The following is a 443,725-nucleotide window of genomic DNA, read 5'->3' on the forward strand; positions in this document are numbered from 1 at the left end:
GCCAAGATAGAACAGCCAGGGGCCAGGCAGCGCGCCCAGGAGGTATACCGGCCAGACGGGCAGGCACCGGACAAGCTGGTTTGCAAATCCCATCCGCGGCCTCCTTAGAAATACTCGCTGAGGTCCATGCCTTCATAAAGGGCGGCTACCTCGGCCTCGTATCCGTTGAACATCAGCGTCGGCTGACGGCGGGCAAACAGCCCCCCGCCGATGCGGCGCTCGCTGGCTTGGCTCCAGCGCGGGTGCGAGACTTCCGGATTCACATTACTATAGAAGCCGTACTCACGCGGGTTCGCCATGTTCCAGCTGGTTGGGGGCTCTTCATCGGTCAGGGTGATGCGCACCACCGACTTGATCGATTTAAAGCCGTATTTCCACGGCACCACCAGCCGCAGCGGCGCACCGTTCTGGTTGGGCAGCGGTTTGCCGAAGATGCCGGTCGCCATGATCGTCAGCGGGTGCATCGCCTCGTCCAGGCGCAGCCCCTCGCGATAGGGCCAGTCCAGCACCTTATAGATGGTGCCCGGCATCTCGGACGGGCGGTAGAGAGTCTCGAAGGCCACGTATTTCGCGCCCTCCTGCACCCCCGCAAGGGTCAGCAGGTCAGCCAGCTCGAACCCCTGCCAAGGCACCACCATCGACCAGGCCTCAACACAGCGGAACCTGTAGATGCGCTCTTCAAGCGTCATCTCACTCAGGATCTGTTCAAAGGAATAGTCGCCCGGATTGTCCACCAAACCGTCGATCGCGACACTCCAGGGCTCGGTGGTCATCCGCTCAGCATATTCGGACGGATCTCCCTTGCCGGTTCCGAACTCATAGAAGTTGCAGTAACCGGTCACCTCTTCCCAGGTGTTGGGCGCCAGCTCCTCTTCCGGCAGAGCCGCTTCCGCCCGGGCCTGCGTGCCCAGCGCCGCAGCCAGCCCGCTGCCTGCCAGCCCTGCCATGATCCGGCGGCGGTTCCAGAACACGGCCTCCGGGGTTGCGTCTGCAGGGGTTAAATCGTTGGTCCAGCGGCGGGCCATCTGCGTCTCCTGATTATCCAGTCACATCTGAGGTAACGGCGCCGTGCGCAAAACCCAAAACATATCCTGTCACGACTGCGCGAGAGACCTGTAACGTAACATCCAATCCTTCACCCGCTGTGAACGGGAACAAGGAAAAAGGCGCCGCGGCGATTTTCCCGGTGGCGGGACGGCCCATCCCATGCAAACATCCCTATATGTATAACGCAACCGCCGGGACCGTCCGCCCTGGCGGTCGCAAAGGGAGAGACACCATGAAAAAGCACATCGCCGCAGCAGCCCTTGCCCTCACCGCCCAGACCGCCGCAGCGCAGGAGGCCGTGCTCCACACCACTGCACTGCCTTATGACGATGTGATCTTTGGATTAGAAAGCGCCATCACCAACCGCGGGCTGGTGGTCGATCACGTCAGCCATGTGGGCGATATGCTGGAGCGCACCCGCGCCGATGTCGGATCCGACGTGGTGCTGTTTCAGAGCGCGCAAGTATTCTCCTTCTGCTCCGCCCAGCTGTCGCGCGAGGTGATGGAGGCAGATCCGATGAACATCTCCTTCTGCCCCTATAACATCTTCGTGGCCCAGCTGCCGGGCGCGCAAGAGGTCAGCATCGGCTTCCGGTCCTTCCCCGAGGGAGAGATGCAGGTGATCCAGGACTTGCTGGATGGAATCGTGCAGGAAGCGATCGAAGAATAGGCGTCTTGACGGGTAATTTCCCCGCTGCACAGGCTGCCGGATTTCATTATGCTGGCCGGAAACATAAATTCCGGCTCGGGCAGACAATACATGAAATCCTTCCTTGCTTCCCTGATGATGCTAGCTGCCGCCTCGCTGGCAGGCTGCGCCACCACCCCCGCTGCGACCAAGAACAATGTCGAGGAGCTTTCTCTTGCGCTGCAGTCGATGGGCCCCGAGGTCGACCCTGCTGAGGCCCGCCGCGCGGCAGAGATCGCCTACAGCTACTCTGCCCAGCTGGCCGAGCAGTACAATGTCACCACCTCGCCGATTCTCCACAACACTCTGGTGAACACCGGCGTCAAGGAGCGCGGCGTCTGCGTGCATTACGCCGAGGATATGCAGGCCCGCCTCAATCAGGAGAACTTCCGGACGCTGTCGATGCTGCGTGCCATTGCCGAGCCGAAAAGCGATTTCCGCATCGACCACAGCACCGCGGTGATCGCAGCCAAGGGCGATGACATCTACGAGGGTGTCGTACTCGATCCCTGGCGCTATGGCGGCAAGCTCTACTGGTCCGCCACCACCGAGGATCCCCGATACGACTGGGAACCGCGTATGGAAGTCCTTCGCCGCAAGTACGCGCGCCGGATGGCCAAGGAAGCGGCGGCGGGCAGTTAACCCCCCTTTGCAAGGCCCGGCCCCAGTGTCAGAGCCAGGGCCGCGCCAGCCGGTGCATGGCCAGCAGGGCAATCAGCAGCCCGGCTGAGACCGCCGCCAGCACCGGCCAGTCCAAATCCAGCATCTGCGCCCCGAACCACGTGGACAGCAGCGTCACCGGCAGGATGCCCAGCGCGGTAGTCCACACAAAGGTCCAAAGGCGGACCTGGGTCAGCCCGGCGGCATAGTTGATCAGGTTAAAAGCGATTACCGGGACCAGGCGCGCCGCCAGCAGCGCCAGCGCCCCCCGTTCCTCGGTCCAGGCATCCAGCTGCCGCACCTGCGCCCCGCTCAGCCAGTCCCGGACGGCCTCCTGGCCCAGACGGCGCGCCAGCCAAAAGGCCACCAGCGCCCCAAGCATCGCCCCAGTCCAGATCAGCACCGCCCCCAGGAGCGTGCCAAAGATTGCACCTGCACACAGCGCCAGGATTTCCGCTGGAAACGGCACAAAGGAATGCACCACCATCAAAACAATCACCGCCAGCGGCGCCCAGGCACCTGTACTGCGCAGCCAGACAACCATATCCTCCACCGGGCGCACCTGCCCATTCAGCACATAGGCCGCCAGCGCGCCGCACAGCAGCACGAGGAGAAACGCGGCAAAGGCCGTTCTGCGCCTGATGCGGATCATATTACCGGCACCTGTGCTAAGAATAGCTGCCAGTCTAGCGCTTTCCGCCACTGCCGCAAAATGCGCGGCCAGGCAGTCATGAAAAGGCCCGCCACTGCAGGCGGGCCCTTTCAGGTTCACGATCTGCTCTTAATGCACGGCCGATTAATGCACGACGGCATCATCCGGCCGCGGCTTGTCGCTGGTGCCCAGCCGCTCGCCGATAATCAGCCCCTCGCTGCCGGCCGTGACCGGGACGGTATCGCCATCCTTGATCTCGCCGCCCAGCAGAGCCTCGGCCAGCGGGTTCTGCAGCGCACGCTGGATCACCCGCTTCAGCGGCCGGGCGCCGAACACCGGATCATAGCCCTCGTCCGCCAGCCAGGTCTTGGCCGCCTCGTCCAGCTCCAGCGTGATCTTGCGCCCCGCCAGCCGCTTGAGCAGCCGGGCCAGCTGGATCTCGACGATGCCGTCCATGTCCGCACGGTTCAGGCGGTCGAAGATAATGGTCTCATCCAGACGGTTCAGGAACTCGGGCCGGAAGTGGGCCCGCACCGCATCCATCACGTCGCGCTTAGCCTCCGAGGCATCGGCCCCGTCCGGCAGCTGGCTCAGCGCCTGCGCACCGAGGTTCGAGGTCAGCACGATCAGCGTTTGTTTGAAGTCGACGGTGCGGCCCTGACCATCGGTCAGCATACCGTCATCCAGCACCTGCAGCAGCACGTTGAACACGTCCGGATGCGCCTTCTCGACCTCGTCGAACAGCACCACCTGATAGGGGCGGCGGCGCACGGCCTCGGTCAGCGCCCCGCCTTCGTCGTACCCGACATAGCCCGGAGGCGCGCCGATCAGCCGGGCGACCGAGTGCTTCTCCATGTACTCCGACATGTCGATACGCACCATCGCGTGCTCGTCGTCGAAAAGGAACCCGGCTACTGCCTTGGTGAGCTCGGTCTTGCCGACACCGGTCGGCCCGAGGAACAGGAATGACCCCAGAGGCCGGTTCTCGTCATTCAGACCTGCCCGCGCGCGGCGCACCGAGTTGGCAACCGCCGTGACGGCGGCGTTTTGGCCGATCACCCGGCGGTGCAGCTCATCCTCCATGCGCAGCAGCTTCTCGCGCTCGCCCTCCAGCATCTTGGAGGTCGGAATGCCGGTCCAGCGCTCCACAACGGCTGCGATCTGCTCAGGCCGCACGGCCTCCTCGACCATCAGCCCCTGCTCTTCTTTCTGCTCGGCATCCGCCAGCTGCTTCTCCAGCCCCGGAATGACGCCATAGGACAGCTCACCTGCCTTCGCGAGGTTGCCCTTCCGCTTGGCGATATCCAGCTCCGCCCGGGCGCGGTCCAGCTGCTCCTTCAGGTCGCGGGCCGAGGCCAGCTTGTCCCGCTCCGACTGCCACTGCGCGGTCATCTCGGCGGATTGCTCTTGCAACTCCGCCAGTTCCTTCTGCAGCTTCTCCAGGCGGTCCTTGGAGGCCGCATCATCCTCCAGCTTCAGCGCCTCTTCCTCGATCTGCATTTGCAGAATCTGCCGGTCCAGCGCATCCAGCTCTTCCGGTTTCGAATCCACCTGCATCCGCAGGCGGGAGGCGGCCTCATCCATCAGGTCAATCGCCTTGTCCGGCAGAAAGCGGTCAGTGATGTAGCGGTTCGAAAGCGTCGACGCCGCCACCAGCGCCGCATCGGCAATGCGCACCCCGTGGTGCAGCTCATACTTTTCCTTGATGCCGCGCAGGATCGACACAGTGTCCTCCACCGTGGGCTCAGTAATCATCACCGGCTGGAACCGCCGGGCCAGGGCGGCGTCCTTCTCCACATACTTGCGGTATTCATCCAGCGTGGTGGCGCCGATGCAATGCAGCTCGCCGCGCGCCAGCGCCGGCTTGATCAGATTGGCGGCATCCATGGCGCCATCCGATTTGCCCGCGCCGACCAGCGTGTGCATCTCGTCAATGAACAGGATGATCTCTCCCGCGGCTTCGGTGACTTCCGTCAGAACGGCTTTCAGACGCTCCTCGAATTCGCCGCGGTATTTTGCGCCGGCGATCAGCGCACCCATGTCGAGCGCAAGCAGCTTCTTGTCGCGCAGCGACTCAGGCACATCGCCGTTGATGATGCGCAGCGCCATGCCCTCAGCAATTGCGGTTTTACCGACGCCCGGCTCACCAATCAGAACCGGGTTGTTCTTGGTCCGGCGCGACAGCACCTGCATCGAGCGGCGGATTTCTTCGTCCCGGCCGATGATCGGGTCGATCTTGCCCTCACGCGCCGCTTCGGTCAGGTCGCGGGCGTATTTCTTCAACGCATCGTAGCCTTCCTCAGCGGTTGCCGAGTCGGCCGTGCGCCCCTTGCGGATGTCATTGATCGCTTCGTTGAGCTTCTGGGCGGACACTTCGCCCGCCTCCAGCGCCTCCTTGGCCTTGGATTTGACCATGCACAGCGCCATCAGCAGCCGTTCCACCGGCACAAAGCTGTCGCCCGCCTTCTCGGCAATCTTGGCGGCCTCATCCAGCACCTTGGCAGTCTGCCCGTCCAGATAGATCTGCGCGGCGTCGCCGCTCACCTCGGGCTGCTTTGCAACGGCCGCATCAACGGCCTCCGCCACGCGCGCAGGCGCGCCGCCCGCGCGCGAGATCAGATTGCTTGCCAGCCCCTGATCGTCGTCCATCAATGCTTTCAGAATATGCTCTGGCACCAGCCGCTGGTGCCCCTCGCGCATCGCAATGGTCTGCGCCGCCTGCACGAACCCACGTGCACGCTCCGTGAACTTGTTCAAGTCCATCTTGCTCTCCTTTTTCAAGCGCCCGCGTTATTGGCAGCGCCCGCTTTGCGGCACGCCCCGGTCCGGGCCTCGGCAATAGATGTGGGAAGCGATGCCGCCGCTTCAAGATCATCATGCCCGCAAAAGGTGAGGAAATCCCTGACCTGCGTCAACTTTGCGCCCAGCCCGCCGCCCCGGACGCAACCGCGCCGCGCACCAGCGCGGCGCCGGGCCCAAAATCTGCAATAGGCGCCGCCAGGGGCCTGTTCAGATGCGGGAGCACCCGCCCGCCGCAGCGGCACCTTGCCGAATGCCTGCCCCTTGCGTATGAAACGCCAGTTCACGCCACAGCTGCCACAAAGGACTGCCCCATGACCCAAGCCCCGCGCGCCGATGACCGCCTGATTGTTGCCATGGATGTCCCCAACGCGCTGGACGGGCTGAAACTGGCCGAACAGCTGGGCGATGCTGTCTCCTTTTACAAAATCGGTCTTGGCATGCTCACTGGCGGCGGACTGGCGCTGGCCAATGAGCTCAAGCAGGAGCACGGCAAGCGCATCTTTCTCGACATGAAACTCTTTGACATCGGCGCCACCGTGGAAAACGCGGTGCGGGGCCTGGCGCAGTTCGACCTCGACTTCCTCACCGTGCATGGCGACCCTTACGTGGTGCGCGCCGCCAAGGAAGGCGCGGCTGGCAAGGACCTCAAGATCCTCGCCGTCACTATCCTCACCTCGCTCGACCGGCAGGACCTGGATGGTGCGCTGATCAAGGCGGGCGCTGTGCAGGACCTGGTGCTGGAGCGCGCAGGCAACGCCTTTGCCGCCGGCGCCGACGGGGTGATCGCCAGCCCGCAGGAGGCCGCGCTGATCCGCGCCCTGCCCGAGGCGGAAGGCAAGCTGATCGTCACCCCAGGCGTCCGCCCTGCCGGAGCGGCCTTGGGCGACCAGAAACGCGTCGCCACCCCGGCGTCCGCCATCGCAGACGGCGCCGACCATATCGTAGTGGGCCGCCCGATCTGGACAGCAGACAGCCCCCGCGCCGCGGCTGAGGCCATCCTGGCAGAGCTGGCCGGCACGCAAACCTGACCGCCACCGCGCGGCCCAGAAGGTCCGCAGCACGAAAGCGCCTGCGCCGCAAACGGCGCAGGCCGGCCTCTGCTTAAAAAACAGGCAGCAATAAAAAATGTGCGGTGGACACATCTATTCTGCGCGGTCCACCGCCATGCCGCCAGCTTACCTAACGTCAACGCACTCTTTTCACTGATGAAACCTGCCGCTGAACCGGTTTCTGCGCCAAATCGTCCTGTAACCCAAAAGGCACACCCGGAAAAGCCGCCGCTTCGCCCGCGACCCGCAAACTTTGCGAAACGGCGCTGGCTGCGCGATTCTGCAGATGAGACACTCCCCAGACGGGCTTTTCTTCCTGAGACCCGTCACCTTCCCCCCGCATTCCAGCGGGGGATCTTTCTTTCTGCTTCCTGAAATTTCCGCTTTCACCTTCGCCGTTCAGCAAGGTACTCGCGCAGGCGCGCCGCGAAATGCGGCACGGCCAAGGGATGGGCGCAATAGACCTCCGGCGCCATCAGCGCCCAGCCCTGCCCCTCATCCCCGAACCGGATCAGCTCAACGGCTGACGCTGGCAAATGCGCGGCAAAGAACCAGACCCGCCCGTGCGGACGCTGATAGGGCCGCGCCCAGACCAGCGCTGCCGGCTCCAGCACCAGCCCGACCTCTTCAACGGTCTCGCGCAGTGCACAGGCCGCGGGGCTTTCGCCTGCTTCACGGCCGCCGCCCGGCAAATCCCAATGGCCGGGATAAGGAATATCAGGTCTGTCATCCCGCTGGATGACCAGCAGATTCTGCCCTAGAAACACCGCCAGCTTGGCGCCGGCAAAATCTTCGCCTGCTGATGTCATGATCTGTCACTTGGCAATCCGCCGCGCTAAAGACAAGCCCTCCGCCGCAAGCTAGACTGCCGCCTCCAGGACCACAGCCAGCCGCCTCCCATGCACGCCCTTTGCCGAGACTGCCTGAACCAGATCCCCCTAGCCCGGCGCTGCCCGCATTGCGGCAGCCCGCGGATCAAGGCGCATGAGGAGCTGTTCTCCCTCACCATTGCACACATGGACTGCGACGCCTTTTACGCCAGCGTCGAGAAACGCGACAATCCTGAGCTGGCCACCAAGCCCGTGATCATCGGCGGCGGCAAGCGCGGGGTGGTCTCCACCGCCTGCTATGTCGCCCGCATCCGCGGCGTCCGCTCCGCCATGCCGATGTTCCAGGCGCTGAAACTCTGCCCCGACGCAGTGGTGATCAAGCCGCGCATGAATGTCTATGTCGAGGTCAGCCGCGAAATCCGCAAGATAATGAATGAGCTGACCCCGGATGTGGAGCCGCTTTCACTGGATGAGGCTTTCATGGACCTCACTGGCACCGAAAAGCTGCATGGCGCGCCGCCCGCGGTGATGCTGGCGCGGCTGGTCAAGCGGATGAAGGACGAACTGGGCGTCACCGGCTCCATCGGGCTCAGCCACAACAAGTTCCTGGCCAAGGTTGCCTCCGACCTCGACAAGCCGCGCGGATTTTCGGTGATCGGCAAGGCCGAGACAGGCGATTTCCTGCGCGAAAAACCGGTGCGGCTGATCTGGGGCATCGGACCCGCAGCCCAGGCCAGCCTGGACAAGGCAGGCATTCGCACCTTTTCCGATCTCTTGCGCTGGGACCGCGAAGCGCTGCACAGCCGCTTCGGCTCGATGGGCGACCGGCTTTGGCACCTGGCCCGCGGCCAGGACCGGCGCCGGGTTTCCGCCCATGCGCCCATTAAGTCGATCTCCAATGAAACCACCTTCTTTGAAGACACTGCCAGCCTCGAAGTACTCGACGGCCATTTGTGGCGGCTGGCCGAAAAAGTCTCGGACAGGGCCAAGGCGCGGGAAGTGGCAGGCCGGGTTGTCACCCTCAAACTGAAGCGCGCCAACCACTCGGCGCTGACCCGGCGGGTCACCCTGCACAGCCCCACCCAGATCGCCGACCGGATCTACCGCACCGCCCGCGGCCTGCTGGATCAGGTGGGCAACGAGGGCCCCTACCGGCTGCTGGGCTGCGGTATCTCTGACTTGGTGCCCGAATCGCAGGCCGACGAGAGCGGCGATTTGCTGGACCCGCAGGCCGGAAAGCGGGCGGAGGCGGAACGCGCCACGGATGCGATCCGGAAACGGTTCGGCGACGGAGCGATTCTCAAAGGCCGCGCCCTGCGCTAAGCCGTGCGTTGCATTCCCTTATTCCGCCGCCAGCGGAATTTCCTCCTGCCCGATGGCCGCAATCTCCGCGGTCACCTGGCGCAGCAGTTTCTGCAGCGGCTCGAAATTTCCGTTGGGCCGGATATTGACCTCATCCATATAGAGCGCCCGGTCGATCTCGATCTGGACCGCATGCTGGCGCCGCGACGGCCGGCCGTAGGTCTGCGCGATGTAAGCCCCGGCAAACGGCGTATTGCGGGCCACTTTCAGCCCCGCCGCGGCAAAAGCCGCCTCGATCCGGTCCACCACACTGCTGTCCGCGGCAGCACCGAACCGGTCGCCCAGCACCACCTCCGGCTTGCCGCTGCCAATTGGCGCCATGGTGTCGATCGCCTCATGCGGCATTGAGTGGCAGTCGACCAGAATCGCCTGCCCGAAACGCCGGTGCGCCTGCTCCAGAAGCCCCTTCAGTGCCTGGTGATAAGGGTGCCAGTAACAGCTGATCCGCTCCTCGGCCTCGGCCAGGGTCAGCTTGCCGCGGTAGATCGCGCGCCCGTTGGCCACTACGCGGGGAATCACCCCCAGGCCTGACGCCACCCGCGGGTTCTGCCCGCGCCGCTGCACCCCGTCGATCACCGCCGGGTCCAGTTCATCGGGCGAGCGGTTCAGGTCCAGATAGGCACGCGGCTTGACCGCAGTCAGCAGCGGCGCCCCGAATTCCGGCGCCGCCTGGAACAGCTGGTCGACAAAAGCATCCTCTGAGCTGCGGATGGTTTTCCGCCCCAGAATCGACTGTGCCAGAAAGGAATCGCTGTAATCGGTACCGCTGTGGGGAGAGGCAAAAACCACCGCGGACGCCAGTTTCTGCGGGGAATTCACGGAAAACGCTGTATCAGGCATCCTTGCTCCGGTGCTTCTTGTGCAAGAAACAGCATATCGCGGAAATTTCTGCGGTCAAAAGCTCTTGCACCCTCGGGCGACTCTATTTATAGACCCCCTCACCGGCGCGGCACCCCGCGCCCCTTTCACTTCTAAGGGGCAGGAGGCTGGGCAGGCCAGAGTGGGCGATTAGCTCAGCGGTAGAGCACTTCGTTGACATCGAAGGGGTCACAAGTTCGATCCTTGTATCGCCCACCATTCCATTCACTGCCCTGGCTACGGCCACGGCACCCGCTAACCCAGGCGCTGGTTCGCGCCGCAGACAAGGAGAGAGACCATGAAGGTCAAGAACTCGCTCCGTTCGCTGAAGAACCGGCACCGCGATTGCCGGGTTGTGCGCCGCAAAGGCCGCGTTTACGTGATCAACAAGACCCAGCGCAAGTTCAAAGCGCGACAGGGCTAAGATCCGACACAGCGACACACAGAAAACCGCATCATCCGATGCGGTTTTTTTGCGTTTGGGGCCTGCGGTTTCCGGTCCTGGCCAAGGAGCCGCGCCCGCAGATACCCCGGCTGCCGCCGGGCAATGCTTGGCGGGCTTTGCCAAAAGCCCTGCGACGGACGGAAGAGGCCGAACCTATGCGGGCCCACCGGACAGCTCACCACACGCAGCAGCGGCGGCCCGGAACCGGCAGGGCTTCCGTCCCTCCGCCCCCCGTCTTGCACCGCCGCGGCAAAATATCTGATTTCTTTTGTCGGAAATTCGTTGCATCCGTTGGAAAATTCATTAATTGACTGTTTCAGTCGGAAAAAGAGCCACTAACGAACGGGACATCACATGCTGAAAGCCACCACAGTACTGGCCGGCGCGCTGACCGCGGCCATCGCCACCACCGCTGCTGCCGAAGGTGAACTGAACATCTATTCCTCGCGTCACTATGACACCGACGAACAGCTCTATTCGGAGTTTGAAGAGGCCACCGGCATCACCATCAACCGGATCGAAGGCAATGCGGATGAACTGATTGCCCGGTTGACGGCTGAAGGCGAAAACTCTCCCGCCGACATTCTGATCACCGTCGACACCTCCCGCCTGACCCGGGCCAAGGACGCAGGCGTGCTGCAAAGCATCGAAAGCGATGTGCTGGAGACCCGCGTGCCAGCCTATCTGCAGGACCAGGACAACCAGTGGTTCGGCTTCAGCCAGCGCTCGCGGATCATCTTCTATGACAAGGACGAGGTCGCCAATCCGCCGCTGACCTATCTGGACCTGGCCGACCCCGCGTATAAGGGCAAGGTGTGCATCCGCTCCTCCAAGAACACCTACAACCAGACCCTGCTGGCCTCGATCGTGACTCATCACGGCGCAGACGCAGCCCGCAGCTGGGCCGAAGGCGTGGTTGCCAACATGGCGCGCGACCCGCAGGGCGGCGACACCGACCAGATGCGCGGCATTATTTCGGGCGAATGCGATATCGCCGTGGCCAACAGCTATTACTTCGCCCGCGCGATCCGCAAGGACGTCAAGGGTGTGTCGGAAAACCGTGACCAGATCGGCTGGCTGTTCCCCTCGCAGAATACCGAAGGCGCGCATATGAACCTGTCCGGTGGCGGTGTTGCCGTGCATGCCCCGAACAAGGACAACGCCGTCAAGTTCCTGGAGTACCTCGCCAGCGATTCCGCCCAAGCCTATTTCTCGGCCGGCAATGACGAGTACCCGGCGGTTCCGGGCGTTGGCCTGGCCCCGTCGATCGCAGCGCTTGGCCATTTCAAGCCGGACGACGTGAAACTGTCGGAGGTCGCCAAGAACCTGCCCGAGGCACAGAAGATCTTCAACGACGTCGGCTGGAAGTAACCCCAGCCCGCAAAGACCCGGAAAAGCGCGGCCCCGGCCGCGCTTTTCGCCTTTGTGCCTGCCCCAGACAGCCAAGCACCAAAAGTTTGGCGCACCCTCAGCTTTTCCTAGACCCGATTGCGCGAGATGCCTATACGTTCGCGCATCTTAAAATTCGGGGGGAAACATGCCGTCAGGAGCACGCCGCGCTCTGGGGGACCAGAGTCTATGAACCGGTTGCCGGTAACGATTATCAGCGGGTATCTGGGGGCAGGCAAAACCACCCTCATCAACCAGTTGCTGGCCGAGGATCACGGGCTGAAACTGGCCGTGATCGTGAATGACTTCGGCGCAGTCAATATCGACGATGCGCTGATTCAGGACACCGATGGCGGCAAGATCGCGCTCACCAATGGCTGCGTGTGCTGCACGATGGGCGAGGACCTGGCCGGGGCGCTGCGGGAGGTGCTGAACCGCCCCGAACACCCGGACCATGTGGTGATCGAAGCCAGCGGCATTTCCGAACCGGTTGCAATCGCCAATTCCGTTCTCAATGAAACCGGCCTCAGCTATGGCGGCATCGTCACCCTGGTGGATGCGGACAATGCGGAAACGCTGCTGAACGACCCGCTGGTTGCCCCGCAGGCAGAGCAGCAGATCCGCGCTGCAGACCTGGTGATCGCCACCAAATGCGATGAGATTTCCGATTCGCTCGGCGCCACGCTGAAAAAGGCCGGCGCCCGCACCCCGACGGTGCTGACCGGCTCTCCCGTCGCGGAGCTGCTGTTTGACGTGGTGCCGCTGCCCAAAGGCCGCGCGGTTGCCGCCCACCCCGCTTATGCCACCTGGCAGCACCGCAGCAGCACCGTGCTGGACCGGCGCGCGCTAGGGGACAAGCTGGCAGACCGCCCTGCGGGTCTGTACCGGATGAAAGGCTTTGTGCTGACCACCGGCGGCGCCTATGAGCTGCATGTGGTGGGCCGCCACGTCGAAGCCAAACGCTGCGAGGCGGAGGAAACCGTTCTGGTGGGTCTGGGGCCGGCAGACCGGATTTCCCGCGACGAGATCGAGGCCTGGTGGGCGGCATAAGCCGCACCCGGGTCCAAGAAAATTCAAATTTCTTGGCAAGAATTTTACTTAAAATTCTTGCGCCTAGCGCCGGCGCCCCACCTGGCGGCAGATCAGTATCACAGGCAGCAGGCCAACCGCCATGATCACCAGCGAGGGCACCGCAGCGCCCTCCAGCCGCTCATCCGCCGCCAGCCGGTGCGCCTGCACCGCCAGCGTGTCAAAGTTGAAGGGCCGCATGATCAGCGTCGCGGGCAGCTCCTTCATCACATCGACAAAGACGATCAGCAGCGCCGTCAGCAGGCTCGGCGTCAGGATCGGCAGATGCACCCGGCGCAGCATGCCCATCGGCCCCTGCCCCAAGGACCGCGCCGCTGCGTCCATATTGGTGTGCATGGTGGCCTGCCCGCCCTCATATGCCCCCAGCGCCGCCGCCATGAAACGCACGCCGTAGGCGGCAACCAGCAGCCAGATCGAGCCGGTGACCAGCAGCCCGGTGCGGATTCCAAAGGTCTCCCGCATCCAGGCATCCAGCGCATTGTCGAACGCCGCGAAGGGCACGATCAGCCCCACCGCAATCACCCCGCCGGGCACCGCATATCCCAGCCGGGCGAAATAGGCCGCCGCGGAGGACAGCCGCCCGGGCCGCAAGCGCTGGTAGAACCCGAGGCAAACCGCAGCCGCAACCGTCAGCACCGCTGCTGCCGACGCCAGAATGATCGAATTGCTGGTGAAATCCATGTAGCGGCGGCTGAACAGGTTCTGCTCGGAATCAAAGCTCATCAGAAACAGCACTGCCACCGGCAGCAGGAAACCCAGCACCACCGGCACCGCGCAGAAGAACACGGCCGCCACCGTCTTGACGCCGCTCAGCTTTGCCGGCGGCATCTGGGTGTGATGCTTGCCGGCATGGTGGTACTTGGCCCGCCCGCGGGTGGAGCGCTCCACCACCGCCAGCGTCAGGGCAAAGCCCAGAAGGCACAGAGCCAGCTGCGCTGCCCCGCCCCGGTCGCCCAGCGAGAACCAGCTGGTGTAGATGCCGGTGGCAAAGGTCTGCACCCCGAAGTACGAAACCGTGCCAAAGTCCGCGATGGTTTCCATCACCGCCAGCAGCACGCCGGAGGCAATAGCCGGGCGTGCCATCGGCAGGCTGACCAACCAGAAAGCCTGCCAGGAATTCTTGCCAAGCGCCCGCGCGGCCAGGAAGGCGCCTGCGCTCTGCTGCATGAACGCCGCCCGTGCCAGCAGGTAAACATAAGGATAAAGCACCAGCACCAGCATCGCCGCCGCCCCGCCGGTGGAGCGGATTTCCGGGAACCAGTAGTCGCGCGGCCCCCAGCCCGTTACCTCCCGCAGGGTGGATTGTACGATTCCCGGATGGTCCAGGATATGGGTGTAGGCATAGGCCAGAACATAGGCCGGAAAGGCCAGCGGCAGCACCAGCGCCACCTCCAGGAACCGCGCGCCAGGGAACCGCGTCATCGTCACCAGCCATGCTGCTCCGGTGCCGATTGCGAAGGTGCCAAGCGCCACCATCGCCACCAGTGCCAGCGTCGTCAGCGAATACCCCGGCAGCACAGTTTCAGCGAGATGGCTGATCGTCTCCGTGCCGCCAAACGCCGCCGCCAGCGCCACCGCCACCATCGGCAGCAGGCAGGACAGCGCCACCAGCCAGGCCAGGACGGCAAACAAACCGCCGCTCCTGCCGCCGCGGCGGCGTCCGTGAAGGGCGTACTCTATGGGATCGTTTGCAGCGGTCATTAGCGTTAATCGGGGTCCGGCTGGAGGGTCACATCGCCCTATTTCGACCATTCCAGTCAGAAATTCCAGCCGGAAAGCACGTCACGGGCCAAGCGGGCGGCACAATAGCAAACGGGCGCCTGCATCCGGCGCCCGTTGATTTCAGCAGATCTGCGCGGCTCAGTCGTAGGTCCGCTGATCCTCGATCACCAGACCGTCCTTGGGCAGCGCGCCCGGCGCGACCACCTCAACCCTGCCCTTGAGCTTCAGCACCTCGACCACCGACCGCGCATAGGCCGCCTCGTCGCCGCCTTGCGCTTCGATCTGAACGGTCATCGCATCCATCTCGCCGTCACGGCTAGCGATGACGCGGGCCTTGACGATCTCGTCATGTTTTTCGACCAGCGCTGCCACCTGCTCGGGGCGCACGAACATGCCCTTGATCTTGGTGGTCTGGTCGGCCCGGCCCATCCAGCCCTTGATCCGCATGTTGGTGCGGCCGCAGGGCGAGACACCCGGCATCACCGCCGACAGATCGCCAGTGGCAAACCGGATCAGCGGGTAATCGGGGTTCAGCGTGGTCACCACGACCTCGCCCACCTCACCCGGCGCCACCGGATTGCCGGTACCGGGGGTAACGATTTCGACGATCACATGCTCGTCAACGATCATCCCCTCCATCGCCGGGCTTTCATAGGCGATGTTGCCCAAATCGGCGGTGGCATAGCACTGCAGGCAGGTAATCCCGCGGTCGGCGTATTCCTGGCGTAGGGAGGGGAACAGCGCGCCACCGCCCACCGCCGCCTTGGAGAACGCCAGCTCCACGCCCATCGCGTCCGCCTTGTCCAGGATCACCTTCAGGTAGTCCGGCGTGCCGGCATAGGCGGTGGCGCCCACGTCGCGCGCAGCTGTCACTTGCAGCTCGGTCTGGCCGGTGCCGGCCGGCAGCACCGCGGCGCCAACCGCCCGCGCGCCGTTTTCAAAGATCATGCCCGCAGGCGTCAGATGGTAGCCGAAGCAGTTCTGCACCACATCGCCCTGCCCAATCCCGACGGCGTTCAGGAACCGCCCCATCCGCCACCAGTCGCCGTCCACCCCGCCCGGCTCGTAAATCGGGCCGGGGCTCTGGAAGATATGGGCAAAGCCATGTGCAGGCTTCACGGTGAAGCCGCCAAAGGGCGGTTTCTCCGCCTGCGCCCGGCTCAGCTCCGATTTGCGCAGCACCGGCAGCTTGGCCAATGCCTCAGCCGAGGTCACCGCGGCCGGGTCCACCCCGTCCAGCAGCGTGGCATACCCGGCTGCACTCTTAGCGCGGGCGATCTGCTCCGGGAGCGCCTTTGCCAGGTCTGCGGCGCGTTCGTCTGCGCTGCGGGTTTCAAGCGTGTCAAAAAAGCTCATCACGTCATCTCCCCGCATCAGCTCAGCCACCTCTTGCGCCGGCGGTAGGACCGCACGTCGCGGAAGCTCTTGCGTCCCTCATCCGACATCCCGAGGTAGAATTCCTTCACGTCCGGGTTTTCCCGCAGCTCGGCAGCGGGACCGTCCATCACCACCCGGCCCGATTCCAAAATGTAGCCATAATGCGCATAGCGCAGGGCCACGTTGGTGTTCTGTTCCGCCAAGAGGAAGGTCACGCCCTCGTTTTCATTGATCGACTTCACGATCTCGAAAATTTGCTCCACCAGCTGCGGCGCCAGGCCCATTGAGGGTTCGTCCAGCAGGATCGTCTCCGGCCGCGACATCAGCGCGCGGCCCATCGCCACCATCTGCTGCTCGCCGCCCGAGGTATACCCCGCCTGCGACTTGCGGCGCTCCTTCAGGCGCGGGAAGTAGCTGTAGACCATTTCCAGGTCTCTCTGGATGTTCGCGCCGCCATCCGAGCGGGTATAAGCGCCGGTCAGCAGGTTCTCTTCCACCGTCAGATGCTCAAAGCAGTGGCGGCCTTCCATCACCTGGATGACGCCCTTCTTCACCAGCTCCGCCGGGTCCTGCTCATGCACGTGGTCGCCGCGGTATTTGATCGAGCCCTTGGTAACCTCACCGCGTTCCGAATGCAGCAGGTTCGACACTGCCTTCAGCGTTGTGGTCTTGCCGGCCCCGTTACCGCCCAGCAGCGCGGTGATGCCGCCTTTGGGCACATTCAGGCTCACGCCCTTCAGGACGAGGATCACGTGATTGTAGATCACCTCGATATTATTGACCTCCAGCAGGGTCTCGGCCTGCACGTCGGCGGTGTTCGCTGCATCCAGCATCAAAGCGTGTCCTCATGCCTGTCCCGGACCAGATCCGGGATCCCGTTGAGTGGCGCGGCAGCTTGCCGCCGCGCCGGTTTCTGTCCGGCCCCCCAAGAATGCGGGGGGCCGGCATGAAGCCGTTATTTGCAAGCAGGTTCGATGTTGTTCTCTGCTGCATAGGCAGCCGAGTCTTCCTCAACCAGCTTGCCGATCACTTCGGTGTCCGACGGTTTGAAGTCAGAGATCAGCGACCAGGTTTTGCTGTCCGCATCCCACTGGGTCACACCAACCAGGCCGGGGCCGCCGTGGTTTTCGCAGGAGACGTTGAAGGTCGGACCGAAGTTCGGCATTCCCAGCGCTTCCATCTTCGCCTCGTCGATCACTAGCGCTTCCATGCCGTCGCGCATCATCGCCGGGGTGATGTCCTTGGTGCCGTGGATTTCCTGCGCGGTCTTGGCAGCTTCGGCCGCCAGCATCGCCGCGTACATGCCGCGGTTATACAGGACGTTGCCGACCTGATCGCCGGCACCTGCTGCCTTGCCCGCATCCACGACGTATTTCTGGATGTCGTCAAACACAGGGAAGTCGCGGCCCACGTTGTGGAAGGTCACAGCCTTGTAGCCGTCAGCCTTGTCGCCCGCGGGCAGCACGTCATGCTCGGCACCGGACCACCACACGCCGATGAAGTTCTCCATCGGGAAGCGGATGTTGGCGGCTTCCTGGATTGCCACCTGGTTCATCACGCCCCAGCCCCACATCACGACATAGTCGGGACGGTCGCGGCGGATCTGCAGCCACTGCGATTTCTGCTCCTGGCCGGGATGATCGACCGGCAGCGCTACCAACTCAAAGCCGTGCTTCTTGGACAGCTCTTCCAGGGTGCGGATCGGCTCCTTACCATAGGCGGAGTTGTGGTAGACCAGCGCAATCTTCTTGCCGCTCAGATCGCCGCCGTTCTCTTCCAGCAGGTAGTTCACCACACCCGAGGCACCGTTCCAGTAGTTGGCCGGGTAGTTGAATACGTGGCTGAATACTTCGCCGTTCGCCGCCGATGTGCGGCCATAGCCCATAGTGTGCAGCGGGATGTTGTCCGCGGTCACTTTGGGGATCAGCTGATAGGTGATGCCGGTGGACAGCGGCTGATAGACCAGCGCGCCCTGGCCCTTAGTCGACTCGTAGCACTCAACACCCTTTTCGGTGTTATAGCCGGTCTCGCATTCAATCACCTTGGCCGGTACACCGCCGATGCCGCCATCGCGCTCGTTCAGCAGGGTGAAATAGTCGTTGTAGCCGTCCGAGAACGGGATGCCGCCCGCCGCATAAGGCCCGGTCCGGTAGCTGAGGTCCGGGAACACCAGATCGGCCATTGCCGGACCGGCTGCCATCGCGGCGCTCAGCGCCAGTGTGGTCAGTGTCTTTTTCATCGGCTTAAATCCTCCCTTTGGTCTTATCCGATGGTTTCGTTCGGCGGGGGTGGTCTTGGTTTTCTCCCCGCCAGCGTGTGTGCCGCCCCGCCTTAGTGCGGGAAGGGCCAGAGTCTCAGTTTTTCCTTGGCAACGCGCCACAGCTGCGCCATGCCGTGCGGCTCCGCGATCAGGAAGACGATGATCAGCGCGCCGACGATCACCAGCTGGAAATGCGCCACGATGTCGGTGGGCCAGTTCAGCAGGTCGACGCCGACCACCTTCAGCACCACCGGCAGCAGCACCAGGAAGGCAGCACCGGCAAAGGAGCCGAAGATCGAGCCCAAACCGCCCAGGATCACCATGAACAGCACCAGGAACGATTTGTTGATGCCAAAGGCCTCGCCGACCTCGACCGCGCCCAGATAGACCGCAAAGAACAGCGCACCGGAGATGCCGATAAAGAAGCCGGAGACAGCAAAGGCGGTCAGTTTGGCCTTCAGCGGGTTCACCCCGATGATCTCAGCCGCGATGTCCATGTCGCGGATTGCCATCCAGCTGCGGCCCACGGTGCCGCGGGTCAGGTTGCGGGCAATCAGCGCGCAGATGGTCAGGAAAATCAGGCAAAACAGATAGGTGGCCCAGGCCGGCGCATTGGGGCCGGTGATGATGATGCCAAAGGTATCGCGCTCCGGCGCGTTGATCTGGCCCGAGGCCGAATAGTTGTAGAACCACGGCACCCGGTTGAACAGCCACACCAGGAAGAACTGCGCTGCCAGCGTCGCCACCGCCAGATAGAAGCCCTTGATGCGCAAGGACGGCAGGCCGAACAGCACACAGACCCCTGCGGTGATACCGCCCGCAAGCAGCACGTGAATGAACATGCTGACTTCCGGGAAGGCAGTCATCAGCTTGTAGCAGGCATAGGCCCCCACCGCCATGAACCCGCCGGTCCCCAGGGAGACCTGTCCGCAATAGCCGACTAGGATGTTCAGCCCGATTGCCGCAATCGAGTAAATCAGGAACGGCAGCAGGATCGCATTGGCCCAATAATCGTTGATCAGGAAGGGGATGAGGCCAAAGGCCACCGCCAGCACCACATAGTACCGGTAGCGGTCGAACTTGATCGGGAAAGTCTGGCTGTCATCTGCATAGGAGACTTTGAAATCCCCGGCTTCACGGTAGAACATGTCTCAGATGCTCCCTTTCTCTTGCAAACGGGACCCGGTCCGGGTGTCTGTCTTGAATGTTTCAGCGGCGGCACTCATTCGACCTGCCCCCACTGCGCCTGCGCGGCGTCACGCTGTTCGCGGGTCATCCGCGCCGATGGTCTGGCATATCCGCTGTGTTCGCTGCCGCGCACCAGCCGAAGGTAGGCGATGATGCCTGTGATAAGCCCGGCCGAGGCCAGCAGCGCTGCGGTCACCACCTGGGTTTCGCTATAGCTTTCCGCCGTCAGCGCCAGATAGCCGAAGGACCAGAACCCGGCCCAGGCGACCACATTGACGATGGCAATCAGCTTGTTCATGCCGCCGCCCCGACGTTAACCACTTCTTCAGAAATCCCGGCTTCGCCACATTTCGCCCAAATCTCTTTGCCAGCATGTTGGCGGGTAAAGTGAGTGGGACTAATGACCGCGATTTTCGAGGAAATCCGGCGGCTGGAGGCCGCGCGGAAGAAGGGATGGATTTCAGCATCCGAATACGCAGTGGCCAAGGGCCGGCTGCTGGAAACCGTCGAGGACGCAACCGTGCTGCCGCCGTTTGAAGCGCAGCCGCCAAGGCGGGCAGTTGCCAGAGACGCACCCGGCCCTTGGGGGCCGATGCTGATCGGGCTATGCGGGGCGGGAGTGCTGACCTTCCTCGCCGGGCAGGTGATTGGCGATCTCACCATCGCTTTCACACTGGTTGCTAGCGTCTTTGCCGCCGTCGTCATCGCCGCCTTCCGCCGGCTCGAGGGCTGAGCACGCAGGGAGCAGATCATATGAGCCTCAGACCCGTTCAATGATCTTCTCCCCGAACAGGCCCTGAGGACGGAACACTAGGAACAGCAGCGCCAGCACATAGGCAAACCAGTTCTCGGTGGCGCCGCCGACCATCGGGCCGATGGCGAATTCGAACAGTTTCTCGCCCACACCGATGATCAGGCCGCCGACAATGGCGCCGGGGATCGAGGTGAAGCCGCCCAGCATCAGCACCGGCAGCGCCTTCAGCGCGATCAGCGACAGCGAGAACTGCACGCCGGACTTGGTGCCCCAGACGATGCCGGCAACCAGCGCCACAAAGCCTGCGACCGACCAGACCAGCACCCAGATGAAGTTCAGCGAGATGCCGACCGACAGGGCTGCCTGGTGGTCATCCGCCACAGCGCGCATCGCCCGGCCCTGTTTGGTGTACTGGGCAAAGCAGACCAGGCCCGCCACCAGCAGCGCCGCGATGACGGTCGCCACGATGTCCAGATTGTCGATAAAGAAGCCGTAGCCGAAGATGTTGAAGGTGGTCTCGTCAATCCACAGGTTGATGCCCTGCGGCAGGCCCACGTCCAGCGTCTTGATCTCGGAGCCCCACATCAGGTCAGCCACGCCTTCCAGGAAATAGGCAAGCCCGATGGTGGCCATGAACAGGATGATCGGCTCCTGCCCCACCAGATGCTTCATCACCAACACCTGCACCAGCCAGGCCAGCAGCACCATCACCGCCACGGTCAGGGCAATCGCCAGCACACCGGGCACGTTCCAGCCGAAATGGGTGACGTGGCCGCCGAAGACCGCGTTGATCACATGCGAGAAAGGCACCTGCCCCTGCATGATCCCGACCAGCGTCATCGCCGCAAACAGCGCCATCACGCCCTGGGCATAGTTGAAAATGCCGGACGCCTTGTAGATCAGGACAAACCCCAGCGCGACCAGCGCATAAAGCACGCCCGCCATCAGGCCGTTCAGCGTGACTTCCATCGCAAAGACAAGTTGTTCGGGCATTAGAGGCTCTCCTCGGAATTCTGCGCTGCGGCGGTGCACAGGGGGTGCACAAGGGGTGTACGGGTGTCACCCTGCCGGCGGCTGGTGTTGCTGCAGTGCAACTCAGTCATGGCTGACCCCCAGATAAGCGTCGATCACATCCTGGTTATTGCGCACCTCATCCGGCGTGCCGTCACCGATCTTCTTGCCGTAATCCATCACCACGACCCGGTCGCTGAGGTCCATCACCACGCCCATGTCATGCTCGATCAGGGCAATGGTGGTGCCGAACTCGTCGTTCACATCCAGGATGAAGCGGGACATGTCCTCTTTCTCCTCGACGTTCATGCCCGCCATCGGCTCATCCAGCAGCAGCAGCTTCGGTTCCGCCGCCAGCGCCCGCGCCAGTTCGACCCTTTTCTTCAGGCCATAGGGCAGCCGCGCCACCGGAGTCTTTCGGATATGCTGAATTTCCAGAAAGTCGATGACCCGCTCCACGATCTCGCGGTTTTCGGTCTCTTCCTTTTCCGCTTTGCCCTTCCACAGAGCCTGCGAAAACAGTCCTGTTTTCATATAGTTGAGCCGACCGGTCATGACGTTGTCCAGAACGCTCATGCCATCAAACAGCGCGATATTCTGGAAGGTCCGGGCAATGCCCTGGCGGGCCACCTCATAGGGTCTCATCTGCGGCCGCTTGGAGCCGCGGAACCAGACTTCTCCCTCCTGCGGCACATAAAAGCCTGAGATCACGTTCAGCATCGAGGATTTGCCGGCACCGTTGGGACCGATGATCGCACGGATCTCGCCCTCGCGGATGTCAAAGGAGATGTCCTTGATCGCCACCACGCCGCCGAACCGCAGGGTGATGTTCTTCATCTCCATCACCACACCGCCGATGGTGCGGCCGTCTTCGGTGACGTAGCTCTCGGAATTGTCAAGCATAACAACGGCCTCCATTTTTTTGCCACATAGAAATTTTAAGATTTCCATGCGATACTTGTGGGAAACGAGCAGCAAGGAGATCGACGTTATGTTCGGCGAACTTGAGCATTCCTGCCTTCTGAAGATGGCACTTGAATGCAAGCAGATGGGCCTCAGCCAATCCGAAAGCCTGGCCTCCATCATTGAGCAGACACACGGGTTCAGTTCCACCTTCAAGATTCAGCAGGTGGTCAACACCGCGTTCCACCCTGAACTCAACCCCGACCTGATCTGAGACCGTTCCGGCCTGCCCGGCACGGGGCGGGATTATTTCCGGAGATACGTGCGTCATTCCGCGGCCACCTTGTGAACCGCTGCCGGTTTCACTTCGGCATCGACAATGGTCAGCGTCGCTTTGATCGAGCCTTTGCGGCCGTCCTCATAGGTCACTTCCGTGACGGTCGAGACCTTTTCCGAACCGTCGTAAAGCGCGGTGATGATATCGTCGAACTTCTCTTCCACGATACGGCGGCGCACCTTGCGGGTGCGGGTCATCTCGCCGTCATCGGCATCCAGTTCCTTGTGCAGCACCACAAAGCGGTGAACCTGGCAGCCTGACAGCATAGGATCCTCGGCAACCGATTTGTTCACTGCGCTCACATGCTCGCGGATGGAGGCCAGCACCTGCGGATGGCCGGCCAGCTCCTGATAGGAGGCATAGGCGATATTATTGCGCTCAGCCCAGTTGCCTACCGCCGTCAGGTCGATGTTGATGAAGGCGACACAGCGGTCCTTGCCATTGCCGAACAGCACGGCTTCCAGAATGTCCGGATAGAATTTCAGCTTGTTTTCCACATACTTGGGCGCAAACATGCTGCCGTCGGCCATCTTGCCAACATCCTTGGCGCGGTCGATGATCCGCAGATGGCCAGAGCCTTCCTCGAAGAAGCCGGCGTCGCCGGTGGCCACCCAGCCTTCGGGATCCTTGGTGGAGGCGGTGGATTCCGGGTTGTTGAAATACTCCACGAAAGTCCCCGGCGAACGGTAGTAGATCTCTCCGTTGTCGCCGATCTTGATCTCCACCTCCGGCGCCGGCACGCCGACGGTGTCAGCACGCACTTCGCCATCCGGCTGCACGGTGATGAACACGGTCGCCTCAGTCTGACCGTACAGCTGCTTCAGGTTGATGCCCAAAGAGCGGTAGAAATCGAAAATCTCAGGCCCGATCGCCTCGCCCGCGGTGTAGCCCACGCGGATGCGGCCATACCCCAGCGTGTCCTTGAGCGGCCCGTAGACCAGAAGATTGCCCAGCGCATATTTCAGGCGGTCCATCATGCCGACGGGCTTGCCGTCCAGAATGTCGCCGCCGACTTTCTTGGCGTGGGCCAGGAAATGGTGGAACATCTTGCGCTTCATGGCGCTCGCGTCCTCCATCCGGATCATCACATTGGTCAGCTGGCCTTCGAACACCCGCGGCGGCGCAAAGAAATATGTCGGACCGATCTCGCGCAGGTCGGTCATCATGGTGTCGGCGCTTTCCGGGCAGTTCACGCAGAAGCCGCACCAATAAGACTGGCCAACCGAGAAGATGAAGTCGCCAACCCAGGCCATCGGCAGGTAGGAGAGGATATTCTCGCTCTGTGTCAGCTTGTCGAACTCGGCGGAGTTCTTGGCGCTTTCGATCACGTTGCGGTTCGACAGCACGACGCCCTTGGGCTTGCCGGTAGTGCCGGAGGTGTAGAGCATCACGCAGGTGCTGTCATAGTTCAGCTTGCTCTGGCGCGCGTTCAATTCGCCGATCAGCTCGTCATAGGCCGCCCGGCCCTGATCCTGGATATGGCTGAACTGGTGCAGCTGGGTGTGGTCGTATTTACGCATGCCGCGCGGGTCGAGATAGATCATGTGCTCAAACTGATGAAGCTGATCCTGAATCTCGATCACCTTGTCGGCCTGCTCCTGATCGCCCACGATCACGAAGCGCGCGCCGCAATGGCCCAGCACATAGGCCATCTCCTCGGCCACCGCGTCCTGATATAGCGGCACCGGCACGGCGCCGACTGCCTGCGCAGCAACCATCGACCAGTAGAGATACGGGCGGTTGCGGCCGATAATGGCAACGAAATCACCTTCGTTCACGCCAAGGTTGATTAAACCCAGCGCCAGCGCCTCGATTTCCTTTGCCGCCTCGGCCCAGGTCCAGCATTGCCAAATGCCGAATTCCTTTTCCCGGTAGGCCGGCGCGTTTGCGAATTGCGCCGCATTGCGTTGAAGCAGCGCCGGCAGGGATTGCTTCCCCTCGGCGCCCATCTGCATCTGAGCCAACTTTTTTTCCTCCCTTTCCGGCGTTGCTGCCGGACCGACCGCCGTCCGCGGTTCTGGCCCCGATTAGGGACAGCCATAGGTTAGCCCGTCAACTTTTTCCTGAAGTTTTCCTAAATCTTACGAATTGTAACAGACGTCTTCCCCTTGTTTTACAGGTTGTTACGCGAGGCGCCGCGGCGCCCATCGCCGGGAATCCTTCCTGCCGTGCGGCGGCCGCGTCTGAAACTGCGCGGGATGCGCACAGATCGGTAATAGGCCGAATCAAAGGACCAGTGACTCTTTCTGAAATGCGAATCTGAAAGGGGCGGCAGCCGCTCCCTTCATCCGGCAATCAGGAGGCGATTTTTGCGGTGCGCGGCGGCCGGGTTCTTGGCCGCGGCTGAATGGCAATTTGCCCCTGTTCGATAGCGGTGCTAGCCATGGGCCGGGGAGAGCCATGAACCGGACAAGCAAACAGCACGCCGCCATGACCACCGCCGGGCTGAACCTGATCGCCCAGGCGCTGTCGATCTATGACAATGATTTGCGGCTGGCCGTGTGCAACGGCCGCTTTCAGGAAATGTTCAATCTGCCGGACCACCTGACGCAGCCCGGGGCGTCCTTTGCCGATACCATCCGCTTTCTGGCGGAAAACGGCGAATACGCGCCGGAAACGGATATAGAAGACATCGTGCGGACCCGGGTTGAGCAGGCGCTGGACTTCGTGCCCCACTATCTTGAGCGCGAACGGCCAAACGGGCAGATGATTTCGATCGAAGGCTCACCGTTGCCGCAGGGCGGCTGGGTCACCGTCTATACTGACATCACCCGCGCCAAACGGGCAGAGCAGCTGCTGCGTGCCCGGTCGGAAGAGTTGTCCGAAAAACTGATCGCCCACACCGAGGAGCTGTCTGCTGCCAACCGCCAGCTGGAGGCCACCAATACCGCGCTGGAAGAGGCCAAGCGGCAGTTGACCGAGATCGAAGGCCGCACCCGGCTGACCACCGAAATGATGCCCGCCCATATCGCTCATGTGGATGCGGATGGCTATTACACCTATACTAACCGCCGCCTCAGCTCTGTATTTCCCAGCCGCCCCTCGGACATTTTGGGCATGCATATCTCGGACGCGCTGGGGCCTGACGCCTTTGAACGGATTGAGCCGCATCTGCTGGCTGCCTACAAGGGCGGCAGCCCGGTGTTCGAGTTCACCGAAAGCCACAGCAGCCGCCGCATCCGGGTGGCTTTCACACCGGATCAGCAGGGCGGGGTCTATATCCTTTCTATGGACGTGACCGAAGAAACCCAGGCCCGCGTTGCCCTGCAACAGGCCCGCCGCCGAGAGATGGCGGCGCAGATGACCAGCGGGCTGGCACATGACTTTTCCAACCTCCTGACCATCATTCTTGGCATGCAGGGCAAGCTGGAAAAGATGGGGCTGAGCAGCGAAGCAGCGGAGATGGTTCAAGGCACCCTGTCTGCGGCAAGGCGCGGCGGACGGCTGCTGAACCGGATTGCAGAAATGACCGGCCAGCGCACCCTGCGCCCTCAGGCCACAAACATGCATGAGCTTCTGGGGGAGCTGAAGATCCTGGCTTCCCCTTCGCTGCCGCAAGGTATGGGGCTCAGCATCCTCGACAACATGCCGGATCAGGTGCTGCTGCTGGACAGCGGCAAGCTGCAGGATGCGCTGCTCAACCTGATCCTGAATGCCCGCGACGCCTGCGGCACCTCCGGCCAGATCACCGTCAGCGCCCATGCAGTCGGCCAGACCTGGGTGGAGATCACCGTCACCGACACCGGCCCCGGTTTCTCTGCCGAGGCGCTGGAGAAAGCCCTGAACCCGTTTTTCACCACCAAGGGCAGCGAGGGCTCCGGCCTGGGGCTGCCGATGGTCTATGACATGGCCAAGCTTGCGGGCGGCGACATGCGGCTTGGCAACACCCTGACCGGCGCCTCAGTCACCCTGCGGCTGCCCTACCGGCAGGCCCCGGATGCCAAGGGCGGCATGGCGCTTTTGGTCGAGGACAGCGAAGAGCTGCGCGCCAGTTTCCGCGACATGCTGATCGACCTCGGTTATTCGGTTATCGAAGCGGCCAGCGTCGATGAGGCAAGCGCGCTCACCGCCGACCTGCCGGACATCGCGCTGGTGCTTTCAGACATCAAACTGGAAGGCAGCGCCACCGGCATCGACCTGGCTGCCCGCCTGGACGGCTCAGGCCTTCCCATCATTCTGATGACCTCGCTGCCGACTAGCGACCCTCTGTTCCGCAAGGCATTGAAATGGGGGCCGGTTTTGCGCAAACCTTTCACCACCCACCAGCTGTCCGAATTGATCGCACCGGAGCCCGCCGCATGACATCGCCCCTGGTCACCATCCTGGATGACGAGCCGGAAATCCGCCGGATCCTGACCGAAACGCTGGAGGACGCAGGCTTCCGCACCCAAAGCTTCGCCCGCGCGCGTGAATTCGAGGCGGCACTGAACCGGGTGACACCGGACGTCTGCCTTGTGGATCTGTCGCTGCCCGATACCGACGGGCTGGCGCTGGTCCACCGCCTGGCGCTGGAACAGGGGGCGGCAGTCATCATCATCTCCGGCCGTGCCCAGGTGCAGGACCGGGTAACCGGGCTGGAGCTTGGGGCAGATGACTATATCACCAAACCTTTTGATCCGGCCGAGGTGGTGGCCCGGGTCCGCGCCCGCCTGCGCAGCGGCCCCCGCACCGCCGCACCCGCCAGCGAGACCGCCCGGTTTTCCGGCTGGACCGCCCATTTCGACCGCTACGTTCTGGAGGATGACACCGGCGCCGAGACCCCCTTCTCCCATGCCGAAGGCGAGGTTTTGCGGCTATTCCTGGACAGCCCCAAGCGGCTGATCTCCCGCGCCCAGATGCAGGAGGCGCTTGGCGGTGCCGCTGGTGAAAGCTTCGATCGGGCGATGGATGTGCGCATCTCGCGCCTGCGCACCAAGCTGCGCGAAGACCCCAAGAACCCGCGGCTGATCAAGACGATCTATGGCGCGGGCTACATCTTTCTGGGCGACGTGGACTGGGTCTGACCCCGCCAAAAAAAATATAAAGCCGCCTGAAAACACTGTGCTTTCTCCCGTCAGATGGAGGACTGCGCAAAGACGCGCCACTGGCCTCTTGCCCGGGCGAATCGCTGCGCGTAGAATCATTGCATGGCCACCTGTCTGCTCTACCGCCAAGCCCACTCGCGCCCGTCGCGGTTCTACCGCATCGAGCTGGCGATGAACTTGTTTTCCGAGGTTTCCGTGCTGCGCGAATGGGGCGTGGCCGGCGGCAGCGGGCGAAGCGTTATCAACATCTACGGCAACCTGCGTGAGGCCTCGCTGGCCGCCGACAAGCACCGCAAGCGAATGCTGAAACGCGGCTACGGCCGGGCCTGACCCGCGCCGCGCCAGCGGCGCCCGGCCCAACTGTGACGGGCATTCTTTGAATGTCCAAGAACAGGCGGGAGCACCCTGTCTCTGTTGCATACCGCCAGATTCATCCCGCCAGTGCCCGGGCCGCGCTGTCCAGCACCTGCAATCCCAGCACCAGATCCGCCTCGTCCGTGTCCTCGTCAAAGGCATGGCTGATGCCTCCAATCGAGGGCACAAACAGCATCCCCGCAGGCATCACCGTGGCCAGATTGGCCGCATCATGCAGCGCGCCGGAGGGCATTTTCTGCCATTTCCCGGGTGCAAGCGCCTCCGCCGCGGCAGCCAGTTCCGCCTGAAACCGCGCATCCATCGCCGCCGGTTCGATCCCCATCACCGTACTAAGTTCCGCTGTTACGTTATGATCGGCCGCGATCTCCTGGGCGGTCTCCCCGATAAGAGTCTCCATCCGTGCCAGCCGGTCTGCATCCGCATCGCGCCATTGCATCGAGAACTCCACTCGCCCCGGCACCACAGAGGATGCATTCGGGTGCAGCGCCACATGGCCGATGGTCCAGACCGTGGCCGGGTTCACCACTTCGGCAATCCGGCTGTTCAGCGCTGTGTTGAATGCAGACAGCGCCTGGAACGCGTCCCGGCGCAGGTGCATCGGCGTGGTGCCCGCGTGGTTCTGGCGGCCTTCGAAACTGATCCGCATATCGCGGATGCCGACAATATCCGTCACCACCCCCAACCCAAGCCCGGTTTCCTCCAAATAGGGCCCCTGTTCGATATGCATTTCCAGGAAACCGCTGAACAGGTTATGCGGCAGGAAATTCCCGGCTAAACCCGCCATCTTCCCCCGCATCTCCGCAAGAGTATTGCCGGCAGTGTCGGTCAAACCGTCAGCCTTTTCCAATACCAGCTTGCCGGTCCAGACATCCGATCCGGTCAGAACCCCGAACCGCCCTTCCTCATCCTGAAAACTGACGCAGGAAATCGGCGGCCTGCCTGCTTCCCTGGCCGCACGGGCGACCTCCAACCCGGCCACCACGCCCAGCGCCCCGTCCAGCCAGCCGCCCTCGGGCTGGCTGTCGCTGTGCGAGCCCACCAGCATGCTCCTTTCCCCGGCCAGCCCGAAAAGATTGCCTAGCGGATCGAAATGCGGCTCTAAACCGGCCTTCTTCATCCTCCCCGCCAGCCATCTGCGCGCCGCAATATCGGCATCCGAATAGGCCTGGCGCATCACCCCTTTGCCCACGCCCGACGCGCCAAAGCTGCGCAGCTTATGCAGGTCATCTAGAAATCGCTGTGGATCAAGGGGCATGACAGGTCTCCGGAGTTGCAGCTATAGAGTGCGTCAGGATTTCCCCGCCCTCAATCAATTTGACCAGGGCAGGGCCAAGCCCGCTCTTTCCTCTGCCCGGAACCTCCCCTAAGACTTCCCCGGTAACAACGGAGCCGCCCGCCCATGTCTCACATCACGCTGATCCGTCACGGCCAGGCCAACACCAGCGCCCGGGATGAGGCGAGCTATGACCGGCTGAGCGATCTGGGCCACCAGCAGGCCGCCTGGCTGGGAGACCACCTGCGCAGCAGCGGCAATCATCATCCGCGTGTCTATTGCGGCACCCTGACCCGGCATATCGAGACCGCCGCCTCAATGGGATATACGGACGCCGTGCAAGACGCGCGTCTCAACGAGATGGAGTATTTCACCTTGGCTGAGGCGATGCGCGATCAGCACGGGCTGCCGATCCCGCAAGAGCGTGAAGGCTTTGTCGAGCATCTGCCCAAGGTCTTTACCGCTTGGGCCGCAGACGAAATTTCAGAGCCTTACGAAAGCTGGTTGCATTTCGAAACCCGCACGCGGCAGGCGCTGGAGGAGATCGCCGCAGGCGAAGGGCCGGCGCTGGTGGTCACCTCGGGCGGGCTGATTTCAATGGCGCTGCGCCAGGCAATGGGGCTGGACACCACGGGCATGGCGCGGCTTGCGCTGGCGATCATGAACACCTCCATGCACCGGCTGTTTCCCATCGGCGGCCACTGGAGCCCGGTTTTGTTCAACGCAGTGCCGCATCTGGAAGCGCCGGACCGGCATTTTGCCCAGACACATCTGTGACGTCGGAACGGGAGGAAGACCATGCAGCTGTATTACGCCCCAAACACCATTTCAGTGGCTGTGGCCATCGCGCTGGAAGAAGCCGGGATCGACTATGAGACGGTGGAAATCGACTTTGCCGCCAAGCAGCAGGCTGGCGCAGCTTATGCTCAGATCAACCCCAAGGGCCGGGTTCCCGCGCTGGCCGTCGAGGGCGGCATCCTGACCGAAACCGGCGCCCTTCTGGAATACATCGCCGACACGGCGCCCGAGGCCTCCTTGCGCCCGCAGGATCCGGTGCGGCTGGCCCGGATGCGCGAGGTGATGTTCTACCTTGCCTCCACCATGCATGTGAACCACGCCCACCGCCTGCGCGGCGCCCGCTGGGCCAAGGAGCGGTCCAGCTGGAAAGACATGCAGAAGATGGTGCCGCAGACCATGACGGCCTCCTGCGTGTACATCAGCCAGTTTGGCCTGCGCGGGCCGTTTGTGCTGGGTGACGGAATAAGCCTCGCCGATTGCTATCTATATGTGGTCTGCACCTGGCTTGAAGGCGACGGGGTAAACGTGGCGGACTTCCCGAAAATCCAGAACTTCATGACGGCAATGGAACAGCGCGAGTCCGTGCGCGCGGTCTATGCCAAGGGAATGCTTTGAAGGACATGACAATGACGCATCTGTGGGTACGGGCCGAACAGCGCCCCAATGAAGAGCGGGTGGGCCTCACCCCCGAAGGGGCCAAGGCGCTGCTAGCAGGCGGCATCAAGGTCACGGTGGAGGAAAGCTCGGTGCGGGCAATCCCGCTGCAGGGCTACATTGACGCGGGCTGCGAGATTGCGCCGGAAAACTCCTGGCCCCAGGCGCCTGCAGACGCAATCATCTTCGGCCTCAAGGAACTGCCCGAGGACGGCACCCCGCTGCCGCACCGCCACATCATGTTCGGCCATGCCTTTAAGGGCCAGCACTCCGGCAAGGCTCTCCTGGAGCGGTTCAAGGCCGGCGGTGGCACGCTTTATGATCTGGAGTATCTCGTCGATGAGGCCGACCGCCGGGTTGCTGCGTTTGGCTACTGGGCAGGCTATGCCGGGGCTGCGGTGACGCTGAAGGCCTGGGCGGCCCAGCAGCGCGGCGAGGTCTGCGGGCCGGTTGGCGTTTACGGCGGCAAGGATTCGCTGCTGGCCGAACTTGGCGCAGAGCTTGACGCACTGAACAAGGACCGCCCCACTGCCATTGTCATCGGCGCGCTTGGCCGGGTCGGCACAGGCGCTGCTGATCTTTGCGAGGCAATGGGCGTGCAGGTCACCAAATGGGACATGGCCGAAACCGCAAACGGCGGCCCCTTCCCGCAGATCCTGGACCATGACCTGTTCCTGAACTGCATCTTCGCACGTCCCGGCACCCCGGTTTTTGTTCCCCGTGAAGCATTGGCTGCGGAACGCAAGCTGACCGCCATCGGCGATGTCGCCTGCGACCCGGACAGCGATTACAACCCGGTGCCGGTCTATACCCAGGCTACTACCTGGGACGTCCCCGTGGTGCGCGTTGCCGAGAACCCGGTGCTTGACGTCATGGCCATCGACAACCTGCCGTCGATGCTGCCGGTGGAAAGCTCGGAGGATTACGCCGCCCAGCTGCTGCCCTCGCTGCAGGCTCTTACCGATCTGGACAGGGGTGTCTGGGGCCGGGCCAAGGCCACCTTCCTGGAGCATGTGCCCGAATGATCGCGCCTTACGTCGGCTATTTGGCGGCCATCCTGGGCACCGTCTGCTGGATCCCCCAAGCCTGGAAGGCCTGGGCCTCCCGCGACACCTCCGGCCTGTCGCTGCCCTCGAACCTGATGTTCCTGGCCACGGTTTCTCTATGGCTGGCCTATGGGGTGATGGTCGGCGACTGGCCTTTGATCCTGGCAAATATCTGCGCCGTGACCGCCATTCTGGTGATCGTCACAGCCAAACTGAAATTCGGATAAGGGAGAACTCTCATGACTATACACTGGTGCGGCACCGGCCTGTCGGCAATCCCCGGCCTGCGACGCCTGCTGGAAGCAGGCCACGACGTGGCGGTCTGGAACCGGACCACGGACAAGGCGCGCGAGGCAGTGGGCGACCTGACCACCAACATCCACGCCTTCAGCATCGCCAACCTGGGCCAGATGCTGAGCCCCAAGGACGTCATCGTCTCGATGCTGCCCGGCGACTGGCACGTTTCGCTGGCGGAGCTGGCGATTGAACACGGCGCGCACTTTGTCTCCTCCTCCTACATCGCGCCGGAAATGCGCGCGCTGGACCAGAAGGCCAAGGATGCAGGCGTCTGCCTGATCAACGAGGTGGGGCTGGATCCCGGCATCGACCACCTGATGGCGCATGCGCTGGTGGCGGACTACAAAGCGTCCGATGCCTTTGACCCGGAAAACGAGATCAGCTTCATCTCCTACTGCGGCGGCATTCCCAAAATGCCGAACCCGTTCCGCTACAAGTTCAGCTGGTCGCCGCTTGGCGTGCTGAAAGCGCTGCGCTCGCCCTCCAAGTCGATCCGCGATTTCAAGGAACTGGATGTCGCCCGCCCCTGGGATGCGATCTCCTCTTACGAGGCGCCGCTGCCCGCACCGGAGACCTTCGAAGTCTACCCGAACCGCGACTCGATCCCGTTCATGACGCAGTATGAATTCGGTGAGGACTGGAAGGTGAAGGAATTCGTCCGCGGCACCCTGCGCCTCAACGGCTGGGCCGACGCATGGGCGGACGTGTTCAAGGAGGTCGAGACCCTCTCCGGCCCCGAAGGCGACGCTCGCCTCAAGGAAATGTCGGACCAGTTCTGGGCCGAGAACGCCTATGACGAAGGTGAGCCGGACCGAGTCGTCCTCTGTGTGGGCCTGAAGGCTGAAAGAGACGGTGCCGAGGTCTGGCACAAGACCTACGTTATGGACGCCTGGGGCGACGAGCGCGGCACCGCGATGGCGCGCCTGGTGTCGTACCCGGTGTCGTTCGCGATTGAGGCCGCCATGAACGGTAAGATTGCCGCCGGGGTTCACGCCGCCCCCAGCGGTCCGGCTCTGGTGGAGAAATGGATGGGTGAAATCGGCAAGCTGGCGCAGCACCTCGAGGTTGTTGACAGTAAGGGCTGACAGCCCGGAGTGCCCGCAAGCGGAACCTGCGGGCACTCATCAAGATCCTCTGTTCATGTGGCCTCAAATATCCCGGGATCCGGGGCAGCGCCCCGGGTGTCGCGTCAACAGCAGAGGGCGCCATAACCGCGGCGCCCCTTTTCTGTGCGAATACAAGGAATTTCTGACGGTTTGGTTGCCCGGCCTTAGCGGCCGATCACGTCGTCCTCGACGTCGTTTACGTCGATGCCCAGCGCCTCCAGCCCGGCCTCCAGATTGTCCGCCAGATGCGGCGTGCCAAGCAGGTAATCAACGGTCGGCGTGGTTGCCTCCTGGCGGGCGGTATATATTGCCTCGCCCAGTTCCTCAGGCTCGAAGCTCCCGCGGCCGACCCACATGATGCCGACCAGTTCGGACTGCTGATCCTCGCTCATCCGGTCGATGAAGGCGCGCAACTCGCCCTCCGCCCGCCCCAGTTCACGGGCCATCATCGCCACCTGTGCCACCTTGCGGACTGAGATCTCCAGCATTGCTCCATTCCTTCTGTTCGCTGCCTCAGCATATCAAACCGCGTGCGAAACGCCTAAGTCTTTGATCTGGGGCAAATGGAGCCGCGGTCAGCCCTGTGCCTTGCCGAAGAGCACGAGCCCCGTGCTGCGCCCGCGCAAGACCCCTGCCGGCAGTGCAGTCCAGCCGTTGCGCGCGGGCTCTGCCCCGGCTTGCTTCAGCAGCACCTCAGAGGCAATCAGCGCCATGCCGTGCTCTTTGGTCAGCTGCTCAAGCCGTGCCGCGGTGTTCACGGTGTCGCCGAAAACGGAATATTCCAGCCGTTGCGGTGTGCCGGTAACGCCCGAGAAGACCTCGCCCCAATGAACCCCGATCCCTGCTGCCAGCGCCGCATCGCCCGCCTGCTCCCGCATGCGGCACCAGGCCTCCACTTCCGCCAGCAGGCCTTCGGCACAGTCCAGCGCCCGGGCCGCCGCCCGCTCCCCCTCAAACAGGATCATCGCCGCGTCACCGATATATTTGTCGATCAGCCCGCTGGTCCGTCCCGCCACATCTTCCACCCGGGTGCGGAATTCCGTAATCAGGCTGCTGACCTCCTGCGGTTCGCGGCCCTCGCACCAGCTGGTAAAGCCGCGGATGTCGATGAACAGAATTGCCATCTGCTGCTGGCGGCCCTCCTGCAGCGCTTCCAGCCCGCCGCCTGCCAGGCGCCCCGCCAGCTGGGCCGGCAGGTAGCGGGTCAAATTGGCCTTCTGCCGCGCTTCTTCGATTGAGCGGTGCAGCAAACCCCGCGTCCGCACTGCAGCAACAACCAGAACGGCACCTGCCAGGCACAGCATCACCAGACGCATGACGTTCGGCGGCGGCGCCAGGGACAGGGTGATCCGCCCAGCAAGATCCGGCGTGGTTTGCGGCGGCTGCCACAGGATCATCCAGCCAAGCCCCGCAGCAACCAGAACCACCATCACAGCCAGCCGCAAGGGGTTGAGCCGCAGCACGCCAAAAGCCAGCACAACCGGCGCCATCCAAACTGCAGGCATCACAAAAAGCGCACTTCCGGGCACTCCGGTATTCACCAGCGACAGGAAGGTGTTCAGCAGCAGAAACGCGCAGTCCGCAAAGACCGCCAGCCAGATCATCCAAGGCTTGAACAGCCCCGTTCCGATCGCCCAGTAGATCAGCACCCCGGCGGTGAGGTAGGAGAGCATGGTGGCCGCCGCCAGCCCGATCTGGCGGCGCAAATGCGGCTCGTCTATCGCCTGCACTGAGTCAACGGCCAGCACCATTGCCAGCATAAGGCCCAGCGCCACAGCGATCCGCAAAAGCGCAACGATGCGTTCGGCTTCCACCTCAGCCGCGCTCAGCAGCGCCGGCTGCTCCGGTCTTACCGTTGGGCATGCCTGCGGCAGCCGCATCTACTCCTCCGCCAAAAGCGCCACCTGCCGCGGCTCGACTTCCACCTGGCCCGGATCTTCCAGCTCAGCCCCGTTTGCCACAACCCCCATCGCCTCGAACCGGCGTGCCGAGGGCAGCACCCGCGCTTCCAGAGAGCCAACGGCCTTGTTGTAGTTATTCACTGAAGAGGACAACGAGCGACCAACCGAAGCCAAGCTCTTTGAGAAGGTCGCAAGCCGGTCATAAAGCTCCTTGGCGGTCTTCTGCACTTCGACAGCATTTGCCGCCATCTTCTCCTGCTGCCAGCCGTAAGCAATGGATTTGACCAACGCCATCAGCGTGGTCGGCGTCGCGATCAGAACCTTGTTTTCAAAAGCATACTCAATCAACCCCGGATCCGCCTCAGCCGCGGCGGACACAAAGGTCTCACCGGGGATAAACATCACCACAAAATCCGGCGTTTCGCCCAGGGCGCTTTGATAGGACTTCGAGGCCAGCTGGCGCACATGGGTCTTCACGTGGTTTGCGTGGCGGGTCAGGGCTGCCTGCTGCTGCTCCGGCGTTTCCGCCTCCAGCGCATCCAGATACCCCTCCAGCGGGGTTTTGGCATCCACCACGATGCTCTTGCCGCCGGGGATACGCACCACCGCATCGGGGCGGCGCAGGCCATCGTCGGTGCCGACGCTCTTTTCCAGTTCGAAATCCACATGCTCGGCCATGCCAGCCATCTCAAAGACCTGGCGCAGCTGCATCTCGCCCCAGCGGCCGCGGGTCTTGGGTGCGCGCAGCGCCTGCACTAGCTTGCGGGTCTCGCCGCCCAGCGTGGCCTGGCCCTCCGCCAAATGCTTCACCTGCGCCTGAATCGCACCATAGGCCTCGTTGCGGGCCTGCTCGATCTCCTTGATCCGCTCGCCGAACTGGCCAAGCTTCTGGTCCAGGGGTTTCACAAGGCTCTCAATCGCCGCGTGGCGCTTGGCCAAGTCGTCATCCGCTGTCTTGCTGTGCGCCTGAAAGCGCTCACTGACCAGGCTCAGAAAGCTCTCTGAGTTCTGCTTGAGCACGCCCGAAGCCAGCGAAGCAAACTTGTGCTCCATCTGCTGGTTCATGTGGCTGAGTTCTTCCAGTCGCGCCGCGTGCTCTGCCTTCAGCGCTTGGACTTGGGCTTCGGCCTGGTATCGCGCTGTGCGTTCATTCTCGCTGGTGCGGCGCAGGGTGGCCAGCTCATCCGTCAGCTCCGGCAGCCGCGCCACTTCCGCCTTCAGCCCGGCAATATGGCTGCGCTGATCTGCGTTCACCCGCTCTAAATGCCGGGCGTGCCCGCGCGAGCGCCAGCCCGCCAGCGCCAAAAGCGCGGCCAGCCCAGCCAGCGCGTAGATTGCCCAGTGGGCCTGTTCCAATGTCACTGCTCGTCCTCCCTTTACCGGGGGTTCTTGTTCAGGTGCGCCCGAACAGGCGCTCGATATCTGCCAGTTTCAGTTCCACGTAGGTGGGGCGGCCATGGTTGCACTGGCCGGAGTGGGGGGTTGCCTCCATCTCCCGCAGCAGCGCGTTCATCTCCTCTCCGCGCATCCGGCGGCCGGAACGGATCGAGCCATGACACGCCACCCGGCTCAGGATCGCTTCGATTTTCGCCTGCACCAGCTGGCTTTCACCTTGGTCCGACAGCTCATCCAGGATGTCTTTGATCATGGCCTCGGCGTTGACTTCTCCCAGGATCGCCGGGGTTTCCCGCACTGCAACGGCATTGCCGCCGAATGCCTCGATCCCGAGGCCAAATTTTGCCAGCTCATCGGCCACACCCAGCAAGCAGGCGCACTCGTTGTCGCTTAGCTCGACAATCTCCGGGATCAGCAGAGCCTGCGCAGCAACGCCGTTTTCGGCCATCTGGCGTTTCAGCTTCTCATAAACCAGCCGCTCATGTGCTGCGTGCTGGTCGACAATCACCATGCCGTCCGCGGTCTGGGCGATTATGTAGTTTTCGTGCACCTGGCCGCGGGCCGCACCCAGCGGCAGCCGCTCGGCCCCGGGCGCGGCGGCTTCGGGCGTATCCAAGGGCTGACCCGGGGCCACTGGAGCTTCGGCGACTTCAGTCACCCGGCCGCTGTAAGCTCCCGCCAGTTCGGCAAAACCTTGCGATGGCAGCGCATCATTGGACGGCGCCTGCGGCTGGCCGGGGCACTGCGCCGCATAGGACAGGCTGCGTGCGCCATAGGACGGCCGGTCCATCTGGTAGATCCGCGGGGCGCCACTGGCGGCGGTGGACTGTTCCGGCTTCATTGCCCCCAGCGTGGCACCTGCCACGGTGGTCGAGGCACGGTGACCGGCCTCCGCCAGCGCATGGCGCAGCGATGACACGATCAGACCGCGCGCCAAGCCGGGATCGCGGAAGCGCACTTCGGATTTGGCCGGATGCACGTTCACGTCGACCAGCTGCGGATCGCAGTCGATGAACAGGGCCGCCGCCGGATGCCGGTCGCGGCTGAGGAAATCGAAATAAGCCGCCCGCAGCGCACCGGTCAGCATCTTGTCCTTCACCGGTCGGGTATTCACGAACAAGAACTGTGCCACCGCCGCACCGCGGGAATAGGTCGGCAGCGCCGCGTAGCCATAGAGCCGGATGCCCTCGCGGGTGGCGTCAATCTTCAAAGCGTTTTCAGCAAACTCTCGCCCCAGGACCGAGGCCAGCCGACCGTGCAGCGCATCAAACAGATCGCCGGACAAAGGATCTGCCCGAAAGGTCACCCGCCCGTCGCCGCCGCCCGAGACATCGCGCAGGGTGAAGCCCACCGAGGGCTCCGCCATCGCCAGCCGTTTCACCGTGTCGGAGATCGCCTGCGACTCCGCCCGGTCGGTGCGCATGAACTTGAGCCGCGCCGGCGTGGCAAAGAACAGGTCGCGCAGCTCGACAATAGTGCCCGCCCGCAGCGCCGCCGGCTTCACCGGCTCCAGCTTGCCACCGGACACCCGGATCTGTGCCGCCTCATACCCGGCTGCGCGGCTGGTGATGGTCAGCCGCCCCACCGCGCCAAGCGAGGGCAGCGCCTCGCCGCGAAAGCCGAACGTGTGGATGTTCAAAAGGTCGGTGCCGTCGATCTTGGAGGTCGCATGGCGGCTGAGCGCCAGCGGCAGATCCTCTGGCGTCATGCCGCAGCCGTCATCCGTCACCCGGATCAGCGTCTTGCCGCCATCGGCGATCTCCACAGTGATCCGGGTTGCCCCGGCATCAATGGCGTTTTCCACCAGTTCCTTGACCGCAGAAGCCGGCCGTTCCACCACCTCCCCGGCAGCAATCCGGTTGATGGCACTGTCATCCAGCTGGCGGATCACAGGACGGGATTCAAGCCGCGAATTTTCGCTGATATGGGGTTCTGCACTGCTCATACCGCTAAATTTAGCATGTGGGGCCGATTCTGCCACCGGAATGCGCGCCGCGGCGGCAGCAGAATCGCAAAACACGATTTCCCCGCTTTACCGCCCGCCCCCAAGGGATCGCAGCTACCCGGCGCTGCCTTTTCGGGCCAAAAATTTGTCCATTCAGTCAAAAAACCTAACGGCAGCCCCGGGCGCTCGCTTGCCAATATGCCGCACCCGTGCGATTTTCGCACGGAACTCTTCTGAGGATCCCCAATGGAAAGCCATATCGCTGAACGAAGCGCGCAGCTGCCGCAGCTGGCTGAGCCGCGCAACCCCGGCATGGAGCTGGACCTGGACTGGGTCGCTGCCGTGCAGGCCAATACTTCGGCCATCGAACGCCGCTGCGCCACCCTGCCGGGCCGCCGCAGCGTCAAGAAAGACCACCAGGCCGCCTGGCTGCTGAAGGCCATCAGCCTCATTGACCTTACCACCCTGTCCGGTGACGACACCGAAGGCCGTGTCCGCCGCCTGTGCGCCAAGGCGCGCCAGCCAGTGAACGCCGGCATCCTGCGCAGCCTGGGGATGGAGGGCCTCACCACCGGGGCTGTTTGTGTCTACCACGACATGATCCCCACCGCCGTAAAAGCGCTGGAAGGCACCGGCATCCCGGTGGCCGCGGTTTCCACTGGTTTCCCGGCAGGCCTGTCGCCGTTTCACCTGCGGCTGGCGGAGATCGGCGAAAGCGTCAACGCTGGCGCCGAGGAGATCGACATCGTGATCTCCCGCCGCCATGTCCTGACTGGCAACTGGCAGGCGCTCTATGACGAGATGAAAGCCTTCCGCCTGGCCTGCGGCGAAGCCCACGTTAAGGCAATCCTGGCCACCGGCGAACTGGGGTCCCTGCGCAATGTGGCGCGGGCGTCGCTTGTATGCATGATGGCGGGCGCTGATTTCATCAAGACCTCCACCGGCAAGGAAAGCGTGAATGCCACCCTGCCCGTCAGCCTGGTGATGATCCGTGCGATCCGCGACTACTATGACCGCACCGGCTACCGCGTCGGCTACAAGCCGGCGGGCGGCATTTCCAAGGCCAAGGACGCGCTGGTTTACCTGGCGCTGATGAAGGACGAACTAGGCCACCGCTGGCTGCAGCCCGACCTGTTCCGCTTCGGCGCCTCGTCGCTGCTGGGCGATATCGAGCGCCAGCTGGAGCATCATGTCACCGGTGCATACTCCGCCGGCTACCGCCACTCCATGGGGTAAGGGCGCCGGAATCCGGCACGAATACCGGGCCGGATTCCTGTTCCGCGAAAAGGATCAGTATCATGACCATAAAAGAGATCTTCGACAGCATGGAATATGGCCCCGCTCCCGAAAGCGCCGCTGAGGCACTGGCCTGGCTGGTCGATCAGGGCAGCCGCTTCGGCCATTTCATCAATGGCGAGTACACCGCCCCCGGAAACGGTTTTGAAAGCAGGAACCCGGCCACGGGTGAGGTGCTGGCGACCCTGACCCAAGCCACTCAGGCCGACGTGGACGACGCAGTCAAAGCCGCCCGCAAGGCGCAAGGCAAATGGGAAGCCCTCGGCGGCCCGGGCCGGGCCAAGTACCTCTACGCGATTGCCCGGCTGCTGCAAAAGCACTCCCGCCTGTTTGCAGTGCTGGAAACACTGGATAACGGCAAGCCGATCCGCGAAAGCCGCGACATCGACATTCCCCTGGCCCAGCGCCATTTTTACTATCATGCCGGCATGGCCCAGTTGATGGAAAGCGAGCTGCCGGACGCCGAGGCTTTGGGCGTCTGCGGCCAGATCATCCCCTGGAACTTCCCGCTCTTGATGCTGGCGTGGAAGATCGCGCCTGCGATTGCCATGGGCAACACAGTGGTGCTGAAGCCTGCGGAATACACCTCGCTGACCGCGCTGCTGTTTGCCGATATCTGCCGCCAGGCAGGTCTGCCCAAGGGTGTCGTCAACATCGTCACCGGCGACGGCACCGTGGGAGAAATGATCACCTCGGCGGATGTGGACAAGATTGCCTTCACCGGCTCCACTTCGGTTGGCCGCAGGATCCGCGAGGCCACTGCAGGCAGCGGCAAGGCGCTGACCCTGGAGCTGGGCGGCAAGTCCCCCTACGTCGTCTTTGACGACGCCGATATCGATTCCGCCATCGAAGGGCTGGTGGACGCAATCTGGTTCAACCAGGGACAGGTCTGCTGCGCCGGTTCGCGCCTTTTGGTGCAGGAAGGCATCGCAGAACGCTTTCACAGCAAACTCAAGGCCCGTATGGACGGACTGCGCGTCGGCAACCCGCTTGACAAATGCATCGACGTCGGCGCCGTGGTGGACCCGGTGCAGCTCGATACCATCAGCAGCATGGTCGCGGCCAATCGCGCCGGCACCATGCACCAGGCACAGGTGGAGATGCCCGAAGGCGGCTGCTTCTACCCGCCGACGCTGATCGAGGGCCTGTCACCAGCCGATCCCCTGATGCAGGAGGAAATCTTTGGCCCGGTCCTGGTGTCCTGCACCTTCCGCACGCCCGCCGAGGCGGTGGAGCTGGCAAACAATACCCGCTACGGTCTCGCCGCGACGCTTTGGACCGAGAACGTGAACCTTGCGCTCGACATGGCGCCGAAACTGGTTGCGGGTGTGGTTTGGATAAACGGCACCAACATGTTTGACGCCGCCGCAGGCTTTGGCGGCGTGCGCGAAAGCGGCTTCGGGCGCGAAGGCGGCTGGGAGGGGCTGGCAGCTTATACCCGTGCCAAGGCCAAACCAAAACCGCTGGCCAAGGTGGAAGCCTTTGCGGGCACCGGCGCCCCGGCGGACCCGCTGGACCGCACCGCCAAGATGTATATCGGCGGCAAGCAAGCCCGCCCTGACAGCGGCTACAGCCGGGCAATCTACGGAAAATCTGGCGCCCTGCTGGGACACGTTGGCGTAGGCAGCCGTAAGGATGTCCGCAATGCGGTTGAGGCAGCAGCCGGCGTAAGCAAGTGGTCCAAGACAACCGGCCACCTGCGCGCGCAGATCCTCTATTATATCGGTGAAAACCTCTCTGCCCGCGCGGAGGAATTTTCCGCCCGGATCGACGCCATGACCGGCAGGAAGAGCGGCGCGGCAGAGGTCGAAACTTCAATACAGCGCCTGTTCTCAGCTGCGGCCTGGGCCGACAAGTTCGACGGCCGGGTGCACGGTGTTCCAATCCGCGGCGTAGCACTGGCAATGAAGGAACCGGTTGGCGTGATCGGAGCGCTCTGCGCCGATGAGGCACCGCTTCTAGGACTGGTTTCCGCCATGGCACCGGCGATTGCGATGGGCAACCGGGTGGTTTTGGCCGCTTCGGAACCCTTCCCGCTGGCGGCCACCGACTTCTACCAGGTGCTGGAGACCTCGGACGTGCCTGCGGGCGTTGTAAACATCCTGACTGGCAGCCATGCAGAACTGGCCAAACCGCTCGCTTCGCATCTGAATGTGGATGCGGTCTGGAGCTTCTCCTCCTCCGATTTGTCGGCAGCAATCGAAGCAGCCTCAGCGGGTAACCTGAAGCGCACCTGGGTCAACGACGGCACCGCAACCGACTGGACGCAGGACCTGACCAAGCGCTTCCTGCAGGAGTCCACCGAGATCAAGAACATTTGGGTGCCCTACGGCGAGTAAAATCCAGCCGGTTTCCGGCAAAGGCAGAACGCCGCTCCATCCGGGGCGGCGTTTTCTTTTCAGACCGGCCATCGTCCCATCAGGGCCTGCCGTGCCGCAAGCAGGAACCGCCCGTGCGCAGCACGGACCGCCGCCCAAGGCCAAGGGTTGCCCGGCGCAGCCGGGGAGCCTGCGGGCGCGGGAGCACTTCGCCGCTATATGGCTCCGTTGCAAAAGAAAGCGCCCGCTCCTTTCGGAACGGGCGCTGAAATCCGGATAAGCGCGGATTAGCGGCGGATACCCAGGCGCTTGATCAGGTCCTGGTAACGGGCCTCATCCTTGCCTTTGGTGTAGTCCAGCAGCTTGCGGCGCTGAGCAACCATTTTCAGGAGACCACGGCGGCCGTGGTTATCCTTCTTATGGGTTTTGAAGTGCTCAGTCAGAGTGTTGATGCGCGAGGTCAGGATTGCAACCTGGACTTCCGGCGAGCCGGTGTCGCCGTCCTTGGTTGCGAATTCTTTCATCAGGCGCGCTTTTTCTTCCGCAGTGATCGACATCGGGGTCTCCTTCATAGGTTAGAGTGGATGGCACAAGCCGGGATGTCGTCCAGCACAGGCCCATGGAGAAACCTGCCGCGGAATCACGGCAGATGCGGGCATATATGATGTTTCTGCTGTAAAGGCAAAGACTAACTGCTAGGCGCCGGATGCCAAAGCTATTGCGGCAGCAGCCCGGAGACCGACGCCGACTCCGGGTCAATCAGCACCAGATCATCGGCGGTCAGCCCCTCGGCACCCGAAACTCGTAATGCACTCTGGCCATTCACCAGAATCAGCATCTCGGCCGCAGCATCCGGGTTCTGCCGCACCTCCACCGTGGGCTCCTCCCCGTCTTCGAACTCCCAGACAACTACCAGCTGGTCCTCGCCCGCATCATAGTCCATCAGCTGCACCGCCTCGGCACTGCCTGTCCAGCTTCCAACTGTGAATTGATCCGCGCCGGCGCCACCTGTCAGCGCATCGCCTCCACCTGCAATCAGCGTGTCATCCCCGTCACCGCCGTTCACGAAGTCCTGATTGGTCCCGTCACCTGCACCGGACACCACATCGTTGCCGTAACCACCGAACAGCGCGTCCTCCCCGGCGCCGCCGGTCAGGCTGTCATTACCATCGTTCCCGTGCAGCGTATCCTCGTCCGTGCCGCCTTCCAGCCAATCCTGGCCCTGGCCGCCATGCAGAAGGTCCGCACCGCTGCCGGCCCGCAGGCTGTCGCTTCCGAAATGCCCGTACAGGCTGTCATCGGCGGCACCGCCTTCCAGCCAGTCGCTGCCTTCCGCGCCATGCAGCACATCCTGGCCGTCTCCGCCAAACAGGCTGTCATCACCGTCTTGCCCGTAAAGAGAGTCGCTGCCAGTACCGCCTCCAATCCAATCGTCCCCGGCGTATCCGCCGATCTGGTCGTCCCCGGCACCGCCTGACAAGCTGTCTGCCGCTTCGCTGCCAACCAGAACGTCGCCGCTGTCCGTGCCGGTCACGGGCCCGCCGCCCGGCTCGACAAAGCCGTCGTCGAGACCATCCACGTCCCCCTCCGGCTCATGCCGCGCTTCGGAGTCATCTTCCTCCGTACCGGTGTCGGCAAAAACCGCGCTGCCAACTGCTACAAGTCCCAGAACACTTGCTAACCACAACATTGCCCTATCAACCCCTGGACAAACATTTACCTGAAATACAATCTCACGTTGTAGGAACGCGTTCAAAACAAAACGAGAACACAGGTTAACGGACGCTGAAAGTGTCCTAGTCCGGGTGCCACAACTGAGGCTGCTGGCTGTAGGCGATGTAAAGCGGATGCCTGGGGTGGCCCGCCTTGCTGAGCCCCAAGTGATACAATGGCTTGCCGCTCGACCTCAGTGCCGCTGCGACCCGCGCACCCTGGGCGCGATGCGTGCCGTGGGTGCCCCACGCGCAGATCACCATATCGGCCCAATCCACCCCTTCCAGAATCACCGCCATATTGTCCGGGCCTTCCGGCGCCTCCAGCCGCCGCATCTCACGCGGGTCGGTAACCCGGCAGGCAAAGATGTTGGTCGCCCTGAACCCGCCAAACCCCAACGCGCGGGCGCGCCGCTCGCAGCGCTCGATGGTAGGATCATTCTGAACCTCGGTTGCCGTCGAGGGGTTCAGCATCACAAACATCACCCGCTGCCCCGCTGGATCCCAAACCCGTGTCAGGCTGTAGCGGTAGGTTTCGCAGTCCGAATAGACGGCGGTCGAGGGGGCATCGCCCTTGGTGTGGCGGCGGGTGATCATGCGCGCTTTATTAGTTTGACGCGGCGTGTTTTCCAAGCAGGTCGGCCACTGCGTCTAGGGGAATAACGCCGCTTCTGCGGTAAATGAATTTTCGGCATTTACGAGACTGACATGGAACTAGTTCGTTTCCTCGCCCTCTCCGGGTTAGTCGGCGCTATAAGCCACGATGGCTGGAATTCGGATACAGGCGACCAGGAGGGCCGAAGGTTGCGGAGCCGGACCAGGATGATCCCAACCTGCCGCCAAGCGGGGTCGAAGCAACGGAGAGACGCTTCTTGAAGGCAGCCTCCCGCATGGTCCCAGCTATGACCTTCGCTGCCGTGTCCGAGTGGTCGAGACAGAGAACGGCAGCTCAAGTGTTCAGGCCGGCGGACGCGAATTGCTGATCCTGGAAGGACAATCCGGCCTGGGGACCATCTCCCTTAGCACAGCGTCAGAGTTCGATGAAACTTGGTACAGTGTGGATGGGAATGAGGCTGACCCCGGCAGCCTGCATGTCCGGCTTGAGGTGTACCACTATTATTCCGGCAGATACTATCAAGCCTGTGCCGGAATTCAGCAGGATCACTCCGGCTGCACGAAAACCCGGCTCGGATGCAGCTCGCCCGATTTGTAGATGCCCACGGCGACCGCCTTGCCTTCAAGGGAGGCCCAGGCTTCGTCGCCATATTCCACGTCTGCGGCCATTACCATGCCCGGATTGCCATTGCGGAGCCGCACAGCCCCCTGCGGCGTGCACTTCAGTTCGGGCAGGTCGGCCAGGCCTTCCTCCAGCGGCCGCAGGTACTGATCGAGCTCAGGCGATTTCGCCAGTTCGTCAATGAGCTCCAGTGAGATGCCGTCTTCGGCATCAAACGGGCCTGACCAGATCCGCCGCAGTTCCTTGACGTGGCCATGGCAGCCCAGAGCCGCGCCCAGGTCGCGGGCAATTGAGCGCACATAGCCGCCCTTGCCGCAGGTCATTTCCAGCACCACATGGTCTTCGTCAGGGCGGTCCAGCATTATCAGCTCTTCCACCCACAGCGGACGGGCCGCAATCTCCACATCCTCGCCATCGCGGGCAAGCTTGTAGGCGCGCTGGCCGTCGATCTTAACGGCGGAGAACTTGGGTGGCACCTGCATGATCTCGCCCAGAAAAGGCAGCAGCGCCTCCTTGATCTGCTCGTCGGTGGGGCGGGCATCGCTTTCGGCGATCACTTCGCCCTCAGCGTCATCGGTGTTGGTCGCCAGGCCCAGCCGCACCGTGAAAGTATAGGCCTTCAACGCATCGGTGATATAGGGAACGGTCTTGGTCGCCTCGCCCAGCGCCACGGCAAGAACACCGGTTGCTTCGGGGTCCAGGGTGCCCGCATGGCCGGCCTTCTTGGCGTCCAGCGCCCAGCGCACCTTGTTCACAACCGCCGTCGAGGTCAGGCCCGCGGGCTTGTCCACCACCAGCCAGCCGGAAATATCGCGCCCTTTGCGTTTGCGTGCCATGCATCGCCCCCCATGTGTCAGTGAGGCGCGCCGGTTACCGGATCGCCGGGACAGTGTCAATTTAGCAAATGGCAGGCCTCAAAGGAAAGCACCGGGGCCAGCGGAACCCGGCCATGCTTGCCCCGGACCGCCTGTGGCGCTAGGCAGGCGCCCATGGCCGTATCAAGCGATTACACCCCGCCGCAGGACCCGCTGGAGATCCTCCACCACGACGCCGAGCTGCTGGCAGTGAACAAGCCCGCGGGCCTGCTATCGGTGCCAGGACGCGGTGAGCACCTGGCCGACTGCCTGATCAGCCGCGTTCAGGCGGTGTTCCCCGAGGCGCTGCTGGTGCACCGGCTGGACCGGGACACCTCCGGCGTGATGGTGTTCGGCCTCAGCCCCCACGCGCAGCGGCACCTGTCGATGCAGTTCGAAAAGCGTACCGCAAAAAAGGCCTATGTGGCGCGGGTCGATGGCAGGCTGGAGCCGCGGAGCGGCACAGTGGACCTGCCGCTGATCGTCGACTGGCCGAACCGGCCGAAACAGATGGTCTGCCATGAGACCGGCAAGCCGGCTGTCACCGGCTGGCGGGTGATGAAATACGAGGAAGGCGCCACACGGGTGCGGCTGACGCCCAAGACCGGGCGTTCGCATCAGCTGCGGGTGCACATGCTCTCTCTGGGCCACCCGATCCTGGGCGACCCGCTTTATGCCAGCGGCGCGGCGCTGGACCACCCGCGGCTGATGCTGCACTCCGAGGAGCTGCGGATCAAACACCCCGACAGCGGCGAGTCGCTGAAGTTCCGGGTGAAACCGGACTTCTGACTCCGCCGCAGGTCACGGCGCCTCCATCACCATGATAAACAGTGTATCCGCGTGCAGCGCCTCATAGCTGTGCAGCCGGTCGCCGGGGTAGGTGTAGTAATCGCCGGGCTGCAGGCTCTCCTCCTGTCCGTCCGGCCCTGCCCGCATCTGCCCGGAGCAGACCAGCATATGCTCCACCGTGCCGCGCGGATGCGGCTGGGCGCGGCGGACCTGTCCCGGCTGCATCACAACCCGGTAGACATCACGGCGCACATTCGGCGGGCAGCGCGACAGCAGGACAGCGGTGAAATCCGATTGCTCCGATTCCAGCGGTTCCCCCTCCCCTCCCCGGATCAGGGTGGTGGCGGGCGCTTGGGTTTCAAACAACAGGCTCAGCGGGACATCGAGCGCAGCAGCCAGCGCCCAAAGCGTCTCTACGCTGGGATTCCCGTTGCCTGCCTCCAGCTGCGACAGGGTCGATTTGGCAATTCCCGCCTGCGCGGCAAGCGCTGACAGCGACTTGCCTGCACGGTTGCGCTCGCGCTGGATGGCTGCTGCGATCATCTGATTGGGCGCTGACATGTTCTGTATTTCATCCTTTCGTTCGCCTTGACGAACAAACGCAGCGTTCGATATAGAAGTCTCGCGTTCGGTATAGCTGAACTACAGACCCGCTTCCAGAGGAGCCGTCTAATGACCCTGCAAGAAATAACCCGCAGCAGTCCCGCCCGGAGCCAGTTGACCGCCGGTCTTCGGGACATCCTGCCCCTGGCAGTTGGGGTAGGTGTCTACGGACTGGCGTTTGGCCTGCTTGCTGCGCAGGCGCAAATGGACGGACTTCAGACCGGGGTGATGGGCACTATCGTCTTCGCCGGCTCCTCGCAGATCATCGCTGTGGAACGGCTGGTTGCGGGGGCAGGCGCCGGGGCGGCGCTGCTGGCCGGGCTGGCGCTGAACCTGCGACTGCTGCTGATCACTGCCTCGCTGCGGGATGAATTCGCCGGACGCCCCTGGTGGCAGGTGGTGCTCGGGGTTCACCTGGCGACGGATGAGAACTGGGCGCTGATGCACGCGATGCGCGCCCGCGGCCGCCGCACCGGCTATTGGTATCTGGTGGGCGGCGGCCTGGGGCTGGTGGCGGTCTGGGTGCTGGCCACGGTGGCGGGAGCCAGTTTTGCCACGGCGGTGCCGGAGCCCAAAGCGTTGGGCATGGATTTTGCCTTCACTGCCGCCTTTATCGCCATCCTGCGCTCGTTGTGGAGCGGCAGCGCGATGCTGCTGCCTTGGATCGGATCCATCGCCGTTGTTCTGCTGGCGGGCCTGCTGACCCCGCTCGATCCCACTTGGACCCTGATACTGGGCGGCCTTAGCGGCGCCGCGATTGCCGGAGTGCTGGGCAGTGACTGAAACCTGGCTCCTGATATTCGCCCTCGCAGCCGCAACCTTCACTGTACGGCTCTCTGGCTACCTGCTGGGCCGGCGGGTGCCGGAACACGGCCCTTGGGCGCGTGGCCTGCAGGCCTTGCCGGGCTGCCTTATCCTTTCACTGGTCACCTATCTGTTGATGCAGGGCGGACCGCTGGAGTGGGCAGCGGGCGCTGCCTCGCTGACCATAGCATTAGCAACCCGCAGCCTTCCCCTGGCCATGGCCGGGGGAATCGCCGCAATCTGCCTGCTTAGAGCGTACTTCTGATCCCCTGCGCCGCCAGCGCTTTTCTGCCCCTTGCCCGGACGCAGCACGGGCCACGCCCAAGCCGGCGGGCGCCCGGCGCAGCCGGGGGCATGCGGGCGCGGGAGCACACCCGCACGGGACGGGGGCGATGCTGGAAAAAAGAAAGCCGCCCCGGAAGGCGGCTCTCCGTTCGTTCCAAAACAGGGGGCTTATTCAGCTGCCCAGCCGCCGACGGCTTTCACTTCCAGGAAATCTTCGATCCCCCATTTGCCGCCCTCCCGTCCCTGGCCGGACTGCTTCATGCCGCCAAAGGGCGATCCGGCGGAGCGCGACTTGCCGTTCATTTCCACCATGCCGGAGCGCAGCGCGCGGGCCATGCGGTTGGCGCGGGCGCCATCCTGGGTCTGCACATAGTTGGTAAGGCCATAGGGTGTGTCGTTGGCAATCTCTATCGCCTCTTCTTCGGTCTCGAACGGCAGGATCGACAGCACCGGTCCAAAGATCTCTTCACGCGCGATGGTCATCTGGTTGTTCACATCGGCAAAGACCGTGGGCTTCACATAATAACCCTTGTTCAGCCCGTCCGGACGCCCTGTGCCGCCCGCCACCAGTTTGGCGCCTTCATCGATGCCCTTCTGGATCAGGTCCTGGATCTTGTTCCACTGCAGCTCATTCACCACCGGGCCGATGTGGCGGCCTTCCTTATCGGCGGGACCGACTTCGACCTTTGCCGCCACTTCCGCAGCCTCGGACACCACGCGGTCATAGATGCCCTTCTGCACCAGCATCCGGCTGGGCGCGTTGCAACTCTGGCCGGTGTTCTGCATCATGTGCAGCACGCCGCGCTTCACTGCCTTCTCGTCGGCATCCTCAAAGATCACATTGGCGCCTTTGCCGCCCAGCTCCAGATGCACTTTCTTCAGGGTCTGAGCCGCGTTCTGCGAAATTGCGATACCTGCGCGGGTGGAGCCGGTGAAGGACACCATGTCCACGTCCGGGTGCCCGGTAAGCTGCGCACCAACACCGGTCCCGTCGCCGTTCACCAGGTTGAAGACGCCTGCGGGGAAGCCAGCCTCGTCCATCAGTTCAGCAAAGATCATCGCGTTCAGCGGGCTTTGCTCGGACGGCTTCAGCACCATTGTGCAGCCGGCAACCGCCGCTGCGCCCACTTTGAGGGTGATTTGGTTCATCGGCCAGTTCCACGGTGTGATCAGCGCACAGACGCCGACGGGCTCATGGATAATCCGGTCGTTCGGGGCGTTTTCGTTCAGCGGCGCGTCGAACTTGAACTCCTTGGCCGCGGCGATGAAGTTGCGCAGGTGCCAGCTGCCGGCACCAACCTGCGACGTGCGCGACAGGTTGATCGGCGCGCCCATTTCCATCGACATTGCCTGGGCCAGGTCCTCAGCCCGGGATTCATAGATTGCGACCAGCTTTTCGACCAGCGCGATGCGCTCTTCCACCGGGGTGTCCATCCAGCCCGGAAAGGCAGCCTTGGCCGCCGCAACCGCAGCGTTGGTGTCAGCCTCTGAGCCCAGCGAGATGACAGCGCAGGGTTCCTCGGTCGAGGGGTTGATCACCTCGAAGTCATTCGGCTCAGCAGGGGATACCCACTGGCCATTGATGTAAAAGTCGCGTTTCTCGATCATGCGGGATCTCCCAATTCAGACGTTTTCTCCCAACCGTCTGGCCGGTTTGGCGGCCACTGTGTCACTCGGCCAGCAGGGGGGCAAGGGGCTTCGGCTGCGTAATTTGATCAAATTTCAGCCAGTGCTGTCAACGCACCTGACGCAGCGCCCGCAAATCCTTGCCACGCAAGGCAATTGGAGAATTCTCGTGGCATCCCGGGCCAAGCGCTGTAACGTAGCGGCGGAGCCCCCAGGTTGCACTTGGGGCGACTCGGGCTGCCCGACGGCAGCCGGACGCAACAATCAGACACGACACCCTGACTAGGAGGACACTGCAATGGGTTTGCGCATTAACGACGTGGTCCCGGATTTTACCGCTGAAACCGACCAGGGCACCATCAACTTCCATGACTGGATCGGCGACAGCTGGGCGATTCTGTTTTCGCACCCCAAGGACTTCACCCCGGTCTGCACCACTGAATTTTCGGCTGTCGCGCAGCTGAATGACGAATGGGCCAAGCGGAACACCAAGGTCATCGGCGTTTCCGTCGACAGCGCCGAGGATCACCGCAAGTGGAAGAAGGACATTGAGGAATACGGCAAGGCCAATCCCGGCTTCCCGATCATCGCGGATGACGGTTTGGCGGTGTCCAAGGCGTTCGACATGCTGCCGGCCGAAGCCTATCTGCCCGACGGCCGCACCCCGGCCGACAGCGCCACCGTGCGGTCCGTCTTCATCATCGGCCCGGACAAGCAGCTGAAGCTGAACATGACCTACCCGATGACCGTAGGCCGTAACTTTGCCGAAATCCTGCGCGCGCTGGACGGGCTGCAGATGACCGCCAAGGGCGTCGCCACGCCCGCCAACTGGGTGCCGGGCGAGGACGTGATCATCCCGCCGAGTGTCTCGGACGAAGAGGCCACCGCGAAATTCGGCGAGTACGAAACCATCTTCCCTTACCTTCGCAAGGTAAAGGCGCCGGAGTAATATCAGACACACGCAATTTGGGGACGGCATGGCAATCAGGCAGTGCCGTTCTCAGCCCGGCAGGCCGCGTTGAGCGTTTGTCTTCGGAGTTCCATTCGCTTATAGCGCATGAAAAAACAGGAGGTCCGAATGCAGATCACTCCAGTCTTGATGTGCGGCGGCTCGGGAACACGGCTGTGGCCGTTGTCACGCGAATCTTACCCCAAGCAGTTCACGTCTCTGAAAGGTGGAAAAACCCTGTTTCAGGAAAGCGTCGGGCGGCTGTCAGGCGACGGGTTCGCGGCGCCCATTGTGGTGACCAATTCGGATTTCCGGTTTGTCGTGACCGAACAGCTTCTGGGCGCAGGCATTGACCCGGGCGCCATCCTGATTGAGCCGGACCGGCGCAATACCGCGCCTGCCGTTCTGGCAGCAGCCTTGCACGCTTTTGCCGAGGACCCCGATACACTGCTGATCGTTGCCCCTTCTGATCATGTGATACCGGATGCAGACGCCTTCCGTGCTGCAATTCTGGCAGGAACAGAGCGAGCGCAGGCTGGCGATCTAGTGACCTTCGGCATTGTGCCATCGCACCCGGAAACCGGCTATGGTTACCTTCAGCTGGACGGAGAAGCCGAGCCTGGAAAGCCAGCACCGCTGAGCCGTTTTGTCGAAAAACCCGACGCCGCCGCCGCGGCCAAGATGCTGGCAGCCGGAAACTACCTTTGGAACGCCGGCATCTTCCTGTTCACCGCACGCGCGCTCATTGCCGCTTTTGAACAGCACGCTGCGCATTTGGTCGATCCAGTCCGCAAGTCCGTCGAAAACGCCAAGGCGGATCTCGGCTTTCTGCGCCTGGACCCGGCCTCCTGGTCCGCGGCGGAGGACATCTCGATCGACTATGCGATCATGGAAAAGGCCAAGAATATCTGTTCCGTGCCTTTCGAGGGAAAATGGTCAGATCTTGGAGATTGGAACGCCGTCTGGGCAGAGAGCGGCCCGGATTCGGACGGTGTCGCGACCAATGGCAACGCAGCGGCAATTGACTGCAAGGATGTGCTGCTCCGGTCTGAATCCGACGGCCAGCAGATTGTCGGCCTGGGACTGGACGGCATTGTGGCCATTGCCATGCCCGACGCTGTTCTTGTGGCGGACAAGTCCCGGACGCAGGACGTCAAGAAGGCCGTCGAACTGCTGAAATCGGAACAGGCGCCGCAAGCGGTGAAATTCCCGCGCGACCACCGCCCGTGGGGCTATTTCGACAGCCTGGCTACAGGGCGGCGGTTCCAGGTGAAACGGATCGTTGTCAAACCGGGCGCAGCGCTGTCGCTGCAAAGCCATTTCCACCGCTCAGAGCACTGGATCGTGGTGCAAGGCACCGCGCGCGTCACCATCGATGATACCCAGCAGCTGGTCGGGGAAAACCAGTCTGTCTATATCCCGCTGGGTGCCGTTCACCGGATGGAAAACCCCGGCAAGTTGGACATGGTGCTGATCGAGGTTCAGACCGGTTCCTACCTCGGCGAGGATGACATCATCCGTTACGAGGATGTCTACGCCCGCAGCGAAACCGACTGAGCACGGGCCGGTTCGGAATTGGCGGCAACATTGGCCAGCAAATCCTGGCCAAAGTCGCGCCACGTGCGAAGCTGATCACGGTTCGCCGCGATCTTCGCCCGCCATTCGGCGGCAAAGACTTCGTCCTGCACAAGGCGCTGAATATGCCCGGCCAGGGTTTCAGGGTCATCGACGCCGAAATACAGCCCCAGTTCGCCGCAAACTTCGTGCATGACCGGAATGTCCGCGCAAACCGCTGGGACACCCGCCCACAGCGCCTCGCCGGCGGGCAGCCCCCAGCCTTCGATGCGGGAGGGCAGGATCACCCCCTGGGAGGATTCGTACAGCCGCACCAGGTCGCTCTGGTTCGGGGTGTCCAGCTGCAGTACATGCGGCTTGACCAGCGCCATTTCCTCCTTGTCGAGGTAGTCCATCGTGCGGTGGCGCCGTTTGCCGGCCATGACCAGCAGCGGCGGCGTCCCGCCCCGCTTGGCGATCAGGTTCATCGCATTCAGAACCACATCAAGGTTCTTGCGGCCCAGCATCGTGCCGACCATCAGGAAATAGGGGCGCTCAGGGATGTCCACCGACTGCTCTTCATCTCCGGCGCGCAGCTCATGAACCAACGGCGCTACCGAGGTGCGCTTGAGCTCGGGCAGAATGCCCTGGCTGGCAAAATCCTTTGCATCATCGATGGTGAACTGCGAGTTGCCGATCACGTGATCCGCGTGCTCCAGCAGCCACTGGTTGTCGCCCAGGAAAGAACTGGAGAAGTCGGGGGCACCGCCGCGTTTGAAATCATGCAGAGGGATCATATCGTGAATCAGCACGTGAATTTCCACGTCCAGATTTTTCAGATGCTTGATCGGGTGAATGATCAGCTTGGGTCGTCCGCAGCTCACCCAGGCGCCGCCATCCAACGACACGATCGGGTTGTCAGCGCCGCTCAGCGCCCAGCGGGACCGCTCGATCAGGTCCACAACACCGAACACAAAAGGCGCTGCGTAGTGCAGAGCCTTCTTTTTCTTGCGATTGTGGATCCGGCGCATGAAAAAAGGCTTGCCGGAATTCGGCACATTCAGGTCAATCCCGCCCTCGGCGGTATCGTCATACTTTGGGAAAATCTCAAAAAACGCGTCATGCCCCTGGGAATACGCAACAAACCGGGTGCCGTTGTTGGCCCGGAAGGCCTCTTTGGCGCCTTCCGCGACGACCTTGGCAATGCCGTAATACGTCTTGAACCCGTGGGACAGATACAGCAGCTCGGTCAAATCGTAAAAGAGCGGACGCATGGGATCTCCAGCTGAGTTTTTAAGCAGCCCGGCCATCGCTCCCGTCGGCTTCACGACAAGCGGAGCAGCGTAAGAACCGGAAAGCGCAGTGCGTTGTGCGCAGGGTCCGGGCACCTGCCGCCAGCGGCAGCGGGGCGGGTCAGAGCAGACGGGTTCCGGCCTTGCAGCCGGAACCCGTCCGGAAACTGTTGCAGGCCTTAGCCTTCGGCAGCTTCCTCTTTCTTGATCTCTTCGCCGGTTTCCTGGTCGACAACCTTCATCGACAGGCGGACCTTGCCGCGGTCATCAAAGCCCAGCAGCTTGACCTTCACTTCCTGGCCTTCCTTCAGAACGTCCGACGGATGGTTCAGGCGGCGGTTCTCGATCTGGGAAACGTGCACCAGGCCGTCGCGTTTGCCGAAGAAGTTCACGAAGGCGCCGAAGTCGACGATCTTCACGACCTTGCCGGTGTAGACTTGGCCTTCTTCCGGCTCTGCCACGATCGAATAGATCATGTCATAGGCCTTTTTGATGGCCTCACCATTCGGGCTGGCGATCTTGATCACGCCATCGTCGTTGATGTCGACCTTGGCGCCGGACACTTCGACGATCTCGCGGATCACCTTGCCGCCGGAGCCGATCACTTCGCGGATCTTGTCGGTCGGGATCTGCATGGTCTCGATGCGCGGAGCGTGGACCGAGAACTCGGACGCTTCGGTCAGAGCCTTCGCCATTTCACCCAGAATGTGGATACGGCCGTCCTTGGCTTGCGCCAGGGCTTTCTCCATGATCTCTGGGGTGATGCCGGCGACCTTGATGTCCATCTGCAGCGAGGTGATGCCGTTTTCGGTACCCGCCACTTTGAAATCCATGTCGCCCAGGTGATCTTCGTCGCCCAGGATGTCGGACAGAATCGCGTAGGAGCCGTCGTCTTCCAGGATCAGGCCCATCGCAACACCGGCAACCGGTGCTTTCAGCGGAACACCTGCGTCCATCATCGACAGCGAGCCGCCGCAGACCGATGCCATCGAGGACGAACCGTTCGATTCGGTGATCTCGGAGACAACGCGGATAGTGTAGGGGAAGTCGGTTGCCGCGGGCAGAACCGCCTGCAGCGCACGCCAAGCCAGCTTGCCGTGACCGATTTCGCGGCGGCCCGGAGGGCCCACGCGGCCAACTTCGCCAACCGAATAGGGCGGGAAGTTGTAATGCAGCAGGAAGTTGGATTTGAAGTTGCCGTGCAGCGCGTCGATGAACTGCTCGTCGTCGCCGGTGCCCAGCGTGGTCACAACCAGGCCCTGGGTTTCACCGCGGGTGAACAGAGCAGAACCGTGGGTCCGCGGCAGCAGGCCGGTTTCGGACACGATGTCCCGGATCTCGTCGGTTTTGCGGCCGTCGATACGCTTGCCGGTCTTGACCACGTCACCGCGCAGGATGCCGGCTTCCAGCTTCTTCAGCGCGGAACCCAAGTTGGCATCTTCCAGCTGTTCTTCGGTCAAAGCAGCCTTGATGGTCTCGCGGGCTGCGGCAACAGCTGCGGTACGCTCCTGCTTGTCGCTGATCGCAAATGCGGCGCGCATCTCGGTTTCGCCAGCGGCCTTCACGGCTTCATACAGCTCGGAGTAATCCGGCGGGGTGAAGTCGAACGGCTCGTTCGCGGCTTCTTCGGCCAGCGAGATGATCAGGTCGATCACCGGCTGGATCTGCTCGTGGGCAAACTTCACTGCGCCCAGCATTTCTGCTTCGGACAGTTCGTAAGCTTCCGATTCCACCATCATCACGGCGTCTTTGGTGCCGGCAACAACCAGGTCCAGACGCTGATCGGGGTTCAGGCGCAGGTCCTGCATGTCATCGACGGTCGGGTTCAGGACGTACTCGCCACCCTCGAAACCAACGCGGCAGCCTGCAATCGGGCCCATGAAGGGCGCGCCAGACAGGGTCAGTGCAGCCGAAGCCGCGATCATTGCAACCATGTCCGGATCGTTGACCAGATCGTGGCTCAGCACGGTGCACATCACCAGCACTTCGTTTTTGAAGCCGGGAACGAACAGCGGGCGGATCGGACGGTCGATCAGACGCGCGGTCAGGGTTTCTTTTTCGGTCGGGCGCGCTTCGCGCTTAAAGAAGCCGCCAGGCACCTTGCCCGCAGCATAGTATTTTTCCTGGTAGTGCACGGTCAGCGGGAAGAAGTCCTGGCCGGGCTTCTGCTGACGGGCAAAGGTCACGTTGGCCATGACCGAGGTTTCGCCCAGGGTGGCAATCACAGAGCCATCAGCCTGGCGGGCAACCTTGCCGGTTTCCAGTGTGAGCGTTTCTTCGCCCCACTGCATCGATTTCTTCGTAACGTTAAACATCTAGCGTATCCTAAAAGGGAGCACTCCCGGCCCTCCGGGTCTCCCGTTTGCGTGGCGGCCCCATTGCCGCCGGCCCCACCTATCTTTCTTTCGCGTGCCGGGGCCCGGGCACATCGTCTCAGATAGGCCCGCCCATACATGAGTTGGCGGCAAATTGAAAGGGAAAGCAGTGGAGGCCAGCCGCGATGGGCGGCAGTGCGCCTTGCGAACAAGCCACGGCGGCCCCGCAAAGCAGACGGGCGGGGGCACACCCCGCCCGGCAAAATATCAATTCGTGGTTTCCAGGCCTTCGGGGCGGCCGGCAATAACGAATTGCAGTCCCTCAGGGTCCAGGAACTCCGCTGCAAAGCGATTCACAGCTTCCAGGGTGACGGCGTTGATCCGGTCGTTGCGGGTTTCCGCATAGCTGATCGGCAGGTGATCCATCTGCATCCCCGCCAGGATCGAGGCGATGCGGCTGTTGCCGTCAAACCGCAGCGGATAAGCACCGGTCAGATAGGTCTGAGCGTCCTTCAGCTCTTTTTCTGTCACACCGTCTTCGGCCATGCGGCGCCATTCATTGCGGATCACCTCGACCGCTTCGGCCATCTTACCATTGGCGGACGCAACCGATCCCATATAGACCGCCGCCAGATCCCTCGGCACCAGGTAGGAATAGACCCCATAGGTCAGTCCGCGCTTTTCCCGCACTTCGGTCATCAGGCGGGTTTCAAAAGATCCGCCGCCCAGAATCTGGTTCATCACATAAGCCGTGAAAAAATCCGGATCTTCGCGCTTAATGCCCTTCTGCCCGAACAGAGCAACCGACTGCGGCGTCTCGAAATCCACGACGGTGACACCGCCCTCTATGGAAACCTCTGCCGGGCCGGGGATCGGCGCCCCTTCCGGAGGCAGCGCCCCAAGCAGATCATCCAGCAGCCTGCCCAATTCCTCGGCAGTTATGTCGCCCACCGCGCTGACATAGAGCCTGTCGCGGGCAAACACCGCCTCGTAAGCGTCGAAGATGTCCTGGCGGCTCAGCGCGGAAACGGTTTCCAGCGTGCCCTTGCCGTCGCTGCCATACGGGTGATCGCCAAAAGCCAGTTTGGAAAACACCTCACCAGCGATTTTGTTGGGGTTCTTGGCATCAGAGCGCAAGCCCGCCAGCACCTGCGCCCTCACCCGGTCCAGCGCATCCTGGTCAAATCGCGGCTCAAACAGGGTCTGGCGCAGCAGTGCCATCGCCTCGTCCCGGTTTTCAGTCAGGAAGCGGGCGGAAATGGAAACTGCATCCTTGTCCGCGTCATAGGAGAACTCCGCTGCTAGCGATTCCACTGCTCGGGCGTAATCCTGGGCGCGCAGATCGCCGGAGCCCTCCTCCAGCAGCCCGGTCATCAGGTAGACCGCACCGCGCTTGCCTGGCACATCCAATGAGGTGCCGCCGCGAAAGCGCAGCTCCAGAGCCGAGAAGGGAATGCTGTGGTCTTCCACCAGCCAGGCCTTGATCCCGCCGGGAGAGGTGACTTCCTCGATCTTGATGCCTGCCCAAGCGGGCAGGGCCAGGAAGCAGGCCACCAGTGCCGCAGCGAAATATTTCAGCGGGGTCATTGGGTTACCTCTTCGTCGCGCGTCATCCAACCGGTGACAGATGTTTCGGGCCGCAGAACCTCCTTGGCGGCGGCGATGATCTCATCCGCCGTGACCGATTGCAGGATCTTCGGCCAATCCTGCACATCCTGCACAGTCAGCCCGATGCTCAGCGCCTGGCCATAGCGGTTGGCAATGCCGTTCACGTTGTCGCGGTCATAGATTTCCGCCGCCCGCAGTTGCAGTTTGATCCGCTCCAGCTGAGCTTCATCAACACCGTCCTCCAGAAAGCGGGCGATTGTGGCATCCAATGCCGCCTCCGCGTCGTGCATGCTGACGCCCTCGGCCGGAACGATCAGAAAGGTAAAGGACGTGTCGTCCAATGTACTGCCCGAATAGAAGGCGCCGGTGTAAACGGCAACCTGCTGGTCGAATTGCAGCGCATTGGCCAAGTAGGAGGTGTTGCCGCCGCCCAGAAGCTCTGCCAGCAGATACAGGGCTGCAGCTTTCTGCTGGGCGCCGCTGTCGCGCTCTGGCGCCAGATAGGACCGCTGCACGTAGGGCTGCGCGACGCGGGGATCCTCGAATGTCAGCCGGCGGGCCGCGGTCTGCGGCGGCTCCTGGCTGCGGAAGCGCTCCGGCAGGTCCGGATTGGCCGGGATTACGCCGTAATACTTCTCGGCAAGCGCCTTCACTTCTTCGGGCTGCACATCACCGGAGACGACCAGGATGGCATTGTTGGGCGCGTAATAGGTTTGATAGAAGGACAGCGCGTCCTCCATATCCAGGCTTTCCATCTCGTGCCGCCAGCCGATCACCGGCTGGCCGTAACGGTGATTGAGGTATTGCACGGCCTGCAGCTGCTCGCGGAACAGGGCGACCGGGTCATTGTCGGTGCGCTGGTTGCGCTCTTCCAGGATCACCTCGCGCTCGGTGGCGATATCCTCCTCGCTGAGGCGGAGATTGGTCATCCGGTCGCTTTCCATCTGCATCATCAGCTCCAGCCGGTCGGCGGCGACGCGCTGGAAATAGGCCGTGTAGTCATAGCTGGTGAAAGCGTTATCCTGGCCGCCGTTTGCGCGCACAGTGGCCGACAGCTCTCCGGGGGCGAGCTTGTCGGTGCCCTTGAACAGCAGGTGCTCCAGAAAATGGGCGACTCCGGACTGGCCCGGCGGCTCATCTGCAGAACCGGCCCGGTACCAGACCATCTGCTGCACCACCGGTGCACGGTGGTCCTCGATCACGACAACGTCCATGCCGTTGTCCAGGGTGAACGCGGTCACCGCGTCGTCCCCGGCCCGCAGGGGGCCGGACAAAACGGTAATCAGCGCCGCGGCGGCCAATGTGATCCTGTGGATCATCTGGCGTCCTCCAATTCTTGCGCCCCTGCCCTTGCCCGGCAGGGAGCAGTTACTGCTCTGTTGTTTATTGCAGCCACAATTCACGGCCCGTTGCCAGCAGAAAGGCTGCTGTCAACCTACGCGGCGGCTGGCGTCTTGCAAGACCGGCTGGCAGAAAAGTGAGCGCTCAGGACTCTTCTTCAGGCGGCGAAGACGGTGTCGCCGCTCCCGCCCTGCGGAACTGGTCGCTGACGGCAAACGGGTCGATGCTTTGCTTGCGGTACAGCTGCTCGTAGCGGTCCACCGGCACGATCTTGATCCGCCCAAGGTGGCGGTTGCGGTGACGAAACTTCGCGTCTTCCTTGGCCAGGGTGTCACGCACTCCGGGCTCAACACCATAGCGGCTGGAGGCTGTGACCAGCGCGGCATCGCCAGACGGCACGCCGCTGACGGCAACGAGATCCCCCGGTTTGCCGCCCAGGGCAGCCACCGCTTCGGCCTGCGGATTAACATCGGTCAGATTAGCTCCCCCAGGGGTCGGCGCCGGCAGGCTGCTGAAATTGTCCGGCGTGCTCAGCGGCTTGGTGGGCAGGACCAGGAATTCATCCGGGCCGGTGCCCGGCTTCTGAAGAACGCGCAGCCCCTTCTGCGCGCAGCCGGACACTGCCAGCGCGCCAGCCAGAACCATAACTCCGAACGGGATCCGCATTGCCCCAAACTCCTGCCTGTTTCCTGGCGCTTTTAGCGTATTTGCCCGGCAAGGTCTACGCAGGCTTTTTGCGGCGCCCGTCAAAGAAGATCAGCCCGGCAGCACCGGCGAAGATAAAGATGTCGGCCACGTTGAAAACGAAAGGATTCTGGATGCCGCAGCAGGATGTGTTCAGGAAGTCCAGCACAAAGCCATAAAGCAGCCGGTCCGCGACATTGCCCAGCGCGCCGCCGATCACCAGCCCGGCGGAAAGCTGCATGCCACGGGACTTGTCCTGACCGCGGCAGACCCACACCGCCAGGATCACGCAGATCACGGCTGACAGGCTGATCAGAATCCAGCGCGCTGCTTCATCCCCGCCGCCGAAAAGGCCAAAGTTGATGCCGGTGTTCTCGCCGTAGCGGAAATTGAGGAACGGCGGCAGCACGTCGATCCGGTGGCGCTGGTCCAGCCCCATCCAGTGGATCACAAAGTACTTGCTGGCTTGGTCCGCCAGGAACGAAAGGGCTGCGCCCCAGATCATCCAACGTGCTGCCATGTCTTAACTGCCCGGCTTAGTGGCGGAAGTGGCGCATGCCGGTGAAGACCATGGCCAGGCCTTTCTCGTTGGCCGCCTTGATCACCTCGTCATCGCGCATCGATCCGCCCGGCTGAATGACGCAGGTGCCGCCCGCGGCGGCTGCTTCCAGCAGACCGTCCGGGAAGGGGAAGAACGCGTCCGATGCCACCGCGCAGCCCTTGGCGAGGCTTTCCTTAAGGCCCAGCTCAGCCGCCATACGGCCTGCCTTGGCGGCCGCCACATTGGCGCTGTCCAAACGGCTCATCTGACCCGCGCCGACACCGACGGTTGCGTTATCCTTCACATAGACGATGGCGTTGGACTTGACGTGCTTGGCAACCTTCCAGGCAAACAGCAGATCCTGCATCTGCGCATCGGACGGCGCCTTCTCGGTCACCACCTTCAGGTCTTCCATGCCGACGTAGCCGACGTCCTTGTCCTGGACCAGCATGCCGCCGGCCACCTGCTTGTAAGCCACGATAGGCTTGCGCGGGTCCGGCAGGCCATCGGTCAGCAGCAGGCGCAGGTTTTTCTTTGCGGCAAAGATTTCCTTGGCCTCGCCAGACGCACCCGGCGCGATGACCACTTCGGTGAAAATCTCGGTGATCTTGGCGGCGGTCTCCGCGTCCAGCGGCTGGTTCAGCGCGACGATGCCGCCGAAGGCCGAGGTGCGGTCGCAGTCGAACGCCTTCTGATAGGCTTCTGCCAGGGTCGCGCCCTTGGCCACACCGCAGGGGTTGGCGTGTTTGATGATCGCGACGGCAGGGCTGTCGGCCGGGTCGAACTCCGCCACCAGCTCGTATGCCGCATCAGTGTCGTTGATGTTGTTATAGCTCAGCTCTTTGCCCTGCAGCTGCACCGCGGTGGCAACACCCGGGCGATTCGAACCATCGGTGTAAAAGGCCGCCTCCTGGTGGCTGTTCTCGCCATAGCGCAGGGTCTGCTTCAGTTCACCCGCAAAGGCACGGCGGCGCGGAGTCTTTTCCTCCAGCGCCGACGCCAGCCAGTTCGAAACAGCCGCATCATACGCCGCAGTGCGGGCATAGGCGGTCTGGGCCAGGCGTTGTCGGAAGGCATAAGACGTCTGGCCGTTGTTGTTGTCGAGCTCTGCCAAGAGCGCCTCATAGTCCTGGACGTCGGTCACCACGTTCACGAACAGGTGGTTCTTGGAGGCCGCGCGGATCATCGCAGGACCGCCGATGTCGATGTTTTCGATCATCTCATCGTAGTCCGCACCACGCGCCAGCGCTGCCTCGAACGGATAGAGGTTCACAACCAGCAGGTCGATGGCGCCGATGCCATGTTCCTTCATAGCGGCGACGTGGGTGTCATTATCCCGCAGGGCCAGCAGGCCGCCATGCACCATCGGGTGCAGGGTCTTCACGCGGCCGTCCATCATTTCCGGGAAACCGGTCACTTCGGAGACGTCTTTCACAGCCAGCCCAGCATCGCGCAGTGCCTTGGCGGAGCCGCCGGTGGACAGCAGTTCGACACCGCGCGCATCCAGCGCTTTGCCCAGCTCGATCAGGCCGGTCTTGTCGGATACGGAAAGCAGCGCACGGCGTACGGGGTGAAGGTCGGTCATGGCAGGGCGGTCCTTTTCAAAGGCTCAGTCAAACGTCTCGGGTTCGTCCCGGTTCAGGTCTCGCACGGCAATGGCAGTCTCCTGCGCCTTGCTGAGCGTCCACCGGACGCGGGTGGCATATCCCATCGCCCGCCCGGATAAAACGATCTGCTTTGCCGCACGCGGCTTCAAGCGGGTCTTTTCCAGGAAAACGCTTGGCTCCAGCCGCAGCTGGCAGTTGCCGTCATGGCGGAACACCCAGATTTCCCCGCTCTTGAGCGCCATGGATACTGCCGCGCCGCCCAAGTCAAGGGCTGCATCCACCTCCGGGTGCAGGTGCAGACGGATGTCAAAGCCGATGCCGCCGTCCTGGCTGGCATCCCGCACCTTGGTGAACTGGCGTTTGGCGGCATCATCCAAGGCCACCAGCATGTCCTCGCCGCTGAGGCTTCGCCCGTCAAAGGACAATTCCAGCGTACGGGCATGGGTCAGGCCGAAATGCGCGGCATAGCCGTTATGCCCGCCCTGAAACCGCAAGCCTTCCGCCAGATCGCTCAGCTCCAGCGGCACATCGTCAGGCGCTTCGATCAGCTCCTCATGGCCGGTGGTTTTATGCGGGGGCGCCAGCCGGGCGCTGGAGTGCCCCTCGATACACAGTGTGGTGTGCGACGGTGTGGCCCGCCCGGCCCGGCGCCATTCCAGCCCGAAGGTTTCACCAGAGCCGCAATTCACGATCAGCGGCCGCCGCCCCGAGGTCAGCTCAAACGCCAGGGTCGAAGCGTGCCCGTTGTAAGACGCCTTGCCCTTGGGTGGCGCAGAGGCATCGACAATCACCGAGGTGCGCCGCGCCGACAGCCGGACAAAACCCATCGCCAGCCCGTCGGCATGGCGCTCCGCCACATGGCTGGCAGCCAGAGCATGATCCAGCCGGCCTTCCAGCCCGCGGCCGCCACCGTGGAACCGTGCCAGGCCGCCATCACTGTGGCGCAGGGTGCGCAAGGTGGGGGCGATCCGTTCGATGGCAGCGGAATGCGCAGGCGGCACCGCCCGTCCGGCCTCGTGCAAGGCTGCGGCAGCCCAGGTCAGAAGGGTGAAGACCTCCAGCAGTTCCTCCGGGTTGCGGGTCGGCAACCCGCCTTGTCCGTCGATCTGAGACTCGCATTCAGCCGCCAGCGCCCTGACAGCCGGGTCTGCCAGCTCCTCCCGCCCCTGCAAGGCAAGGCCTGCATAGATCAGGCCGCACAGGGCCTCGAACCGCGGCAGTCCAGGGGCCGCCCCCTGCCAGCGCTGGGACAGATACCAGGTCTGCCGCGCCAAGGAGGTGTAGAAAGCTTCAGTCTCATCCTTGTCCTTGCCGCTCAGCAGGAACAGCGCGTGGTTGATCCACCGGATCACCCGCCGTCCAGTAAGATCCGGAAGCCAGGCCAGTCCGCCGCCGTGCCCGTGATGCGCAATCCAGCCCCAGACCCATTTCTGCGCCTTGGCACGGGCCTTGAAATCACCGACCGCAGCCAGGTCGTCGAGCCAGGCAAAGCCGTGCCGCTCAGCATCAAAGGCAGCATCCGGTGCAGCGACCTCCCACAGGCCGGTATCCGGCGATTCGACCAGGTAGCCTGCAAACAGCAGGTTGCCCGCCACCAGCTGACGCCCGCGGGCAAAGCTGCCGATGGTCCGCGGTTCAGGCTGCGAGACAAAGCCGGTCGCTGCAGGCTGTCTGCGGGCCCGCCAAGCGTAATACCGGTTCAGCAGCCGGGTGCCGCGGCCTGCCATTCTGTCATAAGTGGACATGCTCTTTTGCCTCACGCCGGGTTTTTCCAGGGCGTTTTGGCAGGAGCATAGCGCGGGGTACGGCTCAAGTCACCGGGGAATGCCCGGCACGCCCCGGGCTCACGCGGTTTTGCGCAAAAGGGCCATATAGAAGCCGTCCATGCCGCCTTGTTCCGGCCAATAGTCCGGGCGCAGCCGCAGGCCGCCTTCTTCGGTGATCCAGTCAGCATCCACGCCGGTCACTTTCAGCGCTTCACGGTCGGCAACCATATCCGGGAACATCTCCAGCGCTTCTTCGACCTGGCATTCCCCCTCGTCCGGCAGCAGGGAGCAGGTGCAGTACATCAGCCGCCCGCCGGGTTTCACCAGGGTCCACGCGTGCGCCAGCATCTGCGCCTGCAGCTCAATCAGCGCGCCGAACTCGCTGCCGTCCTTGGCTTGCGGCAGGTCCGGATGGCGGCGAATGGTGCCAGTAGCGGAACAGGGCGCGTCCAGCAGCACCGCGTCGTACTGGCCGGTCTGCTCCAGTGCGTCGGCCACCACCAATTCGGCCTCCAGACCGGTGCGCTCCAGGTTCTCCATCAGCCGCGCCACGCGGCTCTCCGAGATATCGACAGCCGTCACTTTGGCACCGGCAGCGGCCATCTGCATGGTCTTGCCGCCCGGGGCTGCGCACAGTTCCAGGGCTTGTTCCCCCGGCAGCGCATTCAGGATCAGCGCGGGCAGCGCGGCGGCGGCATCCTGCACCCACCAATCGCCCTCCCGGTAGCCCGGCAGCGCCGACACCTGCCCCGCGCCTGCGATCCGCAGCGAACCGGTGGGCAGCAGCACACCCCCTAGCGCCTGCAAGTCCGCGCCCGGCTTGCCGGTGATATCCAACGGCGCGCCGGCATGATGCGCGGCCTCCATGCTCAGCATCGCATCAGCGCCCCAAGCCTGCACCAGTGGTTTGCGCAGCCAGTTGGGCAGGCGCGGCACACGCAGCTTTGCCCATTCCTCCGGACCCTCGTCAGCCACCTTGCGCAGAATCGCGTTCACCAGCCCCTTCAGCTGCCCGTGGCGGCGGTGCTTGGAAACGATGGCCACCATCGCATTTACAACCCCATGCGCCGCGCCGCCTGAGCACAGCTCCACTGTGCCCAGCCGCAGCGCGTTCATGACCATCAGCGGCGGCGTTTTCTTCAAGTGCTTTTTCAGGATCCGGTCGGCGCGCTCCAGACTGCGCAGGGTTTCCACGGCCAGCCGCTGCGCCCGTGCACGGTCTTCCGGCGCCAGCTTCTCCAGCGCGCCCGAGGCATAGCATTCCGCCAGGAGCCGCCCCTCCCCCAGCACCTGATCCAGCAGATAGACCGCTGTGCGGCGGGCGTGATTGGCATCGGACATCTGGCAGCTCCTTGGGGCACGGCTTGTTTGCGCGGGACAGGGGCGTATATCATGGGCGCAGCATAAAGGAACCCGCGATGAGCGAAGAGACCGCCCCCGGAAAGAAAGACCTGCCCCCCGCCGCCCTGCGCGCGCTGGCCGAAGCCGAAGAGCGCCGCAAGGCCGCCGAAGCGCAGGAACCGCGCCCCAAGGAGCTGGGGGGCCGGGACGGCCCCGACCCTGCACGCTATGGCGACTGGGAGAAAAAGGGCATCGCCATCGATTTTTAGGTCTCGCAGCGGGGGCCAGCCCCCGCACCGCCAGAGTATTTCTGGAAAGATGAATGAACCGCCGTTCTTTCATCTTTCTCCAAATACTCCTGCCCGCTGCCCGGCAGGCGGCTTTGCCGACGAGAGGAGAGGAATCGGCCCGTCAGGGCAGTCTCTCAGACGTCACAGACCCAGCACATCCACCATGTCGTACTGGCCCGGCCCCTTGTCCTGGCCCCAAAGTGCCGCCTTCAGCGCACCGCGGGCAAAGATGGCGCGGTCGGTGGCCAGGTGGCGCAGCACGATCCGCTCGCCTGCCGCGGCAAACAGAACGTCGTGCTCACCGACGATGTCGCCGCCACGAATGGCGGTGAAGCCGATGTCGCCGCGATTGCGGGCTCCGGTGATACCGTCGCGGCCGGAATCGCGCACATCCGCCAGCCTTACACCGCGGCCCTCGGCGGCGGCTTCGCCCAGCATCAGCGCGGTGCCGGAAGGCGCGTCCACCTTATGGTGGTGATGCGCCTCGATTACCTCAATGTCGAAATCCTCATCCAGCGCGGCGGCGACCTTCTTGGTCAATTGCACCAAGAGGTTCACGCCGAGGCTCATGTTGCCGGCGCGGATGATCACCGCGTGGCGGGAGGCCGGTTCCAGCTGTGCGATCTGATCATCCGTCATGCCTGTGGTGCCGATCACATGAACTGCGCGGGCCTGGGCTGCCAGCTTGGAAAAGGCCAGCGTCGCTTCCGGCGCGGTGAAGTCTATCACGGCCTGCGCCTTGGAAAACGCCTCCAGCGCATCGGCGGTCACGGTGACGCCAACGGCCTGGCCGCCCATCATCTCACCCACGTCGCGGCCGACCCACTCATGCCCCTCGCGCTCTACCGCCCCGACCAGCGTGGCCTTGCCGCTTTCCAGCACCGTCCTGATCAGCATCTGCCCCATGCGGCCCGATGCGCCGGTAATCACGATCCCAGGTTTGTGAGTCATTGGCCAATTCCCTTGTTCAAGCTTGTTTTGTCCTACAGCGCCGGGCAGCGCTTGGCAAAGCCCGCGATCCGGCATAGATCGGGAATATGGCAAAGAACAAATTCCACGATGGCCCCGGCCCGTCCCAGCGCCAGCTTCGCGTCGGCGAACTGATCCGCCGCACCCTGTCTGAGGTGCTGGCGCGCGGCGATGTGCATGATCCGGACCTGAACCGCATGTCGATCACTGTGGGAGAGGTGCGCACCTCACCCGATCTGAAAATCGCCACCGCCTTTGTGCTGCCCTTGGGCGGCAAGGGGCAGGAAGATGTGCTGAAGCTTCTGGCCCGCAACAAGAGCGAGCTGCGCCGGATGGTCGGCAAGAAGCTGGGGTTGAAGTTCACTCCGGATCTGCGGTTCCGGCTGGACGAGACCTTCGACCAGATGGACGAAACCCGCCGGATGCTGAACCAGGACGCGGTGCGCCGCGACGTGGAAGAGTGATCCGCAAGGCTGCCTTTCTGCTGGCAGCGCTTGGGACCGCCCCGGCGGCCGGGGCGGTCGAATGCAGCGATATAGCCTATGAGGGCAGCCGGTACACACTCTGCCAGATTAACGCCGCCAAGGAACAGCTGCGGCTGTTCCTGCGCGATGGCGAAGGCCAGGTCTATGGCCATTTCTCTACCCTGGAAGAAACGCTGGCGGAAGACGGCAAGACGCTGGCCTTTGCGACCAATGCGGGGATGTACCACAGCGACCGCTCGCCCGTGGGATTGTACGTCGATGAAGACGGCGAGGAGATGCGGCTGGTGACCAATGCCGGTCCCGGAAATTTCGGCCTGCTGCCAAACGGTGTGCTGTGTATCCGAGACGGCCGGGCGGATGTGTTCGAAACCCTGGCTTTTGAACAGGCACAACCCGGCTGCGCCTATGCCACCCAGTCCGGTCCCATGCTGGTGATTGACGGCGAGCTGCACCCGCGTTTCCTGCCCGATTCGGACAGCTACTATATCCGCAACGGAGTGGGCACGTCAGCGGATGGCACCCGCGCGGTTTTTGCAATCTCGCGCAATGCGGTGACATTTCACCAGTTCGGCAGCCTGTTCCGGGATCACCTGAAGCTGCCCAATGCGCTGTACTTCGATGGCAATATCTCGCGCCTGCACGCGCCTGAGCTGGGCCGCAGTGATGCCGGGTTCATGATGGGGCCGATCGTGGGCGTGGTCGAGGACACACCGGCCGGAGGATAAGCCCTCCTCAGCCGGGGCGCTTGCGAATCTGCTGCACCATCGGCACGGTATAGATCACCAGGGCGGCCCAGATCATCGGGAAAGCGATCATCCGGGCTTGGCCGAACTCCTCTCCGAACACCAGAACTGCCATAAGGAAGATCATCGTCGGCGCGATGTATTGCAGGATGCCGATGGTGGACAAGCGCACCAGCTTGGCCCCGTTGGCATAGACGATGAGCGGCACAGCCGTGACCACGCCGCAGCCCAAGAGCATGGACGTATCAAAAGCCGAGCCGCCGAAACTGCCGGCGCCCGTCACGGTCAGGTAAACAAAATAGCCCAAGGCCGGAGGCAGGAGAATCAGCGCCTCCAGCAGGAACCCTTGGTTGGGGCCAATCGGCAGCGACTTCTTAAAGAAGGCATAAAATCCCCAGGTCAGCGTGAGGCCCACCGCCACCCAAGGCACCCTTCCCGCGTCCAGAGTCAGCAAAACCACTGCTCCCGCAGCCAGCGCCACCGCCGCCAGTTGCGCCTTGCTGAGCGGCTCGCGCAGCAAGAGTGCGCCCAGGGCGATACTGAACAGCGGATTGATGTAATAGCCAAGCGCCGCGTCCAGCGCCCGTCCGGCCGCAATCGACCAGACATAGATCCCCCAGTTCACAGAAATCAGCGCTGCGGTGATGCAGGCCATACCCAGCATCCGGGGGTTCTTGAGTGCGGCCTGCAAATCCTTGGTCCGGCGCAGGACGATCAACAGCGCACCTGCCACCGGCACCGCCCAGATCACCCGGTGGGTGACAATCTCCGCCGCTGGGATATGAGAGAGAGCTTTCATGTAGAGCGGCAGGAACCCCCACATGAGATAAGCGGTGCTGGCAAAGGCCAGCCCGCGGGGCGTGTCCATGTTTTCAGAGGTTTGCCGTGTCATGCCGCGCTCCTGTGCAGGGCGCTGTTATGACCGGTTTTGCACGGCTTGAAACTTCGTTTTCTGTGATACCCGGCATTCACCGCCGTTATGGGTTACCGTGGCGGCCGCGGGCAAAAGAAAAAACGGCCCCGGAAACCGGGACCGCAGTGCAATTTGGGGTTTGCAGTTTCAGCTATGCGCGCACGTCAGGCTTCCAGCGAGCGGCGCAGCATTTCGACGTCCTCGGCGATCTGGCCGTCGGTCGTCTTCAGCTCCTCGATGCGCTTGACGCCATGCATGACGGTGGTGTGGTCGCGCCCGCCAAAGCGGCGGCCGATCTCGGGCAGAGAGCGGCTGGTCAGCTGTTTGCACAGGTACATCGCCACCTGACGCGGACGCGCATAGGAGCGCAGGCGCTTGGGGCCGATGATGTCGGACATCCGGATGTTGTAATACTCGGACACCTTGCGCTGGATTTCCTCGACCGTGATCTTACGCTCGGAGGCGCGCAGCACATCCGCCAGACAGTCCTGGGTCAGATCCATGTCGATCTCGCGGCCGACCAGCGACGCAAACGCGAACAGCCGGGTCAGCGCGCCTTCGAGAACCCGCACGTTGGTCGAGATTCGGTGTGCCAGGAACTCCAGCACGCCGTCGGCGATGCGCAGGTCCGGATAGGTCTCGCGTTGCTGCTGCACCTTGGTCTGCAGAATGCCCAGACGCAGTTCGTAGTCGGTCGGGTGCAGGTCCACCACCAGGCCGCACTGCAGGCGCGATTTCACCCGGTCTTCCAGATCCTTGATTTCGCCCGGGGCGCGGTCGGCGGAAATGATGATCTGCTTGTTCTGGTCCACCAGCGCGTTGAAGGTGTGGAAGAATTCTTCCTGGGTGGAATCCTTGCCTGCGATGAACTGAACGTCATCCACCATCAGCACATCGACCGAGCGGAACAGATGCTTAAAGTCCATCATCTTGCGCTCGCGCAGGGCCTGCACAAAGCGGTACATGAACTGTTCCGCCGACAGATACAGCACGTTCAGATGCGGGTTCTTTTCCTTCAGTTCCCAGGCGATGGCGTGCATCAGGTGGGTTTTACCCAGGCCCACGCCGCCATACAGAACCAGCGGGTTGAAGGTGACAGGGCCGCCCTCGCCGACACGGCGCGCTGCCGCATGCGCCAGTTCGTTCGGCTTGCCGACCACGAAGCTGTCGAAAGTGAACCGCGGGTCCAGCGGTGCCGCCTGCAGCGCCTCCAGCGTGTCCTTTCCTGCCGCCGCTGCCGGTGCCGCCGCCCGTGCGGTCATGACAGCCAGATCATCCTGCGCCCCGCCGAAGGACTCAGCCGCCACGGCCGGTTCCGCCGGGCGCGCCGGGCTGTTTGCCGCAACCCGGAACGCCAGGCGCTGCACCGGCTCGCCGGACATGGTCAGCTCATGCAGGATAAGGTCCGCAAAGTTCTGACTGACGTAATTTCCCATGAAATTCGTCGGCACTTTGAAGACGGCCACCCCACCGTCGACTGTGTCGAACTCCAGCGGCTCAATCCACGTGGTGAAGTTGTTCTGGCCAACCGTCTTCAACAGCCGGTTTCTGAGCTGTCCCCATTTTTCTTCTGTCATGCTGCGCCTCACGCGTCCCCAAAAAGCAGCGGCCCCTTAGCCGGGCCAATTCCATCGTAACCCCCAACCACCCGGGGGCCGTTCACGCACAGAGTTACCGTGTGCGGACCATTGCTGGCCGCATCGCCCGAAGGCTAAACGTTCGTCTGGAAACAGCAAAACCCGCCGCAAAAAGCGGTTAAGCTGCCGTCACGAACAGTATCGCACACAATTGAGACAAGGCTGCTGTCCTTAACGATACAGCAGTAGATCCCGGACAGAGCCAGACACATGTGTGCCGTCTGTTCCGGGAAACCTGGCAACCTTGATGCCCGTCAAGATTGCCGCAAGCAGCCTGTCCCCCCAGCGAGTGAATCGCTGACACAGTGGTAGCAATTTGAGGGGGTCAGCAGCAACGAAACTATGATGTTGACTCTGCCTTTGGCCGCAAAGAATCTCCTGCACCAGCGGCAACCAGCCAAGGCTTTGCCCAAAAAACAAGGCGCTGCAATTTGCAGCGCCCTGACGACTTTTCAACAGCTCGTGAGCCTGCTCAGCAGAGCGAATCTCAGGCCAGTGCCTTCACGCGTGCGGACAGGCGCGAGATTTTCCGGGAAGCGGTGTTTTTGTGATACACACCCTTAGTGACGCCGCGCATCAGTTCGGGCTGAGCAGCGCGCAGAGCTGCGGTTGCAGCTTCTTTGTCGCCGGAAGCGATGGCTTCTTCAACTTTACGCAGGAAGGTGCGGATGCGCGAACGACGGGCTTTGTTAACGGCAAAGCGCTTTTCGTTCTGACGTGCGCGCTTCTTGGCCTGGGGCGAATTTGCCATGATGTCTGACCTTATCTCGGGTTCTGTTTCAATCGGACGCAATGCCAGCCAAACCCGGGTCGGAACACCGGTGTGATTCTAGCCTGAGCGGGCTGCACGCGCATGTATGAGGGCGGCGTTTATCCAACTCTGTGCAGAATTGCAAGGGCACCGGCCCGGAATGCAAGACGGCGGGCCATCCAGCCCGCCGCTCTATGGGTTCGTCTGGCGCTTACTTGTCGCGGAACTGCGCTTCGCGCTTCTCCAGGAAGGCCGCCATGCCTTCTTTCTGGTCTTCGGTGGCAAACATCGAGTGGAACACCCGGCGCTCGAACAAGAGGCCTTCATTCAGGGGCAGCTCGTAGGAGCGGTTCACCGCTTCCTTGACGGCCATCGCTGTCAGCAGCGATTTCTCGGCGATCTTCTGCGCTGCGGCAGTCGCTTCCTCAATCAGCTTCTTGGGCGGCACCACGCGCGACACCAGGCCCGCGCGCTCAGCTTCCTCGGCGTTCATAAAGCGGCCGGTCAGGTTCATGTCCATCGACTTGGACTTGCCCACGTACCGGGTCAGACGCTGGGTACCGCCGATACCAGCCACGACACCCAGGTTGATCTCAGGCTGGCCGAACTTAGCGGTTTCCGCGGCGATGATGAAATCGCACAGCATCGCCAGCTCACAGCCGCCGCCCAGCGCATAACCGGCGACCGCCGCGATGATCGGCTTGCGGATAGCCGAGATCCGGTCGTTGGCATCGGCAAACAGGTTGGTGGAAAACACTTCGGTAAAGCTCATCTCCGACATCTCCTTGATGTCGGCACCGGCGGCAAAGGCCTTTTCCGAGCCGGTCAGCACGATGCAGCGCACCTTGTCGCTGGCATCAGCCTCTTCCAGAGCATCGCAGAGCTCGCCAATAAGCTCCTTGTTGAGCGCGTTCATCGCCTCCGGGCGGTTCAGTTTAATGAGGCAAACGTGGTCCTGCACATCGACGTTGATCGTCTCGTAGGCCATGATTTCTCTTTCGGTTGTTCCGTTCAGTCCTGAGTCCTTACCAAAAGGGTCCCTTTGATCAAGCTATCTTTGGCACTTTACACAGTAGAACGTGGAGCGCCCCGATTGGGTGATTCTGGCAATTGACCCTGCGCAACCTTCCCTCCGGCAGGGTTCGCCCTCGCGTCCGTAGGCATCAAAGCTGTGCTGGAAATATCCAAGTTCGCCAGAGGCTTGCCTGAAATCCCTGAGCGACGATCCGCCCGCGCGAATGGCATCCTGAAGCACCTGCCGGATGATCGGCACCAGTGCTGCCACCCGATGCGCGGCAATCTGCCCGGCCTTGCGGCGTGGCGAAATTCCCGCGCGGAACAGGGCTTCGCAGACATAGATGTTACCAAGGCCCGCGATGATTCCCTGATCCAGTAATGCGGATTTCACCGGCGTGTTGCGCCCCTTGAAGGCGGCAACCAGGTGATCCTCGTGGAAGTCATTTCCCAAGGGTTCCGGCCCCAGCACCGCCAGCAGCTTGTGGGATTCGGCGGCGGCAGTCTCCAGCAGATCCATCGCCCCGAACCGGCGCGGGTCGTTAAAGGTGATGCGGGCGCCATTGTCCATGTCCAGCACCACATGGTCATGCTTCTCCGCTTGCGGATGCTCATGCGTGAACTGTCCCAGCGGATCGCCTGACACCGTCATCCGTCCGGACATCCCCAGATGGATCAGCAGCGTCTCGCCGGTATCCAGGTCGGCCAGTATGTATTTAGACCGCCGCCTAAGAGCATTCACCCGCGCACCGGTCAGCCGCTCGGCCATCGCGGGAGGAAACGGCCAGCGCAGGTCCGGGCGGTTCACCTGAGCCCGCGCAATCACCGCCCCCTCCATCGCAGGCGCCAAACCGCGTTTCACCGTCTCGACCTCGGGCAATTCTGGCATTACACCCCTCCTGAACCAACGGGCCGCATTGTGCCTGCCCCACAGCGCCTTATAACAAGGGCGGAATTCAGCAAACGGCAAGCCCTATGAGCAACACCAGCGACAACACCACCCATTTCGGGTTCGAAACCGTCCGCGAGGAAGAAAAGGCCGGCCGCGTGCAGGGGGTCTTCAATTCGGTCGCCTCAAAATATGACATCATGAACGATGTGATGAGCGTCGGCATCCACCGGGTCTGGAAGGACGCGATGATGGACTGGCTGGCACCGCGGCCCGGCCAGCGGCTCTTGGATGTGGCAGGCGGCACCGGCGACATTTCCTTCCGCTTCCTGAAGCGCGCAGGCCATGGCCATTCCACCGTGCTCGACCTCACCCGCCCGATGCTGGAGGAAGGCCGCAAGCGCGCCGAAGCCGAGCAGATGGCCGACAGCCTCGACTGGGTCACCGGCGACGCGATGAAGCTGCCGTTCAAGGACAACACCTTCGACGTCTACACCATCTCCTTCGGCATCCGGAACGTGACCCGGCCGCAGGAGGCCCTGAACGAGGCCTACCGGGTGCTGCGCCCCGGCGGACGGCTGATGGTGCTGGAGTTCTCGCAACTGCCGAACGACGGGCTGCAAAAGCTATATGATCTCTATTCCTTCAACGTGATCCCGCGGATGGGGCAGATGATTGCGGGGGATTACGACAGCTACCAGTACCTGGTGGAATCGATCCGCAACTTCCCGGATCAGGAAACCTTTCTGGGCATGGTGAAACAGGCAGGGTTCGGGAATGCCAAATACCGCAACCTGTCGATGGGCATCGCTTGCCTGCATTCCGGCTGGAAGATCTGACCCATGCGCGGACCCCATAATATTCTGCGCCTGATCCGCACAGGCGCCACTTTCGAGCGCACCGGCGCCATGCACTCGGTGCTGGAGGCCTTCGAGGCGCCCAAGCCGCTGCGCATTCTGGCCCGCACCCTGGGCTGGCCGTTCAAATGGCTGGGCTACAAGGGCGATCCCGCGATGCCGCCGGAAACCCGAGCGCTGAACGCGCTGGGGCCTGCCTATATCAAATTCGGACAGGTGCTTTCGACGCGGCCCGATGTGGTGGGCAAAGATCTAGCCAACCAGCTGCGGGTGCTGCAGGACAAGCTGCCACCGTTTTCCCGCGCCCAGGCGCTGGCCGAGGTGGAAAAGGAACTGGGCCGTCCCGTCTCCGAGATTTTCTCCGACTTCAGCGACCCGATAGCCGCCGCCTCGATCGCCCAGGTTCACCGTGCAACGCTGGCGGAAACAGGCGAAGAGGTTGCCGTCAAGGTGTTGCGCCCCGGCATCGAGCGTGCCTTCAACCGCGACGTCGATGCCTTCTACTTTGCCGCACGCATCGTGGACTTGTTTGCCCCCGGCGCCCGGCGCCTGAAGCCAATGGATGTGATTGAGCATTTCGACGGCGTGGTGCAGGGCGAACTGGACCTGCGGCTGGAAAGCGCCGCAGCCTCGGAATACGCCGCCAACACCGCAAAGGACGAAGGCTTCCAGCTGCCGGAGATCCGCTGGGCCTATTCCGCCCGCCGGGTGATGACGATGGGCTGGGCCGACGGTATCCCGCTTGGCGACAACGACGCGCTGGATGCCGCAGGCCACGACCGCAGGCTGCTGGCCAACCGGGTGCTGTCGCTGTTCCTGCGCCATGCGCTGCGCGACGGCTTCTTCCACGCCGACATGCATCAGGGCAACCTTAAGGTCGCCGCCAACGGCGATATCATCGCCTATGACTTCGGCATTATGGGCCACATCGACGAATACACCCGCCGGGTTTATGCCGAGATCCTCTATGGCTTCATCAAACGCGACTACAAGCGCGTGGCGGAGGTGCATTTCGAGGCCGGCTATGTGCCTGCGAACCGCGACGTCGACGAATTCGCGCGGGCCCTTCGCGCCGTGGGAGAGCCGATCTTCGGCATGGATGCCTCGCAAATTTCGATGGGCCGGCTGCTGAACTACCTGTTCGAGGTGACCGAACGCTTCGGTATGGAAACCCGCACCGAGCTGATCCTCCTGCAGCGCACCATGGTGGTGGTCGAGGGCGTCGCACGTTCGCTGGATCCGCATATCAACATCTGGGAAGCGGCCCGGCCGGTGGTTGAGGATTACATCAAGAAATCCATCGGCCCGCGGGCAGTAGCTTCCGACCTGCTGGAAACGGCCAAGGTGATGGCGCGTTTTGGCCCGCGCCTGCCTGCACTGGTGGAACAAGCGCTCATTGCCCAGGCGGCGCAGAACGGCACCCAGAACCGCAGCGCCAGCAGCTGGGTCGCGCCAGCGGCCTTGGGCGCCGCTGGCGGTGCCGCCTTCTTTGCGGCCGTTGCCCTGCTGATCTGAGATCCGCCGCCAATAGCTGCACCGCGCTTCTTTCTGGTCAGAATTGCCCAGGACGTGGGTTGACCTCAGGCCAAGAGAGGGCGGCGCTCCGCCCCCTCTTGCCCGTTCGCGGACGGCTGGTTTTGGCGGGCTTCAATGGCACACCCGCCCAGGCCATGCGGCTCCCGTGTGCGGTTTTCGCAGGCTGACCAGAAGGAAGGCAGCAGGTTTGGACTGACCGCCTCTTCCGCTATCGCAGTTTTGCATGGTTGAGATTGAACCAGATCGTTGCATCACAAGATCCTGCGGCCAAATGCCTGTTTCTGGATCCAGCCGCACCAGCATGGGACCAGGCAATGAGACATCCGTGGCAAGTCCTGCTTTTAGGAAACGATGAGCCCACGCAATGCATGAAGCCCGAACAATTTCCGGCGCTTGGCGCGGAATACAAAAGTGCAAAAGGCAGGAAGCAGAGCGTCAGTAACCTCGCTACCGCGCCGGGCTCGCTACGCAAGGTGCCGATCACCGCGTCGCAGGCTGGCATGGCCCATCATGGCAGCGTCACCATCGCGCAGGGCCACGGCACTGCGAAATGTAGCGGCATGCCAGGTTTTGCGACTGAAACCGGCTGCATCAACTTGACGCTAACGCCGCCCCAGATCGTTGAATGGTCCTAGAACGTCCAGGCCTAGCCGCGCGACCTGGAGCGGCTGTGCCCGGCCGCGGATGACCCCAGCAAGTTAACCGGGCTCTTTGGCAACCTGCTGCCCCCCACCCTGATTGACAAGTAGGAGAGCGACACTCTGACCCCCCGCATCGGCCGGTGGATACCGGCACTGGGTATCGACGACTACGGGCAATACGTCGATTACTGGCGTTCCAGCGGTGACGCAATCGAAGCACTCCGCCGCGACTTGCTCATTTCTCTCACCCGCTTTTTCCGCCACCCGTAACAAATCCGCACGCTGTACGCGCGACTGGAGAGACCTCTGAGCCCCCTCGGCTTTCGAAAGCCTGCCACAGGGCAGCACCCGAACAAGCCGCCTATGCAAACCTGCCGCTGGCCCGTTCTGTTGTCCTGAATGATAACATCTGCACCCGCAATGGCGATAACATCGAGGTTCTGGACCACATCAGCGGCAAAGCGAAATCCGAGCCTGCATGCCGAGATCGCTGAACGTCAAGAGGCGCCGAGACCTGCCGCCGCCACTCTTGCAAACTCACCATTGATGCCGAAGCGGGCAAGGCCGCAGGAGTCAGCCAGCCGCCCTGGCGGCAACCCTTCCGGTCACATGATCTACCATGCTGAGGAGATCGGAAAGGTTGACCGGTTTTCGCAGCACCCAGCGGATATTGCGGCTGAGGGTGAACAATTCGCCGCCGGAGAACAGCCGGCTGCCGGTGATACAAACCACCGGGATGTCCGGACGCAGCAGGGCGGCGTAATCTGCCACCGGCAAGGTCAACTCCTCCCCGATCATCAGGTCCAGCACCAGCACGTCGAGCGGCAACTCGGTCAATGCAGAAATGGCCTCGCTGCAGGTGGTGACGGCCGTCACATCATATCCGGCTTCCTGGAACGCCATGCTGACAGTGAAGCGGACGTCGGCGTCGTCCTCCAGAAGCAAAACTTTGGCTGTCACTTTAGTACCCTGCACCGGCAAAAGCTGCTGCCGGGATCACGCTATTTTGGCGTATTCACGGCCGTTCTCTTAACCCCGTCAGGTGATTTCAAAAGAAAATTCTCGAATTCACAGTGAATCGCCAAGCGTTCCAACGGGATAAGTTTTTCTACTTAAAGTTGCTCTCCTTGCCTATGCAAACCGCGTTACTTCTTCGTAAAATCAGTGTGGCCCAGGCAGGGGGGCTTGTAAGGAAACCACCCCCTGCCGCGCTTGACCTCAGAGCCGCTCGATCGCCAGGGCAATGCCCTGACCGCCGCCGATGCACATCGTGATCAGCCCCTTCGAGCCACCGGTCCGCTCCAGTTCGTAGAGTGTTTTCAACGTGATAATCGCGCCGGTAGCCCCCACCGGATGGCCCAGTGCAATAGCGCCGCCATTGGGGTTCACCTTGGCCGGGTCCAGCCCCAGCTCCTTGTTCACGGCCAGTGCCTGCGCGGCAAAGGCTTCGTTGGATTCGATCAGGTCGAAATCGCCAGCCGACAAGCCGGTTTTCTCCAATAGGTTGCGCACCGCAGGCACCGGTCCGATCCCCATCACCTCGGGACGCACCCCGGCATGGGCATAGCCCAGAATCCGCGCCTTGGGTTTTAACCCTGCCCTCTCGGCCGCCGCAGCTGTGGCCAGCACCATGGCTGCCGCGCCGTCGTTGATTCCGCTGGCATTTCCGGCAGTTACCCGGCCGTCCTTCTGGAACACCGCCCTCAGCCCGGCCAGCGCCTCCGGCGTGGTGGCCTTGGGGTGCTCGTCCACCTCAAACGGCACCAGGTCGCGTTTCACCTTCACTTCGACTGGGGTGATCTGCGATTTGAAGTGCCCGGCCTCGATCGCCGCCGCCGCGCGGGTCTGGCTGGTGAGGGCAAATTCATCCATCTGCTCACGGGTGATATCATGCTCATCCGCCACATTCTCTGCCGTCACCCCCATATGGCCGGTGCCGAAGGGGCAGTTCAGCGCGCCCAGCATCATGTCGAGCGACTTCACATCGCCCATCTTCGCGCCCCAGCGGCTTTGCTGGATGATGTAGGGGCTGCGCGACATGTTTTCGGCGCCGCCGGCCAGGGCGAACTCTGCGTCGCCCATGGCAAGAGATTGGTAAGCTGAGATAATTGCTTGAACGCCGGACCCGCAGAGGCGGTTGACGTTCATCGCGGGCACCGCATCCGGCACCCCGGCCTGCATCGCGGCAACGCGGCTCAGGTACATATCGCGCGGCTCTGTGTTGATGATGTGGCCGAACACCACATGGCCGATCTGGCCGCCCTCGACGCCGGAGCGTTCCAGCGCGGCCTTGGAGACCGTCGTGGCCAGATCAATCGGCGCGGTGCCCGCCAGCGCGCAGCCAAAAGTGCCGATGGCAGTGCGGGCGCCGTCCAGGATCACGATGTCATTCATACTCTCTCTCCTAGTCAGATTTGCCCTATCATGCACCCGCAGCATTGATCTGTCTGCTGATACGTGCCGTCACCGCAGCACGTCGTCACCTCCCGTGCACCCCCAGTGCACCTCCTGTGCACCGCTGCGGCGCAGCACGGCTATTTGCGGGAGTATTTGACAAATCCGCCTCGCCAGCGCAGAGAATCCGTCATGACGGAAAACACAGACGATATCCTGACCCTGCTGCCCGCCCGCCTGAAGGAGGCCCGCCGCGCCCAAGGCCTGAGCCTGGAGGCCGTTGCGAACCTGTCGGGCGTCAGCCGGTCGATGGTCAGCCAGATCGAGCGCGGCGAAAGCTCCCCCACCATTGCGACGCTGTGGAACCTGACCCGCGCCCTGCAGGTGGATTTTGCCGGGCTGCTGGAAGCCGGCGACATGCAGGACCGGATTGAGGTGCTGCGCGCTGCGGACGTGCCCAAGATTGAGAACATGGGCCAGGGCTGCCGCATCCGAATCTTGTCGCCGCCGGAAGAAGCCGGCGGGCATGAGGTGTATGACATCCGGTTTGACCGGGACGGGGCGCTGATCAGCCAGCCCCACACCCGCGGCGCGGTGGAGCAGCTGACGGTGCTGGAGGGCGAGATCGCGGTGAGTTCCGGCAATGCCAAGGACCAGCTGCAGGCCGGCGACACCGCCCGGTATGCCGCTGATGTCGCCCATTCGATCACCGCCCCCGAGGGACCCGCGCGGGTGTTTTTGATTGTGAAGAATGCCTGACTGGGGCTTTTTCCGCGACTAAGTTCAGACGGGACCTGCAAAAACCTTGGCGCGATACCGCACCAGCTGATTGGAAACCTGCATCGGCGGGAAAGCCCCTTATCGGCTCTTTTACGAACAAAGCCCTTGAACGACTCGGGACTACGGCCCATATGTGGTCCGCTTACGTTATTCTTGTCGATCCACTGTCTCCCGCTCTGCGGCGTTTTCAGTCTCTCGATCCAGACCGACTACGCCAGGCTGCCGCACTTCCGCGGGCAGCAATTATTAGGAGACTACGGATATGGCCACTGGCACCGTAAAATGGTTCAACACCACCAAAGGCTTCGGCTTCATCGCACCCGACGGCGGCAGCAAGGATGTGTTCGTGCACATTTCCGCCGTTGAGCGTTCCGGCCTGACCGGCCTGGCGGACAACCAGAAAGTCACCTTCGACATCGAAGCAGGCCGTGACGGCCGCGAGTCGGCGGTGAACCTGCAGCTGGCATAAGCCACGCAGCATTGCAGATCGTAAGCGCGGCCCCTGAAAAGGGGCCGCGTTTTCATTTGGGCTGTCAGCCTTTGTTGTTTTCGTCCCAAAGCTTGGGCTCCCACAGCTCCACCTTGTTGCCCTCAGGGTCCATCATCCAGGCAAAGCGGCCGTTTTCATGGGTTTGCGGCCCTTGCAGGATGGGGATGCCTGCCGCGGTCAGCTGCGCGATCATCCCGTCCATGTCGTCGACGCGGTAATTTATCATGAAGGTGGCGGCGCTGGGGGCAAACCAGGTGCCGTCCGGATCGGCAGTGGCCCAGACGGTGAGGCCGCCGTCCTCTGCCGTGTCGTCCTGCCAGTTGAGAACGGCCCCGCCGAAATCCTCCAGCGCCAGCCCCAGGTGATCCCGGTACCACGCCGCCAGCGCCTTGGCGTCGCCGCGCGCTTTGATGAATACACCGCCAATTCCCGTCACCCTTGCCATGTCTGCAATCCTCCCTGGTTCCGGTGGCAGATAGTCCGGCTTGGCAGAATTTCACCGGCCGCGTCCAGTTTCACGGATATTTTTCCGCAATCCTGAAATCCTGTATTCCGGAAACGTATCCGCTATGATAGACACGCGACTCGAGACACCAAAGGAGTTTGCGCATGTCCACTGCTTTTCTGACCGACATCTCCAACACGCTGGCCCAGATCGAGGCTGAGGGGCTGTACAAGCGCGAGCGAATGATCACCTCCCCGCAGGGGGGCGAGATCACCGTTCAGAATGGTGCTGGCGGCAACCGTCAGGTTATCAACCTGTGCGCCAACAACTATCTGGGTCTGGCCGACCACCCTGCCCTGATCAAGGCCGCCAAGGACGCGATGGAGCCGAAAGGGTTCGGCATGGCCTCGGTCCGGTTCATCTGCGGTACCCAGGACATTCACCGGGAGCTGGAAAGCCGCCTGGCGAAGTTCCTCGGCAAGGATGACGCGATCCTGTTTGCCGCCTGTTTCGACGCCAACGGCGGGTTGTTTGAGCCGCTCTTGGGGCCGGAGGATGCGATCATCTCGGACAGCCTGAACCATGCCTCGATCATCGACGGCATCCGGCTGTGCAAGGCCAAACGCTACCGTTACCTGAACAGCGACATGAACGACCTGGAGGCCTGGCTGAAGCAGGCGCGCGAGGACGGCGCGCGGCATATCATGATCGCCACGGACGGCGTGTTCTCAATGGACGGCTATCTGGCGAAGCTGCCGGAGATCCGGGCGTTGGCGGACAAATATGATGCCATCGTCATGGTGGATGACTGCCACGCCACCGGCTTTATGGGCGCGACGGGTGCGGGCACGCCGGAGCATTTCGGGGTGGACGTGGATATCGTCACAGGGACATTGGGCAAAGCACTTGGGGGGGCCATCGGCGGTTATATCGCCGGGCCGCAGCCAGTGATCGACCTGCTGCGGCAGCGGGCGCGGCCCTATTTGTTCTCCAATTCGCTGCCGCCATCGATTGTTGCTGCCGGGCTGGAGGCGATCCGGCTAGTGGAGAAAGGGGACGATCTGCGGGCGCAGTTGTTCGAAAATGCGAAATATTGGCGTGCGGGGCTGGAAAAGCTGGGCTTTGACTTGCTGCCGGGTGAGCATCCGATCATCCCGGTGATGCTGGGCGAAGCGCAGCTGGCGCAGGATATGGCGGCAAAACTGTTTGACGAGGGCGTCTATGTCTCCGGCTTCTTCTTCCCGGTGGTGCCGCGCGGCCAGGCGCGGATCCGGACACAGATGAATGCGGCGCTGACGCGAGAGGAGCTGGACCGGGCGCTGGCGGCCTTTGGCAAGGTGGGCAGGGAACTGGGGGTGATCTGATGAACCGTCCGAACACGATGAAGGCGCTGGAGAAGAGCCGCCCCGAGGAAGGCCTGTGGATGGTGCAGGCGCCGGTGCCGGAGATCGGCCCGGACGAGGTGCTGATCAAGGTGAAGAAGACCGGCATCTGCGGTACTGACATCCATATCTGGAACTGGGACGAATGGGCCGCCCACACCGTGCCGGTGCCGATGATCACCGGGCACGAGTTTGCGGGCGAGATTGTCGAGATCGGGCGTAATGTCACCGATCTGGCGGTGGGCCAGCGCTGTTCCGGCGAGGGGCATCTGATCAAGACGGATTCGCGCCAGAGCCGTGCCGGCAAGTTCCACCTGGACCCCGGCACCCGCGGCATCGGGGTGAATGAGCAGGGCGCCTTTGCCCAGTATCTGAAGCTGCCGGCTTTCAACGTGGTGCCGCTGCCGGATGATATTCCGGACGAGATCGGCGCCATTCTCGACCCGCTGGGCAATGCGGTGCACACGGCGCTGAGCTTTGATCTTTTGGGGGAGGATGTGCTGATCACCGGGGCCGGCCCGATTGGCATTATGGCGGCGGCGGTGGCGAAACATGCCGGCGCGCGGCATGTGGTAATCACCGACATCAACCCGGACCGTTTGACGCTGGCCGCGCATGTGGTGCCGGCGGTGCGCACGGTGGATGTGTCCAAGGAAGAGCTGCAGGATGTGATTCAAGAGCTGGGCATGAAGCAGGGCTTTGACGTCGGGCTGGAGATGTCCGGCAGCCAGGCGGCGCTGGATCAGATGGTGGAGGCGCTGGTGATGGGCGGCAAGATTGCCCTCTTGGGCATTCCGCCGGGGAAATCTCCGGTCGATTGGTCACGCATTGTGTTCAAGGCGATCACCATCAAAGGCGTCTACGGGCGCGAGATGTTCGAGACCTGGTACAAGATGATCGCCATGCTGCAGAACGGCCTGGATGTGAGCCGGGTGATCACCCACCGGTTTGGAGTGGATGATTTTGCCGCAGGGTTTGCGGCGATGAAATCCGGGTCCAGCGGCAAGGTTGTGCTGAACTGGACATGAGGGCTGTTTGAGGGGGCTTTGCCCCCTCAGCCTTGCGGCCTCACCCCCAGGGTATTTTCAGCCAGATGAACAGGGGAAGAGTCAGGGTGTCAGTGGCTGGCGGCCCGCGTCTGTCAGCAGCCAGCAGTCGCTGCCCTCGAACACCGCAGCGGTGAGCGGGCGGCCATAGCCGGCGCCGCTGTCGAGATTGACGCGGTTGCCATAGTGGCTGGGCTTCTCCACTGGTGTGTGGCCATGCACGACCAGCTTCGGATGGGGGCCGGTGTGGTCGTGGAACGGCTGCCGGATCCAGACCAGGTCGTCCTCATGCTGCTGGGCAAGAGGCACTCCGGGACGTATCCCGGCGTGCACAAAGGCTAGCTCCGGCGTCTCGTGCAGAGCAGGAAGGCTGCGCAGGAATTCGGCGTGCCGCGCCGGAATCACTTCCTTGGTCCGGGCGTGCAGATCGTCGAGCCGGGTGCGGTCTTCGAATGTCAGCCCGTAGCTGGCCAACGTCTCAACTCCGCCGATCCGCTCATGCAGCCAATGGTAACCGATCAGCAGATGCGGGTCGTGGCGGGGTGTCTCCTCCAGGAACCATTCAAACATCCGGTCGTGGTTGCCCTTGAGACAGATCCAGTCCCTGCCCTGTTCCTGGCCGGCAATCAGCCGGTCGATCACCCCGCGGCTGTCGGGGCCGCGGTCCGTGTAATCGCCGAGAAAGACGATGCGGGCGCCCGGGCCGCCGTCGGCCTCGATCAAGGCCAGCGTTTGTTCCAGCATCTCCAGCTGGCCGTGGATGTCGCCGATGGCGTAAAGGGGGGCGGTCATGGCGGCTCCTTGCTGCGGGGTGTGGCGGATTGATGGCGTATTGCGGCGGCAGGCTCAACCCCGGGAAAACAGGCGGGCGGCTGGCAATCCGGCACTGGCGCTGCATGTTATCGGGCAAGACACTTGCAGACAGTCAGAGCCGGGAGGGTTGGTCATGGTCGGAGTTGCGCGGTGGTTCATGCTGGCGGCGGTGGTTTCGGCGCTTGGCGGCATGGTCTGGGGCATCCAGATGTCGGCGAGCCAGGACCACCTGCTGTCGCCGGCGCATGGGCATCTGAACCTGCTGGGCTGGGTCAGCTGTTCGATCTATGCGTTTTATTACCACCTGCTGCCGGCGGCAGCCGGTGGCGTGCTGCCGCGGCTGCATCTGGCAACGGCATCGCTGGCGCTGGTGCTGCTTGTGCCGGGCATTCCGCTGGCCATCCAGGAGCGCGGTGAGACGATGGCGCAGGCGGGATCGGTAGCGGCACTGCTGTCGATGCTGCTCTTTGCCGCGGTTGTGCTGCGGCACCGGCCCGAAAGGGCGTTGTTAGCGCGTCGGAAGGGGCATTGAAAAAGCCCCCGCCACTGCCGCGGGGGCTTCTGCGGTCTTAAGCCAGCATCGTCAGACGACGTCGAACTCCAGCGGCTTGATCTGGTTGAACAGGCCGGTTTCGGCAAGCTTGGCGCGGATCTCAGCCGGGACGGGCTCATCCACGTAGAGCAGCGCAATGGCCTCACCGCCGGCCTCGGAGCGGCCCAGGGTGAAGTTGGCGATGTTGACGCCATTGTCGCCCAGAGTGTGGCCCAGGGTGCCGATGATACCGGGCACGTCCTCGTTGGTGGTGTAGAGCATATGCGCTCCCACATCCGCCTCGATGTTGATGCCCTTGATCTGGATGAACCGCGGCTTGCCGTCGGAGAACACGGTGCCCGCCACAGAGCGCTCGCGCTTGGAGGTGACCGCGGTCACCTTGATGTAGCCGTCAAAGGCGCCGGACTTGTCCTGGTTGGTGGTGGAGATCTGGACACCGCGCTCCTTGGCGACCACCGGGGCGGAGACCAGGTTCACCTCGGGGTTGGAACGTTTCATGATGCCCGCGATGACCGCGCAGTTCAGCGCGTCCAGGTTCATGCCCGCCGCGACGCCGTCATAGAGGATGTTGATCGCCTTGATCGGTTCATCGGTCATCTGGCCGACGAAGCTGCCGAGGTGGTCGGCCAGCTTGATCCAGGGGCCCATGACCTTGGCTTCCTCGGCGGTGACGCTCGGCATGTTGAGCGCGTTTTCAACGGCGCCGGTCAGCAGGTAGTTGGACATCTGCTCGGCCACCTGAAGGGCGACGTTTTCCTGCGCCTCGGTGGTGGCGGCGCCCAGGTGCGGGGTGCAGACCACGTTGGGCAGGCCGAACAGCGCGTTTTCCTTGGCCGGCTCCTCCGAGAACACGTCAAAGGCGGCGCCTGCCGCATGGCCGGAGGTCAGCAGCTCCGCCAGCGCTGCCTCATCCACCAGGCCGCCGCGGGCGCAGTTGATGATGCGCACGCCCTTCTTGGTCTTCTCCAGGTTTTCCTTAGAGAGGATGTTGCGGGTCTGGTCGGTCAGCGGCACATGCAGGGTGATGAAGTCGGCGCGCGCCAGCAGCTCATCCAGCTCCACCTTTTCGACGCCCATCTTGTCGGCCTTTTCGGTGCTCAGGTAGGGGTCATAAGCAACCACCTTCATTTTGAGGCCGCGGGCGCGGTCGCAGACGATGCCACCGATGTTGCCGGCGCCGATCACACCCAGGGTCTTGGCGGTCAGCTCAACCCCCATGAACTTGGACTTTTCCCATTTGCCGGCATGAGTGGAGGCGGAGGCCTCCGGCAGCTGGCGGGCAACCGCGAACATCATGGCGATGGCGTGTTCGGCGGTGGTGATCATGTTGCCGAAGGGGGTGTTCATCACAATGACGCCGCGCTTGGAGGCAGCTTCTTTGTCGATGTTGTCGGTGCCGATGCCGGCGCGGCCGATCACCTTGAGGTTATCGGCGTTCTCCAGGATCTTTTCCGTCACCTTGGTGGCGGAGCGGATGGCGAGGCCGTCGTACTGGCCGATGATTTCAGCCAGTTTTTCCTTGTCCTTGCCCACGTCGGGCAGGAAGTCGACGTCAATGCCGCGGTCGCGGAAGATCTGGACGGCGGCCTCGGACAGTTTGTCGGAGATGAGTACTTTGGGAGCCATGTGTGTGGTCCTTTATGCGGGGGCCGGTATGGCCGGATGTTGATACAGTTCCCCCGAAGAGATGAGGATCGCGCCCGGTCCGGGGGTGGGGGCGCAATCGCCCCCGCCCTGGGGGGGCGGGTCGGGGGCGATCCGGGGCTAGCGCCCCGGCAAGTCCATTCTTCAGGCCGCTTCGGTTTGCGCGGCAATCTCGGCCTCAAAGGCCCATTTGATCCAAGGCATCAGGGCTGCCACGTCGGCGGCCTCAACCGTGCCGCCGCACCAGATGCGCAGGCCCGGAGGCGCGTCGCGGTAGGCACCGATGTCATAGGCCACGCCTTCGTTTTCCAGACGCTTGGCCACAGCCTTGGCAAAGGCGGCGCCGTCCTGGATGCGCTCGTCGGTGAACTTGAGGCAGACCGAAGTGTTGGAGCGGTATTCCGGCTGTTCCGCAAGGAAGGCGATCCAGGGGTTGTCCTGCACAAAGCTTTGCACCGCGGCCAGGTTGGCATAGGCGCGTTCGCGCAGACCTTCCATACCGCCGATGGACCGCGCCCAGTCGAGCGCCAGAAGGTAATCCTCCACCGCCAGCATCGAGGGCGTGTTGATGGTGGCGCCCTGGAAAATGCCGTCGATCAGCTTGCCGCCTTTGGTCAGGCGGAAGATCTTGGGCAGCGGCCAGGCGGGGGTGTAGCTTTCCAGCCGTTCCACCGCGCGGGGGCTGAGGATGATCATTCCGTGCGCCGCTTCGCCGCCCAGCACCTTCTGCCAGGAGAAGGTGGTCACATCCAGTTTGTCCCAGGGCAGGTGCTGCGCAAAGGCCGCAGAGGTCGCGTCGCAGATGGTGAGGCCTTCGCGGTCCGCCGGGATCCAGTCGCCGTTGGGAACGCGCACGCCGGAGGTGGTGCCGTTCCAGGTGAAGACAACGTCATTGGTGAAGTCGACAGAGCCGAGGTCGACGATCTGGCCGTAGTCGGCGGTTTTGACGGTGGCGTCCAGCTTGAGCTGTTTCACAACGTCGGTGACCCAGCCGGAACCGAAGCTTTCCCAGGCCAGCATCTCAGTGCCGCGGGCGCCAAGCAGGTTCCACATCGCCATTTCAACCGCGCCGGTGTCGGAGGCGGGCACGATGCCGATTTTATAGCCTGCGGGAATATTCAGGATCTCCCGGGTGCCTTCAATCGCCGCCTTCAGCTTCTCCTTGCCAACGGCAGCGCGGTGCGAGCGGCCCAGCGGCGCGCCGGACAGTTTTGACAGATCAAAGACGGGAGGTTTGGCGCAAGGGCCCGAAGAAAAACGCGGATTGGCCGGCCGCGATGCCGGTTGTGCAATAGCCATCAATGCTACCCTTCCAGATAAGCGCCCCTCGTTGGGGAGGGGTGTCCCGGGTACAGAGCTAGGCTGCTGCAGCGCGGCATGCAACAAATATTTCAACAGAATGCGGCTGTTGGTGCATTTTTTGCGACATGATTTTCCACCATCGGAAACAGCCGCCCTGAAACGGCGAAAAGGACCGCTCCTTATGACGGCCTCTGTTTTGAACGGCTTTTTGCCGTCTGGCCGATGCCCCGGCGGCCCGTTATGACAAGGGGTATCCAAAGGAAACGGAGCCCGCCGATGTTTGTTGCCAGCCTGCTTTGCAATCCCGCCAGCCCGGTGCTGGAGCCCGCCTTGCCCGAATCGCTGCGCAATGCCTGGGGCGGCGGCGAGGCCATCTGGCTGGCGCCGGGTGTGGCGGCCGAGTTTGCGCTGGAGCAGATGCCGGACAACCGCTGGCCGGTCTGGGAAGATCTGCAGCAGATGGGTGTGGACCTGGTGATCCAGCCGGTGAAAGGCCGGAAGAAGAAGATGCTTCTGGCCGACATGGACTCGACCATGATCCAGCAGGAGTGCATCGACGAACTGGCCGAGGAGGCCGGCGTCGGCGCGCGGGTCAAGGAGATCACCGCCCGGGCGATGAACGGCGAGTTGGATTTCGAGGGCGCGCTGATCGAGCGGGTCGGCCTGCTGCAGGGGCTGCCGGAGACGGTGATCACCAAGGTTCTGGAGGAGCGCATCACCCTGATGCCCGGCGGCAAGCAGCTGCTGTCGGTGATGAAGGCAAATGACGCCTATGCGGCTCTGGTCTCGGGCGGGTTCACGGCGTTTACCGCACGCGTCGCGGCGGAGCTGGGTTTTGACGAGAACCGGGCCAACACTCTGCTGGCGGAAGGCGGCAGGCTGACCGGTGAAGCGGCGCGGCCGATCCTGGGCCGCGAGGCCAAGGTGGAGGCGCTGGAGCAGATCACGGCCCGGCTGGGGATCACTGAGGCGGATGTGATTGCGGTGGGCGACGGCGCCAACGATCTGGGGATGCTGAAACGCGCAGGCGCCGGTGTTGCGCTGCACGCCAAGCCCTCGGTTGCGGCGGAATGCGATATCCGGATCAACCACGGCGACCTGACGGCGCTGCTGTATATCCAGGGTTATTCCCAGGACGATTTTCAAGGCTGAGACCGCTCCCCGGATCGGGATCCGGGGAACTCCCGCGCCCGCAGGTGCGGCTGCTGGCGCAGCCACCCCTTGGCGGCCTTGGGCCCGGCGCTGCGCAAACGCGCAGCGCCGGGCCCAACGGGAGGATGCCGGTTCGCAGAACAGGCTGACGACGGGCGGGAGCACACGCTTAGTAAAACACACCCGGCGCGCAATTTCAGCTGGTCTTACTCAGAGGAAGAATAATAGCTTCCATTATTTAACAATATAGTTAATAATGGTCTCATGACTCCTCTGCTAAAATCCTTCGCCGCCCTGTCGGACGAAACCCGCATGTCGATTGTCGATCAGTTGATCAAGCAAGGCGAGCTACCCGCAGGCGATCTGGCACCCGGCGCCGGAATTTCAGCGCCGGCCATATCGCGGCATCTGAAGGTGCTGCGCGAGGCCGGGCTGGTGAGCCAGCGCGCCGATGGCACTAGGCGGCTCTATTCCGCCCGGCCCGAGGGCCTCAGGATGATTGCCGAATGGACCCAGTCCCGCAAAGCGTTCTGGGACGGCAGCCTGGACCGTTTGGAAGCGGCCCTGATGGAGGACCGTGCATGAGTGATTTGCAGTTGCGGAGAATCTTCCCAGTCAGCCCGGAAACATTGTTCGCGTGGGTGACCACACCGGACAAGCTGCTGAAATGGTGGGGACCGGAGGGGGTTAGCATTCCGGAACACGATCTGGACCTCAGCCGCACCGGGCCCTGGCATTCCGTCATGCAGAACAGCGACGGGCAGCGGTTCCATGTCTCCGGCCAGGTGACCCATGTGGATGTGCCGAGATCTGTCGGCTTCACCTGGGCCTGGCACGATGAGGACGACAGCCGCGGCGCAGAGAGCCATGTGACCTTCACCGTCGCTGCGGCCGGGGACGGCGCCATGCTTCTGATTGATCACCGCGATCTAAGTGACGATGAGATCGCCGCACGCCATGAAGAGGGCTGGACCTCGACCCTGCGCAAGCTGGAGACCCGGCTGGCCGCAGACACATGAAGCACACGTTTCACCGCAACCAAGGGAGAAGACCGATGCCAGAGTTCATTTTTGTCTACCACGGCGGCAAAACCCCGGAGAGCGAGGAGGAAGGCGCCAAGGTGATGGAGTCCTGGAAGAGCTGGATGGGCTCGATGGGCGATGCACTGAAGGTGCCGGGCGCCCCGGTAGGCATGTCCAAGACCGTCAGCGCTGGCGGCGTGGCGGACAATGGGGGCGCCAATCCGGTTTCGGGTTATTCGGTAGTCCAGGCGGTGGACCAGGACGCGGCCTGCGAGATGGCCAAGGGCTGCCCGATGGTGGTGGACGGCAGCGGCTCGGTCGAAATTGCCGAGATCATCGAGATGGAGATGTAAGAAGAAATGCCCCGGTCCTGAACCGGGGCATTTCATTTCAGAACAGCAGTTCCGCCGCGGGGCGGATTGAACCGCATTCCAGCCCACGTCGGCTGTAGAGAATCTTGTTCATGTATTTGCGGGTCTCCGGGTGTTCTGCGTCCAGCACGCCGAGGCTGACCAGCAGCGCCGCAATCGCACATTCGCTGGCGCGGGTGGTGCCATCTGTGATCTTGAGCGCCACGCCCAGCTTTTGTTGCGGCAGGATGGCGATAAATACCGCCTCGGCGCCGGTCTTGATTGCGACCTTGCCGCCCATCGCGCGCATCAGGTTGGTGCAGCAGCGGGTTTCGCCGGCCACCAGCTCAGGGTGCGCGGTCATTGCTGCGACCAGCTGCTGCGCCGCCTCGGATGCGCGGTCGGAGCGGTCCGCGGCGCTGGCAAACCAGGCCATCGAACGGGCCAGCCCGGTGACGGTGGTGGCAAAGTTCGGGGCCGAGCAGCCGTCGATTCCGTAACCGGGGCTGTCCTGGCCGGTGGTTTCCTCAAACGCCGCCAGGCAGGCCTGCTGCACCGGGTGATCCATCTCGATATATTCCGTCCCGGCGCCGAGGTACTGGGTCAGGGTCAGGAAACCCGCGTGCTTGCCTGAGCAATTGTTGTGCACCTGGCAGGGGCTGCTGTCGGATTTGATCAGTTCATTGCGGGCGGGAATGTCATCCGGCAGCTGCGGACCGCAGCGGAAATCGTCGTCCGATAGCCCCAGCTGATCGAGCCAGCTGTTCACCCGGTCCGTGTGGATAAGGGCACCATTGTGAGAGGCGCAGGCCAGCGCCAGCTGCTCGGAGGTGAGGCCGTAGCGCGCGGCGGCACCGGAGGTGATCAGCGGCAGCGCCTGGATCATCTTGGCCGAGCTGCGCGGATAAATCACCGCATCGGGGTCGCCCCAGCTGCGCACCACCTGCCCGGAGGCATCGCAGATGACGGCATGACCCAGATGCAGGCTCTCCAGCAGCGGGCCGCGCCAGACTTCGGCCATGGGCACAGGTTTCGGCATGATCTCTCCCCTTATGTTTTGTTGGCGAAATCCTGCCAAAACGCACTTTCGCCCGTGGTGCTTGTTACGTTAGTGTGCTTGTGTAGCGCAAGCGAGGGGATCGGGACCAGACAGCGGATGAAACGCTGCGGGCCCTTTGCTTGGTTTTGAGGTAAAAGAACAGTCTTGGAGTCGGGACAAATGGCATTGAAACTCGCCCGCGTGGCTGCGGGCCTGTGTCTGGCAGCATTGGCAACCACCGCATCTGCGCAGGAAACTTCGAAGAACCGGGTCGCCGCAAAGGTCGACTGGAGTGTGTTCGAAGGTGAAAGCCCGAGCGAATGCTGGGGCGTGTCCGCACCTAAGGAAACAGTGAACACCCGCGACGGCCGCGTGGTGGCGGTGCGCCGCAGCGAGATCCAGCTGTTTGTCACCTTCCGCGAAGACGCCACCCCCAAGGGCGAGGTGAGCTTTACCGGCGGCTATCCGTTTGCGCCCGGTTCCACCGTCAACCTGGCGATCGGCGACTCCGAGTATGAACTGTTCACCGAAGGCGAATGGGCCTGGCCGGCGACACCCGCGGATGACGCCAAGATCATCACCGCGATGAAGCGCGGCACCGATGCGGTGCTGACCGCGCGCTCCGCCCGCGGCACCCAGACCAAGGATACTTTCTCTCTGCTGGGCTTTACCGCCGCTGTGGAAGACGCCGAGAAGCGCTGCAGCAAGTAAGCGCTGTCCGCATCGGTTTTCAGTAAACCCCGGCCCGCGCCGGGGTTTTCTTGTTTGAAGGCCGCGAGGCGCGTAGCATGGGAACGGGAGGATTACGCCATGCTGCGCAGCGTTTTCGGTTTACTGTTTTTGCTGGCACAACCCGTTTTCGCCGACCCCTTGCTTGAGTGCAGCGATGCCGGCTCTCAGGTGGAAGTGGGCGAGTGCGTTGCCAAAGACGAGGAGCGCGTGGAGGCTGCGCTCGCCGCGGCATTGGGCTTTGCCATGGATGCTGCAGAAGAACTCGACAAAGCCACCGGCCGAAGCGCCGCAGTTTCTGCACTCGAGGCAGGGCAAACCGCTTGGGAGGCCTACCGGGCGGAGCATTGCGCCTTTGTCGGAGCGACATATGGCGGCGGCTCCGGAACGGGCATTGCGATCCGTTCCTGCTGGACAAAGCTGGGCCGCGCCAGGATTGATGAGCTGATGCGCTATGCCGGGTAGCCGCTATGCAAGCAATTTGGCAGGATTCCTTTTGATCTTCGGTCAGAATCCTATATAGAGCCGCATCCGCCCATCAGCATCGAGTCCGAAAGCCATGACCGCCAGCGCGCCGATCACTCAAGACGTATTGACCCTGCCCCGCAAGGATCCCGAGGGCGGCAAGATCAATCTTGTCGGCCTGACCCGCGATCAGATGCGCGAGGTGCTGATCGAACACGGCACGCCGGAGAAGCAGGCCAAAATGCGGGTCGGCCAGATCTGGCAGTGGATTTATCAGTGGGGCAAACGCGACTTTGGCGAGATGACCAACCTTGCCAAGGCCTACCGCGCGCAGCTGGCGGAGACGTTTGAAATCCGTATCCCCGAAGTGGTGAGCAAGCAGGTGTCGACCGACGGCACCCGCAAGTACCTGGTGCGCATTGCCGGCGGCCATGAGGTTGAGGTGGTCTATATCCCCGAAGAAGACCGCGGCACCCTGTGCATTTCCTCTCAGGTGGGCTGCACGCTGACCTGCTCCTTCTGCCACACCGGCACTCAGAAGCTGGTGCGCAACCTGACCCCGGCTGAAATCGTCGGCCAGGTGATGATGGCGCGCGACGATCTGGAGGAATGGCCCACGCCCGGCACCCCCAAGGAGGAAACGCGTCTGCTGTCGAACATTGTGCTGATGGGCATGGGCGAGCCGCTGTACAACTTCGAGAATGTCCGTGACGCGATGAAAATTGCAATGGACCCGGAAGGCATCTCCCTGAGCCGCCGCCGGATCACGCTGTCGACCTCCGGCGTTGTGCCGGAAATTGCGCGCACGGCGCAGGAAATCGGCTGCCTTTTGGCAATTTCCTTCCACGCCACCACCAACGAAACCCGCGACGTGCTGGTGCCGATCAACAAGCGCTGGAACATCGACGCGCTGCTGCAGGCGCTCGCGGACTACCCCAAGGCGTCAAACTCTGAGAGGATCACCTTTGAATACGTGATGCTGGACGGCGTGAACGACTCGGACGAGGACGCGCACCGGCTGATCGACCATATCAAGCGCTACAACATCCCGGCCAAGATCAACCTGATCCCGTTCAACGAATGGCCCGGCAGCCCGTACAAGCGGTCTTCGAACAACCGCATTCGGGCGTTTGCCAATATCATCTATCAGGCCGGCTATGCCTCCCCGATCCGCAAGACCCGCGGCGATGACATCATGGCGGCCTGCGGCCAGCTGAAGTCAGCGACCGAACGCGCCCGCAAGAGCCGCAAGCAGATCGAGGCCGAAGCCGGGATGAAGTGACCCGGCTCCGGCCCCTGCGCGGCAGGGTCCCCGGCTGCCTTAGGTAAAGAGAAAGTCGTCCTGGGTGAGTGTGCCGGTGAAGCCGGTAAGCTCTATCTCGTAGTGTCCGTAGTAGCTGATGAACGTGCTGCCGCCGCTTTGGCTGATCAACAGGTCACCGAACTCGTCCACAGAGGTGCCGGAGAATTCGATCCTGTCGCCGCCGCGCCCGAAATCCGTGATCACTTCCTGTTCGTAGTAATCAGCCGACACAAAAACAAAGGTGTCCGCGTGGCGGCCGCCTGTCAGCTGGTCCGATCCGTCGCCGCCGACCAGGCGGTCGCGGCCGTTACCGCCCACCAGCGTGTCATCTCCGGCTCCGCCGGAGAGAGTATCCCAGCCGCCGCCGCCAACCAGCTTGTCCGCCTCATTTGTGCTGCCGGAATATTCATCATCGTCCAGGCCGCCGATCAGGACGTCCGCTCCCTTGCCGCCGATCAGGCAGTCCTCGCCGTAGCCCCCGACGAGGGTATCCAGACCAGCGCCGCCAATCAGCCGGTCGCCGGCTTCGCGGCCAACCAGTGTGTCGCTGCCGCCGCGGCCTAGAATCTTGGTAGCCTGGCCGACCGCCAAAACGGTTTCAGCTGCGGTGCCGGTGTCGATCACGACCATGCCGCTGGATTTGACCCGCACGCTCCACTCTGCGGTACCCGCGCTGCTGCCGTAGATATGCTGCAGGGCCTGCACGTCAAAGGCTCCCAGCTCAGTCACGTTGTACCCGGCATAAGTATAGGTCATCACAGTGTTTGCCTGGGTATCCAGGTGATCTGCCAAAGTGGTGTCGCCGTCATGCGGATGCTTCAGTCCCAGCGCGTGGCCGATTTCGTGCAGAACAGTCTCATAGCCGAAAGACCCGGGCATAATATTGCCGCCCTCAATCGCCAGGCGGCCTTCGTTTGTCGAGTAGCTGCTGGCCCAGGGATAATCCGCCCACCCGGCTGCCGAACCGCCATCATAGCCAAAGACATTGATCATGGCCGGACCGTCGGTTTCGACGAAGATCACGCCTGAAGCTTCTTCAAACTCTTCCAAGGCCCTGCGGAAATATTCACGCTGCTGGCTGTCGAAGGCCCAATAGCTGGACGCCCCATAGGGGTCGCTGCTTGCGTCGCCCAGATCACTGGCGCTCGTGAAACTGTAGGTCACAACTGAGCTGGTCCCCAGATCAGCCAGGCTGTTCCAGCGGAAACTGTCGTTTGACGTGTACGCCAATAGCGCCGTGTAGTCTGTTACCTCGGACATCAAGTCTCTCCACTGTTCGACCGCCGGTAAGTTTTTGTTTGCAAATGTGGCCAAGTTTAGCCCGATTCCGGGCGAATTCCGTTCGCGTCTGGGGTGCAAATCTCAGATGCCTGAACACAGCTGCAATTCAATGAACATTATTTTCTATGCTGCCGCACGGGACTGCCGGGGCGAAAGACTGCCACCTGCTGTTCTGGCACTGTGGCGGGCTCTCTGTTGCCGGAAAGCACCAGTCAGCCGCCGCCCTATTTTTTCCCAAGACCGGCGCGAATTCCGCCATTTGCCCGGGACAGTTTCCAATACATGGACAAATGTTTTGAAAGGTAATCGTCTAATGGCACCGGTAGACAAGCAGGCCCCGCCCGTTGACCCCAGCGTTCTGGAACTGATCCGCAGCGAGCGGCAGAAAGCGCTCAGCCCGCGGGAGTGGAGATTCCGCCTGCGCGGATATGGCTACGCAGTGAAGACCGTGGCAGGCACCCCGGTTCTGACCCGGCTGACCACCGGGGACGAAATCGGCACGCTGCCGCCGGAGCTGGCCTGAGCCCGGCCGCAGCTGAGTTCAGTTTGCGCGCTCAGCGTTCGCGCCCGGGAAGGGTTTCGCGCGGCGGCGCCGGTTCCCAGTTGTCAATGATCTGAACCGCTTCCTGGGCGGTGTCGACCGCGCGGAACAGGTCCAGATCCTGATCGGAAATGGTGCCGGCATCGGCCAGCGCCTCCCAGTTGATGATCTTGTCCCAGAACTGCTTGCCGAACAGCAGGAAGGGCACCCGCTCCATGCGGCCCGTCTGGATCAGTGTCAGGCTCTCGAACAGCTCGTCCAGGGTGCCAAACCCGCCCGGGAACACGCTGATCGCCCGCGCCCGCATCAGGAAATGCATCTTGCGGATCGCGAAATAGTGGAAATTGAAGCTGAGATCCGGCGTCACATAGCCGTTGGGCGCCTGCTCATGCGGAAGAACGATCGACAGGCCGATGGAATGGCCGCCCGCATCCGCTGCACCGCGATTGCCGGCCTCCATCACACCGGGTCCGCCGCCGGTCACCACGACATTCTGACGACCACCGCTGCGCTTTGACTTTTCCGTCATCAGCCGTGCGAATTCACGCGCTTCATCGTAGAAGTGCGACAGATCTGCCAGCGTCTGGGTGCGCGCCTTATCCTTGTGCTCCGGATCCGGAATACGGGCGCCGCCGAACATCACGATGGTGCTTTCGATGCCGCGCTCGTTCAGCATCAGCTCCGGTTTCAGAAGCTCCAGCTGCAAACGCACCGGGCGCAGCTCCTCCCGGTACATGAACTCCTGATCAGCGAAAGCCAGACGGTAGGCAGGCGACCGTGTCTGCGGCGTGGCGGGCACATGCTCTGCCCGGTTCCGGTCGGTATGGGCATCGCTGAAACGGCTGTGGCGGTCTTCGGTCATGGGCAATCCAGGTAAAAAATTAAAGGACTTCCTTTGTAACCGCCCTCGGCCGTTAGCGCCAATCAAGAATGCATCAGAACGCGCCGTTCCGCTTGCGTCCGGACCCCGCGCGGCTAAGGTTCCGGAGCAGCAGGCAGGAGGGCAGCGCATGGACTGGCAGAAAGAAATCACCGCAGCGGCAGAGCGCATCCGCCCCCATGTGCAGCGCACCCCGGTGATGCAAACACAGGGCTTCGGACTGCCGTTTCCGGTGGAGCTGAAACTGGAGCATATGCAGCACACCGGCAGCTTCAAGGCCCGCGGCGCCTTTAACACACTGCTGAGCCAACAGGTGCCGGCAGCCGGGCTGGTCGCCGCCTCGGGCGGCAATCACGGTGCCGCCGCGGCCTATGCAGCGCACCAGCTGGGCCACAAAGCGCGGATCTATGTGCCGGAGATGGCAGGCCCTGCCAAAATTTCCCTGATCGAACGCACCGGCGCCGATCTGCAGGTGGTGCCCGGCGCCTATGCCAACGCGCTGGAGCGGGCGGAGGCTTACGAGCAGGAAACCGGCGCCATGCAGGTTCACGCCTATGACGCGGTTGCCACCGTTGCCGGCCAGGGCACTTGCTTTGCCGAATGGCAGGCCCAAGGGCTGGAGGCCGACACACTGCTGATTGCCGTCGGCGGCGGCGGGCTGATCGGCGGCGCGCTGGCCTGGTTCCAGGGCTCCCGGAAGATCATAGCGGTGGAGCCGGAAACCTCCTGCGCGCTGAACGCGGCACTTGCGGCAAGACAGCCTGTCGATGTTCACGTCTCCGGCGTTGCGGCCAACGCCTTGGGCGCCAAGCGCATCGGCAGCATCTGCTTTGAGCTTGCGGCAACGCAGGGCATCACTTCTCTGACTGTGCCGGACAGCGCCATTACCGAAGCCCAGACGGCGCTCTGGCGCGATCGGCGGATCCTGGTCGAACCAGCAGGCGCAACGGCGCTGGCGGCGCTGATGTGCGGCGCCTACCGGCCGGCACCGGGCGAGCGGGTGGCGGTGCAAATCTGCGGCGGCAACATCGCCCCGGATCCGCTGGGATAATCCTTGCGGGTAGAGAGCCGCCCCGGTATCGCCATTACATGTCTGCAACCATTGCCGATACGATCTACCAGGCGTTGAGCGAGCGCATCATCACCGGCAGCCTGGCCGCCGGGGAAAAACTGCGCCAGGACCATATCGCCCGCGAGTTCGAGGCCAGCCATGTGCCGGTGCGCGAGGCGCTTTTGCGGCTGGAAGCGCATGGGCTGGCCAAATCCGAACCCCGCCGCGGCACCAGGGTCAGCGCGCTGGACCCGTCGGAGATCCGCGAAGTGATCGAGATGCGGGTGGCGCTGGAGGTGCTGGCCCTCACCCACGCGTTTGCCCGCCTGACACCCGGGGATATCGAGGCAGCTGAGGCCGCCCGGCTGGCCTGCGACGCAGCAGAGGACATGGCTAGCTGGGAGCGCCTGAACCGCACGTTTCACCGGGTGATCCTGGCGCCCTGTGCGATGCCGCGGCTGCTGGCCTCAATCGACGATCTGCATATCGCCGCTGCCCGGCACCTGTTTGCCAACTGGCAGCACCAGTGGACCCGCCGGGTGGACGCCGACCACGCCGCCATCGTCCAGGCGATGACCCGCCGCGATCCCGCCGCCGCCTGCGATACCCTGCGCCGCCACCTGCGCCGGGTGCGCTGACCGGCTGGAACCCCGCAAAACGCCGTCAGCAGCGGCAATTTGGACGCAATCCGGACATGACCTGCCGGCAGATTGCCGCTATGAAGCTGCGACTCAAACCGATGCCGGAGGAACCCCCATGTCCAACGCCCAGCTGGAAGCAGCGATCGAAGCCGCCTGGGAGGCGCGCGACACCATCACCCCCGCCACCACCGGCGAACAGCGTGACGCTATCGAAGACACCCTGAACGCGCTCGATTCCGGTCAGCTGCGGGTGGCCGAGAAGCTGGAAAGCGGCGACTGGCACGTGAACCAGTGGGCCAAGAAGGCCGTGCTGCTGGGCTTCCGCATCAAGGACATGGAAATCCAGGAAGGCGGCCCGCAAGCCGGCGGCTGGTGGGACAAGGTCGACAGCAAATTTGCCGGCTGGGGCGAAGCTGACTGGAAATCCGCCGGCTTCCGCGCGGTGCCGAACTGCGTGGTCCGCAAGTCCGCCTATATCGCGCCCGGCGCGGTGCTGATGCCCTCCTTCGTGAACCTCGGCGCCTATGTCGATGAAGGCACCATGGTCGACACCTGGGCCACCGTCGGCTCCTGCGCGCAGATCGGCAAGAACGTGCATCTCTCGGGCGGCGTCGGCATCGGCGGCGTGCTGGAACCGATGCAGGCAGGCCCCACCATCATCGAGGACAACTGCTTCATCGGCGCCCGTTCCGAGGTGGTCGAAGGCTGCATCGTGCGCGAAGGCTCGGTTCTGGGCATGGGCGTGTTCATCGGCAAATCGACCAAGATCGTCGACCGTGAGACCGGCGAAGTGATGTATGGCGAAGTGCCACCCTACTCCGTGGTTGTGGCGGGCTCGATGCCGTCGAAGAACAACATCAGCCTATACTGCGCGGTGATCGTGAAGCGTGTTGATGAGAAGACCCGCTCCAAGACCGGCATCAACGAGCTGCTGCGCGACTGATCCGCGCTGAAATTCTGAACGACAGGAACGCGCCCCTTGCCGGGCGCGTTTTTCTTTTGCCTCCGGCGGCAGGGGCTTTGCCCCAAACCCCAGGATATTTCCAGCCAGATGAAAACTAGATCCTCTATTCATCTGGCCCGGAGATATCCCGGGGTGAGGCCGTCAGGCCGAGGGGCAGCGCCCCTCCTATGCAAAACCCTTGCCGCGCAATAAGCCTGCCGCTAATAGTATTACATCTACACATAAGAGGGTCAGATGCAGACCATATTTGCCCAGCGCGCCCGCCTGCCTAAGGGATGGGCTGAGAACCTCCGGCTGACGGTTGAGAATAGCCGGATTTCGTCCCTGGAAACCGGTGCCGCGCCGCAGGCAGGGGATGCCAAGGTGGACGCGCTGCTGCCATCGCTGGGCAATCTGCATTCGCACAGCTTTCAGCGCGCCATGGCCGGGATGACCGAGTACCGCGCAGCTGGGAAGGACAGTTTCTGGACCTGGCGCGAGCTGATGTACCGCTTCATGGACCGCATCACCCCTGAACAGTATGAGGCTATCGCCGCGCTGGTCTTCATGGAAATGCTGGAAGCGGGCTACGCCTCCGTTGGCGAATTTCACTACGTTCACCACCGGCCCGGCGGCGCGCAGTTCGGGTCCATGACGGAACTTAGCGAGCGGGTGTTTGCCGCAGCCAGCCAGACCGGCATCGGCCTCACCCACCTGCCAGTGCTTTATAGCTATGGCGGGGCTGGAAAACAGGCTCTGAGCGGGGGGCAGCAGCGGTTTGGCAACTCAGTCGCAGAGTTCTCCGCGCTCGTCAGCCGCGCCCGCGAAATTGCCACACGGGACCTTCCGGAGGATGCGAGCGTTGGTATCGCACCTCATTCGCTGCGGGCCACTTGCCCCGAGGATCTGGCGGAGGTGCTGCAGATCCAGGACGGGCTGCCCGTGCATATCCACATCGCCGAACAGCCCAAGGAAGTGGCGGACATCAGCGGTTGGCTGGGCGCGCGGCCTGTAGAATGGCTGCTGGAAAACGTGCCCGTGGATGGCAAATGGTGCCTGATCCACGCCACCCATATGACCAGTGCTGAAACCATCGGCATGGCCCGCTCCGGCGCCGTTGCAGGCCTCTGCCCGATCACTGAGGCCAACCTGGGCGACGGCCCGTTCAACGGTGTGGAATACCTGGCGCATGATGGGGCCTTTGGGGTCGGGTCCGATTCTAACGTGCGGATTTCGCTGCCGGAGGAGCTGCGGACGCTGGAATATTCCCAGCGCCTGCGCGACCTGGCGCGCAACGTTCTGGTACCGGGCGAGGGCTCGGTTGGTGAGACTCTGTACCTGGGCGCGGCCAAGGGCGGGGCGCAGGCGCTGGGGCGCGATGGCGGGCGGATCGAGGAAGGCGCGCTGGCGGATCTGGCGGCAATTGACAGCGGCGTGCCCGCTCTTTGTGCGCTGGAGCCGGAGCAACTGCTGGACGGGCTCTGCTTTGCGGCAGGAGATGACACTGTGACCGACGTCTGGAGCGCAGGCCGCCATGTGGTGCAGCAAGGCCGTCATATCGCGCGGGACAGCGTGATTGCAGGCTACAAGACGGCAGTCAAAGAGCTGCTCTACAGCCTCTAAACTGGCAAAAACCGCACTTGGATGACAGCACCGCCGCCGGTGATCACCGCGCTGGCGGCGCTCTCCGTCACGACACCTTCTCCGGGGCCGAGACGGTCTGTACCTGCCATCTCCACGCTGCCGGAGACCACTAACAGCACTTGCCAGCTTTCCGGACCCGGAACTAGGCCGTCTGCCAGAATTCTGGGTTCTGCCGTCACCCGTCCCGGGTCGTAGATCACGTTGAACGCCCTGCAGGGCCCATCTCGCAAGCGGCAGTGCAAATCCACTCCGCCATCGAAGCACAGTGGCTCCAGAGGCCGGGCCTCCAGCTGCGTGCTGTCGTTGGACAGGGTGTGGCCAGCGCCTTCGACAACGCAATGGATACGGGCGAGTCCCGGAAAGGCGGAAAACGGGCCGCTTTGGGCGATTTCCGCCAGACTGAGGCGCCAGACCTTCCGGCCGCCTTCCTTGTGCACGGCCAGTTCGCGGGTCACACCGCCGCCGTTCTTCCAAGGCACTGCCTGAGCGGTTAAAGCGGAGATGCGCATCGGGCTATCCTTCTGACAATCGGATAAGCCCAGCCATAATGCGGAGAGGTGAAATACCGCAAGCCTTCCGTTTCCTGCTCAACCGGCCTGCGCTGCCCGCGCTATTTGATTGACCATCCCCCTGCCCCGGCGCTATGGCGGCGGCATGGAAAAGAAGAAACCCTCCCGCCAGCAAGTCTATACCCTGCTTGTCCAGATCGGCCGCAAGGACGGGGACGGGCTACCCGACGGTGCCACAGGTGCGGCGCTGATGATCTATGCCTCCGGCGTGGACGAAGCCGAGGCGGTGCGCGAGACCGTGGCGATCCTCAAACAGGCCGATACCGCGCCGCTGGATGTAACCGGTTATGGCACGCTGGAAGAGCGCGAGTCCGAGGGCCATGAGATCGGCGACGAGGAACGCGCGCTGATGCAGCGGGCATTGGAGGAGAACGCGGTGATCGTGGCGCAGATGACCCCGTTCTTCGACGGTGAGGAGCCGGTGTTCCACTGAGAGCCGGCCTCAGTTCTGGCTGCCGAACCATTTGCGGTAGAGGGTGTCGTAGCTGCCGTCCTCCTGCATCGCGAGGAGCGCCTGATTGACCTCCTCCACCAGCGGCGAGCCGGCCGGGAACACCAGGCCGTAATTTTCGCGCAGGAAGGGCTGGCCGATTGTGTGGCCGTATTGGTGGCCGCCCTGCTGGACGTAGTAATTCAGCACCGGCGCATCAAAGACTACAGCGGTCACGTCTCCACGTTCAAACCCTGCCAGCATGTCTTCCAGCCCGGCATAGGCGGAATAGTCGATCTCGCGCCGGTTCAGGAACCCGGCGGCGGTGGAGCCGTCGATGGTGCCTACGGATTTGCCATAGAGGTCGTTCACCGAGTTCACTGAGCCGCTGATCGCCTCCACCGTCATCACCGCAGTGATCTTGGCAACAAAGACCGAGACGATGAACAGCGAGGACACCACCAGCACCACCCCGAACACGCGCCCGACCGGCGTGCGCGGCACCCGTTCCTCAAACCCGCCGTTCACCACAAGGTTCAGCGCCCACCAGAAGGAGGGAAACCAGGCCTCTTTCAAGGGGCGGTCGAAATAGGGCTGGGCGCGGCGTTCAAAGGCCCACATCACCATGCCGCCGCCGAACAGCAGCAGAAAGGCGATGCCGATCGCAGCAGCCAGGTCCCAAGAAAGCAGCGCCCGCACCAGTGACGGCTGGCGGATCTCATCGGCCTGAATCATGATTTGCAGGCCGCTTTCGAAGATCGGCTGACTGAAGTCCATCAGCACCTCGCGCGAGGCGGTGATCGAGATATTTGCGGCGGCCAGATCGGCTTCGCCGCTGCGGACGCCGTCCAGCATGCCAGCAAAACTGTCCGTGCGGTTGATGCGGTACTCCCAGTCAAGCCGCTCTGCCAGGAGCTTGAGGAGTTCAAGCGAGAAACCGGTGTCGCGCCCCTCCGCCACCATCGAGAACGGCGGCCGGGTGACAGTGTTGACCGTCAGTACCTGCGCAGACAGCAATTGCCCCCACAGCAGGAGGAAGGCGGCGGTGATCAGGCGGAGGTACAGCACGGGAACGCTCGGATGGGCCTCTGGGACGGTTTTAACGTCCTTAGGCGGTTCGCCTTTTTCACGCAAGCGCCTTGGCGCGAAGGGGTAAACGCGTGGCCCGGGCACAGACGGGCGGCTGTGCGGCCTGCTTCCGCCGGAACCACGCGCGCGCGTCCGTCATGAAGACCTTGCACGGCTGCTGCAACCGCTCCGGCTGCGTTGGCATTTGCGTGAATTGCGCCGTGTGCCGATCCGCGCTAGGCCTGTGGCCAACGGAACATCAGGAGCCTGTCTATGCCGCAAACCGACCCCGCCCGCCTGACCGCCGATCTGATCCGCTGCCCTTCGGTCACGCCGGAAGAAGGCGGCGCTCTGGTGCTGCTGGAAAAGCTGCTGAGCGCGGCAGGCTTTGAGTGCACCCGCGCCGACCGTGGCGACGTCTCTAATCTGTTCGCCCGCTGGGGTGCCAAGGGGCACGCCAAAACCTTCGGCTTCAATGGCCATACCGATGTGGTGCCTCTGGGGGATGAAGCCGCTTGGACCATGCCGCCCTTTGGCGCGGAAGAGAGAGACGGGTTCATGTACGGCCGCGGCGCCACTGACATGAAATCTGGGGTCGCCGCCTTTGCTGCTGCTGCCATTGATTTCGTCAAGGAGACCCCGCCGGATGGCGCCATCATTCTGACCATCACCGGCGACGAGGAAGGCGACGCGGAAGACGGCACCACTGCGCTGCTGGACTACATGGAGCGCCAGGGTGAGAAGATGTCGGTCTGCCTGGTGGGTGAACCCACCTGCCCGAATGAGATGGGCGAGATGATCAAGATCGGCCGCCGCGGTTCCCTGACTGCCTGGTTCACGGTGACCGGCGTGCAGGGGCATTCCGCCTATCCGCACCGCGCCAACAACCCGCTGAATGCAATGGCGCGGCTGATGGACCGGCTGGCCAGCCATGAGCTGGACCAGGGCACCGAGCATTTCGATGCGTCCACCCTGGCCGTGGTCACCATCGACACCGGCAACACCGCCACAAACGTGATCCCGGCGCAAAGCCGCGCCACTGTGAACATCCGTTTCAACGACGCCCATTCCGGCGCCGGCCTGACGGAGTGGCTGCAGGAGGAGGCGGACAAGGTTGCCGCGGAGTTCGGGCTGGAGATCGGGATGAAGGTGAAAGTCTCCGGCGAGAGCTTCATCACCCCGCCAGGGCCACTGTCGGATCTGGTCGCACAGGCGGTTGAGACGGAGACGGGCCGCAAGCCGGAACTGTCGACCACCGGCGGCACTTCGGATGCGCGGTTTGTGAAAAATCATTGCCCGGTGGTGGAGTTCGGCCTGGTCGGCAAGACGATGCACCAGGTGGATGAACGGGTCGAGGTCGCGCAGATCCATCAGCTGAAATCCATCTATGCCCGCATTCTGCAGGACTACTTTGCGAGCGTCTGATTTCACGTGAAACGCACCCTGATCATCATGGTCAAGGAGCCGCGTCCCGGCCGGGTCAAGACCAGGCTGGGCCGGGACATCGGCAGGATCCCGGCCACCTGGTGGTTCCGCCACCAGTCCGCCCGGCTGATCCGCTCCCTGCGCGATCCACGCTGGCAGATTGTATTGGCAGTCGCGCCCGATACTGCAGTGTTTTCTAAAGCCTGGCCTGCAGACATGCCCCGCCTGCCGCAGGGAATTGGCGATCTGGGCGCACGCATGAAGCGGGCGCTGTCCGGCCTGCCGTCCAGGCAAAAAGGTCCCGTCTGCCTGATTGGCGCCGATATCCCGGGTATCACCCGCGCACATACCGCCCGCGCTTTCTCAGCCCTTGGCAGCCACGATGCGGTATTCGGACCCGCAACGGACGGCGGTTACTGGCTGGTGGGGGTCAAGCACCCCGGCCGCATGCCCCGCGGCCTGTTCGAAAACACCCGCTGGTCCACCGAACATGCGCTGGCAGATACTCTGCGCACCTTGCCCGGCTGGCGCATTGCGCTGACGGATACCCTGCAGGACGTCGACACCGCGGCTGACCTGCCACAGCGCTGAGTCGTGCTTTTCACCATGACGCCGCCCCGCCGCCGTGCTACGCGGGAAACATGAGCCGTATTCCATCCAAGGCCGAGATCCTCGACTGGATCTCCGCCAACCCGACCCATACCTCCAAACGCGACATCGCCAAGGCCTTTGGCATCAAGGGCGCCGACCGCATCGACCTCAAGCGCATCCTCAAGGAGCTTGAGGCCGAGGGCCACTTGCAGAAGCGCAAGAAGACCTACCGCGACCCGGACCAGCTGCCGCCGGTGACGGTGCTGCAGGTGAAGGCGCCGAACGAGGACGGTGATCTGTATGGCCGCCCGCTGGAATGGCATGGCGAGGGGGTGGAGCCGATCATCCTGATCCTGCCCAAAGCCTCGGATCCCGCCCTGGGCGAAGGCGACAAGATTCTGGCCAAGCTGCAAGCGGTGCCGGATCAGGACCACAACTATGAGGCCCGGCTGATCCACCGGATCGGCACCAGCGCGAAAAGGGTGCTGGGCATCTTTCGCGCGGGGTCCGAAGGCGGACGGATCGTGCCGATCGACAAGGCAGCCTCGACCGAATGGACGGTGGCGCCGGATGCCGCAAAGGACGCCCGGGACGGGGAACTGGTCGAGGCCGAACAGGCGGGACCCAAGGGCCGCATGGGCCTGCCCCGAGCCCGCATCGTGGAACGGCTGGGCGACCCTGCCGCGCCCAAGGCGGTGTCGCTGATCGCCATTCACCAGCATGGCATTCCCGACCACTTCCCCGACAAGGTGGTGGCTGAGGCCGACACGGCCAAGCCAATGGGACTGAAGGGCCGCGAGGATCTGCGAGATCTGCCGCTGGTCACCATCGACCCGGCAGATGCGCGCGACCATGACGACGCCTGCTTTGCCCATGCCGACGACGACCCCAAGAACCCGGGCGGCCATGTGATCTGGGTGGCGATTGCCGATGTGGCGACCTATGTGCGCCCGGGTTCGGCGCTGGACCGCGAGGCGCGCAAGCGCGGCAACTCCAGCTATTTCCCCGACAGGGTGGTGCCGATGCTGCCCGACCGGCTGTCGGGCGATTTATGCTCTTTGCACGAAGGCGTGCCGCGCGCCTGTATCGCAGTGCGGATGCAGGTCGATGCCGAGGGCAACAAACTCGGGCACAAGTTCGTGCGCGGGCTGATGCGCTCTGCCGCCTCGCTGAATTATGCCGAAGTGCAGGAGGCGCAGGACGGCAGCCCCAACGAGAAGACCGCACCGCTGCTGGAGGATGTGATCAAGCCGCTGTTTGCCGCGTATAAGGCTCTAACAAGGGCAAGAGCCGAACGCGAGCCGCTGGATCTGGACCTGCCCGAGCGCAAGATCGTTCTGGATGATGATGGCCATGTCACGTCGGTCGCCTTCCGCGACCGGCTGGATGCGCACAAGCTGATCGAGGAGTTTATGATCCTCGCCAACGTGGCCGCTGCGGAGACGCTGATTCAGAAGCGTTCGCCGCTTCTGTTCCGGGTGCATGAAGAGCCCGCACCCGAACGGCTGGAGGCGCTGCGGGAAACCGCGCGCGCGGCAGGCCTCAACCTGGCCAAGGGACAGGTGCTGCAGACCCGGCATCTGAACGCGCTGCTCAATCATGCGGCGGGGACGGATGATGCGGAGCTGATCAACATCTCCACCCTGCGGTCGATGCAGCAGGCCTATTACAATCCGGAAAACTTCGGCCACTTTGGCCTGGCGCTGCGCAACTACGCGCATTTCACCTCGCCGATCCGCCGCTATGCCGATCTGATCGTGCACCGCTCGCTGATCTCGGCGCACGGCTGGGGCAATGACGGGCTGACGGAGGAAGAGATTGAGCGGCTGGAAGAAACCGCCACCCATATCTCCGACACCGAGCGGCGCTCGATGATTGCGGAGCGGGACACCACTGACCGGTATCTGGCGTCTTACCTAAGTGAGCGGGTCGGCAATGAGTTTGAGGGCCGGATCAGCGGCATCGCCCGTTTCGGCGCTTTTGTGAAGCTGGATGAGACCGGAGCGGACGGGCTGGTGCCAGTGCGTTCGATCGGGCGGGAGTTCTTCCATTTCGACCCGCAGGCCGGCACGCTGACCGGGTCCGACACTGGACTAACCCTGGCCATCGGCCAGCGGGTGACGGTGCGGCTGACCCAGGCGGCGCCGGTGACCGGCGGGCTGGAGCTGGAGCTTCTGGCGCTGGAGAATGCGCCCATGCCGTCCGGAGGCGGCCAGCGCGGCCGCCGCAGCCCGGCGGGCCGGACTGTCAAGCGCAAGGCAGCGAAATCCAAGCACAAGACCGCCAAGGTGAAGCGCAAGGTGGAACGCAAGCGGCGGAAATGACCAGCTGTCCCCACAGGGACAGACCGCAATCTTGTCAGGCCGGAATCTCCAGAGGCGGGCTGATGCGGTAGGTCAGCGCCCGCTTGATCAGCCATCCATGGCGGATCGGCTCGACCTCTGCCGGGTGGTTGAAGAGTACTGCGCGGGTGCCCTCGAACCGGTCCCAGGCCGGGAAAGCCGCAGCGAATTCCGGGATCAGCCGGCTTTGGCAATGCACAAACAGGGCAAAGCGCGCGCCCTTGGGTATACCCAGCCGGATCGTGGAGCCGGCCTTGGTTTCCGGTGTGAGGTAAGAAGGCTGGCCCCAGCGCAAGGCTTCTTCGATCCTCCCGGCCTCCGGCGTTTGCGCGGCGGTGTCAAAGATCAGTTGCCGCAGCACCAGCAGGCCAACCCGGGCCTGACTGTCCGGCACATCAAACGCGGCTTCGATTTCGGGACTGGCAAAGGGCGGGATCATGGCAGCGGCACCGTTTCAAACACGCGTTTAACATAAGGCTTGAGCACCGTATCGTCGAGAATGCGGGCCACCAGATCTGTGCGGACCGGGGTTGTCCCCATCGCCTGCAGCATTGAGGCGACGCTGAAATCGGCGCTGGAGATCTGCGGCCCGAACAGGAAGTCCTGCCCCTTCAGCAAAGCGGTGATAGCCTGCAGGTCCTGTTCAACACGCTGGTTCCGCTCGTCCTCGCTGAACCGCGCGGTGCCCTGGAACACCAGACCGTTATGCACCGAGCGGCGGATGGCGCCGGTGACCGGGCGGCGGATCAGGGCGGGAATTTCATGGAAGTACTTGTCGCGAATCGTGGGCCAGACCGCGTCATTGTCCCAGCGGTCGCGCACCACGTGGAAATAGAGCGTGTCCTCCGCCATCCGGATCAGCATCTGGGCCTGCGCCCGGTCCCGCGCACCGAGGGCGGCGTCAAAGTCGGTGCCCTGCTGCTCCAGCCAGGCGCGGATGGCGCTGCTGTCCGGCACCAGCCCGCCGGGCGTGCGCAGCACCGGCAGCTTGCGGTGCGGCATCCCGCGGGGGTCATTCAGGTCTTCACGGGTCCAGTTTTTGCCGGAGAATGTCAGCAACAAAGCCGCTTTGACGCAAAACGGGCTGAGGCTGAAAACGGCGCCGTTGCGGGGATAGGTCAGTAGGGTCAGCATGGGAGGCTCCTGTCGTGTCGGGTTGCGGGCAGACTAGATCCGCATGGTGACAAAAACTGTCATCAGGCGTAGAGAGAATAGGCTATGTCCCGCACTCACCGCCTCTTTCAGCTGATGCAGGCCCTGCGCCTGGGCCCCGGTCCGCATACCGCCGCGGAACTGGGCCGCGACCTGGGCGTTTCGGCCCGCAGCATACACCGCGACATTGCCACGCTGCGCGAGATGGGGGCGGTGATTGATGGCGAGGCGGGCTATGGCTTTACCCTGATCGAGGACAATGCGCTGCCGCCGATGGGCTTTCGCGACACTGAGCTGGAGGCGCTGGTGCTGGGACTGCGCGAGGTGGAGCTGATCGGCGATCCGGAACTGGCGACCGCGGCCTCGGAAGCATTGCGCAAGCTGCAGGCGCGGCTGCCGCCCCGGCAGGCGCACCGGCTGCGCCATGCGGTGCTGGCACCCTACCGGTTCGAGCGCCCGGTGCCGCCGGCGATTTCGGCACAGGACCTGCGGCAGGCGGCCTGGGACGAGGTGGAGGTGCGCTTTGGCTATACCGATGGCTATGGTGCGGTGACCGAGCGGCAGGTGAAACCGCTGAGCGTGGTCTATTTCGACCGCTCCACCGTGCTGATTGCCTGGTGCGGCCTGCGCGACGCCGTGCGGGTGTTCCGGCTGGACCGGATGCGGGAGCTGGAAGTGACAGACCAGAGCTTCCGCCCGCACCGGGTGCCCATGCTGCGGGATGCACTGGAGCAAATGCGCGAGGAACGGCAGGCGGCAGCCCGCACATGCAAGGACTGACCTCTTTACCCGGGCCCCGCCGCCGCTAGACTGGAGGCGAGCAGTGTATAATGAGGTGCATCATGCGCAGATGGGTTGCAGCGTCCCTGGTGGCAGGCGGAGCAATGGCGGCAGAAGCCGCGCCGGACAATTCCCTTAGGCCCGCTCAGCGGCCGGAAGCGGTCAAACAGGAGGCGCAGGATGAGAGCTATCAGCTTGCATCGGCGGCCACGGCCATGAGGCCCGCGGCGCGACCAGCGGCCCCCAAAGCGGTGCAGCCGGAGCCGGCTGCGGCAGAGCTGAACTTCCAAGGCTGGATCAATGGGTTCCACGACCGCGCCCTGGCCCAGGGCATCAGCGCGCCGGTGCTGGAGAGCGCCTTTTCCGGGGTCCGCTATGATCCGGAAGTGATCCGGCGTGATCGCAACCAGTCGGAATTCACCAAAACGATCTGGGAATACCTGGACAGCGCAGCCTCTGAGCTGCGGGTGAAGAACGGCAAGGCGGCGCTGCGGCAGCACCAGGCGCGGCTTGAACAGATCGAGGCCAAGTACGGTGTCGAGAAAGAGATCGTAGTGGCGGTTTGGGGGCTGGAGAGCAGCTATGGCACCTTCCGCGGCAAGATGGATGTGATCCGCTCGCTGGCGACTTTGGCCTTTGACGGGCGGCGCGGCGCGTTTTTCGAGAGCCAGCTGGTGGCAGCGCTGAAGATCCTGCAGGCGGGCGACGTTGCCGCCCGCAAGATGACCGGCAGTTGGGCCGGGGCCATGGGGCACACCCAGTTTATCCCGACGTCCTACCTGGATTACGCGGTGGACTTCACCGGCGACGGCAAGCGCGACATCTGGTCGGACAACCCGGCGGATGCGCTGGCCTCAACCGCGGCATACCTCAAGCAGTTCGGCTGGGTGAAGGGCCAGCCCTGGGGCGTGGAGGTGGCGCTGCCCAAGGGGTTTGACTACACCCTTGCCGACAGGGACATCGAGAAACTGCCCTCCGAATGGGCGGCCCTTGGCATCAAGGGACTGGACGGGCGCGCGGTGCGCGATCACGGCAAAGCCTCCATCCTGCTGCCGGCGGGCAGCGCGGGGGCGGCCTTTATGATCTTCCAGAATTTCGCCGTGCTGGAGCGCTACAATACTGCGGATGCCTATGTGATCGGGGTCGGGCATCTGGCCGACCGGATCAAGGGCGGCGCGCCGATCCAGGGCAGCTGGCCGCGCAGCGACCGGGCCCTGACCCGGTCGGAGCGGGAGGAATTGCAGCAGCGACTGACCTCTGCCGGTTTTGATACCGAGGGGGTCGACGGGCGGATTGGGCCGAAGACGATCGGTGCGGTGCGAGCCTATCAAGTGGCCAATGAGTTGACACCGGATGGATATGCCTCACCCCGGCTGTTGCAGCTGTTGCGGTAAGGGGGGCGCGGAGGGGGCCAGCCCCCTCTTGGCCTAGCGGCCAATTCACCCCCGGGATATTTTCAGCCAGATGAACAAGGGAAAGGCCCCGCTTGGCGGGGCCTTTTAGGTTTTTCATCCTGTGGTTGGCGATTAACTGGGCGACATACCACGCAGGCGTTCAGAGCGGCGGCGCAGCATCTCGACCGTGGTCAGAAGCGCAATGGAAATCACCACCAGGATCGTTGCCACCGCAAGGATGGTGGGCGATATCTGCTCGCGCAGGCCGATGAACATCTGCCAGGGCAGCGTCTTTTGCCCGGCCGAGCCGACGAAGAGCACCACCACCACCTCGTCAAAGGAGGTGATGAAGGCAAAAAGGCCGCCGGAGATCACGCCCGGCAGGATCAGCGGCATCTGCACCCGGAAGAAGGTGGTGACAGGCCCTGCGCCCATGTTCGCCGCCGCGCGAGTCAGCGAGCGGTCGAAGCCCACCAGGGTGGCCGTGACGGTGATGATCACGAAGGGGATGCCCAGCGCGGCGTGTGCCAGTACCACGCCGAGATAGGTGCCTTGCAGGCCGATCCGGCTGTAGAAGAAATACATGCCCGCAGCGGAGATGATCAGCGGCACGATCATCGGCGAGATCAGGATCGCCATGATCGCGCGGCGGAACGGCACATGCGGCTGGCTGAGGCCGATGGCCGCCAGGGTGCCGAAGCCCACCGACAGGAGTGTCGCCATCGGCGCGATCCTCACCGAATTCCACAGCGCCTGCTGCCAGTCGTCGTTGGTGAAGAAGTCGCGGTAGTGCTTGAGCGAATAGCCTTCGGGGTCGAAGCGCAGCATCTCCGGGGTGAAGGTGAAGAAGTCCTGAGCGTTGAAGCTGAGCGGCATCACCACCAGGATCGGCGTGATCAGGAAGACAAAGATCACCCCACAGATCACCCTGAAGGTATAGTGCCACAGCACCTGCCCCGGGGTGAGATACGGCGCCAGATGGGCGCGGTAGCGGGAGGTTGCGATCCAGAACACGAACCAGCCGGCGAACCAGCCGAACAGCGCGCCGATCACCGCGGCAACAAAGCCGCCAAGAACGAAACCTGCTGCCGCGAAGACCGCAATCAGCAGCCAGCGCAGCGGGGTTTCCTTGTCCGTCATGCTGGCAAAAACGAAGCCGATCACGCCCAGCAGCGCTGCGCCGATCAGCACCCCCATAAGGCCGGAGCCCTGGGCGGTGCCGACGAAGAGGCCGAAGAAGGCCCCCGCGGCGGCGGCAGTGGCCGCAGTGAAGCCGGGGGTTTGGTTTTCAACAGGTGTCAAAGCCATTTCGGTTATCCCAGTTTCACGTTGTCGATGCCGACGATCTTGTCATAGGCCCAGTAGAGCGCCAGGACGATCACCAGCAGGATGGTGCCGAGCGCGGCCGCAAGACCCCAGTTCAGCGACTGCGAGATATGGTAGGCGATCCGGTTGGAGATGAAGACACCTTTGGTGCCGCCGACCAGTTCCGGCGTGATGTAGTAGCCGATCGCCAGGATGAAGACGAGGATCGAGCCCGCGCCGATGCCCGGCACCGACTGCGGGAAGTAAACCCGCCAGAAGGCCGTCCAGTTGGTCGCGCCCAGCGATTTCGCTGCCCGCAGGTAGGAGGGGTTGATGGTCTGCATTACCGAATACATCGGCAGGATCATGAACGGCAGCAGGATGTGGGTCATCGCTACAATGGTGCCGAACTGGTTGTTGATCATAACCAGCCGGTCGCTGTCGCCCACCAGGCCCAGCCAGACGAGGGTGTCGTTAATCACGCCCTGCTGCTGCAGCATCACTTTCCACGCCGAGGTCCGCACCAGAAGCGAGGTCCAGAATGGCAGCAGCACCAGGATCATCAGCAGGTTCGCAGTGCGCGACGGCAGGTTGGCCAAGATCCAGGCCACAGGGTAGCCAAGCACAATGCAGCTGCAGGTGATCGCCAGCGACATGATCAGCGTGCGCATGAACAGGGTGCCGTAAATGCGCTCGTCCTCGGGGCGCAATTCGGGGCCGTCCGGGCTTTTCTGCAGGTCGGCGGCGTTCAGGAAATAGCCATTGGTGTATTTGCCCGCATAGGTCTTGAGCGTGCGCCAGACCTCGGGATCGGCCCAGTCCTTGTCCATTTTGACGAAGGCGTCACGGGCGGATTCGGTTTCCATCTGGCCGGATTCGATCAGGGCCGCGGCTTCCTGCAGCAGACGCTGCGCGTCGCCGCTGAAGGCCTTTGCCGCCTGCGGGTTGGCCGCAAGATCGGAATGGAGCGCCATATAGACCGGAGCCCAGGGCTCTTCTTCGGTGGGGCTGTCGTTGTCTTCTTCCTGGATAGTGCGCGCAAAGCTCAGATAGGCATCGCTGGCCTTGGGCAGCGCTTCACGGGCGCTGTCAGACAGCTGGAACGGCGGTTCGGTTTCGCCGTCCGCGCGGCTGGCCAGCCACTCCGGGTCGGCAAAGACCGACATAAAGGTCTGCGGCTCCTCCCAGGCGGGGTCAAGTGCTTCGAATTGTTTCAAATAGCCCTCGCCGACGTCGTCGACTCGGCGGCCCGCCTTGCGGAACAGCGAGGAGATGCCGGGTGTTTCGTAATTAAGACGGGTGCCGACGCGGGTATGCCGCTTGCGTTCGGCCGCCACGACGAGGTCATAGGCCAGCGCCTCGAAAACCGCCTCAGGAGGCGTTTCGCCGCTGTCTGCGTCCCAGTCCTGCACCGCCACCACGGTCTGCGGAAGGGTGTCCTGCACGATGCGGTTCTCGACCGAACGGAACAGCATGTCCGCGATCGGGAGAATGAAGGTCAGCAGGACAAAGAGCAGAAGCGGCGCGATCAGCATCAGCGCGCGGATCTTCTGCATCCGGAGGGCCCGGGCGAGGCTGCGCTTCAGCGGCGTGCCGTCGGCGGCCAATACCGGACCGGATTGGGTGATGTCACTCATGGGGTTCCCCGTCGGGTCTTTTATTTTGTGGGGCGGGGGCCTGCGCATGGCGGCCCCCGCCGGGCCTCTCATCAGGAGGTCAGATTACTTGGCCAGCCATGCCTGGAACTTGGCGTTCAGGTCATCGCGGTTGTCTGCCCACCATTCGTAGTCATAGACGTGGACATTGGCGGAGTTCGCCGGGTCTGTCGGCATGTGCGGCGCCATGTCGATGCCCAGTTCGGCGTGCTTACCAACCAGCGCTGCCGAAGAGGCACGGGCCGGACCGTAGGAAATGTAGGCAGCCTGGTCAGCCAGACGCTGGGTGTCGGTGGCGAACTTCAGGAAGTCCATCACACGGGCCTTGCGGTCTGCGGGCAGGCCTGCCGGGATCACCCAGCCGTCGAGGTCAAAGGACTGCATGTCCCAGAGCATTCCGATCGGCTGGCCCTGCTCGGCGATTGCCGAGAACAGACGGCCGTTGAAGGTCGAGCCCATCACCACTTCGCCATCGGCCAGCAGCTGCGGGGTTTCGGCGCCTGCGGTCCACCAGACCACCTGGTCCTTGATGGTGTCGAGCTTGGCCAGCGCCTGGTCAACACCTTCGTCGGTGCCCAGCACGTCATAGATCTCGTCCTTGGCCACGCCGTCGCAGTACAGAGCCCATTCCATGTTGTCGATCGGGCGCTTCTGCAGCGAGCGCTTGCCCGGATATTTTTCGGTGTCGAAGATCGCGCAGACCGAATCTGGCTGGTCGATCAGGTCCGTGCGGTAGCCGAAGGTGGTCGAATAGACGATCTGCGGCACGAAGCAGTCGCTGACGATCAGGTCGCCGAAATCTTCGGAGGCCGGGGTGCCGTCGGGCGCTTCTGCCAGAACCTCGTCATGGTCGATTTCTTCCGCCAGGCCTTCGTCGCACAGGCGCATGGAGTCGGAGGCCACGGCATCCACCAGGTCCCAGGTCACATTGCCGGCTTCGTTCATCGCGCGAATTTTGGCCACGGCTTCGGCCGAGCTTTCATCCCAGATGATTTTCACGTCGGGGTTCTGCGCCAGGTAAGGCTCGACATAGGCCTTGTGCTGGCTGGCCTGATAGGCTCCGCCCCAGGATACCAAAGTCAGCTCATTGGCCATTTCTTCGGCAAAGGCCGAAGGGGCGCAAAGGGCGGTGGTCACCGCCAGTGCAGACAGTTTGCTGATTTTCATAGAGAGTCTCTCCTTGTTGAATTTCACAAATGTGAAGCCCCCGGTCGTTCTTCTGCCGGGGGTTCGGCGCGCGCGGATCAGGCGTCCAGCGCGCGGCAGTCTTCCGGCAGCCAGCCGATTTCGATCTGCTGACCGGGCTGCAGCCGGACTTGGTCCGGGGCATTCCGGGTCTTGATGATGAATTCATCATTGCCGGCCACCCGCAGACGGGTACGGAAGATGTCGCCCATATAAATGAACTCCAGCACTTCCGCCTTAAGTGTATGGACGCCTTCCTGCAGGCGGTCCTTGTTGTATTCCACCCGTTCGGGACGGATCGACACGCGGGTGCGCTCGCCAGGTTGCGAGACGTTGACCGGCTTGCAGTCGATCAGCTCGCCATCGTCCAGCTGCACCAGTGCAATGCCGTTGTTGATTTCCTTGACGGTGCCTTCCAGCGTGTTGTTTTCACCGATGAACTGAGCAACGAAGCTGTTTTCCGGGCTTTCGTACAGCTGGTCCGGCGGCGCAATCTGTTGAATGCGGCCATCATCGAACACGGCGACGCGGTCCGACATGGTCAGCGCTTCGGTCTGGTCGTGGGTCACGTAGACCACCGTAATGCCCAGGCGGTGCGCCAGATGGGTGATCTCAAACTGCATCTTCTCGCGCAACTGCTTGTCGAGCGCGCCCAGCGGTTCGTCCATCAGCACCAGCTCCGGTTCGAACACCAGGGCGCGGGCCAGGGCGATCCGCTGCTGCTGGCCGCCGGACAGCTGGGCCGGGCGGCGGCCGCCAAAGGCCCCCATTTCCACCATGTCCAACGCCCGCTTCACCTTTTCCTCGCGCTCGGACTTGCCCATGTTGCGGACTTCCAGCGGGAAGGAGAGGTTTTCCGCAATCGTCATATGCGGAAACAGGGCGTAGTTCTGGAACACCATACCGATGCCGCGCTTGTGCGGCGGGATGTTGTTGATCGAGGTCCCGTCCAGGCGGATGTCGCCATGGGTCGCGGTTTCAAAACCGGCCAGCATCATCAGGCAGGTGGTTTTCCCAGACCCGGACGGGCCAAGCATTGTCAGAAATTCGCCCTTGGGCATTGTGAGGTTGAGATCTTTGACAACGAGATTTTCGCCATCGTAGCTCTTTTGGACGCGTTCGAATTCAACGAACGCATCAACGTTTGACGCATCAGCCAAAGCAGGCTCCCCGTAGTTTTGTCATCCGGCAGATTTTCTCTGCGCTTGTTCGAAGTTAATCACACCAAAGCTACCAAGCGCTAGGTATGAAAAAAATATTCTTTCAGAGGCCGGGGTACGAATTTCATACTTCGGTCCCATCCCCGTGCGGAAAAGAATATCCTTACGGAACCCTAGTCCGGTTGCACAAGGTCAGATCGGACATTTTGCGACACCCTTCAGACATTTTGCGCCGCATCACTCAAATCAATAGCCGGAAAACGACGCTTCCCAAGCTTTCACCGAAAAAAACGGCCCGGCAGACAGGCTGCCGGGCCGCAATGAGTCGCAAGCTGAACCGGAGCGGTTGCGGCTGCGGACAGGGGAATCAGGCGCTGTGCAGCAGATCCTGCGCCTTCAGCTCGGCATAGCATTCATCCAGCGATTTGGCGGCACGCTCAATCAGCACGTCAATCTGCTCCGGGGTGATCACCAGCGGCGGCGAGATGATCATCCGGTCGCCCACATGGCGCATCACAAGATTGTTGGCAAAACAGCGCTCGCGACAGATGTACCCGACGGTGCCCGCATCAGACGCAAAGGCCGCACGGGTTTCCTTGTTCGGTGTCAGCGCTATCGAGCCCATCATGCCGACGATCTTGGCCTCGCCCACCAGCGGGTGGTCGATCAGCGCTTCCCATTTCTGTTTCAGATAGGGGGCCGCAACGTCGCGCACATGACCCAGGATGTTCTCCTCCTCCAGGATGCGCAGGTTTTCCAGAGCCACGGCCGCCGCCACAGGGTGGCCGGAGTAGGTATAGCCGTGGTTGAACTCATCACCCGCAATCACGGAGGCGATCTCATCGCTGACGATGGAGCCGCCGATGGGCGCATAGCCGGAGCTGAGGCCCTTGGCGATGGTCATTATGTCGGGGCGGATATTCAGGGTCTGGCTGCCGAACCAGTTGCCGGTGCGCCCGAAGCCGCAGATCACCTCATCCGCAATCAGCAGGATTTCATACTTGTCACAGATGCGCTGGATTTCCGGCCAGTAGCTGTCCGGCGGCACGATGACGCCGCCCGCCCCTTGCACCGGCTCCGCAATGAATGCGGCGACGCGGTCTTCGCCCAGTTCCAGAATTGCCTCTTCCAGCTCACGCGCACGCTGCAGGCCGAATTCCTCCGGCGGCATGTCGCCGCCCTCGGCCCACCAGTTGGGCTGGTTGATGTGGTGGATGTCCGGGATCGGCATGCCGCCTTGCGCGTGCATGCCGCTCATGCCGCCCAGGGATCCGCTGCCGACGGAGGAGCCGTGGTAGGCGTTCTTGCGGCTGATGATGACGGACTTTGACGGCTTGCCCTTCAGCGCCCAGTAATGGCGCACCATGCGGATGTTCGTGTCGTTGGCCTCGGAACCGGAGCCGGCAAAAAACACATTGTTCAGATCGCCCGGCGCCAGTTCGGCGATCTTGGCAGCCAGCGCGATGGCAGGCACGTGTGTGGTCTGGAAGAAGGTGTTGTAATAGGGCAGCTCGCGCATCTGACGGGCCGCAACTTCGGCCAGCTCGTCACGGCCATAGCCGATGTTGACGCACCACAGGCCCGCCATCGCATCGAGGATCTGATGACCCTCGCTGTCGGTCAGATGCACACCGTCAGCGCGGGTAATGATGCGCGCGCCCTTCTGCGACAGCTCGCCGTTGGCGGTGAACGGGTGCATGTGATGGGCCGCGTCCAGCGCCTGCAGCTCGGCCGTCGGCATGTGGTTGGTGATCACGGTCATGGGACTCGCTCCTGAGAAAGACTGATTGGACCCAGAATATGATCAAATTCTCAGGTGTCAATCGAATCAGTTGGCGCCCTGCAGCCCCTGAACCACATGCTCCATGCCCTCGTAGACGTCCCGCTCCATCGCCAATGCCGCCATTTCCGGGTCCTGCCGCCGCAGCGCGTCGAGGATGTCCTTGTGCCGGTCCGGAAAGCTTTGCGTGCCGAGACGCCCGCTGACCACCCGCAGCGAGGGCCCGAAGCGCAGCCACAGACGGTCGGCAATGTCGCTGAGAATAGGCGCATTGGCATGCGCATAGAGTGCCGAGTGAAAGCTGTAGTTCTGCACGAGGTAGCCCGCCACATCACCGGTCGCGATGGCCTTGTCGAGCGCATTGTCGATGGCCACGAGCTCCTCTATATCCGCCGGGCCGACCTGCTGTGTAGCCCGGCGCGCAAGCTCGCATTCTATTGTTTTTCTGGCAAAAATAAGCTCTTCCAGATCTTCTGGCCCCAGCAGCGGAACGGACACGCGGCGGTTGCCCTGGAACATCAGCGCCCCGTCTGAGATCAGCCGCCGGATCGCCTCGCGCACCGGGGTCATGCCGGCCTCCAGCGTCTCCACCAAACCTTGGATTGTCACCGCCTGGCCGGGCACCAGTTCGCCGAACAGTATCTGCGCCCTGAGCTTCTGGTAAACGATCTCATGTGCGGGCAGTTTCGCCTGGTTTTCCTGCGCCGTTTCGGCTGGCGAAGTCGTCTCTGTCACCTGGGGGTTTCCTCCTCGATTTTGGCCAGCTTGCACCATCCTGAGCCAAGTGAAAACATAAAGAGTATTGCCGAACGCGGCAAAACTTGATCAAATCCTTTTACAGCCGGACCCCGAAACCGGCACGCACAGGGAGAAATTCATGACACTGAAAACGATGACCATGACCGCCGTCGTTGCCCTCGGCACGGCTGCCGCGGCCGCGGCGGAAGAGGTTCGCGTCTACAATTGGTCCGACTACATTGACGAAAGCCTGCTGGAAAAGTTCGAGCAGGAAACCGGCATCGACCTGATCTACGACGTCTTCGACAGCAACGAGGTTCTTGAGACCAAGATGCTGGCGGGCGGCTCGGGCTATGATGTGGTGGTGCCGACCGGCTCCTTTTTGGCACGTCAGATCCAGGCCGGCGCTTTCCAGAAGCTGGATCCCGCCAAGCTGCCCAACAAGGAAAACATGTGGGACGCGATCGAAGAGCGCACCGCGCGCTATGATCCCGGCAACGAGTTTTCCATCAACTACATGTGGGGCACCACCGGCATCGGCGTGAATACCGCCAAGGTCAAGGAAGTGCTGGGCGAAGATGCCCCGATCGACTCGCTGGAGCTGGTGTTCAACCCGGAGAACATGGAAAAGCTGGCAAGCTGCGGCGTGCATTTCCTGGACGCCCCGGACGAGATGATCCCGGCGGCCCTGAAATATATCGGCGAAGACCCCAACAGCATGGATGCTGATGTTGTGGCCAAAGCCGAGCCGGTGCTGATGGCCGTGCGCCCCTATGTCACCAAGTTCCACAGCTCCGAATACATCAACGCCCTGGCCAATGGCGATATCTGCGTGGCCTTCGGCTGGTCCGGCGACATCCTGCAGGCGCGCGACCGCGCGGCCGAAGCGGATAACGGCGTCGATATTGAGTTCAACGCTCCCAAGGAAGGCGCACTCATGTGGTTTGACCAGATGGCGATTCCGGTCGATGCCCCGAACCCTGAAGGCGCCCACAAGTTCCTGAACTTCATCATGGACGCACAGAACATGGCAACGGCGTCCAACTACGTCTATTACGCCAATGGCAACAAGGCGTCCCAGGAACTTCTGGAAGAGGATGTGATCGGCGATCCAGCAATCTATCCCAACGAAGAAACCGTCAAAAACCTGTACATCAAAGAAGGCTACCCGCCGAAAGTACAGCGCAAGGCCACCCGCATGTGGACCAAGATCAAGTCCGGCACCTGATCTGCCGCACATGACCCGCGGGGCGCATATGCCGCCCCGCACCCCCTCACGCGCCTGGCTGTGCCTCGCGCGGCCAACCAATACATCCGCGCGACACTTCGCAGAAGAGGCCCGGCTTGACTGCTTCCGTATTCGAACCCTGGAACGATCCTGAGGCTAAGCCCTTGATCCACTTCCAGAACGTCACCAAACGCTTTGGTGAGTTCACCGCCATCGACAATCTGACCATCGACATCTACGAGCGGGAATTCTACGCCCTGCTGGGCCCCTCTGGCTGCGGCAAGACCACGCTGATGCGGATGCTCGCCGGGTTCGAAACCCCGACCGAGGGCAAGATCTTCCTGGCCGGGCAGGATATTGCCCCGGTGCCCCCCAACAAGCGCGCCGTGAACATGATGTTCCAGTCCTATGCGCTGTTCCCGCACCTGTCGATCTGGGAGAACATCGCCTTTGGCCTGAAGCGCGAGGGGATGCCCAAGCACGATATCAACGACCGGGTCGAGGAAATGCTGCGGCTGACCCGGCTGGAGAAGTTCGCCCGCCGCAAACCGCATCAGATCTCCGGCGGCCAGCGGCAGCGGGTGGCGCTGGCGCGGTCGCTGGCCAAGGCGCCAAAGCTGCTGCTGCTGGACGAGCCGCTGGGCGCGCTCGACAAAAAGCTGCGCCAGGACACCCAGTTTGAACTGATGGACATCCAGGAAAAGACCGGCACCACCTTTGTGATCGTGACCCACGATCAGGAAGAGGCCATGACGGTCGCTTCCCGTGTGGCGGTGATGGATCACGGCAAGATCGTTCAGGTGGCGACACCGGACCGGATCTATGAAACACCCAATTCAGTTTACGTTGCAGACTTCATTGGCGATGTGAACCTGATCGAAGGCACCGCCAAACCCAACGGCAGCGGCACCTATGCGATGTCCTGGCACGAAGGCCAGCCGCCACTCAGCATACAGTCCGCCAACGGCTTCTCCGACGGCCAGAAATGCCACTTGGCAATCCGCCCGGAGAAAGTCTCAATCAGCGCTGAAAAACCGGCGGCGGCGGACAATGCCGTGCAGGGCCGTATCCTCGACATCGCCTATCTCGGCAATATCTCCACCTACCACGTCGAACTGCCGACCGGCGCGTTGATCAAGGCGCAAGCCGCAAACACCCGCCGCATCGCCCGCCGCGATTTCACTTGGGAAGACACTGTCTGGCTGTCCTGGACCGCCACGGCAGGCGTTCTGCTGGCAGAATGATGCGCCGCTTTGTTCTAATTGCCGTCCCCTATGCCTGGCTTCTGGCGCTGTTCCTGGTGCCCTTTGCCATTGTCCTGAAAATCTCGCTGTCGGATTACGCGGTCTCAATCCCGCCGTACGTTCCGCAATTCGATTGGGCTGAGGGTATCTCTGCCTTCCTGGCGGAGCTGGATTTTGAAAATTTCGTCTGGCTGACGGAGGATGATCTCTACTGGAAGGCTTATCTCAGCTCCTTGAAGATCGCCGCCGCCTCCACCTTGCTGACCCTTCTTGCGGGCTACCCGATTGCCTATGGCATGGCCCGCGCGCCTGCCGAGTGGCGGCCGACGCTCATGATGCTGGTAATCCTGCCGTTCTGGACGTCCTTCCTGATCCGCGTCTATGCGTGGATGGGCATCCTGTCCAACGAAGGCTTCCTCAACCAGTTTCTGATGTGGACCGGCGTGATCTCCGAACCGCTGACCATCCTCAACACCAATTCCGCTGTCTACATCGGTATCGTCTACACCTACCTGCCCTTCATGATCCTGCCGGTTTATTCGGCTCTGGAACGTCTGGACGGCTCGCTGATCGAAGCGGCAGAGGACCTGGGCTGCTCGCGCCTCACGGCCTTTTGGCTGGTCACCATTCCCCTGTCTAAAAACGGCATCATTGCCGGCAGCTTCCTGGTCTTCATTCCGGTCTTGGGTGAATTCGTGATCCCGTCCCTGCTGGGCGGGTCGGACACCCTGATGATCGGCAAGGTTCTGTGGGAGGAGTTCTTCTCGAACCGCGACTGGCCGGTGGCATCCGCTGTGGCGGTGGTTCTGCTGCTGTTGCTCATCATCCCGATCGTGCTGTTCCAGCGCAATCAGCAGAAACAGCAGGAGGCCGAGCAATGAACCGCCTGAGCTGGTTTAACGCCGTATCGCTGACCCTCGGCTTTGCTTTCCTCTACATCCCGATGGTGATCCTGGTGATCTTCAGCTTCAACGAAAGCAAGCTGGTCACCGTCTGGGCGGGTTTCTCGACAAAATGGTACGGGGAACTGCTGCAAAACGACGCCTTTCTGAACGCCGCTTGGGTGACGCTGAAAGTGGCCGTGTTCTCCTCCACCATAGCGACTGTCCTGGGCACCATCGCGGCCTATGTGCTGGTGCGCGGCGGGCGGTTCATGGGGCGGACACTGTTTTCCGGCATGATCTATGCGCCGCTGGTGATGCCAGAGGTGATCACCGGCCTGTCGCTGCTTCTACTGTTCATCGGCATCGGCCTGGACCGCGGCGTGTTTACCATCGTGCTGGCCCACACCACATTCTCCATGTGTTATGTGTCGGTGGTGGTGTCCTCCCGCCTTGTGAGCTTTGACCGCTCGCTGGAGGAGGCGGCGCTGGATCTGGGCTGCTCCCCGGCGGAGGCCTTCCGCCTGGTAACCCTGCCGATCATTGCGCCCGCGGTAATTTCCGGCTGGCTCCTGGCCTTTACCCTGTCGCTCGATGACCTGGTGATCGCCTCCTTTACCGCCGGTCCGTCAGCCACCACCCTGCCGATCAAGATCTTCTCTGCCGTGCGCCTGGGCGTCAGCCCCGAGATAAACGCGCTGTCGACGATCATGATCAGCATTGTCACCGTCGGAGTTATCACCGCCTCGCTGGTGACCAAGCATCAGGTGGCGCGTCAGAAACGGGAGGAACAGGCCGCGGTGCGCGCCTGATGCGCCGGATTTTCTCTGCCTACGCCTATGGTCCCGGCCCGCGCAGCAACTGCTGGTGGGACGAGACCATCGCGGCACCGGACTGGCCGATGCTGCAGGGGGAGGTGTCCGCCGATGTGGCAATCATCGGGGGCGGCTTTACCGGGGTGTCGGCGGCGCTGCATCTGGCGGAAAGCGGGGTGTCCGTCGCGGTGCTGGAGGCCGAAACCCCGGGCTGGGGCGCTTCTGGCCGCAACGGCGGGTTTTGCTGCCTTGGCGGGTCCAAGCTTTCTGGCTCCGCCATGCGCCGCCTTTATGGAAAACAGGCTGCAGACACCTATGACGCCGGCGAGGAAGCCGCGGTGCATCTGGTGCGGGATCTGCTGAACGTCCATGGCATCGACGCCGACACCCACTCGGACGGGGAAACCCAGCTGGCGCATAGCGAAAAGGCCGCGCGCCGCCTGCGGGCGCAAGCCGACACCATACGCGCCGCAGGTGGGGATCCGGGCTTCCTGACCCGGGACCAGCTGGCGGAGAACGGTCTGAACGGCTCTTTCCATGCGGCGCTGACAACGCCGGTTGGCTTTGCCCTGAACCCGCGCAAATACCTGATCGGCCTGGCCAAGACCGCCCAAGGTGCCGGGGCCAACCTTTATCAGCGCAGTGCTGCCCAGTCGGTACGTCAAGACCGCGGCGGTTACAGAATTGCGACTAATCAGGGCGTTTTGCGGGCTTCTAAAGTCATCATCGCCACCAATGGCTACTCATCCGAGGACCTGCCGGGCTGGCTGGCCGGGCGTTACATGCCTGCGCAGTCCACCGTCATGGTGACCCGCCCGCTGACGGAGGCCGAGCTGCAGGCGCAAGGCTGGTATTCGCATCAGATGGCCTATGATACCCGCAACCTGCTGCACTATTTCCGGCTAATGCCGGACAAGCGGTTTTTGTTCGGAATGCGCGGCGGGCTGCAGGCCTCGCCGCGGGCCGAGGCCGCAATCCGGCGCAAGCTGCGGCAGGATTTTGAGATGATGTTCCCGGCCTGGCATACTGTCGAGACCACCCATTGCTGGTCCGGCATGGTGTGCCTGTCCCGGAATCTGGTCCCCTTCGTGGCGCCGGTCCCGGAGATGCCGGGCCTCTATGCCGGTCTCTGCTACCACGGCAACGGAGTCGCCATGGGCAGCTATGCCGGGCGGCTGCTGAGCGATCTGGTCCAGGGCCGGACGCCTGACCTGCCCTACTCTCCCGTAATGCAGAAAATGGCGCGGTTCCCGTTTGGCCGCGCCCGCCGGGTCCTGATGCCGCCAGCCTATGCGCTGCTTGGTCTGATGGACTGAAGCGCCGCGCGCTCCAGCTCAAACGCCTCCCGGTCCCTGGCGCTGCCGCGCTCAGCCCGCCACAGGCAATAGGCCGCCATGCGCCAGTGGAACCAGGGCTTGAGCGCCAGCACCCGGCCGGCAATCCGCGGGTCGGGATAGGCGGCGAGAAACGCGTCCTCCTCCGGCTTCGACAGCGGCGCCCCCCGGTACATCAGCTGCATTGCAGGCGACAGAAACAGCGCGAGATCCTCCGCCGGATCACCGATCTGCGGACATTGCCAGTCAATCAGCGTCAGGGTGCCATCATGCGCCAGCAGATTACCGGGCACAGGATCGCCGTGGATTAGAACCGGTTGCGGCAGCGGAGGAACCTGCCCAAGCGGGCGCAAGGCCGCCAGCTGATCCCGATCATGGCAGCTTTTCAGAATCTCAAAGGTTTGGACCTCAAGCGCGGCGCTGCCGTTCACGCCCTCCGGCAAGCCCGGCGGCGGTGCCAGATCGTGCAGCCGCCCCAGAAGCTGGGCGACATGGCCGGTGTCCTGCTGCCAGGGACTGCCGTTGACGTGGGCATAGGCCAGCCACCTGCGGCCCTCGAACACCCCGGTTTGGACCAGCGACGGCACCATCCCAGTGCCGGACAGAACGGTCAGCACCGCAATTTCCCGCGCCGGGTCATTGGCGAACAGCGGGTTGTTTCCATCCGCGGCATACAGTTTGATCACCAGCCCGCCTGCCCGCCAGACATGGTTTGAACGCCCCCCGGTCAGTCGCCGGGGCGCGGGAACATACAGGCCCGTCGCGGATAGATGCGCAAAGAAACGGGCTTCGAACTGGTCAGGCAGCGTTTGCAGGGTGGTCTCCGGTATTATGCCGCCCTGTTCTTAGACAGTTTTTCCGCCTGCGGATACTGCCGGATCAGCTTTGCGGATCGCGAAGCGCGCTGACGGCAGAGGCCAAGACTACCGAACCGCCTTCTGTGATCAGTCCCACATCGCCGCCCTGCATCCGGGTCTCGTTCACCTTGAAATAAATCTCGGCGTATTCCTGCAGCAAAAGCTCGTCACCCTTTCTGCTTTCGATGACGAACTTGTACTCCCCCGTTTCCAGCGGATTGCCGTCATCATCCAGACCCGTCCACTGGTAAGGTTCAGCCGAGACCGGCAGGGTTACGCGCTGCACTTCGGCGCCCTTGGTGTCCTGTACGACCAAAGTCACCGAATCCGCGGCAGCCGCCGGGTTAGGCGCAATGGTAATTTCGCCGCTGCCGTCAAAATAGCCCGGAGCCACGCCTCGCGCCTCCATCCCGACCCAGCCGGACAGTGCCGCCATATTTGCAAGGCCAAGCTGTGATTGCAGGCCTTCGAGCAAAGTGTTGCTCTTGGTCTGCTGCTCCACCATTGAGAATTGAGCCAGCTGTGCCGCGTATTCGGTCGAATCAAGCGGCTCCAGCGGATCTTGGTTCGTTGCTTGCGCTGTCAGCATTTTCACGAAGGTTTCGAAGTCGGATGTCAGCCCGGATGTTTTCTGGGAGGCCGCCGGCTGCAAAGTGGTTTGTGCCGCAGGGGTTCCCGCGGAAGTGACTGCTGTTGTCATTTGATCAGACCCTCATGTCCACGCCGGTTTCACCCAGCCGGAGGTTTTGCGTTACTGGTTCAGTGGTATCCGCCGCATCGGCGCTGCGCGATCCTGCGCCCCCGGAAGAGGATCCTGCGCCGCCATCCGCATCATTCGCGGATTGCCCGCCTGTCTGGCCGCCGCTGAATTCAAAGGAGATGTCCTCATACCCCATGCGGCGGAATTCTTCGGCCAATTCGTGAATATGGCGGCGCATAAGATCGCCGGTTTCCGGCCGTTCCGTTTGAATAATCATTGTGATGCCCGTTTCACCGGCCACTACGCGCATCCTCACGTGGCCCAGCTCCTGCGGATTCAGCGAAACCTCAACTTTCTGCTCGCCCTTGGCCGCAAATGCCTCGGCCAGTTGTGCCGCAACCATGCGCGGCGTCTCGGGTCTGTGCACCGTGCCTGTGCCAATGGAGGCCTCAGCCAGAAGCTGTGTCAGTCCAGGCACCTCGCCGGACAGGCCAAATGCGCCCGGCAGCAAGTCATCGGATCCAGACAGCAGTTCTGCACCCGGCGAACCCGCGGCAAGCCCGCCGGCCATCAACGGCTGAAGTATGGCAGTGGCGGGCTGAAGCGGTTGCGGTGCGGACGCTGCCGCGGCGGTACGGATTTCCCCGGCCTTGAGCACGCCGGAAATCAACCTGCCGGTTTCAACTGCCTCAGCGTCTGCCGGAGCATCGCTGCTAAGCACCGTTGTTGCAGCGTCGGCTCTATGTCCTGGCCCCTTTGGCGCGGCTTGGCCAGTGGTAAGCGCCTGAACCATGCCTGGTGCGGCTGGTACTCTGGATTGTACCGCGCCCTCGGGCGGCGTAACCGCCTGCTGGGCGTCCGCCTGCATAAGTGGAGAATTGGAGGTCACAGATGCGGGGGCCGCTGCGTGAATGGAGGCGGCAGGCGCTTGCCCGGAAACCGCAATACCCTTGTCTCCCTGCCCCGCAGCGGTGCTGGATTGCCGCCGTCCTGCCGGCGGTTGCGCATCGGCAATTGCGGCCGCCTTTACTGACATTTCCGGAGCCACGCGGGCGGTAGCGTTGGCCTCCTTTGCTTCGGACGCCTGCGGATTCGCGCTTATGTCCGACAGCTTCGCTGCGTCACGGCTGGGGGCAGCCTCTGCCTGATCTTGTCCAGCTGCCTGAGTTCGAGAGGATTCCTCGATTGTTACGGTCTGGCCGCTGACTGCGTCTGCCTGGTTCTGTTCCCTGGCCCGGCCGACTGCCTGTTCTGGGCCGTCTGAGGCGGCTGCAGCCGACTGCACTTCAAAACCGTTTCCGCGGGAGGGCATTCCGGCACCGGACGCACGACCGCTTTCACTCCGCTGTTCTCCGCCGTCTGGACGGTCTGTAGAGACCGGAGGCATTTGCTTGCGCTCAGTGTCAGGATCAGAAGCGGAGCGCTCCTGTCCTGCCGCAATTGCGGCTTCTGAAACGGTATGACCAGAAGTGCTGCCCAACGGCTCTTCATCCGTTTCGGCCTCAGCGAGTCCGACTTCGGCATCAGGATGCTTGGCTGCAGTCCCCGCAAGCCCTGCGTCTGCCTCATTAAGTTTGGCTACACCCTCAGGCGTTCCGGTTCCGGCCCCGGTCACTCCTGCTCCTGTCTCGGTCATTCCCGGTCCGGTCTCGGTCACTCCCGGTCCGGCCTCGGTCATTCCCGGTCCGGCCTGGGTCGTTCCTGCTCCGGCCGCAGCCATTGCGGCTCCGGGCTTATCTTTTTCAGTTCCGGCCCCCTCGGCCTCAAGTCCGTCTGATTCGGTTCCGGCTTCCGGCTCTGCCGGGTCTCTCTCACCTGAAACCGCATCAGAAGCTGCTCTTTCACGGCCAGATTGAGCCGCGACAAGATCAGCAAAATCACTGGAACTGTTAGATTTTTTGGATGACTCCCCGGTCACGGCCGGCACCTTGCCAACAGAACCGGCTTCAAAGCCAAGGATCGAATTCATCATCATGATCGTCTTCCAGACATTCTATCTCGACCCGGACAGACTTATCCAAAAGCGGTTACGGCAATTTTAACCGGTTCCGGCGCAGTTTCAGAAAATCGATGAAATTCGACATTCAACCGGAGAACCGGACATGCCAGATCTACTGCCCAACACGCTGCAGACTGTATCTGCAGTTCCCCCCGCACGGCCTGCAGGCAGCGACCCGCTGCGCGAGGCCGCTATTGAGCTGGAAGCCTCTTTTCTTGCGCAAATGCTGAAATCCGCAGGCCTTGGCGAATCCCGAGAAGGTTTTGGCGGCGGCGCAGGCGAAGACCAGTTTTCCAGCTTTCTTATCCGCGAACAGGCCAATCAGATTGCCCGCTCTGGCGGCATTGGCCTGGCCGAATCACTTTATCACGCATTGAAGGAGACCCAAGGTGAGTGACCTGAAACCGCAAAAGCTCATTGATGAGCTGGACCAAATCCTCGACCGCGAGCGTACTGCCCTGATGGCTGGCGACCTTGGCAAGCTGGAAGAGCTTCTTGCCAAAAAGGAGAGAGTGATCGGCAAGCTGAACTCTGTGTCAGAGCTGGAACGCGAGTCTCTGGCGCAGGTTCAGACCAAAGTGTCCCGTAATCAGCAGCTGCTGGACAGCGCCATGGACGGTATCCGCTCCGTCGCGGCGCGCATGGCCGAACTGCGCCGTATCCGGAAGGGGCTGGACGTGTATGACCAGGCCGGACGCAGGAACCGGTACGGCACCCGCAGCGGCGCCAAGCTGGAAAAACGCGCCTGATGCAATTTTGGGAAAATTCTAAAAATCCAAATCCCGGCATTAGCACTCCCTTAGCAACTCCTGCGCCAAAGTCGCCTTGCACCTCATGAGGGGTGGCGCGGAAGCCAGACGGCGGAACGCACAGTCAGAAAGACGTCAACCAACGCCCCGCCGGGGCACAGAATAAAGGGGCCAAAGCGCCCCGCAGCTAAAGGAAAAAGCTATGACCAGCATTCTGACAAATAACGGCGCAATGGTTGCTTTGCAGACTCTGAAGACTGTGAACAACAACCTGGAAGAAACCCAGAACCAGATCTCGACCGGTAAAGAGGTCGGCAAAGCCAAGGACAACTCCGCTGTCTGGGCAATCTCCAAGTCGATGGAATCGGACATTCAAGCGTTTGAAGCCGTCTCCGATGCTCTGGATTTCGGTGAGGCTACCGTCGCTGTTGCCTCCTCTGGCATGGAGCAGATCGTGGAAACGCTGAAGGAAATGCGCGAGCTGACCGTTGCAGGTGTTTCCCAGAACGTGGACCACAACAAGATCGCAAACGACTTGGCCAAGAAAAAGGAACAGATCGACTCGATCATCTCTTCGGCGTCCTTCAACGGTGCCAACCTGCTGGACGTTTCGGGTGCGACCCAACTGCAAGTTCAGGGCGGTCTCGAAGCAGGTACCGACGTGATCGCAGTTGCCCACATCGATGCGACAACCTCGATCAGCGACATTCTGGCCACCACCCTCGACTCGACCAACGCGGCAACCGTTCTGACTGAAATCGAAGCGGCCCTGTCCTTTGCAATCGACTCCGCAGCTCAGCTGGGTGCCGACGCCAACCGCCTGACCGACCAGAACGATTTCGTCTCGAAACTGACGGACTCGCTGAAATCGGGCGTTAGCACCATGAGCGACACCAACATGGAAGAGGCGTCTGCGCGACTGAAAGCCTTGCAGACCCAGCAGCAGCTGGCGGTGCAGTCACTGACCATCGCGAACCAGGCGCCATCGACCCTGCAGCAGCTGTTCCGTTAACAGCCTGACCCGGGGCGCTGATAGCGCCCCGGTCTTCCCTCTCAGAGAACCTGAAGAATAATACGTTAGGAAAACACGTGAATGCCCTTCTGAAGGCGAAGAGTGCCTACTCGGCGGCAAAGTCCCCGACCCGGACAGCTAAGAATTTCGAGTATGAGGTGGTCGCCCGCGTCACGCGCCAGCTGATCACGGCGGCGCAGAAAGGCCGCGGCGGGTTCAATGAACTTGCAGTTGCATTGAATGATAACCGAAAGCTTTGGTCCATTTTCACTGCGGATCTCGCGTCCAAAGGCAACGCTCTGCCGGATGATCTCAAGCTGAATCTGTTTGAACTGGCGGAATTCACGAGACAGCACACCAGCAAAGTGCTTCAGCGCAAGGCCAATGTTCGGCCCCTGGTGGAAATCAATACGGCCATCATGCGTGGCCTCCGCAGCGGAGCTTCCTGAATATGAGCGGACTTGTCCTGAAACTTGCCCCCAAGGAGCGTGTCCTTGTGAATGGCGCGGTGATTGAAAACGGCGACCGCCGCAGCCGCCTCTCCATTGTAACCCCGGATGCCAACATTCTGCGCCTGCGCGATGCCATTCATCCCGAAGAAGCCAATACACCGGTGCGCCGGGTCTGCTATGCCGCGCAGCTGATTCTGTCCGGCGATGCCGACCCCGAGGAAGAGCGCCTGCCGATGCTGCGCCGGATCGAGGAGCTGAGCCAAGTGTTCACCGACCCCGACAGCCGCGCCTCGCTGGCAGAAGCAACGGACGCCTTGATCGGCAACAACCACTACCGGTGCCTGAAAGCGCTGCGCACCTTGCTGGCGCGCGAAGACCGTCTGTTTGCCGTCCGGCCGTCATGAGCTTCCAGCCCCTCTCGCCGACAGGGGGAATTGCGGGCTGGAAACTACTGCACGCCGCCTGAGATAAACCTTGCGAAGTTCTCACCCGGAATTCAGCGCTGAAGTGTGCGCGGGTGTGACTTCTTGGAAACATCATCAGCGCTAGAGAAGGCCGGGGATCTGATCAGCGATCCCCGGTTTTTTTTGGGCGTGGCGCCCGGCGCTTTACGTATGGAGGAGGATAACTCCAAGAGGGCTTGTTAAAGCGGGCCCTCCAAGAAGGAGACCAAGCCGGTAACGCTCTGACCAACCGCCTTGGCGATGGCCGCACAGCGCAATTCAGTGAGGTTTTAAGGTTTGGCCCGCGACGGCCGCTCGAGGCTAGCGACGCCTGGGTAATGCGAGATTTGGCCGGCACCAAGCAGGTGCAATCCCTCAGAAACACCGGTGGCGAGCCGCCCCAATCCTTGAGGGCTTCATTGTTGCGTAGACGTGACAGGCCCATCTTTGCAGAGATCGGCACCTCAGCAGTCAGCAAGTGGGCCGACGGGCCTGAACAGCCCACTTTGAACGAGCTGTTCGCAACTGCAAAGGGTCTGCCGTCTCCTCCGTACCAGATCGGCCTGCCTGGCGAATGGACAAATTCAATCACGGCCTCATGCGATAACCGGCAGCCATAACATCGCTATTTTCCGCGGCTTGGTGGGGATGGGCGAACGGGTCAGCAGCAATCTGGTCCGGGGCAAGAGCCGCTGGATTCGAGCTCAGCAGCCCCTCAGTCATAATACCTTTTCTGCTGCCAAGCTGATCAGTACGATCCGCGAAACCGGCCGTCTGAAAACGGCGCTGTAAGCCTTGGCCAGCGCCGATTATCACATTCTTTGTATAATCAAGCCGCGCCTCAGCGCCCCGCCTTGGCGCGGCGCAACAGCAGAAGCAGGCGGTTGAAACTGCTGGTGATGCCTTCCGGGTCTTCGCGGCCGAAGAAGGCGTCCAGCTCGGGCCAAAGCTTTACAGCCTGGTCCAGCACAGCGTCATTGCCTTCAGCATACAGTCCGGCCCGGATCATCACCTCGGATTGCTCATAGGCGCCTAAGTATTTGCGCACGTCCTGGATCGCAGCGTTTTCATCGGCCGTGGCCGCGGCAGGCAGGCTGCGCGACACCGATCGCGACACGTCGATCGCCGGGAACCTGCCGCGTTCTGCAATTTCCCGGCTCAACACGATATGCCCGTCCAGCACGCCGCGCAGGATATCGGCAATCGGCTCATCCATATCGGAGCCGGCCACGAGCACGCTGAAAACAGCGGTGATGTCGCCCTGCCCATCGCCGCCAGGACCAGCCCGTTCGCACAGCCCGGTAATCAGCGGCGTCACCGAAGGCGGGTAGCCGCGCAGCGCAGGCGCCTCTCCCGAGGCCGCAGAGATTTCCCGGTGCGCCTCGGCAAAGCGGGTCACCGAGTCTGCCAAAAACAGCACATTCTTGCCTTGGTCGCGAAAATGTTCCGCCACGGTCATGGCGGCCCAAGCGCAGCGGCGCCGGACCAGCGCCGACTGATCAGATGTCGCCGCCACCACCACAGCGCGGCGCATGCCCTCGGGCCCAAGGACCTCTTCGACAAAGTGGTTCACCTCGCGGCCGCGTTCGCCGATCAGAGCCATCACCACCACATCCGCTTCCATGGCTTTCGCCAGTTTGGCCAGCAGTGAGGACTTCCCCACCCCGGAGCCTGCAAAAAGACCCACGCGCTGGCCGCGCACAATTGGGAGAATCGTATTCAGCAAGGCCTGTCCGGTGGGCAGCCGTTCCCCCATGCCGCGCCGTCCTGCGGCCTTGGGCGGGGCCGCCATCAGATCCCGTGGTACGGAACCCGGGAGCATCGGGCGGCCGTCAAGCGGTTCGCCGAACGGGTCGATCACCCGGCCGATCCAATGATCGCTGGGCGCAAACTCCGGCGACGGATGCAGCAGAACCGCATCGCCGATTGCGGCGCCATCCGGGGCCCGGTCAGGCAACATGCTGATATTATTACCGCTGATCTTAAGGACTTCGCCGTGCAGCTCATCGTTCGAACCGCGGCGCAACACCAGCCGGTCACCAATCCGGGCAGCCGAAGCAAGCCCGCCGATTTCGATCTCCCCGCCCGAGATTCCAGTCACCCGGCCCATCTGCGTCGCCAAGCGCTTGCTGGCAATTTGACGGGTCAGTGCTTGCAGCTCTGCTTTCATGGCGGCGCTCTCCATTGGTGTCCTGAAAACAATTTCTAAAGGAATCGGGGTTAAGCCTTGATTGAAATCGATCAAGGGAGAAGCCCTGGTGTTCACAGAATTGAACGTATTCAAGATTGCCTATTCCATGGCGACCCATGCCGGCAAGCGCCAGGCACTGGTATCCCAGAATATCGCCAACGCCGATACGCCCGGTTACCACGCCAAAGATATCAAGCCCTTCAAGGAAGTCTTTGCTGCAGGCGCCCGCCCAAACAGCATGATCGCAACCCGCGGCAGCCATTTGAACGGCAACGCAGGCAGCCAGATGGACTGGGCGGTCATTTCCGACGAAACCGGCAGCGATCCCAATGGCAACTCAGTTTCCGTCGAAGCGGAGCTGCTGAAAGGCGTTGATACGGAACGCCAGCACAAGCGTGCCATGGCCATTTACAAATCCTCCATGAATATCCTGCGCGCCAGCCTGGGCAAAACCTGAGGAGGCATGAGAGATGAGTGAATTTTCCAAAGCCCTTTCCGTCACTGCCAGCGGTCTCAAGGCGCAAGCCGCGCGCCTGCGCCATGTGTCGGAGAACATTTCAAACGCCGACACGCCGGGATACCGCCGCAAGGCAGTGCCTTTCGAATCGGTGCGCGAACTTCGGACAGATGTGGAGCATGTGCGCACCGGCCGGGTCACCCTGGACCGCAGCGAGCTGCAAAAAGTCTATGACCCGTCGCATCCGCTGGCTGACGAAAGCGGTCATTTCGAAGGCTCCAACGTGGATCTGATGATCGAGATCGCCGACGCCCGCGAAGCCCAGCGCAGCTATGAGGCTAACCTGAAAATGTTCGAGCAGACCCGGTCTATGTCTGCCTCGCTGATGGAACTTTTGAGACGCTAACTGAAATTTTTGGAGATCCAGAATGGATATTCGCAGCCTTTCCGCCGCCAGCGGCTATGCCGCCGCCCGCCCTGCCACCAAAGCTGACCCGAATCATGAAAGCACCGGTGCCGGCGCCCAACTGAAGCAGAGCTTTGAAAACTTTACTGCGGCCCTGCAGAACAGCGAGCAAGTCTCGGTGCAGGCGATGACGTCGCAAGCTGATCCGCATGCGCTTGTGCAGGCGCTGGCGCAGACCGAACTGGCGGTCGAAACCGCTGTCACCGTGCGCAACAAGGTCGTCGAGGCCTATCAGGAAATCCTGAGGATGCCGGTCTAAGCCATGATGAGTGAAAGCCTCTTCTATGACACGCTGCGCCAGGCGCTTTGGGCCGCTGTCACCATGGCGACGCCAATCCTGGTCGTCGCGCTGGTGGTCGGTCTGGCCATTGGCCTGTTTCAGGCGCTGACCTCGGTGCAGGAAATGACGCTGACTTTCGTGCCCAAGCTGACTGCGATCCTGGTCGTGTTCTGGATGACAATGGGCTTCATGACACAAACTCTGGTGGCCTTTTTCGACGGCCACGTTGTTCCAATGATTGCCGGAGGCTCGTAATGGGAAACGCAGGTTACGCCACCATTTCACGCCAGTCAGGCCTGATGCGGGAAATGCGCGTCATTGCCAACAACATCGCAAACTCCGCGACGACCGGATACCGCCAGGAAGGGCTGATCTTCTCGGAATTCGTGCAATCCTCGCCCGGCCAGCCGTCCTTGTCGATGTCGCGTGCCAATATCTTCAACACTTCGATGCAGCAGGGGCAGCTGACGAATACCGGCGGTACCTTCGATTTTGCTATCGAAGGGGATGGCTTCTTTATGGTCGAAACCCCCCAGGGGGAGCGGCTGACGCGCTCCGGCGCCTTCTCCCCGAATGCAGACGGTGATCTGGTGACAATGGACGGCTACCGGGTGCTGGATGCAGGCCGCGCGCCGGTCTTTGTACCGCCGGATGCCGGCAAGATCGAAGTGGGCGCGGACGGCTCGCTGAGCGCAAACGGCCGCCTTCTGGGGCAGCTCGGCCTGTTCAAACCGGTCGAGAAACACACGCTTGTGCGCGAGGACGGTGTGATGTTCCGCGTCGAGGGCGACATTGAGGAGAACTTCGACTCGAAGGTCCTGCAGGGCTTTCTTGAAGGCTCCAACGTCAATGCGATTTCCGAAGTCAGCCGGATGATCGAAGTGCAGCGCGCCTATGAGATGGGCCAGAGCTTTCTGCAAGCAGAAGACGAGCGCATCCGCAATGCCATCAAAAACCTGATCAAGTCCTAGGAGAATCCAGATGCGTGCCCTCAAGATCGCAGCAACCGGCATGAGCGCCCAGCAGTTGCGGGTGGAGACTATCTCCAACAACCTCGCCAACATGAACACCACCGCCTACAACGCCCGCCGCGCCGAGTTCGCAGATCTGCACTACCAGCAGATTTCGCGCGCAGGAACTGTGAATGCTTCGGACGGCACCGTGCTGCCGACCGGCGTGCAGGTTGGCCTTGGTGTGCGCCCGGCCGCTGTGTCCGTGCATCTGTCACAGGGGGCGCTGCAGCAGACCAACAACGACTTGGATATCGCCATCGACGGCAAGGGCTACTTGGAGGTGACCCTGCCCTCCGGCCAGACCGCTTATACCCGCGACGGCGCGCTGAAACGCTCGGCCGAAGGGCTGATCGTGACCTCGGACGGTTTCGCAGTGTCGCCGGAAGTCACCATTCCTGACGATGCCACCAGCATTTCGATCAATGCCGAGGGCGAAGTCTACGGGTACTTCGCGGATTCTCCCGAGGGCCAGCTGCTGGGTCAGTTCACCCTGGCCGGCTTCACCAACCCCAAGGGGCTTGAGGCAATCGGCAGCAACCTGTTCACCGAAACAGAAGCCTCGGGCGCAGCCACTGTATCCACCGCTGGCGAAGACGGGCTCGGCACCCTGCGCCAGGGCTATTTGGAAGGCAGCTCGGTCGATGCAGTGCGCGAGGTGACGGAGCTGATCGAAGCCCAGCGCGGTTATGAAATGAACGCCAAGGTCATCTCGGCTGTCGACCAGATGATGGGTGCAACTACACAGGTGCGCTGATGAAACTTGCTCTTGCCTGCCTCACTGCCGCTGCTTTGTGCGCTCCGCCTGCCTGGGCGGACTACCTGATCCCGCTGCGGACAATCCGCGCCAAGGAAATCGTGAACCCCGAAGACCTGGCGCTCAAAAAGGGCGAGATCCTCGGGGCGCTATCGGACCCGGCAGAAGTTACAGGCATGGAAGCACGTGTCTCTCTCTACGCCGGGCGGCCCTTGCGGCCCGGCGATATCGGCCCGCCGGCCATTGTTGAACGTAACGACCTGGTCACCCTGATCTTCCGTCAGGGCGTGCTGACCATTGCCGCGGAAGGGCGTGCCCTGGGCCGCGGTGCCGCTGGTGAAGCTGTCCGGGTCATGAATCTCTCTTCCCGCACCACCGTCACCGGACGGGTCAAGGAAGACGGCTCCGTCGAGGTAAACTGATGACTATGAAATTCTCCCCCGTCAAACCGCTGCTTTTCGGGCTGGCCTTTCTAGGCGCCTGCGGCCGGATGGACCACCTGGGCAAGCCGCCCTCCTTCACCCCTGCCAATGAAAGCCAGGAGCATGTGGCGATGCTGTACCAAGGGCTGCCCGCGCAGACCCAAAACCGGCGCACCGTTGACGGCTCCTCGCTGTGGAGCGGCTCGCAGCAATCGCTGCTCGGCGACCGCCGCGCGATCAAGCGGGGGGATATCCTGACGGTGGTGATCGAGATCGACGAAGAAGCAGAGATCTCCAACGACACCCAGCGTTCGCGGTCGGGGTCCGAAAGCCTGAACATGCCTCAGCTTCTGGGCTTGCCGCAGCGGCTGGACAGAAAATTGCCGGAAGGCGCCACTTCGGCAGACGCTGTGGAGCTTGGCAGCTCCAGTTCCGCCGGCGGCAAGGGTTCCGTGAAACGCAGCGAGAAATTGGAGTTGCGGGTGGCGGCCACCGTTGTCGACGTTCTGCCCAACGGCGTACTGGCGATCAGCGGCACCCAGGAGCTGCGGGTGAACTTCGAACTGCGCGAACTGCTTGTGACCGGGTATGTCCGGCCCCAGGACATCAGCCGCCAGAATGAAATCACCTATGACAAGATTGCTTCGGCGCGCGTTTCTTACGGCGGCCGCGGCCAGATCACCGATGTCCAGCAGCCGCGCTACGGCCAGCAGCTGCTTGACGCTGTCCTGCCGTTCTGAGGGTTGCTATGCTGTCGAAACTCCTGCCAGTCATCCTGCTGATCCTCGGAACCGGAGGCGGCATAGGTGCCGGTATTATGCTGATGCCCGCACCTGAAGAAAAGCATGCTGCCGAACCCGGCAGCGCTGCGAAGCCCGCCGAGGAAACCGCAGAGGAAATCGCTGAAGACGGCGAAGAGAACCAGCGCGAATACATCAAGATCAGCAATCAGTTTGTCGTGCCTGTTGTGGAGCGTGATCAACTGACCTCGCTGGTAGTGCTGTCGCTGAGCCTGGAGGCCAAGCAAGGCACCGGTGAGAAAGTCCGCACCTTAGAGCCAAAACTGCGCGATGTCTTCCTGCAAGTCCTCTTCGACCACGCCAACATGGGCGGCTTCCGCGGCGCTTTCACCCGGTCTGATGTGCTGGAGCCGCTGCGCACCGCCCTGCGCGAGGCTGCGCAGAAACACATCGGCAAGGGTGTGTATGATGTGCTGATCATGGAGATTTCCCGGCAGGACGTCTGACTGCAGCACACCGGTTCAAACTAAAAAAGCCGGCCTCTTGAGGCCGGCTTCTTGCTGCCAGGTACGGATGTCTGCACCTCAGCCTTCCAGCAGCCGGGCCATCTGGGCCTTGGCCAGCTCTGCCTTGTGCCGCTTGCGTTCAGCTGCGGCCATCGTTTCAACCGCATGTTTGCGGCCGAAGGCCTTGCGCAGCTGGTCCATGCTCCGCAGTTTTTGCGCAGTTGCCTTGGCCAGCTCCTGGTTCAGCTGCCGCCGGGTGCGCGTATGCCAGCCCTGCCATAGCAGATCCGCTCCCAGAGCCTTCATCGCATGATCGCCATCGGTCTGCTCGCGCGCAGCCTGCACCTGCACGTTCAGTTTGGTCAGCTGGCCGCGCAGCTCCGCTTCCCGGGCCAGCACGGGCTGAATTTTGGCGTGCTCCTGCATATATTTCGCCGCGGTCACCGCTGCCATCTGATCCAGCATCTTTTGCTTCATGTCACCTTCCCTTTGGCACGCAGGCGCATTTCCTCGGCAAAACGGATTGCCGCAGCCACCGGCGCGTAATGCTCTTCCAAAATTTCATCGCCGATTTCGATCGCCGCGTGCAACGCCCGAGCAGTCGGCGGATCGCTGTGGATCGGAATCCCGTGTTCATTGGCAACCCGCCGGATCGCCGCGGCAATTTCATCGACGCCCTTCGCAACACAGACCGGGGCAGCGCCGGGCTCGCGGCTCCACTGCAGGGCAACCGCATAGTGCGTCGGGTTGACGACCACCACATCCGCCTTGGGCACATCCGCCAGCATCTGTCCCATCGCGATCTGCTGGCCGCGCTGGCGCCGCTGGTTCTTCATATGCGGGTCGCCTTCTGCATCCTTCATTTCGTCCTGGATTTCCTTGCGCGACATCATGTTCTTCCGGCGGTGCTCGGCGTGCTGGAAGGCAGCGTCGACGATCCCGATTGCAAGCGCGATGATGAGCGCCAGAAACAGGAACTCCATCGAAAGCTGCGCCAGCATCAGGACCACCGATTGCGGGCCGGTTCCGGAAGAGGCGATCATCTCGGGCAACCTGTGGGACAGATAGACCCCCAGGCACACTGAATAGAGCGTCAGTTTCACGAAGCTCTTGAAAAACTCGAACAAGCCGGCGCGTCCGAACTTGTTTTTGGCATTCGAGATGATCGAGATGCGCGACAGTTTCGGCTCCAGTTTGGTTGGCGCAAAGACCATCGCCCGCTGCCCGACAATCGACAGCAGAACAATCGCAAAGGGGACAAGAAACCAAGGCAGTACCGGGCGGAACGCGCTTCCGATGAACTCGCCCACCGGCGCTGCGGCGGAGCCTTCAAAAAACAGCGGCGCCAGCCGGTCCGGCTGGTCCAGGTAGGTCATCAGCGCAGTGCCGATCCCCTCAACGCTGCCGCTGCCCGCGGTGTAGAACGCAATGATCAGGCCCAGATAAGCCGCTGCCACCGACAGGTCGGTGGATTTGGCAACTTCGCCTTTTTCCCGGGCCTTGCGGAGTTTCTGTTCCGTTGGCTCAAATGACTTGTCTGAGTCGTCGTCCTGGCCGCTCATGGCATGCCGCCCCCTGGATTTGCAAAGAAGGTCATCAAGGCACGGGACCAGACATCCAGGATCACCGGGCTGCCGACCATCAGGATGAACAGCCCCATGAGCGTGATCACCGGTGCGCCGACCATCGCCACCATAAGCTGAGGCATTGCACGGTTAATCACCCCAAGGGTCAAGTTATAGATCACCGCGGTAATCACAAACGGAGCTGCCAGCGTGAACGCCAGCGAAAAGCTTTGCGAAACCCGGAAAACACCCCACTCTGTCAGTCCGGCAGCAACCGGGAACTGGCCTGCCGGAAACATCCGGTAAGAGCTGATCAGCAGTTCCGCAACCCGCACATGCAGCCCCATCATAGTGGCGAGGGTCACGCCGGAGATCATTAGAACGGCGCCAAGAGCCGGCATCGGCTCTGCTCCGATGCCGCCCAGAACCTGCGACAGCGAAGTGGCTTGCGCCGCCATCGTGCCAGCGGTCTGCAACGCCAGCACAAAGATCCGGACGCCGATGCCCAAGGCCAGGCCGATTATGGCTTCGGTCACCGCAAAGCGGGCGTAGGCCAGCACGTTGTCCGGTTCAGGAAATGCAGGCAGAGCCGGTGCCACGACGAATGTAAAGGCTGCGGCCACTGCCAGCTTAACCCGCGCAGGCACATAAAGCTCCCCCATTGCAGGCAACACCGACACCATCGCTGCCACTCTCAGGAACACAATGGCGGCGTGCCAGAACCCTGCCCCCAGCATCAGAACCAGCTCTGGCGGCAGGAAGTCCAGGTTCATGCCTGCACCATGCCAACAAGCGCAGGCCGTGCTTCCAGGCCGATTTCTTCGAAGGACAGCACTGGATTGGTGATGCCGCGGGATTTTAGAATCGTCCTCAGATAGCGGCGGCGGCGGGTCGAGGTCACCACCGCGGCAAACACACCTTGATCGGTGATCGTCGAAAGCTTGTCGCTCAGCCCGTCAGCAAGACGGTTGAACAGATCCGGCGGCAGCGCGATGTCCAGCCCCGCACCTTGCGCATCGACTTGATAGGTTGAGAACTTGTCCTCCCATTCCGGCGCTAGCTGGATCAGCGGAATGGTCCCATCCTCACGTTTCATCTCAGCCACCAGCTGGAACCCAAGGCGCTGGCGCACGTGCTCGCAGATCAGCTCAGGCTGCGTGGTGTGCAGACGTGCCTCTGCAATCGATTCCAGGATCAAAGGCATGTTGCGGATAGACACCCGCTCCTCCAGCAGCAGCCGCAGGACAGCGTGCAGCGTGTCCATCGGCACCTTGTCGGGCACCAGCGCATCCAGCAGCTTGCGGTTTGCCTCGGCTCGGAAGCTGTCGGAGAGCTGCGTCATTTCATCCAGCAGGCGGCGCAACGACTTGAGCGTCAGCAAGCGGCTGAAGTTCTGCTTGATAATCTCCAGCAAATGGGTCGCCAGGATTTCCGGCGGCGTGACCACAGTAGCGCCAGCCAGCGCCGCCTGTTCCTGTGCCTTGGCCGAAATCCAGCGCGCCGGCGCGCCATAGACCGGCTCGGTCACATCAGTGCCAGGCGGCAGCGCATCATGGTTGTCGGGCATCAACGCCAGAACCATATCGGGGTGCAGAGTGCCGCGAACCTGTTCGACGCCCTGCACCTTGATCACATACGTTCCCCGCTCCAGATCGTGCTGATCGGTCAGCCGGATCTCCGGCAGGATCAGGCCGAATGTCGTTGCGATGTGGGACCGCATATTCGCGATCCGCGCGTCCAGGCCGGTGCCTTCATCCAGCACCATGCTGACCAGATCGGGCGCAAACTCCAGATGCAGATCGTCGAGATCCAGAATGTCGCCCAGCGGCCGCGAGGCAGACGGATCGGCGGCTTCCTCGATCTTTTCCTCGATCTCGGCTTCTGCATCGTCCTTCTTCTTCTTGGCCACCCGGAAAGCGGAATAGCCCAGAACCCCGCCGCCGATCACGAAGGGAATAAAAGGCAGGCCCGGCACCAGCGCAAACAGCACCATCAGCACCGCAACTGTGGTCAACGCTGCCGGGTGGCGGCCGAACTGGTCGAACAGAGCGATATCGGTGGCGCCAGTGGTGCCGCCGCGCGCCAGCAGCAGTGCTGCCGCAATGGAAATGATCACCGAGGGGATCTGCGAGACCAGGCCGTCGCCGACCGTCAGAATGGCATAGGTCTCAAACGCGCTGCCAACAGGCATCCCGTGGACCAGCACCCCCATGATCAGCCCCATGACGAGGTTCAGCAAAGTGATAAGGAGACCAGCGATTGCGTCCCCCTTGACGAACTTCGACGCACCGTCCAGCGAGCCGAAGAAGGTCGTTTCCTGCTGGTCACGCTCGCGCCGTTCCTTGGCAGTCTGGTGGTCGATGGCGCCCGCGGACATGTCCGCGTCGATCGCCAGCTGCTTGCCTGGCATCCCGTCCAGTGCAAAGCGCGCGCCCACTTCGGCCATCCGCGCCGCGCCTTTGGTGATCACCATGAAGTTGACGATCAAAAGCACCCCGAAAACAACCAGGCCGAGGAACACACTGCCCCCCATGACGAACTGGGCGAATCCTTCGATCACATTGCCGGCCGCATCGGTGCCCGAATGGCCTTGGCCGATAATCAGCTTGGTGGAGGAGACGTTCAGTGACAGGCGCAGCATCAGCGACGCCAGCAGAACCGTTGGAAAAGACGAAAAATCCAGCGGTCTTTCAATGAACAGGGTGATGGTGAAAATCAGGATGGCAAGCGCAAAGGAGGCTGCCAGCCCGACGTCCAGCACCCAGGCCGGCATTGGCAGGATCATCATCACGATGATCGCCATCAGCGCCAGCGCCAGCAGGACAGTAGGGCTGAAAACTTGTTCCGTCGTTAGCTTAGGCACAGTACAGGCCCCATTTCTTGAATGCATTCAATTGATTGATAGACGGGAAGTCCGCCAGGGACTGGCTGCCCAAGGCCCTCCGGTGCCGCAGCGGCAGCACCAAAAGCAGCCATCCGGCTGCCGGCCTGTCAGCAGGCCCGCCCGCAACGGCCAGCGTCGTGGCAGCATCTGGCGGCGCAGGCCGGTGGGTAGCGTCTTTGAAGAGAAATGTGAAAAGGGCACTGGCGATGGCCATAGCCCCGCGTACAGCGTGCGTTGCGCGCGAACGCAGCCCTTGCGGGCAAAGTATCGAGTTGTTTTCCGGCATTCTGCCCGTTCCAGATCAGGATTCACCCGCCTAACAGGTTACCAGCAGCCAGTTGACAAAGTGTTATCAGCGAATAGCAAAGGCCGCCCCGGGCGGGGCGGCCGGAACGCAGCAAAAAAGTTCCGGATCACCGTTCTTCTTCAGGAGCGTCCTGTGCCGTGCCGATCTGGTTGAGCAAATCGGCGATACCGCCCCGCGTCCCTTCGCTGCTCTCCACCAGCGCCCGCGCATAAGCCAGCGGCGGCAAACTGTCCGGATCCTTGACGGTTTCGCCGATTTTGGTTGTGACAGAGGCGACTGTGCCGAATTGCGCCCCTTCCTCCGGCTCGATTTCTTCTATCGCCCCCAGGTCTTCCGAGTGCCAGAAGCCGCGGGCGGCTGCGTCTTTCTCATCCTCTGCCAGCAGATACTCCCCGGCGCGGCCATATTCGCCGTTGCGCCACAAAGCCTCGGCGCGCAGGCGGTTGGCCCTGGAGCCGTCCAGCCCCATTAGTTCAACCAGCGCCCGGTGCGGCTTGTCCAGGGCGAGCGCGGCTTCGGCCATCATTAAGCGGCGGGTTTCATCCTGCGGGGCCAGGGACAGCTTGTTGAGCAGTTCCTGAGCGTAGTCGGCAAATCCGAGATCCAGCAGCCGGCGGGCCACTGGCACGGCGACAGGAGCCGCCTCAGCCGCCGTTGCCTGTCCGGCGAACACCAGTCCGTACTGCAGGAAAGTCACATCATCCGCGCGTTCTGCCAGCAGTACCATCAACGGCTCCAGCGCCGCAGCCCGCGCACTTGGGCCATCCCGCTCCGTCAGCCCCTTAAGTTCCTGAAACGCTTCGTGAAACTGTCCCATCAGCGCAAGCGACGAAACCTGAGCCCTGCGCAGTTCGACGCCAAGCTCCGTGTCACGGTTTTCAAGCTCGTAGGAGGCAATCAGGTCCGGCACATCAGGCGACAACGCCTTGCGCTCTTTCACACTGAGAGCAACCAAGTCAATCAGCGCAGCCGGTGCATTCCCCGTGCGCTCCGCAACTTCGCTGGTCAGCTCTTCAGCCACTTTCTCTGTGTCGCCCGCAAGTTCGGCAATCGCCGCCTCGGCAAGGTTGATCTCCGGCACTTCTTCAATTCCGGTCCGGTCCACAGCCCGCAGCACCGCTTCTGCGACATGATGCTCACCGGCTTCGGCAAACATTTTACTGACCCGCGGACCCAAATGCACTCTGAGGTGCGTGGGCAACTTGGAAAACGCCTGTTGTATAGCATCGGTGTTCGCGTTTTTCTTCACCGCACCGTCAGCCAGCGCGCCCCAGAACGCGCTGTTGCTTTCGCACGCTTGCTGTCCCGAAAACGGGTGTTGGGGCGGAAGATCCGTGCCATCCATCAGCACTGCCATCGCGTCCAGCAAGGCCGCATCCTGGCTGGCCTGCTCCGCGGGCGGCAGCATCGCCAGCATAGAACGGGCTTCCGCCCCAAAGCCGAAATAGAGATAGATCCGGGCTAGAGCGTAAACTCCAGCTGGGTTGACGTCGTCGAATTCCCTGACCAGCGCGCTGCGCAGCGGTCCGATCTGATCGGCAAACGGACTCTCATTGCCCCAATGGTGGATCGCCACGTCCCTGTCCGGAATACAGTGCAGGGCTTCATTGCTGCCGTCGCTCAGGGCCGCCATCAAACCGGTTTCACGGTCGATTGCAGAAGTAACGGAGATGTGGTCCAGCGGATTCAAGGGCCGGTCCGTACGGCCCAGAGGATCGAGGCCGGCAGCCGTGCCGGCGCCTGGCGGCCCATCCGCCGCCACGCTCACCAGTCCCTGGTTTGCTGCCCGACCGATTTGCTGCAGCAACCGCTGCTCGGATTCCTTGACCACCGCAGCGCGTTCAGTCTCCTCCATACTAAGAAGCAATCCGGCGTCCGTAAGCTCCGGCAGCATCCCTTGGGCAGCGCCTTCGTCTGCTGAAGGGACGCTGCTGCGATCCAACGGCAGAACAATATCCTCTGCCGCCTGTTCCTCCGCCCCAGAAGGCGCAGCTTCCGGGTTCGGCACCAGGGTGCTGTCCTGTGGCCTGACTGTGCGTCCCGGTTCTGACTGCCCGGCAACCGCGGCAGCCATTTCAAGCGCCATCCGTGCGTCCGCCGCGGCGGACTGGGAAAAACCGAAACGGTAGCCCCCGCCTGTATCCGGTGTGGTTATCGGAAGAATGCTGCTAGCCGTAGTGTATTGCGGCTGCGGTGCGGGTTTACCGCCATCCCGGATATCCACCACAAGGTAGCCATCCTCCTGCACATAGGAGGTGACCGTGCACTCGCAGCCCAGTTGCAGCCGCAGCGGCTGGCCGGGGCCGTTCTGCCCCAATGATTGCAACCGGGTGCGGGGAATCAGGTTGAAGACCCGGGATGTGTCAAAGACCACCTCAGGGGCGTCAATGTTGATAGTTGCCGTATATCCGCTTTGGGTCAGCGACCAGTCCGCGCCGTTTGGCAGGCGCATCACCAAACGCGTGAACCCCTTGTGCTCACCCGAGCGGGTCACGACTGTCTGCGCCTGGACAGTGCCGGCCGTCAAAAGAACGGCCGCCGTGGCAAGTGCTCGCCAGATCATGCTGCGTCCTGTTTCACCGATTTGAGGGCTTCTTCCAGCTCCGAGAAGCCGGGACGGAAATGCGACGGCGTATTCTGACGGCCCACCTCAATGCAAATCGCGGCTGCGTGGTTATGCAGGTTGGCCACCAGCACCTCGCGGATCAGCTGGTAGAAATGAGCGTCTTCTTCGACGACGGCTTTGACCTTGCCCGCGAAGGGCGCAACGAGGCCATAGGACAGAAACACGCCAAGGAATGTCCCGACCAGCGCGCCGCCGATCAGTTTGCCCAGAACCTCAGGCGGCTGATCGATCGAGCCCATGGTCTTGATCACACCCAGAACCGCCGCAACGATCCCAAGGGCGGGCAGGCCGTCGGCCATAGTCTGCAGCGCATGGCTGGAGTGCAGCGCGTGGTGCAGGTTGGCTTCCATCCGCTTTTCCAGCACTTCTTCAACCTGGTGCGGATCGTCATAATTCATCGACGCCGAGCGCATGGTATCGCAGATCAGGTTCACGGCTTCCTTGTCCCCCAGAATCTTGGGGTATTTATTGAAAACCGAGGAATTTTCCGGGTCTTCGATATGCTGTTCCACTTCAACCGGATTGGCCCGCGCGATTCGGATCAGTGCAAACAGTAGACAGAGGAGGTCGCGGTAGTCGTCAGGCTTCCACTTGGGGCCCTTGAACACCTTTCCGATGTCCTTGAGCGTGTGCTTGACGCCGCCCATGTCATTGGCAATCAGAAACGCCCCAACAGCGGCGCCGCCGATCATCATCATCTCAAACGGCAGAGACTTCAGAATGATCGCCATCTTGCCGCCGGCCAGAAGGTATCCGCCGAACACCATGGCAAAGATCACCACTATGCCTACAATCCCGATCATAGGTCCACTCCGAATTCCGTTGGTTTTTATTAGCTTAAGCGAGTCTTCCTAAGGAAAGACTAAGCTTGCGCGCCCAAGTCACTCCTTGGGCACTGCACCGTTGCGCCCGGCCAGGACGACGCTGATGGTATAGGCGGCTTCCGGGCTAAGGCCCGCCATGATTCCCGCCGCGGCCTCCGGCTGCATCCGGGCGAGAAAACCAGCCGCAAATGCCGGATCCATTTCCTCGAACAGGGCCGCAGCTTCCTTTGGCTTCATCTGTTCATAGACGGAGGTCAGGCGGGTCACGTCCTCCTCAGTTGCGCCATCGGCGAGGGCGAGAGTCGCGCGCAGCTTCTCCTCTGCCTGCTCCAGCGCCGCCAGCTTCCTGTCGATAGCCTGATCAGCAATTTCCAGCGCCTTCATCCGGTCTTGGATCTCCGCTTCGCGGGCGGCCAGTGCCTGCTCCCGCTCCTGGAAGGCCGCCAGCATTGTCTGCAGCTCAGCCGAGGTTGGCATTGATTCGCGCTGCGGCTCTCCCTTGTGGGCCGGCTCTTCGATGCCCGGCTCCTTCAGGCTGGCCACTTCGCGGGCGATCGCAGGCCCGGCTTCCAAGCCCAGCCGCACTGCGGCAGAGCCCATCAGCAGAACCGCCAGCATCATCAGCGTGCCGCCACGCCGCAAGCGCTTGGATTTAGTTGCCGTCTTCGCCATTACGCCACCCGGTTCTGGCTGCGGTTATGGCGGACAAACATCAGGCCCGAGGGCTTAGCCTCTTCCTGATCTGCCGCGGCCGGCTTCGAGTCGGCCTCATAGGCGGCGGCCATCGCTTCATCTTCCGCAGCGGGTTCCGCTTGCGGGGCCGCAGTTCCGGCCTCGGGGATGTCATGCATGGACGCCATCATCAGCTCCAGCCGCTGAGCCACCGACTCGGCGCGGCCCGTCAGCTGCTGCAGCGCCTTGCTGGAGCCGTCAGACACCTGCTGCGCCGATTGCAGCGACTTATTCAAGTCATCCACCTGGGCAGACAGTACGGCAACCGCGCCGCCCACGCCCTTTTCAAGGTCATTGAACCGCTTCAGCCTGCGTGACAGCACCAGACAATAGAATCCGGCGCCCAGCGCTCCGGCCGCAAGCAGGATATCAGCAATAATGTCCATCCTGTCCTCCTAGTTCAGTACGAAATCCATGATCAGCAGATCGCGCACCCGGCCCTGGCCGGTGGCAATATTGATCCGCCGCAGCATCTGCGCTCTCAGTTTCGGCAGAGCCATCGGATCAGTCAGATCCTCAAGCTCCAGTGCTCTCAGGTAGCTGTTCAGGACATCGATAACCCGCGGCAGGATTTTCTCGACCTCGGCCTGGTGCGCCAGGTCGACCTCAAGTTGCGCGCGGAACCGCAAGTGCTTGATACCGCTGGCTTTGCGCAGGGTAATCACAATCGGGTCCATTTCGATAAAGGCGAGATTGGCGATATCCTCCGCCGTCTCACCAGTGTCCACGCCTTCTGGCGCCTCTTCGGCCGCATGCGCCGGTTCTGGCGCTGCTTTCTGACCAAAGGGAAGAAGGCCTGACTGAACGGCAAAGAATCCGCCGCCCGCCCCCGCCAGAGCCAGCACCACCCCGATGATCAGGGGCAGTTTGCTTTTCTTGGCCGGGGCTTCTGCTTCTGTATCTACTGCAGCGTCTGTCATGGCTATCCCTAAAACGTCGTGCAGCTTCTTCATAACCTGCGAGGAACTAACCGAATGTTAAGGCCGATCCGTCAAAAGGGTTGCACGCCGGACAGAATGCCGGTGCGACGGAGGTTAATGTGCAGCAGATCAAGAATGTCTGGGCAGAAATGGACATGCGGAAGCGTCTGATTGCCGTGGGTGCCACGGTAATCATGATTCTCAGCGTCATTGCGATGTCCCATGTGGCTAGCAAGCCATCAATGACACTGCTTTATGCCGGGCTGGAAAGCGGCTCGGCCGGAGATGTGGTGCGGTCGCTGGAACAGCGCGGCACCCAATATGAAGTGCGTGGCGGCTCAATCTACGTGCCGTCGACGCAGCGTGACGAACTGCGGATGACTTTGGCCAGCGAGGGCCTGCCGGCCAACGGCGGTAAAGGGTATGAGCTGCTCGATTCGCTCAGCGGTTTCGGCACCACCTCGCAGATGTTCGACGCCGCCTACTGGCGCGCCAAAGAAGGCGAACTGGCCCGAACCATTGTCGCAAGCCCGCATGTAAGCCAGGCGCGGGTGCATATTGCGAACACCGGTTCAAATCCCTTCCAGCGCACGGTTGAACCCACCGCATCGGTATCCATCGTGCCGATGGGATCGCCGATCACGCCTGCGCAAGCCAATGCGATCCGCTTCCTGGTGTCCTCTGCTGTGACCGGTCTTGCGGTGGAAAACGTAGCCGTGATCGACGCCAATGGCGCTCTGATCGGGTCTGCGGATGCCACCGCTGCAGCCGGCGCCGGCACAGATGACCGTTCGCAGACACTTCGCGAGCGGGTGATGCGTCTTGTCGAGGCCCGCGTCGGCCAGGGCAATGCCGTGGTCGAGGTCAGTGTTGAAACCGTAACCGACACCGAATCGATCCGGGAAAAGCGCGTAGACCCGAAAAGCCGTGTCGCCGTCAGCACAGATGTCGAGGAGCGCGCCGATTCTTCGACCAACCAGGCGGGTGAAGTCACCGTTGCCTCCAATATTCCGGATGGTGATGCAGCCTCAGGCCAGGGATCCAAGGCCAACACCAGCGCAACCCGCGAGCGGATCAACTATGAAATCTCCGAAACCGAAAAAGAGATCCTCAGGGGGCCCGGTGCCATCAAGCGCCTGACGGTCGCGGTTCTGGTCAACGGCACCGCCGTGACCAACGATGCCGGGGAAAGCGTTTTCCAGCCACGGCCGGAGGACGAACTGGCCGCCATGCGGGAGCTGATTTCCGCCGCCGTCGGCTTTGACGCGGAGCGAGGCGACGTTATTACCCTCAAGTCCATGGAGCTGCCGGCGGTAGAGCCGAAGGGCACGGTGGCCACCGCCTCCTTCTTCGACAACCTCTACTTTGACGCAATGTCGCTGATCCAGATTGCCGCGCTGGCCCTTGTCAGCCTGATCCTGGGCCTTTTCGTAGTGCGCCCGATCCTCTCGAACCAGGCCGCTCCGGTCGCTGCCCTGCCAGGCCCGGATGGCGGTGACCTTCCCGGGTTGCCCGGGGTAGGCGGCGACGGCTTCATGACTGCGCCGGACCTTGGAGCGGGACTCGCGCTCGACGGTGAAATCGAAAACAACGAAACCGGGCAATTCGAACCGATGGGCGGCCTGCCGGCCATGGGCACGGGCGACATGATGGGCGCCGCCGGACTGCCGGCTTTGGGCGGCGGCATGGACGACCCCGTCGACCGCCTGCGCAGCATGATTGGGGAACGGCAGGAGGAAACCGTTCAGATTCTGCGCGGCTGGCTGGAAGAAAATAAGGAGCAAGCTTGATGACGATTGCGCATTTGCTTGAGGACTTCGGATTTGAAACGCCCGCTGAACCTGCGGTGGCAGCGGTCTCCGAAGAAGTCATAGAAGAACAGCGGCTGGCCTCCTTTGAAAAAGGTTACAGCGCCGGCTGGGATGATGCAGTGACAGCCAAGGATCAGGAAACCATCCGGATCTCGGCCGAATTGGCCAATTCGCTGGAAGACCTGAGCTTTACCTATCACGAAGCGCAGACACAGCTGCTCGATTCGCTGGATCCGATGTTTAAGGTTCTGACCAGCGCAATATTGCCGGATGCGATGGCAGCCTCCTTCGGCCATCACATTGTTGACCAGCTTGCCGGAATGGCAAAAGGACAGACAGACCAGCCGATGCAAATCGTGGTGTCTCCCGGCGAAGGGGCACCGGTGCGCAGCCTCCTGCCGCAGAATTTTTCCGTCCCGGTTACGGTACGGGAAGACAGCACGCTGTCCTCCGGCCAGGCCTATCTGAGCGTTGGCAGCACCGAATGCGAAATCAATTGCAACGCCCTTCTCGAATCGATCGAAGATTCGATTGAAGCCTTCACCTATCACGCGAAAGAGGACAGCCAATATGGATGACGCCGCCGATCTGAACATGAAAGCCGCTGACGCAAGCAACCCTTTTGTTTCGGTTCCCGTCGAAGTGGTTGTATCGGTCGGCAAGGCCCGGCCGCTGATCCGCGATTTGGTCAGCCTTGGGGAAAATGCGATCCTGACGCTCGACAAGCGGGTTGAAGATCCGGTCGACCTCTATGTCGGGGACCGGCTGGTCGCCCGTGGCCAGCTGGAAGAACTGGAAGGAGAGCAGGCCGGACAGCTGGCCGTGCGCCTGACGGAAATTGCCGATCTGCAAAGCGGTTTGGGATGACACACACGACCTTTGTGCGGGCGGCCTTGGTTTCAGCGCTTCTGCTGGCCTTGCCGCAGACCGCCCTGGCTCAAGAACTGAGCCTTTCGCTGGCAGACGGCGAGTCGATTTCAGCCCGCTCGATCCAGCTGATTCTGCTGATTACCGTGCTCAGCCTGGCCCCCGGCCTGCTGATCATGATCACCTGCTTTCCGTTCCTGGTGACTGTCCTGTCGATCCTGCGTCAGGGCATCGGACTGCAGCAGGCGCCGCCGAACATGCTTATCATCAGCCTGGCGCTGTTTCTGACATACTTCGTGATGGAGCCGGTCTTTACCGACGCCTGGAACAGCGGGATCAGCCCGCTGCTGCAGGAGCAGCTAGAGCCGGGCGAGGCCATCTCGCGCAGCCTGGAGCCGTTCCGGGCCTTCATGGCCAACCGGCTGGATCCGGACACGTTTTACGCAATTGCGGATCTCAGGCCGGAAACACAGGGCATGGACCCGGTGCCGGAGGCGCCGCTGTCCGCACTCGTGCCAAGCTTCCTGCTGTCGGAAATTGCGCGCGCCTTTCAGATCGGGTTTCTGGTCTTTCTGCCGTTCCTGGTGATCGATCTGGTGGTCGCCGCGATACTGATGTCGATGGGTATGATGATGGTGCCCCCGGCCATCGTGTCCCTGCCGTTCAAACTGGCGTTTTTTGTCGTTGCCGACGGCTGGAGCCTGATCGCCACTGCCCTTGTGCGCAGCTACTACCCCTGACTTTCCAATACGCGAACAAGCAAAGAGCCCGGGCACAATGTGTGACCCGGGCTTTTTGCTGTGCGAGCACTCCGGCCTCCGGCAGCAGTCGTATTCGTGGATATCCGCAGGAAGCAGGCTGGAGTTGCATGATGTCCGGCATGGCCCCGGCCGGCTTCTCTGACCTCTGGCTCAGACCGTGGCCAGCGGCGGGGCGTTACCGGCCCCGTATTGCGCAACCGCACAGGTGAGCCCAAGTGCGAGAAAGCTGTCTCTCGGACCAGTCAAAACCCTTAACGCTCCAAACACTTAAAGAGGCTATCCCTGTCCGTGCAGCGCTTCGCAGGGTTTGCAAGCAAAGACCAAGCACACTGCCTATTCTGCAGGGGCAGCCTAGTGAAAGCCGGGACCAATTGGTTAGCAGCCAGAAAAAAATTGCCCGGCTTCAGCAGTTGAAGCCGGGCTGTTTCCTGCCAGGATTGCCGAACCTGTCAGCGAACAACAAATTCCGCATGCAAGGCCCCAGCGGCCTTCAGGCTTTTCAGAATGTCGATCATGTCCCGTGGCGACACTCCGAGGGCATTCAAGCCTGCCACGACTTCCGAAAGCGAGGTCGTCTCCGGCACTTCTGCAAGTTGGATTCCCTCCTCTTCCTCAATGGCAGCACCGGTACGCGGCACGACAACCGTTTCGCCATCCGCAAACGGATTGGGCTGCACAACAAGCGGCGTCTCTTCGATCCGCAGGGTGAGGTTGCCTTGAGCGACCGCCACACGGGAAATGCGCACGTCGCTGCCCATCACGATAGTGCCGGAGCGCTGGTCGACCACTACCCGTGCCTTGCGCTGAGGCTCGACCAGGATATTCTCGATCCGGCCCACCGCGTGCGCAGTTGAGCGGGTATTGGTGCGGCGGATATCGACTTCGACGGTTCCGGAATCCCGCATCAGGGCAACATTACCGCCAAACTCGTTGTTGATCGCACGTTCGATCCGGCCAGCGGTGGTGAAATCCGGCTCCCGCAGCGCCAGCCGCATGGAACTCAGCGAGGCCAGGTCGAAATCGATCTCCCGCTCGACACGGGCGCCAGACGGAATAACACCTGCCGTCGGCACCCCTTGAGTAACCGTGGCAGCTTCGCCTTCGGCCACCGTGCCGCCAGCCAGGATCGTCCCCTGGGCGACGGCATAAATCTGGCCGTCCGCGGCGTTCAGGGGGGTCATGATTAATGTTCCGCCCATCAGGCTCTTGGAATCGCCGATGGCCGAAACGGTCACGTCAATTGTGCTGCCGACGCGGGCAAAGGGCGGAAGGGTGGCAGTCACAAAGACCGCCGCCACGTTCTTGGGCCGGAACTGCTCGCCGGTCACATTGACGCCAAGACGTTCCAGAATGTTGGACATGATCTCTTCGGTGAACGGAGAATTGCGCAATCCGTCACCGGTGCCGTCCAGGCCGACAACCAGGCCGTAGCCGACCAGGTCATTGCCGCGAACGCCGTCGAATTCCACCAGATCTTTGAGCCGGATGGTATTTGCCTGCGCCACCGCGGGCAGCAGAAACAGGCACGCAAAGAAGAGACGCAGAAAAAACATCATGAGATATACTTCAGCAGGGACAGCTGAGAGCTGCGGGCGGTGATGGTATAAAGTCCCTCGAGCTGCGTCTGTGCTTCCTGAAGCCTGGTGTAGGTTTCATACGGATCGGCAGAGACCAGGTTGTTTTTGACGATGCTCAGGCTGGTTTTCGAGGCTTCGTTGCGGGTATTGACCGCCTCAAGCTGCCCCTCGATGAAACCAACATCAGCCTGCAGATCCACCAGCCGGTCATCACTTTCAGACAGCTCGCTGCTGGCCTGGATTACCAGATCTATTTGCACGTCATCGGTCAGGCCGAGGCTGGGCTCATCCGCCAAAGCGGTAATGACATAACTTTGCAGGGTGTGCTTGAGGTTGTCATCATCGGCGCGGATACCCAAAGTCACCTGCTCCCCTTCTCCGACAGTAACCGGCTGCAGCGACGTCGTGGAGCCGCGGTACATGACCGCGTCGAAACCGGCCGGGTCGTCGAACCAGTCCTTGACGGCCTGAATGATGTCATTGCTGGTTGTCAGCCCCGACACTTCCGCAAGGATGGCCGTCATCAGCGTGCCGGAGTCGTTCAGCGGCTTGGTATCCGTCGCAGTGCCCGCAAAGATCGTCCGCCCCCCAACTGAGGTGTTCATCAGGTTAATAGCACTGGACATCCTCTTCTTGGCCTGGCTGCCAAACTGCTCCGCGTTTTCCACATCCACGGCCGGCGACAGTCTCAGGATGTCATTGCGCATCGCCTGCACTTGGCTGTTCACTTTTTCAAGGCTGCCCTGCGTGGCGGTGGCAAACAACTGCACCTCGCCATTGGCAACCATATAACTGTCGATCCGGTTCAGCGAGCTTTCCAGATCTGCCAGATAGGTGAAATCGCCGCCCAGCCGTTCGGTCAGATTAGCCGATTTTCCGGTCGCAAATTCTTCGGACAGAGTGGTGACGTTTTCCTTCAGCTCCGTGTTGCGGCTGCGAAGAAAGAGGTGCTGCGCCATATCGCCGTATGAATTCAAAATCATGGGTCAGATCCTCAAAAGTGTTTCCATAAGTTCATCGACAACGCTGAGCACACGGGCATTGGCGGCATAGTACTTCTCAACCAGCATCAGGTTCTGCAGCTCGGCGTCGGTATCGACGCCCAGGGCCAGTTCCGCCTGGCTCAGCTCATTGAAACTGGTGGCGGCGAAAGTCGAGGCACGCGCTGCGGTTTCATTGTCTTGGGCAAACCTGGACAACAGGTTCGCACTCAGCGTTGCAGCCGTCATGTCTGCGGTGCCAAGCCCGACCGAGGAGACCGTGCGGGTGGTGTTCAATGCGTCGGAGTAGGCCTGCAGCAGGCTTGAATCGCCCGGGTCCCCAGGGCCCGCGGCGTAAAGGCCATCGCGGAACCGCCAGGTCTCACCTGTGCCGTCCAAAGCCACCAGGTCATTCAGCTCGATCCGGTTGGATATGCCAACAGTGTTCACCGGATCGAAGAAAGAACCATCATCGGTGAAAATTCCCGCATCTGCGGCCCCGATCGTGGCATCCAGCGCCGGGTCCTGGAACCGTTCGATTAGATCGGCAGCCATGGCGTCCAGATCCTCCTGGGCCTCCACCGCTGTGACATCGCGGATTTCAAACTGCGCGGTCAGTGTGCCGCCGCGCAGCGGACCGCCCGGACTGGTGTCGATTGTTTTGCCATTCACCTGGAGACCGGAAATCATGCCGTTACCCAAGGTCATATGCGGCATGATATCCCGCGACGGCGTAAAGCTCAGCTCAGATGCCTTGTGATCCAGCAGCATCACCCCGCCAGTGGAATAAAGCGTGACCTGGCCATTGCCGCGGCGGACAGCATTGACCGGAATGATCCCGTTCACCTGATCGATCAGCTGGTCACGCTGGTCTTGCATTGCAACGGCGTCCATGCCGCCGGCCTCCACCACCATGATACGGGCGTTGAGCTTTTCAATTTCCTTCAGAGCCTGGTTCACTGTGTCAACCTGGCTGCTGATCGCGCTGTCCGCATTGATCCGCAGGTCCCGCAACCCTTCGGCCGTGCGCGAGATTGAGTCCGCCAGGGTGTTCGCCTTCACTGCCAGATCATTCAGACGGGGCTGCGAATCCGGTCGCGAAACCGCTTCGATCAGCGACGACTCGAAATCCGAAAGCTGTGACGCCAGCGACATCTCATCATCAACCGTGCCCACCAGATCGGACATCCGGCTGAAGAAATCGGCCTCCGCCTTGGCGGCCCCGTATTCTGCTTCGGCAACCCGGCGGTTGGAGATCAGCACGGGATCATTCATGCGCTGGACATTGCCGACCTGAACGCCGGGAACACCGGCGCCGGGGCTGTTCAGATCCAGAACCCGGCGCGTGTACCCCGGTGTCAGCGCATTGGCCAGATTTTCTGAGACCACTTGCGAGGATCGGCCGGCCGCGCTCAGACCGCTCATGGCGCTGTTAAGGGCGGAATAAATAGACATGTTCAGCCTGCTTTCGTGAAGCCAATGTCAGGGAGCATCAAGCGCGTCAGCGCTTGATGTTGGTGGTTTCCTGCAGCATCTCGTCAACGGTCTGGATGACCTTGGCGTTGGACGAATAGGCACGCTGGGTCTGGATCATGTCGGTCAGCTCGGTGGCGACATCAACCGCCGATTCCTCTTGGGCGTATCCCAGGATTTCGCCGGTCGGGCCATCGCCGGCATCCCACAGGTAGAAGTCACCGGATTCGTCGGTGGGCATGTAGGTCTGCGAATCAAGGGCGCGCATGCCGTTGATGTTGGAGACATCGGCCAGCGGCACCTTGTAGATCACCTTCTGGTCGCCGGAATCATACTCTGCGATGACTTCTCCCGCTTCGTTGATTTCGATTGCAACAAACGATCCGACCGCAGTGCCGTCCTTCTCAGTAGTGCCCGGCACGAATTCCTCGCCAAGCTGGCTCATCCCGCTCTGCTCGCCGATGACACCGATGTTGATCTCCACAGGCCCGCCGGCAACATTGATGGTGATCGAGCCGGCGGTGGCGTCATAGGCGCCGCCCGTGACAGTAGCGACACTTTGCAGCGTGCCGGCCGTGGAACTGGCGTCATCGAAAGTGAGGGTGTACTCGCCGATAACCGTCGCGCCGGTCGCGGAATCGACAATCTCCATTGTCCATTCGTTGCTGCCGGTGGTTGCCGGCGGCGTAGCTACGCTTGGCGTATAGGTGATCGTCAGCTCTTCGGAGCGGCCCATATTGTCGTAGTACTGAACAACCTGTTCAACCGGGTCGCCGGAGGCGCCGAGATCGGTTTCGGAGGCAGGCAGGTTCGCTGTCAGGCTGATTTCGGTCGTCGGTTCCGCAGAGAGCCGGTTCAGGTCAACGCGGATCGGCTCCAAGGCATCGGCGGTATCCCGCGCCACGTCCGGCACTGTGCCGTCAGCCTGCGCAGGCCAGCCCATCAGAACCAGGCCGGACTCCGTTGTCAGATACCCGCTGGAATCAGTCCGGAAAGACCCGGTGCTGGTCAGCATCATGGAGGGGCTGCTGCCTGCCTCCACCTCTGTGATCGAGGCAACGGGCAGCATGCCGCGGCCGCGCACCGCCAGGTCTGTGGCGTTATTGGTCGAAACCAGTGGGCCGCGCTCGTCGATCAGCCGGACATTGGTCGTGCGCACACCGCCTGCCGAATAAGTGCCTCCGGAACCGGACAAAACCATGGAATGGAAATCAGTTTGCACCCGTTTGTAGCCGCGGGTCGAGGAGTTGGCGATATTGTCGGAAATGGAGGCCAACCGGCTGGCGTTGGCGCTCAATCCTGAAACGCCCGCATTCAGCGACGAAGAAATGGTCATAGCACGCCTTTCTGCTGCATCTAATCATTCTGGATGCAACAGCTAGCGCAGGAGCGATTAACGGGCGGCTAACAGATAAAATATGACTCATCTGCCAGCCGCCAGCCCTAATGTTTTCAGCGGTTTACTCGCGCAGAAAGATGATTTCGATCCGGTCGTTGCGGGCGGCCATCGGGTTTCCGGCAGCCAGCTTGCGGTCGGCATGGCCGGTTACCCTGTGAACCCGGCCCGCGTTCAGTCCGCCCGATTCGAGCAGAGTGCGGGTTTTATCCGCACGAGCATGAGACAGTTCCCAAACCGGATTCTTCGCCAAAACAACCGGATGAGAGCGGATATGGCCGCCGATCGCGACATTGCTGGTCACACCTTCCGAGACCCGCGCAATCATCCTGACCAGATCCCGGAACAGCGGTTTCGGCTCCGCCTGGCCCTCTTCAAAGAGCGGCATATCCTCGGTGGCAAAAAGCTCGATGATCAGTCCCTCGTCGGTGACCCGCGTCAGGATATGCCGAGCCATGGCGACCGACACCATGCTCTCCCCGCCGCGCCCGGACAGCTGTTCCTCGATTGCGCGGAACTTGGAATCCTGCTCCTCGCGCTTCTCGTCTGACTCCACCCCGGTTTCACCCTGTGCCTTCCGGGCATCCATCGGATTGATATCCGTGGCCCCGGTCCCGGATTGAGGCTGAATGTCCTCGGTGAACATGCTGTCACCCTGGAAGGCGCCATTGCCGCCGCCGGACACCCGGCTCAGCGGAATTGACGGCGAGAAGTAATCCGCCAGCCCCTTGCGTTGTTTTTCTGTCGTCGCGTTCAGCAGCCACATCAGCATAAAGAAGGCCATCATCGCGGTCACGAAGTCAGCATAAGCCACTTTCCACGCGCCACCGTGGTGGCCATCGCCACCACTGACTTTTTTCTTCTTGATGATAATGGGCGCCACATTGCTCTGTGCGCTCATATCCACCACCACTATTTTCACCCACCCCCGGAATAGCAGGCTGCGCGTTAAACGGGCCTTAACAATTAAACTTGCCGGCAGTTCGCGCGCTTGGCCGCGCCCCCGGCACCATCGTTCCGGGAGAAATCATGCATCTTAAAAACCAGTTATCTCGACATCAAACAACCTTATCGAAGTTTGATCGGGAACAACCAATCGCGCCGCACCGGACGCTAGGGTCCCCCCAACACAGCACATGGGACACTGAAAGGAGATCATCATGCTGACCCGAAGAGCCGCACTGATGGGGGCAGCCGGAGCAGCAGCGCTGCCTGTACTGGCCAAAGCCGCCAAGGCTGAAAGCACCTCTGTTCACGAAGCCGCCGCGCCTGCCGACCTGTCGAGCCTCCAGCGCATCAAGCGCGAGCTGGTCGCCCCGCCCTTCGTGCATGACCACGAACAGGTTGCTCCGGGCGGACCTCGCATCGTCGAATTCGAGATGAAAATCATCGAGAAGGAAATCGAGGTCGATCAAGGCGCCTACCTGCAAGGCATGACCTTTGACGGCTCCATCCCGGGCCCGATGATGGTGGTGCATGAGGGCGACTATGTTGAACTCACCCTGATCAACCCGCCGGAAAACATGCTGCAGCACAACATCGACTTCCACGCAGCCACCGGCGCCTTGGGCGGCGGCGCGCTGACCCTGGTAAACCCGGGCGAGAAAACCGTGCTGCGCTTCAAGGCGACACGCCCCGGCACCTTTGTCTATCACTGCGCCCCGGGCGGCCCCATGATCCCCTGGCACGTGGCCTCGGGCATGGCCGGCACCATCATGGTTCTGCCGCGCGGGGGTCTGTCAGACCACAACGGCGATCCGGTGAAATACGACCGCGTCTACTACATCGGCGAAAACGAATTCTACATTCCGAAGGACGAGAACGGCGATTACCTCCGCTATGAGGACGTCGGGGAAAGCTATCCGGACACGCTGGAAGTCATGAACGGGCTGATCCCCAGTCACGTTGTGTTCAACGGCGCGGTTGGCGCTCTGACTGGCGAGAACGCCATGAAGGCGAAACAGGGCGAGAAAGTACTGTTCGTGCACAGCCAGGCCAACCGCGACACCCGCCCGCACCTGATCGGCGGCCACGGCGACCTGGTCTGGGAAGCCGGAAAGTTCAACAACGTGCCGGACCGCGACCTGGAAACCTGGTTCATCCGAGGCGGTTCTGCCGGGGCGGCGCTCTATGAGTTCCTGCAGCCAGGCGTCTATGCCTATGTGAACCACAACCTGATCGAGGCGGTGAACCTCGGCGCAACGGCCCACGTTGTGGTCGAAGGCGAGTGGAACAACGACCTGATGGAACAGGTGGTCGCCCCGACCGAATACTCCGGCGCCTGACCTTTCGCCGGATAAGGAACTGGACAGGGCGGCCGCAGCACGCGGCCGCCCGTTTTTGCCTTGAGGGGACGCTGACATGAAAGCTGAGCTAATTGCCGCCGGGCTTGCCGCCGCCATTGGCCTTCCCGGACTTTGGTTTTCCGCGGCCAAGGATCCGGCACCGCTGGCCGAGACCGTATTCATAAAGGCGGACACGATTGCCTACCGCCCCATCGGAAACTTTCACCGCAATGGCAAAAGCGTGGTGCCCCCGGAACAGCAGCGCCATGTGGGTGCCTTTGAGATTATGAAGCGTCAGGTCTCTGGCGCAGAATACGCAGCCTGTGTGGCGGCGGGCGCCTGCAAGGCGGCGGACAGTACCCCGGCAGAAGGCAATCAGCCGCAAACTCTTGTCAGCTGGCATGACTCGACGGCCTATGCTGAATGGTATTCCAAGGAGACCGGCCATAGCTGGCGCCTGCCGAACGAAGCCGAATGGCAGCTGGCCGCAGCGGAAATCTTTGGCGACGAGGCGGTTGAAACCGATGGCGGCGACCCCGCCCAGCGCTGGCTGCGCCAATACGCCCGCGGTGTCACCCTGCGCGGCCTGCCGGGGCCGGCACAGGACCCGAAAAGCGAGCCCGGCGCCAACAGCAACGGGTTAACCGGACTTGGCGGCAACATCTGGGAATGGACCAGCGGCTGCATGCAAAACGGTGAGGTCAATAAGGATGGCAGCCTCGAATTCGGCGATCCCTACTGCAGCGCCCGCATTACCGGCGGACGGCACCGTGCGGTGGTAATCGACTTCATCCGCGACGCCAGCGTCGGCGGCTGTGCCGTCGGCCTGCCGCCGGATTACCTGGGCTTCCGCTTGGTAAAGGACGGCTGACACAACCGCAGCCGTGGCACTCCCGCGCCCGCAGGTGCCCCGGCTGCGCCGGCGCCCCTTGGCCGCCTTGGGCCCGGCAGCTGCGCTGCCTGCCCCGTCAAAAGCCGTTCAAAGAAACACCTGCCTTGAACAGCCCTTCCCACTGTTGACTTCCCATCCGCGCCTCTAAGCTAAACCGCACCAAGCCGCCGCCGCACCCGCAGTCCTTGACCCGGTGCTGGCAAGCGGCGTTCGGTGGAGAGGATGACCGCGCTGTGCGCCAGCACGGTGCCACGCCCAACTGCGAAGGGCCTCCGGCAGGAGGCTCTGAACAGGCGGGAGCTGCCCGCTCCGGAGTCAGGACGCCCGGCTGTAACGCACCCCTTCCGGCACATGGGCATCAAAGCTGCTGGCAATGATCCGGGTCAGCGGGCGGCCCTCGGGGAGGATCTCCAGCGCTTCCGCGTCCAAGTTCACCAGATCCCCAAAGCGGGCTGCGATCTGAGCCAGGTCTGCATCCAGACTTGCTGCCAGATCTCCAAAGCGTTGCCGCAGCTCTGTCCGGTCCAGCCGGAACTCACACATCAGCATCTCGATTGCACGGCCGCGGAGCAAATCCTCCTGGCTCATCACATGGCCGCGCGCGCCGGTCAGCTGGCCGGCCTCAACCCGCTGCACATAAGCTGGCGTGGCCGCGGCGTTCTGGATGTAGCCGCCGGCAAAGCGGGAGATCGACGATGCACCAAAGCCGATCAGCGTCGGGCAGGTGTCATCGGTGTAGCCCTGGAAATTCCGGCGCAAATGGCCGGTGCGGGCAGCCACCTCCAGCCCGTCGCCGGGTTTGGCGAAATGGTCGATACCAATCGCGGCAAAACCCGCCGCCGCGAATTTCTCCGCCGCCAGCCCGGCCAGATGATAGCGCGCCAGATCATCCGGCAGCGTCTCTTCCTTGATCAGCTTCTGCCGCTTGGCCACCCAAGGCACATGCGCGTAACCGAACAGCGCCAGCCGGTCAGGATCCAGGCTCAGCACCTTCTCCACCGTGTCCGCCATCCGCGCCTGCGTCTGATGCGGCAGGCCGTAGACCAGATCGGCATTCAGGGAACTGATCCCCGCTGCCCGCAGATCCTCGACGCAGGCCTTAGTCACCTCAAACGGCTGCGCCCGGCCGATTGCCTGCTGCACCAGCGCATCGAAGTCCTGGATGCCGATGCTGGCACGGTTCATGCCTTCCTCCGCCAGCGCCGCGATTTTGTCCCGGTCGACCATGGTCGGGTCGATCTCCACTGAGAACTCCCAGTCTTCAGTCTGTGGAAAAACCGCTTTCACTGCCTGCGCCAGCCGGTGAATCAAGGCGGGCGGCAATATGGTCGGCGTGCCGCCGCCCCAATGCATCCGCCCCATCCGCAAGCCTTTGGGCAGAAGCGGCGCCACCAGCTTCAGCTCCTGCTCCAGCGTGCCGATATAGCTCTCGACCGGACTCAGCGTCTGGGTTCCTTGCGTCCGGCAGGCGCAGAACCAGCACAGCCGCTCGCAGAACGGGATATGCAGGTAGACCGAAACCGGCACATCCGGATCCAGCGCCTGCAGCTCGCGGGCCTGCTCCGCAGCACCAACTGCTGCAGAAAACACCGGCGCGGTCGGATAAGAGGTGTAGCGGGGCACCCGGCTGTCAAACAGCCCAAGGGCTTGGAGGCGGTCAATCTGTTTCATGACTTTCCTATGCCCCTTTTACGAATCCGCCACTTTGCGCAGGATCAAACCGGCACCCGGAATTCCTGAAGAGTGGATCTCTGGCCCTTCCCGGCAACACACTGGAATTAATCGGGAAAACTGTTCTCTGGCATAATTTCAGGAAAATCGCCAGGGACGCACATTTTCCATTTGACGCTGCCTGCGACTCCGCTTATACGCCCTCCTCACGACACCTGCCCAGGTGGCGGAATTGGTAGACGCGCTAGCTTCAGGTGCTAGTGTCCGTATGGACGTGGAGGTTCGAGTCCTCTCCTGGGCACCATTCCCCTCTAATCTAAAATCTGCACGCAGAATCGCGGTCTTCGCGCGATACTGAAAGTATGAGCGCCCGCCGTTTCCGGCAGGCGCAGGGGCAGACCTCAGGCCGCCCGATATTGCGGTGCCGTTGCCAGGAACCGGCCATAGGCACTGGCGTCCGGCGGCGCGAATTGCTCCACTAACGGATTCGGCCGCTTCCACTGCGTTGCCCCCATATCCATCAGCAGCTCATCGAAGTGCTTGAAATGGAACGGCGCAGAGCACAGCCCGCCATAGATTTGCGCCGCCGGACGCTCCTTGCGGCGCCAATCGAGCATCATCTGGATGTTGTCCTCCATTTGCTCCCGCGTGGGCTGCCGCGCCAGCTGGCCGTCTGCATAGCGGACCAGCCAGTTTGCCACCATCTCCGCCGACAGAATCGTGCAGAAGCTGGAATTGAAACCGACAAATCCCATCTCCGGCAGGTCAGGGTTCACCGCCAGACGGTAGGTCCGGTACTGGCCGTCCGCCTCGATCAGCTTGTCCAGGTGCTGCTGCGCCAGATAGGGAATACCCAGCTTCCAGCCGACCGCCGAGATCACCAAATCAGCGCCGATTCTCTCACCGTTTTCCAGCACGATTTCATCACCCTCATACCGCGAGAAGGTGGTGTGGTGCGGAATGATTGAACCGTCCTTGAAGCCCTCAAACAGGCCCGGTGTCACGATCGGGACCGAGCAGGAGACGTCTTTCTCGATCGGCACATCGGGAACCATGTCCCATTTCTTCAGCCCCAGCTGCATCTTCAACAGCGCCTCGAGACCGCGGAAATTGGCCCAGATCAGCGGCTTGGCGAGGCCATAGAAGGCCTTGTGCAGCCAGCTGCGGCCCCAGCCGTTGAACTGCACCTCCTGCGCCCGCATGTAGAGCAGCTTCTTGAAGTTGATGCCGCCGACAAAATACGGCACCCGCCAGACATTCTGCCGGTAAACGAGATGCACCTGTTTGGCGCCGTTCTGCGCCGCGTTCACCGCCACATCGGTGGCAGATTTGGAGCCGCCCAGCACCACCACCCGCTTACCGCGCGCGTGTTCCGGGTCCAGATATTCAGAGGAGTGCATCACCTCCCCGCCCTGCGCGGTGAAGACCTCCTGCCCCGGATGGGTCAGGATGTTCTTCTCGGAAAACTGCCCGGTGCAAACCACGGCAAAATCCACGTCCTGCACCCGGGTCTCGCCGCCTGTCTCTATCACCAGCCGCCAGCCCGGCTGCCCGTCCGGGCGCCGGTCCATCTCCAGCACATTGGTGTTCAGCTGGAACAGCCGGTGCAGATCATGCTTGTCCGCATAGGAATGCAGATAGGCATGCACTTGCGGCCCCTTGGGCCATTCCGGGTAATCTTCCGGCATCGGGTGATCTGTATAACAGTACAGTTCCTTGGGAGATTGCGTCTGCACCCCCGGATAAGAGCGCGAAAGCTCCCACACGCCGCCCAAGTCATGGCTGCGCTCATAGCCTAGAACCTGATGCCCCTTTTCGGCAAAGGCCTTGGCCGCGGCCAGCCCGCTTACGCCGCCGCCAATTACGGCGACCGTCTTGCGTTTTACCATGTCCGCCTCCCTTATTCCGACGGGGGCGGCAGGAATTCCACCTCATGCAGCGCCGACAGCCGAACCAATTCTTCCGGGTCGGTCACCCCATCCAGCGCGCCGAACAGATCGAACAGCTTGCGCGACGGCGCCACCCCGAACACGCAGGTGGCCTCAGCACCGGAGCGGTTGAAGATACCGTGCGCCACTCCCATCGGCATCCGCACCGTATCGCCCGGCCCGGCCTGATAAACGTCGCCGCCGAATTCCACCTCCAGCGTGCCCTCCAGCATGGTGATCCACTCATCCTGGGTGGGGTGCACGTGCGGCGGCACAAAGGTGCCGTCCGGAATGACCGCGTGCCATATGAAAGCGTTTTCGCTGTGCAGCTTGGGCGTATAGGTGTGCCCCACGACATTCCAGGACAAGCCCTCCAGCCCGTCCGTCACCTTGGTGATTCCCTGATCCAGAGCCATAGTTTCCTCCCTTATCGCTCAATCAAGAAGCCTAGGGGCAGCGGTGGAAAAGGATTATCCAGAATGCGCAAAATAGCGCAGACCCGCGCGATTGCCTGAGTAGGGAACCGTGCTAGGCTGCACGGATGACCAGGCAGCAGGCAGAATACAAGCGCGAGCCCTTGCGCGCGTGGCGGCAATTTCACAGCCGCGACATCGACGAGGCCCGCACCCTGGTCGCCCAGAAGTTCTGCGACCACCGCTTGCAGCCCGCCGGCAAAAGCTGCGGTTTCGGCACCCGCCACAACCATGTGCCCGGGCACAGCTTGTCCCTCAACTACCTGAGCTACGGCTCTGCCGTGCAGATAGACCCCGGCGAGCTGAATGATTTCTATCTCGTGCAGATGCCGCTGAACGGCACCGCCAAGGTCGCCAACGGTGCTGCAGCGGTGGACTCGGATACCCGCCACGCCACCGTGCTCAACCCGACACGGGCAACCCAGATGACCTGGCACGCCGACTGCCAGATGCTGCTTCTGCAAATCGACCGGGATGCACTGCACGGGTTTGCCGAGCGCGCCGCCGGGCTGCCGCTGTCCGAGCCGGTGGTCTTTGACACCGCGGCACCGGTCGGCACCGGGCCTCTGCAGGGCTGGGCAAGGCAATTTATCGCCTGTGCCCGCGCCACCGACGCCCGGGCCGGTTTCGGCCACTGGAGCGCAATGCAGCAGCAGCTGATTGAGGAGCAGCTGATACTTGGCCTGCTGACCCTCCAGCAAAGCAATATCCGCCATCTTCTGACCCCGCGCACGCCTCAAGGCAGCAGCCTGCAGATCCGCCGAGCACAGGACTATATCCATGCAAACGCCGCTGAGCCGCTGACCGTCTCAGCCATCGCCGCCGAGGCCGGCTGCAGCATCCGCACCCTGCAAGCAGGCTTTCGCCAGCATTTCGGCCTGACACCGGTGGAATACCTGCGCGATCTGCGGTTGGACTTGGCCCGGTACCTGCTGCTGTCCCGTCCCGCGGAAACACCGGTCAGCTCTATTGCTTATGACAGCGGCTTTTCCCACTTGGGCCGTTTTTCCCAGCTCTACCGCGCCCGCTTTGGCGAGCTGCCCAGCGCCACCCGCGCAGCCTCGGGCTATCCGGAACAATCTGACTGCCCCCTTCTTCCCCGGAACATCATGAATAATCAGGAAGCCGGATCCAGTTTCCGGTATGGGTCTTAGACGGAGTCAGAGCCATACAACTGCTACGAATTGCTGGCGGTTAAAGCCGGCGCAGGCATCGGCCCGAAAAACCGAGCATAACACTTGCTCCAGATATCAATGGCCTATCTGTACCAATCCATTGATAATGGGTGATATTTTGGCGACCCCGGCAGGATTCGAACCTGCAACCTGCCCCTTAGGAGGGGGCTGCTCTATCCAGTTGAGCCACGGGGCCGCGTATGTTTACGCGATAGCAAATCCGTCCTGCGATCACAATGGGATGGGCGGGGCCAGCAGCTGATTTGCCGCGCGCAGTTTCCATTGTGCAGCAGCAGATGTCTGCGCTAACCTGAATGCAGCAGTAATAAGAGGCTCAATAACGTGACAACGGACAGCAAGCGCCCGCTCACCCTTCGCGATGTATCAGAGGCGACCGGTGTTTCCGAAATGACTGTGAGCCGCGTGCTGCGCAACCGCGGGGATGTGTCGGAGAAGACGCGCACCAAAGTGCTGAGCGCCGCCAAGGAACTGGGCTATGTGCCCAACAAAATCGCGGGTGCGCTGGCCTCGAACCGGGTGAACCTGGTTGCGGTGATCATCCCGTCGCTGTCCAACATGGTGTTCCCCGAGGTGCTGACTGGCGTCAACAAGGTGCTGGAAAATACCGAGCTGCAGCCGGTTGTCGGCGTCACAGACTATCAGCCGGAAAAGGAGGAAAAGGTGCTGTACGAGATGCTCTCGTGGCGCCCCTCCGGCGTGATCATCGCGGGGCTTGAACATACCGAAGCCGCCCGTGCCATGCTGAACAGCGCCGGCATCCCAGTTGTTGAGATCATGGACACTGATGGCAAACCAGTGGACGCGATGGTCGGCATCTCCCACCGTCGTGCCGGCCGCGAAATGGCCAAGGCGATCCTCAAGGCAGGCTACCGCCATATCGGCTTCATGGGCACCAAGATGCCGCTCGACCACCGCGCGCGGAAGCGGTTTGAAGGCTTTACCGAAGCGTTGGCGAAAGAGGGCGTGGAGATCGAAGACCGCGAGTTTTATTCCGGCGGCTCGGCCTTGGCCAAGGGGCGCGAGATGACCCAGGCCATGCTGGAGCGCTCGCCGGAACTGGATTTTCTCTATTACTCCAACGACATGATCGGTGCAGGCGGCTTGCTGTACTTGCTGGATCAAGGCATCGACGTGCCGGGCCAGATCGGCCTCGCCGGTTTCAACGGCGTGGAGCTGTTGCAGGGCCTGCCGCGCAAGCTGGCCACCATGGATGCCTGCCGATTGGAAATCGGGCGCAAAGCGGCTGAGATTATCGCCGCACAGTTGGAAGACCCGGACGCAGAGATTGAATCCCACGTCACGCTGACCCCGACCATTTCTTATGGCGATACGCTGAAACGGCGCTGATGGCGCTTCAGCGGCTCAGCAACCACAGCGCGCGGCGGCTGTTCCTGGACCGCCACGCGCTGCTGGAGCAACCCGCTGGCCCGGCAAAAGGTTCGGATCTGCTGGAGCTGATTCAGCGGCTTGGTTTCGTGCAGCTCGACAGCATCAATACAGTGGCGCGCGCCCATGACGTGATCCTTTATTCACGTCGGCCGGGCTACAGGTCAATGAACCTCAAACGGCTATACGAACAGGACCGCGGGTTGTTTGAGCATTGGACCCATGACGCCGCGATGATCCCGATGGCGTTTTACCCGCACTGGCATCTGAGGTTTCAGCGCGACACTGAGCTCTTGCGCAAACGCTGGCGCAATTGGCGGCGCGACGGGTTTGAGGCGCAGTTTGAAACCGTGCTGAACCACGTCCGCGACTACGGGCCGGTCAGTTCTTCCGACCTCGGCAAGGACGAGAAAAAGGGCTCTGGCGGCTGGTGGGACTGGCACCCGTCCAAAACCGCGCTGGAATACCTCTGGCGCTCCGGCGCGCTGACAGTTGTGGGGCGCGACGGGTTTCAGAAACGCTATGACCTGACGGAGCGCGTGATCGAGGAGTCTCTGCGCCCCGGAGCCCGCTGCGATGAAGCGGCAACAGTCAACTGGCTCTGCTCCGCTGCATTGGACCGGCTGGGCTTTGCCACATCGGGAGAGCTCGCCGCCTTTTGGGACACTGCCTCCCCGGCGGAAGCCAAGGCCTGGTGCGCGGAGCAGCTGCGCCGTGGTGAGCTGGAGGAGATCGAAGTCGCGCAGGCGGATGGCAGGTTGCGCAAGGTGTTCACCCGACCTGGCACGGTGGAGGAATCTGCGGAGCTGGGGCCGGCGCCGGGCCGGATGCGCGTGCTCAGCCCCTTTGATCCGGCCCTGCGCGACCGCAAGCGGGCCGAGCGGCTGTTCGGGTTCCACTACCGGATCGAGGTCTTCACCCCCGCTCCCAAACGGCAATACGGCTACTATGTCTTCCCGCTGCTGGAGGGCGAACGCCTTGCGGGCCGCATCGACATGAAAGCGGACCGCGACGCAGACTGCCTGCGTGTGACCGCCGTCTGGCCGGAGAAGGGTGTGAAATGGGGTACGGCCCGCATCAGGCGGCTGGAGGCGGAGCTGGACCGCGTGGCGCGGTTTGCAGGTGTCAGCGCAGTGGCGTTCTCTGATGGCTGGCTGCGCTGACTGGCCTTACTCCGGCCGCAGCTGCGCTTCGATCACCTCCCGGTAGTCCTCGGGTGCGGCTTTGGCCGTGAATGTCTCAGGGGCGATGAAGACGCAGACGAATTTGCCTTCAAAGCACAGCACCCCGTCCTGCCGCGCATTGACCCGGAAGGTTACCGACTTGCTGCCCAAGGCAGCCGGCCAGACCTCGCACATCAGACGGTGCCGCGGCGTCACAGGGGACCGGAAGTCGATGCTCATATGCACAAATGGCGTTCCAGTGCCCCGGTCCAGTTCCATCTGATACCAGCCGTCACCGTCCAGGTGATGCTCCCACCAGGCGTCGATCGCTTCCAAGGCAAAGGCGGGCAGCCGCCCGGTATAGGCAATCCGCGCCGGGTCGCAATCGCCCCAGCCCACGCGGATTTCATGAGTGAATGTGTCTTGCCCTGCCATTTCCTGCCGCCCCGCGTAATTCCTCATTTGGATCCTACCGGCGCGAGTCCGCGGTATCAAACGGCACGGGCCGTCAGTACCGCTGCGTCACGAACCGGAGCGTTCGCGGCACAGGATCACATCCGGCAGCAAGCCCTCCCCCGCGCGAGGCGGGAGAGGGCGACGCATCACTGCATCAGCATCAGCGGCAGCAGCGTGATGATCGGGAAGGCCACCAGGATGACCACCCGGATCAGGTCAGAAGCCACAAAGAACATGACGGCCTTGTAGGTGTCGATCATCCGGGTCTTGCGGTCCATCGCATTGATGATGAACAGGTTCATGCCGACCGGAGGGGTGATCAGGCCAACCTCAACCACGATCAGCACCAGCACGCCGAACCAGATAGCGACATATTCCGCCTCGATCCGGTTCACACGGCCTTCGGTCACCCGGATGCCCAGTTCCTTCATCTGCTCACGGGTCAGTTCGGCACCTGTGGCAATGGCATCCTGTATCGAGGCAAGCATCTCTGCCCCCATCCCCTCAGGGATCCCGGCCTTCAGCACCTCCATTGCCGCATCCGCCTGCATCGCGGGCAGCGACAACAGGCCAAAGTCCATGGCAGAGATTACCGGGAAGAAGATCGGGATGGTCAGCAGGATCATCGACAGCGAATCCATCAGGCAGCCGAACACCAGATAGAAGGCGAGGATCAACGCCAGGACCATCCACGGGCTCAAACCCTGGCTCACGACGAAATCGGCCAGCTCCTGCGGCACCTTGGTCAACGCCAGAAAGCCGTTGTAAAAGCCCGCGCCCAGCACAATGAAGAAGATCATCGCAGTGGACCGCGCCGTTACCAAGAAGCTGTCCGCCAGTGTTTCACGGTTCAGCCCGCCATTGGTCCAGGCAATGAAGCCAGTGCCAAACGCCCCGACGGCCGCGCCCTCGGTCGGGGTAAACCAGCCCAGGTAAATGCCGCCGACAACCAGACCAAACACCAGCAGCACAGGCCAAACATTTAAAAGCGCTGCAAAACGGTCGCGCATCGGAACCGGCGGGCGGGTGCCCGCGCTTTCCGGGAACAGGCGCACATAGATGGAAATCGCAATCACATAGCCCAGTGCCGCCAGCAGGCCGGGAATGAAGGCCGACAGAAACAGCTTGGCGATATTCTGCTCGGTCAAAATGGCATAGATCACCAGCACCACCGAGGGCGGGATCAGGATGCCCAGCGTGCCGCCTGCCGCCAGTGTCGCGGTCGAGAACCCGCCGGCATAGCCGTATTGCTTCAACTCCGGCAGCGCGACCCGGCCCATGGTAGCCGCCGTCGCCAAGGAAGAGCCGCAGATCGCGCCAAAACCGGCGCAGGCGCCAATGGCCGCCATCGCAACTCCGCCCTTGCGGTGGCCCAGGAACCCTTCGGCCGCCTTGAACAGCGCGGTGGACATGCCGCCCAGCGTCGCAAAATGCCCCATCAGCAGGAACATCGGCACGATGGTCAGCGAATAGGAGGAGAAGGTGGTGTAGGTCTCGCTTTTCAGCCGCCCGAACGCGACCTGCGTGCCATCCGTCACCCAGATCAGCCCGCCAAGGCCGACCAGAAACATCGAAAGCCCAATCGGAACCCGCAGAAAGATCAGCAGCATCAGAACCGGGAAGGAGGCGATGCCAATTTCAAGAGCCGTCACTGTTCACCCTCCACGCCGTCCCAGATCAGGATCCGGCCGGTAAAAAATTCGATGGTGCGGATTGCACCCATGTAGATGCCCACGATGGCCGCCACGACCGCCGCCACCATGCTGATGGCGTAGGCCCACCAGATGGGAAACTCGAGCAGGAAGGAGGTCTCGCCATTGGAGTACTTACCTGCAAGCCCTGCCCCCAGCCGCCAGGCGATCAAAACCAGCACCGCGGCAAAAACAACTTCGGTAACCATTCGCAGAAACCGTTTCACGCTGCGCGGAAACGCATTGGCCACCACATCGACCGAGGCATGGCCCGCGGTGATCTGGCACAATGGCAGGAAGGCAAAGATGGCAAAGGCCACCCCTGCCTCGACCAGTTCAAAGTCGCCGTTGACCGGCCCGACCCAGCCCGTCATCCATTTTGAAAACCCCGGCGCAATCCGCTCCATCAAATCGCCATGGAAGAAACCGTTGAGCAGGCGCCCAGCGATCGAAACACATGTCAGAATGATCAGAAGAGTGAGGACCGCACCGCCCAGGTAGGCCATTGATTTGGCCAGCCGCATCATGAGCTTGTGCATGGTTCAGTTGCCTTGTTCCGGTATGCAAAGGGCCGCAGTGCCAATGCCGCGCGGCCCTTCACCTTTATCAATCAAACCGCTTTACTGGTACTGCGGCGTGTATTTCTCGATCAGCGCGCTGGCTTCTTCGATCAGGGCGGCGCCATCAATGCCCTTTTCCTTCATGTCAGCAATCCACTGGTCATAGATCGGCTGCGCGCGCTCGCGCCAGATTGCGGTCTGCTCTTCATCCAGGGTGATGACGTTGTTGCCCAGGTCCAGCGCCATCTCGCGCGAAGGACCGTCAGAGTCCGCCTGGGTGCCGCCGGCAAAGACTGAGAACTCCAGGCCGGAGTTGTCGTCGATGGCCTTTTTCAGGTCATCCGGCAGGCTCTCATACTTCTCTTTGTTCATCGCCAGAACAAAGGTGAGGGTATAAAGCGCCTTGCCGGTGAACTCGGTGTGGTTTTCCACCAGTTCCGGAACCTTCAGCGCCGCGGTCACCTCCCACGGAATGGTGGTGCCGTCGATCACACCCTTGGACAGGCCTTCCGGAATCGCCGGAACCGGCATCCCGACCGGAGTCGCGCCCAGCTCGGTCAGCAGCGCGTTGACCGAACGGCCGCCGCCGCGGATCTTCATGCCTTCCAGATCTTCCGGCGTTTCCACCGGATCGGCGGTGTGGATCATGCCCGGCCCATGCACCCAGGTGCCCAGGATCTTCACATCCTTGAACTCGGTGTCCTTCATGTGCTTGTCGAACATTTCCCAATAGGCATGCGACACGGCGCGTGCATTGGTCATCATGAACGGCAGCTCAAACACCTCGGTCGAGGGGTAGCGGCCCGGGGTATAACCCACCACGGTCCAGACGATATCCGCAACGCCGTCGATGGCCTGGTCCATCAGTTCCGGCGGCTTGCCGCCCAGCTGCATCGACGGGAAGCGATCGACTTTGATGCGCCCGCCCGAGGATTCCTCGACGTTGTCCGCCCAGACGTCCAAAATCAGTTTCGGCACGTTCGCTTGCGCCGGCAGGAATTGGTGAAGCTTCAGCGTCACCTCCTGCGCAAATGCCGGTGCCGCGCAGAATGCTGCGACAGCTGCCGCGCCGACGGCGCCCAGTAGCTTTCTCCGAGTGGTCATATCGTCCTCCCTTTGACCTCATCCCTTACCGGATGCCCGCCCTTGCAACTTTGCTGCGGAATCCAGCGATTATCTTTCCGTTTCTGCCGTCAGAGCCCCGTTAAAGGTTCGTTTAACGAACCGGCTGCACCCCTGCTATTAGGTGCGTTTGTAACCATCAACAGCAGATTATGCATTTTCCACTCATGAAATCCGTCTGATGACCGCTGCCCCAGGCGGATTTGCAGTCAGATATGTTACGAAGCCCCCGCATTCACATTCAAATTGATACATATTGAACCCGGCGTAAGGCAACAACAATCAACCGCTCCCCCGCCTTGCGTCATTCGGCTGCAGTCAAGGACAGCTCCACCGGCGCCAGCCCGTCAATCCCGCCGCGCATCCGGCCGCCGCTCTGCACCGGTCCGACTCCGGCAGGCGTTCCGGTCAGAATCAGGTCCCCGGGCCGCAAGTGGTAAAACCCTGACAGATGGCAGATGATCTCCTCCACAGACCAGATCATGTCATCCAAGGTAGCATCCTGCCGGGTCTCCCCGTTCACCTCCAGCCAGATCCGCTGCTTTTCCGGGCCGCCCCAGTCCGCCGCCCGCGCCAGCGGCGCCAGGACCGTGCCGTTCTCCAGATCCTTGCCCAAATCCCAGGGCCGCTGTTTCTGCCGTTCGCGGATCTGCAGATCACGCCGGGTCATGTCCAGCGCACAGCCGTAACCAAAGACAGCCTTCCGGGCTTCCTCCGGTGACGCCCGGAACACCGGCGCCCCGATGGCCACGGCCAGTTCCATCTCATAATGGAAGTTCTCCGTGCCTGGCGGATAGGGCACCTCCGCACCTGACAGCACCGCATTGGCCGCCGCCTTGGTGAAATAAAACGGGGCCTCCCGGTCCACTTCGTTGCCCATCTCAGCGGCATGGGCCGCATAGTTGCGCCCGACGCAAAACACCCGCCCAACAGGATAGCCCGCGGCCTCTCCGGCAACCGGAATCACCGGTGTTTCCGGCAGTGCAAACAGAACCTCACCCATCTGAAAATCCTTTTAGAATGGACGTCCACCTAGTCAGACCTCCAAACAACAGGCCTGTAAAGCCTGCATTCTTCTTCTAATGGATTGAAATACCTTATCCATGCGTTCCTCAGCAGCGCACGTACTGCGTCTCCGTAAGACGCCTTGGAACCTTACAGCAGGCCGTTCCCCAAAGAAGGAAGGACATGGCTGTTTTGAACGCAGGATTACCGAAACTGGCCCCGGAGCCAGAACACGCCCAACCGCTCACCACAACGGTCGCGAGAATCCCCGAAGGGGATCAACATCTTAATTGTTTTCAGCGGTATTTTTGGAGGAAGTGGTGAGCCGTGCAGGATTCGAACCTGCGACCCACTGATTAAAAGTCAGTTGCTCTACCAACTGAGCTAACGGCCCACTTCTTCGTCGCGGTCTAAGTGTTTTTCCCAGAAGGTTCAAGCACTTATTTCGCTTCGGAACTGCTTGGCAGCGTGTGTCTTGCTGTCCCGATAGGCGGCGTATCTAGGGGGAGTAGCGCGGACGGTCAACCCCTTTTTTCAACTTTTCTCACCGGAGGCTGGATTCATCTTTGCGCGGGGTCTATATGCCCGCCATGAGCACCTCCGCAGATACCGCACTCCCCTTCATGAAGATGCACGGGCTGGGCAACGACTTTGTCGTTGTCGACGCGCGCGCGCGTGACATTGCCATTACCCCGGCAATAGCCAAGGGAATCGCCCACCGCCAGTTCGGTGTCGGGTTCGACCAGCTGACCGTTATTTCGAACGGTCCGGGGGATGCGCATTTGACCTTCTACAATGCCGATGGCTCCACCTCCGGCGCCTGCGGCAATGCCACCCGCTGCATCGCCCGCCATTTGATCCTGGAAAGCGGCAAACCAGAGCTGCACCTGACCACGGACCGCGGCGACCTCTATGCCCGCGATGCCGGCAACGGGCTCACCTCCGTCAACATGGGCGCGCCGCAGCTGGACTGGCGGGACATTCCGCTTGCCGAGGAAGCCGACACGCTGGAACTGCCCATCGAGGGCGGCCCAACCGCCACCGGCATGGGCAACCCGCATTGCACCTTTTTCGTCGAAGACGCAGAGGTGATTCCGCTGGAGGAATTCGGCCCCCGCTATGAGCACCACCCGCTTTACCCGCAGCGCACCAATGTGCAGGTCGCCCAGGTGACCGGCCCCGACCGCATCCGCATGCGCGTGTGGGAGCGCGGTGTGGGCGTGACCCTGGCCTCTGGCTCTTCCTCCTGCGCCACCGCTGTTGCCGCCGCCCGCCGCGGGCTGACTGGCCGCAAGGTGCAGATCGACCTCGACGGCGGCACCCTGTGGATTGACTGGGCCGAGGACGGCGTTTGGATGACCGGCCCGACCATGCATGTGTTCGACGGCACCTTCACCCGCGAATTCCTGGAGTCGCTGGTATGAGCGTGCCCAAGTTCACCACCCTTGGCTGCCGTCTCAACGCCTATGAGACAGAGGCGATGAAGGAGCTGAGCCAGCAGGCAGGGCTGGAAAACGCCGTCGTGGTGAACACCTGCGCGGTGACCGCTGAGGCCGTGCGCAAGGCACGGCAGGAAATCCGCAAGCTGCGAAGGGAAAACCCGGAGGCGCCGATTATCGTGACCGGCTGCGCCGCCCAGACGGAGCCGGAGACCTTCGCCGCGATGGAAGAGGTCACCCGCGTCATCGGCAATACTGAGAAGATGCAACCGGAAACCTGGCAGCAGATCGCCAAGGGGCCGGATTTTATCGGCACCACGGAAAAGGTCCAGGTCGACGACATCATGTCGGTGACCGAGACGGCGGGCCATCTGATTGATGGCTTCGGCACCCGGTCGCGCGCTTATGTGCAGGTCCAGAACGGCTGCGATCACCGCTGCACCTTCTGCATCATCCCATACGGCCGCGGCAACTCCCGCTCGGTCCCTGCCGGTGTGGTGATCGACCAGATCAAGCGGCTGGTGGACAGGGGCTATAACGAGGTGGTTCTGACCGGTGTGGATCTCACCTCTTGGGGCGCCGACCTGCCCGCGCAGCCCCGTCTGGGCGACCTGGTGATGCGGATCCTCAAGCTGGTGCCGGACCTGCCGCGGCTGCGCATCTCCTCCATCGATTCGATCGAAGCGGACGAGAACCTGATGCTGGCGATCGCCACTGAGCCGCGGCTGATGCCGCATCTGCACCTGTCGCTGCAGCACGGGGACGACCTGATCCTCAAGCGCATGGCCCGGCGCCATTTGCGCGACGATGCCATCGCCTTTTGCGAGGAAGCTCGGCGCCTGCGTCCGGAGATGACCTTCGGCGCCGACATTATTGCTGGCTTTCCGACCGAGACTGACGCCCATTTCGAGAACTCGCTGAAACTGGTCACCGACTGCGGCCTGACCTGGCTGCACGTGTTCCCCTATTCCAAGCGTGAGGGCACCCCGGCTGCGAAAATCCCGAATCAGGTCAACGGCAACGTGATCAAGGAGCGCGCCGCCCGGCTGCGCGCGGCCGGCGATGCTCAAGTGGAACGCCACCTGGCAGCGCAGATCGGCAAGACCCACCGCGTCCTTATGGAAAACCCGCATATGGGCCGCACCGAGCAGTTCACAGAGGTGGCTTTTGCAACACCGCAGGAAGAAGGCCGGATCGTCACCACTGCAATCGCCGGAGTGTCAAACGGCCAGCTGGTGGCTTGAGCCTTAGGGGTTTGCTTTCCTCCGCCTTTCCCGCTAAATCTCACAGCAAGGTCCCGGATACCTGCCGCTCGCGGCCTCTGGCCATGGTGAAATCCGGACAAGGTTTACCCTGACGCCTGGGTGCACGCCCGGACAGCAACGCGAGCCCTGTCTGCTACGGCATTTGCACCCTTTTGCGAAAGGTCAATCCATGCAGACTTCCTCTGCCCTGCCAACTGTACCGCAGCTCAAGGCCGAAGCACGCCTGCTACGCAAGCATTCCGTGGCCCAGGGCCAGCCCATCAGCCACAGCACCGCCCTGGAACGGATCGCCCAGTATTACGGTTTCCGCGACTGGAACACCCTCTCTTCCCGCGCTTCCAACGCGCCGGAACTGCAAGTCGGCATGCGTGTCGAAGGCCGCTACCTGGGACAGCCGTTTACGGGGTATGTCCACGGCCTCGCCGCTTGCGGCAGCAGCGGCCACCGGCGGATCACGCTCCAGTTCGACGCCCCCGTGGATGTGGTCCAATTCGACAGCTTCTCGTCGTGGCGCCAGCGGGTGTCCGCGGTCATAGACGCCGGCGACCGCTCACCGCAAAAGACCTCCAATGGGCGCCCGCATCTGACCGTCAGCCCGCTGGCATAAATCGGCGGGCAACGTTCGCCTGCAACGAAAAACCCCCGCAAGCGCTGCTTGCGGGGGTTTCCAAAATTTATTCTGTCAGCCAGCCAGGGGTCACTCTTTGCCCTTGACCGGCGCCCACAGCTTTTTGTTGGTCAGATACAGCAGCACCGACAGCACGGTCAGGAACAGCACGCCGACAAAACCGGCCTGCTTGCGCGCCATCATCTTGGGCTCGGCGGTCCACATCAGGAAGGCCGCGACGTCCTGCGACATGGCTTCCACATCGTTGGCGTGGCCGTCAGCGAACTCCACCTGCTCATCGGACAGCGGCGGCGCCATCGAGATCCAGCCGCCCGGGAAGGCGGTGTTCTCATAGAAGATGGTGCCAGCCTCTTCTTTTTCCTCACCGGTGTAGCCGGCCAGCAGCGAAGCGATGTATTCGGCACCGCCCATTCCCTTGAACAGCTGGTTGATACCCAGGCCATAGGGGCCGTGGAAGCCCGCACGCGCCTTGGCCATCATGCTGAGGTCGGGGGCGCCGGCGTTGTTGTTTTCCGGGAAGTTGTCGACCGGCTTGGCCGGGCGGTCCTCATCCAGTTCCGGATCGTAGACGCTGAAGTTGTCAGCTGCGTAGGCCCGCACCTGGTCCTCCGGCATCTGCGGGCCGCCCTCGTCCGACAGGGTGCGGATCGGCACCAGCTTCAACCCGTGGCAGGCTGCGCAGACTTCGGTGTAGATCTGCAGGCCGCGCTGCAGCTGGTTGCGGTCATAGGTGCCGAACGGCCCCTCGAACGAGAAGTCGTAGTCGGTGATGTGCTGCTCGCCGCCGCCTGCTGCGAAAGACGCAGCAGGGATCAGGGCCAGAGCGAAGGCGGCACCGGTTGCCAGTTTCTTGAACATTGCTAGGTGTTCCTTCTTCTTACTCGGCAGGAGTGGCTTCAGCGGAAGACTTCTTGCCGTAGTGGGCCTCGAAATCTTCTTCGATGGTCGCCGGTTGCGGCAGCGGCTTCTCGATCACGCCCAGCAGCGGCAGGATCACGAAGAAGTAACCGAACCAATAGGCCGATGCGATCAGCGAGAACGATGCATAGGGCTCTTCCGCCGGCATCGCGCCCAGCCACATCAGGGCAAAGAAGTCGATCACCAGCAGCGCGAACCACCACTTGAACATCGGGCGGTAGCGGCCGGAACGGACGCGCGAGGTGTCCAGCCAGGGCGCCAGGGCCATGGCCAGGATCGCGCCGAACATGGCAATCACGCCAAAGAACTTCGCATCCACGATGCCGCCGGTGATGAAGGAGGCGAACTGCACGACCCAGACTTCCGAGGTGAAAGCACGCAGGATCGCGTAGAACGGCAGGAAGTACCATTCGGGAACGATGTGCGCGGGCGTCACCAGCGGGTTGGCCTCGATGTAGTTGTCCGGGTGGCCCAGGTAGTTCGGCATGAAGCCGACGATCGCCCAGAAGATCACCAGCACCACGGCCAGGCCCAGGAAGTCCTTGATCACGAAGTACGGCCAGAACGGCAGGGTGTCTTTCTCGGCTTCGGCCTTGGAGCCTTTGCGCACGTCAACACCGGTGGGGTTGTTGTTGCCGGTGGTGTGGAACGCCCAGATGTGCACGATCACCAGGGCTGCGATCACGAACGGCAGCAGGTAGTGCAGCGAGAAGAAGCGGTTCAGGGTGGCGTTGTCCACCGCCGGTCCGCCCAAGAGCCAGGTCTGGATCGGCTCGCCGATGAACGGGATCGCGCCGAACAGGCCGGTGATCACGGTGGCGCCCCAGAAGGACATCTGGCCCCACGGCAGCACGTAGCCCATGAAGGCGGTGCCCATCATCATCAGGTAGATCAGCATGCCGACAATCCAGGTGATCTCGCGGGGCGCCTTGTAGGAGCCATAGTACAGGCCGCGGAAGATGTGGATGTAGACGGCAACAAAGAACAGCGAAGCGCCGTTCATGTGAAGGTAGCGCAGCATATGGCCGCCGTTCACGTTGCGCATGATATGCTCAACGGATGCAAAGGCCAGGTCGACATGCGGGGTGTAGTGCATCACCAGGACGATGCCGGTGACGATCTGCAGCGCCAGGCAGAACGCCAGGACGATGCCCCAGATCCACCACCAGTTCAGGTTCTTGGGGGTGGGGATCATGATGGTGTCATAGATCAGGCCGACGATGGGCAGGCGGCTGTGCAGCCACTTCTCTGCGCCTGTCTTCGGCTCGTAATGGTCGTGGGGAATACCGGACATGAGCGCGTTTCCTTATCCCAGCTTGATGGTGTTGGCGTCGGTGAACTCGGCCAGCGGAATGTGCAGGTTCTCAGGCGCCGGGCCTTTGCGGATACGGCCGGCGGTGTCGTAGTGCGAACCGTGGCAGGGGCAGAACCAGCCGTTGAATTCGCCTGCGCCGTCACCCAGCGGCACACAGCCCAGGTGGGTGCAGACACCCATCATCACCAGCCATTCGCCGGTTTCGTCCAGGGTGCGGTTCACGTCAGCCGCGTCAGTGCCCGGCTTGTTGGCGTTCTCCGACCGCGGGTCGATCAGCTCGGTCAGCTCCACTTCGCGGGCCGCTTCGATCTCTTCCTGAGTACGACGGCGGATGAACACCGGCTTGCCCAAGAACATGACCGAGATCTGCGTGCCAACTTCCACGCCGCTGACATCGACCAGGATCGAGGACAGCGCTTTCACGTCGGCGGAGGGGTTCATCTGGTTGACCAGGGGCCATACTGCGGCACCCGCGGTCACTGCCCCGGCGCCGGCAGTGGCGTAGTAGAGGAAATCTCTCCGGGTTCCTTCGTGGTCTTCTGCGTGGGACACGAGGTTTTCTCCAATTCCAGCGCCCGTTTAGGGCAAACATGCGCATGCACCGCGATTGCTCGCAGTGACTCTGGCGCGTGTCTAGCGGGGAGAGAGCCGTTCGTCCAGCGGTCATGGGCGCGCAGAAAGCCGCAGACGGCAATTCTGTCACGCCTGGGCGACAGTGCCGCACCCATATCGTTGCGGCACCTGTCCGTTTCAAGGGGCCGGGGTCACGCCGCCGACGGTTTTGTCGCCTGCATCGACGGGCGCGATTCGAACTCCTCAAACCACTCCGCCAGCGCCTCGTTGCCCTGGCGCCAGTTTGTGTCCGGGTGGCGGAAGTTCACATAGGCCAAAGCACAAGCCACCGCGATCTGGCCGATATCCAGCGGCCCCCGCAGATGGCTCATCCAGCGCGCATTGAGTGCCGCACAGCCGCCCAGCACCTTGCCCTGCTGCGCATCCAGCCAGCCGTCCCACTGTTTTTCCTCCGGGCGGAGGCGTTTCTCGTAGGACATCAGCACGGCCGCATCCATGATTCCGTCTGCGGTCGCCTCCAGCACCTTGCTGTCCCAGCCGCGGTTGTACAGTTTGCCGCCGGCGCGCTCATCCAGATAGGCGCAGATCACCCGGCTATCATACAGCGCCGGCCCGTCATTGCGCTCCAGCGCCGGGATCTTGGCCAGCGGATTACTGGCCTTCACGTCCGGACTGGGGCTCAGGGGCGTCGTTGTGACATCCTGGATTTCGACATCCTGCAATTGCCCGGTTTCATGCAGAAGCACCAGAACCTTGCGGGCAAATGGGGATGCTTGGGAATAGGTGAGCCTCATGGGAAATCCTCCGCTGTTTGGCCGCAGCCTAATGCAAGCGCGCCTGAGGGGAAGGGCCAATCACCGCACTGTGTTAAACTGGGTCTGTGTAACAAGTGGCAGGAGACCCCCAATGATCATGAGAATATTCCAAGTCGTCACACGCCCCGGCAAGGAAGCCGAGTTCAGCAAGTTCTTCCATGAAACAGCGATCCCGCTGATGAAAGGCACCGACGGCATCGTCTCTGTCCTGCCCGGCGCGCCGCGCGCCGGGACCCCGCGGGAATTCAGCTTTGTCATGGTCTGGAAGGACCTGGCCTCACTCAAGGCGTTTGCAGGCGAGGATTACACCAGCCCGCACATCGACCCCGCCGAGGCTGAGCTGGTCGAGTCGCGCACCATCAAGCACTACGACTTGGTCGAGACCTGACCCCGCACCGCAATTCGCGCTTGCAGGAATCTCCGCCGCTTGCCACAGTCCCGGCGTTCTCAGGGCGGGGCGGAATTCCCCACCGGCGGTAAGCGGGCCAGTCCCGTAAGCCCGCGAGCGGCGTCTGTGTCCACAATCCGAAAAGTGGGAACCGGTTTTCGGGAAAATTGTGGAACAAGCATAGATGTGTCAGCAGATCTGGTGCGACTCCAGAGCCGACGGTCACAGTCCGGATGAAAGAGAACGTGCGTCAGGACCGCTTTGGGCTTTTCAGCCCTGCGTGCGCCTGCCGTTCGTGATCGCCTTGGGTGACGTGTCAGAGCCAAAGGAGATTACGAGATGACACACACCCGCTATGCCTTCATCAAGGCGCAATGGCATGCTGATATTGTTGACCGCGCGCTGGAGGGCTTTTTGCAGCTGATCCCGGCAGAGCAAGTCGACGTGTTCGATGTGCCCGGCGCTTTTGAGATGCCATTGCTGGCACAGGAGTTGGCCAAAACAGGGAAATACGCCGCCGTGGCCTGCGCCGCCTTTGTGGTGGATGGCGGCATCTACCGGCATGATTTTGTGGCTCAGGCCGTGGTCGACGGGCTGATGCGCGCCGGGATGGATACCGGGGTGCCGGTGCTGTCGGTCTCGCTGACCCCGCACCACTTCCAGGAAACCGATCACCACATCGCGATCTACCGCGAACATTTCGTGCAGAAGGGCCGCGAAGCCGCCAATGCCGCGCTGATGATCACCAAGACACGGGAGGCCGCTCTGGCCGCATAAACCACAGGCCAGCGCCTGCCGGGCCGCAACCGGCCCGGCCATGGCTCACCCCAAATACGCCTTCAAGGCCGGCGGCGGGTTGTCCAGCAGCTCCGCCGTGGCTTGCGGCGGATGCGCCTTGCCCTCCGCCACCAGCACCACCTGATCCGCAATCCGACGCGCATCATTCGGATCGTGGCTGACCATCAGCACCGTTGCGCCGCTTTCGCGGGCCAGCTCCGCCACCAGATCCAGCATCTCTGCCTTCAGCGCAGGTCCGAGCGCGGCAAAGGGCTCATCCAGCAGCAGGATATCACGCCCCTGCACCAGCACGCGCGCCAGCGCCACCCGGCTTTGCTGCCCGCCGGACAGCGCCGCAGGCTTACGCCCGCCCATGCCGCCCAGGCCAACCCGCTCCAGCGCGGCATCAACCCGGCTCCACTCCGCCGCGCTCAGCCTCAGGTTCGCATGCAGCCCCAAGCCCACGTTCTGTGCCACGGTCAGATGCGGAAACAGGTTGCCGTCCTGAAACAGCATCGCCACCGGCCGTTTACCCGGAGGCTGGCTGGTGAGGTCCGCACCATTCCACGCGATGCGCCCGCGGGTGACGGGCAGGAAACCGGCCACAGCCTCCACCAGCGTGGATTTCCCGGCGCCGGAGGGGCCAATCACCGCGACGCAGGCACCGGCTGCGATCTCCAGATCCGCCTCCACCGCGTAATCGCCGTTCATTATCCGGCAGTTCTCAAGCCTCAGCATGCCAGCGCCCTCCGCGGTCCAGAATCCAGAATACGCCCATCGACAGCAGCAGCAGCAGCAGTGCCGCGCCGGCCGCTGCCTCCATCCGGTAGGCCCCCATCAGCCGGTAGATCTGCAAGGGCAGCGTTGCGAAATCCGGATCGGCAAACAGCGCCACCACGCCGAGGTCGCCCATCGACAGGGCCGCCGCCAGACCGGCCGCAAACCCGGTCTGCGCCCGCATCCGCGGCAGGTAGACACGCCGGACAAAGGCCCATCCCTGCATGTCCAGCGACAGCGACAGGCGGCCGTACCGCCCCAGCACCTCCCGCGCACGGGGCACCAGGATGCGCATGGCAAAGGGCAGCGCCATCACCGCATTGACGAGCGCCGTCACCGGCAGCGCCAGCGCAAAAGGGTCCGCGATGGGATAGATCAGAATGAACAGCCCGGTGCCGATCACCAAGGGCGAGGCTGCAAGGCCCAAGATGCCCGACAGCTCGGTCATGCCGTTGCGGCCTGCCGCCACGGCAGCGGCCATCGGCAAGGCAAGTCCCAGCAGGATCACCGTGCTGAGAGCCGCAACCAGTATGGAGGTTCCGGCAGCCTGCCAGACACTGCTTTTCAGATCTGCCATCCCCGGCAGACCTGCCAGCGTAATTGCCGCCAGCGGCAGCAGCAGGAACGCCGCGGACAGGACAATCCAGAAAGCATCAGCGCTGCGCGCCAGCGCCCCTTGCCCGTCCCAGCGCCGCACCGCGCGGTCGAGACCGGAGCCAAAGCCCTCGCCCGCCGACACGCGCAACGCCACCAAAGCGGCGGCGGCGGTCAGCAGCAGTTGCAGGCCCGACAAAAGCGCCGCGCGGCCCAAGTCGAAATCGAATCGGAATGCCTGATAAATAGCGAGTTCAATGGTGGTGGCCCTTGGCCCACCGCCCAAGGTCAGCGCCACCGCAAAGCTGGACAGGCAGATGGCAAACACTACCGCCAGCGCGCCCGGCACCACCCGCCGCAGCATTGGGCCTTCCAGCAGCCGCCACATCGCCAGCGGCCCGGCATCCAGCTGCGCCGTCAGACGGAAGCGTTCGGCGGGGATCTCCTGCCAGCCCTGCAGGATCAGCCGGGTCGCCAGCGGCAGGTTGAAGAACACATGCGCCAGCACCACCCCGTGCAGCCCGTAGATCTGCACCGGCTCCAGCCCGAACAGACCCAGCAGGCTGCTCAGCCAGCCAGCCCGCCCAAAGACCGAAAGCAGGCCAAGAATCGCGACAATGACCGGAAGAATGAAGGGCGCCCCTAACAGCGCAATCAGCAGGCTCCGCCCCGGAAACCGCCGCCGCGCCAGCGCGCGGGCGACCGGGGCGGCAAGACCAACACTCAGAAGGGCCGACAGGCTTGCCTGGGTCAGAGTGAACCGCAGCGCGGCCCAGTCGCTGGCGCCAAACCCGGTGCCAGCCTCAGCCCTGAGCGCAACAGCCCCAAGGGTTCCAAGGATCAGCGCTGCCACCAGCAGGGCCGCGCTGATCCCGGGAAAGGCGCTTACTGGCTGAGCGCGTCCAGCCATTCGTCCAGCGCCGCATCGCGCACTTCCGCTGCCTCAGCTTCGCTCAGCAGCAGGGATTTTCCCGGTGCGATCAGGGTCTCAAAGCCTTCCGGCAGGCCTGCTGCCGGGGTGACCGCCGGATACATCCAGTTGGTGGTCGGGATGACCGACTGGAACGCATCGGACACCATGAAGGCCAGGAACTGGTCGGCCAGCTCCGGCTGGTCGGTGTTCGCCAGTTTACCGGCAACTTCCACCTGCATGTAGTGACCCTCATCAAAGGCTGCCGCCGCCTTGGAGCCGTCTTCCTCCGCAATCAGATGGTAGGCGGGCGAGGTGGTGTAGGAGAGAACCATGTCGGCCTCGCCTTCCAGGAACATGCCGTAGGCCTCGGACCAGCCCTTGGTCACGGTCACGACATTGTCGGACAGGCCCTTCCAGATCTCCGGCGCCTCGTCGCCATAGGCGGCCTTGACCCACAAGAGCAGACCCAGCCCGGGGGTCGAGGACCGCGGGTCCTGAATAACGATCCTCTTGTCGCTGGCCGCCAGCGCCTTGAAATCCGCAGGCGCTGCGGCATCGGCGTTATGAACAAAGGCGAAGTAGCCCCAGTCATACGGCACAAATGTCGCGTCGTTCCAGTCTACCGGCATTGCATAGTCGGCGCTGACCGAATGCTCGGCAAACAGGCCGGTTTCCTTGGCCGCAGCGGTCAGGTTGGTGTCGAGACCCAGCACCACGTCGGCGTCGGAACGCGCGCCCTCCAGCTTGATCCGCGCCAGGAGCGCGGCACCGTCGCCTGCGCTTACCAGTTTCAGGTCGCAGCCGCAGACCTCTTCAAAGGCCTTCTCCACTGCCGGGCCGGGGCCCCAGTCGGAAACAAAGCTGTCATAAGTATAAACAGTGAGTTCGGGCGTTTCGGCAAAGGCTGCCGAGGCGCCAAGCAGTCCCGCTGCAAATGCAAGATGTTTCATGCCATCCTCCTTTGCGGCTTTGGGCAAGGGTGGAGGCTGTCCAGTACCTTCCCTCCGCCGGTGTGATCCGGTTCAGGTTCAACGGGTGTCATCTCAGCGCTCGCGCGCACCCCGAGGTGGCGCGGACATTAGGCCCCAGCCGCAGCAATGACAAGCCAAAGCCCCGCCAGGACCTAAGGCTTGGTGAAACTGGACCGCTGCCAGCACCGGCCCCTTGTTCATCTGGCTGAAAATATCCCGGGGGAGCCGCCCCAGGCGGCGGGGGCAGCGCCCCCTCTCGCCTTTGCCGCAGAGGAATCCGCTTGAGGCACAGCCCCCTGCCCGCTAAGCACGTCCCGCAAAGGAGACCGCGCCTCATGTCGATGAACAGCTTTGGACACCTCTTCCGCGTCACCACCTGGGGCGAGAGCCACGGGCCCGCGCTTGGCGCCACCGTCGACGGCTGCCCGCCGAATGTGCCGCTGGAGCCGGAAATGCTGCAGCAGTGGCTCGACAAGCGCCGCCCAGGCCAGAACAAGAACACCACCCAGCGCAATGAGCCGGACGCGGTGAAGATCCTGTCCGGCGTGTTCGACGGCATGTCCACCGGCACGCCGATCCAGCTGATGATCGAAAACACCGATCAGCGCTCCAAGGATTACGGAGAGATTTCCCAGACCTTCCGTCCGGGCCATGCCGACATCACCTATTTCCAGAAATACGGCAACCGCGACTACCGCGGCGGCGGCCGCTCCTCTGCCCGCGAAACGGCAGCGCGGGTGGCAGCCGGCGGTGTTGCACGTGAAGCAATCAAGGCGCTGGTGCCGGGGCTGGAGATCAAGGGCTACATGACCCGAATGGGCGAGCTGGAGATCGACCGCAGCCGCTTTGACTGGGGCGCGATTGACCAGAACGATTTCTGGATCCCCGACGCAGGCGCGGTGCAGGAGTGGGAAGACTACCTGCAGCGCCTGCGTAAAGACCACGACTCGGTGGGCGCCGTAGTTGAGGTCGTCGCCCGCGGCGTTCCCGCCGGCATCGGCGCGCCGGTTTATGGCAAGCTGGACACCGATCTGGCCGCCGCGATGATGTCGATCAACGCCGTGAAGGGCGTGGAAATCGGCGAGGGCATGAATGCCGCACGCCTCAAAGGTTCGGAAAACGCTGATGAGATCTTCATGGGTGAAAACGGCCCCGAGTACTCTTCCAACCACGCCGGCGGCATCCTGGGCGGGATCTCCACCGGGCAGGACGTGGTGGTGCGCTTTGCGGTGAAGCCGACCTCCTCGATTCTTACCCCGCGCAAGTCGATCCGCAAGGACGGCTCCGCCACCGAGGTGATCACCAAGGGCCGCCACGACCCCTGCGTCGGCATCCGCGCGGTGCCGGTAGCCGAGGCGATGATGGCCTGCGTGGTTTTGGACCATCTGTTGCTGCACCGCGGCCAGATCGGTGAAAACCAGGGCCGGATTGGCTAGATTTTAGGCTCTAAAAGGGACGATTTTGCGTTTTCCAAGGGCGAAGTTTGCAGCTGCATGCTTCGCCTTTTTTGCCGCTCAACCGTGCTCGCCCGCGCATTGGCTGTGGTCGCCGAGCGCGGTCAGCACCTTGCAGCAGCCGCCGTTGCCGCCATCGCACAGGTGGCTGATCCGTTCCAGCTCGGTCGCCAGTTGCTCCAGCTTGCGGATCCGGTCGCGGACATTGGCCAGCTGGCTGCGGGCAATCCGGTCGGCTTCGGCGCAGTCATCGCCCAGATGCCCGTCCAGGCCCATCAACGCCTTGATGTCCTCCAGCGAAAAGCCGAGGTCGCGAGCGTGCTTGATAAAGCCCAGCGCGTCCATGCCATCCTGCCCGTAGCGGCGCTGGTTGCCGGCATTGCGGCCCGGCTGCGGCAGCAGGCCGACCTCCTCGTAATAGCGGATCGTGGGCACCTTCACCCCAGTGGCCTTGGACAGCTGACCGATGGAAAACATGGCAGAAACCTCTTGAAGCTCTAGTGACTAGAGGCCCTACATTGATCCCGAATCAGGAATGAGGACAAGAGCAATGGCAGGCTGCTGCAATCATGAGGCCCGGTTTGACGGGGTATCGGCGGACTATAAACGCAGGCTTTGGCTGGTGATCGCCATCAATGCCGGCATGTTCGCGGTGGAAATGGGGGCGGGCCAGCTGTCCGGCAGCCAGGCCTTGAAGGCGGACGCGTTGGACTTTCTGGGCGATGCGCTGACCTATGGCATTTCGCTGGCGGTGATCGGCGCCACCCTGCGCACCCGGGCACTGGCGGCCCTGGGCAAGGGCATCAGCCTGCTGCTGATGGGCGCATGGGTGTTTGGCTCCACGGTCTATCAGGTGTTCTATGTGGGCGTGCCGCAGGCGCAGATCATGGGGGTTATCGGCTTTATGGCGCTGGCGGCCAACCTGATTTCGGTCATGCTGCTGGCCCGCTACAAGGACGGCGACGCCAATGTGCGCTCTGTCTGGTTGTGCTCGCGCAATGACGCCATCGGCAATGTGGCGGTGATGATCGCGGCGCTTGGCGTCTGGGGCACCGCAACCGGCTGGCCGGACCTCATTGTGGCCGGCATCATGGGCGGTCTGTTCCTGAACTCCGCCTTCCAGATCCTGGTGCAGGCGGTGCGGGAATGGCGCGAAGAAGAGGCGCACGCAGAAGCGCATCAGCACTAGGGCAGAGACCGTCCGCGGGCGGAAGCGAAGCGCCCGCCCGTGGGGACGGACGGTCGCTGCCCGGGCCGTCGGCCCGGGTGGGTGAAAACTAGCAGAAAAGCCCTGCGTATTCCTTGCGCAGGGCTTTCTTCTGCACCTTGCCCATGGTGTTGCGCGGCAGCGCGTCCAGCAGGATGATCTCCTTGGGCTGTTTGAACTTGGCCAGCTGGCCAGAGAGCGCGGCCGTTATCGCCTCAACGCTGGTGCCCTCGCCCTCCGGCACAACCACGGCCACCACGCCCTCGCCGAAATCGGAATGCGGCACGCCGATGACGGCGCTTTCCAGAACACCGGGCAGGTCGTCGATCAGGCTCTCGACCTCCTTGGGGTAGACATTGAAGCCGCCGGTGATGATCAGATCCTTCTCGCGCCCGACAATGGTGACATAGCCGTCGGCGTCGATCCTTGCCATGTCGCCGGTGATAAACCAGCCGTCTGGACGCAGCTCCTCCGCCGTCTTTTCCGGCATCTGCCAATAGCCCTGAAACACATTCGGCCCGCGCACCTCCAGCACGCCGATCTCCCCAGCCGCCACCTCGGCGCCGTCCCTCATGACCCGCGCCTCCACCCCCGGCAGCGGGAAGCCTACGGTGCCCGCGCGGCGCTCGCCCTCATAAGGGTTCGAGGTGCTCATGTTGGTTTCGGTCATCCCGTAGCGTTCCAGGATGCGGTGGCCGGTGCGGGCCTCCCATTGCTCATGTGTGTCCACCAGCAAGGGCGCAGAGCCGGAGATGAACAGACGCATTTTTGCAGCGCGCTCGCGCGTCAGCCGCGCATCCGTCAGCAGGCGGGTATAGAATGTTGGCACCCCCATCAGCGCCGTGGCCGAAGGCATCGCCTCAAGGATGGCATCGGCGTCAAAGCCGGGCAAGAAAACCACCTGGGCGCCTGAGAGCAGCGCCACATTGGTCGCCACAAACAGCCCGTGGGTGTGGAAGATCGGCAGCGCGTGGATCAGCACGTCGTCCTTGGTGAACCGCCAGGTGTCGCGCAGGGTCAGCGAGTTGGAGGCCAGGTTCGCATGGCTCAGCATCGCCCCCTTTGAGCGGCCGGTTGTGCCGGAGGTATAAAGGATCGCCGCAAGATCATCCGCCTGCCGGGCCACCGGATCAAAGCCGCCCTGCCCGTCCGCCAGATCACGCAAGGTGCCCTGCCCGGCCGCATCCAGTGTCAGAACCTCCGCCGCGCCCGAGATTGCGCTGATCTCCTCCAGCCGCGCAGGATCGCAGACCACGACCCGGGGCGTCGCGTCGCCAACGAAATAAACGACCTCAGGCCCGGTGTAGGCGGTGTTCAAGGGCAGGAAAATGCCGCCGGCCATAACTGTGCCGAGGTAAAGCTCAATCGCCCGAATGGTTTTCTGGACCTGCACTGCCACCCGGTCGCCCGGCTGAACCCCCTGGGCCGCCAGCGCCGCCGCCATCCGTTCCGCGCCAGCAAACAGCGCGCCAAAGGTCACCGTGCTCCCGTCCGGCAGGCGGGCAAAAACATCGTATTCACGCCCCAGAGAGGACTCGCGCAGCTGGCGGATCAGGTGATTGGCGTCATACATAAGCGGGCTCCTGTCTAAACCGGCGCCATTTGCGCCCGGCGTTGGGGCGAAATCAAGCCATTGATCTTTGCGGCGCTTGAGCGCAGGGTCGCGCCATGGCGAAATCGTTAACATCGCATCGGCCTGTGCTGGCGGTCCTGCTGAAAGTCACCGCGATTGCGCTGTTCACTGCGCTGTCCGGGATCATCAAAGCCACATCGGAGACCGTGCCGGCGGGCGAGGCCGTCTTCTTCCGCTCCTTCTTTGCAATTCCGGTCATCGTTGCCTGGCTCATCGCGCGCGGAGAGCTGCGGCACGGTTTGATCACCAAAAAACCGATGTTTCACGTGTGGCGCGGGCTGGTTGGGACCTCGGCGATGGGGATGACCTTCATGGGGCTGGCGCTGCTGCCGCTGCCAGAGGTCACCGCCATCGGCTATGCCACCCCGATCTTCACCCTGATTCTGGCGGCGCTGTTCCTGGGCGAGACCATCCGAATGGTCCGGATCAGCGCCGTCGCCATCGGCCTGCTAGGCGTTCTGATCATGATCTGGCCACGGCTTGGCAGCGATCTGGAGGACGGCGCCATTCTGGGGGTGCTGCTGGTGGTAGGCGCAACCGTCGCCCGCGGCTTTGTGCAGATCCACATCCGCCGCATGGTGCAGTCGGAGCATACCGCGGCCATCGTGTTCTACTTTTCGCTGACGGCCTCAGGCCTCGCGCTGCTGACTGTCCCCTTCGGCTGGGTGATGCCGGATGGCCAAACCGCGGCGCTTCTGGTCGGCGCCGGCCTGGTCGGCGGGGTGGCGCAGATTCTGGTCACATCCTCCTACCGCTTTGCGCCGGCATCAATGCTGGCACCGTATGATTATGCCTCGATGATCTTTGCGATTGTGATCGGCTATGTTTGGTTCAACGAGTGGCCGACGCTAGTGATGCTTGCGGGCGCGGCGCTGGTGATTGCCGGCAATGTGCTGGTGATCTGGCGCGAGCACCGGCTGGGCCTGCAGCGCGGCAAGGCTAAGCCGCTGATGGATCCCAAGGGCGGATAGCAGGCCCTAAAAAGGGTTTTCGGCGGCTGGAGCCCGCAAGGGCGACGCACCCGCCTTCATCAGAAGGGTCGGGTGCCCGCTGTTTGCCCACCTGCGGGCACGGCTCAGACTGCGCGGGTCAGCCCCCCGTCGACACGGATGTTCTGCCCAGTGGTATAGGCCGCATTATCCGAGGCCAGATAAGCGATCAGGGCTGACACCTCACGCGCCGTGCCATAGCGCCCCATCGGGATCCGCGCCTTGCGGTCTTCGGTCTCCGGCAGGCTGTCGATGAAGCCCGGCAGCACGTTGTTCATCCGCACGCCCTGGCTTGCGAACTTGTCGGAAAACAGCTTGGTAAAACTCGCAAGCCCTGCCCGGAACACGCCTGAGGTCGGGAACAGCGGATCCGGTTCGAACACCGCGAAGGTGGAGATGTTGATGATTGACCCCTTGCCCTGGGCCGCCATGATGGGTGCCACCAAACGCGAAGGGCGGATCACGTTCATCAGGTAGTATTCCATCCCCAGATGCCAGTCGGCGTCGCTGATCTCCATGATATCGCCCTTGGGCCCGTGGCCCGCCGAGTTGACCAGCACGTCGATCCGGCCCCAGCGCTCCATCGCCTTGTCCACCAGCGCCTGCAGGTCGGATTGCTCCAGGTTGGAACCAGTGTGGCCCACCCCGCCCAGCTCCTGCGCCAGCATCTCGCCCTTGCCGGAGGAGGAGAGGATGGCAACCTCATACCCCTGCTCATGAAGGTGGCGGGCGGCATCCGCGCCCATGCCGCTGCCTGCGGCGGTGAAAAGTGCAACCTTGGTCATATCCATGCTCCTTTACTTGCCCCAAGGATGGCCGTTGCAGCCGTGCTTGACCAATCATGTCTCATCGCGCCAGACTGTAGGAAAACTACTGACTGAGACCTCATGCGCCTGCCCAACCTCAACGCCCTGCGAATGTTTGACGCCGCCGCCCGCCACCTGAACTTCGGCCGCGCGGCAGAGGAACTGCACCTGACCCAAGGCGCGGTGGCCCAGCAGGTGCGCCGGCTGGAGGCGGACCTGGGACACAAGCTGTTCCATCGCCACGCCCGCGGGCTGTCGCTGACCGACACCGGACGCAGCTACCACGCGCCGGTGCAGCAGGCCTTGGCAATGATCCGCGAAGCGACCGACAAGCTGGCCCCGGCTGTGCAGCGGGTAACCCTGTCGGTGCCGCCCTCCTTTGCCGCCAAATGGCTGGTGCCGCGGCTGCCGGAGTTCGAGGCGCGGCACCCCGGCATCGACCTTCGGGTGGTGGCGGAGGAGAACCTGACAGATTTCAAGCGGGACGGCATCGACATTGCCATCCGCCAGGGCAGCAAACCGCAGGAGAGCAGTTTGAACTCTGCCCTCCTGTCGCTGTTGGATCTGGTGGCGGTGGCCCGGCCGGATTCGGCTCTAATACAGGAAGAACCGCTGGAACTTGCCGATCTTGCCCATCATACGCTGATCCAGGACGGGCACCGGCACTGGGAACTGCTGCTGCGGCAGGATGGTCTCACGGCCAAGGGGCGGATCCTGCAATTCAACCAGACTGCGCTGGCGATGGATGCTGCGGTGAACGGCCAGGGCATCGCACTGGTGCCGCGGTTATTTCTGGGAGGACAGCCGCTGGAGATCCTGTGGCAGGCGCCGCGGCTGGGCGATCAAGGGTTCTACGTGCTGTGGCCCAGCGCACAGGGCCGGGCCAAGACAGTGGTGGACTGGCTCTTGCGCCAATAGCGATCAGGCAGAGGCTGCCGCGGTCCCTTCCGGTGCGCTGAGCGAGATCACCGCAACCACCGCAGCCCCGTTCAGCAGATAGAAGGCCGCATCCAGCCCGGCAAAGCCGAAGAGAAAAGGTGCCGCCAGAAAGGCGAGGCCGACAATCAGGTCAACGGTCAGATGCAGCCTGTAGGGCAGCACCCGGACCAGGCCGAGATGGTGGTCGGTCAGTACCGTCAGCACAAAGGCGGCAACGCCGGTCACCACGGACAGCCACAGCGCCAGCGGGTTGCTTTCGCCAAGGCCCAGCAGAAACGGCAGCCCCATCAGGGCGGCAGCAACCGGATAGTCAAGATAGGCATGAATGGTACGGGTCACAAAGCGAAGAGGCATGGGTCAGGTCCTTGCTACTGAGGTTTCTTGGCCGCGCAGTCCGCGGCTCTGACCCCAGATTGGACCGGCCATCCCGTACGGTGAATTTCAGCCCCTCCCGGGAATCTTGCAGATCGTTCAATCTTCGGACGCTTCAACCAGGCCAGGCTGCCGCATGGTGCTGCCGGTAGGCCGCGGGCGACATGCCCACCTGCTTGCGGAACACGCGGGAAAACGCTGCCTCGGAGGCATAACCCGCAATCTCCGCGGCATCGGCTACATTCAGCCCCTGCTCTGCCAGCCCCTGACAGGCGATCTGCATCCGCCAGCTGGTGAGGTATTGCATCGGCGTCACTTCCATCTTGGCAGCAAACTCCTGGGCAAATGCAGTGCGCGACATGCCCGCCTCCCGTGCCAGGCCTTCAACGCTCCACTCCTTGGCAGGCGCCTGATGGAACGCCGTCAGCGCCCGCGAGATACGCGGATCAGCAAACCCCGCCAGCGCCGGCCCGCTGGGGCTCTGATGTTCCAGATAGGCCCGGATCGCCTGAGCGAACAGCACCTCGGACAGTTTCAGCGCTATCAGGTCGCCGCCGATGCGGGCGCCCTGCACTTCGGAGCCGATCATCCGCAAGGTCGCTTCGATCCAGGCCCCGGCAGCCTCGCCGTAGTTTTCGATCACGATATGGGGCGGCAACCGGTCGATCAGCATATGCCCGGCGCCGCGCCGCCCCGGCATGGCGGCAAAGGAAAAGTGGCCGCAGATCAGCTGGGTATCCCGCACCTCCAGCGCACCGCCATAGACCAGTACCCCGCCGCCGTCATAGCCCGCGTCCTCCAGCACCTGCTCCAGCGGCAGCGCCTCCAGCGGCTGCACCTCGTTGCACAACAGCATATGCGCCGCGCCATGCGGGACCAGCACCAGATCGCCCTGCTTCAGCCGCAGCGTCTCACCGCTCGCAGGCACATGCACATTCAGCTCCCCTCGCTGAACGAAGTGAAACCGCGCGACGTTTTCATACTCCGGCACCTGAATCCCGAACGGCGGGGTAAAGGAGGTGCGAAAGTACAGCGTTCCCTTGAGGGACAGCCGGGTGAGGATATCGCTAAGCAGGTCCAACATGCCTTGCATGTTAGGCGTCTGGCACTCGCCGTCCATGCCGTCGGACGATCTGCAAGGAAATGTGAACGGTCAGCCAGCCGAACATTTCGTTCTGGACGCTTGCCTGCTGGTGGCCGTCAATCGCTTATATCCGGGCGGTCGTTGCGGCCCCGGCTGCTCATCACCCGGCTCATGGCCAGGATGCCAGCAGCTATCAGCGCCAGCAGCACTGCGTGCACATAATACCCCAGACCTGAGGCCATGCCGACGCCCCCGGCCACCCACAGGCTGGCGGCCGTCGCCATGCCTCCGACCCGCTCATCCCCCTGGATGATCGCCCCGGCGCCAAGAAAGCCGATCGCCCCGACAAGCCCCTGCATGATACGGGTCGGATCAGCCCCCAATTCAAGCGCCTGCGCCTCCATCGACATTTCCATGGTGATCAGCGTGAAACCTGCGGCCCCAAGCGAAACAATCATGTAGGTCCGCATGCCCACCTTGCGGTGCCGCAGCTCCCGGTCCAGCCCCAGAAGCGCCCCGGCAGCAGCGGCGCAGAGCAGGCGCAGGCCCAGTTCAAGATAACTCACATAGGCAATGCTCAGGTCCATCGCGTTCCTGTTCCTTCTTATCGGGCACAGCATGCCACTGCCCCGGAATGACTTTTCAGCAATATGGCTGACTATGGCACAGTCCCGGATAAAGTGCAGGAAATTGGAACGGGCCGCTATGTCCTGTGACATGCGGCCTGGCACTGCAGCCGCAAAGAAAAACCCCCGCCACACGGGCGGGGGTTTCCGATCAGACCTGCTCTGCGCTTAGGCGCGGACCAGCTTTTCGTAGTCCTCGGCGATCTCACGGGTCAGGGCGCCGACTTCAAACGTGTAAGGACCAATCTCGCCGACCGGGGTGACCTCGGCCGCGGTGCCAGTCAGCCAGCACTGCTCAAAGCCTTCCATCTCTTCCGGCATGATGTGGCGCTCATGCACGGTAACGCCCTTGTCCTTCAGCATCTGGATCACGGTCTGCCGGGTGAGACCATTCAGGAAGCAATCCGGCAGCGGCGTATGCACCTCGCCATCCTTCACGAAGAAGATGTTGGCGCCTGTCGCCTCTGCTACATAGCCGCGGTAGTCCATGAACAGCGCATCCGAGCAACCCTTGGCCTCCGCCTTGTGCTTGGAAATGGTGCAGATCATGTAGAGGCCCGCCGCCTTGGCATGCACCGGGATGGTTTCCGGGCTGGGCCGCTTCCACTCCGCGATGTCCAGCTTGGCGCCTTGCATCTTGGCATCGCCGTAGTAGGCGCCCCAGCCCCAGACCGCGATGGCCATCCGCACCGGGTTGCGGGCCGAGGCGACCCCCATATCCTCGCCCGCGCCGCGCCACACCAGCGCCCGCACATAGGCGTCCTGCAGACCGGAGGCCTTCAGCGTTTCTTCCTTGGCCGCCTCGATCTCGTCAACAGTGTAGGGCATCGGCATGTCCAGCGCCTTGGCCGAGGCGACCAGCCGCTCGGAATGCTCCCGGCTCTTGAAGATCTTGCCGTTGTAGGCGCGCTCGCCCTCGAACACAGAGGACGCATAATGCATCGCATGGGTCAGGATATGCACCTTGGCATCCCGCCAGTCGACCAGCTCCCCATCCATCCAGATCACACCGTCGCGGTCGTCATAACCTGCCATGCCGCACCCTCCTGAAACTCTGCGGTGATTTACAATAATTGCGCAACTTATGGCCGTCCCGGACACAATGTTGCGCCAAAGCTGAGATTCGATACATCTTCACTCTTGGAATGTCAACAACACTGACATAAACTGGCCGGCAAGACAAATGAGGGGGCACCGAATGCCTGAAGGCCGGACAGGGCAGGGATACAGCGGCGAAAGCCTGCTGTTTCTGACAGATGAGCAGCTTCGCCAAGGGATTGAGGCGATGTTCTTTGCCTACCGCGGCTTTACCGCCGATCCGGACCGGATCCTTGCGGAATTGTCCTATGGCCGGGCGCACCACCGGGCGATTCATTTCATAAACCGCTCGCCCGGCACCACTGTGAACAATCTTCTCAGCATTCTGGGGGTGACCAAACAGTCGCTGAACCGGGTGCTGCGGACCCTGATCGGCGACGGCCTGGTCGAAAGCAAGGTGGGCGAGCTGGATAAACGCGAACGCCACCTGTACCTGACCGAACAGGGCGCGGCGCTGGAAGCCACCCTGTCGGACGCCCAGCGCGCCCGGATGCGCGCCGCCTACAAGGACGCAGGCCCTGAGGCGGTGCAAGGCTTTAAGAAGGTGCTTGAGGCGATGATGGACGCCGACATGCGCCGCGCCTATGCCAAACTGCGGGAAACGGGCGCATGAGCATGAATGACGCCCATCTTCTGATCGTGGACGATGATGAGCGCATCCGCGAGCTGCTGAAGAAATTCCTGATGCGTTCGGGTTTCCTGGTCACTGCGGCGCGTGACGCGGCGCATGCCCGGCGCGTTCTGGCGGGGCTTGATTTCGACCTGATCATTATGGACGTGATGATGCCGGGGGAAGACGGCATCTCGCTGACCAAGTCGCTGCGCGAGAGCATGGCAACCCCGATCCTGCTGCTGACCGCCAAGGGCGAGACCGATGACCGGATCGCCGGGCTGGAGGCCGGGGCGGATGACTACCTGCCGAAACCATTCGAGCCCAAAGAGCTCCTGCTTCGGGTGAACGCCATCCTGCGGCGGATGCCGGACACCACCACGCAGGACAGCGCCCCCAAGGTGCTGCATCTGGGAGCAATCCGATATGACATCGAGCGCGGCGAGATGTGGCAGGGCGACGAACTGATCCGCCTCACCGGCACCGAAAGCCAGCTGATGAAGATCTTCTCCGCCCAGCCCGGCGAGCCGGTCTCCCGCACCAAGCTGGTCGAGGACCTGGGCCGCGACCGCGGCCAGGCGCAGGAGCGCGCAGTGGACGTGCAGATCACCCGGCTGCGCCGCAAGATCGAGCCGAACCCGAAACAGCCGCAATACCTGCAAACGGTGCGCGGCGCGGGCTATATGCTGGCACCGGATTAACGTATTTCCGGCTCCTTCTTCTGGCCCAAAGTATCCCGGGGTCCGGGGCAGCGCCCCGGGTTTCCCCTTGCAGCCACAGCCGCCTGCCCCCTAGGGTCGCGCCAAGCCCGGCCGCAGGAGGACACGCACCATGACCACCGCCCTGATCACCCACGCGGATTGCCTCAACCACGTCACACCGGAAGGCCACCCGGAACGGGTGGCGCGGCTGGAGCACATCCTGCACGCGCTGGAACCCTTGGACCTGAAACGGGTCACCGCACCGATGGCTGCCGAGGACGACATCCTGCGCGTCCACCCGGCCTCCTACCTCTCTGACCTGCGCAAGGCTTCGCCAGCGGAGGGCTGGGCGCAGATTGACGGCGACACCTTTATGTCCCCCGGCTCTTTGGACGCCGCGTTCCGGGCTGCCGGCGCGGTTGTGCGCGGTGTCGATATGGTTCTGGGCGGCGAGGTGCAGAACGCCTTTGCGGCGGTGCGCCCGCCGGGACACCACGCCGAAACGGACACCGCTATGGGCTTCTGCCTGTTCGGCAATGCGGCGCTGGCCGCCAAACACGCGCTGGACCATCACGGGCTCAGCCGTGTCGCTGTGGTGGATTTTGACGTGCACCACGGCAACGGCACCCAGGACCTGTTGTGGGACGAGCCGCGCGCGCTGCTGATCACCAGCCAGCAGATGCCGCTCTGGCCCGGCTCCGGCCGCCCGGACGAGGATGGCGCCCATGGCCAGATCCTCAACATGCCGCTGGCGCCGGACTCCGGCCGGGCCGAGATGCAGGCGGCCTATGAGGGTCAGGCCTTTCCCCGCCTGCGCGCCTTCAAGCCGGAGCTGATCATTATCTCGGCGGGCTTTGACGCCCATCAGGGCGATCCGCTCGCAAGCCTCAACTGGGCAACGGAAGATTTCGCCTGGATCACGGCGGAGCTGTGCAAACTTGCCAGTGAGCTGTGCCAGGGCCGTATCGTCTCGACTTTGGAAGGCGGATATGATCTGAACGCGCTCGCCGCGGCAACGCGCGCGCATGTGGAAGAATTGACAAAGGCACCGGCATGACTGAGACCCCCGTAGAGCAGATGAGCTTTGAACAGGCGATGCGTGAGCTGGAAGGCGTGGTGGACCAGCTGGAACGCGGCGACGTGGCGCTGGATGCCTCCATCGCGCTCTATGAACGCGGCGCCGCGCTGAAGAAACGCTGCGAGGATGAGCTGAAACGTGCCGAAGAGAAGGTCGCCGCCATCACACTGGACGCCAACGGCACCCCCAAGGGCACCCAGCCGCTGGACGCCGGCTGAACCATGAGCACCGCCGCAGACATCCAAACGCGCCCCTTTGCGGAGGCGCTGAAAGACGCACAGGCCCGCATCACCGCGCATATGGAGATGCGGCTGGCGGGCAGCGACGAGTTGCACGCCGCAATGCGCTACGCCATCACCGGCGGCAAGATGCTGCGCGGCTTCCTGGTGCTGGAAAGCGCCCGTCTGCACGGTGTACCGGCAGAGGCCGCCGTCGAGGCCGCGCTCGCCATCGAGTGCATCCACGCCTATTCGCTGGTGCATGACGACCTGCCCTGCATGGACGACGACGACCTGCGCCGCGGCCAGCCCACCCTGCACCGCAAATGGGATGAGGCGATGGCGGTGCTCGCGGGCGACAGCCTGCAGACGTTTGCCTTTGAATTGCTGGCAGACCCCAAGGTGGGACCCCACGCGCTGACCCTGATCCGCGGACTGGCGCAATCCTCTGGCAAAGACGGGATGGTGTCGGGCCAGATGCTCGATATTGCGGCGGAAACTGCCGGCGCACCGCTGACGCTGGAACAGATCACCAAGCTGCAAGGCCGCAAAACCGGCTGCCTGATCGAATGGTCCGCCACAGCCGGCGCAGTTATGGCCGGGGCTGATCCGGCACCGCTGCGGCAATACGCTTGCGCCCTTGGCCTTGCCTTCCAGATCGCAGACGACATCTTGGACGTCGAAGGGGATGCCGCAAAGGTGGGCAAAGCCGTACGCAAGGACGCAGAAGCCGGCAAAGCAACCTTTGTTTCGCTGCTGGGACTGGCAGAGGCAAAAGCCCGCGCACAGTCCCTGTGTGACGAGGCCTGCGCTGCGCTGTCACTATTTGGCGAGGATGCTGCAACCTTGAAGGAAGCCGCGCGTTTCGTTATTGCGCGCGACAGCTAACCCCGCGCGCCACGCCCCGCCCCTGCCCGGCGCAGCCCAAGGAGACACCATGCCCGACCGGCCCAAGACCCCGCTTCTGGACCAGATTACGCGCCCCGCGGATCTGAAGGGGCTGACGGATGCACAACTGGTGCAGGTCGCCCACGAGCTGCGGCAGGAAACCATCTCTGCGGTCTCGGTCACTGGCGGCCATCTGGGCGCGGGCCTGGGTGTGGTGGAACTGACCACCGCCCTGCACGCCGTGTTCGACACGCCGCGGGACAAGGTGATCTGGGACGTCTCCCACCAGTGTTACCCGCACAAGATCCTCACGGGGCGCCGCGACCGCATCCGCACCCTGCGGATGAAAGACGGCCTCAGCGGTTTCACCAAGCGCTCCGAGTCGCCCTTTGACCCGTTTGGCGCCGCTCACAGCTCGACCTCGATCAGCGCCGCACTGGGGTTTGCCGTCGCCCGCGATCTGGGCGGGGTAATCCCCGAGGGCAACGGCGACGCCATCGCGGTGATCGGCGACGGTTCGATGTCCGCCGGCATGGCGTTTGAGGCGATGAACAACGCAGGCCACCTGGGTAAGCGGCTGTTCGTGATCCTGAATGACAACGAGATGTCGATTGCACCGCCGGTCGGCGCGCTGTCCTCCTATCTTTCCCGCCTCTACGCGGGCGAGCCGTTTCAGGAGCTGAAGGCCGCCGCCAAAGGCGCAGTCTCGCTGCTGCCAGAACCGTTCCGTGAGGGCGCCAAGCGCGCCAAGGACATGCTCAAGGGCATGGCCGTCGGCGGCACCATGTTCGAAGCGCTTGGCTTCTCCTATCTCGGCCCGATTGACGGCCACGACATGGACCAGCTGCTGCCGGTGCTGCGGACAGTCAAGGCGCGCGCCACCGGCCCGATCCTGATCCATGTGCTCACCAAGAAGGGCAAGGGCTACGGCCCGGCTGAACGCGCCCGCGACAAGGGCCACGCCACCGCCAAATTCGATATGGTGACCGGCGAGCAGAAAAAGGCGCCCTCCAACGCGCCTTCCTACACTTCGGTTTTCGGCAATGAACTGGTGAAGCACGCCGCCAAGGATGACAAGATCTGCGCGGTCACTGCCGCGATGCCCGACGGAACCGGCTTGAACCTGATGGCCGAACGCTACCCGTCGCGCTGCTTCGACGTCGGTATTGCCGAACAGCACGGCGTGACTTTTGCCGCCGCGCTGGCCGCGGGCGGCATGAAGCCGTTCTGTGCGATGTACTCCACCTTCCTGCAGCGCGGCTATGACCAAGTGGTGCATGACGTCGCGATCCAGCGCCTGCCCGTGCGCTTTGCCATCGACCGTGCAGGCCTGGTCGGAGCCGACGGCGCCACCCACGCCGGCAGCTTCGACATCGGTTTCATGTCCAACCTGCCGGGCATGGTGGTGATGGCCGCCGCCGACGAGGCTGAGCTGGTTCACATGGTCGCCACCGCCGCCGCTCATAACGACGGCCCCATCGCCTTCCGCTACCCGCGCGGCGAGGGCGAAGGCGTCGAGATGCCGGAAACCCCGGAGGTGCTGAAAATCGGCAAAGGCCGGATGATCCAGGACGGCAAGCGCGTGGCGCTGCTGTCCTTCGGCACCCGCCTGGGCGAGGTCAAAAAGGCCGCAGAATCGCTCGCGGCCAAGGGCATCACCCCGACCATTGCCGACGCCCGCTTTGCCAAGCCGCTGGACCGGGACCTGATCCTGCAGCTTGCCGCCGATCACGAGGCGCTGATCACCATCGAGGAAGGCGCGGTCGGCGGTTTCGGCTCCCACGTCGCACAGCTCCTGGCCGAGGAAGGCGTGTTCGACAGCGGCCTCAAGTACCGCTCCATGGTGCTGCCAGACACTTTCATCGACCAGGCCAGCCCCGCGGATATGTACGATGTGGCCGCCATGAACGCACCGCAGATCGAGGCCAAGGTGCTGGACGTGCTGGGTGTCGCAACCATTGCGGAGAAGCGGGCTTAATTCGCTTTGGCGCGGCCGCAGGGCCGGTGATCTTACACCCCCGGCGGCTCCGCTGGCGGCACAAAGCTCTCCATGTCCTCCGCTTCCAGCACCGCGCGCAGCCCTTCGCGGTATGTGGGATAGAGCAGTTCCACCCCGAGTTCGTCCTTGATACGCCGGTTTCTGACCCGCTTGTTCTCTCCATAGAAACTGCGCGCCATCGGCGTCATGCCAGCCTCGTCAAAAGGCACCTCGGCCGGCATTGGCAGGCCCAGCAGCTCCGCGGCATGGCCCAGCACATCCTGCGGCGGCGCCGGGTCGTCATCGCAGACATTGTAGATGGCACCGGGGCGCGGCTGTGCGATGGAGGCTGCCAGCACCTGGGCGATGTCGTCCACATGGATGCGCGAAAACACCTGCCCCGGCTTGATGATCCGCCGCGCCTTGCCCGCCATCAGCTTGGCAAAGGGGCCGCGGCCGGGACCATAGATGCCGGCCAGACGGAAGATGTGCAGCGGCAGGCCGGGGATGGCCTGCCATTGCGCCTCCGCCAAGGCGCGCCAGTCGCCGCGCTGGCTGGAGGGCGTCACAGGCGTGTCCTCATCCACCCAGGCGCCGTCGTGGTGGCCATAGACGGCTGTGGTGGACAGGTAGCCGACCCACTCCAGAACCGGGGCGGCGGCAATCCGGTCCCCCATGGCTGCCAGCACCGGATCGCCCTCCGCATCGGGCCCGATCGAATTCAGGATATGCGTCACCCCGTCCAGCGGCACGTCCTGGCCGGGCCAGGTGATCATCTCCACGCCATCGGCCGCCACCGGCTCACGCGAGGTGCCGATGACCCGCCAGCCCGACGCCAGGAGACGCGGGGCAAGCGCCCGGGCGGTATAGCCAAATCCAAGACAAAGCAGCGTTTTTCTCATGTCTCCTAGATGCGTTGGCCGCGCCTGCTGCGCAAGGGTTGATTCGAATCCTCCGCGCGGCTTTGATGGCCCGATGAAAAAGCAGACACCCGGATTGTCCGATGCCTACGCGCTGAGCACGCCTGAAGACTCACGGCGGCTCTATGCGGATTGGGCCGGCACCTACGATCAGGAATTCGCCGCTGATCAGGACTACCTGCTGCCCGGACTGACGGCCAAGGCATTTGCCGCTGCCGGAGGGACCGGTCCGGTGCTTGATGCTGGCGCCGGCACGGGTCTCTGCGGCGAGGCGCTTCGGGAGCTTGGGGTTGAACCTGTCGACGCCACCGACATCAGCGCTGCCATGCTGGCCGAGGCGCTGCGCAAGGACGCCTACCGCGACGTGATCGAAGCCAACCTGCTGGAGGGCATTCCGGTGCCGCGCGGCTCTTACCGCGGGGTCGTGTCATCCGGCACCTTCACCCACGGCCACCTTGGCCCCGAGGTACTGCCCGCCCTGCTGCGAGTGGCCGCACCCGGTGCTTGGTTTGCCTTGTCGGTGAATGCAAAGTTCTATGAAAAGGGAGGGTTTGCGGACGCCTTCGACCGGCTGCTGCGCGGTCAGTGGATCAAAGGCCTGACCCTGCCCGAGCTGCGCATCTACGGCCCGCGCTCCACCGGTGCGCACAAGGACGACACCGCGCTGATTGCACTGTTCCAGAAGGTGTAGGCCCTCCTGTTCTTCCGGGGTCAAGGAAAGCCGAAGGCCGCCATACGGCAGCATGGGCATAGCTCCTTGAGGCGGAATGAACAGGAAACACAGTCGATCAGGCTGCTTGATGAGCACGACTGCTCCTCTAGAACTTCTCGGTGAAAAGAAAACGCCGCGCAAAGCGCGGCGCCCGGCCCAACTGTGCAGAGGCATCTTCAGATGTCCCGCGGCAGGCGGGAGTTTTGCGTTACCGTCCCTTCCAGACCGGATCGCGCTTCTCGGCAAAAGCGCGGGCGCCTTCCAGGTTGTCCTCGGAGCCATAGAGCACGTCCACGGTCTTGAGCTGGCGCTGCGTGATCCGGTTCATCGCATCCTGGAACTTGCTGTCCTCGGCATCGCGCACGATCTCCTTGATCGCCGCATAGACCAGCGGCGGGCCGGAGGCGAGCAGCCGGGCCAGTTCCCAGGCACGGTCCATAAGCTGATCCGCAGGAACGATCTCATTCACCAGACCCCAGCGATTGGCTTCTTCGGCATCAAACCAGCGCCCGGTCAGCAAGAGTTCCATTGCGATATGGTAGGGGATGCGCTTGGGCAGCTTCACGCTGGCCGCATCTGCCACAGTTCCCGAGCGGATTTCCGGCAGCGCGAAACTGGCGTGATCGGCTGCGATGATCATATCCGCCGACAGCGCCAGCTCAAGCCCGCCGCCGCAAGCGATGCCGTTCACGGCTGCAATCACCGGCTTGTTCATATCGCGCAGTTCCTGCAGCCCGCCAAAGCCGCCAACGCCGTAATCGCCATCCACCGCATCGCCGTCAGCCGCCGCCTTGAGGTCCCAGCCGGGGCAAAAGAACTTTTCACCGCCGCCGGTCAGAATTGACACCCGCAGGTCCGGATCATCGCGGAACTCGCGGAACACCTCGCCCATCACCCGGCTGGTTTGCAGATCAATGGCATTGGCCTTGGGCCGGTCCAGCGTCACTTCCAGAATGGCGCCGTCGCGGCGGGTTTTTACAGGGCCGCTCTCGGGGTTGTCGCTCATCTCATCTCCTCCTGGCATCTGTCATGCCGTTCTGTTTCAGGCCGCGGCCTTCAGTATTTCCGGCGCATCAGCGCGTCCGCTGCCACCGCATCCGTCGGCGTGCACAAGAGCGGGTTGATCTCGATCTCCTCCAGCCCCAGCGCGTTCTCCATCACATAGGTTTCAACTGCGCGGATCGCGCGCAGGATTGCCTCAAGGTCCGCCGCCGGGGCGCCGCGGTAGCCGTCCAGCAGCTTCGCGATGCGCAGCGACTGCAGTGCCGCTTCGATTTCCGCATCCGAGGCCGGCAGCAGGAAAGAGGCGCTGTCCTCCAGCAGCTCGGTCAAGGTCCCGCCCGCCGCCAGGGTCATGACAAAGCCATGCGCCGGATCCTTGACCACGCCGATCAACAATTCCGCCACCGCACCGGTCACCATTTCCTCAACAAGAAAACGCCCGGCCGGCATGTTGAAGGCGGCATCGCTCACCTCCTGACCCGAATTCAGGTTCAGGACCACTGCTCCCGCTTCGGTCTTATGCGCCACACCCTCGCCTTTCAGCACCACCGGGAAGCCGACATCCACCGCAACCGCTCGGGCATTGGTGGCAGAAGCGGCCCGTTTGGACCGCGGAGTGCGCAACCCATAGCTGGCAAGCTGCCATTTGGCTTCGGCTTCCGGAACCAGATCCGGCTCCACCACCGGCGTTGGCAGCAGCAGGGGCGCAGGCGCTTCCGGCAGCGGCAGGCTGGCTGCCTCGCAAGCGGCGATGGCTTCGCTGAGGCCGCAGAAAGGCACAACGCCCGCCTCCATTAGCCGGGCCGCCACGTCCTCTGGTAGCAGCTCTGGCAAGGTCGCAACCAAGCCGACGTTGGCGCCGGTCCGCTCACGCGAACCAATGGCGGCCTGAATGGTGCATTCCCAGTCCGAGGCATCACAGCGGTCGCCGCGCGGGAAGTCCACAATCAGCATGGTCATTGCCAGCTGCAGATCCATCATTGCCGAGAACGCCTGGGTCATCGCCTCCGTGTCGCGCCAGATATAGGTGTGGTAGTCGAGCGGATTGGCCAGCGCCACCATCGGACCAAGTGCGTCGCGCAGGTCCTCTTTCTGCCTCTCGTTCAGCGGCGGAAACTCCACCTTCCGCGCATGGCCAGTGTCTGCGGCCAGGCTGGCCTCCCCGCCGGAGCAGCTGATGGTTGCGATGCGGTTCGACGGCAAGCGCCCCGCCACATGCAACAGCTTCAGCGTCTCCAGGAAGGACGGCAGGTCATCCAGACGCGGAATGCCAAGGCGTGAGAGCAAAGCCCCGGCCCCCGCGTCTCCGCCCGCAAGCGAGGCGGTATGAGAAACAGTAGCGGCCTGGGCCTCGGCCGACTTACCGACCTTCAGCGCAATGACCGGCTTGCCCAGTTCGCGGGCCCGGGCGGCCAGCGCCTCGAACGCGCGCAGATCGCCAAAGCCTTCGATATGCAGGCCCAGCGCGGTCACGCGGTTGTCCTCCAGCAGCGCCTCGCCAATCGCGGCAATGCCGGACTGTGCCTGGTTTCCGGCAGTGACCACATAGGCCAGCGGCAGCCCGCGCTTCTGCATGGTAAGGTTGATGGCGATGTTGGAGCTTTGGGTGACCAGTGCCACGCCCTTGTCTGCCCGCGATCCGCCGTGCTGGTCCGGCCACAAGAGCGCGCCGTCCAGATAGTTGATGAAGCCATAGCAATTTGGACCAAGGAAGGGCATCTCCCCTGCCGCTTCCAACAGCTGCGCCTGAAGATCAGCCCCTTCGGCGTCCTCAGCCGCGGCTTCCAGGAACCCGGAGGCAAAGCACACCGCCCCGCCGGCACCGCGCGCCGACAGCACCTGCACCACTTCGATAGTGGCAAAGCGGTTCACCCCGATGAACGCCGCGTCCGGCGCCTCCGGCAGGCTGTCCGCATCCTTGAAGGTTGGCAGGCCCGCAACCTCTTCGACCTTAGGGTGGACGGGCCAGATGGTGCCCTCAAACCCCATCTTCTGGCATTGCTCGATCACCAGACGGCACCATGCACCGCCGCCAATCACAGCAATGGTTTTCGGGCGGAAAAGCCTGTTTAGAGACTGCATTTGATCTTATTCACCGGTCTTGCCGCGGTCCAGATGGCCGAGGTCTTGTTCAGGATTGATCCGGTGGCGCACGCGGGTCTTCAGCTCTTTCACATCAGGAAAGCCGCCGTCCCGTTTGCGTTCCCAGACTAGCTCCTTATCAACATGGATCTCAAAGATCCCGCCCAAATCTCCGGGAACCAGAGTCACCCCGCCCAATTGGTCCTGGAAGGTCTGCAGCAGCTCCTGCGCCATCCAGCCCGCCCGCAGCAGCCAGTTGCAGCCGATGCAATAGGTAATGGTCACAACAGGTTTCCCGGACCGGGTCATGGATCAGCCTCCGACGGCGCGCAGCATCTCGCGGCTGATGATGTGCCGCTGAATTTCACTGGTGCCTTCCCAGATACGCTCCACCCGCGCGTCGCGCCAGATGCGTTCCAGCGGCAGCTCATCCATCAGGCCCATGCCGCCGTGGATCTGGATTGCCTCGTCGGCAACAAAGGCCAGCATCTCGGTTGCCTTCAGCTTGGCCATCGACATGTCGCTTTCGGTGACGGTGCCCTGGTCGAACTTCCATCCGGCTTCCCAGGTCAAGAGGTTCGCCGCCTTCAGCTCCAGCGCCATATCGGCGAGCTTGAAGGAGACGCCCTGGAACTTGCCGATCTGCTGGCCGAACTGCTTGCGCTCGGCGGCGTATTCGATCGAGTGCTGCAGCGCCCGTTCCGCCCGGCCCAGGCAGGTGGCGGCCACTTGCAGCCGGGTGGCGCCCAGCCAGGTGTTGGCGACCTCAAACCCCTTGTCGACCTCACCTAGAATGGCAGAGGACGGCAGGCGGCAGTCGTCGAATTCCAGCACCGCGTTGGTGTAACCGCGGTGGCTGACGTTGCCGTAACCGTCACGCACTTCGAAACCGGGCGTGCCTTTGTCGACGAAGAAGGCAGTGATCTTCTTCTTCGGCCCGCGCGGCGTGTCCTCGACCCCGGTTGCCATAAAGCAGATCGCAAAATCAGCAATATCGGCGTGACTGATGAAATGTTTGGTGCCGTTCAGGATCCAGTCATCGCCGTCCTGGCGCGCGGTTGCCTTCATGCCGCGCAGGTCCGATCCCGCATCCGGCTCGGTCATCGCCAGACAGTCCCATTTTTCGCCCTTCATGCAGGGGAAAAGGTATTTTTCCTTCTGCTCCTCGGTGCCTGCCAGCAGGATGTTCGAGGGCCGCGCAACACCGGTCCAGTGCAGCGCATAGTTGGCGCGGCCCAGTTCCTTTTCGTACATCAGCCAGGTCAGCGTATCGAGGCCTGCGCCGCCCGCCTCCTCGGGCATGTTGGCAGCATAAAGCCCCGCTTCCATTGCCTTTTTCTGAATATCTCGGATCACATCCATGTCCAGATGGCCGGTGCGCTCGATCTCCGCCTCATGCGGATACAGCTCCTTCTCCACAAAGGCGCGGGTGGTTTCGACGATCATTGACTGTTCTTCGGTCATCCCGAACTGCATGGCGGTCTTCCTTAGCAAATGTGTTGCGGATCAGATTACGCCGCTTGCCCGCGCCCATCATGCAAGGTTAGAAATTATCATGCGAAGTTGGACAAAAGATGCCGCTGCAGTGCAGCAATTGGATGTGCTGCTGTTTGATGCTTTCTCGGCCCATTGCCTGGCCAACACGGTGGAGCCGCTGCGGGCCGCCAATACGTTCGCCGGGCGGCAGGTCTATGCCTGGCGGTTCCTGACGCTGGACGGCGGGCCGGCTGTGTCCTCCTCAGGCATGGAGGTGCGGGCGCATGGAAAACTGGGCGACTGCAGCGGCGATTTGCTGATTGCGATGCCGTCCTACGATTTCCTGCGCCATGCCACCGTGGCCACCGCGCGGGCGCTGAAGTCCGCCGCCCGCCGCTACACGGTGCTCGCGGGATTTGACACCGGCGCCTGGCTGCTGGCGCAGGCCGGCCTGCTGGACGGGCGGCGGGCAACGATCCACTGGGAAGAGCTCAGCCGCTTTACCGAGGCTTTTCCCGAAGTGCAGACGGAACGTGTCCGCCAGGTCTGGGATGGCGACCGCGTCACCTGCACCGGTGCGCTGGCGGCCTTTGACACCATGATGGAGCTGATCGGAGACCAGCACGGCGCCGCGCTGAGACTGGAGGTAGCGGCGCTGTTCATGGCGCCCGAGGCAACCGAAACCCAGGACCCGATCCTGGTGCGCGGCAAATCGGTTGCCCGTGCGGTGGCGGTGATGCAGGCCAATCTGGAATCGCCCCTGCCGATCGCTGCCGTGGCGCGGAAAGCGGGCCGCAGCCAGAAGGATCTGGAGACACGGATGAAGGCTGAACTTGGGGCAACGCCGCAGGCGGTTTACCGGCGGCTGCGGCTGATTCAGGCCAGAAAGCTGGTGTTAGAGACAGTTTTGAGTGTCTCTGAGATTGCCCTGCGCTGCGGCTACGACGACCCCAGTGCGCTGACCCGGGCCTTCAAGGCGGAGTTTGGAAATACCCCGCGCAGCTTGCGCAGCAGCGGCTAGGCCTGCTTGGCTGCCATCCACTGGTTCAGCCGCCACAGCCCCCAGGCCAGCGGGATCGCCGCCAGGCCGCCGATCACATAGGCCAGCGGTTCATCGGCGAAGGACTCGAACATCTGCGTGTAGGCATGGATCGCGGCAAAGGTCAGCGCCGCATTGAACAGCCCGCGCTGATGCCGCTGCGCCGCCCAGAAGATCACCGCGGCCAGCACCACCGCCCAAAGCACCGAATAGACTTGCTCAGAGATGAACAGTGCGCTGTTGCGGAAGGCATCGCGGGCGGCGGCATAGGCCTCCCAGTCCTCGTACCCATCGCTGTAACGGCCCGGCCCCCAAACAGTTTCGCCCACCACGTCCCCCCACAACGAGCCGACCAGCGCACAAAGGTTCGCGACCACAAACCCCAGGATCGCCAGGATGCGCAGGTGCCGGGCGTTGCGTTCTGCCAGCCGGGACGCCCCCCAGACGCACAGCACTATCAGCACCACCATCTGCAGGATCGTCAGCGTCGATTCCGGCGAATAGAACACATAGGCGGCGTGGAAATAGCTGGTGCCGGTTTCCAGCATCTGGGCAAAGGGCGCAATCGCCAGCGCGGTGACAAAGCGCACATCCACCTGCCAGCCTGCCAGGGCCAGCGCCGCCGCATAATAAAGCAGCGCCAGGTTCCGCAGCGGCGAGCCGATGCCGTATTGCTGCAGCAGCAGTTCGATGCCCGCCAGATGCATTGCCAGCCCCATCAGCAGGATCGCGCCCAGCACAAACCCCGTGGACCAGGCCCCGTGCCGCCAGCGCCAGGTGCAGATCAGCGCCACCAGCGCGCCGGCGGGCAGCATTACCCAGCCGGCGATGTCCTCGAATTTGTCGACCAGTTCAATCCCGGCACCGCCCATCAGCATGCCGGCGCCGATCAGGGTGGCGGAATTGCCGAACATCCGCAGCATCTCGCCGCCGCGCGCCAGCACCGCAAGCCCGCCGCCCAGCATCAGCACGCCGGTCACCGCCACTGCCAGCGGGTCCGCCAGCCAGAAGATGAAGCCGGCTGTGGCCGCGATGATCCCGAAACACAGGATCGCATTCACCGCCAGCGACACCATCACCTCTCGCGAGCGGGCCTCGATGCTGCGGGCCTGATCCGGGGTCAGCACCCCCTCCTCGACCAGGGCGGTTGTATCGGCAATGGCGTGCATCAGCGGTCCCTCGCAGCATCCAAATGGGTCCGCCCAGCATGGACCGGCCGGCGTCGCGGCGAAAGGGGAGGAATTCCCGCAGCTTACCCCTTGGGGCGGCTTGGGACCCAGGCGTATCCGTTATCACACAGGATATAGGCCTCCCGCAGGCCGTGCGGCTTGTCCGTTGGCGCCTGCAGAACGGCGAACCCTGCTGCCGCCGCCAAGGCCACGGCCTGATCCGGGTCGGTTTCGTAAAGACGGATCTCGATCCCGGCCCCGCGCGGCGGGTTTTCCGGCAGCAGCCCCAGCAGCGGGTTTTCCGCATAGGTGCCGTCGCTGTGCAGCTGAAACACCTGACCGCCATAGGTGACGATGGCAAAATCCTGCGTCACCTGATGGCCCTTCATAGCGAAAACAGTCTCTAAAAAGGACTTTTCAGCCGGAACATCCCGTACCAGGAGGTTGATCCCGATCCCGCGCAGGGAGCGGCCGAAACTGTCCGCATCTGTTGTCTCATAATCCATGGGGCCCAGTCTTTTCCGGAACCCGCCAAGCGGCAATGCCAAATGCGTCAGTCTTCGGCGCCTATTCACCGTCCGTATGAAGCTTTGATGGCAAAGCCGGCAATCCGCTTGCCTTCCCGCCCGCAATCGGAACAATTGGACTATGTCAGAAAACATTTTTCCGAACTGGCCCGACTACGCCCCGCAATTGATCGACGTAGCAGCCGGCCGTGCGCCAGCCGATACCGTGATCCGGCAGGGCATTTGGGTCAACGTCCACACCCGCGAGCAGCTGCCCGGCCATGACATTGCCATCAAGGCAGGCCGCATCGCCTATGTCGGGCCGGACGCCTCTTATTGCACCGGGCCGGAGACGCAGATCATCGAGGCCAATGGCCGCTATATGGTCCCGGGCCTGTGCGACGCGCATATGCATATCGAATCCGGCATGCTGACGCCCGCAGAATTTGCCCGCGCGGTGATCCCGCATGGCACCACCTCGATGTTCACCGACCCGCATGAGATCGCAAATGTGCTGGGGCTGGACGGTGTGCGCTATATGCATGACGAGGCGCTGATGCAGCCGGTCAACATTTTTACTCAGATGCCGTCCTGCGCGCCCTCCGCGCCGGGGCTGGAAACCACCGGCTATGAAATCTCCGCCGAGGACGTCGAAGAGGCGATGAACTGGCCCGGCATCATCGGCCTCGGTGAAATGATGAATTTCCCCGGCGTCGCCAATGCTGACCCCAAGATGCTGGCCGAAATCGCCGCTACCCAGCGTGCGGGCAAAACCGTGGGCGGCCACTATGCCTCCCCTGACCTTGGCCCCGATTTTGCCGCCTATGTGGCTGGCGGCCCGGCGGATGATCATGAGGGCACCTGCGAGGCTGACGCCATTGCCCGGGTGCGCCAGGGGATGCGGTCGATGATGCGGCTTGGCTCGGCTTGGTACGACGTCGAAAGCCAGATCACCGCGGTTACCGAAAAGGGGCTGGACCCGCGCAACTTCATTCTCTGCACCGATGACTGCCATTCGGGCACACTGGTCAATGACGGCCACATGAACCGGGTGGTGCGCCACGCGATTGCCTGCGGCTGCGATCCGGTGGTTGCCCTGCAGATGGCGACGATAAACACCGCCACCCATTTCGGACTGGAGCGCGAAATCGGCTCCATCACTCCCGGCCGCCGTGCCGATGTGATCCTGACCTCCAGCCTGACGGATCTGCCCATCGAAGTGGTAGTGGCCCGCGGCCAGATCGTCGCGGAATCAGGCTCTATCAGGGTCGAATGCCCGCATTACGACTGGCCCGCCAGCGCCCGCGGCACTGTGCATCTTGGACATGAGCTGACAGCCAAGGACTTTGAGCTGGCCGCCCCTGAGGGCGCCAATGCGGTGACTGCCAATGTGATCGGCGTGGTCGAGAACCAGGCCCCGACCAAGGCACTTCGCGCGGAGCTGCCGGTTGTGGACGGGCTCGTCGAGGGCAGCGGCGATGTCTGCCAGATCGCCCTGGTCGAGCGCCACCGCGCCACCGGCGGTGTCACCAACGCTTTTGTCTCGGGCTTCGGCTACCAGGGCAAAATGGCGATGGCCTCCACGGTGGCGCATGACAGCCACCACATGATTGTGGTCGGCACCGACCGCGAACAGATGGCGTTGGCCGCCAACCGGCTTGCCGAAGCAGGCGGCGGCATTACCCTCTTTAAAGATGGTGAGGAGCTTGCCCTGGTTGAACTGCCGATTGCAGGCCTGATGTCCGACAGCCCGGCCACCGAGGTCGCCGCCAAGGCGCAGGAGATGGTTGAGGCGATGCAGGCCTGCGGCTGCGACCTGAACAACGCCTATATGCAGCACTCACTGCTGGCGCTGGTGGTGATCCCGGAACTCAGGATTTCCGACCTGGGGCTTGTCGATGTCCGCACATTCCAGAAAATCCCGGTGATCGAGCCTGCACAATGATAACAACAAAACACCCCGGCCACCCGCCGGACGAAAGCTTCAACGACGCAACCGAGGCCGTGGACCGGCTGGAACTGCTCTACCGGCAGGCCACTGGCTTCATCTGCGAGGAATTCTCCCGGGCGATGGCTGACGGCGCGCCGGACAACCAGCGCATCCGCGCCTTTTACCCGGAAATCCGCTTCTCCACCCTGACCTTCGCCCAAGTGGACAGCCGGCTCAGCTTTGGCCATGTCTCCGCACCTGGCACCTATGCCACCACGGTCACGCGGCCGGACTTGTTCCGCAATTACCTGATCCAGCAGATTGGCCTGCTGATCCGCAATCACGGCCAGCCGGTGACCATTAGTGTCTCTGATACACCGATCCCGGTGCATTTCGCGGTCGCCTCGCGCCCGGATCTGACGGTGCCCCAGGACGGCGCCGCCGGTTTCACCCTGCGCGACGTGTTTGACGTGCCGGATCTGTCGACCACCAATGACGACATCGTCAACGGCACATACCAGCCCGCCAATGGCACCGGCCCGCTGGCGCTGTTCACCGCCCAGCGCATCGACTACTCGCTGGCCCGTCTGAGCCACTATACCGCCACCAGTGCCGAACATTTCCAGAACCACGTTCTGTTCACCAACTACCAGTTCTACGTGGCCGAATTCGAGGCCTACGCCCGCGCCCAGTTGGCGGATCCCAATTCCGGCTACACCAGTTTTGTCAGCACCGGCGATCACGAGATCACCGATCCATCGGCAAAGATTCCGGAAATCGCCAAGCTGCCTCAGATGCCGACATATCACCTGAAGCGGGAGGACGGGAACGGCATCACTCTGGTCAACATCGGCGTCGGCCCCTCCAACGCCAAGACCGCCACCGACCACATCGCGGTGCTGCGCCCGCATGCCTGGCTGATGGTCGGCCATTGCGCGGGGCTGCGGAACACCCAGGCACTGGGGGACTTCGTCCTCGCCCATGGCTACCTGCGCGAAGACCACGTTCTGGACGATGACCTGCCGGTCTGGACCCCGATCCCGGCGCTGGCGGAAATCCAGGTCGCGCTGGAGGAAGCCGTGGCGGAAATCACCGAATACGAGGGCTTCGACCTCAAGCGGATTATGCGCACCGGCACCGTCGCCACCATTGACAACCGCAACTGGGAACTGCGCGACCAGTCCGGCCCGGTGCAGCGCTTGTCCCAATCCCGCGCCATCGCGCTGGACATGGAAAGCGCCACCATCGCCGCCAACGGCTACCGCTTCCGGGTACCCTACGGCACGCTGCTCTGCGTCTCTGACAAGCCGCTGCATGGCGAACTGAAGCTGCCGGGCATGGCGTCGGACTTTTACCGCACTCAGGTTGCACGCCACCTGCAAATCGGAATAAGAGCTATGGAGCGTTTGCGCGGTATGCCTTTGGAGCGTCTGCACAGCCGGAAATTGCGTTCGTTCGACGAAACCGCCTTCCTTTAAGGCTGATTTTCGCTGTTTTCCGGGAAAAAATGCCTGTTTTGCCTTATGCGGAGCACACAAGAAGTTGTGTTACCATACAACATAACGATAATGTCTCGCGATGAGGCCCCACAGTTCGGGCAGCTTTAAGGAGACGAAGAATGTCCAAACCGATGACCAAAACCCAGCTTGTAGCCGCACTGGCCGAGGAAATGGGCAGTGACAAGAAAACTGCAGGTTCTGCGCTGGAAGCGGTCTGCTCGCTGATCACCCGCGAAGTGTCGGGCGGCGGTGCCGTGACCCTGCCGGGCGTCGGCAAGATCTACTGCCGTGAGCGCCCCGAGCGTGAAGTGCGCAACCCGGCCACTGGTGAGAAATTCACCAAGGAAGCCGACAAGGTGGTCAAGATGACCATCGCAAAAGCGCTGAAAGACAGCGTAAACGGCTGATCCCGGACATCGTCCGGACGGTTTCAGGGCTGCCCCCGCGGGCGGCCCTTTTCTTTTGCACGGGCCGGCCGCTCCAACGGAAGGTTCGTCCGCCGCCGCCGCGTTGCCGCTTGCCAGTACCGCCCGCCGGACGCATCCTCATGGCGGCGGCCGAAGTAGGGCTTCATGGAAAACGTCAATCTGGTGCTGATCCTGGCAGCCGCGTTTCTGGGCGCCGTCAGCCCTGGCCCGGCGACGGTGACCATTGCCGGCACCTCCATGAAGCATGGCCGCAAGCCCGGGCTGGCGCTGGCTGCCGGGGTGTGCACCGGTTCCCTGATCTGGTCGGTCTCCGCTGCCTTTGGACTTGGCGCGGTGATGCTGGCCAATGCCTGGATGTTCGAAGCGGTCCGCTACATCGGCGCCGGTTATCTGATGTATCTCGCGATCCGCTCCACCCGGTCGGCCTTGCGCCCCGGCGCACCTGCATTACGCGCCTCTGCTGTGCCAACGCTGCGAAGCGCCTATGGCAAGGGGTTGGCGCTGCACCTGACCAATCCCAAGGCTGTGCTGTTCTTCGGCTCGCTCTATGCCATCGGCCTGCCGCCCGGCACGCCCGTGTCGGCGCTGCTGGTTGTGATGGCGGCCATCGCGGTGCAAAGCACCCTGATCTTCCACGGTTACGCGCTGCTGTTCTCCAGCCAGGCGGCCAGCCGCGTCTACCTTCGCTTGCGCCGCGGGTTCGAGGCGGCCTTCGCCGCCGCCTTTGGCGCCGCCAGCTGGCAGATCCTAGCGGCCCGGTTCAGCTGATCCCGGTCCCGCCCGGCTTGATCTCCACTCTCAATTCCCCGAAGGTCCGCCACGGGAGAAAGGAATTCACGATGGATGCGCGCGCTATTGCCATGGGGCTGGCCTTTGCCCTGATGTGGTCCTCGGCCTTCACCTCCGCCCGGATCATTGTCCAGGACGCCTCGCCGCTGTTCTCCCTGGCGGTCCGCTTTCTGATCTCCGGGCTGATCGGCGTCGCCATTGCCCGCGCCATGGGGCAGACCTGGCGGCTGACGCCGGGCCAGTGGCGCGCCACGGTGATCTTCGGCATCTGCCAGAACGCGCTGTACCTCGGCCTGAACTTCGTCGCCATGCAGTGGATCGAGGCCTCGCTGGCCGCCATCATCGCTTCCACCATGCCGCTGCTCGTGGCGCTGGCTGGCTGGGCGCTGTTCGGCGAGCGGCTGCGGCCCCTTGGCTATGCCGGGCTGGCCGCAGGCATCCTGGGTGTTGCGCTGATCATGGGCACACGGCTCAGCGCCGGTGTCGACCTGCTGGGCGTTGGCCTTTGCGTCATCGGCGTGCTGGCGCTGACCGCCGCAACCCTGGCCTTGCGCGGCGCCACCTCGGGCGGCAATTTCATGATGGTTGTGGGGCTGCAAATGCTGATCGGCTCTGCTGTCCTGTTCGTGGCCGCGCCGCTGACAGAGGACATTTTTGTCACCCCCACCTGGCGCCTGGCCGCTGCCTTTACCTACACCACCATCGTGCCGGGGCTGATGGCCACCTTCATCTGGGTGCTGCTGCTGAACCGCATCGGCGCGGTGCGCGCCGCGACCTTTCACTTCCTGAACCCGGTGTTCGGCGTTGCCGTCGCCAGCATGCTGCTGGGAGAAAAACTAGGGCCGCTCGACCTGCTCGGTGTCGCCATCGTCACCGGCGGCATTCTGGCCGTCCAGCTCGCACGGCAGGCGGACCGGCCAAAAGCGGGGCTCTCCCGCGCGGCAAAGCCGGGCTGACGTCCGTCCCTGCCCCTTGGGCCCGGCGCCGCTGACGCGGCGCAGCCCGTTGCAACCCCGCGTGCTTACGGCTTAACCTGCCCCCCAAGACCCCAACAGGAGGACGCGGCATGAGCGCGCAACTGACCCGGGTGCTGGAGGCGATCGACGCCGCCAACGCCCAGGACCCCAACCTGGAAGACGGCCAGCCCGCCGCGCTGCTCTATGGCCAGCGGATGAGCCAGGAGCAGGAACGCCTGTTCCCGGACGCCTCCGAGGTGCTGCAGATCGCCGCCCGCGGCCAGCACGTGGAACGCTGGAAGCTGGCCCGCGATGCCTTCCCCGAAGGCCGGGCCGGCTATCTCGCCTGGCGCAAGGCAGAGGCTGTGCATCACGCCGATGTGGTCACCACCCTGATGCAGGACGCAGGCTATGGCGCCGAAGATACGGAGGCCGCCGCCAAGATGCTGCGCAAGGAGGGCATAAAGCGTGACGACCAGGTGCAGGCGCTGGAGGACATCATCTGCTTTGTCTTCCTCAAGTGGTATTTTGCCCCCTTCGCCGCCAAGCATCCGGCGGACAAAGTGCAGCGCATCGTCGAAAAGACCGCCCGCAAGATGTCGGCAGACGCCCGCGCCCGGGTGCTGCGGGAGTTCGACCTGCCCGGCGACCTGGCCGGCGCCTTCGCCGCCTGACCGCACCCCTTCCCCCGCGGCCGGCCTTCCACAGCACACGGCTTTGCGAGCCGCCTGTAACAGGGCTTTGCATTTGCCCATCCAGACCCCATGTTCTGCACCAAACGCGAACAGGCGGGAGGACATCATGACCAAATACTTCAAGAACCCGGACGCCATTGCCGCCCTCTCCGAGGAAGAGTTCTATGTGACCCAGAATGCGGGCACCGAACGCCCCGGAACCGGCAAGCTGCTGAACAACAAGCAGCCGGGCATCTACGTCGACATCGTTTCAGGCGAGCCGCTGTTTGCCTCCTCTGACAAGTATGAATCGGGCTGCGGCTGGCCCAGCTTCACCAAGCCGATCGAACCCGCCCATATCCAGGAACTGGAGGACCGCAGCCTCGGCATGATCCGCACCGAGGTCCGCTCCACCCATGGCGACAGCCACCTGGGCCATGTCTTTCCCGACGGCCCGATGGACCGCGGCGGCCTGCGCTATTGCATCAACTCCGCCTCCCTGCGCTTTGTGCATCTGGACGACATGGAGGCCGAGGGCTATGGCGCCTACATCAACCAAGTGGAGGTCGTGAAATGAGCACCACCGAACGCGCCGTCCTGGCAGGCGGTTGTTTCTGGGGCATGCAGGAACTGATCCGCAAACGCCCCGGCGTCATCAGCACCCGCGTCGGCTACACCGGCGGCGACTTGCCCAATGCCACCTACAAGAACCACGGCACCCATGCCGAAGGGATCGAGATCATCTTCGACCCCGCCGTCACCTCCTACCGGGAGCTCTTGGAATTCTTCTTCCAGATCCACGATCCGACCACCCTGAACCGGCAGGGCAATGACATCGGCATGAGCTACCGCTCCGCGATCTACTACGTCGACGATACCCAGAAAGCGGTGGCCGAGGACACCATCGCCGACGTCGACGCCTCCGGCATCTGGCCCGGCAAGGTGGTGACCGAGGTCGAACCCGCGGGCGATTTCTGGGAGGCGGAGCCCGAGCATCAGGATTATCTGCAGCGTCAGCCCACCGGCTACACCTGCCATTTCCCGCGCCCCGACTGGGTGCTGCCCAAACGCGGCGCCGCCGCGGAATAGGCTCTATCCGGTCGCTTTCAGCCCCGCCGCACATTGGCGGGGCTTTTCACCTGTCAAATCTGCAGCAAGCATCCGTGTTTCATCTGGCCGAAAATATCCCCGCCGGAGGCAGCGGGTTTTCCGCGAAAACCCGCTAGTGAAACTGAAGCTAGGCGTGCGCCACACGCGGCCGGCCGCTGGCCTCCACCGTCAATGTGCCTTCAACGAACACGTCCCGCGATTCCACTTGCGCCGTGCGGATATCCCGCTCCACATGCACGTGAATATCCTCTGCACCGGCCTCCTCCGCTGCGCCGCGCGCCTCCGCAGCCAAGGCTGTTTCCAGCGCCGCAAGCGCGTCATCTGCGGCCGGAAAATCCTCCGGGCCGGTCTCCAGGTGCACCCGGTACTTGCCTTCGGACGGAGAAGTCACGGTGCCGCTGCGCCGCATGGTGACACGCCCCACCACCGCGCCAATGGCATTGGCCACGCCCGCATGTTCCGGCAGGATCATATTGCAATGAAGCCGCTCCCCCACCGCCGGATAATAGCTGGGGGCAGAGGCGCCCAGCCCCACCACATCCACATTCATCGAGGCATCGAGCGCCAGCAACCCGCGGTGCCGACTCAGCCCCTTTTGCAGCAGAACATGCCGCGCCAGATCCTGTTCCGGCAGGCCAAAGCTCTCGGCTTCCTCGGCAAAAGCAGACTCTAACAAGGTCAAAGCGGTCTGTTCGGTCAGTTGATCAATAATCATCTGCGCCAGTGTTCCCGCATCCTTTGCCACCATGTCGCCGCTGCCCACCCGGCGGCGGGCAAACAGCGTCAGCGCTTTCTCCGCCGCCTCGCGGTCCCAGGCATCGACCCGGCCCAGCACATGGCTGGCATCCGAGGGCGTCACGCTGCTGACCTGCACCAGTCCGCGGTCCACCAGCCGGCCTAGCGAGCCATGCTCCATCCGTGTACGCAGGATCTGGCCCAGCGGGTGCACCTGCATCCCGATCCGCGCCAGCAGCCCGGCCTCCCGCTCGCTCAGGCCCGCTACAGGCACCCCCGGCACCGCCCGTACAAAGCGCCCGTCAAACTCGCCCACAGTGGAGTTGCGCAGCTGTTCGTCCAGCGCTGCGTGCACCACCTCCGGCGCATCCGTGGCAATCAGCGAGACCGGCACCACCCGGCGCGGCCCCAGGGTCAGCCCGCCTGACAGGCCGCTGGTGTTCAGATGCACCTGGCTGTCGCCTCCCAGGCCGGTGGTGCGCATCGCCACGGCCTCGACCATAGTGCGGAACTCACCGACCCGGGCACCCGCCGGATCAATCGCCGGCTTGCCGTCCTTGATCAGCGCCACATCGGTGGTGGTGCCGCCGATGTCGCTGACCAGCGCGTGATCCGTCCCGGTCATCCATCGCGCGCCGACGATCGAGGCCGCCGGCCCCGACAGGATCGTCTCGATCGGCCGCTCCCGCGCCTGTTCGCCGCTCATCAGCGCGCCGTCGCCGCGCACCACCATCATCGGCGCCTCAATGCCCAGATCGCGCAGCGTATCCTGCGCCCGGCCGATCAGCCGGTCGATCATCCCGATCAGGCGGGCGTTCAGAACCGCCGTCACCGCCCGCTTGGGCCCGTTCAGCTTGGCCGACAGCTGATGCGAACAGGTTGCCGGCGCGCCGGTCAGCTCATGAATGATCCGCGCGGCTTCCATCTCATGCGCCGGGTTGCGGGTGGCAAAGACCCCGGCCACGGCAAAACCCGTCACCCCTTGCCCCTCGGTGCGCAGAAACTTCTCCAGCGACTCCAAGTCCAGCGGCGCCGCCTCGCTGCCCGCATGGGTATGGCCGCCCGCCAGCACCAGCGCCGGATCGCCCTTCAGGGCATCCTTCAGCCCATGCCGGTCCAGATCGGCCTCGGCAAAGCCGATATAGATCAGCGCCACCCGGCCGCCCTGGCCCTCGACCAGCGCATTGGTGGCCAGCGTGGTGGACAGGGCCGCCAGCGACACCTCCTGCGGCTGCACTCCGGATTGCTCCAGAACCGCCCGGATCGCGCCGCCAACGCCAATCGCCAGATCCTGGCGCGTCGTCAGAGACTTGGCGGAGGCGATCACCTCCTTCTCGTCGCGGATCAGCACCGCATCGGTATAGGTTCCGCCCGTGTCCACTCCCAGCAGCAGCGCCATGCCCAGCCCTCTCAAACTCTGTTCGCCGGACCGGGTGTAACGCCTATTTGCGCCGCGTCCATCCTGTTTGCGTCACGAAAGCCTTTGAACTGCCCAAGCCGCTGCGTCGGCCACCGCCGGGTCCGGATCCTCCACCAGCCCCTGCGCCGCCGGCCGCAGCTCTGGCAGCCCGGAATTGCCAATCGCATAAAGCACATTGCGCACAAAGCGGTCGCGCCCGATGCGCTTGATTGGCGAACCCGAGAACATCGCCCGGAACGCCGCATCATCCAAAGCGGCAAGCTCCTCCAGCTTCGGCGCCTTCAGCTCCTCGCGCGCGGCATAGCGCATGTCGCTGGCCGCCACCGCAAACTTGTTCCACGGACAGGCCGCCAGACAGTCGTCGCAGCCATAAATCCGGTTGCCCAGCTTGCCCCGCAGCTCTTCGTCCACCGGCCCCTTGTGTTCAATGGTGAGGTAGGAAATGCAGCGCCGTGCATCGACCTGGTAGGGCGCCGGAAAGGCATCGGTCGGGCAGCTGTCCAGACAGGCCCGGCAGGACCCGCAGCGGTCCGGCTCAGCCCGGTCCGCAGGCAGCTCCAGCGTAGTGAAAACAGAGCCTACAAAGGCCCAATTGCCCCAATCCCGGCTCACCAGGTTGCTGTGCTTGCCCTGCCAGCCAAGTCCCGCCGCCTGCCCCAGCGCCTTCTCCGGCACCGGTGCGGTATCGACAAAGACCTTCACCCCGCAGTCCTCACCGGCCTCCGCAATCAGCCAGCGCGCCAGCCGCTTCAGCCGCTTCTTGACCAGGTCGTGATAGTCCTTGCCCCGGGCATAGACCGAGACCGCACCGCGGTCCGCCTGCCCGACCACCGCCATCGGATCCTCCTCCGGCGTATAGCTTTCGGCCAGCATGATCACCGACCGCGCCTCGGGCCACAGCAGCGCCGGGTCGCCCCGCCAATGGGTGCGCTCTGCCATCCAGCCCATCTGCCCGTGATAGCCCGCGTCCAGGAACGCCTGCAGCCGTCCAGGCACCTCCGGCACATCCCACGGGCGGCAGATCCGGCAAGAGACAAACCCCTCCGAGAGCGCCTGAGCAATCAGTTTTTGCTTGATGCCGGATCCGTCTTTCATCTGGCTGAAAATATCCTCGGGGGTGAATTGAGCCGCAGGCTCAAGAGGGGCAGACAGCCCCCTAAACCCGTTGATATCAGAAATCCAGGTCAGTGTAATGCGGCGGCGGCCGGAAGCCCGGCACCTGATCCGCCAGGATCGACCGGAATGCAGGCCGCGACTTGATCTTGGCGTACCAGTCCTTGACCACTGCCGACCGGTTCCAGTCCACGTCCGAAATGTAATCCAGCGACGACAGATGCGCCGCAGCGGCGAAATCCGCCAGCGTCATCATGTCCCCGGCCAGCCAGCGCCGGTGGTCCAAGAGCCAGGCCATGTAATCCAGATGGTATTTGATCGCCTTGGCGCCGGCCTTCACGTTTCGGCTGTCCGGATAGCCCTCACCGGTGATCTTCTTGTTCACCCGCTCATACAGCAGCTTGGAGGTCACCTCGTGGTGGAACTTGTCGTCAAACCAGCTCACCAGCCGGCGCACTTCATACCGGCCCTCGGCATCCTTCGGCATCAAGGGCGGCTCCGGCCGCGTGTCTTCCAGGTATTCGCAGATCGCCGCGCTTTCGGCCATCATCTGGCCGTCCAGCCGGATCACCGGCACCTTGGCGGCTGGGTTGCGGCGCAGGAAGTCGGGATCCTGCTCCCAATAACGCTCCTCGACCAGCTCAACCTCGATCTTCTTTTCCGCCAGCGACAACCGCACCTTGCGGCAAAAGGGGGACAGCGGAACGTGGTACAGGCGCGCCATGGCTACAGGGGATCTCCAGAAACGTTACTATGGATACCCAGCAATGCCTTGGCCGGGAGAAAGATTCAATCCTCGAAACAATCGGCCCGCCCATCTGCGCGAATGGTGGCCGCCCCATCCATGATCTGCCCCGCCCGGCGCTGCACGAAACTGCTGGGACGGCGGGCCGAACGCTCTTTGGGATTGGGCAGAACCGCGGCAATCAGCGCCGCCTGGCGCGCGCTCAGCTGATCCGGGCCCACCCCGAAATATTTGCGCGCCGCGGCCTCGGCGCCGAACACGCCTTCGTCCATTTCAGCCACGTTCAGATACACCTCCAGAATGCGCCGCTTGCTCCAGACGATCTCCACCACCGGAGTCAGCAGCGTCTCCAGCACCTTGCGCGGCCAGCTGCGGCCCTGCCACAGGAACACATTCTTCACCACCTGCTGCGAAATGGTCGAGCCGCCGCGGGCGCCGCCTGCCTCGATCGCGGCCTGAATGGCGCGGGCGTCAAATCCCCAATGGCGGCAGAACTGCGCATCCTCCGCCGCCACGACAGAGCGCGCCAGCACCGGCGCCATCTCCTCCAGCGGCACCCACATCCGGTCCACCTCGCCCAGCCGCCGCTGCTCGGCCCAGATGGTATGGGTAACAGGTGGATTCACCACGGAAAACAGCAGGATCAGGAAAAGAAACACTGCCGCAACCGCAAGCACCGCGCGCAAGAGCCAACGCCGCAGACTGCCCAGCGGCTGAATCCGCCGCTTCGCCGTCTTCTTGCTGCTCCTGGTTTTCTTCTTTTTTGCAACTGCCTTGGCCATGACTCTCTATAGGACGGCAGCCAGGCATTCACAAAGGGTCAGTTGACTTGCTGCCGCAATCTGCCGGTCCGGCGTTTTCGGGGGCCCGGAAGGGGCGCTGTCCCTCTTGAGCCTGCGGCTCAATTCACCCCGGGATATTTCGGGCCAGATGAAGGCCGGATCCGGCTGCGCGGCGGCGCGCCGGACAAGAAAAACCCCGCAAGCCTGCGCCTGCGGGGGTCACTTTCAGTCTTTGGGCCGACTTATTCCGCCGGAACGGCAGCCTGTTCCTGCATCACAGGATGCGCCAGCTTGTCGAGCATCTCTTTCGGGCAGACTTGCAGGAAGTTGCTCTTTTCGATGTCCCAATGCTGCAGGATCTCCGCGGCCTTGCGGCTGCCGGTTTCCTCCAGGTGGCGTTCGATCAGGCTTTTCAGCTCCGCCTCCCAATGCGCCACGGTGACCGGGCAGGTGACCAGGGATTCCATGTTCATCAGGGTCTCGGCCTTGCCCTCAGGGTCATAGAGATAGGCCATGCCGCCGGTCATGCCCGCGCCGAAATTGGCACCGATGGTGCCCAGGATCACCGCTACGCCGCCGGTCATGTATTCGCAACCGTTGGAGCCGCAGCCCTCGATCACCACCTTGGCGCCGGAGTTGCGCACCGCAAAGCGCTCACCCGCGCGGCCGGCCGCAAACAGGTAGCCGTCGGTGGCGCCGTACAGCACGGTATTGCCGATGATGGTGTTTTCAGAGGCCACCAGCGGGCTCACCTGCGGCGGACGCACCACGATGGTGCCGCCCGACAGGCCCTTGCCGACATAGTCGTTGGCATCGCCCGACACTTCCAGCTTCAGCCCCGGGGCCGCAAAGGCGCCCAGCGCCTGGCCGGCAGAGCCCTGCAGCTTCACCGTCAGGTGATCCGGCTGGAAGGAATTCCGCATCCCGAAATTGCGCACAATATGGCTGGAGGTGCGGGTGCCCACGGTGCGGTGGGTGTTCTGGATCGCATAGGACAGCTGCATCTTCTCGCCGTCCTGCAGGAAGCGGGCGGCGTCGCGCACGATCTCCGCATCCAGCGTGTCCGGCACCGCATTCCGCTCCTTGTCACGGTTGTAGACGATATTGGCAGAGCCATCGACAGTGATCAGCAGCGGGTTCAGGTCCAGATCGTCCAGATGGGCAGAGCCGCGCGACACCTGCGCCAGCAGGTCGGCCCGGCCGATCACCTCATCCAAGCTGCGGGCGCCGATGGAGGCGAGGATCTCGCGCACTTCCTGGGCGTAGAAGGTGATCAGATTCACCACCTTGTCCGCATTGCCGGTGAACTTGGCGCGCAGGGATTCGTCCTGGGTGCAGACGCCCACCGGGCAGGTGTTGGACTGGCACTGGCGCACCATGATGCAGCCCATGGCGATCAGCGCCGCGGTGCCGATGCCGTATTCCTCGGCGCCCAGCATCGCTGCCATCACGATATCCCGGCCGGTGCGCAGACCGCCGTCGGTGCGCAGTGTCACCCGCTCGCGCAGGTTGTTCATCGCAAGCACCTGATGCGCCTCGGTCAGGCCCATCTCCCACGGAAGGCCCGCGTATTTGATCGAGGTCGCAGGCGACGCCCCGGTGCCGCCGTTGTGACCCGAGATCAGGATAATGTCAGCCTTCGCCTTGGCAACGCCTGCGGCGATTGTGCCAACGCCCGAAGACGCCACCAGCTTCACCGTCACCTTGCAGCGCGGATTGATCTGCTTCAGGTCGTAGATCAGCTGCGCCAGGTCCTCGATCGAGTAAATGTCGTGGTGCGGCGGCGGCGAGATCAGGGTCACACCCTTGGTCGAGTGGCGCAGGCGGGCGATCAGGTCGGTGACCTTCATGCCCGGCAGCTGGCCGCCCTCGCCGGGCTTGGCGCCCTGGGCCACCTTGATCTCCAGTTCTTCACACTGGTTCAGGTATTCCGCGGTCACACCAAAGCGGCCCGACGCCACCTGCTTGATCTTCGCAGACGGGTTGTCACCGTTCGGCTCCGGCACAAAGTGCGCCGGATCCTCGCCGCCCTCGCCGGAGTCGGACTTGGCACCGATCCGGTTCATCGCCACGTTCAGGGTCTTGTGCGCCTCAGGGCTCAGCGCGCCCAAGGACATGCCCGGCGTCACGAACCGCTTGCGGATCGCGGTGATGCTCTCCACTTCCTCCAGCGGGACCGGCTTGCCCAGCGGCTTGATCTGCAAGAGATCGCGCAGGTGGATCGGCGGGTTCGACTGCATCTTCGCAGAATACTGCTTCCACAACTCATAAGACGCGCGGTTGCAGGCCATCTGCATCATATGCATCGAGGTGGCTTCCCAGGCGTGGGTCTCGCCCGACTTGCGTGCCTTGTAGAAGCCCCCGATGGGCAGCACGCCTTCCTGAGTTTTCCAGGCTTTGGCGTGAATTTCCTCCGCCTTGGTCTGGATGCCGGTCACACCGATACCGGAGATGCGCGAGGTCATGCCGGGGAAATACTCGGCACACATGGCCCGGGACAGACCCACCGCCTCAAAATTCAGGCCGCCGCGGTAGGAGGACACTACCGAAATCCCCATCTTCGCCATGATCTTCAAGAGACCCTGGTCGATGGCCTCGCGGTAGCGCGCGACGTTCTCGGTCAGGCTGCCGTCCAGCAGGCCGCGCTCGATGCGGTCGGCCAGCGAATCCTCGGCCAGATAGGCGTTCACCACTGTGGCGCCGCAGCCGATCAGCACCGCGAAATAATGCGGGTCGATACATTCGGCAGAGCGCACGTTCAGCGAGCAGAAAGTTCGCAGCCCCTTGCGGGTCAGATGCGAATGCACGGCGGATGTCGCCAGGATCATCGGCATCGCGACCTTGCTGGCGTCCGAATACTGGTCGGTCAGCACGATATGGCCCGCGCCCGAGCGCACCGCCTCCTCGGCCTCAGCCCGGATCCGCTCCAGCGCCGCGCTGAGGGAGCCGCGGCCCGGTGCAAAGGTACAGTCAATCTCGGCCAGCGGTGCGTTGAACTGCTGCACCAGCATGTCCCACTGGGCGTTGCCGACAAAGGGGCTTTCCAACACTATGATTTCAGTCTGGGAGCTGTCCTCGTCCAGCACGTTCTTGAGGTTGCCAAAGCGGGTCTTGAGCGACATCACCCGGAATTCGCGCAAGCTGTCGATCGGCGGGTTGGTCACCTGGCTGAAGTTCTGGCGGAAGAAGTGGCTCAGCGGGCGGTACATCTTGGACAGCACAGCAGAGGGCGTATCATCACCCATCGAGGCCAGCGTTTCCTTGCCGTCCTCGGCCATCGGCGCCAGGATCTGCTCCAGCTCCTCAATCGAATAGCCAGCCGCGACCTGGCGGCGGCGCAGCTCTTCGCCCGAGAACAGCGGCTGTTCGGTGACGCTGGCGAGGGTTGTGTCCAGATCGTTGATCCGCTTGACCCAGTCGCCGAACGGCAGCGCGCGGGACAGCTTGTCCTTGATCTCGGTATCGCGGAACAACTTGCCCTTATCCATGTCCACGGCCAGCATCTGGCCCGGGCCCAGCGCGCCCTTCTCGACCACCGATGCCTCGTCAATCGGCACCATGCCCGCCTCGGACCCTGCAATCACCAGCCCATCGCCGGTGACGACATAGCGCATCGGGCGCAGGCCGTTGCGGTCCAGGCCCGCGCAGACCCAGCGGCCGTCGGTCATCGCCAGCGCCGCTGGGCCGTCCCAGGGCTCCATCACGGAGTTGCAGTAGGAATACATGTCGCGCCAGGCCTGCGGCAGCTCCACCGCCTGCTTGGACCAGCTTTCCGGCACCAGCATGGTTTTCGCCATCGGCGCCGAACGGCCCGCGCGTACCAGAACCTCAAACACGCCATCCAGCGCGGCAGAGTCGGACGCGCCGCCCGGCACGATCGGCTTGATGTCCTCGGCATAGTCGCCAAAGGTCGAGGAGGCCATGCGGATCTCATGGCTCTTCATCCAGTTCAGGTTGCCCTTCAGCGTGTTGATCTCGCCGTTATGCGCCAGCATCCGGAACGGCTGCGCCAGCCACCACTGCGGGAAAGTGTTGGTGGAATAGCGCTGGTGATAGATCGCGAATGCGCTCTCGAACCGCTCATCCATCAGGTCCGGGTAGAACACCGCCACCTGCTCCGCCAGCATCATGCCCTTGTAGATGATCGAGCGGCAGGACAGCGACGCGATGTAAAGGCCCGAGATGCCAGCCGCTGCCGAGGCCTTCTCGATCCGGCGGCGGATCACGTACAGCTCGCGCTCAAAGGTTTCCTCATCCACACCTTTGGCGTTTGAGATCAGGATCTGCTCAATCTCGGGGCGGGTCGCGTTGGCCTTCTCCCCCAGGCAGGACACATCCACCGGCACGTGGCGCCAGCCATAGATGGAATAGCCCATGCGCAGAACTTCGGTTTCCACGATGGTCCGGCAGCGCTCCTGGGCGCCGAAATCGGTGCGCGGCAGGAACACCTGGCCCACTGCCATCAGCTCATCCTGGCGCGGCTCGTGGCCGGTGCGGCGGATCTGGTCATAGAAGAACGGCACCGGGATCTGCACATGGATACCCGCGCCGTCGCCGGTCATGCCGTCGGCATCCACCGCGCCGCGGTGCCAGATCGCCTTCAGTGCGTCGATGCCGGCCTCAACCACCTTGCGGCTCTTCTTGCCGTCGACCGAGACCACCAGCCCCACACCGCAGGACGAATGCTCTTCTTCCTCGGAATAGAGACCGTTCTCGGCCATCCACTTGCGCTTGGCTTCCTCAGCCTTGACCCATGCGGCATCAAATTTGGTCATGACGTTCTCCGATTAACTGATGGCGCAGCATGCGGCTGCGGCCGGTTGAGTCTGCAGATCCAGGGCGCGTTCGCCCCAGGCGCGGGGCACCGCGCGGATCCGTTGCATAAGGGTTTTCACCCGGTCCTGATCGTCCTGCCAGACGGCGCCGATCACCGGATAGAGGATGCCCGCTTCGCGCAGCGGGTCGATGACATCGTGGCTGTCGCGGTCCGCCAGGTAGTGGTGGATGCCGGGCCCCTGCGGGAAGGCCTGCCAATGCTGCGCGTCCTCAGCGTTATGGCGGCCGTGCAGCAGGGTGCACTGCACCTGCCCGCCCATCGCCTGATCCAGCGCCGGGCGGGTGAAATCCGCGATCCGGCTGCGCGCCTCGATCCAGCGCTGATCAGCTGGGAAAGTCCCGGGGCGCGGGCAGTATTGCGGCGCCAGCGCCAGGGCGCGGCCTGCGCCCAGCTCCGCAGCATAAGACAGCGCCCCGTAACCGCCCATCGACACGCCCACTGTCATCAGGCGGCGCAGGCCGTGCCGCCGCACGTAGCCGGAAACAGCCCGCAGGATCGCTGCCGCAACCCCCTCGCCCTGAAACCAGCCCTGGCGGCGGTCGGTGACAAAGATGCAATGCCGCGCACCGCCGTCCGAGGCACTGGCAGCAAACTCCAGAAGCCCGCGCTTGGCGGCATTGGCGTGATAGCTGGTGAACACAATCATGCCGCCTTCCCCGCGCCCTTCCAGCGCACGGATCTCTACCGCCGCATCCGCGTGGAGGCGGCGGGATCTCAGGCGGAACATCGCCTGGCGGAGGGATTTGCGGATCATCAGCGGCATGGCAGTCACGTCAGCAGAGGGCCGGGCGGGCCTCAGGCCTCTCCATCAGCGGTTTCGGCAAACATGGCACGGCATTCCTCGCCAGTCATCCGCCGGTGGGCGCCGGCAAAGGCATAGCCCGCGGGCTTTTCGTCGATAAAGAATTCCAGCTTCAGCTCGGTGCCGCCTGCGTTCTCGAACAGGCCCGCCGACATCTGCGTCTGGCCGTGCATCCTGCCCGGCGCGGTCATCCGGTACCACAGCACCGATCCGCACTCGCCGCAGAAGGCGCGCTCTGCCCACTGCGAGGACTGGTAGGTCCGCACCGGGCCCAGCGCCGCATAGCCGGTGTCGGCCTGAAAGCTCAGGAACGGGCCGCTGGCCCAGCGTTGGCACATGGCGCAATGGCATGCGGTCACGGAGGCCTGAACCGGCGTCGCGGTGACGCTCACTGCGCCGCACATGCACTGTCCCTGCAATTCGCTCATATCCATTGTCCTTTGCTGGCTGGGTCAGCAAGGCTGACCTTGGCGCTGCTCTGTTGCTGCCCGCCGGTGCACAGGGGGTGCACAGGCGGTGTACGGGGGGTGCCGGGGTTATTCCGCGGCCACCGCGGCCTTGCTGTTCAGCTTTTCGATGATCGCCTCGGCGCAATCGCGGCCGTCCTTGATCGCCCAAACCACCAGCGACGCACCGCGCACGATGTCGCCCACCGCATAGACGCCGTCCAGCTCGGTGGCACCGGTCTGGAACGCGGCCTTGATGGTGCCCCAGCGGGTCACCGGCAGCTCCGGCTGGTCCCACAGGGCCGGCAGTTCTTCCGGCTCAAAGCCCAGCGCCTTGATCACCAGATCGGCTTCCTCGACGTAGTCCGCGCCTTCGATCACTTCCGGCGCCTGGCGGCCCGAAGCATCCGGCTGGCCCAGGCGCATCTTCTGCACCATCACGCCGGCAACCTTGCCGCCGTCGTCGGTGAAACCCTTGGGCGCCGACAGCCATTCAAAGACCACGCCTTCTTCCTCGGCGTTCTGAGTTTCACGCTGCGAGCCCGGCATATTGGCGCGGTCGCGGCGGTAGAGGCATTTGACAGAGGTCGCGCCCTGGCGGATCGAGGTCCGCACGCAGTCCATCGCGGTATCGCCGCCGCCGATCACCACAACCTTTTTGCCTTCTGCGTTCAGGCTGCCGTTGTCGAACTCCTCAACGTTGTCGCCAAAGCTCTTCTTGTTCGATGCACACAGGAAGTCGATTGCCTTGACGATCCCTTCGGAACCGCTGCCCGGCATCGCCAGATCGCGCGATTTATAGACGCCGGTGGCAATGATCACTGCTTCATGCTGGCTGCGGATCTCGTCAAACGAGATGTCCTCGCCCACGTTGCAGTTCAGCTTGAATGTCACGCCGCCGTCGGCCAGCAGCTTGTTACGGCGCTCGACCACGTCCTTTTCCAGTTTGAAGCTGGGGATGCCGTACATCAGCAGGCCGCCGGCGCGGTCATAGCGGTCATAAACGGTGACCTGCACGCCGGCCTTGCGCAGCATGTCCGCCGCCGCCAGGCCGCCGGGGCCCGCGCCGATGATGCCAACGCTCTCGCTCCGCTCGGCCAGCGGCGCTGCGGGCTTGACCCAGCCGTTTTCCCAGGCGGTGTCGGTGATGTATTTCTCAACCGAGCCGATGGTCACGGTGCCGTGGCCCGACTGTTCGATCACGCAGTTGCCTTCGCACAGGCGGTCCTGCGGGCAGATGCGGCCGCAGATCTCCGGGAAGGTGTTGGTGGACTGGCTGACCTCATAGGCCTCTTCCAGACGGCCGGTCGCGGTCAGGCGCAGCCAGTCGGGGATGTTGTTGTGCAGCGGGCAGTGGCTTTGGCAATACGGCACACCGCATTGGCTGCAACGGCTGGCCTGTTCCTCGGCCTTGGCAGCAGCGTACTCCGCGTAAATCTCATTGAAGTCTTCCTTGCGTACACTCGCGTCACGCTTTTGAGGCATGTCGCGTTCGATCTGCACAAATTTCAGCATCGGTTGCTTGGCCACGGGCTGGACTCCATCGTTTGTCTGGCTGCGAGAGCACCGTAAAGGTACTGGAGCGCTTTATGTCAACTTTGCTGACCTATTTTGCCAGCACTTTACTTCTGATACCGTGTTCAACGGAAATGTACAGAAATTTTAGGTCCGCATCGGACCATAATATCCGCTTCCCAATCCGGGGGCAGGATTTATACAGAGTCACGACTGTTTACGGCCCGTTCGCGGCCAGCAAAGGATGATTTCAGGATGCCGCTTTTCCAATTGATCCTGGTTGCGCTGATCCAGGGAATTACCGAATTCCTGCCTATCTCCTCCTCTGGCCACCTGATTCTGCTGCCCGGCCTGACCGGACTGGAAGACCAGGGCCAGGTGATCGACGTCGCCGTGCATGTGGGCACCCTGGCCGCCGTGATGATCTATTTCTGGAGCGACGTGCGCGAGGGTCTCGCGGGCCTGCCCCGCGCGCTCACGGGCCGCACGGACACGCCGGGGTCACGCCTTGCGATGGGGCTGATTATTGCCACCATCCCCACCGTTCTGTCCGGAGCTGTGCTGCATTTCACCGGCCTCAGCGATGCGCTGCGGTCAATGGCGGTGATCGGCTGGACCATGCTCGGCTTCGGGCTCGTGCTGTACTGGGCCGACCAAAGGGGCGCGGAGGTAAAGCAGACCGGCGACTGGGGCCCGCGCGACGCGCTGATCATGGGGCTGTGGCAGATGCTGGCCCTGATCCCCGGCACCTCGCGCTCCGGCATCACCATCACCGGCGCGCGCCATCTGGGCTACACCCGCGAGGACGGCGCCCGCATCGCCATGCTGATGTCGATCCCGACCATCATCGCCTCGGGCGTTCTGCTCGGAACGGAGGTGGCGCTGGAGGCCAACACAGCCCTGATGCGCGACGCAGCGATTGCAGCGGCCCTTGCCCTGCTGTCGGCACTGGCTGCGCTCAGCCTGATGATGCGGCTGCTGCGCTCTGTCAGCTTCACGCCGTATGTGATCTACCGGGTGATCCTGGGGAGCATCCTGCTCGCCATCGCCTACAGCAGCTGAGCCGGAAACGAAAAACGCGGGGAAATCCCCGCGCTTTCAGATCCTTGAACCGTTGGAAAAATCAGGCGCCGTTGCGCAGATTGCGGGCCGAGTTGGTCATCTCATCATACTGGCCGGAAGGGCGGAATTTCCACAAGTAGTCCGGCAATACCGCTTCCAGGCTGACCGGGCTGATACCCAAATCGCTAAATCCCTTGGCGCCCTCGGACACAACGTTGTCCGATTTCAGGCTCCGAAGCTGGTCACGGGTCAGCACCTTGTTTGCGATCAGCTGGAAGCTGGCTGCCTGCAGCATGTCGAAACCGAAGGCCACCAGCCAGGCAGCAAACCGCGGCAGCGACAGGATCAGGCGGCGGCGGTGGATCACCTCCAGCATCTGCTCCATCAACTCGCGGAAACTTTTGACCTCGGGGCCGCCCAGCTCATAGATGCCGCCCTCTGCCTCGCCCGTGGCGCCCAAGACCGCAGCCTTGGCCACATCGTCGACATAGACCGGCTGGAACCGGGTGCTGCCGCTGGCAATCGGCAACACCGGCGACAGGCGGGTCATGCCGGCGAAGCGGTTAAAGAACTCGTCCTCGGCCCCGAAGATCACCGAGGGGCGCAGGATCACCGCACCCGGAAAATGCTGCAGCACTGCCGCTTCGCCCGCAGCCTTGGTGCGGGAATACGCGCTGTCTGCGTCCGCATCGGCGCCGATCGCCGAGATTTGCACCAGGCTGGCAATGCCCTCCTGCGCGGCGATGCGGGCGATGCGCCCCGCGCCTTCGGCGTGAACGGCGCCGAACGTGTTCTTGCCCAGCTCGTTCAGGACGCCCACGCAATTTACCACCGCATCCGCGCCCTGCATCACCGCGGCCACGGACATGTCATCGCGGACATTGCAGAACACCGGCTCCACCTGGCCCGGAACACCGTAGGGTTTCACATGCATGGCTTCATTGGGACGGCGCACCGCGACCCGCACACGCCAGCCTGCCTTGGCCATGCGCCGCGCAATGTAGCGGCCCACGAAACCGGATCCGCCATAGATCGTGACCAGTTTGGACATCTTTTGGCTCCTGAACTTAGCTGCCCCTATGCCTTAGCGCCGCAAGGGGCGTCAAACAAGGCGCAAAACGTGGGATTACGGCCACAATGACGGCTGAAACCGCAAGGGACGTTAACAGCTTCCGGGAAATCAGCCGGTTTGGTTAACCCAGCCTTCAGCCTCCCCCTGTTAAGGCAAATTGATGTACCCGAAACACGCGTTTCGGCGGTTGTTCAGGAGGTCGGTTCCAATGGTCAGCGCACAGGATAAATCCCTGGTCCGCAAAACTTTCGAGAGCGAGCGGATGGATCTCGATGCCTTCGCCACCGCCTTTTACGCCAAGTTCTTTGCCGCCTGCCCCGAAGTCCGCCCCCTGTTTTCCCGCGACATGACCCGGCAGGAGGAAAAGCTGCTGGCCATCCTGACCCATGTGGCCGAGGCGCTGGACGATTCCGCACGGCTGGATGCGATCCTCAGGCAGCAGGGGGAGAAGCACCGCAAACGGGACGTGTCGGATGCGCATTTCAGGGGCTTCATCACTAGTTTCACCGGCGCCCTGTCAGACACGCTTGGCCCGGACTGGAGTGCCGAAGCAGAGCTGGCCTGGACCAGGTTCCTGACATTTGTGGCGGGCAAAATGAATTTTGTAGTGCAGCGCTAAGCAGCTCCAGGCGGCACCCTTGCGCATAGCCGGCCGCCCTTCCCTTTTCCGTTTGACGCCCCTTGCGAACCAGCTTATACGCCGGTTCCACGACACCTGCCCAGGTGGCGGAATTGGTAGACGCGCTAGCTTCAGGTGCTAGTGTCCGTATGGACGTGGAGGTTCGAGTCCTCTCCTGGGCACCATTTCCCCTCATTAGATGCACACGCTGTTGACCGGCACGGCGGCCTTTCCAGCCCCCTAACGCTGCCTGCAACGGTCTTGGGTTGTACCGCAAGACGGGTGGAACGGCAGGGAGGCCCCCGCCGTTCACATTCTTTCACGGTGTATCAGTTCGGCTCTTTCACCGCGTCCTGCTGTTCCGTTTTCACGTCCGCGTCAGAGTCAGGACCGGGTTCCGCGTCCAGGCCGGGTTCCGCAAAGTCTGCTTCTTCCACATCATGCGCTGTGTCAGCCTGCTTGCTGCCCAGCGCACCGGTGATCAGCGGCAGCATGTGGGCCGCTGCGTGGCTGGCAACCTCCGGCGTTTCCGGGCGCTTCCAGGACAGCGTGTCGAAGCTGGTGCAATGCTCGCAAACCGGCTCCCACTCGGCATGGATGTGGTTGCAGTTGGCGCAGACCCACTGCGGCCCGCGCGGAGCCGTCAGCGCCTTGGCCAGCCAGCCCTGCACAACCTTATCATCCGCACCTTCGCCGCGCTCAATCGCCGCCATCAGCGTCAGCGCCCGCGCATCCGGAGCGCGCTCTGTCAGATCACTCAGCCAGCGGCGGGCTTCGGGGAAGTCTTCGGCCACGATGTTCAGCTCTGCCATCACAAGCCGGGTTTCATCATCCTGCGGATTAAGCCGGGCCAGCTGGTCGAAACGCGCAACGCGCTCGGCGGCGCTTTCGTCCGGCTCAACCTCGGCAAAGGCATGCGCCAGATCGGGGTGCGGCTGGCTTTGCCAGGTCTTTTTCAGCAGCCGGACCGCCGGGCGCTTTTTGCCCTTGGCGAGATAGGCGCGGGCCGCCATCGCCGCGGCGGGCACCAGATCGGGTGACAGCCGGTTGGCTTCGATCGCCTGTTCACGCTGCTCGATCGTGGCGTTTTCGTCGATGACTCCCTTGGAGGCGGACAGCGCCAGCACCGCGTCGCGGCGCTTGTAGACATCGCGCGGCAGGGTGCCGGTCTTGAGCTTGGTCGACAATGTCTTGCGGGCGCCGGCCCAATCCTCGGCCTGTGCTTGCAAGCGCAAGAGAGTATCCTGCACCTCTTCATGCTTGGGCCGCAGCGCCAGCGCCTTCTCGGCCAGCTGGCGGGCGGTGTCGGTGTCACCTTGGGACAACTTCTGCTTCATAATCCCGCGCACGCCGACAAAGCGGGTCTGCTGGTTCGACAGCAGCCGTTTATAGGCATCGGCCGCCTTGTGGCTGTCGCCGCTCATTTCTGCAGCCTGCGCCACCAGAAGGTCGGTCAGCTCCGGATTCTGCAGGTATTTCTCCGCCCGCGCCGCCTTGGCCAGGGCCAGCCGCCCCTCGCCCGAGGCCAGCGCCATCAGGCCCTCCGACAGCGCCCGGTAGCCCTTGCGCTCGCGCCCCTTGTCCCAATAGCGCGACAAGGCGGTCTCGTCCCCGTTCAGGAACCGCAGCGTGGCCACCAGCAGCGACAGCAGTTTGAGAAACAACCAGACCGCCACAACAAGCACGCCCAGAGCGATCACCGATTGCAGTGCGCTGAGGGTGTATTCGGTGCCGGCAACGGTAATTTGCACACCGCCGGCGGTTTCCATCAAAAGGCCCGCACCAAATGCCAGGAGCGCGACAATCGCGACAAATACGAGGATTTTCAACAACGACCAGAGCATGGCGGCTTCCTTATTTGGCTTGCAGGCTTTGGGCCAGATCAGCGGCAGCGTTCACCGCTGCCACCCGCGCGTTTGCCGCCGCTTCCCAGCCGGTCAGGGCAGCGCGGGCTGTTTCCGGCAGCGCGGAGAGTTCGGCCAGCGCCTCCTCAATCCGGCCAGCGGCCACGGCGGCCTCAGCCCGGGACAGGATGGCATCCGGATCATCGCCGTCGCGCGGTGCAACTGAGCGGGCGCCAAGGTGGCGGTTCACATAATCCAGCAGGCTGCCGCTGCCCTTTGCCTCTTCGCGGGCTGCGGCCAGCGCCTCGCGGGCAGCCGGGGCAAAACCATCGCGCAGGGCGGTCAGCGTGGCCACACCGGTTTCCGCCGGTCCGGAGAGCGTTTCCGGAACCTCAACGCTCAGGAGTTCAAGCTGCTCCACGTTGGAGGCATAGCTGTTGCCGCTGTCCAGGGCGGACCGCAGCTGCGCCAGCTGGGTCTGGGCGCTGGCGATGCGGGCAGCTTCGGCGCTGGCGGTTTCCATTTCTTCGGCCTCGGCCAGCTTCTGATCAATCTCCGCACGCTGTGCCGCTAGGCTGTCCTGCAGCTTGCCCAGTTCCGCCTCAAACGCAGCAACCGCTTCGGGCGATGCGCCTTCCAGCGGGCGGGTTTCCAAAGCGGACACACGTTCGGCCAAGGCGTCCAGATCCGTGCGCAGCGCCTCATCCGGGGCCTGAACTGTTTGCGCCTGTTTCAGCGCCTCGATATCTGCTGCCAGGGTGTTTGTGCGTTCGGCGAGCGGAGCAAGGTCCGGTGCGCGGTTCTCCTCAACCTGCTGCTTCAGCGCGGCAAGCGCCGCTTGCATCTCCGATTGGCTGGTTTCCAGCGCCGTCAGATCCGCGCTGCTTCTCTGCAGCGACGGCGGCAGGACAGAGTCGAGCCAGCCAGCCTGTCCGGCCACAAAGCCAATCCCCGCCGCCACCACGCCACCCAGGAGGGCTGCGCCAAAGCCGCCGCGCTTTTCGACCACCCGCTCGATTTCACGGGGTTGTGCCGCCGCGGTGGCAGGTTCCGCGGTCTCAGCCGGCGTGCCGTCCTGCGTTGTTTCCCTGTCAAAGGGAGACACAAACTCGGTCTCGGTCTCGGTCTCGGTCTCGGTCTCGGTCTCGGTCTCGGTCTCGGTCTCGGTCTCGGTCTCGGTCTCGGTCTCGGAAAGCGGGGAGTCTGTATCCTCAGGCGTGTCAACCGCCTCTTCCGCCTGATCCCCGGTCACATCCTGTTCGGGCGCTTCCGTGGTCTCGTCAACCGGCTTGATTTCACCGGGGCCAGGCTCAGTCACGTCTTCCGGAGTTTTCTTATCAGCCACGCCGGCCTCCCCCTCGATTCCTAAAATACATTCTTGCGAACACGCTGGACACTACTCCGCACGCCTGTTCCCCTCAAGCTGCGACAGCTGCGCTGCGGCATCAAGGACAGCAGTTGCCAATGCCGCAGCGTCCAGAGTCTTACTGACCCGCAACGTCTTGCAATTCAAGCCTTTCAGCGGCTCCGCCACCGCTGGACTGAGGGCAATCAGATGCAAATGCGCGGCATCCCCGCACAGATTGGCAAAATGACGCGCAGTTCTGGGAGAGAAAAGCGGCACAATCACATCAGTTTGCGCAGCAAGCAACGACTTGGCCTCTTGGGTCAGCGGCAGAAGCACCTGATCATACAGGGTTTGCTCCTGGCAGGGGATGCCCTCGCTGGTAAGCCGCCCGGAAATGTCGCCCCGTGCATGGGCGCCGCGCAGATGCAGCAGCGGCACCTCGGGGCGCTGGCTGAGCAACGCCTGAACCAGTTCCTCAGCGCAACGGCCCAGGCAGGACGCCTGCCAGCCGGCCTCAGCCGCGGCTTGGGCCGTGCGCTCCCCCACACAATAGGCGGTCAGGCGCGCGGCGGTTTCACGTGAAGCGGCCTCGACCCCGTTGGCAGAGGTGAAGATCACCCCTTTCACACCGTCCAGACTGACCGGTGCCTGCGCCGGCCGGATCTCCATCAGCGGCGCATAGATCACCTGCAGCCCGGCGCGCGCCGCTTCGGGCAGACCGGCCACAAACCGCTCTGCCGCTGCCAGCGGGCGTGTCATCAGCAAAGGCACCATCGCGGGGCTCCCGGGATTGTTTGCAAGCCTCATAGGTGGTAGCCCCGGCGGCAATTCGATGCAACGGTAAGGCAATGACAGAGACCCTGACAATTCTGGGGCTGGAAAGCAGCTGCGACGACACTGCTGCCGCGGTGGTGCGGCAGGCAGAGGGCGCACAGCCCGAGGTTCTGTCGTCGGTCGTCTTCGGCCAGACTGAGCTGCACAGCGCCTTTGGCGGCGTGGTGCCGGAGATCGCGGCGCGCGCCCACGCCGAGAAATTGGACATCTGCGTGCGCGATGCGCTGGCAGAGGCCGGACTGACCCTGAAGGATATGGATGCCGTTGCCGTGACCGCCGGCCCGGGGCTGATCGGCGGGGTGATGTCGGGCGTGATGTGTGCCAAGGGGATTGCCGCTGCGACGGGCCTGCCGCTGATTGGTGTCAACCATTTGGCGGGTCATGCGCTGACCCCGCGGCTGACCGACGGAATTGCCTATCCCTACCTGATGCTGCTGGTCTCCGGCGGGCATTGCCAGTACCTGCTGGTGCGCGGGACGGAGGATTTCACCCGTCTGGGCGGCACCATCGACGACGCCCCCGGCGAGGCCTTTGACAAGACCGCCCGCCTGCTGGGCCTGCCGCAGCCCGGCGGCCCGTCTGTGCAGGCCGAAGCCGCAACCGGTGATCCCAAGCGGTTCCGCTTCCCGCGTCCCTTGCTGGACCGGCCGGATTGCAACTTGTCGTTTTCCGGTCTGAAGACCGCACTGATGCGGATGCGCGATCAAATCGCGGCAGAGAAGGGCGGCCTGACCCGCCAGGACCGGGCCGACCTGTGTGCCGGGTTTCAGGCCGCCGTTGTGGACACCCTAGCGGAGAAGACCCGCCGTGCCATCCGTCTGTATCTGGAAGAACAGCCCGCGGCGCCAACCGTCGCCGTCGCCGGCGGTGTCGCGGCGAATACCGCCATTCGTGCCGCGTTAGAGACTGTTTGCACGGAGTCCGGTGCTGCCTTTACCGCGCCGCCGCTGCGCCTGTGCACCGACAATGCCGCGATGATTGCCTATGCCGGGCTGGAACGGTTCAAAACCGGTGCCCGCGATAGTCTGGACCTCACCGCCCGCCCCCGCTGGCCCCTGGACCAAAGCAGCCCGGCACTGATCGGATCGGGCCGCAAGGGAGCCAAGGCATGAGCGTTTCGGTTCTGGGTTCCGGCGCCTTTGGCACTGCGCTGGCGATCTCGCTGGCCGGCAACGGGCCGGTGACACTGTGGGCGCGCAGTGCGGACCACGCCAAGGCAATGCAGGACAGCCGCCGGAATGAGGCCCGCCTGCCCGGTGTTGATCTGCCCGAAACCCTCACAGCCACTGCGGATGCGGCGCAGGCCTGCACCTCTGAGGCTCTGCTGCTGGCTGTACCCATGCAAAAGCTGCGCAGTGTCTTGGAAGAGCACAAGGCACATCTGACAGGAAAGACCCTGGTCGCCTGCTGCAAGGGCATTGAGCTGCATTCCGGACTGGGTCCGGTGGCGGTGATGCAGGAGGTCCTGCCAGAGTCTAATGCTGCGCTGCTGACTGGGCCGAGTTTTGCCGCGGATATCGCCTGCGGCTTGCCAACTGCGCTGACGCTGGCCTGCGGCGACGCGGACTTGGGCAAAGCGCTGCAGGAGCAGCTGACCACCGCCAACCTGCGTCTCTACCGTACCACCGACACAATCGGCGCCGAGCTGGGCGGGGCGCTGAAGAACGTGATGGCGATTGCCTGCGGTGCGGTGATCGGCGCGGGGCTGGGCGACAGCGCCCGCGCCGCGCTGATGACCCGCGGGTATGCCGAGATGCAGCGCATGGCGCTGGCCTGCGGCGCCAAGGCCGAAACGATGGCCGGGCTGTCAGGATTTGGCGATCTGGCGCTGACCTGCACATCCGACCTGTCACGCAACTACCGGCTGGGCCTGTCGATCGGGCGCGGCGAAACCTTTGATTCCAGCATCACGGTCGAAGGCGCCGCAACGGCGCATGCGGTGGCAGAACAAGCCCAAAAGATGCAGCTGGATATGCCGATCACGCAGACGGTAACCAATTTGCTCGATCAGCGCTTGACCATTTCCGAGGCGGCGGCTCAATTACTTAAAAGACCGTTAAAAGAGGAATAAAATGCTCATCGCATTGATCGCCCGCGACAAACCCGGCCATTTGCAGACCCGTCTGGACAACCGCGACGCCCATCTGGCCTATATCAACGACACCGGCGCCGTGGCGCAGGCGGGCCCGCTGCTGGATCAGGATGGCAATATGGCCGGCTCTCTGGTTATTCTGGACGTCGAAGACATGGCAGCAGGCGAGGCCTGGGCGGCCAACGACCCGTATAACAAGGCCGGCCTCTTTGAAGCTGTCGAACTGATCACCTGGAAGAAAGTTATCGGCTGATGCGCTACTGGCTGTTCAAATCCGAACCCTCCACCTGGAGCTGGGACGACCAGGTCTCCAAAGGCGAAACGGGTGAGGAATGGGACGGCGTGCGCAACTACCAGGCGCGCAACTTCATGCGCGAAATGAACATTGGCGACCGCGGGTTTTTCTATCACTCGCAGAAAGAGAAATCCGTGGTTGGAATCGTCGAGGTCTGCGCAGAGGCGCATCCGGACAGCACTACCGAGGACGATCGGTGGGAATGCGTCGACATCAAAGCGGTGCGCCCCTTTGCCAAACCGGTGAGCCTGGACCAGATCAAAGCCGACCCGCGCCTGGAAGAGATGGTGCTGGTGAAAAACTCCCGCCTTTCGGTGCAGCCGGTGAGCGAAGCGGAATGGGCCGCCGTCTGCGCGCTGGGGGAGACAGATCCAGGCTGATCTGCCACTCTGCTCTCAAGCGGCTGAAACCATTGAGGGAAGCATTATGGAATTTCTGAGTGTGATTGCGGCAGCAGCGGCAGCGTTTGTGCTGGGAGCGGCCTATTACGGTGCCCTGGCCCAGCCTTGGGTCGAAGCCTCTGGCGTGGAATGCGACGAGACTGGCAAGCCGAAAGGCGGTCAAAGCCCGATGATCTTTGCCATGGCGATTGTCCTGCAGCTGATTGTTGCGGGCATGATGCGGCATGTATTCAGCCTGTCCGGGATCGAATCCCTGGGCGCCGGGCTGATTGGCGGCGCAGGCATCGGCCTGTTTTTCATCAGCCCCTGGATTGCCCTGAACAACATGTACGGGATGCGGCCGGTGAAGCTGACGCTGATTGACGGCGGTTACGCCACGCTGGCCTGCGCGGCGGCCGGTCTGGTTCTGACCATGTTCTGAAACAAAAAAGGGAAGGACCCGCGGACAAGCAGGACCTTCCCTTCCACCCCGCGTGCTCCAATCCACCACACGCGTATGAAAATCTGGTTCCTGGCCATCCTAGCCGGTGACTCCTGTATAGCGGCCGGTGGTGCGATTCCGCAAAGCAATAACCCGGACAATGTGAGCTAAATGAAATGCTCCAGCGAACGGAGGTTTTCAGTTTCAACCTAAAGTGTGATGTCAGCAAAATGAGGCTCCATAGCAACTGCCCCTCGCTGCGCGAAGGGGCGCCTCTGAATGAGACGCCCCTTTAAAGAGACTTACATGTAGTCGCTGATAAGGAGACTTACATGTAGTCGCCGAGGATGACTTCGCTCTTTACCGGCTCAATTGCGTTCTCGTCAATTTCCGGCATCGCCTTCAGCTGTGCTTCGGACTGAGCGGTCAGCCGCAGCTGGCCGTTTTTTGTAACCTCGAAGTCTGTCAGCGGGATCGCAACCGAGTGTTCGCCCATACCCAGGAAGCCGCCGACACCGACAACGCCGGACAACTTGTTGTCGTGAACGATCACATAGTCGATTTCGCCAACGTCAGCATTGGAGGCGCTCAGAACGTTTTTCCCGACCAGATCGCCAACGGTCATGGCACGGATGTCCATCGCGCCCTCAGTATTAGGAAGCGAGGGAGAATTGGTCGTTTCTGCGGTCTCGCTGATGTTTGTGCCCGCAACTGGCTCAGTGCCTTCTTCGCCGTCACGCGTCCGCGACCGGTCCACGCCCGCGGAAGCGCCGGCAGGATCACTGTCATTTGTTTCGGTGACGGTTTCCGCATCGCCGACTTCTTCCAGAACGGTGCCTTCGCCCTCGTTACCAAAAGTGCGCGAACGGTCCGCGCCGGCAGATGCTCCAGCAGATTCGTCTTCGTTGGCGGCAAGGATGATCTGCGCTTCCGCACCTGCGGAAGCATCGCTGCTTGCCGCGTACCCGGTGCCAGCCATCAGCGCGGCGGCAGCAGCGGTTACCAGCATACGGACGTTCGATTTCATTTCGATCTTCATAACAATAAATCCTCAGCCTTAAGTTGTTGATGCTGGGTCAACGCGGCATCCTCCTAAACCGTTCCATCACGAAAATGGGAACAGAATTATTTAGACTACATGCATTTGTTCTATCTGCCCTTTTCAGTTCTTCTCCTGGAGGCTGAACCGCCCCACCGGCAGCGCGGCAATAAAAAAGCCCCGCCAAATGGCGGGGCCTGTCAGTGCGTTGCGATCAGCACAATTAGTAGCGGTAGTGCTCCGGCTTGAACGGGCCTTCCGGCTTGACGCCGATATAGGCGGCCTGCTCGGCGCTCAGCTGGGTCAGCTTGACGCCGATGCGGCCCAGGTGCAGGCGGGCGACCTTCTCGTCCAGGTGCTTGGGCAGGATATAGACCTGGTTTTCGTAGTTGTCGCCACGTGTCCACAGCTCAATCTGAGCCAGCACTTGGTTGGTGAAGGAGGCCGACATCACAAAGGACGGGTGGCCGGTGGCGTTGCCAAGGTTCAACAGGCGGCCTTCGGACAACAGGATAATCCGGTTGCCGGAGGGCATCTCGATCATGTCCACCTGGTCCTTGATGTTGGTCCATTTGTGGTTCTTCAGGCTGGCGACCTGGATCTCATTGTCGAAATGGCCAATGTTGCCGACGATTGCCATGTCCTTCATCTCGCGCATGTGCTCGATGCGGATCACGTCCTTGTTGCCGGTGGTGGTGATGAAGATATCGGCGGAGGACACGACATCCTCCAGCAGCACCACCTCAAAACCGTCCATTGCAGCCTGCAGGGCGCAGATCGGGTCGGCTTCGGTGACTTTCACACGGGCGCCGGCGCCGCGCAGGGATGCGGCGGAGCCTTTGCCAACGTCGCCATAGCCGCAGACCACGGCGACCTTGCCGGCCATCATGGTGTCGGTGGCGCGGCGGATGCCGTCTACCAGCGATTCCTTGCAGCCGTATTTGTTGTCGAACTTCGACTTGGTGACCGAGTCGTTGACGTTGATAGCCGGGAACGGCAGCTGGCCGTTCTTCTGCAGATCATACAGGCGATGGACGCCAGTGGTGGTTTCCTCGGACACGCCCAGGATCGCGTCGCGGGTCTTGGTGAACCAGCCCGGGGAGGCTTCCATGCGTTTTTTGATCTGAGCCTTGATGACCGCTTCCTCTTCGGACTGCGGCACCGGCATGATGTCCTCGCCTGCTTCGGCACGTGCGCCCAGCAGCACATAGAGGGTGGCATCGCCGCCGTCGTCGAGGATCAGGTTGGCGCCCTCAGGGAACATAAAGGATTTATCCAAGTAATCCCAATGCTCTTCCAGCGTCTGGCCTTTGATCGCAAAAACCGGGATGCCGGCTTCTGCAATTGCCGCGGCGGCGTGATCCTGGGTCGAGAAGATGTTGCACGACGCCCAGCGCACGTCCGCGCCCAGCGCCACCAGGGTTTCGATCAGAACCGCAGTTTGAATGGTCATGTGCAGCGAGCCGACGATGCGCGCGCCTTTCAGCGGCTGGCTTTCGCCGTACTCCTCGCGCAGGGCCATCAGGCCCGGCATTTCTGTTTCGGCGATATCCAGCTCTTTGCGGCCAAAGCCGGCCAGCGCGATGTCTTTGACGATATAATCCCCGGCCATAGTCTGCTCCATTCCGGTTACGTGTACACTTGCTGCAGGGCCTAACACTGCATGTGTTGATATTCAACGAAGATACCCGCAACCGGAGCCGAAGGCTCTGGCTTTTTGTGGTCGGTCAGGCTGTAGGGGGGATAGCCTGTCACGCTGGCTGTATCAGCTTGGCGTGCCCGGGTCCGGCGCTTTTTCCGCAATGTGGAAGAACGAGGATCCGGTTGCGACAACGCAGCTGATCCCGTTTGCATGTGTCACCAGAACGGTGAAAGTCCCGGTTTCATCCGACGCCCAGACCTCGATCACAGTGGCCTCGGTCCGGCCTTTCTGCAAACCGCCGGCGGTCAGCCGTTCGGAATAACCGCTTGCCAGCTTCTCGGTCATCACCTCGCGGTCGCCGCAGCTGGCGGCCAGCGCAGGCGGCGCGGTCGCGGCCATGCCGAAAAGCAAAGAAACACCAAGCAGACGTTTGAACATGACAAACTCCTTTCCGTTATGTGAGTCACGTCACAAAAAGGGGTTTGCCGCGCAGAGGGGGCGGAGCCCCTTATACCTATATAATATTGGGTCTTAACGCGGCAGTTTCAAATTCACAGCTTATAAACAGTCGGTTTTCACCCGTGTCCGGACCGTGAACACGAGACATCCCACAGCATTGCCCGCACCCTGTTCAGGCGGTAATCAATGGGGGATCGCAGCGACAGGACACACCCCATGCCCGCTAAAACCGTCCGCGCCTGGCAGCGCATGCTCTCCGGCCGCCGGCTGGATCTGCTGGACCCGACCCCGGTGGACATAGAGATCGAGGATATCGCTCACGGGCTGGCCTTTGTGGCGCGCTGGAACGGTCAGACGCGCGGGGATTTTGCCTATTCGGTGGCGGAACATTCGCTGCTGGTCGAGGACATCTTTGCCCGGATGCACCCCAAGGCTCCGGTCAAATGGCGGCTGGCGGCGCTGCTGCACGATGCGCCGGAATATGTGATTGGAGACATGATTTCCCCGGTCAAAGCCGCGGTGGGTCCGGGGTATGGCGATTTGGACCAGCGGCTGACGGCCGCCATTCATCTGCGGTTCGGTCTGCCCGCAGCCCTTCCAAAGACGGTGAAGGCGCAGATCAAGCGCGCCGACAGGGTCAGCGCTTGGATGGAGGCGGTGCAGATCGCAGGGTTTTCGGAGCAGGAGGCCAGCCGCTTTTTCGGACGCCCTAAATCGGAAACCGTGGACGGCCTGCATATCGTGCTGCGGCCGCCGGTGGAAACCCGCATGGCGTTTCTGCACCGCCATGCGGAATTGATGGAGCAGCTGTAAGGCTCAGCGCGGGCTGCGCTTGGCCAGGATCCGCTGCAGCGTGCGGCGGTGCATGTTCAGGCGCCGGGCGGTCTCTGAGACATTGCGGTCGCACAGCTCATAGATCCGCTGGATGTGCTCCCAGCGCACGCGGTCCGCGCTCATAGGATTATCCGGCGGCGGCGGCAGCTCATCCTCGGTGGCCAACAGCGCATTCATGATGTCGGTGGCATCAGCCGGCTTGGACAGATAGTCCGTCGCGCCGATCTTGACCGCGGCCACCGCCGTGGCGATGGCGCCATAGCCGGTCAGCACCACCACACGGCTGTCCGGGCGTTTTTCGCGCAGCACCTCGACAACATCCAAGCCATTGCCGTCTTCCAGCCGCAGATCCACCACGGCATAGGCCGGCGGGCGGGCGGTGGCGATGGCGCTGCCAGCAGCGACAGAGCCCGCGGTTTCCACCTCGAAGCCGCGTTTCTCCATTGCCTTGGCCAGACGCCGCAGGAACGGCTCGTCATCATCGACCAGCAGCAGCGATTTGTCGGGTCCAATGTCCTGCAGAGCAGTTTCGGCCATGCCCGGTCCTCCGCGAAGTATTTCAGTTCACGCAAGAATATGTCCGGGCAAGGGGAAAGGTCAAACAGCTATCCTGCTTCAGATTTTTTCAATGAAACAGGCGGCCTTGTCGGCCATCTGCTCTGCGGTTTCGTCGCGGCGGAAGAATTCCACGAAACCCTCTTCTGGCAGCACCAGATAAGAGAAGGTGGAATGGTCGACCAGGTAGTAGTCCTCATCGCCGTCGTTCTTCTTGAAATAGGTCTTGTAGGCTTTGCTGGCGGCCTTGACCTGCTCCAGCGAGCCGGTCAGCCCGATCATCTTCTCATGCAGGTTCGCGGCAAAATCGCCAACCGCTTCAGGGGTATCGCGGTCCGGGTCGATGGAAATGAACACAGGGGTCACGCTGATGCCGCGCTCGGCCAGCACGTCCACGGCATCGGCGTTGCGGGCTGAGTCCATCGGGCAGACGTCGGGACAGAAGGTGTAGCCGAAATAAACGATCGACGGCTCGGTGATCACGTCCTTGTCGGTGACTGTCTCGCCCTTGGCGTTGACCAATTCAAACGCCCCGCCAATGGTATCGGTGCCGCCGGCGATCTGGCTACTGCGGCACTGTGCGAATTTGTCACCCCCGCTGCCTCCGCGCGTCAGGAACCAGGCGCCGCCCACCAGGGCAGCAACAAAAGCGGCAGCAAGCAGAGCATAAACGCGGGTCATGAGATCACACTTTTCGTCAGGGAAGGGTTGTTGATCGTTTGCGGCGCCAGACCTATCAAGAAATACAGCCGATGCAACTGGCGCACGGCGTCACATCTGCGGGAGCAGCAGACCATATGAGCGATCGCATCTTCAGGCTGGCGAGCAGCCATGAACACAGCCACTGGATCCGGCTGCGGACCTTGATTCTGCTGCGCTGGGTGGCAATAGCCGGGCAGATCACCGCCATTGCGGTGGCACAGCACCGCTTCAACCTGCAGCTGGAGCTGGGCCTGTGCTACCTCGCCATCGGTATCTCGGCGGCGGGCAACCTGATCGCCATCTTTGCCTTCCCCGAGAACAAGCGCCTGACAGAATTCGAGAATTTCCTGATGGTGCTGTTCGACCTGCTGCAGCTGGCGTTCCTATTGTATCTGACTGGCGGGCTGAACAACCCCTTTGCGCTGCTGGTGCTGGGGCCGGTGACCATCTCTGCTGCGGTGATGGGGCTGCGCTCCACCCTGATTATCGGTGCCACGGCGATCATTCTGGTCACTCTGATGGCGGAATTCCACCTGCCGCTGCGCACTGAGCAAGGCTTCATCCTTCGCATCCCGGATGTTTTCATCTTCGGCAACTGGATCGCCATCGTCATCGCCATCCTGTTCATCGGCGCCTATTCTTTTCGCGTCAGCAACGAGATGCGCTCGATGTCGGACGCGCTGAGCGCCACCCAGCTGGCCCTGTCGCGCGAGCAGAAGCTGACTGACCTGGGCGGCGTGGTCGCTGCCGCCGCGCATGAGCTGGGCACGCCCCTGGCCACCATCAAGCTTGCCAGCGCCGAGCTGATCGAGGAGCTGGACGACCGCCCCGACCTGCGCGAGGATGCTGCGCTGATCCGCGAGCAGGCCGACCGCTGCCGCGACATCCTGCGCAGCATGGGACGGGCCGGCAAAGACGATCTGCATTTGCGCCAAGCGCCGTTCTCGACCCTGGTGACCGAAGCCGCGGAGCCGCATATGAACCGGGGCAAGACCGTCATCTATCATGAGGAACCGCTGGAAGGCGGCGATTTCCAGCAGCCAACTGTGCTGCGCAAGCCCGAGATCATCCACGGGCTGCGCAATCTGGTCCAGAACGCCGTCGATTTTGCCCAATCCACAGTCTGGATTGATGCCGCCTGGAACGGCGACCGGATCATCCTGCGGATCTGTGACGACGGCCAGGGCTTCCCGCCGCATTTGCTGGGACGTATCGGCGATCCCTTCGTGCGCCGCCGCCGCGGTGAGAGCGAATTGAAGCAAAGACCGGAATACGAAGGCATGGGGCTGGGCCTCTTCATTGCCAAAACGCTGCTGCAGCGCACCGGCGCCCAGCTGAGATTCGCCAACGGCTCAGACCCGTTCCAGACCCTCAGCCCCTACCGCGACCGGCGCGGCGCCATTGTCGAGGTCGCCTGGCCGCGTGAAAAAATCGACGCCATGGAGGACGGCGGCCCTGTTATCGGGAAAAATATCCCTTTAGAAATTTAACTATTCACTTTTGGGCAACCAATTAAACTTCATTTAACCATTATTGGGGAACCATGCGGGTAAACGAGAGCTGAACGGGCAGGACGAGATGCAGGACTTCGCTTCGATCGAATGGTTTGTACTGGCGGCGCTGTGCGCTGCAACGGCTGCCGCAGCGGTCTGGTGGCTGTCGCCCACACCCCGCCGCCGCGGCATGGGGCACGACCTGCTGGCCGCCGATGGCCGCACCGATGCTGTGTTCCTGTTTGACGACAACAGCCTGATCGGCTGGTCTTCGGGCGCGCGGAAATTCATTGGCGACCAGGCAGAGAACTTCGACTGGAGCATGCTGCGCGACCAGCTTGCCCGCAGCTACCCGGGCCTGCCGCAATCGCCGGGTTTCCTCAAAGACGTCGGCCCGCTGGTTCTGTCCGGCACTGCCGCCGCCGAAAGCCGCGAAGCGCATTGCGAATGGATTGACGGGGTGACCCGGGTGCAGCTGCGCCGCAGCACCCTGGAAGAGCAGAACAAATCCCTGGATCAGGAGCTGACCACCCTGCGCGCCGCGGTCCACCAGGCGCCCTACCCGGTCTGGCTGCAATCGGAAGAGGGCAATGTCACTTGGTCCAACCTCGCCTACGACAACCTGAGCCAGAAGATCCGCGGCCGGAATGCGGATTTTTCCGATCCCCTGTTTACCGACCTGCATGATCCAATGACCAGCGGCAAGCCGGAGCGGATCTCCATCCCGCTGCCGGAAAGCAAGAAAAAGCTGTGGTATAACGTCTCGACCACCGAGACCGAGGCCGGCTGGCTGTGCCATGCGGTCGACGTGAACGCTGTGGTCGATGCCGAAGTGGCCCAGCGCAATTTTGTGCAGACACTGGCCAAGACCTTTGCCCAGCTGTCGATCGGCCTGGCGATTTTCGACCGCAACCGCCAGCTGGTGCTGTTCAACCCGGTGCTGATCGACCTCACCGCCCTGCCCGCGAACTTCCTCAGCTCGCGGCCCAACCTGCTCACCTTCTTCGACCGGCTGCGCGATCAGCGGATGATGCCGGAGCCCAAGAGCTATTCCAGCTGGCGCCACCAGATGGCAGACCTGCTGGAAGCTGCCGCTGAAGGCCGGTACCAGGAAACCTGGTCGCTGCCGTCGGGCTCAGTCTACAAGGTATCCGGCCGCCCGCACCCGGATGGTGCTATCGCCTTTCTGTTCGAGGATATCACCGCCGAAGTGACTCTCACCCGCCAGTTCCGCTCAGAGCTGGAAATGGGGCAGTCGATCCTGGACCAGATGGACGAGGCCATCGCGGTCTTTGCCAGCGACGGCACAATGACTTTCTCCAACACCGCCTATGGCAGCCTGTGGCAGATGGACCCGGAGGCGAGCTTTGCCAAAGTGTCGATCATGGATGCCAGCCGGGTATGGCAGAACACCAGCGCCCCGACCCCCGTCTGGGGAGAGATCCGCGACTTTGTCGCCGGCTGCGACGGACGTGAGGCCTGGTGGTCGCGCGTCCAGCTGCGCGATGGCACCCCGCTGATCTGCAAGGTCTCCGCAATCCAGAATGGCGCCACTATGGTCAGCTTCCGCACGCCGGAAACCGCTGCCCTGCCGGCATGCCAGGAACGCTTCCCCGCGATCACCCAGGGCTGAGCAGGGAAACCGGCTTGCAGCAGTCCGGCTGCGGCGGCATTGTACCGCCATGACCACCCATACTGCGGCCTGCACGCTGAACTCACCGGATGACACGGCCCGCTTGGCCGCTCAAATCGCCGGGGCCCTGCGCCCCGGCGATTGTCTGCTGCTGGAGGGTGTGATCGGCGCCGGCAAGACCCATTTCGCCCGCCACCTGATCCAATCGCTGATGGAAGTGCCCGAGGACGTGCCCTCCCCCACTTTCACATTGGTACAGACCTATGACGTGCCCGCCGGCGAGCTGTGGCACACTGACCTCTACCGGTTGTCCTCGCTGGACGAACTGGAGGAGCTGGGCCTGACCGAAGCGTTCGACTCCGCGATCTGCCTGGTAGAATGGCCGGACCGGCTGGCCGAACTGACGCCTGCTCATGCCCTGCATCTGACGCTGGTGCTGGACCCCGAACACGAAGACCGCCGCCATCTGACGCTCCGCTGGAGCGATCCGAAATGGCAGCCCCTGATGGAGCGCATCTGCGCATGACTGACCGCAAAACCCTTTGCGAAACTTTCCTGTCCGCAACGCCGTATGCCGCCTGGCAGCGCGGCCCGCTGGCCGACGACGCCTCCAACCGCCGTTATGAGCGGCTGACAGGTGCCGATGGCAAGACAGTGGTGCTGATGGACGCACCGCCGGAAAAGGGCGAGGACGTCCGCCCGTTCATCCACGTTGCCGGGTATCTGCGGGACCAGGGCCTTAGCGCTCCGGAGATCCTGGCTCAGGATATTGAACACGGCTTTCTGCTACTGGAGGATCTGGGCGACGATCTCTATGCCCGGGTCATCCTGCGGGAACCAGCGCTGGAAATGGAGCTGTACGAAGCGGCAACCGATGCGCTGGCGGCGCTGCACCAGGCGCCGATGCCGGATCTGGAGCCGTACGGCCCGCGGATCATGGCGGAGATGTCCGGGCTGGCGCTGTCGAAATACCGTGCCGGTATCCTCGGCAGCCAGGATCCGGATCTGCAGGCCCGGTTCGAGGATCTGTTCGAAGACATCCTGCGCGGGACCGTCAAGGGCGACCCGGTGCTGGTGCAGCGCGATTATCACGCCGAAAACCTTCTTTGGCTGCCAGACCGCGAGGGCGTTGCCCGCGTCGGCCTCTTGGATTTCCAGGACGCCCGCGCAGGCCATCCAGCCTATGATCTGGTGTCGCTGCTGCAGGATGCCCGCCGCGACGTGCCCGCCGGCATCGAAATGCAGATGATCGACCGCTATATCGCAGCCTCTGGCGCAGATGAAACCGGCTTCCGCACCGCCTATACTGTGCTCGGCGTGCAGCGGAATATGCGTATTCTCGGCGTCTTCGCCCGGCTCAGCATGGATTACGGAAAACCCCATTACGTGGACCTGATCCCGCGGGTTTGGGACCATTTCATGCACGGGCTGGAACACCCTGCGCTGGCCCCGATCGGAGACCTGCTGCGCGAGAACCTGCCGGCCCCGACCCCGGAAAACCTGGATAAGCTGAGGCCCTGATGCAGCGCTCCCCCGATGCCGTCATGCTGTTTGCCGCAGGTTTTGGCACCCGCATGCGGGAGCTGACGCGCGACAAGCCAAAACCAATGATCGAGGTGGCGGGCCGGCCGCTGATCGCCCATGCGCTGGAGCTTGTGCGCGAAGCAGGCCCAGCACGCATAGCGGCTAACCTGCACTACAAGCCAGAGCCTTTGAAGGCCTTGTTAGAGCCTGAAAAGGTGCTTCTTAGCCATGAGACACCAGACATTCTCGACACCGGCGGCGGGCTGCGAAAAGCCTTGCCGCTTCTTGGGGACAGCCCGGTCTTCACCATGAACACCGACGCCATCTGGAAGGGCCCGAACCCGCTGCAGATGGCGCAGGATGCCTGGGATCCAAAGCGCATGGATGCGCTGCTGGTCTGCGTGCCGCTGAACCGTGCCGTTGGCCGCACCGGCGGCGGTGATTTCTCGGCAGATGCCGAGGGGCGCATACGCCGCGGCGGCGATCTGGTCTATGGCGGGGTTCAGATCCTGAAAACGGAGGGTCTGCATCAGGTTGAAGACAGGGTTTTCTCCCTGAACGTTCTCTGGAACCAGATGGCGGCAGACGGCCGGCTGTTTGCGCTGGAATATCCCGGCCGCTGGTGCGATGTGGGCCACCCCGAAGGGATCACACTGGCCGAGGATCTGATAGCCGCAGATGATGTTTGAACCATCCACCAAACCGCGCCTGTTTGCCGTGCCCTGCGGCGCCGATTTCCCGCGAGCGCTGGTCGAGGGCTTGCGCAGCCGCAGCCAGGACCTGCCGCCGGAGGCACTGGCGCGGGCCGAACTGATCGTCAACACCTCCCGCATGGCGCGCCGGGTGCGCAGCCTGTTTGACGCAGGCCCAGCCATGCTGCTGCCGCGGATGCTGCTGCTGACCGATCTGGCCCAGCGCGCCACGCTGGACGGCCTGCCGCCGGCCCTGCCCCCTTTGCGGCGCCGGCTGGAACTGTCGCAGCTGATTGCGAAACTGCTGGACGCCCAGCCCGACCTCGCCTCCCGCGCCTCGCTCTATGATCTGTCCGACAGCCTGGCTGCGCTGATTGACGAGATGCAGGGCGAAGGCGTCAGCACCGATACGATCCGCACGCTGGATGTGTCTGACATGTCGGGCCATTGGGCCCGCGCGCAGGCCTTTATCGGAATCGCGGATGAATTCACCGGCCTGCATGAGGGCGCGATGGATGCTCAGGCCCGGCAGCGCCAGGTGGTGCTGAACTTGATCGAACAATGGCAAGACAGCCCGCCGCAGCATCCGGTGATCCTGGCCGGCTCCACCGGCTCGCGCGGCACGACGCTGATGCTGATGCAGGCCATCGCGCGGCTGCCGCAAGGGGCTGTGGTGCTGCCCGGCTTCGACTTTGATCAGCCGGAGCATGTCTGGAGCGGGCTGGATGATCCGCTGATCTCGGAGGATCACCCGCAGTACCGGTTCCACAAGCTGATGAAGGATCTGGAGCTGTCACCGGGCGACGTGCAGCCCTGGACAGACACCCCGCCGGTCTCGCCCGAGCGCAACCGGCTGGTCTCGCTGGCGTTGCGCCCTGCCCCGGTCACCGATGCCTGGATGAACGAAGGCCCGCTGCTGACCGGTTTGGACAGGGCCACCGAAAACCTCACCCTTGTCGAGGCCCCCAGCCCCCGCGCCGAGGCGCTGGCCATCGCGCTGCGGCTACGGCAGGCGGCAGAGGACGGGCAGACCGCGGCGCTGATCACCCCGGACCGGATGCTGACCCGCCAGGTTTCTGCCGCGCTCGACCGCTGGGACATCCTGCCCGATGACTCGGCCGGCCAGCCCTTGCAGCTGTCGCCGCCGGGCCGGTTCCTGCGCCATGTGGCGGGGCTGTTCTGCAAACCGCTGGCCTGCGACAGCCTGCTGACCTTGCTGAAACACCCGCTTACCCATGACGGCGCGGATCGCGGCGACCATCTGCGCCAGACGCGCGAGCTGGAGCTGTCCCTGCGCCGCAATGGCCCGCCCTTCCCGGATGCCGCGGCCTTTGCCGGTTTTGAAAACGGCCGTGACCTGACGCCCGGCTGGACCGCATGGCTGTCAGCTTGTTTTGCGGATCAGGAGATCGCCGGCACCCTGCCCCTGACGGATTGGGTGGAGCGGCTGCGCGGTCTGGCCGAACGCATTGCCGCCGGCAGCCAGGCCGAGGGCGCTGGCACCCTGTGGCACAAGAAGGCCGGCCAGGCCGCCCTTGCCTGCATCGAAAATCTGGAAGCTGAGGCACCGTATGGCGGTGAAATGTCCGCCCGCGACTTCGCTGACTTGCTGGGCGCGCTGCTGAGCCAGGGTGAGGTGCGCGACCGCGATGCGCCTTACGGATCGATCATGATCTGGGGCACATTGGAAGCGCGTGTGCAAGGAGCCGATCTGGTGATCCTTGGCGGCCTGAACGAAGGCAGCTGGCCCGAAGCCGCCAGTCCCGACCCCTGGCTGAACCGCCAGCTGCGCAATCAGGCGGGGCTTCTGCTGCCCGAACGGCGCATCGGCCTGTCGGCGCATGATTTTCAGCAGGCCATCGCCGCGCCAGAGGTCTGGCTGACCCGCGCCGAACGCTCGGAAGAAGCCGACACCGTACCCTCGCGCTGGCTGAACCGGCTGACCAACCTGCTGTCCGGCCTGCCGGACCAGGGCGGCCGTGCGTCCCTGGAAACGATGCGGGCCAAAGGCCGCCAGTGGCTCGGCTGGGCGGAAGCGCTGGAGGAACCGACGCCGCTTCCGCAATACCCCCGCCCGTCCCCGTGCCCGCCGGTGGCGGCCCGCCCGCGGCGGCTGACGATCACCGAAATTCCGCGTCTGATCCGCGATCCTTATGCGATCTACGCCAAACATGTCCTGCGGCTCAAACCGCTTAACCCGCTGGTGCAGGAACCCGACGCCCTGCTGCGCGGGATCGTGGTGCATGAGGTTTTTGAGCATTTCATCAAGGAAGCCCAAGCAGACCCTTCGCTGCTGACCACCAGTCATCTGATCGGAAAAACCCGCGAGTTGCTGGAAATCCACGTGCCTTGGCCAGTCGCCCGCATCCTGTGGCACAGCCGCATCCGCAAGATTGCCGGCGACTTCGTCCTGGCCGAGCAAGAGCGCCAGGCCCGAGCCAAACCAGTTGCTTTCGAAGCCAAGGGCAGCGCCCGGCTGGATCCGCTGGACTTCACCATCGCCTGCCGCGCCGACCGGATCGACATGGACGACCGCGGCTTTCTGCATCTCTACGACTATAAAACGGGCACGCCGCCCAGCGAGACGCAGCAGAAGAAGTTTGAAAAACAGCTGCTGATCGAGGCTGCCATGGCCGAAGAAGGCGCCTTTGACGACCTCGGCGCGGCGGAAGTGGCGCGCGCTATGTTCATAGGATTGGGCAGCAAGTTGAGCGAAGTGCGCGCACCGCTGGAGGACGAGCCGCCCGCCAAAATCTGGGATGAGCTGCGCACGCTGATCGGAGCCTACTTCGAGCCTGATCAAGGCTATTCCAGCCGGCGCATGGTGCACCGCGACGACATCGCCGGCGACTATGACCACCTCGCACGCTACGGCGAATGGGACCGCAGCGCCACACCTCAGCAGGAGGATCTGGCATGACTATCCGCGACGCCGCCTCTGAGGCGCAATTCCGCGCCGCGCGCCCCGACGCCTCTACCTGGCTGGCGGCAAATGCAGGCTCGGGGAAGACGAAGGTGCTGACGGACAGGGTGGCGCGGCTGTTGCTGAAAGGCGTGCAGCCGCAGCACATCCTGTGCCTCACCTACACCAAGGCCGCCGCCAGCGAGATGCAGAACCGGCTGTTCAAACGGCTGGGGGAATGGGCGATGCTGGGCGATCCCGCGCTGATCGCTGCACTGACCGAGCTGGGGGAGGTCAGCACAGCAGCCGAGGATCTGGCCCAAGCGCGCACCCTGTTTGCCCGCGCTATCGAGACACCGGGCGGACTGAAGATCCAGACCATCCATTCGTTCTGTTCCTCGCTTCTGCGAAGGTTTCCGCTGGAGGCCGGCGTCAGCCCGCAATTCTCCGAGATGGACGACCGCGCGGGCCAACTGCTGCGGGCGGAGATCATGGAGGACTTTGCCCAAGGGGGCGAGGCGCCGCTGGTCGATGCCCTGGCGCGCCATGTAAGCGATAGTGATTTTGAGACGCTCACCGCCGCCATTTGCCAACGCCGCGCTGATTTCGGCGAGCCGCTGGACTGGAACGGACTGCTGGAGCTGTTCGGGCTGCCTGAGGGATTTGACGAGACCGCGCTAGAGGCACTGGTGTTCCTCGGCGGCGAGGAAGAGCTGCTGCAGCGCACCCGCGAGATGCTGGGGCAGGGCGGTTCGACCGACCAGAAGGCCGCGGCAAAGCTGGCTGGCATCACCAAGCCCGCGCTTGCGGACTTAGGCACATTGGAAAGCGTGTTTCTGACTGGCGCCAGCGCCAAGGAGCCTTTCACCGCAAAAATCGACAAGTTCCCGACCAAGAAGCTGCGCGAATCCCATCTGTCCCTGATGGATCAGCTGGAACCGCTAATGCGGCGGGTCGAGGATGCCAGGGCGAAACGCCTGGCACTGACAGCAGCGCGCAAGAGCCACTGTCTGCACCGCTTTGCCGCGGCCTTCCTGCCGGAATATGAGCGCCGCAAGCAGCTGCGCGGCTGGCTCGACTTTGACGACCTGATACTGAAGGCGCGCCAGCTGCTGAACGATCCGGGTGTTGCCGCCTGGGTGCTGTACCGTCTGGACGGCGGCATCGACCACATCCTGGTGGACGAGGCGCAGGACACCAGCCCGGTTCAATGGGACGTGATCGAGAAGCTGGCACAGGAATTCACTGCCGGCGAGGGTGCGCGCTCGGACGTGGAGCGCACGATCTTTGTGGTCGGCGACAAGAAACAGTCGATCTATTCTTTCCAGGGCGCCGACCCGGACGCATTCGACCGGATGCAGCAGGAGTTCGGCAACCGGCTGGCGGAAACCGGGGCAGGGTTGCAGGATGCCTCGCTCAATTTTTCTTTCCGCTCGTCCGCCGCTATCCTGAAACTCGTGGACCTGGTGTTTCGCGACAGTCCCCGCGCAGGTTTCCGCAAGGAGGCGCTGCACCGCGCCTTCAAATCCGACCTGCCGGGCCGGGTGGACCTGTGGCCGGTCGTCGGCAAGGTCGAGGATGACGAGGACCCCGACTGGACCAGCCCGGTCGACCGTCCCAGTAGCCGTCACCACACGGTGATCCTGGCCGAGCGCATCGCGCGCTCAATCAAGCAGATGATCGACTCTGGCGTCACGATCCCCGAAGACGGCCCTGAACGCGGCACCTTCCAGCGCCGACCGGTGCAGGCTGGCGATTTCCTGATCCTGGTGCAGCGCCGCTCTGACCTGTTCTCGGAGATCATCCGCGCCTGCAAGAAGGTCGAACTGCCCATCGCCGGCGCCGACCGGCTCAAGGTAGGGGCCGAACTGGCGGTCAAGGACATTGCCGCGCTGCTGCGGTTCCTAGCGTTGCCGGAAGACTCTCTATCGCTGGCCGAGGCTCTGAAATCACCGCTGTTTGGCTGGACGGAGCAGGCGTTGTTCGACCTCGCGCACCGGCGGGAGGCGATGTACCTGTGGCCGGCGCTGCGCGAGCGGGCAGGGGAGTTCCCTGAAACAATGGCGGTGCTGAATGACCTGCGCGCCAATGCCGATTTTCTGCGCCCCTATGACCTGATCGAACGCATTCTGACCCGCCACGGCGGCCGTCAGAAACTGCTGGGCCGGCTGGGGCCGGAGGCTGAGGACGGCATCAACGCGCTGCTGTCTCAGGCGCTGGCCTATGAGCGCACCGATGTGCCCAGCCTCACAGGTTTCCTGGTCTGGATGCAAACCGATGACCTTGAGATTAAGCGCCAGATGGGGGCGGCGGGAGACATGATCCGGGTGATGTCGGTGCATGGCTCCAAGGGGCTGGAGGCGCCGATCGTGATCCTGCCGGACACCGCGAAACGGCAGGCACCGCGGGATGCGGAAATCATGCTGGCTGATGGCACACCGGTCTGGAAACTGGCCAAGGATCAAATGCCAAATGCAATGCTGGCGGCCCGCGAAGCCGCACAGGAGAAACTGCAGAATGAACGGCTGCGCCTGTTGTATGTGGCTCTGACCCGGGCGGAAAAATGGCTGATTGTCGCTGCTGCCGGCGAGGTGGGCGAGCAGGGCGACAGCTGGTACCGGCTTACGGAACGCGCCATGCGCGACGGCGGCGCAGTGGAATTCGACGCGGAAGGTGGCACCGGCCTCCGGCTGCAGCATGGTGATTGGGACGGCCTGCCGCTGGTCGCGCCGACCATTCATGAAGCTGAAAAACACACGTTGCCCGAAGTCTTCACGCGCCCGGCCACACCTTATGCAGCGCCGGCCCAGGCGCTCAGCCCATCCGACTTGGGCGGAGCCAAGGCCTTGCCCGGCGATCAAGGGCTAGATGAGGAGGCCGCCAAGGCCCGCGGCAGCCGGCTGCACCTGCTTTTGGAGCATCTGCCGGGACGAGCGGAAGCAGACTGGCCGAAACTGGCACAGAACCTGCTGCAAGGAGCCGGCGACTGTGCGGAACTGCTGACCGAGGCCTCCGCGGTTCTGAACAATGCTGCCCTGGCAGATGTGTTTAACCCGGATACGCTGGCCGAGGTCGCTGTCACCGCTGACCTGAACGGCGCCCGCCTGCATGGCGTCATCGACCGGCTGATCATTACCCCGGAAAATGTCCTGGCGGTGGATTTCAAATCCAATGCCACCGTGCCGGCAGCGCCTGAACAATGCCCCGAGGGCCTGCTGCGGCAGATGGGGGCCTATGCCCATGCGCTGGCTCTGATCTATCCGGGCCGAACCGTTGAGACCGCACTGCTCTGGACCCGGACTGCAACCCTGATGCCGCTGCCGCACGACCTTGTGACTGCGGCATTGAAGCGGCAGTTGGAACCTTGACGATCGGTTAAGCCGTACCTAGGTTCCGACTCCAGTTGCCACACACTCATGGAGACATGCATATGTCCACCGTTGCCGTCACCGACGCCACTTTTGACGCCGAAGTCAAGAACTCCGACATCCCCGTTGTGGTGGATTTCTGGGCTGAGTGGTGCGGTCCCTGTAAGCAGATTGGCCCGGCTCTGGAAGAGCTGGCCGCGGAATTCGACGGCAAGGTCAAGATTGCCAAGGTCGATGTAGACAGCAACCCGAACGCCGCCGCTGCCATGGGCGTGCGCGGCATCCCGGCGCTGTTCATCTTCAAGGACGGCCAGGTGATTTCCAACCGCGCCGGCGCCGCCCCCAAGGCTGCGCTGCAGAGCTGGATCGAAGAGTCGATCTAAGCCTGATCCATTTACCGGATTTCATAGGGCTGTCCCCGCGGGGGCAGCTCTTTTTTGTCTGGCAAGTTCTGGTGCTGCGGAACGGGTCAAACTGGCTCTTCCCTTGGCCCGGCCACCCTGCAAGTGTCCCTCCCGGAACAGGTACAGGAGGCGATATGGCCAAGACACGGGTCCTGGTGGAATTCGGCATGGGCACATCGCTCAGGCGCGAGGACTACACCGAAGCCGCCCGGCGCGCCATCACGGACGCGCTGTGGCACAATTCCGTCAACATGGCGGAACTGTTTGATTTCTCAAAAGAAGACATGATTATCGAAGCCGAAATCGGCGTGCAGCAGCCGGACGCTGTGGATAAGGAGCTACTCCTGGAAATCTTTCCCTACGGCCAGCCCAGCATCCGCGTCGTGAAAGGCGGGCTCGACATTGAAAAGCCCCACGGCGGGCGCACAGTGATCGCCAATGCAGCGGTGGTCGTGTCATTTGACATGGAGGCCGCGGAATGAGCGAAAAGCGCATCATCCTTGAAATGGGCACGGGTAACGACCTTTATGGCCAGGACTACACCAAGGCGGCCCGCCGCGCGGTGCAGGATGCGCTGCACCATTCCTCGATCACACTGTTTTCCAAGCTGAGACTCGATCACAGCGAAATGCGGGTGGAAGTGACCATCGGCGTGCAGCAGCCGGAGGCGGTGGATTGCAACCTTGTGGCCCAGGACCTGCCGCGCGGCCGGGCCAGCGTGCAGGCCGTGAAGGGCGGTCTGGATGTGGAGGATGCCGAAGAGGGCACCCGTCATGTAATCGCCACCGCGGCGGTCGAAGCCTGGCTGCCGGACCAGGCCGGAAAATACAAAACCGGCACCCCGGAATGAACAAAGCCGCCCGTGCAGGGCGGCTCATTCAAGGTTCTTGATCATCAAAGATCAGAGCTTGGTGATGTCGGAACGGTCCAGACCGATATCTTCAAGCTGGGCATCGGTCAGCTGTGCCAGAACCTTGCGGGTTTCGCGGGCCTCATACCATTCCACAATGGTGTTTTTGACATTGGCCACTGCGTCGACCACGCGGAGAACGGTGACTGCTCCGAGCGGCGCATGAATATTTGCGGTCGTCATTTGCGCATATCCTTCTGAGAAACAGCCGACCCTGTGCCGGTTGTGAGGCTGATTTAGGGTGTGGTGCCGAGACTCACAATTGCCGGTTCATCAGCCCCGATTTGCAATTGCTGCATAGCAGCGAATTGCCAAGCAGGTGCTGCATGACGGCGGAAGTCGGCCGCTCTCTTGTGCCGGCGGGGGGATGGTTCCATATAGGGGGCAACCAAACGGAGGCATAAATGGCAGACGATCAATTCCCCGGCTGGCACGGCACCACCATCATCGGTGTCAAGAAGGGTGGCCAGGTTGTCATCGCCGGCGACGGCCAGGTGTCGCTGGGGCAAACGGTGATTAAGGGAACGGCCCGCAAGGTGCGCCGCCTGTCGCCCGGCGGGTTTGACGTGGTGGCAGGCTTTGCCGGATCGACCGCTGACGCCTTTACCCTGCTGGAACGGCTGGAGACCAAACTGGAAGCCACCCCCGGCCAGCTGGCGCGGGCCAGCGTGGAACTGGCCAAGGACTGGCGCACCGACAAGTACCTGCAGAAACTGGAGGCGATGCTGATCGTCACCGACGGCAGGGACATGTTCGTGATCACCGGCGCCGGCGACGTGCTGGAGCCTGAACATGACGTGGCGGCCATCGGCTCGGGCGGCAATTTTGCCCTGGCAGCTGCCCGCGGCATGATGGACAGCGGCCGATCCGCCGAAGACGTGGCGCGGGACGCCATGGCCATCGCCGCCGACATCTGCGTCTACACAAATGGAAACCTGACCGTCGAAACCATCGGCGGCTAAGAATTTCGAAAAAATTCTTAGCAAAACTTTTCGCTGAAAGTTTTGTCCCCGGGAAAGGACTGACATGACCGATCTGACCCCCCGCGAAATCGTCTCGGAACTGGACCGCTTCATCATCGGCCAAAAAGAGGCCAAGCGTGCCGTGGCAGTAGCCCTGCGCAGCCGCTGGCGGCGCAAACAGCTCGCAGACGATCTGCGCGACGAGGTATATCCGAAGAACATCCTGATGATCGGCCCCACCGGGGTCGGCAAGACCGAGATCTCCCGCCGCCTGGCTAAACTGGCCCGCGCGCCTTTTATCAAGGTGGAAGCCACCAAATTCACCGAGGTCGGTTATGTCGGCCGGGACGTGGAGCAGATCATCCGTGATCTGGTTGACAGCGCTATTGCGCAGACCCGCGAGTACATGCGCGAAGACGTGAAAGCGAACGCACACAAAGCCGCCGAGGAGCGGGTCTTGGAAGCCATCGCCGGCACCGATGCGCGCGAAGCCACCCGCGAGATGTTCCGCAAGAAGCTGAAGGCGGGAGAGCTGGACAATACCGTGATCGAACTGGATGTGGCCGACACCTCCAACCCGATGGGCATGTTTGAAATTCCCGGCCAGCCTGGCGGCGGCAATATGGGCATGCTGAACCTTGGAGATTTGTTCGGCAAGGCGATGAGCGGGCGCACCACCCGCAAGAAGCTGACTGTCGCCGAGAGCTATGAAGTGCTGATCGGCGAGGAGGCCGACAAACTGCTGGATGACGAGACCGTCACCCGCACCGCACTGGAGTCGGTGGAGCAGAACGGCATCGTTTTCCTGGATGAGATCGACAAGGTCTGCGCCCGTCAGGAGACACGCGGCGGCGATGTCAGCCGCGAAGGCGTTCAGCGCGACCTGCTGCCGCTGATTGAGGGCACCACCGTCAGCACCAAGCACGGCCCGGTGAAGACCGACCACATCCTGTTCATCGCCTCGGGTGCCTTCCACATTGCCAAGCCGTCGGACCTGCTGCCGGAACTGCAGGGCCGCCTGCCGATCCGGGTGAACCTGCGGGCGCTGACAGAAGAAGACTTTGTGCGGATCCTGACCGAGACCGACAACGCGCTGACCCGCCAGTACACTGCGCTGATGGGCACCGAAGAGGTTGAGGTCACCTTTACCAAAGACGGGATCGCGGCCTTGGCCAAGATCGCTGCCGAGGTGAACCAGACGGTGGAAAACATCGGTGCGCGTCGGCTTTACACGGTAATGGAGCGGGTGTTCGAGGAGCTGTCCTTTACCGCGCCAGACCGCTCGGGCGAAGCTGTGACCGTGGACGCAGCCTTTGTGACGAAGAACCTGGGCGAGCTTGGCCGCTCATCCGACCTCAGCCGTTACGTGTTGTAAACCGCCAATGCGGATTGCAGGCGCTGGACATCGGCGGCAGGTGCAGTAGCCTGCCGCTAGGTCATCAAGGTGGGACAATATGCTAAGGCTGCGCCTGATTTGCGGTGTGATGCTGGTACTTTTGACAGCTTGCACTGACAGGTCTTATTCCCCCACCTTTCCCGCGGCCTTGAACGTGGGCACCCCCAAGACCGTATTCGCCGCCACCAACCGCGACCAGCTGCCGGATGGTACCTTTGGCGCGGAGCGGGCAGAGGGGTACAGCCTGCTTGAACTTACCGTTTCAATTCCGCCGGAGCATACTCCCGGTTCATTGAAATTCGGCTACCGGAACCCGGATCCCGTCACTGAGTTCACCATGGCGGGACGGAAGAAATTCGAAAGCGACGCCGCATTCGGCACACGGCTGCAGCAGGAACTGGCCAAGTTCCCGCCAAAGGAGCGCGACATTACCGTGTTTGTGCATGGCTTCAACTCTACCCAGGCCGAGACTGCATTCCGGGCGGCTCAGCTGACCCATGACATCGACGTTCCCGGCGCCACGGTGATCTATTCCTGGCCCAGCAAGGGCCGGCCGCTTGGCTATGCCTATGACGGCGACAGCGTCCTGTTTGCCCGCGACGGACTGGAACAGTTGCTGCGAAAGCTGCGTGTCGCCGGTGCGGGCCGGGTGGTGGTTGTCGCGCATTCCATGGGCGGGCTTCTGACCATGGAGACATTGCGCCAGATTGAAATCCAGACACCGGGGTGGACCTCCAGAAACCTGGGCGGCGTGGTGCTGATGTCGCCGGATCTGGATATTGATGTGTTCAAAACCCAGATGCGCCGGTTCCGCACGGTACCGCAGCCGTTTCTCATCTTTGTTTCCCGCAAGGACAACGTGCTTACGCTGTCGCAGCGCCTGCGCGGGCTGGACGGGCGCGAGCGGCTTGGCAATCTGGATAATATTGAGGAGCTCAGCAGCCTGCCGGTGGAAATCATCGACACCACCGCCTTTGCGGACGAGGCGGAGTCACAGCATTTTGTGACAGCCACCTCGCCGGCGCTGCTGGCCCTGCTGAACGGCGCACGGGAAACCGCGGATACGTTTGCCGACGACCCTGAGCGTTTGCAGGCCATTCTGCCGGGTCAGATCGTAATTCGGGAGAATGCCGTCAAAGTGGCCCTGACAGGCAGGCCCGCGGACAACAGGTAACGGGCCAGTCCTCAGCGGTTGCGCCGCAAGTAGACGTAATAGGCGCCCTCGCCGCCATGGCTGATGTGCGCCGGCGTGATCTGCAGCACCGCTTGCGCCAAGGGCGGCAGCGCCAGCCATTGCGGCACCTTGTGGCGCAGCACGCCGCGCGGCACAGGCATCGGCCCAGGCGCGTCGCGATTTTTGCCTTTGCCGGTCACCACCAGCACCAGCCGCTTGCCGGACGCCTGAGCCGACAGGATGAACCGGGTCAGGGCAGGGTGCGCCGTGTCGATGCGCATCCCGTGCAGGTCCAGCTTGCCCTCTGGCTTCAGCTTGCCGCGCTTCATGCGGCGGAAAGCTTTTTCATCCATTTGCAGCGGGTCACTGGCCAGGCTGCGGGCAATCGAAGGTTTCAGATCGTGCTTCACCGGCTTGGGTTTGGCTCGGCTGCCGACCTCGAACGGGTCCAGGCGGGGTTCGGGCTGCTTGACCGGTTTGGGTTTCGGCATTGGCTGGGCAGGCGGCGACGAATGGGTGCCCGGATGCAAACGCTCCGTGTGCTTTACGACCTTGTGCCAGAGGTCGATCTCATCGCCTGTCAGTTTCCGCCGTGTCATTCAAAGGTCTTCCGGCAACATCGCATAGGCCCGCTGGATTGGCAGCAGCACTACCATCCGGCCCGGGTCTTTCATCGTGCCGGCGGTCTCGCCGGCCTTGTCGCCGGTGCCGACAAAGATGTCAGCCCGCTGAGCGCCCTTGATGGCAGAGCCGGTGTCCTGCGCCACCATCAGCCGGCGCAGTGGCATGTGGCCGTCCTTTTCCACCCAGACCGGCGCGCCCAGCGGGGTATAGGCTGGGTCGGCGGCAATTGTGCGCATCGGCGTGACTGAGCGGTTCATGGCGCCAAGCGGCCCCTTGGAGGCCGCCACTTTGCGCACCTCGCGGAAAAACACATATGACGGGTTGTGAAACAGAAGTTCCTTGCCATCCGCGGGATTGCGCCGGACCCAGGACTTGATCACCTGTGCGCTGACCTGATGGGCGTTATAGACGCCGCGGCGCACCAGCTCCTTGCCGATGGATTTATACGGGTGTCCGTTGGCGCCACCATACCCGACGCGGATCATGGAACCATCCGGCAGGCGGATCCGGCCGGAGCCCTGGATTTGCAGAAAGAAAAGCTCTACCGGGTCGTCCACCCAGGCAATTTCCAGCCCGCGGCCCTGCATCACATCACCGGAGAGGATATCGCGGCGGGGCAGCCAAAGACTGGTGCGGCGGGCTTCCGGCGGCATCTTGTAGACCGGATAGCGGAAGCGGCTGGTCTGATACCGGGAGCCATTCAATTCCGGCTCAAAGTAGCCGGTGAAAAGGGCAGGGTTTCCATCCTCGATCAGCACAGGGCGGAAGAACAGCTCAAAGAAGGCGCGGGCGCCTTCAGGCGGCTGCGACTGGGCGGCCTTGCACAAGGCAGCCCAGTCCGGATCCCTGAGGTCTCTGCACGTTCCTAGAAATACCTGCAGCGCCTGCGCGTGATCGTCCTGCGCCCAGCCATCGAGCTGCCCAAAGTCCAGAATGCTGGACACGGTCTCGGAGTGCGCCCCGGAGGCGGTCATCGCGGCACCTGCAATCGCAGCTGCCCCAAGTGCCCCCCGAAGCGCCGCAATCATGCGTCCGTCGCAACCAGCTGCCAGTTGGGGTCGTCACTGCCCATGTTGCGGGCAAAGACCCAAGTGTCCTTCTGGCGCTTGATCGCCTTGGGGTCGCCCTCGACGATGTCGCCGCCGCGATCGCGTACCACCGAGGTCATCTCGCCGACAAAGCGCATGGTGATTTCAGCGCGGCCGGTCTGCGGGTCGAACTGCGCGTCCTGCAGGGTGGTTTCCCGGACGCCGATGAAGTCGGCCTCGATCTTGTAGCCCTTGTCCTCGCGCTGCGCGACGGCATCCACGAAGCTGTCGAAGACATCTTCCGCCAGGAACGGCTGGATGTCGTCCAGATTGCCATGCTCGAAGCCCATCAGGATCATTTCATAGGCGCCGCGCGCGCCTTGCACGAATTCCTGAACCTGGAACGAGGGTTCAGCCCGCTTCATTGCAGCCAGCGCCTGGGCCTGCTGGCTGCCTTCCGCCACATAATCGGTGATGTCGCGGTCCGGGCCGCCCTCGATCACCTCCAGATCCGGGCGGCGGCCCCGGGCTTCGGATTGCGGCAGCGGCGGCTTTTCAAAGCCTTCGCGTGTTCCCAGAACGCTTTTTAAGCGCAGGATCAGAAACACAGCAATACCGGCCAGAACCAAAAGCTGAATCACAGGCGACTCCATGGATACCTCATGCTAGGCGTTCGTGCTTTGTTTGAAACCAAAGCTGTCACGTCTTATGTAGGTGACGGGCGGGGGCAAGTCTACCGCCCGGGTGTATGATCTCAAGGAATCCCCGATGTATCTCTTCCTGGCCTTTCTGATGGTTCCCATCATTGAAATCGCTCTGTTTATTCAAGTTGGCGGTGCCATCGGCATGTGGCCGACCCTGGCCATCGTGGTTCTGACCGCGGTTCTGGGCACTTGGCTTGTGAAAACCCAAGGGCGTATGGCCATGGGACAGTTGAGATCCTCGTTCCAGCAACTGTCCGACCCGGCAGAGCCTTTGGCCCATGGCGCCATGATCCTGGTAGCCGGTGCGCTGCTGCTGACCCCGGGTTTCTTTACAGATGCCGTCGGTTTTGCGCTGCTGATGCCACCAGTGCGGCTGGCGGTTTACCGCTACCTGCGCGCCCGTGTCACAGTCACGCAGTTCCAGATGGGTCCCGGCAGCATGCAGGGCCGTCATTATCCCGGTACGGCAGGCCGGCCCGATGAAGTGATCGACGGCGACTATGAAGATGTGACCCCCGCCGACCGGCGCGGCGGGCCCTCCGGCTGGGTTGACGGTCCCCGTTGAGGAACCTGTACCAAGCTGATAAGCACGGTCCAAAGCATATTTTCAGGAGTACCTACATGGCCGAAAACGGCGAAGCCCAGCAGCAGCCGCAAGTCCAGATGAACATTCTGGGCCAGTTCATCCGCGACATGTCGTTTGAAAACGTGATGGCGCAGAAAGGCTCCGGCGGCGAGGTTCAGCCCGACGTCAGCGTGCAGGTGAACCTGGATGCGAAGAAGCGCTCGGCCGAGAACCAGTATGAGGTTGTCACCAAGCTGACCGTCGAGTCCAAGAATAAGGAAGCCGGTAACGTCCTGTTCGTGCTGGAACTGGAATATGTCGGCGTGTTCAATATCGTCGGCGTGCCGGAAGACCAGCTGCACCCGTTCCTGCTGATCGAATGCCCGCGCATGACCTTCCCGTTCCTGCGCCGCATCGTGTCCGATGTGACCCGCGACGGCGGCTTCCCGCCGCTGAACCTGGACAATATCGACTTTGTGGCAATCTACCGCAACGAACTGGCCCGCCGTCAGTCCGAAGCGGCAGCAGCGGCTCCTACACAGTAAGGTTTCAAACATTTGAAACAGAAAACGCCGCTGAGGTTCAGCGGCGTTTTTCTTTTGCGGACCTTCCCGGGATCAGGAGGCTTTCCACAAAGCCTCATCTCCCAGCTTGTCCACAAATGCCTCATGCGCTGCCATTTCGTCTGCGGTGATCCGTGCGGGCAGAGGGGCTGGACGCGGCACAGGGCGCCAGTCATCTTCTACCTGCGAAGAAGTGGAAGAAGACTGGGAGGACAAGCCAAAATCCGGCTGGCGGCCGCCGATCAGCTCCAGATAGACATCCGCCAAAATTTCAGAGTCGAGCAGCGCCCCGTGCAAGGTCCGGTTGGTGTTGTCGATGTTGAAGCGGCGGCACAGCGCATCCAGCGTCGCCGGCGAGCCTGGGAACCGCTTACGGGCCATGGCCAGCGTATCAAGCGCCTGATCCATCGGCAGTTTCGGCAGCCCCATCCAGTCCAGTTCCGCGTTCAGGAACTTCATATCAAAGCTGGCATTGTGAATGACCAGCCTGGAGTCCTGAACAAAATCCAGGAACTTCTGCCCGACCTTGGCAAAGACCGGCTTGTCCCGCAGCGTCACCGCACCGGGTTCCGGCTTTTGCGGCGGCTCCAGCAAGTCGGGGCCGATACCGTGCACCGAAAACGCCTCCGCCGGCATCGAGCGTTCCGGGTTGATGTATTCGTGAAACGTCTTGCCGGTGGGCATGTGGTTGTACAGCTCCACCGCACCGATCTCGACAATCCGGTCGCCGGAGAACGGATCAAACCCGGTGGTCTCGGTATCAAGAACGATTTCACGCATGGCTCAGTTTACTCCTGATATCTGCAAGGATCTCCGCCACCTGCGCCTCGGCATGTTCGAGCGTGTCCGTCTCAATCACGTAGTCGGCGCGGGCCATCTTCTCCTCAATCGGCATCTGTTTCTGCAGGATATGGCGGAATTGCTCAAACGTCATTGTGCCGCGGGCAAGAACCCGCTCCTGCTGGGTCTGTGCATCCACGGTCACGCAGGCCACGGCGTCCATTTCAGCGTTGCCGCCGGTTTCAAACAGAAGCGGGATATCAAAGACCAGGATATCGCTTTGCGCTTTGTCCCGGAAGGCCGCGCGGTCCTGCGCCACCAAAGGATGCACGATTGCTTCAATCCGCTTCAGCGCCGCCGGATCCTTGCCGATAATCAGCTTCAGCGCAGCGCGGCTGACCTCTCCATTCTCTACAGCCCCGGGAAAAGCCGCTTGCATCAGTCCTACAGCTGCACCGCCTTTGCCATAGAGTCGGTGAACAGCCGCATCCGCGTCCCAGACCGCGCAGCCCTGATCGGCAAACAGCTGTGCCGTAGTGCTTTTGCCCATGCCAATGGACCCGGTGAGGCCAAGGCAAAAGCTCATCCGAGCACCGCAGCCCGGGTGGCATCATCAACTTCGGGCCGGCGGCCGAACCAGCGCTCAAACCCTGGGACCGCCTGGTGCAGCAGCATGCCCAAACCGTCGACCACAGTGCAACCCGCCTCTTCCGCTGTTTGCAGCAGGCTTGTTTTCAGGGGTGCATAGATCAGATCAGTCACTACAGCACTGGACCGCAGACCGTCCAAAGGCACCCGCAGCCGCGGTTTGCCCACCATGCCAAGCGAGGTGGTGTTCACGATCAGCCTGCCTTCCTCGATGGCGTTGCCGGCCTGGAGCCAATCCACCACCCGGATCCGGTTGCCAAAATCCTCTTGCAGCTGCTCCGCCCGCTCACGCGTGCGGTTGCTTAGAAGGATCTCCGGCACGCCGGCCTCCAAAAGCGAGGCGACGACCGCACGGCAGGCGCCGCCAGCCCCCAGTACAACTGCCGGCCCTGATTGCGGGTCCCAATCCGGAGCGCCCTGATGCAAGTTGGTGATAAATCCATAACCGTCAGTATTGTCGGCCAGGATGGTGCCGTCATCACGGAAAATCAGAGTGTTTGCCGCGCCGATCAGTTTGGCCCGGTCGGTGACCGTGTCGGCAATGTCCATCACCGCCTCTTTATGCGGGATCGTGACATTGGCCCCCACGAACCCCATTTTTGGCATCGTCCGGATGGTTTCCGCCAGGTCCTCAGGCTCCACATGCATCGGCACATAGTGCCCGGCGATACCATGTGTTTGCAGCCAGTGGCCGTGCAGCTGCGGGGATTTGGAATGCGCAACCGGACAGCCGATCACGCCGGCGAGCGGGATTTTTGCTTCTGTCATTGCTCGATCACCCCTTGCAAACCCAGGTAACTGATAATCTCCATCAGCGGCAATCCCAAGACATTAAAGTAACTGCCCTCGATGGAGGCGAACAGCCGAACGCCTTCTTCCTCCAGCTTGTAAGCTCCCACCGCATGGCGGATGCTGTCCCAGTTGCGGCTGACATAATCTTCCAGATAGGCGTCCGAACACTTGCGCATTACCAGACGAACCTGGCCAACATGCCTCCAGATGGGCTCACCTTCACGATAGATCACCGCCGCCGACAGCAGCATGTGCCGCTTGCCGCGCATTTCCTTCAGCTGGGCCAGCGCGACCTCTGCGCTCGCCGGCTTGGAGAGCAGTTGTCCCTCGAAATCCAGAACTTGGTCGCACCCCAAAACCAATTTACCTGGATGCTTGGCGCTGACTTTGCGCGCCTTGGCTTCTGCCAGCGTATCGGCAATGTCCCGCGGCGGCGCTTCCTCGGCCAGCAGCGCGGCCTTAATCGCTTGTTCGTCCAGTCTCGGCACATCCGTTTCAAATTCGATCCCGGCCTGACGCAGCAGATGCGCCCGGATTTCGGAACCAGAAGCCAGCACAATGTGGGCAGTCATGTGGAAAACCCCGTGGGAAAGAAGCAGACGGTTTCAGGACGTTTTGTATGGTTTTCCACGCTCAAGTAAAGACTCCAGGGGTTGACGCAAATCCCGGGATTCAACCCGCTGAGTCGTCCTTTGTGAGTCAGGATAACTTTGAATCCGTGGATATGCCGGCTCTCCCGGGATCATCCCGCTGTTATCCCCAAGCACGGGAAGGTAAAGACATCCTTAACACGCCTTATTTTCCAGGCTCCGGCGGGAAATCCAAGACTCCTTTCCCATCAATGCTGGAATCTTATCCCTGCTGGGGATAAGCGAAGGAGGATTCACTTATCCACCGGAATCCACGCACACTACAAAAACATCATCCTTCTAATATTCTTTTATTTATTAGGGTGATCAGATCTGACCGGGGAGAACTGCCCATGGACCTGACAGACGTGATGTTCACGCTCTACCCATATGCCAAATCTCTGCACATCATGGCGGTACTCAGCTGGATGGCGGGTCTATTCTACCTCCCCCGTCTGTTCGTGTATCACGTGGAGCAGGCTGAGAATGTGCAGGAAGCCATTCCGATCTTCCTTACCATGGAGGAGAAGCTTCTCAGGATCATCATGCGCCCTGCCATGTACGTGTCCTGGGCCGCAGGGCTGTTCATCGTGCTGACCCCAGGGATCGTGGACTGGAGCTATGTGTGGCCCTGGACCAAGGGCGTTTCAGTGATTGCCATGACCTGGTTTCACCACTGGCTGCTGTTCCGCTACCGCGATTTCCAGGAAGGGCGGAACAGGCTGACAGGCAGGCAGTTCAGGCTGATGAATGAGGTGCCGACAGTGCTGATGCTGGTGATCGTTGTTTCAGTTATCTTCAAATTCTAGCGCAAAGGCGCAGAAACGGGCCCAGCATCGCCGGAACGCTTGCAGCCGGCGTTTGACTCACCTGAAACGAGTCCCTATGTATGGCTCTCAACGGACCCGTCCGGGTATCCCGTGTTTTCCAAACCTGTCGTGTGACCGACCCCCGGCTAAGCGGGGAGTAGAGGCCGTATCTATATGACCGTGCAATCCCTGAACCTGTCTGATCTCAAGGCGAAAAGCCCCAAAGCGCTGCTGTCGATGGCAGAGGAGCTGGAGATCGAAAACGCCTCGACCATGCGCAAGGGCGAGATGATGTTCCAGATCCTGCGGGAACGCGCGGATGAGGGCTGGGACATTGGCGGTGACGGGGTGCTGGAAGTGCTGCAGGACGGCTTTGGCTTCCTGCGTTCGCCGGAGGCAAACTACCTGCCGGGTCCGGACGACATTTACGTCTCCCCAGATATGATCCGCCAGTATTCCCTGCGCACAGGCGACACGGTCGAAGGCCAGATCAAGGCGCCGCTGGAGACAGAGCGCTACTTTGCGCTGACCAATGTCACCATGATAAATTTTGAAGAGCCGGAAAAGGCACGTCACAAGATCGCCTTTGACAACCTGACCCCGCTCTACCCGGATGAACGCCTGAAGATGGAGATCGAGGATTCCACCATCAAGGACCGTTCAGCCCGGGTGATCGACCTTGTGGCCCCCATCGGCAAAGGCCAGCGCTCGCTGATCGTGGCACCGCCGCGCACCGGTAAGACTGTGATCCTGCAGAACATCGCGCATTCGATCGAAAAGAACCATCCGGAGTGCTACCTGATCGTCCTGTTGATCGACGAACGCCCGGAAGAGGTGACCGACATGCAGCGGTCCGTGAAGGGCGAGGTTGTTTCCTCTACCTTTGACGAGCCGGCCACCCGCCACGTCGCAGTGTCGGAAATGGTCATCGAAAAAGCCAAACGCCTTGTCGAACATAAGCGAGATGTTGTTATTCTTCTTGATTCGATCACAAGACTTGGTAGGGCTTTCAACACCGTGGTGCCATCTTCGGGTAAAGTTCTGACCGGTGGCGTCGACGCCAACGCCCTGCAGCGGCCTAAACGCTTTTTTGGTGCCGCCCGGAACATCGAAGAAGGCGGCTCGCTCACGATCATCGCCACCGCGCTGATCGACACCGGTTCGCGCATGGACGAAGTGATCTTCGAAGAGTTCAAAGGTACCGGCAACTCGGAAATCGTGCTGGACCGCAAGATTGCCGACAAGCGCGTGTTCCCGGCCATCGACATTCTCAAGTCCGGCACCCGCAAGGAAGACCTGCTGGTCGACAAGGGCGATCTGGCTAAGACCTTTGTGCTCCGCCGGATCCTGAACCCGATGGGAACCACCGACGCGATCGAGTTCCTGCTGTCAAAGCTGAAGCAGACTAAGTCGAACTCCGAGTTCTTCGATTCGATGAACACCTGATCCGGGCCGGCGAGAGAGAAAGGCCATCCCATGGACACGATCTTTGCGCTGGCCTCCGCCCAAGGGAAGGCCGGGGTCGCGGTTATCCGCGTCTCCGGTCCGCTTGCATTAGATGCCGGCGCGCAGCTTTGCGGCGGCGCCTTACCGGGGCGGGGAACCAGCCTGAGAATCCTGAAAGACGAATCAGGAGAGCGGCTGGACGAGGCACTGGTTCTGAGCTTCACCGCTCCGAACAGCTTTACTGGTGAAAATACTGTTGAATTTCAGACGCATGGCAGTACCGCGGTGATCTCCGCAGTGCTTGAAACACTGCGTCGAATAGATGGCCTGCGAATGGCTGAACCCGGAGAGTTTACACGCCGGGCGCTGGAGAATGGCAATCTGGACCTGGCACAGGTCGAGGGTCTTGCAGATCTGATTGATGCCGAAACCGAAGCGCAGCGCAAGCAGGCGCAAGTCATCCTTGCCGGCGGGCTGGGGCAATTGGCAGAAACCTGGCGGACCAAGCTGATCCGCGCGGCTTCCCTGATAGAAGTGACCATCGACTTTGCCGACGAGGAAGTACCAGTAGACGTCACACCTGAGGTTTCGTCGCTGCTGTCGGATGTTCAGGCCGGCCTCGAGCAAGAGACAGCGGGCGTTAAGATTGCCGAACGGATCCGCAGCGGGTTTGAAGTGGCAATTGTGGGTGCACCGAATGTTGGCAAGTCCACGCTGTTGAATGCGCTTGCCGGCCGGGAAGCTGCGATCACGTCCGAATACGCCGGCACCACCCGCGATATCATCGAAGTCCGCATGGACCTTGCCGGCTTGCCTGTCACGCTTCTCGACACCGCCGGTTTGCGCGATACTGATGATCACGTCGAGGGAATCGGTATCGCCTTAGCGCGTAAACGGGCCGAAGATGCGGACCTGCGCGTCTTCCTCGCGGAAGAGGATGATGTTTTGGATGTTGAGATGCAGCAGGGCGATATCCGGCTGCTCCCGAAGGCGGACCTGCGCGACGACGTCGGTAATGCCATTTCCGGCCGGTCGGGGCAGGGGATCGACAGGCTTGTCGAGCATGTTTCAAAGATTCTGCAGCAGCGCTCGGCTCAGGCCGGTATCGCAACCCGCGCGCGGCACCGAGATGCAATGGTCTCAGCGCTGGCCAGTCTAGGGGATGCACAACAAATCCTGCAGCGCGGCCCGGAATTCTATGATATAGCCGCCGAGGAAATGCGCTCGGCCATCCGAGCACTGGAAATGCTGGTTGGGCGGATCGGAGTAGAAAATCTCTTGGATGAGATCTTTTCTAGTTTCTGCCTTGGTAAATGAAGGAGTGTTTCACGTGAAACATTCGGCTTATGACGTGATTGTAGTGGGTGGCGGCCACGCCGGCACCGAGGCTGCCCATGCCGCGGCCAGGATGGGGGTCCGCACCGCTTTGGTGACGCTGGATCGCAATGGTATTGGTGTCATGTCCTGCAACCCGGCTATTGGCGGGCTTGGCAAGGGTCATCTCGTCCGGGAAATCGACGCGCTCGATGGAGTTATGGGCCGCGCCGCTGATCTAGCCGGCATACAGTTTCGCTTGCTGAACCGACGAAAGGGTCCCGCAGTGCAAGGACCCCGGGCGCAATCGGACAGGGCGATCTACCGGCGCGAAATTCTCCGGATGACAGAAAACCAGGAGAACCTAGACATCCTCGAAGGCGAGGTTACGGACTTTCTTATGAACGGTCAGGCCGTCGCCGGCGTGATCCTAGCAGATGGCAGTGTAATCCCGAGCACGTCAGTTATTCTTACGTCAGGAACTTTCCTGCGCGGGGTCATTCATATTGGCGACGTTTCTAAGCCTGGCGGACGTATGGGCGATAAGCCCTCCATCAAACTTGCGGAAAGGTTGGACAGCTTCAACCTGCCGCTCGGCCGTTTGAAGACCGGCACGCCGCCGCGGCTGGATGGGCGGACTATCAATTGGGAAATACTTGATGAGCAGCCGGGGGACGATGATCCTGTCTTCTTCTCCTTCCTGACAAGATCAGTGAGCGCAAAGCAGGTATCATGCGGTATCACCCACACAAACGCCCGCACCCATGAGATCATCCAGAAAAACCTGGAGCGGTCAGCGATGTATGGCGGCCACATCGAAGGCGTTGGGCCGCGTTACTGCCCTTCGATTGAAGACAAGATCGTCCGATTTGCCGAGAAAGACTCGCATCAGATCTTCTTAGAGCCCGAGGGCGCATCAGATCACACCGTTTACCCCAACGGCATATCCACCAGTCTGCCGCAGGATGTGCAGGAAGCCTATGTGCGTTCGATCCGCGGGCTGGAGCAGGCTGTCATACTGCAGCCCGGTTATGCCATTGAATATGACTATGTCGATCCTCGCTCCTTGACGCTGGAACTGAGGCTCAAGGACGTTCCCGGACTGTATCTTGCCGGACAGATCAACGGCACCACGGGCTATGAAGAGGCAGCAGCCCAGGGAATGGTTGCCGGCCTTAACGCAGCGCGTGAATGCTTGGGGGAGGGACCTGTGAGCTTCAGCCGGTCCAACAGCTATATTGGGGTTATGATCGACGACCTCACTACAAATGGTGTTGCGGAACCTTACCGGATGTTTACCTCCCGGGCGGAGTTCAGGTTGTCTTTGCGTGCCGATAATGCGGACCAGCGGTTGACACCTCTAGCTATTGAAATCGGCTGCGCCGGCGAAGGTCGACGGTCTGCGTTTCTGGAGAAAAGCAACCGCCTCCAGCAAGCCCGCTCTGTTTTGGAAACACAGAGCTTTACCCCGAAACAGGTCGCAGCGGCAGGAATCCGGGTGAATCAGGATGGAAACCGTCGGACAGGGTTGGATATTCTTGCGTTCCCAGACGTGGTATTCGAGGATGTCGTGCCCCTGATGCCCGAGCTGTCCGGAGTAGATGAAGGTATCCGCCGTCAGGTTGAGCGCGACGCGCTTTATGCCAACTATATTGCGCGTCAAGAGCGGGAAATCTCTGCGATGAAGCGGGATGAGGGCTATGTTATCCCCGAGAGCTTCTCCTATGAAGGTATTGAGGGGCTATCGAAAGAGCTGCAGCAGAAACTTACTCGCGCTCGGCCTGAAACTTTGGCACAAGCAGCGCGAATTGACGGGATGACGCCGGCGGCACTGGCATTGCTTCTTGCCCGGCTGAGGCGGGATCGGACACAGCAGGGCAAAACTGCATGAATGAAAAGAGTATTCTGGAAGGGCTCAATGTTTCACGTGAAACACTGCAGCGGCTGGAGCGCTTTGAGCAGGTCATTCTGAAGTGGAACCCCAAGATTAACTTGGTGTCCAGATCAAGCTTGAAGCAGATTTGGACGCGGCATATCGCGGATTCTGTCCAGGTGTTCCGCTGCGCTGAACGCCCCGATCATTGGGTTGATATCGGGAGCGGCGGGGGATTTCCCGGTTTGATTGTCGCGATCGTCGCGGTCGAAGAAGCCCCGGACATGAAGGTCACGTTAGTTGAAAGTGACCAGCGCAAATCGGCATTCTTGCGCACCGCCGCGCGGGAGTGCGGTGCTAGGGTTACGGTGGTTTCCAAACGCATTGAGGAAGCGGATCCTCAAAATGCGGGAGTTCTTTCGGCACGGGCACTCGCGGATTTGTCGCTTCTGCTGGAGTTCGCCGAGCGGCATCTAGGCGCCGGCGGGACAGCGCTGTTCCCGAAGGGGGAAAGCTGGAAAAAAGAAGTGGATAACGCGCGGCAGCGATGGCAGTTCGAGGCAGAACCGGTTAAAAGTCTGACAGAACCAGAAGCAGTAATCCTGAAGATAAGGGGAGTGGCACGTGTCTGATTATTCCCGCCCGGAGGGGCCTCGTATTATCGCGGTCGCAAATCAAAAAGGCGGGGTAGGGAAGACAACAACAGCCATAAACCTCGCTGCCGCTCTGGTGGAATGCGGGTTGCGGGTCTTAGTTGTTGATCTGGACCCGCAGGGCAATGCTTCGACAGGTCTGGGAATTGAACCGTCGGACCGGGACCTGACGACTTACGACCTTTTGGTCGAAGATGCCTCCCTCGTAGATGTCATTCGCCAGACCGAAATCGAAGATCTGTGCATTATCCCCGCTACGGTGGATCTCAGCTCCGCAGACATCGAACTTTTCACAAACGAAAAGCGCAGCTTCCTGCTGCATGATGCGCTGCGCCAGACGGCCATGGATGACTATGATTGGGACTATGTTCTTATTGATTGTCCGCCGTCTTTGAACCTTCTGACCGTGAACGCGATGGTGGCGGCACATTCAGTGCTTGTCCCGCTTCAAAGTGAGTTTTTTGCGTTGGAGGGCGTGACGCAGTTGATGCTGACCATCCGCGAAGTGCGCCAGTCTGCAAACCCGAACTTGCGGATCGAAGGAATCGTTTTGACGATGTTCGATCGGCGCAACAACCTGTCTCAGCAGGTGGAGCAGGATGCCCGCGATAATCTGGGGGATTTGGTGTTCCAGACCAAGATACCCCGGAATGTCCGGGTGAGCGAAGCACCCTCATATGCACTGCCCGTGCTGAACTATGACACCAATTCTCTGGGAGCGCAGGCCTATCGCGCCCTGGCGGAAGAACTCCTAAATAAACATCACAAGATAGCGGCCTGAATGCAGAATAAGAACCGGAGGCAACCATGGCAGACAAAAAGACGAAACCGCGCGGGCTTGGCCGGGGACTGTCGGCGTTGATGGCTGATGTGAACCCTGCACCGGTGAGCACACAGTCAGAGGCCCCGCGGAATGCAGAAGTGCTGGTGCCGATCGAGAAGATCGTTGCCAACCCGAACCAGCCCCGCCGTCAATTTCTGCAGGAGGACTTGGATGACCTGACTGCGTCGATCAAGGAGAAAGGCGTCCTGCAACCCTTGATCGTGCGTCCCAAGGCGGGAGGCGCCTACGAGATTGTTGCCGGTGAGCGCCGGTGGCGTGCATCGCAGGCGGCACAGCTCCACGAAGTGCCGGTCCTGATCCGGGAATACTCTGACCAGGAGATGATGGAAGTCGCCATCATCGAAAACATCCAGCGGTCTGATCTGAACGCAATGGAAGAAGCGCAGAGCTATAAGCAGCTCATGGAGAAATTCGGCCATACTCAGGAAAAGATGGCGGAGGCGCTTGGCAAAAGCCGAAGCCACATTGCCAATTTGGTACGCCTCCTGCATTTGCCGGAGGATGTGCAGATCCTGGTGCAGGAGCGCAAGCTCTCAGCCGGACATGCCCGGGCCCTGATTACCTCGGACAACGCGTCTGATCTGGCCCGGAAAATTGTAAAGGGCGGGCTGTCGGTCCGGGCAACTGAGTCCTTGGTAAAAAAGGATGCAGCGGGTATTCGTACGGCGTCGGCTAAGAAACCCAAGGCTGCTTCTGAGAAAGATGCGGACACCCGCGCCCTCGAAGGGGATCTGTCCGCGATGCTGAAGATGAAGGTGTCAATCAATCACAAGCCTGGTAGCGAGGCCGGTTCCGTAACGATCAGTTATGAGAATTTGGATCAGCTGGACGAGCTGTGCAATATGCTCAGCCGTTAGGGCGGGTCCAGATAAACGTCAGGACAGCTGTGAGAACCAATGCCTGGATGCCCAGCACTTGACAGGGCACGCCAAGCAGAAGGGATAACCCAAAGACGGCGGCAATCGAAACGGTTGCCGCCTTTTTTGCGCCTGGCCGAATGGCCCCGCGTTCCCGCCAATCCAGGATCATCGGGCCAAACACGTTATGGGCAACGATCCAGTTGTGCAGCCGGTCGGAGGAATTGGCAAAGAAGAATGCGGCGAGCAGGAGGAACGGTACGGTTGGCAAAAGAGGCAGTACAATCCCAATTGCCGCCAAGGCCACGCAGCACAGTCCCAAGCCGGCATAAAGGAAACGCATTGCCTCAATCCATCAACAGGTCGCGGAGCACCGCATTCAAAACTGCGCGCCCTTTGTGGGTCGTGCGAAGTCTCTGCTCAGAGATAGTCACCATACCCAAGTCCGCAAGATCTGCGAGCTTGCTTTTGCGGATGGGGCGGCCAGAAAGCTGGGCATAGCGTACCATATCCAGACCCTCTGTAAGCCTCATCCCCATCATAAGGTATTCAGCCGCAGCATCTTCCCGGGAAAGGAGTTCACGCAGGGATTCTCCATTTCCCTTGTTGACTGCCTCTATCCAGGCGCCGGGGGCGAGGTGGGTTTCGGTGGCGAAGCGGGCGCCGTTCAGGGTCAGGCGGCCATGGGCGCCGGGGCCGATACCAGCATAGTCTCCGTAGCGCCAGTAGATCAAATTGTGCCGCGACTCTGCCCCGGGCTTAGCGTGGTTGGAGACCTCATAACCGGCCATGCCATGAGCCGAGGTAATCTCCTGGGTGGCCAAGTACATATCCGCAGCGGTATCATCTTCCGGCAGGCCGCGCAGTTTTCCCCGGGCGTAACGGTCACCGAAGGCAGTGCCGTCTTCTATGGTGAGCTGGTAGAGCGAGACGTGGTCGATGGCCATAGAGAGCGCCTCATTCAGCTCCGCCTTCCAAGCCTCAAGGGTCTGACCTTGACGCGCGTAGATCAGATCGAAGCTGACCCGGTCAAAGCAATTGCGGGCGATGTCGAAGGCCGCCTTGGCTTCAGCGACACTGTGGATTCGGCCGAGCCGGCGCAGGTCCTCGTCGTTCAGAGCCTGAATACCCATGGAGACTCTGTTGACGCCGGCGTCCCGGTAACCGGCAAAGCGGCCGGCCTCGACGGAACCTGGATTTGCTTCCAGAGAAATCTCCATGTCATTGGCAAAAAGCCAGATTTCACGTGCCCGTTCTATAACGGCGGCAACGGTTTCCGGATGCATCAAGGAGGGAGTTCCACCGCCGAAGAAGATCGTGTTGAGCACGCGGCCGGAGAGCTGTTCTGAGAGCCTGTCAAGCTCAGCCAAGTAGGTTCTAACCCATAGCTTCTGGTCTATTTTTGCGGAGACGTGACTGTTGAAGTCGCAATAGGGGCATTTGGCCTGGCAAAAAGGCCAGTGCACGTAGAGGCCAAAGCCCCCATTGCGCCAGTCATCCACTGAAACAGCCTTGCACGAAGTGTGCCAACGCCTTGCCGCGGTGGCTGATCTTGTTTTTCTCCGCCGGGTCCATCTCGGCGCAGGTGATTTTATAGCCGTCGGGCTGGAACATCGGGTCATAACCAAAACCATGCTCGCCGCGGATCGGCCAGACCAACTGGCCCGGCATCACGCCTTCAAACACCTCGTCATGGCCGTCGGGCCAGGCGACGACCAAGGTGCAGCGGAATTGGGCAGTGCGGGGCGCGTTCGCCCCGGCCGCAGTCAGCTCGTCATTGGCGCGGGTCATCGCCATCTTGAAGTCCCGGCCGTTCGGGGTCTCGGCCCAGTCGGCGGTATAGACACCAGGGGCGCCGTTCAGCGCGTCGATGGTGATGCCGGAGTCATCGGAGAGGGCAGGGAGACCGGTGGCCTTGGCGGCGGCATGGGCCTTGATCCGGGCATTGCCAACAAAGGTGTCTTCGGTCTCTTCCGGTTCCGGCAGGTGCATCTCGCCGGCGCCGATCACAGTCACGCCATAGGGGGCGAGGATTTCGGCAATCTCGTTCAGCTTGCCCTGGTTGTGGGTGGCGACAAGCAGCTTGCCGCCTTCCAGTTTGCGGGTCATTTGGACGCGGCCTTCTGCATCTCTGCAAGTTCGACAGTGCCTTTGACGGCCAGGTCCATGAGCTGGTCCATTTGATCGCGGGAGAAGACGGAGCCTTCAGCAGACATCTGCACTTCGATCAGCTTGCCGGATCCGGTCATGATGAAGTTGCCATCGACGCCAGCTTCGGAATCTTCGGGGTAATCCAAATCGAGGATAGGCTGACCGGCGTAGATGCCGCAGGAAACGGCAGAGACCGGGTCCACCAGCGGGTCGATCTGAACGTCGCCGGCTTTCATCAGCTTGTTGACCGCGAGGCGCAGCGCAACCCAGCCGCCGGTGATTGAGGCGCAGCGGGTGCCGCCATCGGCCTGCAGCACGTCGCAGTCGACGGTGATCTGCCGTTCTCCCAAAGCAACGCGGTCTACGCCTGCGCGCAGCGCGCGGCCGATCAGGCGCTGGATTTCCACGGTGCGGCCGCCTTGCTTGCCCGAGGAGGCTTCGCGGCGCATCCGGGTGTTGGTGGCTCGCGGCAGCATGCCGTATTCGGCGGTGACCCAGCCCAGACCAGTGCCCTTGATAAATGGCGGCACGCGGTCTTCGATAGTGGCGGTGCACAGGACATGAGTGTCGCCCACCTTGATCAGGCAGGAGCCCTCGGCGTGTTTGGTAAAGCCGGTCTCGATCGAGACGGGGCGCATTTCATTCAGTTCTCGTCCTGAGGGTCGCATGGCACATCCTTTGTTAGCTGGCTTGGGGATATCCCCCGGATGCGGGGCTATGCAAGCCCGATTGACCTTTTGACGCGCTGCTCTTTAATGACATCCGGGTAACGGGTTCCTATGTTTAAACCGTAAGAAATACTGGATGAACGATGAGCAATCCGAACAACATTCTGGAGGACTTGAACGACCGCTCCCGGGAGGTGTTCCGGGCGGTGGTCGAAAGCTATCTGGAAAGCGGCGGTCCAGTGGGCAGCCGCACGCTGACACGCTCGCTGAGCGAAAAGGTCAGCGCTGCAACGGTCCGTAACGTGATGCAAGACCTGGAGTTTCTGGGACTGCTGGATAGTCCGCATGTCAGCGCCGGGCGGGTGCCGACACAGCTGGGGTTGCGGATGTTTGTCGACGGTCTGCTGGAGGTTGGCGATCTCAATATTGAGGACCGGGAGAAGATCGACGCGACGCTGGGCCGCAATGCCGGCGATGTGGGCGGAATGCTGGACCGCGTCGGGGCGGCGCTGTCAGGGGTGACGCAGGGCGCGTCGCTGGTGCTGACACCCAAGCATGAAGCCGAGATCCGGCATATCGAGTTCGTCTCGCTGGCGCATGACCGGGCACTCGTGGTGCTGGTGTTCTCGGACGGGCATGTGGAAAACCGGCTGTTCACCCCGCCGCCGGGGCAAACCCCCAGCTCAATGCGGGAGGCGGCGAATTTCCTGAATGCTCTGATCGAGGGCAAGACCTTGAGCGAAGTGCAGCGGCAGATCCAAAAGGAGATCACGGCGCGGCGTCAGGAAATCGACAGCCTGGCACACGCGATGATTGAAAGCGGCCTGGCGGTTTGGGAGGATGACGGCAGCGAGCAGGCCCGGTTGATCGTGCGCGGCCGGGCGAATCTGCTGGCGGAGCCGGGTGCCGCGGAGGAGCTGGAGCGGATCCGAACCCTGTTCGACGACTTGGAGCGCAAGCGTGATATTGCCGAATTTCTGGAACTGACGGAAGACGGCGAAGGTGTGCGGATTTTTATCGGTTCCGAGAACAAACTTTTTTCACTTTCGGGTTCCTCTTTGGTGGTGTCTCCCTATATGAACGCGGATCGGAAGATAATCGGCGCGGTGGGGGTGATCGGCCCGACGCGCCTGAACTACGGACGGATCGTGCCGATTGTGGACTATACGGCACAACTGGTCGGCAAGCTTTTGTCGGACCGGAGTTAGAGGTGAAATATGGCAGAGCTCAAGAACGAAGACTTCCTGGATGACATCGCCGATGCCGAAGCTGAAGAGCTTGCGGCGCAGACCGAAGAAATTGACGACGATGCGCTGGAGATCGACGCGCTGCGGGCCGAGCGGGACGAGTTGAAGGACCGGTTCATGCGGGCGCTGGCGGATGCGGAAAACGCCCGCAAGCGCGGCGACAAGGCCCGCCGCGAAGCAGAGAACTATGGCGGATCGAAGCTGGCCCGCGACATGCTGCCGGTCTACGACAACATGAAACGCGCAATCGAAGCAGCAACTGACGAGCAGCGCGAAGTGTCTGCCGCACTGATCGAAGGTGTTGAACTGACCATGCGCTCGCTGCTGGGTGTTTTCGAGAAGCACGGCATTCGGGTTATTTCGCCTGAGGTTGGCGACAAGTTCGACCCGCAGGTGCATGAAGCGATGTTTGAGGCGCCTGTGCCGGGCACCAAGGCGGGCGACATCATCCAGGTGTCGGCAGAAGGCTTCATGCTGCACGACCGTCTGCTGCGTGCGGCGCAGGTTGGCGTTTCGTCTACTCCTGCCAGCTGATGAACAGGCCCGTGCGGGCCTGTGCCTCCGGCGGGAGTATTTCCGGAAAGATGAAAGAGCGGTCCCGATTGGGGCCGCTTTTGTTTTTTCAGTTAGCTGCTTCTTTCAGTTTGTAGAGCATTTCCAGGGCTTCCCGCGGAGACAGGTCGTCCGGGTGGATATTTGCGAGCATTTCTTCGGCAGGCGAAGGACCAGCCGCCGCCTTGGGCTGTGGCGGCGAGGCAGCCGCAAAAAGGGGCAGATCGTCGATCTGTATCTTTGACCCGCCCTCGCGGCTGCCTTGCTCCAGCATGTCGAGAACATCGCGGGCACGGGCGACAACGGACGCGGGGAGGCCAGCAAGCTGAGCGACCTGCACACCATAGGAACGGTCGGCAGCGCCCTTGCGCACCTCGTGCAGAAAGATCACTTCACCCTCCCACTCCTTCACCGCGACGGTGGCGTTATCTACACCTTCGAGTTTGGAGGCGAGCTGGGTCAATTCGTGGTAATGGGTGGCAAACAGCGCCCGGGAGCGGTTCACCTCATGCAGATGTTCCAGCGTGGCCCATGCAATGGACAGGCCGTCATAGGTGGCGGTGCCGCGGCCGATTTCGTCGAGAATGACCAGCGCGCGGTCGTCTGCCTGGTTCAGGATGGCGGCGGTTTCGACCATTTCCACCATGAAGGTAGACCGGCCGCGCGCTAGGTCATCCGAAGCGCCGACGCGGCTGAACAGCTGGCTGACGACGCCGATATGGGCGCTTTCCGCGGGCACGTAGCTGCCCATCTGGGCGAGCAGGGCAATCAGTGCGTTCTGGCGCAGAAAGGTCGATTTACCGGCCATGTTAGGACCGGTCAGCAGCCAGACAGCCGCACCGTCCTGAGCAGTGAGGTCACAGTCGTTGGCCACAAATGTCTCGCCGCCCTGCTGGCGAAGGGCTTGTTCCACCACCGGGTGGCGGCCGCCTTGCACGTGAAACGCGCGGCTGTTGTCGACCTTGGGGCGGGTCCAATTCTCGCCGCGGGCCAAATCAGCCAGGGCTGTCAGCAAATCCAGTTCCGCCAGTCCGCGGGCAGCGGTGTTAAGGCGCGCCGCAGCGTCCAGAATGGCACCGGATAGCCTTGCATAGAGCTGCTTTTCGATCTCCAGCGCCCGATTTCCAGCATTGAGGATCCGGGTTTCGATTTCGCTTAGCTCCACCGTGGTAAACCGCACCTGGTTGGCAGTGGTCTGCCGGTGGATGTAAGTTTCGTTCAGCGGCGGCGACATCATCTTGTCCGCATGCGTTGCGGTAGTTTCGATGAAATAGCCCAGCACGTTGTTGTGCTTGATCTTCAGCGAAGAAACGCCGGTGTGCTCCGCGTATTTCGTTTGCATGGCGGCGATGACCGAGCGGCCCTCATCCCGCAGCGTTCGGGCCTCGTCCAATTCCGGGTCATAGCCTGATGCGATGAAGCCGCCGTCGCGGGCCAGCAGCGGGGGCTCGGCAACAAGGGCTGCGTCAAGCAGCGAGAGCAGGCCGTCGAACCCTTGCAGATCCGCAATTGCATTGGCCATCAGCGCGGGCAGTTCCCTGCCGCCGCAGAGTTCCGCAATCACCTCTGCTTGGGACAGACCGTTGCGGATGGCCGCCAGGTCGCGCGGGCCGCCGCGCTCCAACGCAAGGCGGGAAAGCGCCCGGTCAAGGTCCGGCGTCTTGCGCAGGGCGGCGCGCAGGTCCTCGGCGGTCCGGGTGTTCTCAACCGCGAAATCCAGGGCTGCGAGGCGCTGATGGATGGTGTCCAGATTGCGTGACGGGCTGGACAGGCGCTGTTCCAGCAGCCGGGCGCCTCCGGGTGTCACTGTCCGGTCAATTACTGCCAGCAAAGAGCCTGCGCGGCCGCCGGACAGGGACCGGGTCAACTCCAGATTGCGGCGGGTGGCGGCGTCAATCTGCACAACGCGGTCCTGGGCTTCCTGCTGAGGCGGCTGCAGCAGCGGCAGCTTGCCCTTTTGGGTGATCTCCAGATAGTCGATCAGCGCGCCCATGGCGGAGACTTCGGCGCGGGTGAAGGTACCAAAGCCGTCCAGCGCGCTGACATTAAACAGGGTACAGATACGTTTCTCAGCTGCCGTGCTGTCAAAGCTCGCCTTGCCCAGCGGGGTCAGCGGGATCTTGTATTCATCGGCCAGCGGGCGGGCGGCGTCATAGGCCGGACCATCTGCGACAATCAATTCTGACGGCGCCAGACGGGCCAGTTCCGGCGACAGCCGTACACGCGCGACCGGCATCACGTGAAACGCGCCGGTGGAGATATCGGCCCAGGCCAGCGCGGCCTCATCCCGCAGTTCGGAATAGGACACCAGGAAGTTGTGGCGCCGCGCCTCCAGCAGAGAATCCTCAGTCAGGGTGCCCGGGGTGACCAGCCGCACCACATCGCGTTTCACGACGGATTTGGAACCGCGCTTTTTGGCTTCGGCCGGGCTTTCCAGCTGCTCGCCCACTGCAACACGGAAGCCCTTGCGGATCAGCGTCAGCAAATAGCCCTCGGCAGCTTGAACCGGCACGCCGCACATCGGAATGTCGTCGCCGTTGTGCTTGCCGCGTTTAGTCAACGCGATATCCAGGGCCTCTGCCGCGTTTACGGCGTCCTCAAAGAACATCTCGTAGAAGTCGCCCATCCGGTAAAAGAGCAGCGCGTCAGGATGCGCGGCTTTGATCTCCAGATACTGCGCCATCATGGGCGTTACGGTCATGAAAAGTCCCCCGGGTCGTCGTTGCCAGACATCTACAATGGGGGCGGTCTGAGGAAAACCCGGATGTGGCTGCCGCCGGTGACGCCGGCGGCAGCCTGCTGTCAGTAGAGATTGCGCAGGGTGTCGGGCATCGTGTTCACGATGGAGAGCGACAGGGTGCTGAGCTGCTGCTGCGCCTGCAGCGCCAGCAGCTTGGTCGCGGCTTCTTCCATGTTGGTGTCGATCATCGAGCTGACACCCCGGGTGAGCGCGTCCGACTGCTTGCTCACATAGTCACCCTGGCCTGCAAGCTGATTGGCGCTGGATCCCAGAGTTGCCGAACCTTCGATAGCATAGGCAAGAAAGCCTTCGATTTCTCCCAAGGCGGTCAGGGCACTGGCGCTGTCAGTGATTGCAGTCCGGCTGCCAAGGTCAAACTGCGGGCTGCCTTCAAAATCCACGCCATCCACACTGAGGGTGCTCAGGTTGCCGTTGCCGGATACCGCAGAGGGCACTGTCAGCGCGGTGCCGCCTGCGCCGTCGACATCGGTTTTCAGGAGGTTTACCCCGTTGAATTCTGACGACGAGATGATCGAATTGATCTGCTCGGTCTTCTTCGCCATGGCGGCCTCATACTTGCTGAAGTCGCCCATGCCGCTTGCCGCCATGACAGCCAGTGACCGCATCTCGGTAAGAGTTTCGGTAATCTGTTCGGCCCCGGCGGAGGCAACCGCCACCGTGGCCTCTCCCAGCGACAAAGAGTCCGAGACCGAGCGAAAGCCGGAGATATCAGAATTCATCAGTTCAGAGATCGCCCAGAGCGCCGCATTGTCTTGTGCGGAATTAATGGTTTTCCCAGTGGAGATGCTGTCTTGCGTGTGATCGAGCTGAGAATTGACTCCGCCCAATGTCTGCAAGGCCACCATTGCACCGGAATTGTTGTGGAAGCTTATCATTCCTCACTTTTCCTTTGATCCTATGCCCTTATACGGGCGGACAAACGCCATTCTGACCGTTGCTTACAGGCCTCTGACTTCCCGGCCTCAGCGCCACCTGGGAGGCAGGTGCGCGTTAATACCTATTAAGAAAATACAGCATTCCGCGGTCTGCTTTGAGGCGAAAACCTGACGGAATTTATCGTCTTTTAGCCGCTTTTTTCTAAAATCTGGCGATACAGATTCTTGAAACCGCGGATTGAGGGGCGCCGTGGGCTGGGCTAAGACGGTCCGCGACGAGGAGAGGACACGAGATTAAATGCCCAAGAACAAGATCACCGATGAAGAAGCCCTGGCGTTCCACCTGGAGCCTTCTCCGGGCAAATGGGAGATCAATGCCACCGTCCCGATGACCACGCAGCGGGACCTGTCGCTGGCATATTCTCCGGGCGTTGCGGTGCCTTGCGAGGCGATCGCGGAAAACCCCGAAACCGTCTATGACTACACCAACAAGGGCAACCTGGTGGCGGTGATCTCCAACGGCACCGCTGTTTTGGGGCTGGGCAATCTGGGCGCGCTGGGGTCCAAGCCGGTGATGGAAGGTAAGTCGGTCCTCTTCAAGCGCTTTGCCGATGTGAACTCGATCGATATCGAGCTGGACACCGAAGATCCGGACAAGTTCATCGAAGCGGTCAAGCTGATGGGGCCGACCTTCGGCGGCATCAACCTGGAAGACATCAAAGCGCCCGAATGCTTCATCATTGAGCAGAAGCTCAAGGAAGAGATGGACATCCCTGTTTTCCATGACGACCAGCACGGCACCGCGGTGATTTGCGCGGCCGGCCTGATTAATGCCCTGCACCTGTCGGGCAAGAAGATCGAAGACGTGAAAATCGTCCTCAACGGTGCCGGCGCTGCGGGCATTGCCTGCATCGAGCTGCTCAAAGCCATGGGGGCACGGCATGAAAATTGCATCGCCTGCGACACCAAGGGTGTGATCTATCAGGGCCGCACAGAGGGCATGAACCAGTGGAAATCGGCCCATGCGATCCAGACCGATCTGCGCACCCTGGAAGAGGCGATGCGCGGGGCTGACGTGTTCCTGGGGGTCTCGGTCAAAGGCGCGGTGACCCAGGAGATGGTGGCCTCGATGGCCGACAACCCGGTTATCTTCGCGATGGCCAACCCGGATCCGGAAATTACCCCGGAAGAGGCGCATGAAGTGCGTGTGGATGCCATTGTTGCCACCGGCCGCTCAGACTATCCGAACCAGGTCAACAACGTGCTGGGCTTTCCCTATCTGTTCCGCGGCGCGCTGGACATCCATGCCCGCGCCATCAACGACGAGATGAAGATCGCCTGCGCCCATGCGCTGGCTGCGCTCGCACGTGAGGACGTGCCGGATGAGGTGGCGCTGGCCTATGGCAAATCGCTGTCCTTTGGCCGCGACTACATCATCCCGACGCCGTTCGACCCGCGCTTGATCCACCGGATTCCGCCGGCCGTTGCCAAGGCCGGCATGGACACAGGTGCGGCGCGGCGCCCGATCGTGGACATGGACGCCTACGAGGTCGGCCTGAAATCGCGGATGGACCCGACAGCGTCGATCCTGCGCGGGTTGAACGCGCGCGCCCGTTCCGCCCAGTCGCGGATGATCTTTGCCGAAGGCGACGACCCCCGTGCGCTGCGCGCCGCGGTGATGTATCAGCGCTCCGGCTTCGGCAAGGCGCTGGTTGTGGGCCGGCAGGATGATGTGCGGGTCAAGCTGGAAAAGGCTGGGCTCGGCGATGCAGTGCGCGAATTGGAAATCGTGAATGCCGCCAACACGCCGCATTTCGAGATGTACAAGGACTTCCTGTACAACCGCCTGCAGCGCAAGGGTTTCGACCGCAAGGACATTCATCGCCTGGTGGGCCGGGACCGGCATGTGTTTTCCAGCCTGATGCTGGCGCATGGCCACGGCGACGGATTGGTGACCGGCGCAACCCGCAAGTCCGCGCATGTTCTGGACCGGATCAACCATGTATTTGATGCTGATGCCGATCACGGAGTGGCCGGTGTCACCGCGCTGCTGCACAAGGGCCGGATCGTGCTGATCGGCGACACGCTGGTGCATGAATGGCCGGACCAGAACCACCTAGCCAACATTGCTGAGCGGGCTGCTGTCGTTGCGCGCCACATGGGTCTGGAGCCGCGTGTCGCCTTTGTCAGCTTTTCAACCTTTGGCTATCCGGTGTCTGAGCGGGCGGAGAAGATGCATGTCGCCCCTACCGTTCTGGACCAGCGCGGCGTCGACTTCGAATACGAAGGCGAGATGACTGTGGATGTCGCCCTGAACGAGCGCGCCCAGCGGTATTACCCGTTCCAGCGCCTGACCGGCCCCGCCAACATTCTGATCGTGCCGGCCCGCCACTCGGCCTCGATCTCGGTCAAGCTGATGCAGGAAATGGGCGGCGCCACGGTGATCGGCCCGATCCTGTCGGGCATCGACAAGCCGATCCAGATCTGTTCGACAACCTCCACCACCAATGACATCCTGAACATGGCGGTGCTGGCGGCCTGCAACATCGGGTGATTTGATATGGCGATCTGGAACCTCGGTTCAATCAACGCGGATATGGTCTATTCCATGCCGCATCTGCCGGCGGCGGGGGAAACCCTGGCCGCCCTGCGGCTTGACCGGTTTCTCGGCGGCAAGGGCGCCAATATGTCCGTCGCCGCCACCCGGGCGGGCAGTGAGGTGCACCACATTGGCGCGGTCGGCCCAGACGGGGTCTGGGCAATTGAGCGGCTGAAGGCCTACGGTGCCGGCACGGACCACGTTTCCCAGGTGGCAACGCCGACCGGTCATGCCATCATCGCGGTGGAGCCTGAGGGGGAAAACCAGATCATTCTATTCCCCGGCGCTAACCGTGTGCTGAACAGCGTGCAGCTGGAGCAGGCGCTGGCCCAGGCAAGCGTCGGCGACATTCTGGTGATGCAGAACGAAACCAACCTGCAGGCAGAGGCGGCGCAGTTGGGCCGGCGGATGGGTCTGCGGGTATGTTATGCCGCGGCCCCGTTTGATGCGGACGCCGTGCAGGCGGTGCTGCCGTATCTGGATTTCCTGATCCTGAATGAGGTGGAGGCCCAGCAGCTGCAGCAGGACACCGGTAAGACGCCGGGTGAACTCGGCGTCAAGGACGTGATCATTACCCTTGGCTCCAAAGGCGCCCGTCACATCGACGGTGAAACCGGCGCCGTTCTGGACGTGCCCGCGCTGCCGGTCATGGCGGTCGATACGACCGGGGCCGGCGACACCTTCACCGGCTACGTCCTGTCGGGTTTGGACCAGGGGCTGGCGATGGCAGAGGCGATGGCTCAGGCCAGCCGTGCCGCGGCACTGATGGTTACCCGCCATGGCACTGCGGATGTGATCCCTGAGCTGGCAGAAGTTCGAGCCGCCCGTTTCTGATACGGGTGGCCCGCTTCTGTCTGGGCGCAACAAATTTTCGGGAAATGGCTGTCAGGCCAAGGAGGCAGGCTCTGCCTCAATACCCCTTGGCAAAAGGCGCCGCGTCGCCCCATAGTTTCGCCACCCTTGCGTCCCGGCCGCAGGCCTGGCGGTAACGCTTATAGGCCGCCGCCTGCCGCTTGGGACCAAAACGGGTGAAAACCAGGCTGTTCCCCTTGTAATAGTCCTGGTGATAATCTTCGGCCTTGTAAAAGGTCTTCGCCGGCAGAACAGGCGTCACGATTTTTTGCCCCAAGGCCTGCTGTGCTTCGGCTTTTACCCTGTCAGCCAAAGCTGTTTCCGCCTTGTTAGAGACAAAAACAGCTGTACGGTAGCTCTCGCCGCGGTCGCAGAACTGGCCGCCTGCATCGGTTGGGTCGACCGAGCGGAAGAACATCTCCAGAAGCCGCTGCCGGGACACTTTTGCCGGGTCAAAAATGATCTGCACCGCCTCGTAGTGGCCGCTGCCGCCGCGGGTCACGTCCTTGTAGGTCGGGTTCACTACCTTGCCTCCAGTGTAGCCTGAAACCGCTTCGATCACCCCAGGCACGCTTTCGAAATCGCTTTCCACACACCAGAAGCAGCCGCCAGCCACTGTAAGGACTTCAGTAGACTGAGCCTGCAGCGGATTAGTTTGCGCCGCGGTGCCGATGGCGATCAAACCCGCCAGAGCCAAAGGTTTAAGTCTCTCCAGAACACGCATCTCCGCCTCCATCCTGCTTCGATGCCACCCTGCCGGCAGTTGCCGCGCCTCTCAACCCGGCATGGGCAGTTCTCACAAACAGGTGACAGCAAGTTACCGCTTGGAAATTGGATCCAATCTTATTAACGTGCCGCCAGCAGGAGGATTCCATGACAAAAAAGATGAGCACCCACCAAGCCGAAGAAGATCAGCGCAATGAGGAGATCCTGATCTATCTGAACGGCGAAATCGTTCCCAAGGCCGAAGCCAAGGTGAGCGTCTATGACAGCGGCTTCATGCTGGGCGATGGTGTCTGGGAAGGGCTGCGGCTGTACAACGGCACCTGGGCCTTCATGGATGAGCATCTGGACCGGCTGTTCGAGGCTGCAAAGGCCATCGACCTGGACATCGGTATGGACCGGGAAGATGTCAAAGGTGCCTTGTTAGAGACACAAAAAGCCAATGGCATGACGACAGACGCCCATGCCCGGCTGATGCTCACACGGGGGGTGAAGACCCGGCCCTTCCAGCACCCCTCCCTGTCGCAGCAGGGGCCGACCATGACTATAATCATGGAACACTCGCGCCCGAACCTGCCGCGCCCGATCAAGCTGGCTACGGTACCGCATATCCGCGGCCTGCCGATGACCCAGGACCCCAAGCTGAACTCTCATTCCAAGCTGAACTGCATTCTCGCCTGTATTGCGGCGGAAAAAGCCGGTGCGGATGAGGCGCTGATGCTGGACGTGAATGGCTTTGTAAACACCACCAACGCCTGCAACTTCTTCATCGTGCGCAAGGGCGAGGTTTGGACCTCCACCGGGGATTATTGCATGAACGGCATCACCCGGCAGAAGGTGATAGACCTATGCCGGGACAACGGCATCCCGGTGTTTGAGCGTAACTACTCGCTTGTAGACACCTACGGCGCAGATGAAGCCTTTCTCACCGGCACCTTCGGCGCCCAGACCCCGGTGGGAGAGATCGACGGGCGGCAGATCGGCAGCGGTCAAATGGGTCCCGTAACCGAACGTATCCGGGGCCTCTACAAGCAACTGATTGAAAAGGAGTGCGCGTGATGCGGGTTGCTATGTGGTCAGGACCGCGGAACCTGTCGACCGCGATGATGTATGCCTTTGGCAACCGCGGCGATTGCGCCGTGGTGGACGAACCATTCTATGCCGCCTATCTGGCGATGACCGGGCTCGGCCATCCGATGCGAAGCGAGATTCTGGACAGCCAGCCGCAGAATCCTGAGGCGGTGGCGGAGGCGCTGCTTGGACCGGTGCCTGGGGCAAAGCCTCACTATTATCAAAAGCACATGACCCAGCACATGATTCCGGGCGTGCCGCGGGACTGGATGCGGGAGGCTGTCAACGTCTTTCTGATCCGCCATCCGGCGCGGGTGATTGCCTCTTATGCGGCAAAACGGGAAAACCCCACACTGGAGGATATCGGCTTCCGCCAGCAAGCAGAACTGTTTGAGCTGGTGCGCGGCTGGGGGCAGACGCCGGTGGTGGTGGACAGCCACGATATCCGTGCCAACCCGGCTGCCAAGCTGGAGCAGCTTTGCGAAGCAATCGGCATCCCCTATTCCCCGAAGATGCTGAGCTGGCCCAAAGGCGGGCACAAGGATGACGGCGTCTGGGCTGAGCATTGGTATGGCGCGGTCTGGAACTCCACCGGGTTTGCCGGCGCCGAGGGGCCGTTGCCGCAGGTGCCGGACGCGCTGCAGCCCGTGCTGCGGGCGGCAATGCCCTATTACAAGCAGATGAAAGCCGTGAAGATCTGACGCGCGCAGGGGGCTTTGCCCCCTCGCGCCTGCGGCGCTCACCGCCAAGGATGTTTGGCGCAGGAGGAAGCAGTTCAGCCGATCAGCTTGCTCAATTTCATGGCGACGCCCATGTCGCCGGAAACCTTGATCTTGCCCATCATCACCGCGGTCATCGGGTTCAGCTTGCCGGCGAGCAGCTTTTGCAGGTTGTCTGCGGACAGGCGCAGCGTGCAATCGGTGTCCCGGTCCAGGGTTGTGGCATCCCCCTGTGAGAGCACGATGACGCCGTCATCGCCGCAATCGAATTTCAGCGAGCCATCGAAAGTTTTGCCGGCGAGCCCAGTGCGGATGCCCGCTGCGATATCTTCAAGTGCCATGGTGTCCTCCCTTGCCTGACGTGAGCGTTAGGCAGGCAAGGCGGTCCGGGCAATATTGACCAAAGGGGAAGCTGGCGGATTACCCGCCGGCAAGCGCGTCCTGGGTGAGCGGGCAGGGTTGGCCATCATAGAAGGCGACAAGCACCTCCCGAAACTCTGCCGGCGCGCCGGGCACGGCGGCAAACAGCGTCATCGAGGAGCGCAGTTTCTTGGCGTCGATGCTGCCAAGGATCTGTTCCGGCGCTTTGCCGCGATGCTGCAGCATCAGCTGGCTGACCTCGACCAGGCGGGCGCGGAGTTTATCGTGGTTCAGGTAGGCGGTAGCCTCCGCCAGATCCTCGATCCCGTAAAGCTGCGCCATGTGGGAGCGGCCGAGTTCGGCCAGCTGGGGAAAGACGAACCACATCCAGTGGCTCGTCTTCTGTCCTGCTGAGAGCTCACTCAGGACAGCCGCCCAGACGGTGTCCTGAGCCTCGACGAACATGTCCAGCTCTTCCGCGAAATCATCCTCGAAATCGCCGTCTATGCCGTCTTGATCACTCACTTTTTGATCCGGCGCTCGCGGGCGGCCAGCAGCTTGAGACGCAGGGCGTTCAGCTGGATGAAGCCTGCGGCGTCCTTCTGGTCGTAGGCGCCGGCGTCTTCTTCAAAGGTCACATGCGCCTCGGAGTAGAGCGAGTTGTCCGACCAGCGGCCAACGGTAGAGGCCAGGCCCTTGTAGAGCTTCACGCGCACGGTGCCGGAGACGAATTCCTGGCTCTTGTCGATGGCGGCCTGCAGCATTTCGCGTTCCGGCGAGTACCAGAAGCCGTTGTAGATAAGCTCTGCGTATTGCGGCATCAGCTGGTCCTTCAGGTGCATCGCGCCGCGGTCCATTGTGATGGATTCGATACCGCGGTGGGCTTCCAGCAGGATGGTGCCGCCCGGAGTCTCGTAAATGCCGCGGGACTTCATGCCGACGAACCGGCCTTCGACCAGGTCGAGGCGGCCGATGCCGTGCTTGCGCCCGTATTCGTTCAGTTCGGTCAGGATGGTGGCCGGGCTCATCGCTTCGCCGTTGATGCTGACCGCATCGCCCTTCTCGAAGCCGATCTCGATGTATTCGGGAGTGTCGGGCGCGTCCTCGGGGTGGACGGTGCGCTGGTAGACGTAATCGGGCGCTTCCTGCGCCGGGTCTTCCAGCACCTTGCCCTCGGAGGATGTGTGCAAAAGGTTCGCATCAACCGAGAAGGGTGCTTCGCCGCGCTTGTCCTTGGCGACGGGGATCTGGTGCGCCTCGGCAAACTCCAGCAGTTTGGTGCGCGAAGACAGGTCCCATTCGCGCCACGGCGCGATTACCTTGATGTCGGGGTTCAGCGCATAGGCGGCCAGTTCGAAACGGACCTGGTCGTTGCCCTTGCCGGTGGCGCCATGTGCAACCGCGTCGGCGCCAGTGGCCTCAGCAATCTCAACCAGGCGCTTGGAGATCAGCGGGCGGGCGATGGAGGTGCCCAGCAGATAGAGGCCCTCATAGACCGCATTGGCGCGGAACATCGGGAACACGAAGTCGCGGACAAATTCCTCGCGTACATCCTCGATGAAGATGTTCTCCGGCTTTATGCCCAGCATTTCCGCTTTCTTGCGGGCGGGCTCCAGCTCTTCACCCTGGCCGAGATCGGCGGTGAAGGTGACAACTTCGCAGCCGTATTCGGTCTGCAGCCATTTCAGGATGATCGAGGTGTCGAGGCCACCGGAATAGGCGAGCACAACTTTCTTGGGCGCGGACATGGAATTCCCTCTCAGGTCAGAACGCCTGCGGCGTATCGGGTTTTGGCCGCAAGGGCAAGGTTTTCCGGGGTTTCGCGCACCGCGTTCGGTAACTAGGGTTCGCGCCAGAACGTGATTTTCATACTGGAGCAGATTTTCATGAAACCATGGGCCCTATTCAGCCATTCTGTCGGAATGCTGGCGCGGAACTTCGGCGATATGCTGCGGGTTTTTCTGGTTCCCACGCTGTTGATCGTTGCGCTGTTTGCAACGTTTTTAAAGATGACTGGGGTGTGGGAAACCTTGCAGTGGGGCGTGGTAACCCCGATGCCAGAGAATTCAGGCTTAAGCGGCCCGCTGTTCCTGGTTTCAGTCCTTTCGCTCTTGATTGGGATGTGGAGCGTTGTTGCTTGGCACCGCTTTGTCCTGCTTGAGGAAATGCCGCAGGGCTGGCTGCCGCGCCTGGAGGGTAGCCGGGTAATGGCTTATTTCGGCCGGTCTTTGCAGATTGCACTGGTCCTGATCTGTATGATGATCCCCGTAATGCTCGTGGCTCTTCTGGTGACAACCATCCTCAGCGGGGCAGGGCCGGCTGCCCTGCAATGGATCAGCCTGCCGATTGCAATCTTCACCACCTATCTGATCCTCAGGCTGTCGGTAATACTGCCCGCGGCGGCGCTGGGCGCGGGGATGGGGCTTCGGGATGCCTGGAACTCCACCTCAAACGCCTTCGGCGACTTGCTTGGACTGGCCGCCATTCTGGTTGCGGCCCAGTATGCAGCTCAATTCATCGCAACAGCCTTGTCAGCTTCTCCGTCGCTGGCCGCTGGTGTTTCAATCCTGATCTCAGCTGCGTTGGCGCTGTTGAACATCAGCCTGCTGACCACCCTTTACGGCCACTATGTCGAAGGCCGCCCGGTCTGAATGCCGGTATTCTTATGTATGCTTTGCACCCGCCTCTTGCCTTAGGGGCGGGCATACGCCACTGAAGGATACATGAGCGATTTCAAGACCCAGGCCCGCGCCGCTGAACAGGCGATGCGCGATGTGTTTCCCGCGACACCCTTGCAGCGCAACGTGCATCTGTCCGAACGCTTCGGCGCTGACATTTACCTCAAGCGCGAGGACCTGAGCCCGGTCCGTTCCTACAAAATCCGCGGCGCGCTGAATGCGATGCGCAAGCAGCCGGACCAGGAGCTGTTCGTCTGCGCCTCTGCAGGGAACCATGCCCAGGGCGTTGCCTTCATGTGCCGTCACATGGGCAAGCGCGGTGTGATCTTTATGCCGGTCACAACGCCGCAGCAGAAGATCCAGAAGACCCGGATGTTCGGTGGTGACAATATCGAGATCCATCTGGTTGGCGACTATTTCGACATCTGCCTGGCGGCAGCGCAGGAATGGTGCGCGCAGGAAGGCGGGCATTTCCTGTCACCCTTCGACGATGCGGATGTCATCGAAGGCCAAGCCTCCATTGCGGTTGAAATTGAGGCTCAGTTTGGCAAGGCCCCGGATCACGTTCTGTTGCCGGTGGGCGGCGGCGGCATGTCAGCGGGCGTTTCCTCCTGGTTTGGTGAGGATGTGCACAGCCTGTTCGTGGAGCCTGAAGGCGGCGCCTGCCTGCGCGCAGCGCTGGCGGCGGGCAAGCCGGTGCCGCTGGACACCGTCGACACCTTTGTCGATGGTGCGGCGGTGGGGCGGATCGGCGATCTGCCCTTTGATATTCTGAAGGATGTGCCGCTGCCGGATGTGCTGGCAATCTCTGAAGACCGCATTTGCGCGACCATCATCGAGATGCTGAATGTCGAGGGTATCGTGCTGGAGCCGGCGGGCGCGCTGTCGGTCGAGGCGCTGCAGGATGTGCGCTCCTGGATCCGCGGCAAGACTGTGGTCTGCGTCACGTCCGGCGGTAATTTCGATTTTGAACGGCTGCCCGAGGTCAAGGAACGGGCGCAGCGCTATTCCGGGGTGAAGAAATACTTCATCCTGCGGCTGCCGCAGCGGCCTGGCGCGCTGAAGGAGTTTCTGGGCATCCTGGGCCCTCAGGACGACATCGCCCGCTTTGAGTACATGAAGAAATCAGCCCGCAATTTCGGCTCTGTCTTGATCGGGATCGAAACCAAACGGCCGGAAAACTTTGAGCAGCTGTTCGCGCGGCTGGATGCTGCTGGGATGACCTATACGGACATCACACGGGACGAAACACTGGCGCAATTCGTGATCTGAGGCTAGCGGCCGGGGTCAGAATTTTTCCGACATGCCGGTCAGAAAGGCAGACTTGGAAGCCTGAAACTTGGTGATGATGGCAGGGAGATCCACATCGTCTGCGCCGCCCTGCGCTGATTTTCTCTCGCCGTCCAGGCAGAGTGCGGAAAAATCTGCAAACCCGAGGTTGAGCGCGCTGCCTTTCAGGAAGTGCAGGTCCTGCTCCAGCTGGCTGCGGTCGCCGTCTTGCAGCTTACCGATAACCTCTTCGACTTCTTCGAGAAATATCTCTACGACTTCCTCGAAATCTTCTGCACCCACTTCTTCGCGCAGCTCGGTCACGCGCGGCCAGTCAATCATGTATCTTGTCCTTACGATCAGTCGCCATGCGCGATTTCTTAAGTTGATTGCAGTAAAAATATAGTGAAATAAAGGGGGAAGCTCAAATTTTAGGTTTCACCGCCTGTTAAATTTCTGGACCGATAGTATCACAAGACTGTCTGATTTTGCCATTTGTGAGGTGCCTTCGGTGCTGCCAGAAAGTTCGATGGACAACGAGGACCACACAGTGGCCGGATCAATACGCCGTGTGCTGGTTGTCGATGACAGCCGCCTGCAAAGACGCATCCTTGTGGCTTCACTGAAGAAATGGGGTTTTGAGGTCGTCGAGGCCGAGAGCGGCGAGGCCGCGATGGAGATCTGCCAGGCGGAAACACCGGATCTGATCCTCAGCGACTGGATGATGCCGGGGATGAACGGGCTGGAGTTCTGCCGCGCCTTCCGGGCCCGCTCAAGCGAGGATTACGCCTATTTCATCCTGCTGACCTCCAAAAGCGAAAAGAACGAGGTCGCCGAGGGGCTTGATGCCGGCGCCGATGACTTCCTGACCAAGCCGGTGAGTTCTGATGAACTGCGCGCGCGCATCTCCGCGGGGGAGCGGATCCTGCGCATGCAGCGGGAGCTGTCAGAAAAGAACCGCATTGTCTCCGAAACGCTGGGCGAGCTGCAGCGCGTGTATGACGCGATCGACAAGGACCTGATCCAGGCCCGCAAGATCCAGGAATCGCTGGTGCCGGAACTGTCCAAGACTTTTGGCTCTTCCACCGTCAGCCTGCTGCTGAAACCCTGCGGACACATCGGTGGCGACCTGGTGGGCATGTTCTCACCGGGCGTGAACCGAATCGGCTTCTACTCCATCGACGTGTCGGGTCATGGCATCACCTCCGCGATGATGACGGCGCGGCTGGGCGGTTATCTATCCTCCAATTATTTCGATCAGAACGTCGGGATGGAGAAACGGTTTAACCGCTTCTACGCCCTGCGCCAGCCGGAGGAGGTGGCCAGCCTGCTGAATGCCAGGCTGATCGCCGACACCGGCATCGAAGAATACTTCACCATGGCTTACTGCATTGCTGACCTGCGCAGCGGGGTCGTCAAGATGGTGCAAGCCGGGCATCCGCACCCGCTGCTGCTGCGGAAAAATGGCGAGATGGAATTCATCGGCAAGGGCGGCGTCCCGGTGGGTCTGGTGCCGGATATCGGTTACAGCCAGGAAGAATTCACCATGGAGCGCGGCGACCGCCTGCTGCTGTTTTCAGACGGCTTCACCGAGGCGCGGCTGGAAGGTGGTTCCATGCTGGAACCCGAAGGCCTGCTTGAGCTGGTGGGAAAATGCGGATCCGGCCAGAGCGGCAAAGAGTTCCTGGACGATCTGTACTGGCACCTGACCCAGGTGATGAGCAAGGAACACGGGCTGGAAGATGATGTCTCAGCGACCTTGTTCGAGTATCAAGGTCCCTGAACCTGCCACAGCTTCAGTCTGATGGTGTCCTGGCCGCGGCTGGGATTTTGTGTATTTGGGAGGTGGGTTTAGCCCGAATTCACAGGCGTGCTGCCAGCCGGGCTGCGAAATGGCGGTCGCCGGCGTTGCCCAGCCTGACGGCGGCCTCCTGCGGATCAACCCACAGCGCTTCATGCCCGTCTTCCAACGGCGGGCCAATGCGGCGCAGCGGCCGGGCAATGTAAATATGGCACAGCTTTTCGGCCCACAGATCGTATTCCGGCATATAGGCGAAACGCCGGAACATCCCCAGCTTGCGCGGGGCGGATATCTTCCAGCCGGTTTCCTCATACACCTCGCGGTGCAGGGCAGGGATCGGCGATTCGCCAGGGTCGATGCCGCCGCCCGGCAGCTGCAGGTCAGGGTGGGGGTCGTACTGGCAGGTGATCAGCAGCTTGCCGCCCCGCGGCAGCAGCGCATAAGCTCCCGGCCGCATCCGGTAGCGCCGGCCTTTTTGCGGCGTATCGCCAAAACGTCTGATCACGGGCCGGCCCCTTCACTCCAGTATCATTTCTCCTATATAGCCCCGGTATGCCAATCCCCGGCGCGTAAGGAAACCCCATGACTCTTGGTTCGAAAATCGCGTGGGACGACACCGTCCTGCCCTTCCAGCTTGATGTATCCGACATGCGCGGCCGCGTGGCGCGGCTGGACGGTGTGCTGGATGGTATCCTGAAACAGCATGACTATCCGCCAGCGGTTGAGGCGCTGGTCGCCGAGATGGCGCTGCTGACGGCGCTGATCGGTCAGACCATTTCGCTGCGCTGGAAACTGTCGCTGCAGGTGCAGTCCAAGGGTGCGGTGCGGATGATCGCCACCGACTATTACGCGCCGCAGAAGGAGGGCGAGATCGGCCAGATCCGCGCCTACGCCAGCTTTGACCGCGAGCGCCTGACCGATGGCGATCCGTTCGAGCAGGTGGGCGAAGGCTATTTCGCGATCCTGATCGACCAGGGCAACGGCACCCAGCCTTATCAGGGCATCACCCCTCTGGCGCAGGGTTCGCTCAGCGCCTGCGCAGAGGCCTATTTCGCCCAGTCCGAACAGCTGCCCACCATGTTCAAGCTGAGTTTTGGAAAATCGGCTGAGCCGGGCGTGCCCGAGCATTGGCGCGCAGGCGGCGTGATGCTGCAGAGCATGCCCAAGGCGTCGCCTTTCGCGGCACAGAGCGAGGGGACGGGAGAGGTCCTGCAAGCCTCCGATCTGGTCACCGGTGACGAGGAAGAGAACTGGAACCGGGTCACCATGCTGCTGAACACGGTGGAAGATCTGGAACTGATCGGACCGTCGGTCACCCCCACGGACCTGCTGATCCGATTGTTTCACGAGGAACAACCGCGGGTCTACGATTTTCAGCCGGTGCGCTTCGGCTGCACTTGCTCGGAAGACCGCGTGCGCCAGAGCCTGTCGATCTACTCGGCCAAGGACATCGAAAAGATGACCACCGATGACGGCCGGGTGACCGCGGACTGCCAGTTCTGCGGCGCGCATTACGACCTGGACCCCGCGTCGCTGGGGTTTGACGCGGAAAACCCGCCCAGTGAGTGAGCCCGCACAAGATCTTACGGACAAAATAGCCGCCGCGCTGAAGCTGGAGGGCGGCGGCTCTTCCGATTTCGATCTCAACCCCGGCACGGTGCTGCCGGAAGGGCGCAAGCTGCGGGATGCCGGCGTTCTGGTGCCGGTCTCCATCGCCTCCGGCACGCCCCGGCTGATCCTGACCAAACGGTCCTCGGCGCTCAAGCACCACCCGGGACAGATCGCGTTTCCCGGCGGCAAGGTGGACGCGGGCGACAAGGACGCCTGCGCCGCCGCCCTGCGCGAAGCCTGGGAGGAAATCGGCCTGCCGCAGGACCTGCCTGAGATTCTCGGCTGCCTGCCGGAGCATGAGACGGTGACCGGCTTCTCCGTGACCCCGGTGGTTGCCTTGATCCGCGAAAGATTTGCCGCACGCCCGGAAGCAGGGGAAGTGGCCGAAGTTTTTTCTGTTCCGCTAAGACACGTTCTGCACACGGAAAACTACATTATCGAGTCGCGCCGCTGGCGCGGGACCCGCCGGCGCTATTATACCGTACCTTATGGGCCCTATTACATTTGGGGCGCCACCGCGCGGATGCTGCGCGGCTTTGCGGCACGGATGGAGAGCTGATGCGGATCGACCAGCCCTGGCTTAAGGATCAGGCAACTCAGGCGGTTTTCGAGGCCGTTACCGCAGATGGTGCGCAGGTGCTGTTTGTTGGCGGTTGCGTGCGCAACGCGCTGCTGTGCGAGCCGGTCTCCGACATGGATATCGCCACCGATGCGCGGCCGGAGCAGGTATTGGAGCTCGCCGCCCGAGCCGGAATCAAGGCGGTGCCGACCGGGATCGACCACGGCACCGTGACCCTGATCAAAAACGGTATCCCGCATGAGATCACCACCTTTCGCAAGGACGTGGCCACCGACGGCCGCCGGGCTGTGGTGGCGTTTTCAACCGATATAGCCGAGGACGCCCGCCGCCGCGATTTCACCATGAATGCGATTTACGCGCGCCCGGATGGCGAAGTAGTCGATCCGCTGGGCGGCCTGCCGGATCTGACCCAGCGCCGGGTGCGGTTTATCGGAACGGCGGAAAACCGCATCCGTGAGGATTACTTGCGCAGCTTGCGGTATTTCCGCTTTCATGCCTGGTACGGCGATCACACAGAAGGCTTTGATCCGGATGCGCTGGCGGCGATTGCTGCCAATCTGGACGGGCTGGCGTCGCTGTCCAAGGAGCGCGTCGGCGCGGAGCTGTTGAAGCTGCTGGCGGCTCCCGATCCTGCGCCCTCGGTTGCAGCAATGCGGCAGACCGGCGTCCTGGCTCAAATTCTGCCGGGTGCCGATGACCGCGCCCTGGCGCCTCTGATTCACCTGGAGGCGGGGCGTCCGGCTTCCGGTATCCGCCGCCTTGCTGCGCTGGGCGGGGGAGGTCTGCAAGAGGCCCTGCGGCTGAGCAAGGCACAGGCCTCTCATCTGGCCGCAATCCGCGCGGCCGCATCTGGCACCGCGGCGGCGGGGGAGCTGGGATACCGGCTCGGCGCGGAGAAGGCACTGGATTCACTGCTGCTGCGCGCTGCGCTGCTGGAGCAGCCGTTTTTCCCCGATTTAGAGACTGAAATCGCGCTGGGCGCGGAGGCAGTTTTCCCGGTGAAAGCCCGGGATCTTCTGCCGGATCTGCAAGGGCCGGCTTTGGGTGCGGCAGTAAAGAAGCTGGAAGCGGACTGGATTGCGTCGGGGTTCACCCTCAGCCGCGAAGAGCTGCTGGGCACCCTCCGCTGACAAGGGGTGTCAGCAGCGTCACAACCTTGGGGGGTGACAAAGCTGCCAATCTTGCGTACCCATAGGGCAGCCACCACATGACGGAGGAATGCTGATGTATTACGGGATCTGGTTTCTTTAACGCCTGAGACCTTGCCCCGTTTGACGTGGGAGCCTTGGGCCGCCCGCTGTCTGCATCTGTATTCCGATTTGCTCGAACGCCAGGAGCACCCGCATGTTTCGCTATTTTGAAAACCTCATTGACCCCTATTGCGCCTACCCGGAAAGCAACACGCCGCCGACGCGGCTGTGGCCGTTCCTGCGCGACTACTCCAAGCCGTTCAAATCCGTCTTTATCCTGGCTGCGCTGATGTCGGTCGTGGTCGCGGGGATTGAGGTTGGCTTGATCTATTATATGGGCCGTATCGTTGACCTGATGTCGGGCACCCCGTCCGAGGTCTGGGAGGCGCATGGCACAGAATTGATCGTGGTCGCCCTGTTCATTCTGCTGTTGCGGCCGCTGATCCAGCTTTTGGACGTTGTGCTGCTGAACAACACGATCCTGCCGAACTTTGGTACCCTGATCCGCTGGCGGGCACACAAGCACGTGCTGCGCCAGTCGGTGGGCTGGTTCGAGAACGATTTTGCCGGGCGGATTGCCAACCGGATCATGCAAACCCCGCCCGCTGCGGGAGAGGTGGTCTTTCAGGTCTTTGACGCCATCACCTTCTCGCTGGCCTATCTGGTGGGCGCGGCAGTGCTGCTGTGGGTTGCCGATGTGCGTCTGATGCTGCCTCTGGCGGTCTGGTTTGTCCTCTACGCGCTACTGGTGATGTGGACGGTCAAACGGGTCGGCCCGGCCAGCCAGGCATCGTCTGACGCGCGCTCTACCGTGACGGGGCGGGTGGTCGACAGCTATTCCAACATCCACTCGGTCAAGATGTTCGCCCATCACGACCGGGAGCTGACCTATGCCCGCGAGGCAATCGAGAACACCCGCAAGACGTTCCAGACAGAGATGCGCATTTTCACCATCATGGATGCCACGCTGGTCACGCTGAACGGACTGCTGATTGTCGGTGTGGTTGGCTGGGCCGTGATGCTGTGGATGCAAGGCAGTGCTTCGGTGGGTCTGGTGGCAGCGGCCACGGCGCTGACCCTGCGGCTGAACGCGATGACCGGCTGGATCATGTGGGCGCTGACCTCCTTCTTCCGCCAGCTGGGGGTTGTGGCCGAGGGGATGGAGACTATTGCCCAGCCCATCGACCTGGTGGATGCCGCCAATGCGGAGCCGCTGCGGCTCACCAAGGGCGAGATCGAGCTGCGCAACCTATCGCACCATTACGGGCGGGAGGCCGGCGGGCTGGACAGGATCAGCCTGACCATCCAGCCGGGCGAGAAGATCGGCCTGATCGGGCGCTCGGGCGCCGGTAAATCGACCCTGGTGAAACTGCTTTTGCGATTCTACGACGCCGAGAGCGGGCAGATCCTGATCGACGGCCAGGACATCCGGGCGGTGACACAGGACAGCTTGCGCAGCCACATCGGCATGGTCCAGCAGGACAGCGCGCTGATGCACCGCTCAGTGCGGGACAACCTGCTGTACGGACGTCCGGACGCGACAGAGGCGCAGATGATCGCCGCCGCAAAACAGGCGCAGGCGCATGAGTTCATTCTGGACCTTGAGGATCCGGAGGGGCGCAAGGGATATGACGCCCATGTCGGCGAGCGCGGCGTCAAACTGTCCGGCGGGCAGCGCCAGCGGGTGACCTTGGCGCGGGTGATCCTGAAGGACGCGCCGATCCTGGTGCTGGACGAGGCCACCTCGGCGCTGGATTCCGAGGTCGAAGCAGCGATACAGGAAACGCTCTACGGCATGATGCAGGGCAAGACGGTGATCGCCATTGCACACCGGCTGTCCACCATCGCGCAGATGGATCGTATCCTGGTGATGGATCAGGGCCGTATAGTTGAAGAAGGCTCGCATGAGGCGCTATTGCAGGCGCAGGGGCTTTATGCACAGCTTTGGGCGCGCCAGTCCGGCGGCTTCCTGAACATCGAGGCAGCAGAATGAACATAGGCAACCTGATCGACGCCTTCCGCCCGGCAGAGGGCCCGCCGCCGCAACGGCTGGGGTCCTTCTTGCGCTGGTGCCTGGCCGGCGCCTGGCCGATGCTGCTGCTGGCGGCGGCATTCTCGGCGCTGGCCGGCGGAATGGAGGCGGGCACAGCCTTCATCCTGGGGATGGTCATCGACACCGCAATTTCCAGCGGACCGGAACAGTTTTTTTCGGCTGGCAATGTGGCTGTCATCGCACTCGCGCTGGGCTTTTTCCTGATTGTGCGCCCTGTGCTGTTCGGCCTCTCTGCAGCCTCCAATGCCATCGTGGTGCAGCCTAATGTGAACCCGCTGGTGCTGTCGCGTCTGAACCGCTGGACATTGGGCCAATCGGTTCGGTTCTTTGACGACGATTTTGCCGGGCGGATCGCCCAGAAGCAGATGCAGACGGCAACCGCCGTCACCTCCGTGACCACCGAGATGATCAATGTTGTCGCCTTTGCATTGGCGTCTCTTGCTGGCTCTTTGGCCTTGTTAGGGTCTATTGATTGGCGCATTACCGGGGTGTTTCTGGTCTGGCTGATCGCCTATTTCGCGCTGATCCGCTGGTTTCTGCCACGCATCCGCAAGCGGTCCGGCGCACGGGCCGGGGCGCGGGCGATGGTGACCGGGCAGGTTGTCGACTCGATTACCAACATCAAGACGGTCAAGCTGTTTGCCCATGCCGACCATGAGGAGCGCACCGCCCAGGACGCCATGGTGCGGTTCCGCGATAAGTCACTGCATTTCGGCTATCTCTCCGCCAGCTTCCGGTTTTGCCTGATGTGCCTGGCGGGCGTTCTGCCGGTGTTGCTCATCGGCGCGACGCTGTTGCTGTGGCAGTCCGGCACGGCGACCGAAGGCGACATCGTGGCGGCAGGCGCGGTCTCGATCCGCATCGCCCAGATGACCGGCTGGGTCAGCTTCACGCTTATGGCGATTTACTCCAACGTCGGCGAGATCGAGAACGGCATGAAGACACTATCCGTCCGCGACAGGGTAGAGGATACGCCCGGCGCCAAGCCGCTGGAGGTCACCGAAGGCGAGATCGTCTTTGACCAGGTCGAGTTTGCCTATGGCCGCGACGTCGGCGGCGTGCAGGGCATCGACCTGACTATTCATCCCGGCGAAAAGCTGGGCATCGTCGGGGCCTCAGGGGCGGGGAAATCCACGCTCGTGTCGCTGCTGCTCAGGCTTTATGACGGAGAGAGTGGCCGGATTCTTATCGACGGTCAGGATATTGCGACGGTCACCCAGAACTCACTGCGCAGTCAGATCGGCATGGTCACCCAGGAGACCGCCATGTTCAACCGCTCGGCGCGGGAAAACATTCTCTATGGGCGGCCGGATGCGTCTGAGGAAGAGGTCGCCGCGGCGGCACACAAGGCCGAGGCGCATGAATTCATCACCGAGCTGGAGGATGGCCAGGGCCGCACCGGCTATGATGCCTTTCTGGGTGAGCGCGGAGTGAAACTGTCCGGCGGGCAGCGGCAGCGGATCGCATTGGCCCGCGCCATTCTGAAGGACGCGCCCATCCTGGTGCTGGACGAGGCCACCTCGGCACTGGATTCGGAGGTTGAGGCCGCGATCCAGGCAGCGTTGCACCGGGTGATGGAAGGCAAAACGGTGCTGGCGATTGCCCACCGTCTGTCGACGCTCAGCGAGATGGACCGGATCATCGTGATGGAGAAGGGCCGCATCGCTGAAAGCGGCAGCCATGATGAACTGCTGGCCAGGGGCGGTCTGTATGCACAGTTCTGGGCGCGCCAGTCCGGTGGTTTCATCTGCACCGACGAGGAGCAGGCGGCGGCAGAGTAACCTGACCGGCGCATTTTGCTTTTGCTGATCCCTGTGCCGCGCTATTGAGCCGCCATGACTGATGCAGCCAGAACCACAGCAACAATCAGCCGGCTGGGCCATCAAGGCGATGGCGTGGCCGATGGCCCTTTGTTTGCCCCGCGCACCCTTCCGGGCGAGACTGTCAGCGGCATTGCCGAGGGCAGCCGTTTGACCAGCATCCGCATTGAGACGCCCTCGGAGCACCGTGTGCAGCCGCCCTGCCGCCATTACAAGTCCTGCGGCGGCTGCCAGCTGCAGCACGCCAGCGACAGCTTTGTGGCGGAGTGGAAGACGGATGTGGTGCGCAATGCACTGAGCGCGCAGGGGCTGGAGACGGAGTTCCGGCCCATCCACACCTCGCCGGCCCGGTCCCGCCGCCGCGCAACGCTGGCGGTGCGGCGCACCAAGAAAGGCGCGATGGCCGGGTTTCACGGCCAGGCGTCGGACGTGATCACCGAAATTCCCAACTGCCAGCTGCTGGAGCCGGCCCTGATGGCTGCGATTCCGGTGGCGGAAGCGCTGGCCCTGGCAGGGGCCAGCCGCAAAACGCCACTTGCGGTGACAGTCACCACGTCGGAAGCGGGTCTCGACATGCTGATCAAAAACGGCAAGCCGCTGGACGGCCCGTTGAGGATCGAGCTGGCGCAGCTGGCCGACAGACACCGGATTGCCCGGCTGACCTGGGACGACGAGCCGGTGGCGATGGAGCAGCCTCCGGTGCAGCCTTTTGGAAAGGCCCTGGTCTGCCCGCCTCCGGGTGCTTTTCTGCAGGCCACGCGTGAGGGCGAGGCGGCCCTCCTGGACGGGGTGCTGGAAATCACCAAAGGTGCCAAGCGGATCGTCGATCTGTTCGCCGGATGCGGTACCTTTGCGCTGCCTTTGGCGCAGGCTGCTGAGGTCCACGCGGTGGAAGGCGAACGAGAAATGGTAGCGGCGCTTGATGCCGGCTGGCGCAAGGCAAAGGGACTGAAGAAGGTCACAACCGAAACCCGCGACCTGTTCCGCAATCCGCTGCTGCCCGAGGATCTGAACCCATTCGGTGCAGCCTTTGACGCGGCGGTAATCGACCCGCCCCGGGCCGGCGCCGAAGCGCAGGTTGCGCAGTTGGCCAAGGCCCGCACGCGGTTGATCGCCTATGTCTCCTGCAACCCGGTGAGCTTTGCCCGCGATGCAAAGACGCTGGTTGCAGCGGGCTATAGCCTTGACTGGGTCCAGGCCGTTGACCAGTTCCGCTGGTCGGCGCATACCGAACTGGTTGCTCGGTTCACACTGAAAGACTGATATGACGGATACCCAAGCGATGACACCAACCCAACGGCTGGCAGCCATTCTGGACAGTGACCTTTTCGGCCGGTTCATCATCGCGGTCATTCTGGTCAACGCGGTGACCCTGGGACTGGAGACGTCGCCATCGGTCATGGCCAGGGCCGGCGGTCTGATCCATCTGATCGACAATACCTGTCTGACGATCTTCGTGGTGGAGATCCTGGCCAAGCTTTATGTGCGCCGGCTGCGGTTTTTCCTGAACGGCTGGAGCGTGTTCGATTTCGTGATTGTCGGCATCGCACTGGCACCGGGGGCCCAGGGGCTGTCGGTGCTGCGGGCGCTGCGCATCCTGCGGGTTCTGCGGGTGATTTCGGTCGCGCCGCGGCTGCGCCGTGTGGTCGAAGGCTTCATCACCGCACTGCCCGGAATGGGGTCGGTGTTCCTGCTGATGGCGATCATCTTCTATATCGGCGCGGTGATCTCCACCAAACTATTCGGCCAGGACTTCCCGGAATGGTTCGGCGACCTGGGCCTCAGCGCCTATTCGCTGTTCCAGATCATGACACTGGAAAGCTGGTCGATGGGGATCGTGCGGCCGGTAATGGAGGTACACCCTCACGCCTGGGCCTTCTTCGTGCCCTTTATCATGGTCACCACATTTGCGGTGGTGAACCTGCTGGTCGGCCTGATCGTGAATTCGATGCAGGATGCCCACCACGAAGAGGAGGGCGAGCGCACCGATGCCTACCGGGACGAAGTGCTGAGCCGGCTGGAGGCCATCGAGCAGAAAATTTCCGGCCTAGCAGAAGAAGACAGAAAATTGTGAATTTTCTTAATCCCGGTTTCGCGGTATGGCCTGAATAGAGGCAAACAAGAAATACAGGCTGAACAATGAACAGAAGGGCATTCGGGGTCGGTGCTGCCGCAAGCCTTGCACTGGCAGGTTGCAGCAGGTCAGGCGGCGCGGCGCGCAGGTTCCAGTTCTATGAAGGACCCAAGGTCACTTCGGTGGTGATCAATAAGGGCTCGCGCAAGATGTACCTGCTGCACAATGAAGAGGTGCTGCGGGAGTACGACGTTGATCTGGGTTTTGCGCCGCAGGGCCACAAGCAGTTCGAGGGCGACGGTAAAACCCCGGAAGGCACCTATATGATCGACCGCCGCAACCCCAACAGCCGGTACCATCTGTCCGTCGGCATTTCCTATCCGAATGGGCAGGACAGGGCCAAGGCGCATGCGGCGGGCAAGCAGCCCGGCGGCGAGATCTTTATCCACGGGCAGCCCAACAACCCCAAGGAGCGCAAGCGCGCGGCGCGGGTCAGCGATTGGACCGCGGGCTGCATTGCGGTGTCAAACGACGAGATCGAAGAGATCTATGCCATGGTGCAGGACGGAACCACCATCGCCTTGCGGCCCTGAACCGCAATCAGGCGGCGGCGGGCTCCCGCGCCTGCAGATGCGCCGGCAGGGCCGGCACCTCTTGGCAGCCTTGGGCATGGCGCCGTGCTGGCTCAGCTGCCCATCACCAGCGTCCACCAGATTTTGCCATTCGGCTCCTGAAACCAGGAAAAGCCCATATTCGCGGCCTTCGGATCCAGAATCACCGCGCGGGTTGCGGGACGTTCCAGCCAGGCGGTCAGCGTCTGCTGCTCATTTTCGTAGGTTTCCGAGATATTCTCGCCCAGCAGCGTGCCGGTGTAGCCCGCCCGCGTGACCCGGTCGAGCGGCGAGGAGCCGTCGGAGCCGAAGTGCCAAGGCCGGTTTTGCACCGACATATCGCGCGAGTGGGTCGCGGCGGCGGCGGTCAGCTCAGCGTTCAGCTGAACTGCTTGCGCACCTGCGGCCTGGCGCAGCGCATTGACGGAATCTAGCATCCGGATCTGGACCTTGTCCGCATTGCGGATGCGGTAGGTGCTGCTGGAGTCGGTTGCAGGCGTGCAAGCGGCCGCAACAGTCAGAATGGCCGCAGCCATAAGCAGAAAAACGCGATTCATAATTCTCTCATGCTCCGTCAGTTGCTTTTGCACTTATCCTTCCTGTGGCCGGGAGGCAAACGGGGTGGCAGAAATATGCGGACCGGGGTGACGGATTGGTTTGCGACTGCGGCTTTCCGGCCATAAAATGCTAAAATCCTGTATCCCGATTGCGCAAGTTGGAATGAACCATGTCCCGTATCCCATTTAAGACCTTCAGCAGGCGGCACTTTCTTGCCGGCGGCGCCGCCCTGATTTCCTCCTCCGCGCTGGCGCAGGAAGATTCCGGAAACTCTCAGCAGGCTTTCGACCCGCTGCGGCCGCCGCCGGAGCCGGAACCGCCGGTCCAGCGCAATATCTCTGCTTTCCGGGCTAAGACGTGGCGGCCGTATTTCGACAATTTGCGCAACGGCGCGATTCTTGTCGATATCGACAGCCGGGCGCTGCACTACTGGTCTGCGGATGGAACCACGTACAAGCTTTTTCCCTCCTCGGTGCCGCTGTCTGACGATCTGACACGCCGCGGCCGCACCAAGGTGGTGCGCAAGGTGGAAGGGCCCAGCTGGTCGCCGACGCCGAACATGCTCAAACGCAATCCGGAATGGCCCGCATACGTGCCGCCGGGACCGGACAACCCGCTTGGCACCCATGCGCTGTACCTCAGCTGGAAGTATTACCGGATCCACGGAACCCATGACACGCGCAAAATCGGACGTAAATCGTCCAATGGCTGCATCGGGCTTTACAATGAACACATCGCCGAACTGTTCAGCTTCGCCAAAGTGGGCACACAGGTGTTGCTAATTTGACGCCACGGGAACAAGCGCTAGCCTGTTAACTATAACAAGCATTTGCAATCGCGCGATTTTGCTGGTTAGAAAAAAATACGAGGTATGTCTTGGGTGCGCGGTTCAGCTTTATGGCCCGCGCAAATTCTGGAGGTTAACATGAAAAAACTCGTTATCGCTGCTGCGCTGACCGCTGCTGCTTCGACCGCAACTGCAGGCAACCTGTCCGAGCCGGTTGTAGAACCGCCGGTCATCGTTGAAGAAGCACAGGGCTCTTCCAGCGGCATCCTGCTGCCGCTGCTGCTGCTGGTTCTGGTTGGCGCAGCTGTTGCATCGAACTAATTTCGGTACACGGTTACAGAGAAGGCGGTGGTTCTCCACCGCCTTTTTTGTTGCCTGCACACCTCTGCGATGAGGGCAGTCAGACTGACTCCACCTCGCTCAGGATCTTGTCCAGAACACTGGTGATCATGTTTGCGTCCTCCGAATCTATTGTCAGGGGCGGGCGGATTTTCAGGATATTGTCCTTGGGACCTTCGCTGCCGATCAGGATCCGGTGATCGCGCATCCGGTTTTTGATGTATGAACAGATTTCCGTGGCTTCGGAGCCATCCGGATTGATCAGTTCCACCCCCAGAAACAGGCCCATGCCGCGCACATCGCCGATGCAGGCGTGCTTCTCCTCCAGTGCCTTCAACCCGTCAAACAGCTGAGCGCCGACCACGCGGGCATTTTCCTGAAGCTGTTCGTCATCGACGATATCCAGAACTTCCTTGCCGATTCGGCAGGAGAGGGTCGAGCCGCCAAAGGTTGAGAAAAACTCAATCCCGTTGTCGAAGCTCGCGGCGATTTCCTTGGTTGTCGCCAATACGCCCAGCGGGTGCCCATTGCCGATCGGTTTGCCCATCACAACGATATCCGGCAGCGCCCCCTGATGCTCAAAGCCAAAGTAGTATGCCCCCAAACGGCCCAGGCCGGTTTGCACTTCGTCAGCGATGCAGACACCGCCTGCGGCGCGGATTTTTTCATAAACCGCAGCCAGGTAGCCTTGTGGCGGGATGATCTGGCCGCCGACAGATGGAAAGGTTTCGGCTATGAAACCAGCAACACCGTGGCCCTTTTCCCGCAGACGGGCGATTGCCGGGTCTACGAGATCCGCGAACTTCTGTGCCCGGTCCGGATCGCCGCTCCGGTACGAGCCGCGATAGTCATCGGCAACTTCCACCAGCTCAACCCAATCCGCCTGCCCAACGCCGCCGGGCTTGTTGAACTTGTAGGCGGAGATGCTGATCGCTCCGGTGGTGTTGCCGTGGTAGCCGTGATCGGGCGTCACCATGCCCTTGGCGCCGGTATGGGCGCGAGCCAGGCGCAGGGCCAGTTCGTTGGCCTCGGTGCCGGAGTTCACGAAAAAGCAGACCTCGAACCGGTCCGGCAGTTTTGACAGCACCTTTTCCGCAAAGGCGGTCTGTGCCGGATGCAGGTAGCGGGTGTTGGAGTTCATCCGTTTCAGTTGATCCGCCGCCACCGCCTGAATACGCGGGTGGGCGTGGCCGACGTGCGGGACGTTGTTGTAAGCGTCCAGATAAGGCCGCCCCCATTCGTCGAACATGTGATGTTTCCAGCCGCGCAGCAGCATCACCGGGTCTTTGTAAGTAAGGCTCAGGTTGCCACCGAAATGGGCGCGGCGGCCTGCCAGAACATCGTTTTTGCTGGTCGGGTGATAGCGGACCTTTTCATCCGGAAGGTTCAGCAGCGCCGCCGGATTCGGACAGAGAGCCTGCCACAGGTACACCTCATCAGGATCGCCGACGCCGGGCCAATCGGTCTCAATTCCCTCGGTAGTCAGCGCAAGCTGGAAGTGCACATGCGGCGCCCAGCCGCCGTTTTGGCCGGGATCGCCCAGGCGGCAGAATTCCTCGCCTTTCTCGACGATACTGCCGGGCTTCAGCCGGTTGAGGAATTCCGGATCCAGATGGCCGTATAGGGTATAGAACGGATCGCTCTCCGGGGTCTGGTGCCGCAGGATGATCACGCCGCCGTAGTCCAAGTGACCGTCGCGGTATTCGGCTGCAAAGACTTCACCGCGCAAGGGGGCAAACATCGGTGTGCCGGCCGGGGCAAAGGCGTCGATGGCCAGATGCACGGTACGCCGGTTGCTGGCCTTCCACGGTCCTTTGCGGAAAGCGGCATCCGTGTAGATCAGCCGCGGCTCATGATAGTAGCCCAGCCAGATACGGCCATTGTCCTCGAACTCCTCGCCGACCCTGGCGGCCTCCTCCAGCGGCATATGGAACGGGTTCTGCGGCCAGGTGGAGTCCTCGACCGACAACGCCCCCATCGGTGCGTCCGACAGGTCCTGCCCCATTAACGGGGTGAAGTTGCCGCGTTCCTTCTCCAGCCAGGCCATCACCCTGTCGGCGCCCTCCACCACCGGCAGGCCGCAGGCTGCACGCAGACGGGCCGTCAGCAGACCGCCATGCAGCGTATTACCTTCCAGGAACCGCCAGGCCGGCGCTTGCGAGATGGTGACATAGGGGTCGTCCGGGTTGTCCGCCGCCATCAGGGTGGAGTTCACCACGCTGACAGCCAGCCGCGCGCGCAGCAGCGGCCATATCATGTCCACTTCGCCGGGCGTCAGCGGGCAGGCCTCGTGATAGCCCGCCACCAGTGCCGCAAGCGCAGCCTCCGGCGCCGGATGGTCCAGCACGATATAGGCCGCGGCAATCGCCAGGTCGCAGACCCTTGGCGCGGCGCACATATCGCCGAGGTCGATAAGCCCCGACACCCGGCGCGGCTCGCCCAGTTTTCCCGCCACCATGATGTTATAGTCATTGGCGTCATTGTGGATGGCCTGCTTGGGCAGCTGCGCCAAAACAGGCTCTAACTTGGCAAAATCCGCGCAGATCTCTTCAAGAATTGCACGGCGTGCGGGATCGGTGACGCAGGAAAGCCGGTCCTTAATCCAGCCCGCGCGCATCAGGTCCCATTTGAAATCACGTTCCAGACCTTCGTGCCGGAAACCCGCGAGCGCTTTCGCAGATCCGCCGAGCACTTGGCCCACCTCATGGATCAGCGAATCGTTTTTCGGCTCGGCCTTGGCATAGCAGCGCCCAGGCAGCTGGTTCAGCAGCCAGACCAGCCGGTCCTGGCCGTTCTCGTCCGGGAGTGTCAGCAGAGAGCGGCCGTTAGCAGAGGAAATCACCCGCGGACAGGGCAGATCCGGCTGGCGCATGGCGATATGCTCAAATGCCTTCACCTGCATGTCGACCAGCCAGGTCTCGCAGCCGGGGCGCATGGCCTTCAGGATATAGCCCTGGCCATCTGCCTTCCGCGCCAGAAAGTTCAGGTCATACTCCCCATCAAGGCGGCTCAGCTCCGCCTTGATCCCCCAATGCTGTTCAAGGGCGGCGGCCCAATGCGCAAGCGTCATCCAAACTCTCCCCGGTCTGCCGGCGTGCCCGGCGATCAAATATTGGATCCTATTTGGACCGGGAGAGCGGTTTAGTCCAGCCAGCCTTGCAGGTTCTGTTCGATAACCCCGGCCAGTGCGGCGATATGGTCATCATCATCGTTGAGGCAGGGGATATAGAGAAAGTCCTCGCCGCCTGCGTGTTCAAAGCTCTCGCGGATCTCCTCGTTGATCTCTTCCAGCGTCTCGATGCAGTCGGCAGAGAAGGCCGGCGCAATCACCGCGATGTTCTTCTTGCCTTCTTTGGCGAGCGTCGCGACGTGATCCACCGTGTAGGGTTTCAGCCATTCCTCGGGCCCGAAAACCGACTGGAAAGTCGAGGTGATCTGGGTGTCGTCCCAGCCCAGGCGCTCCTTCAGCAGGCGCGTCGTTTTCTGGCACTGGCAATGATAGGGGTCGCCCTGCATCAGATAGCGTTTCGGCATCCCGTGGTAAGACACCACCAGGATATCCGGGCGTTTTTCTGCCTTGGCATAGGCCTCCTCCACCGACCGCGCCAAAGCGTCGATATAGGCAGGCTGGTCGAAGTAGGGCGCGATCGTGCGCGCGGCGGGCTGCCAGGCTTCTTCCATCAGGGCGCGGAAGAACTGGTCGTTGGCAGTGCCGGAGGTCGCGCCGGCATATTGCGGGTAAAGCGGCACGAACAGGATCTTTTGGCAGCCGGCCTCCACCATCTGCCGCACCTTGGATTTGGTCGAGGGGTTGCCGTAGCGCATGCAGAAATCGACCATCACCTGATCGCCGTACCGCGCCTTCATAACCTCAGCCATCTTGGCGGTCTGGTCCTTGGTGATGGTCATCAGCGGGCTTTCGCCCTTGTCATGATTCCAGATCGACTTGTACGCCGCACCGGAGGAGAACGGGCGCTTGGTCAGGATGATCAGCTGCAGCAGCGGCTGCCATTTCCAAGACGGGTAGTCGATCACCCGCTTGTCGGAAAGGAACTCGTTCAGATACCGGCGCATCGGCCAATAGGAGTGATCGTCCGGCGTGCCAAGGTTGGCCAGCAGGATGCCGACCTTCTCCGCCGGGATCTTGGGGTGATCGGCGGGGGCGTGGGCAGGGCATTTGGCGGTCCGGGCGGCGTCCAGCATGGGCAGGTCCTGTGGGGCTGAGAAATTTGGTGTTGGCAGGAAAGTACTGTCTTTACGCGCAGAAGGCCAATTGGATCACATTGGCGCAGGCATAGCAGAAACTTATCAGGGGTCGAGCTTGGTTTCCGGCACCTTCAGTGCGTCGGCCAGCCGCATCTGGGCAGAGCCGGGACGCAGCGGCTTTTGCTGGCTGTCCGACGGCGACCAGCCGGTGAGGCAGACCAGCTCAAATGTTGCGGGCAGCCGGCCGTCAGCGGTGGCGAAATGCTCGCGGTAGATGTGATCGGCCAGCTGGAACAGGCCGCGCGGCGCCGGGCGTTTCAGGCGCTGGGCAAGGGCGTTGGTCTCCCCCATGCCGCGCAGGTCGTGGATCAGATGGGTCAGGTCGCGGTATTCAGCGGTCAGCGGCACCAGGTCCGCCACCGGCAGTGCAAAACCGGCCCGCTGCAGCAGCCCGCCCAGGTCGCGGATCTCTCCCATCGGGGCAACGCGGGGGGACAGTCCGCCCATCACAACGGTCTCAGCTTCTGCCATGGCCGCGCGCAACTCATGCAGGGTCTGGCCGCCCAGCAGAATGACCAGCAGCAGCCCGTCTTCCGTCAGGGCGCGGCGGCATTGGATCAGCTGCCCGACCGGATCATTGGCCCAGTGCAGGCACATGGCATGGATCACCACATCATGCGCGCCTTGTTCCAAAGCCAGAACGTCCGTGTCGGCCACAATCTCCGCGTCCGGCTGAAACCCTTCCCAGACCTCCGGGAAAGGGGAGACCACGGCGGGTGCTGTAAAGGTTCTGTTAACCAGGCTCAGGCGATCCTCGGCCTCATCCCGCGCCATCTGGTGCAGGAACAAGGCGTCCGCGCGCCGGCGGGCGCGGCGGGCCGCCAGTGCGCGGCGGTCGAAGAGTTGTGCGGGCGCTTGTGTCATGGGGGCTATTTAGATGCTGCTGGCGGGGATTCAAACCGCTGTTTCACTGATCTATCCAGCCCAGTGCCTGGGCTGCGGCGGGCTGGTCGGCAGCGACTTTGGCCTGTGCGGCACGTGCTGGTCCGGGATGCGCTTCATCAGCGGCACTGTCTGCGAGGGCTGCGGTTCCCCGTTGCCGGGGGAGGGGGACGGTTTCCGCCTGGAATGCGACAGCTGCCTGCGCCATCCGCGGCCTTGGAGCCGGGGGCGCTCGGCGCTGTTATATGAGGGGCAGGGACGCAAACTGGTGCTGGCCCTGAAACACGGGGACCGGACTGAAATCGCCATGACCGCCGCGGTTTGGCTTGAACGCGCAGCGCAACCGCTTTTGCAGGATAATCCGGTCATCTGCCCAGTGCCGCTGCATTGGACGCGGCTGCTGAAGCGCAAGTACAACCAGTCTGCACTGCTGGCAGAGGCGCTGGCGGGACGCGCGGGTTTGGAGCATTGCCCGGACTTGCTGCGCCGAATCCGGCAAACACCTGCGCTGGAGGGCAAGACGCGGGACCAGCGCTATCAGCTGCTGGGGTCTGCGATCTGCGCGCATCCGGGCCGGCTGGACAGGATCAGGGGCCGCAGCGTGCTGATCGTGGATGACGTGATGACTTCTGGCGCGACGCTCAGCGCCTGCACTGACGCCTGCCTGCGGGCCGGCGCAGCCGAGGTGCGGGTGGCGGTACTGGCCCGGGTCACGCAAACGTGAGGCATTCCGCCTGCCTCTGGCAATTGTTGCAATGAATCCCCAATTCCTCCACAACCTTCGAAACCAGAATATGGGGTCCTGAATGAAAACGGTTGAAATCTACACCTCGCCTCTGTGCGGCTACTGCCATGCGGCCAAACGGTTGCTGAACCAGAAAGGCGTGGCTTTTTCCGAAGTTAACGTTCTGGAGCAGCCGGAGCGCAAGGCAGAGATGATCCAGCGCGCCAACGGCGGCCGCACAGTGCCGCAGATCTTCATCGGCGATACCCACGTGGGCGGCTGTGACGACCTTTTTGCGCTGGAACAGGCGGGAAAGCTCGACCCGCTGCTGGCGGCCTGATCCCGGAGAGACACAATGCGCGCAGCTCTGCTTCAGATGACATCCACCGATAATCCGGCTGAAAACCTGGAAACGGTGAAAGCAATGATGGCGGAGGCTGTGCGCGGCGGGGCCGGTTTTGTGCTGACCCCTGAGGTCACCAATTGCCTCTCCGGCAGCCGGACCCATCAGAATGGCGTTCTTTGCCACGAGGAGGGCGACCCGACCCTGGCCGCCCTGCGGGAAGAGGCGTCCAAGCACGGGGTCTGGCTGCTGCTGGGCTCGCTGGGGGTCAAGACCCAAGACGCGGACGGCCGCTTTGCCAACCGGCAGTTCCTGATCAGCCCGCAGGGGGAAATCACCGCGCGCTATGACAAGATCCACATGTTTGATGTGGAGGTTACCCCGGAAGAAACCTACCGCGAGTCCGATGGCTACCGCCCGGGCACCAAAGCCGTCGTGGCAGCAACACCCTTTGCCAACATCGGCATGACCATCTGTTACGATGTGCGCTTTCCGCACCTCCACCGGGCGCTGGCCAAAGGCGGGGCGCAGATCCTTACGGTGCCGGCGGCGTTCTCCTATGTGACGGGCGAGGCGCATTGGCATTCGCTGCTGCGCGCCCGGGCAATCGAGACCGGCTGTTTCGTGCTGGCACCGGCGCAGACCGGCACGCACCCGGCCTCGCGCGGGCCCAGCCGCAAGACCTATGGCCATTCTCTGGCTGTCGCTCCCTGGGGCGAGGTGCTGGCGGATGCGGGCCAGGACCCGGGCGTGACGTACGTTGATCTCGACCTCGAAAAAGTGGCAGAAGCACGCAAGCGTGTGCCTTCCCTGACCCACGACCGGGAGTTCGACGGACCCTGATGGATGAAACCCATTCCCTGGCGGTATCGCTGTTCAGCGAGATACTTATGGCTGACCAGCTGGCCCGGTCACGCCTCAGCAAGGTGCTGCCTAAGGGTATGGAGTTGTCACATTTTTCGGTGCTGAACCACCTGGCCCGCGCCGGGCTGGAACGCTCGCCCGCACAACTGGCCAAGGCCTTCCACGTGACACGCGGGGCGATGACCAACACCCTGAGCAAGCTGGAAGTCGCGGGATATATCCATGTCCGCCCCGATTGGGATGATGCGCGGCGCAAGATGGTGGCAATCAGCCCGGCAGGCAAACAGGCCCGCGATGCGGCGCTGGCGGGGATCATTCCGGTGATCTCAGAAGTGGTCGGGGAGCTGGGCAGCGACCGGGTCCGGGCCACCTTGCCGATCCTGCGCGAGCTGCGCGGCAAGCTGGAAGAAAGCGGCTGATCCGGCCGGTCCCCGCAACCTGTTGATTGAAATGAGTGCACGAAAAAGAAGGACGCCCGCAAGCAGGCGCCCCTCTTCCCCATCAGTCCCCATCATTCCGTGAGTGGCGGTCCTGGCAACCTTTGGGCGGACCCGCCGGAAACAGCGGTAAGCAATTAGTAAATTCAAGGGCTTTGCCCCAAACGGACCGGGTAACATTCCAAGTCCGTTACCTGACGTTAACAATCAGGGCGGTGCAACTAAAGGGTGCATAAGGATTACCACCTATCCTTAAGGATAGGCGGCCGTGCGGGCAGGGCGATGACAGGGGCGGCTCAGCCGGGCTTCACGCTGGCAGTCACGTAGTTCACCGACAGGTCCCGTTCGGAGATCGACCAATTCCAAGTGATCGGGTTGAACACGAACCCCTTGCGGTCCACCGGCTTCAGTCCGGCCTTGCGCAGCAGTTCGAACAGCTCGTCCGGGGTGATGAACTTGGACCATTCATGGGTCCCGCGCGGCAGCCAGCGCATGATCACCTCGGCACCGATGATGGCCATGGCAAAGCTCTTGGGGTTGCGGTTGATGGTCGAGCAGATCTCCAGCCCGCCGGGCTTCAGCAACTGCTGCGTCGCGGTCAGATAGCTGAGCGGATCAGCCACATGCTCCACCACTTCCATGTTGAGCACCACGTCGAACTGCTCGCCAGCCCCGGCCAGCGCTTCGGCAGTGGTGTGGCGGTAGTCGATCTCCAGCCCGGATTGCTCCGCATGGATACGCGCGACCGGCAGGTTGCCCTCGGCGGCATCAGCGCCCACAACCGTGGCGCCCAGCCGCGCCATTGGCTCGCTCAGCAAGCCGCCGCCGCAGCCGATATCCAGCAGCCGCAGCCCCTCAAACGGGTTCCGTGACGTCAGGTCGCGGCTGAATTCGGCGGCAATCTGCTTGGTGATGTAGTCGAGCCGGCACGGGTTCAGCATGTGCAGGGGCTTGAATTTGCCATGCGGATCCCACCACTCCGCCGCCATCGCCTCGAATTTGGCGATTTCCGCTGGGTCGACCGTGGATTGAGGCGCTTGCATTCCTGTCTCCGTGTGCTCTTTTGTAGTCTGACGTCTCACTAAGGTCAGTAATGGATAGATACCCGGACCAAAAGCGCGCAGTGCATTATCTTTACCCGCCGGTCGAGCCCTTTGACCAGCGCATGATCGACGCAGGCCAAGGGCACCGTATATATGCAGAGCAGAGCGGGAATCCAAACGGCATACCCGTGATTGTGTGCCACGGCGGCCCCGGCGGCGGCAGCAGCCCGGCGATGCGGCGCTATTTCGATCCCGATGTCTACCGGATCATTCTGTTTGACCAGCGCGGCTGCGGACGATCGCGCCCCTATGCCTCCTGCGAGGACAACACCACCTGGCATCTGGTCGCGGATATGGAGCTGATTCGCCGCCAGATCGGCATCGAGTCATGGATCTTGTTCGGTGGCAGCTGGGGGGCGACCCTGGCGCTGATCTATGCCCAGACCCACCCCGACCGGGTGCAGCAGATGATCCTGCGCGGCGTCTTCCTGATGACCAAGGCTGAGCTTGACTGGTTCTATGGCGGCGGCGCCGGCAAATTCTGGCCTGAAACCTGGGCCAAATTCGTCTCGCTGATCCCCGATGGCGAGCGCAATGACATGATCGGCGCCTATCACAAGCGGCTGTTTTCCGGAAATCTGGACGAAGAAGTGCGCTATGGCCGCGCCTGGTCGTCGTGGGAAAACGCGCTGGCGTCCGTGCATTCCAACGGCCAAAGTGGCGAAAGCCCCGGGGACTACGCCCGCGCCTTTGCCCGGCTGGAAAACCATTATTTCCGCAATGGCGGCTTCCTCGATTACGACGGTCAGATCCTTGCCAACATGGGGCGGATCTCCCATATCCCCGGCGTGATCGTGCAGGGCCGCTATGACATGATCTGCCCGCCGTCTTCCGCCTGGCGCCTGAATGAGCTGTGGCCAAACGCGGAGTTGAAGATGGTGCGCAATGCAGGCCATGCTTTGTCCGAGCCGGGAATCAGCGCAGAGCTGGTCCGGGCGATGGACCGGATTGCAGGAGAGCTTGTGCCATGACGCGCATCGACCGCCGCGCGCTGTTCACCTCGGGTGCTGCCGCTGCCCTGCTGGCGGCTGCCGGCGGATCGGTCCATGCTTCGCCAAAGGCCGGCGGCGTGCTTCGGCTGGCGGTTCCGCGCGATGGCGGGATGCTGGAACAGGCCGCCCGCGGCGCGATTTATGACACGCTGACCGAAATCGCCCCGGACGGGCTGCTGCGCGGCGAGCTGGCCACAGGCTGGCACTCGACAGCGGATGCCCGGACTTGGACCTTCAACTTGCGTGAAGGGGTGGCGTTTCACGATGGCAGCCCGCTGACGGCGGATGATGCTGCCACCTCGCTCTTGGCGCAGGGAATCACCGGTGCAGAGGTGCAGGCCATTACCGCGCTAGGCAGCCATCAGCTGCTGGTGGAGCTGTCGCAGCCCAACCCGCATCTGCCCTACTTGCTGGCCAGCGCCGATCAGATGATTGCGGCCGGCGGCAATCTCCCCATGCCGCTGTCAATTGCGATGGGCACCGGCTGCTACAAAGTGGAGCGTGCCCAGGAAGGCCGGCATTTCCGCGCGTCCAGGGTGGCGGATCACTACAAGGCCGGAACTGCCGGGTGGGCGGATGCGGTGGAGATCATCGTGATCCCCGACGCGGCTGTCCGGGCTGAGGCTTTGCGTGATGGTTATGTAGACGTGGCGGCCCTGCCGGAACCGCGCGGACTGCTGCGCCGGGGCGAGTTTTTGTATCACCCTTCGTCCAGCGATATGGCACTGGCTGCCCGGCACAACGTCGGTATCCCGCGCAAGGTGGGCCAACGCGCGCCGCTGGATGACGGCCGCATTGCCGAGCGTTGGTGGATGATCTGAGTTCAGATCCCTTCCGCAATTTGCCGTTCATATTCCCCGGCATCAAACCAGCCGCGTGATTCGGCGACTTTTCCTTCAGCGTCGAGATCCCACTCTTCCCATCCCGGCACTCTTACCTTTTGACCGGTTCCAGAGTGGGTTCCTTCCAGTGTCCAGCCGAACATAACGTGATTTCCGGCGACACGAAGGTGGTCAAGCAATACGATCAAATCCGGAAATTCCGCATAAAACCCTGCAGCCATTTCTGAAACTGCTTTGCGTCCCTCAATCGGATCTCCTCGGTTGATTGTGATGGAGCCGTTCTCGGCGTAGTGGGATGCAACAGCGTCCGGATCACCGGAACTCCAAGCCTCCGCATACTTTCTTGCCGTATCCGCTATATTCATTGTCCCGCTCCTCTTTTCCGTCACCATCCAACGATATCATTCACGTTCGGCATTGTGGGATCGTTTCCCTTGCAGTTTTCCCCAATCCCCCCTATATGGCTTTGACAACAGCGGCGCGTTGAACCTCTGGCTCAAGGCTCCACCGGGAATTTCGACGGGCCGCGCGCCCGTTTTTTTGTGTTTGCAGGTTCGCGCCTGCCGCTCCAAGTGGAGGTCTGATGACCAACGACCTGATTGCCAAAGCTGCCATCGACCGGCGCCTGGCCGAGATCGTCACCCCGGTGATCGAGGATCTGGGCTATGAGCTGGTGCGAATCCGGCTGATGTCTGGTAAGTCGACAACGCTGCAGATCATGGCCGATAAGCCCAACGGCGGCATCGAGGTGGATGATTGCGCCGATATCTCGAATGCCGTCAGCGCGGTGCTGGACGTCGAGGACCCGATCATCGACGCCTATGCCCTGGAGGTCTCCAGCCCGGGCATTGACCGTCCGCTGACTCGGATGAAAGACTTCGAGATGTTCGAGGGCTACGAAGCCAAGCTCGAAACCGCCGAGATGGTCGGCGGCCGCCGCCGCTTCAAGGGCGAGCTGGCAGGCACCGAAGAAGACGAAGTCCTGATCAACATCGAGGATCAGGGCGAGACCGTGACCATCGGACTGAAGTTCGACTGGCTGAGCGATGCCAAGCTGGTTCTGACCGATGATCTGATCAAGGAAATGCTGCGTCAGCGCAAAGAGGCCGGGACGCTCAACGAAGACGCATTCGACGAAATCGAGACCGAAGAGTCCGAAGAGGAGAAAAAGTAATGGCTATCACCTCTGCAAACCAGCTGGAGCTGTTGCAAACCGCCGAGGCCGTGGCGCGCGAAAAGATGATCGACCCGGGGCTGGTGATCGAGGCGATGGAAGAGAGCCTCGCCCGTGCGGCCAAAAGCCGCTATGGCGCCGAGATGGATATCCGGGTGTCGATCGACCGCAAGACCGGCCGCGCCACCTTTACCCGCGTGCGCACCGTTGTGGCGGATGAGGAGCTGGAGAACTACCAGGCCGAAATGACCGTTGAGCAGGCGCGCCAGTACATGGCGAACCCCGAGGTGGGCCAGACCTATGTCGAGGAAGTGCCGCCGGTTGAAATGGGCCGGATCGCCGCCCAGTCGGCCAAGCAGGTGATCCTGCAGAAGGTCCGCGAAGCAGAGCGCGACCGCCAGTACGAAGAGTTCAAGGACCGCGCCGGCACCATCATCAACGGCCTGGTCAAGCGCGAGGAATACGGCAACGTCATCGTCGATGTGGGCGCTGGCGAAGCGATCCTGCGCCGCAACGAGAAGATCGGCCGTGAAAGCTACCGCCCGAACGACCGCGTGCGCTGCTACATCAAGGACGTGCGCCGCGAGCCGCGCGGCCCGCAGATCTTCCTGTCGCGCACCGCGCCGGAGTTCATGGCTGAACTGTTCAAGATGGAAGTGCCGGAAATCTATGACGGCATCATTGAGATCAAGGCGGTCGCCCGCGACCCCGGTTCGCGCGCCAAGATTGCTGTTGTCTCCTACGATGGCTCGATCGACCCGGTCGGCGCCTGTGTGGGTATGCGCGGCTCCCGCGTGCAGGCCGTCGTGAACGAGCTGCAGGGCGAGAAGATCGACATCATCCCGTGGAACGAAGATCAGCCGACCTTCCTGGTTAACGCGCTGCAGCCCGCGGAAGTCTCCAAGGTGGTGCTGGACGAGGAAGCTGGTAAGATCGAAGTTGTGGTGCCGGAAGAGCAGCTGTCGCTCGCCATCGGCCGCCGCGGTCAGAACGTGCGCCTGGCGTCGCAGCTGACCAACCTCGACATCGACATCATGACCGAGGAAGAAGAATCGGCCCGCCGCCAGAAGGAATTCGAGGCGCGCACGAAATTGTTCATGGAGACCCTTGATCTGGACGAGTTCTTTGCCCAGCTTCTGGTGTCTGAGGGCTTTACCAACCTGGAAGAGGTTGCCTATGTCGAGCTCGACGAACTGCTGGTCATTGACGGTGTTGACGAAGGCACCGCCGAAGAGCTGCAGGCGCGTGCCCGCGACTATCTGGAAGCCCAAGCCAAGGCAGCGCTGGATGCAGCCCGTGAGCTTGGCGCCGAGGATAGCCTGATCCAGTTCGAGGGCCTGACCCCGCAGATGGTCGAAGCGCTGGCCAAAGACGATGTGAAATCGCTGGAAGATTTCGCCACCTGCGCTGACTGGGAGCTGGCCGGCGGCTGGACCTCCGATGGCGGTGAGCGGGTCAAGGATGACGGCATCCTGGAGCCCTTCGGCGTGTCGCTGGAAGAGGCGCAGGACATGGTCATGACCGCGCGCATCATGCTGGGCTGGGTGGATCCGGCTGAGCTGGAAGCGGAAGCGGCGGAAGACGAAGACGCTGGCGAAGAGGAAAGCGAAGCCTGATCCCGGGCTTTGCAGAGGAGACCTGAATGACACGCGGCGGCGTTCAAAAAGACCGGTCCGAAGGCAGCGAGCGCAAGTGCATCGCAACCGGCGATACCGAGCCCAAACAGGGACTCATCCGTTTTGTGATGGGGCCCGAAGGCCAGGTCGTGCCCGATGTGATGGGCAAGCTGCCGGGCCGCGGCGTCTATGTGGCCTCCAGCCGCGCGGCGCTGGAAACCGCCGTCAAAAAGAAGCTGTTCGCCCGCGGCTTCAAATCGCAGGTCCAGGTCTCCGCCGGGCTTGCCGGAGAGGTGGAGGACCAGGTGGTCCGCCGCCTGGTCGGGCTGATCAGCCTGGCGCGCAAGTCGGGCGACGCGGTGGCCGGGTATGAAAAGGTCAAGGACTGGCTGGCCAAGGAACAGGCCCGGGTGCTGATCCAGGCCTCTGACGGGTCGGGCCGCGGAAAGTCGAAGCTGAGCACGCCCTACAAGGGCAAATTCATCGGCTGCCTCACGGCGGACGAGCTGGGAATGGCATTTGGGCGCCAAACTGTGATACATGCCGCCCTCGCCTCTGGCGGACTCAGCAAACGTGTTGTAGATGAGGCGCAACGACTGCAAGGTTTGCGCGAAATGGTGGGCGGCAGCGGCCGCACGGAAGGATAAGTAGCTTTATGAGCGATAGTGACGGCAAAAAGACACTGGGTCTGCGTGGGAGTTCCCGTCCGGGGAACGTGAAACAGAGTTTCAGCCATGGACGGACCAAGAATGTCGTAGTGGAAACCAAGCGCAAGCGCGTGGTGGTTCCCAAGCCGGGTGCGGCCAAAAGCGGCAGCGGTGCTGCACCGGCAGCGTCCGGATCCCGCCGGCCTGCCGGCATCAGCGACGCAGAGATGGAGCGCCGCCTGAAGGCGCTGCAGGCCGCCAAGGCCCGCGAGGCGGAAGAAACCGCGCAGCGTGAAGCCGAGGAAAAGGCCCGCGCCGAAGAGCGTGAGCGCCGCCGCGCCGAAGCGGAAGCCAAGGAACGCGAGCAGCGCGAAGCCGAAGAACGCGCCCGCCAGAAAGCCGAAGAGGAAGAGCGCAAGCGCGCCGAGGAAGCGGAGGCCGCCAAACGGGCTGCCGCTGCGCCTGCGCCTGCCCCCAAGGCAGAGCGTCCGGCACCGAACAAACCGGCTCCGGCTGCAACTCCGCGCAAGTCCGAGCGAGAGCGCGATCAGCGCCCGTCCCGCGGCAAGGGCCGTGACGACAACCGCCGCTCCGGCAAGCTGACGCTTGGCCAGGCTACTGGCGGCGAAGGCAACCGCCAGCGTTCGATGGCAGCAATGAAGCGCAAGCAAGAGCGTGCGCGCCAGAAGGCTATGGGCGGCTCGGTCGAGCGGGAAAAGGTTGTGCGCGATGTGCAGCTGCCGGAGACCATCGTGGTTTCCGAGCTGGCCAACCGTATGGCTGAACGCGTTGCCGATGTGGTGAAATCGCTCATGCAGATGGGTATGATGGTCACCCAGAACCAGTCGATCGACGCCGATACCGCCGAACTGATCATCGAGGAATTCGGCCACAAGGTGACCCGTGTCTCCGACGCCGACGTCGAGGACGTGATCAAGGAGGTCGAGGACAAGGACGAGGATCTGAAGCCGCGTCCGCCGGTCATCACCATCATGGGCCACGTCGACCACGGCAAGACCTCGCTGCTGGATGCAATCCGTGACGCCCGCGTTGTGGCTGGCGAAGCCGGCGGCATCACCCAGCACATCGGCGCCTATCAGGTGACGACCGAAAGCGGTACCGTGCTGAGCTTCCTGGATACCCCGGGCCACGCGGCCTTCACCTCGATGCGCTCGCGCGGTGCGCAGGTGACCGATATCGTGGTTCTGGTTGTCGCTGCGGACGACGCGGTGATGCCGCAGACCGTCGAGGCGATCAACCACGCCAAGGCGGCCGGAGTCCCGATGATTGTGGCGATCAACAAGATCGACAAGCCGGCTGCGGACCCGACCAAAGTGCGCACCGACTTGCTGCAGCACGAAGTTGTCGTGGAAGCCATGTCCGGCGAAGTGCAGGATGTGGAAGTTTCCGCCGTCACCGGTCAGGGCCTCGACGAGCTGCTGGAAGCCATTGCGCTGCAAGCGGAAATCCTGGAGCTGAAAGCCAACCCCGACCGCGCCGCACAAGGCGCCGTGATCGAGGCGCAGCTGGACGTGGGCCGCGGCCCCGTGGCCACCGTTCTGGTTCAGAACGGCACCCTGCGCCAGGGCGACATCTTTGTTGTGGGTGAGCAGTACGGCAAGGTCCGTGCGCTGATCAACGACAAGGGCGAGCGGGTTGAGGAAGCCGGTCCGTCGGTTCCGGTCGAAGTGCTGGGCCTGAATGGCACCCCGGAAGCGGGCGACGTTCTGAACGTCACCGAAACCGAAGCCCAGGCGCGCGAAATCGCCGAGTACCGCGAACAGGCGGCCAAGGACAAGCGCGCCGCAGCCGGTGCAGCGACCACGCTGGAGCAGCTGATGGCCAAGGCCAAGGAAGACGAGAACGTCTCCGAGCTGCCGATCCTGGTCAAGGCCGACGTGCAGGGCTCTGCCGAGGCCATCGTTCAGGCGATGGAAAAGATCGGTAACGAGGAGGTGCGCGTGCGCGTGCTGCACTCGGGCGTCGGTGCGATCACCGAAACCGATGTCGGCCTTGCCGAAGCCTCCGGTGCGCCGATCATGGGCTTCAACGTCCGTGCCAATGCCTCCGCCCGCAATACCGCGAACCAAAAGGGCGTGGAGATCCGCTACTATTCGGTGATCTATGACCTGGTGGATGATGTTAAGGCGGCCGCCTCCGGCCTGCTGTCGGCGGAGATCCGCGAGAACTTCATCGGCTATGCGCAGATCAAGGAAGTCTTCAAGGTCACCGGCGTTGGCAAGGTTGCCGGCTGTCTGGTCACCGAAGGCGTTGCCCGCCGCTCGGCCGGCGTGCGCCTGCTGCGCGACAACGTGGTGATCCACGAAGGCACGCTGAAGACCCTGAAGCGCTTCAAAGACGAAGTCGCCGAGGTTCAGTCCGGTCAGGAATGCGGTATGGCGTTCGAGAACTACGACGATATCCGTCCGAACGACGTGATCGAGATCTTCGAGCGCGAGGAAGTGACCCGCACCCTCGACTGATCAGTTTGCGATCCGGAAAGCGGAAAGGCCCTGGCGCAGATGCCGGGGCCTTTTTTATTGCGCGGGGCAGGTAAAGCCGGCGCCGGGAAGCTCGTGCAGCAGCTGACGAAGCGTCTGGGGTTCGGCGGCCGGCTCTTACTGGGGCTGGCGGCCGATCGTAACAGGCCCTTCGCTGCTGCATAGCCACAGTGCCCGTGTCGGCCTTTGAATGGAAGCTGGCGAAAGGACGGCCTTCCGTAGCAAACGGACAGGCGTCCTATCCTGAAAGTCAGGTTCCGCGACAGGCATTTCCTGGCAGAGAGCCTGTAAGGAAAAGGGCAGCTGATGTCAGCTGCCCCTTCTTTCTGCCTGACGTGCGTGAGTGGCGGCTCAGGCGGCTGGTGTCACTGGCTGACCCTGATAGGTCTTCGAGCCAACCCGCACCGCGATTCTCCCATCCGGGAGTGCCCGTATGAAGCTGCCTTGAACGAGGGAAAACTTGCCTACTGCGATTGTTCTAAGCATGGTCTGATCCCGCCTTTTTGCAATTCAGGGTAGTGGCTTGCTCCGTGTACTCATGCTTGCTGAGATTGATTAACAAAGCATTACCCATGCGGGCGGCAGCAGTTAAATGCCCGGTAAACCGCGGAAAACCGGACCTGCCGGGCAGTCTGGAGGACGGGGCCGGGCGTCTTACAGCCAGTCGCGCAGGATCGGGATCAGCGGGATATCGGCCGGCGGCATCGGAAAGTCGCGCAGGTCCTGCGGGCGCACCCATTTCAGGGTCTGGCCTTCCTTGGCTTGCGGAATGCCTTCCCACTTGCGGCAGGCAAACAGCGGCATCAGCAGGTGAAAATCCTCGTAAGAGTGGCTGGCAAAGGTCAGCGGCGCCAGGCAAGAGGCCCAAGTGCCGATCCCCAGCTCCTCATGCAGCTCGCGGATCAAAGCGGCTTCCGGCGTTTCGCCCGCCTCGATCTTGCCGCCGGGAAACTCCCACAGGCCCGCCATCGATTTCCCCTCGGGGCGCTGCGCCAGCAGAACCCTCCCATCCGCATCAATGAGCGCAACAGCCGATACCAGAACCGTTTTCATGACCGGTAATCCGCGTTGATTGAGATGTACTGATGGGTCAGATCGCAGGTCCAGACAGTGGCCTGGCCGCTGCCGAGGCCCAGATCCACCTTGATGGTGATCTCCTGCTTCTTCATCTCCGCCGCGCCCAGCTCTTCCTTGTAGCCGGGCGAGACCCAGCCCTTTTCCGCGACCAGAACATCACCAAAGGAGATCGACAGCAGGTCACGGTCCGCTGCGGCGCCGGACTTGCCGATCGCCATAACCACACGGCCCCAGTTCGGGTCCTCGCCGGCAATGGCGGTCTTCACCAGCGGCGAGTTGGCAATCGCCAGGCCGTGCACCTTGGCATCGGTGTCTGAGGCGGCACCGGTCACCTGGATTTCCACGAACTTGCTTGCACCTTCACCGTCGCGCACCACCTGGTGCGCCAGGTCCAGCATGACCCGTTCCAGCCCGGACGCAAACTCCGCGTTTCCGGTGGCATCCACGCCGGAGGCGCCCGTTGCGCACAGCATCAGGCTGTCGGAGGTGGAGGTGTCGCTGTCCACGGTGATGCAGTTGAAGGTCCGGTTGCAGATCTCTGCCAGCTGCGCCTGCAGCGCCGCCTGCTCCACCTTGGCGTCAGTAAAGATATAGACCAGCATCGTCGCCATGTCCGGCGCGATCATGCCGGAACCTTTGGCAATGCCGGCTATCTTGATGGTTTTGCCCTCAATCCCGACCGTGGCGCTGGCGCCTTTGGCAAAGGTGTCGGTGGTCATGATCGCCCTGGCGGCGCCTTCCAGCGCGGTTTCGTCCAAGGCATCGTTCAGCTCACTGATCTTCGCGACGATGCGGTCGTGCGGCAGCGGCTCGCCGATTACACCGGTAGACGCGGTAAAGACGCGCTCCGCCGGCAGGCCTGTTGCTGCGGCGACAGCAGAGGTGATCTCTGCCACCGAGGTTTGCCCGTGATGGCCGGTAAAGGCATTGGAGTTGCCCGAGTTCACCAGGATTGCCGCGCCGGCATCCGCGCCGCCGCCCAGCTTGGCCTGGCAGTCCCGCACCGGGGCCGACCGGGTCTTGGAGCGGGTGAACACCCCGGCAACAGTGGTGCCCGGATCCATCACCGCCAGCATCACATCTGTCCGGCCTTGGTACTTCACCCCGGCAGCGGCAGCGGCAAAGCGCACCCCTTTGACGACCGGCAGAGCGGGAAAGCTGGCAGGGGCCAGCGGCGAGACGGGCAGGGATTTCGCCATGATCAGTTCCTTACCAGGCTGAGGTCTTGGAGAATGGCCGGGTCCAGATCCTCGATTTCGGGCCGTTCGATCTCGGCCGCGGCGGTCAGTTCGTTGACGCGTGCCTCCACCGCCCTCTGGCGCAGTTCGCCGGCAATTTGCTCGCGCACTTCTTCGAACTCAGGGGCCTCGGTCTTGCGGCGCTCATGCAGCAGGATCACGTGCCAGCCGAACTGGGTCTGCACCGGAGCGGAGACCTCGCCAGAGCGCAGTTCCATCACCGCTTCTTCGAATTCCGGCACCATGCGGCCAGCGGTGAACCAGCCCAGATCGCCGCCGCTGGGGCCGGAGGGTCCAGTGGACTGCTCCTTGGCGAGGGTGGCAAAATCGGCGCCGTCGTCCAGCTCCTTGATGACGTCCAGCGCGTCCGCCTCGGTTTCAACCAGAATATGGGCGGCGTGGAATTCATCGCCGCCGTCGCCGGAGGAATACTTCTCGTCATAGGCCGCGCGCAGCGCCTCTTCGCCGCTGGCATTGTCCATTACCGTCTCAAGCACATCGGCCGCCAGCATCGCGCGCTCTTCGTTTTCGACCGACAGCTCCACGTAATGGGGCACCTCGCCATGCAGCTGCTGTTTCAGCGCCGTCTGCTGCACCAGCTGATCGAGGATCGCGTTAAACAGCACGTCATCCGGCAGCTGCTTGTACTGCGCCGGCAGGTTTTCGCGTGCCATGATCATATGGCCGATGGTGATTTCCTCGCCATTGACCGCGGCGACCACCGTGTTGGCATGCGGCGCGGCGACTGCCGCAAGCGGAAGCGCTGCGCAGGCCGCCACTGCCATACCGCACAGAAATGTGAGACCTTTACGCATAGAAACCTTCCTATTCTTTGGCCGCCGGGGGGCGTGCCGTTGACACTCCAAACCCTGCCGCTTACATCGCTTTGAGGCCATTGGCAGGACCGTCTTTCCACCTTTGTTTATGGGTTGCGGACACGGCGGGCAAGCCTGCCCGATGCAAAGGCCGGAGATAGGATCGCTGGAGAAAACATGCTTGGTTTCGGAACACTCGCCAAAAAGGTTTTCGGTACGCCGAACGACCGTAAGATCAAGGCGACACGGCCGCTGATCGCACAGATCAACGCGCTGGAGGATGAGTTCGCGAAGCTCAGCGATGACGGGCTGATCGGAAAGACCGAAGAACTGCGCAAGCGCGCCCTGGGCGGCGAAAGCCTGGACGCTCTGCTGCCGGAGGCCTTTGCCAACGTGCGCGAAGCGGCCAAGCGGGCCTTGGGTCTGCGCGCTTTTGATACCCAGCTGATGGGCGGCGTATTCCTGCACCAGGGCAACATCTCCGAGATGAAGACCGGCGAGGGCAAAACCCTCGTGGCGACTTTCCCGGCCTATCTGAACGCGCTGACCGGCAAGGGCGTGCATGTGGTCACCGTGAACGAATACCTGGCCAAGCGCGACAGCGAATGGATGGGCAAGGTGTTCGCCCAGCTTGGCATGACCACCGGCGTGATCTGGTCCGGCCAGGCCGACCCGGAAAAGCAGGCTGCCTATGGCTGCGACGTCACCTATGCCACCAACAACGAGCTGGGCTTTGATTACCTGCGCGACAACATGAAACCGTCGCTGGATCAGGTGTTCCAGAAGCAGCACAACTTTGCCATCGTCGACGAGGTGGACTCGATCCTGATCGACGAGGCCCGGACGCCGCTGATCATCTCCGGCCCGGCTGAAGACCGCTCGGAGCTCTATTCGACCATCGACAAGATTATCCCGCTCCTGTCGGAGGAGCACTATGAGATCGACGAGAAAACCCGCGGCGTGACTTTTACCGAGGACGGCAACGAGTATCTCGAGCAGACGCTGCGCGAGCATGGGCTGCTGGAAGAAGAGGCCTCGCTTTACGATCCGGAAAGCACCACTGTGGTGCACCACGTGAACCAGGCGCTGCGCGCGCACAAGCTGTTCCAGCGCGACAAGGATTACATCGTCCGCGACGGCCAGGTGGTGCTGATCGACGAATTCACCGGCCGCATGATGCCGGGCCGCCGCCTGTCCGAAGGGTTGCACCAGGCCATCGAGGCCAAGGAAGACGTGCAGATTCAGCCGGAAAACACCACCCTGGCGTCTGTGACTTTCCAGAACTACTTCCGCCTTTATGACAAGCTGTCGGGCATGACCGGCACCGCGATGACCGAGGCCGAAGAATTTGCCGAAATCTACAGCCTCGGCGTGGTCGAAGTGCCGACCAATCGCCCGATCGCTCGGGTCGACGAAGACGATCAGGTCTACCGTACCGCCCGCGAGAAATACGAGGCGATGATCAAGGAGGCCAAAAAGGCGCATGAAAAGGGCCAGCCGGTTCTCCTGGGCACCACCTCGATCGAGAAATCCGAACTGCTGAGCCAGTTGCTCGAGAAGGAAGGCATCCAGCACAACGTGCTGAACGCCCGCCACCACGAGCAGGAAGCGCAGATCGTTGCCGATGCCGGCCGCTTCGGCGCGGTGACCATCGCCACCAACATGGCCGGCCGCGGCACTGACATTCAGCTGGGCGGCAACGTCGAGTTGAAGGTGCTGGAGGCGCTGGAGGCAAACCCAGAGGCCGACCCGGCCGAGCTGCGCGCGGCTGAGGAAGCCAAGCACGCCGAAGAAAAGCAGAAGGTTCTCGACGCCGGCGGCCTGTTTGTGATGGCGTCGGAGCGCCACGAAAGCCGCCGCATCGACAACCAGCTACGCGGCCGCTCCGGCCGTCAGGGCGACCCGGGCCGCACCCGCTTTTACCTCAGCCTCGAAGACGACCTGATGCGCATCTTCGGCTCCGAGCGGCTGGACAAGCTGCTGTCGTCGCTGGGCATGAAGGAGGGCGAGGCGATCATTCACCCCTGGGTGAACAAGTCGCTGGAACGCGCCCAGGCCAAGGTTGAGGGCCGCAACTTCGACATGCGCAAGAACGTGCTGAAGTTCGACGACGTGATGAACGACCAGCGCAAGGTGATCTTCAGCCAGCGCCGCGAGATCATGGCGGCGGAAGACCTGTCCGAGATCGTCGATGACATGCGCCACGAGGTGATCGACGACCTGCTCGACACTCACATGCCACCCAAGACCTATGCCGACCAGTGGGACACCGCGGGCCTGCAGGAACAGGTGCGCGAAATGCTGGGCGTCGAGGTGCCGGTGGCCGAATGGGCTGCCGAGGAAGGCGTCGATGACGAACAGATCCGCGAGCGCCTGGTGGAAGCCTCCGACAAGCTGATGGCGGAAAAGGCCGAAGCCTTTGGCCCGGAAAACATGCGCAACATCGAAAAGCAGGTGCTGCTGCAGACCATCGACAAGAAATGGCGCGAACACCTGCTGACGCTGGAGCATCTGCGCTCTGTGGTCGGTTTCCGCGGCTATGCGCAGCGCGATCCGCTGAACGAGTACAAGAACGAAAGCTTCCAGCTGTTTGAAAGCATGCTCGACTCCCTGCGGGAGGAAGTGTCCCAGCAGCTGAGCCGGGTGCGTCCGATGACCGAGGAAGAGCAGCAGCAGATGCTGATGGAAATGGCAGCCCGGCAGGCCGCGATGCAGAAGATGGCGGCCGAGCCTGCCCCTGCTGAAGCCGCGGCAGAAGACCCCGCACCGGGGTTTGTCGAAGATGACCCCTCCACTTGGGGCAACCCGTCGCGAAACGACAAATGCCCGTGCGGTTCCGGCAAAAAGTTCAAGCACTGCCACGGCAGCCTCGCCTGACCGCATGGTATGAATTCTCAGGTTCCTGCCCAAAGCCGGAGCCTGCCACCCGGCCGCGGAAGGGGGATCTCCCGCCCGTCGCCGGTCTTTAATAACAAAGACCGCGTCCGTTGGGCGTGGCGCTGCGCAGCGCGCAGCGCCACGCCCAAGTCTGCCAGGGAGGCTCTGGCGCAGCCAGGGCTCCCGCAGGCGCGGGAGATCCCCCTTGGCTGTTTTCCTTCGCTCTGTTTCCCGCTGCGTAACAAAGAAGGCGGAATTGCCGCATTCGCCGGATTCTCTCCCGTTTGAGGCCACAAACCGGCCGGCATTGTCAGGCAAGCATTCTTAACCATTCAGGTTCAGGAGGATCCCATGCTGAGCAAACAGGTGATGCTGACAAGTGCAATGACACTGGCGTGCGCATTGGGCATCGGATTCTATATGCAGGCTTCAAGCCCCCGCTGGGCGGGTGAGCCGGAGGCCGCTGCCGATCCTCAGCTGCCGGCCGAACCCGGGCCGGCGGAGCTGAAAATCGAGAATATAATGCTGACCTCCCTCCCGGCGGACCCGGCACCTGCGGGGGCCGATCCGCAACCGGCCCCTGCCGCGCAATCGGACGCCTGCAGTGTGACAGCGTCGGCGATGGCCGCCCCCGCGGCTATGGTTAGTCTCACAGTTTCCGCGCCGTGCCATGGCGGCGAGCGCTTGACCGTGCATCACAGCGGTATGACCTTCACGGCGGCACTGGACCGGACCGGGCACTATGCGGCGCAGGTCCCGGCCCTCACTCGGACTGCGGTTTTCATCGCCGAAACTGCAAGCGGCGGCGGGGCGGTTGCCGTTGCCGAAGTGGCGGATGCGGAGACGACGGAACGGGTGGTTCTGCAATGGAGCGGCCACAGCGGCCTTGAAATTCACGCGCGGGAATTCGGCGCGGCGTATGGCAGCGCCGGACATGTCTGGAACGGCGCCGCGCCCGGCGCGGGTGCCGGGCAGGTGGTCCGCCTCGGCGATGCCGGCCTGCTGGCACCGCGGATTGCCGAAATCTACAGTTTGCCGGCCGGCCAGCCGGACCGCTCTGGCACCGTTTCCCTGACCGCCGAAGCCGAGGTGACGGGCCTCAACTGCGGCCGCGACGTGTCTGCCCAGGCGCTGCAGCTGAGCGGCGGACGGCTCAGCAGCCGGGATCTGGTGATTGCAATGCCGGAATGCGATGCCCAGGGCAGTTTTCTGGTGTTGAATAATCTGGTGGAAGACCTGAAAATCGCCTCCAACTGATTTGCGGTAACTTCAGGTATCCATATGACCTTCTTTCGTGCGGCCGTTTGCGCCGCACTTTTTCTGGCGGCTTTTGCGCGCGCTTTGGCAGCCGAAGACGTCACCCTTTCTTCGCCGGACGGCGCGGTTGAAATCACCGGCACGCTGCTGGGGTTCGACGGCGAATTTTACCGGGTGCAGACCCAGTTCGGCGAACTGACCGTCGATGGCTCCGGCGTGGACTGCGAGGGGCCGGGCTGCCCCAGCCTGTCCGGCTTTGTCGCGGAGATCACCCTGGCGGGGTCCTCTACCATGTCCGAGGTGCTTCTGCCCGCGCTGATCGAAGGCTTTGCGCTGCGCAACGGCTATCAGACCCGCCGCGAACCGCTGCCGCAGGGCAACTTCAGCCATGTGCTGCTGCGCGGCCAGCAGCCGGCAGCAAGGTTCACCTTCACCGCCAGCAATACCGATGCCGGTTTTGCCGCGCTGGTTGCGGACGAGGCCGATGTGGCGATGGCGCTGCGGGAAATCCGCCCGCTGGAACGCACCGCCGCCCGCGCGGCGGGCCTGGGCGATCTGACCGGGCCGGGCCGCAGCCGGGTTCTGGCGCTGGACGCCTTTGTACCGGTGGTGGCGCCCGGCAATCCGGTGCGGGAGATTTCCCTGCCGCAACTGGCGGGCGTCTTGTCTGGCCGGATCTCCAACTGGCAAGAGCTTGGCGGGCCTGACGCGCCGGTTTCCCTGCATATGCCGGTGTCCGGCTCCGGGCTGGCGCAAGCCGTGGAGGATAAGCTGATGGCGCCCTTTGGCGCCGGGTTCTCGCCGCAGATCCGCCGCCACGACCGCAGCAGCACATTGGTGCGCCAGGTTCTGGTGGACCCCTTCGCCATCGGCATTGCCAGCTATGCAGAGAAGGGGGCAGCGCGGATGCTGACGCTGACGGGGCCTTGCGGGTTTTCCCTGCAGGCCAGCCGCAGGGCGGTGAAGACTGAGGATTACCCGCTGACGGTGCCTATGTTTCTTTACCTGCCCGCCCGCCGCCTGCCCAAGGTGGCGCGGGATTTCCTGACCTATGTTCGCGGTCCCGCAGCGCAGGCGGTGATCCGCCGGGCGGGGTTCGTGGATCAGGCGCCGGAGCTGATCCCGATCAGCCGCCAGGGCAGCCGCTTTGCCAATGCAATTCTGGCCGCGGAAGGAAAGCCGGGGCTGGAGGAGCTGCAGCGGCTGGTCGCGGTGCTGGGCGGGATGCGGCGGCTGACGGCCTCCTTCCGGTTCGAACCCGGCTCAGCCCGGCCCGATGCACAGTCCCGCAGCAACGTTGAGCAGCTGGCCCGGGCGCTGGAAGCTGGAGAGTTTGATGCGAAAGAGCTTGTTTTTGCCGGTTTTTCCGATGGTGTCGGCCCTGCGGAGGGCAACCGGCAAATCGCGCTGAAACGCGCGGGCGCAGTGCGGGATGCGGTGGTCAAGGCAGCGGAGACCGCAGATATCAGCCGGGTTCAGATCCGCACCGAGGGGTTTGGCGAGGCGCTGCCGATGGCGTGTGATGACAGCGCCTGGGGCCGCCAGATCAACCGCCGGGTCGAGGTCTGGGTGCGTTAGGGACGGCAGCGCCGGAAGCGCTCCCGCGCGTTTGGCAAGGCATCACAGATGCCCTGCAAACCCTTGGGCCGGGCATCGCGCTGGCGCGCGCTGCGGCAGCGCTAGAGGAGCCCTTGGGCGCGGAAGCTGAGTTCGGTGGATTTGCCGATGATCAGGTGGTCGTGCAAAGTGATGCCAAGCGCGGTGAGGGCCGTCTGGATCTGGTCGGTCATGGTGATGTCACTGTCCGAGGGTGTGGGATCTCCGGAAGGGTGATTGTGCACTAAAATCAAGGCGCTGGCGTTCAGCTCAAGGGCGCGTTTGGCGACCTCCCGAGGGTAGACGGGGACGTGGTCCACGGTGCCGCGGGCCTGTTCCTCGTCGGCGACCAGAACGTTCTTGCGATCCAGAAACAGGATGCGGATCTGCTCCGTCTCGCGGTGGGCCATGGTGGTGTGGCAATAGTCCAGAAGCGCGTCCCAGCTGGAGATTACCTGCCGCTGGATGACCCTGGCGCGGGCCATGCGGTGGGCTGCGGCCTCCAGCACTTTGAAGTCGGTGATGACGGCCTCGCCGATGCCTTTGACGGAGGCCAGACGCTCCGGGGAGGCTGTCACGACTCGGTTGAAATCCCCAAACGTATCAAGCAGTTGCCGGGCCAGCGGTTTCACGTCCCGGCGCGGGATGGAGCGGAACAGGATCAGCTCCAGCAGCTCATAATCGGGCATCGCCGCGGCGCCGCCCTGCATGAACCGTGCACGAAGCCGGGTGCGGTGGTCCTTGATGTAGGAGGGCAGGCGGCCCGGAGCGGCAGGCGCCGCAGGCGCATCGCCGCTGCCGGGGAACAGCGGCAGGGAGACGTCCTCAAATGCGGGGTTCTTTGCCATGCTGCCATGGTGCCGCCATCATGGTTGAGGAAGTGTTAACTTGCGCCGCGATGCGGCGGCGGAAAGGGGGTGACAGGCGTGCACCCTCTGTACACCCCCTGTGCACCGCCGCAGTGCAGCGTGACTGAATTCTGACGTGCTGGGACGCAAAAAGAAAAAGCGCCCCGTCCGGGGCGCTTTCGTTGGCTGCTCAATCGGGCGTGGCCCGAAGTGCGGGGCTCAGCCTTTCATGCCGTCCCAGAAGCTTTTCACAGACGAGAAGAAGCTGCGGGATTCCGGGTTGGTGTTGTCCTCGGACATTTCCTCGAATTCGCGCAGCAGCTCCCGCTGGCGCGCGGTCAGGTTGACCGGTGTTTCCACCGCCAGTTCGATGAACATGTCGCCGGTGGCGCCGCCGCGCAGGGCTGGCATGCCCTTGCCGCGCAGGCGCATCTGGCGGCCCGACTGGCTGCCCTCGGGGATCTGCACCCGGCCGCGGCCGCCGTCGATGGTCGGCACCTCGATGGAGCCGCCAAGCGCTGCCTTGGCCATGCTGACCGGAACCCGGCAATAAAGGTTGTTGCCGTCGCGTTCGAACAGGCTGTGGGGGCCAACCTCGACAAAGATGTAGAGATCGCCCGGAGGGCCGCCGCGCAGGCCGGCTTCGCCTTCGCCTGCCAGGCGGATGCGTGTGCCGGTTTCCACACCTGCCGGAATATTAACCGACAGCGAGCGGTCCTTTTCGACCCGGCCGTGGCCGTGGCAGGATTTGCACGGATTCTTGATGATCTGACCCAGGCCAGAACAGGTCGGGCAGGTGCGTTCGACCGTGAAGAAGCCTTGCTGCGCGCGGACCTTGCCCATGCCGGAGCAGGTGGGGCAGTTGGTCGGCTCGACCCCGCCTTCGGCGCCGGTGCCCTCGCAGGACGAGCAGGCCACCGACGTCGGCACCTTGATGGTCTTGTGCAGGCCGGAAAAGGCCTCTTCGAGCGAGACCCGCAGGTTGTAGCGCAGGTCCGCGCCGCGGGTGGCACGCTGCCGCCCGCCGCCGCCGCGCTGGCCACCCATGAAGTCGCCGAACAGATCGTCGAACACATCCGAGAAGGCGGAGGAGAAGTCGCCTCCGCCAAAGCCCTGGCCTTGGCCGCCGCGCTGGCCGCCGCCCATGCCGTTTTCAAAGGCCGCATGGCCAAAGCGGTCATAGGCCGCCTTTTTTTCGGCGTCCTTCAGGACATCATAGGCCTCGTTGGCCTCTTTGAACTGCGCCTCGGCGTCCGGATTGTCCTTGTTCCGGTCGGGATGCAGTTCCTTGGCCTTCTTGCGGAAGCCCTTTTTGATTTCGTCTGCGGAGGCGCCTTTGGCCACCCCGAGAACGTCGTAATAGTCGCGTTTTGACATCGGTTACCCCATCTGCCTCAACGAAATTGGGCCGGTCCGGGGTTCGGACCGGCCCGCCTTGGCCTGAGTGGTCAGGCGTTAGCGCTTGTCGTCGTCCAGGTCTTCGAATTCCGCGTCAACGATGTCGTCATCGCCCGGGCTTGCTGCGGCGTCATCCGCTGCAGCGGGCTCTTCCTCAGCTTCTTCGGCTTGCGCCTTGTAGATCGCCTCGCCCAGCTTCATCGCGGCCTCGGTGACGTTCTGGATGCCGGACTTGATTTTCTCGGCGGTCGATTTCTCGTTCTCCAGATCGTCCTTCAGCGCAGCAACGGCCAGTTCGATCACTTCGACGGTCGACGGGTCGACCTTGTCGCCGTGCTCTTCCACCGATTTCTCGGTCGAGTGGATCAGCGATTCGGCCTGGTTCTTGGCTTCGATCAGCTCGCGGCGTTCCTTGTCCGCCTCGGCGTTCTCCTCGGCGTCCTTGACCATCTTTTCGATGTCGTCGTCCGACAGGCCGCCCGATGCCTGGATGGTGATCTGCTGTTCCTTGCCGGTCGCCTTGTCCTTGGCGCCGACCGACACGATGCCGTTGGCGTCGATGTCGAAGGTCACTTCGATCTGCGGCATGCCGCGCGGTGCCGGCGGAATTTCCTCGAGGTTGAACTGGCCGAGCATCTTGTTGTCGGCAGCCATTTCACGCTCACCCTGGAACACGCGGATGGTCACGGCGTTCTGGTTGTCTTCCGCGGTCGAGAACACCTGCGACTTCTTGGTCGGGATGGTGGTGTTGCGGTCGATCAGGCGGGTGAAGACACCGCCCAGGGTTTCGATGCCCAGCGACAGCGGGGTCACGTCGAGCAGCACCACGTCCTTGACGTCGCCCTGCAGAACACCGGCCTGGATGGCGGCGCCCATGGCAACCACTTCATCCGGGTTCACGCCCTTGTGCGGCTCCTTGCCGAAGAACTTGGTCACCTCTTCGATGACTTTCGGCATCCGGGTCATGCCGCCGACCAGAACCACCTCGTCCACGTCGGAGGCGGAGAGGCCTGCGTCCTTAAGAGCCGCCTTGCACGGATCCATCGAGCGCTTGATCAGGTCGGAAACCAGGCTTTCCAGCTTGGCGCGGGTCAGCTTCATCACCATGTGCAGCGGCTGGCCCGAGGACGGGTCCATCGAGATGAACGGCTGGTTGATCTCGGTCTGCGAGGTGGAGGACAGTTCGATCTTGGCTTTTTCAGCGGCCTCTTTCAGGCGCTGCAGGGCCATCTTGTCCTTGGACAGATCGACGCCGTTTTCCTTTTTGAACTGCTCCGCCAGGTAGTTGACGATGCGCATGTCGAAGTCTTCGCCGCCCAGGAAGGTGTCGCCGTTGGTCGACTTCACTTCGAACAGGCCGTCGTCGATTTCCAGGATGGTCACGTCGAAGGTGCCGCCGCCGAGGTCATAGACCGCGATGGTGTGGGTGTTTTCCTTGTCGAGGCCATAGGCCAGCGCAGCCGCGGTCGGCTCGTTGATGATGCGCAGCACTTCGAGGCCCGCGATCTTGCCGGCGTCTTTGGTGGCCTGACGCTGGGCGTCGTTGAAGTAGGCAGGCACGGTGATCACTGCCTGGGTGACTTCCTCGCCCAGGTAGGATTCCGCGGTTTCTTTCATCTTGCCCAGGGTGAAGGCGGAGATTTGCGACGGGGAGTACTTCTCACCCTTTGCTTCGACCCAAGCGTCGCCGTTGCCGCCGTTCACGATGGAGAACGGCACCATTTTCTTGTCTTTTGCGACAGCGGGGTCGTCAAACCGGCGGCCGATCAGACGCTTGACGCCGAAAACGGTGTTGTCGGGGTTGGTCACCGCCTGGCGCTTCGCAGGCTGGCCGACCAGGCGCTCGTCGTCGGTGAAGGCGACAATCGACGGGGTGGTGCGCGCGCCCTCGGCGTTTTCGATCACGCGGGGCTGGGAGCCATCCATGATGGCCACGCAGGAGTTGGTGGTACCCAGGTCAATGCCGATAACTTTGCTCATGTTCGATCCCTTACTTTTACTCAAGGCGATTACCCGAGGCCTGAACCCGTTGCGGCATCCCGGCCCCGATTGAAGTTGCGGTTTGGTCTGCACCTTGCCGCGTCCCGGCGTATATAGGGACGTGAAAACGGCCCTGCAAGCGCTCAGGCGCGCGGCCAAGCGTGAATCAATGCGCTTTTTTGCAGCGGTCTTGGTTAAGGATGGATGAACGGCAATGACCCTGCTGCGCGTGCGCGGATTCGATATCCACAAGGGCTGTTTGGAGCCCGCCCGCCAGGCGGCGCTGATCGAGGCTCTGCGGCCGGTGCTGAAGGCAGCGCCCCTGTTTTCGCCCAAGGTGCCGGGCGGCGGGCAGATGTCGGTGCGGATGACCTCGGCCGGGCAGTTCGGCTGGTACTCTGATGCCTCCGGCTACCGCTATGCCGAAGCGCACCCGTCGGGACGGCCCTGGCCCGCGATCCCGGAGCCGGTGCTGGAGATCTGGCGGCAGCTGACCGGGCTGGAACGCGAGCCGGAATGCTGCCTGCTGAACTATTACGGCGAGGGGGCCCGGATGGGGCTGCATCAGGATAAGGATGAGGCGGATTTCTCTTTCCCCGTGGTGTCCATTTCTTTGGGTGATGACGGGCTGTTCCGGATCGGCAACCGGACCCGTGGCGGCAAGACAGAGTCTGTCTGGCTGAACTCCGGCGATGCGGTTGTGATGGGCGGCGAGGCGCGGCTGATGTATCACGGGGTGGACAGGATCCGGTTCAAATCCTCCCGCCTGCTGCCCAAGGGCGGGCGGATTAACCTGACTTTGAGGGTGGTGACCTGACGCCGGCCGGGCGCAAAAGCTTTCCGCAAAACTTTTGCAAAGACTTTTTCAGTGAAAGTCTTGGGGCGGAACGCAGGTCAGGGAGCCAGCGAGCAGCAGCCGGACTGCAAGGCGGGTGCATCCAGCTGCAAGAGGTCAACCGACAACCCGAAGGAGCGGCCGGACATGCCATCGCTGCAGGCCGAACGGCGGATCACCGCGGCGGTGCCGCCTTCAAGGGGCAGCAGATAATGACCGCCATGGTTTCGCGATGTGAGCACCCGCCCTGCGTTGAGCCGGGTGTGGCCGCCGGGTGTGGCGTAAACCGCCGCATCCTCCTGAGTAATATTCAGGGTCCAAAACGGTTCGGTTCCAAAGCAGCTGAAACGGCGGGGCAGTTCCAGACCATCCTCTGCGGCCGCCCGTGTCAGGTAGCGAAGGGCGGCCCAGCCTGACCGCTCGCCGCTGTTCACTAGGCCCCATTTGCCGCTGCCATCCGCTGCCACGACCTCAACCCCGGCTTGGTCCGGCGCCAGAGTGCCGATGATCTCAGCACTGGCAGACGGGGCGCTGCGGATATTCAGCACATCATCCGCCGCCACGCCGGCAACGCTGTAGAGCGCCGGAAACTCCTGTGCCGCGCCCGGCAGGGCCGCACAGGCGAGCCAAAGCAGGGCAGCACCCAGATAAGGCCTCACCGGCGCGCGCTCCAGCTGAGCGAGACGTTCCGCCGCGTGTAGAACTCGCCCATCAGGCCGATCACGATCAGGATCAGCGCCACCCAGGCCGCATACTGCCAGGAGCTGAAATGGGGGTTGTAGTTAATGAACACAAAGCCGCGGGACTGGTCGATGCAGTGAAACAGCGGGTTCCAGTCGAACATCGCCAGCATGAAGCTGGGCAGCGTGTTAGCCAGAAACATCTTGCCCGAAGCGATCATGTTGGCGCGCTGGTAGATCATCGTCAGGATACTGACAAAGCCGGGCGCCCAGGGTTTCAGCACCAGGAACACCAGCCCCACCGCCGCCCCGGTGATCCAGGCCAGCAGAACCATGCCGAAAGCCGCCGCCGGTTCCTCGATGTGGAGGGGGGTAAAGGCGACGTGATAGACGAACAGGATGATGAAAAGCGAAAGCACCTGGATATAAAGCGCACCGATGGCCGCCGACAGAATGGCCACCATCGTGTTCATCGGGGCGTGCTGCATCATCGGGCTGCTTGGGCCTTCGGCGCCGGCAACGGCGCTGACGGTTTTGGTGTGCACCATGAACAGAAAGATGCCGGACATCACATACAGCAGGAAATCGCCGCGGATGGCAGAGCCGCGCAGACCGAGCAGCGCAAACATCACGTAAAAGGCGGCCACAAAGAGAACCGCCTGCAGAATATTCAGGCCAAGCGCCGCAAACGCATTGTTATGCTTGGACCGGACGCTGCGCACGACAGAGTGGAAGACGACCTCTGTGAGGGCGACAAAACCGGAGATCCTGGATTGCTGCGTGCGCTGCTGAAACATGAGACCTGTATTCTCTGCTCGAATCCGATGCGGCTGCTTGCCGTTCTGCTGTCTGCGCATCATAAGAGGCGATAGGCAAATTTTCAATTAAACCCGACAGGGAGGTCCGCGTGACATATGAAGACCTGGTGCCCGTGATCCGCCGCCTGGCCATCGAGGCCGGCGCAAAGATCATGGAGATCTACAACTCCGACGATTTCGGCGTGAAGGTGAAATCCGATGAGAGCCCGGTAACCGAAGCGGATGAAGCGGCGGACGCGCTGATTTCGGCAGGCCTGCGGGCGGCTTTTCCGGACATGATGCTGGTCACCGAGGAGCAGGCGGCCTCGCACAGCGCGCGCGGCGACACCTTCCTGATCGTCGACCCGCTGGACGGCACCAAGGAATTCATCCACCGCCGCGGCGATTTCACCGTCAATATCGCGCTGGTGGAAAAGGGCGTGCCGACCCGCGGCGTGGTCTATGCGCCGGCCAAGGAGCGGATGTTCTTTACCCTGGCGGATGGCAGCGCGGTTGAGGAAACCGGCGCCTTCGATCCCGAAACCATCGGGGAGACCCGCCCGATCCGGGTTGCCGGCAGCGACAACTCCGCGCTGATGGTTGTGGCCTCGAAATCGCACCGGGATCAGGCAACCGACGATTACATCGGCAAGTACAGCGTCAAGGACATGAAGAGCGCGGGTTCCTCGCTCAAGTTCTGCCTGGTGGCCACCGGCGAGGCGGATCTGTACCCGCGCGTCGGCCGCACCATGGAGTGGGACACCGCCGCCGGTCACGCGGTGCTGGCGGGTGCAGGCGGCAAAGTGGTGCGTTTTGACGATCATTCCCCGCTTATTTACGGTAAAGAGGGCTATGCGAACCCGTTCTTCATCGCCTATGCACCAGCTGTGGAACTGAAGAAAGCCTGATGTCTGTCCTGATTGTCATCCCCGCCCGCTACGCCTCGACCCGTTACCCCGGCAAGCCTTTGGTGCCGCTGACCGGGGCGACCGGTGAACAGCGCACCCTGGTGGAGCGCTCCTGGCGGGCGGCCTGTTCGGTTCAGGGCGCGGACCGGGTGGTGGTGGCGACGGACGACGACCGCATCAAGGACGCAGCTGAGGCATTCGGCGCCGAGGTGGTGATGACCTCGCCGGAGTGCGCCAACGGCACGGAACGCTGCGCCGAGGCGCATGCGGCGCTGGGCGGCGGCTATGAGATCGTGGTGAACCTGCAGGGCGATGCGCCGCTGACCCCGCATTGGTTTGTCGAGGATCTGATCGCCGGCTTGCGCGATGCGCCCGGCATGGGGCTGGCGACGCCGGTTCTGCGCTGCAATGGCGAGACGCTGAACAGCCTGCTGGCGGACCGCAAGGCGGGCCGGGTCGGCGGCACCACAGCGGTGTTTGCCGAAGACCGCAGCGCGCTCTATTTCTCAAAAGAGGTGGTGCCCTATTGCGGCGAAACCTATGGCGCTGGCGAAAACACGCCGGTCTATCATCATGTCGGCGTCTATGCCTACCGTCCGGACGCGCTGGCAGCGTATCCTGGGTGGCGGACCGGCCCGCTGGAGGGCCTGGAAGGATTGGAGCAGCTGCGGTTCCTGGAAAACGGGCGCAAGGTGCTGTGTGTTGAGGTGGACGCGCGCGGGCGGGAGTTCTGGGAGCTGAACAACCCTGAGGACGTGCCGCGCCTGGAGGCTATGATGAAGAAAATGGGGCACGAGTGACTGGATTATGGTAATGAGAAACAGATGGGGCGAGCGGCTGCTGCAAAGCGGCGGCCGGGAATTGCGGCGGGCAGCTGCTTTGAAATTTGTTGGAGAACAACCGGCATGATGCGCGCAGGCTCCGCGCGCGGCATGCGCCAGAGCCAGCCGCCGACCCGGTGATTTTAGTACAGTGAGAACGTCATGCGCAAAAAAGTAACTAAGGCAATTTTTCCGGTTGCAGGCTTGGGGACGCGGTTCCTGCCGGCAACAAAGTCCGTTCCAAAGGAAATCATGACGCTGGTTGACCGGCCGCTGGTGCAATACGCCATCGACGAGGCGCGCGCTGCCGGCATCAAGGAATTCATCTTTGTCACGTCGCGCGGCAAGGGCGCGCTGGAAGATTATTTCGACCATTCGCCGGTTCTGGAGCAAGAGCTGCGCAAGAAGGGCAAGGATGACCTTCTGGAGATCCTGAAGGGCACCGACATGGAATCCGGCGCGATTGCCTATATCCGCCAGCACAAGGCGCTGGGCCTGGGCCATGCGGTCTGGTGCGCCCGCCGGCTGATCGCCAACGAACCCTTTGCGGTGATCCTGCCGGATGACGTGATCGCAGCGGAAAAGCCCTGTCTGCAGCAGATGGTCGAAGCCTACGAGGAAACCGGCGGCAACATGGTTGCCGCGATGGAGGTTCCGCCGGAGAAGACCTCTTCCTACGGTGTGCTCGACGTGAAAGAGGACATGGGCCAGGTGGTTGCCGCCAACGGCATGGTGGAAAAGCCCAAGATGGAAGAGGCCCCGTCGAATCTGGCGGTCATCGGCCGTTACATCCTGGCGCCGTCGGTTCTGAAAAACCTCAACAAGATGAAGCAGGGCGCCGGCGGCGAGATCCAGCTGACCGACGCCATTGCCGAGGACATTGCCAAGGACGTGCCGGTTTACGGCTACCGCTTCCGCGGCCAGCGGTTTGACTGCGGCTCCAAGGCGGGCTTCCTGCAGGCGACCGTCGCCTTTGCGCTGGCGCGCGATGAGCTGCGGGACGACCTTATGAGCTACATCACCGAAATCGCGCAGGTCGGAAAGGCCGCGCAGTAACCACTCTGGCCGCCCTTCCGGGGCGGCCCAGCATGGGGCAGAGACAGTGACAAATATCCTTGTGACCGGCGGTGCCGGATACATCGGCTCGCATGCCTGCAAGGCGCTCAAGGCGGCGGGCTATACTCCTGTAACCTACGACAACCTGGTGACCGGCTGGCAGGATGCGGTCAAGTTCGGCCCGTTCGAGAAGGGCGACCTGAACGACCGCGCCCGGCTGGATGAGGTGTTTGCGAAATACCAGCCGGCCGCGGTGATGCATTTCGCGGCGCTGAGCCAGGTGGGCGAGGCGATGAGCGAGCCGGGCCGCTACTGGGCCAACAACACCGGCGGGTCGCTGAATCTGGTCGAGGCTGCCGTGGCGGCGGGCTGCCTGGACTTTGTGTTCTCCTCGACCTGCGCCACCTATGGCGAGCATGACAATGTCGTGCTGGACGAAAACACTCCGCAGCTGCCGCTGAACGCCTATGGCGCTTCCAAGCGCGCGGTGGAGGATATCCTCAAGGATTTCGGCGCTGCGCATGGGCTGCGGTCGGTGATCTTCCGCTATTTCAACGTTGCGGGTGCGGACCCTGAGGCCGAGGTGGGCGAGTTCCACCGCCCCGAGACCCATCTGGTGCCGCTGGTTCTGGATGCGATTGCGGGCAAGCGCGATGCGCTGACCATCTTCGGCACCGACTACGATACGCCGGACGGCACCTGCATCCGCGATTACGTGCATGTCTGCGACTTGGTGGATGCGCATGTGCTGGGCCTGAAGTGGCTGGAAGACGGCAACGGCAGCCAGGTTTTCAACCTGGGCACGGGTTCGGGCTTTTCGGTGCGCGAAGTGATGGACAAGGCTGAGGCCGTGACCGGGCAGAAAGTTCCCTGCAACACCGGACCGCGCCGGGCCGGCGATTGCACCAAGCTGGTGTCGGGCTCGACCCGCGCGGTCACTGATCTGGGCTGGGAGCCGCGGCGTTCCTCCTTGGAAACCATGATCGCCGATGCCTGGAAATGGCACAAGACGGGCCATTACGAGGCCTGAGCATGACCGGCCCCGCCGCCCCTGATCTGCCTCCGCTGGGCCTGACCGGGGCCTACCGGATGCGGTGGAAAAGGCGGCGGATGCTGTGGCGGGCCTTGCGGGCCCGCCGCCAGATGACCAGGCTGGCGGACCGCACCGGGCAGATCCCCCAAGAGGGGGTCCTCGTCTTTACCGTCCTGCGCAATGAGATCACCCGGCTGCCCTTTTTCCTTGAGCACTACCGGCGCCTGGGCGCGGTGCACTTCCTGGCCGTCGACAACGGCAGTGATGACGGCAGCGCTGAGTTTCTTGCGGATCAGCCTGACGTGTCCCTGTGGCGCGCTGCCGGCAGCTACCGGAACACGCGCTTCGGCCTCGACTGGCTGGGCTGGCTGCTGATCCGCTACGGCCACGGGCGCTGGTGCCTGACAGTCGATGCGGATGAGCTGCTGGTCTATTCCGGCATGGAGGCGCACGGGCTGGGCGCCCTGGCGCAGCGGCTGGAGCAGCAGGGGCGCACGGGGTTTGGCGCGCTGATGCTGGACCTTTACCCCAGGGGGCCGCTGGGCACGCAAGGCTATGTGCCGGGGCAGGATCCGTGCGAGGTGCTGCAGTGGTTTGACACCGGACCTTACCGCGCGGCGCGGCAGCAGCCGATGGGCAACCTTTGGGTGCAGGGCGGCGCCCGCGAAAGAGTATTCTTTCCGGACCAGCCGGAGCGGTCGCCGACGCTGAACAAGCTGCCACTGGTGCGCTGGAACCGGCGCTATGCCTATATCAACAGTACCCATTCGCTGCTGCCGCCGCGGCTGAATGCGCAGTACGGCGGGCCGGGCGGCACGGCGCCGTCCGGGGTGCTGCTGCATACGAAATTCCTGCCGGAAATTGTTTCCAGATCGGCAACGGAAAAGCAGCGGCAGCAGCACTTCCATGCGCCGCAGCAATTTGATGCCTATTACGACCGGATCGCGCAAGCGCCGGATCTGTGGCACCAGGGATCTGTCCGCTACCGCGGCCCGGATCAGCTGGCGGAACTGGGCCTGATGTCACCGCTTGCCTGGTGACGCGCGTGTCTGGCGCGGGGTGTTGCAGCCGCGCCGTGCGCCCGCGTAACCGTTTCTAAATCCGTTGTTAATACCATATGCCCGTGACATATTGCGCGGAAACTTGCCGAAGGTACGGGGCGGCTTGGGCAGGCCGGCGCACCCCTTGGATAATGGTTTGGAGTAGACGTGGGGCTTTGGGATTCTTACCGGATGCGGTTGCGGCGCAAACGGCGGCTGGTCCGCGCCGTGCGCAAGTCCGGTGAGCTGACGCCCCTGCAGGACAACACCCGGAAGATCCAGCCGGACGATATCCTGCTGGTTTGCACCATGCGCAATGAGCAGATCCGGCTGCCCTATTTCCTGCAGTACTACCGCGGTATGGGCATCAATCATTTCCTGTTTGTGGACAATGGCTCTACCGATGGGACGGCGGATTACCTGCGCGGGATGGAGGATGTTTCGCTGTGGCACACCACGGCAAGCTACAAGCGCGCGGGCTTTGGCATCGATTGGATGAACTGCCTGAAACGCAAATACGCGCACGGGCACTGGGTGCTGGTGGTCGACCCGGATGAGTTCTTCATCTACCCGTTCTGCGACACACGGCCGATCCGGGCGCTGACCGACTGGCTGGACAATTCGGCGATCCGCAGCTTCTCGGCGATGCTGCTGGATGTCTATCCCAAGGGCCGGATTGATGAGGTGCCTTATCAGGCGGGGCAGAACCCGCTGGAGATCGCCCATTGGTTCGACAGCGGCAATTACACGATCAGCCGCAATCCGGAATACGGCAACCTGTGGATCCAGGGCGGGCCGCGGGCGCGGGTGTTCTTTGCCGATCAGCCCGGACAGGCGCCGGCGTTGAACAAGATCCCGCTGGTCAAATGGCACCGGCGCTATGCCTATGCCAGCTCAACCCATGCGCTGCTGCCGCGCGGGCTGAACCAGGTCTATGAAACGGACGGCGGCGAAAAGGCCAGCGGCGCGCTCTTGCACACCAAGTTCCTCGACACTTTCACCGCCAAGGCGCAGGAGGAGCTGGAGCGGGGCCAGCATTATGCCGGATCGGTGGAGTACAAGGCCTATGCCGGCAAGATGGCGGAGCAGCCGGAGCTGTGGTGCAAATGGAGCGAGAAATACATCAACTGGCGCCAGCTTGAGATCCTGGGGCTGATGTCCAAGGGGAATTGGGCATGAGCACGGTCGGCATTGTCATGCTGGTCCACACCGCGCTGGAGCGCGCGGAGCAGGTGGCCCGGCACTGGACCGCAAGCGGCTGCCCGGTGGTCTTGCATGTGGACAGCAAGGTGGACCGCCAGGTGTTCCGACGCTTCCAGGAGGCGCTGGAGGGCAATCCGCTGATCCGCTTTTGCACCCGCCACCGCTGTGAATGGGGCACCTGGGGCATTGTCGCCGCCTCGCAAGCCGCATCCGGGGTGATGCTGGCGGAGTTCCCCGGCGTGCGCCATGTCTACCTTGCGTCGGGCTCCTGCCTGCCGCTGCGCCCGGTGCAGGAGCTGATCGACTATCTGGCGGCCCGCCCGCAGACTGATTTCATCGAAAGCGCCACCACTGCGGACGTGCCTTGGATTGTCGGCGGCCTCAGCCATGAGCGGTTCACGCTGCGGTTCCCGTTTTCGTGGAAACGGCACCGCTATCTGTTCGACCGCTATGTGGAGCTGCAGCGCAAGCTGCGTATCGAACGGCGGATTCCGCCCGGGCTGGTGCCGCATATGGGCAGCCAGTGGTGGTGCCTGACCCGGCAGACCCTGTCGGCAATCCTCAAGGACCCGGACCGCCCGGCCTATGACGCCTACTTCCGCAAAGTCTGGATCCCGGACGAAAGCTACTTCCAGACGCTGGCGCGGCAGTACTCCAGCAACATCGAGAGCCGCTCGCTGACGCTCAGCAAGTTCGATTTCCAGGGCAAGCCGCATATTTTCTATGACGATCACCTGCAGCTGCTGCGCCGGTCCGACTGCTTTGTCGCGCGCAAGATCTGGCCGCATGCAGACCGCCTTTACCAGGCCTTCCTGACAGACCCCGCCGGCGCGATGAAACGGACCGAACCGAACCCGGGCAAGATCGACCGGATCTTTGCCAAGGCAGTGGAGCGGCGCACCCGCGGGCGGCCCGGCCTGTACATGCAGAGCCGGTTTCCCGGGCAGGGGTCGGAAAACGGGATCACCTCCAGCCCCTATTCGGTGTTCCAGGGCTTTACCGAACTGTTCGAGGACTTTGAGACCTGGCTGGCCCGGACAACCGGGGCCCGGGTGCACGGGCACATCTTTGCGCCGGAGGGGGCAGAATTCTCTCAGGGCCAGAGCCTGATCAGCGGCTGCCTCAATGGAAATCCGAAAGCGCGCGATTACAACCCGGAGAGCTTTCTCACCACCCTGATCTGGAACACCCGCGGCGAGCGCCAGTGCTTTCAGTTCGGGCCGCGCGACAATCAGGCGGTGAACTGGCTGCTGGCGCGGGATACCAATGCGCAGGTTTCGGTCATCAGCGGGGCCTGGGCGGTGCCGCTGTTCAAATCCAACCGCAGTTTCGCGGAACTGCGGCAGCAGGCGGCGCGGCTTCAGCAGATTGAGGCTGAACAGCTGAAAATCCTGCGCTCGCAATGGACCAAGGCGCGGGTGCGGATCTGGAGCATGGCGGAATTTGCCGAAGCGCCGATGGAGCCGCTGCAGACCATCCTCGGCGAAATCGGCGCGGTCACGGCCCGGCATTTGAGCGAAGCGCCGAAGATGACGGATCTTGATGGCTTTGGCCAGTTCCTGCAGAATTTGAAGAACCAGGGCATGCACCCTTATCTGATGGGGGATTTCCCGGTCGGGCAGACTCCGGTCAGCCTCTCCAAACCGCAGCGCAAACCCTATCTGGTGCGATAATTCCTGATGACCTCTCCCTTGTTTGATTACTTTGTTGTCTTTGCGGAAATGCGGACCGGGTCCAATTTCCTGGAGACCAATCTGAATGCCTTTGACGGGCTCACCTGCCATGGCGAGGCCTTCAACCCGCATTTCATCGGTTATCCGAACACGGATCAGATCCTGGGGGTGACCCAGGCCATGCGCGAGACCGATCCGGCGCGGCTGATCCAGGAGATCAAGGCGCAGCCGGGGGTGCTGGGGGGCTTCCGCTACTTCCATGACCATGATCCGCGGGTGCTGGATGGGATGCTGGAGGATCCGCGCTGCGCCAAGATCGTGCTGACGCGCAATCCGCTGGACAGCTATGTGTCGTGGAAGATCGCCCGGGAGACGGGCCAGTGGAAGCTGACCAATGTGACGCGCCGCAAGGACGCCAAGGCACAGTTTGATGCGGCGGAGTTTGCCGCCCATGTGGAGGTGCTGCAGGCTTTCCAGGTGACGCTGCTGAACAGGCTCCAGGCGCTGGGCCAGACCGCGTTCTATGTGGCCTACGAGGATTTGCAGAGCGTTGAGGTGATGAACGGTCTGGCCCGCTGGCTGGGAGTTTCGCAGCAGCTGGAGGCGCTGGACGGAAGCCTCAAGCGGCAGAACCCGGCGCCGGTGCTGGCCAAGGTGGCCAATCCGGAGGAGATGCAGGCGGCGCTTTCGGGGCTGGACCGGTTCAACCTGACCCGGACCCCGAATTTCGAGCCGCGCCGTGGTCCGGCGGTGCCCGGTTATGTGGCGTGTGCGGTGACGCCGCTTCTCTACCTGCCGCTCAAGGGCGGGCCGGAGGCGGAGGTCGTGCAGTGGATGGCGGGGCTGGACCAGGTCGCTCCGGACGGGCTGATCCGGGGCATGAACCAGAAGCAGCTGCGCCAGTGGAAGCGCGGCAACAAGGGCTTCCGCAGCTTTACCGTGCTGCGCCATCCGGCGGCGCGGGCGCATGCGGTGTTCTGCCGCCGGATCCTGAATGCGGGCGAGGGCAGTTTCCGGCAGATCCGCAACACGCTGCGGCGGCAGTTCGGCCTTGCGGTGCCGGAGGCGGGTCCGGGCGAGGGGTATACCCGTGCGCAGCACAGGGAGGCGTTTGCCGCTTTCCTGCAGTTCGTGCGGGCCAGCCTGGCAGGCCAGACCTCGATCCGGCTGGACGCGGAATGGGCCAGCCAGAGCCAGGCACTGGAGGGGTTTGCGGGTGTCGGCGTTCCGGACCTTCTGATCCGCGAGACGGAGATGGCGGAGGATTTGCCGGCCCTGGCGCGGAAACTGGGGCGGATGGCGCCTGATCCTGTGGCTGCCGCGGTACCGGAGCGCCCGCATGCGCTGGATGATATCTACGACGCGGAGCTGGAGGCGCTGATCGCATCGGTCTATCAGCGCGACTATCTTGCGTTCGGCTTCGGCCCCTGGCGCAAAATCTGATCGGGGGCAGGCGGGGCGCTCCCGCGCCCGCAGGATATTTGCTGCGCAAATACCCTTGGCGGCCTTGGGCCCGGCGCCGCACCCTGTGCGGCGCGGCGTCTGGCGCGGGGGCAGTGCAACTGATGCGAAGGCCCGGTCAAGGACGCTGCCGCATGGGGCGGGGCCGCAGGCCCTGTTCCATGCCCGGCCCAACGGGAAGAGCGCCGCCGGAGGGCGGCCGATGACGGGCGGGAGGGCTTGCGGAAACCGTGCACTGTCAGCCGAAGCCCGCAACGCCGGCGCTGCGGCTGCAGGCGGCCCGGCGGATCAGCGCAAGGACCGGGGGTGTTGAGTTGCGGCGGGGTTCAGGCGGCCTGGACTGACTGATCCTCGGTCAGGATGGTGTAAAGCGTGGCCGGGTCGTGGTTGGCGCGCAGCTTGGTGCAGAAGCTTTGCTCCCGCAGGGTGCGCGACACCAGCGCCAGGGCTTTCAGGTGCTCGACGCCCGCATCCTCCGGCGCAAAAAGGGCAAAGGCGATATCCACCGGCTGGCGGTCAACGGCGCCGAAATCCAGCGGTTTCTCGAGGATCAAAAAGACGCCGCAGACCTCGCTGATGCTGTCGAGCCGGGCGTGCGGCAGGGCGACACCATGGCCGACCCCGGTGGGGCCGAGGCTCTCGCGGTCCAGCAAGGCCTCGACCGTGGACTGGGCGTCCAGCCCATAGGCGGTCTGAGCAATATCTGCGACTTCCTGGAACAACCGCTTCTTGCTTGAGGCCGCACCGATTACCCGGACGGCCTCTGGCTTGAGGATGCTGGAAATCTGCATATGTCTGCTCCGTTCCGGCGCCCCCGCCGGGGCGCCGATGCCTTAGATGTGTTTACGGATCAATCCAGCCGATGTTGCCGTCGTCGCGGCGGTAGACCACATTCAATCCGTCCTTGCCTTCGTTGCGGAAGACCAGAACCGGGGCGCCTGCAAGCTCCATCTGCATCACCGCTTCACCGACCGACAGCGACGGAATGCGGGTTTCCATTTCGGCGACGATGATCGGCTGCAGCGAGTCCGGTTCGGAATCCGCTTCCTCAGAGGCGAGGATATACGAGTTGGCGCCCAAATGTTCAACCGGCTCGCTGCGGTCCTTGTGATGGTCCTTCAGGCGGCGCTTGTAGCGGCGCAGCTGTTTTTCCATTTTCTCGCAGCAGGCCTCGAATGCGGCATAGATCTCCGTCGCATGGGCCTTGGCCTGAGCGCTTAGGCCCGTCGACAGATGGACGGTGGCTTCACACACATATTCATGCGCCGAACGGGAAAAGACCACAGCCGCGTCGGTGGGGCGCTCGGCATATTTTTGCACGGCCGAGCCCAGCTCGTTCTGCACGTGGGTTTGCAGAGCTTCACCGATGTCGATCTGTTTACCGCTGATTTTATAACGCATGTGATCTCCTTCACAAATTATTGCGGCCGGGCCCGCCGCCAAGGCAATCCTTGGCGCTGTCACGTCAGGTCCGGAACCGGGGGGCAGGCCAGCCGTCCGGGTGCATCCATCCGGGCCTTGTTGCCAAGGCGGAAGAGCGGATTGCATCGGACTGCGCGTATGCCATGGGTCAATTCGACGGCAAGACAGCGGGAGAGTCAATGGATATCCCGGAAAAAAGAACCCTGCCTTTCAGGCATATTTTCCGGTTGCCCGCCGCCGGCGCAGCGGCTCAGGAGATGCGGAAATTGTCGCCCAGATAGACCCGGCGGACGTTCTCGTTTTCCACCACTTCCTCGGGGCTGCCGGACATCAGAACCTGGCCGTCGTGCAGGATATAGGCGCGGTCGACGATCTCCAGCGTTTCGCGGACATTGTGATCGGTGATCAGCACGCCGATGCCGCGTTTCTTGAGATCGGCCACCAGGTGGCGGATGTCGCCGACCGAGATCGGATCGACGCCGGCAAAGGGTTCGTCGAGCAGCAGGTACTTGGGATCGGCCGCCAGGCAGCGGGCGATCTCGACACGGCGGCGTTCGCCGCCGGACAGTGCCAGCGCGGGCGCGCGGCGCAGGTGCTCGATCGAAAAGTCCGACAGCAGCTCTTCCAGCCGCTCGCGGCGTTTGTGCTCGTGCTTTTGCGAGATATCCAGAACGGCGGAGATGTTATCCTCCACCGACAGGCCGCGGAAGATCGACATTTCCTGCGGCAGATAGCCGATGCCCAGCCGCGCGCGGCGGTACATCGGCAGGCCGGTCACGTTCTGGCCGTCGATGCTGACGGTGCCCGCTTCGGGGAACACCAGGCCCGCAATGGCGTAGAAGCTGGTGGTCTTGCCGGAGCCGTTCGGGCCCAGCAGCGCCACCACTTCGCCGCGGTTCAGCGACATCGAGACATCCCGGATCACCACCCGCTTGCGGTAGGATTTGCGCAGCTTTTCGATGTGCAGCCCGGAGGAGCCTTCGGTCACGGTCAGGTTGGGTTTCGCCATCAGTTGCTGCCGCCGTTCGGGTTCAGGATGGTCTTGACCCGGCCCGCCATCCGGGCGGTGCCCGAGGTCAGGTTCACCTCCAGGCGGTTCGACGCCAGGGTGCCGCCTTCCTGGTTGAGCAGCACATTGCCGGTCATCACGATGGTGCCCTTGTCGATGGTGTACTCGGCGCGCTCTGCCTCCGCCGCGTCAGGGCCGCTGACCAGCACCACGTTGCCGGTTGCCTCCAGCCGTTCGATGCCGGCCTTGGCGCCGCTGTCGTCCGCAGTTTTATAAATCACCAGGACATTGTCCGCGGACAGCCGCATGATGCCCTGCACAATCAGGACATTGCCGGTGAACTCGGCGGAGCCGTCAGCCTGGTTGACCGCCAGGTTATCGGCAGTGACTTCGACGGGCTGGCTGGGGTCGGCCTTGACCGCGCCAAAGGCGACGGAGGCCGTTTGCGCTGCCGCGAGGCCGGGAAATACCGCCAGCGGCAGGCAGAAAATCAAGGCGCGCAAATAGGACACAGGTTATCTTTCCGGTTGCTGGGGATCATATAGCAGCTTCACGCCGTTTTTGAACAGCATATGGACAGGGCCGCCTTCGGTTTTGACGCCGATGTGCATATTCCCCGCAGTCAGTTCGCCGATTGCGCCGGTGGCGCGGACCGGGCCGGGGCTGTCGGCCTTCAGCCCGCTCAGCGCTGTGTTCAGCTCTTCGGTCTCGACAACAAGCCCGTCCGCGGACGTGATCTGCACGTTGCCAATAAACTGCGCCATATCCCGATCCGGGTGGATGGAGCCGGTTTCGGACGCCAGCGTGATCCGGCCGCCCTGGGCCAGCCGGATGTCGGCAGACAGATCGCTGGCAACCGCCGGCGTGCCGTCGCGGCCGGGACGGGCCAGGGAGGCGGTGACCATGATCTCGTCGCCGCTGGCAGTGGTGCCGGAGAAGAAGGGCGCGGTCACCTGCTGACCTTTCATCCGGTCCTCGATCTCTTTTTGCGCAAAGGGGATCACCGCCTCGGTGTTCACCCCCCGCGAAATCAGGAACAGGGTGGACAACAGAACCAGGGCCGCCAGCGGCAGCAGCACCTTGAGATAGGCAACGGCTCTGGAATGGCTGTCCATTGTCAGTTCCCCCTGGCCTTCAGTCAGCCCAGGCCTGCGCGCAGGCAGTCGTGGATGTGCAGGAGGCCCTCAGCCCTCTGCCCGTTGTCAGGATCGACCACGAACAGGCAGGTGATCTTGCGCTGGTTCATCACCGCAACCGCCTCTTGCGCCATGGCGCCGGGGGCGATGGTTGCGGGGCCTGTGGTCATCACTTCTGCCGCGGTCTTGTTCAGCAGCCCGTCCATGTGGCGGCGCAGGTCGCCGTCGGTGATGATGCCGGCCAGCGAGCCGTCGGCGGCAGCGACACCTGCCACGCCAAAGCCCTTCTGGCTGATCTCGATCAGCGCATCGGCCATCGGGGTGTCGCCGCTGACAAGCGGCAGCGCATCGCCCGCGTGCATCAGGTCGCGCACCTTGCTCAGCTGCGCGCCGAGCTTGCCGCCCGGGTGGAAGTCGCGGAAATTCTCGGGGCGGAAGTCGCGGTGCTTCATCAGCGCAATCGCCAGCGCATCGCCCATCGCCAGGGTCAGCGTTGTGGAGATCGACGGCACCATGCCAAAGCCGCAGGCCTCGCCCAGCGAGGGGATCTGCAGGTGCACATCCGCCTGCTTCATCAGCGTGCTGTCCATCTTGCTGGACAGCCCGATCAGCGGGATCGCAAAGCGGCGGGTGAAGGCCAGCAGGTTGGCCAGCTCCGGCGCCTCGCCGGAGTTGGAGATCGCCAGCACCACATCGCCTTCGGACAGCATCCCCAGATCGCCATGGCTGGCCTCAGCCGGGTGCACGAAATAGGCCGGCGTGCCGGTGGAGGCCAGGGTGGCTGCGATCTTGTGGCCGATATGGCCGGATTTGCCGATGCCGCTGACGATGATGCGGCCCTTGGCCTGCAAAATCAGCTGCACCGCTTCGGCAAATCGCTCATCCAGCCCTTCGGCCAGGGTGTTCAGTGCCTTGGCTTCATCGGTGATCACCTGCCGCGCGGTGACGAGGAATTTTTCGGTATCGGTCATGAGTGGGCAAAGATGTCAATTTCGGGCCAGCCGGCCAGGTCCAGCTTGGCGCGCATGGGAAGGAAATCGAAGCAGGCCTGCGCCATCCCGGTGCGGCCTTCGCGGGCCAGCCGCTTGTCCAGCGCCTCGCGCAGCTTGTGCAGGTGCAACACGTCCGATGCCGCATAGTCGAGCTGCGCTTCGGTCAGCTCTTCCGCGCCCCAATCGCTCATCTGCTGCTGCTTGGAGATGTCGACGCCCAGCAGTTCCTGGGTCAGGTTCTTGAGCCCGTGGCGGTCGGTGTAGGTGCGCACCAGGCGGCTGGCGATCTTGGTGCAATAGACCGGCGCGGCCAGGGCGCCAAAGGCGTGGTACATGGCAGCAATGTCGAACCGGCCGAAGTGGAACAGCTTCAGCACGTTCGGGTCTTCCAGCATCCGGCACAGGTTGGGCGCCTCGGACTGGCCCTTTTCGACCTGCACGATATGCGCATTGCCGTCGCCGCCGGACATCTGGATCACGCAAAGCCGGTCGCGGTGCGGGTTCAGCCCCATGGTCTCGCAGTCGATGGCGACAACGGGACCGAAGTCCAGCCCGTCGGGCAGGTCGTTTTTGTACAGGTGGTTGGCCACTGGAATTCCCTTTTGATGATCATCGCGCCGGCAGGGGCTGGAGAGGAGATAGGCGCTTTGGCCCGCAAACTCAACTGCGCCGGGGCAAGCTGGTTTACGCGGCAAAGGCGCGGGTGGCCTGGGGCGCCGTCGTTTTACATTGTCGGGGAATGGTGCCCAGGAGAGGACTCGAACCTCCACGTCCATACGGACACTAGCACCTGAAGCTAGCGCGTCTACCAATTCCGCCACCTGGGCAGGTGTCGTGGGATGGGCGTATAAGATGGTTTTCAGGGGGCGTCAAACGGAAATAGCGTGCGGCAAGCCAGGTTCTCCGGGATTTGCAGCCGGGCCCGCAAAGGTCTTTGCCGCCGCTGTCGGCGCGGCAATTTCGCTTGCCTACAACAGAACCCAGCATTATGAAACCAACGGCGCCGGTGTAGCTCAGCTGGTAGAGCACGTCATTCGTAATGATGGGGTCGTAGGTTCGAGTCCTATCACCGGCACCAGTTTTCCCTGTAGTCTTGTGCATGATCGCTGCTGCGTCCCGCCGGCGGACGGCAGTTCCAGCGCGTGTCCCCCGCTTTGAGGCCAGCGGCCGTCGGTGGGAGAGCTGATTGCATATGCCGCACCAGTCAGCAGCGCCGGATTGAGCTGCCGGGGATGGCATGCCCCAGCCCGGTTTGCCATAATGCCCGGCGGGTGGTCCGGCGCCTTGCGAAAACAACACCCTATGGCCGGGTTCCGGAGCCCGGCGGTTCAGACAGGCCCCTGGAGCAGACTGATGACCCAGAAAACCGTTCTCGTCACCGGCTCCTCCGGTTTTATCGGCTACCATCTGTGCCGGCGCCTGCTGGACGACGGGTTCCGGGTCGTTGGCATCGATAACCTATCGGATTACTACAGCGTGCAGCTGAAACGGGACCGGCAGGCAATGCTGGAGCAGCACCCGGACTTCAGCGTCATCAACCGCAGCATCGAAGAGCCTGGCGTCGTCCTGCGGGTCTTTGAGGAGCACAAGCCTGATTATGTGGTCCACCTCGCGGCGCAGGCCGGGGTGCGCTATTCGATTGAGAACCCCCGCTCTTACCTGGAAAGCAACATCACCGGCACCTTTGAGATCCTCGAAGCCGCCCGCGCCCATCCGCCCCGGCACATGCTGCTGGCCTCCACCTCCTCGGCGTTCGGGGCCAATACCGACATGCCCTACAGGGAGACCCAGAAGGCCGATCACCAGATGTCGTTCTATGCCGCCTCCAAAAAGGCGACCGAGAATATGGCGCATTCCTATGCGCATCTGTTTGATCTGCCGGTCACCATGTTCCGCTTCTTTACCGTCTACGGCCCGTGGGGGCGGCCGGATATGGCGCTGTTCAAATTCACCAGGGCGATCCTCGCGGGGCAGCCGATCGACGTCTACAATTACGGCGGCATGCAGCGCGACTTCACCTATATCACCGATCTGGTGGAGGCCGTCCGGCTGCTGCTGGACGCGGCGCCGCAACGCCCGGCGGATGGCGTGGTGCCGGAGGGCGACAGCCTGTCGCCGGTGGCGCCGCACCGGGTGGTCAATATCGGCAACTCCGAGCCTGTGCAGCTGAATGACTTCATCGCGGCGGTCGAGGCCGCCACCGGCCGCACCGCGGAACGGAACCTGATGCCGATGCAGGCCGGCGATGTGCCCGCCACATGGGCCGATGCGTCGCTGCTGCGGAGACTGACCGGCTATACGCCCAAAACCGGCGTGGCCGAGGGCGTGGCGCAGTTTGTCGCCTGGTACCGGGAGTATTATCCAGCACCCTGACATGCGGCGCCTGACCGCCGTCAGCGGCGGTGCGCCAGGGGTCAGGCCGCCGTTCATGCCGGTATCCGCCCGATGCCGGCGCTGCCAAGATCACGGTCCCACAAGCGGAAACGGCCAAGGCTGCCCTTGAATGCAGGCGCCAGGCCGATGTCGGCTGCCGCCAGATCCGGTAGCGCCGAGGGCGCAGGCGATCCCGCGGCGGTCTCTCCTTTCGCCGCGAGCTCCAGTTGCGCAGCCGGGTGGCGGGCGGCAAAGCTGACAGGCACGTTTAGACCGGGCGCACAGGCGGATGCTGCCCCGCTCGCCGTACTGGCCGCGCCGGAACGTGCGCTGGAAACCTGGATCTGGCCGGTTGCCGTGCCGGCGGTGTTCAGCCCCGCACTCAGGTGGTTGCCGCTGTCAGCCCGCCAGTCGAAGAACCGCGCTGCCGCCCCGGACCCGGTGTCCGTAAAATTCATGCGGCCCTCCAGCGCCAGCGAGACCGCAACCGGCATGGTTGCAGGCAGCACGGATGAACGGATGGCCAGAGTCTCTGCCGGGCGGGAGGCTGCGCGGCCTGCTGTGGGGATGAAGGAGCCGGGCGTGTATCCGGCCGTCACCTGGAAGGCCGTGCAGACATGCGATCCGGTGACCTGCGCACCAGGTGACAGGTTCAGGGCATCGTGGGCCGGGAACACTTGCACGTCAGCCGTGGCATTCAAGCCGGTCAGGAGGGACGGGTCATAGGTAAACCACGCGAACCAGTGGGTTCCCATGTCGATGACATCCCGCATCTTCGTTCCGTCAGGCTGCACCGCAAGCCCGCTGTTCCAGTGGTCCTTGATGGCTCCGGTCACGGTATCGAACGAGATGCCGCAGAACTGGTTCGATCCGACAGACAGGCGCGCGCTGAACAGCGACATCTGGGACGGGTTCTTGCGGACCAGGCAGGATGCGGTGTGAACCCCCGCGATAGCGCCGATGCCCGCGGCGCAGTGCGCGAAACCCGTGGCGCTGCTGTCGGTCAGCTCCCATGCGGGGATGCCTGCAATAGTACCGGACGCGGCCACCGCCAGCTGATTGTTCTTGACCCAATAGGCAGCGGCAAAGTCATGGCTCTGCTCGACGATATTCACCGCTGCCTCATCCTCGATGAGAATCCCTTCCAGGGCGCCACGAACATAGGCATTGCGGCGCGCCTTGAAGACTGGCGCTGCTTCGGCCGGGACATAGCTTGCGAACTCGGCCCCCAGGGCGTTGTCCGGATTGTCCGCCATGCCGCCGAGATCGGAGCGGCAGACCCATTGTGCGAAAACATCCAGGGCCTCGGTGCCGTCGGGACCGGTCACGGCATGCGACACTGCATTGTCTGACATCCCGGCGCTGAGCGTGCCGTTCAGCGCGGAGCCGTCCGCGGTGAACGTGATGCTGCAAATGCAGCTGCCATCGGCCAGCGGTTTAACTAGCGCAAGGTGGCCTGCGCCCTGGGTTGCGATCGTCCCGCCCTGCAGGTCGAACAGGGTAACCCCGCCGGCGCCGCTGCCGTAGCCTTCGGACGTCATGGCAAGGTAGCGCAGGTTCACCTGCCGCACATGGGCTGAGTAGGTGTAGGTGCCCGCATCCGGCAGCGTCACCCCGGCCCGCCGCGCCTCGGGCACCGTTGTGCCGGTTCCTGCCGCTGCCGTGAGCCGGGTTTTTGTGGCGGACGCGGCAACTGCGGTGCCCTGCGCCAGATCCCCGGAATGGGCCAGCAGGTTGTGGGCAGCCCAGACATGCGTGCCCGCCTCGCTGGTGAAGGTGCGAAGACCGGCGCCGTTATAGACGAAAATGTCGTCAAAGCTTTTGGCCGCGCCTGCCTGAAGGTACCGGTCCTGCCGGAAATCCAGGTCAATCAGGGCGGCAGGCGGCGACCAGCGCCCCTGCGCGGTCTCGCCGGTCATTGACAGGCCGATACCCAGCATCAGTACCACCCCGCGACAGTTGCCGTTGTGCCGGTTGCTTCGATCCCGGCGGCAGAGAAGGCAAACGTCTCGCCTGCGGCGACGGGATAGATAATGACCGTCCCCGCCGCATCCCGGACTGCCAGATCCCCGGCGGAGACCACCCGCAGCACGCGCGGACGCACCGGCAGATCGGTGCCATCCTGCGGGACAATTTCAAAATGGGTTGCGGCCGGGCTCTCCAGCCCGCGGCGATGGCTCGCAAACGGATCGGTTTGAGGCATGTGTGTTCTCCAGAAATTGCAGACCTGCTGAAACCTGCGTCCCGATTCCTCCGATAGGCTGCATGGTGGCTTATCCGGGTTAAGGCTGGCAAAAGCGGGCGTTCGCCGGTTTGCCGCGCGGCGCAACGCCTTTCCGGCCTGCGCCGCAGCTGCTGCGTGTCAGCTCTCCGGCAGCGTGACAGTGCATCCGGAGGCGTGCCTGCTGTTTCGAGCTGTGAAGAAGATGAGGCCGCGCGGAAATGCCGACAGTTTCCGCTGCAGGGCCCAAGCGCAGGGCGGTTTGAAAGCGCGCCAGCCCTGATGCCGGCCCCCGGCTGGCTGGCCACGGCGCCGGTGCAGCGAAGCCTTGCGCGGCGGAGGGCGGTGCAAACGGCGGTGCCAGGGCCAGCCCCTTGAACATGGGGCTGCCTTGATTATGAAGGAGCAACTCTGACTGGGCAGGGCAGGGGCTGCGCCACTCTGTTTTCAAACCGCACTTCAAAGGAGCGATCATGAGGCAGGAACTGATCTTTAGGCCTGCATCCATGCGCCTGGCCGTTTTCATGCTGGCGGCCGTGGCCGAGGCTGTGGCCATTCGCCTGCTGACCTTTGAAACAGACCAGTTCTCCTGCAGAAACGTGTCCGCATATGCGCTGTGCCGGGGGATGCGGACGCTTCCTCTGAGCGTTCTTTTCATGAGCGTGGCGGTTGTGGTGATGACGATTGCCCGCCCCCGGCTGTGGCACGCCTATGTGCGCCTGGCGGGCGCAGCGCCGTCCCGCCGCCTGTTTCCGGCCGGTCTGCATCTGCTGGGGCTGGGGCTGCTGCTTGTGCCGCTCTGGCAGCTTCCGCTTGCGGAGCTGGAGGCGCAGTTCAGCCTGGCGGCGCCGGTGTTCCTGGCCGGCGCAGTGCTGGCGCTCCTGGGCGCTGCGCTCTGGCTCTTGCCGCTGCGCGCCTGGAAGCAATGGTTTCTTGGCAATGGCGCCTTTCTGCCGCTTGTGGCCGCCGGTTTTTTCCTGCTGCCGCTGGTGGTTGAGGCCACTGGATGGCTTTGGGGCGAAAACCGCGCCTTGACCCGGCTGACGTTCCAGGCCGTGAGCGGGGTCTTCGCATTGACCGGAACCGACCTGTTCAGCCTTCCGGGCGAACGCATCATCGGCCTCAATGATTTCAGGGTCCGGATCGCCTCGGGCTGCTCGGGGGCAGAAGGCGTGGCTCTGGTGGCAGTGTTCATGGCGATCTATGCCATGCTGGCGCGCCGGACGTTGCGCATGAGGCCCTACTGGATGATTCTGTTCCCGCTTGCGGTCTGCCTCAGCTGGATCTTGAACGTCCTGCGGATTTCCGCGCTGATCTGGCTGGGCGCCAATGTCTCGCCAAAGCTGGCGGTGGACGGGTTTCACTCCTATGCGGGCTGGCTGATGTTCTCGCTGCTGGCCTTTGCGGTTCTGGCCATCGTCCACAACATGGCCTTTTTCCACAACAAGGCCGCAGCGCCGGGCACCCGGCCCGGCCTGCCCGTGAGGGCGGATCCGCTGTTTGCCAGAATCGTCCCGTTTATTCTTTTCATGATGAGCGGCACCATCACGCCGCTGCTTTGGGAAAACCCCGCTGACGGCTACCCGCTGCGGGTGGCGTTTATGCTGCTGGGGCTGGCGCTGTTCTGGCCTGCGCTGAAGGCCATAGACTGGCGCGCCGGGCCCGCCGACTGGCTGACCGGCTACGCGGTGGCGGCGCTGTGGCTCTGGACGGCCCCTGAGAGCACTGCCAGCGCGTCCGGGGCGCCTGATCTGTTCTGGATCCTCTGCCGCCTGCTGGGCACGGTGCTGCTGGTGCCGGTCATCGAGGAGCTGTTCTTCCGCGCCTATGTGCTGGAGCGTATCGCCGGCACTTCCGCGGCGTCTGCCTGGCGTGTCCTGGCCGGTCTGGCGGTCAGCAGCCTGCTGTTTGCGGCGCTGCACGACCGCTGGGTGGCGGGGGCGCTGGCGGGGATTGCGTTCGGCCTGTTGTATTTGCGGACCCGCCGCCCCGGCGGCGCCGTGCAGGCCCATATGCTGGCCAACGCCATCATTGCCGCCGCGGCCATCGCCAGCAAGAACTATGATCTGATCTGACCCGGCCGGGTTGAGCGCCGCAGGGCAGGGCGAAACTCTTAAAATTTGCCTAACATGCGGGCTAAAGTGTTGATAATGTACTAATTTTTGCCACATCCGCACCCCGGCCAGCGCGCAGGGGTTTTCTATCCAGTCTCCAACGCCCGTTTTTGCATTGGAGATCTGACCATGCTGGCACTGAACATTGCTTCTTCCTCTGCCCTGCCGGGGCGCGCCCGCTCCATCTTCCGCAAGGCCGCCAAAACCGCCGCTGCCGCCTGCCTGGCGCTGGCGGTGCTGCAGCCGCAGGCCGCCGCCGCCCAGCAGACCTATGTCGTGGGCAGCGACCGCGGCGGTTATCTGCACGACCGGCTGATCGAGCTGAAAAACCTCAAGCGCAGCGGCGTGCGGGTCGAGATCCGCGGCCGGGTCTGCTATTCCACCTGCACCATGTTCCTTGGCCTGCCAGGCACCTGCGTCGACCCGAACACCACCTTCGGCTTTCACGGCCCCTCGCGCAGCGGCCGCCGCCTGGCGCAGGAGAAGTTCGACTATTTCAGCCGTGTGATGGCGGACTTCTACCCGGAGCCGCTGAAAGCCTGGTTCATGGCGGAAGGCCGCAACCGGATTTCCGGCATCTACAAGATCAAGGGCAGCGAAATCATCCGCATGGGCGTGAAAGCCTGCCGCAGCGCCTGAGCGGCTCTGCTTGCCCCGCTGCGGGCAGGCAGTTATCACTGGCTGACTGATGAAGCCCCGGCTCGCTGCCGCGCGCCGGGGTTCACTGCGCCAAACAGGCCACCGGGAGAATCGCTCATCGTGCTGTCGTCCTTGCTCCGGAAGTTCGGAAAAGGTCCCGCCTTCGCGGACCCCGCGCCCGGGGAGCCGCTTTGCGTGATCGGCGATGTGCATGGCTGCCTGCCGCTGCTGCAGCAGATGCTGGCACAGGTGCCGCAGGATCACCGGGTTATCCTGGCCGGGGATTATGTCGACCGGGGCGAGCAAAGCGCCGAAGTGCTGCGCTATCTCAGCGCGCGCCCGGATCTGACCTGCCTCATGGGCAATCATGAGGACATGCTGCTGCGTTTTCTGAAAAACCCTGCCGGCGATGGCGGGCGCTGGATCAGGAACGGCGGGCTGCAGACCCTGGCATCCTTCGGCATCTGCGGCGCCCGGCCGCAGATGAGCGCAGATGAGCTGCGCGGCTGCCGCGACCGTCTGCAGGCGGTGATGGGGGACGCGCTGATTGGCTGGATTGAAGGCCTGGAGACTTCGGTACTGTCGGGCACCGTTCTGGTGGCCCATGCCGGGGCTGACCCCGGCGCGGCTGCGGACGAGCAGGAGGAGGACACGCTGCGGTGGGGCCACCGGGAGTTCTTCCGCACCCCGCGCCAGGACGGGATCTGGGTCGTGCATGGCCACACCATCGTCAGCAAGCCCGTGGCAGAGCGGGGCCGGATTGCCGTTGATACCGGCGCTTATGCCACCGGAACCCTGTCTGCGGTCTGTCTGGATGGCAGCGCGCCGCGGTTCCTGAGTGTGCGCCAGGAGCGCGCTTGAAGCGCGCACTGCGGTGCAGCCCGGATACAGCCGGGCAGGAAAACCATGCCGGCCCAAACTGCAAGTTGAGGGATGGTTAAGAAACTGCTAAGCGCCTGAGAGGGAGTTTAACCATTACCTTTTGAGGCCGAGCAGATGAAATCTCTTTTTACCGCCGTTAGCACCGCTTTTTTTGTCAATTGCATGACACTGTCCGCCGCATTAGCGCGGCCTGGCAAGGGTAATGGCAATGGTTGGGGAAACGGCAACGGTAACGGCGGCAACGGAAACGGCAATGCGTGGGGCGTGCCGGAAATAGATGCCAGCGCTGGCCTGCTGACACTTGCGGCAGTTGGCGCTGCATTGGCCCTGGTCTGGGAAGTGAACCGCCGCCGCGCCTGAGCAGGGGTTTAGCGCTCCGGAGCGGCTTGCTGCCGGACGTCTGGCGGGACAAGAGGTTCGTCTTGCCTAGACTGCCCGGGTGCGCTTCTTACGGCATATCCACACCGTGAGAGCGATCAGAAGCATGATTTGCCAGACAAATTCCGTGACCGCCTGAAGGGCGCCGCGTGTGATAAACAGCATACTGCCACCGACCACGAGCGCGATGAAATAGGACAGCGTTGCTGAGGGTTCGGACCGCAAAAGCTTGTCGATTCTAGCCACGGCAAAGCCTGCAACGAAAATCAGAAGCGCTCCGAACAAGTGGAAGTTCAAATAGGCTTCGCCGAATAGCGGCATTGACAGGTTGGTGTTGGCGCTGCCCAGCCATTCCGAGACGATCTGACCGGAGTGCACTGGCTTGTCGGGCCAAACCTGTCGCGGAATAACGGATAGGGCGCTGTTGACCAAGCCCGAGCCGAGGTAGAGGCCGAACTCTTGCGCCCAATAGACCCCGTGCATCATTGACTGGTAGCCGTCGAAATCGCCTGCGGCAAAAAATTCCTGCCAAGCGCCCGATGAAATCCGGTCCCATTGCCTTGAGGTCCGGCTGAAGACGCTCAGCAGGGGATAGAGCAAGATCGAGCCTGCGAACATCGCCCAGAAGGTCCAGAATTTTGCCGCTGTGCTGTTGAGCGGCGCAAACAGCAGGATGAAGGATGCGACGAACCCGATCAGCCGCCAGCGCGCGGAATTCACCGGGTTCACGAAGACAAACAGCGTGGCTGCCATCACCACAAAAAGCCAAAGGAAGATGCGGCGGTTCTTTGGATGGGGGTCGTTGCGCGCAATGAAGCCCGCCACCAGTGACAACGCAAAAAGCAAAAGCGAGACGCGTTTGAAAATCGCAAAACGGGGCCCCCCTGCGTCAGACAGCGTATGCTCGATCTGGATGCGGGGTGTCGTAATGATGTCGAGTCCGATCCACGCGTATAACAGCAGCGTGAAAAAATAACCGGCAAGCAGTATAGGCAGCGCCAGCTTGGCCGACAAACCAGCTGTCCGGCGCGCCGGCGGCAGGTATTTTCCGCGCATCCCGTAAAAAATGCCTGCGTGCAGAAACAGGCTGAAGACAAGACACATGAAAGAGGTCTTGCGCAGCAGTTCCTGAGAAACGACCTGATAGGCGATGGGCCAAGGGTAAAGACCGATACTGGTATAGACCAAAGCCGGGAACAAGGCGCCGAAGGCAAAGTAATAGGAGACCTGGATCGACGCAAAACCGGCATTGGGGTGCACGATATAGTAGTAGATCGCGAAAAGATTGATCATGAAGGCGCCGCCCAGATACAGGTAATGCAAGTCCTGCAAGAGCACGCCATTGAGCAGCGTCCGGTTCAAAAGCACCAGCGAGCCTACCGCCAATGCCGCCATAAAAACGAAGCTGAAGAGGATGCGCCTGTTTTGAGCTGCAACCAAGGCCTTATCACTCACTCATAGCTGTCGGTCACCACATGCCATCGCAGTCCGCCTGCAAATGCATATCGGTGGCTGTCCGGTTTGAAAATTTTCTGCCACGTCAAATAGTTTTGCAAAAATACCTGCGCCCTGGGGAGGCATGCAGCGCAACGCAGGCTCCGCTGCACTGCTCAGTTGCACAGCCCGGGACGCTGCGATAGTAGCAAGGCATCTCTACGTCGTCTATTTCCTTGCGCATAGATATTCATGCCGCTTCGCACAACCCTATTTCGGGTGACTTCCCTTGCCCTGCTGGTCAAGCTGGCCGGCGCGCCGCTCAACTATTTGATGCTGGTGGCGCTTGCGCGGGCTATGGATCTTGAGGGTTACGGCGTCTTTGCCTTTGGGTTTTCCGCGGCGCTGACCCTGGGACAGATTGCGCTGATGGGCCAGCAGCAACTGGTCATGCGCGTGCTGCCCGCCAATACAGAGCCCGAAAACGCTCCGGTCTGGAAGGCGGCGCTGGCCTATGGGCTGCGCCATGTGGCGGGGGCGGGTGCCGTGCTGACCCTGGTGTTTGCGCTCTACAGCCTTGCAGACGCCGAAAACCGGCCGATGCTGGCGGCTGCGCTCTTGGTCCTGCCCATTGCGTTTGCTGAATTTCAATCGAGCGTCTTGCGCACACAGAACCGCATTCTGGGTGCACTGGTGCCGCGCGATATCCTGTGGCGGCTTAGCGTGATTGCTGCCGCCGGCCTGGTGATGCTGGGTATCCTGCCACAACTGGAGCCGGCGTGGGCGTTTCTGCTTTGCGCGGGCACGCTGGCGTTCTGGCTCCTGGTGCAATCGCGCTTTGATCCCGCCACACGCTACCGCACTGCCATCGCGGGGCCCCGCACGCCGCACACCGCTGAGTGGCGGGACATGTCCAAAAGTTTTTGGCTGGCCTCGGTGGTGATTGTTTCCGGCCCGAACCTGGCGGTGGTGGCCATCGGTCTGGTGATGAGCCCGGAAAAGACAGCGCCGTTTTTTGCCGCGTTGAAAACCGCGCAGCTGATGACGCTGCTGCTGCTGGCGGCCAACCTCGCCGTGACCCCTATGATTTCGCGCGCCTACGCTGAGGGCGCCCGCGGCACGCTGCGCAAAATCTGCCAGTCCGTTTCAGCGGCTGCGGGCGGGTTTGCGGCCCTGGGGATGGTGGCGTTTTGGGCCTTTGGGGGATTTGCCCTGAGTCTCTTCGGCGCAGGCTACGCCACCGCCAAACCCGAGCTTTTGATACTCTCGTTCGGCTTTGCCGTCAGCGCCGCTGGCGGGCCGAACGGCATTCTGATGCAGATGGCAGGCCAGGAGAAAGCATTCGCAAGGCTGTCGCTGATCTGGAATGCAGCCGGTTTGGCCGCGCTGGTCCCGGCGGTCTGGGCCTTTGGCACCCTGGGGGCGGCGTCGGTCGTGGCGCTTTCGACCATCGCGTGGAATGTGCATGCCTGGTACCTGTGCCGCAGCCGCATTGGTATCGACCCAAGCCTGCTGGGGTTCATCCTGCCCCGGCTGCCGCAAGAGGATTGAGGACATGACGGATCGGACCAAACGCGTCGTCTTGGTGATGGACTACGGAGATGTGCGCGGGGGGCTTGAAAAGGTCTGCATCGAAAGCGCTTTGGCGCTTAAGGCCCAAGGCAAGGATGTTGTGTTTTTCTGCGGCGTCCCGCCTTTGGATCCGCGCCTGGAAGCGGCCGGGATCGAGACCCACTGCCTGGGCGTCAGTGATATTGCCAGCAACGCGTCCCGCCTGGCAGCCATCAGGACAGGGCTGTGGAACAGGACCGCCGGACAGAAACTTGACCAAGTGATCCGTGACACAGACGATCTGAGCGCGACCGTTGTGCATGTGCATTGCTGGACCAAGAGCCTTTCGAGCGCGATCGGACCTGTGGTGACTGCGCCTGATGTGCGTCATGTCTTTACGATGCACGAATATTTCTTTGCTTGTCCTAACGGCGGCTTCTTCGATTATCCCCGCAACGGGATATGCGGCAAACGCGCCATGAGCCTGTCTTGCATGGTGACGAATTGCGATGTCCGCAACCCCGCGCACAAGGCCTTTCGGGTGGTTCGCCAAGGCATGCAAAAGACGTTTGGAAGGTTGCCCCGCGGTGTGCGCAACATCATCTATATCTCGGAACTTCAGCACGAGGTGATGCGCAGCTACTTCCCGGCTGCGACGCGCTTTTTCAATGTCGCAAATCCGGTGATCGACGAAAAACCGGAACAGGTGGACGTCGCCGCCAATGAGGCGTTTGTTTTTGTCGGGCGGCTGGCTGCGGCCAAGGGGGGCGTGGAATTCGCCCATGCGGCCAAGGCCGCCGGCGTGCGGGCGGTCTTTATCGGTGACGGTCCGCAAAAGGACGAGATCCGCGCGGCCTGTCCGGAAGCAGAAATTCTAGGCTGGATCGAAAGCAGCCAAGTGGCGGGCCTGTTGCGCGAAGCGCGCGCCCTGGTTTTTCCCAGCCTATGGTACGAGTGCCAGCCGCTTGTGCCGCTTGAGGCATTGGCAGCCGGCATTCCCGTCATCAGCGGCGATTGGACCGCCGGACGCGAGAGTGTGGTGAACGGCAGGAACGGCATCATCATTAAGGACCTGGACCCGCAAGGCAGCTTCGGTGCCGCGCTGGCTGCTCTTAAGGATCCGGAGGCGGCGCGCCGTTACGGCAACGCCGCCTATCAGATGTTCTGGGCGGACCCGCTTACCATGGGGCGCCACCTGGACCGGCTGAATACGGTCTACGAGGCAATCTGATCCCGGGTGCGGGAGGGTGCCGGGCTTGCTTCGATATGCCGGCGCAAAAGCGCGATGTCTTCCTCTGCGAAGGCCGTGGTGTTCTTTTTGAACCAGACCTTTTTGATCATTCGCTTGAGCTTGATAGGCAAAAACTGCCGCAGCCGGTTTTTCCAGCCTGAGCGAAGCAGCCAGACGTTGAGCCGTTCAAAACGGACGGAATCGCCTGCGTTTTGCTCGTCCACGCTCAGATCAAACTTTTCTGGGTCGATCCCGAGGAAAGCGGCCACCTTGGCGAGCGCAGCTTCGGTATCTGCCACCATCTCCTCAAAGGTCATTTCGAGGATGTTTTCGGCAGGAAAGATGCTTTTGTAGTGCGCAATGGCGGCGTCATAGCGGCTCTGGCGGATCAGGAAACGCCCCGGCAGCGGCGTGGTGCCGTTGACCTCAAGCTCGATTTCTTCCCGCAAGCTGCGGTCCGATTGTCCCGAGCGCGTCGCCAGTTTGTAATGCGACAGCGCGCGGCCCACCGGATTTCGGGTCTGAATGATCAGCTTGGCGTCCGGGGCATACTCAAAGATCCTCTCCGCCGCGCCATCGCAATGCATATAAGTGGTGGATCCATCAAGGCGGTAGCGCGCGTTGAGCCCCTGGAAGAGATATTCGTAGTGCGCCTGTTCGCGGAAAATCGCAAACTGCATCCGTTTGGCGGACTTGCGCGCCACATATGCCGCCGGGTCCACATCGTTAAGGTGGCGCATGGCCACGAAGTCCTCGGGGTACTCGTGCTGAGAAAAGAAATTCGGCTCTTTGATCGGGGGAATGTCAACGTCGGGATGGGATGCAAGCAAAAATGCCAGCTGAGTGGAGCCAGTGCGCGGGGCGGCGATCAAAAACAGGTTCGGTTTCATAGGTTGGGTCCGTAAAGGTTATGCAGCAGTCTCGGAGGAGGCCGCTTTTGAAAGGGCGGATTTCCGCAGGCCCGATCCGTAAAGGCGTGCCTGTAAGCTGGAAGGCATCATCCGGATCAAAGCCCGGGCAATGGCGTAGAAATATGCGGGGCTGGCCAGCCCGCGCTGAGAACGCACCGCGCGGGAATACCATTTCAATTCAGCGAGTCCGCGCCTGAGCGATGTGCGGCGCGCGTAGAAATTTGGGCCCAGCCGCCAGCTGAGCAGTCTGTCCGGGCAATTGCCAACATGCATGCCCGCCTCAAGCGCGCGCACCAAAAAGCCCAGATCTTCGGTGAGATAAGCCTCGGGGTACCGGATGGACGGGATGCGCAGCATCGCGCGGCGCATGCAGTACGCCGGATGCAGGATCGGGTTCATCTTCACGACAACAGTCTCGACGCTGGTCTGATCAATCGGAAAATCGCGTTCGCCGGTCACCGCTCCGGTCTCGTCAATGTCCCAGGCCTGGCATCCGATGAGGTCGAGGGTCGCATGGGCCTGCATATAAGCGATCTGCGTGCGGAACCGGTCCGGGTGGCAGATATCGTCGCCGTCCATGCGAAAGACGAAATCCTCGTCTTCAAGCCGCTCTATCAACCGGTTGAGCGACTTAGCGAGGCCAATATTTTCCTCGTTCCGCACGACCAGGTGAAAGCGCCAGGCGTTTTGCGACAGCCAGGTCTCATGCTCTTTGGGCAAGGGGCCGTCACAGCACAGGTAGATTCTGATCTGATCGCGCCGCAACCCGTTCTGGGTTTCCAGGCTGGCAAGCGCAAGATCGAGAAAGCTCAGATTGTCCGCCTTGTAGAGTGTCGTGATAACGGCAACTGTCACTCCCTCCAGCGTGGCAGTGTCTTGGTCGGTCTGTCCTGTCAAAGCGCTCTCCAATACCGGGGGCGGGCCTGAACGGCCGCGGGGAAATAAATAACACGAAAAGGTCTTCTGGATGATCAGCCCTAACTGGGCTTTCAACCCTGGTTGTTAATGCATGTGAGTTCGGAGTTCACCCCGTTTCAGGTCTGGTTTTCTGCGGCGGTTCGGGAATCGGCGTGGAGCTGCCGCCAGCGCGGGCCTTTTGACCTGCCGGCGGACACCAAAGGGTGCGCAACAAAGCTGGAGGCGCGGCGGATGACCGCCGGCGTGCGCCCATTTCCGGCCTGCGCGGTTATCCGATCCTGCCCTTACCCCAGCCGCATTCAGTGCGGGATGGTGGCATCCTCCCCCTTCGGAAGCGACCTCAGATGCCTCCGGACCGGTGGTCTGGTGGCTCTGTAGTCACAAAGGTTAAAGAAGTCTCAAAAGTTCCGAAAATACTACTTAAGTTTATTACAACTTGGATGTAGGGAACCCATACCTATCCCTTTTGTCGGGTGGGTTTTGGTTAAGACGTTTAAATCTCGGAGTGTTTGACGATGCAAGATTTTGCACTGACCGCGTACTCCATCGATGGATCTGTTGAATATCAAGGCCCTGGCTATTCTTCGCCGGGCTACTACTCCAGATCGGGTAAGCGGATTTTTGATATACTTTTTGCCCTTTTGCTGCTGCCCGTCCTTGTGCCTGTCATCCTTATTTTGTGGGGTGTTGTGCGCTTGGATGGCGGACCGGGATTTTTCGGGCATACCCGGGTGGGCCAGGACGGCAAGCTGTTCAAGTGCTGGAAAGTCCGCAGCATGGTGGTCGATGCCGAATCGCGGCTGCAGGCCCATCTGGACACCAATCCTGAGGCCGCCGCGGAATGGGAGCGTGACCACAAGCTGACCAACGATCCGCGCATCAACCGGCTTGGCCGGATCCTGCGCAAGACCAGCCTGGATGAACTGCCGCAGATCTGGAATGTGCTGAAGGGCGAGATGAGCTTTGTCGGCCCGCGCCCCATTGTCACCAAGGAGCTGCGGAAATACGGCAGCAGCGCGTCGGCTTACCTGGTTCAAAGGCCTGGAATCACCGGGCTTTGGCAGATCTCCGGCCGCAATGACATCAGCTATGATGAGCGGGTGGCGCTGGATGTGGCTTACCTGTACCGGCGCGGCTTCTTCAAGGATCTGAAAATCATCCTCCGCACAGGTGCAGCAGTGCTGGGCAGAACCGGCCGCTGAGCCCTGCACCGGTCCGCCGGACTTTCTTCTCAAAGCCCCTGCGTGTATGCGGGGGATGATGCGCGTGTGCGGCGCGCATCAATCAGTACGGTACTTGGGTATTCATGAAACAGACGCCTTTGAATGAAGCTTCCTTCCCTGTGCAGCGCCCCTCGCCCGCCGAAACTCCGGAAGACGATGCCATTGACCTTGGCGCCTTGTTCGCCACCCTGTGGCGCGGCAAGTGGATCATGCTGCTGGCGGCCATGGCGGCGATTTTCCTGGGGGGGCTTTACGCCTTTGTCGCAGCGGTGCCGCAGTACACCTCCAGCGCTGTGGTGATGCTGGAAACCAAGCAGCAAAGCGTGGTTGATCTGCAAAGTGTCGTCAGCGGCCTCTCGGGCGATTACGCCGAGGTCAACTCCGAGCTGGAGGTGCTGCAATCGCGCGGGCTGATGAACAAGGTCGTGGACGAGCTCTCCCTGATGGAGGATCCGGAGTTCAACGGGACTTTGGTTGAACCTTCGGCCCTGAGGACGCTGGTCTGGACGGTGAAATATCAAATCAAATCGCTGCTGGGACTGCACAAGCCGCCGGTGGAAATGTCCGATGAGATGGTGGAGCAGCTCATCCGGGACAGCGTGGTTTCCGCCCTGCTGGGCAAGGTTTCGGTGCGCAATGTTCCGAACACGCTGGTGTTCCAGGTCACGGTGCAGACCGAATCCGCCCGCAAATCCGCGCTGATCGCCGATACCATCGCGGATCTCTATATCCTCAATCAGATTGAGGTGAAGTTTGAGGCCACCGAGCAGGCGACAACCTGGCTGGCCGGCCGGGTGTCGGAGCTGCAAGCGGAGCTGGAAACCGCCGAGGCCAAGGTCAATGCGTTCAACGCCGATACCGCCCTGATTTCGCCGGAGGCCCTGCAGGCGCAGGAGGTGCAGCTGAAGGACCTGCGCGAGCGCATCGCTCAGGCGCAAACCGCCGAGCGCACGGCGCAGGCGCGCTATGAGGCGCTGCGCGCCGCCGAAACCCGCGAGGCGCAGGCAGAAGCTGCCCAGGACCGGCAATTGCAGCGCCTGCTGGCGCAGTCCGGAGGCACCGCCTCGGGAGAGGCCGCTTTTGACACCGCGTTCCAGCGCGTGCTGGCGCGCGCGGCACTGGAAGCCCGCCGCGCCGCGCAGCAGGTGCAGACGCTGGTGCAATCCGAAGCGGAACTGACTGAACAGACCGCACAGCAGAGCGCCGATCTGATCACCCTGCAGCAGCTCACCCGCGAGGCGGAAGCTGTGCGGTTGCTATATGAGTATTTCCTGACCCGCCTCAAGGAGACCTCTGCGCAGGAGGGCATCCAGAAGGCTGACAGCCGCATGCTGTCACAGGCGGTGATCCCGCTCCGCCCCTCGGCGCCCAGAAAATCCCTGATCCTCGCCATGAGCGGAGTCCTGGGGCTTATGACCGGGGCTGGTATCGTGCTGCTGATGGAAGCACGGCGCCGGGGCTACCGCGCTGCCCGGGAGCTGGAGCGCAAGACCGGCTACAGCGTGCTGGGGCAGATCCCGGTGTTCCCAGCCAGCGGGCGCCGCAAGGTGCTGGAGTATCTTGCCAGCAAACCGTCCTCGGCAACGGCGGAGGCGGTGCGGAATCTGCGCACCTCTCTGATGCTGTCCAACGTCGACCACCCGCCGCAGGTGGTGGTGATGACCTCTTCGCTGCCGGGGGAAGGCAAGACCACCAACGCGCTGGCGCTGGCGCAGAACTTCACCGGGATTGGCAAGAAGGTTCTGCTGGTCGAAGGCGATATCCGGCGCCGGACGATGACCGCCCAGCTCAGCAATGTGCCGCCGCAGGGCATTGTCTCGGTGCTGGCGGGAGACGTGCCGGCGGGGCAAGCCATCTTCCAGGATCCGCTCCTGGGCTGCGACATTCTGGCGGGGGAGAAGACCTCGGCCAATGCCGCCGACCTTTTTGCGTCGGAGCGCTTCCGTGACTTCCTGGAGGAGATGCGGCAGCGCTATGACGTCATTCTGATCGACACTCCGCCGGTACTGATTGTCTCGGACGCCCGGCTGATCGCCCGCAATGCGGACGCGGTGCTGCTGACGGTGAAGTGGGACGATACTGCCGAACAGGATGTGGCGGAGGCCCTGCGGTTGTTCCACACCGACAACCAGCGCCTGACCGGCATGATCCTGGGCCAGATCAATACCCGCCGGATGAAGCAGTATGGCTACAGCTATGGCGACTATGGCTCAAAATACTATGCCAACTGACGCTGCGATGCAGGAGAAACCGGTTTAAAAAATAACGGCGCGCTCCTGCTGGGCGCGCCGTTTTCCATTGCGGTCTGCGGGCCGCGGTTGCGGGTGCCTCAGTTGGTGCTGACGGTGCTTGTGGTGGACGGGGTCGAGCCGCCGCCTGCCGCGGCTGCAAGTCCGGCGGCAGCAGCGGCTGCCCCCAGCGCCGGTGCCACCAGCGGCACAAAGCCGGTGACGCCTTCCGCCTCTGCTGCGGAGGCAGCGTCTGCCAGCGCTGCCAGGCACTCATCATCGTCGGTGTTCTGTGTGTCTTCGCAGTCGTCCCGGGCGGTTGCAGGGCTGACACTTTGGGCAGCAGCGCCGGTCGCGGAAAGGGCCAGGGCCAAAAGGGTAATCCGGATCATCGTCAATCTCCTAAACCTATTCGCCGCCAAGCTATCATGCTCCGGGAGCTCTGCAAATGCTGCACTGCTGCAAAGCCGCTTTTGTGTGTCCTGAACCAGCATTTATTTGCTGCCTCCTTGCGCGGCCAGGGCCGCTGAAAACAGCAGTGGCCGCGCAGCCGGCTGTTTTGCGCCGGCAAGGGTTGCACTGCCGTCTCAAACAGGGAAAGAGACAGGCAGATTCGCCACAGCAGAAAGACATTTCCGGTCTTTCTTCCAGCCTGCGGGACAGTCCGCCGAAAAACGGATAAAGGGGCCGCAGGCCTGAAGTACATTTTTGATGGTATGACAAATTTGAATTTCCAGGGACGGCAATGGCTTTTGGCAGCCCTTACGGCTGCGGCCCCGGCACTGGCCCAGGCGCAAAGCACGTCGACTTACGGCACACCGGGATTGATCGAAACTCCTACGGCCGAAATGTATCCCGACGGCACCCTGGCTTTTACCAGCGGTATGCTGGATCAGACCCTGCGGGCCACCATGACCTTTCAGCTGCTGCCTTGGGTGCATGGCAGTTTCCGGTACGCGGTTATCGAGGATTTCGACGGTGACGGTGCCAACAACCGCTACGATCGCAGTTTCGACCTCCACTTTCTGCTGCGCGAGGAAGACGCGCGTGCTCCGGCCCTGGCCCTCGGCCTGCGCGACTTCGGCGGCACCGGGATCTACGCATCAGAGTATATTGTGGCCACCAAGACCATTCGCGACCGGCTGAAACTGACCGGCGGCATCGGCTGGGGCCGCATGGCCGGACGAGGCAGTTTTTCGAACCCGCTGGGGGTGCTGTCCAACCGGTTCAAAACCCGTGCAGATTCGAATGCCGGCGGTATCGCGGAAACCGGGCAGCTGGATTTCGGCAATTGGTTCCGGGGCGATGCGGCGCTGTTCGGCGGGGCCAGCTGGGCCTACAGCGACCGCTTGACCCTGCTGGCGGAATATTCACCCGACCTTTACACCAAGGAGCGGGACCGCATCGGTTTCGAGGTCAGCTCGCCGTTCAACTTTGGCGCCCAGTACCGTTTGAAGAACGGAGCGCAGCTGACCGCGGCCTATATGTATGGAACTACCCTGGGGCTCAGCTACAGCTATTTCATCGACCCGCGTCAGAGCGTGACGCCAGGCGGGCAGGGCGCCTCGCCGCCGCCGCTGCTGCCGATTGACCGAGTGGCGCTGGCCAGCTGGAACCTGCCTGATGCCGCCGCTGCACCGGACCGCCGGCAGCAAGTCCTGACGCGGACGCTGGAGCAGGAAGGGCTGCGGCTGGTCTACCTTGAGGATGCAGGGCAAACCCTGCGGATCGGGGTTGAAAACGGCACCTACGGCCAGGCGGCGCAGGCCATCGGGCGGGCGGCCCGGGTGCTGGCCAACACCCAGCCCGCTCATGTGCAAAGCTTTGATATCGCGCTTATGTCCAACGGTGTGCCGCTCAGCTCCGTGCGTATCAACCGCCAGGACCTCTATGAGCTGGAGCATGATCCCGACGGCGCCTGGCGCAGTTTTGCCCGGGCTGAAATTTCCGACAGCATCCCGCTGGCCGAAGGCGGTATTGCAAGCGGTGCCTATCCCCATTTCAGCTACCGGCTTGGACCCTATTTGCAGGCCTCTTTCTTCGATCCGGACGCCCCCCTGCGCTATGAAATCGGGGCCCGGCTTGGTCTCGATTACACCATTGCCCCGGGCCTCAGCCTGTCTGCCGGGCTGCGCCAGCCGGCTGCGGGCAACCTGGACGACAGCCAGCGCGAGTCGAATTCGGTGATTCAGCGGGTGCGTTCGGACTGGGGCCTTTATGCGCAACAGTCGGATCTGCGCATGGAACATCTGACCGCCGAGTATATCTGGCGGCCCGGCACCGATCTTTATGCCCGCACCACGGCAGGTTATCTGGAGACCATGTATGGCGGCTTGTCAGCCGAGCTGCTTTGGTTTCCGCCCGGCAGCCGCCTGGCTCTGGGAGCTGAGATGAATTACGTCAGGCAGCGCGACTTTGACGTGCTGTTCGGGTTCCAGGACTACTCGGTAGCGACCGGCCATGTCTCGGCCTATTACGATCTGCCCGGCGACTACCACGCGCAGCTGGACGCAGGCCGCTATCTGGCCGGGGACTACGGGGCCACAGTCACACTGGACCGCGAATTTGCCAATGGCTTCAAGGTGGGCGCCTTTTTCACCCTGACCACGGTCAGCTTCGACGACTTCGGCGAGGGGTCCTTTGACAAGGGGATCCGGCTGGAAATCCCGGTCTCCTGGCTGACTGGCCGCCCGTCGCGCGACCGGCTGGCGCAGGTGATCCGCCCGGTGCTGCGCGATGGCGGCGCCCGGCTCAATGTGCGCAACCGGCTGTATGGTGTCACCCGCGAGGCGCGGGCCCAGCAGCTGGTGCGGGGATGGGGGAGGTTCCTGCGTTGAGGCTGTTCCGCAATGCCCTGATCTGTCTTCTGCTCATGTCCTGCGGTGAAGCCCGGGATGAGTTTGAGCTTTTGCGCGGCGCGCTGCAGCCCGACGCGCCCCGGTTCCACCCGCGCGCCAATGCGCTGGCGTCGGTGCGGCCGATCCCGCCGCGGCTGGAGGTCGGTTTTCCCAGCCGCGACCTTAGCGGTGTCATGCTCTTGGAAACTGAGCGCGCAGGCGTGCAGACATGGCTTACCGCTGATGGCGCCACGATCACCCTGGAGCAAGGTTTCCTTACCTCCGCCAAGGGGTTCGGCTCCGGCCTGGCCGCCTCGGATGTGCGTCAAAGCGCGGATCTGGTACTGGCCGGGCGGGAGGGGACGGTGGAACGGTTCCACAGTTTTCTGAACGGCAACGACCAGATCGAACTGCACGCCTACAAGTGCGCGGTGACGCGTCTTGGGCCGGAGAGCATCTTTCTGCGCGGTCTGCCGGTTACCGCGCAAAAGCTGCAAGAGCGCTGCCACGGGGTAGCGGAAAGCTTCACAAATACTTATTGGGTGCGGCAGGGAGTCCCTGAGATCGTGCAATCCTCGCAGTGGACCGGCAGCTTCCTTGGCAACCTCTTTATGAAGACGGTTCCGGATGAGATTTGAATGTAAGTTGATTGGAGGACGCATCGTGCGCCGCATTTCCGTTGCCATCAGTGCTATGGCCCTGGCTGGATTGGTATCCGGCTGCTCAACTGTCTATCGCAGCCCGGCCGTGAAGGCCGGCGTGTCGGAGGCGGGCAAGGTGCGGGTGGTGGCCGTGACCCCGGAAACCGTTCTGGTCGCGAACCGCGCTGCCTATCAGCCCAAGACCCTGCCTGCCGTCTTCCAGATCTCTGCAGGCTCCGGCACCGGCGCCAGCCCGCGCGGGGCCGGCACTCTGCCCAATCCGCCCTCCACCCAGGACGGCAGCCGCCAGGGGCTGCGCCTGGATCCGCCGCCTCAGGCGGACCCCGGCCCCTATACCATCGGCACCGGCGATGTGGTGGTGCTGTCCACCCCGTCGACACAAGGAACTGTGGCGGAGCTGTCAGGGCTGCTGGCGGCCCAGAACAGCCGCAATGGCTATACCGTGCAGGATGATGGCTCGATCAACATCCCGGACGTGGGCCGGGTGCGGATTGCCGGCCTCACTGTGGACGAGGCCGAGGCGCTGCTGTTCCAGCGGCTGGTGGAGAGCCAGATCGACCCGACCTTCAGCCTGGAAGTCTCCGAGTTCAACTCCCGCCGCGTCTCCATCGGCGGCGCCGTTGGCAAGCCCGGCGTGCTGCCGATCACCCTGACGCCCCTCACCCTGGGCGAGGCGCTGGCCGCTGCGGGTTCGGTCTCGGTTGCGGATATCGACGTGAGTTCGGTGCGGATCTACCGTGATGGCCGCATGTATCAGATCCCGCTTGAGGATCTCTATTCCCGTTCCGAGCTGCAGCGCCTCAATCTGCTGGCCGGTGACTCTGTGTTCGTGGACACCGACTACGACCTCAGCCGCGCCGAACGCTTTTTTGCGCAGCAGATCCAGCTTCAGCAGACCACTCTGGCGGGCCGCCGCGCGGCGATTGATGAGCTGACCGCAGCGCTGACGCTGCGCCGCGCCGATCTGGACGAACGCCGCGAGAACTTCGCCCAGGCGCTGAAGCTGGACGCGGTGGAGCGGGATTATGTATATCTCAGCGGCGAAGTCCGCACCCAGGGCCGCTACACGCTGCCGTTCGGGCACAAGGCCACGCTGGCAGATGCGCTGTTCGACACCGGCGGCGGTATCGCCAAGGAAACCGGCGATGCCTCCGAGGTCTACGTGCTGCGCGCATCTGATGACATCCGCGAATTCGGCGCCGTCACCGCCTGGCACCTGGACGTGCGCAACGCTGCGCATCTGCCCCTGGCCGCCAAATTTGAGCTGCGCCCCGGTGATATCGTCTTTGTTGCCGAAAACCCGGTCACCCGCTGGGGCCGCACCATCGACCAGATCACGCCGTCGCTTATCACCGCGCCGGTCAATGCCTTAAGTGATTGATGCGCATGCACCCCCGCATTTCCGCGTCGTGATTTAAGGGCGGAAACTCCACCGGCAGCCCAGGGAGGCTTGGGCTGCACGTTATGTGAAGGATCGGACTGATTGAGCTGCCTGTCATTCCATTTTGGAATGGCAGCAGAACGCAATCTCATTGGCGTTGCACCAGGGTTTCGCGGATAACTGCACGCAGCCAGTGTTCCAAGGAGGCCGCATGGACCGCGCCCAGATCGTGCATCAGAATTTCCTCGACCGGGTTCAGGCTAGGACCCTGCCTGCAGGCGCCGCGCCCGCTGGGCCGCTTGCCGCGGAGGCGGCGGTTGGCACGTTCCGCGCGCAGGTCCTGAGCCGGGCGCTGGACCTGACCAGCCGGGCAATGCAAAAGGCGGGAGAGGGGTTTTACACCATCGGCTCCTCCGGGCATGAGGGGATGGCGGCGGTGGCGCGGGCGCTGCGCCCGACCGATATGGCGTTCCTCCATTACCGCGATGCGGCGTTTCAGATCGCCCGTGCGGACCAGGTGCCGGGTCAAAGGATCGCCTGGGACATGCTGCTGTCCTTTGCCTGCTCCAGCGAGGATCCGACCTCCGGCGGGCGGCACAAGGTGCTGGGCTCCAAGGCGCTGATGATCCCGCCCCAGACCTCGACCATCGCCTCGCATCTGCCCAAGGCGGTGGGCGCGGCCTATTCCATCGGCGCAGCCAAGCGGCACCAGCCGGAGCATCAGCTGCTCCCGGAGGATGCGATTGTCATGTGCTCCTTCGGGGATGCGTCGGCCAATCACTCGACTGCGCAGGGGGCGATCAACACGGCAGGCTGGACCTCGGTGCAGTCGACGCCGCTGCCGTTGCTGTTCGTCTGCGAGGACAACGGCATCGGGATTTCGACCAAGACGCCGAAAGGCTGGATCGAGGCCTCGATGGCGGGGCGGCCCGGCATCCGGTACTTCAAGGCGAACGGGCTGGATATTTACAACGCCTTTGCGGTGGCGCAGGAGGCGGCGGAGTATGTGCGGACCCGCAAGAAGCCGGCCTTTCTGCATTTACGCACCGTGCGGCTGTACGGCCATGCCGGGGCGGATGTGCCGACCACTTACATGGCGAAGGCAGAGGTGGAGGCGGATGAGGCCAACGATCCGCTGCTGCACTCAGTGCGGCTGCTGGATGAGGCTGGCGCGCTGAAGCCAGCCGAGGCGCTGAAAATCTACCAGGAGACCTGCGCGCGGGTGGAGCGGATCCGGGCTGAGGCGGTGACGCGGCCGCATTTGAAGACGGCTGACGATGTCGTGGCCAGCCTGATCCCGCCCAAGCGGGAGTGTGCGCCGACCAATGGGCCCAGTGCTGAGGCGCGCGCCGCAGCCTTTGGCAGCGACATGCGGGCAATGGAGGAGCCGCAGCCGATGTCGCGCCTCATCAACTGGGCGCTGACCGATCTGATGCTGGAGCACGGTGAAATCGTCATGATGGGCGAGGACGTAGGCCGCAAGGGCGGGGTTTATGGCGTCAGCCAGAAGCTGCAGCAGCGGTTCGGGCCGGACCGGGTGATTGATACGTTGCTGGATGAGCAGTCGATCCTGGGGCTGGCAATTGGCATGGGGCACAACGGGTTTCTGCCGATCCCGGAGATCCAGTTCCTCGCCTATCTTCATAACGCAGAGGATCAGCTGCGCGGCGAGGCGGCGACTTTGCCGTTTTTCTCCAACGGGCAATTCTCCAACCCGATGGTGCTGCGGATTGCCGGACTGGGGTACCAGAAGGGGTTTGGCGGTCATTTCCACAACGATAACTCACTGGCGGTGCTGCGGGATATTCCGGGTCTGGTGATTGCCTGCCCGTCGGACGGGGCCGAGGCTGCGATGATGATGCGCGAAGCGGTGCGGCTGGCGCGCGAGGAGCAGCGGGTGGTGGTCTTTGTCGAGCCCATCGCGCTCTACCCCATGCGGGACCTGCATGAGCCCAAGGATGGCGGCTGGATGCGGACCTACCCTTCGCCGGACCAGCGTATTGGCTTGGGCGAAGTTGGCGTGCATGGGGATGGCACCGATCTGGCCATCGTGACCTACGGCAACGGGCGCTACCTCTCCACACAGGCGCAAGCGGAGCTGGCGGCTCAGGGCTTGGATGCGCGGATCGTGGACCTGCGCTGGCTGGCGCCCTTGCCGGAAGCGGCGCTGCTGGAGGCGGTGAAGGGCTGCGACCACGTTTTGATTGTCGACGAATGCCGTACCACCGGCAGCCAGTCCGAGGCGCTGATGGCGCTGTTTGCAGAGCAAAGCGATATCCCCGCGGCGCGGATTGCGGCCAGCGATTGCTTTATCGCAACCGGGCCTGCCTATGGCGCAACGCTGCCGTCCAAAGACAGTATCGTTGAGGCCGCATTGACGCTGGCAGGAGGTAAGTCATGACCCGCACCGCCGTTCTGATCTGCCCGGGTCGGGGCACCTACAACAAGGCGGAGCTGGGCTATCTGCACCGTTACCATGCGGACAAGGCGGCGCTGTTTGCGGGATTTGATGCGCAGCGGCGCGATGCCGGGCAGGAAGAGGTTACAGCGCTTGACGGGGCCACCCGGTTTTCTTTGTCGAAGTATTCGCGCGGGGATATTGCCTCGCCGCTGATCTACGCCTCGGCACTGGCGGATGCGCAGTCGCTGGCGAAGGATATCGAGGTGGTTGCGGTCACCGGCAACTCAATGGGCTGGTATATCGCGCTGGCGGCGGCGGGGGCATTGAGCCCTGAAGGCGGCTTCCGGGTGGTGAACACCATGGGCACGCTGATGCAGGAACAGTTGATCGGCGGCCAGCTGGTCTATCCCTTTGCCGGACAGGATTGGCAGAATGATCCCGCGCGCAAGGCGCAGCTGCTGGCACTGGCGGCAGAGATCAATGCCCGCGAGGGGCATGATCTGGCGCTGTCGATTGATTTGGGCGGGCTGCTGGTGCTGGCCGGGAACGAGGCCGGGCTGGCAGCGTTCGAGGAAGCTGTGCCGGTGGTCGAGGACCGCTTCCCGATGCGGCTGGCGAACCACGCGGCCTTTCATACCGCGCTGCAGGCGCCGGTGGCGGCAGAGGGCCGCAGGCGGTTGGGGGCGGACCTGTTCACCCAGCCGGAGGTGCCGCTGATCGACGGGCGCGGGCAGATCTGGTGGCCGGGTGCGACGGATACTCAGGAGTTGTGGGATTACACGCTTGGGCATCAGGTTGTGGAGCCCTATGACTTCACCCGTGCGGTGCAGAATGCGGCCTGCGAGTTCGCACCGGATGTGTTCATCGTGACCGGCCCCGGCACCACGCTGGGCGGCGCGGTGGCGCAGTCGCTGGTGCACTGCGGCTGGCAGGGGATGTCCGGCAAGGAGGCCTTCAAGCTGCGGCAGGCCGAGGACCCGCTCCTGGTCTCCATGGGGGATGAGGCGCAGCGCGGGTTTGTGACCGCCTGAGTACGGTGCCAGGTGCGGCGCTGGGGGAAGCTCCCGCGCCTGTTGCCCGCATCGAAGATGCCGACAAAGCAGCCTTGGGCGTGGCCCTGCCCTGCGGGCAGGGTGGAAGGGGTTCTGCTGAGAGAGCCTTCAGGGGCAGGTTTGCCCTGAAGGCCGGTTTCCAGCGTGGTTGATTCTCCCCGCCTCAAGGGGAAACCGCGCCAAAGCGCGGCGGCCGCGCCGCCCTTGACCCGGGGCTGAACACGCAGGGGGGAGGTTATTCGGCCGCGGCTTGCGGTTCGGTCCTGGCGGCGAGGGCATAGCAGGTCACCGGCTGGGAGACATTGTGCAGGCTGACAGCGCCCAGCGGGATGCCCTGTGACGGGTCGCTCAGGATATCGCAGCTGACGACGACCGGGTGATTGACCGTCTTGCCGTAGTCGCCCAGCCGGGCGGCGATATTGGCGGCCTGGCCGATCACCGTGAAGTCCAGCCGCTCCCGCGAGCCGACGTTGCCATAGGTCACCCGCCCGTAGGCGATGCCGATGGCCGCCTCGCAGCGGTGGCCGTCTTCTTCGCCCGCGATCTCCTCCAGCCGGGCGATGATGGCGCGGGCGCTGTCCAGCGCCTGGGCGCGCGCCCTTTCCGGGTCGCTGCCGGCCGGGAACACCGCCAGCACAGCGTCGCCGATGAATTTCAGCACTTCGCCGCCGTGGTCATGCACAATGGTCGAGGCGGTCTCAAAAAACTGGTTCAGCAGCGCGATATAGTCCTGGCGGCCCAGTTCCTCCTCCAGCCGGGTGGAGCCGCGCAGGTCGCAGAACATGATGGCGGCGTCGATCTCGTCTCCGTCGCCCCGGCGGATTTCACCGCCCAGCACCCGGGCGCCGGTGCGTCTGCCGACATAGGTTTCCAGCAGGGACTGGGCATTTTCGCGCTGCATGAAAATCTCATAATAGCGGGCGATCACGTCGGAACATTCAAAGATCAGCCCCAGGTTGGCAGTGGAAAACCCGTTGGGGTGGTCGCTGGTCAGGGTCAGCACGTTGATGCGCCCGTCGGAGAACCGCAGCGGCATGGCGACATAATCGGTGGCGCCCTCCTTGCGCAGGTCTTCGAGGATCGGGAAGGCATCGTCGGAGCAGCAGCTGCCGAGCCGGTGCCGCACCCCGCCCAAGCCGTTGGACACATGCCGCAGGGGGCTGTTCTGGTAAGCCGGGTGGTCGTGGATCTCGTAAGACGGCGCGTAGGTGGTGACCTCGCCTGTCTTCCTTTGCCAGATATAGTTCTTGCCTGCGATCATCGGGTGCAGCGACCAGGCCATCACCGAGAGGCGGGAGAGGTGAATGCCCTGTTCCACCAGTTTTTCCGCCAAGGCGGCGGTCAGCTCCTCCGGGGCCGGAACCAATGCCGCATCGCGCAGCAGCCAGTCGATCACCGGGCCGGAGATATTGCCGTAGTCCGGCATTTCCACCTTGTTGCGGCCGAGGTCGAATTCAGCCTCCGCACCCGGCATGAAACCGATATAGCCGGAAATCGCCGCGGCTTCGGGCATCGCGTCCTCATAGGCCCAGACACCGTTCTGCACCCGGTCGCCGGGCAGCAGGATGTCGCGGTAGCTGGCGGTGCCTTTGAACGGGCAGAAGGTCTGCAAGGAGGTATGGCCGGAGAGCGGGGCGGTCACGTCTTCTGCCGGGAAATAGACCGCCGGAGTAAGGCGGGTTTCATACATGACCTTGGCGCGGGTGCTTTGCGCCAGGATGATGCCATTGCGCCGGGCAGTGACCAGTCCGTGCAGCGGCTCGACAACAATGCCGTAGCCCCGGTTGCGGATCTGCACCTGTGCATCCATCCCTAAGGTCCTCGTTCTTGTATGGCGTCCGGGACCGGCCGGCATGGGCCGGTTCTGATCTATCTGGGGTCTGCGGGCAGGAATTCCAGAGCGGAACACATGATGTTGAGCGAACCGGAGCAAGCGCTCAGACCATGCGGATCACTTCCTTGCTGATGGCCAGCACGTAGCCGCGCTTGGCGATGTTTTTGACCAGCAGTTCACTGACCATCTGATTGCCCAGCGTGTCCCGCAGCCGCTTGATCCGGGTGGCGCCGGCGGCCTCCTCGCAATCTGCCGACGTGCGGCCTGAAATGACCGCCTCGATCTCGGCGCCTGACAGCACATCGTCGTCCAGCCGGGCCTCGGCCAGAACCGACAGGGTTTCCATTGCGGCGGGCGTCAGCTTGAATCCCATGTTGTTGAGGTAGACGGTGTTTTCATCGCGGCTGATCAGCAGCTCATTCACCTGGATACCCGCCCGTTCGATCTGCGCCATGCGGCGGTTCAGCATCACCAGCATGCCCAGCACGGCCAGCGCCGCCACCATCATCGCGGTGGCGAATACCAGCAGCACAAAGATCACCATCCGGTAGCTGGTCAGCGTGTCGGCAAAGGCAGTGCCGGACTGGGCCAGGATTTCCAGCAGCTTGATCTCGGCCTGGGCGGTCAGGTCGTTTTCGACAAACAGCCGCTCCACCCGTTGGTTGAAGGCATTGGCATCGGGCAGGGTCAGCAGCAGCACTGTGCCGGCGATCACCAGCAGCGCCACAATGGCGGCGATGCCGAATGCGATCACCCTGCTGCCGGCGGCGCGGGCCTCAGAAACGGAGATAGTAGGATCCGGCATTGGCCCTCCTTTGCTGCAGGCCTTCGGGGCCGAACACGGACAGGACATTCAAGAGCTGCCATCCGCCGGACGCGATGCGTGCCTGGATTTCGCTTCTGGCGGCCTCTTTCTGGCAGGCGCCCGAAAGCTGGATCACGCCGTAGTGCAGACGCAACGGGTTGTCTTGCTTGGCCTTGTAATCGGCGTAGCACTCGGCGGCCTCGGCCGGAGTGGAAAGCGTCAGGAGGGCGGCCGCAAGCGCGGCGGTCAGGAGGTGCTGTTTCATAACGGCATCCTGCGGTTCTGCGGTGTGAAATTCAATAACCGCAGGGGGTTGGTCAGGCTGATATCTGATAACAACAGGCCGATATTGCCTGTCCGGAGCGGGCAGGAGCAGGCTGGGGTCATCAAGGCGCATTGGCTGCGCGACAATCTGATTTTGAGAAAGGTCCTGCTATGACCCGGACACACCGCCCGCAACCGCACCGCAAATTCATTGCTTTGATCGTAGCTGCATCCATCGCCATCACGGGTTTCTCAGCAGCCCCCGCCCGCGCCGATGAAGACGTCGCGAAGATTCTTGGCGGCCTGGCGCTGCTGGGGATCCTTGGTGCTGCGATCAAGCATTCGCGGGACAAGGATGACAATGCGGTGACGCATAACTACACGCAGCCGCACCACAACCATTCGCACGGCGGCCGCAATTACCGGGGCTACAGCCGCCATGACGGCTATGTGAAACCGCTGCCGCCCCGGGTGCGCCGCTATGACCTGCCGTCCCAGTGCCTGAAGTATTTCCCGCGCTACAGCGCCAATCATCCGCTGGTCGGCCAAGGCTGCCTCGAGCGCAGTTACGGCCACACCAAGGCGCTGCCGCAGTCCTGCCGGGTGACGTTCTGGAACGGCAAGCGCCATCGCACCGGGTACAAGCCCGGCTGCCTGAACAGCCACGGTTACCGGCTGGTGCGGCGCTGACACTGATTGCAGATTCGAGCAGCAGCAAACTGGGGGGCTTCGGCCCCCCTTTTTTTGCCGCCGCCCTTGCATAACCGGCAGGCATTGGCTTTGACGGAAGGATGACACAGCCCGACTACAGCCTGGAAGCCGCCGCCCTTGCCCAAGGGCACCTGAGAATTGCCGGAGTGGATGAGGTTGGCCGCGGGCCGCTGGCCGGGCCGGTGACGGCTGCGGCTGTGGTTCTGGATGCCGCTGCGATCCCGGAAGGTCTGAACGACTCCAAGAAACTGAGCCTTAAGAAGCGCGAGGCGCTGGAAGGCAAAATCCTGTCCTCCGCGCAGACGGCCATTGCCCATGCGACGGTCGAAGAGATTGATTCCCTGAACATTTTGCGCGCCTCCCACCTGGCGATGGAGCGGGCGGTGGCGGCGCTGGATCCGGCGCCGGATTACCTGCTGATCGACGGCAACCTGATCCCCAAGGGGCTGGTCCTGCCCTGCGAGGCGGTCGTCAAAGGCGACGCCAAATCGCTGTCGATTGCGGCTGCGTCGATCATCGCCAAACTGGCACGCGACCGGATCATGGTGGATTTGGCGCAACAGTTCCCCGGTTACGGCTGGGAGAAAAACGCAGGCTATCCCTCGAAACAGCACCGGGACGCGCTAGTTCAGTTGGGAGTGACCCCACATCATAGGCGCTCCTTTAAGCCGGTACACAATATCTTGTATCAAGAGTGAACCGTAGGGCGTTGTTATAATAAACAAATTGACCTCGAATCCGCGATGACTCATCCTGTGGACAACCAAATGAGCGCAAAAATGCGCCGCGGTTATGAGGCAGAGCAATGAATAAAACCATGACAAAGGGCGCGGCAGCGCTCCCTTTAAACACGATTATTGGCGGGGACTGCGTCGAGGCGATGAACAGTCTGCCGGCCAATTCGGTCGATCTGATCTTCGCGGATCCGCCGTATAACCTGCAGCTGAAAGGCCAGCTGCACCGTCCCGACAACTCCAAAGTTGATGCCGTGGACGATCACTGGGACCAGTTTTCCAGTTTTCAAGCATATGACCAGTTCACCCGCGAGTGGCTGAAGGCGGCACGCCGGGTGCTGAAGCCGAACGGCTCGATCTGGGTAATCGGCTCCTACCACAACATCTTCCGGGTCGGCGCGGTGCTGCAGGACGAAGGCTATTGGGTGCTGAATGACGTCATCTGGCGCAAGTCGAACCCGATGCCGAACTTCCGCGGCAAGCGGTTCACCAACGCGCATGAAACGATGATCTGGGCATCGAAGTCCGAGGGCGCGAAATACACCTTCAACTACGAGGCGCTGAAGGCGCTGAACGAAGGCATCCAGATGCGCAGCGACTGGGTGCTGCCGATCTGCACCGGCCATGAGCGGATCAAGGACGAAAACGGCGACAAGGCGCACCCGACGCAGAAACCGGAATCGCTGCTGCACCGGATTCTGGTGGGCGCGACCAACCCGGGCGACGTTGTGCTGGACCCGTTCTTTGGCACCGGCACCACCGGCGCGGTGGCCAAGATGCTGGGCCGCGAGTTCATCGGCATCGAGCGCGAGGAAGCCTACCGCAAGGTGGCGGAGAAACGCATCAAGGCAGTGCGCAAATTCGACCGCGAGGCGCTGGAGGTTTCCGCCAGCAAGCGCGCGGCGCCGCGGGTGCCGTTCGGCCAGCTGGTTGAGCGCGGTATGCTGCGCCCGGGCGAGGAGCTGTACTCGATGAACCGCCGCCACAAGGCCAAGGTGCGCGCAGACGGCACGCTGATCGGCGACAACATCAAGGGCTCGATCCATCAGGTGGGCGCGCATCTGGAAAACGCGCCCTCGTGCAACGGCTGGACCTACTGGTGCTTCAAGCGCGATGGCAAAACAGTGCCGATCGACGTGCTGCGCCAGCAGATCCGGGCCGAGATGCAGAACTGACGGCCACGGTTTCAGAACACAACAGTCTATTGCAGGCGCCTGTGCTGAATGCGCAGCCGCACACCTTGCCCCGCCTGCCCAAGGCGGGGTTTTTTGCGCCTGTGCGGCCCGATGCGCTATTCCCTGTGCATCGCAGGGCATTTATCTGAAGTGCCGGCGCTGCAGCAGCCAGCGCGCAGGAGGGAAAGCCAATGACCGATACCGCCTTTGCGTCCGGATCCAGCGCAGTTCAGGCGGCGGAGCGCGGCAGCTTGCAGCAGGCCGCATCCGCCGAAAGCAAGTTCGCAGAGGCGGCACTGGATGCGCACAAGCGGCGCGGCCTGCAGCTGGCGGTGCGGGCCCGCTGGATCGCGATGCCGGTTATCGGCGTGTTCCTGATTTTCATCAATCCGGCTTGGGAGATGCTGTACTATCAGGGGATTTTGCTGCTGTTGTGCCTGAACGGCTGGTTCATCAGCCGCGCCGGACGGGTCGGGAGGTCACGGGTGGAGCTGGCCCTGATCTTTGCCGATCTGCTGATTATGACCGTCGGCATGGTGGTGCCGAACCCGTTTGCCAGCCAGGAATTTCCCGTGGCCATGCAGTACCGGTTCGACAACTTTCAGTATTTCTTTGTTATTCTGGCGGCCGGCACGATGGCCTATTCCTGGCGCACGGTGATTGCGATGGGCGTCTGGACAGCAGCGATGTGGCTGGGCGCGCTGGCGCTGGCGTGGTGGTTTTCCAGCCCGCTTCCCGGTCTGAGCGAAGCTGCCCGCGCAGCTTTCCCCTGGGATCCGCATCTGCTGGCGTTTTTCGACCCCAATGATTTTGTCGTGCGGCTGCGGGTGCAGGAGGCCGTGGTCTTTGTGCTGGTGGCGGTGACGCTGGGTTTCTCGGTGCGCCGGTTCAACGGGCTGCTGCGGCGCAATGCCAGCCTGACGCGGGAGCGGGCGAACCTGTCGCGCTACTTTTCGCCAAATGTGGTCGAGCAGCTGTCGCAGAACGACGAGCCGCTGAAACAGGTGCGCAGCGAAAATGTCGCGGTGCTGTTCATCGACATCGTCGGCTTTACCCGGCTGTCAGCGGAGATGGATCCGCGGGTGGTGATTGATCTTTTGCGCGAATTCCACGGGCGCATGGAGCGCGAGGTGTTCCGCCATCACGGCACGCTGGACAAGTATCTGGGTGACGGGCTGATGGCGACCTTCGGCACGCCGGTGTCGGGTGTGCGGGATGCCAGCAACGCGCTGGCCTGCGCCCATGCCATGCGGGACTCGCTGGCGAAATGGAACCGGGAGCGCGCGAAACAGGGCAAGCCGGAGATCCGCGCCGGAATCGGCATCCATTATGGCGAGGCGCTGCTGGGCGACATTGGTGCCAACCGGCTGGAATATGCAGTGATCGGCATGACGGTTAATGTTGCCGCCCGGCTGGAGAACCTGACGCGCAAGTTGCAAGCCAGGATCGTAGTCAGTGAAACGCTGGCGGAGCAGGTCAAGGCGGAGCGGGCAGAGCCGGAGCTGCTGGATGGCGCCACCCGCCACCCCGGGCAGGAGGTCCGCGGGCTGGATCAGCCGATGACCGTCCTGGCCTGGGGCTGAGCCTTAGCGCGGCAGCGGGTTCTGCGCCTTGTTATAGGCGTGCCAGTCGGTGATCTCGGGATAGTACCGCTGCCGCCAGCGCCGCACGCGGGGGTTCATCACCCGGCGCCACAAGGGCGGAATCATCGCCGCGATGGTCATCACCGGGTAGCCATAGGGCAGCTGCGGCGCGTCAGCCTCGGTATAATTTTGCAGCAGCGGAAAGCGCCGGTTCGGCTTGTAGTGATGGTCTGAGTGGCGCTGCAGGTTGATCAGCAGCCAGTTCGACGCCTTGTGCGCCGCATTCCAGGAATGCCGCGGCTGGACGGGCTCATACTTGCCATCGCCCAGATGCTTACGGGTCAGCCCGTAATGCTCGACGTAGTTGACCACCTCCAGCTGCCAGATGGCGGTGCCGGCCTGCACCAGGAACAACAGCACGCCGGTTACCCCGCCCAGCAGCAGCGCCAGAAGCAGCATGGCCGCCTGCAGCGCCCAGTAGCGGAAGAACGGGTTGGAACGGTCGGTCCAGGGGCGGTTTTTCTTCGCCAGCTTTTCCTTCTCGGCGCGGAAGGCGGAATGCCAGCACTGCCGCAGCACCCGTGGATAGAAGCGGTGGAAACCCTCGTTGTAGCGCGCGGTGACCGGATCGCGCGGGGTGCCGACATAGCGGTGATGCACCAGCAGATGCTCAGACCGGAAATGCGAGTACAGCACCATCGCCAGAAGGATATCCCCCAGCCAGCGTTCCACCCGGCTGGACTGGTGCATCAGCTCGTGGCTGTAGTTGATGCCGACGGCGCCGGTCACCACGCCAACACCAAAGAAGGCGGCGAATTTCTCAAAGCCGTTCAGGTGATCCGCGCCGCTGACGTACCAGATCAGGCCGAACAGCGTGAGGAATTGCAGCGGCACCCAGGCCGCGGTCAGCGCCTTGTACCATTTCAAGTCGCTGTCCGGCGTCTGCGGATCGGCGTTTTCCAGATTTAGGCCGAACATCCCGTCCAGCACCGCAAACAGATGCCAGGTCACCAGCGGCGGCAGCAGCAGCGCCCAGCCCCCCTGCAGCGCGGCAATCCAGACCAGCGGCAGCAGCAGAAAGGACATCCAGAACGGCAGGGCGCTTTGCCAGCGGGCAAGGGTTTCGGGGGCAATCATGCCGGTGTCTCCCAATCAGTCAGCGCGCGTTTGCGCCGACCCTAGGCCCAAAGACCTGAAAACCCAAGAGCCGGGCAGCCTGACCTAACGCCCCTTGTAAAGGTCGAAGGCCTTGCGCATCACCGTGGGCAGGCTGGCAGGGCGGAAGTCGTGGCGGGGGAACAGCTCCTGATCCGCGGCGGGGTTGAACCCTTCGGGCAGTTCAGCGGTCATCACCTGCAGGATCAGGTGGAAGTGGGTGAAGGTGTGGCGCACCTCGCCGCCCAGGTCCTGCCAGTCCGCCGCAAAGGGGGGATTGGGGGCAGGGGCCTCATTCCACTCCGACCCCGGCCAGCCCAGCATGCCGCCCAGCAGCCCCTTGTCCGGGCGCCGTTCCAGCAGCCAGGTGCCCTGCGCGGTCTTGGCCAGGTAGACGATGCCGTACCGGGTGGGTTTCGGCTTCTTCGGTGTTTTCTTGGGCAACTCAGGGGCCGTGCCGGCCACCCGCGCCGCGCAAGGGTCCCGCCAGGGGCAGATGCCGCAGGCCGGGTTGCGGGGGGTGCAGATGGTGGCCCCCAGATCCATCACCGCCTGGGCATAGTCGCCGGGCCGCTGGTCCGGGGTCAGCTCTGCCGCGCGCTCTTTCAGCACGGGCTTCGCGTCAGGCAGGGGTTCGTGAATATCATGCAGCCGGGACATCACCCGCTCGACATTGCCGTCCAGCACGGTTTCCGGCCGGTCAAAGGCGATCGAGGCGATGGCAGCGGCGGTATAGGGGCCGATACCGGGCAGCTTGAGCAGCCCCTCATAACTGTCCGGAAAGACCCCCTCCCGCTCAGCGGCCACCGTGCGGGCGCATTTCAGCAGGTTGCGGGCGCGGGCGTAATAGCCAAGGCCCGCCCACTCGCTCATCACGTCGGCGTCCTCTGCCGCGGCCAGATCCAGCACCGTCGGCCAGCGGCTGGTGAAGCGCAGGAAATACTCCCGCACCGCGGCCACGGTGGTTTGCTGCAGCATCACCTCGCTCAGCCAGACCTTGTAAGGATCAGGACGGATTCCGGTGGCGCGCTCTGCCGGGCTGACGCGCCAGGGCATTTCGCGCGCGTGGATATCGTACCAGGCCAGCAGCTCTCCGCTCATTTCCCCGGCATTGCTGTTCAAGTCACGCATTCGTTATTCCCTGGCTTTCGGTTAGGCTGGCACCTGTACTCGGGCTCTTTACAATAGGGTACGCAGTCGAGCAAAAGCTAGATCATGGCATTCAGGCGCAGCACAACACGCGGGTTCGCACGAACCTCCAAGCTCCTCAACGAGCAGATCCGCAAGGCGGGAGAAAGCCGGGGATTCGCGGTGTCCCGGCTGCTGACCCATTGGGAAGAGATCGCAGGCCCGGATATTGCCGCCATGGCGCGGCCTGTGAATGTCGGTTATGGCCGCGGTTCCTTTGGCGCCACGCTGACGGTTCTGACGACCGGGGCCAACGCGCCGATGCTGGAGATGCAGAAGGAACGCCTGCGCGAGCGGGTGAATGCGGTTTACGGCTTCAACGCCATCTCGAAAGTGCGGATCACGCAAACGGCACCGACGGGATTTTCCGACGGCCGCGTGGAATTCAAATATGCCCCCAAGGTGCAAGCGCCGCTGCAGCCGGACCCGCAGGACGCTGCGGAGGCCAGCAAGGCAGCCGAAGGGGTGGAAAACGAAGAGTTGCGCGCCGCCCTGGAACGCCTGGGGCGCAATGTGCTGACAAAACAGAAAACGCAAGGAAAGGGGTTCAAATGACCCGTCTCATGTCTGGTGTGTTTGCCGCAGTTGCGGTGGTTGCGGGCGGTTATGCCCTTTCCGGGTTCAACGGCCAGAGCAAGCTGCCGGAAAATCCGCTGGTCGGCGCTGCCTTTGCGCAAGAGGCCGAAGTGGACACCTCGACCATCACCGAGATGACCCTGGGAGCTGAGGACGCGCCGGTGACGCTGATCGAATACGCGTCCTACACCTGCCCGCACTGCGCCAATTTCCACAACACGGTCTTCAAGCAGCTGAAGGAAGACTACATCGACACCGGCAAGGTGAAGTTCGTCTACCGCGAGGTCTACTTTGACCGTTACGGGCTGTGGGCGTCGATGATCGCGCGCTGCAACGGGGCGGAGAAGTTCTTTGGCATTTCCGATCTGATCTACAAGGGCCAATCTGAGTGGGCGCGCGCCGGCGGTGCCTCTGAAATCGTTGATGAGCTGCGCAAGATCGGCCGTCTGGCGGGTCTGGAGAACGAGCAGTTGGAAGCCTGCCTGCAGGACGGCGAAAAGGCGCAGACCCTGGTGACCTGGTATCAGGAGAACGCGACCGAGCACGGCATCGAGTCGACTCCGTCCTTCATCCTGAACGGCGAGAAGATCTCGAACCAGTCGTATGAAGAGTTCAAAAAGCTGCTGGACGCAGAGCTGGAAAGCTAAAGCGCTCCGCTGCAAAGATGGAAAGCCCGGGCCGTGTGCCCGGGCTTTTTTCTTTAGCGGCCACAGCGAATCCCGGTGCGGCTCAGGGCGCGGGCGCAGCTTTCCGCAACAGGTCTTTCAGCGCGTCAACCCCGGCAACCCGCAGCCTTACAGGCAGGGTGATCACCTTGCGGCGGAAGCTGTCGGGCAGGCGGACGGCATCCTTTTCCGTTGTGACCAGCTGAGCATTCCGCAGCTTGGCTTCATTCTCCAGCCGGTTCAGCAGTGCCGGGGTCAGCGGCTGGTGATCATCCAGCGCCTCGGCCCGGGCAATGTCCGCCCCGAGGCTGCGCAGGGTGTCGAAGAATTTCTGCGGGTGGCCGATGCCGGCAAAGGCCAGAACGCGGGTGCCGTTCCAGGGCATACCCGTTTGCAGAGGCTCCAGCGCGCCGGTGAAATGCGGCAGGCCCTGCAGCTGGCTGCCCCAGGCGGCGGCGAATGCCTGCTGGGCCGCCTCAGGCCCGATCGACAGAACAGCATCCGCGCGTTTCAGCCCGTCGGCCACCGGCTCCCGCAACGGACCGGCCGGCAGGCAGCGGCCGTTGCCGAACCCATGCTGCGCATCCACTATGATCAGCGACAGATCCTTGGCCACCGAAGGATTCTGAAAGCCGTCGTCCAGGATGATGACCGTCGCTCCCGCTGCGGCAGCGGCACGGGCGCCAGCGGCGCGGTCCTTGGCAACCCAGACTTCGCCAAAGGCGGCCAGCAGCAGCGGCTCATCGCCCGTCTGCGCAGCCTCATGCTTGCCGGGAAGCACCTGCACCGGCCCCTCCAACGTGCCGCCGTAGCCGCGGGTCACCACATGCGGCTCATGCCCCTGGCTGCGCAGGGTTTCCAGCAGCCAGATCACCGTGGGCGTCTTGCCGGTGCCGCCGGCGTTCAAGTTGCCGGCGCAGATAACCGGCACGCCGGGTGCGGCTGGGCTGCCCTTGGCGATTCTTGACGCGGTGGCGCGCGCATAGGCCCATCCAAGCGGCGCCAGCATGGCGGCCCGCACATCGAATTCGCCCGGCGGCTTATGCCAGAAATCAGGTGCCCGCATCGGAATCCTCGCGCTGGTCCAGCAGGTCCTGAACCTTTTCCAGAAGTGTGTCGGTCGTGGCCGCGCTTTCGGTCACGCTTTGCCAGCCGGCCAGCGCCATCTCTGCCGCCTTGTCCGGCGCCGACATCGCGACCACGGCATCGGTCATTTCCTCCTGCGTCCGCACAGGCCGGGCAGCGCCGGCCTTGGCCAAGCGCTCGTACAGGTCGCGGTGGGCGTGGATGCCGGGGCCGTGCAGCAGGGCCGAGCCCAAGGCAGCAGCATCCAGTGGCGACTGGCCCTGGGCCGCGGGGTCCAGGCTGCTGGCGATCAGCGCAACCGGAGACAGCCGGTACCAGAGGCCCAGATCCTCGCCGCCGGTCAGCAGCACCTGCGTGAAATCCTCCGGCTCGCCGCCGGTCTCCCAGTCGGCGAAGGACAGCCCGCTGTCCTGCAGCAGGCCGCGGGCGGCGTCCAAGTCCGCGTGATCATCCAGCGCGATCACCAGCAACAGCCGGTGCAGCAGCCGCAAGGCGCCCCGGTGGGCGTCCAGGATGCCGGCCAGCTCGCTCAGCTTGACATGGGCGGCCAGCCAGACCGGGCGGCTGCCCAGGGTCTGCTGCATCGCGGCCAGTTCATCATCGTTGCAGCCGGGCGGAATAGCGGAAACCCGCAGCTTGCCGGCCAGCTCTACCCGCTCCGCCGGAAAGCCGGTCCGGACCAGCCGCGCCTGCACCGCCTTGGACGGGGTCAGGATGCAGGACAGGCCCTCCAGCAGCCGCCGCCGCTGGTCCGGCAGCCAGCGGCTGGCCCGGTTCGGAACCTCATCCTCGAGCAGGTCGGCCAGCAGAACCCCGGTGCCCTGCTCGCGCAGCTGCCGCAGCATCACCCGGCGGGCGGGGGGGCCGGTCCAGATGCAGGCGTCAGGCTGCCAGTGGCTCAGAAAGTCCCGCGCCTCCGCCGGGGTGTCTTCAGCCAGCGGGCCGACGGGAACATCGCAGCCGACGGTGCCGGTCAGCCGAAGGTCCGGCTCCCAGCTTGCCAGGACCGACAGGTCCGGGCGCAGGTTCTTGAGACGGCGGCCGATATCGCACAGCGCCAGGTAGCGCTCAGGCGTGGTTGCGTGCACCCACAGCAGCTCGCCGTTGGGACGGGGCTGCAGCACGGATTGGCGGCTGGGAGCTGTGGTTCGCCGTTGCATCTGGTTCGATCTGAAATTTCCGGCCCAAGGTATCGGCAACATGCGGGTTTGTCTGTGAAAAACTTGTCGGTGCTGCGGCCGCGGCTTAAGGCCGCGCGCTGTCAATGTCCAGTGATGCCGGGGCTGTCCGGATCCAGCGCGCTCAGCAGGGTCCGGTGCAAGGCGCGGCCGCCGGCCACCACGCCGTTCAGGCGCGGGGCCGGGTTGTTGAAGCGCAAGGGGGTGCCGGTCCTGTCGGTGATGGTGCCGCCGGCCTCGCGCAGCAGCAGGTCGCCCGCGGCGATGTCCCATTCCCAGCTGGGCCGCAGCGTCAGCATCGCGCCGAACCGGCCGTCCGCCACCTTGGCCAGCCGGTAGGCCAGCGAGGGGCGGTAGCTGCGGATGAACGCGGGCGCGGTGCCGCCCAGCCAGTGGTGCGCTTGCAGATTGGGCTTGGCGGCCAGCACTTCCGTTGCGGCCAGATCAACGGCGGCGGACACCTGGATCGGGGCGCCGTTGCAGGCGGCGCCCTGGCCCTCGGCTGCGGTGTACATCAGCTCCCGCTGCGGCAGGTAGATCACCGCCGCGGTCACAACGCCTTTTTCCGCAACCGCAATCGAATGCGCCCAGGTGCGGGAGCCTTGGGCAAAGCTGCGGGTGCCGTCGATCGGGTCGATGATGAACACCCGGTCCCGTGTCAGCCGCGCGGCGGTGTCCTCTGTCTCCTCCGACAGCCAGCCGTAACCGGGGCGCGCGTTTTGCAGCATGTCTTCCAGCATGGCGTTCACGGCCAGGTCTGCTTCGGTCACCGGGCCTGCGCCGCCGGGCTTGTCCCAGCTTCTGGCCTCGGGACCTGTGAAGCGGCATGCGATGTCTCCGGCCAGTTCCGCCGCTTTTACAAGCAGGGGAAGGTCAGTTGCCGGCAAGTGTCATCCCCTCGACCAGCAGCGACGGCACCACGGTGGACAGGTATTTGCGCGCGTCATTGGCCGGAACAATCCGGCGCAGCATGTCGTGCAAGTTGCCCGCGATGGTGCATTCGTTCACCGGATAAGCGATCTCGCCGTTTTCCACCCAGTAGCCTGAGGCGCCGCGGGAATAGTCGCCAGTGTTGGGGTTGATGGTGGATCCGATCAACGAGGTGACCAGCAGGCCGGTGCCCATCTGTGCGATCAGATCCTCGCGGCTGGCCCCGCCCTGGGTCAGCGCGATGTTCCAGGTCGAGGGCGAGGGCACCCCGCCGATGCCGCGGGCGGCGTTGCCGGTGCTTTCCAGCCCCAGCTTGCGGGCGGAGGCAAGGTCCAGCGTCCAGCCGGTCAGCACGCCGTTGTCCACCACGGTGCGGCGGCGGGTCGGCAGCCCCTCGCCGTCAAACGGGCGGGAACCGGAAATGCGCGGGCGGTGCGGGTCCTCGATGACCGAAAGCGTTTCGGGCAGCACCTGCTGGCCCAGCGAATCCTTGAGCCAGGAGGAGCCGCGGGCAACGGCCGCGCCGTTTGCGGCCGACATCAGATGCCCGATCAGGGAGGAGGAGATGCGTTCGTCAAACAGAACCGGAAAGCTGCCGGTCTTGGGCTTGCGCGCGCCGAGCCGGGCAACGGCCCGTTCGCCGGCGGTTTTGCCAATGTCCTGAGCGCTGCGCAGATCCGCCTGGAAGGTGCGCGAGTCGCCATCGTGGTCGCGCTCCATGCCAGTGCCGGTGCCCGCAATCCCGGTGCAGGACAGCGACCGGCCAGTGCGCTGGTAGCCGCCGGAGAATCCGTTGGTGGCCGCCAGATGCACCGCATGGCGGCCATAGCCCGCCGCGGCGGATTGCACTTGGGTGATGCCGTCAATGTCATGGCAGGCAGCCTCTGCGGCCAGGGCATCTGCCTGCAGGGCGGCGGGTTCCGGCTCGCCGCTGGGGTCTTCAAGCTCCAGCGCGCCCAGGTCCCAGTCCTGCGCCAGCTGCGACGGGTCGGCGAGGCCGGCATAGGGGTCTTCCGGTGCTTCCCTGGCCATCGCCACGGCCCGTTCGGCCATGGCAGCGATGGTTTCCGGTCGCATATCCGACGACGATACCAGCGCTTGCCGCTTGCCCACAAACACCCGCAGGCCCAGGTCGGTGCCCTCAGAGCGCTCCGCATGCTCCAGCTTGCCCTCGCGCACTTCGATGCTGAGAGAGCTGCCCTCGGCAGCCATGGCATCAGCGGCATCCGCGCCGGCCTTGCGGGCGGCGTCAATCAGGGCGTGGCAAAGCGCTTCGGGGGACTGGGTCATGGGCACCTTCTGTTCTGCTCTGTAAAAGAGCTATCCAGTGAGGCGGCCTGCCGCAAGTGCGGGCTGTAAAAAAGGGGGCTGCGCATGGCAGCCCCCTTGCAGATCCCGTCAGGTATTTGACGGTTATTTAATGCGCTGGCCGTTGGCGTGAATCTGGCCGTCTTCGGAGATTTCGATCTTCGAGGTCAGCGTGTCCTCACCCTCGCCCGGCACTGCCAGCATACCCATCATCATCCGTGCACCCATGGCATCGCCCTCGGTCATCAGGCCCATCTGGATCAGCTTGTCGATCAGGGTATTGGCACCGGTCAGCTTGAGGTTGGCCTCGCCCGAGGGGGCGGGCATGCCGTCAAAGCTGGTCAGGTCCTCGTTGTCGAAGGTGAAGTCGCCGGTGCCGGTCAGCTCAGCGCCTGCGGCAGAGACCTGCAGCTGCTTGACGGTCAGCGCGTTCAGTTCGCCGGGCTGTGCCTCGCCTGCTTCGACAGATTCCATCGCTTCCGGGTCAAACATGTCAAACAGCACCTTGCCCTTGCCGGCCAGGTCCAGAACGACGGTGGCCGGGTCATGCGGCAGCTGGCCGGTCGGATCGACCATGCCCCACAGCATCTCCGGAACCGCAAAGTCGCGCAGGGTGACGCCCAGGGCGAAATCCTGCTCTTCCTCGGATTGGGCAAGCGGCATCATCAGCTTGAACCCGGCTTCCGCCATGCTGAGCGCCAGCGGGAAAGGGATCTCTGAACCGGTGATGTTCACATTGGTGCCGCTTTGCGACAGGTCATAGGTCAGGTGCTGGTTGTCCATCGCAACCGCGACCGAGCCGCCCTCGGAGCTGCTTTCCATGGCAAAGGTTTCGCTGCCGTCCTGGCCGGAAATCGAGCCGTTGCCGCCGGTAAAGGTGAAGGTGCCGTCAAAGGCAAAACCGGCCTCCAGCAGCGCCGCCATGTCGGGGGCGTCGAGACCGGCCGGAACGGTGCTGGTGCCCTTGAAGCTGAGCCCCTCCAGCGCGCCCTTGAAAGACCCGTTGCCGTTGCTTTCCGGGTCGTTGAAACCCATGTCGTAGCTGAGGCTGGAGGCGGACAGCGACTGTTTGTAGGTGCGCACATCCGCGATCGTCATGTCGGTCGTGGTGGTCACATCGTTCAGGGTGACCAGGACATTCGCCACGCCGTCCGGCACGGCCTCGCCATCGGCGGCCAGCTCAGCCAGCGTCATGGTGACCTTGGAGGAGCGGTAATCATAGCTCATGTTTTCGGTGTCGCCGGCCACCGTCATCGGCGCGCCGTCGTGGGTATAGATCAGCTTGCCCGAGAATGTTTCGCCGTCGCCTGAGAACTCGAACCCTACCGGGAATTCCGCAGGCAGCAGCAGGTTCACGGTGCCGTCGCCGTTTTCCACGAACTGAATTTCCGGGAGGCTGACGGTGCCGGACCCGTCCTCTTCGGGGATCGGCATGACCATCGACACATCGGAGACGGTCAGGGTGCTGCCGGAAACGGATTCGGTGCCGGACACGGTATAGCCGGTGCTGGTCAGATAGGCTTTCCATTCGGCCCAGACATCCTGAGCGCTCAGATCGGCCAGGGCGCCCTGCGCTGAAACAACCAAAATTGCCGCTGCGGCACCGCCGCGCGCAAAAATTCGGGACATTAGAGAACCTTCCTCTGTGAGATAATTGAAATCATCGTCGGCCCGGCGGGCAGTGCCGTCAAGGGGGCCATGGGCTGGACCGTTCCCCGTAACCGCTTTACCACTTGGGTCAGCAGCCACTTGGAGGGACAGCGGATGGATTTCAATGGAAAAACAGTTGCAATTACCGGGGCCAGCCGCGGCATCGGCGCGGATGCAGCCCGGGTCTTTGCCGCTGCCGGGGCCAATCTGGTCCTGCTGGCAAGAAGCGGCGGGGCGCTGCAGGACCTGGCGGCGGAGATCGGCGGGAATGTGCTGACCTTCGCCTGCGATGTGGCTGACTATGCCGCGGTGGAGGCGGCGCTGGCTGAGGCGCACCGGAAATTCGGCAGCCTCGATGTCCTGATCAACAATGCCGGGGTGATTGAGCCGATTGCCAGGCTGGAGGCGGCGCAGCCCGAAGACTGGGGCAAGCTGATCGATATCAACGTCAAGGGCGTGTTCAACGGGATGCGGGCAGCGCTGCCGCTGATGAAGCCCGCAGGCGGCGGCACCATCATAACCGTCAGCTCCGGCGCGGCGCACCGGCCGCTGGAAGGCTGGAGCGCCTATTGCACCTCCAAGGCGGGGGCGGCGATGCTGACCAGCGCGCTGGATCTGGAGGAGCGCGGCAACGGCATCCGCGCCATAGGCCTGTCACCGGGCACGGTGGCCACCCAGATGCAGCGCGAGATCAAGGCCAGCGGCATCAACCCGGTGAGCGAGCTGGAGTGGGAGGACCACATTCCCGCCGAATGGCCCGCCCGGACGCTGATGTGGATGTGCACAGCCGACGCGGACGATTATGTCGGCGAGGAAGTCTCCCTGCGCGAGGACAGCATCCGCCAGAGGGCCGGTTTGGTATGATCGGTCTGGACATAGCGGACAGCGGCCTGTGGACCATCACAATCAACCGCCCTGACAAGGCCAATTCGCTGACGGAAGCGATGCTGACAGAGCTGGCAGAGATTGCTAAACGCGCGCAGGAAGCGCGCGGGCTGATCCTGACCGGCACCGGCAAGGTCTTCAGCGCCGGTGCAGATCTGGACGAGGCGCGGGCCGGTCTGGCGACCTCTCCGGTGTGGGAGCGGCTGTCGAATGCGATGGCCGCTGTGCCCTGCCTGAAGGTGGCCGCCCTGAACGGAACCCTGGCAGGCGGCGCCAACGGCATGGTGCTGGCCTGTGATATCCGCATTGCCGTGCCGTCGGCCAAGGTCTTCTATCCGGTGATGAAGCTCGGCTACCTGCCGCAGCCCTCGGACGCGGGCCGGATGGCGGCGCTGATCGGGCCTGCCCGCACCAAAATGATCCTGGCGGCAGGACAGAAGATCACCGCGCAGGAGGCCTATGATTACGGTCTCGTCGACCGGATCGTGGAGCCGGAGGCACTGATGGCCACCGCGCATGAGCTGCTGGCGCATTCGCTGGAGGCCAGGCCGGAGACCGCCGCCGGGATCCTGAGGATGTGCCGGTGAAGCGGCTGTCCGGCGTTCAGCTGCAGGTGCAGGATCCCGAACGGCTGGCCCGGTTCTATTCGGATGTGCTGGGCATGACGGCGCGCCGCGAAAACGGCGGCTGGCGCGCAGGTTATGCAGGGGCGGACGCCGACCTGGTCCTGCAGCCGGGCGGCCGCCCGGTGCAGCATTCACGGGATGAGCGCTACTGGAAAATCGGCATCTGCCTGCCCGATCTGGACACCGCCTGCGAACAGTTGCGGCAGAAGGGGATAGAAGTTTCTGCCCCGCACCAGTTCCGCAACATCGGCTATATGGCGCATCTGCACGATCCCGAAGGCTTTGCCATCGAGCTGCTGCAGCATGACTTCCAGGGCAAACGGCCTGACGGGGCAGGCGATCCGGCGCTGCCGCTGGGCGGCGGGGCGCATCTGGGTCAAATCACCCTGCGCACCGGCGACATTGCCGCCGAACTGGCCATGCGCGCGGACATGACGCTGCTGTCGGTTCAGGACGTGGCTGAGTTCGGCTTTGACCTGCACTTCCTGGCCTATACGGACGAAACCCCGCCGGATCCGGATCTGCAGGCTGTAGGCAACCGGCCGTGGCTGTGGAAGCGGCCGTATACGACGCTGGAATTCCAGCATATTGCCGGGGCGGACCTGCGCGACAGCCCTGCCTTTCTGGGGCTCGAAATCACTTAACGCTTACGCCGCTTGCCAGGCACGCGGGAGCGGAAGCCCGGTGGGCGTTTCTGCACCCAGGCAATGAACTTGGCCAGCCGCGGGTGTGTTTTCAGCGCTTCGGGGGTGCTGTATTCGCGGGCCAGCTCCGCCTCGGTCAGCGCCGCATGGATTTCGCGGTGGCAGATATCATGCAGCAGCACGGTCGGCCCGCCCTTGCCTCCTTTCAGTTTTGGGATCAGATGGTGCAGGCTTTGCGGGACACCGTCTGGGATGGGACGGCCGCAAAGCGGGCAGACCGGATCGGACATGTGCGGGCCTCTTGCGGTTTCGTGCGATGAATAGACACGCTGGCGGCAGGCGCTGGCAAGGGGATGGCATGACGGAAACGTGGGACGCAGTGGTGGTCGGTGCCGGGCCTGCGGGGCTGATGGCGGCAGAGGAGCTGGGCCGCGCCGGGCACCGGGTGCTGGTGATCGAGGCCAAGCCGTCGGTGGCGCGCAAGTTTCTGATGGCGGGCAAATCCGGCCTGAACCTGACCAAGGACGAACCTTATGAACAGCTGATCACGCAGTATGGCGGCGCGGCGGGCTGGCTGGGCCCGATGATCCGCGCCTTTGATGCGCAGGCCGTGCAGGACTGGGCGCAGGGCCTCGGGAGCGCGTTGTTCACCGGATCGACGGGCCGGGTGTTTCCCACGGTGATGAAGGCCTCGCCGCTGCTGCGTGCCTGGCTGACGCGGCTTGACGGGTACGGCGCTCAGATCCGCACCCGCTGGCGCTGGACTGGATGGGACGGTCCGGCGCTGGCCTTTGAGACGCCGCAGGGCCCGCAACGGATCGAGGCCGGGGCCGTGATTCTGGCGCTGGGCGGCGCCAGCTGGGCACGGCTGGGCTCGGACGGGGCCTGGGTGCCGTATCTGCGTGAAGAGAGCGTGAAAATCGCGCCGTTCCAGCCAGCCAATACGGGGCTTCTGGTCGAGTGGTCCGCGCATATGAAGCCTCAGTTCGGCCAGCCGCTGAAGGGTATCGCGCTGCGCGCCGGCAGTCTGGTCTCGCGCGGCGAAGCGGTCATTTCAGAACGCGGCTTGGAGGGCGGCGGCGTTTATTCCGTCTGCGCAGCGGTCCGGGAGGGCGCGGTTTTGCACATGGATCTGCTGCCGGACCTGGACGCGGCGGAGATTGCCCGCCGTCTGTCCCGCCCGCGCGGCAAGGCGAGTTTTTCCAACCATCTGCGAAAGGTGCTGAAGCTGGGGCCTGCGCGAACGGCGGTGTTGCAGGAGTTCGGGCGTCCGCTGCCGCAGGAGGCGCAGGCCCTGGCGCAGCTGATCAAGGCGCTGCCGGTAAGGCACGCAGGCCTGCGCCCGATGGATGAGGCGATCTCCGCCGCAGGCGGCGTTTGCCGTGATGCACTGGATGACACCCTGATGCTGAAACAACTCCCCGGAACATTCTGTGCCGGGGAGATGCTTGATTGGGAGGCGCCGACGGGCGGCTATCTTCTGACCGGATGCCTCGCGACCGGGCGCTGGGCAGGGCGGGCTGCAGCGGATTATTTGGCCAGCGCTGCAACCCGCTGAAACGCCTCGCGCTCCCGCATCCGCTTGCCGTAGTCCTGCAGTTTCTCCCCCTCGACAGGGAACTTGGCGCTGCGGGCCCAATTCAGGCAGTGGGTGCAGATGATGTCGGCTATGGTGAAGTCCTCCCCCATCAGGAAGGGACCGGCCATATTGCTTTCGAGCCGCGCCAGATTGTGGCCGAATTCCCATTTCAGGCTGCCTTTCACCTCCGGCACCCGCTGCTCTTCGGGCAGGATAAAGCTGTGGCGGGCCGCAGCCCACAAGACGGCGTCGATTTCGTCCAGCAGCAGATGAGTCATCGCGTCCTGCTTGGCGCGGGCCACGGTTCCGGCGGGTGCGGTCAGCGCACCGTGTTTGTCAGCCAGATAGGTGATGATGGCGGTCGAATCGGTGATGACCTCACCCTCCGCCTGCAGCACCGGCACCTTGCCCGAAACATTCAGCGCCTGAACTTCCGGGCTGCGGGGGCCGTGCTGGCTTAGCTCGTAAGGTTGGCCAAGCTCTTCAAGGGCCCAAAGCACCCGGAAGGTTCGGGTGAGCGGGGTGCCGGTGACGGTATACATCGTCTTTCTCCTGTTCTTGTGCTGTTAAGATGGGCAGCAGACCAAGGCGGATCAAGCGGGACGGTGCGTAGCCAAATCAGCGGGCGCGGCCCAGCATTGCCAGCCGGATCAGCGCCCGTTCCATCAGCGCCAGCGCCGGCGCGGTCTGACCGGCAGAGCGCAATGCCAGATCGGTGTCGGTGATGAGCGTCAGCGCGGTTTCCAGCCGGTTCGCGCCCCAGTTCTGCGCCTGCCGCAGCATCCGGTCGCGGCGCTTGCCATACAGCGGCGGACGCAATTGGCCGATGCCCTGTGCGGGGCCGCCGGGGGCAGAGGCGATGGTGTAAAGCGTGCGGAAATGCCGGGTTGCGCCGATGCACAGCGTGACCGCGTTGGTGCCCTGGGCCTGCAGGCGGCGGATCAGCGGGCCGATTTCGGCGCTGCGCCCTTCGGCCACCACGTTCAGCACATCATCCAGTGCGGCTTCGGTCGATTGCGGGGCAACGGCGCTGATATCCTCCAGCGACAGCGGGCTGCTGTCGCCGTGTTTATAAAGCGCCAGTTTCTCGATCATGCGGGAGAAATCGCCGGGGCCGACGTCATTGGCGATATCCGTCAGCGCCGACATGCTGTCGCCGGGCACGTCGCGGATGCCGGCCTCGCCCAGGATGCGTTCGATCTCGGCCCGCGAGGGCGGGTCGTCGTAGATGCCAACCGCATAGGCGTTGCTGTGGCCTTCAAATGCCTTGCGCAGCTTGGAGGAGGCTTTCAGCTGGCCTGCGGTGACAACGATCTGCGCGTCGCCCGGCTGCCATTCCTCCAGCGCTGCGGTGATGGCGGACGTTGCCGTGTCGTTGGCGCCCTCGACAAAGACCGCCCTGACGCCCGGAAAGAACCCCACTGCCTTGACCGCATCCAAGAGCTGCGCCGGGTCCTTGCGCAGGTCGCTGCCGGGCAGGCGGCTCAGGCGCATCTCTTCCTCGGCGCCGGGGCCAAGCAGTGCGGCCAGCACCTGCTGCCGCTTGAGCGACACGCGCATGGCGTCGGCGCCATAGATCAGGATGCCGGTCTTGCCCGGATCGGGCTTGGCGAAATAGCCGTCGGCCTCGCGCGGGGAGAGCTTCATTCTGCCGGAGCGGAAAGATCCGCCGTTGCCAGAATCTGGGTGGTGATCTGGTCCGCCAGGATCACCATCAGCCGCTCGTGCGCGTCGCGCTCGCCCGCCAATGTTTCCACGGTGGAGCCGGTGGCCGAGTAGCCGGTGAAGTTGCGCACGGTGCCGCTGGAGACGATATTGCCAGCTGACAATTCCGTTAGGGAATAGTTAACCGTTCCGATCACCGAGTAGCGGGTGATCTCGTTGTCCGCGGTAATCGCCTGGCCTTCTTCCTGGGTACTGAGCGTCAGATCCAGCTTGTAGGCTGCGCTGCCGCCGCGGCCCAGCCGCTGTTCCAGGTTCTGCACCAGGAAATAGGCATCAGTGCCAGTGGCGCCCTTGATTTCCTCCGGCGCCAGAACCGCGATCCGCCCATGCAGCGCGGTCCCGGTGCCGCCGGGGGCGTACACCGGGGTAAAGCCGCAGGCCGCTGCCAGCAGGGGCAGGGCCAGCAGCAGGGTTCTGCGGTTAAGCAACGACATTCACAATCCGGCCCGGCACCACGATCACCTTTTTCGGAGCGCCGCCATTCAGCGCCTTTTGCACAGCTTCATGCGCAAGGGCCAGTTTTTCAACCTCTGCCTTGTCCAGATCCTTGGCGACCTCAATCTCGCCGCGGCGCTTGCCGTTGATCTGGATCGGCAGGGTGACGGTGTCCTCGACCAGCATCGCCTCGTCCGCAACCGGCCAGGGCGCGGTGGCGCACAGGCCTTCGCCGCCCTGATGGTTCCAGATGTCCTCCGCCAGGTGCGGGGTCATCGGGGACATCAGCTGCGCCAGGGTCATCACGGCCTCGCGCTGCACCTTGTAGCTGGCCTTGGATTTCGACAGCGTGCCGGTGAAGGCATACAGCTTGGCGATCGCGGCGTTGAAACCGAAGGAATCGATGCCCAGCGTCACGTCGCGGATGCATTTGTGCATCTCGCGCAGAAGGTCTTCATCGCCTTCACCTTCTGCGTTCCGGTCCATCTCTCCGATCCGGTCGCACAAGTTCCAGACCCGGGTCAGGTGCTTGTGCGCAGCCTCGGCGCCAGACGCGGTCCATTCGACGTCCCGCTCGGGCGGCGAATCGGACAGCACGAACCAGCGCGCGGTATCCGCGCCGAAGGACGAGATGATGTGCAGCGGGTCCACAACGTTGTTCTTGGACTTCGACATCTTGGCGGAGGGGATGATCTCCACCTCTGTGCCGTCCTTCAGGAAACCCTTGCCGTCTTTCAGCTCCACTTCCTCGGGGTAGTGGTAGACCGGGCGGTGGTTCTCACCTGTGGTCTTGTAGATCGCGTGGGTCACCATGCCCTGGGTGAACAGCGCGTCAAACGGCTCCTTCGATTTCTCCGGAAGGTGGCCGCAGATGTGCATCGCACGGGCGAAGAAGCGCGAGTACAGCAGGTGCAGAATCGCGTGCTCGATGCCGCCGATGTACTGGTCGACGTTCATCCAGTATTCGGCCTCGGCCATGTCGGTCGGGGTTTCGGCGCGCGGAGCGGTGAAGCGGGCGAAATACCAGGACGAATCCACGAAGGTGTCCATGGTGTCGGTTTCGCGCTGGGCCGGCTTGCCGCAGGACGGACATTCGCAGTCGCGCCAGTCCGGGTGGCGGTCCAGCGGGTTGCCCGGCACCGAGAAGTCGATCGGCTTGCCGCCCTCATCATAGGGCAGGGCAATCGGCAGGTTCTCTTTCTTCTCCGGCACCACGCCGCAGGCTTCGCAATGGACGACAGGGATCGGGCAGCCCCAATAGCGCTGGCGGCTCAGCCCCCAGTCGCGCAGGCGGTATTTGGTGACACCCTGGCCCCAGCCGGCTTTTTCCGCGAAATCGACAGTGGCGTTGATCGCTTCTTCGCCAGTCGCCTCGGTCAGCCCGGCGAAGTGGTCGACCCAGCGGACCTTTTCGGACTTCGGCGGCACCAGAGCCTCGGCCGCGACCGGCGCGTCCTCATCCAGTGCAAAGAAGGCGTTGGTCACCGGCAGATCATACTTGCGGCAGAAATCCAGGTCGCGCTGGTCATGCGCCGGGCAGGCGAAGATTGCGCCGGTGCCGTAATCCATCAGGATGAAGTTGGCGATCCAGACGGGCAGTTCCCATTCCGGATTCAGCGGATGCTTGACGCGGATGCCGGTGTCATAGCCCAGCTTTTCCGCCGTCTCGATGGCTTCCTCGGTGGTGCCGCCCTTGCGGCACTCGGCGGCAAACGCCGCAACCTCTTCCGATTCGGCTTCCAGCGCCTTGGCGACCGGGTGGTCGGGCGAGATGCCGACGAAGGACGCGCCCATCAGCGTGTCAGGGCGGGTGGTGTAGACTTCAATCGGCTCACCGCCATCGGTGCGCTCAAACGAGAACTGCAGGCCGCGCGATTTACCGATCCAGTTTTCCTGCATCAGGCGGACCTTTGCGGGCCAGTTTTCCAAGCCGTCCAGCGCCGACAGCAGCTCTTCGGAGAAATCGGAGATTTTGAAGAACCATTGCGTCAGCTCGCGCCGCTCCACCAGCGCGCCGGAGCGCCAGCCGCGGCCGTTCTCGACCTGCTCGTTGGCGAGCACGGTCATGTCAATCGGGTCCCAGTTCACCACCGCGTTCTTGCGGTAGACCAGGCCCTTCTCCAGGAAGTCGAGGAACAGCGCCTGCTGCTGGCCGTAATACTCCGGATCGCAGGTGGCAAACATGCGGCTCCAGTCCAGCGACAGGCCCAGCGGTTTCATCTGCTCCACCATCGTGTCGATGTTCGAGTAGGTCCAGTCCTTGGGGTGCCCGCCAGAGGCCATCGCGGCGTTTTCGGCGGGCATGCCAAAGGCGTCAAACCCCATCGGGTGCAGCACGTTATGGCCGGTGGACAGCTTGTAGCGCGCGATCACGTCGCCCATGGTGTAGTTGCGCACATGGCCCATGTGCAGCTTGCCCGACGGGTAGGGGAACATCTCCAGCACGTAGTACTTGGGCTTATCGCCGGTTCGCTTGGCCTGGAAAATTCCGGCCTCGTCCCAGGCTTTCTGCCATCGTGCTTCGATTTCAGGAGCTATGTAACGCGGCATCAGAGCGGTCCTTTGCATGAAAACGCCGGGCAGGGGGCCCGGCGCATCTGATAATGGTGTTTGGCAGGTGATTCCAGTGCGCAGCGGGTCAGAGTTTCTTGTCCGCGATGCGTAGCTGGCGCGCGCGGGAAAGAATCGCGTCTTCGACCGCCCGGGTGGTGCCGGCGCTGACCGGGCCGCCCTTGGACTGCAGCGCAACATTCAGCGAACGCGCGTCCAGCGCCGGGTCCTTGATGTGGATGGTCGCCCGGTAGGAGCGGCCGCCGCCCGGCGGGGTGCCGTATCCCGTCACGATCACACCGGTGAACGGATCGACCGACTGCACCGGCAGGAAGGACAGCACATCCAGGCTTGCAGTCCACAGGTAGCGGTTCACCTGAACGGTCTGGTCCGGCTTGGCGTTCAGGAAGTCAAAGACGGAGGACTTGGTCGCCGCGCCCTGGACCTCTTCCTTGTGGCTGATTGTCCGGGCCGTGCTGGCAGGCGCGTCGCCGCCTCTGTTGCCGCCGCAAGCCGCGAGGCTGAGACAGATCGCACCAACCAAAGTTACCCGCAGGGTCTTTCCGTATTCCATAACCGCTCCCGGAGCCATTTTCTGCGCGAACACCTAACGCAAGCCAAGCCGGCGGAGCAAGGGCTTTGGCTTCTATAGTGCTGCGCTGGCGGGCGTTTGTGCCGTAAGCCGGGGCTTATCCGGCTGCCCCGGGCGCCGGGGGCGGGCAGACTGTGGCAAAGCTGCACCATCCGGGCCCGCATCGTTTCGCCTGACTTTCCCAACACTTGCCAAAACGGGGCCGAAAGAGCGAAACCCCTTGGCATACCCACGCCGGATTCCCCGGTTTGGGCTGAGGAATAGAAAACCGAGGGAAAAACATGAAAAAGGTTCTCTTCGCGACTACCGCGCTGATCGCCACCGCAGGCATGGCCGCGGCGGAAGTCAAAATCTCCGGCTACGGCCGTTTCGGCCTGGACTGGAACGAAGCCAACAGCGCTGTTGCTGGCACCGCCGAAACCAACATCACCAGCCGTTTCCGTCTGACCTTTGACGTGTCGACCGAAACCGACGGCGGCGTCACCGTTGGCGGCCGTATCCGTGCCCAGGCTCGCAGCCGTGACGGTGCACCGGGCACCGCTGCATGGTCCGCACCGCAGTTCCACGTCGCTTACGGCGGCCTGCGTGTGAACGTTGGCAACATCTGGGGCGCGATCGACTCCGCACCGGGCCTGTACCTGAACACCACCTCGGTTGGCACCGGCATCGACGGCATGGGCTTCAACTCCCTGGCCATCGGCAACGGCTTTGACTGGGATACCTTCACTTCCGCAGGCGCTGGCCGCAACGGCATCGAAGCTCTGTACTCCGCAGGCGGTTTCTCCGGCCACATCTCCTACTCGCAGTCGAACGGCGGTACCGTTCTCGGCGAAGCAAACGGCCTGGAACGCGCAGCAATCATGCTGAGCTACTCCTTCGGTGACTACTTCGTGACCGGTGCATACCAGTCCGAAGACAACGGCCGTGCGATCACCAAAAACGGCGCAGCTGTCAGCGCAGGCGACGACCTGATGTTCTTCGCTGCTGGCGCAGACTTCGGCCAGTTCGGCGCGACCCTGTCCTATGGTCAGACCGAAGAAGCTGACGCTGTGACCCTGGCTGGTGAAGCTGAAATCGGCGCAGCCTCGACCGTTGTTGCATGGGTGAACTCCACCGACATCGACACCGGTGTGACCGCTGGCCAGACCCGTCTCGACGGCACTGCCTTCGGCATCAACTACGAGTACGACCTGGGCGGCGGCGTGACCTTCGTTGCTGGCTACGTGAACACCGCAGCCAACACCAACGAAAACTCCGTTCAGGCAGGTCTGCACTTCAGCTTCTAAGCTGAAGCACGCCTAGCGTGACTTTCGGGGCGGGTTCCTTCGGGTCCCGCCCTTTTCTTTTGGCTCTTAACATTTGCAGGCAAACAGTGTTTTTTGCGGCCAAACAAAGATGAGGCCGGACCCATGCCGCTAGAAGAGATCAAATCCAGGATTGCCAAGGCCGAAGCAAAGGCGGGCCGCGCGCCGGGCAGTGTGCAGCTGATTGCGGTCTCCAAGGTGCAGCCGAACGAGCGGGTTGAGGCTGTGCTGGAAGAAGGCCATCGCTGTTTTGGCGAGAATAAGGTGCAGGAGGCCGCAGGCAAATGGCCTGATTTTGCCGAGCGATTCGACGGTATCGACTTGCACCTGATCGGCCCCTTGCAGACCAACAAAGCCCGCCAGGCGATGGAGCTGTTTGACAGCATTCACTCGGTGGACCGTCCCAAGCTGGCCAAGACCCTGGCCCGGCTGGCGCAGGAGCTGGGGAAATGCCCTGACCTGTTCATTCAGGTGAACACCGGCGAAGAGGAGCAGAAGGCGGGCGTGATGCCGGCGGATGCGGATGCTTTCATCGCTGAATGCCGCGCGCTGGATCTGCCGGTCAAGGGGCTGATGTGCATCCCGCCGGTGGATGAGGAGCCCAGCCTGCACTTCGCGCTGCTGGCCAAGATTGCCAAACGCAATGGCCTGCAGGGGCTGTCGATGGGCATGAGCGGCGATTTCGAGACTGCAATTGCACTTGGCGCGACCCATGTCCGCGTTGGCTCTGCCATTTTCGGCGCCCGAACCTATTGAGGCGCAAAAGTTCTGTGAAAACTTTCACCCAAGACTTTTTGGAAAAGTCTTGGGTGCGTCAGGCGCTGCCCAAGGGCGGCACAATGAGCCGGGTGCCCGGTTGGGTCCGGGCGGCCAGCCAGTGCAGGTGCGAGCGGGAAAAGGCGATGCAGCCCTCGGTGGGGAACCCCGGACGCCGCCACTGGTGCAGAAAGATCGCTGAGCCCTTGCCGGGCACGGCCTCCGGCCAGTTCCAATCCGTGATCAGGACCAGGTCATACAGCGGATCGGCACGGCGCAGCTTTTCGTGGCTGAACGCATAAGGCGCCCGGACATGATGGTTGTAGGCGCTGTGGCCTGCATCGTCCGACCACAAATCGCCTGGGCCGATCGGCTGTGCCCAGGGGGCAGGGCGGCTGAGGCGGTCCGGGCGGTAGAGCATGCCCGCAATCCGGTGGGTGCCAACGGGTGTGGCGCCATCGCCTTCGCGTTTGGCGCGGGACAGCCCGCCTTTGCCGATGGAGCAGGGCAGCATCCGGCCCAGGAAACGCACACCGCGCGGGGTCAGGACCAGATCGGCCGGCGTCATTACAGCATGTGCCCGGATTTGCGGGCCTTGGTGGCCAGATAATGCTGGTTGTGGGCGTTTTCACCGACTTTCAGGGCCACCCGTTCCGCGACATGAACGCCGGTTTTTTCCATCATCGCGATCTTGTTCGGGTTGTTGGTCAGCAGCCGCACCTGGGAAAATCCCATCTTTTGCAAAATGGCCGCCCCCAGGCGGAAATCACGCTCGTCATCCTCGAAGCCCAGGCGGTGGTTGGCCTCCACCGTGTCAAAGCCTTGATCCTGCAAGGAATAAGCGCGCATTTTATTGGCAAGCCCGATGCCGCGGCCCTCCTGATTAAGGTACAGCAGCACACCTGCGCCTTCTTCGCCCATCTGCGCCAGTGCGCCGCGCAGCTGCGGGCCGCAATCGCATTTGAGCGAGCCCAGCACATCGCCGGTGAAACAGGCGGAATGCAGCCGCGCCAGCACCGGTCTGGAGCGGTCGGGACGGCCGATTTCGACGGCATAATGCTCCTCGGCGCCGTCTTCGGGCCGGAAGATGTGCAACCGCCCGGCCTCGGCGGCGTCCATAGGCAGACGTGCGGCGGCAACCGGGTGCAAGGGCGAGCTTTCGCTGAGCAGCGGAGCTGCGGCAGTCCGCGAAATAGTGGTCAGCCCGTGATCCGCCGCAAAGGCGGCTGCACCGCTGAGCGGCACCAGCGCCGCGGCCGGCAGCAGACGTGCGGATTTCACCAGCGCGATTGCCAGCCGGTGCAAGTTTGCACTGCCGCCGCGCTGGCTGGACAGCGGGCCCTTCATCGGCGTGTTCAGGTCGTCCGCCGGGTCCGCCAGCGCCTGAATCCAGTCCAGACCTTCGGTGTCCGGGACGGTTACGCGGGCGGTGTCCTCGTCGTAAACCCGCGCTTTCAGCGTATCCGCCCTCCGCGCTGTCAGAGCCAGCGACAGATCCCCCAGCGCCCGCAGGTCCGCCAGGCGCGCCTCGGTCAGGGATTCGACAGCAATCGCCAGCGCTGCCTCATCGCCGCAGGTGAGCACCACCGGCAGGCCCATGCGCAGATCGACCCGGGCGCGGGCCAGCAATTCGATCATGGTGGGCATCAGGCTCATGCGGGGTATCCGGTGTTATTCTGTAACAAAGGCTCGCCGTCTTTACGCCCAAATGCAACGGATGTGAAACATTTTCCATGTCATGGACACGTCGGCGTGAGAGTTTTGCAGCAAATCTTGCCGCGGGCGCAAGGGATGCGCATTTGTGGTTCTAAGAACAGGAGGGTTAGCCGATGGCGCAACTGAAGAAAATTCTGCTGGTTGATGACGACGAAGACCTGCGCGAGGCCTTGAGCGAGCAACTGGTGATGACCGAGGACTTCGATGTCTTTGAGGCGGAGAACGGTCAAAGCGCGATGGAGCGCGCCAAGGAAGCCCTCTATGACCTGATCATACTGGATGTCGGCCTGCCGGATACCGACGGGCGGGAGCTGTGCCGCCTGATGCGCAAGCAGGGGGTAAAGGCGCCGATCCTGATGCTGACCGGCCATGACAGCGATGCCGACACTATCCTTGGGCTGGATGCCGGCGCCAATGACTATGTCTCCAAGCCGTTCAAATTCCCGGTGCTGCTGGCGCGGATCCGTGCTCAGCTGCGCCAGCATGAACAGTCCGAAGACGCGGTCTTTGCGCTGGGGCCGTATACGTTCAAGCCCGCGATGAAGCTGCTGATCACCGAAGACGACCGCAAGATCCGGCTGACCGAGAAAGAGACCAATATCCTCAAGTTTCTGTACCGCTCCAGCGATGGGGTGGTGCCGCGCGACGTGCTGCTGCATGAGGTTTGGGGCTACAATGCGGGTGTCACCACCCACACGCTGGAAACCCATATCTACCGGCTGCGGCAGAAAATTGAGCCCGATCCGTCCAATGCGCGCCTGCTGGTGACGGAATCAGGCGGATACCGGCTGGTCGCCTGAGGCATGGCGTTGAGCCAGATCAAAGAAGACAGTAGAGTTCATCTTTAGACTGTATTCGATCCCGCGCATATCCGGGTTACGATATGCACCTCCCTGTTGGACTTGGCCGGGCCTCGAGCCCGGCCTTTTTTTGGCGCTGGACCGCGCGGCGCCTTTGCGCAATTCATCTCTGGCCCTTCCTGGCCGGGGCGGGCAGTATCGCGCCCGAATCCGGATTTCATGATGAGGCGCGCGATGCCATTTACCCTTGCCACCTGGAACATCAACTCGGTCCGCCTGCGCGAGCCGATCGTGCAAAAGCTCTTGCAGGAGGAAGGGCCGGATGTGCTGTGCCTGCAGGAGTGCAAAAGCCCGGTGGAGAAGATCCCGGTGGAGGGGTTTGCGGCGCTTGGTTATGGCCACATGATCGCGCGCGGGCAGAAGGGCTATAACGGCGTTGCGATCCTGTCGCGGCTGCCGATCGAGGATATCGGCGAGCAGGACTTTGCCGGCCTGGGCCATGCCCGCCATGTGGCCGGACGGCTGGAAAACGGGGTAGTGATCCACAACTTTTATGTGCCGGCGGGCGGCGATGTGCCGGACCGGGACGTGAATGAGAAGTTCGGCCAGAAGCTGGATTACCTGACGGACATGCGCGACTGGTTCCATGCGGAAAAGCCGGAGAAATCCATTCTCGTCGGCGACCTGAATATTGCGCCGCGGGAGGATGACGTCTGGGATCACAAGAAGCTGCTGAAAGTGGTGAGCCACACGCCCGTAGAGGTCGAGCATCTGGCCGATACCCAAGAGGCCGGCGGCTGGGTCGACATCACCCGCCGGGATATTCCGGAGGGCAAACTGTACAGCTGGTGGTCGTACCGCGCGCGCGATTGGGACGCCGCGGACAAGGGGCGGCGGCTGGATCATGTCTGGGCGACGCCGGATATCGCAGGGGCGGGCCATTCCAGCCGGATTCTGCGCGATGCCCGCGGCTGGGAAAAACCCAGCGACCATGCGCCGGTGTTTGCAACCTTCGACCTGTGACGGAGGGCGGGGGGCTCCCGCCTGATCCGGGCCCTCCGGGGGAGGGCCCTCCTCAGTTGGGCCAGGCACTGCGCTGGCGCGCAGTGCGGGCACGCCGCGCGACAGCGCGGCGCGCGGCCCAACGCCGCCAGGGGGCTGGCGCAGCCAGGGCCCGCCAGCGGGGGCGGGAGAGCACCCGGTCAGCGCAGCCGGAACCGGAGCCGGACGGGCAGGCTCATCAGCGGCAGCGCCTGCCATGCGGCTGTAAACGCTCCAAGGATTGGCGTGCCGGTCCCAGGCGGCCTCGTCCGCGCGCATCAGCCGTTCCGGCGCGGCAAAAAGGCCAAACCGCGGCCGGGCCATGGGCAAACTCCTCTCTTGGTTTCCGGCGCACAGGATTCCATATAGGGGGGAAGTTCCAAGCGGAGAACAAACTGATGAGCGATATTATTGGCAGCGCCGCACCGGCGGGCGATCTGATCAAGGACGTGACCGAAGCAACCTTCATGCAGGACGTTGTCGAGGCGTCGATGCAAGCTCCGGTGATCGTGGATTTCTGGGCGCCCTGGTGCGGCCCCTGCAAGACCCTGGGCCCGATGCTGGAGGCCGCCGTCACCAAGGCCAAGGGTGCTGTGACCATGGCCAAGATCAATGTGGACGAAAACCAGCGCCTGGCCCAGGCGCTGGCGCAGCAGGGGCTGCCGCTGCAATCCATCCCGACCGTTGTCGCCTTTGTGCAGGGCCGCCCGGTCGACATGTTCCAGGGCGCCCTGCCGGCGTCGGAAATCGACGCCTTCCTGAAGAAGGTGATCGAGGCCGCGGGCGGCACCGCGGACGGCGGGCTTGGCGAAGCGCTGGAAGCCGCGGAGCAGATGCTGGCCGAAGGCGCGGTTGCGGATGCGGCCCAGACCTTTGCCGCTATCCTGGGCGAGGATGACAAGAATGCTGCGGCTTATGGCGGTCTGGCGCGGGCTCATATTGCGCTGGGCGAGTTGGATCAGGCCGAAGCGGTTCTGAACGGCGCGCCGGCGGAAATCGCCGAAGCCGCGGAAATCGAAGCAGCTTTTGCGCAAATCGAACTCGCGCGGCAGGCGGAAAATGCCGGCCCGGTGGCTGAGCTTCGGGCCGCTGTGGACGCAAACCCCGGGGATCATCAGGCCCGCTTCGACCTGGCGCAGGCCCTGCATGCATCGGGTGACACCGGGGCTGCCGTCGACGAGCTGCTGGAGCTGTTCCGCCGCGACCGGGAGTGGAATGACGGTGCCGCCAAGACGCAGCTCTTCACCATCTTCGACGCGCTCAAGCCGAACGACCCGGTGGTTCTGAACGGCCGGCGCAAACTGAGCTCAATGATATTTGCCTAAGATCGGGGCAGCACTACACTCTGTCCTATGATCCAGCCTGCTGATCTGCCGGACACGATTGCCGTGTTTCCCTTGCCCGGGGCGCTTTTGCTGCCCCGCTCGCGCCTGCCGCTGCACATCTTTGAGCCGCGGTATCTGCAAATGCTTGAAGACACGCTGAAAACGCGGCAGCGGCTGATCGGCATGGTGCAGCCTTGCCCGGGCCCGAACGGGCAAGATGAGGATCTGCATGCGATCGGCTGCGCCGGGCGGGTCACCCAGTTTTCCGAGACCGAGGACGGGCGGTATCTGGTCACGCTGTCAGGCGTGTCCCGATTCCGCGTCACCCGCGAGTCCAGCGGGTTTTCCCCGTACCGGCGCTGCGATGTCAGCTGGGCGGGCTTTGAACGGGACCTGGGCCGGTCGGAGGCGGATGAGACGCTGGACCGCCCTTCATTTCTGAATCTGCTGGAGCGGTTCTTTATGGCGCGCAGCCTGTCGACGGACTGGGAGGCCCTGAAAGAGGCTGAGGACGAGCTGCTGATCAATTCCCTGGCGATGCTCCTGGAGTTCGACCCTGAGGACAAACAGGCCTTGCTCGAGGCGCCTTGCCTTGCGACAAGGCGGGAAACGCTTGTCACTTTGATTGAATTCGCCCTGCGCGGCGGCTCTCAGGAGGAAACCCTGCAATGACCGAACCACAGGCGCCTGCCTTTGACCGGCGGATGCTGGAAGCGCTGGTCTGCCCGCTGACCCAGACGGTGCTGGACTACGATGCCCAGGCACAGGAGCTGATCTCGCGCGCGGCCAATCTTGCCTTCCCGATCCGCAACGGTATTCCAGTGATGCTGGTGGATGAGGCACGCGAGCTGGACTGAGGCCGGTCTCAGCTTGGAACGGTCCTGACAGCCGCAACCGGAGGGCTCCCGCGCCTTTGAAGTGCGCCGGCTGCACCGGCGGCCCTTGCAAGGCTTGGGCCCGGCACCGCGCTGAGGCGCGGCGCGGTTGTTCTGCCCGCGCAGCGTTCCGAGAAAAATGGGAGGCAGTGCCCCGCGGCGGCGAAGTCCAGTCAATAGCCGGAACACCGGAGGCTGTCCGCGCCGCAGCACTGCGCGCCAGCGCGGTGCCACGCCCAACTGTGCAGGGGCATCCCCGCGGGATGTTCCGGAGCAGGCGGGAGCACCCCCGCCGTTACCTTCTGCGCGACGCGACCTAGATCGCCCGGCCTTTCAGCAGCCGGGGCAGGTCGCCGGTCAGCCCGGCCGCCTCGCGCACGAAATTGCGGCGAAGCCCGGGGATCGTGCCGGCCACGCCCATGCCGATGTCCCGGCCCAGCCGCAAAAGCGGGTTATCATTTGAAAACAACCGGTTGAACACGTCCGTCGCTGCCGCCAGCGAGGCAGTGTCGAACCGGCGCCATTGCTGATAGCGCTCCATCACCAGCGGCGAGCCGATATCTTCGCCCCGCCGGGTGGCCTCGGTGATCACCTCGGCCAGCGCTCCAACATCGCGCAGGCCGGCGTTCAGGCCCTGACCGGCAATCGGGTGCATACCATGCGCGGCGTCACCGACCAGGGCCAGGCGGTCACCGATAAAGCTGTTGGCGATGGTCAGGTTCAGAGGGTAAGTAAAGCGCTTGCCGGCCAGGGAAATCTCTCCCAGGAAATCGCCGAACCGTGGACGCAGCGCTTGGATGTATTCCGCATCGCCCAGTGCGTGGATGGCCTTGGCGGTTTCGGTCCGCTCGCTCCACACAATTGACGACCGGTTGCCCGGCAGCGGCAGGATCGCCAGCGGCCCGGGCGGCATGAAGAACTGGTGTGCGATGCCGTGGTGCGGTTTTTCGTGGTCGATGGCGCAGACCAGCGCGGTCTGGCCGTAGTCCCAGCCGGTGCGTTTGATGCCGGCCCGCTGGGCGGTGCCGCTGCGGCGCCCGTCGGAACCGACCAGAACCTGGCCGCGCAGCTCTCCGCCGTCATCCAGCGTGACGGTCACGCCGGTCTGGTCCGGAGCCTGTGCGGTCACGGTCCGTCCCGACACCAGGGTAATGCCAGGAGCATCTTCCATCGCCTCCAGGAAGGCGCGGCGCAGGAAGCGGTCCTCGACCATGTATCCCATCGGGCCTTCTTCCAGCTCGGCATGGTCGAAATGGATAAAGAATGGCGACGGCCCGTGGCCTGCGTGCCCGTCCGTCACCTTGATCTCCAGCATCGGCTGCGCGTTGTCCCCGACATGCTGCCAGACACCGGTCTGCTGCAGCAGCCGCTGCGAGGCAAGCGCCAGCGCATAGCCGCGGCCGTCGAACCCCTCATCGGCCAGTTTGTCAGGGGTCAGCGAGTCGACCACGGTGACGCTGTGGCCGGTCTGTGCCAGGGCCAGGGCCAGTGCGGGACCGTTCAGCCCGCCGCCTACGATCAGGATATCGGACGCATTTTTCATGCCCCGCAATATGCGCCTGCTGGCGGGATTGTCCATGCAGGAAGCGCGGGATTGTGCCTGCGTCCTGCTGCCGCTACCGTCACCCGCAACTGCTTATGGGGAGACGGGCCTATGCAAGACTGGCTGACGATGACGGCCGCCGATCTGGGACGCGGGATTGAGGCGGGTGAAATCGGCCCGGTGGCGCTGAGCCGCTGCTATCTAGAGGCGATCGAAGCCCACCCCCTGAAAGACCGGATTTACACGCAGGTGACCCATGATCGCGCCATCGCCGAGGCGGAAGCGTCGCAGAAGCGTGCTGACCTGGGACTGCGCCGCTCGCTGCTGGACGGGGTGCCGGTCAGCTGGAAAGACCTGTTCGACAGCGCTGGCACGGCGACCGAATCCGGCTCTGACCTGCTGAAAGGCCGGGTGCCGGATCAGGATGCGGCTGTTCTGCGCAACGCAACCCTGATGGGCACGGTCTGCCTGGGCAAAACCCACATGAGCGAGCTGGCCTTTTCCGGCCTGGGCTTCAACCCGGTCAAGCAAACGCCGCCCTGTGTGAATGACCAGGCTGCGGCGCCGGGCGGGTCGTCCTCCGGTGCCGCGGCATCGGTGGCCTTTGGCCTGGCGGCGGCTGGTATCGGCTCCGATACGGGCGGCTCGGTGCGCATCCCCTCTGCTTGGAACGACCTGGTGGGCCTCAAGACCACCTCGGGCCGGATCACGCTGGAGGGCGTGGTGCCGCTGTGCCTGAAATTCGACACCATTGGCCCGCTGGCCCGCTCGGTGGAGGATGCGGGGCTGCTGCTAGGCGTGCTGGAGGGTACTGCGGGTCCTGACCTGCGCCATCCCGCCAGTCTCAAAGGGCGCCGTTTTGCCGATCTGCAGAACATCGTGCACGATGATCTGGACCCGAAAATTGCGGCGGCCTACCGGGAAACGCTGGAGAAGCTGAAGGAGGCTGGGGCGCAGATCGTGCCGCTGGAGGTGCCGGAGCTGGAAGAGGCTATGGGCCTCAGCCCGATTCTCTACACCACCGAAGCCTATGGCCTGTGGAAAGACGTGATCGAGGTATCGCCGCAGCTGATGTATCCGGAAATCCTGGAACGCTTCCGCACCGGTGCGCAGTTCAGCGGCCCGGATTATGTTGCGGCCTGGGCCAAGCTGGAACGCTGCCGGATGGCCTGGGATCAGGCTGTGGCCGGCTTTGATGCGGTGCTCAGCCCGGTCTCGCCGAACCTGCCGCCGAACCTGGAACGTCTGCAAAGCGACCACGACTATTACGTGCAGTCCAATCTGCTGGCCCTGCGCAATACGCGGGTCGGAAACCTGATGGGCGTTTGCGCGCTGTCGCTGCCCACCGGCACGCCCAGCTGCGGCCTGCAGGTGCTGGGCCAGCCGGACTGCGAGGAGGCGCTGCTGCGGACCGGTTCTGCGATTGAGGCCGCCTTGGCCTGAAAGCCACATTCGGTCCAGCGGGCCACTCACCGGGTGGACGCACCCGCCCGCCATCTGTAACCTGAGGCGCAAACGGGGCGCCAATGATCCCGTGACTGAGGCATAAGATATGGATTTTCCTGAGCGGTTTTCGAACCTGCCAGCCTATGCGTTTCCGCGCCTGCGGGCGCTTTTGGACCATCACACCCCCGGCGGGGATGTGGTGCATATGACCATTGGCGAGCCGAAACATGCTTTTCCGGCCTGGGTCACCGATGTCATCGCGGAAAACGCCGCCGGGTTTAACCAGTACCCGAACAACGACGGCACGCCGGAACTGCGCGGTGCCATTTCGGATTGGATCAGCCGCCGTTATGGCGTGAGCGCCGATCCGGAAACGCAGATCATGGCGCTGAACGGCACCCGCGAGGGGTTGTATAACGCCGCCATGGCACTGTGCCCGGAGCAGAAGAACGGCCAGAAGCCGGCAGTGCTCATCCCGAACCCGTTTTACCAGGTCTACATGGTCGCGACGATTTCGGTCGGCGCAGAGCCTGTGTTTATCCCCGCGACGGCAGCCACCGGTCATCTGCCGGACTATGAAAACCTGCCGGAGGACGTTCTGAACCGTACCGCAGTCGCCTATATCTGTTCCCCTGCCAACCCGCAGGGCGCTGTGGCGTCGCGCGACTACTGGACCCGGCTGATCCAGCTGGCCGAGAAACACGATTTCCGCATCTTCGCAGATGAATGCTATTCCGAAATCTACCGCGATGAGGCACCCGTGGGGGCGCTGACCGTGGCGCAGGAGCTGGGCGCCGATCCTGAACGCGTGGTGCTGTTCAACTCGCTGTCCAAACGGTCGAACCTGCCGGGCCTGCGCTCTGGCCTGATTGCGGGCGGGCCGGAAACCATCAAACGCGTCAAGCAGCTGCGGGCCTATTCCGGGGCTCCGCTGCCGGGTCCCTTGCAGGCTGCCGCCGCCAGGGTCTGGGCGGATGAGGCGCATGTGGCGGAGAACCGTGCGCTTTATCAGGAAAAATACAAGATCGCCGATGAGGTCTTCGACGGCCTCGACGGATATATGGCGCCCGAAGCGGGCTTCTTTCTGTGGCTTCCGGTGGACAACGGCGAGCAGGCCGCGCTGAAGCTGTGGACGGAAACCGGTGTGCGGGTGCTGCCCGGCGCTTATCTGGCGCAGGGCGAACCTGGGCAGAACCCGGGCGAGAGCTACATCAGGGTGGCGCTTGTCGCCCCCGCCGAGGACACCCGCAAGGCGCTGAGCACGCTGCGCGGCTGTCTTTACTGAATTCTGCTGCGCGGCGCCTGGCTGGGGGCCGCACAGCCAAGACCAAAAAACGGACAGGCGCGTGACCCCGCGGTGAACAGCGGGGCACGGGCAAAGGAAACGGAACTGAGGTAGGCATGGCATTTCAAACCCGCAGCCGCGATCCGCTGCTCGACAGCAATATGCAGGCGGCCATTGAAAAGCGCGGCAAGGAACTGATCGGGATCGCCCTGATTCTGGTGGGGCTGATGGTTGCGGCCATGCTTGGCTCCTACACGCCGGAGGATCCGAACTGGACCGTTTCCACTGACGCGCCGGTGCAGAACTGGCTGGGCCGCCCGGGCGCTTCTGTCTCCTTCATCCTGATCACCTTGTTCGGCAAGGCCAGCTGGGCGCTGCCGCTGTTCCTGTCGGCTTGGGGCCTGCGGTTTGTGCTGCACCGGGGCGAGGACCGGGTGGTCTGGCCGCTGCTGCTGTCGGTGCCTTGGCTGCTGATCGTGGCGCTGCATATGGAAACCCTGAATGCCAGCTCTACTTGGCAGCAGAACTATGATTTCGGCCTGGGCGGCATGGTGGGCTACACCTTCCTGGGCGCGCTCTTGGCGCTGCTGCCGGTCAGCCTGCATTTCATGGTCAAGATCATGTCGCTGCTGAGTGCGGCAGGGATGCTGGCGCTGGGCTGCGCCGTGCTGGGCTTTACCTGGCTGGAGGTGAAGAAAGGCCTGCACAAGGTCATGGTCGGGCTGATCCTGGGCTATGGCGCGGTTGCCGCTCTGCTGGGCCGCGGCGCCTCCAGCGGGCTGCAGGCCGCGATGACCTACCGCAAGGAGCGGGCCGGACGGGCACCAGAAGCCGATGAGGCTGCCGCCTATGCAAGCGAAGACCAAGGCCCGGAGATGTTCGAGGACTATCCCGAAGAGCCCTATGGCGATTATATGGATGAGGCTGCCCGGGCAGAGCCGGCAGCGCCGGCCAAGGGTGGGCTGCTGTCCCGAATGCCGGGGCTGATCCGCCGCGCCGCGCCTGCGCCGGCGGCAGAACACGCCCATGCGGCAGAGATGCAGGCAGCGGATGACGCTGAAACTTTGCCAGAGGGAGAGGCCGGCGAGGACCGGATTTCCCAGAAAATCGCCAATGCCGTCCGCATCCGCCGTGCCGCTGATGTGCCGCCGGAACAGGATCCGAACCTGCCGCTGACCAAAGGCCGCGGTCAGCGCCCTGCGCCGCTGATCTTCAATCCGGCAGCCGCCCAGGGCGGGCTGCCGCCCGAGCCGCCGCTGACCGCAGCGCTGAACCCGGTGCCGCCGCTTCCGGACGAGCCGCCCCTGGTCTGGCAGGCGCCTGCGGAGGAGGCTGCGATCCCCGAAGCGCCAGTTGAAGCGCCAGTTGCAGAGCGGCACGAAGATCCCGACTCCGGCGGCGATGCTCCCGGTCCCGATACGCTGACCCCGGACCACGTGCCCTCCGAAGCGCTTCCGCTGTCCGCCGCGCCGGCTTCGCCCGCCCCGGAAAAAACCAAGGCAGGGCCGCGCCTGACCGTTGACCTGCCGGTGGCAGAGCCGCGCAAGGCAGTTGTTGAAAAGCCGGTGCGCAAGACTGTGCAGCCGTCGGCGCGCGCCAAGGCCGAGGCCCAGCCAAATCTGGCCTTTGACGACAGCAGCAGCGATTTCGAGCTGCCGCCGCTCAGCCTGCTGACCAACCCGGCAAGCATCGAGCGCCACCACCTCAGCGATGAAGCGCTGGAAGAAAACGCCCGGATGCTGGAAACGGTGCTGGACGACTATGGCGTCAAGGGCGAGATCGTCTCGGTCCGTCCCGGCCCTGTGGTGACCATGTATGAGCTGGAGCCGGCGCCGGGCCTCAAGGCCTCGCGTGTGATCGGCCTGGCGGATGACATCGCGCGCTCCATGTCGGCGCTGTCGGCGCGGGTGTCCACCGTGCCCGGCCGCACCGTGATCGGCATCGAACTGCCGAACGAGAACCGTGAGAAGGTGGTGCTGCGCGAAATCCTGTCCTCCCGCGACTTCGGCGACGGCAACCACGCGCTGCCGCTGGCGCTGGGCAAGGATATCGGCGGCGACGCCATGGTCGCGAACCTGGCAAAGATGCCGCACCTGCTGATCGCGGGCACCACCGGCTCCGGTAAGTCGGTGGCGATCAACACCATGATCCTGTCGCTGCTGTACAAGCTGACCCCGGATGAATGCCGCCTGATCATGATCGACCCCAAGATGCTGGAACTGTCGGTCTATGACGGCATCCCGCATCTGCTGTCCCCTGTTGTGACCGACCCGAAAAAGGCGGTTGTGGCCCTGAAGTGGGTCGTCGGCGAGATGGAAGACCGCTACCGCAAGATGTCCAAGATGGGCGTGCGCAACATCGCGGGCTACAACGGCCGGGTGAAGGATGCGCTGGCCAAGGGCGAAATGTTCTCGCGCACGGTGCAGACCGGATTTGATGACGACACCGGCGAGCCGGTGTTCGAGACTGAAGAGTTCGAACCCAAGGCACTGCCTTATATCGTCGTGATCGTTGACGAGATGGCCGACCTGATGATGGTCGCGGGCAAGGAGATCGAGGCGTGTATCCAGCGCCTTGCGCAAATGGCGCGGGCCTCCGGCATCCACCTGATCATGGCCACCCAGCGTCCCTCGGTCGATGTGATCACCGGCACCATCAAGGCAAACTTCCCGACCCGGATTTCCTTCCAGGTGACCTCCAAGGTCGACAGCCGCACCATTCTGGGCGAGATGGGCGCTGAGCAGCTCTTGGGCATGGGCGACATGCTTTATATGGCAGGCGGCGCCAAGATCACCCGCTGCCACGGCCCGTTCTGTTCGGATGAAGAGGTTGAGGAGGTGGTAAACCACCTCAAGCAATTCGGCCCGCCGGATTACGTCGGCAGCGTGCTGGACGGCCCCGACGACGACAAGGCCGATAATATCGACGCGGTTCTGGGGCTGAACACCGGCGGCAACACCAATGGCGAGGATGCGCTCTATGATCAGGCTGTTGCCATCGTGATCAAGGACCGCAAGTGCTCCACCTCCTACATCCAGCGCAAGCTGGCGATCGGGTACAACAAAGCGGCCCGTCTGGTGGAGCAGATGGAAGAAGAGGGCGTCGTCTCTGCCGCCAACCACGTTGGCAAGCGGGAAATTCTGGTTCCCGAACAGTGAGCTGACAAAATTCTGCCGATGCCGGATCCTCGCGGGTCCGGCATCTTCACATCTGCAATGCCGCACCTATGTTGGACTCATGAAACGGATTGCACTTGCCATTGCGCTGACCCTCGCCGCGCCGGCGTCCTGGGCGGCAGAGAAATTGAGCCTGAACGAGATTTCCAGTTATCTGAACGGGATCTCCACAGCGTCTTCACCCTTCACCCAAATCAACGATGATGGCAGCCTGTCGACCGGTAAGCTGTATATGCACCGGCCGGGGCGGATGCGGTTTGAGTATGACGGCAAGGGCGGCGGCACGGTGGTGGCCGGCGGCGGGGCGGTGGTGATTCACGACCCCAAGTCGAACCAGCCGCCAGAGACCTATCCGCTGAAACGGACGCCGCTGTCGATTATCCTCGACCGCCGGGTGGATCTGGGTCGCGCCAACATGGTGGTGGGGCACAGCTTTGACGGAACCTCGACCATCGTGCGGGCGCAGGATCCGGAGCATCCGGATTACGGCAGTATCGAGATGATGTTCACCGGTGATCCGGTGGAGCTGCGCAAGTGGGTGATCCATGACAGCGCAGGGGGCAAGACAACCGTCATCCTGGGCGCAATGACAACCGGCCAGAAGCTGTCTTCCAGTCTGTTCGCCACCAGCGGCAGATCCCGCTAAGGCACGTCCCACAGCGCAACGGCGGCTCCCGCGCCCGCGGCTGCTCCGGCTGCGCCGGAACCGCCTGTCGGCCTTGGGCCCGGCGCCGGGCTGGCGCCCGGCGCGCAACCGCGTTCTTCCAGCTGTAACAGGGCAAACGGCACGGTACCGCACCGCGCGTCAGCGCGGTGCCCGGCCCAACGGCTGAGCGTCTTTCGCCAGAAAGACCGCGAGGCGGGCGGGAGCGCCGCGCCTGCTGGGCCTCAGCGGAACTTGCGGCAGGTGGCGAGCTGCGCCTGATAGGTCTGAGCGCGGGATTCGACCTTGCCGGCCACCCGCATCAGCCAGGATTTCGACCGGTAGCTGCCGCGGGCATAACCGTAATGGCCCTCGTGATAGGCCAGGTACTGATTGCGCGCATCATAGAGCGGGATGCCGTTTTTCTCGTAGCTCTTGCGCATGTACCAGCCCATGAAATCAGCGGCATCGCTGATCCGGTCGCGCTTGGCCCGGCGCCGGCCGGTATCGCGGCGGTAATCGTCCCAGGTGCCGTCCAGGGCCTGGCTGTAGCCATAGGCGCTGGATTGCCGCCCGACCGGGATCACGCCCAGCAGGAACTGGTGCGGCGTGCGGGCGTCGCCGCGGAACCGGCTTTCGTGATAGATGGTTGCCATCTGCACATGCACCGGCACGCCCCAGCGGCGCTGGGTGGCGCGGAACGCCTTCAGGTATTCGGGGCGCTGCTGGATGATGCTGCACGCGTTATCCAGGTTGCGCGGCGGCGCTTTGTGCCCGCCTCCGCATGACGCGACCGCCATCAGGAGTACAAGGGCGCTCAGGAATCTGCTCATTGCCTCAGCCCATTTTTGTATTGGGTATGTTTTCGGCAACTCTAGCGGATTGCGGCCGGTGTGAAAATCAAATTTCCAGCACCTGGCTCAGCAGCAGCGGCAGCAGCAGCGCCGACATCAGGGTCGAGACCACCACAAGCCCCGCCACGGCGCTGGAATCTGCCTCGAATTTCTCTGCCAGCAGATAGGCGGTGACGGCGACGGGGGTGGCCAGCTGGAGGATCAGCACGCCCGAAGCCGTCGGATCCAGTCCGAACGCCACCGCAAGGCCCCAGCCCGCGGCGGCGCTGACCAGGAACTTCACCAGTGACAGCGCAACCGCCTTGCCGGTTTCGCCGGGCGTCAGCCGGGCCACGGCGGTCCCGAGGGTGATCAGCATCAGCGGCACCGCCATCTGCCCGGTCAGCTCCAGCGCGTTGGTCAGGAAACGCGGGGTTTCCCAGTCCTGCCACAGGAACAGCGCGCCCAGCAGTGTGGCCCAGACCATAGGCTCCCGGATGGCCTTGCTGCCCGCACTGTGCCCGGCCACCAGGTAGATGCCATAAGTGAAAGACAGGATGGCAGACACGGCGAGCATGACGACGGCATAGCCAAGCCCGGCCTCGCCAAAGGCAAACATCGCCAGCGGAATGCCCAGGTTGCCGGTGTTGCCAAAGATAAACGGCGCCAGATAGGTCCGCCGCTCCAGCCCGCCGGTGCGGCAGAGGATCTCGCCCGCTACTGCCATCACCGCATGTCCTGCCAGCGCGGCCAGCACGAATGTCCCCAGCGCCGCCTTGTCCAGGCTGGTGTTCATCAGCGCGGTGAAGATCAGGCAGGGCACCGCCAGCGTCATTGCCAGCCGGGTGACAAACTGGGTCCGGAACTCAAAACCAAGTTTCACCCAGAGGAACCCGGCCAGGGCCAGGAGGAACACCGGAGCGGTGATTTCGAGCACTGTCAGAGCCAGGTTCACAATCTGTTTCCCCGAAAATTTGCGCCAAGAGTTGGACAATTGCTGCGCGAGCGCGCTATTTACAAAGAACGGGGGCTAGCATGACCATGTTAAGAACACGAGCGAAATACAACCTTGGGCAGGTCGTCCGCCACCGGAAGCACCCCTTCCGCGGGGTGGTTTTCGACGTTGATCCGGAATTCTCCAACACCGAGGAGTGGTACGAGGCAATCCCCGAGGACAGCCGTCCGGTGAAGGACCAGCCTTTCTACCACCTGCTGGCGGAGAACGACCAAAGCTACTATGTGGCCTATGTCTCGGAGCAGAACCTGGTGGCGGATTACTCCGGGGAGCCGGTCGGCCACCCGGACGTGCCTGAGATGTTCGGCAATTTCGATGGCGGCGCCTATGCGCTGCACTACCAGTTGAACTGAGAGCCGCACGAGACCGGCCGCTGATCGAAACAGTGGCAGATTTGCCCATCAATACCCCAGCGCACAGCCGTCTTTGCGCGGATCGCTGGCGCCCTCCAGAACGCCCGAGGCATGGATCCTGACAGCCTGCGCACCGCCCAGCGGTGTGTCCGGCACCTCTATCTTATGCCCCAGATCCGCAAGGGCCTGATGAACCGGCGCCGCATACCCGCGCTCGACCTTCAGCACGCCGCCGTCGGCAAAGCAGCGCGGGGCGTCGACGGCGGATTGCAGATCCATGCCGAAATCCAGCAGGTTTGTGACAAGCCGGGCGTGACCCGCGGGCTGATAGCCGCCGCCCATCACACCGAAGGGCATGATCACCTCTCCGTCCTGCTGCAGCATGGCGGGGATGATCGTGTGCATCGGCCGCTTGCCGGGGCCAAGCTCATTCGGGTGGCCTTCCTCCAGGGTGAAACCCGCACCGCGGTTCTGCAGCAGGATGCCGAACTTCTCTGACGCGATGCCGGACCCGAAGCCGTGGAAAATCGAATAGATCAGCGACACGGCCATCCGGTCTTTGTCCACCACGGTGATGTAGACCGTATCCTTGTGCACGGCCTCGCTCAGCGGCGCGGCAGCCGACATCGCGCGTTTGGGGTCGATCAGCGTGGCAAGGCTGGCGGCAGTTTCCGGGGCCAGCATATGCGCCAGCCGCGAGGTGTGGTCCGGATCAGCCAGAAACCGGTTGCGCGCATCATAAGCAAGCTTGGCGGCTTCAGCCTCGATATGCGCCCGTTCGGCCCCGAACGGGTCCATCCGGGCAAGGTCAAAGTGCTTGAGGATATTCAGCAGAAGAATTGCCGTCGCGCCCTGACCGTTGGGCGGATGCTCGGCCAGTTCATGCGCCTTGTACTGTCCGCTTACCGGCTGTGTTGCAAAACTGGTTGCGCCGGCGAAATCCTCCAGCGTGTGAACGCCGCCTAGTGCGGCCAGCGCCTGGACCATGTCCTCAGCCACGTCGCCAGTATAAAACGCATCCCGCCCGTGTTTGGCGATGCGGCGCAGGACTTCGGCCTGACCGGGCGCCCGGAAAACCTCGCCGCTGCGCAGGGGGTTCCCGTCCCTCAAATAATGGCGCCGGGCCGCGCCTTGCAGCGTGCCGGCGCCGTTCTTCCAATCAAAGGCCGTGCGCGGCGCCACCGGCACGCCTTCCTCTGCATAATGTATCGCGGGCTGAAGCAGCGTATCGAGCCCCAGCCGGCCCTCGCGTTCGGCAAGGCGGCAGAAGGCATCGATTGCGCAAGGGATTGTAACAGACTCGGGGCTGCCCAGCGGCACCGCGTGCAGGCCCCGTTCCCGCATGGCGCCGGCACTGGCGGCCGCAGGCGCGCAGCCCGATCCGTTCAGCGCCTGAACCCCGCTGCCCGGCCGCGAAAAGAGCACAAAGCAGTCGCCGCCGATCCCGGTCATCTGCGGTTCGCAAATGCCCAGCAGCACCGCCCCGGCCAGGGCCGCATCCATCGCATTGCCACCGCGCTTGAGGATATCCACCGCCACGCCGGCCGCCAGCGGGTGAGAAGTAGCGCACAGGCCGTTGCCTGCGAAAACGGCTGACCGCCCGGGAAGATGAAAGTCGCGCATGCTCCGGCTCCCTGCTGTTGCCGGACAGAGCCTAGGCAGGCGGTGCAGGAAGGCAATAAAATTCCCGGTCCGCTGCGGCGGGACGGAACGTTACGGATCAAATGGCGGGAGAGCGGTTTGAAAGAGATGTCCCCGGTGCCGTGCACTGGTGGGGGCTAGGATACGCGGCACCAGGGGAAGCTCGTTTCAGCTACAGGTAAGGTTTCGCATATGTATTGGGCTGCGGTTTGCCGGGAATGCGGCGCCGGTGTGGCGGAGCGTTAAAAATGCAGCTAACCGACGGCTTGCCTGCGGGCCGGGGCGGGACCTGGTTCAGGAGTTTTCAGAAGGGCTGGTGACCTGGATTTCAAAGCAGAGCGACAGGTTGTTGTTTCCCTCCGACCGCTCGTACTGGACCTGGCTTGCCAGTTCCCGGATCAGGAACCAGCCAAAGCCGCCTTCGGGCAGGCTGTCTGCGGGGCCGCTGATGTCGGCGGGTTTGCCCTCGGGCAGCTCACCCTTGGGGAACGGGCTGCCGGCATCCTGAATGCTGATCCACAACCGCTCCGGGAACAGCTCCCCCCGGATCCGGACATCGCCAGGCGGTCTGTCCTCATAGGCGTGTTCGACCACGTTGTTCACGGCTTCGGTCAGGGCAATTTGCACCTCGTCCACGCGGGCACCCGGAACCCCGAGGGACCGCAGTTTGCTGACCACGGACTGGATCCCCTGGCGGGCATCCAGATTTGTGGCCGTGAACGAGCAGGCAAAGGTTTTTACCATCAATTTCTCGCTTTGCGCCGCCAGCGCATCGTCTTCAGGAATTTGCGTCAGCAGGCGCGGTTGCTTCGCTCAGCGAACCATAAAGGTCAAAGACCGTGTCCATCCGGGTGAGCCGGAAAACCTTTTCCACCATCGGGGTCAGACCGGCGAGATCCAGCTTGCGGCTGCCGCCCAGCTGCTTCATCGCCGCGACAATTGCGCCAAGCCCGCTGGAATCGATAAACTGGACCTCGGACAGATCCAAAATCACACGCTCCGGGCCGCTTTCGGTTTCCGTCCGCATGTCCTCTTTGAATTGGATGGCCATGGCGGCGTCAATACGTTCGGCATTGACTTTGACGATCTGGGCATCGTCCGTCATGGTGGTCGTCAGGCTCATTTCTTCCCCCGGGATGTAACGTCATTTGGCTGCACTCTAGACCGCAAAGCTTACTTTTCTGTAGGTATAATTTTGACGATTGGAGGAAAATTGCATGAAAGATGTTGTTATCGCCGGAGCAGCCCGGACGCCGATGGGCGGGTTCCAGGGAATGTACGACGGGGTGACGGCTTCGGAGCTGGGCGGCGCGGCCATCCGGGCGGCCCTCGAAGGGGCCGGCGCGGCCACTGCCGACGAGGTGCTGATGGGCTGTGTGCTGCCAGCGGGCCAGGGCCAGGCGCCGGCGCGCCAGGCCGGGTTTGCGGCGGGCCTGGGCGAAGAGGTGCCGGCCACCACGCTCAACAAGATGTGCGGCTCCGGCATGAAGGCGGCGATGATCGCCTTTGACCAGATTGCGCTGGGCCACGCGGACACGATGATTGCGGGCGGCATGGAGAGCATGACCAATGCCCCCTACATCCTGCCGAAAATGCGCGGCGGCGCCCGCATCGGCCATGGCCAGGTGATCGACCACATGTTCCTGGACGGGCTGGAGGACGCCTATGACAAGGGCCGCCTGATGGGCACCTTTGCGGAGGACTGCGCGGAGAAATACCAGTTCACCCGCGAAGCCCAGGACGAATACGCGCTGAAATCGCTGTCCAATGCGCTGGAAGCACAGGAAAGCGGTGCCTTCGATGGTGAAATTGCGCCTGTGACCGTGAAAACCCGTAAGGGCGAAGTGGTCACGGATGCCGATGAACAGCCGAAATCGGCGCGCCCGGAAAAGATCCCGACTCTGAAACCGGCGTTCCGCAAGGATGGCACCGTGACCGCCGCCAATGCCTCTTCCATTTCGGATGGCGCCGCGGCGCTGCTGATGGCCTCCGCCGAGGCTGCCGAGGCGCAGGGTCTGAATGTGCGCGCCCGCATTCTGGGCCATGCCAGCCACGCCCAGGCGCCGGGCTGGTTCACCACCGCGCCGGTTCCGGCTGCGCAGAAACTGCTCAAGAACATCGGCTGGAAGGTTGAGGATGTCGATCTGTGGGAGGTCAATGAGGCCTTCGCCGTGGTGCCGATGGCCTTCATGCACGAAATGGGCCTGCCCCGCGACAAGGTGAATGTGAACGGCGGCGCCTGTGCGCTGGGCCACCCGATCGGCGCCTCCGGCGCGCGGATCATGGTCACCTTGCTGAACGCGCTGGAAAAGCGCGGCCTCAAGCGCGGGGTCGCAGCTATCTGCATCGGCGGCGGCGAAGGCACCGCGATCGCAATCGAGCGGGTGTGATCCCTTCATCTGGCCCGAAGTATCCTCGGGGGTGAATTGACCGTCAGGTCAAGAGGGGGCAGACAGCCCCCTCTGCTGCGTTTAAGGAGGGCTGTTCATGCGGGCCGATTATGAAACACTGGCCAAAACCATCGCTTCGCTGACCGAAGGCGAGACGGATGAAGTGGCGCTTATGGCCACCGTCGCCTGCGAGGTGCATCACGCCGACGGCCGGTTCGACTGGACCGGCTTTTACCGCGCCGTTGCGCCGGAGCTGCTGAAGATCGGACCCTATCAGGGTGGCCATGGCTGCCTGCAAATCCCGTTTTCGCGCGGTGTATGCGGCGCAGCCGCACGCAGCGGCGAGGTGCAGCTGGTCCCGGACGTGGAGTCTTTTCCCGGCCACATCGCCTGCGCCTCTTCGACCCGGTCGGAGCTGGTGCTGCCGGTCTGGAATGCGGCGGGCGATCTGATCGGGGTTTTTGACATTGACAGCGACCGGCCCGATGCCTTCACCCAGGAAGATGCTGACCAGCTAGCCGCGATCCTGCGGCAGGTGTTCGGCCAAAGCTGATTCGCCGGCAGGGGCTTTGCCCCTCGGCCTTGCGGCCTCACCCCAGAGTGCTTTTTGAAAGATGAAAGAGCCCGGCGCCTTTGTGCGCCGGGTTTTTTATGGGGGAAAGCCTCACGTGAAAAAATGCTTGGAAATTTCACGGACTCGGGGCATCGTGAAAAACAAGAGGATTTTTTCACGAACGAGGAGAGAGGCTGTGAACGACCAGACCCTGGCAGCAGCGACACTGGGGGCCGATATCCGGGCCCTGCGCAAGGCGCGGGGGCTGACGCTGTCGGATATCGCTGCGGTTCTGAACCGCTCGGTCGGCTGGCTGAGCCAGGTTGAACGCGACATGTCCGAACCCTCGATCTCGGACCTGCGCCAGATTGCCGAGGCGCTGGGCGTGCCGATGTCGATGCTGTTTGCCCATTCCGGCGCCCCGGCGGAGGAACATGGGTATATCGTGCGCGCAGGCTCCCGCCGGCCGATGGGGTCTGGCGAGGAAGGGCTGATCGAAGAGCTGCTGTCGCCCGACCTGACCGACGATTTCGAGATGGTGCATTCCACCTTCCAGCCGCGCTCGCGGATGCAGACGCCGGCCAACCGGCCGACACAGGAGGTCGGCTACATGATCTCGGGCAGGCTGGACCTGCTGATCGGCGGCCGCAGCTTTACCGTCGGTCCCGGTGACAGCTTCCGGATCAAGCATGAGCCCTATCAGTGGTCGAACCCCTACGACGAGCCCGCCGTGGCTGTCTGGGTGATCGCGCCGCCGGTTTATTAGGAGGGAAAAATGATCAAGGGATCCTGCCTTTGCGGCGACATCCGGTTTGAAACTGCGGCCCGGCCGCAGGGTGCCTCGATGTGCCATTGCAGCCAGTGCCGCAAGCAATCCGGCGGCATCTGGGCGTCGGCTCAGGTGCGCGATGAGGACCTCGCCATCACCGGTCCGGTGAGCTGGTTCGAGGCAACGCCACAGGCCAAGCGCGGTAGCTGCCCGCGCTGCGGTTCTTTCCTGTTCTGGAAGGGGGCGGGCGAAGACACCACCAGCTTTGCTTTAGGCGCCGTCGACGGGAACACCGGTCTCAGCGTCGAAAAGCACATCTTTACCGCCTCCAAGGGCGACTACTACCAGATTGCGGACGGCGTGCCGCAAGAAGACTGAGACTAGGGAGCGAACATGTCTGATTTTCCATCCAAGGCCCGTGTGGTCATCATCGGCGGCGGCGTCATCGGCTGCTCGTCGCTTTATCATCTGGCCAAGAAGGGCTGGACCGATTGCGTGCTCTTGGAAAAGAACGAGCTGACGGCCGGCTCGACCTGGCACGCCGCGGGCAACGTCCCGACCTTCTCGACCTCCTGGTCGATCATGAACATGCAGCGCTATTCGACCGAGCTCTATTCGCGCCTTGGCGAGGAGGTCGACTATCCGATGAACTATCACCAGACCGGTTCGATCCGCCTGGCGCACACCAAGGAGCGGATGCAGGAGTTCGAGCGCGCCTGCTCCATGGGCCGTTACCAGGGCATCGGGATGGAAATCTGGACCCCGGAGCAAGCCAAGGAAAACTATCCGTTCCTGGAAACCCATGATCTGGAAGGTGTGCTGTGGGATCCGTCGGATGGCGACATCGACCCGGCGCAGGTGACACAGGCACTGGCCAAGGGCGCCCGTGACATGGGCGCGAGGATCATCCGCTTCTGCCCGGCCACTGGTGTGACGCAGAAGGAAGACAAAACCTGGATCGTGCACACTGACAAGGGCGACATCGAATGCGATTATGTGGTGAACGCCGCCGGCTATTATGCTCAGCGTGTGGGTGAGTGGTTCAAGGAGTACGGCGGCCGCACTGTGCCGATGATGGTGATGAGCCACCAGTACCTGCTGACTGAGCAAATCCCTGAAGTGGAAGCCTGGAGTAAGGAGCACGGAAAAAAGCTGCCGCTGATCCGCGACGTGGATGTCTCCTATTACCTGCGTCAGGAGAAAAACGGTTACAACCTCGGCCCCTACGAACCGAACTGCAAAGGCCACTGGATGACCGAGGAGGACCAGATGCCGGACGATTTCTCGTTCCAGCTGTGGTCGGACGATCTGGACCGGATCGAGGACATCGTGACCGATGCGATGGAGCGGGTGCCGCTGATGGCCTCATCGGGTGTGTCCAGCGTGATCAACGGCCCGATCCCCTATGCGCCCGACGGTTTGCCGCTGATCGGCCCGATGCCGGGTGTCGACAACGCGTTTGAGGCTTGCGTTTTCACCTTTGGCATCGCCCAGGGCGGCGGCGCCGGCAAGGTGCTGGCGGAGTGGATCGTTGATGGCCAGACCGAATGGGACATGTGGTCGGTCGATCCGCGCCGCTACACCGACTACACCGATCAGGATTATTGCGACCAGAAAGGCATGGAGGTTTACGGCAACGAATACGCCATGCACTTCCCGCACCACGAATGGCCCGCTGCGCGCGGCAAGAAGGTCAGCCAGGTGCATGACAGGATCATCGGACTGGGCGGCCAGATGGGCGCCTACAACGGCTGGGAGCGCGCCAACTGGTTTGCCAAGGATGGTGATGACACCTCCGAGGAAGCGACCCATACCTGGGGCCGCTCCGGACCGTGGCAGCAGCGGATCAAGGAAGAATGCGAAGCGGTGCGCGACAGCGTCGGCGTGCTGGATCTGCCGGGCTTTTCCCGCTTCAACCTGGACGGCGAGGGCGCAGCCGAGTTTCTGCGCGGCATGATTACCGGCGGTCTGCCCAAGGCGGGGCGGATGAACCTCGTCTACTTCTCTGACGACCGCGGCCGCATCCTGACCGAGATGTCCTGCATCCGTCATGGCGAAGACCACTTCACAATGATCACTGCGGGCTCGGCCCAGTGGCACGACTTCGAGATTCTACGCAAGGCGCTGCCCGAGGGCCTGACCTTGACTGACCGCACCACAGATTTCGCGACCATGATCGTCACGGGCCCGAAATCGCGGGAGCTGCTGGCAGGCATCTCGGATGCTGACCTGTCGCTCGGCTGGCTGACCCATCAGGAAGCCACCGTTGCAGGCAAGCCCGCCTTCCTGGCACGGGTGTCCTATGCGGGCGAACTGGGCTGGGAAGTGCATTGCGCCAACCAGCATCAGCCTGAGATTTACGAGGCCCTGCTGGCGGGCGGCGCCAAGCCGTTTGGCATGTATGCGCTGAATTCCCTGCGTATTGAAAAAGGCTACCGCACCTGGAAGGGCGACCTCAGCACCGATTATTCGCTGCTCGAAGGGGGCCTTGAGCGGTTCGTCAAGCTGGACAAGCCGCAGGACTTCCCGGGCAAGGCCGCGATCCAGGCCGAAAAGCAGCAGGGCGTGAAGAAGTCCTTTGTCACCCTGATTGTCGAGGCCGGCGATGCGGATGCGCCCTACATGTCCTGCATCTGGAAGGACGGGGAGATCGTGGGGGAAACCACCTCCGGCGATTGGGGCTACCGTGTGAATGCCTCCATCGCGCTGGGCATGGTGCGCGCCGATCTGGCGGTGCCGGGCACTGAGCTGGAGGTTGAGATATACGGTGAGAAATGCCGCGCGGTGGTTCAGAAAGACGAACCGTTGTGGGATCCGGCGAACGAACGCCTGCGCGCCTGATCGGCCGGCATGAGCCCGGGCGGCGATCTGCCCGGGCTGACGCCCTATTGCAAGACAGCCTGCGCCGCCGGACCGTTTCCTGTATCCTGGCGGCGCAAGGCACCGGTAGAAAAGGACGGTTCGGTATGGCTGAAATCACGCTTCTGGATGGCTCGATCGGGCAGGAGGTTGTCAAGCGCTCCGGTGACAGGGCAACGCCCCTGTGGTCAACCTCGGTGATGATCGACAGGCCGGATGTGGTGGGCGGGATTCACGCCGACTACTTTGCCGCCGGCGCCACCATTGCCACCACAAATACCTATGCCGTGCTGCGTGACCGTCTGGTGCGCGCAGGTATCGAAGACCATTTCGAAGAGCTGCTGGAAAAAGCCGCGGCACAGGCGGCGGCGGCCCGGGATGCGCATGGCTCAGGCCGCATCGCTGCCGCGCTGGGCCCGCTGATTGCTTCCTACCGCCCGGACATTTGCCCGCCGCAGGACGAAGCGAAACAGGTATATGCCGAGCTGGTCACGCTGCTGGAGCCGAAGGCGGATCTCTTCCTGATTGAGACGGTCTCCTCGCTGGAGCATGCCAAAGGCGCGCTTCTGGGCTGTTCTGACACTGATAAGCCCGTCTGGCTGTCCGCTTCCGTCAATGACGAGGATGGCACCCTGCTGCGCTCTGGCGAACCGCTTTCGGCGCTTGCGCAGGTCGTCGGGGAGTACCAGCCCGATGCGGTTCTGCTTAACTGTTCCCGTCCGGAGGTGATCGGCGACGGGCTGAACATCGTGAGGAACTTCGGCAAGCCGTTCGGGGCCTATGCCAATGGCTTTACCCGTATTTCCGAAGGCTTTCTGAAGGATGCGCCGACCGTGGACGCCTTGGAGCAGCGCCAGGATCTGGACCCCAAGGCCTACGCGGAATTTGCGATGGGCTGGGTGGCCCAGGGCGCCACCATCGTCGGCGGCTGCTGTGAAGTCGGCCCGGACCACATTGCCGAACTGGCCCGCCAGCTGCGTGCTGCCGGGCATCGGATCGTCTGACACTGTCTGACATCGTCTGCCCAGGGGAGGGGATCAGCATGGCAATTCCGGAAAAATCCAAAGCAGCCGACCCTGCCCGGGTCTGGACCATCGACATCATCGTCACCGAAGGCTTTGTCTTGGTCGAAATGTCGGCAATCCTCGAGGTGCTGCGGATCGCCAACCGGGTGCTGGCCCAGCCGCCGTTCAAATGGACGGTGCGCTCGCTGCAGGGCGGACGCGTCGGCTGCCGGGCGGGCCTCAGCCTCGATACCGAACCTTTTGCGGTCAAGCCTGACGCGGATTACGCCTTTTTCCTTGGCAACTCCGACCCGGACCACCCGGGTCTCAGCTTGGGCCGGGTGATTTCCAGCTACACCTGCCGCGGCATCAAGGTCTACCTGCTGGCGGAGGCTGCGGCCCGCTATATCCGCGACCAGGGCGGCGCGTCCGGGCGGCTGACCACCCACTGGGAAAACTCCGCCTTGCTGCGCGAACGCATGGGGCTGAACGATTCCAGCCACGCGCTGGCCAGCGAGGACGGGATGGTGGTGACCTGCGCCGGCATGGGCTCCACTGTCGACATTGCGCTGGAACTCGTCGGGCGGCTGACCTCTGCCGCGGCGCAGATGACCGTGGCCAACATCATGCTGCACGAACAAGTGCGCGACTTCTCCTCGCTGCAGCCCTTCGCCGGCGCCAAGCCGACGATCACCGGCGACAGCGACCTGGACCACTGCATCCGCATCATGCAGGACAACATCGAAGAACCGGTGCCAATCAGCGAAATTGTTGCCGAGCTTGGCATTTCCACCCGCTCGCTGGAGCGCAAGTTCAAGACCTTCCTCGGCACCACTCCCAACGGCTTTTACCGGGAAATGCGCCTGTCCAAGGCCAACAACCTCTTGCTCAACACCACCATGAGCGTGCGGGAAATCGGCCTCGCCTGCGGGTTTCCGAACGGGTTTTCCAGTCTCTACAAAAGCTTCTTCGGCATCACCCCCTTTGCCCTGCGCAAGCGCCGCAGACTGGGCGAGGACGGATCGGAAAATATCCTCACAGCCGGAGAATAGCCTGGGGAGTCTGACGTTTTTGATGCATTTTGCGCCGCCTGCCCGTGATAAATGAGGCCGGACACTGAATGTGGAGCGATGACATGAGCGATCTTCCCAACAAGGCCCGCGTGGTCATTATCGGCGGCGGCGTGATCGGCTGCTCGGTGGCCTATCACCTGACCAAGCTCGGCTGGAAAGATGTCGTGCTGCTGGAGCGCAAGCAGCTGACCTCCGGCACCACCTGGCACGCCGCGGGCCTGATCGCCCAGCTGCGCGCCACCGCCAACATGACCAAGCTGGCGAAGTACAGCCAGGAACTTTATGGCTCGCTGGAAACGGAAACCGGTGTCGCCACCGGCTTCAAGCGCTGCGGCTCGATCACCGTTGCCCTGAGCGAAGAGCGCAAGGAAGAGATCTTCCGCCAGGCAGCAATGGCGCGCGCGTTCGGTGTCGAGGTTGAGGAAATCTCCCCCGAGGAAGTCAAAGCCCGCTACGAGCACCTGAATGTGGGCGACGTGACCGCAGGCGTGTGGCTGCCCAAGGACGGGCAGGGCGACCCGGCCAACATCGCGCTGGCCCTGGCCAAAGGCGCCCGCCAGCGCGGCGCATTGGTCAAGGAACGCATCAAGGTCACCGGCATCTCCAAGGACGGCCGCCGCGTCACCGGCGTCGACTGGGCCAGCGATGACGGCCAGTCGCAGGGTCATATCGAGGCCGACATGGTGGTGAACTGCGCGGGTATGTGGGGCCACGAGGTCGGCCGCATGGCGGGCGTCAACGTCCCGCTTCATGCTTGCGAACACTTCTATATCGTCACCGAAGGGATCACGGGCCTCACCCAGATGCCGGTGCTGCGCGTCCCGGATGAATGCGCCTATTACAAGGAAGACGCGGGCAAGATCCTGCTGGGTGCGTTTGAGCCGAACGCCAAGCCCTGGGCGATGAACGGCATTCCCGACAGCTTCGAATTCGATCAGCTGCCCGAGGACTTCGACCATTTCGAGCCGATCCTGGAAGCGGCCTGCAACCGGATGCCGATGCTGGCAGAGGCGGGTATCCACACGTTCTTCAACGGCCCCGAGTCCTTTACCCCGGATGACGCATACCACCTCGGCTTGGCGCCGGAGATGGACAACTTCTGGGTCGCGGCAGGCTTCAACTCGATCGGTATCCAGTCGGCCGGCGGCGCTGGCATGGCCTTGGCGCAGTGGATGGAAGACGGCCAGAAGCCGTTTGACCTCGGTGACGTGGACATCTCCCGCATGCACCCCTTCCAGGGCAACAAGCACTACCTGTTCGAGCGCTCCAAAGAGACTCTGGGCCTCCTCTACGCCGACCACTTCCCCTACCGCCAGAAGGCCACCGCCCGCGGCGTGCGCCGCACTCCGTTCCACCATCACCTGCTGGAGCAGGGCGCTGTGATGGGCGAAATCGGCGGCTGGGAGCGCGCCAACTGGTTTGCCAATGAGGGGCAGGAGCGCGAATACCAGTACAGCTGGAAGCGCCAGAACTGGTTTGAGAACTCCGCCGCCGAACACCGCGCCGTGCGGGAAAATATCGGCATGTACGACATGTCCTCATTCGGCAAGATCCGCGTCGAAGGTCCGGATGCCGAGAAATTCCTGAACTACATCTGCGGTGCCAATGTCTCCGTTCCCGCGGGCAAGATCGTCTACACCCAGTTCCTGAACCCCCGCGGCGGGATCGAGGCGGATGTGACCGTCACCCGCCTGAGCGAGACCGCCTATCTGGTGGTGACCCCGGCAGTGACCCGCTTGGCCGACCAGACCTGGATGATGCGCCACGCGGGCGACCACCGCGTGGTGATCACCGATGTGACCGCAGGCGAGGGCGTGCTGGCGGTGATGGGGCCGAATGCGCGCAAGCTGCTGCAGAAGGTCTCGCCAAACGACTTCTCCAACGAGGTGAACCCCTTTGGCACCGCGCAAGAGATCGAACTGGGCATGGGTCTCGCCCGTGTGCACCGGGTGACCTACGTGGGTGAACTGGGCTGGGAGATCTATGTCGGCGCCGACATGGCGGGCCACGCTTTCGAAACCTTGTGGGAAGCGGGCCAGGACATGGGCCTCAAGCTCTGCGGCATGCACATGATGGACAGCTGCAGGATCGAGAAGGGGTTCCGCCACTTCGGCCACGACATCACCTGCGAGGACAATGTGATCGACGCGGGCCTGGGCTTTGCGGTTGCCACCGGCAAGGACGATTTCATCGGCAAAGCTGCGGTGCTGGAACGCAAGGAAACCGGTCCCAAAAACCGCATGGTCCAGTTCAAGCTGACCGACCCCGAGCCGCTCTTGTTCCATAATGAGCCGATCATCCGCGACGGCGAATACGTGGGCTACCTCAGCTCCGGCAACTACGGCCACACGCTGGGCGGTGCCATCGGCATGGGTTATGTGCCGTGCGAAAGCGAAAGCACCGCGGATGTTCTGCGCTCCACCTACGAGATCGACGTCTGCGGGGTGAAGGTGAGGGCCGAGGCCTCGCTGAAGCCGATGTACGATCCGAAATCGGAGCGGGTGAAGGCCTAAGCCCTCTCCAGTCGTTTCACCTGCCCGTATCACGCCCCGGCCCCAGCGCTGGGGCGTACTTCATTCCGTGCCCCGGCAAGGACAGTTTCGGGTTCCGGTGCAACGTTTCCACCGGTTTCGCAGCCAAGCCGCCCGCCGCCTCTTGACCCCGCCGGAAATCCCTTGGAGAAATCCATAAAAAGCCTTGTGCGGCAGGGGTAAACAGGTAGGTTGCTTGTCCCGGCACCAGACACGGGCCTGACGAAGAGGATTTGGGACATGAAGATCAGCATCGAACGCGGCACGCTTCTCAAGGCTGTGGCTCAGGCGCAGTCTGTGGTCGAGCGCCGCAACACCATTCCGATCCTGGCGAATGTGCTGATCGAAGCCGAGGGCGACAGCGTCCAGTTCCGCGCCACCGATCTGGATATCGAGGTGGTCGACAAAGCCCCCGCCCAGGTGGAGCGCGCCGGGGCCACCACCGTCGCCGCCACCACCTTGCACGAGATCGTCCGCAAGCTGCCCGACGGCGCGCTGGTCACCCTGACCGCTGATGCCGCAACCGGGCGTCTGACCGTTGAGGCCGGGCGCTCCAACTTCTCGCTGGCGACCCTGCCGCGCGAGGATTTCCCGGTGATGGCCTCGTCCGAGTACCACTCGAACTTCGCCGCTAAGGCCGCGGTGCTGCGCCGCCTGTTTGACAAGTCGAAATTCGCGATCTCTACCGAGGAGACCCGCTATTACCTGAACGGTGTCTATCTGCATGTGTCATCGGGCGATGGCGGCAAAGTTCTGCGCGCCGTGGCCACCGACGGCCACCGCCTGGCCCGCATCGACGCCGAGCTGCCGCTGGGGGCTGAGGACATGCCGGGCGTGATTGTGCCGCGCAAGACCGTTGGCGAGCTGCGTAAGCTGCTGGATGATGATGACATGGACATCGCCGTGTCTGTCTCGGAAACCAAGGTGCGCTTTGCCACCCCGAACATCACCCTGACCTCCAAGGTGATCGACGGAACCTTCCCCGACTACACCCGCGTGATCCCGGCCGGCAACACCCGCCGCCTGGAAGTGGACGCCGCCGAGTTCGCCCAAGCCGTTGACCGGGTTGCGACCGTGTCCTCCGAACGCTCCCGTGCGGTGAAGCTGCAGCTGGAAGAGGACCGGCTGATCCTGTCGGTCAATGCGCCCGACAGCGGTGCCGCCGAGGAAGAGCTGGCGGTTGCCTATAACGACGAGCGGCTGGAAATCGGCTTTAACGCCAAATACCTGCTGGAGATCGCCAACCAGGTGGACCGCGAAAACGCCGTGTTCATGTTCAACTCCTCCGGGGATCCGACCCTGATGCGCGAAGGCAACGACGAAAGCGCCGTTTACGTCGTGATGCCGATGCGGGTCTGAAGCGCCTGACGGCGCTGCCTCCCCTCTCGGCGGCAAAGCCGCCTGCCGGGCAGGGGGACGCGGGTATTTTTAGAAAAATGAAAAGGGAGCGCGCCTCGTGCTGGCCCTGACTGCCTTGACCCTGTCCCATTTCCGCTCGCATTTGCGGGCGGAATTGCGTTTGGACGGGCGTCCGGTGGCGATCTACGGGGACAACGGGGCGGGCAAGACCAACATCCTGGAGGCGGTGTCGCTGTTTTCGCCGGGCCGCGGTTTGCGCCGCGCCAGCGCTGCGGAGATGGCGCGCCAGCCCGAAGCGCTGGGCTGGAAACTGAGGGGAGAGCTGCGGGCGCCTTCGCAGGCTTATGAAGTCGAAACCTGGTCCGAGGGCGGCACCGCCCGGCAGGTGAAGATCGACAACAAATCCGCCAGCCAGCTGGCGCTGGGTCAGGTGGCGCGGGTGGTCTGGCTGATCCCGGCGATGGACCGGCTGTGGATCGAGGCGGCGGAAGGGCGGCGGCGGTTCCTAGACCGGATCGCGCTGAGTTTCGAGCCCGGCCATGCCGAGGCCTCGCTGGCCTATGAGAAAGCGATGCGCGAGCGCAACCGGCTGTTGAAGGAGCAGGTGCGCGATGCGGCCTGGTACCGGGTGCTGGAGGACCGCATGGCCGCCGCCGGGCACCGGATCCACGCCGCGCGGGTGCAGGCGGTGGATCTGCTGCAAGTGGCGCAGGCTGAGGCGGAAACCGCCTTTCCCGCGGCTGAGCTGGAATTGCTGCAGTCCGAAGGCAGCATGCCTGCGACAGAAGATGATTTCCGCGAGGCGCTGCAGGAAAGCCGGTTCCGGGATCTCGCGGCAGGCCGCACCCTGGTGGGGCCGCACCGCACCGACCTGATCGGCACTTACCGGGCCAAGGGCATCCCGGCCAAGGATTGCTCCACCGGCGAGCAAAAGGCGCTGCTGGTGTCCTTGATCCTGGCCAATGCAAGGGCGCTGGCGCAGCGCGAGGGCGCGCCGCCGATCCTGCTGCTGGACGAGGTGGCCGCGCATCTGGATGCAGGCCGCCGGGCCGCGCTGTATGACGAGATCTGCGCGCTGGGCACCCAGGCCTGGATGACCGGCACCGGGCCGGAGCTGTTTGCCGAACTGGAGGGCCGTGCCCAAGTGCTGGAAGTCTCGGACAGCGGCGGCACGTCGGAGGTTTTGCAAAAATGACTGTCTCTGCCTGGGATCTGACCCTCTATGCGGGGGCGCTGCTGATCCTGTTCTTGACCCCTGGCCCGGTTTGGTTGGCGCTGATGGCGCGGTCGGTCTCGGGCGGATTTCAAGCGGCCTGGCCGCTGGCGCTGGGCGTGGCTTGCGGCGATATCCTGTGGCCGCTGATCGCCGTTGCGGGCATGTCCTGGGTGGTGTCCGAGTTCACCGGCATCATGACCGTTTTGCGCTGGGTGGCCTGCCTGATGTTTCTCGGCATGGGGTATCTGCTGATCCGCCATGCCGGCGACGCAGTGGAGGAAAACCGGGCCCTGACCCGCCCAGGGATCTGGGCCGGGTTCATGGCCGGGATTGCCGCGATCCTGGGAAACCCCAAGGCGATCCTGTTCTATATGGGCGTTCTGCCGGGGTTCTTTGACCTGTCGGGCACCTCCTGGCCGGATGTGGCCGCCATCGTGGCGCTGTCCTTTGTGATCCCGCTGACCGGCAACCTGGCGCTGGCGGGCATGGTGCACCGGGTGCGGCGTGCAATCACCTCGGCGCGGATCCGGCGGCGCATCAACCTGGTGTCGGGCGGGCTGCTGATCGGTGTGGGGCTGGTGATCCCCTTCACCTGAGCGCCGGCCCTACCCGGGCGGCTGCAGCCAGGCCTGCAGATAGGGTGCAAGCGCCTGGGCGGGCGAAGCGTCATTCGCGTGCTCGGCGCAAAACCACACCCCCAGCACATGGTTGAGAAAGCCCTGGATGCCTTCTGCCAGCAGTTCCGGCGGCTGGTCCTTGCGGGCCTTGCCCGCTGCCTGCAGCGTTTGCAGCCAGCCTGTCAGCAAGGTTACTTGGCGGATAAAGCTTGCCGCCACCACTTCGTCCGGTTCCGCTGCCGTGGTGCCTGAATAGCGCAGCAGCAGATCAAAGATCACGCGGTCCTGCGCAACGTAATCGAGATGCGGAGCCAGCCGGGCGGTGAGGGCGGCAACGTCCGAAGGGGTGCCGCCGGCTTCCATTGCGTCCAGCAGGCGCGTCACCTCTTCTCCGATCAGCACCGCCAGCAGCCCGTCCTTGTCCTTGAAGTGGGAGAACAGGGTGCCCTTGGCCACGCCGGCGCGGGCCACCACATCCTCCACCCGCAATCCGCTGTAGCCTTGCTCCTGCACGATGGCGGCCGCCACTTCCAGCAGCCTTGCCCGGGTTTCCAGCCGCCGTTTCTGAGGGGCGCGTGTCATGTCTCAGCCTCACGATCTCGTTATTGACCATGGTCAATTTTATAATTGACCATGGTCATTTTTGATTCAATAAAGTGACCACGGTCAACTTAACTTGCGGAGTCCGATATGTCTGCCCGGAAAATTCTGATCCTGAACGGCCACCCCGGCCAAACCTCGCTGTCAAAATCGCTCTGCGCCGCCTATCAGGCCGCGGCTGAGGAAGCCGGCCACCAAGTGCGCTGCCATGACATCTCACAAATGCAGTTCGACATGGACTATGGGCAGGGCGGGTATGAGAACCCGAAGCCGTTGGAGCCGGATCTTGCGCAGTTTCTGGAGGATCTGGAATGGGCAGAGCACGTGGTGATGGCTGCGCCGCTGTGGTGGGGGGCGGTGCCGGCCAAGCTGAAGGCGGTGTTTGACCGGGCCTTGCTGCCGGGGCGCGCCTTTGACACCCGCAATGTGAGTTTCATGGGGCTCCCGGCGCCGATGCTGACCGGCAAGACCGCGCGGGTGCTGCTGACCTCGGACACGCCTGCGCTGTGGCTGCGGCTGTTCTACGGCAACGCGGTGAAGAAATTCATCAGCCGCCAGATCCTCGGCTTTGTCGGCATCAAGCCCACGCGTTTCAGCACATTCGCGCCGGCCACCGATGCGCCTGAAGCCAAGGTTAAAACCTGGCTTGCGACAGCTGGCGGGCTGGGGGCCAAAGCGGCCTGATTCTGCCAAGAAAAAAGGGGGCTTGCGCGTGACATTCCCGGTCAGACTTCGTATAAAATCCCGAAGCAAAGACAGGAAGATGTGAATGTCCGGAAACGAGCAGGCCCCCGCAGAATATGGCGCGGATTCCATCAAGGTTCTCAAAGGGTTGGAGGCGGTTCGCAAACGCCCCGGCATGTACATCGGGGACACGGATGACGGCTCGGGCCTGCACCACATGGTCTATGAGGTGGTGGACAACGGCATCGACGAGGCGCTGGCGGGTCATGCCGACCACGTAACGGTGAAAATCCACGCCGATTCCAGCGTTTCTGTCAGCGACAACGGCCGCGGGATCCCGGTGGGCATCCACGAGGAGGAAGGCGTCTCTGCCGCCGAGGTCATCATGACCCAGTTGCATGCGGGCGGTAAGTTCGACAGCAACTCCTACAAGGTTTCGGGCGGTCTGCACGGCGTGGGCGTGTCCGTGGTGAACGCGCTGTCCGACTGGCTGGAGCTGCGCATCTGGCGCGACGGCAAGGAGCACATCGCCCGGTTCGAGCGCGGCGAGACTGCCAAGCATCTGACCGTGGTTGGCGACTGCGGCGACCGGACCGGCACCGAGGTGCGTTTCCTGGCGTCGACCGACACGTTCTCGAACCTGGAATACTCGTTTGAAACCCTGGAAAAGCGCCTGCGCGAGCTGGCCTTCCTGAACTCCGGCGTGCGCATCATCCTGATCGATGAGCGCCCGGCTGAGCGGCTGGAAATTGAGCTGTTCTATGAGGGCGGCGTCAAGGAATTCGTCAAATACCTGGACCGCCACAAGGCGCCGGTCATGGACACCCCGGTATATATCATCGGTGAAAAGGACGAGATCGGCGTTGAAATCGCCATGTGGTGGAACGACAGCTACCACGAGACGGTGCTGCCCTTCACCAACAACATCCCGCAGCGGGACGGCGGCACCCACGTGGCCGGTTTCCGCGGCGCCCTGACCCGGACCATCAACAACTACGCCCAGTCCTCCGGCATCGCCAAAAAGGAGAAGGTTTCCTTTACCGGCGACGACGCGCGTGAGGGCCTGACCTGCGTTCTGTCCGTCAAGGTGCCGGACCCGAAATTCTCCAGCCAGACCAAGGACAAGCTGGTCTCCTCCGAGGTGCGCCCGGTGGTGGAAAGCCTGGTCGGCGAAAAGCTGGCCGAATGGTTCGAAGAAAACCCGAACGAGGCCAAGCAGATCGTCGGCAAGATCATCGAGGCCGCACTGGCGCGCGAGGCTGCGCGCAAGGCGCGCGAGCTGACCCGCCGCAAGACCGCGATGGACGTGAACTACCTGGCCGGCAAACTCAAGGACTGCTCCGAGAAGGACCCGTCCAAGACCGAAGTCTTCCTGGTCGAGGGTGACTCGGCCGGCGGTTCTGCCCAGACGGGCCGGGACCGGATGACCCAGGCGATCCTGCCCCTGCGCGGCAAGATCCTGAACGTGGAACGCGCACGTTTCGACCGGATGCTGTCGAGCCAGGAGATCGGCAACCTGGTGATGGCTCTGGGCACCGGCATCGGCCGGGATGAGTTCGACATCTCCAAGCTGCGGTACCACAAGATCGTCATCATGACCGACGCCGACGTCGACGGCGCCCACATCCGCACCCTGCTGCTGACCTTCTTCTACCGCCAGATGCCGGAGCTGATCGAGGGCGGCTACCTCTATATCGCGCAGCCGCCGCTTTATAAGGTCGCGCGCGGCAAGTCGGAGGTCTACCTCAAGGACCAGGCGGCGCTGGATGACTATCTGATCAACCAGGGCGTCGATGGCGCGCTGCTGAAACTGGGCGACGGCTCCGAGATCGCTGGTGCAGACCTCACCCGCGTGGTCGATGAGGCACGCCAGCTCAAGCGCGTACTGGATGCTTTCCCGACACACTACCCGCGCCACATCCTGGAGCAGGCCGCGGTAGCTGGTGCCTTTGTGCCCGGTGCTGTGGATTCCGACCTGCAAGGCGTTGCCGACAAGGTTGCTGCCCGCCTCGACGCCATCGCGCTGGAATATGAGCGCGGCTGGCAGGGCCGGATCACCCAGGATCACGGCATCCGCCTGGCCCGCATCCTGCGCGGGGTGGAGGAAGTGCGCACCCTGGACGGCCCGATGCTGCGCTCCGGCGAGGCCCGCAAGACCGGCAGCTTCACCCAAAGCTTGCAGGAAATCTATGGCACCACCGCCCAGCTGGTGCGCCGCGACCGCAGCCAGATCATTCACGGGCCGCTCGGCCTGCTGCAAGCGATCCTGGAGGAAGGCGAAAAAGGCCTCACCCTGCAGCGCTACAAGGGTCTGGGGGAAATGAATCCGGACCAGCTGTGGGAAACCACCCTGGACCCGGACGCGCGGACGCTGCTTCAGGTGCGCATCGACGATATGGTCGAGGCGGATGACCTGTTCACCAAGCTGATGGGCGATGTCGTGGAACCCCGCCGCGAGTTCATCCAGAAAAACGCCCTCAGCGTCGAAAACCTGGACTTCTAAAACCTCCCTTGAAGCCCTTTGCCCCGCCGCCTGCCGCTGCGGGGCAAGGGCCCGCCAAACGTGCGGGTGAAGGCTGCGCGCCTCGGACCCGGCGGTGGCTTTGCGGCGCCGCTGCGGCTCTGCCCGTTTCTGTGATCGCGGCCGCCCGCAGGCTTCAGGCCGCTTGATCAGCAGCCGCGTTGCTACTTTTTGAAATTCTTAACAACCACCGGCGGAAGAGTTTGCGCTTGGTCAACTTACTCTTACTTTTGATTATTTGAATGTTTTGAATTTCCAAATCAACCACGTAGAAAATGACTCAGATCAAAGTGCCGGGCGCCGGTCCTTCGCATTCTCCCGTCCAGCGAAGTGAAGCTGACCTGGAAAACCGGCATCTGAGATGACCGTTTCCTGGCTGGCCTGCTCCGCTGTGAAAGTGAGAGCCAAGGAGGACACATATGTCCGAACAGCCAACCAAAGCCGAAGAGCGGAACACTTTCCTGTTTCTCGCCGTCATTCTGGCGCCGGTTCTGGCGGTGGGGATTGTCGGCGGTTACGGCCTGATCATCTGGATTTCCCAGATCTTCCTGGGCCCGCCCGCCGGTTAAGAGGCCAGGCCGATGCCAGCCCATGCCAGCACAGCCCCTTCCCGGCGCGCCTTCCTGACCGGACGGGTCGCCCGGCCCGAGCCGGAGTTCCGCCCGCCCTGGACCGATGAGGCCCGGGTGCAGGCGCATTGCACCAGCTGCAATGCCTGCGCGGAGGCGTGCCCGGAAGAGATTATCGAGATCGACGGCCGGGGCCGCCCGCGGATCCGTTTCCGCGGCGGTGAATGCACTTTCTGTGCCGCCTGCGCCGAGGCCTGCCCGGAGCCTGTGTTCGACCTGGAGCAGCCCGCGCCCTGGCCGGTGACCGTGGACATCGGCAGCAGCTGCCTGCTGTCTGCGGGAATCACCTGCCAGCTGTGCACCGACATCTGCGACCCCCGCGCCCTGCGGATGGATCTGTCTGTCCGTCCGGCAGGCGCCATCCAGGTGGACGCCAGTGCCTGCACCGGCTGCGGTGCCTGCCTTGCCACCTGTCCCAACAACGCAATCGCGATCCGCGACCCCCGCCAGCAAAGGAGCCCCGGGTGACAGAAGAACTGCATATCTCCAGCCTGCTGGTGCGCAGCAACCCGGAGCAGATGGAGGCCGTTCTGGCCGAAATCAAATCCATGCCGCGCGCCGAAATCTCGCAAACAGACCCCTCGGGCAAAATCGTCGTTTTGTTCGAAGCGGACAGTGACCGCGCCATTGGCGATGCCCTGGCCAAAATCCAGCTTCTCGACGGCGTCGCCAGCGCGGCGCTTGTCTTCCATCAGACCTGCGATGCCCAGGAACTCGCCCTTCAAGAAGGAACCCCTCAATGACCGGAATTACACGCCGTGACGCCATCAAGGCGCAGGCCGCGGCAGCCGCGGCTCTTGCCGCCGGGCTGCCGATCCCCGCGGCAGCGCAGAATCTTGTTACCGACGCCAGCCTGACCGAACTGAAGTGGTCCAAGGCAGCCTGCCGTTTCTGCGGCACCGGCTGCTCGATCATGGTGGCCACCAAAGCGGGCCGGGTGGTTGCCACCCACGGCGACACCCAGGCAGAGGTCAACCGCGGCCTGAACTGTGTCAAAGGCTACTTCCTGTCCAAGATCATGTACGGCGCCGACCGCCTGACCACGCCGCTGCTGCGCAAGACGGGCGGCGAATACGACAAGAACGGCGAATTCACCCCGGTCAGCTGGGATGAAGCCTTCGACGTCATGGCTGAGAAGTGGAAGAAGACCCTGGCCGAGAAAGGCCCCGAGGGCATCGGCATGTTCGGCTCCGGACAGTGGACCGTCTGGGAAGGCTATGCGGCCTCCAAGCTGATGAAGGCGGGCTTCCGCTCCAACAACATCGACCCGAACGCGCGCCACTGCATGGCCTCTGCCGTGGGCGGCTTCATGCGCACCTTCGGCATCGACGAGCCGATGGGCTGCTATGACGACTTCGAGAACGCCGATGCCTTCGTGCTGTGGGGCTCGAACATGGCAGAGATGCACCCGATCCTGTGGACCCGCATCACCGACCGCCGCTTCAGCCATCCGCATGTCAAGGTGGCGGTGCTGTCGACCTTCACCCACCGCAGCTTTGACTTGGCCGACATTCCGGCGGTGTTCACGCCGCACTCTGATCTGGTGATCCTGAACTACATCGCCAATTACATCATCCAGAACGACGCTGTGCATAAGGATTTTGTCGGCAAGCACGTCAACTTCAAGCGCGGCAACCAGGACATCGGCTATGGCCTGCGTCCTGAGCACCCTCTGGAACAGGCAGCCGAGAACGCCGGCAAGGCCGACGGCGCCTCGGACATGACGTTTGAGGAGTTCGCCGAGTTCGTTTCCGAATACACGCTTGAAAAAGCGGCGGAAATGTCCGGCGTCCCGGCAGAGACGCTGGAGAAGATCGCCAAGCTTTATGCCGATCCCGACACCAAGGTGATGTCGCTCTGGACCATGGGCGTCAACCAGCACACCCGCGGTGTCTGGGTGAACAACCTGCTCTACAACATCCACCTGCTGACCGGCAAAATCTCCACCCCCGGCAACTCGCCGTTCTCGCTGACCGGCCAGCCGTCGGCCTGCGGCACCGCGCGTGAGGTCGGCACCTTCTCGCACCGCCTGCCGGCTGACATGGTGGTCAAGAACCCCGAACACCGCGCTTATGCCGAAAAGATCTGGAAGCTGCCCGAAGGCACCGTTCCGGGCTGGGTCGGCTCCCACGCGGTGAAGCAGAACCGCGACCTGAAGGACGGCAAGATCAACTGCTACTGGGTGCAGGTGAACAACAACATGCAGGCCGCCCCCAACATGATGGAGGAAGGGCTGCCGGGCTACCGCAACCCCGACAACTTCATCGTGGTGTCGGACGCCTATCCGACGGTGACGGCAGAAGCCGCCGACCTGATCCTGCCCGCCGCCATGTGGGTGGAGAAGGAAGGCGCCTACGGCAACGCCGAACGCCGCACCCAGTTCTGGTATCAGCTGGTCAACGCACCGGGCGAATCCAAGTCCGACCTGTGGCAGCTGGCTGAATTCTCCAAGCGCTTCACCACGGATGAGGTCTGGCCGGCCGAAATCCTGGACGCCAACCCCGAGTACAAGGGCAAGACCCTGTTCGAGGTGCTGTTCGCCAACGGCAAGGTCGACAAATACGAGCTGTCCGAGAAGGCCCGCGAATACGGCAACCACGAATCCGAGGACTTCGGCTTTTACATCCAGAAGGGCCTGTTCGAGGAATACGCCGAATTCGGCCGCGGCAAGGCGCACGATCTGGCGCCCTTCGACACCTACCACGAGGTGCGCGGCCTGCGCTGGCCCGTTGTGGACGGCAAGGAAACCCGCTGGCGCTTCAAAGAAGGCTCTGACCCCTACGTCAAACCCGGCTCGGACTATGAGTTCTACGGCAAGCCCGACGGCAAGGCGGTGATCTTTGCACTGCCCTATGAGCCGCCGGCGGAAAGCCCGGATGAGGAATACCCGATGTGGCTGACCACCGGCCGGGTTCTGGAGCACTGGCACTCCGGCTCGATGACCCAGCGGGTGCCGGAGCTGTATCAGGCGGTGCCGGATGCGCTCTGCTATATGCACCCGGATGACGCCAAGGCCCAGGGCTTCCGGCGCGGCACCGAGGTGCGGGTGATCTCGCGGCGCGGCGAAATCCGCACCCGGATTGAAACCCGCGGCCGCAACAAGCCGCCCAAAGGCCTGGTCTTTGTGCCCTGGTTCGATGCGCGCCGGCTGATCAACAAGGTCACGCTGGACGCCACCGATCCGATCTCGAAACAGACGGACTTCAAAAAATGCGCAGTCCGTATCGAAGCAGTGTGAGGCCCGTCATGAAACATCTCCGTCTCGCCATCCTGGCCGCACCGATCCTGCTGGCTTCGGCCGCCTTCGCCCAGAACCAGGTCGCCACGCTGCGCAACACCGCGCCGCTGGACGCGCAGGGCGAAGCCACTCAGATCCCCGGCATCGTCAACACCGACATCCGCCAGGTGCGCAACTACCCGGATCAGCCGCCGCTGATCCCGCACAAGACCGACAACTACCAGGTCGATCTGAACTCCAACAAATGCCTGACCTGCCACAGCCGCACGGCTGTGGAAGTCAGCCAGGCGCCGATGATCTCGGTCACCCACTTCATGAACCGCGAGGGCCAGACCCTCGGCGCGGTCAGCCCGCGGCGCTATTTCTGCACCCAGTGCCACGTGGTGCAGACCAATGCCCGGCCGCTGGTCGAGAATGAGTTCGTCGATGTGGACAAGGTGCTGGACTACGTCCATTCCAAACAGGGCGGGTCTGACTGATGTGGGGTTTTCTGAAACGTCTCTGGTGGATCATCAGGCGTCCCAGCGCCTATTTC

431 protein-coding genes, 7 tRNA genes and 2 riboswitches (2 of these 440 cut by a window edge) are annotated in these 443,725 nt (G+C 63.0%); of the genes, 238 read left to right on the plus strand and 200 right to left on the minus strand.

The annotated features are described in order from the left end of the window. Window positions 1-93: the 5' end (the start) of a protein-methionine-sulfoxide reductase heme-binding subunit MsrQ gene (gene msrQ, locus CAER_RS0112515; RefSeq protein WP_027235668.1), read on the minus strand. It extends 531 nt beyond the left edge of the window; 93 of the gene's 624 nt are visible here — the first part of the coding sequence; it begins with the start codon at window positions 91-93; the stop codon falls past the left edge of the window. An 11-nt stretch (window positions 94-104) separates the two neighbouring features. Further along, the gene (msrP, locus tag CAER_RS0112520; protein WP_027235669.1) at window positions 105-1,025 is read right to left on the minus strand and encodes a protein-methionine-sulfoxide reductase catalytic subunit MsrP; all 921 of its coding nucleotides are present in this window, start codon (window positions 1,023-1,025) and stop codon (window positions 105-107) included. A 254-nt stretch (window positions 1,026-1,279) separates the two neighbouring features. Between msrP and CAER_RS0112525 the strand changes: the two genes are divergently transcribed. Both CAER_RS0112525 and CAER_RS0112530 read left to right on the plus strand, forming a co-directional pair. Beyond that, window positions 1,280-1,717, plus strand: a complete 438-nt coding sequence (locus CAER_RS0112525; RefSeq protein ID WP_027235670.1) for a DUF302 domain-containing protein — start codon at window positions 1,280-1,282, stop codon at window positions 1,715-1,717. A gap of 90 nt (window positions 1,718-1,807) precedes the next feature. After that, window positions 1,808-2,377, plus strand: a complete 570-nt coding sequence (locus CAER_RS0112530; RefSeq protein ID WP_027235671.1) for a hypothetical protein — start codon at window positions 1,808-1,810, stop codon at window positions 2,375-2,377. A gap of 28 nt (window positions 2,378-2,405) precedes the next feature. Here the strand turns inward: CAER_RS0112530 and CAER_RS27995 are convergent, their stop codons facing one another. After that, window positions 2,406-3,047, minus strand: coding sequence for a TVP38/TMEM64 family protein (locus CAER_RS27995; RefSeq protein ID WP_051357777.1), 642 nt, complete (start codon window positions 3,045-3,047; stop codon window positions 2,406-2,408). Between the two features lie 144 nt (window positions 3,048-3,191). After that, window positions 3,192-5,810 carry an ATP-dependent chaperone ClpB gene (gene clpB / locus CAER_RS0112540; RefSeq protein ID WP_027235672.1) on the minus strand — a complete coding sequence of 873 codons (2,619 nt, stop codon included), beginning with the start codon at window positions 5,808-5,810 and terminating at the stop codon, window positions 3,192-3,194. Between the two features lie 350 nt (window positions 5,811-6,160). Between clpB and pyrF the strand changes: the two genes are divergently transcribed. Next, window positions 6,161-6,877, plus strand: a complete 717-nt coding sequence (gene pyrF / locus CAER_RS0112545; RefSeq protein ID WP_027235673.1) for an orotidine-5'-phosphate decarboxylase — start codon at window positions 6,161-6,163, stop codon at window positions 6,875-6,877. Window positions 6,878-7,284: 407 nt separating this feature from the next. Here the strand turns inward: pyrF and CAER_RS0112550 are convergent, their stop codons facing one another. Further along, window positions 7,285-7,707 (minus strand): NUDIX hydrolase, encoded by a 423-nt coding sequence (locus CAER_RS0112550; protein ID WP_027235674.1) that lies wholly within the window; start codon window positions 7,705-7,707, stop codon window positions 7,285-7,287. A gap of 90 nt (window positions 7,708-7,797) precedes the next feature. Here CAER_RS0112550 and CAER_RS0112555 point away from each other — a divergent pair, with 90 nt between their 5' ends. Beyond that, window positions 7,798-9,051, plus strand: coding sequence for a DNA polymerase IV (locus CAER_RS0112555; protein WP_084299529.1), 1,254 nt, complete (start codon window positions 7,798-7,800; stop codon window positions 9,049-9,051). An 18-nt stretch (window positions 9,052-9,069) separates the two neighbouring features. Here CAER_RS0112555 and CAER_RS0112560 read toward each other — a convergent pair whose 3' ends face one another. Then, the gene (locus CAER_RS0112560) at window positions 9,070-9,930 is read right to left on the minus strand and encodes an N-formylglutamate amidohydrolase (RefSeq protein ID WP_027235676.1); all 861 of its coding nucleotides are present in this window, start codon (window positions 9,928-9,930) and stop codon (window positions 9,070-9,072) included. Window positions 9,931-10,092: 162 nt separating this feature from the next. On the opposite strand from CAER_RS0112560, the gene CAER_RS0112565 reads away from it, so the two are divergent. The 4 genes from CAER_RS0112565 to CAER_RS0112580 all read left to right on the plus strand — a co-directional run bounded on the left by CAER_RS0112565 (window position 10,093) and on the right by CAER_RS0112580 (window position 12,832). After that, window positions 10,093-10,167: transfer RNA gene (locus CAER_RS0112565), tRNA-Val, on the plus strand. A gap of 79 nt (window positions 10,168-10,246) precedes the next feature. After that, on the plus strand, window positions 10,247-10,372 hold the full coding sequence (ykgO, locus tag CAER_RS0112570; RefSeq protein ID WP_005648635.1) for a type B 50S ribosomal protein L36: 126 nt from the start codon (window positions 10,247-10,249) through the stop codon (window positions 10,370-10,372). Window positions 10,373-10,747: 375 nt separating this feature from the next. Then, window positions 10,748-11,764: a Fe(3+) ABC transporter substrate-binding protein gene (locus CAER_RS0112575; protein ID WP_027235677.1), complete on the plus strand. Its 1,017-nt coding sequence runs from the start codon at window positions 10,748-10,750 to the stop codon at window positions 11,762-11,764. A gap of 207 nt (window positions 11,765-11,971) precedes the next feature. After that, window positions 11,972-12,832: a CobW family GTP-binding protein gene (locus CAER_RS0112580; protein ID WP_027235678.1), complete on the plus strand. Its 861-nt coding sequence runs from the start codon at window positions 11,972-11,974 to the stop codon at window positions 12,830-12,832. Window positions 12,833-12,895: 63 nt separating this feature from the next. Here CAER_RS0112580 and CAER_RS0112585 read toward each other — a convergent pair whose 3' ends face one another. The 6 genes from CAER_RS0112585 to CAER_RS0112610 form a co-directional block, all read right to left on the minus strand. Continuing rightward, a complete protein-coding gene (locus tag CAER_RS0112585) occupies window positions 12,896-14,572 on the minus strand; it encodes an ABC transporter permease (RefSeq protein WP_027235679.1) in 1,677 nt (558 codons plus the stop codon). A gap of 159 nt (window positions 14,573-14,731) precedes the next feature. Then, the gene (locus tag CAER_RS0112590) at window positions 14,732-15,949 is read right to left on the minus strand and encodes a phenylacetate--CoA ligase family protein (protein ID WP_027235680.1); all 1,218 of its coding nucleotides are present in this window, start codon (window positions 15,947-15,949) and stop codon (window positions 14,732-14,734) included. A gap of 17 nt (window positions 15,950-15,966) precedes the next feature. After that, a complete protein-coding gene (locus tag CAER_RS0112595; RefSeq protein WP_027235681.1) occupies window positions 15,967-16,803 on the minus strand; it encodes an ABC transporter ATP-binding protein in 837 nt (278 codons plus the stop codon). A 122-nt stretch (window positions 16,804-16,925) separates the two neighbouring features. After that, entirely contained in the window at window positions 16,926-18,209 is a 1,284-nt protein-coding gene (locus CAER_RS0112600; RefSeq protein ID WP_027235682.1) for an ABC transporter substrate-binding protein, read from the minus strand. A gap of 92 nt (window positions 18,210-18,301) precedes the next feature. Further along, window positions 18,302-19,378 carry a branched-chain amino acid ABC transporter permease gene (locus tag CAER_RS0112605; protein WP_027235683.1) on the minus strand — a complete coding sequence of 359 codons (1,077 nt, stop codon included), beginning with the start codon at window positions 19,376-19,378 and terminating at the stop codon, window positions 18,302-18,304. Between the two features lie 74 nt (window positions 19,379-19,452). Then, entirely contained in the window at window positions 19,453-19,716 is a 264-nt protein-coding gene (locus tag CAER_RS0112610) for a hypothetical protein (RefSeq protein ID WP_027235684.1), read from the minus strand. Window positions 19,717-19,818: 102 nt separating this feature from the next. Here CAER_RS0112610 and CAER_RS0112615 point away from each other — a divergent pair, with 102 nt between their 5' ends. Continuing rightward, window positions 19,819-20,151: a hypothetical protein gene (locus tag CAER_RS0112615; RefSeq protein ID WP_027235685.1), complete on the plus strand. Its 333-nt coding sequence runs from the start codon at window positions 19,819-19,821 to the stop codon at window positions 20,149-20,151. A 27-nt stretch (window positions 20,152-20,178) separates the two neighbouring features. Here CAER_RS0112615 and CAER_RS0112620 read toward each other — a convergent pair whose 3' ends face one another. Beyond that, the gene (locus tag CAER_RS0112620) at window positions 20,179-21,165 is read right to left on the minus strand and encodes a branched-chain amino acid ABC transporter permease (protein ID WP_027235686.1); all 987 of its coding nucleotides are present in this window, start codon (window positions 21,163-21,165) and stop codon (window positions 20,179-20,181) included. Window positions 21,166-21,267: 102 nt separating this feature from the next. Then, complete coding sequence (locus tag CAER_RS0112625) at window positions 21,268-22,086, minus strand: ABC transporter ATP-binding protein (RefSeq protein WP_027235687.1); 819 nt, start codon at window positions 22,084-22,086, stop codon at window positions 21,268-21,270. 46 nt (window positions 22,087-22,132) lie between these two features. Between CAER_RS0112625 and CAER_RS0112630 the strand changes: the two genes are divergently transcribed. Beyond that, complete coding sequence (locus tag CAER_RS0112630; protein WP_245597361.1) at window positions 22,133-22,360, plus strand: hypothetical protein; 228 nt, start codon at window positions 22,133-22,135, stop codon at window positions 22,358-22,360. Between the two features lie 53 nt (window positions 22,361-22,413). Here CAER_RS0112630 and CAER_RS0112635 read toward each other — a convergent pair whose 3' ends face one another. Beyond that, the gene (locus CAER_RS0112635; protein WP_027235689.1) at window positions 22,414-24,378 is read right to left on the minus strand and encodes an AMP-binding protein; all 1,965 of its coding nucleotides are present in this window, start codon (window positions 24,376-24,378) and stop codon (window positions 22,414-22,416) included. Between the two features lie 445 nt (window positions 24,379-24,823). Here CAER_RS0112635 and CAER_RS0112640 point away from each other — a divergent pair, with 445 nt between their 5' ends. From CAER_RS0112640 to CAER_RS0112650, 3 genes are all read left to right on the plus strand, one after another. Continuing rightward, window positions 24,824-26,725, plus strand: a complete 1,902-nt coding sequence (locus CAER_RS0112640) for a hybrid sensor histidine kinase/response regulator (RefSeq protein WP_027235690.1) — start codon at window positions 24,824-24,826, stop codon at window positions 26,723-26,725. Next, window positions 26,722-27,426, plus strand: a complete 705-nt coding sequence (locus tag CAER_RS0112645) for a response regulator transcription factor (protein WP_027235691.1) — start codon at window positions 26,722-26,724, stop codon at window positions 27,424-27,426. The genes CAER_RS0112640 and CAER_RS0112645 overlap by 4 nt, the downstream gene beginning before the upstream one ends. Window positions 27,427-27,549: 123 nt before the next feature. Next, entirely contained in the window at window positions 27,550-27,777 is a 228-nt protein-coding gene (locus CAER_RS0112650) for a WGR domain-containing protein (protein ID WP_027235692.1), read from the plus strand. Window positions 27,778-27,877: 100 nt separating this feature from the next. Here the strand turns inward: CAER_RS0112650 and CAER_RS0112655 are convergent, their stop codons facing one another. Further along, the gene (locus CAER_RS0112655; protein ID WP_027235693.1) at window positions 27,878-29,077 is read right to left on the minus strand and encodes a hydantoinase/carbamoylase family amidase; all 1,200 of its coding nucleotides are present in this window, start codon (window positions 29,075-29,077) and stop codon (window positions 27,878-27,880) included. Window positions 29,078-29,221: 144 nt separating this feature from the next. On the opposite strand from CAER_RS0112655, the gene CAER_RS0112660 reads away from it, so the two are divergent. The 5 genes from CAER_RS0112660 to CAER_RS0112680 are packed head-to-tail and all read left to right on the plus strand — an operon-like array spanning window position 29,222 to window position 32,975. Beyond that, complete coding sequence (locus tag CAER_RS0112660) at window positions 29,222-29,872, plus strand: histidine phosphatase family protein (RefSeq protein WP_027235694.1); 651 nt, start codon at window positions 29,222-29,224, stop codon at window positions 29,870-29,872. A 21-nt stretch (window positions 29,873-29,893) separates the two neighbouring features. Next, window positions 29,894-30,508, plus strand: coding sequence for a glutathione S-transferase family protein (locus CAER_RS0112665; RefSeq protein WP_027235695.1), 615 nt, complete (start codon window positions 29,894-29,896; stop codon window positions 30,506-30,508). An 11-nt stretch (window positions 30,509-30,519) separates the two neighbouring features. Beyond that, on the plus strand, window positions 30,520-31,572 hold the full coding sequence (locus CAER_RS0112670) for a saccharopine dehydrogenase (RefSeq protein WP_027235696.1): 1,053 nt from the start codon (window positions 30,520-30,522) through the stop codon (window positions 31,570-31,572). After that, on the plus strand, window positions 31,569-31,820 hold the full coding sequence (locus tag CAER_RS0112675; protein WP_027235697.1) for a SemiSWEET family sugar transporter: 252 nt from the start codon (window positions 31,569-31,571) through the stop codon (window positions 31,818-31,820). The genes CAER_RS0112670 and CAER_RS0112675 overlap by 4 nt, the downstream gene beginning before the upstream one ends. A gap of 12 nt (window positions 31,821-31,832) precedes the next feature. Then, window positions 31,833-32,975, plus strand: a complete 1,143-nt coding sequence (locus CAER_RS0112680) for a saccharopine dehydrogenase family protein (RefSeq protein WP_027235698.1) — start codon at window positions 31,833-31,835, stop codon at window positions 32,973-32,975. Between the two features lie 185 nt (window positions 32,976-33,160). On the opposite strand, the gene CAER_RS0112685 is transcribed toward CAER_RS0112680, so the two are convergent. The 4 genes from CAER_RS0112685 to mutL form a co-directional block, all read right to left on the minus strand. Then, window positions 33,161-33,484, minus strand: a complete 324-nt coding sequence (locus CAER_RS0112685; RefSeq protein WP_019295110.1) for a DUF3775 domain-containing protein — start codon at window positions 33,482-33,484, stop codon at window positions 33,161-33,163. A gap of 87 nt (window positions 33,485-33,571) precedes the next feature. Then, window positions 33,572-34,876, minus strand: a complete 1,305-nt coding sequence (locus CAER_RS0112690; protein ID WP_027235699.1) for an adenylate/guanylate cyclase domain-containing protein — start codon at window positions 34,874-34,876, stop codon at window positions 33,572-33,574. Continuing rightward, window positions 34,877-36,259 carry a DNA recombination protein RmuC gene (locus CAER_RS0112695; RefSeq protein ID WP_027235700.1) on the minus strand — a complete coding sequence of 461 codons (1,383 nt, stop codon included), beginning with the start codon at window positions 36,257-36,259 and terminating at the stop codon, window positions 34,877-34,879. 31 nt (window positions 36,260-36,290) lie between these two features. Continuing rightward, a complete protein-coding gene (gene mutL / locus CAER_RS0112700; RefSeq protein ID WP_027235701.1) occupies window positions 36,291-38,237 on the minus strand; it encodes a DNA mismatch repair endonuclease MutL in 1,947 nt (648 codons plus the stop codon). 246 nt (window positions 38,238-38,483) lie between these two features. On the opposite strand from mutL, the gene deoC reads away from it, so the two are divergent. Together deoC and CAER_RS0112710 are read left to right on the plus strand one after the other, a co-directional pair. Then, the gene (gene deoC / locus CAER_RS0112705; RefSeq protein WP_027235702.1) at window positions 38,484-39,473 is read left to right on the plus strand and encodes a deoxyribose-phosphate aldolase; all 990 of its coding nucleotides are present in this window, start codon (window positions 38,484-38,486) and stop codon (window positions 39,471-39,473) included. A 62-nt stretch (window positions 39,474-39,535) separates the two neighbouring features. Continuing rightward, window positions 39,536-41,872, plus strand: a complete 2,337-nt coding sequence (locus tag CAER_RS0112710; RefSeq protein WP_027235703.1) for an aldehyde dehydrogenase family protein — start codon at window positions 39,536-39,538, stop codon at window positions 41,870-41,872. 266 nt (window positions 41,873-42,138) lie between these two features. Here CAER_RS0112710 and rpsO read toward each other — a convergent pair whose 3' ends face one another. The 4 genes from rpsO to truB all read right to left on the minus strand — a co-directional run bounded on the left by rpsO (window position 42,139) and on the right by truB (window position 45,636). Beyond that, a complete protein-coding gene (gene rpsO, locus CAER_RS0112715) occupies window positions 42,139-42,408 on the minus strand; it encodes a 30S ribosomal protein S15 (protein WP_008555454.1) in 270 nt (89 codons plus the stop codon). Window positions 42,409-42,566: 158 nt separating this feature from the next. After that, entirely contained in the window at window positions 42,567-43,541 is a 975-nt protein-coding gene (locus CAER_RS0112720) for a calcium-binding protein (RefSeq protein ID WP_027235704.1), read from the minus strand. A gap of 106 nt (window positions 43,542-43,647) precedes the next feature. After that, window positions 43,648-44,160, minus strand: a complete 513-nt coding sequence (locus tag CAER_RS0112725) for a DUF1643 domain-containing protein (protein ID WP_027235705.1) — start codon at window positions 44,158-44,160, stop codon at window positions 43,648-43,650. 564 nt (window positions 44,161-44,724) lie between these two features. After that, a complete protein-coding gene (truB, locus tag CAER_RS0112730; RefSeq protein WP_027235706.1) occupies window positions 44,725-45,636 on the minus strand; it encodes a tRNA pseudouridine(55) synthase TruB in 912 nt (303 codons plus the stop codon). Between the two features lie 153 nt (window positions 45,637-45,789). On the opposite strand from truB, the gene CAER_RS0112735 reads away from it, so the two are divergent. Then, complete coding sequence (locus tag CAER_RS0112735) at window positions 45,790-46,443, plus strand: RluA family pseudouridine synthase (RefSeq protein WP_027235707.1); 654 nt, start codon at window positions 45,790-45,792, stop codon at window positions 46,441-46,443. A gap of 12 nt (window positions 46,444-46,455) precedes the next feature. Here CAER_RS0112735 and CAER_RS0112740 read toward each other — a convergent pair whose 3' ends face one another. Next, window positions 46,456-46,986, minus strand: a complete 531-nt coding sequence (locus CAER_RS0112740; RefSeq protein ID WP_245597362.1) for a helix-turn-helix domain-containing protein — start codon at window positions 46,984-46,986, stop codon at window positions 46,456-46,458. A 129-nt stretch (window positions 46,987-47,115) separates the two neighbouring features. On the opposite strand from CAER_RS0112740, the gene CAER_RS0112745 reads away from it, so the two are divergent. Together CAER_RS0112745 and CAER_RS0112750 are read left to right on the plus strand one after the other, a co-directional pair. Beyond that, entirely contained in the window at window positions 47,116-47,829 is a 714-nt protein-coding gene (locus CAER_RS0112745) for an AzlC family ABC transporter permease (protein WP_027235709.1), read from the plus strand. Then, on the plus strand, window positions 47,822-48,115 hold the full coding sequence (locus CAER_RS0112750) for an AzlD family protein (RefSeq protein ID WP_027235710.1): 294 nt from the start codon (window positions 47,822-47,824) through the stop codon (window positions 48,113-48,115). The genes CAER_RS0112745 and CAER_RS0112750 overlap by 8 nt, the downstream gene beginning before the upstream one ends. A 188-nt stretch (window positions 48,116-48,303) precedes the next feature. Here CAER_RS0112750 and CAER_RS0112755 read toward each other — a convergent pair whose 3' ends face one another. Beyond that, window positions 48,304-49,743, minus strand: coding sequence for an aldehyde dehydrogenase family protein (locus CAER_RS0112755; protein ID WP_027235711.1), 1,440 nt, complete (start codon window positions 49,741-49,743; stop codon window positions 48,304-48,306). Between the two features lie 316 nt (window positions 49,744-50,059). On the opposite strand from CAER_RS0112755, the gene CAER_RS0112760 reads away from it, so the two are divergent. After that, window positions 50,060-50,710: a peroxiredoxin gene (locus CAER_RS0112760; protein ID WP_027235712.1), complete on the plus strand. Its 651-nt coding sequence runs from the start codon at window positions 50,060-50,062 to the stop codon at window positions 50,708-50,710. 129 nt (window positions 50,711-50,839) lie between these two features. Next, the gene (locus CAER_RS0112765; protein ID WP_027235713.1) at window positions 50,840-52,267 is read left to right on the plus strand and encodes a mannose-1-phosphate guanylyltransferase/mannose-6-phosphate isomerase; all 1,428 of its coding nucleotides are present in this window, start codon (window positions 50,840-50,842) and stop codon (window positions 52,265-52,267) included. On the opposite strand, the gene CAER_RS28000 is transcribed toward CAER_RS0112765, so the two are convergent. The 9 genes from CAER_RS28000 to CAER_RS0112810 all read right to left on the minus strand — a co-directional run bounded on the left by CAER_RS28000 (window position 52,243) and on the right by CAER_RS0112810 (window position 64,759). Next, entirely contained in the window at window positions 52,243-53,538 is a 1,296-nt protein-coding gene (locus tag CAER_RS28000) for a glycosyltransferase family 4 protein (RefSeq protein ID WP_051357778.1), read from the minus strand. The two genes, CAER_RS0112765 and CAER_RS28000, sit on opposite strands and share 25 nt — an antisense overlap. A gap of 197 nt (window positions 53,539-53,735) precedes the next feature. Then, window positions 53,736-55,871: a polyribonucleotide nucleotidyltransferase gene (gene pnp, locus CAER_RS0112775; protein ID WP_027235714.1), complete on the minus strand. Its 2,136-nt coding sequence runs from the start codon at window positions 55,869-55,871 to the stop codon at window positions 53,736-53,738. A 267-nt stretch (window positions 55,872-56,138) separates the two neighbouring features. After that, window positions 56,139-57,458, minus strand: coding sequence for a M16 family metallopeptidase (locus CAER_RS0112780; RefSeq protein WP_027235715.1), 1,320 nt, complete (start codon window positions 57,456-57,458; stop codon window positions 56,139-56,141). Beyond that, window positions 57,455-58,798, minus strand: coding sequence for a M16 family metallopeptidase (locus tag CAER_RS0112785; protein WP_027235716.1), 1,344 nt, complete (start codon window positions 58,796-58,798; stop codon window positions 57,455-57,457). The genes CAER_RS0112780 and CAER_RS0112785 overlap by 4 nt, the downstream gene beginning before the upstream one ends. Before the next feature lie 166 nt (window positions 58,799-58,964). Then, the gene (locus CAER_RS0112790) at window positions 58,965-59,486 is read right to left on the minus strand and encodes a DUF3035 domain-containing protein (protein ID WP_027235717.1); all 522 of its coding nucleotides are present in this window, start codon (window positions 59,484-59,486) and stop codon (window positions 58,965-58,967) included. Between the two features lie 55 nt (window positions 59,487-59,541). Next, window positions 59,542-60,024: a signal peptidase II gene (gene lspA, locus CAER_RS0112795; protein ID WP_027235718.1), complete on the minus strand. Its 483-nt coding sequence runs from the start codon at window positions 60,022-60,024 to the stop codon at window positions 59,542-59,544. Between the two features lie 16 nt (window positions 60,025-60,040). After that, window positions 60,041-61,630, minus strand: coding sequence for a bifunctional phosphoribosylaminoimidazolecarboxamide formyltransferase/IMP cyclohydrolase (gene purH, locus CAER_RS0112800; protein ID WP_027235719.1), 1,590 nt, complete (start codon window positions 61,628-61,630; stop codon window positions 60,041-60,043). Between the two features lie 24 nt (window positions 61,631-61,654). Further along, a complete protein-coding gene (locus tag CAER_RS0112805; protein ID WP_027235720.1) occupies window positions 61,655-63,397 on the minus strand; it encodes a heparinase II/III family protein in 1,743 nt (580 codons plus the stop codon). 99 nt (window positions 63,398-63,496) lie between these two features. Continuing rightward, window positions 63,497-64,759: an RsmB/NOP family class I SAM-dependent RNA methyltransferase gene (locus CAER_RS0112810; RefSeq protein ID WP_027235721.1), complete on the minus strand. Its 1,263-nt coding sequence runs from the start codon at window positions 64,757-64,759 to the stop codon at window positions 63,497-63,499. Window positions 64,760-64,836: 77 nt separating this feature from the next. On the opposite strand from CAER_RS0112810, the gene CAER_RS0112815 reads away from it, so the two are divergent. Beyond that, window positions 64,837-65,028 carry a DUF1674 domain-containing protein gene (locus tag CAER_RS0112815; RefSeq protein WP_027235722.1) on the plus strand — a complete coding sequence of 64 codons (192 nt, stop codon included), beginning with the start codon at window positions 64,837-64,839 and terminating at the stop codon, window positions 65,026-65,028. 162 nt (window positions 65,029-65,190) lie between these two features. Here the strand turns inward: CAER_RS0112815 and dapB are convergent, their stop codons facing one another. Further along, window positions 65,191-66,000: a 4-hydroxy-tetrahydrodipicolinate reductase gene (dapB, locus tag CAER_RS0112820; RefSeq protein WP_027235723.1), complete on the minus strand. Its 810-nt coding sequence runs from the start codon at window positions 65,998-66,000 to the stop codon at window positions 65,191-65,193. An 86-nt stretch (window positions 66,001-66,086) separates the two neighbouring features. Here dapB and rbfA point away from each other — a divergent pair, with 86 nt between their 5' ends. Then, on the plus strand, window positions 66,087-66,482 hold the full coding sequence (gene rbfA / locus CAER_RS0112825; protein ID WP_027235724.1) for a 30S ribosome-binding factor RbfA: 396 nt from the start codon (window positions 66,087-66,089) through the stop codon (window positions 66,480-66,482). Further along, entirely contained in the window at window positions 66,479-67,228 is a 750-nt protein-coding gene (locus tag CAER_RS0112830) for a phosphodiester glycosidase family protein (protein ID WP_027235725.1), read from the plus strand. The genes rbfA and CAER_RS0112830 overlap by 4 nt, the downstream gene beginning before the upstream one ends. Window positions 67,229-67,235: 7 nt before the next feature. On the opposite strand, the gene rarD is transcribed toward CAER_RS0112830, so the two are convergent. The 5 genes from rarD to mutM all read right to left on the minus strand — a co-directional run bounded on the left by rarD (window position 67,236) and on the right by mutM (window position 72,450). After that, complete coding sequence (gene rarD, locus CAER_RS0112835) at window positions 67,236-68,138, minus strand: EamA family transporter RarD (protein WP_027235726.1); 903 nt, start codon at window positions 68,136-68,138, stop codon at window positions 67,236-67,238. A gap of 185 nt (window positions 68,139-68,323) precedes the next feature. Beyond that, window positions 68,324-69,736, minus strand: a complete 1,413-nt coding sequence (gene dnaA, locus CAER_RS0112840; protein WP_027235727.1) for a chromosomal replication initiator protein DnaA — start codon at window positions 69,734-69,736, stop codon at window positions 68,324-68,326. Between the two features lie 547 nt (window positions 69,737-70,283). Next, window positions 70,284-70,547, minus strand: coding sequence for a 30S ribosomal protein S20 (gene rpsT, locus CAER_RS0112845; protein WP_019295144.1), 264 nt, complete (start codon window positions 70,545-70,547; stop codon window positions 70,284-70,286). Between the two features lie 211 nt (window positions 70,548-70,758). Beyond that, window positions 70,759-71,535 (minus strand): enoyl-CoA hydratase, encoded by a 777-nt coding sequence (locus CAER_RS0112850; protein ID WP_027235728.1) that lies wholly within the window; start codon window positions 71,533-71,535, stop codon window positions 70,759-70,761. 63 nt (window positions 71,536-71,598) lie between these two features. After that, on the minus strand, window positions 71,599-72,450 hold the full coding sequence (gene mutM, locus CAER_RS0112855) for a bifunctional DNA-formamidopyrimidine glycosylase/DNA-(apurinic or apyrimidinic site) lyase (RefSeq protein WP_027235729.1): 852 nt from the start codon (window positions 72,448-72,450) through the stop codon (window positions 71,599-71,601). Between the two features lie 86 nt (window positions 72,451-72,536). Between mutM and ubiE the strand changes: the two genes are divergently transcribed. The 3 genes from ubiE to CAER_RS0112870 all read left to right on the plus strand — a co-directional run bounded on the left by ubiE (window position 72,537) and on the right by CAER_RS0112870 (window position 75,478). Beyond that, window positions 72,537-73,289, plus strand: coding sequence for a bifunctional demethylmenaquinone methyltransferase/2-methoxy-6-polyprenyl-1,4-benzoquinol methylase UbiE (gene ubiE / locus CAER_RS0112860; protein ID WP_027235730.1), 753 nt, complete (start codon window positions 72,537-72,539; stop codon window positions 73,287-73,289). Window positions 73,290-73,292: 3 nt separating this feature from the next. Next, on the plus strand, window positions 73,293-74,822 hold the full coding sequence (gene ubiB, locus CAER_RS0112865) for a 2-polyprenylphenol 6-hydroxylase (RefSeq protein ID WP_027235731.1): 1,530 nt from the start codon (window positions 73,293-73,295) through the stop codon (window positions 74,820-74,822). 389 nt (window positions 74,823-75,211) lie between these two features. Beyond that, window positions 75,212-75,478: a hypothetical protein gene (locus CAER_RS0112870; RefSeq protein WP_027235732.1), complete on the plus strand. Its 267-nt coding sequence runs from the start codon at window positions 75,212-75,214 to the stop codon at window positions 75,476-75,478. A 579-nt stretch (window positions 75,479-76,057) separates the two neighbouring features. Here the strand turns inward: CAER_RS0112870 and CAER_RS0112875 are convergent. After that, window positions 76,058-76,444 (minus strand): response regulator, encoded by a 387-nt coding sequence (locus tag CAER_RS0112875; protein WP_027235733.1) that lies wholly within the window; start codon window positions 76,442-76,444, stop codon window positions 76,058-76,060. Between the two features lie 258 nt (window positions 76,445-76,702). Beyond that, on the minus strand, window positions 76,703-77,878 hold the full coding sequence (locus CAER_RS0112880) for an acetyl-CoA C-acyltransferase family protein (RefSeq protein WP_027235734.1): 1,176 nt from the start codon (window positions 77,876-77,878) through the stop codon (window positions 76,703-76,705). A 192-nt stretch (window positions 77,879-78,070) separates the two neighbouring features. On the opposite strand from CAER_RS0112880, the gene CAER_RS0112885 reads away from it, so the two are divergent. Then, window positions 78,071-78,637 (plus strand): helix-turn-helix domain-containing protein, encoded by a 567-nt coding sequence (locus tag CAER_RS0112885; RefSeq protein WP_027235735.1) that lies wholly within the window; start codon window positions 78,071-78,073, stop codon window positions 78,635-78,637. A gap of 283 nt (window positions 78,638-78,920) precedes the next feature. Further along, complete coding sequence (locus tag CAER_RS0112890) at window positions 78,921-79,127, plus strand: cold-shock protein (protein ID WP_008554505.1); 207 nt, start codon at window positions 78,921-78,923, stop codon at window positions 79,125-79,127. 64 nt (window positions 79,128-79,191) lie between these two features. On the opposite strand, the gene CAER_RS0112895 is transcribed toward CAER_RS0112890, so the two are convergent. Then, entirely contained in the window at window positions 79,192-79,593 is a 402-nt protein-coding gene (locus CAER_RS0112895) for a VOC family protein (protein WP_027235736.1), read from the minus strand. A gap of 164 nt (window positions 79,594-79,757) precedes the next feature. Here CAER_RS0112895 and CAER_RS0112900 point away from each other — a divergent pair, with 164 nt between their 5' ends. Continuing rightward, window positions 79,758-80,957, plus strand: coding sequence for a glycine C-acetyltransferase (locus CAER_RS0112900; protein WP_027235737.1), 1,200 nt, complete (start codon window positions 79,758-79,760; stop codon window positions 80,955-80,957). A gap of 17 nt (window positions 80,958-80,974) precedes the next feature. Further along, entirely contained in the window at window positions 80,975-82,003 is a 1,029-nt protein-coding gene (gene tdh, locus CAER_RS0112905) for an L-threonine 3-dehydrogenase (protein WP_027235738.1), read from the plus strand. 81 nt (window positions 82,004-82,084) lie between these two features. Here tdh and CAER_RS0112910 read toward each other — a convergent pair whose 3' ends face one another. Next, complete coding sequence (locus CAER_RS0112910; protein WP_027235739.1) at window positions 82,085-82,813, minus strand: metallophosphoesterase family protein; 729 nt, start codon at window positions 82,811-82,813, stop codon at window positions 82,085-82,087. A gap of 154 nt (window positions 82,814-82,967) precedes the next feature. On the opposite strand from CAER_RS0112910, the gene CAER_RS0112915 reads away from it, so the two are divergent. After that, window positions 82,968-83,366 (plus strand): hypothetical protein, encoded by a 399-nt coding sequence (locus tag CAER_RS0112915; protein ID WP_027235740.1) that lies wholly within the window; start codon window positions 82,968-82,970, stop codon window positions 83,364-83,366. A gap of 51 nt (window positions 83,367-83,417) precedes the next feature. On the opposite strand, the gene serA is transcribed toward CAER_RS0112915, so the two are convergent. Further along, window positions 83,418-85,013, minus strand: a complete 1,596-nt coding sequence (gene serA, locus CAER_RS0112920) for a phosphoglycerate dehydrogenase (protein ID WP_027235741.1) — start codon at window positions 85,011-85,013, stop codon at window positions 83,418-83,420. A 162-nt stretch (window positions 85,014-85,175) separates the two neighbouring features. Then, window positions 85,176-86,330, minus strand: a complete 1,155-nt coding sequence (locus tag CAER_RS0112925; RefSeq protein ID WP_027235742.1) for a phosphoserine transaminase — start codon at window positions 86,328-86,330, stop codon at window positions 85,176-85,178. A gap of 279 nt (window positions 86,331-86,609) precedes the next feature. Here CAER_RS0112925 and serB point away from each other — a divergent pair, with 279 nt between their 5' ends. From serB to CAER_RS0112945, 4 genes are all read left to right on the plus strand, one after another. Further along, window positions 86,610-87,485, plus strand: coding sequence for a phosphoserine phosphatase SerB (gene serB, locus CAER_RS0112930; protein ID WP_027235743.1), 876 nt, complete (start codon window positions 86,610-86,612; stop codon window positions 87,483-87,485). 264 nt (window positions 87,486-87,749) lie between these two features. Further along, the gene (locus CAER_RS0112935) at window positions 87,750-88,070 is read left to right on the plus strand and encodes an ArsR/SmtB family transcription factor (RefSeq protein ID WP_027235744.1); all 321 of its coding nucleotides are present in this window, start codon (window positions 87,750-87,752) and stop codon (window positions 88,068-88,070) included. Continuing rightward, window positions 88,067-88,504 carry an SRPBCC family protein gene (locus tag CAER_RS0112940; RefSeq protein ID WP_027235745.1) on the plus strand — a complete coding sequence of 146 codons (438 nt, stop codon included), beginning with the start codon at window positions 88,067-88,069 and terminating at the stop codon, window positions 88,502-88,504. Before CAER_RS0112935 ends, CAER_RS0112940 begins: the two co-directional genes overlap by 4 nt. Before the next feature lie 35 nt (window positions 88,505-88,539). Continuing rightward, on the plus strand, window positions 88,540-88,860 hold the full coding sequence (locus CAER_RS0112945) for a YciI family protein (RefSeq protein ID WP_027235746.1): 321 nt from the start codon (window positions 88,540-88,542) through the stop codon (window positions 88,858-88,860). A 37-nt stretch (window positions 88,861-88,897) separates the two neighbouring features. Here the strand turns inward: CAER_RS0112945 and CAER_RS0112950 are convergent, their stop codons facing one another. Continuing rightward, window positions 88,898-89,896 carry an asparaginase gene (locus CAER_RS0112950; RefSeq protein ID WP_027235747.1) on the minus strand — a complete coding sequence of 333 codons (999 nt, stop codon included), beginning with the start codon at window positions 89,894-89,896 and terminating at the stop codon, window positions 88,898-88,900. Window positions 89,897-90,076: 180 nt separating this feature from the next. On the opposite strand from CAER_RS0112950, the gene CAER_RS0112955 reads away from it, so the two are divergent. The 3 genes from CAER_RS0112955 (at window position 90,077) to rlmN (ending at window position 92,372) form a co-directional block, all read left to right on the plus strand. Then, on the plus strand, window positions 90,077-90,607 hold the full coding sequence (locus CAER_RS0112955; RefSeq protein ID WP_027235748.1) for an invasion associated locus B family protein: 531 nt from the start codon (window positions 90,077-90,079) through the stop codon (window positions 90,605-90,607). A gap of 99 nt (window positions 90,608-90,706) precedes the next feature. Beyond that, window positions 90,707-91,090 (plus strand): lysozyme inhibitor LprI family protein, encoded by a 384-nt coding sequence (locus CAER_RS0112960; protein ID WP_051357779.1) that lies wholly within the window; start codon window positions 90,707-90,709, stop codon window positions 91,088-91,090. Window positions 91,091-91,184: 94 nt separating this feature from the next. Then, the gene (gene rlmN / locus CAER_RS0112965) at window positions 91,185-92,372 is read left to right on the plus strand and encodes a 23S rRNA (adenine(2503)-C(2))-methyltransferase RlmN (protein ID WP_027235750.1); all 1,188 of its coding nucleotides are present in this window, start codon (window positions 91,185-91,187) and stop codon (window positions 92,370-92,372) included. A gap of 39 nt (window positions 92,373-92,411) precedes the next feature. Here the strand turns inward: rlmN and CAER_RS0112970 are convergent, their stop codons facing one another. Next, the gene (locus CAER_RS0112970) at window positions 92,412-93,653 is read right to left on the minus strand and encodes a zinc-dependent metalloprotease family protein (protein WP_027235751.1); all 1,242 of its coding nucleotides are present in this window, start codon (window positions 93,651-93,653) and stop codon (window positions 92,412-92,414) included. Window positions 93,654-93,987: 334 nt separating this feature from the next. On the opposite strand from CAER_RS0112970, the gene CAER_RS0112975 reads away from it, so the two are divergent. Beyond that, the gene (locus CAER_RS0112975; protein ID WP_027235752.1) at window positions 93,988-94,197 is read left to right on the plus strand and encodes a hypothetical protein; all 210 of its coding nucleotides are present in this window, start codon (window positions 93,988-93,990) and stop codon (window positions 94,195-94,197) included. Between the two features lie 31 nt (window positions 94,198-94,228). Here the strand turns inward: CAER_RS0112975 and CAER_RS0112980 are convergent, their stop codons facing one another. Next, complete coding sequence (locus tag CAER_RS0112980; protein WP_027235753.1) at window positions 94,229-95,077, minus strand: LOG family protein; 849 nt, start codon at window positions 95,075-95,077, stop codon at window positions 94,229-94,231. Window positions 95,078-95,225: 148 nt separating this feature from the next. Between CAER_RS0112980 and CAER_RS0112985 the strand changes: the two genes are divergently transcribed. The 4 genes from CAER_RS0112985 (at window position 95,226) to CAER_RS0113000 (ending at window position 99,353) form a co-directional block, all read left to right on the plus strand. After that, a complete protein-coding gene (locus CAER_RS0112985; protein ID WP_027235754.1) occupies window positions 95,226-96,146 on the plus strand; it encodes a threonine/serine dehydratase in 921 nt (306 codons plus the stop codon). Between the two features lie 38 nt (window positions 96,147-96,184). Beyond that, window positions 96,185-96,784 carry a GntR family transcriptional regulator gene (locus CAER_RS0112990; RefSeq protein WP_027235755.1) on the plus strand — a complete coding sequence of 200 codons (600 nt, stop codon included), beginning with the start codon at window positions 96,185-96,187 and terminating at the stop codon, window positions 96,782-96,784. A 118-nt stretch (window positions 96,785-96,902) separates the two neighbouring features. Further along, complete coding sequence (gene dapD, locus CAER_RS0112995) at window positions 96,903-97,730, plus strand: 2,3,4,5-tetrahydropyridine-2,6-dicarboxylate N-succinyltransferase (protein WP_027235756.1); 828 nt, start codon at window positions 96,903-96,905, stop codon at window positions 97,728-97,730. A gap of 255 nt (window positions 97,731-97,985) precedes the next feature. Further along, on the plus strand, window positions 97,986-99,353 hold the full coding sequence (locus CAER_RS0113000) for a formimidoylglutamate deiminase (RefSeq protein ID WP_027235757.1): 1,368 nt from the start codon (window positions 97,986-97,988) through the stop codon (window positions 99,351-99,353). Here CAER_RS0113000 and CAER_RS0113005 read toward each other — a convergent pair. Next, complete coding sequence (locus CAER_RS0113005; protein ID WP_027235758.1) at window positions 99,350-99,883, minus strand: HutD/Ves family protein; 534 nt, start codon at window positions 99,881-99,883, stop codon at window positions 99,350-99,352. The genes CAER_RS0113000 and CAER_RS0113005 overlap by 4 nt on opposite strands. Before the next feature lie 145 nt (window positions 99,884-100,028). On the opposite strand from CAER_RS0113005, the gene CAER_RS0113010 reads away from it, so the two are divergent. Continuing rightward, a complete protein-coding gene (locus CAER_RS0113010; protein WP_027235759.1) occupies window positions 100,029-100,376 on the plus strand; it encodes a hypothetical protein in 348 nt (115 codons plus the stop codon). Between the two features lie 9 nt (window positions 100,377-100,385). Here CAER_RS0113010 and CAER_RS0113015 read toward each other — a convergent pair whose 3' ends face one another. Beyond that, on the minus strand, window positions 100,386-101,441 hold the full coding sequence (locus tag CAER_RS0113015; RefSeq protein ID WP_027235760.1) for a transporter substrate-binding domain-containing protein: 1,056 nt from the start codon (window positions 101,439-101,441) through the stop codon (window positions 100,386-100,388). Window positions 101,442-101,714: 273 nt separating this feature from the next. On the opposite strand from CAER_RS0113015, the gene dapE reads away from it, so the two are divergent. The 3 genes from dapE to rnr are packed head-to-tail and all read left to right on the plus strand — an operon-like array spanning window position 101,715 to window position 105,781. After that, window positions 101,715-102,866: a succinyl-diaminopimelate desuccinylase gene (gene dapE / locus CAER_RS0113020; protein WP_027235761.1), complete on the plus strand. Its 1,152-nt coding sequence runs from the start codon at window positions 101,715-101,717 to the stop codon at window positions 102,864-102,866. A 6-nt stretch (window positions 102,867-102,872) separates the two neighbouring features. Beyond that, a complete protein-coding gene (locus tag CAER_RS0113025) occupies window positions 102,873-103,457 on the plus strand; it encodes a TIGR04282 family arsenosugar biosynthesis glycosyltransferase (protein ID WP_027235762.1) in 585 nt (194 codons plus the stop codon). A gap of 50 nt (window positions 103,458-103,507) precedes the next feature. Then, window positions 103,508-105,781: a ribonuclease R gene (rnr, locus tag CAER_RS0113030; RefSeq protein WP_027235763.1), complete on the plus strand. Its 2,274-nt coding sequence runs from the start codon at window positions 103,508-103,510 to the stop codon at window positions 105,779-105,781. A 34-nt stretch (window positions 105,782-105,815) separates the two neighbouring features. Here rnr and CAER_RS0113035 read toward each other — a convergent pair whose 3' ends face one another. Then, a complete protein-coding gene (locus tag CAER_RS0113035) occupies window positions 105,816-106,238 on the minus strand; it encodes a DUF1801 domain-containing protein (protein WP_027235764.1) in 423 nt (140 codons plus the stop codon). Then, on the minus strand, window positions 106,235-106,933 hold the full coding sequence (locus CAER_RS0113040) for a glutathione S-transferase family protein (protein ID WP_027235765.1): 699 nt from the start codon (window positions 106,931-106,933) through the stop codon (window positions 106,235-106,237). The genes CAER_RS0113035 and CAER_RS0113040 overlap by 4 nt, the downstream gene beginning before the upstream one ends. Window positions 106,934-107,017: 84 nt before the next feature. Between CAER_RS0113040 and CAER_RS0113045 the strand changes: the two genes are divergently transcribed. Continuing rightward, window positions 107,018-107,731: a helix-turn-helix transcriptional regulator gene (locus CAER_RS0113045; RefSeq protein WP_027235766.1), complete on the plus strand. Its 714-nt coding sequence runs from the start codon at window positions 107,018-107,020 to the stop codon at window positions 107,729-107,731. A gap of 62 nt (window positions 107,732-107,793) precedes the next feature. After that, entirely contained in the window at window positions 107,794-109,125 is a 1,332-nt protein-coding gene (locus CAER_RS0113050; protein WP_027235767.1) for a lytic murein transglycosylase, read from the plus strand. Window positions 109,126-109,257: 132 nt separating this feature from the next. Here the strand turns inward: CAER_RS0113050 and CAER_RS0113055 are convergent, their stop codons facing one another. The 6 genes from CAER_RS0113055 to CAER_RS0113080 all read right to left on the minus strand — a co-directional run bounded on the left by CAER_RS0113055 (window position 109,258) and on the right by CAER_RS0113080 (window position 116,945). Then, the gene (locus CAER_RS0113055; RefSeq protein WP_027235768.1) at window positions 109,258-110,433 is read right to left on the minus strand and encodes an ABC transporter permease; all 1,176 of its coding nucleotides are present in this window, start codon (window positions 110,431-110,433) and stop codon (window positions 109,258-109,260) included. 5 nt (window positions 110,434-110,438) lie between these two features. Further along, window positions 110,439-112,067 carry an ABC transporter permease gene (locus tag CAER_RS0113060; protein WP_027235769.1) on the minus strand — a complete coding sequence of 543 codons (1,629 nt, stop codon included), beginning with the start codon at window positions 112,065-112,067 and terminating at the stop codon, window positions 110,439-110,441. 84 nt (window positions 112,068-112,151) lie between these two features. After that, window positions 112,152-113,252 (minus strand): extracellular solute-binding protein, encoded by a 1,101-nt coding sequence (locus tag CAER_RS0113065; RefSeq protein ID WP_027235770.1) that lies wholly within the window; start codon window positions 113,250-113,252, stop codon window positions 112,152-112,154. A 77-nt stretch (window positions 113,253-113,329) separates the two neighbouring features. Further along, complete coding sequence (locus tag CAER_RS0113070) at window positions 113,330-114,430, minus strand: ABC transporter ATP-binding protein (RefSeq protein ID WP_027235771.1); 1,101 nt, start codon at window positions 114,428-114,430, stop codon at window positions 113,330-113,332. A gap of 367 nt (window positions 114,431-114,797) precedes the next feature. Further along, window positions 114,798-116,192: an aspartate aminotransferase family protein gene (locus tag CAER_RS0113075; protein ID WP_027235772.1), complete on the minus strand. Its 1,395-nt coding sequence runs from the start codon at window positions 116,190-116,192 to the stop codon at window positions 114,798-114,800. A 66-nt stretch (window positions 116,193-116,258) separates the two neighbouring features. Then, a complete protein-coding gene (locus CAER_RS0113080) occupies window positions 116,259-116,945 on the minus strand; it encodes a GntR family transcriptional regulator (protein ID WP_027235773.1) in 687 nt (228 codons plus the stop codon). A gap of 142 nt (window positions 116,946-117,087) precedes the next feature. Here CAER_RS0113080 and CAER_RS0113085 point away from each other — a divergent pair, with 142 nt between their 5' ends. From CAER_RS0113085 to CAER_RS0113105, 5 genes are all read left to right on the plus strand, one after another. Continuing rightward, window positions 117,088-118,176, plus strand: a complete 1,089-nt coding sequence (locus CAER_RS0113085) for a polyamine ABC transporter substrate-binding protein (RefSeq protein WP_027235774.1) — start codon at window positions 117,088-117,090, stop codon at window positions 118,174-118,176. A gap of 116 nt (window positions 118,177-118,292) precedes the next feature. Continuing rightward, window positions 118,293-119,420, plus strand: a complete 1,128-nt coding sequence (locus tag CAER_RS0113090; protein ID WP_027235775.1) for an ABC transporter ATP-binding protein — start codon at window positions 118,293-118,295, stop codon at window positions 119,418-119,420. Beyond that, window positions 119,420-120,301 (plus strand): ABC transporter permease subunit, encoded by an 882-nt coding sequence (locus tag CAER_RS0113095; RefSeq protein ID WP_027235776.1) that lies wholly within the window; start codon window positions 119,420-119,422, stop codon window positions 120,299-120,301. The genes CAER_RS0113090 and CAER_RS0113095 overlap by 1 nt, the downstream gene beginning before the upstream one ends. Further along, window positions 120,298-121,113, plus strand: a complete 816-nt coding sequence (locus CAER_RS0113100; RefSeq protein WP_027235777.1) for an ABC transporter permease — start codon at window positions 120,298-120,300, stop codon at window positions 121,111-121,113. The genes CAER_RS0113095 and CAER_RS0113100 overlap by 4 nt, the downstream gene beginning before the upstream one ends. After that, window positions 121,113-122,432 carry an NAD(P)/FAD-dependent oxidoreductase gene (locus tag CAER_RS0113105; RefSeq protein WP_027235778.1) on the plus strand — a complete coding sequence of 440 codons (1,320 nt, stop codon included), beginning with the start codon at window positions 121,113-121,115 and terminating at the stop codon, window positions 122,430-122,432. Before CAER_RS0113100 ends, CAER_RS0113105 begins: the two co-directional genes overlap by 1 nt. On the opposite strand, the gene CAER_RS0113110 is transcribed toward CAER_RS0113105, so the two are convergent. From CAER_RS0113110 to fliK, 3 genes are all read right to left on the minus strand, one after another. Beyond that, window positions 122,405-123,181, minus strand: a complete 777-nt coding sequence (locus CAER_RS0113110; RefSeq protein ID WP_084299532.1) for an aminoglycoside phosphotransferase family protein — start codon at window positions 123,179-123,181, stop codon at window positions 122,405-122,407. The two genes, CAER_RS0113105 and CAER_RS0113110, sit on opposite strands and share 28 nt — an antisense overlap. Before the next feature lie 148 nt (window positions 123,182-123,329). Beyond that, the gene (locus CAER_RS0113115; RefSeq protein ID WP_027235780.1) at window positions 123,330-124,007 is read right to left on the minus strand and encodes a flagellar hook capping FlgD N-terminal domain-containing protein; all 678 of its coding nucleotides are present in this window, start codon (window positions 124,005-124,007) and stop codon (window positions 123,330-123,332) included. 4 nt (window positions 124,008-124,011) lie between these two features. Next, window positions 124,012-125,982, minus strand: a complete 1,971-nt coding sequence (gene fliK, locus CAER_RS29255) for a flagellar hook-length control protein FliK (protein WP_084299534.1) — start codon at window positions 125,980-125,982, stop codon at window positions 124,012-124,014. 127 nt (window positions 125,983-126,109) lie between these two features. On the opposite strand from fliK, the gene CAER_RS0113140 reads away from it, so the two are divergent. From CAER_RS0113140 to CAER_RS29730, 7 genes are all read left to right on the plus strand, one after another. Beyond that, a complete protein-coding gene (locus CAER_RS0113140) occupies window positions 126,110-126,403 on the plus strand; it encodes a rod-binding protein (RefSeq protein ID WP_027235783.1) in 294 nt (97 codons plus the stop codon). Then, window positions 126,396-126,755, plus strand: coding sequence for a flagellar biosynthesis protein FlgN (locus CAER_RS0113145; RefSeq protein WP_027235784.1), 360 nt, complete (start codon window positions 126,396-126,398; stop codon window positions 126,753-126,755). Before CAER_RS0113140 ends, CAER_RS0113145 begins: the two co-directional genes overlap by 8 nt. Window positions 126,756-126,957: 202 nt before the next feature. Further along, window positions 126,958-127,767, plus strand: a complete 810-nt coding sequence (locus tag CAER_RS0113150; protein ID WP_027235785.1) for a flagellin — start codon at window positions 126,958-126,960, stop codon at window positions 127,765-127,767. A gap of 77 nt (window positions 127,768-127,844) precedes the next feature. Then, window positions 127,845-128,216 carry a flagellar biosynthesis regulator FlaF gene (flaF, locus tag CAER_RS0113155; RefSeq protein ID WP_027235786.1) on the plus strand — a complete coding sequence of 124 codons (372 nt, stop codon included), beginning with the start codon at window positions 127,845-127,847 and terminating at the stop codon, window positions 128,214-128,216. A gap of 2 nt (window positions 128,217-128,218) precedes the next feature. After that, entirely contained in the window at window positions 128,219-128,623 is a 405-nt protein-coding gene (gene flbT / locus CAER_RS0113160; RefSeq protein WP_027235787.1) for a flagellar biosynthesis repressor FlbT, read from the plus strand. Between the two features lie 236 nt (window positions 128,624-128,859). Then, entirely contained in the window at window positions 128,860-129,282 is a 423-nt protein-coding gene (locus CAER_RS30785; protein ID WP_154667775.1) for a DUF1217 domain-containing protein, read from the plus strand. Between the two features lie 28 nt (window positions 129,283-129,310). Beyond that, window positions 129,311-129,454: a hypothetical protein gene (locus CAER_RS29730; protein WP_154667776.1), complete on the plus strand. Its 144-nt coding sequence runs from the start codon at window positions 129,311-129,313 to the stop codon at window positions 129,452-129,454. A gap of 49 nt (window positions 129,455-129,503) precedes the next feature. On the opposite strand, the gene CAER_RS0113170 is transcribed toward CAER_RS29730, so the two are convergent. Next, on the minus strand, window positions 129,504-130,832 hold the full coding sequence (locus CAER_RS0113170) for a FliI/YscN family ATPase (RefSeq protein ID WP_027235788.1): 1,329 nt from the start codon (window positions 130,830-130,832) through the stop codon (window positions 129,504-129,506). An 88-nt stretch (window positions 130,833-130,920) separates the two neighbouring features. Here CAER_RS0113170 and CAER_RS0113175 point away from each other — a divergent pair, with 88 nt between their 5' ends. Genes CAER_RS0113175 through CAER_RS0113215 form a run of 9 tightly spaced genes read left to right on the plus strand, consistent with a single transcriptional unit; the run spans window position 130,921 to window position 135,491 of the window. Beyond that, the gene (locus tag CAER_RS0113175; protein WP_027235789.1) at window positions 130,921-131,310 is read left to right on the plus strand and encodes a FlgB family protein; all 390 of its coding nucleotides are present in this window, start codon (window positions 130,921-130,923) and stop codon (window positions 131,308-131,310) included. Window positions 131,311-131,323: 13 nt separating this feature from the next. Beyond that, entirely contained in the window at window positions 131,324-131,716 is a 393-nt protein-coding gene (gene flgC, locus CAER_RS0113180) for a flagellar basal body rod protein FlgC (RefSeq protein ID WP_027235790.1), read from the plus strand. A gap of 22 nt (window positions 131,717-131,738) precedes the next feature. Further along, on the plus strand, window positions 131,739-132,035 hold the full coding sequence (gene fliE, locus CAER_RS0113185) for a flagellar hook-basal body complex protein FliE (RefSeq protein ID WP_027235791.1): 297 nt from the start codon (window positions 131,739-131,741) through the stop codon (window positions 132,033-132,035). A gap of 3 nt (window positions 132,036-132,038) precedes the next feature. After that, a complete protein-coding gene (locus CAER_RS0113190) occupies window positions 132,039-132,311 on the plus strand; it encodes a flagellar biosynthetic protein FliQ (RefSeq protein WP_027235792.1) in 273 nt (90 codons plus the stop codon). Then, window positions 132,311-133,027: a flagellar hook-basal body complex protein gene (locus CAER_RS0113195; RefSeq protein WP_027235793.1), complete on the plus strand. Its 717-nt coding sequence runs from the start codon at window positions 132,311-132,313 to the stop codon at window positions 133,025-133,027. Before CAER_RS0113190 ends, CAER_RS0113195 begins: the two co-directional genes overlap by 1 nt. Before the next feature lie 10 nt (window positions 133,028-133,037). Continuing rightward, window positions 133,038-133,823 (plus strand): flagellar basal-body rod protein FlgG, encoded by a 786-nt coding sequence (gene flgG / locus CAER_RS0113200; RefSeq protein ID WP_027235794.1) that lies wholly within the window; start codon window positions 133,038-133,040, stop codon window positions 133,821-133,823. Then, window positions 133,823-134,245, plus strand: coding sequence for a flagellar basal body P-ring formation chaperone FlgA (flgA, locus tag CAER_RS0113205; RefSeq protein ID WP_027235795.1), 423 nt, complete (start codon window positions 133,823-133,825; stop codon window positions 134,243-134,245). The genes flgG and flgA overlap by 1 nt, the downstream gene beginning before the upstream one ends. Then, window positions 134,245-134,985, plus strand: a complete 741-nt coding sequence (flgH, locus tag CAER_RS0113210; protein WP_027235796.1) for a flagellar basal body L-ring protein FlgH — start codon at window positions 134,245-134,247, stop codon at window positions 134,983-134,985. The genes flgA and flgH overlap by 1 nt, the downstream gene beginning before the upstream one ends. Before the next feature lie 8 nt (window positions 134,986-134,993). Continuing rightward, entirely contained in the window at window positions 134,994-135,491 is a 498-nt protein-coding gene (locus tag CAER_RS0113215) for a flagellar basal body-associated FliL family protein (protein ID WP_027235797.1), read from the plus strand. A 78-nt stretch (window positions 135,492-135,569) separates the two neighbouring features. Here the strand turns inward: CAER_RS0113215 and CAER_RS0113220 are convergent, their stop codons facing one another. The 10 genes from CAER_RS0113220 to CAER_RS0113265 all read right to left on the minus strand — a co-directional run bounded on the left by CAER_RS0113220 (window position 135,570) and on the right by CAER_RS0113265 (window position 145,349). Beyond that, on the minus strand, window positions 135,570-135,968 hold the full coding sequence (locus tag CAER_RS0113220) for a hypothetical protein (protein WP_027235798.1): 399 nt from the start codon (window positions 135,966-135,968) through the stop codon (window positions 135,570-135,572). After that, window positions 135,965-137,053 (minus strand): EscU/YscU/HrcU family type III secretion system export apparatus switch protein, encoded by a 1,089-nt coding sequence (locus CAER_RS0113225; RefSeq protein ID WP_027235799.1) that lies wholly within the window; start codon window positions 137,051-137,053, stop codon window positions 135,965-135,967. Before CAER_RS0113225 ends, CAER_RS0113220 begins: the two co-directional genes overlap by 4 nt. Next, window positions 137,050-137,829, minus strand: a complete 780-nt coding sequence (locus tag CAER_RS0113230; protein WP_027235800.1) for a flagellar biosynthetic protein FliR — start codon at window positions 137,827-137,829, stop codon at window positions 137,050-137,052. Before CAER_RS0113230 ends, CAER_RS0113225 begins: the two co-directional genes overlap by 4 nt. Further along, entirely contained in the window at window positions 137,826-139,919 is a 2,094-nt protein-coding gene (gene flhA / locus CAER_RS0113235; protein WP_027235801.1) for a flagellar biosynthesis protein FlhA, read from the minus strand. The genes CAER_RS0113230 and flhA overlap by 4 nt, the downstream gene beginning before the upstream one ends. Further along, window positions 139,912-140,226, minus strand: a complete 315-nt coding sequence (locus CAER_RS0113240) for a hypothetical protein (protein WP_154667777.1) — start codon at window positions 140,224-140,226, stop codon at window positions 139,912-139,914. Before CAER_RS0113240 ends, flhA begins: the two co-directional genes overlap by 8 nt. A gap of 127 nt (window positions 140,227-140,353) precedes the next feature. Continuing rightward, window positions 140,354-142,810 (minus strand): hypothetical protein, encoded by a 2,457-nt coding sequence (locus tag CAER_RS0113245; protein ID WP_027235803.1) that lies wholly within the window; start codon window positions 142,808-142,810, stop codon window positions 140,354-140,356. Continuing rightward, a complete protein-coding gene (gene motA / locus CAER_RS0113250; RefSeq protein ID WP_008553318.1) occupies window positions 142,807-143,676 on the minus strand; it encodes a flagellar motor stator protein MotA in 870 nt (289 codons plus the stop codon). Before motA ends, CAER_RS0113245 begins: the two co-directional genes overlap by 4 nt. A gap of 78 nt (window positions 143,677-143,754) precedes the next feature. Continuing rightward, window positions 143,755-144,369, minus strand: a complete 615-nt coding sequence (locus tag CAER_RS0113255; RefSeq protein WP_027235804.1) for a MotE family protein — start codon at window positions 144,367-144,369, stop codon at window positions 143,755-143,757. After that, a complete protein-coding gene (locus tag CAER_RS0113260) occupies window positions 144,369-144,815 on the minus strand; it encodes a hypothetical protein (protein ID WP_027235805.1) in 447 nt (148 codons plus the stop codon). Before CAER_RS0113260 ends, CAER_RS0113255 begins: the two co-directional genes overlap by 1 nt. Before the next feature lie 9 nt (window positions 144,816-144,824). Beyond that, a complete protein-coding gene (locus CAER_RS0113265) occupies window positions 144,825-145,349 on the minus strand; it encodes a flagellar basal body-associated FliL family protein (RefSeq protein ID WP_027235806.1) in 525 nt (174 codons plus the stop codon). 119 nt (window positions 145,350-145,468) lie between these two features. On the opposite strand from CAER_RS0113265, the gene fliF reads away from it, so the two are divergent. From fliF to fliP, 4 genes are read left to right on the plus strand one after another with little or no spacing between them, the layout of a single operon-like run. Continuing rightward, window positions 145,469-147,139 carry a flagellar basal-body MS-ring/collar protein FliF gene (gene fliF / locus CAER_RS0113270; RefSeq protein WP_027235807.1) on the plus strand — a complete coding sequence of 557 codons (1,671 nt, stop codon included), beginning with the start codon at window positions 145,469-145,471 and terminating at the stop codon, window positions 147,137-147,139. Next, a complete protein-coding gene (locus tag CAER_RS0113275; RefSeq protein WP_027235808.1) occupies window positions 147,139-147,738 on the plus strand; it encodes a FliH/SctL family protein in 600 nt (199 codons plus the stop codon). Before fliF ends, CAER_RS0113275 begins: the two co-directional genes overlap by 1 nt. Next, window positions 147,731-148,027 carry a FliM/FliN family flagellar motor switch protein gene (locus CAER_RS0113280; RefSeq protein ID WP_027235809.1) on the plus strand — a complete coding sequence of 99 codons (297 nt, stop codon included), beginning with the start codon at window positions 147,731-147,733 and terminating at the stop codon, window positions 148,025-148,027. Before CAER_RS0113275 ends, CAER_RS0113280 begins: the two co-directional genes overlap by 8 nt. After that, window positions 148,024-148,767 carry a flagellar type III secretion system pore protein FliP gene (gene fliP / locus CAER_RS0113285; RefSeq protein WP_027235810.1) on the plus strand — a complete coding sequence of 248 codons (744 nt, stop codon included), beginning with the start codon at window positions 148,024-148,026 and terminating at the stop codon, window positions 148,765-148,767. Before CAER_RS0113280 ends, fliP begins: the two co-directional genes overlap by 4 nt. A gap of 470 nt (window positions 148,768-149,237) precedes the next feature. On the opposite strand, the gene CAER_RS0113290 is transcribed toward fliP, so the two are convergent. From CAER_RS0113290 to CAER_RS0113310, 5 genes are all read right to left on the minus strand, one after another. Beyond that, a complete protein-coding gene (locus CAER_RS0113290; protein WP_027235811.1) occupies window positions 149,238-150,344 on the minus strand; it encodes a flagellar basal body P-ring protein FlgI in 1,107 nt (368 codons plus the stop codon). Further along, complete coding sequence (locus CAER_RS0113295; protein WP_027235812.1) at window positions 150,341-151,348, minus strand: flagellin; 1,008 nt, start codon at window positions 151,346-151,348, stop codon at window positions 150,341-150,343. The genes CAER_RS0113290 and CAER_RS0113295 overlap by 4 nt, the downstream gene beginning before the upstream one ends. A gap of 3 nt (window positions 151,349-151,351) precedes the next feature. After that, window positions 151,352-152,800: a flagellar hook-associated protein FlgK gene (gene flgK / locus CAER_RS0113300; RefSeq protein WP_027235813.1), complete on the minus strand. Its 1,449-nt coding sequence runs from the start codon at window positions 152,798-152,800 to the stop codon at window positions 151,352-151,354. A gap of 46 nt (window positions 152,801-152,846) precedes the next feature. Further along, the gene (locus tag CAER_RS0113305) at window positions 152,847-154,154 is read right to left on the minus strand and encodes a flagellar hook protein FlgE (protein ID WP_027235814.1); all 1,308 of its coding nucleotides are present in this window, start codon (window positions 154,152-154,154) and stop codon (window positions 152,847-152,849) included. 124 nt (window positions 154,155-154,278) lie between these two features. After that, window positions 154,279-155,115, minus strand: coding sequence for a flagellar motor protein MotB (locus tag CAER_RS0113310; RefSeq protein ID WP_027235815.1), 837 nt, complete (start codon window positions 155,113-155,115; stop codon window positions 154,279-154,281). Between the two features lie 259 nt (window positions 155,116-155,374). Between CAER_RS0113310 and nirK the strand changes: the two genes are divergently transcribed. Further along, window positions 155,375-156,499: a copper-containing nitrite reductase gene (gene nirK / locus CAER_RS0113315; protein ID WP_027235816.1), complete on the plus strand. Its 1,125-nt coding sequence runs from the start codon at window positions 155,375-155,377 to the stop codon at window positions 156,497-156,499. A 76-nt stretch (window positions 156,500-156,575) separates the two neighbouring features. Beyond that, complete coding sequence (locus CAER_RS0113320; protein ID WP_027235817.1) at window positions 156,576-157,370, plus strand: formylglycine-generating enzyme family protein; 795 nt, start codon at window positions 156,576-156,578, stop codon at window positions 157,368-157,370. A 336-nt stretch (window positions 157,371-157,706) separates the two neighbouring features. Here CAER_RS0113320 and hemN read toward each other — a convergent pair whose 3' ends face one another. Then, a complete protein-coding gene (gene hemN, locus CAER_RS0113325; RefSeq protein WP_027235818.1) occupies window positions 157,707-159,062 on the minus strand; it encodes an oxygen-independent coproporphyrinogen III oxidase in 1,356 nt (451 codons plus the stop codon). A gap of 217 nt (window positions 159,063-159,279) precedes the next feature. Between hemN and CAER_RS0113330 the strand changes: the two genes are divergently transcribed. Further along, window positions 159,280-159,366 (plus strand) — tRNA-Leu (locus tag CAER_RS0113330). A 97-nt stretch (window positions 159,367-159,463) separates the two neighbouring features. On the opposite strand, the gene CAER_RS0113335 is transcribed toward CAER_RS0113330, so the two are convergent. Further along, the gene (locus CAER_RS0113335; RefSeq protein WP_027235819.1) at window positions 159,464-160,951 is read right to left on the minus strand and encodes a flavin-containing monooxygenase; all 1,488 of its coding nucleotides are present in this window, start codon (window positions 160,949-160,951) and stop codon (window positions 159,464-159,466) included. Between the two features lie 11 nt (window positions 160,952-160,962). Further along, a complete protein-coding gene (locus tag CAER_RS0113340) occupies window positions 160,963-161,406 on the minus strand; it encodes a cupin domain-containing protein (protein WP_027235820.1) in 444 nt (147 codons plus the stop codon). 125 nt (window positions 161,407-161,531) lie between these two features. On the opposite strand from CAER_RS0113340, the gene CAER_RS28010 reads away from it, so the two are divergent. Then, the gene (locus tag CAER_RS28010; RefSeq protein ID WP_167332322.1) at window positions 161,532-162,617 is read left to right on the plus strand and encodes an AraC-like ligand-binding domain-containing protein; all 1,086 of its coding nucleotides are present in this window, start codon (window positions 161,532-161,534) and stop codon (window positions 162,615-162,617) included. Between the two features lie 140 nt (window positions 162,618-162,757). Here CAER_RS28010 and CAER_RS0113350 read toward each other — a convergent pair. After that, a tRNA-Arg gene (locus tag CAER_RS0113350) sits at window positions 162,758-162,834 on the minus strand. Between the two features lie 146 nt (window positions 162,835-162,980). On the opposite strand from CAER_RS0113350, the gene CAER_RS0113355 reads away from it, so the two are divergent. Both CAER_RS0113355 and CAER_RS0113360 read left to right on the plus strand, forming a co-directional pair. Next, a complete protein-coding gene (locus tag CAER_RS0113355) occupies window positions 162,981-164,006 on the plus strand; it encodes a LacI family DNA-binding transcriptional regulator (protein ID WP_027235821.1) in 1,026 nt (341 codons plus the stop codon). Further along, window positions 164,006-165,208, plus strand: a complete 1,203-nt coding sequence (locus CAER_RS0113360; RefSeq protein WP_027235822.1) for a winged helix-turn-helix domain-containing protein — start codon at window positions 164,006-164,008, stop codon at window positions 165,206-165,208. The genes CAER_RS0113355 and CAER_RS0113360 overlap by 1 nt, the downstream gene beginning before the upstream one ends. Window positions 165,209-165,214: 6 nt before the next feature. Here CAER_RS0113360 and CAER_RS0113365 read toward each other — a convergent pair whose 3' ends face one another. The 6 genes from CAER_RS0113365 to CAER_RS0113390 all read right to left on the minus strand — a co-directional run bounded on the left by CAER_RS0113365 (window position 165,215) and on the right by CAER_RS0113390 (window position 170,436). Then, complete coding sequence (locus CAER_RS0113365) at window positions 165,215-165,643, minus strand: acyl-CoA thioesterase (protein ID WP_027235823.1); 429 nt, start codon at window positions 165,641-165,643, stop codon at window positions 165,215-165,217. Window positions 165,644-165,810: 167 nt separating this feature from the next. After that, the gene (locus CAER_RS0113370; protein WP_027235824.1) at window positions 165,811-167,316 is read right to left on the minus strand and encodes a TRAP transporter large permease; all 1,506 of its coding nucleotides are present in this window, start codon (window positions 167,314-167,316) and stop codon (window positions 165,811-165,813) included. Further along, window positions 167,313-167,894 (minus strand): TRAP transporter small permease, encoded by a 582-nt coding sequence (locus CAER_RS0113375; RefSeq protein WP_027235825.1) that lies wholly within the window; start codon window positions 167,892-167,894, stop codon window positions 167,313-167,315. Before CAER_RS0113375 ends, CAER_RS0113370 begins: the two co-directional genes overlap by 4 nt. 81 nt (window positions 167,895-167,975) lie before the next feature. Then, on the minus strand, window positions 167,976-169,019 hold the full coding sequence (locus tag CAER_RS0113380; RefSeq protein WP_027235826.1) for a TRAP transporter substrate-binding protein: 1,044 nt from the start codon (window positions 169,017-169,019) through the stop codon (window positions 167,976-167,978). A 322-nt stretch (window positions 169,020-169,341) separates the two neighbouring features. Further along, window positions 169,342-170,040: a fumarylacetoacetate hydrolase family protein gene (locus CAER_RS0113385; protein ID WP_027235827.1), complete on the minus strand. Its 699-nt coding sequence runs from the start codon at window positions 170,038-170,040 to the stop codon at window positions 169,342-169,344. 320 nt (window positions 170,041-170,360) lie between these two features. Next, window positions 170,361-170,436, minus strand: a tRNA-Lys gene (locus CAER_RS0113390). 187 nt (window positions 170,437-170,623) lie between these two features. On the opposite strand from CAER_RS0113390, the gene dapF reads away from it, so the two are divergent. The 3 genes from dapF (at window position 170,624) to CAER_RS0113405 (ending at window position 173,353) form a co-directional block, all read left to right on the plus strand. After that, the gene (gene dapF / locus CAER_RS0113395) at window positions 170,624-171,466 is read left to right on the plus strand and encodes a diaminopimelate epimerase (RefSeq protein WP_027235828.1); all 843 of its coding nucleotides are present in this window, start codon (window positions 170,624-170,626) and stop codon (window positions 171,464-171,466) included. Further along, entirely contained in the window at window positions 171,463-172,725 is a 1,263-nt protein-coding gene (gene mtaB / locus CAER_RS0113400) for a tRNA (N(6)-L-threonylcarbamoyladenosine(37)-C(2))-methylthiotransferase MtaB (protein WP_027235829.1), read from the plus strand. The genes dapF and mtaB overlap by 4 nt, the downstream gene beginning before the upstream one ends. 190 nt (window positions 172,726-172,915) lie before the next feature. Beyond that, a complete protein-coding gene (locus CAER_RS0113405; RefSeq protein WP_027235830.1) occupies window positions 172,916-173,353 on the plus strand; it encodes a glyoxalase superfamily protein in 438 nt (145 codons plus the stop codon). 90 nt (window positions 173,354-173,443) lie between these two features. Here the strand turns inward: CAER_RS0113405 and CAER_RS0113410 are convergent, their stop codons facing one another. From CAER_RS0113410 to CAER_RS0113425, 4 genes are all read right to left on the minus strand, one after another. Then, window positions 173,444-174,232, minus strand: coding sequence for a cytochrome c1 (locus CAER_RS0113410; protein ID WP_027235831.1), 789 nt, complete (start codon window positions 174,230-174,232; stop codon window positions 173,444-173,446). Window positions 174,233-174,251: 19 nt separating this feature from the next. Further along, entirely contained in the window at window positions 174,252-175,586 is a 1,335-nt protein-coding gene (gene petB, locus CAER_RS0113415; protein WP_027235832.1) for a cytochrome b, read from the minus strand. Window positions 175,587-175,598: 12 nt separating this feature from the next. Beyond that, window positions 175,599-176,159, minus strand: a complete 561-nt coding sequence (gene petA / locus CAER_RS0113420; protein ID WP_027235833.1) for a ubiquinol-cytochrome c reductase iron-sulfur subunit — start codon at window positions 176,157-176,159, stop codon at window positions 175,599-175,601. A 212-nt stretch (window positions 176,160-176,371) separates the two neighbouring features. After that, entirely contained in the window at window positions 176,372-176,974 is a 603-nt protein-coding gene (locus CAER_RS0113425; protein ID WP_027235834.1) for a glutathione S-transferase, read from the minus strand. 112 nt (window positions 176,975-177,086) lie between these two features. Here CAER_RS0113425 and CAER_RS0113430 point away from each other — a divergent pair, with 112 nt between their 5' ends. Both CAER_RS0113430 and CAER_RS0113435 read left to right on the plus strand, forming a co-directional pair. Next, window positions 177,087-177,383 (plus strand): antibiotic biosynthesis monooxygenase family protein, encoded by a 297-nt coding sequence (locus CAER_RS0113430; RefSeq protein WP_027235835.1) that lies wholly within the window; start codon window positions 177,087-177,089, stop codon window positions 177,381-177,383. A 51-nt stretch (window positions 177,384-177,434) separates the two neighbouring features. Then, a riboswitch (FMN riboswitch) is annotated at window positions 177,435-177,632 on the plus strand. 90 nt (window positions 177,633-177,722) lie between these two features. Then, complete coding sequence (locus tag CAER_RS0113435; RefSeq protein WP_027235836.1) at window positions 177,723-178,160, plus strand: 6,7-dimethyl-8-ribityllumazine synthase; 438 nt, start codon at window positions 177,723-177,725, stop codon at window positions 178,158-178,160. Window positions 178,161-178,205: 45 nt separating this feature from the next. On the opposite strand, the gene CAER_RS0113440 is transcribed toward CAER_RS0113435, so the two are convergent. The 3 genes from CAER_RS0113440 to thiB are packed head-to-tail and all read right to left on the minus strand — an operon-like array spanning window position 178,206 to window position 181,394. Then, window positions 178,206-178,898 carry a thiamine ABC transporter ATP-binding protein gene (locus tag CAER_RS0113440; protein ID WP_027235837.1) on the minus strand — a complete coding sequence of 231 codons (693 nt, stop codon included), beginning with the start codon at window positions 178,896-178,898 and terminating at the stop codon, window positions 178,206-178,208. Further along, window positions 178,885-180,441, minus strand: coding sequence for a thiamine/thiamine pyrophosphate ABC transporter permease ThiP (locus tag CAER_RS0113445; RefSeq protein ID WP_027235838.1), 1,557 nt, complete (start codon window positions 180,439-180,441; stop codon window positions 178,885-178,887). Before CAER_RS0113445 ends, CAER_RS0113440 begins: the two co-directional genes overlap by 14 nt. Then, window positions 180,417-181,394, minus strand: a complete 978-nt coding sequence (gene thiB, locus CAER_RS0113450; RefSeq protein WP_027235839.1) for a thiamine ABC transporter substrate binding subunit — start codon at window positions 181,392-181,394, stop codon at window positions 180,417-180,419. The genes CAER_RS0113445 and thiB overlap by 25 nt, the downstream gene beginning before the upstream one ends. A 32-nt stretch (window positions 181,395-181,426) precedes the next feature. Continuing rightward, a riboswitch (TPP riboswitch) is annotated at window positions 181,427-181,518 on the minus strand. Between the two features lie 232 nt (window positions 181,519-181,750). Between thiB and aroC the strand changes: the two genes are divergently transcribed. Further along, window positions 181,751-182,851: a chorismate synthase gene (aroC, locus tag CAER_RS0113455; protein ID WP_027235840.1), complete on the plus strand. Its 1,101-nt coding sequence runs from the start codon at window positions 181,751-181,753 to the stop codon at window positions 182,849-182,851. A gap of 78 nt (window positions 182,852-182,929) precedes the next feature. On the opposite strand, the gene CAER_RS0113460 is transcribed toward aroC, so the two are convergent. Continuing rightward, on the minus strand, window positions 182,930-183,346 hold the full coding sequence (locus tag CAER_RS0113460; protein ID WP_027235841.1) for a MerR family transcriptional regulator: 417 nt from the start codon (window positions 183,344-183,346) through the stop codon (window positions 182,930-182,932). Between the two features lie 73 nt (window positions 183,347-183,419). Between CAER_RS0113460 and CAER_RS0113465 the strand changes: the two genes are divergently transcribed. Next, window positions 183,420-184,058, plus strand: coding sequence for a cation transporter (locus tag CAER_RS0113465; protein WP_027235842.1), 639 nt, complete (start codon window positions 183,420-183,422; stop codon window positions 184,056-184,058). Between the two features lie 88 nt (window positions 184,059-184,146). Here the strand turns inward: CAER_RS0113465 and CAER_RS0113470 are convergent, their stop codons facing one another. Then, window positions 184,147-185,649, minus strand: a complete 1,503-nt coding sequence (locus CAER_RS0113470; RefSeq protein ID WP_027235843.1) for a malonate--CoA ligase — start codon at window positions 185,647-185,649, stop codon at window positions 184,147-184,149. A gap of 95 nt (window positions 185,650-185,744) precedes the next feature. Between CAER_RS0113470 and CAER_RS0113475 the strand changes: the two genes are divergently transcribed. Then, window positions 185,745-186,680 (plus strand): DMT family transporter, encoded by a 936-nt coding sequence (locus CAER_RS0113475; RefSeq protein WP_027235844.1) that lies wholly within the window; start codon window positions 185,745-185,747, stop codon window positions 186,678-186,680. A gap of 104 nt (window positions 186,681-186,784) precedes the next feature. Here the strand turns inward: CAER_RS0113475 and CAER_RS0113480 are convergent, their stop codons facing one another. Beyond that, on the minus strand, window positions 186,785-187,489 hold the full coding sequence (locus CAER_RS0113480) for an SDR family oxidoreductase (RefSeq protein WP_027235845.1): 705 nt from the start codon (window positions 187,487-187,489) through the stop codon (window positions 186,785-186,787). A gap of 96 nt (window positions 187,490-187,585) precedes the next feature. Here CAER_RS0113480 and CAER_RS0113485 point away from each other — a divergent pair, with 96 nt between their 5' ends. After that, window positions 187,586-188,422 carry a LysR substrate-binding domain-containing protein gene (locus CAER_RS0113485; protein WP_027235846.1) on the plus strand — a complete coding sequence of 279 codons (837 nt, stop codon included), beginning with the start codon at window positions 187,586-187,588 and terminating at the stop codon, window positions 188,420-188,422. Between the two features lie 3 nt (window positions 188,423-188,425). On the opposite strand, the gene CAER_RS0113490 is transcribed toward CAER_RS0113485, so the two are convergent. The 4 genes from CAER_RS0113490 to CAER_RS0113505 all read right to left on the minus strand — a co-directional run bounded on the left by CAER_RS0113490 (window position 188,426) and on the right by CAER_RS0113505 (window position 191,560). Continuing rightward, the gene (locus tag CAER_RS0113490) at window positions 188,426-188,797 is read right to left on the minus strand and encodes an SPW repeat domain-containing protein (protein ID WP_027235847.1); all 372 of its coding nucleotides are present in this window, start codon (window positions 188,795-188,797) and stop codon (window positions 188,426-188,428) included. Between the two features lie 133 nt (window positions 188,798-188,930). After that, the gene (locus CAER_RS0113495; protein ID WP_036797707.1) at window positions 188,931-189,899 is read right to left on the minus strand and encodes an AraC family transcriptional regulator; all 969 of its coding nucleotides are present in this window, start codon (window positions 189,897-189,899) and stop codon (window positions 188,931-188,933) included. Between the two features lie 116 nt (window positions 189,900-190,015). Beyond that, entirely contained in the window at window positions 190,016-190,486 is a 471-nt protein-coding gene (locus CAER_RS0113500; RefSeq protein ID WP_027235849.1) for an MgtC/SapB family protein, read from the minus strand. Window positions 190,487-190,693: 207 nt separating this feature from the next. Beyond that, window positions 190,694-191,560: a branched-chain amino acid aminotransferase gene (locus CAER_RS0113505; RefSeq protein WP_027235850.1), complete on the minus strand. Its 867-nt coding sequence runs from the start codon at window positions 191,558-191,560 to the stop codon at window positions 190,694-190,696. 163 nt (window positions 191,561-191,723) lie between these two features. On the opposite strand from CAER_RS0113505, the gene CAER_RS0113510 reads away from it, so the two are divergent. The 6 genes from CAER_RS0113510 to dxs all read left to right on the plus strand — a co-directional run bounded on the left by CAER_RS0113510 (window position 191,724) and on the right by dxs (window position 197,096). Then, window positions 191,724-192,236 (plus strand): MarR family winged helix-turn-helix transcriptional regulator, encoded by a 513-nt coding sequence (locus CAER_RS0113510; protein ID WP_008554519.1) that lies wholly within the window; start codon window positions 191,724-191,726, stop codon window positions 192,234-192,236. Then, complete coding sequence (locus tag CAER_RS0113515; RefSeq protein WP_027235851.1) at window positions 192,233-192,934, plus strand: response regulator; 702 nt, start codon at window positions 192,233-192,235, stop codon at window positions 192,932-192,934. The genes CAER_RS0113510 and CAER_RS0113515 overlap by 4 nt, the downstream gene beginning before the upstream one ends. A 130-nt stretch (window positions 192,935-193,064) precedes the next feature. Next, entirely contained in the window at window positions 193,065-193,991 is a 927-nt protein-coding gene (locus CAER_RS0113520; RefSeq protein ID WP_027235852.1) for a histone deacetylase family protein, read from the plus strand. Beyond that, a complete protein-coding gene (locus CAER_RS0113525; protein WP_027235853.1) occupies window positions 193,988-194,230 on the plus strand; it encodes an exodeoxyribonuclease VII small subunit in 243 nt (80 codons plus the stop codon). The genes CAER_RS0113520 and CAER_RS0113525 overlap by 4 nt, the downstream gene beginning before the upstream one ends. 3 nt (window positions 194,231-194,233) lie before the next feature. Further along, window positions 194,234-195,118 (plus strand): polyprenyl synthetase family protein, encoded by an 885-nt coding sequence (locus CAER_RS0113530; RefSeq protein WP_027235854.1) that lies wholly within the window; start codon window positions 194,234-194,236, stop codon window positions 195,116-195,118. 49 nt (window positions 195,119-195,167) lie between these two features. Further along, on the plus strand, window positions 195,168-197,096 hold the full coding sequence (gene dxs, locus CAER_RS0113535) for a 1-deoxy-D-xylulose-5-phosphate synthase (protein WP_027235855.1): 1,929 nt from the start codon (window positions 195,168-195,170) through the stop codon (window positions 197,094-197,096). A gap of 32 nt (window positions 197,097-197,128) precedes the next feature. Here dxs and CAER_RS0113540 read toward each other — a convergent pair whose 3' ends face one another. After that, window positions 197,129-197,998, minus strand: coding sequence for an SDR family oxidoreductase (locus CAER_RS0113540; protein ID WP_027235856.1), 870 nt, complete (start codon window positions 197,996-197,998; stop codon window positions 197,129-197,131). Window positions 197,999-198,071: 73 nt separating this feature from the next. Here CAER_RS0113540 and CAER_RS0113545 point away from each other — a divergent pair, with 73 nt between their 5' ends. Then, the gene (locus CAER_RS0113545; RefSeq protein WP_027235857.1) at window positions 198,072-198,707 is read left to right on the plus strand and encodes a class I SAM-dependent DNA methyltransferase; all 636 of its coding nucleotides are present in this window, start codon (window positions 198,072-198,074) and stop codon (window positions 198,705-198,707) included. Window positions 198,708-198,936: 229 nt separating this feature from the next. On the opposite strand, the gene CAER_RS0113550 is transcribed toward CAER_RS0113545, so the two are convergent. From CAER_RS0113550 to CAER_RS0113565, 4 genes are read right to left on the minus strand one after another with little or no spacing between them, the layout of a single operon-like run. Then, entirely contained in the window at window positions 198,937-199,734 is a 798-nt protein-coding gene (locus CAER_RS0113550) for a carnitinyl-CoA dehydratase (RefSeq protein ID WP_027235858.1), read from the minus strand. Window positions 199,735-199,784: 50 nt separating this feature from the next. Continuing rightward, window positions 199,785-201,812, minus strand: coding sequence for an acetate--CoA ligase family protein (locus CAER_RS0113555; protein ID WP_027235859.1), 2,028 nt, complete (start codon window positions 201,810-201,812; stop codon window positions 199,785-199,787). Between the two features lie 6 nt (window positions 201,813-201,818). Continuing rightward, complete coding sequence (locus tag CAER_RS0113560) at window positions 201,819-202,121, minus strand: Rdx family protein (RefSeq protein WP_027235860.1); 303 nt, start codon at window positions 202,119-202,121, stop codon at window positions 201,819-201,821. Between the two features lie 3 nt (window positions 202,122-202,124). Further along, window positions 202,125-203,288, minus strand: coding sequence for an acyl-CoA dehydrogenase family protein (locus tag CAER_RS0113565; RefSeq protein WP_027235861.1), 1,164 nt, complete (start codon window positions 203,286-203,288; stop codon window positions 202,125-202,127). 79 nt (window positions 203,289-203,367) lie between these two features. Between CAER_RS0113565 and CAER_RS0113570 the strand changes: the two genes are divergently transcribed. Then, the gene (locus tag CAER_RS0113570; protein ID WP_027235862.1) at window positions 203,368-204,309 is read left to right on the plus strand and encodes a GlxA family transcriptional regulator; all 942 of its coding nucleotides are present in this window, start codon (window positions 203,368-203,370) and stop codon (window positions 204,307-204,309) included. Here CAER_RS0113570 and CAER_RS0113575 read toward each other — a convergent pair. Both CAER_RS0113575 and CAER_RS0113580 read right to left on the minus strand, forming a co-directional pair. Continuing rightward, window positions 204,306-205,496: a hypothetical protein gene (locus CAER_RS0113575; RefSeq protein ID WP_027235863.1), complete on the minus strand. Its 1,191-nt coding sequence runs from the start codon at window positions 205,494-205,496 to the stop codon at window positions 204,306-204,308. The genes CAER_RS0113570 and CAER_RS0113575 overlap by 4 nt on opposite strands. 83 nt (window positions 205,497-205,579) lie before the next feature. After that, window positions 205,580-206,002, minus strand: coding sequence for a glyoxalase (locus CAER_RS0113580; RefSeq protein ID WP_027235864.1), 423 nt, complete (start codon window positions 206,000-206,002; stop codon window positions 205,580-205,582). Between the two features lie 142 nt (window positions 206,003-206,144). Between CAER_RS0113580 and ade the strand changes: the two genes are divergently transcribed. The 8 genes from ade (at window position 206,145) to msrA (CAER_RS0113620) (ending at window position 213,367) form a co-directional block, all read left to right on the plus strand. Beyond that, entirely contained in the window at window positions 206,145-207,947 is a 1,803-nt protein-coding gene (gene ade / locus CAER_RS0113585; protein ID WP_027235865.1) for an adenine deaminase, read from the plus strand. Further along, window positions 207,944-209,410: an AMP nucleosidase gene (locus CAER_RS0113590; protein ID WP_027235866.1), complete on the plus strand. Its 1,467-nt coding sequence runs from the start codon at window positions 207,944-207,946 to the stop codon at window positions 209,408-209,410. The genes ade and CAER_RS0113590 overlap by 4 nt, the downstream gene beginning before the upstream one ends. 140 nt (window positions 209,411-209,550) lie before the next feature. Further along, window positions 209,551-209,838: an HU family DNA-binding protein gene (locus tag CAER_RS0113595; protein ID WP_008553440.1), complete on the plus strand. Its 288-nt coding sequence runs from the start codon at window positions 209,551-209,553 to the stop codon at window positions 209,836-209,838. A gap of 165 nt (window positions 209,839-210,003) precedes the next feature. Further along, window positions 210,004-210,627 (plus strand): LysE family translocator, encoded by a 624-nt coding sequence (locus tag CAER_RS0113600; protein ID WP_027235867.1) that lies wholly within the window; start codon window positions 210,004-210,006, stop codon window positions 210,625-210,627. Window positions 210,628-210,698: 71 nt separating this feature from the next. After that, window positions 210,699-211,604 (plus strand): DMT family transporter, encoded by a 906-nt coding sequence (locus tag CAER_RS0113605; RefSeq protein WP_027235868.1) that lies wholly within the window; start codon window positions 210,699-210,701, stop codon window positions 211,602-211,604. Between the two features lie 110 nt (window positions 211,605-211,714). After that, on the plus strand, window positions 211,715-212,278 hold the full coding sequence (locus tag CAER_RS0113610; RefSeq protein ID WP_027235869.1) for a DUF4202 domain-containing protein: 564 nt from the start codon (window positions 211,715-211,717) through the stop codon (window positions 212,276-212,278). Window positions 212,279-212,405: 127 nt separating this feature from the next. Then, entirely contained in the window at window positions 212,406-212,855 is a 450-nt protein-coding gene (gene msrB, locus CAER_RS0113615; protein WP_027235870.1) for a peptide-methionine (R)-S-oxide reductase MsrB, read from the plus strand. Further along, on the plus strand, window positions 212,852-213,367 hold the full coding sequence (gene msrA, locus CAER_RS0113620; protein WP_027235871.1) for a peptide-methionine (S)-S-oxide reductase MsrA: 516 nt from the start codon (window positions 212,852-212,854) through the stop codon (window positions 213,365-213,367). Before msrB ends, msrA (CAER_RS0113620) begins: the two co-directional genes overlap by 4 nt. A 148-nt stretch (window positions 213,368-213,515) precedes the next feature. On the opposite strand, the gene CAER_RS0113625 is transcribed toward msrA (CAER_RS0113620), so the two are convergent. The 8 genes from CAER_RS0113625 to CAER_RS0113660 form a co-directional block, all read right to left on the minus strand. Then, complete coding sequence (locus CAER_RS0113625) at window positions 213,516-215,522, minus strand: hydantoinase/oxoprolinase N-terminal domain-containing protein (RefSeq protein ID WP_027235872.1); 2,007 nt, start codon at window positions 215,520-215,522, stop codon at window positions 213,516-213,518. Between the two features lie 72 nt (window positions 215,523-215,594). Further along, on the minus strand, window positions 215,595-216,638 hold the full coding sequence (gene queG / locus CAER_RS0113630; RefSeq protein WP_027235873.1) for a tRNA epoxyqueuosine(34) reductase QueG: 1,044 nt from the start codon (window positions 216,636-216,638) through the stop codon (window positions 215,595-215,597). Between the two features lie 76 nt (window positions 216,639-216,714). Next, complete coding sequence (gene fzlA, locus CAER_RS0113635; protein ID WP_027235874.1) at window positions 216,715-217,380, minus strand: FtsZ-binding protein FzlA; 666 nt, start codon at window positions 217,378-217,380, stop codon at window positions 216,715-216,717. Between the two features lie 65 nt (window positions 217,381-217,445). Then, window positions 217,446-218,183: a monofunctional biosynthetic peptidoglycan transglycosylase gene (gene mtgA / locus CAER_RS0113640; protein WP_027235875.1), complete on the minus strand. Its 738-nt coding sequence runs from the start codon at window positions 218,181-218,183 to the stop codon at window positions 217,446-217,448. Between the two features lie 242 nt (window positions 218,184-218,425). Next, entirely contained in the window at window positions 218,426-222,958 is a 4,533-nt protein-coding gene (gene gltB, locus CAER_RS0113645; RefSeq protein WP_027235876.1) for a glutamate synthase large subunit, read from the minus strand. A gap of 12 nt (window positions 222,959-222,970) precedes the next feature. Then, entirely contained in the window at window positions 222,971-223,783 is an 813-nt protein-coding gene (locus CAER_RS0113650; protein WP_027235877.1) for an alpha/beta fold hydrolase, read from the minus strand. Between the two features lie 32 nt (window positions 223,784-223,815). Further along, a complete protein-coding gene (locus tag CAER_RS0113655) occupies window positions 223,816-224,250 on the minus strand; it encodes a GFA family protein (protein WP_036797709.1) in 435 nt (144 codons plus the stop codon). Window positions 224,251-224,358: 108 nt separating this feature from the next. After that, window positions 224,359-225,798, minus strand: coding sequence for an NAD(P)-dependent oxidoreductase (locus tag CAER_RS0113660; RefSeq protein WP_027235879.1), 1,440 nt, complete (start codon window positions 225,796-225,798; stop codon window positions 224,359-224,361). A gap of 240 nt (window positions 225,799-226,038) precedes the next feature. On the opposite strand from CAER_RS0113660, the gene CAER_RS0113665 reads away from it, so the two are divergent. After that, entirely contained in the window at window positions 226,039-226,845 is an 807-nt protein-coding gene (locus CAER_RS0113665; protein WP_027235880.1) for an undecaprenyl-diphosphate phosphatase, read from the plus strand. Window positions 226,846-226,906: 61 nt separating this feature from the next. On the opposite strand, the gene CAER_RS0113670 is transcribed toward CAER_RS0113665, so the two are convergent. After that, window positions 226,907-227,896 carry a complex I NDUFA9 subunit family protein gene (locus tag CAER_RS0113670; protein WP_027235881.1) on the minus strand — a complete coding sequence of 330 codons (990 nt, stop codon included), beginning with the start codon at window positions 227,894-227,896 and terminating at the stop codon, window positions 226,907-226,909. A gap of 229 nt (window positions 227,897-228,125) precedes the next feature. Between CAER_RS0113670 and CAER_RS0113675 the strand changes: the two genes are divergently transcribed. Next, window positions 228,126-228,536: a globin domain-containing protein gene (locus CAER_RS0113675; RefSeq protein ID WP_027235882.1), complete on the plus strand. Its 411-nt coding sequence runs from the start codon at window positions 228,126-228,128 to the stop codon at window positions 228,534-228,536. Between the two features lie 98 nt (window positions 228,537-228,634). Next, window positions 228,635-228,721 (plus strand) — tRNA-Leu (locus CAER_RS0113680). Between the two features lie 144 nt (window positions 228,722-228,865). Here the strand turns inward: CAER_RS0113680 and CAER_RS0113685 are convergent. From CAER_RS0113685 to CAER_RS0113695, 3 genes are read right to left on the minus strand one after another with little or no spacing between them, the layout of a single operon-like run. Then, window positions 228,866-230,380 carry a heme biosynthesis protein HemY gene (locus tag CAER_RS0113685; RefSeq protein ID WP_027235883.1) on the minus strand — a complete coding sequence of 505 codons (1,515 nt, stop codon included), beginning with the start codon at window positions 230,378-230,380 and terminating at the stop codon, window positions 228,866-228,868. 10 nt (window positions 230,381-230,390) lie between these two features. Then, window positions 230,391-231,725, minus strand: a complete 1,335-nt coding sequence (locus CAER_RS30355; RefSeq protein WP_027235884.1) for a COG4223 family protein — start codon at window positions 231,723-231,725, stop codon at window positions 230,391-230,393. A 51-nt stretch (window positions 231,726-231,776) separates the two neighbouring features. Next, complete coding sequence (locus CAER_RS0113695; RefSeq protein WP_027235885.1) at window positions 231,777-232,502, minus strand: uroporphyrinogen-III synthase; 726 nt, start codon at window positions 232,500-232,502, stop codon at window positions 231,777-231,779. A 74-nt stretch (window positions 232,503-232,576) separates the two neighbouring features. Here CAER_RS0113695 and tsaD point away from each other — a divergent pair, with 74 nt between their 5' ends. The 5 genes from tsaD to CAER_RS0113720 are packed head-to-tail and all read left to right on the plus strand — an operon-like array spanning window position 232,577 to window position 235,771. After that, a complete protein-coding gene (tsaD, locus tag CAER_RS0113700; protein ID WP_027235886.1) occupies window positions 232,577-233,674 on the plus strand; it encodes a tRNA (adenosine(37)-N6)-threonylcarbamoyltransferase complex transferase subunit TsaD in 1,098 nt (365 codons plus the stop codon). Beyond that, the gene (locus CAER_RS0113705; protein WP_027235887.1) at window positions 233,671-234,633 is read left to right on the plus strand and encodes an NAD(P)H-dependent glycerol-3-phosphate dehydrogenase; all 963 of its coding nucleotides are present in this window, start codon (window positions 233,671-233,673) and stop codon (window positions 234,631-234,633) included. Before tsaD ends, CAER_RS0113705 begins: the two co-directional genes overlap by 4 nt. 1 nt (window position 234,634) lies before the next feature. After that, on the plus strand, window positions 234,635-234,907 hold the full coding sequence (locus CAER_RS0113710) for a YciI family protein (protein ID WP_019295350.1): 273 nt from the start codon (window positions 234,635-234,637) through the stop codon (window positions 234,905-234,907). Beyond that, window positions 234,907-235,329: an EVE domain-containing protein gene (locus CAER_RS0113715; protein ID WP_027235888.1), complete on the plus strand. Its 423-nt coding sequence runs from the start codon at window positions 234,907-234,909 to the stop codon at window positions 235,327-235,329. Before CAER_RS0113710 ends, CAER_RS0113715 begins: the two co-directional genes overlap by 1 nt. Before the next feature lie 46 nt (window positions 235,330-235,375). Next, window positions 235,376-235,771: a DUF1761 domain-containing protein gene (locus CAER_RS0113720; RefSeq protein WP_027235889.1), complete on the plus strand. Its 396-nt coding sequence runs from the start codon at window positions 235,376-235,378 to the stop codon at window positions 235,769-235,771. A gap of 328 nt (window positions 235,772-236,099) precedes the next feature. On the opposite strand, the gene CAER_RS0113725 is transcribed toward CAER_RS0113720, so the two are convergent. The 3 genes from CAER_RS0113725 to CAER_RS0113735 all read right to left on the minus strand — a co-directional run bounded on the left by CAER_RS0113725 (window position 236,100) and on the right by CAER_RS0113735 (window position 238,890). After that, complete coding sequence (locus CAER_RS0113725; RefSeq protein WP_036797308.1) at window positions 236,100-236,810, minus strand: PRC-barrel domain-containing protein; 711 nt, start codon at window positions 236,808-236,810, stop codon at window positions 236,100-236,102. A gap of 223 nt (window positions 236,811-237,033) precedes the next feature. Next, on the minus strand, window positions 237,034-238,422 hold the full coding sequence (gene ahcY / locus CAER_RS0113730) for an adenosylhomocysteinase (protein ID WP_027235891.1): 1,389 nt from the start codon (window positions 238,420-238,422) through the stop codon (window positions 237,034-237,036). A gap of 153 nt (window positions 238,423-238,575) precedes the next feature. After that, complete coding sequence (locus CAER_RS0113735; RefSeq protein WP_027235892.1) at window positions 238,576-238,890, minus strand: hypothetical protein; 315 nt, start codon at window positions 238,888-238,890, stop codon at window positions 238,576-238,578. Between the two features lie 237 nt (window positions 238,891-239,127). On the opposite strand from CAER_RS0113735, the gene CAER_RS0113740 reads away from it, so the two are divergent. Continuing rightward, on the plus strand, window positions 239,128-239,724 hold the full coding sequence (locus tag CAER_RS0113740) for an HD domain-containing protein (RefSeq protein ID WP_027235893.1): 597 nt from the start codon (window positions 239,128-239,130) through the stop codon (window positions 239,722-239,724). 3 nt (window positions 239,725-239,727) lie between these two features. Here CAER_RS0113740 and CAER_RS0113745 read toward each other — a convergent pair whose 3' ends face one another. Then, the gene (locus CAER_RS0113745; protein ID WP_027235894.1) at window positions 239,728-240,282 is read right to left on the minus strand and encodes an ActR/PrrA/RegA family redox response regulator transcription factor; all 555 of its coding nucleotides are present in this window, start codon (window positions 240,280-240,282) and stop codon (window positions 239,728-239,730) included. A 78-nt stretch (window positions 240,283-240,360) separates the two neighbouring features. Further along, on the minus strand, window positions 240,361-240,981 hold the full coding sequence (locus CAER_RS0113750) for an SCO family protein (protein WP_027235895.1): 621 nt from the start codon (window positions 240,979-240,981) through the stop codon (window positions 240,361-240,363). 116 nt (window positions 240,982-241,097) lie between these two features. On the opposite strand from CAER_RS0113750, the gene regB reads away from it, so the two are divergent. The 10 genes from regB (at window position 241,098) to CAER_RS0113800 (ending at window position 253,868) form a co-directional block, all read left to right on the plus strand. Next, window positions 241,098-242,492, plus strand: a complete 1,395-nt coding sequence (regB, locus tag CAER_RS0113755) for a sensor histidine kinase RegB (RefSeq protein WP_027235896.1) — start codon at window positions 241,098-241,100, stop codon at window positions 242,490-242,492. A gap of 88 nt (window positions 242,493-242,580) precedes the next feature. Continuing rightward, window positions 242,581-244,128, plus strand: coding sequence for a PAS-domain containing protein (locus CAER_RS0113760; RefSeq protein ID WP_027235897.1), 1,548 nt, complete (start codon window positions 242,581-242,583; stop codon window positions 244,126-244,128). Between the two features lie 49 nt (window positions 244,129-244,177). Further along, window positions 244,178-244,654: a tRNA (adenosine(37)-N6)-threonylcarbamoyltransferase complex ATPase subunit type 1 TsaE gene (gene tsaE, locus CAER_RS0113765; RefSeq protein WP_027235898.1), complete on the plus strand. Its 477-nt coding sequence runs from the start codon at window positions 244,178-244,180 to the stop codon at window positions 244,652-244,654. Then, window positions 244,651-245,649, plus strand: a complete 999-nt coding sequence (locus CAER_RS0113770) for an aminoglycoside phosphotransferase family protein (protein WP_027235899.1) — start codon at window positions 244,651-244,653, stop codon at window positions 245,647-245,649. The genes tsaE and CAER_RS0113770 overlap by 4 nt, the downstream gene beginning before the upstream one ends. Continuing rightward, window positions 245,649-246,341, plus strand: a complete 693-nt coding sequence (locus tag CAER_RS0113775; RefSeq protein ID WP_245597364.1) for a nucleotidyltransferase family protein — start codon at window positions 245,649-245,651, stop codon at window positions 246,339-246,341. Before CAER_RS0113770 ends, CAER_RS0113775 begins: the two co-directional genes overlap by 1 nt. After that, the gene (gene addB, locus CAER_RS0113780) at window positions 246,331-249,264 is read left to right on the plus strand and encodes a double-strand break repair protein AddB (RefSeq protein WP_027235901.1); all 2,934 of its coding nucleotides are present in this window, start codon (window positions 246,331-246,333) and stop codon (window positions 249,262-249,264) included. Before CAER_RS0113775 ends, addB begins: the two co-directional genes overlap by 11 nt. Next, window positions 249,261-252,614, plus strand: a complete 3,354-nt coding sequence (gene addA, locus CAER_RS0113785; protein WP_027235902.1) for a double-strand break repair helicase AddA — start codon at window positions 249,261-249,263, stop codon at window positions 252,612-252,614. Before addB ends, addA begins: the two co-directional genes overlap by 4 nt. A 62-nt stretch (window positions 252,615-252,676) precedes the next feature. After that, the gene (gene trxA, locus CAER_RS0113790; protein WP_027235903.1) at window positions 252,677-252,997 is read left to right on the plus strand and encodes a thioredoxin; all 321 of its coding nucleotides are present in this window, start codon (window positions 252,677-252,679) and stop codon (window positions 252,995-252,997) included. Window positions 252,998-253,152: 155 nt separating this feature from the next. Continuing rightward, window positions 253,153-253,500 (plus strand): Lin0512 family protein, encoded by a 348-nt coding sequence (locus CAER_RS0113795; RefSeq protein ID WP_027235904.1) that lies wholly within the window; start codon window positions 253,153-253,155, stop codon window positions 253,498-253,500. Further along, window positions 253,497-253,868, plus strand: a complete 372-nt coding sequence (locus CAER_RS0113800) for a Lin0512 family protein (protein WP_027235905.1) — start codon at window positions 253,497-253,499, stop codon at window positions 253,866-253,868. The genes CAER_RS0113795 and CAER_RS0113800 overlap by 4 nt, the downstream gene beginning before the upstream one ends. Before the next feature lie 51 nt (window positions 253,869-253,919). Here CAER_RS0113800 and CAER_RS0113805 read toward each other — a convergent pair whose 3' ends face one another. Next, complete coding sequence (locus CAER_RS0113805; protein WP_027235906.1) at window positions 253,920-254,111, minus strand: DUF1127 domain-containing protein; 192 nt, start codon at window positions 254,109-254,111, stop codon at window positions 253,920-253,922. Between the two features lie 221 nt (window positions 254,112-254,332). On the opposite strand from CAER_RS0113805, the gene hslV reads away from it, so the two are divergent. The 3 genes from hslV (at window position 254,333) to CAER_RS0113820 (ending at window position 257,460) form a co-directional block, all read left to right on the plus strand. Beyond that, a complete protein-coding gene (gene hslV, locus CAER_RS0113810) occupies window positions 254,333-254,890 on the plus strand; it encodes an ATP-dependent protease subunit HslV (protein ID WP_027235907.1) in 558 nt (185 codons plus the stop codon). 64 nt (window positions 254,891-254,954) lie between these two features. Then, on the plus strand, window positions 254,955-256,265 hold the full coding sequence (gene hslU / locus CAER_RS0113815; RefSeq protein WP_027235908.1) for an ATP-dependent protease ATPase subunit HslU: 1,311 nt from the start codon (window positions 254,955-254,957) through the stop codon (window positions 256,263-256,265). A gap of 79 nt (window positions 256,266-256,344) precedes the next feature. Then, complete coding sequence (locus tag CAER_RS0113820) at window positions 256,345-257,460, plus strand: alpha/beta hydrolase (RefSeq protein WP_027235909.1); 1,116 nt, start codon at window positions 256,345-256,347, stop codon at window positions 257,458-257,460. Between the two features lie 11 nt (window positions 257,461-257,471). On the opposite strand, the gene CAER_RS0113825 is transcribed toward CAER_RS0113820, so the two are convergent. The 3 genes from CAER_RS0113825 to CAER_RS0113835 are packed head-to-tail and all read right to left on the minus strand — an operon-like array spanning window position 257,472 to window position 259,765. Continuing rightward, window positions 257,472-258,059 (minus strand): Smr/MutS family protein, encoded by a 588-nt coding sequence (locus tag CAER_RS0113825; RefSeq protein ID WP_027235910.1) that lies wholly within the window; start codon window positions 258,057-258,059, stop codon window positions 257,472-257,474. Beyond that, complete coding sequence (mltA, locus tag CAER_RS0113830) at window positions 258,060-259,112, minus strand: murein transglycosylase A (RefSeq protein ID WP_027235911.1); 1,053 nt, start codon at window positions 259,110-259,112, stop codon at window positions 258,060-258,062. Then, window positions 259,109-259,765, minus strand: a complete 657-nt coding sequence (locus CAER_RS0113835) for a Tim44/TimA family putative adaptor protein (protein WP_027235912.1) — start codon at window positions 259,763-259,765, stop codon at window positions 259,109-259,111. The genes mltA and CAER_RS0113835 overlap by 4 nt, the downstream gene beginning before the upstream one ends. Window positions 259,766-259,880: 115 nt before the next feature. Between CAER_RS0113835 and CAER_RS0113840 the strand changes: the two genes are divergently transcribed. After that, a complete protein-coding gene (locus tag CAER_RS0113840) occupies window positions 259,881-260,381 on the plus strand; it encodes an FxsA family protein (protein WP_027235913.1) in 501 nt (166 codons plus the stop codon). Between the two features lie 56 nt (window positions 260,382-260,437). After that, window positions 260,438-260,926, plus strand: a complete 489-nt coding sequence (gene secB, locus CAER_RS0113845; protein WP_027235914.1) for a protein-export chaperone SecB — start codon at window positions 260,438-260,440, stop codon at window positions 260,924-260,926. Between the two features lie 72 nt (window positions 260,927-260,998). Here secB and dnaQ read toward each other — a convergent pair whose 3' ends face one another. From dnaQ to CAER_RS0113865, 4 genes are read right to left on the minus strand one after another with little or no spacing between them, the layout of a single operon-like run. Further along, window positions 260,999-261,724, minus strand: coding sequence for a DNA polymerase III subunit epsilon (gene dnaQ, locus CAER_RS0113850; protein WP_027235915.1), 726 nt, complete (start codon window positions 261,722-261,724; stop codon window positions 260,999-261,001). After that, entirely contained in the window at window positions 261,717-262,310 is a 594-nt protein-coding gene (coaE, locus tag CAER_RS0113855; RefSeq protein WP_027235916.1) for a dephospho-CoA kinase, read from the minus strand. Before coaE ends, dnaQ begins: the two co-directional genes overlap by 8 nt. After that, window positions 262,307-263,140, minus strand: a complete 834-nt coding sequence (locus tag CAER_RS0113860) for a shikimate dehydrogenase (RefSeq protein WP_027235917.1) — start codon at window positions 263,138-263,140, stop codon at window positions 262,307-262,309. Before CAER_RS0113860 ends, coaE begins: the two co-directional genes overlap by 4 nt. Continuing rightward, window positions 263,137-263,736: a Maf family protein gene (locus CAER_RS0113865; protein WP_027235918.1), complete on the minus strand. Its 600-nt coding sequence runs from the start codon at window positions 263,734-263,736 to the stop codon at window positions 263,137-263,139. The genes CAER_RS0113860 and CAER_RS0113865 overlap by 4 nt, the downstream gene beginning before the upstream one ends. 410 nt (window positions 263,737-264,146) lie before the next feature. On the opposite strand from CAER_RS0113865, the gene CAER_RS0113870 reads away from it, so the two are divergent. The 7 genes from CAER_RS0113870 (at window position 264,147) to CAER_RS0113900 (ending at window position 271,589) form a co-directional block, all read left to right on the plus strand. Then, window positions 264,147-264,602: a CopD family protein gene (locus CAER_RS0113870; protein ID WP_027235919.1), complete on the plus strand. Its 456-nt coding sequence runs from the start codon at window positions 264,147-264,149 to the stop codon at window positions 264,600-264,602. Window positions 264,603-264,776: 174 nt separating this feature from the next. Then, complete coding sequence (gene rho / locus CAER_RS0113875) at window positions 264,777-266,048, plus strand: transcription termination factor Rho (RefSeq protein WP_027235920.1); 1,272 nt, start codon at window positions 264,777-264,779, stop codon at window positions 266,046-266,048. A gap of 30 nt (window positions 266,049-266,078) precedes the next feature. Beyond that, window positions 266,079-267,365, plus strand: coding sequence for a tRNA uridine-5-carboxymethylaminomethyl(34) synthesis GTPase MnmE (gene mnmE / locus CAER_RS0113880; RefSeq protein WP_027235921.1), 1,287 nt, complete (start codon window positions 266,079-266,081; stop codon window positions 267,363-267,365). A gap of 13 nt (window positions 267,366-267,378) precedes the next feature. Further along, entirely contained in the window at window positions 267,379-269,253 is a 1,875-nt protein-coding gene (gene mnmG / locus CAER_RS0113885) for a tRNA uridine-5-carboxymethylaminomethyl(34) synthesis enzyme MnmG (RefSeq protein WP_027235922.1), read from the plus strand. Then, window positions 269,250-269,867, plus strand: a complete 618-nt coding sequence (gene rsmG / locus CAER_RS0113890; protein ID WP_027235923.1) for a 16S rRNA (guanine(527)-N(7))-methyltransferase RsmG — start codon at window positions 269,250-269,252, stop codon at window positions 269,865-269,867. The genes mnmG and rsmG overlap by 4 nt, the downstream gene beginning before the upstream one ends. After that, window positions 269,860-270,669, plus strand: a complete 810-nt coding sequence (locus CAER_RS0113895) for a ParA family protein (RefSeq protein ID WP_027235924.1) — start codon at window positions 269,860-269,862, stop codon at window positions 270,667-270,669. The genes rsmG and CAER_RS0113895 overlap by 8 nt, the downstream gene beginning before the upstream one ends. 26 nt (window positions 270,670-270,695) lie before the next feature. Beyond that, window positions 270,696-271,589: a ParB/RepB/Spo0J family partition protein gene (locus CAER_RS0113900; protein WP_027235925.1), complete on the plus strand. Its 894-nt coding sequence runs from the start codon at window positions 270,696-270,698 to the stop codon at window positions 271,587-271,589. On the opposite strand, the gene CAER_RS0113905 is transcribed toward CAER_RS0113900, so the two are convergent. The 4 genes from CAER_RS0113905 to rph are packed head-to-tail and all read right to left on the minus strand — an operon-like array spanning window position 271,579 to window position 274,408. Then, window positions 271,579-271,932, minus strand: coding sequence for a YbaN family protein (locus CAER_RS0113905; protein WP_027235926.1), 354 nt, complete (start codon window positions 271,930-271,932; stop codon window positions 271,579-271,581). The genes CAER_RS0113900 and CAER_RS0113905 overlap by 11 nt on opposite strands. Before the next feature lie 4 nt (window positions 271,933-271,936). Then, on the minus strand, window positions 271,937-273,091 hold the full coding sequence (gene hemW / locus CAER_RS0113910) for a radical SAM family heme chaperone HemW (RefSeq protein WP_027235927.1): 1,155 nt from the start codon (window positions 273,089-273,091) through the stop codon (window positions 271,937-271,939). Next, window positions 273,084-273,698, minus strand: coding sequence for an RdgB/HAM1 family non-canonical purine NTP pyrophosphatase (gene rdgB / locus CAER_RS0113915; protein ID WP_027235928.1), 615 nt, complete (start codon window positions 273,696-273,698; stop codon window positions 273,084-273,086). The genes hemW and rdgB overlap by 8 nt, the downstream gene beginning before the upstream one ends. Beyond that, a complete protein-coding gene (gene rph, locus CAER_RS0113920; RefSeq protein ID WP_027235929.1) occupies window positions 273,695-274,408 on the minus strand; it encodes a ribonuclease PH in 714 nt (237 codons plus the stop codon). The genes rdgB and rph overlap by 4 nt, the downstream gene beginning before the upstream one ends. 143 nt (window positions 274,409-274,551) lie before the next feature. Between rph and hrcA the strand changes: the two genes are divergently transcribed. Further along, complete coding sequence (gene hrcA, locus CAER_RS0113925; protein WP_027235930.1) at window positions 274,552-275,616, plus strand: heat-inducible transcriptional repressor HrcA; 1,065 nt, start codon at window positions 274,552-274,554, stop codon at window positions 275,614-275,616. A 9-nt stretch (window positions 275,617-275,625) separates the two neighbouring features. After that, on the plus strand, window positions 275,626-276,189 hold the full coding sequence (locus CAER_RS0113930) for a nucleotide exchange factor GrpE (RefSeq protein ID WP_027235931.1): 564 nt from the start codon (window positions 275,626-275,628) through the stop codon (window positions 276,187-276,189). Between the two features lie 88 nt (window positions 276,190-276,277). Here the strand turns inward: CAER_RS0113930 and mutS are convergent, their stop codons facing one another. Both mutS and CAER_RS0113940 read right to left on the minus strand, forming a co-directional pair. Beyond that, window positions 276,278-278,908: a DNA mismatch repair protein MutS gene (gene mutS, locus CAER_RS0113935; protein ID WP_027235932.1), complete on the minus strand. Its 2,631-nt coding sequence runs from the start codon at window positions 278,906-278,908 to the stop codon at window positions 276,278-276,280. A gap of 101 nt (window positions 278,909-279,009) precedes the next feature. Beyond that, a complete protein-coding gene (locus CAER_RS0113940; RefSeq protein ID WP_027235933.1) occupies window positions 279,010-279,843 on the minus strand; it encodes a flagellin in 834 nt (277 codons plus the stop codon). 298 nt (window positions 279,844-280,141) lie between these two features. On the opposite strand from CAER_RS0113940, the gene CAER_RS0113945 reads away from it, so the two are divergent. Beyond that, window positions 280,142-282,397, plus strand: a complete 2,256-nt coding sequence (locus tag CAER_RS0113945; RefSeq protein WP_027235934.1) for an NADP-dependent malic enzyme — start codon at window positions 280,142-280,144, stop codon at window positions 282,395-282,397. Window positions 282,398-282,403: 6 nt separating this feature from the next. After that, window positions 282,404-283,276, plus strand: a complete 873-nt coding sequence (locus tag CAER_RS0113950) for a ribokinase (RefSeq protein WP_027235935.1) — start codon at window positions 282,404-282,406, stop codon at window positions 283,274-283,276. 76 nt (window positions 283,277-283,352) lie between these two features. On the opposite strand, the gene msrA (CAER_RS0113955) is transcribed toward CAER_RS0113950, so the two are convergent. Beyond that, window positions 283,353-284,018: a peptide-methionine (S)-S-oxide reductase MsrA gene (msrA, locus tag CAER_RS0113955; protein WP_027235936.1), complete on the minus strand. Its 666-nt coding sequence runs from the start codon at window positions 284,016-284,018 to the stop codon at window positions 283,353-283,355. Window positions 284,019-284,167: 149 nt separating this feature from the next. Here msrA (CAER_RS0113955) and CAER_RS0113960 point away from each other — a divergent pair, with 149 nt between their 5' ends. Together CAER_RS0113960 and CAER_RS0113965 are read left to right on the plus strand one after the other, a co-directional pair. Then, complete coding sequence (locus CAER_RS0113960) at window positions 284,168-285,076, plus strand: D-amino acid aminotransferase (protein ID WP_027235937.1); 909 nt, start codon at window positions 284,168-284,170, stop codon at window positions 285,074-285,076. Continuing rightward, entirely contained in the window at window positions 285,076-285,789 is a 714-nt protein-coding gene (locus tag CAER_RS0113965) for a sulfotransferase-like domain-containing protein (protein WP_027235938.1), read from the plus strand. The genes CAER_RS0113960 and CAER_RS0113965 overlap by 1 nt, the downstream gene beginning before the upstream one ends. Before the next feature lie 74 nt (window positions 285,790-285,863). On the opposite strand, the gene CAER_RS0113970 is transcribed toward CAER_RS0113965, so the two are convergent. The 3 genes from CAER_RS0113970 to CAER_RS0113980 all read right to left on the minus strand — a co-directional run bounded on the left by CAER_RS0113970 (window position 285,864) and on the right by CAER_RS0113980 (window position 287,915). Continuing rightward, the gene (locus CAER_RS0113970; protein ID WP_027235939.1) at window positions 285,864-286,148 is read right to left on the minus strand and encodes an SCP2 sterol-binding domain-containing protein; all 285 of its coding nucleotides are present in this window, start codon (window positions 286,146-286,148) and stop codon (window positions 285,864-285,866) included. A 79-nt stretch (window positions 286,149-286,227) separates the two neighbouring features. After that, window positions 286,228-286,692, minus strand: coding sequence for a DUF1810 domain-containing protein (locus CAER_RS0113975; protein ID WP_027235940.1), 465 nt, complete (start codon window positions 286,690-286,692; stop codon window positions 286,228-286,230). Then, a complete protein-coding gene (locus tag CAER_RS0113980) occupies window positions 286,689-287,915 on the minus strand; it encodes an argininosuccinate synthase (RefSeq protein WP_027235941.1) in 1,227 nt (408 codons plus the stop codon). The genes CAER_RS0113975 and CAER_RS0113980 overlap by 4 nt, the downstream gene beginning before the upstream one ends. A gap of 174 nt (window positions 287,916-288,089) precedes the next feature. On the opposite strand from CAER_RS0113980, the gene CAER_RS0113985 reads away from it, so the two are divergent. Then, complete coding sequence (locus CAER_RS0113985; RefSeq protein ID WP_027235942.1) at window positions 288,090-288,818, plus strand: hypothetical protein; 729 nt, start codon at window positions 288,090-288,092, stop codon at window positions 288,816-288,818. Window positions 288,819-288,890: 72 nt separating this feature from the next. Further along, window positions 288,891-290,117: a threonine ammonia-lyase IlvA gene (ilvA, locus tag CAER_RS0113990; protein WP_027235943.1), complete on the plus strand. Its 1,227-nt coding sequence runs from the start codon at window positions 288,891-288,893 to the stop codon at window positions 290,115-290,117. Window positions 290,118-290,132: 15 nt separating this feature from the next. Here ilvA and CAER_RS0113995 read toward each other — a convergent pair whose 3' ends face one another. Continuing rightward, a complete protein-coding gene (locus CAER_RS0113995; RefSeq protein ID WP_027235944.1) occupies window positions 290,133-290,456 on the minus strand; it encodes an Hpt domain-containing protein in 324 nt (107 codons plus the stop codon). Between the two features lie 187 nt (window positions 290,457-290,643). Between CAER_RS0113995 and CAER_RS0114000 the strand changes: the two genes are divergently transcribed. Then, entirely contained in the window at window positions 290,644-291,897 is a 1,254-nt protein-coding gene (locus CAER_RS0114000; RefSeq protein WP_154667839.1) for a PP2C family protein-serine/threonine phosphatase, read from the plus strand. 79 nt (window positions 291,898-291,976) lie between these two features. Here CAER_RS0114000 and CAER_RS0114005 read toward each other — a convergent pair whose 3' ends face one another. Then, window positions 291,977-292,420: an NUDIX hydrolase gene (locus tag CAER_RS0114005; RefSeq protein WP_027235946.1), complete on the minus strand. Its 444-nt coding sequence runs from the start codon at window positions 292,418-292,420 to the stop codon at window positions 291,977-291,979. Window positions 292,421-292,497: 77 nt separating this feature from the next. Between CAER_RS0114005 and hslO the strand changes: the two genes are divergently transcribed. The 8 genes from hslO (at window position 292,498) to CAER_RS0114045 (ending at window position 301,836) form a co-directional block, all read left to right on the plus strand. Then, a complete protein-coding gene (gene hslO / locus CAER_RS0114010; protein ID WP_027235947.1) occupies window positions 292,498-293,484 on the plus strand; it encodes an Hsp33 family molecular chaperone HslO in 987 nt (328 codons plus the stop codon). Then, on the plus strand, window positions 293,477-294,085 hold the full coding sequence (locus CAER_RS0114015) for a CoA pyrophosphatase (protein WP_027235948.1): 609 nt from the start codon (window positions 293,477-293,479) through the stop codon (window positions 294,083-294,085). Before hslO ends, CAER_RS0114015 begins: the two co-directional genes overlap by 8 nt. Next, entirely contained in the window at window positions 294,085-295,236 is a 1,152-nt protein-coding gene (locus tag CAER_RS0114020; RefSeq protein ID WP_027235949.1) for a CCA tRNA nucleotidyltransferase, read from the plus strand. Before CAER_RS0114015 ends, CAER_RS0114020 begins: the two co-directional genes overlap by 1 nt. A gap of 214 nt (window positions 295,237-295,450) precedes the next feature. Further along, a complete protein-coding gene (locus tag CAER_RS0114025; protein ID WP_027235950.1) occupies window positions 295,451-297,289 on the plus strand; it encodes an ABC transporter ATP-binding protein in 1,839 nt (612 codons plus the stop codon). After that, window positions 297,286-299,130 carry an ABC transporter ATP-binding protein gene (locus CAER_RS0114030; RefSeq protein ID WP_027235951.1) on the plus strand — a complete coding sequence of 615 codons (1,845 nt, stop codon included), beginning with the start codon at window positions 297,286-297,288 and terminating at the stop codon, window positions 299,128-299,130. The genes CAER_RS0114025 and CAER_RS0114030 overlap by 4 nt, the downstream gene beginning before the upstream one ends. A gap of 54 nt (window positions 299,131-299,184) precedes the next feature. Continuing rightward, window positions 299,185-300,432 carry a class I SAM-dependent RNA methyltransferase gene (locus tag CAER_RS0114035; protein ID WP_027235952.1) on the plus strand — a complete coding sequence of 416 codons (1,248 nt, stop codon included), beginning with the start codon at window positions 299,185-299,187 and terminating at the stop codon, window positions 300,430-300,432. Between the two features lie 19 nt (window positions 300,433-300,451). Beyond that, window positions 300,452-301,243, plus strand: a complete 792-nt coding sequence (locus CAER_RS0114040; RefSeq protein ID WP_245597365.1) for an ion transporter — start codon at window positions 300,452-300,454, stop codon at window positions 301,241-301,243. 65 nt (window positions 301,244-301,308) lie between these two features. Then, entirely contained in the window at window positions 301,309-301,836 is a 528-nt protein-coding gene (locus CAER_RS0114045; RefSeq protein ID WP_027235954.1) for a L,D-transpeptidase family protein, read from the plus strand. Between the two features lie 92 nt (window positions 301,837-301,928). Here CAER_RS0114045 and dalA read toward each other — a convergent pair whose 3' ends face one another. Next, window positions 301,929-302,411 (minus strand): divisome-associated lipoprotein DalA, encoded by a 483-nt coding sequence (dalA, locus tag CAER_RS0114050; RefSeq protein ID WP_027235955.1) that lies wholly within the window; start codon window positions 302,409-302,411, stop codon window positions 301,929-301,931. Window positions 302,412-302,581: 170 nt separating this feature from the next. On the opposite strand from dalA, the gene CAER_RS0114055 reads away from it, so the two are divergent. Further along, complete coding sequence (locus CAER_RS0114055) at window positions 302,582-303,199, plus strand: L,D-transpeptidase (RefSeq protein WP_027235956.1); 618 nt, start codon at window positions 302,582-302,584, stop codon at window positions 303,197-303,199. A 138-nt stretch (window positions 303,200-303,337) separates the two neighbouring features. After that, window positions 303,338-303,520: a hypothetical protein gene (locus CAER_RS0114060; RefSeq protein ID WP_024092111.1), complete on the plus strand. Its 183-nt coding sequence runs from the start codon at window positions 303,338-303,340 to the stop codon at window positions 303,518-303,520. Between the two features lie 79 nt (window positions 303,521-303,599). Here the strand turns inward: CAER_RS0114060 and CAER_RS0114065 are convergent, their stop codons facing one another. The 3 genes from CAER_RS0114065 to CAER_RS0114075 form a co-directional block, all read right to left on the minus strand. Continuing rightward, window positions 303,600-306,608, minus strand: coding sequence for an aminotransferase class III-fold pyridoxal phosphate-dependent enzyme (locus CAER_RS0114065; protein ID WP_027235957.1), 3,009 nt, complete (start codon window positions 306,606-306,608; stop codon window positions 303,600-303,602). A gap of 71 nt (window positions 306,609-306,679) precedes the next feature. Continuing rightward, the gene (hemH, locus tag CAER_RS0114070) at window positions 306,680-307,741 is read right to left on the minus strand and encodes a ferrochelatase (RefSeq protein ID WP_027235958.1); all 1,062 of its coding nucleotides are present in this window, start codon (window positions 307,739-307,741) and stop codon (window positions 306,680-306,682) included. Window positions 307,742-307,846: 105 nt separating this feature from the next. Then, on the minus strand, window positions 307,847-308,668 hold the full coding sequence (locus CAER_RS0114075) for a methyltransferase domain-containing protein (RefSeq protein ID WP_027235959.1): 822 nt from the start codon (window positions 308,666-308,668) through the stop codon (window positions 307,847-307,849). A gap of 13 nt (window positions 308,669-308,681) precedes the next feature. Here CAER_RS0114075 and CAER_RS0114080 point away from each other — a divergent pair, with 13 nt between their 5' ends. The 4 genes from CAER_RS0114080 to CAER_RS0114095 all read left to right on the plus strand — a co-directional run bounded on the left by CAER_RS0114080 (window position 308,682) and on the right by CAER_RS0114095 (window position 311,036). Continuing rightward, window positions 308,682-309,410 (plus strand): ComF family protein, encoded by a 729-nt coding sequence (locus CAER_RS0114080; RefSeq protein WP_027235960.1) that lies wholly within the window; start codon window positions 308,682-308,684, stop codon window positions 309,408-309,410. Window positions 309,411-309,492: 82 nt separating this feature from the next. Continuing rightward, the gene (gene grxC, locus CAER_RS0114085; RefSeq protein WP_027235961.1) at window positions 309,493-309,750 is read left to right on the plus strand and encodes a glutaredoxin 3; all 258 of its coding nucleotides are present in this window, start codon (window positions 309,493-309,495) and stop codon (window positions 309,748-309,750) included. A gap of 15 nt (window positions 309,751-309,765) precedes the next feature. Then, window positions 309,766-310,596 (plus strand): carbon-nitrogen hydrolase family protein, encoded by an 831-nt coding sequence (locus CAER_RS0114090; RefSeq protein WP_027235962.1) that lies wholly within the window; start codon window positions 309,766-309,768, stop codon window positions 310,594-310,596. Then, the gene (locus CAER_RS0114095; RefSeq protein WP_024092104.1) at window positions 310,596-311,036 is read left to right on the plus strand and encodes a MarR family winged helix-turn-helix transcriptional regulator; all 441 of its coding nucleotides are present in this window, start codon (window positions 310,596-310,598) and stop codon (window positions 311,034-311,036) included. Before CAER_RS0114090 ends, CAER_RS0114095 begins: the two co-directional genes overlap by 1 nt. A gap of 314 nt (window positions 311,037-311,350) precedes the next feature. Here the strand turns inward: CAER_RS0114095 and ubiG are convergent, their stop codons facing one another. Continuing rightward, on the minus strand, window positions 311,351-312,097 hold the full coding sequence (gene ubiG, locus CAER_RS0114100) for a bifunctional 2-polyprenyl-6-hydroxyphenol methylase/3-demethylubiquinol 3-O-methyltransferase UbiG (RefSeq protein ID WP_027235963.1): 747 nt from the start codon (window positions 312,095-312,097) through the stop codon (window positions 311,351-311,353). Window positions 312,098-312,147: 50 nt separating this feature from the next. Between ubiG and pip the strand changes: the two genes are divergently transcribed. Both pip and CAER_RS0114110 read left to right on the plus strand, forming a co-directional pair. After that, window positions 312,148-313,128 (plus strand): prolyl aminopeptidase, encoded by a 981-nt coding sequence (pip, locus tag CAER_RS0114105; RefSeq protein WP_027235964.1) that lies wholly within the window; start codon window positions 312,148-312,150, stop codon window positions 313,126-313,128. After that, window positions 313,125-313,970 (plus strand): ABC transporter substrate-binding protein, encoded by an 846-nt coding sequence (locus CAER_RS0114110; RefSeq protein ID WP_027235965.1) that lies wholly within the window; start codon window positions 313,125-313,127, stop codon window positions 313,968-313,970. The genes pip and CAER_RS0114110 overlap by 4 nt, the downstream gene beginning before the upstream one ends. A 2-nt stretch (window positions 313,971-313,972) precedes the next feature. Here the strand turns inward: CAER_RS0114110 and CAER_RS0114115 are convergent, their stop codons facing one another. Further along, the gene (locus tag CAER_RS0114115; RefSeq protein ID WP_027235966.1) at window positions 313,973-314,356 is read right to left on the minus strand and encodes an SgcJ/EcaC family oxidoreductase; all 384 of its coding nucleotides are present in this window, start codon (window positions 314,354-314,356) and stop codon (window positions 313,973-313,975) included. Between the two features lie 218 nt (window positions 314,357-314,574). Between CAER_RS0114115 and rimP the strand changes: the two genes are divergently transcribed. Genes rimP through infB form a run of 4 tightly spaced genes read left to right on the plus strand, consistent with a single transcriptional unit; the run spans window position 314,575 to window position 319,911 of the window. Then, window positions 314,575-315,165, plus strand: a complete 591-nt coding sequence (rimP, locus tag CAER_RS0114120; protein ID WP_027235967.1) for a ribosome maturation factor RimP — start codon at window positions 314,575-314,577, stop codon at window positions 315,163-315,165. After that, window positions 315,165-316,781 (plus strand): transcription termination factor NusA, encoded by a 1,617-nt coding sequence (gene nusA / locus CAER_RS0114125; RefSeq protein ID WP_027235968.1) that lies wholly within the window; start codon window positions 315,165-315,167, stop codon window positions 316,779-316,781. The genes rimP and nusA overlap by 1 nt, the downstream gene beginning before the upstream one ends. A 26-nt stretch (window positions 316,782-316,807) precedes the next feature. Further along, complete coding sequence (locus CAER_RS0114130; protein ID WP_027235969.1) at window positions 316,808-317,428, plus strand: RNA-binding protein; 621 nt, start codon at window positions 316,808-316,810, stop codon at window positions 317,426-317,428. An 8-nt stretch (window positions 317,429-317,436) separates the two neighbouring features. Continuing rightward, window positions 317,437-319,911 (plus strand): translation initiation factor IF-2, encoded by a 2,475-nt coding sequence (gene infB / locus CAER_RS0114135; protein WP_027235970.1) that lies wholly within the window; start codon window positions 317,437-317,439, stop codon window positions 319,909-319,911. A 672-nt stretch (window positions 319,912-320,583) separates the two neighbouring features. Here the strand turns inward: infB and mutT are convergent. The 3 genes from mutT to CAER_RS0114155 are packed head-to-tail and all read right to left on the minus strand — an operon-like array spanning window position 320,584 to window position 323,059. Further along, window positions 320,584-320,982 carry an 8-oxo-dGTP diphosphatase MutT gene (mutT, locus tag CAER_RS0114145; protein WP_027235971.1) on the minus strand — a complete coding sequence of 133 codons (399 nt, stop codon included), beginning with the start codon at window positions 320,980-320,982 and terminating at the stop codon, window positions 320,584-320,586. Beyond that, window positions 320,979-322,205 carry a bifunctional glutamate N-acetyltransferase/amino-acid acetyltransferase ArgJ gene (gene argJ / locus CAER_RS0114150; RefSeq protein ID WP_027235972.1) on the minus strand — a complete coding sequence of 409 codons (1,227 nt, stop codon included), beginning with the start codon at window positions 322,203-322,205 and terminating at the stop codon, window positions 320,979-320,981. Before argJ ends, mutT begins: the two co-directional genes overlap by 4 nt. A gap of 2 nt (window positions 322,206-322,207) precedes the next feature. Continuing rightward, window positions 322,208-323,059, minus strand: a complete 852-nt coding sequence (locus CAER_RS0114155) for a peptidylprolyl isomerase (RefSeq protein ID WP_027235973.1) — start codon at window positions 323,057-323,059, stop codon at window positions 322,208-322,210. A gap of 177 nt (window positions 323,060-323,236) precedes the next feature. Between CAER_RS0114155 and secA the strand changes: the two genes are divergently transcribed. The 3 genes from secA (at window position 323,237) to CAER_RS0114170 (ending at window position 328,771) form a co-directional block, all read left to right on the plus strand. Further along, window positions 323,237-325,936, plus strand: coding sequence for a preprotein translocase subunit SecA (secA, locus tag CAER_RS0114160; protein ID WP_027235974.1), 2,700 nt, complete (start codon window positions 323,237-323,239; stop codon window positions 325,934-325,936). A 351-nt stretch (window positions 325,937-326,287) separates the two neighbouring features. Beyond that, window positions 326,288-327,193 carry a hypothetical protein gene (locus CAER_RS0114165; RefSeq protein ID WP_027235975.1) on the plus strand — a complete coding sequence of 302 codons (906 nt, stop codon included), beginning with the start codon at window positions 326,288-326,290 and terminating at the stop codon, window positions 327,191-327,193. A 24-nt stretch (window positions 327,194-327,217) separates the two neighbouring features. Further along, window positions 327,218-328,771, plus strand: coding sequence for a phosphate ABC transporter substrate-binding/OmpA family protein (locus CAER_RS0114170; protein ID WP_027235976.1), 1,554 nt, complete (start codon window positions 327,218-327,220; stop codon window positions 328,769-328,771). Window positions 328,772-328,872: 101 nt separating this feature from the next. Here CAER_RS0114170 and radC read toward each other — a convergent pair whose 3' ends face one another. From radC to dnaK, 3 genes are all read right to left on the minus strand, one after another. Beyond that, on the minus strand, window positions 328,873-329,637 hold the full coding sequence (gene radC / locus CAER_RS0114175) for a RadC family protein (protein ID WP_027235977.1): 765 nt from the start codon (window positions 329,635-329,637) through the stop codon (window positions 328,873-328,875). A 219-nt stretch (window positions 329,638-329,856) separates the two neighbouring features. Next, window positions 329,857-331,014, minus strand: coding sequence for a molecular chaperone DnaJ (gene dnaJ, locus CAER_RS0114180; protein WP_027235978.1), 1,158 nt, complete (start codon window positions 331,012-331,014; stop codon window positions 329,857-329,859). Window positions 331,015-331,092: 78 nt separating this feature from the next. Further along, window positions 331,093-333,015 (minus strand): molecular chaperone DnaK, encoded by a 1,923-nt coding sequence (gene dnaK / locus CAER_RS0114185; RefSeq protein WP_027235979.1) that lies wholly within the window; start codon window positions 333,013-333,015, stop codon window positions 331,093-331,095. 214 nt (window positions 333,016-333,229) lie between these two features. Between dnaK and CAER_RS0114190 the strand changes: the two genes are divergently transcribed. Beyond that, complete coding sequence (locus CAER_RS0114190; RefSeq protein WP_027235980.1) at window positions 333,230-333,832, plus strand: alpha-ketoglutarate-dependent dioxygenase AlkB family protein; 603 nt, start codon at window positions 333,230-333,232, stop codon at window positions 333,830-333,832. A gap of 77 nt (window positions 333,833-333,909) precedes the next feature. Here the strand turns inward: CAER_RS0114190 and CAER_RS0114195 are convergent, their stop codons facing one another. Together CAER_RS0114195 and CAER_RS0114200 are read right to left on the minus strand one after the other, a co-directional pair. Continuing rightward, window positions 333,910-334,509, minus strand: a complete 600-nt coding sequence (locus CAER_RS0114195) for a COG3650 family protein (RefSeq protein ID WP_027235981.1) — start codon at window positions 334,507-334,509, stop codon at window positions 333,910-333,912. Further along, a complete protein-coding gene (locus CAER_RS0114200) occupies window positions 334,506-335,327 on the minus strand; it encodes an ABC transporter permease (RefSeq protein ID WP_027235982.1) in 822 nt (273 codons plus the stop codon). The genes CAER_RS0114195 and CAER_RS0114200 overlap by 4 nt, the downstream gene beginning before the upstream one ends. 110 nt (window positions 335,328-335,437) lie before the next feature. Here CAER_RS0114200 and cysQ point away from each other — a divergent pair, with 110 nt between their 5' ends. The 8 genes from cysQ to CAER_RS0114240 all read left to right on the plus strand — a co-directional run bounded on the left by cysQ (window position 335,438) and on the right by CAER_RS0114240 (window position 344,504). After that, window positions 335,438-336,235 carry a 3'(2'),5'-bisphosphate nucleotidase CysQ gene (gene cysQ, locus CAER_RS0114205; protein WP_027235983.1) on the plus strand — a complete coding sequence of 266 codons (798 nt, stop codon included), beginning with the start codon at window positions 335,438-335,440 and terminating at the stop codon, window positions 336,233-336,235. After that, window positions 336,235-337,035, plus strand: a complete 801-nt coding sequence (locus tag CAER_RS0114210; RefSeq protein ID WP_027235984.1) for a 3-deoxy-manno-octulosonate cytidylyltransferase — start codon at window positions 336,235-336,237, stop codon at window positions 337,033-337,035. The genes cysQ and CAER_RS0114210 overlap by 1 nt, the downstream gene beginning before the upstream one ends. Window positions 337,036-337,218: 183 nt before the next feature. Next, a complete protein-coding gene (gene galU, locus CAER_RS0114215) occupies window positions 337,219-338,112 on the plus strand; it encodes a UTP--glucose-1-phosphate uridylyltransferase GalU (RefSeq protein ID WP_027235985.1) in 894 nt (297 codons plus the stop codon). A gap of 46 nt (window positions 338,113-338,158) precedes the next feature. Beyond that, entirely contained in the window at window positions 338,159-339,142 is a 984-nt protein-coding gene (galE, locus tag CAER_RS0114220; RefSeq protein ID WP_027235986.1) for a UDP-glucose 4-epimerase GalE, read from the plus strand. A gap of 2 nt (window positions 339,143-339,144) precedes the next feature. Beyond that, the gene (locus tag CAER_RS0114225; RefSeq protein WP_027235987.1) at window positions 339,145-340,185 is read left to right on the plus strand and encodes a glycosyltransferase family 2 protein; all 1,041 of its coding nucleotides are present in this window, start codon (window positions 339,145-339,147) and stop codon (window positions 340,183-340,185) included. Between the two features lie 192 nt (window positions 340,186-340,377). Continuing rightward, window positions 340,378-341,364: a glycosyltransferase family 2 protein gene (locus CAER_RS0114230; protein ID WP_027235988.1), complete on the plus strand. Its 987-nt coding sequence runs from the start codon at window positions 340,378-340,380 to the stop codon at window positions 341,362-341,364. Beyond that, window positions 341,361-343,061: a DUF5927 domain-containing protein gene (locus tag CAER_RS0114235; protein ID WP_027235989.1), complete on the plus strand. Its 1,701-nt coding sequence runs from the start codon at window positions 341,361-341,363 to the stop codon at window positions 343,059-343,061. The genes CAER_RS0114230 and CAER_RS0114235 overlap by 4 nt, the downstream gene beginning before the upstream one ends. 6 nt (window positions 343,062-343,067) lie before the next feature. After that, a complete protein-coding gene (locus CAER_RS0114240; protein ID WP_027235990.1) occupies window positions 343,068-344,504 on the plus strand; it encodes a nodulation protein NodH in 1,437 nt (478 codons plus the stop codon). A gap of 344 nt (window positions 344,505-344,848) precedes the next feature. Here the strand turns inward: CAER_RS0114240 and CAER_RS0114245 are convergent, their stop codons facing one another. From CAER_RS0114245 to CAER_RS0114280, 8 genes are all read right to left on the minus strand, one after another. After that, window positions 344,849-345,313 (minus strand): PTS sugar transporter subunit IIA, encoded by a 465-nt coding sequence (locus tag CAER_RS0114245; protein WP_027235991.1) that lies wholly within the window; start codon window positions 345,311-345,313, stop codon window positions 344,849-344,851. A 52-nt stretch (window positions 345,314-345,365) separates the two neighbouring features. Beyond that, the gene (gene hpf, locus CAER_RS0114250; RefSeq protein ID WP_027235992.1) at window positions 345,366-345,923 is read right to left on the minus strand and encodes a ribosome hibernation-promoting factor, HPF/YfiA family; all 558 of its coding nucleotides are present in this window, start codon (window positions 345,921-345,923) and stop codon (window positions 345,366-345,368) included. A gap of 271 nt (window positions 345,924-346,194) precedes the next feature. Beyond that, on the minus strand, window positions 346,195-346,953 hold the full coding sequence (lptB, locus tag CAER_RS0114255) for an LPS export ABC transporter ATP-binding protein (protein WP_027235993.1): 759 nt from the start codon (window positions 346,951-346,953) through the stop codon (window positions 346,195-346,197). Beyond that, entirely contained in the window at window positions 346,953-347,465 is a 513-nt protein-coding gene (gene lptA, locus CAER_RS0114260; protein WP_027235994.1) for a lipopolysaccharide transport periplasmic protein LptA, read from the minus strand. The genes lptB and lptA overlap by 1 nt, the downstream gene beginning before the upstream one ends. A gap of 3 nt (window positions 347,466-347,468) precedes the next feature. Continuing rightward, window positions 347,469-348,068 (minus strand): LPS export ABC transporter periplasmic protein LptC, encoded by a 600-nt coding sequence (gene lptC, locus CAER_RS0114265; protein ID WP_027235995.1) that lies wholly within the window; start codon window positions 348,066-348,068, stop codon window positions 347,469-347,471. Between the two features lie 23 nt (window positions 348,069-348,091). After that, window positions 348,092-349,060 carry a KpsF/GutQ family sugar-phosphate isomerase gene (locus CAER_RS0114270; protein ID WP_027235996.1) on the minus strand — a complete coding sequence of 323 codons (969 nt, stop codon included), beginning with the start codon at window positions 349,058-349,060 and terminating at the stop codon, window positions 348,092-348,094. Beyond that, a complete protein-coding gene (locus CAER_RS0114275; protein WP_027235997.1) occupies window positions 349,057-349,671 on the minus strand; it encodes a ribonuclease D in 615 nt (204 codons plus the stop codon). The genes CAER_RS0114270 and CAER_RS0114275 overlap by 4 nt, the downstream gene beginning before the upstream one ends. 150 nt (window positions 349,672-349,821) lie before the next feature. Then, a tRNA-Leu gene (locus CAER_RS0114280) sits at window positions 349,822-349,908 on the minus strand. Window positions 349,909-350,083: 175 nt separating this feature from the next. On the opposite strand from CAER_RS0114280, the gene CAER_RS0114285 reads away from it, so the two are divergent. Beyond that, window positions 350,084-350,159, plus strand: a tRNA-Thr gene (locus CAER_RS0114285). Window positions 350,160-350,434: 275 nt separating this feature from the next. After that, window positions 350,435-351,454 carry an SDR family NAD(P)-dependent oxidoreductase gene (locus CAER_RS0114290; protein WP_027235998.1) on the plus strand — a complete coding sequence of 340 codons (1,020 nt, stop codon included), beginning with the start codon at window positions 350,435-350,437 and terminating at the stop codon, window positions 351,452-351,454. A 53-nt stretch (window positions 351,455-351,507) separates the two neighbouring features. Here the strand turns inward: CAER_RS0114290 and CAER_RS0114295 are convergent, their stop codons facing one another. Together CAER_RS0114295 and CAER_RS0114300 are read right to left on the minus strand one after the other, a co-directional pair. Then, window positions 351,508-353,394: a phage head spike fiber domain-containing protein gene (locus CAER_RS0114295; RefSeq protein WP_027235999.1), complete on the minus strand. Its 1,887-nt coding sequence runs from the start codon at window positions 353,392-353,394 to the stop codon at window positions 351,508-351,510. Beyond that, window positions 353,394-353,657 carry a spike base protein, RCAP_Rcc01079 family gene (locus CAER_RS0114300; protein WP_027236000.1) on the minus strand — a complete coding sequence of 88 codons (264 nt, stop codon included), beginning with the start codon at window positions 353,655-353,657 and terminating at the stop codon, window positions 353,394-353,396. Before CAER_RS0114300 ends, CAER_RS0114295 begins: the two co-directional genes overlap by 1 nt. A 491-nt stretch (window positions 353,658-354,148) precedes the next feature. Between CAER_RS0114300 and xrtE the strand changes: the two genes are divergently transcribed. From xrtE to CAER_RS0114325, 4 genes are all read left to right on the plus strand, one after another. Next, window positions 354,149-355,750, plus strand: coding sequence for an exosortase E/protease, VPEID-CTERM system (gene xrtE / locus CAER_RS0114310; RefSeq protein ID WP_027236002.1), 1,602 nt, complete (start codon window positions 354,149-354,151; stop codon window positions 355,748-355,750). 168 nt (window positions 355,751-355,918) lie between these two features. Next, a complete protein-coding gene (locus CAER_RS0114315; protein ID WP_027236003.1) occupies window positions 355,919-356,428 on the plus strand; it encodes a hypothetical protein in 510 nt (169 codons plus the stop codon). 195 nt (window positions 356,429-356,623) lie between these two features. Beyond that, window positions 356,624-357,289 (plus strand): metallophosphoesterase, encoded by a 666-nt coding sequence (locus tag CAER_RS28015; protein WP_245597366.1) that lies wholly within the window; start codon window positions 356,624-356,626, stop codon window positions 357,287-357,289. 135 nt (window positions 357,290-357,424) lie between these two features. Beyond that, complete coding sequence (locus tag CAER_RS0114325) at window positions 357,425-357,670, plus strand: VPEID-CTERM sorting domain-containing protein (protein ID WP_027236004.1); 246 nt, start codon at window positions 357,425-357,427, stop codon at window positions 357,668-357,670. Between the two features lie 66 nt (window positions 357,671-357,736). Here CAER_RS0114325 and CAER_RS0114330 read toward each other — a convergent pair whose 3' ends face one another. Next, a complete protein-coding gene (locus CAER_RS0114330; protein ID WP_154667778.1) occupies window positions 357,737-359,143 on the minus strand; it encodes a hypothetical protein in 1,407 nt (468 codons plus the stop codon). Window positions 359,144-359,401: 258 nt separating this feature from the next. Between CAER_RS0114330 and CAER_RS30070 the strand changes: the two genes are divergently transcribed. Next, window positions 359,402-360,673 (plus strand): lipopolysaccharide biosynthesis protein, encoded by a 1,272-nt coding sequence (locus CAER_RS30070; protein WP_027236006.1) that lies wholly within the window; start codon window positions 359,402-359,404, stop codon window positions 360,671-360,673. Between the two features lie 4 nt (window positions 360,674-360,677). Beyond that, a complete protein-coding gene (locus CAER_RS0114340) occupies window positions 360,678-361,904 on the plus strand; it encodes a glycosyltransferase family 4 protein (protein WP_027236007.1) in 1,227 nt (408 codons plus the stop codon). Here the strand turns inward: CAER_RS0114340 and CAER_RS0114345 are convergent. Both CAER_RS0114345 and CAER_RS0114350 read right to left on the minus strand, forming a co-directional pair. Then, window positions 361,889-362,794 (minus strand): sulfotransferase family protein, encoded by a 906-nt coding sequence (locus CAER_RS0114345; RefSeq protein WP_027236008.1) that lies wholly within the window; start codon window positions 362,792-362,794, stop codon window positions 361,889-361,891. The two genes, CAER_RS0114340 and CAER_RS0114345, sit on opposite strands and share 16 nt — an antisense overlap. An 18-nt stretch (window positions 362,795-362,812) precedes the next feature. Beyond that, window positions 362,813-363,808, minus strand: a complete 996-nt coding sequence (locus CAER_RS0114350; RefSeq protein ID WP_084299541.1) for a glycosyltransferase — start codon at window positions 363,806-363,808, stop codon at window positions 362,813-362,815. Window positions 363,809-364,248: 440 nt separating this feature from the next. Between CAER_RS0114350 and CAER_RS0114355 the strand changes: the two genes are divergently transcribed. Further along, a complete protein-coding gene (locus CAER_RS0114355) occupies window positions 364,249-364,935 on the plus strand; it encodes a sugar transferase (protein WP_027236010.1) in 687 nt (228 codons plus the stop codon). Window positions 364,936-365,039: 104 nt separating this feature from the next. Beyond that, a complete protein-coding gene (locus CAER_RS0114360; protein ID WP_027236011.1) occupies window positions 365,040-367,187 on the plus strand; it encodes a GumC family protein in 2,148 nt (715 codons plus the stop codon). A gap of 98 nt (window positions 367,188-367,285) precedes the next feature. On the opposite strand, the gene CAER_RS0114365 is transcribed toward CAER_RS0114360, so the two are convergent. Beyond that, entirely contained in the window at window positions 367,286-367,576 is a 291-nt protein-coding gene (locus CAER_RS0114365; protein ID WP_027236012.1) for a hypothetical protein, read from the minus strand. Between the two features lie 324 nt (window positions 367,577-367,900). On the opposite strand from CAER_RS0114365, the gene CAER_RS0114370 reads away from it, so the two are divergent. The 5 genes from CAER_RS0114370 to CAER_RS0114390 all read left to right on the plus strand — a co-directional run bounded on the left by CAER_RS0114370 (window position 367,901) and on the right by CAER_RS0114390 (window position 375,496). After that, on the plus strand, window positions 367,901-370,021 hold the full coding sequence (locus CAER_RS0114370) for a YjbH domain-containing protein (protein WP_084299543.1): 2,121 nt from the start codon (window positions 367,901-367,903) through the stop codon (window positions 370,019-370,021). Window positions 370,022-370,056: 35 nt separating this feature from the next. Next, window positions 370,057-370,659, plus strand: a complete 603-nt coding sequence (locus CAER_RS28020) for a YjbF family lipoprotein (protein ID WP_245597367.1) — start codon at window positions 370,057-370,059, stop codon at window positions 370,657-370,659. Window positions 370,660-370,684: 25 nt separating this feature from the next. Further along, window positions 370,685-372,064, plus strand: a complete 1,380-nt coding sequence (locus tag CAER_RS0114380) for a polysaccharide biosynthesis/export family protein (protein ID WP_027236015.1) — start codon at window positions 370,685-370,687, stop codon at window positions 372,062-372,064. A gap of 211 nt (window positions 372,065-372,275) precedes the next feature. Then, a complete protein-coding gene (locus tag CAER_RS0114385) occupies window positions 372,276-374,465 on the plus strand; it encodes a dehydrogenase E1 component subunit alpha/beta (RefSeq protein WP_027236016.1) in 2,190 nt (729 codons plus the stop codon). Continuing rightward, window positions 374,462-375,496, plus strand: coding sequence for an acyl carrier protein (locus tag CAER_RS0114390; protein ID WP_027236017.1), 1,035 nt, complete (start codon window positions 374,462-374,464; stop codon window positions 375,494-375,496). Before CAER_RS0114385 ends, CAER_RS0114390 begins: the two co-directional genes overlap by 4 nt. A gap of 256 nt (window positions 375,497-375,752) precedes the next feature. On the opposite strand, the gene CAER_RS0114395 is transcribed toward CAER_RS0114390, so the two are convergent. From CAER_RS0114395 to CAER_RS0114405, 3 genes are all read right to left on the minus strand, one after another. Next, the gene (locus CAER_RS0114395) at window positions 375,753-377,327 is read right to left on the minus strand and encodes a DUF427 domain-containing protein (RefSeq protein ID WP_027236018.1); all 1,575 of its coding nucleotides are present in this window, start codon (window positions 377,325-377,327) and stop codon (window positions 375,753-375,755) included. A 127-nt stretch (window positions 377,328-377,454) separates the two neighbouring features. Further along, on the minus strand, window positions 377,455-378,156 hold the full coding sequence (locus CAER_RS0114400) for a winged helix-turn-helix domain-containing protein (protein ID WP_027236019.1): 702 nt from the start codon (window positions 378,154-378,156) through the stop codon (window positions 377,455-377,457). Continuing rightward, a complete protein-coding gene (locus CAER_RS0114405) occupies window positions 378,128-378,421 on the minus strand; it encodes a hypothetical protein (RefSeq protein WP_027236020.1) in 294 nt (97 codons plus the stop codon). Before CAER_RS0114405 ends, CAER_RS0114400 begins: the two co-directional genes overlap by 29 nt. A 170-nt stretch (window positions 378,422-378,591) precedes the next feature. Here CAER_RS0114405 and CAER_RS0114410 point away from each other — a divergent pair, with 170 nt between their 5' ends. From CAER_RS0114410 to CAER_RS0114425, 4 genes are all read left to right on the plus strand, one after another. After that, a complete protein-coding gene (locus CAER_RS0114410; RefSeq protein ID WP_027236021.1) occupies window positions 378,592-379,110 on the plus strand; it encodes a hypothetical protein in 519 nt (172 codons plus the stop codon). 101 nt (window positions 379,111-379,211) lie between these two features. Next, a complete protein-coding gene (locus tag CAER_RS0114415; protein WP_027236022.1) occupies window positions 379,212-379,829 on the plus strand; it encodes a ribonuclease HII in 618 nt (205 codons plus the stop codon). A 107-nt stretch (window positions 379,830-379,936) separates the two neighbouring features. Further along, window positions 379,937-381,040, plus strand: coding sequence for a site-specific DNA-methyltransferase (locus CAER_RS0114420; protein ID WP_027236023.1), 1,104 nt, complete (start codon window positions 379,937-379,939; stop codon window positions 381,038-381,040). A 191-nt stretch (window positions 381,041-381,231) separates the two neighbouring features. Beyond that, complete coding sequence (locus CAER_RS0114425; protein WP_027236024.1) at window positions 381,232-382,623, plus strand: adenylate/guanylate cyclase domain-containing protein; 1,392 nt, start codon at window positions 381,232-381,234, stop codon at window positions 382,621-382,623. 3 nt (window positions 382,624-382,626) lie between these two features. On the opposite strand, the gene CAER_RS0114430 is transcribed toward CAER_RS0114425, so the two are convergent. After that, window positions 382,627-383,760: an alkane 1-monooxygenase gene (locus CAER_RS0114430; RefSeq protein ID WP_027236025.1), complete on the minus strand. Its 1,134-nt coding sequence runs from the start codon at window positions 383,758-383,760 to the stop codon at window positions 382,627-382,629. 84 nt (window positions 383,761-383,844) lie between these two features. Then, entirely contained in the window at window positions 383,845-384,909 is a 1,065-nt protein-coding gene (gene mutY, locus CAER_RS0114435; RefSeq protein WP_027236026.1) for an A/G-specific adenine glycosylase, read from the minus strand. Window positions 384,910-384,993: 84 nt separating this feature from the next. Here mutY and CAER_RS0114440 point away from each other — a divergent pair, with 84 nt between their 5' ends. Then, window positions 384,994-385,521: a DUF721 domain-containing protein gene (locus CAER_RS0114440; RefSeq protein ID WP_027236027.1), complete on the plus strand. Its 528-nt coding sequence runs from the start codon at window positions 384,994-384,996 to the stop codon at window positions 385,519-385,521. Then, window positions 385,518-386,189, plus strand: a complete 672-nt coding sequence (locus CAER_RS0114445) for a DsbA family protein (RefSeq protein WP_027236028.1) — start codon at window positions 385,518-385,520, stop codon at window positions 386,187-386,189. Before CAER_RS0114440 ends, CAER_RS0114445 begins: the two co-directional genes overlap by 4 nt. Before the next feature lie 82 nt (window positions 386,190-386,271). On the opposite strand, the gene lpxK is transcribed toward CAER_RS0114445, so the two are convergent. The 5 genes from lpxK to CAER_RS0114470 all read right to left on the minus strand — a co-directional run bounded on the left by lpxK (window position 386,272) and on the right by CAER_RS0114470 (window position 392,338). Then, entirely contained in the window at window positions 386,272-387,273 is a 1,002-nt protein-coding gene (gene lpxK, locus CAER_RS0114450) for a tetraacyldisaccharide 4'-kinase (protein ID WP_027236029.1), read from the minus strand. Then, the gene (locus tag CAER_RS0114455; protein ID WP_027236030.1) at window positions 387,260-388,453 is read right to left on the minus strand and encodes a 3-deoxy-D-manno-octulosonic acid transferase; all 1,194 of its coding nucleotides are present in this window, start codon (window positions 388,451-388,453) and stop codon (window positions 387,260-387,262) included. The genes lpxK and CAER_RS0114455 overlap by 14 nt, the downstream gene beginning before the upstream one ends. 101 nt (window positions 388,454-388,554) lie before the next feature. After that, the gene (locus CAER_RS0114460) at window positions 388,555-389,358 is read right to left on the minus strand and encodes an inositol monophosphatase family protein (protein ID WP_027236031.1); all 804 of its coding nucleotides are present in this window, start codon (window positions 389,356-389,358) and stop codon (window positions 388,555-388,557) included. Then, window positions 389,345-390,691, minus strand: coding sequence for a TldD/PmbA family protein (locus tag CAER_RS0114465; RefSeq protein WP_027236032.1), 1,347 nt, complete (start codon window positions 390,689-390,691; stop codon window positions 389,345-389,347). Before CAER_RS0114465 ends, CAER_RS0114460 begins: the two co-directional genes overlap by 14 nt. A 123-nt stretch (window positions 390,692-390,814) precedes the next feature. After that, window positions 390,815-392,338 (minus strand): DUF2125 domain-containing protein, encoded by a 1,524-nt coding sequence (locus tag CAER_RS0114470; protein WP_027236033.1) that lies wholly within the window; start codon window positions 392,336-392,338, stop codon window positions 390,815-390,817. Between the two features lie 135 nt (window positions 392,339-392,473). Here CAER_RS0114470 and CAER_RS0114475 point away from each other — a divergent pair, with 135 nt between their 5' ends. The 3 genes from CAER_RS0114475 to CAER_RS0114485 are packed head-to-tail and all read left to right on the plus strand — an operon-like array spanning window position 392,474 to window position 394,514. After that, complete coding sequence (locus tag CAER_RS0114475; protein WP_027236034.1) at window positions 392,474-393,223, plus strand: SDR family oxidoreductase; 750 nt, start codon at window positions 392,474-392,476, stop codon at window positions 393,221-393,223. Further along, window positions 393,220-393,831, plus strand: a complete 612-nt coding sequence (locus CAER_RS0114480) for an enoyl-CoA hydratase/isomerase family protein (protein ID WP_027236035.1) — start codon at window positions 393,220-393,222, stop codon at window positions 393,829-393,831. Before CAER_RS0114475 ends, CAER_RS0114480 begins: the two co-directional genes overlap by 4 nt. Next, window positions 393,828-394,514, plus strand: coding sequence for a VOC family protein (locus CAER_RS0114485; RefSeq protein WP_245597368.1), 687 nt, complete (start codon window positions 393,828-393,830; stop codon window positions 394,512-394,514). Before CAER_RS0114480 ends, CAER_RS0114485 begins: the two co-directional genes overlap by 4 nt. Here the strand turns inward: CAER_RS0114485 and CAER_RS0114490 are convergent. Then, on the minus strand, window positions 394,511-394,804 hold the full coding sequence (locus CAER_RS0114490) for an HNH endonuclease (RefSeq protein ID WP_027236037.1): 294 nt from the start codon (window positions 394,802-394,804) through the stop codon (window positions 394,511-394,513). The two genes, CAER_RS0114485 and CAER_RS0114490, sit on opposite strands and share 4 nt — an antisense overlap. 68 nt (window positions 394,805-394,872) lie before the next feature. Between CAER_RS0114490 and CAER_RS0114495 the strand changes: the two genes are divergently transcribed. After that, window positions 394,873-396,072: a TIGR03862 family flavoprotein gene (locus CAER_RS0114495; protein WP_027236038.1), complete on the plus strand. Its 1,200-nt coding sequence runs from the start codon at window positions 394,873-394,875 to the stop codon at window positions 396,070-396,072. Here the strand turns inward: CAER_RS0114495 and CAER_RS0114500 are convergent. The 5 genes from CAER_RS0114500 to CAER_RS0114520 all read right to left on the minus strand — a co-directional run bounded on the left by CAER_RS0114500 (window position 396,045) and on the right by CAER_RS0114520 (window position 401,377). Next, window positions 396,045-396,635, minus strand: coding sequence for a glutathione S-transferase family protein (locus CAER_RS0114500; RefSeq protein WP_027236039.1), 591 nt, complete (start codon window positions 396,633-396,635; stop codon window positions 396,045-396,047). The genes CAER_RS0114495 and CAER_RS0114500 overlap by 28 nt on opposite strands. A gap of 76 nt (window positions 396,636-396,711) precedes the next feature. Then, window positions 396,712-397,740: a DNA polymerase III subunit delta gene (holA, locus tag CAER_RS0114505; RefSeq protein ID WP_027236040.1), complete on the minus strand. Its 1,029-nt coding sequence runs from the start codon at window positions 397,738-397,740 to the stop codon at window positions 396,712-396,714. Continuing rightward, window positions 397,737-398,252, minus strand: coding sequence for an LPS assembly lipoprotein LptE (lptE, locus tag CAER_RS0114510; RefSeq protein ID WP_027236041.1), 516 nt, complete (start codon window positions 398,250-398,252; stop codon window positions 397,737-397,739). The genes holA and lptE overlap by 4 nt, the downstream gene beginning before the upstream one ends. Next, window positions 398,239-400,803: a leucine--tRNA ligase gene (gene leuS, locus CAER_RS0114515; protein ID WP_027236042.1), complete on the minus strand. Its 2,565-nt coding sequence runs from the start codon at window positions 400,801-400,803 to the stop codon at window positions 398,239-398,241. The genes lptE and leuS overlap by 14 nt, the downstream gene beginning before the upstream one ends. An 88-nt stretch (window positions 400,804-400,891) precedes the next feature. After that, on the minus strand, window positions 400,892-401,377 hold the full coding sequence (locus CAER_RS0114520) for a DUF3576 domain-containing protein (RefSeq protein ID WP_027236043.1): 486 nt from the start codon (window positions 401,375-401,377) through the stop codon (window positions 400,892-400,894). A 299-nt stretch (window positions 401,378-401,676) separates the two neighbouring features. Here CAER_RS0114520 and CAER_RS0114525 point away from each other — a divergent pair, with 299 nt between their 5' ends. Both CAER_RS0114525 and CAER_RS0114530 read left to right on the plus strand, forming a co-directional pair. Beyond that, window positions 401,677-402,681 (plus strand): porin, encoded by a 1,005-nt coding sequence (locus CAER_RS0114525; protein WP_027236044.1) that lies wholly within the window; start codon window positions 401,677-401,679, stop codon window positions 402,679-402,681. 123 nt (window positions 402,682-402,804) lie between these two features. Further along, complete coding sequence (locus CAER_RS0114530; RefSeq protein WP_027236045.1) at window positions 402,805-403,455, plus strand: YggS family pyridoxal phosphate-dependent enzyme; 651 nt, start codon at window positions 402,805-402,807, stop codon at window positions 403,453-403,455. A gap of 58 nt (window positions 403,456-403,513) precedes the next feature. Here CAER_RS0114530 and CAER_RS0114535 read toward each other — a convergent pair whose 3' ends face one another. Together CAER_RS0114535 and ribA are read right to left on the minus strand one after the other, a co-directional pair. Beyond that, complete coding sequence (locus tag CAER_RS0114535; protein ID WP_027236046.1) at window positions 403,514-404,023, minus strand: L,D-transpeptidase family protein; 510 nt, start codon at window positions 404,021-404,023, stop codon at window positions 403,514-403,516. Continuing rightward, a complete protein-coding gene (gene ribA / locus CAER_RS0114540) occupies window positions 404,023-405,111 on the minus strand; it encodes a GTP cyclohydrolase II (protein WP_027236047.1) in 1,089 nt (362 codons plus the stop codon). The genes CAER_RS0114535 and ribA overlap by 1 nt, the downstream gene beginning before the upstream one ends. Before the next feature lie 173 nt (window positions 405,112-405,284). Between ribA and CAER_RS0114545 the strand changes: the two genes are divergently transcribed. The 5 genes from CAER_RS0114545 (at window position 405,285) to CAER_RS0114565 (ending at window position 409,194) form a co-directional block, all read left to right on the plus strand. Then, on the plus strand, window positions 405,285-405,971 hold the full coding sequence (locus CAER_RS0114545; RefSeq protein ID WP_027236048.1) for a response regulator transcription factor: 687 nt from the start codon (window positions 405,285-405,287) through the stop codon (window positions 405,969-405,971). Between the two features lie 234 nt (window positions 405,972-406,205). Then, entirely contained in the window at window positions 406,206-406,994 is a 789-nt protein-coding gene (locus CAER_RS0114550; RefSeq protein ID WP_027236049.1) for an exodeoxyribonuclease III, read from the plus strand. Between the two features lie 416 nt (window positions 406,995-407,410). Then, window positions 407,411-408,337: a thioredoxin family protein gene (locus CAER_RS0114555; protein ID WP_027236050.1), complete on the plus strand. Its 927-nt coding sequence runs from the start codon at window positions 407,411-407,413 to the stop codon at window positions 408,335-408,337. Between the two features lie 27 nt (window positions 408,338-408,364). Next, window positions 408,365-409,009 (plus strand): LON peptidase substrate-binding domain-containing protein, encoded by a 645-nt coding sequence (locus CAER_RS0114560; protein WP_027236051.1) that lies wholly within the window; start codon window positions 408,365-408,367, stop codon window positions 409,007-409,009. Further along, window positions 409,006-409,194, plus strand: a complete 189-nt coding sequence (locus tag CAER_RS0114565; RefSeq protein ID WP_027236052.1) for a Trm112 family protein — start codon at window positions 409,006-409,008, stop codon at window positions 409,192-409,194. Before CAER_RS0114560 ends, CAER_RS0114565 begins: the two co-directional genes overlap by 4 nt. 334 nt (window positions 409,195-409,528) lie before the next feature. Here the strand turns inward: CAER_RS0114565 and CAER_RS0114570 are convergent, their stop codons facing one another. Next, window positions 409,529-410,755: an FAD-dependent monooxygenase gene (locus CAER_RS0114570; RefSeq protein WP_027236053.1), complete on the minus strand. Its 1,227-nt coding sequence runs from the start codon at window positions 410,753-410,755 to the stop codon at window positions 409,529-409,531. 111 nt (window positions 410,756-410,866) lie between these two features. On the opposite strand from CAER_RS0114570, the gene CAER_RS0114575 reads away from it, so the two are divergent. From CAER_RS0114575 to CAER_RS0114590, 4 genes are all read left to right on the plus strand, one after another. Continuing rightward, complete coding sequence (locus CAER_RS0114575) at window positions 410,867-412,198, plus strand: amidase (protein ID WP_027236054.1); 1,332 nt, start codon at window positions 410,867-410,869, stop codon at window positions 412,196-412,198. 109 nt (window positions 412,199-412,307) lie between these two features. Next, entirely contained in the window at window positions 412,308-413,486 is a 1,179-nt protein-coding gene (locus tag CAER_RS0114580; protein ID WP_027236055.1) for an aminotransferase class I/II-fold pyridoxal phosphate-dependent enzyme, read from the plus strand. Between the two features lie 116 nt (window positions 413,487-413,602). Further along, entirely contained in the window at window positions 413,603-416,644 is a 3,042-nt protein-coding gene (locus CAER_RS0114585) for a DNA translocase FtsK (protein ID WP_027236056.1), read from the plus strand. Window positions 416,645-416,723: 79 nt separating this feature from the next. After that, entirely contained in the window at window positions 416,724-417,308 is a 585-nt protein-coding gene (locus CAER_RS0114590; RefSeq protein WP_027236057.1) for a LolA family protein, read from the plus strand. 242 nt (window positions 417,309-417,550) lie between these two features. Here the strand turns inward: CAER_RS0114590 and CAER_RS0114595 are convergent, their stop codons facing one another. Both CAER_RS0114595 and CAER_RS0114600 read right to left on the minus strand, forming a co-directional pair. Beyond that, the gene (locus CAER_RS0114595) at window positions 417,551-418,138 is read right to left on the minus strand and encodes a transglycosylase SLT domain-containing protein (RefSeq protein ID WP_027236058.1); all 588 of its coding nucleotides are present in this window, start codon (window positions 418,136-418,138) and stop codon (window positions 417,551-417,553) included. Window positions 418,139-418,205: 67 nt separating this feature from the next. Next, window positions 418,206-419,093 carry an AEC family transporter gene (locus CAER_RS0114600; RefSeq protein WP_027236059.1) on the minus strand — a complete coding sequence of 296 codons (888 nt, stop codon included), beginning with the start codon at window positions 419,091-419,093 and terminating at the stop codon, window positions 418,206-418,208. Window positions 419,094-419,179: 86 nt separating this feature from the next. Here CAER_RS0114600 and hspQ point away from each other — a divergent pair, with 86 nt between their 5' ends. Then, window positions 419,180-419,506: a heat shock protein HspQ gene (gene hspQ / locus CAER_RS0114605; RefSeq protein WP_027236060.1), complete on the plus strand. Its 327-nt coding sequence runs from the start codon at window positions 419,180-419,182 to the stop codon at window positions 419,504-419,506. Window positions 419,507-419,554: 48 nt separating this feature from the next. Here hspQ and CAER_RS0114610 read toward each other — a convergent pair whose 3' ends face one another. From CAER_RS0114610 to CAER_RS0114620, 3 genes are all read right to left on the minus strand, one after another. Continuing rightward, window positions 419,555-421,129: a gamma-glutamyltransferase family protein gene (locus CAER_RS0114610; protein WP_027236061.1), complete on the minus strand. Its 1,575-nt coding sequence runs from the start codon at window positions 421,127-421,129 to the stop codon at window positions 419,555-419,557. Between the two features lie 312 nt (window positions 421,130-421,441). Beyond that, window positions 421,442-421,891 carry an ATP-binding protein gene (locus CAER_RS0114615; protein WP_027236062.1) on the minus strand — a complete coding sequence of 150 codons (450 nt, stop codon included), beginning with the start codon at window positions 421,889-421,891 and terminating at the stop codon, window positions 421,442-421,444. A gap of 34 nt (window positions 421,892-421,925) precedes the next feature. Then, window positions 421,926-422,270: an STAS domain-containing protein gene (locus tag CAER_RS0114620; RefSeq protein ID WP_027236063.1), complete on the minus strand. Its 345-nt coding sequence runs from the start codon at window positions 422,268-422,270 to the stop codon at window positions 421,926-421,928. 94 nt (window positions 422,271-422,364) lie between these two features. Between CAER_RS0114620 and CAER_RS0114625 the strand changes: the two genes are divergently transcribed. The 11 genes from CAER_RS0114625 to CAER_RS0114675 all read left to right on the plus strand — a co-directional run bounded on the left by CAER_RS0114625 (window position 422,365) and on the right by CAER_RS0114675 (window position 435,497). Next, window positions 422,365-423,537 (plus strand): thiolase family protein, encoded by a 1,173-nt coding sequence (locus CAER_RS0114625; RefSeq protein ID WP_027236064.1) that lies wholly within the window; start codon window positions 422,365-422,367, stop codon window positions 423,535-423,537. Window positions 423,538-423,634: 97 nt separating this feature from the next. Beyond that, entirely contained in the window at window positions 423,635-424,090 is a 456-nt protein-coding gene (locus tag CAER_RS0114630) for a GAF domain-containing protein (protein ID WP_027236065.1), read from the plus strand. A 196-nt stretch (window positions 424,091-424,286) separates the two neighbouring features. Beyond that, window positions 424,287-424,856, plus strand: coding sequence for a helix-turn-helix domain-containing protein (locus CAER_RS0114635; RefSeq protein WP_027236066.1), 570 nt, complete (start codon window positions 424,287-424,289; stop codon window positions 424,854-424,856). A 9-nt stretch (window positions 424,857-424,865) separates the two neighbouring features. Further along, complete coding sequence (locus tag CAER_RS0114640; RefSeq protein ID WP_027236067.1) at window positions 424,866-425,237, plus strand: GFA family protein; 372 nt, start codon at window positions 424,866-424,868, stop codon at window positions 425,235-425,237. Window positions 425,238-425,252: 15 nt separating this feature from the next. Beyond that, a complete protein-coding gene (locus tag CAER_RS0114645; protein WP_027236068.1) occupies window positions 425,253-427,700 on the plus strand; it encodes a GcvT family protein in 2,448 nt (815 codons plus the stop codon). Between the two features lie 125 nt (window positions 427,701-427,825). Next, window positions 427,826-428,722 carry a homocysteine S-methyltransferase family protein gene (locus CAER_RS0114650; RefSeq protein ID WP_027236069.1) on the plus strand — a complete coding sequence of 299 codons (897 nt, stop codon included), beginning with the start codon at window positions 427,826-427,828 and terminating at the stop codon, window positions 428,720-428,722. A 38-nt stretch (window positions 428,723-428,760) separates the two neighbouring features. Next, window positions 428,761-429,774, plus strand: a complete 1,014-nt coding sequence (locus CAER_RS0114655) for a GlxA family transcriptional regulator (protein ID WP_051357781.1) — start codon at window positions 428,761-428,763, stop codon at window positions 429,772-429,774. A gap of 83 nt (window positions 429,775-429,857) precedes the next feature. Then, on the plus strand, window positions 429,858-432,308 hold the full coding sequence (locus CAER_RS0114660; RefSeq protein ID WP_027236071.1) for a GcvT family protein: 2,451 nt from the start codon (window positions 429,858-429,860) through the stop codon (window positions 432,306-432,308). Window positions 432,309-432,566: 258 nt separating this feature from the next. After that, complete coding sequence (gene dnaN, locus CAER_RS0114665; protein WP_027236072.1) at window positions 432,567-433,685, plus strand: DNA polymerase III subunit beta; 1,119 nt, start codon at window positions 432,567-432,569, stop codon at window positions 433,683-433,685. 97 nt (window positions 433,686-433,782) lie between these two features. Beyond that, the gene (gene recF / locus CAER_RS0114670; protein ID WP_027236073.1) at window positions 433,783-434,880 is read left to right on the plus strand and encodes a DNA replication/repair protein RecF; all 1,098 of its coding nucleotides are present in this window, start codon (window positions 433,783-433,785) and stop codon (window positions 434,878-434,880) included. Then, a complete protein-coding gene (locus tag CAER_RS0114675; RefSeq protein ID WP_027236074.1) occupies window positions 434,877-435,497 on the plus strand; it encodes a LysE family translocator in 621 nt (206 codons plus the stop codon). Before recF ends, CAER_RS0114675 begins: the two co-directional genes overlap by 4 nt. A gap of 9 nt (window positions 435,498-435,506) precedes the next feature. On the opposite strand, the gene CAER_RS0114680 is transcribed toward CAER_RS0114675, so the two are convergent. Continuing rightward, on the minus strand, window positions 435,507-436,100 hold the full coding sequence (locus CAER_RS0114680; RefSeq protein WP_027236075.1) for a TetR/AcrR family transcriptional regulator: 594 nt from the start codon (window positions 436,098-436,100) through the stop codon (window positions 435,507-435,509). Window positions 436,101-436,208: 108 nt separating this feature from the next. Here CAER_RS0114680 and CAER_RS0114685 point away from each other — a divergent pair, with 108 nt between their 5' ends. From CAER_RS0114685 to CAER_RS0114725, 8 genes are all read left to right on the plus strand, one after another. Continuing rightward, window positions 436,209-436,802, plus strand: coding sequence for an NAD(P)H-dependent oxidoreductase (locus tag CAER_RS0114685; protein WP_027236076.1), 594 nt, complete (start codon window positions 436,209-436,211; stop codon window positions 436,800-436,802). Between the two features lie 85 nt (window positions 436,803-436,887). Next, complete coding sequence (gyrB, locus tag CAER_RS0114690) at window positions 436,888-439,305, plus strand: DNA topoisomerase (ATP-hydrolyzing) subunit B (protein ID WP_027236077.1); 2,418 nt, start codon at window positions 436,888-436,890, stop codon at window positions 439,303-439,305. A gap of 437 nt (window positions 439,306-439,742) precedes the next feature. Continuing rightward, a complete protein-coding gene (napE, locus tag CAER_RS0114700; protein WP_008553292.1) occupies window positions 439,743-439,892 on the plus strand; it encodes a periplasmic nitrate reductase, NapE protein in 150 nt (49 codons plus the stop codon). A gap of 12 nt (window positions 439,893-439,904) precedes the next feature. After that, complete coding sequence (gene napF / locus CAER_RS0114705; RefSeq protein WP_027236078.1) at window positions 439,905-440,420, plus strand: ferredoxin-type protein NapF; 516 nt, start codon at window positions 439,905-439,907, stop codon at window positions 440,418-440,420. Next, on the plus strand, window positions 440,417-440,695 hold the full coding sequence (locus CAER_RS0114710; protein WP_027236079.1) for a chaperone NapD: 279 nt from the start codon (window positions 440,417-440,419) through the stop codon (window positions 440,693-440,695). The genes napF and CAER_RS0114710 overlap by 4 nt, the downstream gene beginning before the upstream one ends. Beyond that, window positions 440,692-443,190, plus strand: coding sequence for a nitrate reductase catalytic subunit NapA (gene napA, locus CAER_RS0114715; RefSeq protein WP_027236080.1), 2,499 nt, complete (start codon window positions 440,692-440,694; stop codon window positions 443,188-443,190). The genes CAER_RS0114710 and napA overlap by 4 nt, the downstream gene beginning before the upstream one ends. Window positions 443,191-443,198: 8 nt before the next feature. Then, entirely contained in the window at window positions 443,199-443,669 is a 471-nt protein-coding gene (locus tag CAER_RS0114720) for a nitrate reductase cytochrome c-type subunit (RefSeq protein WP_027236081.1), read from the plus strand. Further along, window positions 443,669-443,725, plus strand: the 5' portion of a protein-coding gene (locus CAER_RS0114725; RefSeq protein ID WP_027236082.1) for a NapC/NirT family cytochrome c. Its footprint extends 612 nt past the window's final position; only the first 57 of its 669 coding nucleotides appear in the window; the start codon lies at window positions 443,669-443,671; the stop codon falls past the right edge of the window. Before CAER_RS0114720 ends, CAER_RS0114725 begins: the two co-directional genes overlap by 1 nt.

Origin of the sequence: Leisingera caerulea DSM 24564 (assembly GCF_000473325.1) — a bacterium.
GTDB lineage: Bacteria > Pseudomonadota > Alphaproteobacteria > Rhodobacterales > Rhodobacteraceae > Leisingera > Leisingera caerulea.

What these genes read in the sequence shown, in the direction of transcription:
- msrP (WP_027235669.1), bottom strand. Translation starts at nt 1,025, where the DNA reads ATGGCCCGCCGCTGGACCAACGATTTAACCCCTGCAGACGCAACCCCG.
- CAER_RS0112525 (WP_027235670.1), top strand. Translation starts at nt 1,280, where the DNA reads ATGAAAAAGCACATCGCCGCAGCAGCCCTTGCCCTCACCGCCCAGACC.
- CAER_RS0112530 (WP_027235671.1), top strand. Translation starts at nt 1,808, where the DNA reads ATGAAATCCTTCCTTGCTTCCCTGATGATGCTAGCTGCCGCCTCGCTG.
- CAER_RS27995 (WP_051357777.1), bottom strand. Translation starts at nt 3,047, where the DNA reads ATGATCCGCATCAGGCGCAGAACGGCCTTTGCCGCGTTTCTCCTCGTG.
- clpB (WP_027235672.1), bottom strand. Translation starts at nt 5,810, where the DNA reads ATGGACTTGAACAAGTTCACGGAGCGTGCACGTGGGTTCGTGCAGGCG.
- pyrF (WP_027235673.1), top strand. Translation starts at nt 6,161, where the DNA reads ATGACCCAAGCCCCGCGCGCCGATGACCGCCTGATTGTTGCCATGGAT.
- CAER_RS0112550 (WP_027235674.1), bottom strand. Translation starts at nt 7,707, where the DNA reads ATGACATCAGCAGGCGAAGATTTTGCCGGCGCCAAGCTGGCGGTGTTT.
- CAER_RS0112555 (WP_084299529.1), top strand. Translation starts at nt 7,798, where the DNA reads ATGCACGCCCTTTGCCGAGACTGCCTGAACCAGATCCCCCTAGCCCGG.
- CAER_RS0112560 (WP_027235676.1), bottom strand. Translation starts at nt 9,930, where the DNA reads ATGCCTGATACAGCGTTTTCCGTGAATTCCCCGCAGAAACTGGCGTCC.
- ykgO (WP_005648635.1), top strand. Translation starts at nt 10,247, where the DNA reads ATGAAGGTCAAGAACTCGCTCCGTTCGCTGAAGAACCGGCACCGCGAT.
- CAER_RS0112575 (WP_027235677.1), top strand. Translation starts at nt 10,748, where the DNA reads ATGCTGAAAGCCACCACAGTACTGGCCGGCGCGCTGACCGCGGCCATC.
- CAER_RS0112580 (WP_027235678.1), top strand. Translation starts at nt 11,972, where the DNA reads ATGAACCGGTTGCCGGTAACGATTATCAGCGGGTATCTGGGGGCAGGC.
- CAER_RS0112585 (WP_027235679.1), bottom strand. Translation starts at nt 14,572, where the DNA reads ATGACCGCTGCAAACGATCCCATAGAGTACGCCCTTCACGGACGCCGC.
- CAER_RS0112590 (WP_027235680.1), bottom strand. Translation starts at nt 15,949, where the DNA reads ATGAGCTTTTTTGACACGCTTGAAACCCGCAGCGCAGACGAACGCGCC.
- CAER_RS0112595 (WP_027235681.1), bottom strand. Translation starts at nt 16,803, where the DNA reads ATGCTGGATGCAGCGAACACCGCCGACGTGCAGGCCGAGACCCTGCTG.
- CAER_RS0112600 (WP_027235682.1), bottom strand. Translation starts at nt 18,209, where the DNA reads ATGAAAAAGACACTGACCACACTGGCGCTGAGCGCCGCGATGGCAGCC.
- CAER_RS0112605 (WP_027235683.1), bottom strand. Translation starts at nt 19,378, where the DNA reads ATGTTCTACCGTGAAGCCGGGGATTTCAAAGTCTCCTATGCAGATGAC.
- CAER_RS0112610 (WP_027235684.1), bottom strand. Translation starts at nt 19,716, where the DNA reads ATGAACAAGCTGATTGCCATCGTCAATGTGGTCGCCTGGGCCGGGTTC.
- CAER_RS0112615 (WP_027235685.1), top strand. Translation starts at nt 19,819, where the DNA reads ATGACCGCGATTTTCGAGGAAATCCGGCGGCTGGAGGCCGCGCGGAAG.
- CAER_RS0112620 (WP_027235686.1), bottom strand. Translation starts at nt 21,165, where the DNA reads ATGCCCGAACAACTTGTCTTTGCGATGGAAGTCACGCTGAACGGCCTG.
- CAER_RS0112625 (WP_027235687.1), bottom strand. Translation starts at nt 22,086, where the DNA reads ATGCTTGACAATTCCGAGAGCTACGTCACCGAAGACGGCCGCACCATC.
- CAER_RS0112630 (WP_245597361.1), top strand. Translation starts at nt 22,133, where the DNA reads ATGCGATACTTGTGGGAAACGAGCAGCAAGGAGATCGACGTTATGTTC.
- CAER_RS0112635 (WP_027235689.1), bottom strand. Translation starts at nt 24,378, where the DNA reads ATGCAGATGGGCGCCGAGGGGAAGCAATCCCTGCCGGCGCTGCTTCAA.
- CAER_RS0112640 (WP_027235690.1), top strand. Translation starts at nt 24,824, where the DNA reads ATGAACCGGACAAGCAAACAGCACGCCGCCATGACCACCGCCGGGCTG.
- CAER_RS0112645 (WP_027235691.1), top strand. Translation starts at nt 26,722, where the DNA reads ATGACATCGCCCCTGGTCACCATCCTGGATGACGAGCCGGAAATCCGC.
- CAER_RS0112650 (WP_027235692.1), top strand. Translation starts at nt 27,550, where the DNA reads ATGGCCACCTGTCTGCTCTACCGCCAAGCCCACTCGCGCCCGTCGCGG.
- CAER_RS0112655 (WP_027235693.1), bottom strand. Translation starts at nt 29,077, where the DNA reads ATGCCCCTTGATCCACAGCGATTTCTAGATGACCTGCATAAGCTGCGC.
- CAER_RS0112660 (WP_027235694.1), top strand. Translation starts at nt 29,222, where the DNA reads ATGTCTCACATCACGCTGATCCGTCACGGCCAGGCCAACACCAGCGCC.
- CAER_RS0112665 (WP_027235695.1), top strand. Translation starts at nt 29,894, where the DNA reads ATGCAGCTGTATTACGCCCCAAACACCATTTCAGTGGCTGTGGCCATC.
- CAER_RS0112670 (WP_027235696.1), top strand. Translation starts at nt 30,520, where the DNA reads ATGACGCATCTGTGGGTACGGGCCGAACAGCGCCCCAATGAAGAGCGG.
- CAER_RS0112675 (WP_027235697.1), top strand. Translation starts at nt 31,569, where the DNA reads ATGATCGCGCCTTACGTCGGCTATTTGGCGGCCATCCTGGGCACCGTC.
- CAER_RS0112680 (WP_027235698.1), top strand. Translation starts at nt 31,833, where the DNA reads ATGACTATACACTGGTGCGGCACCGGCCTGTCGGCAATCCCCGGCCTG.
- CAER_RS0112685 (WP_019295110.1), bottom strand. Translation starts at nt 33,484, where the DNA reads ATGCTGGAGATCTCAGTCCGCAAGGTGGCACAGGTGGCGATGATGGCC.
- CAER_RS0112690 (WP_027235699.1), bottom strand. Translation starts at nt 34,876, where the DNA reads ATGCGGCTGCCGCAGGCATGCCCAACGGTAAGACCGGAGCAGCCGGCG.
- mutL (WP_027235701.1), bottom strand. Translation starts at nt 38,237, where the DNA reads ATGAGCAGTGCAGAACCCCATATCAGCGAAAATTCGCGGCTTGAATCC.
- deoC (WP_027235702.1), top strand. Translation starts at nt 38,484, where the DNA reads ATGGAAAGCCATATCGCTGAACGAAGCGCGCAGCTGCCGCAGCTGGCT.
- CAER_RS0112710 (WP_027235703.1), top strand. Translation starts at nt 39,536, where the DNA reads ATGACCATAAAAGAGATCTTCGACAGCATGGAATATGGCCCCGCTCCC.
- rpsO (WP_008555454.1), bottom strand. Translation starts at nt 42,408, where the DNA reads ATGTCGATCACTGCGGAAGAAAAAGCGCGCCTGATGAAAGAATTCGCA.
- CAER_RS0112720 (WP_027235704.1), bottom strand. Translation starts at nt 43,541, where the DNA reads ATGTTGTGGTTAGCAAGTGTTCTGGGACTTGTAGCAGTTGGCAGCGCG.
- CAER_RS0112725 (WP_027235705.1), bottom strand. Translation starts at nt 44,160, where the DNA reads ATGATCACCCGCCGCCACACCAAGGGCGATGCCCCCTCGACCGCCGTC.
- truB (WP_027235706.1), bottom strand. Translation starts at nt 45,636, where the DNA reads ATGGCACGCAAACGCAAAGGGCGCGATATTTCCGGCTGGCTGGTGGTG.
- CAER_RS0112735 (WP_027235707.1), top strand. Translation starts at nt 45,790, where the DNA reads ATGGCCGTATCAAGCGATTACACCCCGCCGCAGGACCCGCTGGAGATC.
- CAER_RS0112740 (WP_245597362.1), bottom strand. Translation starts at nt 46,986, where the DNA reads ATGATCGCAGCAGCCATCCAGCGCGAGCGCAACCGTGCAGGCAAGTCG.
- CAER_RS0112745 (WP_027235709.1), top strand. Translation starts at nt 47,116, where the DNA reads ATGACCCTGCAAGAAATAACCCGCAGCAGTCCCGCCCGGAGCCAGTTG.
- CAER_RS0112755 (WP_027235711.1), bottom strand. Translation starts at nt 49,743, where the DNA reads ATGATCGAGAAACGCGACTTTTACATCAATGGCCAGTGGGTATCCCCT.
- CAER_RS0112760 (WP_027235712.1), top strand. Translation starts at nt 50,060, where the DNA reads ATGGGTTTGCGCATTAACGACGTGGTCCCGGATTTTACCGCTGAAACC.
- CAER_RS0112765 (WP_027235713.1), top strand. Translation starts at nt 50,840, where the DNA reads ATGCAGATCACTCCAGTCTTGATGTGCGGCGGCTCGGGAACACGGCTG.
- CAER_RS28000 (WP_051357778.1), bottom strand. Translation starts at nt 53,538, where the DNA reads ATGCGTCCGCTCTTTTACGATTTGACCGAGCTGCTGTATCTGTCCCAC.
- pnp (WP_027235714.1), bottom strand. Translation starts at nt 55,871, where the DNA reads ATGTTTAACGTTACGAAGAAATCGATGCAGTGGGGCGAAGAAACGCTC.
- CAER_RS0112780 (WP_027235715.1), bottom strand. Translation starts at nt 57,458, where the DNA reads ATGACCCCGCTGAAATATTTCGCTGCGGCACTGGTGGCCTGCTTCCTG.
- CAER_RS0112785 (WP_027235716.1), bottom strand. Translation starts at nt 58,798, where the DNA reads ATGATCCACAGGATCACATTGGCCGCCGCGGCGCTGATTACCGTTTTG.
- CAER_RS0112790 (WP_027235717.1), bottom strand. Translation starts at nt 59,486, where the DNA reads ATGCGGATCCCGTTCGGAGTTATGGTTCTGGCTGGCGCGCTGGCAGTG.
- lspA (WP_027235718.1), bottom strand. Translation starts at nt 60,024, where the DNA reads ATGGCAGCACGTTGGATGATCTGGGGCGCAGCCCTTTCGTTCCTGGCG.
- purH (WP_027235719.1), bottom strand. Translation starts at nt 61,630, where the DNA reads ATGACCGACCTTCACCCCGTACGCCGTGCGCTGCTTTCCGTATCCGAC.
- CAER_RS0112805 (WP_027235720.1), bottom strand. Translation starts at nt 63,397, where the DNA reads ATGTCCACTTATGACAGAATGGCAGGCCGCGGCACCCGGCTGCTGAAC.
- CAER_RS0112810 (WP_027235721.1), bottom strand. Translation starts at nt 64,759, where the DNA reads ATGTCCGATGCCAATCACGCCCGCCGCACAGCGGTCTATCTGCTGGAT.
- CAER_RS0112815 (WP_027235722.1), top strand. Translation starts at nt 64,837, where the DNA reads ATGAGCGAAGAGACCGCCCCCGGAAAGAAAGACCTGCCCCCCGCCGCC.
- dapB (WP_027235723.1), bottom strand. Translation starts at nt 66,000, where the DNA reads ATGACTCACAAACCTGGGATCGTGATTACCGGCGCATCGGGCCGCATG.
- rbfA (WP_027235724.1), top strand. Translation starts at nt 66,087, where the DNA reads ATGGCAAAGAACAAATTCCACGATGGCCCCGGCCCGTCCCAGCGCCAG.
- rarD (WP_027235726.1), bottom strand. Translation starts at nt 68,138, where the DNA reads ATGACACGGCAAACCTCTGAAAACATGGACACGCCCCGCGGGCTGGCC.
- dnaA (WP_027235727.1), bottom strand. Translation starts at nt 69,736, where the DNA reads ATGACAGAAGAAAAATGGGGACAGCTCAGAAACCGGCTGTTGAAGACG.
- rpsT (WP_019295144.1), bottom strand. Translation starts at nt 70,547, where the DNA reads ATGGCAAATTCGCCCCAGGCCAAGAAGCGCGCACGTCAGAACGAAAAG.
- CAER_RS0112850 (WP_027235728.1), bottom strand. Translation starts at nt 71,535, where the DNA reads ATGGCCTACGAGACGATCAACGTCGATGTGCAGGACCACGTTTGCCTC.
- mutM (WP_027235729.1), bottom strand. Translation starts at nt 72,450, where the DNA reads ATGCCAGAATTGCCCGAGGTCGAGACGGTGAAACGCGGTTTGGCGCCT.
- ubiE (WP_027235730.1), top strand. Translation starts at nt 72,537, where the DNA reads ATGAGCAACACCAGCGACAACACCACCCATTTCGGGTTCGAAACCGTC.
- ubiB (WP_027235731.1), top strand. Translation starts at nt 73,293, where the DNA reads ATGCGCGGACCCCATAATATTCTGCGCCTGATCCGCACAGGCGCCACT.
- CAER_RS0112870 (WP_027235732.1), top strand. Translation starts at nt 75,212, where the DNA reads ATGAAGCCCGAACAATTTCCGGCGCTTGGCGCGGAATACAAAAGTGCA.
- CAER_RS0112880 (WP_027235734.1), bottom strand. Translation starts at nt 77,878, where the DNA reads ATGAATGACATCGTGATCCTGGACGGCGCCCGCACTGCCATCGGCACT.
- CAER_RS0112885 (WP_027235735.1), top strand. Translation starts at nt 78,071, where the DNA reads ATGACGGAAAACACAGACGATATCCTGACCCTGCTGCCCGCCCGCCTG.
- CAER_RS0112890 (WP_008554505.1), top strand. Translation starts at nt 78,921, where the DNA reads ATGGCCACTGGCACCGTAAAATGGTTCAACACCACCAAAGGCTTCGGC.
- CAER_RS0112895 (WP_027235736.1), bottom strand. Translation starts at nt 79,593, where the DNA reads ATGGCAAGGGTGACGGGAATTGGCGGTGTATTCATCAAAGCGCGCGGC.
- CAER_RS0112900 (WP_027235737.1), top strand. Translation starts at nt 79,758, where the DNA reads ATGTCCACTGCTTTTCTGACCGACATCTCCAACACGCTGGCCCAGATC.
- tdh (WP_027235738.1), top strand. Translation starts at nt 80,975, where the DNA reads ATGAAGGCGCTGGAGAAGAGCCGCCCCGAGGAAGGCCTGTGGATGGTG.
- CAER_RS0112910 (WP_027235739.1), bottom strand. Translation starts at nt 82,813, where the DNA reads ATGACCGCCCCCCTTTACGCCATCGGCGACATCCACGGCCAGCTGGAG.
- CAER_RS0112915 (WP_027235740.1), top strand. Translation starts at nt 82,968, where the DNA reads ATGGTCGGAGTTGCGCGGTGGTTCATGCTGGCGGCGGTGGTTTCGGCG.
- serA (WP_027235741.1), bottom strand. Translation starts at nt 85,013, where the DNA reads ATGGCTCCCAAAGTACTCATCTCCGACAAACTGTCCGAGGCCGCCGTC.
- CAER_RS0112925 (WP_027235742.1), bottom strand. Translation starts at nt 86,330, where the DNA reads ATGGCTATTGCACAACCGGCATCGCGGCCGGCCAATCCGCGTTTTTCT.
- serB (WP_027235743.1), top strand. Translation starts at nt 86,610, where the DNA reads ATGTTTGTTGCCAGCCTGCTTTGCAATCCCGCCAGCCCGGTGCTGGAG.
- CAER_RS0112935 (WP_027235744.1), top strand. Translation starts at nt 87,750, where the DNA reads ATGACTCCTCTGCTAAAATCCTTCGCCGCCCTGTCGGACGAAACCCGC.
- CAER_RS0112940 (WP_027235745.1), top strand. Translation starts at nt 88,067, where the DNA reads ATGAGTGATTTGCAGTTGCGGAGAATCTTCCCAGTCAGCCCGGAAACA.
- CAER_RS0112945 (WP_027235746.1), top strand. Translation starts at nt 88,540, where the DNA reads ATGCCAGAGTTCATTTTTGTCTACCACGGCGGCAAAACCCCGGAGAGC.
- CAER_RS0112950 (WP_027235747.1), bottom strand. Translation starts at nt 89,896, where the DNA reads ATGCCGAAACCTGTGCCCATGGCCGAAGTCTGGCGCGGCCCGCTGCTG.
- CAER_RS0112955 (WP_027235748.1), top strand. Translation starts at nt 90,077, where the DNA reads ATGGCATTGAAACTCGCCCGCGTGGCTGCGGGCCTGTGTCTGGCAGCA.
- CAER_RS0112960 (WP_051357779.1), top strand. Translation starts at nt 90,707, where the DNA reads ATGCTGCGCAGCGTTTTCGGTTTACTGTTTTTGCTGGCACAACCCGTT.
- rlmN (WP_027235750.1), top strand. Translation starts at nt 91,185, where the DNA reads ATGACCGCCAGCGCGCCGATCACTCAAGACGTATTGACCCTGCCCCGC.
- CAER_RS0112970 (WP_027235751.1), bottom strand. Translation starts at nt 93,653, where the DNA reads ATGTCCGAGGTAACAGACTACACGGCGCTATTGGCGTACACGTCAAAC.
- CAER_RS0112975 (WP_027235752.1), top strand. Translation starts at nt 93,988, where the DNA reads ATGGCACCGGTAGACAAGCAGGCCCCGCCCGTTGACCCCAGCGTTCTG.
- CAER_RS0112980 (WP_027235753.1), bottom strand. Translation starts at nt 95,077, where the DNA reads ATGACCGAAGACCGCCACAGCCGTTTCAGCGATGCCCATACCGACCGG.
- CAER_RS0112985 (WP_027235754.1), top strand. Translation starts at nt 95,226, where the DNA reads ATGGACTGGCAGAAAGAAATCACCGCAGCGGCAGAGCGCATCCGCCCC.
- CAER_RS0112990 (WP_027235755.1), top strand. Translation starts at nt 96,185, where the DNA reads ATGTCTGCAACCATTGCCGATACGATCTACCAGGCGTTGAGCGAGCGC.
- dapD (WP_027235756.1), top strand. Translation starts at nt 96,903, where the DNA reads ATGTCCAACGCCCAGCTGGAAGCAGCGATCGAAGCCGCCTGGGAGGCG.
- CAER_RS0113000 (WP_027235757.1), top strand. Translation starts at nt 97,986, where the DNA reads ATGCAGACCATATTTGCCCAGCGCGCCCGCCTGCCTAAGGGATGGGCT.
- CAER_RS0113005 (WP_027235758.1), bottom strand. Translation starts at nt 99,883, where the DNA reads ATGCGCATCTCCGCTTTAACCGCTCAGGCAGTGCCTTGGAAGAACGGC.
- CAER_RS0113010 (WP_027235759.1), top strand. Translation starts at nt 100,029, where the DNA reads ATGGAAAAGAAGAAACCCTCCCGCCAGCAAGTCTATACCCTGCTTGTC.
- dapE (WP_027235761.1), top strand. Translation starts at nt 101,715, where the DNA reads ATGCCGCAAACCGACCCCGCCCGCCTGACCGCCGATCTGATCCGCTGC.
- rnr (WP_027235763.1), top strand. Translation starts at nt 103,508, where the DNA reads ATGAGCCGTATTCCATCCAAGGCCGAGATCCTCGACTGGATCTCCGCC.
- CAER_RS0113035 (WP_027235764.1), bottom strand. Translation starts at nt 106,238, where the DNA reads ATGATCCCGCCCTTTGCCAGTCCCGAAATCGAAGCCGCGTTTGATGTG.
- CAER_RS0113040 (WP_027235765.1), bottom strand. Translation starts at nt 106,933, where the DNA reads ATGCTGACCCTACTGACCTATCCCCGCAACGGCGCCGTTTTCAGCCTC.
- CAER_RS0113045 (WP_027235766.1), top strand. Translation starts at nt 107,018, where the DNA reads ATGTCCCGCACTCACCGCCTCTTTCAGCTGATGCAGGCCCTGCGCCTG.
- CAER_RS0113050 (WP_027235767.1), top strand. Translation starts at nt 107,794, where the DNA reads ATGCGCAGATGGGTTGCAGCGTCCCTGGTGGCAGGCGGAGCAATGGCG.
- CAER_RS0113055 (WP_027235768.1), bottom strand. Translation starts at nt 110,433, where the DNA reads ATGGCTTTGACACCTGTTGAAAACCAAACCCCCGGCTTCACTGCGGCC.
- CAER_RS0113060 (WP_027235769.1), bottom strand. Translation starts at nt 112,067, where the DNA reads ATGAGTGACATCACCCAATCCGGTCCGGTATTGGCCGCCGACGGCACG.
- CAER_RS0113065 (WP_027235770.1), bottom strand. Translation starts at nt 113,252, where the DNA reads ATGAAAATCAGCAAACTGTCTGCACTGGCGGTGACCACCGCCCTTTGC.
- CAER_RS0113075 (WP_027235772.1), bottom strand. Translation starts at nt 116,192, where the DNA reads ATGACCGTGATCACCAACCACATGCCGACGGCCGAGCTGCAGGCGCTG.
- CAER_RS0113085 (WP_027235774.1), top strand. Translation starts at nt 117,088, where the DNA reads ATGACACTGAAAACGATGACCATGACCGCCGTCGTTGCCCTCGGCACG.
- CAER_RS0113095 (WP_027235776.1), top strand. Translation starts at nt 119,420, where the DNA reads ATGCGCCGCTTTGTTCTAATTGCCGTCCCCTATGCCTGGCTTCTGGCG.
- CAER_RS0113100 (WP_027235777.1), top strand. Translation starts at nt 120,298, where the DNA reads ATGAACCGCCTGAGCTGGTTTAACGCCGTATCGCTGACCCTCGGCTTT.
- CAER_RS0113105 (WP_027235778.1), top strand. Translation starts at nt 121,113, where the DNA reads ATGCGCCGGATTTTCTCTGCCTACGCCTATGGTCCCGGCCCGCGCAGC.
- CAER_RS0113115 (WP_027235780.1), bottom strand. Translation starts at nt 124,007, where the DNA reads ATGACAACAGCAGTCACTTCCGCGGGAACCCCTGCGGCACAAACCACT.
- fliK (WP_084299534.1), bottom strand. Translation starts at nt 125,982, where the DNA reads ATGATGATGAATTCGATCCTTGGCTTTGAAGCCGGTTCTGTTGGCAAG.
- CAER_RS0113140 (WP_027235783.1), top strand. Translation starts at nt 126,110, where the DNA reads ATGCCAGATCTACTGCCCAACACGCTGCAGACTGTATCTGCAGTTCCC.
- CAER_RS0113150 (WP_027235785.1), top strand. Translation starts at nt 126,958, where the DNA reads ATGACCAGCATTCTGACAAATAACGGCGCAATGGTTGCTTTGCAGACT.
- flbT (WP_027235787.1), top strand. Translation starts at nt 128,219, where the DNA reads ATGAGCGGACTTGTCCTGAAACTTGCCCCCAAGGAGCGTGTCCTTGTG.
- CAER_RS29730 (WP_154667776.1), top strand. Translation starts at nt 129,311, where the DNA reads ATGGGCGAACGGGTCAGCAGCAATCTGGTCCGGGGCAAGAGCCGCTGG.
- CAER_RS0113170 (WP_027235788.1), bottom strand. Translation starts at nt 130,832, where the DNA reads ATGAAAGCAGAGCTGCAAGCACTGACCCGTCAAATTGCCAGCAAGCGC.
- flgC (WP_027235790.1), top strand. Translation starts at nt 131,324, where the DNA reads ATGAGTGAATTTTCCAAAGCCCTTTCCGTCACTGCCAGCGGTCTCAAG.
- fliE (WP_027235791.1), top strand. Translation starts at nt 131,739, where the DNA reads ATGGATATTCGCAGCCTTTCCGCCGCCAGCGGCTATGCCGCCGCCCGC.
- CAER_RS0113190 (WP_027235792.1), top strand. Translation starts at nt 132,039, where the DNA reads ATGATGAGTGAAAGCCTCTTCTATGACACGCTGCGCCAGGCGCTTTGG.
- CAER_RS0113195 (WP_027235793.1), top strand. Translation starts at nt 132,311, where the DNA reads ATGGGAAACGCAGGTTACGCCACCATTTCACGCCAGTCAGGCCTGATG.
- flgG (WP_027235794.1), top strand. Translation starts at nt 133,038, where the DNA reads ATGCGTGCCCTCAAGATCGCAGCAACCGGCATGAGCGCCCAGCAGTTG.
- flgA (WP_027235795.1), top strand. Translation starts at nt 133,823, where the DNA reads ATGAAACTTGCTCTTGCCTGCCTCACTGCCGCTGCTTTGTGCGCTCCG.
- flgH (WP_027235796.1), top strand. Translation starts at nt 134,245, where the DNA reads ATGACTATGAAATTCTCCCCCGTCAAACCGCTGCTTTTCGGGCTGGCC.
- CAER_RS0113215 (WP_027235797.1), top strand. Translation starts at nt 134,994, where the DNA reads ATGCTGTCGAAACTCCTGCCAGTCATCCTGCTGATCCTCGGAACCGGA.
- CAER_RS0113220 (WP_027235798.1), bottom strand. Translation starts at nt 135,968, where the DNA reads ATGAAGCAAAAGATGCTGGATCAGATGGCAGCGGTGACCGCGGCGAAA.
- CAER_RS0113225 (WP_027235799.1), bottom strand. Translation starts at nt 137,053, where the DNA reads ATGAGCGGCCAGGACGACGACTCAGACAAGTCATTTGAGCCAACGGAA.
- CAER_RS0113230 (WP_027235800.1), bottom strand. Translation starts at nt 137,829, where the DNA reads ATGAACCTGGACTTCCTGCCGCCAGAGCTGGTTCTGATGCTGGGGGCA.
- CAER_RS0113240 (WP_154667777.1), bottom strand. Translation starts at nt 140,226, where the DNA reads ATGCCGGAAAACAACTCGATACTTTGCCCGCAAGGGCTGCGTTCGCGC.
- CAER_RS0113245 (WP_027235803.1), bottom strand. Translation starts at nt 142,810, where the DNA reads ATGATCTGGCGAGCACTTGCCACGGCGGCCGTTCTTTTGACGGCCGGC.
- motA (WP_008553318.1), bottom strand. Translation starts at nt 143,676, where the DNA reads ATGATCGGGATTGTAGGCATAGTGGTGATCTTTGCCATGGTGTTCGGC.
- CAER_RS0113255 (WP_027235804.1), bottom strand. Translation starts at nt 144,369, where the DNA reads ATGGCGAAGACGGCAACTAAATCCAAGCGCTTGCGGCGTGGCGGCACG.
- CAER_RS0113260 (WP_027235805.1), bottom strand. Translation starts at nt 144,815, where the DNA reads ATGGACATTATTGCTGATATCCTGCTTGCGGCCGGAGCGCTGGGCGCC.
- CAER_RS0113265 (WP_027235806.1), bottom strand. Translation starts at nt 145,349, where the DNA reads ATGACAGACGCTGCAGTAGATACAGAAGCAGAAGCCCCGGCCAAGAAA.
- CAER_RS0113275 (WP_027235808.1), top strand. Translation starts at nt 147,139, where the DNA reads ATGACGATTGCGCATTTGCTTGAGGACTTCGGATTTGAAACGCCCGCT.
- CAER_RS0113280 (WP_027235809.1), top strand. Translation starts at nt 147,731, where the DNA reads ATGGATGACGCCGCCGATCTGAACATGAAAGCCGCTGACGCAAGCAAC.
- fliP (WP_027235810.1), top strand. Translation starts at nt 148,024, where the DNA reads ATGACACACACGACCTTTGTGCGGGCGGCCTTGGTTTCAGCGCTTCTG.
- CAER_RS0113290 (WP_027235811.1), bottom strand. Translation starts at nt 150,344, where the DNA reads ATGATGTTTTTTCTGCGTCTCTTCTTTGCGTGCCTGTTTCTGCTGCCC.
- CAER_RS0113295 (WP_027235812.1), bottom strand. Translation starts at nt 151,348, where the DNA reads ATGATTTTGAATTCATACGGCGATATGGCGCAGCACCTCTTTCTTCGC.
- flgK (WP_027235813.1), bottom strand. Translation starts at nt 152,800, where the DNA reads ATGTCTATTTATTCCGCCCTTAACAGCGCCATGAGCGGTCTGAGCGCG.
- CAER_RS0113305 (WP_027235814.1), bottom strand. Translation starts at nt 154,154, where the DNA reads ATGACCATTTCTTCGTCGCTGAATGCGGGCGTTTCAGGATTGAGCGCC.
- CAER_RS0113310 (WP_027235815.1), bottom strand. Translation starts at nt 155,115, where the DNA reads ATGAGCGCACAGAGCAATGTGGCGCCCATTATCATCAAGAAGAAAAAA.
- nirK (WP_027235816.1), top strand. Translation starts at nt 155,375, where the DNA reads ATGCTGACCCGAAGAGCCGCACTGATGGGGGCAGCCGGAGCAGCAGCG.
- CAER_RS0113320 (WP_027235817.1), top strand. Translation starts at nt 156,576, where the DNA reads ATGAAAGCTGAGCTAATTGCCGCCGGGCTTGCCGCCGCCATTGGCCTT.
- hemN (WP_027235818.1), bottom strand. Translation starts at nt 159,062, where the DNA reads ATGAAACAGATTGACCGCCTCCAAGCCCTTGGGCTGTTTGACAGCCGG.
- CAER_RS0113335 (WP_027235819.1), bottom strand. Translation starts at nt 160,951, where the DNA reads ATGGTAAAACGCAAGACGGTCGCCGTAATTGGCGGCGGCGTAAGCGGG.
- CAER_RS0113340 (WP_027235820.1), bottom strand. Translation starts at nt 161,406, where the DNA reads ATGGCTCTGGATCAGGGAATCACCAAGGTGACGGACGGGCTGGAGGGC.
- CAER_RS28010 (WP_167332322.1), top strand. Translation starts at nt 161,532, where the DNA reads ATGACCAGGCAGCAGGCAGAATACAAGCGCGAGCCCTTGCGCGCGTGG.
- CAER_RS0113360 (WP_027235822.1), top strand. Translation starts at nt 164,006, where the DNA reads ATGGCGCTTCAGCGGCTCAGCAACCACAGCGCGCGGCGGCTGTTCCTG.
- CAER_RS0113365 (WP_027235823.1), bottom strand. Translation starts at nt 165,643, where the DNA reads ATGGCAGGGCAAGACACATTCACTCATGAAATCCGCGTGGGCTGGGGC.
- CAER_RS0113375 (WP_027235825.1), bottom strand. Translation starts at nt 167,894, where the DNA reads ATGCACAAGCTCATGATGCGGCTGGCCAAATCAATGGCCTACCTGGGC.
- CAER_RS0113380 (WP_027235826.1), bottom strand. Translation starts at nt 169,019, where the DNA reads ATGACCACTCGGAGAAAGCTACTGGGCGCCGTCGGCGCGGCAGCTGTC.
- CAER_RS0113385 (WP_027235827.1), bottom strand. Translation starts at nt 170,040, where the DNA reads ATGGGTGAGGTTCTGTTTGCACTGCCGGAAACACCGGTGATTCCGGTT.
- dapF (WP_027235828.1), top strand. Translation starts at nt 170,624, where the DNA reads ATGCCCGCCATGAGCACCTCCGCAGATACCGCACTCCCCTTCATGAAG.
- mtaB (WP_027235829.1), top strand. Translation starts at nt 171,463, where the DNA reads ATGAGCGTGCCCAAGTTCACCACCCTTGGCTGCCGTCTCAACGCCTAT.
- CAER_RS0113405 (WP_027235830.1), top strand. Translation starts at nt 172,916, where the DNA reads ATGCAGACTTCCTCTGCCCTGCCAACTGTACCGCAGCTCAAGGCCGAA.
- CAER_RS0113410 (WP_027235831.1), bottom strand. Translation starts at nt 174,232, where the DNA reads ATGTTCAAGAAACTGGCAACCGGTGCCGCCTTCGCTCTGGCCCTGATC.
- petB (WP_027235832.1), bottom strand. Translation starts at nt 175,586, where the DNA reads ATGTCCGGTATTCCCCACGACCATTACGAGCCGAAGACAGGCGCAGAG.
- CAER_RS0113425 (WP_027235834.1), bottom strand. Translation starts at nt 176,974, where the DNA reads ATGAGGCTCACCTATTCCCAAGCATCCCCATTTGCCCGCAAGGTTCTG.
- CAER_RS0113430 (WP_027235835.1), top strand. Translation starts at nt 177,087, where the DNA reads ATGATCATGAGAATATTCCAAGTCGTCACACGCCCCGGCAAGGAAGCC.
- CAER_RS0113435 (WP_027235836.1), top strand. Translation starts at nt 177,723, where the DNA reads ATGACACACACCCGCTATGCCTTCATCAAGGCGCAATGGCATGCTGAT.
- CAER_RS0113440 (WP_027235837.1), bottom strand. Translation starts at nt 178,898, where the DNA reads ATGCTGAGGCTTGAGAACTGCCGGATAATGAACGGCGATTACGCGGTG.
- CAER_RS0113445 (WP_027235838.1), bottom strand. Translation starts at nt 180,441, where the DNA reads ATGGCTGGACGCGCTCAGCCAGTAAGCGCCTTTCCCGGGATCAGCGCG.
- thiB (WP_027235839.1), bottom strand. Translation starts at nt 181,394, where the DNA reads ATGAAACATCTTGCATTTGCAGCGGGACTGCTTGGCGCCTCGGCAGCC.
- aroC (WP_027235840.1), top strand. Translation starts at nt 181,751, where the DNA reads ATGTCGATGAACAGCTTTGGACACCTCTTCCGCGTCACCACCTGGGGC.
- CAER_RS0113460 (WP_027235841.1), bottom strand. Translation starts at nt 183,346, where the DNA reads ATGTTTTCCATCGGTCAGCTGTCCAAGGCCACTGGGGTGAAGGTGCCC.
- CAER_RS0113465 (WP_027235842.1), top strand. Translation starts at nt 183,420, where the DNA reads ATGGCAGGCTGCTGCAATCATGAGGCCCGGTTTGACGGGGTATCGGCG.
- CAER_RS0113470 (WP_027235843.1), bottom strand. Translation starts at nt 185,649, where the DNA reads ATGTATGACGCCAATCACCTGATCCGCCAGCTGCGCGAGTCCTCTCTG.
- CAER_RS0113475 (WP_027235844.1), top strand. Translation starts at nt 185,745, where the DNA reads ATGGCGAAATCGTTAACATCGCATCGGCCTGTGCTGGCGGTCCTGCTG.
- CAER_RS0113480 (WP_027235845.1), bottom strand. Translation starts at nt 187,489, where the DNA reads ATGGATATGACCAAGGTTGCACTTTTCACCGCCGCAGGCAGCGGCATG.
- CAER_RS0113485 (WP_027235846.1), top strand. Translation starts at nt 187,586, where the DNA reads ATGCGCCTGCCCAACCTCAACGCCCTGCGAATGTTTGACGCCGCCGCC.
- CAER_RS0113490 (WP_027235847.1), bottom strand. Translation starts at nt 188,797, where the DNA reads ATGCCTCTTCGCTTTGTGACCCGTACCATTCATGCCTATCTTGACTAT.
- CAER_RS0113495 (WP_036797707.1), bottom strand. Translation starts at nt 189,899, where the DNA reads ATGTTGGACCTGCTTAGCGATATCCTCACCCGGCTGTCCCTCAAGGGA.
- CAER_RS0113500 (WP_027235849.1), bottom strand. Translation starts at nt 190,486, where the DNA reads ATGGACCTGAGCATTGCCTATGTGAGTTATCTTGAACTGGGCCTGCGC.
- CAER_RS0113505 (WP_027235850.1), bottom strand. Translation starts at nt 191,560, where the DNA reads ATGGCAGGTTATGACGACCGCGACGGTGTGATCTGGATGGATGGGGAG.
- CAER_RS0113510 (WP_008554519.1), top strand. Translation starts at nt 191,724, where the DNA reads ATGCCTGAAGGCCGGACAGGGCAGGGATACAGCGGCGAAAGCCTGCTG.
- CAER_RS0113515 (WP_027235851.1), top strand. Translation starts at nt 192,233, where the DNA reads ATGAGCATGAATGACGCCCATCTTCTGATCGTGGACGATGATGAGCGC.
- CAER_RS0113520 (WP_027235852.1), top strand. Translation starts at nt 193,065, where the DNA reads ATGACCACCGCCCTGATCACCCACGCGGATTGCCTCAACCACGTCACA.
- CAER_RS0113525 (WP_027235853.1), top strand. Translation starts at nt 193,988, where the DNA reads ATGACTGAGACCCCCGTAGAGCAGATGAGCTTTGAACAGGCGATGCGT.
- CAER_RS0113530 (WP_027235854.1), top strand. Translation starts at nt 194,234, where the DNA reads ATGAGCACCGCCGCAGACATCCAAACGCGCCCCTTTGCGGAGGCGCTG.
- dxs (WP_027235855.1), top strand. Translation starts at nt 195,168, where the DNA reads ATGCCCGACCGGCCCAAGACCCCGCTTCTGGACCAGATTACGCGCCCC.
- CAER_RS0113540 (WP_027235856.1), bottom strand. Translation starts at nt 197,998, where the DNA reads ATGAGAAAAACGCTGCTTTGTCTTGGATTTGGCTATACCGCCCGGGCG.
- CAER_RS0113545 (WP_027235857.1), top strand. Translation starts at nt 198,072, where the DNA reads ATGAAAAAGCAGACACCCGGATTGTCCGATGCCTACGCGCTGAGCACG.
- CAER_RS0113550 (WP_027235858.1), bottom strand. Translation starts at nt 199,734, where the DNA reads ATGAGCGACAACCCCGAGAGCGGCCCTGTAAAAACCCGCCGCGACGGC.
- CAER_RS0113555 (WP_027235859.1), bottom strand. Translation starts at nt 201,812, where the DNA reads ATGCAGTCTCTAAACAGGCTTTTCCGCCCGAAAACCATTGCTGTGATT.
- CAER_RS0113560 (WP_027235860.1), bottom strand. Translation starts at nt 202,121, where the DNA reads ATGACCCGGTCCGGGAAACCTGTTGTGACCATTACCTATTGCATCGGC.
- CAER_RS0113565 (WP_027235861.1), bottom strand. Translation starts at nt 203,288, where the DNA reads ATGCAGTTCGGGATGACCGAAGAACAGTCAATGATCGTCGAAACCACC.
- CAER_RS0113570 (WP_027235862.1), top strand. Translation starts at nt 203,368, where the DNA reads ATGCGAAGTTGGACAAAAGATGCCGCTGCAGTGCAGCAATTGGATGTG.
- CAER_RS0113575 (WP_027235863.1), bottom strand. Translation starts at nt 205,496, where the DNA reads ATGCACGCCATTGCCGATACAACCGCCCTGGTCGAGGAGGGGGTGCTG.
- CAER_RS0113580 (WP_027235864.1), bottom strand. Translation starts at nt 206,002, where the DNA reads ATGGATTATGAGACAACAGATGCGGACAGTTTCGGCCGCTCCCTGCGC.
- ade (WP_027235865.1), top strand. Translation starts at nt 206,145, where the DNA reads ATGTCAGAAAACATTTTTCCGAACTGGCCCGACTACGCCCCGCAATTG.
- CAER_RS0113590 (WP_027235866.1), top strand. Translation starts at nt 207,944, where the DNA reads ATGATAACAACAAAACACCCCGGCCACCCGCCGGACGAAAGCTTCAAC.
- CAER_RS0113595 (WP_008553440.1), top strand. Translation starts at nt 209,551, where the DNA reads ATGTCCAAACCGATGACCAAAACCCAGCTTGTAGCCGCACTGGCCGAG.
- CAER_RS0113600 (WP_027235867.1), top strand. Translation starts at nt 210,004, where the DNA reads ATGGAAAACGTCAATCTGGTGCTGATCCTGGCAGCCGCGTTTCTGGGC.
- CAER_RS0113605 (WP_027235868.1), top strand. Translation starts at nt 210,699, where the DNA reads ATGGATGCGCGCGCTATTGCCATGGGGCTGGCCTTTGCCCTGATGTGG.
- CAER_RS0113610 (WP_027235869.1), top strand. Translation starts at nt 211,715, where the DNA reads ATGAGCGCGCAACTGACCCGGGTGCTGGAGGCGATCGACGCCGCCAAC.
- msrB (WP_027235870.1), top strand. Translation starts at nt 212,406, where the DNA reads ATGACCAAATACTTCAAGAACCCGGACGCCATTGCCGCCCTCTCCGAG.
- msrA (WP_027235871.1), top strand. Translation starts at nt 212,852, where the DNA reads ATGAGCACCACCGAACGCGCCGTCCTGGCAGGCGGTTGTTTCTGGGGC.
- CAER_RS0113625 (WP_027235872.1), bottom strand. Translation starts at nt 215,522, where the DNA reads ATGGCGCTGCTGCTGGGAGTGGACACGGGCGGAACCTATACCGATGCG.
- queG (WP_027235873.1), bottom strand. Translation starts at nt 216,638, where the DNA reads ATGAAAGACGGATCCGGCATCAAGCAAAAACTGATTGCTCAGGCGCTC.
- fzlA (WP_027235874.1), bottom strand. Translation starts at nt 217,380, where the DNA reads ATGGCGCGCCTGTACCACGTTCCGCTGTCCCCCTTTTGCCGCAAGGTG.
- mtgA (WP_027235875.1), bottom strand. Translation starts at nt 218,183, where the DNA reads ATGGCCAAGGCAGTTGCAAAAAAGAAGAAAACCAGGAGCAGCAAGAAG.
- gltB (WP_027235876.1), bottom strand. Translation starts at nt 222,958, where the DNA reads ATGACCAAATTTGATGCCGCATGGGTCAAGGCTGAGGAAGCCAAGCGC.
- CAER_RS0113650 (WP_027235877.1), bottom strand. Translation starts at nt 223,783, where the DNA reads ATGCCGCTGATGATCCGCAAATCCCTCCGCCAGGCGATGTTCCGCCTG.
- CAER_RS0113655 (WP_036797709.1), bottom strand. Translation starts at nt 224,250, where the DNA reads ATGAGCGAATTGCAGGGACAGTGCATGTGCGGCGCAGTGAGCGTCACC.
- CAER_RS0113665 (WP_027235880.1), top strand. Translation starts at nt 226,039, where the DNA reads ATGCCGCTTTTCCAATTGATCCTGGTTGCGCTGATCCAGGGAATTACC.
- CAER_RS0113670 (WP_027235881.1), bottom strand. Translation starts at nt 227,896, where the DNA reads ATGTCCAAACTGGTCACGATCTATGGCGGATCCGGTTTCGTGGGCCGC.
- CAER_RS0113675 (WP_027235882.1), top strand. Translation starts at nt 228,126, where the DNA reads ATGGTCAGCGCACAGGATAAATCCCTGGTCCGCAAAACTTTCGAGAGC.
- CAER_RS0113685 (WP_027235883.1), bottom strand. Translation starts at nt 230,380, where the DNA reads ATGCTCTGGTCGTTGTTGAAAATCCTCGTATTTGTCGCGATTGTCGCG.
- CAER_RS0113695 (WP_027235885.1), bottom strand. Translation starts at nt 232,502, where the DNA reads ATGGTGCCTTTGCTGATGACACGCCCGCTGGCAGCGGCAGAGCGGTTT.
- tsaD (WP_027235886.1), top strand. Translation starts at nt 232,577, where the DNA reads ATGACAGAGACCCTGACAATTCTGGGGCTGGAAAGCAGCTGCGACGAC.
- CAER_RS0113705 (WP_027235887.1), top strand. Translation starts at nt 233,671, where the DNA reads ATGAGCGTTTCGGTTCTGGGTTCCGGCGCCTTTGGCACTGCGCTGGCG.
- CAER_RS0113710 (WP_019295350.1), top strand. Translation starts at nt 234,635, where the DNA reads ATGCTCATCGCATTGATCGCCCGCGACAAACCCGGCCATTTGCAGACC.
- CAER_RS0113715 (WP_027235888.1), top strand. Translation starts at nt 234,907, where the DNA reads ATGCGCTACTGGCTGTTCAAATCCGAACCCTCCACCTGGAGCTGGGAC.
- CAER_RS0113720 (WP_027235889.1), top strand. Translation starts at nt 235,376, where the DNA reads ATGGAATTTCTGAGTGTGATTGCGGCAGCAGCGGCAGCGTTTGTGCTG.
- CAER_RS0113725 (WP_036797308.1), bottom strand. Translation starts at nt 236,810, where the DNA reads ATGAAGATCGAAATGAAATCGAACGTCCGTATGCTGGTAACCGCTGCT.
- ahcY (WP_027235891.1), bottom strand. Translation starts at nt 238,422, where the DNA reads ATGGCCGGGGATTATATCGTCAAAGACATCGCGCTGGCCGGCTTTGGC.
- CAER_RS0113735 (WP_027235892.1), bottom strand. Translation starts at nt 238,890, where the DNA reads ATGTTCAAACGTCTGCTTGGTGTTTCTTTGCTTTTCGGCATGGCCGCG.
- CAER_RS0113740 (WP_027235893.1), top strand. Translation starts at nt 239,128, where the DNA reads ATGCCCGCTAAAACCGTCCGCGCCTGGCAGCGCATGCTCTCCGGCCGC.
- CAER_RS0113745 (WP_027235894.1), bottom strand. Translation starts at nt 240,282, where the DNA reads ATGGCCGAAACTGCTCTGCAGGACATTGGACCCGACAAATCGCTGCTG.
- CAER_RS0113750 (WP_027235895.1), bottom strand. Translation starts at nt 240,981, where the DNA reads ATGACCCGCGTTTATGCTCTGCTTGCTGCCGCTTTTGTTGCTGCCCTG.
- regB (WP_027235896.1), top strand. Translation starts at nt 241,098, where the DNA reads ATGAGCGATCGCATCTTCAGGCTGGCGAGCAGCCATGAACACAGCCAC.
- CAER_RS0113760 (WP_027235897.1), top strand. Translation starts at nt 242,581, where the DNA reads ATGCAGGACTTCGCTTCGATCGAATGGTTTGTACTGGCGGCGCTGTGC.
- tsaE (WP_027235898.1), top strand. Translation starts at nt 244,178, where the DNA reads ATGACCACCCATACTGCGGCCTGCACGCTGAACTCACCGGATGACACG.
- CAER_RS0113770 (WP_027235899.1), top strand. Translation starts at nt 244,651, where the DNA reads ATGACTGACCGCAAAACCCTTTGCGAAACTTTCCTGTCCGCAACGCCG.
- CAER_RS0113775 (WP_245597364.1), top strand. Translation starts at nt 245,649, where the DNA reads ATGCAGCGCTCCCCCGATGCCGTCATGCTGTTTGCCGCAGGTTTTGGC.
- addB (WP_027235901.1), top strand. Translation starts at nt 246,331, where the DNA reads ATGATGTTTGAACCATCCACCAAACCGCGCCTGTTTGCCGTGCCCTGC.
- addA (WP_027235902.1), top strand. Translation starts at nt 249,261, where the DNA reads ATGACTATCCGCGACGCCGCCTCTGAGGCGCAATTCCGCGCCGCGCGC.
- trxA (WP_027235903.1), top strand. Translation starts at nt 252,677, where the DNA reads ATGTCCACCGTTGCCGTCACCGACGCCACTTTTGACGCCGAAGTCAAG.
- CAER_RS0113795 (WP_027235904.1), top strand. Translation starts at nt 253,153, where the DNA reads ATGGCCAAGACACGGGTCCTGGTGGAATTCGGCATGGGCACATCGCTC.
- CAER_RS0113800 (WP_027235905.1), top strand. Translation starts at nt 253,497, where the DNA reads ATGAGCGAAAAGCGCATCATCCTTGAAATGGGCACGGGTAACGACCTT.
- CAER_RS0113805 (WP_027235906.1), bottom strand. Translation starts at nt 254,111, where the DNA reads ATGACGACCGCAAATATTCATGCGCCGCTCGGAGCAGTCACCGTTCTC.
- hslV (WP_027235907.1), top strand. Translation starts at nt 254,333, where the DNA reads ATGGCAGACGATCAATTCCCCGGCTGGCACGGCACCACCATCATCGGT.
- hslU (WP_027235908.1), top strand. Translation starts at nt 254,955, where the DNA reads ATGACCGATCTGACCCCCCGCGAAATCGTCTCGGAACTGGACCGCTTC.
- CAER_RS0113820 (WP_027235909.1), top strand. Translation starts at nt 256,345, where the DNA reads ATGCTAAGGCTGCGCCTGATTTGCGGTGTGATGCTGGTACTTTTGACA.
- CAER_RS0113825 (WP_027235910.1), bottom strand. Translation starts at nt 258,059, where the DNA reads ATGACACGGCGGAAACTGACAGGCGATGAGATCGACCTCTGGCACAAG.
- mltA (WP_027235911.1), bottom strand. Translation starts at nt 259,112, where the DNA reads ATGATTGCGGCGCTTCGGGGGGCACTTGGGGCAGCTGCGATTGCAGGT.
- CAER_RS0113835 (WP_027235912.1), bottom strand. Translation starts at nt 259,765, where the DNA reads ATGGAGTCGCCTGTGATTCAGCTTTTGGTTCTGGCCGGTATTGCTGTG.
- CAER_RS0113840 (WP_027235913.1), top strand. Translation starts at nt 259,881, where the DNA reads ATGTATCTCTTCCTGGCCTTTCTGATGGTTCCCATCATTGAAATCGCT.
- secB (WP_027235914.1), top strand. Translation starts at nt 260,438, where the DNA reads ATGGCCGAAAACGGCGAAGCCCAGCAGCAGCCGCAAGTCCAGATGAAC.
- dnaQ (WP_027235915.1), bottom strand. Translation starts at nt 261,724, where the DNA reads ATGCGTGAAATCGTTCTTGATACCGAGACCACCGGGTTTGATCCGTTC.
- coaE (WP_027235916.1), bottom strand. Translation starts at nt 262,310, where the DNA reads ATGAGCTTTTGCCTTGGCCTCACCGGGTCCATTGGCATGGGCAAAAGC.
- CAER_RS0113860 (WP_027235917.1), bottom strand. Translation starts at nt 263,140, where the DNA reads ATGACAGAAGCAAAAATCCCGCTCGCCGGCGTGATCGGCTGTCCGGTT.
- CAER_RS0113865 (WP_027235918.1), bottom strand. Translation starts at nt 263,736, where the DNA reads ATGACTGCCCACATTGTGCTGGCTTCTGGTTCCGAAATCCGGGCGCAT.
- CAER_RS0113870 (WP_027235919.1), top strand. Translation starts at nt 264,147, where the DNA reads ATGGACCTGACAGACGTGATGTTCACGCTCTACCCATATGCCAAATCT.
- rho (WP_027235920.1), top strand. Translation starts at nt 264,777, where the DNA reads ATGACCGTGCAATCCCTGAACCTGTCTGATCTCAAGGCGAAAAGCCCC.
- mnmE (WP_027235921.1), top strand. Translation starts at nt 266,079, where the DNA reads ATGGACACGATCTTTGCGCTGGCCTCCGCCCAAGGGAAGGCCGGGGTC.
- rsmG (WP_027235923.1), top strand. Translation starts at nt 269,250, where the DNA reads ATGAATGAAAAGAGTATTCTGGAAGGGCTCAATGTTTCACGTGAAACA.
- CAER_RS0113900 (WP_027235925.1), top strand. Translation starts at nt 270,696, where the DNA reads ATGGCAGACAAAAAGACGAAACCGCGCGGGCTTGGCCGGGGACTGTCG.
- CAER_RS0113905 (WP_027235926.1), bottom strand. Translation starts at nt 271,932, where the DNA reads ATGCGTTTCCTTTATGCCGGCTTGGGACTGTGCTGCGTGGCCTTGGCG.
- rdgB (WP_027235928.1), bottom strand. Translation starts at nt 273,698, where the DNA reads ATGACCCGCAAACTGGAAGGCGGCAAGCTGCTTGTCGCCACCCACAAC.
- rph (WP_027235929.1), bottom strand. Translation starts at nt 274,408, where the DNA reads ATGCGACCCTCAGGACGAGAACTGAATGAAATGCGCCCCGTCTCGATC.
- hrcA (WP_027235930.1), top strand. Translation starts at nt 274,552, where the DNA reads ATGAGCAATCCGAACAACATTCTGGAGGACTTGAACGACCGCTCCCGG.
- CAER_RS0113930 (WP_027235931.1), top strand. Translation starts at nt 275,626, where the DNA reads ATGGCAGAGCTCAAGAACGAAGACTTCCTGGATGACATCGCCGATGCC.
- mutS (WP_027235932.1), bottom strand. Translation starts at nt 278,908, where the DNA reads ATGACCGTAACGCCCATGATGGCGCAGTATCTGGAGATCAAAGCCGCG.
- CAER_RS0113940 (WP_027235933.1), bottom strand. Translation starts at nt 279,843, where the DNA reads ATGATAAGCTTCCACAACAATTCCGGTGCAATGGTGGCCTTGCAGACA.
- CAER_RS0113945 (WP_027235934.1), top strand. Translation starts at nt 280,142, where the DNA reads ATGCCCAAGAACAAGATCACCGATGAAGAAGCCCTGGCGTTCCACCTG.
- CAER_RS0113950 (WP_027235935.1), top strand. Translation starts at nt 282,404, where the DNA reads ATGGCGATCTGGAACCTCGGTTCAATCAACGCGGATATGGTCTATTCC.
- msrA (WP_027235936.1), bottom strand. Translation starts at nt 284,018, where the DNA reads ATGCGTGTTCTGGAGAGACTTAAACCTTTGGCTCTGGCGGGTTTGATC.
- CAER_RS0113960 (WP_027235937.1), top strand. Translation starts at nt 284,168, where the DNA reads ATGACAAAAAAGATGAGCACCCACCAAGCCGAAGAAGATCAGCGCAAT.
- CAER_RS0113965 (WP_027235938.1), top strand. Translation starts at nt 285,076, where the DNA reads ATGCGGGTTGCTATGTGGTCAGGACCGCGGAACCTGTCGACCGCGATG.
- CAER_RS0113970 (WP_027235939.1), bottom strand. Translation starts at nt 286,148, where the DNA reads ATGGCACTTGAAGATATCGCAGCGGGCATCCGCACTGGGCTCGCCGGC.
- CAER_RS0113980 (WP_027235941.1), bottom strand. Translation starts at nt 287,915, where the DNA reads ATGTCCGCGCCCAAGAAAGTTGTGCTCGCCTATTCCGGTGGCCTCGAC.
- CAER_RS0113985 (WP_027235942.1), top strand. Translation starts at nt 288,090, where the DNA reads ATGCTGGCGCGGAACTTCGGCGATATGCTGCGGGTTTTTCTGGTTCCC.
- ilvA (WP_027235943.1), top strand. Translation starts at nt 288,891, where the DNA reads ATGAGCGATTTCAAGACCCAGGCCCGCGCCGCTGAACAGGCGATGCGC.
- CAER_RS0113995 (WP_027235944.1), bottom strand. Translation starts at nt 290,456, where the DNA reads ATGATTGACTGGCCGCGCGTGACCGAGCTGCGCGAAGAAGTGGGTGCA.
- CAER_RS0114000 (WP_154667839.1), top strand. Translation starts at nt 290,644, where the DNA reads ATGGACAACGAGGACCACACAGTGGCCGGATCAATACGCCGTGTGCTG.
- hslO (WP_027235947.1), top strand. Translation starts at nt 292,498, where the DNA reads ATGACTCTTGGTTCGAAAATCGCGTGGGACGACACCGTCCTGCCCTTC.
- CAER_RS0114020 (WP_027235949.1), top strand. Translation starts at nt 294,085, where the DNA reads ATGCGGATCGACCAGCCCTGGCTTAAGGATCAGGCAACTCAGGCGGTT.
- CAER_RS0114025 (WP_027235950.1), top strand. Translation starts at nt 295,451, where the DNA reads ATGTTTCGCTATTTTGAAAACCTCATTGACCCCTATTGCGCCTACCCG.
- CAER_RS0114030 (WP_027235951.1), top strand. Translation starts at nt 297,286, where the DNA reads ATGAACATAGGCAACCTGATCGACGCCTTCCGCCCGGCAGAGGGCCCG.
- CAER_RS0114035 (WP_027235952.1), top strand. Translation starts at nt 299,185, where the DNA reads ATGACTGATGCAGCCAGAACCACAGCAACAATCAGCCGGCTGGGCCAT.
- CAER_RS0114040 (WP_245597365.1), top strand. Translation starts at nt 300,452, where the DNA reads ATGACACCAACCCAACGGCTGGCAGCCATTCTGGACAGTGACCTTTTC.
- CAER_RS0114045 (WP_027235954.1), top strand. Translation starts at nt 301,309, where the DNA reads ATGAACAGAAGGGCATTCGGGGTCGGTGCTGCCGCAAGCCTTGCACTG.
- dalA (WP_027235955.1), bottom strand. Translation starts at nt 302,411, where the DNA reads ATGAATCGCGTTTTTCTGCTTATGGCTGCGGCCATTCTGACTGTTGCG.
- CAER_RS0114055 (WP_027235956.1), top strand. Translation starts at nt 302,582, where the DNA reads ATGTCCCGTATCCCATTTAAGACCTTCAGCAGGCGGCACTTTCTTGCC.
- CAER_RS0114060 (WP_024092111.1), top strand. Translation starts at nt 303,338, where the DNA reads ATGAAAAAACTCGTTATCGCTGCTGCGCTGACCGCTGCTGCTTCGACC.
- CAER_RS0114065 (WP_027235957.1), bottom strand. Translation starts at nt 306,608, where the DNA reads ATGACGCTTGCGCATTGGGCCGCCGCCCTTGAACAGCATTGGGGGATC.
- hemH (WP_027235958.1), bottom strand. Translation starts at nt 307,741, where the DNA reads ATGCTGGACGCCGCCCGGACCGCCAAATGCCCTGCCCACGCCCCCGCC.
- CAER_RS0114075 (WP_027235959.1), bottom strand. Translation starts at nt 308,668, where the DNA reads ATGACACAAGCGCCCGCACAACTCTTCGACCGCCGCGCACTGGCGGCC.
- CAER_RS0114080 (WP_027235960.1), top strand. Translation starts at nt 308,682, where the DNA reads ATGCTGCTGGCGGGGATTCAAACCGCTGTTTCACTGATCTATCCAGCC.
- grxC (WP_027235961.1), top strand. Translation starts at nt 309,493, where the DNA reads ATGAAAACGGTTGAAATCTACACCTCGCCTCTGTGCGGCTACTGCCAT.
- CAER_RS0114090 (WP_027235962.1), top strand. Translation starts at nt 309,766, where the DNA reads ATGCGCGCAGCTCTGCTTCAGATGACATCCACCGATAATCCGGCTGAA.
- CAER_RS0114095 (WP_024092104.1), top strand. Translation starts at nt 310,596, where the DNA reads ATGGATGAAACCCATTCCCTGGCGGTATCGCTGTTCAGCGAGATACTT.
- ubiG (WP_027235963.1), bottom strand. Translation starts at nt 312,097, where the DNA reads ATGCAAGCGCCTCAATCCACGGTCGACCCAGCGGAAATCGCCAAATTC.
- pip (WP_027235964.1), top strand. Translation starts at nt 312,148, where the DNA reads ATGGATAGATACCCGGACCAAAAGCGCGCAGTGCATTATCTTTACCCG.
- CAER_RS0114110 (WP_027235965.1), top strand. Translation starts at nt 313,125, where the DNA reads ATGACGCGCATCGACCGCCGCGCGCTGTTCACCTCGGGTGCTGCCGCT.
- CAER_RS0114115 (WP_027235966.1), bottom strand. Translation starts at nt 314,356, where the DNA reads ATGAATATAGCGGATACGGCAAGAAAGTATGCGGAGGCTTGGAGTTCC.
- rimP (WP_027235967.1), top strand. Translation starts at nt 314,575, where the DNA reads ATGACCAACGACCTGATTGCCAAAGCTGCCATCGACCGGCGCCTGGCC.
- nusA (WP_027235968.1), top strand. Translation starts at nt 315,165, where the DNA reads ATGGCTATCACCTCTGCAAACCAGCTGGAGCTGTTGCAAACCGCCGAG.
- CAER_RS0114130 (WP_027235969.1), top strand. Translation starts at nt 316,808, where the DNA reads ATGACACGCGGCGGCGTTCAAAAAGACCGGTCCGAAGGCAGCGAGCGC.
- infB (WP_027235970.1), top strand. Translation starts at nt 317,437, where the DNA reads ATGAGCGATAGTGACGGCAAAAAGACACTGGGTCTGCGTGGGAGTTCC.
- mutT (WP_027235971.1), bottom strand. Translation starts at nt 320,982, where the DNA reads ATGAAAACGGTTCTGGTATCGGCTGTTGCGCTCATTGATGCGGATGGG.
- argJ (WP_027235972.1), bottom strand. Translation starts at nt 322,205, where the DNA reads ATGGCGAAATCCCTGCCCGTCTCGCCGCTGGCCCCTGCCAGCTTTCCC.
- CAER_RS0114155 (WP_027235973.1), bottom strand. Translation starts at nt 323,059, where the DNA reads ATGCGTAAAGGTCTCACATTTCTGTGCGGTATGGCAGTGGCGGCCTGC.
- secA (WP_027235974.1), top strand. Translation starts at nt 323,237, where the DNA reads ATGCTTGGTTTCGGAACACTCGCCAAAAAGGTTTTCGGTACGCCGAAC.
- CAER_RS0114165 (WP_027235975.1), top strand. Translation starts at nt 326,288, where the DNA reads ATGCTGAGCAAACAGGTGATGCTGACAAGTGCAATGACACTGGCGTGC.
- CAER_RS0114170 (WP_027235976.1), top strand. Translation starts at nt 327,218, where the DNA reads ATGACCTTCTTTCGTGCGGCCGTTTGCGCCGCACTTTTTCTGGCGGCT.
- radC (WP_027235977.1), bottom strand. Translation starts at nt 329,637, where the DNA reads ATGGCAAAGAACCCCGCATTTGAGGACGTCTCCCTGCCGCTGTTCCCC.
- dnaJ (WP_027235978.1), bottom strand. Translation starts at nt 331,014, where the DNA reads ATGTCAAAACGCGACTATTACGACGTTCTCGGGGTGGCCAAAGGCGCC.
- dnaK (WP_027235979.1), bottom strand. Translation starts at nt 333,015, where the DNA reads ATGAGCAAAGTTATCGGCATTGACCTGGGTACCACCAACTCCTGCGTG.
- CAER_RS0114190 (WP_027235980.1), top strand. Translation starts at nt 333,230, where the DNA reads ATGACCCTGCTGCGCGTGCGCGGATTCGATATCCACAAGGGCTGTTTG.
- CAER_RS0114200 (WP_027235982.1), bottom strand. Translation starts at nt 335,327, where the DNA reads ATGTTTCAGCAGCGCACGCAGCAATCCAGGATCTCCGGTTTTGTCGCC.
- CAER_RS0114210 (WP_027235984.1), top strand. Translation starts at nt 336,235, where the DNA reads ATGTCTGTCCTGATTGTCATCCCCGCCCGCTACGCCTCGACCCGTTAC.
- galU (WP_027235985.1), top strand. Translation starts at nt 337,219, where the DNA reads ATGCGCAAAAAAGTAACTAAGGCAATTTTTCCGGTTGCAGGCTTGGGG.
- CAER_RS0114225 (WP_027235987.1), top strand. Translation starts at nt 339,145, where the DNA reads ATGACCGGCCCCGCCGCCCCTGATCTGCCTCCGCTGGGCCTGACCGGG.
- CAER_RS0114230 (WP_027235988.1), top strand. Translation starts at nt 340,378, where the DNA reads ATGCGGTTGCGGCGCAAACGGCGGCTGGTCCGCGCCGTGCGCAAGTCC.
- CAER_RS0114235 (WP_027235989.1), top strand. Translation starts at nt 341,361, where the DNA reads ATGAGCACGGTCGGCATTGTCATGCTGGTCCACACCGCGCTGGAGCGC.
- CAER_RS0114240 (WP_027235990.1), top strand. Translation starts at nt 343,068, where the DNA reads ATGACCTCTCCCTTGTTTGATTACTTTGTTGTCTTTGCGGAAATGCGG.
- CAER_RS0114245 (WP_027235991.1), bottom strand. Translation starts at nt 345,313, where the DNA reads ATGCAGATTTCCAGCATCCTCAAGCCAGAGGCCGTCCGGGTAATCGGT.
- hpf (WP_027235992.1), bottom strand. Translation starts at nt 345,923, where the DNA reads ATGCGTTATAAAATCAGCGGTAAACAGATCGACATCGGTGAAGCTCTG.
- lptB (WP_027235993.1), bottom strand. Translation starts at nt 346,953, where the DNA reads ATGGCGAAACCCAACCTGACCGTGACCGAAGGCTCCTCCGGGCTGCAC.
- lptC (WP_027235995.1), bottom strand. Translation starts at nt 348,068, where the DNA reads ATGGACAGCCATTCCAGAGCCGTTGCCTATCTCAAGGTGCTGCTGCCG.
- CAER_RS0114270 (WP_027235996.1), bottom strand. Translation starts at nt 349,060, where the DNA reads ATGACCGATACCGAAAAATTCCTCGTCACCGCGCGGCAGGTGATCACC.
- CAER_RS0114290 (WP_027235998.1), top strand. Translation starts at nt 350,435, where the DNA reads ATGACCCAGAAAACCGTTCTCGTCACCGGCTCCTCCGGTTTTATCGGC.
- CAER_RS0114295 (WP_027235999.1), bottom strand. Translation starts at nt 353,394, where the DNA reads ATGCTGGGTATCGGCCTGTCAATGACCGGCGAGACCGCGCAGGGGCGC.
- CAER_RS0114300 (WP_027236000.1), bottom strand. Translation starts at nt 353,657, where the DNA reads ATGCCTCAAACCGATCCGTTTGCGAGCCATCGCCGCGGGCTGGAGAGC.
- xrtE (WP_027236002.1), top strand. Translation starts at nt 354,149, where the DNA reads ATGAGGCAGGAACTGATCTTTAGGCCTGCATCCATGCGCCTGGCCGTT.
- CAER_RS0114315 (WP_027236003.1), top strand. Translation starts at nt 355,919, where the DNA reads ATGCTGGCACTGAACATTGCTTCTTCCTCTGCCCTGCCGGGGCGCGCC.
- CAER_RS0114325 (WP_027236004.1), top strand. Translation starts at nt 357,425, where the DNA reads ATGAAATCTCTTTTTACCGCCGTTAGCACCGCTTTTTTTGTCAATTGC.
- CAER_RS0114340 (WP_027236007.1), top strand. Translation starts at nt 360,678, where the DNA reads ATGACGGATCGGACCAAACGCGTCGTCTTGGTGATGGACTACGGAGAT.
- CAER_RS0114345 (WP_027236008.1), bottom strand. Translation starts at nt 362,794, where the DNA reads ATGAAACCGAACCTGTTTTTGATCGCCGCCCCGCGCACTGGCTCCACT.
- CAER_RS0114355 (WP_027236010.1), top strand. Translation starts at nt 364,249, where the DNA reads ATGCAAGATTTTGCACTGACCGCGTACTCCATCGATGGATCTGTTGAA.
- CAER_RS0114360 (WP_027236011.1), top strand. Translation starts at nt 365,040, where the DNA reads ATGAAACAGACGCCTTTGAATGAAGCTTCCTTCCCTGTGCAGCGCCCC.
- CAER_RS0114365 (WP_027236012.1), bottom strand. Translation starts at nt 367,576, where the DNA reads ATGATCCGGATTACCCTTTTGGCCCTGGCCCTTTCCGCGACCGGCGCT.
- CAER_RS0114370 (WP_084299543.1), top strand. Translation starts at nt 367,901, where the DNA reads ATGACAAATTTGAATTTCCAGGGACGGCAATGGCTTTTGGCAGCCCTT.
- CAER_RS28020 (WP_245597367.1), top strand. Translation starts at nt 370,057, where the DNA reads ATGTCCTGCGGTGAAGCCCGGGATGAGTTTGAGCTTTTGCGCGGCGCG.
- CAER_RS0114385 (WP_027236016.1), top strand. Translation starts at nt 372,276, where the DNA reads ATGGACCGCGCCCAGATCGTGCATCAGAATTTCCTCGACCGGGTTCAG.
- CAER_RS0114390 (WP_027236017.1), top strand. Translation starts at nt 374,462, where the DNA reads ATGACCCGCACCGCCGTTCTGATCTGCCCGGGTCGGGGCACCTACAAC.
- CAER_RS0114395 (WP_027236018.1), bottom strand. Translation starts at nt 377,327, where the DNA reads ATGGATGCACAGGTGCAGATCCGCAACCGGGGCTACGGCATTGTTGTC.
- CAER_RS0114400 (WP_027236019.1), bottom strand. Translation starts at nt 378,156, where the DNA reads ATGCCGGATCCTACTATCTCCGTTTCTGAGGCCCGCGCCGCCGGCAGC.
- CAER_RS0114405 (WP_027236020.1), bottom strand. Translation starts at nt 378,421, where the DNA reads ATGAAACAGCACCTCCTGACCGCCGCGCTTGCGGCCGCCCTCCTGACG.
- CAER_RS0114410 (WP_027236021.1), top strand. Translation starts at nt 378,592, where the DNA reads ATGACCCGGACACACCGCCCGCAACCGCACCGCAAATTCATTGCTTTG.
- CAER_RS0114415 (WP_027236022.1), top strand. Translation starts at nt 379,212, where the DNA reads ATGACACAGCCCGACTACAGCCTGGAAGCCGCCGCCCTTGCCCAAGGG.
- CAER_RS0114420 (WP_027236023.1), top strand. Translation starts at nt 379,937, where the DNA reads ATGAATAAAACCATGACAAAGGGCGCGGCAGCGCTCCCTTTAAACACG.
- CAER_RS0114425 (WP_027236024.1), top strand. Translation starts at nt 381,232, where the DNA reads ATGACCGATACCGCCTTTGCGTCCGGATCCAGCGCAGTTCAGGCGGCG.
- CAER_RS0114430 (WP_027236025.1), bottom strand. Translation starts at nt 383,760, where the DNA reads ATGATTGCCCCCGAAACCCTTGCCCGCTGGCAAAGCGCCCTGCCGTTC.
- mutY (WP_027236026.1), bottom strand. Translation starts at nt 384,909, where the DNA reads ATGCGTGACTTGAACAGCAATGCCGGGGAAATGAGCGGAGAGCTGCTG.
- CAER_RS0114440 (WP_027236027.1), top strand. Translation starts at nt 384,994, where the DNA reads ATGGCATTCAGGCGCAGCACAACACGCGGGTTCGCACGAACCTCCAAG.
- CAER_RS0114445 (WP_027236028.1), top strand. Translation starts at nt 385,518, where the DNA reads ATGACCCGTCTCATGTCTGGTGTGTTTGCCGCAGTTGCGGTGGTTGCG.
- lpxK (WP_027236029.1), bottom strand. Translation starts at nt 387,273, where the DNA reads ATGCGGGCACCTGATTTCTGGCATAAGCCGCCGGGCGAATTCGATGTG.
- CAER_RS0114455 (WP_027236030.1), bottom strand. Translation starts at nt 388,453, where the DNA reads ATGCAACGGCGAACCACAGCTCCCAGCCGCCAATCCGTGCTGCAGCCC.
- CAER_RS0114465 (WP_027236032.1), bottom strand. Translation starts at nt 390,691, where the DNA reads ATGACCCAGTCCCCCGAAGCGCTTTGCCACGCCCTGATTGACGCCGCC.
- CAER_RS0114470 (WP_027236033.1), bottom strand. Translation starts at nt 392,338, where the DNA reads ATGTCCCGAATTTTTGCGCGCGGCGGTGCCGCAGCGGCAATTTTGGTT.
- CAER_RS0114475 (WP_027236034.1), top strand. Translation starts at nt 392,474, where the DNA reads ATGGATTTCAATGGAAAAACAGTTGCAATTACCGGGGCCAGCCGCGGC.
- CAER_RS0114480 (WP_027236035.1), top strand. Translation starts at nt 393,220, where the DNA reads ATGATCGGTCTGGACATAGCGGACAGCGGCCTGTGGACCATCACAATC.
- CAER_RS0114490 (WP_027236037.1), bottom strand. Translation starts at nt 394,804, where the DNA reads ATGTCCGATCCGGTCTGCCCGCTTTGCGGCCGTCCCATCCCAGACGGT.
- CAER_RS0114495 (WP_027236038.1), top strand. Translation starts at nt 394,873, where the DNA reads ATGACGGAAACGTGGGACGCAGTGGTGGTCGGTGCCGGGCCTGCGGGG.
- CAER_RS0114500 (WP_027236039.1), bottom strand. Translation starts at nt 396,635, where the DNA reads ATGTATACCGTCACCGGCACCCCGCTCACCCGAACCTTCCGGGTGCTT.
- holA (WP_027236040.1), bottom strand. Translation starts at nt 397,740, where the DNA reads ATGAAGCTCTCCCCGCGCGAGGCCGACGGCTATTTCGCCAAGCCCGAT.
- lptE (WP_027236041.1), bottom strand. Translation starts at nt 398,252, where the DNA reads ATGTCGTTGCTTAACCGCAGAACCCTGCTGCTGGCCCTGCCCCTGCTG.
- leuS (WP_027236042.1), bottom strand. Translation starts at nt 400,803, where the DNA reads ATGCCGCGTTACATAGCTCCTGAAATCGAAGCACGATGGCAGAAAGCC.
- CAER_RS0114520 (WP_027236043.1), bottom strand. Translation starts at nt 401,377, where the DNA reads ATGGAATACGGAAAGACCCTGCGGGTAACTTTGGTTGGTGCGATCTGT.
- CAER_RS0114525 (WP_027236044.1), top strand. Translation starts at nt 401,677, where the DNA reads ATGAAAAAGGTTCTCTTCGCGACTACCGCGCTGATCGCCACCGCAGGC.
- CAER_RS0114530 (WP_027236045.1), top strand. Translation starts at nt 402,805, where the DNA reads ATGCCGCTAGAAGAGATCAAATCCAGGATTGCCAAGGCCGAAGCAAAG.
- CAER_RS0114535 (WP_027236046.1), bottom strand. Translation starts at nt 404,023, where the DNA reads ATGACGCCGGCCGATCTGGTCCTGACCCCGCGCGGTGTGCGTTTCCTG.
- ribA (WP_027236047.1), bottom strand. Translation starts at nt 405,111, where the DNA reads ATGAGCCTGATGCCCACCATGATCGAATTGCTGGCCCGCGCCCGGGTC.
- CAER_RS0114545 (WP_027236048.1), top strand. Translation starts at nt 405,285, where the DNA reads ATGGCGCAACTGAAGAAAATTCTGCTGGTTGATGACGACGAAGACCTG.
- CAER_RS0114550 (WP_027236049.1), top strand. Translation starts at nt 406,206, where the DNA reads ATGCCATTTACCCTTGCCACCTGGAACATCAACTCGGTCCGCCTGCGC.
- CAER_RS0114555 (WP_027236050.1), top strand. Translation starts at nt 407,411, where the DNA reads ATGAGCGATATTATTGGCAGCGCCGCACCGGCGGGCGATCTGATCAAG.
- CAER_RS0114560 (WP_027236051.1), top strand. Translation starts at nt 408,365, where the DNA reads ATGATCCAGCCTGCTGATCTGCCGGACACGATTGCCGTGTTTCCCTTG.
- CAER_RS0114565 (WP_027236052.1), top strand. Translation starts at nt 409,006, where the DNA reads ATGACCGAACCACAGGCGCCTGCCTTTGACCGGCGGATGCTGGAAGCG.
- CAER_RS0114570 (WP_027236053.1), bottom strand. Translation starts at nt 410,755, where the DNA reads ATGAAAAATGCGTCCGATATCCTGATCGTAGGCGGCGGGCTGAACGGT.
- CAER_RS0114575 (WP_027236054.1), top strand. Translation starts at nt 410,867, where the DNA reads ATGCAAGACTGGCTGACGATGACGGCCGCCGATCTGGGACGCGGGATT.
- CAER_RS0114580 (WP_027236055.1), top strand. Translation starts at nt 412,308, where the DNA reads ATGGATTTTCCTGAGCGGTTTTCGAACCTGCCAGCCTATGCGTTTCCG.
- CAER_RS0114585 (WP_027236056.1), top strand. Translation starts at nt 413,603, where the DNA reads ATGGCATTTCAAACCCGCAGCCGCGATCCGCTGCTCGACAGCAATATG.
- CAER_RS0114590 (WP_027236057.1), top strand. Translation starts at nt 416,724, where the DNA reads ATGAAACGGATTGCACTTGCCATTGCGCTGACCCTCGCCGCGCCGGCG.
- CAER_RS0114595 (WP_027236058.1), bottom strand. Translation starts at nt 418,138, where the DNA reads ATGAGCAGATTCCTGAGCGCCCTTGTACTCCTGATGGCGGTCGCGTCA.
- hspQ (WP_027236060.1), top strand. Translation starts at nt 419,180, where the DNA reads ATGTTAAGAACACGAGCGAAATACAACCTTGGGCAGGTCGTCCGCCAC.
- CAER_RS0114610 (WP_027236061.1), bottom strand. Translation starts at nt 421,129, where the DNA reads ATGCGCGACTTTCATCTTCCCGGGCGGTCAGCCGTTTTCGCAGGCAAC.
- CAER_RS0114615 (WP_027236062.1), bottom strand. Translation starts at nt 421,891, where the DNA reads ATGGTAAAAACCTTTGCCTGCTCGTTCACGGCCACAAATCTGGATGCC.
- CAER_RS0114620 (WP_027236063.1), bottom strand. Translation starts at nt 422,270, where the DNA reads ATGAGCCTGACGACCACCATGACGGACGATGCCCAGATCGTCAAAGTC.
- CAER_RS0114625 (WP_027236064.1), top strand. Translation starts at nt 422,365, where the DNA reads ATGAAAGATGTTGTTATCGCCGGAGCAGCCCGGACGCCGATGGGCGGG.
- CAER_RS0114630 (WP_027236065.1), top strand. Translation starts at nt 423,635, where the DNA reads ATGCGGGCCGATTATGAAACACTGGCCAAAACCATCGCTTCGCTGACC.
- CAER_RS0114640 (WP_027236067.1), top strand. Translation starts at nt 424,866, where the DNA reads ATGATCAAGGGATCCTGCCTTTGCGGCGACATCCGGTTTGAAACTGCG.
- CAER_RS0114645 (WP_027236068.1), top strand. Translation starts at nt 425,253, where the DNA reads ATGTCTGATTTTCCATCCAAGGCCCGTGTGGTCATCATCGGCGGCGGC.
- CAER_RS0114650 (WP_027236069.1), top strand. Translation starts at nt 427,826, where the DNA reads ATGGCTGAAATCACGCTTCTGGATGGCTCGATCGGGCAGGAGGTTGTC.
- CAER_RS0114655 (WP_051357781.1), top strand. Translation starts at nt 428,761, where the DNA reads ATGGCAATTCCGGAAAAATCCAAAGCAGCCGACCCTGCCCGGGTCTGG.
- CAER_RS0114660 (WP_027236071.1), top strand. Translation starts at nt 429,858, where the DNA reads ATGAGCGATCTTCCCAACAAGGCCCGCGTGGTCATTATCGGCGGCGGC.
- dnaN (WP_027236072.1), top strand. Translation starts at nt 432,567, where the DNA reads ATGAAGATCAGCATCGAACGCGGCACGCTTCTCAAGGCTGTGGCTCAG.
- CAER_RS0114675 (WP_027236074.1), top strand. Translation starts at nt 434,877, where the DNA reads ATGACTGTCTCTGCCTGGGATCTGACCCTCTATGCGGGGGCGCTGCTG.
- CAER_RS0114680 (WP_027236075.1), bottom strand. Translation starts at nt 436,100, where the DNA reads ATGACACGCGCCCCTCAGAAACGGCGGCTGGAAACCCGGGCAAGGCTG.
- CAER_RS0114685 (WP_027236076.1), top strand. Translation starts at nt 436,209, where the DNA reads ATGTCTGCCCGGAAAATTCTGATCCTGAACGGCCACCCCGGCCAAACC.
- gyrB (WP_027236077.1), top strand. Translation starts at nt 436,888, where the DNA reads ATGTCCGGAAACGAGCAGGCCCCCGCAGAATATGGCGCGGATTCCATC.
- napE (WP_008553292.1), top strand. Translation starts at nt 439,743, where the DNA reads ATGTCCGAACAGCCAACCAAAGCCGAAGAGCGGAACACTTTCCTGTTT.
- napF (WP_027236078.1), top strand. Translation starts at nt 439,905, where the DNA reads ATGCCAGCCCATGCCAGCACAGCCCCTTCCCGGCGCGCCTTCCTGACC.
- napA (WP_027236080.1), top strand. Translation starts at nt 440,692, where the DNA reads ATGACCGGAATTACACGCCGTGACGCCATCAAGGCGCAGGCCGCGGCA.
- CAER_RS0114720 (WP_027236081.1), top strand. Translation starts at nt 443,199, where the DNA reads ATGAAACATCTCCGTCTCGCCATCCTGGCCGCACCGATCCTGCTGGCT.